This is a genomic window from Clostridium sp. CM037 (genome assembly GCF_055081095.1).
The window spans coordinates 1,044,558-1,505,930 of record NZ_CM143650.1; the positions used below are offsets into that span (position 1 = coordinate 1,044,558).

436 protein-coding genes, 5 tRNA genes, 6 rRNA genes, 6 pseudogenes, 1 riboswitch and 5 other annotated features (1 of these 459 cut by a window edge) are annotated in these 461,373 nt (G+C 32.0%); of the genes and pseudogenes, 341 read left to right on the plus strand and 112 right to left on the minus strand.

The annotated features are described in order from the left end of the window. Positions 1 to 295 precede the first annotated feature (295 nt). Positions 296 to 526 (plus strand): hypothetical protein, encoded by a 231-nt coding sequence (locus ACWJKP_RS04895; RefSeq protein ID WP_165411660.1) that lies wholly within the window; start codon positions 296 to 298, stop codon positions 524 to 526. A 79-nt stretch (positions 527 to 605) separates the two neighbouring features. On the opposite strand, the gene ACWJKP_RS04900 is transcribed toward ACWJKP_RS04895, so the two are convergent. Together ACWJKP_RS04900 and ACWJKP_RS04905 are read right to left on the minus strand one after the other, a co-directional pair. After that, positions 606 to 1,949, minus strand: a complete 1,344-nt coding sequence (locus ACWJKP_RS04900; protein ID WP_165411734.1) for an APC family permease — start codon at positions 1,947 to 1,949, stop codon at positions 606 to 608. Positions 1,950 to 2,237: 288 nt separating this feature from the next. Continuing rightward, a complete protein-coding gene (locus ACWJKP_RS04905) occupies positions 2,238 to 3,218 on the minus strand; it encodes a lipoate--protein ligase (protein ID WP_165411661.1) in 981 nt (326 codons plus the stop codon). A gap of 169 nt (positions 3,219 to 3,387) precedes the next feature. Between ACWJKP_RS04905 and gcvT the strand changes: the two genes are divergently transcribed. From gcvT to ACWJKP_RS04950, 9 genes are all read left to right on the plus strand, one after another. Continuing rightward, positions 3,388 to 4,494: a glycine cleavage system aminomethyltransferase GcvT gene (gcvT, locus tag ACWJKP_RS04910; protein ID WP_165411735.1), complete on the plus strand. Its 1,107-nt coding sequence runs from the start codon at positions 3,388 to 3,390 to the stop codon at positions 4,492 to 4,494. 18 nt (positions 4,495 to 4,512) lie between these two features. Continuing rightward, positions 4,513 to 4,896 carry a glycine cleavage system protein GcvH gene (gene gcvH, locus ACWJKP_RS04915; RefSeq protein ID WP_165411662.1) on the plus strand — a complete coding sequence of 128 codons (384 nt, stop codon included), beginning with the start codon at positions 4,513 to 4,515 and terminating at the stop codon, positions 4,894 to 4,896. 1 nt (position 4,897) lies between these two features. Beyond that, positions 4,898 to 6,241: an aminomethyl-transferring glycine dehydrogenase subunit GcvPA gene (gene gcvPA / locus ACWJKP_RS04920; RefSeq protein WP_165411663.1), complete on the plus strand. Its 1,344-nt coding sequence runs from the start codon at positions 4,898 to 4,900 to the stop codon at positions 6,239 to 6,241. Then, positions 6,238 to 7,692, plus strand: a complete 1,455-nt coding sequence (gene gcvPB, locus ACWJKP_RS04925) for an aminomethyl-transferring glycine dehydrogenase subunit GcvPB (protein WP_165411664.1) — start codon at positions 6,238 to 6,240, stop codon at positions 7,690 to 7,692. The genes gcvPA and gcvPB overlap by 4 nt, the downstream gene beginning before the upstream one ends. Positions 7,693 to 7,902: 210 nt before the next feature. Continuing rightward, complete coding sequence (gene lpdA, locus ACWJKP_RS04930; protein ID WP_165411665.1) at positions 7,903 to 9,303, plus strand: dihydrolipoyl dehydrogenase; 1,401 nt, start codon at positions 7,903 to 7,905, stop codon at positions 9,301 to 9,303. A 201-nt stretch (positions 9,304 to 9,504) separates the two neighbouring features. Further along, positions 9,505 to 10,269, plus strand: a complete 765-nt coding sequence (gene surE / locus ACWJKP_RS04935) for a 5'/3'-nucleotidase SurE (RefSeq protein ID WP_165411736.1) — start codon at positions 9,505 to 9,507, stop codon at positions 10,267 to 10,269. An 83-nt stretch (positions 10,270 to 10,352) separates the two neighbouring features. Then, positions 10,353 to 12,113, plus strand: a complete 1,761-nt coding sequence (locus tag ACWJKP_RS04940) for a bifunctional homocysteine S-methyltransferase/methylenetetrahydrofolate reductase (RefSeq protein ID WP_165411666.1) — start codon at positions 10,353 to 10,355, stop codon at positions 12,111 to 12,113. A 183-nt stretch (positions 12,114 to 12,296) separates the two neighbouring features. Further along, complete coding sequence (locus ACWJKP_RS04945) at positions 12,297 to 12,659, plus strand: ArsR/SmtB family transcription factor (RefSeq protein ID WP_165411667.1); 363 nt, start codon at positions 12,297 to 12,299, stop codon at positions 12,657 to 12,659. Between the two features lie 68 nt (positions 12,660 to 12,727). Further along, the gene (locus ACWJKP_RS04950; protein WP_165411668.1) at positions 12,728 to 14,896 is read left to right on the plus strand and encodes a heavy metal translocating P-type ATPase; all 2,169 of its coding nucleotides are present in this window, start codon (positions 12,728 to 12,730) and stop codon (positions 14,894 to 14,896) included. A gap of 61 nt (positions 14,897 to 14,957) precedes the next feature. Here the strand turns inward: ACWJKP_RS04950 and nagE are convergent, their stop codons facing one another. Next, the gene (nagE, locus tag ACWJKP_RS04955; protein WP_165411669.1) at positions 14,958 to 16,358 is read right to left on the minus strand and encodes an N-acetylglucosamine-specific PTS transporter subunit IIBC; all 1,401 of its coding nucleotides are present in this window, start codon (positions 16,356 to 16,358) and stop codon (positions 14,958 to 14,960) included. A 398-nt stretch (positions 16,359 to 16,756) separates the two neighbouring features. Here nagE and ACWJKP_RS04960 point away from each other — a divergent pair, with 398 nt between their 5' ends. The 4 genes from ACWJKP_RS04960 to nagB are packed head-to-tail and all read left to right on the plus strand — an operon-like array spanning position 16,757 to position 20,423. Continuing rightward, positions 16,757 to 17,536 (plus strand): GntR family transcriptional regulator, encoded by a 780-nt coding sequence (locus ACWJKP_RS04960; protein WP_187351394.1) that lies wholly within the window; start codon positions 16,757 to 16,759, stop codon positions 17,534 to 17,536. A 40-nt stretch (positions 17,537 to 17,576) separates the two neighbouring features. Then, the gene (gene murQ / locus ACWJKP_RS04965) at positions 17,577 to 18,467 is read left to right on the plus strand and encodes an N-acetylmuramic acid 6-phosphate etherase (RefSeq protein ID WP_318038350.1); all 891 of its coding nucleotides are present in this window, start codon (positions 17,577 to 17,579) and stop codon (positions 18,465 to 18,467) included. Between the two features lie 34 nt (positions 18,468 to 18,501). Then, a complete protein-coding gene (gene nagA / locus ACWJKP_RS04970; protein ID WP_165411737.1) occupies positions 18,502 to 19,665 on the plus strand; it encodes an N-acetylglucosamine-6-phosphate deacetylase in 1,164 nt (387 codons plus the stop codon). 32 nt (positions 19,666 to 19,697) lie between these two features. Beyond that, a complete protein-coding gene (nagB, locus tag ACWJKP_RS04975) occupies positions 19,698 to 20,423 on the plus strand; it encodes a glucosamine-6-phosphate deaminase (RefSeq protein ID WP_165411672.1) in 726 nt (241 codons plus the stop codon). 84 nt (positions 20,424 to 20,507) lie between these two features. On the opposite strand, the gene ACWJKP_RS04980 is transcribed toward nagB, so the two are convergent. Next, entirely contained in the window at positions 20,508 to 20,936 is a 429-nt protein-coding gene (locus ACWJKP_RS04980) for a CBS domain-containing protein (RefSeq protein ID WP_165411673.1), read from the minus strand. Positions 20,937 to 21,161: 225 nt separating this feature from the next. Here ACWJKP_RS04980 and ACWJKP_RS04985 point away from each other — a divergent pair, with 225 nt between their 5' ends. Together ACWJKP_RS04985 and ACWJKP_RS04990 are read left to right on the plus strand one after the other, a co-directional pair. Further along, on the plus strand, positions 21,162 to 23,075 hold the full coding sequence (locus ACWJKP_RS04985; protein WP_165411674.1) for a BMP family ABC transporter substrate-binding protein: 1,914 nt from the start codon (positions 21,162 to 21,164) through the stop codon (positions 23,073 to 23,075). A 20-nt stretch (positions 23,076 to 23,095) separates the two neighbouring features. Beyond that, positions 23,096 to 23,692, plus strand: a complete 597-nt coding sequence (locus ACWJKP_RS04990; RefSeq protein WP_224579026.1) for a metallophosphoesterase family protein — start codon at positions 23,096 to 23,098, stop codon at positions 23,690 to 23,692. Positions 23,693 to 23,738: 46 nt separating this feature from the next. Here the strand turns inward: ACWJKP_RS04990 and ACWJKP_RS04995 are convergent, their stop codons facing one another. Then, on the minus strand, positions 23,739 to 24,638 hold the full coding sequence (locus ACWJKP_RS04995; protein WP_165411675.1) for a DMT family transporter: 900 nt from the start codon (positions 24,636 to 24,638) through the stop codon (positions 23,739 to 23,741). Between the two features lie 350 nt (positions 24,639 to 24,988). On the opposite strand from ACWJKP_RS04995, the gene ACWJKP_RS05000 reads away from it, so the two are divergent. From ACWJKP_RS05000 to ptsG, 3 genes are all read left to right on the plus strand, one after another. Then, positions 24,989 to 26,131 carry a cysteine desulfurase family protein gene (locus tag ACWJKP_RS05000; RefSeq protein ID WP_165411676.1) on the plus strand — a complete coding sequence of 381 codons (1,143 nt, stop codon included), beginning with the start codon at positions 24,989 to 24,991 and terminating at the stop codon, positions 26,129 to 26,131. Between the two features lie 25 nt (positions 26,132 to 26,156). Then, positions 26,157 to 27,299, plus strand: coding sequence for a tRNA uracil 4-sulfurtransferase ThiI (gene thiI / locus ACWJKP_RS05005; protein WP_165411677.1), 1,143 nt, complete (start codon positions 26,157 to 26,159; stop codon positions 27,297 to 27,299). Positions 27,300 to 27,877: 578 nt separating this feature from the next. Continuing rightward, a complete protein-coding gene (gene ptsG, locus ACWJKP_RS05010) occupies positions 27,878 to 29,413 on the plus strand; it encodes a glucose-specific PTS transporter subunit IIBC (protein ID WP_165411678.1) in 1,536 nt (511 codons plus the stop codon). Between the two features lie 220 nt (positions 29,414 to 29,633). Here ptsG and ACWJKP_RS05015 read toward each other — a convergent pair whose 3' ends face one another. After that, complete coding sequence (locus tag ACWJKP_RS05015; protein ID WP_165411679.1) at positions 29,634 to 30,218, minus strand: phosphatase PAP2 family protein; 585 nt, start codon at positions 30,216 to 30,218, stop codon at positions 29,634 to 29,636. A gap of 364 nt (positions 30,219 to 30,582) precedes the next feature. On the opposite strand from ACWJKP_RS05015, the gene ACWJKP_RS05020 reads away from it, so the two are divergent. The 4 genes from ACWJKP_RS05020 (at position 30,583) to megL (ending at position 34,908) form a co-directional block, all read left to right on the plus strand. Continuing rightward, positions 30,583 to 32,556 carry a DUF4153 domain-containing protein gene (locus ACWJKP_RS05020; protein WP_165411680.1) on the plus strand — a complete coding sequence of 658 codons (1,974 nt, stop codon included), beginning with the start codon at positions 30,583 to 30,585 and terminating at the stop codon, positions 32,554 to 32,556. Positions 32,557 to 32,573: 17 nt separating this feature from the next. Continuing rightward, a complete protein-coding gene (locus ACWJKP_RS05025; protein WP_224579023.1) occupies positions 32,574 to 32,984 on the plus strand; it encodes a hypothetical protein in 411 nt (136 codons plus the stop codon). A gap of 187 nt (positions 32,985 to 33,171) precedes the next feature. Continuing rightward, positions 33,172 to 33,618 (plus strand): ribosomal maturation YjgA family protein, encoded by a 447-nt coding sequence (locus tag ACWJKP_RS05030; protein ID WP_165411681.1) that lies wholly within the window; start codon positions 33,172 to 33,174, stop codon positions 33,616 to 33,618. Between the two features lie 87 nt (positions 33,619 to 33,705). Beyond that, positions 33,706 to 34,908 carry a methionine gamma-lyase gene (gene megL / locus ACWJKP_RS05035; RefSeq protein ID WP_165411682.1) on the plus strand — a complete coding sequence of 401 codons (1,203 nt, stop codon included), beginning with the start codon at positions 33,706 to 33,708 and terminating at the stop codon, positions 34,906 to 34,908. 496 nt (positions 34,909 to 35,404) lie between these two features. On the opposite strand, the gene ACWJKP_RS05040 is transcribed toward megL, so the two are convergent. Genes ACWJKP_RS05040 through ACWJKP_RS05050 form a run of 3 tightly spaced genes read right to left on the minus strand, consistent with a single transcriptional unit; the run spans position 35,405 to position 37,651 of the window. Next, a complete protein-coding gene (locus tag ACWJKP_RS05040; protein WP_165411683.1) occupies positions 35,405 to 36,145 on the minus strand; it encodes an amino acid ABC transporter ATP-binding protein in 741 nt (246 codons plus the stop codon). A 33-nt stretch (positions 36,146 to 36,178) separates the two neighbouring features. Next, positions 36,179 to 36,820, minus strand: coding sequence for an amino acid ABC transporter permease (locus tag ACWJKP_RS05045; RefSeq protein WP_165411684.1), 642 nt, complete (start codon positions 36,818 to 36,820; stop codon positions 36,179 to 36,181). Between the two features lie 33 nt (positions 36,821 to 36,853). Then, positions 36,854 to 37,651: an amino acid ABC transporter substrate-binding protein gene (locus ACWJKP_RS05050; protein WP_165411685.1), complete on the minus strand. Its 798-nt coding sequence runs from the start codon at positions 37,649 to 37,651 to the stop codon at positions 36,854 to 36,856. Positions 37,652 to 37,864: 213 nt separating this feature from the next. Between ACWJKP_RS05050 and ACWJKP_RS05055 the strand changes: the two genes are divergently transcribed. The 6 genes from ACWJKP_RS05055 (at position 37,865) to ACWJKP_RS05080 (ending at position 42,673) form a co-directional block, all read left to right on the plus strand. Beyond that, a complete protein-coding gene (locus tag ACWJKP_RS05055) occupies positions 37,865 to 37,999 on the plus strand; it encodes a hypothetical protein (RefSeq protein WP_258280636.1) in 135 nt (44 codons plus the stop codon). Between the two features lie 105 nt (positions 38,000 to 38,104). Next, a riboswitch (FMN riboswitch) is annotated at positions 38,105 to 38,218 on the plus strand. Between the two features lie 293 nt (positions 38,219 to 38,511). Continuing rightward, complete coding sequence (ribD, locus tag ACWJKP_RS05060) at positions 38,512 to 39,618, plus strand: bifunctional diaminohydroxyphosphoribosylaminopyrimidine deaminase/5-amino-6-(5-phosphoribosylamino)uracil reductase RibD (protein ID WP_165411686.1); 1,107 nt, start codon at positions 38,512 to 38,514, stop codon at positions 39,616 to 39,618. After that, positions 39,603 to 40,253, plus strand: a complete 651-nt coding sequence (locus ACWJKP_RS05065; RefSeq protein ID WP_165411687.1) for a riboflavin synthase — start codon at positions 39,603 to 39,605, stop codon at positions 40,251 to 40,253. Before ribD ends, ACWJKP_RS05065 begins: the two co-directional genes overlap by 16 nt. Positions 40,254 to 40,356: 103 nt before the next feature. After that, positions 40,357 to 41,565 carry a bifunctional 3,4-dihydroxy-2-butanone-4-phosphate synthase/GTP cyclohydrolase II gene (locus tag ACWJKP_RS05070; protein WP_165411688.1) on the plus strand — a complete coding sequence of 403 codons (1,209 nt, stop codon included), beginning with the start codon at positions 40,357 to 40,359 and terminating at the stop codon, positions 41,563 to 41,565. Positions 41,566 to 41,620: 55 nt separating this feature from the next. Continuing rightward, a complete protein-coding gene (gene ribH, locus ACWJKP_RS05075; protein WP_165411689.1) occupies positions 41,621 to 42,082 on the plus strand; it encodes a 6,7-dimethyl-8-ribityllumazine synthase in 462 nt (153 codons plus the stop codon). Positions 42,083 to 42,367: 285 nt separating this feature from the next. Beyond that, a complete protein-coding gene (locus ACWJKP_RS05080) occupies positions 42,368 to 42,673 on the plus strand; it encodes a hypothetical protein (protein ID WP_165411690.1) in 306 nt (101 codons plus the stop codon). A 71-nt stretch (positions 42,674 to 42,744) separates the two neighbouring features. On the opposite strand, the gene ACWJKP_RS05085 is transcribed toward ACWJKP_RS05080, so the two are convergent. Together ACWJKP_RS05085 and ACWJKP_RS05090 are read right to left on the minus strand one after the other, a co-directional pair. After that, positions 42,745 to 43,473 carry an HAD-IB family hydrolase gene (locus ACWJKP_RS05085; protein WP_165411691.1) on the minus strand — a complete coding sequence of 243 codons (729 nt, stop codon included), beginning with the start codon at positions 43,471 to 43,473 and terminating at the stop codon, positions 42,745 to 42,747. 55 nt (positions 43,474 to 43,528) lie between these two features. Then, positions 43,529 to 44,110, minus strand: coding sequence for a 5-formyltetrahydrofolate cyclo-ligase (locus tag ACWJKP_RS05090; protein ID WP_165411692.1), 582 nt, complete (start codon positions 44,108 to 44,110; stop codon positions 43,529 to 43,531). A gap of 271 nt (positions 44,111 to 44,381) precedes the next feature. Here ACWJKP_RS05090 and ACWJKP_RS05095 point away from each other — a divergent pair, with 271 nt between their 5' ends. The 4 genes from ACWJKP_RS05095 (at position 44,382) to ACWJKP_RS05110 (ending at position 46,806) form a co-directional block, all read left to right on the plus strand. Beyond that, positions 44,382 to 44,588, plus strand: coding sequence for a hypothetical protein (locus tag ACWJKP_RS05095; RefSeq protein WP_165411693.1), 207 nt, complete (start codon positions 44,382 to 44,384; stop codon positions 44,586 to 44,588). A 391-nt stretch (positions 44,589 to 44,979) separates the two neighbouring features. Then, positions 44,980 to 45,909 (plus strand): FAD:protein FMN transferase, encoded by a 930-nt coding sequence (locus ACWJKP_RS05100; RefSeq protein WP_165411694.1) that lies wholly within the window; start codon positions 44,980 to 44,982, stop codon positions 45,907 to 45,909. Further along, positions 45,893 to 46,279 carry a NusG domain II-containing protein gene (locus tag ACWJKP_RS05105; protein ID WP_165411695.1) on the plus strand — a complete coding sequence of 129 codons (387 nt, stop codon included), beginning with the start codon at positions 45,893 to 45,895 and terminating at the stop codon, positions 46,277 to 46,279. Before ACWJKP_RS05100 ends, ACWJKP_RS05105 begins: the two co-directional genes overlap by 17 nt. A 23-nt stretch (positions 46,280 to 46,302) precedes the next feature. Then, positions 46,303 to 46,806 carry a Gx transporter family protein gene (locus ACWJKP_RS05110; protein ID WP_165411696.1) on the plus strand — a complete coding sequence of 168 codons (504 nt, stop codon included), beginning with the start codon at positions 46,303 to 46,305 and terminating at the stop codon, positions 46,804 to 46,806. 115 nt (positions 46,807 to 46,921) lie between these two features. Here the strand turns inward: ACWJKP_RS05110 and ACWJKP_RS05115 are convergent, their stop codons facing one another. From ACWJKP_RS05115 to rsxC, 6 genes are read right to left on the minus strand one after another with little or no spacing between them, the layout of a single operon-like run. Next, positions 46,922 to 47,773, minus strand: a complete 852-nt coding sequence (locus ACWJKP_RS05115; protein WP_165411740.1) for an RnfABCDGE type electron transport complex subunit B — start codon at positions 47,771 to 47,773, stop codon at positions 46,922 to 46,924. Positions 47,774 to 47,779: 6 nt separating this feature from the next. Continuing rightward, positions 47,780 to 48,367, minus strand: coding sequence for an electron transport complex subunit RsxA (rsxA, locus tag ACWJKP_RS05120; protein ID WP_165411697.1), 588 nt, complete (start codon positions 48,365 to 48,367; stop codon positions 47,780 to 47,782). Positions 48,368 to 48,392: 25 nt separating this feature from the next. Next, complete coding sequence (locus ACWJKP_RS05125) at positions 48,393 to 49,085, minus strand: RnfABCDGE type electron transport complex subunit E (RefSeq protein WP_165411698.1); 693 nt, start codon at positions 49,083 to 49,085, stop codon at positions 48,393 to 48,395. Beyond that, positions 49,085 to 49,651, minus strand: coding sequence for an RnfABCDGE type electron transport complex subunit G (locus ACWJKP_RS05130; RefSeq protein ID WP_165411699.1), 567 nt, complete (start codon positions 49,649 to 49,651; stop codon positions 49,085 to 49,087). The genes ACWJKP_RS05125 and ACWJKP_RS05130 overlap by 1 nt, the downstream gene beginning before the upstream one ends. Next, a complete protein-coding gene (locus ACWJKP_RS05135; RefSeq protein ID WP_165411700.1) occupies positions 49,652 to 50,572 on the minus strand; it encodes an RnfABCDGE type electron transport complex subunit D in 921 nt (306 codons plus the stop codon). A 15-nt stretch (positions 50,573 to 50,587) separates the two neighbouring features. Then, entirely contained in the window at positions 50,588 to 51,910 is a 1,323-nt protein-coding gene (gene rsxC, locus ACWJKP_RS05140; protein ID WP_165411701.1) for an electron transport complex subunit RsxC, read from the minus strand. A gap of 402 nt (positions 51,911 to 52,312) precedes the next feature. On the opposite strand from rsxC, the gene ACWJKP_RS05145 reads away from it, so the two are divergent. The 3 genes from ACWJKP_RS05145 (at position 52,313) to ACWJKP_RS05155 (ending at position 56,522) form a co-directional block, all read left to right on the plus strand. Continuing rightward, positions 52,313 to 53,944 carry a YceG family protein gene (locus ACWJKP_RS05145; RefSeq protein WP_165411702.1) on the plus strand — a complete coding sequence of 544 codons (1,632 nt, stop codon included), beginning with the start codon at positions 52,313 to 52,315 and terminating at the stop codon, positions 53,942 to 53,944. Positions 53,945 to 54,050: 106 nt separating this feature from the next. Then, entirely contained in the window at positions 54,051 to 55,151 is a 1,101-nt protein-coding gene (locus ACWJKP_RS05150; RefSeq protein ID WP_165411703.1) for a toxic anion resistance protein, read from the plus strand. 51 nt (positions 55,152 to 55,202) lie between these two features. Next, a complete protein-coding gene (locus ACWJKP_RS05155) occupies positions 55,203 to 56,522 on the plus strand; it encodes a replication-associated recombination protein A (RefSeq protein ID WP_165411704.1) in 1,320 nt (439 codons plus the stop codon). Between the two features lie 73 nt (positions 56,523 to 56,595). Here the strand turns inward: ACWJKP_RS05155 and ACWJKP_RS05160 are convergent, their stop codons facing one another. The 4 genes from ACWJKP_RS05160 to ACWJKP_RS05175 all read right to left on the minus strand — a co-directional run bounded on the left by ACWJKP_RS05160 (position 56,596) and on the right by ACWJKP_RS05175 (position 59,909). Continuing rightward, complete coding sequence (locus ACWJKP_RS05160; RefSeq protein WP_165411705.1) at positions 56,596 to 56,937, minus strand: hypothetical protein; 342 nt, start codon at positions 56,935 to 56,937, stop codon at positions 56,596 to 56,598. 30 nt (positions 56,938 to 56,967) lie between these two features. Then, entirely contained in the window at positions 56,968 to 57,444 is a 477-nt protein-coding gene (locus tag ACWJKP_RS05165; protein WP_165411706.1) for a YtxH domain-containing protein, read from the minus strand. Between the two features lie 174 nt (positions 57,445 to 57,618). Then, a complete protein-coding gene (locus tag ACWJKP_RS05170; protein ID WP_165411707.1) occupies positions 57,619 to 59,226 on the minus strand; it encodes a Na/Pi cotransporter family protein in 1,608 nt (535 codons plus the stop codon). A 149-nt stretch (positions 59,227 to 59,375) separates the two neighbouring features. Beyond that, entirely contained in the window at positions 59,376 to 59,909 is a 534-nt protein-coding gene (locus tag ACWJKP_RS05175) for an ECF transporter S component (protein ID WP_165411708.1), read from the minus strand. 383 nt (positions 59,910 to 60,292) lie between these two features. On the opposite strand from ACWJKP_RS05175, the gene hcp reads away from it, so the two are divergent. The 19 genes from hcp to ACWJKP_RS05270 all read left to right on the plus strand — a co-directional run bounded on the left by hcp (position 60,293) and on the right by ACWJKP_RS05270 (position 76,810). Then, entirely contained in the window at positions 60,293 to 61,936 is a 1,644-nt protein-coding gene (gene hcp / locus ACWJKP_RS05180) for a hydroxylamine reductase (protein WP_165411709.1), read from the plus strand. A 299-nt stretch (positions 61,937 to 62,235) separates the two neighbouring features. Then, complete coding sequence (locus tag ACWJKP_RS05185) at positions 62,236 to 63,072, plus strand: PRD domain-containing protein (RefSeq protein ID WP_165411710.1); 837 nt, start codon at positions 62,236 to 62,238, stop codon at positions 63,070 to 63,072. 113 nt (positions 63,073 to 63,185) lie between these two features. Beyond that, positions 63,186 to 63,314, plus strand: a complete 129-nt coding sequence (locus ACWJKP_RS05190) for a hypothetical protein (RefSeq protein ID WP_462961437.1) — start codon at positions 63,186 to 63,188, stop codon at positions 63,312 to 63,314. A gap of 99 nt (positions 63,315 to 63,413) precedes the next feature. Continuing rightward, entirely contained in the window at positions 63,414 to 63,905 is a 492-nt protein-coding gene (locus ACWJKP_RS05195; RefSeq protein WP_165411712.1) for a PTS sugar transporter subunit IIA, read from the plus strand. A gap of 12 nt (positions 63,906 to 63,917) precedes the next feature. After that, the gene (locus ACWJKP_RS05200; protein WP_165411713.1) at positions 63,918 to 64,181 is read left to right on the plus strand and encodes an HPr family phosphocarrier protein; all 264 of its coding nucleotides are present in this window, start codon (positions 63,918 to 63,920) and stop codon (positions 64,179 to 64,181) included. 12 nt (positions 64,182 to 64,193) lie between these two features. Next, positions 64,194 to 65,903, plus strand: coding sequence for a phosphoenolpyruvate--protein phosphotransferase (ptsP, locus tag ACWJKP_RS05205; RefSeq protein ID WP_165411714.1), 1,710 nt, complete (start codon positions 64,194 to 64,196; stop codon positions 65,901 to 65,903). Between the two features lie 186 nt (positions 65,904 to 66,089). Further along, on the plus strand, positions 66,090 to 67,295 hold the full coding sequence (locus ACWJKP_RS05210) for a DNA polymerase Y family protein (RefSeq protein WP_165411715.1): 1,206 nt from the start codon (positions 66,090 to 66,092) through the stop codon (positions 67,293 to 67,295). Positions 67,296 to 67,415: 120 nt separating this feature from the next. Further along, on the plus strand, positions 67,416 to 68,279 hold the full coding sequence (locus tag ACWJKP_RS05215; protein ID WP_165411716.1) for a DUF6414 family protein: 864 nt from the start codon (positions 67,416 to 67,418) through the stop codon (positions 68,277 to 68,279). Positions 68,280 to 68,314: 35 nt separating this feature from the next. Next, a complete protein-coding gene (locus ACWJKP_RS05220; protein ID WP_224579019.1) occupies positions 68,315 to 69,682 on the plus strand; it encodes a CCA tRNA nucleotidyltransferase in 1,368 nt (455 codons plus the stop codon). Positions 69,683 to 70,188: 506 nt separating this feature from the next. Beyond that, positions 70,189 to 71,412: an IS91 family transposase gene (locus ACWJKP_RS05225; protein WP_224578775.1), complete on the plus strand. Its 1,224-nt coding sequence runs from the start codon at positions 70,189 to 70,191 to the stop codon at positions 71,410 to 71,412. Then, positions 71,393 to 71,632, plus strand: a complete 240-nt coding sequence (locus ACWJKP_RS05230; RefSeq protein WP_165415064.1) for a hypothetical protein — start codon at positions 71,393 to 71,395, stop codon at positions 71,630 to 71,632. The genes ACWJKP_RS05225 and ACWJKP_RS05230 overlap by 20 nt, the downstream gene beginning before the upstream one ends. Positions 71,633 to 71,778: 146 nt before the next feature. Continuing rightward, positions 71,779 to 72,009, plus strand: coding sequence for a DUF1292 domain-containing protein (locus tag ACWJKP_RS05235; protein WP_165411717.1), 231 nt, complete (start codon positions 71,779 to 71,781; stop codon positions 72,007 to 72,009). A gap of 67 nt (positions 72,010 to 72,076) precedes the next feature. Then, positions 72,077 to 72,235, plus strand: coding sequence for a hypothetical protein (locus ACWJKP_RS05240; protein WP_165411718.1), 159 nt, complete (start codon positions 72,077 to 72,079; stop codon positions 72,233 to 72,235). 173 nt (positions 72,236 to 72,408) lie between these two features. Continuing rightward, on the plus strand, positions 72,409 to 73,038 hold the full coding sequence (locus tag ACWJKP_RS05245) for an HD domain-containing protein (RefSeq protein WP_165411719.1): 630 nt from the start codon (positions 72,409 to 72,411) through the stop codon (positions 73,036 to 73,038). Positions 73,039 to 73,187: 149 nt separating this feature from the next. Continuing rightward, positions 73,188 to 74,057, plus strand: a complete 870-nt coding sequence (locus tag ACWJKP_RS05250; protein WP_165411720.1) for a radical SAM protein — start codon at positions 73,188 to 73,190, stop codon at positions 74,055 to 74,057. Positions 74,058 to 74,104: 47 nt separating this feature from the next. Beyond that, positions 74,105 to 75,094 (plus strand): biotin--[acetyl-CoA-carboxylase] ligase, encoded by a 990-nt coding sequence (locus ACWJKP_RS05255; protein ID WP_165411721.1) that lies wholly within the window; start codon positions 74,105 to 74,107, stop codon positions 75,092 to 75,094. Positions 75,095 to 75,229: 135 nt separating this feature from the next. Beyond that, a complete protein-coding gene (locus tag ACWJKP_RS05260; protein ID WP_165411722.1) occupies positions 75,230 to 75,472 on the plus strand; it encodes a DUF1292 domain-containing protein in 243 nt (80 codons plus the stop codon). 112 nt (positions 75,473 to 75,584) lie between these two features. Then, positions 75,585 to 76,076, plus strand: a complete 492-nt coding sequence (locus ACWJKP_RS05265) for a UPF0158 family protein (RefSeq protein ID WP_165411723.1) — start codon at positions 75,585 to 75,587, stop codon at positions 76,074 to 76,076. A 32-nt stretch (positions 76,077 to 76,108) separates the two neighbouring features. After that, entirely contained in the window at positions 76,109 to 76,810 is a 702-nt protein-coding gene (locus ACWJKP_RS05270; protein WP_165411724.1) for an MgtC/SapB family protein, read from the plus strand. Between the two features lie 316 nt (positions 76,811 to 77,126). On the opposite strand, the gene ACWJKP_RS05275 is transcribed toward ACWJKP_RS05270, so the two are convergent. Continuing rightward, entirely contained in the window at positions 77,127 to 78,698 is a 1,572-nt protein-coding gene (locus ACWJKP_RS05275) for a DEAD/DEAH box helicase (protein WP_165411742.1), read from the minus strand. Positions 78,699 to 78,819: 121 nt separating this feature from the next. Then, entirely contained in the window at positions 78,820 to 79,344 is a 525-nt protein-coding gene (locus ACWJKP_RS05280; protein ID WP_187351392.1) for a QueT transporter family protein, read from the minus strand. 287 nt (positions 79,345 to 79,631) lie between these two features. Here ACWJKP_RS05280 and ACWJKP_RS05285 point away from each other — a divergent pair, with 287 nt between their 5' ends. The 3 genes from ACWJKP_RS05285 to ACWJKP_RS05295 are packed head-to-tail and all read left to right on the plus strand — an operon-like array spanning position 79,632 to position 82,928. Beyond that, on the plus strand, positions 79,632 to 80,882 hold the full coding sequence (locus tag ACWJKP_RS05285) for a M16 family metallopeptidase (protein WP_165411725.1): 1,251 nt from the start codon (positions 79,632 to 79,634) through the stop codon (positions 80,880 to 80,882). A 2-nt stretch (positions 80,883 to 80,884) separates the two neighbouring features. After that, entirely contained in the window at positions 80,885 to 81,769 is an 885-nt protein-coding gene (gene recX / locus ACWJKP_RS05290; protein ID WP_224579017.1) for a recombination regulator RecX, read from the plus strand. Beyond that, complete coding sequence (locus ACWJKP_RS05295; protein WP_165411726.1) at positions 81,744 to 82,928, plus strand: transglutaminase domain-containing protein; 1,185 nt, start codon at positions 81,744 to 81,746, stop codon at positions 82,926 to 82,928. The genes recX and ACWJKP_RS05295 overlap by 26 nt, the downstream gene beginning before the upstream one ends. Before the next feature lie 19 nt (positions 82,929 to 82,947). Here ACWJKP_RS05295 and ACWJKP_RS05300 read toward each other — a convergent pair whose 3' ends face one another. The 3 genes from ACWJKP_RS05300 to ACWJKP_RS05310 all read right to left on the minus strand — a co-directional run bounded on the left by ACWJKP_RS05300 (position 82,948) and on the right by ACWJKP_RS05310 (position 84,924). Beyond that, on the minus strand, positions 82,948 to 83,304 hold the full coding sequence (locus ACWJKP_RS05300; protein ID WP_165411727.1) for a tetratricopeptide repeat protein: 357 nt from the start codon (positions 83,302 to 83,304) through the stop codon (positions 82,948 to 82,950). Positions 83,305 to 83,396: 92 nt separating this feature from the next. Beyond that, positions 83,397 to 84,197 carry an ABC transporter permease gene (locus tag ACWJKP_RS05305; RefSeq protein ID WP_165411728.1) on the minus strand — a complete coding sequence of 267 codons (801 nt, stop codon included), beginning with the start codon at positions 84,195 to 84,197 and terminating at the stop codon, positions 83,397 to 83,399. Beyond that, complete coding sequence (locus ACWJKP_RS05310; protein ID WP_263492491.1) at positions 84,181 to 84,924, minus strand: ABC transporter ATP-binding protein; 744 nt, start codon at positions 84,922 to 84,924, stop codon at positions 84,181 to 84,183. The genes ACWJKP_RS05305 and ACWJKP_RS05310 overlap by 17 nt, the downstream gene beginning before the upstream one ends. A gap of 609 nt (positions 84,925 to 85,533) precedes the next feature. Here ACWJKP_RS05310 and ACWJKP_RS05315 point away from each other — a divergent pair. Continuing rightward, complete coding sequence (locus ACWJKP_RS05315; RefSeq protein ID WP_165411730.1) at positions 85,534 to 89,814, plus strand: 2-hydroxyacyl-CoA dehydratase; 4,281 nt, start codon at positions 85,534 to 85,536, stop codon at positions 89,812 to 89,814. Positions 89,815 to 89,989: 175 nt separating this feature from the next. On the opposite strand, the pseudogene ACWJKP_RS05320 reads toward ACWJKP_RS05315, so the two are convergent. From ACWJKP_RS05320 to ACWJKP_RS05330, 3 genes and pseudogenes are all read right to left on the minus strand, one after another. Then, positions 89,990 to 90,259, minus strand: a pseudogene (locus tag ACWJKP_RS05320) (IS3 family transposase); the annotation flags it as partial. 94 nt (positions 90,260 to 90,353) lie between these two features. After that, entirely contained in the window at positions 90,354 to 91,835 is a 1,482-nt protein-coding gene (ltrA, locus tag ACWJKP_RS05325) for a group II intron reverse transcriptase/maturase (protein ID WP_462961171.1), read from the minus strand. A 546-nt stretch (positions 91,836 to 92,381) separates the two neighbouring features. Continuing rightward, a pseudogene (locus tag ACWJKP_RS05330) lies at positions 92,382 to 93,468 on the minus strand (IS3 family transposase); the annotation flags it as partial. On the opposite strand from ACWJKP_RS05330, the gene ACWJKP_RS05335 reads away from it, so the two are divergent. From ACWJKP_RS05335 to ACWJKP_RS05350, 4 genes are all read left to right on the plus strand, one after another. Further along, positions 93,401 to 93,631, plus strand: a complete 231-nt coding sequence (locus tag ACWJKP_RS05335) for a hypothetical protein (protein ID WP_165413877.1) — start codon at positions 93,401 to 93,403, stop codon at positions 93,629 to 93,631. The pseudogene ACWJKP_RS05330 and the gene ACWJKP_RS05335 overlap by 68 nt on opposite strands. A 537-nt stretch (positions 93,632 to 94,168) precedes the next feature. Further along, complete coding sequence (locus ACWJKP_RS05340) at positions 94,169 to 94,807, plus strand: septal ring lytic transglycosylase RlpA family protein (RefSeq protein ID WP_165413878.1); 639 nt, start codon at positions 94,169 to 94,171, stop codon at positions 94,805 to 94,807. Next, entirely contained in the window at positions 94,801 to 95,868 is a 1,068-nt protein-coding gene (locus tag ACWJKP_RS05345; RefSeq protein ID WP_165413879.1) for an S-layer protein, read from the plus strand. The genes ACWJKP_RS05340 and ACWJKP_RS05345 overlap by 7 nt, the downstream gene beginning before the upstream one ends. Before the next feature lie 764 nt (positions 95,869 to 96,632). Continuing rightward, positions 96,633 to 97,316 (plus strand): M28 family metallopeptidase, encoded by a 684-nt coding sequence (locus tag ACWJKP_RS05350; RefSeq protein WP_224579015.1) that lies wholly within the window; start codon positions 96,633 to 96,635, stop codon positions 97,314 to 97,316. A gap of 395 nt (positions 97,317 to 97,711) precedes the next feature. On the opposite strand, the gene ACWJKP_RS05355 is transcribed toward ACWJKP_RS05350, so the two are convergent. Then, entirely contained in the window at positions 97,712 to 98,110 is a 399-nt protein-coding gene (locus tag ACWJKP_RS05355; RefSeq protein WP_165413880.1) for a hypothetical protein, read from the minus strand. Between the two features lie 118 nt (positions 98,111 to 98,228). Here ACWJKP_RS05355 and ACWJKP_RS05360 point away from each other — a divergent pair, with 118 nt between their 5' ends. The 4 genes from ACWJKP_RS05360 to ACWJKP_RS05375 all read left to right on the plus strand — a co-directional run bounded on the left by ACWJKP_RS05360 (position 98,229) and on the right by ACWJKP_RS05375 (position 100,587). Continuing rightward, positions 98,229 to 98,480, plus strand: a complete 252-nt coding sequence (locus tag ACWJKP_RS05360) for a hypothetical protein (protein WP_165413881.1) — start codon at positions 98,229 to 98,231, stop codon at positions 98,478 to 98,480. A 570-nt stretch (positions 98,481 to 99,050) separates the two neighbouring features. Beyond that, positions 99,051 to 99,596 (plus strand): PadR family transcriptional regulator, encoded by a 546-nt coding sequence (locus ACWJKP_RS05365; RefSeq protein WP_165413882.1) that lies wholly within the window; start codon positions 99,051 to 99,053, stop codon positions 99,594 to 99,596. A gap of 1 nt (position 99,597) precedes the next feature. Continuing rightward, on the plus strand, positions 99,598 to 100,065 hold the full coding sequence (locus ACWJKP_RS05370) for a hypothetical protein (RefSeq protein ID WP_165413883.1): 468 nt from the start codon (positions 99,598 to 99,600) through the stop codon (positions 100,063 to 100,065). A gap of 102 nt (positions 100,066 to 100,167) precedes the next feature. Continuing rightward, on the plus strand, positions 100,168 to 100,587 hold the full coding sequence (locus ACWJKP_RS05375; protein WP_165413876.1) for a hypothetical protein: 420 nt from the start codon (positions 100,168 to 100,170) through the stop codon (positions 100,585 to 100,587). 91 nt (positions 100,588 to 100,678) lie between these two features. Here the strand turns inward: ACWJKP_RS05375 and ACWJKP_RS05380 are convergent, their stop codons facing one another. Next, positions 100,679 to 101,077 carry a hypothetical protein gene (locus ACWJKP_RS05380; RefSeq protein WP_165413884.1) on the minus strand — a complete coding sequence of 133 codons (399 nt, stop codon included), beginning with the start codon at positions 101,075 to 101,077 and terminating at the stop codon, positions 100,679 to 100,681. Between the two features lie 14 nt (positions 101,078 to 101,091). Next, complete coding sequence (locus ACWJKP_RS05385; protein WP_165413885.1) at positions 101,092 to 101,292, minus strand: helix-turn-helix transcriptional regulator; 201 nt, start codon at positions 101,290 to 101,292, stop codon at positions 101,092 to 101,094. A 345-nt stretch (positions 101,293 to 101,637) separates the two neighbouring features. On the opposite strand from ACWJKP_RS05385, the gene ACWJKP_RS05390 reads away from it, so the two are divergent. The 6 genes from ACWJKP_RS05390 (at position 101,638) to ACWJKP_RS05415 (ending at position 106,963) form a co-directional block, all read left to right on the plus strand. Continuing rightward, on the plus strand, positions 101,638 to 101,859 hold the full coding sequence (locus ACWJKP_RS05390) for a hypothetical protein (RefSeq protein WP_165413886.1): 222 nt from the start codon (positions 101,638 to 101,640) through the stop codon (positions 101,857 to 101,859). After that, positions 101,841 to 102,278: a hypothetical protein gene (locus ACWJKP_RS05395; RefSeq protein WP_165413887.1), complete on the plus strand. Its 438-nt coding sequence runs from the start codon at positions 101,841 to 101,843 to the stop codon at positions 102,276 to 102,278. The genes ACWJKP_RS05390 and ACWJKP_RS05395 overlap by 19 nt, the downstream gene beginning before the upstream one ends. 195 nt (positions 102,279 to 102,473) lie before the next feature. Then, the gene (locus ACWJKP_RS05400) at positions 102,474 to 103,130 is read left to right on the plus strand and encodes a response regulator transcription factor (RefSeq protein ID WP_165413888.1); all 657 of its coding nucleotides are present in this window, start codon (positions 102,474 to 102,476) and stop codon (positions 103,128 to 103,130) included. Next, positions 103,117 to 104,115, plus strand: a complete 999-nt coding sequence (locus tag ACWJKP_RS05405) for a sensor histidine kinase (RefSeq protein ID WP_165413889.1) — start codon at positions 103,117 to 103,119, stop codon at positions 104,113 to 104,115. The genes ACWJKP_RS05400 and ACWJKP_RS05405 overlap by 14 nt, the downstream gene beginning before the upstream one ends. 74 nt (positions 104,116 to 104,189) lie before the next feature. After that, positions 104,190 to 104,918 carry an ABC transporter ATP-binding protein gene (locus ACWJKP_RS05410; RefSeq protein ID WP_165413890.1) on the plus strand — a complete coding sequence of 243 codons (729 nt, stop codon included), beginning with the start codon at positions 104,190 to 104,192 and terminating at the stop codon, positions 104,916 to 104,918. Between the two features lie 26 nt (positions 104,919 to 104,944). Then, positions 104,945 to 106,963: an FtsX-like permease family protein gene (locus ACWJKP_RS05415; RefSeq protein ID WP_165413891.1), complete on the plus strand. Its 2,019-nt coding sequence runs from the start codon at positions 104,945 to 104,947 to the stop codon at positions 106,961 to 106,963. A 156-nt stretch (positions 106,964 to 107,119) separates the two neighbouring features. Here the strand turns inward: ACWJKP_RS05415 and ACWJKP_RS05420 are convergent, their stop codons facing one another. Together ACWJKP_RS05420 and ACWJKP_RS05425 are read right to left on the minus strand one after the other, a co-directional pair. Then, the gene (locus ACWJKP_RS05420; protein ID WP_165413892.1) at positions 107,120 to 107,713 is read right to left on the minus strand and encodes a hypothetical protein; all 594 of its coding nucleotides are present in this window, start codon (positions 107,711 to 107,713) and stop codon (positions 107,120 to 107,122) included. Positions 107,714 to 107,996: 283 nt separating this feature from the next. Further along, entirely contained in the window at positions 107,997 to 109,019 is a 1,023-nt protein-coding gene (locus tag ACWJKP_RS05425) for an ABC transporter substrate-binding protein (RefSeq protein WP_165413893.1), read from the minus strand. A gap of 185 nt (positions 109,020 to 109,204) precedes the next feature. Further along, positions 109,205 to 109,431, plus strand: a binding site (T-box leader). An 86-nt stretch (positions 109,432 to 109,517) separates the two neighbouring features. Here ACWJKP_RS05425 and ACWJKP_RS05430 point away from each other — a divergent pair. From ACWJKP_RS05430 to ACWJKP_RS05460, 7 genes are all read left to right on the plus strand, one after another. Beyond that, positions 109,518 to 112,160, plus strand: coding sequence for a valine--tRNA ligase (locus tag ACWJKP_RS05430; RefSeq protein WP_165413894.1), 2,643 nt, complete (start codon positions 109,518 to 109,520; stop codon positions 112,158 to 112,160). Between the two features lie 904 nt (positions 112,161 to 113,064). Continuing rightward, positions 113,065 to 113,982, plus strand: coding sequence for an ABC transporter permease (locus ACWJKP_RS05435; RefSeq protein WP_165413895.1), 918 nt, complete (start codon positions 113,065 to 113,067; stop codon positions 113,980 to 113,982). A gap of 16 nt (positions 113,983 to 113,998) precedes the next feature. After that, positions 113,999 to 114,937, plus strand: a complete 939-nt coding sequence (locus ACWJKP_RS05440) for an ABC transporter permease (protein ID WP_165413896.1) — start codon at positions 113,999 to 114,001, stop codon at positions 114,935 to 114,937. Between the two features lie 14 nt (positions 114,938 to 114,951). Then, entirely contained in the window at positions 114,952 to 115,962 is a 1,011-nt protein-coding gene (locus tag ACWJKP_RS05445; RefSeq protein ID WP_165413897.1) for an ABC transporter ATP-binding protein, read from the plus strand. Beyond that, on the plus strand, positions 115,962 to 116,939 hold the full coding sequence (locus tag ACWJKP_RS05450; RefSeq protein ID WP_165413898.1) for an ABC transporter ATP-binding protein: 978 nt from the start codon (positions 115,962 to 115,964) through the stop codon (positions 116,937 to 116,939). Before ACWJKP_RS05445 ends, ACWJKP_RS05450 begins: the two co-directional genes overlap by 1 nt. A gap of 97 nt (positions 116,940 to 117,036) precedes the next feature. Beyond that, positions 117,037 to 118,743 carry a peptide ABC transporter substrate-binding protein gene (locus ACWJKP_RS05455; protein ID WP_165413899.1) on the plus strand — a complete coding sequence of 569 codons (1,707 nt, stop codon included), beginning with the start codon at positions 117,037 to 117,039 and terminating at the stop codon, positions 118,741 to 118,743. 305 nt (positions 118,744 to 119,048) lie between these two features. After that, the gene (locus tag ACWJKP_RS05460) at positions 119,049 to 120,401 is read left to right on the plus strand and encodes a bifunctional folylpolyglutamate synthase/dihydrofolate synthase (protein WP_165413900.1); all 1,353 of its coding nucleotides are present in this window, start codon (positions 119,049 to 119,051) and stop codon (positions 120,399 to 120,401) included. Between the two features lie 132 nt (positions 120,402 to 120,533). Here the strand turns inward: ACWJKP_RS05460 and ACWJKP_RS05465 are convergent, their stop codons facing one another. Together ACWJKP_RS05465 and ACWJKP_RS05470 are read right to left on the minus strand one after the other, a co-directional pair. After that, positions 120,534 to 121,952: an IS1182 family transposase gene (locus tag ACWJKP_RS05465; protein ID WP_224578694.1), complete on the minus strand. Its 1,419-nt coding sequence runs from the start codon at positions 121,950 to 121,952 to the stop codon at positions 120,534 to 120,536. Positions 121,953 to 122,127: 175 nt separating this feature from the next. Further along, positions 122,128 to 122,376, minus strand: a complete 249-nt coding sequence (locus ACWJKP_RS05470) for a TIGR03905 family TSCPD domain-containing protein (RefSeq protein ID WP_165414214.1) — start codon at positions 122,374 to 122,376, stop codon at positions 122,128 to 122,130. A gap of 149 nt (positions 122,377 to 122,525) precedes the next feature. Here ACWJKP_RS05470 and ACWJKP_RS05475 point away from each other — a divergent pair, with 149 nt between their 5' ends. Continuing rightward, on the plus strand, positions 122,526 to 123,407 hold the full coding sequence (locus ACWJKP_RS05475; protein ID WP_165414215.1) for a YncE family protein: 882 nt from the start codon (positions 122,526 to 122,528) through the stop codon (positions 123,405 to 123,407). A 26-nt stretch (positions 123,408 to 123,433) separates the two neighbouring features. Here ACWJKP_RS05475 and ACWJKP_RS05480 read toward each other — a convergent pair whose 3' ends face one another. Then, on the minus strand, positions 123,434 to 123,961 hold the full coding sequence (locus ACWJKP_RS05480; RefSeq protein ID WP_165414216.1) for a DUF4364 family protein: 528 nt from the start codon (positions 123,959 to 123,961) through the stop codon (positions 123,434 to 123,436). A gap of 294 nt (positions 123,962 to 124,255) precedes the next feature. Here ACWJKP_RS05480 and pdaB point away from each other — a divergent pair, with 294 nt between their 5' ends. Beyond that, positions 124,256 to 125,011, plus strand: a complete 756-nt coding sequence (pdaB, locus tag ACWJKP_RS05485) for a polysaccharide deacetylase family sporulation protein PdaB (RefSeq protein WP_165414217.1) — start codon at positions 124,256 to 124,258, stop codon at positions 125,009 to 125,011. Between the two features lie 182 nt (positions 125,012 to 125,193). Beyond that, entirely contained in the window at positions 125,194 to 125,883 is a 690-nt protein-coding gene (locus tag ACWJKP_RS05490; protein ID WP_165414235.1) for a single-stranded DNA-binding protein, read from the plus strand. A gap of 156 nt (positions 125,884 to 126,039) precedes the next feature. Here ACWJKP_RS05490 and dapD read toward each other — a convergent pair whose 3' ends face one another. Next, positions 126,040 to 126,750 carry a 2,3,4,5-tetrahydropyridine-2,6-dicarboxylate N-acetyltransferase gene (dapD, locus tag ACWJKP_RS05495; RefSeq protein WP_216303276.1) on the minus strand — a complete coding sequence of 237 codons (711 nt, stop codon included), beginning with the start codon at positions 126,748 to 126,750 and terminating at the stop codon, positions 126,040 to 126,042. Between the two features lie 189 nt (positions 126,751 to 126,939). Between dapD and ACWJKP_RS05500 the strand changes: the two genes are divergently transcribed. Beyond that, a complete protein-coding gene (locus ACWJKP_RS05500) occupies positions 126,940 to 128,091 on the plus strand; it encodes a pyridoxal phosphate-dependent aminotransferase (protein WP_165414219.1) in 1,152 nt (383 codons plus the stop codon). 206 nt (positions 128,092 to 128,297) lie between these two features. Here ACWJKP_RS05500 and dapB read toward each other — a convergent pair whose 3' ends face one another. Beyond that, positions 128,298 to 129,053: a 4-hydroxy-tetrahydrodipicolinate reductase gene (gene dapB, locus ACWJKP_RS05505; RefSeq protein WP_165414220.1), complete on the minus strand. Its 756-nt coding sequence runs from the start codon at positions 129,051 to 129,053 to the stop codon at positions 128,298 to 128,300. After that, a complete protein-coding gene (dapA, locus tag ACWJKP_RS05510) occupies positions 129,050 to 129,946 on the minus strand; it encodes a 4-hydroxy-tetrahydrodipicolinate synthase (protein ID WP_462961438.1) in 897 nt (298 codons plus the stop codon). The genes dapB and dapA overlap by 4 nt, the downstream gene beginning before the upstream one ends. 342 nt (positions 129,947 to 130,288) lie before the next feature. Here dapA and ACWJKP_RS05515 point away from each other — a divergent pair, with 342 nt between their 5' ends. The 8 genes from ACWJKP_RS05515 to ACWJKP_RS05550 all read left to right on the plus strand — a co-directional run bounded on the left by ACWJKP_RS05515 (position 130,289) and on the right by ACWJKP_RS05550 (position 133,046). After that, the gene (locus tag ACWJKP_RS05515) at positions 130,289 to 130,528 is read left to right on the plus strand and encodes a small, acid-soluble spore protein, alpha/beta type (protein ID WP_165414222.1); all 240 of its coding nucleotides are present in this window, start codon (positions 130,289 to 130,291) and stop codon (positions 130,526 to 130,528) included. Positions 130,529 to 130,626: 98 nt separating this feature from the next. Further along, positions 130,627 to 131,364, plus strand: coding sequence for a class I SAM-dependent DNA methyltransferase (locus ACWJKP_RS05520; protein WP_165414223.1), 738 nt, complete (start codon positions 130,627 to 130,629; stop codon positions 131,362 to 131,364). 31 nt (positions 131,365 to 131,395) lie between these two features. Beyond that, complete coding sequence (gene hslO / locus ACWJKP_RS05525; RefSeq protein ID WP_165414224.1) at positions 131,396 to 132,277, plus strand: Hsp33 family molecular chaperone HslO; 882 nt, start codon at positions 131,396 to 131,398, stop codon at positions 132,275 to 132,277. A gap of 332 nt (positions 132,278 to 132,609) precedes the next feature. Next, positions 132,610 to 132,685, plus strand: a tRNA-Val gene (locus tag ACWJKP_RS05530). Positions 132,686 to 132,690: 5 nt separating this feature from the next. Further along, positions 132,691 to 132,767: transfer RNA gene (locus tag ACWJKP_RS05535), tRNA-Asp, on the plus strand. Between the two features lie 30 nt (positions 132,768 to 132,797). After that, positions 132,798 to 132,873, plus strand: a tRNA-Phe gene (locus ACWJKP_RS05540). A 5-nt stretch (positions 132,874 to 132,878) separates the two neighbouring features. Continuing rightward, a tRNA-Gly gene (locus ACWJKP_RS05545) sits at positions 132,879 to 132,953 on the plus strand. Between the two features lie 18 nt (positions 132,954 to 132,971). Continuing rightward, a tRNA-Cys gene (locus ACWJKP_RS05550) sits at positions 132,972 to 133,046 on the plus strand. A 77-nt stretch (positions 133,047 to 133,123) separates the two neighbouring features. Here the strand turns inward: ACWJKP_RS05550 and ACWJKP_RS05555 are convergent. Further along, positions 133,124 to 133,819, minus strand: coding sequence for a DUF6873 family GME fold protein (locus tag ACWJKP_RS05555; protein WP_165414225.1), 696 nt, complete (start codon positions 133,817 to 133,819; stop codon positions 133,124 to 133,126). Between the two features lie 150 nt (positions 133,820 to 133,969). Here ACWJKP_RS05555 and ytxC point away from each other — a divergent pair, with 150 nt between their 5' ends. The 9 genes from ytxC to pheT all read left to right on the plus strand — a co-directional run bounded on the left by ytxC (position 133,970) and on the right by pheT (position 143,031). Further along, entirely contained in the window at positions 133,970 to 134,872 is a 903-nt protein-coding gene (ytxC, locus tag ACWJKP_RS05560; protein WP_165414226.1) for a putative sporulation protein YtxC, read from the plus strand. A 122-nt stretch (positions 134,873 to 134,994) separates the two neighbouring features. Further along, positions 134,995 to 135,106 (plus strand) — a sequence feature (ribosomal protein L20 leader region). A gap of 34 nt (positions 135,107 to 135,140) precedes the next feature. After that, positions 135,141 to 135,668, plus strand: a complete 528-nt coding sequence (gene infC / locus ACWJKP_RS05565; RefSeq protein WP_165414227.1) for a translation initiation factor IF-3 — start codon at positions 135,141 to 135,143, stop codon at positions 135,666 to 135,668. Between the two features lie 20 nt (positions 135,669 to 135,688). Continuing rightward, positions 135,689 to 135,886: a 50S ribosomal protein L35 gene (rpmI, locus tag ACWJKP_RS05570; protein WP_165414228.1), complete on the plus strand. Its 198-nt coding sequence runs from the start codon at positions 135,689 to 135,691 to the stop codon at positions 135,884 to 135,886. A 27-nt stretch (positions 135,887 to 135,913) separates the two neighbouring features. Further along, complete coding sequence (gene rplT, locus ACWJKP_RS05575) at positions 135,914 to 136,273, plus strand: 50S ribosomal protein L20 (RefSeq protein ID WP_165414229.1); 360 nt, start codon at positions 135,914 to 135,916, stop codon at positions 136,271 to 136,273. 118 nt (positions 136,274 to 136,391) lie between these two features. Then, a complete protein-coding gene (locus ACWJKP_RS05580; RefSeq protein WP_165414230.1) occupies positions 136,392 to 137,756 on the plus strand; it encodes a TrkH family potassium uptake protein in 1,365 nt (454 codons plus the stop codon). Between the two features lie 11 nt (positions 137,757 to 137,767). Then, positions 137,768 to 138,427 carry a potassium channel family protein gene (locus tag ACWJKP_RS05585; RefSeq protein WP_165414231.1) on the plus strand — a complete coding sequence of 220 codons (660 nt, stop codon included), beginning with the start codon at positions 137,768 to 137,770 and terminating at the stop codon, positions 138,425 to 138,427. A gap of 12 nt (positions 138,428 to 138,439) precedes the next feature. Then, entirely contained in the window at positions 138,440 to 139,225 is a 786-nt protein-coding gene (locus ACWJKP_RS05590) for a TrmH family RNA methyltransferase (protein ID WP_165414232.1), read from the plus strand. A gap of 68 nt (positions 139,226 to 139,293) precedes the next feature. Further along, positions 139,294 to 139,506, plus strand: a binding site (T-box leader). Between the two features lie 59 nt (positions 139,507 to 139,565). Further along, complete coding sequence (gene pheS, locus ACWJKP_RS05595; protein WP_462961439.1) at positions 139,566 to 140,585, plus strand: phenylalanine--tRNA ligase subunit alpha; 1,020 nt, start codon at positions 139,566 to 139,568, stop codon at positions 140,583 to 140,585. A 67-nt stretch (positions 140,586 to 140,652) separates the two neighbouring features. After that, positions 140,653 to 143,031: a phenylalanine--tRNA ligase subunit beta gene (gene pheT / locus ACWJKP_RS05600; RefSeq protein WP_165414234.1), complete on the plus strand. Its 2,379-nt coding sequence runs from the start codon at positions 140,653 to 140,655 to the stop codon at positions 143,029 to 143,031. A gap of 162 nt (positions 143,032 to 143,193) precedes the next feature. On the opposite strand, the gene ACWJKP_RS05605 is transcribed toward pheT, so the two are convergent. Continuing rightward, positions 143,194 to 144,654, minus strand: a complete 1,461-nt coding sequence (locus tag ACWJKP_RS05605; RefSeq protein ID WP_224578778.1) for an IS1182 family transposase — start codon at positions 144,652 to 144,654, stop codon at positions 143,194 to 143,196. Positions 144,655 to 144,946: 292 nt separating this feature from the next. Here ACWJKP_RS05605 and ACWJKP_RS05610 point away from each other — a divergent pair, with 292 nt between their 5' ends. The 11 genes from ACWJKP_RS05610 (at position 144,947) to ACWJKP_RS05660 (ending at position 159,051) form a co-directional block, all read left to right on the plus strand. After that, positions 144,947 to 145,546: a cell division protein ZapA gene (locus ACWJKP_RS05610; RefSeq protein ID WP_165414633.1), complete on the plus strand. Its 600-nt coding sequence runs from the start codon at positions 144,947 to 144,949 to the stop codon at positions 145,544 to 145,546. Between the two features lie 243 nt (positions 145,547 to 145,789). After that, positions 145,790 to 147,502, plus strand: coding sequence for an ABC transporter substrate-binding protein (locus ACWJKP_RS05615; protein WP_165414634.1), 1,713 nt, complete (start codon positions 145,790 to 145,792; stop codon positions 147,500 to 147,502). Positions 147,503 to 147,589: 87 nt separating this feature from the next. Then, positions 147,590 to 148,552 carry an ABC transporter permease gene (locus tag ACWJKP_RS05620; RefSeq protein ID WP_165414635.1) on the plus strand — a complete coding sequence of 321 codons (963 nt, stop codon included), beginning with the start codon at positions 147,590 to 147,592 and terminating at the stop codon, positions 148,550 to 148,552. Positions 148,553 to 148,563: 11 nt separating this feature from the next. Beyond that, a complete protein-coding gene (gene opp4C, locus ACWJKP_RS05625; protein ID WP_165414636.1) occupies positions 148,564 to 149,481 on the plus strand; it encodes an oligopeptide ABC transporter permease in 918 nt (305 codons plus the stop codon). A 10-nt stretch (positions 149,482 to 149,491) separates the two neighbouring features. Next, on the plus strand, positions 149,492 to 150,472 hold the full coding sequence (locus ACWJKP_RS05630) for an ABC transporter ATP-binding protein (protein WP_462961440.1): 981 nt from the start codon (positions 149,492 to 149,494) through the stop codon (positions 150,470 to 150,472). A 42-nt stretch (positions 150,473 to 150,514) separates the two neighbouring features. After that, on the plus strand, positions 150,515 to 151,480 hold the full coding sequence (locus ACWJKP_RS05635; RefSeq protein ID WP_165414638.1) for an ABC transporter ATP-binding protein: 966 nt from the start codon (positions 150,515 to 150,517) through the stop codon (positions 151,478 to 151,480). A gap of 60 nt (positions 151,481 to 151,540) precedes the next feature. After that, the gene (locus ACWJKP_RS05640) at positions 151,541 to 151,729 is read left to right on the plus strand and encodes a hypothetical protein (RefSeq protein WP_165414639.1); all 189 of its coding nucleotides are present in this window, start codon (positions 151,541 to 151,543) and stop codon (positions 151,727 to 151,729) included. A 184-nt stretch (positions 151,730 to 151,913) separates the two neighbouring features. Then, positions 151,914 to 153,845, plus strand: coding sequence for an ABC-F family ATP-binding cassette domain-containing protein (locus ACWJKP_RS05645; protein ID WP_165414640.1), 1,932 nt, complete (start codon positions 151,914 to 151,916; stop codon positions 153,843 to 153,845). A 95-nt stretch (positions 153,846 to 153,940) separates the two neighbouring features. Beyond that, on the plus strand, positions 153,941 to 156,307 hold the full coding sequence (locus ACWJKP_RS05650) for a helicase C-terminal domain-containing protein (protein WP_224579013.1): 2,367 nt from the start codon (positions 153,941 to 153,943) through the stop codon (positions 156,305 to 156,307). A 730-nt stretch (positions 156,308 to 157,037) separates the two neighbouring features. Then, positions 157,038 to 157,454: a hypothetical protein gene (locus ACWJKP_RS05655; protein WP_165414641.1), complete on the plus strand. Its 417-nt coding sequence runs from the start codon at positions 157,038 to 157,040 to the stop codon at positions 157,452 to 157,454. Between the two features lie 163 nt (positions 157,455 to 157,617). Then, a complete protein-coding gene (locus tag ACWJKP_RS05660; protein WP_462961441.1) occupies positions 157,618 to 159,051 on the plus strand; it encodes an IS1182 family transposase in 1,434 nt (477 codons plus the stop codon). Positions 159,052 to 159,187: 136 nt separating this feature from the next. Here ACWJKP_RS05660 and ACWJKP_RS05665 read toward each other — a convergent pair whose 3' ends face one another. Together ACWJKP_RS05665 and ACWJKP_RS05670 are read right to left on the minus strand one after the other, a co-directional pair. Then, positions 159,188 to 159,433, minus strand: a complete 246-nt coding sequence (locus ACWJKP_RS05665; RefSeq protein WP_071614011.1) for an AbrB/MazE/SpoVT family DNA-binding domain-containing protein — start codon at positions 159,431 to 159,433, stop codon at positions 159,188 to 159,190. Positions 159,434 to 159,729: 296 nt separating this feature from the next. Next, on the minus strand, positions 159,730 to 160,221 hold the full coding sequence (locus ACWJKP_RS05670; RefSeq protein ID WP_165414514.1) for a YajQ family cyclic di-GMP-binding protein: 492 nt from the start codon (positions 160,219 to 160,221) through the stop codon (positions 159,730 to 159,732). 330 nt (positions 160,222 to 160,551) lie between these two features. Here ACWJKP_RS05670 and recQ point away from each other — a divergent pair, with 330 nt between their 5' ends. From recQ to ACWJKP_RS05685, 3 genes are all read left to right on the plus strand, one after another. Next, positions 160,552 to 162,723: a DNA helicase RecQ gene (gene recQ, locus ACWJKP_RS05675; RefSeq protein ID WP_462961442.1), complete on the plus strand. Its 2,172-nt coding sequence runs from the start codon at positions 160,552 to 160,554 to the stop codon at positions 162,721 to 162,723. 15 nt (positions 162,724 to 162,738) lie between these two features. Then, positions 162,739 to 163,965 carry a DEAD/DEAH box helicase gene (locus tag ACWJKP_RS05680; RefSeq protein ID WP_165414516.1) on the plus strand — a complete coding sequence of 409 codons (1,227 nt, stop codon included), beginning with the start codon at positions 162,739 to 162,741 and terminating at the stop codon, positions 163,963 to 163,965. A 105-nt stretch (positions 163,966 to 164,070) separates the two neighbouring features. Next, on the plus strand, positions 164,071 to 165,687 hold the full coding sequence (locus ACWJKP_RS05685) for an ABC-F family ATP-binding cassette domain-containing protein (protein WP_165414517.1): 1,617 nt from the start codon (positions 164,071 to 164,073) through the stop codon (positions 165,685 to 165,687). A 51-nt stretch (positions 165,688 to 165,738) separates the two neighbouring features. On the opposite strand, the gene ACWJKP_RS05690 is transcribed toward ACWJKP_RS05685, so the two are convergent. Continuing rightward, positions 165,739 to 165,966, minus strand: a complete 228-nt coding sequence (locus ACWJKP_RS05690) for a ground-like protein (protein ID WP_165414518.1) — start codon at positions 165,964 to 165,966, stop codon at positions 165,739 to 165,741. A gap of 522 nt (positions 165,967 to 166,488) precedes the next feature. Between ACWJKP_RS05690 and ACWJKP_RS05695 the strand changes: the two genes are divergently transcribed. The 7 genes from ACWJKP_RS05695 to ACWJKP_RS05725 all read left to right on the plus strand — a co-directional run bounded on the left by ACWJKP_RS05695 (position 166,489) and on the right by ACWJKP_RS05725 (position 172,851). After that, positions 166,489 to 166,893 carry a DUF6465 family protein gene (locus ACWJKP_RS05695; RefSeq protein ID WP_165414519.1) on the plus strand — a complete coding sequence of 135 codons (405 nt, stop codon included), beginning with the start codon at positions 166,489 to 166,491 and terminating at the stop codon, positions 166,891 to 166,893. Positions 166,894 to 166,927: 34 nt separating this feature from the next. Further along, the gene (locus ACWJKP_RS05700) at positions 166,928 to 168,004 is read left to right on the plus strand and encodes a M24 family metallopeptidase (protein ID WP_165414520.1); all 1,077 of its coding nucleotides are present in this window, start codon (positions 166,928 to 166,930) and stop codon (positions 168,002 to 168,004) included. 228 nt (positions 168,005 to 168,232) lie between these two features. After that, positions 168,233 to 169,645 carry a glycoside hydrolase family 1 protein gene (locus tag ACWJKP_RS05705; RefSeq protein ID WP_165414521.1) on the plus strand — a complete coding sequence of 471 codons (1,413 nt, stop codon included), beginning with the start codon at positions 168,233 to 168,235 and terminating at the stop codon, positions 169,643 to 169,645. A 34-nt stretch (positions 169,646 to 169,679) separates the two neighbouring features. Then, complete coding sequence (locus ACWJKP_RS05710) at positions 169,680 to 170,513, plus strand: deoxyribonuclease IV (RefSeq protein ID WP_165414522.1); 834 nt, start codon at positions 169,680 to 169,682, stop codon at positions 170,511 to 170,513. A gap of 143 nt (positions 170,514 to 170,656) precedes the next feature. After that, positions 170,657 to 171,349: an iron-sulfur cluster assembly scaffold protein gene (locus ACWJKP_RS05715; protein WP_165414523.1), complete on the plus strand. Its 693-nt coding sequence runs from the start codon at positions 170,657 to 170,659 to the stop codon at positions 171,347 to 171,349. A gap of 22 nt (positions 171,350 to 171,371) precedes the next feature. Beyond that, the gene (locus ACWJKP_RS05720; protein WP_165414524.1) at positions 171,372 to 172,373 is read left to right on the plus strand and encodes a GGGtGRT protein; all 1,002 of its coding nucleotides are present in this window, start codon (positions 171,372 to 171,374) and stop codon (positions 172,371 to 172,373) included. A gap of 256 nt (positions 172,374 to 172,629) precedes the next feature. Beyond that, positions 172,630 to 172,851, plus strand: a complete 222-nt coding sequence (locus tag ACWJKP_RS05725) for a hypothetical protein (protein WP_165414525.1) — start codon at positions 172,630 to 172,632, stop codon at positions 172,849 to 172,851. A gap of 184 nt (positions 172,852 to 173,035) precedes the next feature. Here ACWJKP_RS05725 and ACWJKP_RS05730 read toward each other — a convergent pair whose 3' ends face one another. Next, positions 173,036 to 174,571 carry a transposase gene (locus tag ACWJKP_RS05730; RefSeq protein ID WP_224579009.1) on the minus strand — a complete coding sequence of 512 codons (1,536 nt, stop codon included), beginning with the start codon at positions 174,569 to 174,571 and terminating at the stop codon, positions 173,036 to 173,038. A gap of 267 nt (positions 174,572 to 174,838) precedes the next feature. Here ACWJKP_RS05730 and ACWJKP_RS05735 point away from each other — a divergent pair, with 267 nt between their 5' ends. Continuing rightward, on the plus strand, positions 174,839 to 174,970 hold the full coding sequence (locus ACWJKP_RS05735) for a hypothetical protein (RefSeq protein WP_462961443.1): 132 nt from the start codon (positions 174,839 to 174,841) through the stop codon (positions 174,968 to 174,970). 65 nt (positions 174,971 to 175,035) lie between these two features. On the opposite strand, the gene ACWJKP_RS05740 is transcribed toward ACWJKP_RS05735, so the two are convergent. From ACWJKP_RS05740 to ACWJKP_RS05760, 5 genes are all read right to left on the minus strand, one after another. Continuing rightward, the gene (locus ACWJKP_RS05740; RefSeq protein ID WP_165414361.1) at positions 175,036 to 175,443 is read right to left on the minus strand and encodes a hypothetical protein; all 408 of its coding nucleotides are present in this window, start codon (positions 175,441 to 175,443) and stop codon (positions 175,036 to 175,038) included. A 104-nt stretch (positions 175,444 to 175,547) separates the two neighbouring features. Beyond that, positions 175,548 to 175,811: a hypothetical protein gene (locus ACWJKP_RS05745; RefSeq protein ID WP_165414360.1), complete on the minus strand. Its 264-nt coding sequence runs from the start codon at positions 175,809 to 175,811 to the stop codon at positions 175,548 to 175,550. Beyond that, entirely contained in the window at positions 175,805 to 176,503 is a 699-nt protein-coding gene (locus ACWJKP_RS05750; protein ID WP_165414359.1) for a hypothetical protein, read from the minus strand. Before ACWJKP_RS05750 ends, ACWJKP_RS05745 begins: the two co-directional genes overlap by 7 nt. 58 nt (positions 176,504 to 176,561) lie before the next feature. Then, positions 176,562 to 177,416: an ABC transporter ATP-binding protein gene (locus ACWJKP_RS05755; RefSeq protein WP_165414358.1), complete on the minus strand. Its 855-nt coding sequence runs from the start codon at positions 177,414 to 177,416 to the stop codon at positions 176,562 to 176,564. Then, positions 177,409 to 177,792 carry a GntR family transcriptional regulator gene (locus ACWJKP_RS05760; protein ID WP_202881889.1) on the minus strand — a complete coding sequence of 128 codons (384 nt, stop codon included), beginning with the start codon at positions 177,790 to 177,792 and terminating at the stop codon, positions 177,409 to 177,411. The genes ACWJKP_RS05755 and ACWJKP_RS05760 overlap by 8 nt, the downstream gene beginning before the upstream one ends. A 236-nt stretch (positions 177,793 to 178,028) precedes the next feature. On the opposite strand from ACWJKP_RS05760, the gene ACWJKP_RS05765 reads away from it, so the two are divergent. After that, a complete protein-coding gene (locus ACWJKP_RS05765) occupies positions 178,029 to 180,161 on the plus strand; it encodes a sigma-54 interaction domain-containing protein (protein ID WP_224579007.1) in 2,133 nt (710 codons plus the stop codon). A 222-nt stretch (positions 180,162 to 180,383) separates the two neighbouring features. Here the strand turns inward: ACWJKP_RS05765 and ACWJKP_RS05770 are convergent, their stop codons facing one another. Next, entirely contained in the window at positions 180,384 to 180,803 is a 420-nt protein-coding gene (locus tag ACWJKP_RS05770; RefSeq protein WP_165414357.1) for an OsmC family protein, read from the minus strand. Between the two features lie 134 nt (positions 180,804 to 180,937). On the opposite strand from ACWJKP_RS05770, the gene ACWJKP_RS05775 reads away from it, so the two are divergent. Beyond that, positions 180,938 to 181,840, plus strand: a complete 903-nt coding sequence (locus ACWJKP_RS05775) for a LysR family transcriptional regulator (RefSeq protein ID WP_165414356.1) — start codon at positions 180,938 to 180,940, stop codon at positions 181,838 to 181,840. A gap of 113 nt (positions 181,841 to 181,953) precedes the next feature. Here the strand turns inward: ACWJKP_RS05775 and ACWJKP_RS05780 are convergent, their stop codons facing one another. The 3 genes from ACWJKP_RS05780 to ACWJKP_RS05790 form a co-directional block, all read right to left on the minus strand. Further along, positions 181,954 to 182,943 carry a D-cysteine desulfhydrase family protein gene (locus ACWJKP_RS05780; RefSeq protein WP_165414355.1) on the minus strand — a complete coding sequence of 330 codons (990 nt, stop codon included), beginning with the start codon at positions 182,941 to 182,943 and terminating at the stop codon, positions 181,954 to 181,956. 17 nt (positions 182,944 to 182,960) lie between these two features. After that, positions 182,961 to 183,341 (minus strand): RidA family protein, encoded by a 381-nt coding sequence (locus ACWJKP_RS05785; RefSeq protein WP_165414354.1) that lies wholly within the window; start codon positions 183,339 to 183,341, stop codon positions 182,961 to 182,963. A 340-nt stretch (positions 183,342 to 183,681) separates the two neighbouring features. Beyond that, positions 183,682 to 184,935, minus strand: coding sequence for a dicarboxylate/amino acid:cation symporter (locus tag ACWJKP_RS05790; RefSeq protein ID WP_165414353.1), 1,254 nt, complete (start codon positions 184,933 to 184,935; stop codon positions 183,682 to 183,684). 643 nt (positions 184,936 to 185,578) lie between these two features. Between ACWJKP_RS05790 and ACWJKP_RS05795 the strand changes: the two genes are divergently transcribed. Then, a complete protein-coding gene (locus ACWJKP_RS05795; RefSeq protein WP_462961444.1) occupies positions 185,579 to 186,760 on the plus strand; it encodes a MalY/PatB family protein in 1,182 nt (393 codons plus the stop codon). Positions 186,761 to 187,200: 440 nt separating this feature from the next. Then, complete coding sequence (locus ACWJKP_RS05800) at positions 187,201 to 188,952, plus strand: sensor histidine kinase (protein ID WP_165414351.1); 1,752 nt, start codon at positions 187,201 to 187,203, stop codon at positions 188,950 to 188,952. A gap of 56 nt (positions 188,953 to 189,008) precedes the next feature. Here the strand turns inward: ACWJKP_RS05800 and ACWJKP_RS05805 are convergent, their stop codons facing one another. Continuing rightward, positions 189,009 to 189,527 (minus strand): hypothetical protein, encoded by a 519-nt coding sequence (locus ACWJKP_RS05805; RefSeq protein ID WP_165414350.1) that lies wholly within the window; start codon positions 189,525 to 189,527, stop codon positions 189,009 to 189,011. Between the two features lie 285 nt (positions 189,528 to 189,812). Further along, the gene (gene gltS, locus ACWJKP_RS05810; RefSeq protein ID WP_165414349.1) at positions 189,813 to 191,045 is read right to left on the minus strand and encodes a sodium/glutamate symporter; all 1,233 of its coding nucleotides are present in this window, start codon (positions 191,043 to 191,045) and stop codon (positions 189,813 to 189,815) included. 431 nt (positions 191,046 to 191,476) lie between these two features. On the opposite strand from gltS, the gene ACWJKP_RS05815 reads away from it, so the two are divergent. Continuing rightward, positions 191,477 to 191,617 (plus strand): hypothetical protein, encoded by a 141-nt coding sequence (locus ACWJKP_RS05815; protein WP_165414348.1) that lies wholly within the window; start codon positions 191,477 to 191,479, stop codon positions 191,615 to 191,617. A gap of 21 nt (positions 191,618 to 191,638) precedes the next feature. Here ACWJKP_RS05815 and ACWJKP_RS05820 read toward each other — a convergent pair whose 3' ends face one another. Further along, positions 191,639 to 191,842 carry a DUF6440 family protein gene (locus tag ACWJKP_RS05820; RefSeq protein WP_165414347.1) on the minus strand — a complete coding sequence of 68 codons (204 nt, stop codon included), beginning with the start codon at positions 191,840 to 191,842 and terminating at the stop codon, positions 191,639 to 191,641. A 583-nt stretch (positions 191,843 to 192,425) separates the two neighbouring features. Between ACWJKP_RS05820 and ACWJKP_RS05825 the strand changes: the two genes are divergently transcribed. The 4 genes from ACWJKP_RS05825 (at position 192,426) to ACWJKP_RS05840 (ending at position 198,442) form a co-directional block, all read left to right on the plus strand. Next, positions 192,426 to 193,957: ribosomal RNA gene (locus tag ACWJKP_RS05825) — 16S ribosomal RNA — on the plus strand. 291 nt (positions 193,958 to 194,248) lie between these two features. Beyond that, positions 194,249 to 197,191 (plus strand): 23S ribosomal RNA (locus tag ACWJKP_RS05830). A gap of 85 nt (positions 197,192 to 197,276) precedes the next feature. Then, a 5S ribosomal RNA gene (gene rrf / locus ACWJKP_RS05835) occupies positions 197,277 to 197,393 on the plus strand. Together the 16S, 23S and 5S rRNA genes form the textbook arrangement of a ribosomal RNA operon. 140 nt (positions 197,394 to 197,533) lie before the next feature. Then, the gene (locus ACWJKP_RS05840; RefSeq protein ID WP_165414420.1) at positions 197,534 to 198,442 is read left to right on the plus strand and encodes a L,D-transpeptidase family protein; all 909 of its coding nucleotides are present in this window, start codon (positions 197,534 to 197,536) and stop codon (positions 198,440 to 198,442) included. Positions 198,443 to 198,527: 85 nt separating this feature from the next. Here ACWJKP_RS05840 and ACWJKP_RS05845 read toward each other — a convergent pair whose 3' ends face one another. After that, complete coding sequence (locus ACWJKP_RS05845) at positions 198,528 to 198,998, minus strand: GreA/GreB family elongation factor (protein ID WP_462961445.1); 471 nt, start codon at positions 198,996 to 198,998, stop codon at positions 198,528 to 198,530. Between the two features lie 439 nt (positions 198,999 to 199,437). Here ACWJKP_RS05845 and glsA point away from each other — a divergent pair, with 439 nt between their 5' ends. From glsA to ACWJKP_RS05870, 5 genes are all read left to right on the plus strand, one after another. Beyond that, positions 199,438 to 200,355: a glutaminase A gene (gene glsA, locus ACWJKP_RS05850; protein WP_165414418.1), complete on the plus strand. Its 918-nt coding sequence runs from the start codon at positions 199,438 to 199,440 to the stop codon at positions 200,353 to 200,355. Positions 200,356 to 200,446: 91 nt separating this feature from the next. Beyond that, complete coding sequence (locus ACWJKP_RS05855; RefSeq protein ID WP_165414417.1) at positions 200,447 to 201,856, plus strand: alanine/glycine:cation symporter family protein; 1,410 nt, start codon at positions 200,447 to 200,449, stop codon at positions 201,854 to 201,856. 247 nt (positions 201,857 to 202,103) lie between these two features. Beyond that, positions 202,104 to 203,267, plus strand: coding sequence for a class I SAM-dependent methyltransferase (locus ACWJKP_RS05860; protein ID WP_165414416.1), 1,164 nt, complete (start codon positions 202,104 to 202,106; stop codon positions 203,265 to 203,267). Positions 203,268 to 203,437: 170 nt separating this feature from the next. Continuing rightward, a complete protein-coding gene (locus ACWJKP_RS05865; protein ID WP_165414415.1) occupies positions 203,438 to 204,241 on the plus strand; it encodes a pyruvate, water dikinase regulatory protein in 804 nt (267 codons plus the stop codon). A gap of 497 nt (positions 204,242 to 204,738) precedes the next feature. Further along, positions 204,739 to 205,686, plus strand: a complete 948-nt coding sequence (locus tag ACWJKP_RS05870) for an L-lactate dehydrogenase (protein ID WP_165414414.1) — start codon at positions 204,739 to 204,741, stop codon at positions 205,684 to 205,686. Positions 205,687 to 206,051: 365 nt separating this feature from the next. Here the strand turns inward: ACWJKP_RS05870 and ACWJKP_RS05875 are convergent, their stop codons facing one another. Beyond that, the gene (locus ACWJKP_RS05875; protein ID WP_165414413.1) at positions 206,052 to 207,125 is read right to left on the minus strand and encodes a tetratricopeptide repeat-containing glycosyltransferase family 2 protein; all 1,074 of its coding nucleotides are present in this window, start codon (positions 207,123 to 207,125) and stop codon (positions 206,052 to 206,054) included. A gap of 229 nt (positions 207,126 to 207,354) precedes the next feature. Here ACWJKP_RS05875 and ACWJKP_RS05880 point away from each other — a divergent pair, with 229 nt between their 5' ends. Continuing rightward, positions 207,355 to 208,749 carry a glycosyltransferase gene (locus ACWJKP_RS05880; RefSeq protein ID WP_165414412.1) on the plus strand — a complete coding sequence of 465 codons (1,395 nt, stop codon included), beginning with the start codon at positions 207,355 to 207,357 and terminating at the stop codon, positions 208,747 to 208,749. Between the two features lie 259 nt (positions 208,750 to 209,008). After that, on the plus strand, positions 209,009 to 209,191 hold the full coding sequence (locus ACWJKP_RS05885) for a hypothetical protein (protein ID WP_165414411.1): 183 nt from the start codon (positions 209,009 to 209,011) through the stop codon (positions 209,189 to 209,191). 150 nt (positions 209,192 to 209,341) lie between these two features. Here ACWJKP_RS05885 and ACWJKP_RS05890 read toward each other — a convergent pair whose 3' ends face one another. Then, a complete protein-coding gene (locus ACWJKP_RS05890) occupies positions 209,342 to 211,204 on the minus strand; it encodes a beta-N-acetylhexosaminidase (protein ID WP_165414410.1) in 1,863 nt (620 codons plus the stop codon). Positions 211,205 to 212,170: 966 nt separating this feature from the next. On the opposite strand from ACWJKP_RS05890, the gene ACWJKP_RS05895 reads away from it, so the two are divergent. From ACWJKP_RS05895 to rrf (ACWJKP_RS05905), 3 genes are all read left to right on the plus strand, one after another. Next, positions 212,171 to 213,688, plus strand: a 16S ribosomal RNA gene (locus tag ACWJKP_RS05895). A 292-nt stretch (positions 213,689 to 213,980) separates the two neighbouring features. Continuing rightward, positions 213,981 to 216,906 (plus strand): 23S ribosomal RNA (locus ACWJKP_RS05900). A 116-nt stretch (positions 216,907 to 217,022) separates the two neighbouring features. Further along, positions 217,023 to 217,139 (plus strand): 5S ribosomal RNA (gene rrf, locus ACWJKP_RS05905). 127 nt (positions 217,140 to 217,266) lie between these two features. Here the strand turns inward: rrf (ACWJKP_RS05905) and leuA are convergent. From leuA to leuC, 4 genes are all read right to left on the minus strand, one after another. Continuing rightward, on the minus strand, positions 217,267 to 218,931 hold the full coding sequence (gene leuA / locus ACWJKP_RS05910) for a 2-isopropylmalate synthase (protein ID WP_462961446.1): 1,665 nt from the start codon (positions 218,929 to 218,931) through the stop codon (positions 217,267 to 217,269). A gap of 86 nt (positions 218,932 to 219,017) precedes the next feature. Then, positions 219,018 to 220,088 carry a 3-isopropylmalate dehydrogenase gene (leuB, locus tag ACWJKP_RS05915; RefSeq protein ID WP_165414597.1) on the minus strand — a complete coding sequence of 357 codons (1,071 nt, stop codon included), beginning with the start codon at positions 220,086 to 220,088 and terminating at the stop codon, positions 219,018 to 219,020. Beyond that, a complete protein-coding gene (gene leuD / locus ACWJKP_RS05920) occupies positions 220,088 to 220,579 on the minus strand; it encodes a 3-isopropylmalate dehydratase small subunit (protein ID WP_165414596.1) in 492 nt (163 codons plus the stop codon). The genes leuB and leuD overlap by 1 nt, the downstream gene beginning before the upstream one ends. Beyond that, positions 220,579 to 221,841, minus strand: a complete 1,263-nt coding sequence (gene leuC, locus ACWJKP_RS05925; protein WP_165414595.1) for a 3-isopropylmalate dehydratase large subunit — start codon at positions 221,839 to 221,841, stop codon at positions 220,579 to 220,581. The genes leuD and leuC overlap by 1 nt, the downstream gene beginning before the upstream one ends. A 256-nt stretch (positions 221,842 to 222,097) precedes the next feature. Then, positions 222,098 to 222,320: a binding site (T-box leader), on the minus strand. A gap of 316 nt (positions 222,321 to 222,636) precedes the next feature. Here leuC and ilvN point away from each other — a divergent pair. From ilvN to ACWJKP_RS06000, 15 genes are all read left to right on the plus strand, one after another. Then, positions 222,637 to 223,140 (plus strand): acetolactate synthase small subunit, encoded by a 504-nt coding sequence (gene ilvN, locus ACWJKP_RS05930; RefSeq protein WP_165414594.1) that lies wholly within the window; start codon positions 222,637 to 222,639, stop codon positions 223,138 to 223,140. Positions 223,141 to 223,172: 32 nt separating this feature from the next. Beyond that, positions 223,173 to 224,165, plus strand: a complete 993-nt coding sequence (ilvC, locus tag ACWJKP_RS05935) for a ketol-acid reductoisomerase (RefSeq protein WP_165414593.1) — start codon at positions 223,173 to 223,175, stop codon at positions 224,163 to 224,165. A gap of 196 nt (positions 224,166 to 224,361) precedes the next feature. Further along, the gene (gene ilvD / locus ACWJKP_RS05940) at positions 224,362 to 226,026 is read left to right on the plus strand and encodes a dihydroxy-acid dehydratase (protein WP_462961447.1); all 1,665 of its coding nucleotides are present in this window, start codon (positions 224,362 to 224,364) and stop codon (positions 226,024 to 226,026) included. Between the two features lies 1 nt (position 226,027). Then, entirely contained in the window at positions 226,028 to 227,689 is a 1,662-nt protein-coding gene (ilvB, locus tag ACWJKP_RS05945) for a biosynthetic-type acetolactate synthase large subunit (protein WP_165414591.1), read from the plus strand. Between the two features lie 212 nt (positions 227,690 to 227,901). Beyond that, entirely contained in the window at positions 227,902 to 228,771 is an 870-nt protein-coding gene (gene pdxS, locus ACWJKP_RS05950; RefSeq protein WP_165414590.1) for a pyridoxal 5'-phosphate synthase lyase subunit PdxS, read from the plus strand. 2 nt (positions 228,772 to 228,773) lie between these two features. Beyond that, positions 228,774 to 229,364: a pyridoxal 5'-phosphate synthase glutaminase subunit PdxT gene (gene pdxT / locus ACWJKP_RS05955; RefSeq protein ID WP_165414589.1), complete on the plus strand. Its 591-nt coding sequence runs from the start codon at positions 228,774 to 228,776 to the stop codon at positions 229,362 to 229,364. A gap of 653 nt (positions 229,365 to 230,017) precedes the next feature. Then, entirely contained in the window at positions 230,018 to 231,412 is a 1,395-nt protein-coding gene (locus ACWJKP_RS05960; RefSeq protein ID WP_165413162.1) for a sigma-54 interaction domain-containing protein, read from the plus strand. 261 nt (positions 231,413 to 231,673) lie between these two features. Next, positions 231,674 to 231,964 carry a 2-amino-4-oxopentanoate thiolase subunit OrtA gene (gene ortA, locus ACWJKP_RS05965; protein ID WP_165413163.1) on the plus strand — a complete coding sequence of 97 codons (291 nt, stop codon included), beginning with the start codon at positions 231,674 to 231,676 and terminating at the stop codon, positions 231,962 to 231,964. Between the two features lie 28 nt (positions 231,965 to 231,992). Next, entirely contained in the window at positions 231,993 to 233,405 is a 1,413-nt protein-coding gene (ortB, locus tag ACWJKP_RS05970) for a 2-amino-4-oxopentanoate thiolase subunit OrtB (RefSeq protein ID WP_165413164.1), read from the plus strand. 45 nt (positions 233,406 to 233,450) lie between these two features. Beyond that, positions 233,451 to 233,816: an ornithine aminomutase subunit alpha gene (locus ACWJKP_RS05975; RefSeq protein WP_165413165.1), complete on the plus strand. Its 366-nt coding sequence runs from the start codon at positions 233,451 to 233,453 to the stop codon at positions 233,814 to 233,816. Continuing rightward, positions 233,816 to 236,023, plus strand: coding sequence for a D-ornithine 4,5-aminomutase subunit OraE (gene oraE / locus ACWJKP_RS05980; RefSeq protein ID WP_462961448.1), 2,208 nt, complete (start codon positions 233,816 to 233,818; stop codon positions 236,021 to 236,023). The genes ACWJKP_RS05975 and oraE overlap by 1 nt, the downstream gene beginning before the upstream one ends. Positions 236,024 to 236,038: 15 nt before the next feature. Next, positions 236,039 to 237,412, plus strand: a complete 1,374-nt coding sequence (locus ACWJKP_RS05985; RefSeq protein ID WP_165413167.1) for a GlmL-related ornithine degradation protein — start codon at positions 236,039 to 236,041, stop codon at positions 237,410 to 237,412. 16 nt (positions 237,413 to 237,428) lie between these two features. Then, positions 237,429 to 238,499 carry an ornithine racemase Orr gene (gene orr / locus ACWJKP_RS05990; protein WP_165413168.1) on the plus strand — a complete coding sequence of 357 codons (1,071 nt, stop codon included), beginning with the start codon at positions 237,429 to 237,431 and terminating at the stop codon, positions 238,497 to 238,499. 58 nt (positions 238,500 to 238,557) lie between these two features. Then, the gene (ord, locus tag ACWJKP_RS05995) at positions 238,558 to 239,604 is read left to right on the plus strand and encodes a 2,4-diaminopentanoate dehydrogenase (protein ID WP_165413169.1); all 1,047 of its coding nucleotides are present in this window, start codon (positions 238,558 to 238,560) and stop codon (positions 239,602 to 239,604) included. A gap of 26 nt (positions 239,605 to 239,630) precedes the next feature. Then, positions 239,631 to 241,052 carry an amino acid permease gene (locus ACWJKP_RS06000; RefSeq protein ID WP_165413170.1) on the plus strand — a complete coding sequence of 474 codons (1,422 nt, stop codon included), beginning with the start codon at positions 239,631 to 239,633 and terminating at the stop codon, positions 241,050 to 241,052. 175 nt (positions 241,053 to 241,227) lie between these two features. Here the strand turns inward: ACWJKP_RS06000 and lysA are convergent, their stop codons facing one another. Further along, positions 241,228 to 242,523 carry a diaminopimelate decarboxylase gene (lysA, locus tag ACWJKP_RS06005; protein ID WP_165413171.1) on the minus strand — a complete coding sequence of 432 codons (1,296 nt, stop codon included), beginning with the start codon at positions 242,521 to 242,523 and terminating at the stop codon, positions 241,228 to 241,230. A 282-nt stretch (positions 242,524 to 242,805) separates the two neighbouring features. After that, a complete protein-coding gene (locus ACWJKP_RS06010) occupies positions 242,806 to 244,656 on the minus strand; it encodes a sigma 54-interacting transcriptional regulator (RefSeq protein ID WP_165413172.1) in 1,851 nt (616 codons plus the stop codon). A 280-nt stretch (positions 244,657 to 244,936) separates the two neighbouring features. Between ACWJKP_RS06010 and ACWJKP_RS06015 the strand changes: the two genes are divergently transcribed. From ACWJKP_RS06015 to ACWJKP_RS06155, 29 genes and pseudogenes are all read left to right on the plus strand, one after another. Beyond that, a complete protein-coding gene (locus tag ACWJKP_RS06015; protein ID WP_165413173.1) occupies positions 244,937 to 245,911 on the plus strand; it encodes a 2-hydroxyacid dehydrogenase in 975 nt (324 codons plus the stop codon). Positions 245,912 to 246,104: 193 nt separating this feature from the next. Further along, the gene (locus ACWJKP_RS06020) at positions 246,105 to 246,743 is read left to right on the plus strand and encodes an ABC transporter permease (RefSeq protein WP_165413174.1); all 639 of its coding nucleotides are present in this window, start codon (positions 246,105 to 246,107) and stop codon (positions 246,741 to 246,743) included. A 28-nt stretch (positions 246,744 to 246,771) separates the two neighbouring features. Then, positions 246,772 to 247,710, plus strand: a complete 939-nt coding sequence (locus tag ACWJKP_RS06025; RefSeq protein ID WP_165413175.1) for a glycine betaine ABC transporter substrate-binding protein — start codon at positions 246,772 to 246,774, stop codon at positions 247,708 to 247,710. 31 nt (positions 247,711 to 247,741) lie between these two features. Further along, entirely contained in the window at positions 247,742 to 248,695 is a 954-nt protein-coding gene (locus ACWJKP_RS06030) for an ABC transporter ATP-binding protein (protein ID WP_165413176.1), read from the plus strand. A 16-nt stretch (positions 248,696 to 248,711) separates the two neighbouring features. Then, a complete protein-coding gene (locus tag ACWJKP_RS06035) occupies positions 248,712 to 249,350 on the plus strand; it encodes an ABC transporter permease (protein ID WP_165413177.1) in 639 nt (212 codons plus the stop codon). A gap of 59 nt (positions 249,351 to 249,409) precedes the next feature. Next, the gene (locus tag ACWJKP_RS06040) at positions 249,410 to 249,886 is read left to right on the plus strand and encodes a complex I 24 kDa subunit family protein (protein WP_165413178.1); all 477 of its coding nucleotides are present in this window, start codon (positions 249,410 to 249,412) and stop codon (positions 249,884 to 249,886) included. 1 nt (position 249,887) lies between these two features. Continuing rightward, entirely contained in the window at positions 249,888 to 251,762 is a 1,875-nt protein-coding gene (gene nuoF / locus ACWJKP_RS06045; RefSeq protein ID WP_165413179.1) for an NADH-quinone oxidoreductase subunit NuoF, read from the plus strand. Between the two features lie 4 nt (positions 251,763 to 251,766). After that, on the plus strand, positions 251,767 to 253,455 hold the full coding sequence (locus tag ACWJKP_RS06050; RefSeq protein ID WP_165413180.1) for a [FeFe] hydrogenase, group A: 1,689 nt from the start codon (positions 251,767 to 251,769) through the stop codon (positions 253,453 to 253,455). Positions 253,456 to 253,613: 158 nt separating this feature from the next. After that, positions 253,614 to 253,991 (plus strand): GntR family transcriptional regulator, encoded by a 378-nt coding sequence (locus ACWJKP_RS06055; protein ID WP_165413181.1) that lies wholly within the window; start codon positions 253,614 to 253,616, stop codon positions 253,989 to 253,991. Further along, positions 253,984 to 254,679, plus strand: a complete 696-nt coding sequence (locus tag ACWJKP_RS06060) for an ABC transporter ATP-binding protein (protein ID WP_165413182.1) — start codon at positions 253,984 to 253,986, stop codon at positions 254,677 to 254,679. Before ACWJKP_RS06055 ends, ACWJKP_RS06060 begins: the two co-directional genes overlap by 8 nt. After that, complete coding sequence (locus ACWJKP_RS06065) at positions 254,679 to 255,440, plus strand: hypothetical protein (RefSeq protein ID WP_165413183.1); 762 nt, start codon at positions 254,679 to 254,681, stop codon at positions 255,438 to 255,440. Before ACWJKP_RS06060 ends, ACWJKP_RS06065 begins: the two co-directional genes overlap by 1 nt. A gap of 37 nt (positions 255,441 to 255,477) precedes the next feature. Further along, positions 255,478 to 256,398, plus strand: coding sequence for an ABC transporter ATP-binding protein (locus ACWJKP_RS06070; RefSeq protein ID WP_165413184.1), 921 nt, complete (start codon positions 255,478 to 255,480; stop codon positions 256,396 to 256,398). Next, positions 256,391 to 257,341: an ABC transporter permease gene (locus ACWJKP_RS06075; RefSeq protein ID WP_202881871.1), complete on the plus strand. Its 951-nt coding sequence runs from the start codon at positions 256,391 to 256,393 to the stop codon at positions 257,339 to 257,341. The genes ACWJKP_RS06070 and ACWJKP_RS06075 overlap by 8 nt, the downstream gene beginning before the upstream one ends. 147 nt (positions 257,342 to 257,488) lie before the next feature. Further along, the gene (locus ACWJKP_RS06080) at positions 257,489 to 257,857 is read left to right on the plus strand and encodes a GntR family transcriptional regulator (RefSeq protein ID WP_165413185.1); all 369 of its coding nucleotides are present in this window, start codon (positions 257,489 to 257,491) and stop codon (positions 257,855 to 257,857) included. A 1-nt stretch (position 257,858) separates the two neighbouring features. Beyond that, positions 257,859 to 258,554, plus strand: a complete 696-nt coding sequence (locus ACWJKP_RS06085; RefSeq protein ID WP_165413186.1) for an ABC transporter ATP-binding protein — start codon at positions 257,859 to 257,861, stop codon at positions 258,552 to 258,554. Continuing rightward, positions 258,554 to 259,315, plus strand: a complete 762-nt coding sequence (locus tag ACWJKP_RS06090) for a hypothetical protein (protein WP_165413187.1) — start codon at positions 258,554 to 258,556, stop codon at positions 259,313 to 259,315. Before ACWJKP_RS06085 ends, ACWJKP_RS06090 begins: the two co-directional genes overlap by 1 nt. A gap of 618 nt (positions 259,316 to 259,933) precedes the next feature. Then, on the plus strand, positions 259,934 to 260,620 hold the full coding sequence (locus ACWJKP_RS06095; protein ID WP_165413188.1) for an ABC transporter ATP-binding protein: 687 nt from the start codon (positions 259,934 to 259,936) through the stop codon (positions 260,618 to 260,620). Positions 260,621 to 260,632: 12 nt separating this feature from the next. Next, a complete protein-coding gene (locus ACWJKP_RS06100; RefSeq protein WP_462961449.1) occupies positions 260,633 to 263,146 on the plus strand; it encodes an ABC transporter permease in 2,514 nt (837 codons plus the stop codon). A gap of 391 nt (positions 263,147 to 263,537) precedes the next feature. Continuing rightward, positions 263,538 to 264,224, plus strand: a complete 687-nt coding sequence (locus ACWJKP_RS06105; protein WP_165413189.1) for an ABC transporter ATP-binding protein — start codon at positions 263,538 to 263,540, stop codon at positions 264,222 to 264,224. Between the two features lie 12 nt (positions 264,225 to 264,236). Beyond that, positions 264,237 to 266,747: an ABC transporter permease gene (locus ACWJKP_RS06110; protein WP_187351428.1), complete on the plus strand. Its 2,511-nt coding sequence runs from the start codon at positions 264,237 to 264,239 to the stop codon at positions 266,745 to 266,747. A gap of 52 nt (positions 266,748 to 266,799) precedes the next feature. After that, complete coding sequence (locus ACWJKP_RS06115; protein ID WP_165413190.1) at positions 266,800 to 267,507, plus strand: lipoprotein BA_5634 family protein; 708 nt, start codon at positions 266,800 to 266,802, stop codon at positions 267,505 to 267,507. A gap of 186 nt (positions 267,508 to 267,693) precedes the next feature. Continuing rightward, positions 267,694 to 268,407, plus strand: coding sequence for a response regulator transcription factor (locus ACWJKP_RS06120; protein ID WP_165413191.1), 714 nt, complete (start codon positions 267,694 to 267,696; stop codon positions 268,405 to 268,407). A 6-nt stretch (positions 268,408 to 268,413) separates the two neighbouring features. Further along, positions 268,414 to 269,655, plus strand: a complete 1,242-nt coding sequence (locus ACWJKP_RS06125; protein WP_165413192.1) for a sensor histidine kinase — start codon at positions 268,414 to 268,416, stop codon at positions 269,653 to 269,655. Between the two features lie 93 nt (positions 269,656 to 269,748). Then, entirely contained in the window at positions 269,749 to 270,459 is a 711-nt protein-coding gene (gene treR / locus ACWJKP_RS06130; protein WP_165413193.1) for a trehalose operon repressor, read from the plus strand. Between the two features lie 206 nt (positions 270,460 to 270,665). After that, positions 270,666 to 272,102 carry a PTS system trehalose-specific EIIBC component gene (treP, locus tag ACWJKP_RS06135; RefSeq protein WP_165413194.1) on the plus strand — a complete coding sequence of 479 codons (1,437 nt, stop codon included), beginning with the start codon at positions 270,666 to 270,668 and terminating at the stop codon, positions 272,100 to 272,102. A gap of 82 nt (positions 272,103 to 272,184) precedes the next feature. Next, positions 272,185 to 273,843 carry an alpha,alpha-phosphotrehalase gene (treC, locus tag ACWJKP_RS06140; RefSeq protein ID WP_165413195.1) on the plus strand — a complete coding sequence of 553 codons (1,659 nt, stop codon included), beginning with the start codon at positions 272,185 to 272,187 and terminating at the stop codon, positions 273,841 to 273,843. 480 nt (positions 273,844 to 274,323) lie between these two features. Further along, positions 274,324 to 275,733: a group II intron reverse transcriptase/maturase gene (gene ltrA / locus ACWJKP_RS06145; RefSeq protein WP_224578726.1), complete on the plus strand. Its 1,410-nt coding sequence runs from the start codon at positions 274,324 to 274,326 to the stop codon at positions 275,731 to 275,733. Between the two features lie 284 nt (positions 275,734 to 276,017). Then, positions 276,018 to 276,341 (plus strand): annotated as a pseudogene (locus tag ACWJKP_RS06150) (cation:dicarboxylate symporter family transporter); the annotation flags it as partial. 605 nt (positions 276,342 to 276,946) lie between these two features. Further along, a pseudogene (locus ACWJKP_RS06155) lies at positions 276,947 to 277,090 on the plus strand (ATP-binding protein); the annotation flags it as partial. A 348-nt stretch (positions 277,091 to 277,438) separates the two neighbouring features. Here the strand turns inward: ACWJKP_RS06155 and ACWJKP_RS06160 are convergent. After that, positions 277,439 to 278,974, minus strand: coding sequence for a transposase (locus tag ACWJKP_RS06160; protein WP_224578784.1), 1,536 nt, complete (start codon positions 278,972 to 278,974; stop codon positions 277,439 to 277,441). A 268-nt stretch (positions 278,975 to 279,242) separates the two neighbouring features. On the opposite strand from ACWJKP_RS06160, the gene ACWJKP_RS06165 reads away from it, so the two are divergent. Then, positions 279,243 to 279,428, plus strand: coding sequence for a hypothetical protein (locus ACWJKP_RS06165; protein WP_165414074.1), 186 nt, complete (start codon positions 279,243 to 279,245; stop codon positions 279,426 to 279,428). After that, complete coding sequence (locus ACWJKP_RS06170; RefSeq protein ID WP_411955898.1) at positions 279,397 to 279,957, plus strand: phosphatase PAP2 family protein; 561 nt, start codon at positions 279,397 to 279,399, stop codon at positions 279,955 to 279,957. The genes ACWJKP_RS06165 and ACWJKP_RS06170 overlap by 32 nt, the downstream gene beginning before the upstream one ends. Positions 279,958 to 280,369: 412 nt before the next feature. Here the strand turns inward: ACWJKP_RS06170 and ACWJKP_RS06175 are convergent, their stop codons facing one another. Beyond that, positions 280,370 to 281,068: a response regulator gene (locus ACWJKP_RS06175; protein WP_462961450.1), complete on the minus strand. Its 699-nt coding sequence runs from the start codon at positions 281,066 to 281,068 to the stop codon at positions 280,370 to 280,372. Between the two features lie 5 nt (positions 281,069 to 281,073). Next, a complete protein-coding gene (locus ACWJKP_RS06180) occupies positions 281,074 to 282,645 on the minus strand; it encodes an ATP-binding protein (RefSeq protein WP_462961451.1) in 1,572 nt (523 codons plus the stop codon). A 349-nt stretch (positions 282,646 to 282,994) separates the two neighbouring features. Here ACWJKP_RS06180 and ACWJKP_RS06185 point away from each other — a divergent pair, with 349 nt between their 5' ends. Next, positions 282,995 to 284,308: a 2-hydroxycarboxylate transporter family protein gene (locus ACWJKP_RS06185; RefSeq protein WP_202881885.1), complete on the plus strand. Its 1,314-nt coding sequence runs from the start codon at positions 282,995 to 282,997 to the stop codon at positions 284,306 to 284,308. A 593-nt stretch (positions 284,309 to 284,901) separates the two neighbouring features. Further along, a complete protein-coding gene (locus ACWJKP_RS06190; RefSeq protein WP_165414078.1) occupies positions 284,902 to 285,609 on the plus strand; it encodes a DUF975 family protein in 708 nt (235 codons plus the stop codon). A 149-nt stretch (positions 285,610 to 285,758) separates the two neighbouring features. Here the strand turns inward: ACWJKP_RS06190 and ACWJKP_RS06195 are convergent, their stop codons facing one another. The 5 genes from ACWJKP_RS06195 to ACWJKP_RS06215 form a co-directional block, all read right to left on the minus strand. After that, positions 285,759 to 286,904 (minus strand): ABC transporter permease, encoded by a 1,146-nt coding sequence (locus ACWJKP_RS06195; RefSeq protein ID WP_165414079.1) that lies wholly within the window; start codon positions 286,902 to 286,904, stop codon positions 285,759 to 285,761. A gap of 1 nt (position 286,905) precedes the next feature. Continuing rightward, positions 286,906 to 288,030, minus strand: coding sequence for an ABC transporter permease (locus ACWJKP_RS06200; protein WP_165414080.1), 1,125 nt, complete (start codon positions 288,028 to 288,030; stop codon positions 286,906 to 286,908). 10 nt (positions 288,031 to 288,040) lie between these two features. Continuing rightward, entirely contained in the window at positions 288,041 to 288,976 is a 936-nt protein-coding gene (locus ACWJKP_RS06205; protein ID WP_165414081.1) for an ABC transporter ATP-binding protein, read from the minus strand. A gap of 117 nt (positions 288,977 to 289,093) precedes the next feature. After that, complete coding sequence (locus ACWJKP_RS06210; protein WP_165414082.1) at positions 289,094 to 289,726, minus strand: response regulator transcription factor; 633 nt, start codon at positions 289,724 to 289,726, stop codon at positions 289,094 to 289,096. Positions 289,727 to 289,762: 36 nt separating this feature from the next. Continuing rightward, on the minus strand, positions 289,763 to 290,872 hold the full coding sequence (locus ACWJKP_RS06215; protein WP_165414083.1) for a sensor histidine kinase: 1,110 nt from the start codon (positions 290,870 to 290,872) through the stop codon (positions 289,763 to 289,765). Between the two features lie 273 nt (positions 290,873 to 291,145). Continuing rightward, positions 291,146 to 291,378 (plus strand) — a binding site (T-box leader). 66 nt (positions 291,379 to 291,444) lie between these two features. Here ACWJKP_RS06215 and ilvA point away from each other — a divergent pair. Then, entirely contained in the window at positions 291,445 to 292,689 is a 1,245-nt protein-coding gene (gene ilvA / locus ACWJKP_RS06220) for a threonine ammonia-lyase (RefSeq protein WP_165414084.1), read from the plus strand. Between the two features lie 392 nt (positions 292,690 to 293,081). On the opposite strand, the gene ACWJKP_RS06225 is transcribed toward ilvA, so the two are convergent. The 3 genes from ACWJKP_RS06225 to ACWJKP_RS06235 form a co-directional block, all read right to left on the minus strand. After that, complete coding sequence (locus ACWJKP_RS06225) at positions 293,082 to 294,896, minus strand: urease accessory protein UreH domain-containing protein (protein WP_165414085.1); 1,815 nt, start codon at positions 294,894 to 294,896, stop codon at positions 293,082 to 293,084. A 242-nt stretch (positions 294,897 to 295,138) separates the two neighbouring features. Beyond that, complete coding sequence (locus ACWJKP_RS06230) at positions 295,139 to 295,729, minus strand: TlpA family protein disulfide reductase (protein ID WP_165414086.1); 591 nt, start codon at positions 295,727 to 295,729, stop codon at positions 295,139 to 295,141. Between the two features lie 18 nt (positions 295,730 to 295,747). After that, the gene (locus ACWJKP_RS06235) at positions 295,748 to 296,452 is read right to left on the minus strand and encodes a cytochrome c biogenesis CcdA family protein (protein WP_165414087.1); all 705 of its coding nucleotides are present in this window, start codon (positions 296,450 to 296,452) and stop codon (positions 295,748 to 295,750) included. Positions 296,453 to 296,833: 381 nt separating this feature from the next. Here ACWJKP_RS06235 and ACWJKP_RS06240 point away from each other — a divergent pair, with 381 nt between their 5' ends. Both ACWJKP_RS06240 and ACWJKP_RS06245 read left to right on the plus strand, forming a co-directional pair. Then, positions 296,834 to 297,100 (plus strand): metal-sensing transcriptional repressor, encoded by a 267-nt coding sequence (locus ACWJKP_RS06240; RefSeq protein WP_165414088.1) that lies wholly within the window; start codon positions 296,834 to 296,836, stop codon positions 297,098 to 297,100. Positions 297,101 to 297,124: 24 nt separating this feature from the next. Then, positions 297,125 to 299,563 (plus strand): heavy metal translocating P-type ATPase, encoded by a 2,439-nt coding sequence (locus ACWJKP_RS06245; RefSeq protein ID WP_165414089.1) that lies wholly within the window; start codon positions 297,125 to 297,127, stop codon positions 299,561 to 299,563. Between the two features lie 170 nt (positions 299,564 to 299,733). Here the strand turns inward: ACWJKP_RS06245 and ACWJKP_RS06250 are convergent, their stop codons facing one another. Both ACWJKP_RS06250 and ACWJKP_RS06255 read right to left on the minus strand, forming a co-directional pair. Beyond that, positions 299,734 to 300,393, minus strand: coding sequence for a 3-oxoacid CoA-transferase subunit B (locus ACWJKP_RS06250; RefSeq protein ID WP_165414090.1), 660 nt, complete (start codon positions 300,391 to 300,393; stop codon positions 299,734 to 299,736). A gap of 33 nt (positions 300,394 to 300,426) precedes the next feature. Beyond that, the gene (locus ACWJKP_RS06255; RefSeq protein WP_165414091.1) at positions 300,427 to 301,143 is read right to left on the minus strand and encodes a CoA transferase subunit A; all 717 of its coding nucleotides are present in this window, start codon (positions 301,141 to 301,143) and stop codon (positions 300,427 to 300,429) included. Positions 301,144 to 301,852: 709 nt separating this feature from the next. Between ACWJKP_RS06255 and ACWJKP_RS06260 the strand changes: the two genes are divergently transcribed. Then, entirely contained in the window at positions 301,853 to 302,308 is a 456-nt protein-coding gene (locus ACWJKP_RS06260; RefSeq protein ID WP_165414092.1) for a DUF3052 domain-containing protein, read from the plus strand. A gap of 118 nt (positions 302,309 to 302,426) precedes the next feature. Here ACWJKP_RS06260 and ACWJKP_RS06265 read toward each other — a convergent pair whose 3' ends face one another. The 4 genes from ACWJKP_RS06265 to ACWJKP_RS06280 all read right to left on the minus strand — a co-directional run bounded on the left by ACWJKP_RS06265 (position 302,427) and on the right by ACWJKP_RS06280 (position 305,823). Beyond that, positions 302,427 to 303,335: a DNRLRE domain-containing protein gene (locus tag ACWJKP_RS06265; protein WP_165414093.1), complete on the minus strand. Its 909-nt coding sequence runs from the start codon at positions 303,333 to 303,335 to the stop codon at positions 302,427 to 302,429. Between the two features lie 111 nt (positions 303,336 to 303,446). Next, entirely contained in the window at positions 303,447 to 304,865 is a 1,419-nt protein-coding gene (locus ACWJKP_RS06270) for an IS1182 family transposase (RefSeq protein ID WP_224578694.1), read from the minus strand. A gap of 172 nt (positions 304,866 to 305,037) precedes the next feature. Next, on the minus strand, positions 305,038 to 305,379 hold the full coding sequence (locus ACWJKP_RS06275) for a hypothetical protein (RefSeq protein ID WP_165414849.1): 342 nt from the start codon (positions 305,377 to 305,379) through the stop codon (positions 305,038 to 305,040). Positions 305,380 to 305,454: 75 nt separating this feature from the next. Beyond that, entirely contained in the window at positions 305,455 to 305,823 is a 369-nt protein-coding gene (locus tag ACWJKP_RS06280; protein ID WP_224579217.1) for a YmaF family protein, read from the minus strand. Positions 305,824 to 306,537: 714 nt separating this feature from the next. On the opposite strand from ACWJKP_RS06280, the gene ACWJKP_RS06285 reads away from it, so the two are divergent. The 6 genes from ACWJKP_RS06285 (at position 306,538) to ACWJKP_RS06310 (ending at position 312,758) form a co-directional block, all read left to right on the plus strand. Further along, complete coding sequence (locus ACWJKP_RS06285) at positions 306,538 to 307,302, plus strand: CPBP family intramembrane glutamic endopeptidase (RefSeq protein WP_165414847.1); 765 nt, start codon at positions 306,538 to 306,540, stop codon at positions 307,300 to 307,302. Between the two features lie 1,224 nt (positions 307,303 to 308,526). Then, positions 308,527 to 308,910 carry a hypothetical protein gene (locus tag ACWJKP_RS06290; RefSeq protein WP_165414846.1) on the plus strand — a complete coding sequence of 128 codons (384 nt, stop codon included), beginning with the start codon at positions 308,527 to 308,529 and terminating at the stop codon, positions 308,908 to 308,910. Positions 308,911 to 308,978: 68 nt separating this feature from the next. Then, complete coding sequence (locus tag ACWJKP_RS06295; protein ID WP_165414845.1) at positions 308,979 to 309,149, plus strand: hypothetical protein; 171 nt, start codon at positions 308,979 to 308,981, stop codon at positions 309,147 to 309,149. A gap of 421 nt (positions 309,150 to 309,570) precedes the next feature. After that, positions 309,571 to 310,182, plus strand: a complete 612-nt coding sequence (locus ACWJKP_RS06300; protein ID WP_224579215.1) for a condensation domain-containing protein — start codon at positions 309,571 to 309,573, stop codon at positions 310,180 to 310,182. Then, complete coding sequence (locus ACWJKP_RS06305) at positions 310,164 to 310,556, plus strand: acetyl-CoA carboxylase biotin carboxyl carrier protein (RefSeq protein WP_165414843.1); 393 nt, start codon at positions 310,164 to 310,166, stop codon at positions 310,554 to 310,556. The genes ACWJKP_RS06300 and ACWJKP_RS06305 overlap by 19 nt, the downstream gene beginning before the upstream one ends. 126 nt (positions 310,557 to 310,682) lie before the next feature. Further along, complete coding sequence (locus ACWJKP_RS06310; RefSeq protein ID WP_224579004.1) at positions 310,683 to 312,758, plus strand: thioredoxin domain-containing protein; 2,076 nt, start codon at positions 310,683 to 310,685, stop codon at positions 312,756 to 312,758. A gap of 200 nt (positions 312,759 to 312,958) precedes the next feature. Here the strand turns inward: ACWJKP_RS06310 and ACWJKP_RS06315 are convergent, their stop codons facing one another. Next, the gene (locus tag ACWJKP_RS06315) at positions 312,959 to 313,120 is read right to left on the minus strand and encodes a hypothetical protein (protein WP_165415094.1); all 162 of its coding nucleotides are present in this window, start codon (positions 313,118 to 313,120) and stop codon (positions 312,959 to 312,961) included. A gap of 105 nt (positions 313,121 to 313,225) precedes the next feature. Then, positions 313,226 to 314,596 (minus strand): ISNCY family transposase, encoded by a 1,371-nt coding sequence (locus ACWJKP_RS06320; protein WP_462961669.1) that lies wholly within the window; start codon positions 314,594 to 314,596, stop codon positions 313,226 to 313,228. A 629-nt stretch (positions 314,597 to 315,225) separates the two neighbouring features. On the opposite strand from ACWJKP_RS06320, the gene argS reads away from it, so the two are divergent. Together argS and ACWJKP_RS06330 are read left to right on the plus strand one after the other, a co-directional pair. Next, positions 315,226 to 316,950 carry an arginine--tRNA ligase gene (gene argS / locus ACWJKP_RS06325; RefSeq protein ID WP_165414908.1) on the plus strand — a complete coding sequence of 575 codons (1,725 nt, stop codon included), beginning with the start codon at positions 315,226 to 315,228 and terminating at the stop codon, positions 316,948 to 316,950. Positions 316,951 to 317,123: 173 nt separating this feature from the next. Further along, complete coding sequence (locus tag ACWJKP_RS06330) at positions 317,124 to 317,843, plus strand: ribonuclease H-like domain-containing protein (protein ID WP_165414909.1); 720 nt, start codon at positions 317,124 to 317,126, stop codon at positions 317,841 to 317,843. Between the two features lie 63 nt (positions 317,844 to 317,906). Here the strand turns inward: ACWJKP_RS06330 and ACWJKP_RS06335 are convergent, their stop codons facing one another. The 3 genes from ACWJKP_RS06335 to ACWJKP_RS06345 are packed head-to-tail and all read right to left on the minus strand — an operon-like array spanning position 317,907 to position 320,139. Further along, positions 317,907 to 318,062 carry a FeoB-associated Cys-rich membrane protein gene (locus tag ACWJKP_RS06335; protein ID WP_165414910.1) on the minus strand — a complete coding sequence of 52 codons (156 nt, stop codon included), beginning with the start codon at positions 318,060 to 318,062 and terminating at the stop codon, positions 317,907 to 317,909. Positions 318,063 to 318,117: 55 nt separating this feature from the next. Then, on the minus strand, positions 318,118 to 319,881 hold the full coding sequence (gene feoB / locus ACWJKP_RS06340; protein WP_165414911.1) for a ferrous iron transport protein B: 1,764 nt from the start codon (positions 319,879 to 319,881) through the stop codon (positions 318,118 to 318,120). 33 nt (positions 319,882 to 319,914) lie between these two features. Further along, the gene (locus ACWJKP_RS06345; RefSeq protein WP_165414912.1) at positions 319,915 to 320,139 is read right to left on the minus strand and encodes a FeoA family protein; all 225 of its coding nucleotides are present in this window, start codon (positions 320,137 to 320,139) and stop codon (positions 319,915 to 319,917) included. A 229-nt stretch (positions 320,140 to 320,368) separates the two neighbouring features. Between ACWJKP_RS06345 and ACWJKP_RS06350 the strand changes: the two genes are divergently transcribed. From ACWJKP_RS06350 to ACWJKP_RS06395, 10 genes are all read left to right on the plus strand, one after another. Next, a complete protein-coding gene (locus ACWJKP_RS06350) occupies positions 320,369 to 321,046 on the plus strand; it encodes a ribonuclease H-like domain-containing protein (protein ID WP_462961677.1) in 678 nt (225 codons plus the stop codon). 106 nt (positions 321,047 to 321,152) lie between these two features. Next, positions 321,153 to 322,376: an IS91 family transposase gene (locus ACWJKP_RS06355; protein ID WP_165415065.1), complete on the plus strand. Its 1,224-nt coding sequence runs from the start codon at positions 321,153 to 321,155 to the stop codon at positions 322,374 to 322,376. Further along, positions 322,357 to 322,596 carry a hypothetical protein gene (locus tag ACWJKP_RS06360; RefSeq protein WP_165415064.1) on the plus strand — a complete coding sequence of 80 codons (240 nt, stop codon included), beginning with the start codon at positions 322,357 to 322,359 and terminating at the stop codon, positions 322,594 to 322,596. Before ACWJKP_RS06355 ends, ACWJKP_RS06360 begins: the two co-directional genes overlap by 20 nt. A gap of 475 nt (positions 322,597 to 323,071) precedes the next feature. Beyond that, positions 323,072 to 324,481: a group II intron reverse transcriptase/maturase gene (gene ltrA / locus ACWJKP_RS06365; RefSeq protein ID WP_224578726.1), complete on the plus strand. Its 1,410-nt coding sequence runs from the start codon at positions 323,072 to 323,074 to the stop codon at positions 324,479 to 324,481. Between the two features lie 188 nt (positions 324,482 to 324,669). Beyond that, positions 324,670 to 326,370: an adenine deaminase gene (ade, locus tag ACWJKP_RS06370; RefSeq protein WP_165411996.1), complete on the plus strand. Its 1,701-nt coding sequence runs from the start codon at positions 324,670 to 324,672 to the stop codon at positions 326,368 to 326,370. A gap of 394 nt (positions 326,371 to 326,764) precedes the next feature. Continuing rightward, entirely contained in the window at positions 326,765 to 328,465 is a 1,701-nt protein-coding gene (locus tag ACWJKP_RS06375) for a GspE/PulE family protein (RefSeq protein WP_165411995.1), read from the plus strand. A 31-nt stretch (positions 328,466 to 328,496) separates the two neighbouring features. Next, positions 328,497 to 329,702: a type II secretion system F family protein gene (locus ACWJKP_RS06380; RefSeq protein ID WP_165411994.1), complete on the plus strand. Its 1,206-nt coding sequence runs from the start codon at positions 328,497 to 328,499 to the stop codon at positions 329,700 to 329,702. 77 nt (positions 329,703 to 329,779) lie between these two features. Next, positions 329,780 to 330,175 (plus strand): type II secretion system protein, encoded by a 396-nt coding sequence (locus ACWJKP_RS06385; protein ID WP_165411993.1) that lies wholly within the window; start codon positions 329,780 to 329,782, stop codon positions 330,173 to 330,175. A 94-nt stretch (positions 330,176 to 330,269) separates the two neighbouring features. Further along, positions 330,270 to 331,298, plus strand: a complete 1,029-nt coding sequence (gene pilM, locus ACWJKP_RS06390; protein ID WP_165411992.1) for a type IV pilus assembly protein PilM — start codon at positions 330,270 to 330,272, stop codon at positions 331,296 to 331,298. Positions 331,299 to 331,301: 3 nt separating this feature from the next. After that, a complete protein-coding gene (locus tag ACWJKP_RS06395; protein ID WP_165411991.1) occupies positions 331,302 to 331,829 on the plus strand; it encodes a PilN domain-containing protein in 528 nt (175 codons plus the stop codon). Positions 331,830 to 332,007: 178 nt separating this feature from the next. Here the strand turns inward: ACWJKP_RS06395 and ACWJKP_RS06400 are convergent, their stop codons facing one another. Further along, a complete protein-coding gene (locus tag ACWJKP_RS06400; protein WP_224578784.1) occupies positions 332,008 to 333,543 on the minus strand; it encodes a transposase in 1,536 nt (511 codons plus the stop codon). Between the two features lie 267 nt (positions 333,544 to 333,810). Between ACWJKP_RS06400 and ACWJKP_RS06405 the strand changes: the two genes are divergently transcribed. The 8 genes from ACWJKP_RS06405 to ACWJKP_RS06440 all read left to right on the plus strand — a co-directional run bounded on the left by ACWJKP_RS06405 (position 333,811) and on the right by ACWJKP_RS06440 (position 340,000). Further along, the gene (locus tag ACWJKP_RS06405) at positions 333,811 to 334,509 is read left to right on the plus strand and encodes a hypothetical protein (RefSeq protein WP_165411990.1); all 699 of its coding nucleotides are present in this window, start codon (positions 333,811 to 333,813) and stop codon (positions 334,507 to 334,509) included. 14 nt (positions 334,510 to 334,523) lie between these two features. Then, positions 334,524 to 335,873 carry a DUF7305 domain-containing protein gene (locus ACWJKP_RS06410; RefSeq protein ID WP_165411989.1) on the plus strand — a complete coding sequence of 450 codons (1,350 nt, stop codon included), beginning with the start codon at positions 334,524 to 334,526 and terminating at the stop codon, positions 335,871 to 335,873. A gap of 30 nt (positions 335,874 to 335,903) precedes the next feature. Next, a complete protein-coding gene (locus ACWJKP_RS06415; protein WP_165411988.1) occupies positions 335,904 to 336,278 on the plus strand; it encodes a type II secretion system protein in 375 nt (124 codons plus the stop codon). A gap of 6 nt (positions 336,279 to 336,284) precedes the next feature. Continuing rightward, positions 336,285 to 336,815: a PulJ/GspJ family protein gene (locus tag ACWJKP_RS06420; protein WP_165411987.1), complete on the plus strand. Its 531-nt coding sequence runs from the start codon at positions 336,285 to 336,287 to the stop codon at positions 336,813 to 336,815. A gap of 244 nt (positions 336,816 to 337,059) precedes the next feature. Next, positions 337,060 to 337,392 (plus strand): DUF3267 domain-containing protein, encoded by a 333-nt coding sequence (locus ACWJKP_RS06425; protein WP_165411986.1) that lies wholly within the window; start codon positions 337,060 to 337,062, stop codon positions 337,390 to 337,392. 308 nt (positions 337,393 to 337,700) lie between these two features. Next, positions 337,701 to 338,093 carry a prepilin-type N-terminal cleavage/methylation domain-containing protein gene (locus ACWJKP_RS06430; RefSeq protein ID WP_290441233.1) on the plus strand — a complete coding sequence of 131 codons (393 nt, stop codon included), beginning with the start codon at positions 337,701 to 337,703 and terminating at the stop codon, positions 338,091 to 338,093. A 309-nt stretch (positions 338,094 to 338,402) separates the two neighbouring features. After that, positions 338,403 to 339,179 carry a prepilin peptidase gene (locus tag ACWJKP_RS06435; RefSeq protein ID WP_165411985.1) on the plus strand — a complete coding sequence of 259 codons (777 nt, stop codon included), beginning with the start codon at positions 338,403 to 338,405 and terminating at the stop codon, positions 339,177 to 339,179. 182 nt (positions 339,180 to 339,361) lie between these two features. After that, positions 339,362 to 340,000, plus strand: coding sequence for a hypothetical protein (locus ACWJKP_RS06440; protein ID WP_165411984.1), 639 nt, complete (start codon positions 339,362 to 339,364; stop codon positions 339,998 to 340,000). Between the two features lie 103 nt (positions 340,001 to 340,103). On the opposite strand, the gene ACWJKP_RS06445 is transcribed toward ACWJKP_RS06440, so the two are convergent. Next, complete coding sequence (locus ACWJKP_RS06445; RefSeq protein ID WP_165411983.1) at positions 340,104 to 341,333, minus strand: 6-phosphofructokinase; 1,230 nt, start codon at positions 341,331 to 341,333, stop codon at positions 340,104 to 340,106. Positions 341,334 to 341,615: 282 nt separating this feature from the next. Here ACWJKP_RS06445 and ACWJKP_RS06450 point away from each other — a divergent pair, with 282 nt between their 5' ends. The 3 genes from ACWJKP_RS06450 (at position 341,616) to ACWJKP_RS06460 (ending at position 345,530) form a co-directional block, all read left to right on the plus strand. Continuing rightward, positions 341,616 to 343,928 (plus strand): VIT and vWA domain-containing protein, encoded by a 2,313-nt coding sequence (locus tag ACWJKP_RS06450; RefSeq protein ID WP_462961452.1) that lies wholly within the window; start codon positions 341,616 to 341,618, stop codon positions 343,926 to 343,928. A 105-nt stretch (positions 343,929 to 344,033) separates the two neighbouring features. Further along, positions 344,034 to 344,783 carry a hypothetical protein gene (locus ACWJKP_RS06455; RefSeq protein ID WP_165411981.1) on the plus strand — a complete coding sequence of 250 codons (750 nt, stop codon included), beginning with the start codon at positions 344,034 to 344,036 and terminating at the stop codon, positions 344,781 to 344,783. 156 nt (positions 344,784 to 344,939) lie between these two features. Then, positions 344,940 to 345,530 (plus strand): GerMN domain-containing protein, encoded by a 591-nt coding sequence (locus ACWJKP_RS06460; protein ID WP_165411980.1) that lies wholly within the window; start codon positions 344,940 to 344,942, stop codon positions 345,528 to 345,530. Positions 345,531 to 346,148: 618 nt separating this feature from the next. Here ACWJKP_RS06460 and ltaE read toward each other — a convergent pair. Then, positions 346,149 to 347,186, minus strand: a complete 1,038-nt coding sequence (gene ltaE, locus ACWJKP_RS06465) for a low-specificity L-threonine aldolase (RefSeq protein WP_165411979.1) — start codon at positions 347,184 to 347,186, stop codon at positions 346,149 to 346,151. Positions 347,187 to 347,330: 144 nt separating this feature from the next. Between ltaE and ACWJKP_RS06470 the strand changes: the two genes are divergently transcribed. The 4 genes from ACWJKP_RS06470 to radA all read left to right on the plus strand — a co-directional run bounded on the left by ACWJKP_RS06470 (position 347,331) and on the right by radA (position 355,159). Continuing rightward, complete coding sequence (locus tag ACWJKP_RS06470) at positions 347,331 to 348,713, plus strand: metallophosphoesterase family protein (RefSeq protein WP_165411978.1); 1,383 nt, start codon at positions 347,331 to 347,333, stop codon at positions 348,711 to 348,713. Between the two features lie 13 nt (positions 348,714 to 348,726). Beyond that, positions 348,727 to 351,549, plus strand: a complete 2,823-nt coding sequence (locus ACWJKP_RS06475; RefSeq protein WP_165411977.1) for an AAA family ATPase — start codon at positions 348,727 to 348,729, stop codon at positions 351,547 to 351,549. 136 nt (positions 351,550 to 351,685) lie between these two features. Next, positions 351,686 to 353,665 carry a DNA topoisomerase gene (locus tag ACWJKP_RS06480; protein ID WP_165412000.1) on the plus strand — a complete coding sequence of 660 codons (1,980 nt, stop codon included), beginning with the start codon at positions 351,686 to 351,688 and terminating at the stop codon, positions 353,663 to 353,665. A 108-nt stretch (positions 353,666 to 353,773) separates the two neighbouring features. Then, entirely contained in the window at positions 353,774 to 355,159 is a 1,386-nt protein-coding gene (gene radA / locus ACWJKP_RS06485; RefSeq protein WP_462961453.1) for a DNA repair protein RadA, read from the plus strand. A gap of 215 nt (positions 355,160 to 355,374) precedes the next feature. On the opposite strand, the gene ACWJKP_RS06490 is transcribed toward radA, so the two are convergent. Further along, complete coding sequence (locus ACWJKP_RS06490; RefSeq protein WP_165411975.1) at positions 355,375 to 357,135, minus strand: phosphoenolpyruvate carboxykinase; 1,761 nt, start codon at positions 357,133 to 357,135, stop codon at positions 355,375 to 355,377. A 266-nt stretch (positions 357,136 to 357,401) separates the two neighbouring features. Here ACWJKP_RS06490 and ACWJKP_RS06495 point away from each other — a divergent pair, with 266 nt between their 5' ends. After that, positions 357,402 to 357,692, plus strand: a complete 291-nt coding sequence (locus ACWJKP_RS06495) for an EamA family transporter (protein WP_165411974.1) — start codon at positions 357,402 to 357,404, stop codon at positions 357,690 to 357,692. A gap of 116 nt (positions 357,693 to 357,808) precedes the next feature. Here the strand turns inward: ACWJKP_RS06495 and ACWJKP_RS06500 are convergent, their stop codons facing one another. Together ACWJKP_RS06500 and ACWJKP_RS06505 are read right to left on the minus strand one after the other, a co-directional pair. Further along, entirely contained in the window at positions 357,809 to 358,096 is a 288-nt protein-coding gene (locus ACWJKP_RS06500; RefSeq protein ID WP_165411973.1) for an ArsR/SmtB family transcription factor, read from the minus strand. A gap of 215 nt (positions 358,097 to 358,311) precedes the next feature. Then, positions 358,312 to 359,565: a D-alanyl-D-alanine carboxypeptidase family protein gene (locus ACWJKP_RS06505; protein WP_462961454.1), complete on the minus strand. Its 1,254-nt coding sequence runs from the start codon at positions 359,563 to 359,565 to the stop codon at positions 358,312 to 358,314. A 235-nt stretch (positions 359,566 to 359,800) separates the two neighbouring features. Here ACWJKP_RS06505 and ACWJKP_RS06510 point away from each other — a divergent pair, with 235 nt between their 5' ends. Next, positions 359,801 to 360,415, plus strand: coding sequence for an NUDIX hydrolase (locus ACWJKP_RS06510; protein ID WP_165411971.1), 615 nt, complete (start codon positions 359,801 to 359,803; stop codon positions 360,413 to 360,415). 23 nt (positions 360,416 to 360,438) lie between these two features. On the opposite strand, the gene ACWJKP_RS06515 is transcribed toward ACWJKP_RS06510, so the two are convergent. Next, positions 360,439 to 360,789 carry a hypothetical protein gene (locus ACWJKP_RS06515; protein ID WP_165411970.1) on the minus strand — a complete coding sequence of 117 codons (351 nt, stop codon included), beginning with the start codon at positions 360,787 to 360,789 and terminating at the stop codon, positions 360,439 to 360,441. A gap of 127 nt (positions 360,790 to 360,916) precedes the next feature. Beyond that, positions 360,917 to 361,276: a winged helix-turn-helix transcriptional regulator gene (locus tag ACWJKP_RS06520; RefSeq protein WP_165411969.1), complete on the minus strand. Its 360-nt coding sequence runs from the start codon at positions 361,274 to 361,276 to the stop codon at positions 360,917 to 360,919. A gap of 157 nt (positions 361,277 to 361,433) precedes the next feature. On the opposite strand from ACWJKP_RS06520, the gene ACWJKP_RS06525 reads away from it, so the two are divergent. From ACWJKP_RS06525 to ndk, 3 genes are all read left to right on the plus strand, one after another. Continuing rightward, on the plus strand, positions 361,434 to 362,075 hold the full coding sequence (locus ACWJKP_RS06525) for a lactate utilization protein (protein WP_165411968.1): 642 nt from the start codon (positions 361,434 to 361,436) through the stop codon (positions 362,073 to 362,075). A gap of 185 nt (positions 362,076 to 362,260) precedes the next feature. Further along, complete coding sequence (locus ACWJKP_RS06530; protein WP_165411967.1) at positions 362,261 to 362,470, plus strand: hypothetical protein; 210 nt, start codon at positions 362,261 to 362,263, stop codon at positions 362,468 to 362,470. A gap of 88 nt (positions 362,471 to 362,558) precedes the next feature. After that, a complete protein-coding gene (gene ndk, locus ACWJKP_RS06535; RefSeq protein ID WP_462961455.1) occupies positions 362,559 to 363,050 on the plus strand; it encodes a nucleoside-diphosphate kinase in 492 nt (163 codons plus the stop codon). Between the two features lie 76 nt (positions 363,051 to 363,126). Here ndk and ACWJKP_RS06540 read toward each other — a convergent pair whose 3' ends face one another. Continuing rightward, on the minus strand, positions 363,127 to 363,486 hold the full coding sequence (locus ACWJKP_RS06540) for a hypothetical protein (RefSeq protein ID WP_165411965.1): 360 nt from the start codon (positions 363,484 to 363,486) through the stop codon (positions 363,127 to 363,129). A 44-nt stretch (positions 363,487 to 363,530) separates the two neighbouring features. Next, positions 363,531 to 365,009 (minus strand): nicotinate phosphoribosyltransferase, encoded by a 1,479-nt coding sequence (locus ACWJKP_RS06545; RefSeq protein ID WP_165411964.1) that lies wholly within the window; start codon positions 365,007 to 365,009, stop codon positions 363,531 to 363,533. Between the two features lie 157 nt (positions 365,010 to 365,166). Here ACWJKP_RS06545 and ACWJKP_RS06550 point away from each other — a divergent pair, with 157 nt between their 5' ends. From ACWJKP_RS06550 to ACWJKP_RS06575, 6 genes are all read left to right on the plus strand, one after another. Then, positions 365,167 to 367,197, plus strand: coding sequence for an ATP-dependent helicase (locus ACWJKP_RS06550; RefSeq protein ID WP_462961678.1), 2,031 nt, complete (start codon positions 365,167 to 365,169; stop codon positions 367,195 to 367,197). Between the two features lie 88 nt (positions 367,198 to 367,285). Continuing rightward, positions 367,286 to 367,585, plus strand: coding sequence for a hypothetical protein (locus ACWJKP_RS06555; RefSeq protein ID WP_165411963.1), 300 nt, complete (start codon positions 367,286 to 367,288; stop codon positions 367,583 to 367,585). Positions 367,586 to 367,711: 126 nt separating this feature from the next. Beyond that, positions 367,712 to 367,882: a hypothetical protein gene (locus ACWJKP_RS06560; RefSeq protein WP_165411962.1), complete on the plus strand. Its 171-nt coding sequence runs from the start codon at positions 367,712 to 367,714 to the stop codon at positions 367,880 to 367,882. A gap of 71 nt (positions 367,883 to 367,953) precedes the next feature. Further along, positions 367,954 to 369,111 carry a M20 metallopeptidase family protein gene (locus tag ACWJKP_RS06565; RefSeq protein WP_263492485.1) on the plus strand — a complete coding sequence of 386 codons (1,158 nt, stop codon included), beginning with the start codon at positions 367,954 to 367,956 and terminating at the stop codon, positions 369,109 to 369,111. A 152-nt stretch (positions 369,112 to 369,263) separates the two neighbouring features. Continuing rightward, the gene (locus ACWJKP_RS06570) at positions 369,264 to 370,217 is read left to right on the plus strand and encodes an RluA family pseudouridine synthase (protein WP_165411960.1); all 954 of its coding nucleotides are present in this window, start codon (positions 369,264 to 369,266) and stop codon (positions 370,215 to 370,217) included. 201 nt (positions 370,218 to 370,418) lie between these two features. Next, positions 370,419 to 372,047, plus strand: coding sequence for a putative polysaccharide biosynthesis protein (locus ACWJKP_RS06575; protein WP_165411959.1), 1,629 nt, complete (start codon positions 370,419 to 370,421; stop codon positions 372,045 to 372,047). Positions 372,048 to 372,133: 86 nt separating this feature from the next. Here the strand turns inward: ACWJKP_RS06575 and spoVB are convergent, their stop codons facing one another. Continuing rightward, positions 372,134 to 373,633: a stage V sporulation protein B gene (gene spoVB / locus ACWJKP_RS06580; protein ID WP_165411958.1), complete on the minus strand. Its 1,500-nt coding sequence runs from the start codon at positions 373,631 to 373,633 to the stop codon at positions 372,134 to 372,136. Positions 373,634 to 374,054: 421 nt separating this feature from the next. On the opposite strand from spoVB, the gene ACWJKP_RS06585 reads away from it, so the two are divergent. The 5 genes from ACWJKP_RS06585 to ACWJKP_RS06605 all read left to right on the plus strand — a co-directional run bounded on the left by ACWJKP_RS06585 (position 374,055) and on the right by ACWJKP_RS06605 (position 377,998). Continuing rightward, the gene (locus ACWJKP_RS06585; protein ID WP_165411957.1) at positions 374,055 to 374,609 is read left to right on the plus strand and encodes a ferritin-like domain-containing protein; all 555 of its coding nucleotides are present in this window, start codon (positions 374,055 to 374,057) and stop codon (positions 374,607 to 374,609) included. Positions 374,610 to 374,672: 63 nt separating this feature from the next. Beyond that, positions 374,673 to 375,971, plus strand: coding sequence for a hypothetical protein (locus tag ACWJKP_RS06590; RefSeq protein WP_165411956.1), 1,299 nt, complete (start codon positions 374,673 to 374,675; stop codon positions 375,969 to 375,971). Between the two features lie 95 nt (positions 375,972 to 376,066). Continuing rightward, complete coding sequence (locus ACWJKP_RS06595) at positions 376,067 to 376,768, plus strand: zinc dependent phospholipase C family protein (RefSeq protein ID WP_165411955.1); 702 nt, start codon at positions 376,067 to 376,069, stop codon at positions 376,766 to 376,768. 104 nt (positions 376,769 to 376,872) lie between these two features. After that, the gene (locus tag ACWJKP_RS06600; RefSeq protein ID WP_165411954.1) at positions 376,873 to 377,412 is read left to right on the plus strand and encodes a class I SAM-dependent methyltransferase; all 540 of its coding nucleotides are present in this window, start codon (positions 376,873 to 376,875) and stop codon (positions 377,410 to 377,412) included. After that, on the plus strand, positions 377,387 to 377,998 hold the full coding sequence (locus ACWJKP_RS06605) for a B12-binding domain-containing radical SAM protein (RefSeq protein ID WP_165411953.1): 612 nt from the start codon (positions 377,387 to 377,389) through the stop codon (positions 377,996 to 377,998). The genes ACWJKP_RS06600 and ACWJKP_RS06605 overlap by 26 nt, the downstream gene beginning before the upstream one ends. A 6-nt stretch (positions 377,999 to 378,004) precedes the next feature. Here the strand turns inward: ACWJKP_RS06605 and ACWJKP_RS06610 are convergent, their stop codons facing one another. Both ACWJKP_RS06610 and ACWJKP_RS06615 read right to left on the minus strand, forming a co-directional pair. Continuing rightward, a complete protein-coding gene (locus ACWJKP_RS06610; RefSeq protein WP_165411952.1) occupies positions 378,005 to 379,468 on the minus strand; it encodes a recombinase family protein in 1,464 nt (487 codons plus the stop codon). A 2-nt stretch (positions 379,469 to 379,470) separates the two neighbouring features. Continuing rightward, on the minus strand, positions 379,471 to 379,839 hold the full coding sequence (locus ACWJKP_RS06615) for a helix-turn-helix transcriptional regulator (protein WP_165411951.1): 369 nt from the start codon (positions 379,837 to 379,839) through the stop codon (positions 379,471 to 379,473). Positions 379,840 to 380,072: 233 nt separating this feature from the next. Between ACWJKP_RS06615 and ACWJKP_RS06620 the strand changes: the two genes are divergently transcribed. The 35 genes from ACWJKP_RS06620 (at position 380,073) to ACWJKP_RS06790 (ending at position 398,210) form a co-directional block, all read left to right on the plus strand. Then, complete coding sequence (locus tag ACWJKP_RS06620; RefSeq protein WP_224579001.1) at positions 380,073 to 380,279, plus strand: helix-turn-helix domain-containing protein; 207 nt, start codon at positions 380,073 to 380,075, stop codon at positions 380,277 to 380,279. A 288-nt stretch (positions 380,280 to 380,567) separates the two neighbouring features. Continuing rightward, on the plus strand, positions 380,568 to 380,744 hold the full coding sequence (locus ACWJKP_RS06625) for a hypothetical protein (protein ID WP_165411949.1): 177 nt from the start codon (positions 380,568 to 380,570) through the stop codon (positions 380,742 to 380,744). Between the two features lie 175 nt (positions 380,745 to 380,919). Further along, complete coding sequence (locus ACWJKP_RS06630; RefSeq protein WP_165411948.1) at positions 380,920 to 381,696, plus strand: phage antirepressor KilAC domain-containing protein; 777 nt, start codon at positions 380,920 to 380,922, stop codon at positions 381,694 to 381,696. A 122-nt stretch (positions 381,697 to 381,818) separates the two neighbouring features. Continuing rightward, positions 381,819 to 381,968 (plus strand): hypothetical protein, encoded by a 150-nt coding sequence (locus ACWJKP_RS06635; RefSeq protein ID WP_462961456.1) that lies wholly within the window; start codon positions 381,819 to 381,821, stop codon positions 381,966 to 381,968. A 54-nt stretch (positions 381,969 to 382,022) separates the two neighbouring features. Next, on the plus strand, positions 382,023 to 382,496 hold the full coding sequence (locus ACWJKP_RS06640; RefSeq protein WP_462961457.1) for a hypothetical protein: 474 nt from the start codon (positions 382,023 to 382,025) through the stop codon (positions 382,494 to 382,496). Beyond that, positions 382,484 to 382,660 (plus strand): flavodoxin, encoded by a 177-nt coding sequence (locus ACWJKP_RS06645; RefSeq protein WP_462961458.1) that lies wholly within the window; start codon positions 382,484 to 382,486, stop codon positions 382,658 to 382,660. Before ACWJKP_RS06640 ends, ACWJKP_RS06645 begins: the two co-directional genes overlap by 13 nt. Further along, on the plus strand, positions 382,647 to 383,141 hold the full coding sequence (locus ACWJKP_RS06650) for a host-nuclease inhibitor Gam family protein (protein WP_165411944.1): 495 nt from the start codon (positions 382,647 to 382,649) through the stop codon (positions 383,139 to 383,141). Before ACWJKP_RS06645 ends, ACWJKP_RS06650 begins: the two co-directional genes overlap by 14 nt. A gap of 9 nt (positions 383,142 to 383,150) precedes the next feature. Next, positions 383,151 to 383,789 (plus strand): ERF family protein, encoded by a 639-nt coding sequence (locus ACWJKP_RS06655; protein ID WP_165411943.1) that lies wholly within the window; start codon positions 383,151 to 383,153, stop codon positions 383,787 to 383,789. A gap of 1 nt (position 383,790) precedes the next feature. After that, positions 383,791 to 383,973 carry a hypothetical protein gene (locus tag ACWJKP_RS06660; RefSeq protein WP_165411942.1) on the plus strand — a complete coding sequence of 61 codons (183 nt, stop codon included), beginning with the start codon at positions 383,791 to 383,793 and terminating at the stop codon, positions 383,971 to 383,973. Next, entirely contained in the window at positions 383,973 to 384,305 is a 333-nt protein-coding gene (locus ACWJKP_RS06665) for a helix-turn-helix transcriptional regulator (RefSeq protein ID WP_165411941.1), read from the plus strand. Before ACWJKP_RS06660 ends, ACWJKP_RS06665 begins: the two co-directional genes overlap by 1 nt. Positions 384,306 to 384,357: 52 nt before the next feature. Next, the gene (locus ACWJKP_RS06670) at positions 384,358 to 384,678 is read left to right on the plus strand and encodes a hypothetical protein (protein ID WP_462961459.1); all 321 of its coding nucleotides are present in this window, start codon (positions 384,358 to 384,360) and stop codon (positions 384,676 to 384,678) included. Between the two features lie 223 nt (positions 384,679 to 384,901). Beyond that, positions 384,902 to 385,786, plus strand: coding sequence for a phage replisome organizer N-terminal domain-containing protein (locus ACWJKP_RS06675; protein WP_165411938.1), 885 nt, complete (start codon positions 384,902 to 384,904; stop codon positions 385,784 to 385,786). Further along, positions 385,776 to 386,534, plus strand: coding sequence for an ATP-binding protein (locus ACWJKP_RS06680; protein WP_462961679.1), 759 nt, complete (start codon positions 385,776 to 385,778; stop codon positions 386,532 to 386,534). Before ACWJKP_RS06675 ends, ACWJKP_RS06680 begins: the two co-directional genes overlap by 11 nt. A 13-nt stretch (positions 386,535 to 386,547) precedes the next feature. Then, positions 386,548 to 386,688 (plus strand): hypothetical protein, encoded by a 141-nt coding sequence (locus ACWJKP_RS06685; protein ID WP_462961460.1) that lies wholly within the window; start codon positions 386,548 to 386,550, stop codon positions 386,686 to 386,688. A 32-nt stretch (positions 386,689 to 386,720) separates the two neighbouring features. Beyond that, a complete protein-coding gene (locus ACWJKP_RS06690; RefSeq protein WP_462961461.1) occupies positions 386,721 to 387,140 on the plus strand; it encodes a single-stranded DNA-binding protein in 420 nt (139 codons plus the stop codon). 92 nt (positions 387,141 to 387,232) lie between these two features. After that, on the plus strand, positions 387,233 to 387,469 hold the full coding sequence (locus tag ACWJKP_RS06695; protein WP_165411934.1) for a hypothetical protein: 237 nt from the start codon (positions 387,233 to 387,235) through the stop codon (positions 387,467 to 387,469). An 85-nt stretch (positions 387,470 to 387,554) separates the two neighbouring features. After that, the gene (locus ACWJKP_RS06700) at positions 387,555 to 387,770 is read left to right on the plus strand and encodes a hypothetical protein (protein WP_165411933.1); all 216 of its coding nucleotides are present in this window, start codon (positions 387,555 to 387,557) and stop codon (positions 387,768 to 387,770) included. A 37-nt stretch (positions 387,771 to 387,807) separates the two neighbouring features. Further along, positions 387,808 to 388,728: a DNA cytosine methyltransferase gene (locus ACWJKP_RS06705; RefSeq protein ID WP_411955885.1), complete on the plus strand. Its 921-nt coding sequence runs from the start codon at positions 387,808 to 387,810 to the stop codon at positions 388,726 to 388,728. 25 nt (positions 388,729 to 388,753) lie between these two features. Next, positions 388,754 to 388,927, plus strand: a complete 174-nt coding sequence (locus ACWJKP_RS06710; protein ID WP_462961462.1) for a hypothetical protein — start codon at positions 388,754 to 388,756, stop codon at positions 388,925 to 388,927. A 260-nt stretch (positions 388,928 to 389,187) separates the two neighbouring features. Beyond that, positions 389,188 to 389,532, plus strand: coding sequence for a dUTPase (locus ACWJKP_RS06715; protein WP_165411930.1), 345 nt, complete (start codon positions 389,188 to 389,190; stop codon positions 389,530 to 389,532). Between the two features lies 1 nt (position 389,533). Further along, complete coding sequence (locus ACWJKP_RS06720; protein WP_165411929.1) at positions 389,534 to 389,860, plus strand: hypothetical protein; 327 nt, start codon at positions 389,534 to 389,536, stop codon at positions 389,858 to 389,860. Further along, the gene (locus tag ACWJKP_RS06725) at positions 389,857 to 390,177 is read left to right on the plus strand and encodes a putative PDDEXK endonuclease (protein ID WP_165411928.1); all 321 of its coding nucleotides are present in this window, start codon (positions 389,857 to 389,859) and stop codon (positions 390,175 to 390,177) included. The genes ACWJKP_RS06720 and ACWJKP_RS06725 overlap by 4 nt, the downstream gene beginning before the upstream one ends. Continuing rightward, positions 390,177 to 390,392 carry a hypothetical protein gene (locus ACWJKP_RS06730; RefSeq protein ID WP_165411927.1) on the plus strand — a complete coding sequence of 72 codons (216 nt, stop codon included), beginning with the start codon at positions 390,177 to 390,179 and terminating at the stop codon, positions 390,390 to 390,392. The genes ACWJKP_RS06725 and ACWJKP_RS06730 overlap by 1 nt, the downstream gene beginning before the upstream one ends. Beyond that, on the plus strand, positions 390,385 to 390,510 hold the full coding sequence (locus ACWJKP_RS06735; RefSeq protein ID WP_263492384.1) for a hypothetical protein: 126 nt from the start codon (positions 390,385 to 390,387) through the stop codon (positions 390,508 to 390,510). The genes ACWJKP_RS06730 and ACWJKP_RS06735 overlap by 8 nt, the downstream gene beginning before the upstream one ends. Further along, positions 390,507 to 391,031, plus strand: coding sequence for a hypothetical protein (locus ACWJKP_RS06740; RefSeq protein ID WP_462961463.1), 525 nt, complete (start codon positions 390,507 to 390,509; stop codon positions 391,029 to 391,031). Before ACWJKP_RS06735 ends, ACWJKP_RS06740 begins: the two co-directional genes overlap by 4 nt. 1 nt (position 391,032) lies before the next feature. Next, positions 391,033 to 391,167 carry a hypothetical protein gene (locus tag ACWJKP_RS06745; protein WP_462961464.1) on the plus strand — a complete coding sequence of 45 codons (135 nt, stop codon included), beginning with the start codon at positions 391,033 to 391,035 and terminating at the stop codon, positions 391,165 to 391,167. Next, a complete protein-coding gene (locus ACWJKP_RS06750; RefSeq protein WP_462961465.1) occupies positions 391,167 to 391,625 on the plus strand; it encodes a hypothetical protein in 459 nt (152 codons plus the stop codon). Before ACWJKP_RS06745 ends, ACWJKP_RS06750 begins: the two co-directional genes overlap by 1 nt. A 179-nt stretch (positions 391,626 to 391,804) precedes the next feature. Continuing rightward, a complete protein-coding gene (locus ACWJKP_RS06755) occupies positions 391,805 to 392,152 on the plus strand; it encodes a hypothetical protein (RefSeq protein WP_462961466.1) in 348 nt (115 codons plus the stop codon). After that, the gene (locus ACWJKP_RS06760) at positions 392,152 to 392,544 is read left to right on the plus strand and encodes a hypothetical protein (protein ID WP_462961467.1); all 393 of its coding nucleotides are present in this window, start codon (positions 392,152 to 392,154) and stop codon (positions 392,542 to 392,544) included. Before ACWJKP_RS06755 ends, ACWJKP_RS06760 begins: the two co-directional genes overlap by 1 nt. A 393-nt stretch (positions 392,545 to 392,937) precedes the next feature. Next, positions 392,938 to 393,159: a hypothetical protein gene (locus tag ACWJKP_RS06765; RefSeq protein WP_462961468.1), complete on the plus strand. Its 222-nt coding sequence runs from the start codon at positions 392,938 to 392,940 to the stop codon at positions 393,157 to 393,159. Positions 393,160 to 393,203: 44 nt separating this feature from the next. Beyond that, complete coding sequence (locus ACWJKP_RS06770) at positions 393,204 to 393,596, plus strand: IS630 transposase-related protein (RefSeq protein WP_165411923.1); 393 nt, start codon at positions 393,204 to 393,206, stop codon at positions 393,594 to 393,596. 482 nt (positions 393,597 to 394,078) lie between these two features. After that, complete coding sequence (locus ACWJKP_RS06775; RefSeq protein ID WP_165411922.1) at positions 394,079 to 395,794, plus strand: hypothetical protein; 1,716 nt, start codon at positions 394,079 to 394,081, stop codon at positions 395,792 to 395,794. A 48-nt stretch (positions 395,795 to 395,842) separates the two neighbouring features. After that, entirely contained in the window at positions 395,843 to 397,186 is a 1,344-nt protein-coding gene (locus ACWJKP_RS06780; RefSeq protein WP_165411921.1) for a phage portal protein, read from the plus strand. Next, positions 397,179 to 397,913 carry a structural protein gene (locus ACWJKP_RS06785; protein ID WP_165411920.1) on the plus strand — a complete coding sequence of 245 codons (735 nt, stop codon included), beginning with the start codon at positions 397,179 to 397,181 and terminating at the stop codon, positions 397,911 to 397,913. Before ACWJKP_RS06780 ends, ACWJKP_RS06785 begins: the two co-directional genes overlap by 8 nt. A gap of 18 nt (positions 397,914 to 397,931) precedes the next feature. Continuing rightward, positions 397,932 to 398,210 carry a hypothetical protein gene (locus ACWJKP_RS06790; protein WP_165411919.1) on the plus strand — a complete coding sequence of 93 codons (279 nt, stop codon included), beginning with the start codon at positions 397,932 to 397,934 and terminating at the stop codon, positions 398,208 to 398,210. Here ACWJKP_RS06790 and ACWJKP_RS06795 read toward each other — a convergent pair whose 3' ends face one another. Then, positions 398,211 to 398,420 (minus strand): hypothetical protein, encoded by a 210-nt coding sequence (locus tag ACWJKP_RS06795; protein ID WP_165411918.1) that lies wholly within the window; start codon positions 398,418 to 398,420, stop codon positions 398,211 to 398,213. Positions 398,421 to 398,647: 227 nt separating this feature from the next. On the opposite strand from ACWJKP_RS06795, the gene ACWJKP_RS06800 reads away from it, so the two are divergent. The 26 genes from ACWJKP_RS06800 (at position 398,648) to ACWJKP_RS06925 (ending at position 419,001) form a co-directional block, all read left to right on the plus strand. Next, positions 398,648 to 399,286 (plus strand): DUF4355 domain-containing protein, encoded by a 639-nt coding sequence (locus ACWJKP_RS06800; protein WP_165411917.1) that lies wholly within the window; start codon positions 398,648 to 398,650, stop codon positions 399,284 to 399,286. Between the two features lie 15 nt (positions 399,287 to 399,301). Next, positions 399,302 to 399,673 (plus strand): hypothetical protein, encoded by a 372-nt coding sequence (locus ACWJKP_RS06805; RefSeq protein WP_187351396.1) that lies wholly within the window; start codon positions 399,302 to 399,304, stop codon positions 399,671 to 399,673. Positions 399,674 to 399,689: 16 nt separating this feature from the next. Then, on the plus strand, positions 399,690 to 400,715 hold the full coding sequence (locus ACWJKP_RS06810; protein WP_165411916.1) for a major capsid protein: 1,026 nt from the start codon (positions 399,690 to 399,692) through the stop codon (positions 400,713 to 400,715). A 50-nt stretch (positions 400,716 to 400,765) separates the two neighbouring features. Then, complete coding sequence (locus ACWJKP_RS06815; protein ID WP_165411915.1) at positions 400,766 to 401,050, plus strand: hypothetical protein; 285 nt, start codon at positions 400,766 to 400,768, stop codon at positions 401,048 to 401,050. A 1-nt stretch (position 401,051) separates the two neighbouring features. After that, on the plus strand, positions 401,052 to 401,459 hold the full coding sequence (locus tag ACWJKP_RS06820) for a DUF6751 family protein (RefSeq protein WP_165411914.1): 408 nt from the start codon (positions 401,052 to 401,054) through the stop codon (positions 401,457 to 401,459). Further along, the gene (locus ACWJKP_RS06825) at positions 401,459 to 401,809 is read left to right on the plus strand and encodes a minor capsid protein (protein WP_165411913.1); all 351 of its coding nucleotides are present in this window, start codon (positions 401,459 to 401,461) and stop codon (positions 401,807 to 401,809) included. Before ACWJKP_RS06820 ends, ACWJKP_RS06825 begins: the two co-directional genes overlap by 1 nt. Continuing rightward, positions 401,806 to 402,252 (plus strand): chloramphenicol resistance protein, encoded by a 447-nt coding sequence (locus ACWJKP_RS06830; RefSeq protein ID WP_165411912.1) that lies wholly within the window; start codon positions 401,806 to 401,808, stop codon positions 402,250 to 402,252. Before ACWJKP_RS06825 ends, ACWJKP_RS06830 begins: the two co-directional genes overlap by 4 nt. 2 nt (positions 402,253 to 402,254) lie before the next feature. After that, complete coding sequence (locus ACWJKP_RS06835; RefSeq protein WP_165411911.1) at positions 402,255 to 402,740, plus strand: hypothetical protein; 486 nt, start codon at positions 402,255 to 402,257, stop codon at positions 402,738 to 402,740. Positions 402,741 to 402,752: 12 nt separating this feature from the next. Then, the gene (locus ACWJKP_RS06840) at positions 402,753 to 403,097 is read left to right on the plus strand and encodes a DUF6673 family protein (protein ID WP_165411910.1); all 345 of its coding nucleotides are present in this window, start codon (positions 402,753 to 402,755) and stop codon (positions 403,095 to 403,097) included. Then, a complete protein-coding gene (locus ACWJKP_RS06845) occupies positions 403,097 to 403,702 on the plus strand; it encodes a bacteriophage Gp15 family protein (RefSeq protein ID WP_165411909.1) in 606 nt (201 codons plus the stop codon). Before ACWJKP_RS06840 ends, ACWJKP_RS06845 begins: the two co-directional genes overlap by 1 nt. A 49-nt stretch (positions 403,703 to 403,751) precedes the next feature. After that, positions 403,752 to 404,303: a hypothetical protein gene (locus tag ACWJKP_RS06850; protein WP_165411908.1), complete on the plus strand. Its 552-nt coding sequence runs from the start codon at positions 403,752 to 403,754 to the stop codon at positions 404,301 to 404,303. A 44-nt stretch (positions 404,304 to 404,347) separates the two neighbouring features. Then, positions 404,348 to 404,509, plus strand: a complete 162-nt coding sequence (locus tag ACWJKP_RS06855) for a Com family DNA-binding transcriptional regulator (RefSeq protein WP_165411907.1) — start codon at positions 404,348 to 404,350, stop codon at positions 404,507 to 404,509. A gap of 55 nt (positions 404,510 to 404,564) precedes the next feature. After that, positions 404,565 to 407,585 carry a phage tail tape measure protein gene (locus ACWJKP_RS06860; RefSeq protein WP_462961469.1) on the plus strand — a complete coding sequence of 1,007 codons (3,021 nt, stop codon included), beginning with the start codon at positions 404,565 to 404,567 and terminating at the stop codon, positions 407,583 to 407,585. Between the two features lie 4 nt (positions 407,586 to 407,589). Further along, positions 407,590 to 408,297: a phage tail protein gene (locus ACWJKP_RS06865; RefSeq protein ID WP_462961470.1), complete on the plus strand. Its 708-nt coding sequence runs from the start codon at positions 407,590 to 407,592 to the stop codon at positions 408,295 to 408,297. 11 nt (positions 408,298 to 408,308) lie between these two features. Then, positions 408,309 to 410,756, plus strand: a complete 2,448-nt coding sequence (locus tag ACWJKP_RS06870; RefSeq protein WP_165411904.1) for a phage tail spike protein — start codon at positions 408,309 to 408,311, stop codon at positions 410,754 to 410,756. A 15-nt stretch (positions 410,757 to 410,771) separates the two neighbouring features. Beyond that, positions 410,772 to 411,047, plus strand: a complete 276-nt coding sequence (locus ACWJKP_RS06875; protein ID WP_165411903.1) for a hypothetical protein — start codon at positions 410,772 to 410,774, stop codon at positions 411,045 to 411,047. 50 nt (positions 411,048 to 411,097) lie between these two features. Beyond that, on the plus strand, positions 411,098 to 414,283 hold the full coding sequence (locus ACWJKP_RS06880) for a BppU family phage baseplate upper protein (protein ID WP_462961471.1): 3,186 nt from the start codon (positions 411,098 to 411,100) through the stop codon (positions 414,281 to 414,283). A 2-nt stretch (positions 414,284 to 414,285) separates the two neighbouring features. After that, a complete protein-coding gene (locus ACWJKP_RS06885; RefSeq protein WP_165411901.1) occupies positions 414,286 to 414,453 on the plus strand; it encodes a hypothetical protein in 168 nt (55 codons plus the stop codon). A 1-nt stretch (position 414,454) separates the two neighbouring features. Then, positions 414,455 to 414,586, plus strand: coding sequence for an XkdX family protein (locus ACWJKP_RS06890; protein WP_165411900.1), 132 nt, complete (start codon positions 414,455 to 414,457; stop codon positions 414,584 to 414,586). 58 nt (positions 414,587 to 414,644) lie between these two features. Further along, positions 414,645 to 415,034: a phage holin family protein gene (locus ACWJKP_RS06895; RefSeq protein ID WP_165411899.1), complete on the plus strand. Its 390-nt coding sequence runs from the start codon at positions 414,645 to 414,647 to the stop codon at positions 415,032 to 415,034. Positions 415,035 to 415,049: 15 nt separating this feature from the next. Next, positions 415,050 to 415,778 (plus strand): N-acetylmuramoyl-L-alanine amidase, encoded by a 729-nt coding sequence (locus ACWJKP_RS06900; RefSeq protein ID WP_165411898.1) that lies wholly within the window; start codon positions 415,050 to 415,052, stop codon positions 415,776 to 415,778. A gap of 71 nt (positions 415,779 to 415,849) precedes the next feature. After that, complete coding sequence (locus ACWJKP_RS06905; RefSeq protein WP_165411897.1) at positions 415,850 to 416,200, plus strand: hypothetical protein; 351 nt, start codon at positions 415,850 to 415,852, stop codon at positions 416,198 to 416,200. A 248-nt stretch (positions 416,201 to 416,448) separates the two neighbouring features. Beyond that, positions 416,449 to 417,597, plus strand: coding sequence for a hypothetical protein (locus ACWJKP_RS06910; RefSeq protein ID WP_165411896.1), 1,149 nt, complete (start codon positions 416,449 to 416,451; stop codon positions 417,595 to 417,597). A gap of 1 nt (position 417,598) precedes the next feature. Further along, positions 417,599 to 417,883 (plus strand): hypothetical protein, encoded by a 285-nt coding sequence (locus tag ACWJKP_RS06915; protein ID WP_165411895.1) that lies wholly within the window; start codon positions 417,599 to 417,601, stop codon positions 417,881 to 417,883. 9 nt (positions 417,884 to 417,892) lie between these two features. Continuing rightward, positions 417,893 to 418,348 (plus strand): hypothetical protein, encoded by a 456-nt coding sequence (locus tag ACWJKP_RS06920; protein WP_165411894.1) that lies wholly within the window; start codon positions 417,893 to 417,895, stop codon positions 418,346 to 418,348. 155 nt (positions 418,349 to 418,503) lie between these two features. Continuing rightward, on the plus strand, positions 418,504 to 419,001 hold the full coding sequence (locus tag ACWJKP_RS06925) for a hypothetical protein (RefSeq protein ID WP_165411893.1): 498 nt from the start codon (positions 418,504 to 418,506) through the stop codon (positions 418,999 to 419,001). A 229-nt stretch (positions 419,002 to 419,230) separates the two neighbouring features. Here the strand turns inward: ACWJKP_RS06925 and ACWJKP_RS06930 are convergent, their stop codons facing one another. Continuing rightward, entirely contained in the window at positions 419,231 to 419,617 is a 387-nt protein-coding gene (locus tag ACWJKP_RS06930; RefSeq protein ID WP_165411892.1) for a YmaF family protein, read from the minus strand. 346 nt (positions 419,618 to 419,963) lie between these two features. On the opposite strand from ACWJKP_RS06930, the gene ACWJKP_RS06935 reads away from it, so the two are divergent. The 7 genes from ACWJKP_RS06935 to ACWJKP_RS06965 all read left to right on the plus strand — a co-directional run bounded on the left by ACWJKP_RS06935 (position 419,964) and on the right by ACWJKP_RS06965 (position 425,397). Continuing rightward, positions 419,964 to 421,238, plus strand: coding sequence for a ComEC/Rec2 family competence protein (locus ACWJKP_RS06935; RefSeq protein ID WP_224578999.1), 1,275 nt, complete (start codon positions 419,964 to 419,966; stop codon positions 421,236 to 421,238). Between the two features lie 9 nt (positions 421,239 to 421,247). After that, on the plus strand, positions 421,248 to 421,460 hold the full coding sequence (locus ACWJKP_RS06940) for a DUF3006 domain-containing protein (RefSeq protein ID WP_165411891.1): 213 nt from the start codon (positions 421,248 to 421,250) through the stop codon (positions 421,458 to 421,460). A 233-nt stretch (positions 421,461 to 421,693) separates the two neighbouring features. Further along, positions 421,694 to 422,710, plus strand: a complete 1,017-nt coding sequence (locus ACWJKP_RS06945; RefSeq protein WP_165411890.1) for a hypothetical protein — start codon at positions 421,694 to 421,696, stop codon at positions 422,708 to 422,710. A 468-nt stretch (positions 422,711 to 423,178) separates the two neighbouring features. After that, positions 423,179 to 423,346 carry a ribbon-helix-helix domain-containing protein gene (locus tag ACWJKP_RS06950; RefSeq protein ID WP_165411889.1) on the plus strand — a complete coding sequence of 56 codons (168 nt, stop codon included), beginning with the start codon at positions 423,179 to 423,181 and terminating at the stop codon, positions 423,344 to 423,346. Positions 423,347 to 423,453: 107 nt separating this feature from the next. Next, entirely contained in the window at positions 423,454 to 424,167 is a 714-nt protein-coding gene (locus ACWJKP_RS06955) for a hypothetical protein (RefSeq protein ID WP_165411888.1), read from the plus strand. A gap of 44 nt (positions 424,168 to 424,211) precedes the next feature. Further along, positions 424,212 to 425,090: a ParM/StbA family protein gene (locus ACWJKP_RS06960; protein WP_165411887.1), complete on the plus strand. Its 879-nt coding sequence runs from the start codon at positions 424,212 to 424,214 to the stop codon at positions 425,088 to 425,090. Beyond that, the gene (locus tag ACWJKP_RS06965; RefSeq protein ID WP_165411886.1) at positions 425,071 to 425,397 is read left to right on the plus strand and encodes a hypothetical protein; all 327 of its coding nucleotides are present in this window, start codon (positions 425,071 to 425,073) and stop codon (positions 425,395 to 425,397) included. Before ACWJKP_RS06960 ends, ACWJKP_RS06965 begins: the two co-directional genes overlap by 20 nt. A 47-nt stretch (positions 425,398 to 425,444) precedes the next feature. On the opposite strand, the gene ACWJKP_RS06970 is transcribed toward ACWJKP_RS06965, so the two are convergent. Both ACWJKP_RS06970 and ACWJKP_RS06975 read right to left on the minus strand, forming a co-directional pair. Next, positions 425,445 to 425,585 carry a hypothetical protein gene (locus ACWJKP_RS06970; RefSeq protein ID WP_165411885.1) on the minus strand — a complete coding sequence of 47 codons (141 nt, stop codon included), beginning with the start codon at positions 425,583 to 425,585 and terminating at the stop codon, positions 425,445 to 425,447. Between the two features lie 88 nt (positions 425,586 to 425,673). Continuing rightward, positions 425,674 to 425,880 carry a helix-turn-helix domain-containing protein gene (locus ACWJKP_RS06975; RefSeq protein WP_462961472.1) on the minus strand — a complete coding sequence of 69 codons (207 nt, stop codon included), beginning with the start codon at positions 425,878 to 425,880 and terminating at the stop codon, positions 425,674 to 425,676. A gap of 497 nt (positions 425,881 to 426,377) precedes the next feature. On the opposite strand from ACWJKP_RS06975, the pseudogene ACWJKP_RS06980 reads away from it, so the two are divergent. From ACWJKP_RS06980 to def, 11 genes and pseudogenes are all read left to right on the plus strand, one after another. Next, positions 426,378 to 427,526, plus strand: a pseudogene (locus tag ACWJKP_RS06980) (B12-binding domain-containing radical SAM protein); the annotation flags it as partial. Positions 427,527 to 427,790: 264 nt separating this feature from the next. Then, entirely contained in the window at positions 427,791 to 428,117 is a 327-nt protein-coding gene (locus ACWJKP_RS06985; protein WP_165411882.1) for an ATPase, read from the plus strand. Next, positions 428,104 to 430,071: a V-type ATP synthase subunit I gene (locus ACWJKP_RS06990; RefSeq protein ID WP_165411881.1), complete on the plus strand. Its 1,968-nt coding sequence runs from the start codon at positions 428,104 to 428,106 to the stop codon at positions 430,069 to 430,071. Before ACWJKP_RS06985 ends, ACWJKP_RS06990 begins: the two co-directional genes overlap by 14 nt. A 13-nt stretch (positions 430,072 to 430,084) precedes the next feature. Then, the gene (locus ACWJKP_RS06995; RefSeq protein ID WP_165411880.1) at positions 430,085 to 430,561 is read left to right on the plus strand and encodes a V-type ATP synthase subunit K; all 477 of its coding nucleotides are present in this window, start codon (positions 430,085 to 430,087) and stop codon (positions 430,559 to 430,561) included. Positions 430,562 to 430,594: 33 nt separating this feature from the next. Then, entirely contained in the window at positions 430,595 to 431,194 is a 600-nt protein-coding gene (locus ACWJKP_RS07000) for a V-type ATP synthase subunit E (RefSeq protein ID WP_165411879.1), read from the plus strand. Positions 431,195 to 431,273: 79 nt separating this feature from the next. Next, positions 431,274 to 432,275 carry a V-type ATP synthase subunit C gene (locus tag ACWJKP_RS07005; protein WP_165411878.1) on the plus strand — a complete coding sequence of 334 codons (1,002 nt, stop codon included), beginning with the start codon at positions 431,274 to 431,276 and terminating at the stop codon, positions 432,273 to 432,275. Beyond that, complete coding sequence (locus ACWJKP_RS07010) at positions 432,268 to 432,576, plus strand: V-type ATP synthase subunit F (protein WP_165411877.1); 309 nt, start codon at positions 432,268 to 432,270, stop codon at positions 432,574 to 432,576. The genes ACWJKP_RS07005 and ACWJKP_RS07010 overlap by 8 nt, the downstream gene beginning before the upstream one ends. Before the next feature lie 17 nt (positions 432,577 to 432,593). Next, complete coding sequence (locus ACWJKP_RS07015) at positions 432,594 to 434,366, plus strand: V-type ATP synthase subunit A (protein WP_165411876.1); 1,773 nt, start codon at positions 432,594 to 432,596, stop codon at positions 434,364 to 434,366. Beyond that, on the plus strand, positions 434,359 to 435,741 hold the full coding sequence (locus ACWJKP_RS07020) for a V-type ATP synthase subunit B (protein WP_165411875.1): 1,383 nt from the start codon (positions 434,359 to 434,361) through the stop codon (positions 435,739 to 435,741). Before ACWJKP_RS07015 ends, ACWJKP_RS07020 begins: the two co-directional genes overlap by 8 nt. Positions 435,742 to 435,743: 2 nt before the next feature. Then, positions 435,744 to 436,415, plus strand: a complete 672-nt coding sequence (locus ACWJKP_RS07025) for a V-type ATP synthase subunit D (RefSeq protein ID WP_165411874.1) — start codon at positions 435,744 to 435,746, stop codon at positions 436,413 to 436,415. Between the two features lie 150 nt (positions 436,416 to 436,565). Further along, positions 436,566 to 437,039, plus strand: a complete 474-nt coding sequence (gene def, locus ACWJKP_RS07030) for a peptide deformylase (protein ID WP_165411873.1) — start codon at positions 436,566 to 436,568, stop codon at positions 437,037 to 437,039. A gap of 52 nt (positions 437,040 to 437,091) precedes the next feature. Here def and ACWJKP_RS07035 read toward each other — a convergent pair whose 3' ends face one another. Continuing rightward, on the minus strand, positions 437,092 to 437,928 hold the full coding sequence (locus ACWJKP_RS07035) for an SDR family oxidoreductase (RefSeq protein ID WP_165411872.1): 837 nt from the start codon (positions 437,926 to 437,928) through the stop codon (positions 437,092 to 437,094). Positions 437,929 to 438,228: 300 nt separating this feature from the next. Between ACWJKP_RS07035 and ACWJKP_RS07040 the strand changes: the two genes are divergently transcribed. Together ACWJKP_RS07040 and ACWJKP_RS07045 are read left to right on the plus strand one after the other, a co-directional pair. Next, positions 438,229 to 439,404 carry an FprA family A-type flavoprotein gene (locus tag ACWJKP_RS07040; protein WP_165411871.1) on the plus strand — a complete coding sequence of 392 codons (1,176 nt, stop codon included), beginning with the start codon at positions 438,229 to 438,231 and terminating at the stop codon, positions 439,402 to 439,404. Positions 439,405 to 439,635: 231 nt separating this feature from the next. Then, positions 439,636 to 440,034: a hypothetical protein gene (locus ACWJKP_RS07045; RefSeq protein WP_165411870.1), complete on the plus strand. Its 399-nt coding sequence runs from the start codon at positions 439,636 to 439,638 to the stop codon at positions 440,032 to 440,034. Positions 440,035 to 440,051: 17 nt separating this feature from the next. Here ACWJKP_RS07045 and ACWJKP_RS07050 read toward each other — a convergent pair whose 3' ends face one another. Beyond that, entirely contained in the window at positions 440,052 to 440,228 is a 177-nt protein-coding gene (locus ACWJKP_RS07050; protein WP_165411869.1) for an aspartyl-phosphate phosphatase Spo0E family protein, read from the minus strand. Between the two features lie 335 nt (positions 440,229 to 440,563). On the opposite strand from ACWJKP_RS07050, the gene ACWJKP_RS07055 reads away from it, so the two are divergent. The 3 genes from ACWJKP_RS07055 to ACWJKP_RS07065 all read left to right on the plus strand — a co-directional run bounded on the left by ACWJKP_RS07055 (position 440,564) and on the right by ACWJKP_RS07065 (position 443,233). Then, positions 440,564 to 440,731, plus strand: a complete 168-nt coding sequence (locus tag ACWJKP_RS07055) for a DUF896 domain-containing protein (RefSeq protein WP_165411868.1) — start codon at positions 440,564 to 440,566, stop codon at positions 440,729 to 440,731. A 53-nt stretch (positions 440,732 to 440,784) separates the two neighbouring features. Then, positions 440,785 to 441,705: an HPr(Ser) kinase/phosphatase gene (gene hprK, locus ACWJKP_RS07060; RefSeq protein ID WP_165411867.1), complete on the plus strand. Its 921-nt coding sequence runs from the start codon at positions 440,785 to 440,787 to the stop codon at positions 441,703 to 441,705. Positions 441,706 to 441,826: 121 nt separating this feature from the next. After that, a complete protein-coding gene (locus ACWJKP_RS07065) occupies positions 441,827 to 443,233 on the plus strand; it encodes an aminopeptidase (protein ID WP_165411866.1) in 1,407 nt (468 codons plus the stop codon). A 130-nt stretch (positions 443,234 to 443,363) separates the two neighbouring features. Here ACWJKP_RS07065 and ACWJKP_RS07070 read toward each other — a convergent pair. Beyond that, positions 443,364 to 444,700 (minus strand): IS3 family transposase gene (locus ACWJKP_RS07070; protein ID WP_165415069.1). Its coding sequence is split into 2 segments (ribosomal slippage): positions 443,364 to 444,319 and positions 444,319 to 444,700, totalling 1,338 coding nucleotides; the frame shifts between segments, so codons are not numbered across the junction. A 489-nt stretch (positions 444,701 to 445,189) separates the two neighbouring features. Beyond that, on the minus strand, positions 445,190 to 446,023 hold the full coding sequence (locus tag ACWJKP_RS07075) for a PHP domain-containing protein (RefSeq protein WP_165415000.1): 834 nt from the start codon (positions 446,021 to 446,023) through the stop codon (positions 445,190 to 445,192). A gap of 345 nt (positions 446,024 to 446,368) precedes the next feature. Between ACWJKP_RS07075 and ACWJKP_RS07080 the strand changes: the two genes are divergently transcribed. The 11 genes and pseudogenes from ACWJKP_RS07080 (at position 446,369) to folK (ending at position 457,394) form a co-directional block, all read left to right on the plus strand. Continuing rightward, positions 446,369 to 447,037 (plus strand): ABC transporter ATP-binding protein, encoded by a 669-nt coding sequence (locus ACWJKP_RS07080; RefSeq protein WP_165414999.1) that lies wholly within the window; start codon positions 446,369 to 446,371, stop codon positions 447,035 to 447,037. Continuing rightward, the gene (locus ACWJKP_RS07085) at positions 447,024 to 449,342 is read left to right on the plus strand and encodes an ABC transporter permease (protein ID WP_462961473.1); all 2,319 of its coding nucleotides are present in this window, start codon (positions 447,024 to 447,026) and stop codon (positions 449,340 to 449,342) included. The genes ACWJKP_RS07080 and ACWJKP_RS07085 overlap by 14 nt, the downstream gene beginning before the upstream one ends. 40 nt (positions 449,343 to 449,382) lie before the next feature. Continuing rightward, a complete protein-coding gene (locus ACWJKP_RS07090) occupies positions 449,383 to 450,072 on the plus strand; it encodes a response regulator transcription factor (RefSeq protein WP_165412845.1) in 690 nt (229 codons plus the stop codon). Then, positions 450,056 to 451,411, plus strand: a complete 1,356-nt coding sequence (locus tag ACWJKP_RS07095; RefSeq protein ID WP_165412846.1) for a sensor histidine kinase — start codon at positions 450,056 to 450,058, stop codon at positions 451,409 to 451,411. Before ACWJKP_RS07090 ends, ACWJKP_RS07095 begins: the two co-directional genes overlap by 17 nt. A 135-nt stretch (positions 451,412 to 451,546) precedes the next feature. Next, positions 451,547 to 452,140 (plus strand): anthranilate synthase component II, encoded by a 594-nt coding sequence (locus tag ACWJKP_RS07100; protein WP_165412847.1) that lies wholly within the window; start codon positions 451,547 to 451,549, stop codon positions 452,138 to 452,140. Between the two features lie 9 nt (positions 452,141 to 452,149). Beyond that, a complete protein-coding gene (gene pabB / locus ACWJKP_RS07105; protein ID WP_165412848.1) occupies positions 452,150 to 453,499 on the plus strand; it encodes an aminodeoxychorismate synthase component I in 1,350 nt (449 codons plus the stop codon). Between the two features lie 73 nt (positions 453,500 to 453,572). Next, positions 453,573 to 454,346: an aminotransferase class IV gene (locus ACWJKP_RS07110; RefSeq protein ID WP_165412849.1), complete on the plus strand. Its 774-nt coding sequence runs from the start codon at positions 453,573 to 453,575 to the stop codon at positions 454,344 to 454,346. Further along, positions 454,346 to 455,005: pseudogene (locus ACWJKP_RS07115) on the plus strand (RNA-guided endonuclease InsQ/TnpB family protein); the annotation flags it as partial. The gene ACWJKP_RS07110 and the pseudogene ACWJKP_RS07115, both read left to right, overlap by 1 nt. Before the next feature lie 182 nt (positions 455,006 to 455,187). Then, positions 455,188 to 455,697 carry an HD domain-containing protein gene (locus ACWJKP_RS07120; RefSeq protein WP_224578998.1) on the plus strand — a complete coding sequence of 170 codons (510 nt, stop codon included), beginning with the start codon at positions 455,188 to 455,190 and terminating at the stop codon, positions 455,695 to 455,697. 41 nt (positions 455,698 to 455,738) lie between these two features. Next, positions 455,739 to 456,545, plus strand: coding sequence for a dihydropteroate synthase (folP, locus tag ACWJKP_RS07125; protein ID WP_165412850.1), 807 nt, complete (start codon positions 455,739 to 455,741; stop codon positions 456,543 to 456,545). Positions 456,546 to 456,578: 33 nt separating this feature from the next. Further along, positions 456,579 to 457,394 carry a 2-amino-4-hydroxy-6-hydroxymethyldihydropteridine diphosphokinase gene (folK, locus tag ACWJKP_RS07130; RefSeq protein WP_165412851.1) on the plus strand — a complete coding sequence of 272 codons (816 nt, stop codon included), beginning with the start codon at positions 456,579 to 456,581 and terminating at the stop codon, positions 457,392 to 457,394. Positions 457,395 to 457,415: 21 nt separating this feature from the next. On the opposite strand, the gene ACWJKP_RS07135 is transcribed toward folK, so the two are convergent. After that, the gene (locus ACWJKP_RS07135) at positions 457,416 to 457,901 is read right to left on the minus strand and encodes a DUF4883 family protein (RefSeq protein ID WP_165412852.1); all 486 of its coding nucleotides are present in this window, start codon (positions 457,899 to 457,901) and stop codon (positions 457,416 to 457,418) included. Between the two features lie 618 nt (positions 457,902 to 458,519). Continuing rightward, complete coding sequence (locus ACWJKP_RS07140; RefSeq protein WP_165412853.1) at positions 458,520 to 459,407, minus strand: LysR family transcriptional regulator; 888 nt, start codon at positions 459,405 to 459,407, stop codon at positions 458,520 to 458,522. Positions 459,408 to 459,861: 454 nt separating this feature from the next. Here ACWJKP_RS07140 and ACWJKP_RS07145 point away from each other — a divergent pair, with 454 nt between their 5' ends. The 3 genes in view from ACWJKP_RS07145 to ACWJKP_RS07155 are tightly spaced (at most 47 nt apart) and all read left to right on the plus strand, a layout consistent with a single transcriptional unit that may run on beyond the window. Next, positions 459,862 to 460,650, plus strand: coding sequence for a CoB--CoM heterodisulfide reductase iron-sulfur subunit B family protein (locus ACWJKP_RS07145; protein ID WP_165412854.1), 789 nt, complete (start codon positions 459,862 to 459,864; stop codon positions 460,648 to 460,650). A 19-nt stretch (positions 460,651 to 460,669) separates the two neighbouring features. After that, positions 460,670 to 461,080, plus strand: coding sequence for a 4Fe-4S dicluster domain-containing protein (locus ACWJKP_RS07150; RefSeq protein WP_165412855.1), 411 nt, complete (start codon positions 460,670 to 460,672; stop codon positions 461,078 to 461,080). Positions 461,081 to 461,127: 47 nt separating this feature from the next. After that, a protein-coding gene (locus ACWJKP_RS07155) for a CoB--CoM heterodisulfide reductase iron-sulfur subunit A family protein (RefSeq protein ID WP_165412856.1) crosses the window boundary here: on the plus strand, positions 461,128 to 461,373 show its 5' portion. The gene runs 1,740 nt beyond the window's last position; the window shows 246 of its 1,986 coding nt (coding positions 1–246); its start codon is at positions 461,128 to 461,130; its stop codon lies off the right edge, out of view.

The window sequence follows — 461,373 nt, forward strand, 5'->3', positions numbered from 1 at the left end:
TTAGAAATTGTAGGTATTGCAGGATTAAATATATTAATATTTAATACACAGTTGTAAGAAATTACGATGCAATAATTTATTTATAAACTTAATTATACAGAACACTACATCAAATACTCAATTGTAAATCTAAAAGCAATTTAGCTTTAGCAGAAATATTTAAAAAAGCAGTTGAAATAAAAGAAGAAAACGACTCGACTGTCTAAAAATTAATATTTAGTACGTAGTTGTAATTTATTGTATATGGATGTATAATTTATAAAATAAGGATATAATAGTGAGGAGGCGATTTTATATGTCAAAAAAATGTGCTATTTGTGGGGTAGAAATTGGTTTTTCCTTAGGTAAGTTTATTTCAGATAAATATGTGTGTAATACTTGTTATGAGTTGAATGAAAAAAAGAAATTAAGCGAACAAAAAGAAGAGAATAAAGATATAGGGCCCAATATGGGTAAGGGTTTAAGTTATATGGCTGACGCATTTAAAGATGATGAGGTCTTCACTTCGCCGGTAAACAAAAAATAACAAATAAATAATGTGAAAATATTAAAGGCACATGGAATTCCATGTGCCTTTAATATTTTATATAGTCATTTAATACAGATTAGTGTTGTTTCTTTTTAGTAATATACCAATATACAGGCAATCCAATTAAGGTTATTGCAAGTCCTATAAGTGCTTTTGAAGTATCAGTTAAAAGCGTACTTACTAGGATATATATACCTCCAGTAATTCCGATGAGTGGAACTATTGGGTAGAAGGGTACTTTATAAGGTCTCTCTAAATCTTTATGTTTTGTTCTTAATATAAAGATACCAGCTACTGCCATTGTGAAGAAAATCCATAAAACAAATATAACAAGATCAGTTAAGGTATCAAAAGAACCGCTAAATACATATAAAGAGGCGAGTACTGCCTCGAAAATAAAAGCGTTTAATGGAGTTTGATATTTTTGATTAACTTTTCCGAGGAACTTATCAAAAGGTAAAAGTTTATCTCGAGCCATGGCAAAAGGTATTCTAACTCCTGTCATTAGGTAACCATTTAATGTTCCAAAGATTGAAATTAATATACCAGCAGTTATAAATAATGAACCAAATTTTCCAAATAAAACTGTTGCAACATCGGAAGCCACTTTATTAGAACTAATAACAGCTGTTATAGGAATTATGTTTATAATTGCTAAATTAAATAAAACATACACTGTTATAATGACGATTAGCCCTAAAATTATGGACTTTGGTATGTCTTTTTTAGGATTTTTAAGTTCTCCTGCTATATTACCTACGCCTACCCAGCCATCATAAGCCCAAAGTGTTCCAAGCATAGCAGCTCCAAAACCAGCTCCGGCTGCAGTAGTCCCTAGTGGCAAGGAAAAACTGTGAGCTGTTCCTTTTATAAGGCCTAAAGCAATAATAATAAAAATTGGGATTAGTTTTGCAACAGTTGCAATGAACTGAATTTTACTAGCAAGTTTTGTTGATAACACGTTTGCAGTGGTGATAACAAATATCATTAATATTGCAAATAGTTTTTGCTGGATTGGACTCATAGGTACGAAATTAGTAGCTTGAGTTGCTAAAACTATTGCGAGTGCTGCAGCGGCACCGGGTACATAAATAACCGTCTGTACCCAACCAAATAAAAATGCCCATTTTTCTCCATAAAGTTCTTTAAGATATATAAATATACCACCAGTTTTTGGAATAGCTGCTGCTATTTCAGCTATAGTAAGACCAGAAGCCATAGTTATAATGCCACCGGCGACCCAAGCAAGTATTCCCATGGTTGGAGATCCTGCATTTTTAAATACAATAGAAGGTTTAAAGAAAATCCCTGAACCTATAACCATACCTATAACTAGGGTAATGGATTCTAGTAAGCCGATTTCTTTCTTTAGTGTTTTTGGTGAATTATTGATAGAATTTAATTCTTTTGATGCTTCCAGAATAAATCATCCTCTCTTTTGTTAGTCTTAAAATAATAGAAAACTCATTTAAGTGGGTCAAATCATCTCCTGCGGAGCTGAAATGCCGCTAAAATATATAAAGACATGAAGTAAAAAAGCGGCAAAAGCACTGCATTTTTACTACATGTCCTCTTATCTGAAAGTTTCATTAGATAATAATCTAAGTTGCTCCAATAAAAATATTTTAAATAATTATAATCCCAAATGTAAATTTTATTATTTCTTTATATTTTATTAGCAAATTCAAATATAGTCAAGAAGAATTTTTTAAAACATACAACTTAAAATATCTTCTATATTTGCATTTGAAAAATAATCAGATATATTAAAGGCTGAAAGCGCTTTTTTTACATCAGAATACACATGATTTACGCCTATAAGGGCAGCATCTATGTCTGAGATATCAAGTTTGCTAAAGAAATCACCATATATCGTAATATCTTTTATTATTCCATGTTGTACTTCCATATTACATTCAACGGTTCCAAATGAAAATTTCTTTTCATTTGTGAAATTATATTTTGGTGAATGTCCAAAATTCCATTCCCAAGTAGAATATTTTTCGGTGGCAAGCTTATTTATATTATTTAGATCATATGGAGTAAATTCATACAAATAATCTGAGTTATTTTCAGTAATAATATAGTTCATAATTAACTCTTTAAATTCCATGATAGATAGAGGCTGTGTTAAGTGCGAGCTTATATTAGTTACCCTGCTTAATACGGATTTAATACTCTTGTCTTGAAATTTTAAAGGTTTAGCTTGTAATGCTTTTGATAAATCCGAAATATTTGATGAAAAAAGCAAGGTGCCATGATGAAGAACTCTGTTTTTGTAATTATATTGTGCATTGCCTGAGAATTTTTTACCTTCAATGGTTAGATCATTTCTTCCACTAAATTCTGCATTTATGTTAAGTGAGTTTAAAACATTTAAAATTGGCAAGGTAAATTTTCTGAAATTATTAAAATTTTCTTCGCTACTATTTTTGATAAAAGTGAAATTCAAATTGCCTAAATCGTGAAAAACAGTGCCTCCACCAGATAATCTCCTTACCACAGGAATATTATTTGGTTTTATATAGTCTAGGTTAATTTCTGATAAGGTATTTTGGTTTTTTCCGACGATGATACAAGGATCATCCCTCCAGAGCATAAAACAGTCCTCTTTAAATTTTTTTAGCAAATATTCTTCCGATGCTAAGTTAAAATAGGGACTTGTATTTGTGTTATTTATATAAATCATAATATTTCCTCCTTGTATTAACTTTGATCTAAAATTATAAACCAATATATATATTTAATTGAATTATATACCAAAAGACATTATAATGAAACATGAAAGAGAATAAAAAACAATCATTTTTTTTATATTTAAATGCATATATTTTACAAAAAATGGGGAGGGAAGTATGTTGGAAAATTTAAAGAAAACGCCGTTATACAGTGCTTATAAAGAATATGGTGGAAAAATAGTTGATTTTGCTGGGTGGCAAATGCCAATACAGTTTGAAGGGATAATTTCTGAACATGAAGCTGTAAGGTCTGCTGCCGGACTTTTCGATGTGTCACACATGGGAGAAGTAGAAGTAAAAGGAGCCGAGGCCTTTGAATTTGTACAAAATTTAGTTACAAATGATATAGCAGTACTTGAAGATAATCAAATACTATATACTTTTATGTGCTATGAAAATGGAGGAGTAGTTGATGACCTTTTAGTATATAAATTTGGTAAGGAACATTTTTATCTTGTTATAAATGCAGGGAACATAGATAAAGATTTTCAATGGATGATTGACAATAAGGGCTCCTATGACATGGAACTCACTAATATTTCAAATGAAGTAGCAGAGGTTGCGATTCAAGGACCAAAGGCACAAAAGATACTTCAAAAAATAACTGATCTAGATTTAGATAAAATTAAATTTTTCTATTGTAAACGAGATATTCTTGTAGATGGTGTAAAATGTCTTATTTCAAGAACAGGATATACAGGTGAGGATGGGTTTGAAATATATACTTCCCCAGAGGAAATAGAAAAATTATGGCATAAACTACTTAATATAGGTGAGGAAGAAGGACTTAAACCCACAGGCCTCGGCTGCAGAGACACTTTAAGATTCGAAGCTTGTCTCCCTTTATATGGAAACGAATTATCTCAAGATATTACACCGCTTGAAGCAGGACTTGGATTTTTTGTGAAGCTTAAGAAAACTGGATTTATAGGAAAAGAAGCTCTTCTAAAGCAAAAAGAACAAGGTCTTAAGAGGAAATCAGTAGGCTTTGAAATGAAGGATAGAGGAATTCCAAGACATGGTTATGAAGTTACTGCACGCGGAGAAAAAATCGGAATGGTAACAACGGGATATTTCTCGCCTACATTAAAGAAAAATATAGGTCTTGCTTTAATAGATTCTAAATACTCAGAATTAGGTACAGAAATTGAAATTGGGATTAGAGGTAAAGCATTAAAAGCTGAGGTAATAAGTAAAAAATTCTATAAGAAAAATTATAACAAATAAAATTTAGGGGGATTTTAAATGAAAACATTAAAGGAATTATTTTATAGTAAAGATCATGAATGGATAAAAATTAAAGGTAATAAGGCATACGTTGGAATTTCTGATTATGCACAACATGCTTTAGGAGATATTGTTTTTGTTGAGCTACCAGAGGTAGATGCAGAAATTACTAGTGGGGATGTTTTTGGGGTCATTGAGTCTGTTAAAGCAGCTTCTGATATGTATATTCCATTTAGTGGAAAGATTTTAGAGGTAAATGATGCTGTAGTAGATAACCCAGTATTAGTAAACGAAGACTGCTATGAAAATTGGATGTTTCTTATAGAAATTACAAATAAGGAAGAATTAAAAGAACTTATGAACGAAGAGCAATATAATGAATATTGCAGTAAGGAGAAATAAGATGTTTCCTTATATACCTAATACTTTAGAAGATGAAAAGGTAATGTTAAAAAGTGTGGGTGCGGGGTCTGTACAGGAATTGTTTAAAGATATACCAGAGGACCTTAAATTAAATAGAAATCTAAATATAAATTCACCCATGTCAGAACTGGAAGTGCAAAAACACGTAAAATCACTTTGTGATAAAAATAAAAGCGCTGAAGAGTTAGTTTGTTTTTTAGGAGCTGGAGTTTACGATCATTATATACCTTCTATAATAAAGCATATAGTTTCAAGATCAGAATTTTATACATCATATACACCTTATCAACCAGAGATAAGCCAAGGTACTCTTCAAGCTATTTTTGAATATCAAACATTGATATGCAATTTGACCGGACTAGACGTTGCGAATGCATCTATGTATGATGGTGCTACGAGTTGTGCTGAAGCTGCTTTTATGGCTGCTGAGCATACAAAAAGAAAATCTATAATTGTATCTAAAACAGTACATCCAGAAATTAGAAAAGTCATTCATACCTATGCAAAATTTAAGGGATTAGAACTAATAGAAGTAGATGAGAAGGAAGGAGTTACTGATACTCTAAAATTAAAAGAACTTGTAGATAGCAGTGTGGCAGGAGTTATAGTTCAAAACCCTAATTTCTTTGGAATAATTGAAGATATGAGGTCGGTTGAAAAAATTACTCATGATAATAAAGCTATTCTAATAATGAGTGTAGATCCTATATCTCTTGCCATATTAAAAACTCCAGGAGAAATAGGAGCAGATATTGTGGTAGGAGAAGGCCAATCACTTGGAAATGCAATGAACTTTGGAGGACCTTATTTGGGATTCATGGCAACGACGAAAAAACTTATGAGAAAAATGCCAGGAAGGATTGTAGGTCAGACCATCGACGTAGATGGGAAAAGATCCTTTGTATTAACGCTTCAAGCTAGGGAACAACATATAAGACGCGAAAAAGCAACTTCTAATATATGTTCAAATCAAGCTTTAAATGCATTAACTGCTGCAATTTATCTTACAACTATGGGAAAACAGGGATTAAAAGAAGTGGCATATCAAAGCACTCAAAAGGCGCACTATGCTTTTAATGAAATAATTAAATTAGAAAAATACAAGCCAGTATTTAATAAACCTTTCTTTAAGGAATTTGTAATTCAGGGACAGGAAAGGGCTAGTATTATTAACGATAAATTATTAGAAAATAATATAATTGGTGGATATGATATAGAGAAAAATTACCCTGACCATAAAAATGCTCTACTATTCTGTGTAACAGAAAAAAGAACAAAACCAGAAATTTGTGAGCTAATAACTGCAATGGAGGGGATAAAATGAAACAGTATAATAAATTAATATTTGAAATCTCAAAAGAAGGAAGACGAGGATATACGTTACCTTGTTGTGATGTAGAGAGTATCGATATTAGCGAAATTATACCTGAGCATTTGCTAAACAAAAAAGACATATCCCTTCCGGAAGTAAGTGAAGTAGATGTTATAAGACATTTCACTCTATTGTCTAATAAGAATTACGGGGTAGATACTGGCTTTTATCCTTTAGGTTCGTGTACTATGAAATATAATCCAAAAATTAACGAAGATATGGCGTCTATGACCTCATTTACTCAGATCCATCCATATCAAAGTGAAAAAACGGTACAAGGTTCCTTACAATTAATGTATGAACTTAGTGAAAAATTAACTGAGATATCCGGAATGGATCAGGTTTCACTTCAACCTGCAGCAGGGGCCCATGGAGAGCTTACTGGACTTATGATTATAAAAGCTTTCCATGAAAATAAAGGGGATTTTAAAAGAAAAAAGATTATAGTTCCAGATTCAGCTCACGGAACTAACCCAGCCAGTGCAAGTGTGGCAGGCTTTGAAATTGTAGAAGTTAAATCTAATGAAAAAGGTAGTGTAGACCTAGATAGTTTGAAATCTGTATTAAACGATGAAATAGCGGGATTAATGCTAACAAATCCAAACACCTTAGGTTTATTTGATGAGAATATTAAAGAAATAACAAATCTAGTACATGAAGCTGGTGGACTTGTATATTATGATGGAGCAAATTTAAATGCCATTATGGGTATAGCAAGACCAGGAGATATGGGATTTGACGTTGTTCATATGAACCTTCATAAAACATTTTCTACCCCACATGGTGGTGGTGGACCGGGAAGCGGACCAGTAGGAGTTAAAAAAGAACTTATACAATATTTGCCTGTCCCAATAATAGAAAAAATTGAAGAAAAATTTGTTCTTAATTATGATGAACCACTATCTATTGGAAAGGTAAAGAGTTTCTATGGGAACTTCGGAGTACTTGTTAAAGCATATTCTTATATACTTTCAATGGGCGCTGAGGGACTAAAGAAGGCAAGTGAAATGGCAGTGCTTAATGCAAATTATATGAAAAGCAAACTAAAGAACTATTATTATTTACCAATTGATAGAGTTTGCAAGCATGAATTTGTTTTAGGAGGTTTAAAGCAGGGACCAAGTGAGGTAACTACATTAGATATTGCAAAGAGACTTCTAGATTATGGATATCATCCGCCTACAATATATTTTCCAACAATTGTAGATAATGCAATTATGATAGAGCCTACGGAAACAGAAAGTCTTGAAACTATGGATGATTTTATTGAAGCTATGATAAATATTTCAAAAGAAGCAATAGAAAATCCACAGCTACTAAAGGATGCTCCATATGATACTCTTGTTAGAAGGCTTGATGAAGTTCGAGCTGCTAGATATCCAGTTTTAAAATATACTAAATAATATAACTTCGGGATAGTTAAATCATCTCCTGCGGAGCTGTAACATCTTCGTAGAAGATGTATTAACGACTTCAGAAGGAGATTTATACTCCCGCTGAAGTTTTCTATTTGTTGGGGCAAGTAACCCCACTTATAGAAGTGGGAGACTTTCCTTCTGAAATGTCGTTAAGATATCCCGAAGTTATACTGATTTATAGGAGGAGGAGCAGTGATGGAGAAGGATATAGTTATAATTGGGGGAGGTCCTGGGGGATATGTTGCTGCTATTCGCGCAGCTCAGCTGGGTGCTAAGGTTTGTATTGTAGAAAAAGGTGAGCTTGGTGGAACATGTTTAAATAGAGGATGCATTCCTACAAAGGCGCTATATAGAAATGCTGAAATTTTAAATACTTTAAAGAATATTAATGAATTTGGAATAGTGGTTGATAGTTATAGTTTTAGCGTAGAAGAAATTCAAAATAGAAAAGACAAAATAGTTAATCAGCTAGTGAACGGGGTAGAACAATTATTAAAGTCAAATAATATAGATGTAATTTTAGGGACAGCTTGTTTGAAAGATAAAAATACAGTTTCTATCTCTCTTAAGAATGGAGAATTAAGAGAAATAACAACGAAAAATATAATTATAGCAACTGGGTCTATTCCATTAATACCTGATATACCGGGTATAGATCTACCAGGAGTATTTACTAGTGAAAATATATTAGAATTTAAAGAAGTGCCTAATAAATTAGCAATTATAGGCGGCGGTGTTATAGGTGTGGAGTTTGCAGGTATATTTAATTCATTAGGATCAAAGGTAACTGTTATAGAGTTCTTGCCAAGTATTCTTGCTCAAGTGGATACTGATTTAACAAAGAGATTGAGTGTTTCACTTAAAAGAAAAGGTATAGATATGAATATCAACACAAAGGTAATTAGTATTGAAAAATCTAATGAACAGCTAATTGTAACTGCTGATGGGAAAAAAGGAGAAATTGTGTTTACGGCAGATAATGTATTGGTATCCGTTGGTAGAACGCCTATGACTGAAGGGCTTAATATTGAGAATTTGGGTATATCGCTTAATAGAAGAGCTATTGTGGTAGATGAAAATTATGAAACTAACATTCCAGGTATTTATGCTATTGGTGATGTGAATGGAATAAGTATGCTTGCTCATGCAGCAACGCATCAAGGTAAAAAAGTGGTTGAGAGAATTATGGGTTATATTGCTCCTTATTCTAGTGAAATAATACCAAGTTGTATTTTTGCATTTCCAGAGATAGCTTGCGTAGGCATAACAGAAAACGAAGCCAAAGAAAAGGGAATGGAGTATAAAACAAGTAAGTTTTTATTTGGAGCTAATGGCAAGGCATTAGCACTGGGTGAAGGAGAAGGATTAGTAAAGGTTATAGCAACGCTTGAGGATACAATCATTGGAGTGCATATAATGGGACCTCATGCATCGGATTTAATTCATGAAGGGGCTATGGCTATAAATAATAATATGAATGTTTCAAACATCGCTAGCATGATACATGCTCATCCAACACTGTCTGAAGCTTTTGAGGAAGCAGTATTAGGGTTAAAAGGTGAAGCTATTCATATGGTACCTACTAAAAAGAGATAAAAGTAATAAAAAGATTCAAGGGAGTAATTTTAATTAGTCCCTTGAATTTTTTTATTTATAAATTACAGCATACTATTTCAAAATTTTGGGAAATTGCCATTATATTTGGACGTGTTGTATCCTGTTGCGCCATATTTTGCTATAATATAGATAATTAAAAATTATTATCTAATTTAGTTAATTATAGGAGGAGAAATGAAAATGAGATTATTGCTTACAAACGATGATGGTATAAATGCAAAGGGGTTATATGCTTTAGCTAAAGAACTCGAAAAAAATCATGAAGTAATTATTGTAGCACCATATAATGAAAAAAGCGCTTGCGGACATTCCATAACCCTTACAAGGCCACTTATTGTTAGAGAAACAAAAATTGAAGGGTTAAAATCAAAGGCTTTTAGCGTAGATGGAACACCAGCAGATTGTGTAAAAATAGCAATTAATAAGCTCATTGATAGTAAAATTGATGGCAAAATAGATATGGTAGTATCCGGAATTAACAAAGGATTAAATTTAGGTACAGATGTCTTATATTCCGGTACAGTTTCTGCAGCTATAGAAGCGGCTATTTATAAAATACCGGCGATGGCGGTTTCTATGGAAATTAAGCGAAATATTGAAAATTATGAAATGGCAGCTAAATATGCTGGAAAGATATTGCTTAAGGCTATTGAGAATAACATTAAGAATGATATTGTATTAAATGTGGATATTCCTATGCTAAAGGAGAATGAAATAAAAGGAATTAAAGTATGTAAAATTGGAAGTAGATCGTATAACAACCGTTATATAGAAACTATTGGAGAAAATAATGAAACTCAATATGAAATTAAGGGTGAGGTAATAGATATTCATGAGGAGGATTCCGACACAATATATTTTAAAGAGGGGTATGTTACTGTAACTCCACTTCATTATGATTTAACTAATTTTAAAATGTTAGATGAAACACGCAAATGGTTTTAACGACATTTCAGAAGGAAAGTATCCAACTTATATAAGTGAGAGTTCTATACTATAATAAATAGAAAACTTCAGTGGGGGAATTTATGAATATTAAAGAAAAACCATTAATTTTTGATGGCGCAATGGGGACATATTACGCAAGTGTTTGTGAAAATCCATTATCCAAATGTGAACTTGCAAATATTTATGATAAAAATACCATACTAAATATACATAAGGAATATATAAATGCTGGTTGCAAGGCAATTAAAACCAATACATTTGGAGCAAATAAAATTAGCCTTGAAAGTGATTTTGATACAGTTAAAGAGGTTATTGTAAAAGGTTATGAGATAGCAAGGGAAGCCACAAAGGGTACTGAGGTTTTAGTTTTTGCTGATATTGGGCCAATACCATTTTTAGAAATGATGGATTTATGGGAGGCATACAAAGAAATAGTAGATTTGTTTTTAGATCTCGGTGCAACATATTTTATATTTGAAACTTTTAGCAGTGATGAATATCTTGCTGAGATTTCCAAGTATATTAAGGAAAAAAATCCAAATACATATATTTTGATGGAACTTGCGGTTTCGCCAGAAGGGTTTACGAGACATGGAATAAATGGTGAGAAATTTATAGAGAAAGTTTCGCAAATACCAACTATTGATGCCTGTGGATTCAACTGCTTTTCTGGGCCATATCACTTGCTTCAATATATTAAAACTCTTAATATAGAAAATAAAACTATTTCTGTTATGCCAAACTCGGGGTATCCAACAATAATAAATAATCGTACATTTTTTAATAATACTAAAGAATATTTTGCTGTGCAAATGCTAGAAATAGCAAAGCAAGGTGTGGCTATTGTAGGTGGTTGTTGCGGTACAACTCCAGAGTTTATAAGGGAAACTGTTGCAAAAATAAAAGGTTTATCAACACGCGAAATTGTTCCGAGTAAAACTGGAAAAGTTAAAATTGAGAAATTAATCGTTAAAAACCTTCTCCTGGAAAAAATCAGAATAGGGAAAAAAATTATTGCGGTAGAATTAGACCCACCACTTGATACAGGAATTGAATTTTTTATGAATAGTGCTAAGAGTCTTAAAGAGAATGGCGTTGATGCAATAACCATCGCAGATTGTCCTATTGCAAGAGTAAGGGTAGATAGTAGTCTACTCGCTTGTAAGTTGAAAAGAGAACTGGACATCACAACTATTCCACATATGACATGTCGCGATAGAAATATTAATGCTACAAAGGCATTACTTCTAGGCTTAAGTATTGAGGGGGTAAACAACGTTTTAGTGGTAACAGGAGACCCTATACCCTCAGCCCAGCGTGACGAGGTTAAGGGGATGTTTAGTTTTAATTCTGCAATACTTGCTAACTATATAACTAATTTAAATGATATAACATTTTCATCACCTTTTAACATTTGTGGTGCTTTAAATGTAAATGCTATTAATTTTAGTAGCCAACTATTACACGCAAAAAAGAAAATTGAAAGTGGAGTAACTATGTTTTTAACACAGCCAATTTTAACAAAGCAGGCTGTAGAAAATTTAAAACAGGCACGTAGTGAATTACCTGCTAAGATATTAGGTGGAATTATTCCGATTGTAAGCTATAAGAATGCTTGCTTTATGAATAATGAAATTTCTGGAATAAGTGTTTCTGAGGAAATTATGGAACTATACAAGGATATTTCAAAAGAAGAAGCTAGGATTCTTGCAATTAAAATATCTACTGAAATTGCAGAAGAAATCTACCCTTATGTAGATGGATACTATCTTATGACACCGTTTAAAAGAATCGATATTATTTCTGAGATTATCAAGAACATAAGCACTATTAATAATTAATAATTAAAAACTCCAATCATTAATAAATACGTGATTGGAGTTTTAATTTTTTTGATTACAAGTTTTATTAAACTAATGAACTATCCACAATTATTTCCCAGGAATGTTGACAAGTGTAAATGTGTGACATATAATGAACATATGAACAATGATTCATGTGTTCATATGAAGGGAGTGAAATAAATGGGAAAAAATATAGAGGTTTGTACATGTTCTAATATACATGAAGATGTAGTAGAAAAAGTAAGAAAATCAATACCACGTGAGGAAACGTTATATGACTTAGCAGAGCTTTTCAAAGTTTTTGGAGATGGTACGAGAATTAAAATTCTTTGTGTGTTATTTGAAACTGAAATGTGTGTTTGTGATATAGCTGCTCTTCTTAATATGACTCAATCAGCTATTTCTCATCAACTTCGTGTGCTTAAAAATGCTAGACTTGTTAAGTATAGACGTGAGGGAAAGGTTGTCTACTATTCTTTAGATGATCAGCATGTTAAACAAATTTTTGATCAAGGACTTATACACATAAAGGAACTTAGATAATACTCTATTACATAAAGAAAAATTCATAATATAAAAGAAGATAAAAAACTTTGAAAGCGGGGGAGAAAATGGAGACTATAATAAAGAGAGAATTCATTTTAGAAGGTCTAGGTTGTGCTAATTGTGCAAACAAAATTGAAGCTCAATGTAAAAAAATAGATGGAGTATTAGATGCAAATATAAATTTTGTCACTAAAAGCTTAGTAATTCAATTTCAAAGTGAAGAAAAAATAACAAGTGTTATAGATGATGCAAAAAAAATAGTTAAAAGAATAGAACCTGGTGTTAAATTTATAGTAAAACAAGTAAAAACATTTAAACATGAGGAAAAGGGTCATAACCATGGTCATGATCACGGTCATGATCACAGCCATGCACACGAGGAAGAAGGAAATAATAAAAGCAAAATTATACGTTTCTCTGTAGGTGTAGTAATTTTCATCATAGCAGTTATATTTAAATTAGACTATTGGATCGAATTTGCATTATTCCTCATAAGTTATTTATTAATTGGTGGAGACGTCCTAATAGTTGCAGTGAAAAATATATTAAGGGGAGAAGTCTTTGATGAGAATTTCTTAATGGCACTCGCTACAGTAGGAGCATTTTCTATTGGACAATTTTCAGAAGGCGTTGGGGTTATGCTTTTTTATCAAGTAGGAGAATTTTTCCAAGATATCGCTGTAAATAAATCAAGGAAATCTATATCTGCGCTTATGGATATAAGGCCAGATTATGCAAATAAAAAAATTAAAGATGAAATTGTAAAAGTAGATCCGGAAGAAGTACACATTCGAGATATTATAATAGTAAAGCCCGGAGAAAAAGTACCATTAGATGGTATTGTTATAGAAGGAAAATCATTAGTAGATACAGCTGCATTAACTGGTGAATCAGTTCCAAGAGAAGTTAAAAGCGGCGATGAAATTTTGGCAGGGTGCATAAATAAAAATGGATTATTAACTATAGAGGTTGCGAAAGAATTTGGAGAATCAACCCTTGCAAAAATTTTAGATTTAGTGCAAAATGCTAGCAGCAAAAAAGCACCAACTGAAAATTTTATAACTAAATTTGCAAGATATTACACACCGATTGTAGTTATAAGTGCAACAGCACTAGCAATACTTCCACCCCTTTTAATACCTGGTGCTACTTTCTCACAATGGATATATAAAGCATTGGTATTTTTAGTAGTATCTTGCCCTTGTGCACTCGTAATATCTATTCCACTTGGATTTTTTGGAGGAATAGGTGGTGCATCTAAAAATGGTATTTTGGTTAAAGGTGGAAATTACTTGGAGGCATTAAATAGCGTTGAAGTAGTAATTTTTGATAAGACAGGAACACTAACTAAAGGAGTATTTGTGGTTACGCAGATGCATACAGAAGGTGAGATAAGTAGGGATGAATTATTAGAGTATGCAGCATGTGCAGAAAGCAATTCTAATCATCCTATTGCTACATCTATAATAAAAGCTTATGGCAAAGATATACGTAGTGAAGATATTGAAGGCGTCGAAGAAATAGCTGGAAAAGGTATTAGGGCTAAAGTTAAAGGGAAACATGTGTTAGCTGGTAATTCAAAGTTAATGGATAGTGAGAAAATTTCCTATAATAAAGCTGGAAATGTAGGCACAATAATATATGTAGCTATAGACAAGAAATATGCAGGTAGTATTATAATTTCAGATGAGATAAAAGAAGACTCTATTCAAGCAATAGTCGATTTGAAATCTATGGGTGTTAAAAAAATAGTAATGCTTACTGGTGACAATAAAGATATAGCGACGAGTATTGGAAAAATACTTGGTGTAGATGAAGTTTACTCAGAACTTCTTCCACACGAGAAGGTAGAAAAATTAGAATTGCTTCAAAAAGAAAAATCACCTAAAGGGAAGATAGTATTTGTAGGAGATGGAATTAATGATGCACCAGTGCTAGCAAGAGCAGATATTGGGATTGCAATGGGTGGTGTAGGTTCTGATGCTGCAATAGAGGCGGCAGATATAGTAATAATGACAGATGAACCATCAAAAATTGCTGAAGCTATAAAAATTGCTAAAAGAACAAAAACAATTGTTATGCAAAATATTATCTTTGCACTAAGTGTAAAAGCAGTTATTTTAATATTGGCAGTTTTCGGAATTTCAACTATGTGGGAAGCTGTTTTTGGTGATGTAGGAGTCGCTTTAATTGCAGTGTTAAATTCAATGAGAGCAATGAAGGTTAATAGCTAAAAATAGTAAAAGGTTAACAAGAACGAAAAGTTATTGTTAACCTTTTTTATGTGATTAAGGACTATCGGGTCATAGCAATTTTCATTTGAGTTACTAGTGGATCAGCAATGGTACCAACAATAATCTGGTAGTTATTGTTTCCGATCTTCATAACAGCAGTAGCACCAAGATCTTTTAATCTAGTTTCATTGATAAGAGCATTGTTTTTAATAGTTAATCTTACTCTTGTAATACAAGCATCTATAGTCTCTATATTTGATTTGCCTCCAATAGCTTCTAAGATACTAATAGCTCTAAGACCTAACTCGGAAGTATTTAGTTTAGCGAGTGCAGGAGAGGTTTCATCATCTCCTCTACCTGGAGTCTTTAAATCGAACTTCTTAATAGAGAAGAAGAAAACAAAGAAATAAATAACACCGAATATTAAACCTATTATTATTAAAAGTATTGGCTTGCTTGCGATTCCAAAGCTTAGAACATAGTCAAGTATACCTGCAGAGAAAGTGAAACCAGATTTAACGCCTAAAGCAGAGGTTAAAGCAAAAGCTGCTCCCGTTAATATAGTATGCATTAAATATAGTGCTGGTGCAATGAACATGAATAAGAATTCAATTGGTTCTGTAATACCAGTTAGGAAAGCAGTAAAAGCAATACCAAGAAGCATTCCAGTTACAGCTTTTCTATTTTCTTTTTTAGCTGTAGCTATCATTGCAAGACATGCAGCAGGAAGACCAAACATCATAATTGGGAAAAAGCCTGTCATAAATGTCCCAGCAGTTGGGTCTTGTGCAAAAAATCTAGTAAGGTCTCCTGTAACGACCTTGCCAGCAGCATCCGTAAAGGTACCAAACTGTACCCAAATAAGTGTGTTCATAACATGGTGTAATCCGAAGGGAATAAGCAATCTATTTAGGACTCCATATAAGAAGGCGCCTATAGAGCCAGAGTGAGCAATAGAATTACCTGCATTATTAATAATATCTTGAATATGAGGCCAGACATAGCCAGCGCCCACACCTATAATTAAAGTGTAAAAGGATGTTATAATTGGAACGAAACGTTTACCACCGAAGAAACCTAAGAAATCTGGAACCCTTATACTCTTATACTTGTTGTATAGGTAACCAGATAATATACCAACGATAATACCTGCTAGTACACCCATATCTATCTTAGAATTAAAAGTGACAGCAACGTCAGTTAATACAAAGTAGCCAACTGCAGCTGCAAGACCTGCAACTCCATTGTTATCATCTGCAAGACCTATAGCTATACCAATTGCAAAAATCATAGGAAGATGGCCAAAAATAGCATTTCCGGCAGCGAACATCCATGCAATATTAAATATATCTGGAGCCCCTAATCTTAATAGTAATCCGGCTGCAGGCATAACTGCAATTGGCGTCATCATAGCTTTTCCAAGTTTTTGAAGATTTGATGAAAATTTGTTGTTTTTAGACATTTTATTACCTCCTCGTTTTTGGATTAGATAAAAATTATTAATTCTTATCCTCCCTGTGGTTTTCATGGCATGTTACATGATTAAATTATAGGGATAAATGCAGTAATATTTATTAATATAGGTGAAAAGATATTATTAAGTATTACTCAGTACTAAGAATATTTAAGAAATCTAACACCATGATATACATGATAAAAAAATCGTTAAAGGTTTACAATAGAGGAATAAAAGAGAATATGCATTATAAATCTAAACTATTTTCTATGGACTCTATAATCGAATCAGATAGCTATTAATACTAAATTGTAATTTGTTGTTTCAAATAGGTTGTAAAAAAAACAAATTTGAAATATAATTGGTATATACAACATAACAATATAACAACATATAAATTGCATATGTGCACTAATTTACCAAAAAATATTATTAATCAAGGAGGGAAAAATTTGAGAAAAATTTCGAAGGATAACCCTATACCACTTCATTATCAAATAAAAGAAATATTACAGGAAATGATAGAAAATGAAGTTTTAAAGCCAGGGGAATCAATTCCAACAGAAAGAGAACTGTGTGAAATTCAAGGGGTCAGCAGAATGACCGTAAATAAGGCTATTATGTCCTTAGTAAATGAGGGGTTAATTTATAGAGAACAGGGAAAAGGGACTTTTGTGTCTACTGCAAAGGTTAATAGTGAAATATCACGGCTCAAAGGATTTACTGAGCAAATGCAAGAAAATGGAGTGGTATCAAAAACTAAAATATTATCTTTTAAGGTAATAGACGCAACAAAGAAATGCAAGCTTGAACTGAAAATGCCTGAAGATGAAAATAAAATTATTGAAATTAAAAGACTGAGATTTAGTGATCAGCAACCAGTAGCAATTGAAACAGCGTGGCTTCCATATTTTTTATTTAATGGAATGACTAAAGAAATTATTGAAGATAAATCACTATATGAAATTTTTCGTCAAAAGTATGGTCATCATCCGGATAAAGCGAAACAAACAATTGAACCTACAATGTTAAATCAATATGAAAGTAACCTTCTTAACCAAGAAAATGATGCTTTGGCACTAATATTTAGGCGAACCACCTATTTAGAAAATGAAACTCCAATTGAATATACCAAAGCCATATATAGAAGTGATAAGTATAAATATCAAATAAACTTAAAATAATAGGAAAACAATCCAGAATTGTTATACACCCCAAGAACAGATAAGGAGGTTTTTTATGAAGGGAAATAATGAAAATAAATTTAATTTAGATACAATGAACACCTTTGAAATTCTTAAGAAAGTGAATGATGAGGATAAAAAAGTAGCTATAGCTATTGAAAATGAGCTAAGTAATATAGAGAAAGCTGTGGAACTAATAGTTGAAAGCTTTGAAGATGGTGGGAGGCTTTTTTATATTGGTAGTGGCACAAGTGGAAAATTAGGAGTAATGGATGCATCAGAATGTCCTCCTACATTTGGTACCGCGGATTCTATGGTTCAAGGAATTATCTCTGGTGGAAAAGAGGCAATAAGTGGATGGCTTGAACATACGGAGGATGATCCAGAACTGGCAATTCTAGATTTAGAAAAGGTAAATATAAATAAAAAAGATGTAATAGTCGGCGTAACAGCTAGTGGTAATACCCCTTATGTTGTACGCGCTATGGAATACGCTAAAGGAATGGGTTGCAAAACTATAGCACTTATATGTAATTCAAAGGGCAAAATCAAAGATATTTGCGAAGTTACTATAGCTATAGAGGTTGGATCAGAAGTAATACTAGGGTCAACTAGAATGAAAGCAGGTACTGCACAAAAAATGGCTTTAAATATGTTAAGCACTGTGGCAATGATAAAACTTGGCAAAACTTATACTAACTTGATGGTTAATGTACGACCTATTAATAAAAAGTTACAACAACGTGTACGCGAAATAGTAAAGCTTTCCACAGGTGTGGATGATGCCCTAGTGAATAAAAATCTAGAAATCTGCGAATATGACCCTAAAGTGTGTATTGTTAAAATTAAAAAAGATGTAACCCTTAAAAAAGCAAAAGAAGCCTTGGAAAAGAGCAAGGGAAATGTAGCTAAGGCATTAGCAACATTATAATAATTATATTCAAATATTTGATGAGGTGATTAATATTAAAGCTATAGTTAATGGAAAACTTATTATGAGAGATAGAATAATTTATGATAGTGTAATAATTTTCGATACAAAAATTATAGACATTATAAATAATGATAACTTCCTTCAGTATAAAAAAGAGTATAAGGAAGAAATACTAGTGATAGATGCTAAGGGTAAATATGTATCACCTGGCTTTATTGATATTCATATTCACGGCTCCGGAGGCTATGATACCATGGATGCAACGGCTACGGCATTGAGGGTTATAAGTACTACAATAGCTGAAAATGGAGTAACATCTTATCTACCTACTACAATGACTATGGACTCGATTAGTATATATAGTGCGTTAGATGCTATTAGACAGGCAATGTCATTAGAAAATGAAGGGGCAAAGATTCTAGGGGCACATATGGAGGGACCTTTCATAAATGAGAAGTACAAAGGGGCTCAGAAGGCGGATAATATTATAAAGCCCAATTATGATATTATAAAGGATTATTTAGATATTATTAAAATTATAACCCTTGCGCCAGAAAAGGATGAAAATCATAGTTTTATAAAAAAAGTAAAAAGTAATTCTAAAATTACATTATCAGTAGGTCATTCAGATGCAAGTTATGAAGAGGCTGTACGTGCTATTGAGGATGGCATAACACATGCGACTCATACATTCAATGCTATGACTCCCTTAAATCATAGAAAACCAGGAATTGTAGGTGCAATTTTCACAAATGATATAACATGCGAGCTAATAGCGGATCTAATACATGTTCATCCAGCAATTTTTAAGATGCTCATAAATATCAAACATAAAGATAAAATGGTACTTATAACAGATTCTATGAGAGCTGGATGTATGAAGAGTGGTAATTATGAGCTTGGTGGACAGAAGGTAACAGTTGAAAATGGAGCTGCAAGACTTCAGGATGGAACACTCGCAGGTAGTGTTTTAACCTTAAATAAGGCTGTGAAAAACATGTTAAATCATAGTGGTTTAGAAATCTATGAGGTAGTGGCAATGGCATCGCATGTTCCGGCAAAGGTTATTAATATTGATAATAAAAAGGGCAGGTTAGAGGCTGGATTCGATGCAGATATAGTTGTTTTTGATGATGATATAGATGTATTTTTAACAATAGTAGAAGGCAAAATAGTTTACGAAACTCAAAAGTAAAATTTTGAGTATTATTATAAGGTGGTGCGAATATGAGAATATTAGTTTTAGATAGTTATGAAGAAATGAGTAAAAAAGCTGCTTTGATGATTGCAAGCCAAGTTATGTTAAAGCCTGATAGTGTATTGGGCCTAGCTACTGGAGATACTCCACTTGGCATGTATAAGGAATTAATTGCGTTGTATAACAAAAAAGAAGTAGATTTTAATGAGGTCAGAACTTTTAACCTGGACGAATATTATGGAATTAATAGAGAAGATCCTCAAAGCTACTATAATTATATGATTAATAATTTATTTAATAGTATAAATATAAATAGAAAAAATATTAATGTGCCTGATGGTATGGCAATGGATATTGAGGCTTCATGCAGAGGATATGAAAATAAAATAAAAGAAGTTGGCGGCATAGATATGCAGATCCTTGGTATAGGTGGAAATGGGCATATTGGATTCAATGAACCAGATGTAACCTTTGAGGCAGAAACGCATTTAGTTAATCTTAATGAACAAACAATAGAAGCTAATTCTAGGTTTTTTAAATCAAGAAAGGATGTACCAGTAAAAGCGATAAGTATGGGAATAAAGACAATAATGAACTCTAAGAAAATTATTTTACTTGCTAACGGCTTAAATAAGGCTGAAGCTATAGAAAGAGCTGTTAAAGGTAAAATAAATCCTAATATACCTGCTTCAATTCTACAGCTTCATAATGATGTAACAATAATTTTAGATAAAAAGGCTGCTAGTAATTTATAAAAGTAAAACACCTATACTAGATATTAAGCTAGTATAGGTGTTTTATTTAAATTATATATTTATTCTAGTATGCTTATGCTTTAATTAAATTAAAGCTTTCAATTCATTATGTTCGTATAATAAATTATAACAATAAGTTATTATATCACTTCTTTTAATTATTCCTATAAAAACACCATTATCATCTACAACGGGGACAAAGTTTTGATCCTTCGCTAGTGATATTAAGCTCTCTATATCTGCACTAATTAATACTGCTTTATTAGAGATATGTCTTGGGATATCTTCAATTAAAATTTTATTTGTATCATTAAAACTTAAATTTGGAGTATTCTTTAGTTTCCATAATAAATCACCTTCTGTTAAAGTACCTACATAATTACCTGTTTCATTTATTAAGGGCACAGATGTGTATCTGTGGTACTCCATCCGTTCTAATGCTTGCCTCATTGTAGAGCTTGGTTTTTCATAAACAAGTTCACTTTTAGGTGTAAGAAAAAATGCTATGTTCATACTTTACCATCCTTTAAAGATTTATATTTTGGGTTGTTAGATATCTTACAATATTATTATATCATGTTTAATAGAGTTATTTATTAATAATCTATTAAACATATCAGTATCTATCAAAATGTTGTTAAATATATTTTGGTATATTATAATAGATAAAAGAATATTTACCATAATGGGCCATTATGGTAATGGCATGGATAGCTGAAAAAATTAAGGAGTGAGTGCATGATCAATTTTTCATCTGTTGAAGAATATAAAAAGGCTAGCAAATTGGCTAAAGTTAAATACTACATGGACATATCAAGAGGGACTTCTGGCCATATATTATCCTTAGATAATATTTTGAAAAAAATAGATATAGTAGCGGAAGTCCCTTTAGGAATAAAAAGCATTCCATTAAAAAAAATAATAGGATCTTATTTTTATACAAGGAGTAGGGATTTTGCAACGAACTTTCTTCCGCTAGCTAGTATTGATAGCGAATTCTCTATGAAATGGCAAGCGGTCTATGCTCATCACATTAAAGATGGAATAATTGACCCTGTAAAAATTTATGAGTATATGAATGAATTTTATGTTATGGAGGGAAATAAGCGTGTAAGTGTATTAAAATACGTGGATGCCTATGCGATAGAGGGCGATGTTACTAGGCTAGTTCCTAAAAAGGATGAGAATGATTTAAATAACATAATATATTATGAATTTTTGAACTTCAATAATGAGACTGCGATAAATGCTATTTGGCTTTCCAGGGAGGGTAGCTTTACTGAGCTTTTGAAGTATTTGGATGGATATAATCCGAAGCTTAACTTATTTTCAAATAAATACGAGCATTTTTTAAAAAATGTTTATTCACCTTTTAGAAATACCTTTCACGAATTAGGTGGAGATAAATTAAATATTACCACTGGAGATGCGTTTTTAAAATATATAAAAATTTATGGGATCTCAGACGAATTCATAGAAACAAAGAGAAGATCAAGGGTTCGTAAGTTCTTAGGAGAACTTAAAATACTTTCAAGAAACAATGCAGTAGAAATCCAAACGGAACCTTTTGATGTGCGTAGGAAAAATGTTATTACGTCATTTACAAATTTAGTAGGCCCACATAAAAAATTAAGAGTAGGTTTTATTTTTGAAAAGACTATTGATACATCAGGTTGGAGTTATGTTCATAATCTAGGAAGACTGTATGCACAAAATGAATTAGAAGGTGAAATAGAAACTTTTGTTATAGATAATTTTCAAACTGAGGGTGATAGTTATGAAAGATTAAGGGAGTTATGTGAAGAAGATTATGACATTATATTTACTACATGTCCATCTTATCTTAATATAACGTTGAGGGCAGCTTTAAAGTATGACAATATTAAATTTTTTAACTGCTCTCCCGTAAAGGCTTTTAGAAATGTAAGTACTTATTTTGGGCGTTCTCATGAACCAAGGTTTTTACTAGGGCTTATTGCCGGGGCTATTACAAAATCAAATATTATAGGATATATAGATATTTATAATGAAACAGAAGTTATAACGGGGATTAATGCTTTTGCATTAGGCGTTAAAACTGTAAATCCGAATGCGAAAGTTATGATTTCTTGGCTTAATGAAACAGGGGATATCAATCATTCAAAGGAATTAATTCAAGGGCTTCAAAGGCTCAGTGCAGATCTCATAATGCAAAATGACCTAACAGCTTTAGGTAAGGGGTCAAGAGATTTTGGACTATATTCACTAAAGTATAGTGAAAAAGAGAGTAAATGGATACCGGAAGTGAACTATGCTTTAATTACATGGGATTGGGGACAGTTTTATGAGAAAATACTTAGAAATATAGTAAATGGTAGTTTTAAAGGTATTTTTAGTACTGAATCTAAACGAGTAAGTTTTTGGTGGGGGATGGACTCGGGACTCGTGGATATTATATATTCAAAACATAATGTACCAATTCAAACTCAAAAATTAGTAGTTATAATGCGCGAATTAATTATTGAAAACAGATTCCACACTTTTACTGGTCCGGTGCACGATACAAAAGGTCAACTTAGGATAAATGATGGTGATATAGGAAACTACGAGGATATGTTATATATGGACTGGTTTGTAGACAATGTTGTAGGAAAACTTCCGGTGGAGGAGTAGATTAATCAGAAGATAAGTAGGTGATTAAAGTTAAAGTTCTATTAGTTTCAGATATAGAAGATAGTTACATTTGGGATCATTTTGATTGTGAAAGGTTTAAAGAAATTCAGATGGTAATTTCATGTGGTGATTTAAAAGCAGATTATTTAGAATATCTAGCGAATATGATTAAAGCACCTGTATTTTATGTTAACGGTAATCATGATATAGCATATTTAGAAAAACCGCCAGCTGGATGTATCCCTATTGATGATAAGATAATAGTATATAAAAATATTAGAATACTAGGTCTTGGAGGATCTATTGACTATAATAAAGGCCCTTTTCAATATTCTCAAAAGGAAATGCAAAAAAGAGTTTCAAAACTAAAATTGTGTTTATGGAAGAATAAAGGGTTTGATATATTAGTCACCCATTCACCTGCAAAAGGTATGGGCGATGGAAAGGATCTTTGTCATCAGGGATTTGAAGTATTTATCGATATTTTAAATAAATACTCTCCGAAATATTTTTTTTACGCTCATCAGCATTTGGACTATGGGAAAGGTGATAGAAAAATGATTTATAACACCACCACTCTTATAAATGCATTTAAATATCATATTATTGAAATATAAAGAACTCATGGGCAATGATTTTGCTCATGAGTTCTTTATATTTGTTTTATGGGGTAGCGGATATTTTCTTGATTTTTAAGAAATTCAATTTAGTTTCTGTTGTTATAATTGCGATAAATATAGTTAAACATCCTAAAATCATTTTTGATGTAAATATCTCATTAAGCATTACAACAGATAAAACAGAACCAAAAACAGATTCTAAACACAAGATAATAGCAGCATGAGTAGAAGTGGTATATTTTTGTGCTACATTTTGTATAATAAATGCAATCATTGTACTAAAAATTGCTAAATAACCAATTGCAAATATTGTATCTGAATTTAATGATTGTGGCATTGGTTCGTAAATTAAAGCAGCTATAATTGAAAATACTGCAGCGGCACCTAACTGTATTATTACAAGTGATATAGCATCGACTTTCTCAGTGAAAAATCCAACAGAAACTATATGAGCTGCAAAAAACACTGCGCATAGTAGAGTCAAACCGTCACCCAGTCCAATATGTATACCTCCATCTAAGGTTAGCATTCCTATCCCAACAAAACACAAGAATGCAGATATTAATGAATATGTATCTGGCTTTTTTTTGCTGATTACCCAATAGAGAAAGGGTACAATAACTACGTTAGTCCCAGTCAAAAAAGCATTTTTGCCAGCCGTTGTATATTTCATACCAATAGTTTGAGCAGCAAAGCCTAAAAATAAGAAAAGTCCAACCAAAGTACCAACCTTAAGTTCATTTTTAGTAATAAGTTTAACCTTCTTTCTGAAAATTAAAAGCATAATAATCGCAGAAATACTAAAACGCATTGCCATAATATAAAAAGGTGTAAGACTATCTAAAGCACCTTTTACAGCTATAAACCCCCCGCCCCAAAAAATTGCAACTAAAAGCAAAGACATATCGGCCAGGATACTCTTTTTTCTGTCAGTAGTTCTCATGGTTATCACTCCTTCAATTTGTAGTGTAATGCTAAGGTTAAGCGATTTAAATTTAGTGAAATTACTCAAATGTCAGTTGATAAATTATATATTCCAATAAATTTATTTTACCATAAAAGTAAGCATTAACCTATAAATTATATCGTAATAAGTGATAATTCAATTTTTTTCTTAATCCATTCTATAATCATCAGCTCCATATCAGGTTCACCCTTTACAGGATATTTTTTTATTTATTGACATTAATAATTAACATATTTATAATTAAATAAAACAGAGCGAAATAGTAAGAATTAATATATACAGTTAGTGGATTCTTTAACGACATTTCAGAGGAGAGAGATAAAAACATGGAAATATATTTAGATAACAGTGCAACTACTAAGCCTTATGAAGAGGTTATTGAGGATGTATGTAGTACTATGAGAAATTATTATGGTAATCCATCTTCAGCACATAGTTTAGGGTTTAAGGCAGAGCAAAAAATTAGGGAGATAAGAGTAAATATTGCGAGTAGCATAAATGCTAGCAGCGAGGAAATAATATTTACATCAGGAGGAAGTGAAAGTAATAATTTTCTTATAAAGGGGTTTGCTAAAACATCTTCAAATATAATAACTACCAAAATAGAGCATCCAAGTGTATTAGACACATTTAAGGCGTTAGAAGATTTAGGAATAAAGGTTACTTATATTGATGTAGATGAAAGTGGTAGAATTGATATAGAAAATCTTATAGACAGTATAGATAAGAATACTCAAATTGTTAGCGTAATGCACGTTAATAACGAAGTAGGTGTAGTGCAGGATATTGAGCTTATAGGAAAACGAATTAAAGAGAAAAGTAGTAGGGCTAAATTTCATGTGGATGCAGTACAAAGTTACGGAAAGATTCCTATTGATGTACAAAAGTGTAATATTGATTTACTATCTACTAGTGCACATAAAATACATGGACCGCGCGGAATTGGATTTGCATATATACGGAAAGGACTTATACCAGGTAGCTTAATAAATGGTGGAGGACAAGAAAGAAATTTAAGATCTGGTACAGAAAATCTTGCTGGAATTGTGGGATTTGGAACAGCAGTACAGACTAGCTGCAAAAATCAACATGAGAATTTTAACAGTGTTTTAGAGGTAAAGAAATATTTTATAGAAAAACTGTCTAAGTTAGATGATGTTATAATTAATAGCAAACTAGAAGAGTATTTCACACCGTATATATTAAGTGTTTCATTTAAAGGGATTAAAGGAGAAGTATTACTTCATGCATTAGAAGCAAAAGGGATATATGTGTCTACAGGTTCAGCATGTTCTTCTAAAAATCATAAAAGTAGTGAAATATTAAAGGCACTTGGAAGAAGTTTAGAGGAGCAAGGTGGAACTATACGGTTTAGTTTTTCAGAGTGCAATAATAAGGATGAAATAGACTATGTTATAATCGAATTAAATAAATCACTAAAGTTTTTAAGAAAGATGAACAAAAGATAATGCATCACAGAAGGAGTGTCAAAAGATGAGAAAATTAATTTTAGTAAAATTTGCACCAGAAATCTTTTTAAAAGGGCTCAACAGAGGTAAATTCGAAAAAAAACTTAAAGACAATATAAAAAATGCGATAAGAAACTTAAATTACGAATTTGTTGAGGATCAAGGAAGATGGTTTATATACTCAGAAATGATGGAGGGAATTATAGAGAAGGTTAAAAATGTTTTTGGAGTAATGGAGGTTTGCGTAGTTACACAGGTTGAAGCTTCTATGGAGAGTATTGAAAAGCAAGCACTTTTAGACATGATAGAAAGCGCCGCTAAAACTTTTAAAGTAGAAACTAATAGAGCGAACAAAAAATTTAGCCCAGGGTCTATGGACGTAAGTCGAAAAGTAGGGGGTTATATATTACAAAATAACGAAGACGTAAGTGTAGATGTACATAATCCAGAGTGTACAATAAACGTTGAAATAAGAAATATGGCATACATTTATGCTAAGAGAATAAAGGCAGTGGGTGGATTGCCTTATGGAATGAATGGTAGTACTATGCTTATGTTATCAGGAGGTATAGACTCACCTGTTGCAGGCTACATGATGGCAAGACGTGGGGTAGAACTTCATGCAGTTTATTATCATAGCCATCCGTATACTAGTGAAAGAGCAAAGGATAAGGTAAAGCAATTAACTAGTATTTTAAAAGAATACACCGGTAAATTGACTTTGTATGTTGTACCTTTTACTGAAATCCAAATGCAAATTATAGAAAAGTGTAGAGAAGACGAATTAACAATAATTATGAGAAGATTTATGATGAGGCTTGCGTGTGCTCTAGCCGAAAAATATGGCATAAATTCAGTAACTACAGGAGAAAGCATAGGGCAGGTAGCTAGTCAAACTATGGAGGGACTTGTAGTAAGTGATGATGTTTCTGATAGACCAGTGTTTAGACCACTGATCGCTATGGATAAAATAGATATTATAGATGTGTCAAGAAAAATAGAAACTTACGAAACCTCTATTTTACCTTATGAGGATTGTTGTACAATTTTTGTTCCTAAACATCCAAAAACAAAACCAAGGTTAATTGAGATAATTAAATCTGAATCAGTTTTAGATATTGATAGTCTAGTTGAGAAGGCTATTTTGGATATGGAAATTTATAAATAAATATATTTATGTTAGTTAATCAATCATGTGTATTAAATTAAATAAAGTGTTAATAATAATATAATAAACACATATTGAAGGGGTGATTAACATAGCTAAAAAAGGTACAGAGAAAAAATCAGGTTCTAAGGATACTAAAGATAAAACTCAGAAAAAGAATCAAAATGGTAACACAGTTAAATAAGAAGTAATATAAAAAACTAAAGATGTAATTGCAAAAAATAAGCTAACAAAATGATTTATCACTTTGTTAGCTTATTTTTAGTTTATAGAAAATTAATATAACTTGATCAGAGGACATTAAAAGCTGATTTTATTAAAAATGTTAAAAAAATGTTGAAAAAATTAATAATGCATGATATCATGTATATATAAGACAATAATGAGTGTGAATCATCGTGTAAAAGTTTACACTGAAAACTAATTTAATAATTAAAATTGCGTGTTACTGATACAATCAGGCATGAGCAAAAGTTGTTATAATATTATGGCTACATTTAGGTGAAGCTATAATATTATAATGACTTTGCTCATGTTTTTTGTTTTTGCTACATGCCACAAAAGAGAGGGGAATATAAATGAAAAAAGCTTTTGGTGTTTTACAAAAGGTAGGAAAAGCTTTAATGCTACCAGTAGCGCTATTACCAGCTGCAGGGTTACTGCTTGGATTTGGTAATATGTTTCAAAGTGAACAATTTTTAGCAAATGCTCCGATATTTAATGCTGGTTGGTTCCAATTAGTAGCTAAAATTATGGAACAGTCTGGCGATGTTATTTTTGGTAATCTTGCATTATTATTTGCAGTAGGGGTTGCGGTAGGTCTAGCCGAGGGCGAAGGAGTTGCAGGACTTGCAGCAATAGTTGGGTTCTTAATAATGAATAAAACTTTAGGTATTGTTTCAGGAGTCACTCTAGATTTAACAGTGGGTCATGCACATCCAGAGTTTGCAAACGTATTAGGAATTCCAACACTTTCAACAGGAGTATTTGGCGGTATTATAATAGGTATTGTAGCGGCACAATTATATAAAAAATATTACAACATTGAGTTACCTTCTTACCTCGGATTCTTTGCAGGTAAGAGATTTGTACCTATAGCTACAGCAGTAGCTGCAATTGGAATAGGTATTGCAATGAGTTTTGTATGGCCTCCAATTCAACATGGTTTAAATGTCTTCTCAAAAAGTATGATTGAGGCTAATCCAACAGTATCAGCCTTCGTATTTGGAGTAATAGAAAGATCATTAATTCCATTTGGATTACATCACATTTTCTATAATCCATTTTGGTATCAATTTGGTGAGTATATAAACAAAGCTGGTCAAGTAGTTAACGGAGATCAAGCTATTTTTATGGCTCAGTTAAAAGATGGAGTATCATTTACAGCAGGAACCTTTATGGCCGGTAAATTCCCATTTATGATGTTTGGGCTTCCAGCAGCAGCACTTGCAATGATTCATGAAGCAAAACCTGAAAAAAGGGTGTTAATAGCTGGTATTATGGGGTCAGCAGCTCTAACTTCTTTCTTAACAGGTATTACAGAACCAATTGAATTTTCATTCTTATTCGTAGCACCAGTATTGTTCGGAATTCACTGCGTATTTGCAGGATTATCATTTATGACAATGCAGCTTTTAAATGTTAAAATAGGAATGACATTTTCAGGTGGACTTATAGATTACTTGTTATTTGGTGTAATTCCAAATAGAACAGCTTGGTGGTTAGTAATTCCTGTAGGATTAGCATTAGCAGTGATTTACTACTTCGGATTCCGTTTTGTTATAAGAAAATGGAATCTTAAAACTCCAGGTCGTGAAGTAGATGAAGAAGAAGGCACAAGTACTACAAAAACTAATCTTAAAGGTCAAGAACATGCAATATTAGTATTAAAAGCATTAGGTGGAAAAGAAAATATAACAAATTTAGATGCTTGCATTACTCGCTTACGTGTAAGTGTTGTGGATGCTAAAAATGTTGATAAAGCAGAACTTAAGAAATTAGGAGCTGCGGGCGTTCTTGAAGTTGGTGATAGTATCCAAGCAATATTTGGAACTAGAGCAGAGCATATAAAAACAGAAATTAAAGAAGTTATAGCTAAGGGTTTAGAAAAATAAAACTCTTATCCCTAATTAGAAATAAATTATAACATGAAAAAACATTAGATAAGTATGTTACTTATCTAATGTTTTTTATGTTTATTATGAACTGTATTGCTTTTTAGTGTTAATAGGAGAAAAAATATGGGAAAGTTGTATAGAATAATAAAAAAGTTATTTAAAGGTAAAGCCCTAATTATTCAATTATGAATAATTAGGGCTTTATAGTATAGTAAAACTAATTAGATTTTGATTTAGGTTTAAAAATATTAAGTTTAATAGTGAAATGTTTATCTAAATATTCGTTTAGGCCTTTGTTCATACAAAACCTATAAGCTGCAAGACTAATGAAAGACCATAGTATAGCGATAAACCATCCACCCAGCACATCTGTTGGATAGTGAACCCCCACATAAACTCTACTAACGCCTACAAGAATTAAATATGCGAATATGAAACCGCTAAGTAGATAGGCAATTTTTTTATTCTTCATTCGCTTAAGTATAAAGTAGATAAGAACAATACCAATAGCTGTAGAAATTGAAGAATGGCCGCTAGGAAAACTATAGCCATCAGCTTCAACTAATCTTATTCCCATGGGTCTAGATCGTTGGACCGTATTTTTAAGTATCAAATTGGTAAAGCCAGTAATTCCAATGTTAAATACACAGCAAATAGCTTCCAATTTGTTATTCAAAAGATATAATATAATAAAAACCAACAGGGTTATTAAAATCTGTAATTCAGGGTCAGAAGATTTTGAAACAGCAATATAAAATTGATTCCATCCCAAATTCATAGAAGTTGCTAAATAATAAAGCATGTTAATTTAATCATCCTTTCTATATTACATTGAACATTAATATTCATTCGATAGTTAATATTAAAATTCCAATTAAGTCATAAGCATCAGCTAATATTATATCAAAATCTACAATTAAAAGCTACATTTATATTATTTGTTAACACGGGAGTAAGATATTATTCATATTTTACAATTATAGAATTGTAAAATTATAAAATTGAATATAAACGCATATCAATATATTTTTATTGAAAAACAATAAAAATATATTGATAAATAATTTGTATAGTAGTAATATAGTATTTGTAGAGAAGTGAATTGCATATCAGGGGATATACTTGAATGCAGGGAAGAACATTAAAATTATGGAGGGGTACTTAGAATGGAGAAGAAGTTTGTGCAAGCTATTATTATAAAAGATAATAGGGTTCTTATGGCATATGGTCATAAAGAAAATAAAGAAGATATTAATTTTTTTGTAAAAGGAGAGATTAATGGATGGGAAAGTGCTGATAATGCAATTGGACGCGTGATTACAGAGCAAATAAATATGCCTTATAAGGTTGTTTTTAAACTTAATACAAAGTCTTGTTTAGATACAGAAACCTATTTAATTAATATAGAAGGTGTGAATGATAATTTTGATTTTTCACCAAAAAAAATCGAAAAATCTGTAGGTAATTTAGATATGGATGGTCTAAAATGGATTTCTTTATCTAAGAAAGAAGAATTTCGTAGAAGTGTTATAAATTATTTGAGAATTTTAGTGGAAGAATGCATAGAGCGAGATTATAGTGAAAATTGGTTGAAATCAGTGGAAAACTTGTTGTTTTCTTATCCGGATTATAAGTATAATAATATGCAATTATTAAAGAAAAAACGTATGAAAGAAATAAAAAACATAGATTCCCAAATTGGTATAAATGAAAAAATATATACTATGGGCATTGCACTTATTTTATCAATAATTTGTGAAAGATTTTTTAATGGTAAACAAATTGGTGTTTCTATTCCTATTTTTTATATTATGTTCATGGGATTTTTTTTATGGAGTGTAAGAGAAAAGATTAGGATTAAAAATAGTATTGGATATATTACCATTATGCCTACATTGCTAATAGCATTAAATTATTCTATTCACTCTAATAATGTTTTGAACTTGTTTAATGGGATTATGATATTGGTACTTGCTGGAGTAAGTACAGTATTAATTAGGTATGAGAATATAAAATGGGATAGTGCAGATGTAATAAAGAAAGTGATTAGCATAGGCATTAAAGCTATTGTAGAGAATGCTTGTAAGCCTTTTACATTTAGTAAATGTAGTATAACTACGAGAAATAAAAAAGAAATAAGTTCTACAAAGAAAAATATATTAAGAGGAGTAATTATTTCTATCCCATTATTAATTGTTATTTTAGTTTTATTAACATCAGCAGATATGGTATTCAAGGACTATGTAACCAATTTTTCAATTGGAATTAAGGATATAGACGTAGGTAAAATCATAGGCAGTTTATTAGTTATTATCATAGCTTTCATAATTATATTTTCATATATATGGAGCTTTAAATATAGCTGTGATGGGGGCAGAACTAAAAATAAGGATATACAATGGGAGCCAGTTACTGTTTTAACAATCATTTTTATGATAAATATAGTATATCTTTTATTTTCAATAGTACAGTTTTCTTATCTTTATGGTGGAGGGGATAATTTTCTTCCTCACGAATTTACTTATTCAGAATATGCAAGAAAAGGGTTCTTTGAGCTTGTGGCTGTTACAATAATTAATTTTACAATATTACTAAGCAGTATGAAATTTATTAAAAAGGACAATAAGACAATAAATATAATATCCAATGTATTTTTAACCGTGCTTGTTGCATTTACATTAAACATGCTATTTTCAGCTCATTATAAGATGTCTTTATATGAGCAAACTTATGGATTTACCTATTTAAGGATTTTCGTTCATATATTTATGCTGATGTTATTTATGTTATTTATAGTAGCGGTAATTGGCATTTGGAATAGAAGAATACCACTTAATAAGATTTTAATAGTAATTGTTTTGAGTATGTTTATATTAGTGAACTATATTAATGTAGATAGAATAATTGCTGAAAAAAATATAGACATATATTATAAAACTCAGAAAATTGATGTACAATATCTAAAAACTTTATCATATGATGCTATTCCAGAGATATTAAGACTAAAAGATGATTCTAATGCTTTCATTTCTAGTGAGATAAATACTTATATAAATAATGTGAAGAAAGAGTTATTAGAAGGCGACTCCTGGTATGAATTTAATTATTCTAAATATAGGGCTAGAAAGGTTATAGAGTAAGCAGGGGGTAATGTAAATTGAAAAAAATAAGAGAAGATTTATTAGGGGTCTACGACTTGATGTTAGCAGTAGGAGCTATTTGCATTGGAGTAATGATGGTAAGTTCAAGTGATGGAATATTTATTGAATATCCAAAAGAATGGCTATCAAAAGTTCCATTTGAAAGCTGGGTTACTCCGGGTATTATTGCAATCATATTATTTGGACTCGGAAATATTATAGCAGCGATCTTTAGTTTTAGAAAAGAAAATAGTAGGTCATGGGTTGTGTCTGCTGTAATGGGTGGGATATTAATTATGAGCCTTATTGCTCAAGTGGTAATGTTAGGAGAGACGTACTTGGCAACTGTTGAATTTATGCTTTTTAGTATAATTCAGTTATGTTTATGTTGGTATGTTTTTGATGGCTATAGTAAAAATTTAATATAATATTGGGGGCTTAAAAAATATATTATTATTTCACAATCTTCTTAAACTGGGAACTAAAAACTAATAAAAATAGAAAGGATTATTCATGTTAGCCTGCTTAAAGGAAGCCTGGTTAGTAATAACTAGGATTTTTTATTGGCTTTCAAGCTTTTGGGAATGGTAAATATATGGAGAGAGAGGGCAAGGTATGACTTACAAACGTAATAGATTATTGTATTCGGTCATGATAATAATTGTAGTTATTTTAGGGTTATGTTCAAGAAAGATGACTAATGCCATACCATCTTTTTTGAATACATATTTGGGCGATGCTCTGTGGGCGTTGATGATTTTTATTGCTTTTGGTTTTATTTTTAGAGAGATGAAAACAAAGATAATTGAATTAATCGGAATATCATTTTGCTATCTTATTGAGATGAGCCAATTATATCATGTTAACTGGATAGATAATATCAGAAAAACAACTTTAGGTGGATTGGTATTAGGATATGTATTTTCGTGGATTGACTTAATAGGGTACGCTATAGGAATTTTAGTAGGCATAATTCTTGATATTTTAGGGGGAGTAATTCAAAAACGTAATGAAAAAAATAAAATTGATTTGGATGTGAATAAAGTCGTAAAGCCTAATTGAATACACTGAAATATTTTAGTAATAAATGACACTGTGGTTACGTATACATCTATATATAAAGAAAAAATTACTTTAGGGGGAATTGTAATGAATAGAGAACATTTACGTAATAGTGGATTTGCAACTAAAGCTATACATGGTGGAAATAAGAAGGATCAATATGGTGCATTGGCAACTCCAATACATCAAACAGCCACTTTTGTTTTTGATTCAGCACAGCAAGGTGGAAATAGATTTGCAGGAACGGAAGATGGCTATATTTATACAAGACTTGGGAACCCTACTAATACAGTTTTAGAAGAAAAATTGGCAATGCTTGAAGGCGGAGAAGCATGTATGTCTATGGCATCAGGAATAGGAGCTATATCTTCAACTATGTGGACAGCATTAAAGGCTGGAGATCATATAATTGCAGCACAAACCCTTTATGGCTGTACTCATGCATTTTTTGCTCATGGTATTTCTAGATATGGTGTTGAAGTTACTTTTGTTGATGTTTCAAATCCAGAAAATGTTAGAAATGCTATGCAAGAAAATACAAAAGTTATTTTCTTAGAAACACCTGCAAATCCAACATTACTTATAACAGATATTGAGGAAATAGCAAAGATTGCTCATAAAAAAGAAAATTGTATGGTTATAGTTGACAATACATTTAGTACTCCATACATACAAAGACCATTAGAACTAGGTGCAGACGTTGTAGTACACTCTGGAACTAAATTTATAAATGGGCACGGTGATGTAATTTCTGGTTTTGCTGTTGGATCTAAAGAATTTATTGATGGAGTTAGATTATTTGGTGTTAAGGATATGACTGGAGCTAGTTTGAGTCCTTTTGATGCATTTTTGATTATAAGAGGAATGAAAACACTAGAAATAAGAATGGAAAGACACTGTAAAAATGCAATGGCTGTAGCTGAATTTTTAGAAGCTCATCCAGCAGTAGAAAACGTATATTACCCAGGACTTAAAAGTTTTCCTCAATATGAATTATCAAAAAAACAAATGGATCTTCCAGGCGGGATTATTGCTTTTGTAATAAAAGGTGGAATTGAAGAAGGTAAAAAGGTTATAAATTCTACTGAACTGTGCAGTATAGCTGTTAGTCTAGGAGATGCTGAAACTTTAATTGAACATCCTGCTTCAATGACTCATTCACCATATTCACCAGAGGAAAGATTAGAAGCTGGTATAAGTGATGGTTTAATAAGACTGGCAGTAGGTCTTGAAAATGTTGAGGATATTATTGCCGATCTAGACCAAGCTCTTAATTTAATTATTAAATAGTAAGTAGTATAATAAATAAGTAAAAGTAGAAATTATTATCTACATGTTAACATGTAGATAATAATTCCTATTTTTTTTATTTTCTCTTATCTGTTATTGATAATCTTGTTAATCCATTCCATATAACATCAGTATCTTCATTTCTATCTTATATTAATTAAACCCTCTAATCATGATTATATCGGATATTTTGATTGGGTGTTTTTGTTTGTTATTGTAGTTATTAATTTCCTTAAATGTTGATTTTCTTGAAGTTAGAGGGCCATAAAAATTTATTATTCCCCAAGATGTCAAAAATTTATTATATTTAGATTTAATTGAAATTGTGATCAGTAATGCTCCTTTATATATATTAATTCTAAATATTATATAATACATGTTAGAAAATTGTGATTTAATAATTAATTAATTTGTAAATTAAGACATAGAAGCCATGAAAAAAGTGTCATTCCTATAGTTGATTTTTTATAATTTATATAAAGGTTTGATTTCATATCTATGCAAGGTTTAGAAATTGTTTTACCCTGGCATGGTTAGAATTAGAAAATAGTAATTCAGGAGTGGAGTTCGCTAGTATTTCTCCATTTTCCATGAAAATAATTCTATCTGATATTTCTCTTGCAAATTGCATTTCATGTGTAACTACTATGAGTGATATTTTATCAATGGCAAGAGATTTAATGACCTTCAACACTTCGCTGACTAGTTCAGGGTCTAATGCAGAAGTTGGTTCATCAAAAAGAATTAATTCTGGATTCATTGCAAGACATCTAGCAATTGCAATTCTCTGCTTTTGTCCACCAGAAAGAGTACAAGGATAAGAATTTATTTTATCTAATAAATCCACTTTTAAAAGTAGTTTTTCTGCAATGTCTATAGCATCTTTCTTATCTATATTATTTACTATAATAGGAGCTTCAATTATATTCTCAAGAACGGTTTTATGAGGGAATAGATTGAAGTTTTGAAAAACCATACCTATTTTTTTAGCAGCATTAATTGATTCAATATTATTAATTTTCTTTTTAGATTCTGCAATAGTTATGCCATTAAATTCAATGAGTCCATTATCCATATGCTCAAGACCACTTATGCACCTAAGCAGAGTGCTTTTTCCAGAGCCAGAAGGACCGATAATTGATATTACTTCGCCTTTTTTTAAACTTAAAGATACATTCTTTAAAACTTGGGTTTTATCATAACTTTTATTTATTTTACATATCTTGAGTAAATCCATAGTAGCACCATCCTTTATTTATCGCATTGTTCTTTATTCGTAAATGGAATATTTTTTTTCAAGATTTTTAAAAGCCAACACAATAAGAGAAGTAAAGATTAAATATATTATTGCGGCAATAAAAAAAGGAGTGATTGTAAAATCTCTAGTTACAATTTCTCTAGCAGCTCTTAGTAAATCTTGTAATCCAATTGCAGCTACTAAAGCTGTATCTTTTATTAGAGTAATTGCCTCATTACAAGTTGGTGGAATTATCCGTTTAAAGGCTTGGGGTAGTATTATTTTTGACATAGTTTGTCTATAATTCATGCCTAACACTTTAGCGGCCTCGTATTGGCCTTTATCTATAGATTGAATACCGGATCTGAATATTTCAGTAAAATAAGCTCCGTAATTCAAAGAAAAGGTAAGAGCTGCTGCAGTAAAAGGAGAAAATCTAATGCCAATAATAGGTAGCCCGAAATATGTAAAAAACAGTTGGAGAAGTAAGGGTGTTCCGCGAAATAACCAAGTATAGAGGTCCACAATCTTACTAAGTATTTTTAAATTTGAAACTTTGATTAGTGCGCCTATTATTCCAAGAGGCAAACAAAAGATTATTGTTGCAAAATACAATTCAATTGTAAAGAGGCTCCCTTTTAAAATATAAGTTGTAATGTCTATAAAATTAGCCAAATCAAACACTCCTTCAGAAAAAATTCATAATTATTATTTGATTATATCTTTGCCGAACCATTTCTTTGATATAGTATTGGCAGTTCCATCATTTTGTATTTCATCTAGTTGTTTATTTATTTCTGCAGTAAGGCTTGTATCAGTTTTTCTTATACCTACGCCATAATCTTCTACTCCTAGATTTTCATTAATAACTTTATAATCACCAGGTTTTTTACTAGCATAGTATCTTCCAACTACCTCATCCACTATAACAGCATCAATACGACCAGCGTTTAAATCGAGTAGCGCTTCTGTATTGTTTGAATATTTCTTGGCCTCCTTTAGTGAGTTAGTAAGTAGTGAATCTTTAGCAAGTGCAGCTTCACTGCTGCTACCCATTTGCAGGCCTACAATTTTATCAGTTAAATCACTTTTTTTAGAAATAGTTGACTTGTTTTTTACAATAATTGTTTGCTTATTTTGAAGGTATATTTTAGAAAAAGCAATTTGTTCTTTTCTCTTATCTGTTATTGTTAATCCATTCCATATGGCATCAATATCTTTATTGTTTAGACTTAATATAATTCCGTCCCATTCTACTGGTTTAAAGGTTACTTTTACGCCCATTCGCTTGCCTACTTCTTTTGCCATATCAATGTCAAAGCCTACAATTTCACCACTTTTATCTCTAAATCCCATTGGTGGAAAGTTATCATCAAGACCAACTATTAGTTCTTTTTTGTCTTGTATATCTTTTAAAGAATTATCAGCTGTGGGGGTGTTTCCGCAGCCAGATAAAATAGCGGTTGAAAGTATTGCCACAATTAGTAAGTTAAATTTAATTTTCATTATTAACACTCCTTTATGAATTCTATAAATACAATATTACTTTATTACGTTAGTTATGTAAAGTGGTAAATTAAAGATTAATTAACTTATATATAAATATAAAATCATTACAAGATAAAAATTTATAAATTTTTTAGAATAGATGGGAAAATCATAGTAGTATAAATCTCTCTTCCAGTGGAAAATATAAATGAAGAAAGGGGAGTGTTTTAAATGAGTATAAAGCAGAAACTTACTAATGAGCAATTATCTTCAGTAGGAATTAAGAGAACTGATAATGACAAAGATATGCATACGAATGATGTAAATATTAAAAATAATGAAACAAGAAATAAAAAAAACAAATAAATCATCTAAAAGTGTTTATAGCTAATATTTTGATTAATTGTTTATATTTATAGGATTCGCTTGACATTAAAATAACAAAGTGGTATTCTTAAGTTGAAAATTTAATAGATCCTTCAGGGTAGGGTTAAATTCCCAACCGGCGGTATAGCCCGCGAGCCTAAAGGTAGATCTGGTTTAATTCCAGAGCCGACAGTAAAGTCTGGATGAGAGAAGGAGAATAATGATAAATATAGGAGATTTTCATTTATTAACTATGAAAGATAGTTAATACTGCTTTTATATTTTATTGTGAATATATTTAGTGAACAGCACCGGTGGGTGATGATTTAACAGCACCGATAGGTGATGATTTGACTAGATATATAATTAGCTTATTAAGCCCTGAAAACTTTGTTTTCAGGGCTTTTATTATTTTAGCCACATATATGATTTTATTTGATCAAAGTTATGCATACTAAGAGAGAAATATTTATGAAGATTGGCACCAGAATTATAGAATTAGGGGTGATAAATTGGATAATTATTATATGAGAAGAGCACTTGAATTATCTAAAAAAGCAGTGGGGTTCGTAAATCCTAATCCATTGGTTGGTGCTGTTATTGTAAAAGGTAATAGGATAATCGGTGAGGGGTATCATGAATATTTTGGTGGACCACATGCAGAAGTAAATGCTTTTAAAAATGCCAAAGAAAATGTAGAAGGCGCAACAATGTATGTAACTTTAGAGCCTTGCGCACACTATGGTAAAACGCCACCTTGCGCTGATGCTATAGTGCAAAATAAAATATCTAAAGTGGTAATTGGAATGATAGACCCTAACCCATTAGTTGCAGGGAAGGGAATAGAAATTCTAAGAAGTAGTGGCATAGAAGTAACTACGGGCATAATGGAAACTGAAATAAAGAAAACAAATGAAATATTTGTAAAATACATAGCTCATAAAAAACCATTTTGCATCATGAAAACTGCTATGACAATAGACGGAAAAATAGCAACTTCTATTGGTGAGTCAAAGTGGATAAGTAATGAAAAATCTAGAGCGTATGTGCATGAATTAAGGCATATGGTAACTGGAATTATGGTTGGAATTGGAACTGTCCTAAATGATGATCCAGAACTTACTACAAGAAGAGAAGGCATAATTAGCAAAAACCCAATAAGGATAATTATAGACAGCACAGCAAAAATACCAATAGATGCAAAGGTATTAAAATGTGATGAAAAAACAAAAACTATTGTAGTTACTACAAAATTTGCAAAAGAGACTAAAATTGAAGCTATTAAACAAAACGGTGCACAAGTTATTGTAACTCCAAGTAAAAATAACCGAGTGAATTTAAGCTATTTAATGGGAGTGCTAGGTGATATGGGAATAGATAGTATTCTGCTTGAGGGTGGCAGTACTCTAAATTATTCTGCATTAGAAGAAGGCATCATTGATAAGGTTATTACTTTTATTTCGCCGAAAATATTTGGGGGAACAACAGGTAAGACTCCGGTAGGAGGACAGGGAATAGAACATGTAAGTGATGCTATATTACTTACGGATACTGAAGTAACTAGATTTAACGAGGACATTATGATAGAAGGGTACGTGAATAGATGTTTACAGGGTTAATTGAGGAAATTGGAGAAATAAAGTCTATAGAGAAAGGTGCGAGGTCTGCGAGAATTACCATAAAAGCTGCAAAGGTTATGTGTGGAATAAGGATCGGTGACAGTATTAGCACCAATGGAGTGTGCCTTACTGTAACAGAATTTTATAAAAATAGCTTCAGTGTAGATGTAATGGCGGAGACTATAAGAAGTAGTAATTTAGGGAAATTGAAATCTGGTTCTCATGTAAATTTGGAAAGGGCATTAATGGTTAGTGATAGGCTAGGAGGGCATATAGTAAGTGGACATATTGACGGAATAGGAACTATTGTAGATTTGTGCATCGAAGAAAATGCCACCTGGGTGTCTGTAGAAACTACAGTGGATATATTAAAGTATATTGTACATAAAGGATCAATAGCGATTGACGGTATTAGTTTAACTGTAGCATATGTTGATGAAAACATTTTCAAAGTATCAATTATACCTCATACAAAAGGGGAAACTACTTTAATTAATAAAAAGGTAGGTGACGAGGTTAACCTTGAAAGTGATATGATGGCGAAGTATATTGAAAAACTGCTTAAACATGGTGAAGCTCCAGAAAAAAAGAAATCTATTGGTATGGATTTTCTCGAAAAAAATGGATTTGTATAAGCAATCAGTTGTAGACACAGCAAATAATATTACATCACCAAAAGTGATGATTACAGCACAGAGTGATGATTACAGCACAAAGTGATAATTAAGGGGTGGAAAAATGTATAAATTTAATACTATTGAAGAAGCTTTAGAAGATATTAAAAATGGAAAAATGGTTGTTGTGGTAGATGATGAAGATAGGGAAAATGAAGGAGATTTAATTATAGCAGCTGAGAAAGCTACTCAGGAAAACATAAATTTTATGGCTAAGTATGCACGTGGACTTATATGCATGCCTATAGTTAAAGATAGATTAGATAAGTTAAATATAAATCAGATGGTGGTAAATAATACTGATGTGCATGGAACAGCATTTTCTGTTTCTATTGATGCTGTAACTACCACTACAGGAATATCAGCTGCAGAGAGGGCAACTACTATATTAAAGGTGATAGATTCGGAGGCTTCATCAAAAGATTTCAATAGACCAGGCCATGTATTTCCTCTAGCAGCAAGAGAGGGTGGCGTACTAAATAGGGGCGGTCATACAGAGGCTGCAGTTGATTTAGCAAGACTTGCAGGGTTATATCCTGCAGGTGTGATTTGTGAAATTATGAATGAAGATGGATCAATGGCTAGGGTACCAGAGCTTATGGATTATGTGAAAAAACATGATTTAAAAATGATTACCATAGTAGATTTAATTGCTTATAGGAGAAAAACTGAATGCCTTGTAGAAATGGTTACGGAGGCACAAATGCCAACTAGATATGGTGAATTTACTATCTATGGGTTTGTTAATAAGATAAATGGAGAGCATCATGTAGCATTAGTTAAAGGTGATGTAAGAAGTAGTGAATCTGTACTTGTTAGGGTGCACTCTGAGTGTCTTACTGGAGATGCACTAGGCTCTATGAGATGTGATTGTGGAGAACAATATGATGCGGCCATGAAAGCAATAGCAAAAGAGAAAAATGGAATTTTGCTTTACATGAGGCAGGAAGGACGTGGAATAGGATTAATTAATAAGCTAAAGGCATATAATCTTCAAGATAAAGGAATGGATACCGCAGAAGCAAATTTAGCTTTAGGTTTCCCTGTAGATATGAGAGATTATGGAATCGGAGCTCAGATATTGGAACTATTAGGTGCTACAAAAATAAGACTCATGACTAACAATCCTAAAAAAATAACAGGAATTTCAGGCTATGGTATTGACATAGTTGAAAGAGTAGCAATAGTGATGAATCACAATGAAAAAGATAAGTTCTATTTGCAAACTAAAAGAGAAAAAATGGGACATTTACTTGACTCTGAACAAGTATAAGTGTTAAGCACATTCAAGTAAACAATAAGATATTAAATTAATAGGAGGAATAGAAATGATAACGTATGAAGGTAAATTAATAGCAGAAGGTTTGAAATTTGGGATTATAGTAGCAAGATTTAATGAATTTATAGGTGGAAAATTATTATCGGGAGCACTAGATGGTTTAAAACGTCACGGAGTTACAGAAGAAAATGTTGAAATTGCATGGGTTCCTGGTGCATTTGAGATACCTCTAGTTGCAAAAAAGATGGCTAAGTCCGGTAAGTATGATGGTGTGATATGTTTAGGAGCAGTAATAAGAGGCGCTACATCTCATTATGAATATGTATCTGGTGAGGTAACTAAGGGAATTGCATCTGTATCACTCGAAACAGGAGTTCCAGTTATTTTTGGAATTCTTACTACTGAGAATATCGAGCAAGCTATTGAAAGAGCGGGTACAAAAGCAGGTAATAAAGGGTATGATGCTGCAGTAACTGCAATAGAAATGGCGAATTTATTAAAAGAAATTTAAAATAATAGAACAAAAAAATTCTCCTGCGTGCATTGCAAACGAACTTAAAACTGGAAATTCGATTAAGAAATTCTAAATCAAATTTAATAGTTTATACGTTTCTTATTGCAAGTCACTTCGGAGAAATCCCAAAGTTGCTATTCAGCTGATTTTTAAGTACTACTTTGGGTATTCATTAGGGGTGCATAACAATTATTAACTGTTATGCACCCCTAGACTTTTTTCGCTTTCATGTATAATTATGATATACTATTCTTAAAGATAAGTAGAATAGGGGTGATCCAAATGGGTATAGGCGATAGTGTATTTACTATTATATTTATTATGATGGGTGCGTCGGCTGTTGTTTCTGGTTTGAATTTTGAGAAGAAGCAAGGGAAAAAATATAAGGGCGAAAATTTAGATGAATATATAAAACTAAATAAGCTTGTTTTAATTGCAATGGGTGGGATAATGTTATTTGGAATTTTTCTCGGACAAGGAATACCTTTATTAAAAGATAAAATAACAAATATAACAATTGGAAGTTTATTTCTCATATGGATTGTTTATTCGGTAGTATCCAAAAAGAAATTTTCAACCAAAAAATAATAAACAGAATGGAAGGTTGCGGACTTCCATTCTGTTTTTAATTTTTTAGATTAAAATATTAGATTAAAATATTATATTTCAATGTGCTCTGGTTTTAGCTTGTAAACCACATCTTTTCTTTCTAGCATTATATTAATTTTTTCTTTTAATGCATCATCGTCTAGAATTTTTAGGAGTAGTTCTTTAGTAGGGTTTATTACTGTAGGGTTACTAATTAACTTTAACATAGAGTAATCTCCGGAAGTATCTCCATAAGCATAACTTTGATCCAGATCAATATTATATTTACAAACAAAATGTTCTATGGCGGCATGCTTACTAACACTATCCCACATAGGAATAATAGCACCAGTGTAAATATTATCTTTATTCAATTGATACTTTGTTCCTATATAATCATCAAACCCGTATTTTATAGACATTTCGCGTACAAGTTCTATTGGACTGCCTGATACAGTGATAATGATGTGACCCTGACTCTTATGCCATTTAATTCTATCTCGGGTGTAGGTATAAACCCTATCCCCTTTTTGCTTTACAATTTGCTTAGCAATAAACTCGATTTGACACTTATGAAGTCCAATTATGGCCTCGGTATAAATATCAGCCATTTTAAGCAGGTAATTATCATAATTTCCTATTCGCTTATCCCATTTAACATAATAGGGTTTTACTTCTTTGTACCATTTATCATTTTCTATTATTTCGCTTTTAATTAATTTTTTGAATACCTCACTAATTAAACTATCTCTATAGAGAGTACCATCAATATCAAAGAAAGCAGCTATTCTTTTTTTCAAAGTGATCACCTCCAACAACGGTATAATATAATTATTTAAAGAAATTTATAATTAGCTATTCGGGAAATATTATTCTTTTTTCAGTGATTATGAAATCCAATGGCACATCATATTCACCAGTGGGCACTTTATCAACTATTTGATAGTCATAGGCTATGCCTATAGTAGGAGTAAGTTTCGTCTTTTTAGGTAAAAATCTATCATAATAACCAGCACCAAAACCTATCCTATTGCAATGTTTATCAAATACTACGCCGGGAACTATAATTAAATCTATATCCTCAATATCAACTTTATCTAATAAATCATGTTTTGGCTCCATAACACCAATACTAGATTTATAAAGATCAGTAGTAAGATTATTTATTTTAAAAGGTATTATTTCTCGCTTAGTTTGTATGCAATAGGGTGCAATTACTGTTTTACCGTTATCCAAACACCACTTGGCAAGAGGATATGTATCAACTTCTTTATTGAAACTTAGGTATAACATGATATTTTTGCAATTTACAAATTCAGGTAACTCCATAATTGTGCCTATAATTTTATTGCTAAAATTACTTACATCTTGAATCTTCATACTTTTTCTTTGATGTAGCATATTTTTTCTTAAAGAATCTTTAAGATTATCTTCCATAAGTACCCTCCCCTAGAAATTATTTAAATATTATACTATAAAATTTAAATTAGTATAACATATGTTTATCATATATGCAATTTATAGAATTATATATAAGTTTATATTATTTTAGATAACCAATCTTAAGCAAAATAACACTTCCATAAGTCTCAAGTAATGCATTAATACATTAAAAATTATAAATTGGGAAGTCTATAATTATAATATTAAAGATGCAGGAGTATTAAAAAATACTAGGTATCTTTAAGAAATATAAGGAGGAATATTCATGGACAATTCAAAAATAAGAGAAGTTAATGGAATAGACCACGTTGGAGATGTGCCAAGTGCAAAGAAAGGAATCGTAGATTTTCTTTCAGGTGAGGACAGATATAAAGACTCTATCCCACAGGATAGGCTTAATTCTTACAAAAAAGGTCGTGAAATAGCAGTAGAAATAGAGAATATTTTAAATGGGGATCAAAGGGATTATTAGAATTAAATAAATTTAATATTATTCAAAAATGGGTATAGAGTTTTAATTCTATACCTTTATTCTTTATAATGCAGTTTAAATTGATAAAGTTGAAAAATGATTGTAGCTTTCTGAAAAGTCTGATATTATTATATCTGTAATAGTGTTTGTAAAATTACAAAGACATAAAGAACTTCTTACGTGTTTTTATGGATATTTCAAGTAATATAGGGAGGTTATTTTAAATACATATATGCTATAATATATATTGTATTTAAAAACAATCTAGGGGTGGTGATGTACCATAAAAGGTTCACGTAAAACATGTCGTATACTGTTATTATTGTCTATTTCAATACTTTTAACATCTTGCAAAGGTAATACAAAACCTGTTGAAAAAGAGACCTATCTAATGGGTACAATTGTTCAATTAAAGGTATATGGTGGAAACGCAGAAAAAGCAACCGAGAAAGCATTAAAGAGGGTAAATGATATAGAAGATAAAATGTCTGTTAATATTGAAACTTCTGAAATTACAAAATTAAATGCTAAATCTGGAATTTCAGGTGAGAAACTTAGCGCCGATACATATTACGTAATAAAAGAAGCTGTTAAATATGGTAAATTAACTGGAGGGGCTCTTGATGTAACTATAGAACCAATTGTAAAGTTATGGGGTATAGGTACTGACAAGGAGAGAGTTCCAACAAAAAATGAAATTGATGAAAAATTAAAGCTAGTTGATTATAATGATATTATTCTAGATGAAAAAAATTCAACTATCAAGTTAAGGCGAGCGAGCCAAGCTATAGATTTGGGCGCTATAGCAAAGGGATATACGGCTGATGAAATAAAGAAGGTTTTAATAGATAATAAGATTAGCAGTGCGCTTATAAATTTAGGTGGTAATGTTTATGCTGTAGGAAGTAAACCAGATGGAACTAGCTGGAATATAGGAATACAAAATCCATTAGATACGCGTGGAGAATACTTAGGAACTGTTAGTTTTACTGATAAATCCGTGGTTACATCAGGTAATTATGAGAGATATTTTATAAAGGATGGTGTGCGGTATCATCATATATTTGATCCTAAAACTGGGTATCCAGCAGATAAAGGTATCATAAGTACAACTATAGTATCGGATAAATCAATTGATGGAGATGCACTATCTACAAGTACTTATATCATGGGACTTGAAAAAGGGATTAAATTGATAGAGTCTATTAAAGGTGTAGATGCTATTTTTGTTACCTCAGATAAAAAAATATATGTTACATCAGGCCTTAAAGATAGTTTTAACCTAACGAACAAGGAGTTTATTTATGAAAAAGGGCGATAAAATAGTTTTCATAATACTTTTAATTATTGTAGTAATATCTTTTAGTGTAGCTTTAATATACAAAATCGCAATCAAGGGGTCAGAAAATATTGCAGTTATTAAAAGCGCCGGTACAGTGATTAGAACTATTGATTTAAATAAGGTAAAAGAGCCACAAGAGTTTACTATAAAAACAAAAGATGGCCATTATAATACCATACTAGTTACTCATGATGGTGTTAAGGTAAAAGATTCTGATTGTGCACATAAAGAGTGTGTTAAAAGTGGAAGTATATCAGAGCCAGGTGGGATGATTGTATGTTTACCTAATAAACTTATGATTAGTATTGAAGGCGAAGCAAATAAAGGTATTGATGGTGGGACTTTTTAAATTAAAAAAATGTAGGTGAAAATATGGGAAAGACTAAAAGAATGGTTTTACTCAGTATGTTAGTTGCAATAGCATTAGTTATTTATTTAATTGAGGCTCAGATTCCAGTGCTATTTCCAGGAATAAAATTAGGTCTTGCTAATTCTATATCGTTAGTTGCATTAATAATACTAGGGTGGAAAGAAGCATTTTTAATAATGATTTTAAGAACCTTATTAGGTTCTATTTTTGGTGGAAGCATGTCAGCCTTTATGTTTAGCATTGCAGGCGGATTGCTAAGTAATATAGTAATGGTATTGCTTTACAAGTATCTTAAGAGTTACTTAAGTATACCTACAATAAGCGTTTGTGGATCTGTTTTTCACAATGTAGGTCAGCTACTGGTAGCTGCTTTTATAATTAATGATTTAAGAATATATGTATATTTACCGGTATTATTAATTGCAGCTATTGTTACAGGGTATTTTATTGGAATTTTATCTAGTATTTTAAAAAGCAGATTAGAAAAAATATTAACACCAAAATAAAAATCGGAGTGCATTTTATCAAGTCAAAGGTTTCCAAGTTTGTATAAAGGCATTGTATGTTTTTCAGTAAATAAAAAAGATAAGCAGAAGGGTTTAAACCCTTCTGCTTATCTTTTTATTTACTTACTACACTCTCGTCTTTAAGAGTGACTTTACTTAAGTTTTCACGAGCTTTTAATGGTTTTGAAATAACCTTTGTAGGACACTTAGTTGCACATAGTCCACACTGTGTACATTTTTCAAAGTCTATTATAGGTAAGTTATTAACCATAACAATCGCCTTAGATGGGCAAACTCTTGCACACATTCCGCAAGCAATGCATCCAACGCCGCAATTATCTTTTACTGTTTTACCCTTTGATTTTGAGTTACATTCAATAAGTACTTCTTGAGTAGCTGGAACTAATTCTATTAAGTTCTTAGGGCATACTGCAATGCATGCGCCACAAGCTACACAATTATCCTTATATACTACAGCTACACCATCAATGACGTGAAGGGCATTGAACTCACAAGCTCTTACACAACTTGCAAAACCTAAACAACCATCAGCGCAAGCTTTAGGACCACCACCAGGAGCAATAACTGCTTGGCGGCAATCTTTGATTCCATCATACTCATATTTTTCTTTAGCAACCGTGCAAGTTCCTTTGCATTTAACAAAGGCAACTTGTGGATTAGCGGTTTCAACGGATACGCCCATTATTTCACCGATTTTTTGCGCAACAGAACTTCCACCTACGCTGCATGCATTTAGGAGTGCACCGCCCTCAACTACAGCTGTAGCATAAGCATCACAACCAGCATATCCGCATGCACCACAATTCGCGCTAGGTAATGCTTCTCTAACTAGTGGTATTTTAGGATTAACAGCTACGTAGAATTTCTTGTTAGCATAACCAAGTACTATCCCAAATACAAGGCCCATACCACCAATGCTTATTACTGGGTAAATTAAATTATTTATATCCATTTAAATACCCCCCAATTTTAAACCACTAAAGCCTAAAAATGCGATGGCCATGAGTCCGGCTGTAATTAGTGAAATAGGTAGACCTCTAAAGGCTAGTGGCATATTATCATTCTCTTCCATTCTTTCTCTTAACCCTGAAAGAAGTACAATGGCAAGCATATAGCCAGCTGATGCTCCAAGGGCATTAACCATGGATTCTATTAATGTATATTTCTCACCTATGTTGATAACTGCCATACCAAGCACAGCACAATTAGTTGTTATTAATGGAAGAAATATTCCGAGCGCTTTATAGAGACTTGGCTGAGTTTTTTTGATAACCATCTCAACAAATTGCACGAGTGCTGCAATAACTAGCACGAATGATAGTGTTGATAAATAGGTTATGTGCAAAGGAACTAAAATCCAGTTATAGACTCCATAAGTCATGAATGAGGCTAAGAACATAACAAATACTACTGCTAGTCCCATACCTTTTGCAGTTTCGGTTTTTTTAGAAACTCCAAGAAAAGAACATACTCCAAGGAATTTAACTAATAAGAAGTTATTTACCAAAAATGCACTTATAAAAATTGAAAAAAGTCTCATTTCCATCCACCTTTCTTAAAAAAAATTATTTTTTGCAACTATGAGCACAAGACCCACATCCAGTACACGCGCCAGTCACTGGATCGATTTCATGAAAATGTGCAATTTTATCATTAACTTTATTTGTTTGATTAATTGATTTTTGGTTTAATAGAGCCATTAAAATTCCTAGAGTAATAAAAGCTCCAGGTGCTAGAACCATAATTATAGCAGGTTGAAAAGAGGCTCCCAATAATTTAAATCCGTATATTGAACCAGCGCCTAGTAATTCCCTTATTGCACCCAGAATTGCTAAAGCTACTGTAAACCCAAGTCCCATTCCGATAGCATCAAAAATTGAAGGAAGTGCTTTGTGTTTTGAAGCATATGATTCAGCTCTTCCAAGAATTACACAGTTAACAACTATAAGTGGAATAAAAATTCCGAGTGACTTATATAGAGATGGAACAAAACCTTGCAATAAAAACTGAATTAATGTTACAAAAGCAGCTATTATTGTAATGTAAGCTGGTATACGAACCTTATCAGGTATTGCATTTCTTAATAATGATATAAAAAGATTAGAAAAAATCAACACTGCTGTAGATGCTAGTCCCATACCTATGCCGTTTTTTACACTTGTGGTAACAGCTAGGGTAGGGCACATAGCGAGAACTTGCACAAATATTGGATTTTCGGTTACAATACCATTTTTTAATCTTTCAGAAAATACGCTCATTATTTTTCAGCTCCTTTCAATGAAGAGTTGTAAAAATCAATAGCATCGCTAACACCAAGAGTTACAGCTTTTGATGTAATAGTTGCACCTGTAATAGCTTGTATTTGGTTGTCCTTTGAAGGAGCTACTTTTACAACTTCTAATTTTTCGTTTATAGGTTTATTCTTAAATTGATCTGAAAACTTAGGTTCTGGAGCATTGGCACCAAGACCAGGAGTTTCAGTGTGGGCTAAAATTTTAATCCCAGTAACTTTTCCCTCGTTTGATATTCCAACCATGATTTCTACTGGGCCAGCGTATCCTTTTGGAGCAACTTTTATAGCATAACCAGCTATTTCATTACCCTTTAGGCCAGAGTTAACCTCAGAAATTTTTTCATTGATTTTCACGTCTGTCTTTTCAAATTTATCAGCTGTGGGTAATATTGCTTTCATAGCAGCTTGCTTATCAGCAGCAATCGAATTAGCAATAGGTGCTTTTGTTATTTCATAGGCACCGCCTAGTAAGAAGCCCGCAACTCCAGTAATTAAAAGTAAAATCAAACCTAATTTAATATTTTCTTTCAATTATTTCACCTCCCCAAAAATACGTGGAGCAGTAAACTTATCAATAAATGGAACAAATAAGCTCATTATTAATATAGAGTAGGATACTCCTTCAGCATAACCACCATATAAACGTATAATTGTGGTTAAAACTCCACATCCAAGTCCAAAGATAAGTTGTCCTTTTTTAGTCATTGGCGAAGTTGAATAATCAGTTGCCATAAAGAAAGCACCAATCATTAAGCCTCCAGCACAAATTTCATATAATGCATTTCCAGTCATTAAACCATCTCTACCTAATATAGCAGTTAAAACAAATACAGTACCAATAAATACTACTGGAGTATGCCAGCTTATTATTTTCCTATATAGTAGATAGGTTCCACCGATTAGTAATGCAAGTACAGAAGTTTCACCAATGCAACCACCGACATTACCAATAAAAACGTTCATTAGACTAGGTAAATTGTCACCACCAGTTTTAAGTATTCCAAGTGCTGTAGCAGCGGAAGTACCATCAACGGTAAAATTAGTCATGTGAACTGGCCAAGAAGCAAGTAAAAATGCTCTAGCGGCTAAAGCGGGGTTCATTACATTTTGTCCAATTCCACCAAAAAATTGTTTTACAATAATTATTGCGAAAAATCCTCCAATTGCAGGAAGCCAAAGCGGAACAGCAGCGGGCAAATTAAATGCAAGTAATAAACCAGTTACCACAGCACTAAGATCTCCTATTGTAATTTTTCTATGAGTTAGTTTCTGCCATAAAGCCTCTGCCGCAATACATGATAGCACAGATACCAATGTAACTAAAAATGCTTGCATTCCAAAAAAATATATGCCGGCAAAGGTAGCAGGTAGTAATGCTATTATTACGTCTCTCATTATGCCCTGCACAGAATCATTTGATTTTATGTGTGGGGATGAAGATACTGTATACATATAAGTCACCTCTATCTATTTTTTTCGTCTATTGATATTTACTGTTTGTTTACCTTCACGGCAAGTTTGAGTTAAATGACGTTTTGCTGGGCATACATAAGAGCAACAAGCACACTCAATGCAATCCATACCATGGTATTCTTCAAATTCATCGTACTTACCTCTTAAAACTAAAGAGTTAAGTTTTGTAGGGTTTAAAAACATAGGACAAGCGTTCATGCAGTTTCCACATCTTATGCAGCTAGATTCTTGTTCTAATTTAGCTTGCTGTTTTGTTAAACAAAGTATCCCCGAGGTTCCTTTAATAACGGGAGTTTTTAATGAACTTAAAGCCATTCCCATCATAGGTCCACCGGATATTACTTTAACGGGGTCTTCTTTAAATCCACCAGCAGCCTCGATAACTTCTTCTATAGAAGTTCCAAATTTTACTCTTAAATTAAGTGGTTCTTTAACTGCTTCTCCGGTTACGGTTAGTACTCGCTCCATAAGTGGTCTACCGTTTACTACAGCGTTATATATCTCAAACACAGAATCAACATTTTGAACTATGCATCCAACGTCTGCAGGGAGCTTACCAGAAGGTAATTCTCTACCAGTAATTGCATAAATTAATTGTTTTTCTGCACCTTGAGGATATTTTGTAATAAGTGGAGTAACTTGTACATTATCCATGCTTTTGCAAGCTGTTTTCATAGCTTCAATTGCATCAGGCTTATTATCTTCTATTCCAACATATACCTTTACACCAGGGAACATTTGAAGAATAATTTTTAAGCCGAGAGCTATTTCAGTGGATTTTTCCATCATCATTCTGTAATCGCAAGTTAAATATGGTTCACACTCTGCGGCATTTATTATAATGCTGTCGATAATTTTTCCCTCTGGAGGAGTAAGCTTAATATGTGTAGGAAAACATGCCCCACCCATACCTACTATACCAGCTTCTTTAATGATAGTTACGATTTCATTTTTTGATAGCTTTTCATAATCATTGTGAGGTGTCATAGTTAGCACTTCTTCATAAGTGTTATCGTTTTCGATAATGGCAGACAATACCATTGTTCCATTACTATGTAGCCACGGCGCTACGTCTTTTACAGTTCCAGATACGCTTGAATATATTGGCGCAGATACAAAAGCTTTGGATTCACCTATTTTTTGTCCCACCAATACTTTATCACCTTTTTTTACTAAAGGTTCGCAAGGTGCACCTATATGTTGTTGCATAGGAAATACTAAGTTGCCCTTTGGAAGCAAATCTTGAATTGCTTTGTGCATACTTAAGTCTTTACTACCACTCGGGTGAATACCTTTTTTAAAAGTCAAAAGTCCCATAATAAACCTCCTTGTAGTTCTCTGAGAGGCATAACAATTATCAATTGTTACCCTCTTTAGTGGTTTATAGTATGTATAACAATAATTAACTGTTATACTACTATAAAATTATAGCTAAGATTGTAAAAAATAAAAAAGTGTAAAAGCTTAATGCAGTTACAACTAAAATCCACTATACCATATATATTATACCTTTTGTATGTATAAAAGAATACCTTTTATGAAAAAAAACTTTTGTGGAAAAGTGAGATTATTCCAATAACTCCATTGGTATAAAATGTGTTCTTAAGGAATATTACAATGAAAAATATAAGATTAATATGGTATACTTAATATGGATAATAAACTATATTTACGAGAAAATATAATTGAAAAGGTAAGGTGAATATGGAGAATAATAGTTTGAATAATTTGGAGATCCAAAGTGTGAATTTAGACATTAATGAGGATATCATAAATAGTTTAAAAACAGAGATTTATAAAAGAAGCAAATTTGAATATAATTCTAATGTTGTTACTATTCCCAATTATTTTTATAGGTTTATAGGTATAAAAAACAATGAGAAAGATTACTATGAAAATTTACATAGTTTAGACAGTGGATTAAAGAAAATAGGGTCATGTTACATACGGTTTGGTGAGGGATTAGATAAAGACATTAGTATAAGACTTCAAAATGTTTTAAATGACATTTGGATAAAAGTATTCAAAAGAGAAGTTCTAGATGTATCCTTAATTATAAATTTAATAAGTGATAATGGACTTTTTCCGAATTTATCTAATAAAGTTTTGCTCAGACAAATTAAAAATAATTTAAAGGGACTAATAGAGTATTATATTAAGAGCAATGAAATAATTGATAATCATAAAATTAAAGTTATTATCAATTATGTGATTCATTGGATAAATATTTATTCTAAAGAGTTATTCGAAAAGTTTGATTATGTGAAAATTAATCCTAAGATAGTCTTTTATGGAGAAATTTCAAGAGAAGAAGTTTTTTATTTAATATTATTATCAACCTTGGGTTGCGATATTTTATACTTTAATCCGAAAAACGCTGGAGCTTTTCATGAAATTGATAAATATAATGCTTTTTCAAATGAAATTGTTTATAATTGTAACTATGAAATAAAACCGTTCCCTTCTAATATTGAGGATAGAATTAAGACCACTGCATACAATGCTAAAGAAGAGCTTAATAAGACATTGTATACGGATGATTCTGGGTTTTATAGACCGTGGCAGTTTTCAGATTATAATGTAGAGGCAGTAACCCTTAATACTACATATGAGGAAATATATATATGGATTAATGAAAAGGCATACATAAGGGAAGGGTTTAAGGTTAAAGATTCAACTGTAGTCGTGCCAAACATGTTCTCAAAAATTTGTGGTACTCATGAAAATATTGATATTTACTGGAAGGAAATTAACGAGGTATCAACTGGGAAATTTAGTAAGTTTTATAATGAACTACCTATAATGGATGTAGTACATTTGGAATATGGAAAATTTAATAAAATATACCCGAGTAATATTTTTTCAGAGTTTAATGTTTCCGAAATGCTTAATTCATCTTGGTGGAAATACAAGGAGCTCAGGTCTGGACTTCAAAAAACTATGGCAGAGAAAATTAAAGACTTATGCCTTAATCCTGTAATAATAAACGTTGAACAGGAAGATTTAAGGGATTTGCAAGTGGATATTTTCTCAGTGTTAATAAATTTAGATACAACATTACTTGAATTACTGCAAGCATATGATTACCCAGAAGAAGTTCCTAAAATTGTAGTTTATAATAATGAAGAAAATGGGAACTTATCTTTCGAAGATTGCATAATGCTTGCCTTTATGAATTCTATGGGAATAGATATAATTATATATAACCCTTCAGGGTATAACGACATAGAAAATTTTATATTTCCTGAGAAATATGACATTCATAGATTAGAAAATGTAAGTTTTAAGTTGCATTTTAAAAAACATGTTGAGAAGAAGAAAGGTTTTTTTGAAAATTTGTTCCGTAGTTAATATTTTGATAGTTGAAAAGTGAAAGCTGATTTTTATGCTATAGCACAAAAATCTTAAAAATAAGTTAGAAAAACATAGGCGCACGAGATATTAGGGGGAGAAAAACATGGAAAAAAATAATCAAATACTTAAAATCGAAGATGAAAACATTGAAGATAAGGCTATAGAGCAAAAAGCAATAAGCATAAGTCGGCAGCTTAAAGTCTCACCACAAGTGATGCAAATTGCAGCCAATATAAATATTAAAGATGCAAATGCAATATTAGAATTTGGAAATGAACCGGCTCAGCAAATATCAAAATTTGCGGATCAAATATTAAATTCTATTAAAAGCAGTAGTGTTGAAGACTCAGGTGTTATGATAAAAGAACTTACAAGTATAATGAAGAAATTTGATAAGCAAGATTTTGAGGAAAACAAAACTGGTTTCCTTGCAAAGCTATTTAGTAAACCAGGTAAGGCGATTGACAAAATGATGGGTAAGTATAAAACCATCGGAGGAGAAATAGACAAAATTTACACGGCGCTTAGTGGTTATAAGGCGGAAATAAATAGTTCTAACTTATCACTTGAAAACTTATATAATCAGAATTTTGAGTATTATGGAGAATTAGAAAAATACATTGCAGCGGGAAATATGGTTGTTGAAAAAAATGAAAATGGAGATATTCCTAGACTTGAGGTGTTAGCAGCGAGTGGTGAACAAATAAATATGATAAATTACGAGAATGCTAAAGCCACTGTTGAAATGTTAAAACAGAGAATTTATGATTTGGAAATGGCTAAGATGGTATCATTACAAACTGCCCCTCAAATTAAAATGATTCAAAGAGGAAATTATAAGTTGATATCTAAAGTTCATTCTGCTTTTATAATAACTATACCTGTATTCAAAAATGGAATAATTCAAGCTATTGCTTTAAAAAAGCAAAAGCTAGTATCAGATTCTTTAGCAGAGCTTGACAGAACTACTAATGAATTATTAATGAAAAATGCCGAAAATATAAGAAGTCAAAGTGTTGACATAGCGAAACTCGCTGGAGGAACAAGTGTAAAAATAGAAACTCTAGAGAAAACTTGGAATACTATTATGCAAGGGATAGAGGAAACAAAGAACATTGAAGATGAGAATAAAAAATTAAGAGAAGCCGGAATAGTTAAATTACATGATATGACAGAAAAACTAAAACAAAAATCTTTAAGCTAATTAATTATAATAGAGCGTTTTAAACTAAACGAAAGATTTAAAGGTGATTATATGGATCTATTTGAATTACAAGCACAAAAGAACTTACAAAAAGAAGCACCGCTCGCTGAGAGATTAAAACCTGAAAAATTAGAAGACTATGTAGGGCAAGAGCATATTTTAAGCAGGGGAAAGCTTTTACACCGAGCTATAAAAGCGGATAAGATAACTTCGTTACTACTTTATGGTCCACCAGGTACAGGTAAAACTAGCTTGGCTAAAGTTATTGCAAATACAACGAAATCTAATTTTGTTAGACTTAATGCTGTAACAGATGGGCTAAAAGAATTAAGAGAAGTGGTAGCTGACGCTAAGAATAATTTAGGTATGTACAATACTAAAACCATATTATTTATAGATGAAATTCATAGATTTAATAAAGCTCAACAGGATGCATTGTTACCTTTTGTAGAAAAAGGCACAATAGTTTTAATTGGAGCAACTACGGAAAATCCGTATTTTGAAGTTAATAATGCATTAATATCTAGATCTATGCTATTTAAATTAGAACCATTAAGGAAAAAACATATTGAAAAGATTATTGCACGTGCGCTTGTTGATAAAGAAGTAGGATTTGGGAACACCAATATTTGTATGGAGAGTGAAGCTATAAGTTTTCTTGCAGATATGGCAAATGGCGATGCAAGACGTGCACTTAATGCTTTGGAATTATCAGTACTCACTACGGATAGAGATGAAGATGGTAAAATAAAAATAACCCTTGCAGTTGCTCAGGAATGTCTCCAAAAAAAGCATATAAAATATGATAAGAATAGAGACGAGCATTATGATGTAATTTCTGCGTTTATTAAAAGTATGCGAGGATCGGACCCTGATGCTACAGTACATTACCTTGCTAGAATGATATACGCTGGGGAGGATCCCAAGTTTATTGCCAGGAGAATTGTAATAGCGGCATCCGAGGATGTGGGAAATGCTGATCCTATTGCGCTACTCGTAGCAAATAATGCAGCACAAGCGGTTCAGTTTATAGGCATGCCAGAAGCAAGAATTATTTTAGCACAGGCTGCAATTTATATAGCTTCAGCTCCCAAAAGTAATGCATCTTATATGGCTATAAATAATGCACTTAAAGATGTAGAAGAAAAAAACATAGGGGAAATACCTGTACATTTAAGGGATCAAAGTTATAGTGGTGCAAAGAAACTAGGACATGGAGTAGGATATTTGTACCCGCATGATTATGAGGGCAATTATGTAGCGCAGCAATATTTGCCTAATGAGCTAATTGGCAAAGTATATTATGAAGCCCTTGACAATGGATATGAGAAAAAAATTAAAGAACGGCTTAAGGCACATTCAAACAAATGAAGCAGATAACATAAACTCCAGTTTATGTTATCTGCTTCATTTCTGTCAAAGGATGTTTATATTTCATTTGTTTTTATTTTTTATTTGAAAATATTTTTTTTATAATAGTTAAAATATCTACTATATATACTAAATATTTTTCAAAATATTCTGTTGTACCAATGGCAGAGGCAGTTGTTTGAACTACTACTTCAGTAACATCTTTTATGTTGTCTGTTACCTCATATAAGTTTTTAAATGTTTTTGGTAAAACAGACAATATTTCATCAATATTATCTTCATTTTTTTCGATAATTGAATTTACACTTGATATAGTTTTAATAAGTTTTAATAACCCTATTATAAGTATAATTAAAATGACTATACCAAGAAAAAGCAATAAGCCTTGTCCTAATTTAAAAAAGTTTATATACATTAATAACACCACTATTCTATAAAATTTTGATTATTTTTTAATTTCATTTTCAACTATAACAGGTTGTCCTACAACGGTATCTAAACCTTCATTGTCAGTTATAGTCATATCATCTTTTGTTTTAGAAATTACTTTTGAAGTCTTTTTTTCATTTAAATATTGAGAAACTTTAACTTTAGCATCTGTTACACTATCTTTGGCATCTGAGACTTTACTGTTAAGAGATTCTTTAAGGTCAGCACTTTTTTGTTTAATTTTAATTTTAGCATCTGTTACACTATCTTTAGCATCAGAGACTTTATTATTAATAGTTCTCGTAAGCTCTTTTGATGAATGAGCAATATCTTCTCTAGTTTCTTTTCCGGATTTTGGCGAAAAAAGTAAACCACCTAATAAACCACTAAGACTTCCAGCTGCGGTACCAATAAGTATTTTTTTTGCAGCTTTAATTCTTAATTTTCTTTCTTTTTCTTTTTTTTGTTTTTTATACCAATTTGAAAATATCATAAATGTTTCCCCCTCTAAATATAAAAACATTATATGGTTGTATATTATACAATATGTAGACTTTTGTCAATACATATAGGAAATGTAAAAAAATATACTGACAAGTACAAATTAAAACAAAAAGATTAGGACTTAGTTTTACACTAGGTCCTAATCTTTTTTGTTTTAATATGATTAATTAGAGCTTACAACCATTTGTGCAATATTATTTGAATGGTCTCCAACTCTTTCAAGATTGGTTAATAGTTCTAGATACACAGAGCTACCAGCAGGAGTGCATTCAAGGCGACTTAACCTAGATATATGCTCCTTTTTAAGCTGTCTTTCCATGGTATCTATCTTTTTTTCTACGTTCATTGCTTTGCGAGCAGATTCTAAGTCGGAATTTTCTAAAGCGGCTATTGCGTTATCAACACAGTATTTTACAGTTTCAAACATATATGTAACATCAGATAGTGATTTTTCTGAAAAAATGAGTTTATTAACCATTCTGCTTTTAGCAAGCTCACCTAAGTTGTCAGCATGATCTCCAATTCTCTCTATATCATTTACAACATTGTAAAGAGAAGTAATGATTTCAGATTGATGTTCGGATAGAGATGTATTTGAAAGCGACACCATATAACTAGTTATTTCTCTCTCAAGATAGTTAATTGTAACCTCATGATCAATAACTGAGTTCATCATTTTTTCATCACAATTAAGGAAAGATTGCATCGCATTAGAAAGATTTACCGAGGCTAATTGACCCATTCTAGTAACTTCCTTAATAAGTTGTCCAACTGCGATAGAAGGAGTTTCGAGTAGTCTTCGATCTAAGTATTCGAGTACTAGAGCAGATGATTTTTCATCCTCACCAGGTACTAATTTATTAACAATTTTAACTAAAGCATTTATAAACCAAACTTGTATAAACACATTTGATACATTAAATAATGTGTGAGCATTTGCAATTTGTCTTTGAACATCTCCACCAAACATCGGAACGATTTTTAATACTAGCTTGAAAGCTACCATAAATATTAATGTGCCTGTAAAGTTAAAAATCAAATGTAACAGTGCAGCTCTTTTAGCATTTTTAGTTGTGCCTATACTTGCAAGTAGTGCAGTAGCACAGGTTCCAATATTATCCCCGAAAAGTATCGGAAGTGCAACAGCAAGCGTTATACTACTATTTGAAGCAAGTGCCATTAATATTCCAATAGTAGCACTACTACTTTGAATTGTTGCTGTCATACAAAGACCAACAATAACTCCCATGAATGGGTGCTTTCCTAAAACTAAAATAAGATTCTTAAAGCTATCTAGTTCACTTAAAGGGCTCATAGCAGTTTCCATCATTGACATACCAACAAATAATATACCGAAACCCAAAACAATCTCGCCAATGTCTTTAGTTTTCTTATTCTTGCAAAATAAGACTAAAGCAGCACCTATTGCAAGAATAAAGGGTGCGACATCTGTAAGTTTAAAGGCTATAAGTTGAGCAGTCATTGTAGTACCAACATTTGCTCCCATAATAACCCCAGCAGCTTGGAATAAATTCATAAGCCCTGCATTTACAAAACCTATAGTCATTACTGTAGTAGCACTACTGCTTTGAATAATTGCAGTGACTCCTGCACCAACGAGTACAGCGAAAAACCTATTGCTAGTTAGAACCTCTAGCATTTTTTTTAACTTTTCGCCAGCAGCCTTCTGGAGACCATCGCCCATTAGCTTCATTCCGTATACAAATAGTCCTAATCCACCTAAAAGTTGAAAAATCATTTTATAATCCATATTTTAATAACACTCCTCTAAATAGAATATTCCGATGAAATTTTATCACAACAATGTTAAGTTAGTGTTAAGTTTCGATAATTTATGTTAATTTTTTAAAATAATTGTACATTATTTCAACAAACTTTGCGAAATAGTTAAAGAAAGGTCTATAAGATTCTTCTTTTTGTTAAAATTTCAATTAGTATTAATGCAAAAGCTCCTCCAATGAGCGCAGTTATAAGCTGAGGTGACCCCATGGTAATAGCTAGTTTATTAACTATTTTTGGAGGCATATTTAGATTGAATAAGGGGATAAGTTTTGATGCGGAAATTGATAGAAATATATATTTTATAAAAGCCCCAATTATAACTCCTAAATGTTCACAATATTTTCCACGTTTATTTAAAATTACAAAACTAAGAACAAATATTATGTTACCAATAATTATAAAGGGGAGGAAGGGTCCTAAAACGCTGGCAAGTTGTCCAGTTAACCAGGCGAGTAGCGGAGTTAAAGAACCTACTAATACTCCGTAAACACCTCCACAAATTGCAGCTGTAAGTATAAGGATAGCATTAACAGCTGGTCCAACAAAAAATTGACTTATTCCAGGTAAAGTATTTCCTACTACTTGAAAAACTATAGCTAGAGCAAGAAAAAGACTTGCTTTTACCAGGTTATTAACATTTCTATTTTTCATTTTATTCACTCCTAAATAGTTTTTTACATACTAATTATACCATAATAATAGATAAATGCTGATATTATATGGTATCAGCAATAAGTGCATACTAATAGTAAGCAGTGAAGAATATCATATTTGGTAAATAATAATAAAGAACAGTGAGAAAATATTAATGCTGTAACATTTGTTACCGACTTTCAATCTGTGCGCAACTATAATAAAGGTAGTTCAACAATAAAGGATAGATTACTTATGTTGATGTTAATTATTAAAATACTAAATTTTTATATGGAAGATAATTAGTGCATTCAAATAAATACCAAGTTAATATGTGGCTATTTATTTGAAAGCGACATTATAAAATTATTATCTAGCCAAAAAAACAGGAGGAATTTACAATGAGTATGTTTTGTTATCAATGTCAAGAAACTTCAAAGGGCACAGGATGCACATCACGAGGAGTTTGTGGTAAAACAGACGATTTAGCTAATATGCAGGATTTATTAATATATGTTTTAAAAGGAATATCAATTTATAGCACAAGAGCAAGGGAACTAGGGGTAGAAAATCAAGAAGTAAATAAATTTGTAGTAAATGGATTATTCATGACTATAACAAATGCAAATTTTGATAAAGTTAGATTTATAGAAACAATAACAAAAGCATTAGAATTACGTGAAATAATTAAGGCAGAACTCGTAAATGCTGGTGGAGTAATAGATGGTAAAATACCTGAATGTGCAATATGGACAGGTACTTCTGAAGAATTTGAGAGCAAATCTATGAATGTAGGAGTTCTTAAAACAGAAAATGAAGATGTAAGATCTTTAAGAGAACTTGTAACTTATGGTATCAAAGGAATGGCAGCTTATGCTGATCATGCATATAACTTAGGGTATGAAAACAATGACCTACATGCATTTATGCAAAAAGGACTTGCACAAACTACTAATGATAGCTTATCTGTTTATGAATTAGTTGCATTGGTACTTGAGTGTGGTAAATATGGAGTAGATGCTATGGCACTACTTGATGGAGCTAATACAACTACTTACGGAAATCCAGAAATTACAAAGGTTAATATAGGAACTCGAAATAACCCAGGAATATTAATTAGTGGACATGATTTAAAGGATATGGAAGAATTATTAAAACAAACAGAAGGTACAGGAGTAGATGTATATACTCATAGTGAAATGTTACCAGCAAACTACTATCCAGCTTTTAAAAAATATGATCAACTTGTAGGTAACTACGGAAATGCGTGGTGGAAACAAAATTCAGAGTTTGAAAGCTTTAATGGACCAATACTAATGACAACAAACTGTATTACTCCTCCAAAGGATTCTTATAAAGACCGAGTTTATACTACTGGAGCATCTGGATTTCCTTCCATGAACCATATAGCTGATAGGAAAGATGGAACTGCAAAAGATTTTTCAGCTATAATTGAGCATGCAAAAAAATGTAGTGCACCAATTGAAATTGAAAGAGGAGAAATAGTTGGAGGATTTGCTCACAATCAAGTAATAGCATTAGCTGATAAAGTTGTAGAAGCTGTTAAAACAGGAGCAATTAAAAGATTCTTTGTAATGGCTGGTTGTGATGGAAGAATGAAACGCCGCGAATACTATACTGATTTTGCAAAAGAATTACCAACAGATACAGTTATTTTAACTGCAGGTTGTGCAAAATACAGATACAATAAATTAGAACTTGGAGATATTGGTGGAATTCCTAGAGTCCTAGATGCAGGACAATGTAATGATTCATATTCATTAGTTGTTATTGCAATGAAGCTACAAGAAGTATTTGGACTCGATGATATCAATGAATTACCAATAACATATAATATTGCATGGTATGAGCAAAAAGCTGTAATAGTGTTATTAGCATTACTTCACCTAGGCGTTAAAAATATTCACTTAGGACCAACATTACCAGCATTTTTATCCCCAAATGTTGTCAATGTATTAGTAGAGAACTTTGGAATAGCTGGAATTTCTAGCGTAGAAGAAGATATAAAAATGTTTATGGCTTAAGAATTTGAACAAGCATCCTAAAAAGGGTGCTTGTACTTATTTAATGACGTTTCAGAAGGGAAGTCTCCAATTTCTATAAGTGGGAGTATATGTGCAGCGACCCAGGAGATGATTTAATTACATTGCATAATAAATTTACATTAATTTAAGAATTAAAAGCAAAATAATAATGATTAATCCTTAAATTAGGTGAAATCCGACAATTTAAGTGGCTATATTTAAATTCTCGAGAATATATTTTAAAAAACCCTTGAATAATTCCAAAATGTATTTTAAACTATAGAAGAGGTAATTTTAACATGAATATTGATTATAAGGTATTAAAATCTCTTAGTAGTAATGTTGTTGTTTCAGAGAAAGATGATAATGTTTATGTTCTTTTTGGTAAAGGTATAGGATTTGGTAAAAAACCTGGTGAACTTATAGCTAAAGGGAGTGCCATAGATCAGAAGTTTATTAAAATAGATGATAGTGAAAAAGCTAACTATGTGGAAATTATTCAAAATGTAGAAGGTAAAATATTGGCAGTAGCAGAAGAAATAATTTCTTTTGCGGAAGATAGGTTACAAGAAAAATTAAATTCACATATACATGTTGGTCTAAGTGACCATATTAGTTTTGCAATTAAAAGAATGGAACTTGGAATGAATATAGTTAATCCATTTCTAAATGAAATACAAACATTATACCCTAATGAATATAGCATAGCAGAAAAAGGAACAAAATTTATCAAAGAAAAATTAAATGTGGCTTTACCAGAAAGTGAAATCGGTTTTATTACTCTTCATATATATTCTGCAAGAGTTAACGAGGAAGTATCTCAAAGTCTTAAGTATACTAGAATCGTTAAAGAAGTAATGGAATATATTCAAGAGTTACTTGGAATAAAAACTAGTGAAAAATCAATGGAATATGGGAGATTAGTTTCTCATTTAAGGTATGCTTTAGATAGAATAGATAATGATAAGGTTCTAAAAAATGTAATGCTAGGATCTGTTAAAGCTCAGATGAGCGAAGACTTTGAAATTTCTAAGAAAGTATGTGAATTTATATCAGAAAAACTTTCAAAAGAAGTCTGTGAAGATGAAGCCTCATATATTTGTATGCACATACATAGATTAAAGCAATCAAATTAAAAAACAAAGTTTATAATGTTAGGTGTGTTACTGATTAGATCAGGCATGAGCCATATAAAATGCTAATGAGCATCTTATTAGTTTATGTCTTTTTTTAGAACGTTTTAAAAAGAATGTATAAAGATGCTAAAGTAGATAAAGCTATTTTAGTAGATAAAGCTACTTTAGTAGATAAAGCTACTTTAGTGGATTTTAAAATGTATTTGAAATTCGAAAGACTGCATAAACTAATGTTTATATAATTATTTAAGATTTAAAGTGAAATCTCATAATAAAGAAATTTTAGGTGGATAATAATTAATAATTGTTATCTACCTTAGAGAAAGGCGAGGATGATAAAAATGTTTAGTTTTTTAAAAAAGAGCAAAGAAGGAAAGAGTATGATTTTAAAATCTCCAGTTGTGGGAAGATGTTTTGACATATCAGAAATACCTGATGAAGTTTTTTCATCTAAAATGTTAGGTAATGGGATAGGATTTGAATCTACAGAAGGAGTATTATATTCACCAGTTGATGGTGAAATTCTTCAAGTATTCCCTACAAAACATGCCTTAATTTTAAAGAGCAAAGAAGGTATAGAGATACTACTTCACATAGGTATTGATACTGTAGAGATGAAGGGCGAGGGCTTCGAAGCTTTTGCGCAAAAAGGACAACAAGTTAAGGCTGGAGATAAATTGTTAACTTTTAATAATGAATTAATAAAAGCTAAAGCTAAAACTAATTTAAGTGTTCTAGTTCTTACAGATAATGAAATAATGGAATCTGTAGAATTTAAATTAGGGACTGTAGATAAAAATGATGAAGTTATAACAATAAAAATAAAAAAATAGGGAGCGTATATTATGATGGAAAAAAAAGCAATAGTTAAAAGTGAAAGTGGAATACATGCAAGGCCGGCATTAGCAGTAGTTAAAGAGGCTTCTAAGTTTAAATCAGAAGTTCTTATAGTAAAAGAGGGCAATGAGTATAATGCAAAAAGTATAGTAGCTATAATGTGTATGGCAGCTGTTAAAGATGATGAAATAACAATAAAAACTACTGGTGATGATGAAGAAGCCGCTGCGGTAGCTATGGTAAAACTTATAGAAGAAGGACTTGGAAAATAGGGGGAATAAGCTATGTTAAAGGCAATAGGTGCATCTCTTGGAATAGCTATAGGCAAAGCATTAGTTATTAGAGAAGAAGTCTTAGAGATAAAGGAAAGCAAGGTAATAGATTCAGAGGTTGAGCTAGCTAGGTTTAATGATGCCTTGCAAGAAGCAATTACTGAGCTTGAAAAAATAGTTAAAAATGTAAAAGAAAAGCTAGGCAGCGAGAAGTCAGAAATATTCGAAGCACATTTATGTATGCTTGAGGATCCAGAATTCATAGGATCTATTCAAAAGAAAATATCAAGTGATAAATTCAATGCTGAATACTCACTACAAACTGTAGCAGCGCAAACAGCAGCTATTTTTGAAAATATGGATAATGAATATATGACTGAGAGAGCAGCAGACATTAGAGATGTATGCAAAAGAGTGTTAAATGTGCTAATGGGTATAAAAGTAGCTTCTATTTCAGAAATTAAAGAAGAGTGTATACTAATAGCAAAGGATCTCACTCCGTCAGATACAGCACAAATTGATAAAGCTAAAGTTTTGGCATTTGTGACTGAAATAGGTGGGAAAACTGCACATACCTCAATTATTGCACGTTCTTTAGAGTTGCCAGCAGTAGTAGGTGCAGGCAATGGCATAAGTAAAATTAAAGATGGCGATTTAATTATTGTAGATGGAGAAGAAGGTATAGTTATAATTAATCCTGATGAAGCGACTTTAAACGATTATAAAGAACGCCGAAAAGAATTCATTGAATCTAAACATCAGCTACTTAAATATGCCACTATGAAATCTACTACAATAGATGGCAAAACAGTTGAATTAGCTGCAAATATAGGATCATCGGAAGATTTAGAATCTGTTTTGAAAAATGGTGCAGAAGCTATAGGATTATTTAGAACAGAGTTTTTATATATGTCAAAAGATGCACTTCCAACTGAGGAAGAACAATTTAAGGAATACAAGTCAGTTATTGAAAAAATGGATGGAAAACCTGTTATTATAAGAACCTTAGATATTGGTGGAGACAAGAAATTGAATTACTTACCTATGGACGAGGAAATGAATCCATTTTTAGGATATAGAGCTATAAGACTTTGCCTTGATAGAACAGACGTATTTACAACTCAATTAAGAGCTTTAGTAAGGGCATCTGCATATGGCAAGCTTAAAATCATGTTTCCTATGATATGCAATCTTCAGGAACTTAGAATGGCTAAAAAAATACTCGCGCAGTGTAAAAATGAACTTAAGTCAGAGGGCGTAGTATTTGATGAGAATATTGAAGTGGGTATTATGATAGAAATACCATCAGCTGCAATAATGTCAGATGTATTAGCTAAAGAAGTAGACTTCTTTAGTATAGGTACTAATGATTTAATACAATATACATTGGCAGTTGATAGAATGAATGAGAAAATATCATATTTATATGATTTTTATCATCCAGCTGTTTTAAGACTTATTAAAATCGTAATAGATAATGGTCACAAGGCAGGAATAAAGGTAAACATGTGTGGTGAAATGGCAGGGGATACAAATCTTATTCCTGTACTACTTGGATTTGGATTAGATGAATTCAGTATGAGTGCCTCTTCAATATTAAGAGCACGTAAAACTGTTACAAATTCTAGCTATGAAGAATGCATAAAGCTATCAGAACCAGTATTATCATTTGGAGATTCAGATGAAATAAAGGAATATATAAAGGCTAATATTAAGGCATAAGGCCTATATTAGTAAATAAGGCTTATACTAACGTATAAGTAATAAAATCAATCGTTTCACTAAAGCAATCTATTCTTAATAAAGGATAGGTTGCTTTTTTGTACTGAAATTCTATATAATATATTTATGTGAAAAATATTTTAAGGATGCCTTCATAAATGTCCATTATGTAAAGGATGAGATTAGATGATTAAATTAAAAGAGAAACTTATATTTCATATAGATGTTAATTCAGCGTTTCTTTCTTGGAGTGCTACGGATAAACTTAGAAAAGGCTCGGATATTGATTTAAGAGATATAGCCTCGGTAATAGGTGGAGACGCGGAGTCTAGAAGAGGAGTAGTACTCGCAAAATCTATGATAGCTAAAAAAAGTGGAATAATAACAGGAGAGAGTTTATTTACTGCAAGAAAGAAGTGTAAAAACATGATAGTTATATCACCTGACTTTAGGTTATATGAAAGATGTAGTAGAAGTATGAGAGAAATTTTTGGAGACTATACACCTTATGTGGAGAAATTTTCTATAGATGAGTGTTTTCTAGATATGACAAGTTATAATACCTCAAAAGAAGCAGCACTCAAGATAGCTTGGGATATTAAGGACAGAATAAAAAAAGAACTTGGATTTACAGTAAATGTGGGCATATCAAATGTTAAGCTTCTAGCTAAGATGGCATCTGATTTTGAGAAACCTGATAAAGTGCATACGCTTTATGAAAATGAAATAGAAAAGAAACTGTGGAATCTTCCAGTTGGTGAGCTTTTCATGGTTGGAAAGAGAACCGTTCCTAGGCTTAATAATTTAAACATATTTACTATAGGAGATTTAGCTCAGTATGATGTTGGATTTTTGAAATACCACTTTAAAAGTAGTGGACTTATGATGTGGAAATATGCCAATGGTATAGATAATAGAGAGGTAAAGTCAAATAAACATGAGCTAAAAGGAGTAAGCAATTCGACTACATTATCAGAAGATGTTAAAAGTAAAGATGAAGCCTATAAAATATTATTAGCATTAGTAGAGCACACAGCTTCTAGATTAAGAAATATAAAAAAATGCTGTTACTGTATTTGCATAACTATAAGGAATCATGAATTTGTTGATTATTCGCGTAGCACGACTTTAAAAAGTGCTACAGATTTAACGCAGGAAATACTAAAAACAGTAAAAAAACTTTTTGATGAATTATGGAAGGGAGAGCCAATAAGACTACTAGGAGTTTCTCTTAATAATCTAAGTGAGGATAATTTCAAACAAATATCAATTTTTGATATTGGTAATGATTCTGATGAAAAGAAAAGGGCAATAGACAAAACTATAGACAGTATTAGACGCAAATATGGTGAAACTTCAGTTATGAAATCAGTATTTCTAAAAAATAAATAGTTTATTAAGTCGTAAAGAGAACAAACATATATTATACACTGTTGTTCTAAATAATAAAAAAATGATATAGACTAGGTAAGAAGTATTATTTGAGAAAATGTAACGGAGGTATATGTAAATATGGATAATCGAGCACTTATACCATTATACCTTAATGAAAATATGATAAATAATTTATATACAATTGTAATACAGGAATTTGCCGAAATCAAAAGTGAAAGTACGAGAAAACAGTTAACTATTAGTACCAATACACCATTATATGAACTTACTTGTGGTAAAATAAGGCAAGGAGATTTAAATGTTCAACTTCTTAATGAATTCTCGTCGCAGAAAATTGAAGAAAGAGTTTCGATTGTAATAACAATACTGTCAAGGATAAAAAATATACTAAATGATCAAAGTTTGTTAAAGGTTATAAATAATGAGAGTGATGTAAAGAATATGAAGGAATTTGATTTTGTTCAGTTTACTAGTGAATTGTATAAAAATCCAGTTATAGAATATATAGAAGATATGATTAGGGTTATGGAAATGCAATTGGCTTTTTCACCGGAAACTGTGGAAAACGGTGCTGAAAGCCAAGAGCAAAGAGTTAAGAAGCAAGTTTTAAAGGTCTTGAAAGATGATATGGAAAATTGTAAAAGAGAAAAATGTTTAAAATTCATTAGTAGTAATATAGGGACGAGCAATACAAAAGTTGTAGTGCCCTTAGAGATAAAAAACATGGCAGACAATTTAGATTATATTGAAGGTGCTAAAATCACTGTCCTTGGTAAGGTGGTAAGAATTCCAAAGGAAAATGAAATTAATAACTATAGTTTACTAAGTGGCACATACTTTGATTATTTGAATGAAGAGTATTTTAAAGAATTTAAAAATAGATTTCTAAAAGATACAAGTTTAATTAGTGATTATGATAAAAAACAAATAGAAATTACCGGATCTGTGATTGAAATTATACCTATAGCAATGTATATTTAGAATTAAGATTACAGTGAAAATAAAGGGTGAGTGGAATGATTAAAGATAATACTATATTTGTAGGCTTTATGTTTATACCAAATGATGTAAAAGTAATTTTAGACACTTTAAAAAATAATGGATATGAATCTTATATAGTGGGAGGAAGTATACGTGATTCCAAAATCGGGACATCCATGCCCAAGGACTATGATGTAACTACTAATGCCCTACCACAAGAGGTTATCAAACTCTTTGACAAAACTGTGCCTACAGGTATAGAACACGGAACTGTTACTGTTATGATAAATGGAGATGGATACGAAGTTACAACTTACAGAATAGATGGTGAATACTTGGACAATAGAAGACCGGATGGTGTTACTTTTGTTTTAAATTTAAAAGAAGACTTAGCAAGACGTGATTTCACTATAAATGCTTTAGCTTTTAATGAGGAAGATGGGCTTATAGATTATTTTGGTGGCACCGAAGATTTAGAGAATAAAATAATTAGAGCCGTAGGCGAGCCTAATAAAAGGTTTCAAGAAGATGCGCTAAGAATGCTTAGAGCTATTCGTTTTTCAGCCAGGTTAGATTTTGAAATAGAAGAAAAAACTTTAGAGGCTATAAAAGCAAATTCGTTACTTATATTAAATGTAAGTAATGAAAGAATTAGAGATGAATTATGCAAAATGATGGTATCTAATAATACAACAAAAGCTTTAAGATTACTTGAAGAGACTAAACTATTAGAGGTCATACTACCAGAGATTCAATTAGCTGTAGGGTTTAATCAGCAAAATCCTCATCATGATAAAGATATATTTGAACATACTTTGTCGGTTGTGGAAAAATGCCCACATTCACTTAATGTGAGAATAGCAGCATTATTACATGACATAGCTAAACCTTACTGTTTCACTATTGACAAAGATGGGATAGGTCATTTTTATGGACATGATAAAAAAGGTGTTATATTATCTGAGCAAATACTAGGGCGTCTTAGGTTTGATAATCAAAGTATAAGTGAAATTAGTGTTTTAGTAAAGGAACATATGAATGTACTGAAAGAACCAACAGATGCTTCTGTAAAACGTCTTATTAATAGAGTGGGTGTAGATTTAGTATGTGATCTCTTCGCCTTGCAAAGAGCGGATGCACTAGGTTCACGTTTTCCAGAAGTACGATTAGAAGAAATTAATAAGGTAGAAGAAAAAACATTGGCTATCTTAGAATCTAAAGTTCCACTATCTATAAAAGAACTTGCAATAAACGGTGGAGATTTAATGAGTGAATTTTCTATTAAGCCAGGAGAAAAAATAGGTGATATGCTTAGATTTCTTTTAGATAAAGTATTAGAAAATCCGCAATTGAATAGTAAAGAGAAACTTTTAGCTATAATTTATGATGAATATGTAAAGTGAAAAACTAAAATCGAAGACTACTCTTCTCCTATTTTCCTGGACTGCGAAACTCTAGCCTATCATCAAACATAAAAAACCTAATTTAAGATCCATAAATACTATAATTCCTATGTACTAGTGAATTAATTATAGATTCTCTTAATACTAAAATAGGGTATTCTCTTTCTTCCTCATAAAGATAAAAAGTATTGTACGTTATAAAATAATCTCTAATTATATCTATATTTAAATCCTTTATAGAAGTTCCTTCAATAGGTGAAATATCAAAATGTAATGCTCCATTTGCTTCAAAAAGTGTTAGAAGCTATTGAATAGTATCTCCTTTGAATATAGACATGCATAATAGTATGAACTTTCTCTGGAAGTGATTTCAGGTCGCACAGGAGAAAGTTATACGGATGCATTTTTTTTTATTATATAGGAAACAGCTTGCGGAAACCGCTGTGGATAACATTCTAGCTAAAAAATAGATAGAAAAAATCAGATAAATATGAGATGATTAAATCATGAAAAAAAATAAGATTACTATAAAACAAATATTTGAAGATAATTATCCAGAGTTTTGGAAATTGAATAAAGAAAAGTATCCTGAAAAGATGAGAGAACATATGAATATCGAAGTAATGAAAATGATAGGATGTGGAGATATTTCATTAGGTTTTGTTGCGTATATATGCTTAAAATGTTTAGAAGTATTTAAAATAGGATTTACATGCAAAAGTAGATTTTGCAGTAAATGTGGGAAAAAGTACATAAGTGAATGGGTAGAAAAACAAGTAAACAAGATTTTAGATGTACCACATAGACATTGTGTGTTCACAATACCCGCTGAGTACAGAAAATATTTTTTCTGGAATAGAGAGAGTCTTAAAGACCTGCAAGACATGGTGTATGAGGTTATAAATGAGTTTGCAAATGGTGTAAACTATAAAAATAGAGAAGAATATCAAAAGAAGAAAAGGAGCAAAAAAGGAGGAGTACTTTGGCAAAGTGGAATGATTGGAGTAGTTCATGCATTTGGAAGGAATATAGGATTTAACCCTCATGTGCATGCATTGGTTCCAGAAATAAAAACAAGGAGTAACGAAGTTAAAGATATGTGCTTCTTCGACTATGAGTATTTTAGGAAGGTATGGCAGTACAAATTAATAAATTATATGATTAGTAAAAATCCAGAGAAAAAAACAGAGTACTTAAAAATGTTCAAAGATTATCCAGATGGATTTTATATAAATGCAAAATCAAGAATGAAAAGCGCAAGAGGTGCAGCAAGATATATCGGTAGATATTTAGCAAGGCCCGCGATAGCAGAATATAGAATACTTAGTTATGATGGGAAAAATGTAACGTTTTGGTATAAGAGTCATGAAACCAATGAAAGAGTAGAAGAAACAGTTACAGCGCAAGTATTTGTAGGTAGATTATTAATGCATATTACCCCTAAATATTTCAAGATGGTTAGACTATACGGAGTATATGCAGGCAGTATAAGTGTAAAAGTTCGGAAGTGTTTTGGTCTTTTGCAATACATAAAAAGTGGTCTTAAGGCAATTCAGTTCACACTAAAAATAAATTGGAAAAAGGAAACAAGAAAAATGACTTATAGAGAATTAATGATTATTAATTTTTCCAAAGATCCGAGAAAGTGTTTAAAATGCGGCCAGCTAATGGAATTGTGGCAAATATGGCATAGAAAGTATGGGTATATATATGATATGGGAACGTATTAAAAGAATTTTTAAAGGTAAAGTGAATGAGGATAGCATACCATTTCGACCACAAGAACGTGATAAAATGATACTTTTTAAATGTAAAAAATGTGGGTTTGAAGAAGAAGTGCCTGACTTTGTTGCGTTTGAATGTTATACGCCTGAAGAATATGACAAGAAAAGTGGTAGTCCTATTGTTTTGTGTATAGAATGTGGTTCAGATATGATAATTAAGAGGTGATGCCACACTATTTGTGGAGCATCACTTTAATACTCGACCGTAGGGAGATTTTGTTCTTCTAGGAGATTTCCTTTTGAGTTATTATGAAAATTTGGTATAAAACATTTACTTAGGCACAAAATAATACATGAGAGAAGGTGTAGTGTTTGAAAGCTAGTGAAATAATTACTGTACTAAATGAAAATGGTGAGAAAGTCGATTTAGAACTGATTGATGCTATTAAAATGGATGGAAATGAATATGTGATAGTTGGTCCTAAAGATTCGGATGAGGCATATGCTTACAAGTCAGTTGTAGTTAATGGAGAAACAGAATACTTGTCCATAGGACAGGGCCAAGAGTTTAAAAAAGTATTACAGAAGTTTAGCGAGCAGTAATACCGCGGTGGCAGAGGCAACATATTTAGAAGTATGTAGTAATAATAAGTAATTAGGAGGAGTATATATGAAGAGTCGTGAAGAAGCTAAGAAGGAAAATTTACGTGATTATATTAAAAAAGATACAAAAACACAAAATGGACATTCTAAAAATCAAATTATTCAAACCGTTGAAGAAAGCGCATATAACGAAAGTGTTTTTGAAACCAAAAAAAATGGATATTAGGTACATGAAAAAAAATAAATAATAAAAGATACATTAATAAAAAGAGCAGGTGTTTGTTATCTAAGCTATGATAGTATATAGTTTAAATAAAGGTTAGCTTGCTCTTTTTGTTATAATAACAAAATGTGATGTAAATAAAAAAATATCAATAATAGATAGAAAGGACTTAATATATGATAAAAATGTTTGAAGAATTTGAAAGGCATTTAATGGAAGATGATAAGCCGTCTATATATTTCGATAAAATAATAAATAATAAGGTCATCTTTAATGAATATCCATATACATTGTTAAGTTGTTTAGTAGATATTCCCCAATCTCCACAGTATCACCCAGAGGGAAATGTATGGATTCACACAATGTTAGTTGTGGATAATGCAGCAAAAGTAAAGGAGAAAAGTGAGTGTCCTAGAGCGTTTATGTGGGGGGCATTATTACATGATTTAGGGAAAGCACCTACTACAAAAATCAGGAAAGGAGAAATAACGTCTTATGACCATGACAAGGTTGGTGAAGATCTTAGCATAAAATTTCTTGAAGCGCTTACAGATGAGGTCGAATTAATTAATCAAGTTTCAGCTTTAGTTAGATGGCATATGCAAACTCTTTTTGTAAACAAAAAATTACCTTTTGGGGATATGAAAAACATGTCGCAAGAAATATCTTTTAAAGAAATTGCCTTATTATCACAGTGTGATAGACTTGGTAGAGGGGAAATCAGTGAGGATAAAGTTAAAGAGGAGAAAGAAAATATTAAATCTTTTATTCGCACTTGTGAAGAGTATTTATCGCGCTCCAAATAATTTACATAGATTGATAGCACTAAATTACTTTGTGAGTTTAACGAGTATAGTATAAAAAGGATTTATTTTTATGGAAAAACCTATGATATACTAATAAAGTATGCAACAAATAAAATTCATTGAATTTACGAAGTTTGGAGATGATTACAGTGAGGTATGAAGGAACAGTATACAGACCACCAAGTGAGGCCTACAGTCTTATACTGCAAGTTACAATCGGATGTTCACATAATGCGTGCAGCTTTTGCAATATGTACAAAGATAAGAAGTTTAGAATACGTGATTTAAAAGATATTATGGTGGATTTACAGCATGCTAAATCAACATATAGGGTAGTTAAAAAGATATTTCTAGCAGATGGAGATGCTTTAGTTATTGAAACTAATAAATTGAAATTGATTTTATTAAAAATAAGAGAATTGTTCCCTCAGTGTGAAAGAGTGGGGATTTATGCTGCTCCTAGTGATATTTTGAGAAAATCTTTAGCGGATCTTAGGCAGATTAAGGATCTTGGCGTTGGGATCGTGTATCTAGGTGTTGAATCTGGAAGTAATGAAATATTAAAAAGTATAAATAAGGGCGTAACTGCTGAGGAAATGATTATTGCAGGCTGCAAGGTTAAAGAAAGTGGGATAAAGTTATCCACTACCTTGATTTCAGGAATAGGTGGCACAGAAAAAATAAGTGAACATGCAATAGAATCGGCTAAACTTATAAGTGCTATAAACCCAGATTATGTAGGATTTTTAACTTTAATGTTAGAGAGGGGAACCCCTATATATGAGGATGTACAGAACGGGACTTTTCATATATTAACGCCAGAACAAATAATGTATGAGATGAGAGAGTTCCTTAAAAATGTAGAAGTTGCTAACTGTGTTTTCAGAAGCAATCATGCTTCAAATTATATGGCACTTTCTGGTACATTGCCACAAGATAAGAATCAGTTAGTGGGAGACATTGACCTTGTACTGAAAGGCAAATATAGGTATAGGCAAGAGGAATACAGAAGACTATAAAACGACTTTCCTCAGAATTTGGTAAAACAAAAAAGGGTGTGGATGTTATGAAGGAAAAAATCATTAAGCTACTTAAGGACAGTGGAAATAATTTTGTGTCTGGTCAAAAAATTAGTGAAGATTTAGGCGTTAGCCGTGCAGCTATTTGGAAACATATAAATATAATTAAAGAGGATGGCTACGAAATTGAAGCAATTTCAAGAAAGGGTTATAGAATAATTTCCTCACCGGATATACTTACATTTGAGGAAATTAAAAATTTTTTAAGTACAAAATACATAGGTAGAAATATTATTCACTATGATTCTATAGGGTCAACTAACTCTAAAGCTAAAGAGCTTGCGGAGACAAAGCAAGCTCACGGCACAGTTATAATAAGTGAAGAACAAACATTAGGACGTGGAAGGCTCGGACGAAATTGGGTATCTCCAAAGCACAAGGGCATATGGATGTCCATAATACTTAGACCAAATATTAACACAGAAAATATATCACAAATAACCCTACTTGGGGCAGCAGCAGTTCAAAAAGCTATTATGAAAATGGGAATTAAAACTAGTATTAAGTGGCCTAACGATATAGTATTTGATGGTAAAAAAGTATGTGGTATATTAACAGAAATGAGTGGTGAAGTAGATCATATTAATTATCTAGTTATGGGAATTGGTATAAATGTAAATTTGGAAAAAGAAGATATACCAATTGATCTAAAAGATGTGGCTACGTCTATAAAGCTTGCGAGTGGTAAATACATGGAGAGGAAGCTTTTGCTTGCCAACATATTAAACATTTTTGAGGAGCTATATAGTGATTTTATTCAAAATGGAAATATAGAAGAAACTATACAGATTTGCAGAAAAAATTCCATGCTTATAGGTAAAGAAATCCAATTGATTAATAGAAGAAAAGTAACAACAGCTAAGGCAATAGATATAAGTGATCAAGGAGAATTGGTAATTGAAAATTACAAAGGGATAGTAGAATATATTGTTTCAGGAGAAGTTTCTATAAGAGGAATTTCCGGATATAGTAAATAAACTGATGTTTCATATGTTTAAGGGATAATGTAGGATAATTTCCTTTTGAAATGTTATTTAATCTATATTTTTATATAGACAGTATAGCTAGATTAACGGTATAATGTGGTTATTAAGGTTGAAAGGAGAATAGACATGGAAGAAAATAAAATTATAACAATGTTAGATGAAGATGGAGAAAAGGTTGATTTTGAATTAATCGAAATTATTGAGTTAGATGAAAATAAATATGCTTTATTAGCTCCTATAGGAGAAGAAGATGATGCTTTTGTCTATAAAATAGAAGTGGTAGATGGTAAAGAGCAATATATTGCAGTAGAAGATGAAGAAGAATTTGAAAGAGTTTTAGAAGAATATGATTCATCTTTTGAGGAATAAATAGTAGACCAATAACCCAATAAATCGGTAAGGTTTATTGGGTTTTTACTATAAATATTATAATTTTTTTTAGATATTAAAAATTATTGTAGTAACTGGAGGAGGTGAAATTTTGAATTTAGTAGAAATTAATATGGAAGCACTTATAGAAACAATTTCGCATGTTGATGACAATTTAGGGAAAAGCTTTCTAGACACAACTACTGGTGAGGTTATATATATTCCTACAGAAGTAAGTGTAGCATTAGAAAATGGGACTTTAAAAGAAGATACATTTGATAAGTGGTTAAAAGAATTTGTCATCACCGCTATACTTATTAGCGAAGATGAGGTTAATAGATATTTAAGCACTCCTCTAATAGATGAAGACTTTTATATAAGTGCAATGAAAAAATATGTTAATAGTATAATTAGTAATTCAGATTTAAAGCTAGAATTAAAAAAGGCACTAATAAGTGAAGAACCTATAAAAAGTTTTAAACATATTCTAATGGATAAACCAAATGCAACAGATGGATGGTATGAATATGAAGATAAATGCATAGAAGAATTTGTTAGAACATGGTTAATGTCAATTGGTATTGAATTAAAGTATTTAAATTAAAGAAAAGCAACCTATTTGTTGGAGGTATATACATGTTAGTATATGAAGTAGCAATAAGGCTTGCGCTTGCAGTTTTAGTTGGTGGCTTAATTGGATATGAGAGAGAATATAAGAATAGACCAGCTGGTTTTAGAACTCATATATTAGTATGTCTAGGCGCGGCAGTTACCTCAATGATACAATTATATTCAATTCAAGAAACAACTAATATGATACTGCGGCACCCAGAACTCCAAAATGTCATGAAAGCAGATATTGGAAGACTTGGGGCGCAAGTTATATCGGGAGTAGGATTCTTAGGGGCAGGGACTATTATACATGAGAAGGGATCAGTAAAAGGACTTACTACTGCAGCAAGTTTATGGACTGTGGCATGTATTGGACTTGCAGTTGGTCAAGGTTATTATACTTTAAGTATATTATCAACTATATTTGTTTTTATAGTATTAGTATTTCTTAAGACTTTTGAAGCTAAGTTGTTTAAAAACATTAATATTCTTAAAATAGAAATTCAATACGTTAACAAGAAAAACATGGTGGAAAAATTAGAACAGTACTTTGATGGTATGGGCATAAAAGTTAAAAATATAGATTTTTCAATTGATGAGGAAGATGAAAATCCAGATTACAGCACAACAATGTATACAATTTTAGCACCCAGACATATAAAGAGCAGTGGGATTGTGCAAAAACTATGTGCTTTTGAAGAAATATACAAAGCAACTATATTATAAGAGAAAAATAAGAAGTGTACTTATTTATAAATTACATATATTAGCGAAATCTCAATTAACAAGATAAAAATCAATGTGTAAATAAGTTTTTTAAATTTATTCATTATTATCACCCCATTTATATTGTATGTTAAAAGAGCCGATAAAATAATCAAATCATCGCCTGCGGAGCTGAAATATTAAAGACACTTCAGAAGGAGATTTATACTCCAATTTATAGAAATGGGAGACTTTCCCTCTGAAATGTCGTTAAAAGTAAATAAATATACGCGAAAAAAGAGCACTTATTAATAAGTGCTCTTTTGATTTAACAAATCTATCTTCTAGATTTAGCTACTTCAATATTTACTTTTCTACTATTTAATTTCTTACCTGAACTATTGTTTAGAATAGAATCTACTAAGTTCGCAGGAACATCTAAGAAAGAAAATTTATCTAAAATATCAATACGGCCAAGTTCATTTTTATTAATGTTAGCAGTCTCGCATAGGAAAGATATAATATCTTTAGTCATAACTTCATCCATTCTTCCTATAGATAAGAATAGTCTAACATTATCTGTAGTTGTAGTTGTAGCATCATCTGCATAGTTATAGTTAACTTCTTTATCAAAAATAATTTTGATTAGGGAAGCAGCTACATCTTCATCACCAAATTCTTTTATAAGATTTTGTCCTAGTGGAAGAAAGTTTTCATATAAATTTTCTTTTAGAACTAATTTTATAGAATCTAAAATAGTTTCTGATTTTGCAGCAAATATATCTGTTATAGTAGGTACAGTTTTTTTAGCGATTATACTTTTAGTATCACGTTCAATTTGTCTTATAGCAGATGCTTCTCGTCTTGTAATAAGACTATAAGCTGTGCCTTCTTTACCAGCTCTACCTGTTCTGCCAATTCTATGTATATATGATTCGCTATCTTGTGGTAAATCATAGTTTATTACATGAGTAACATTTTCAACGTCGATTCCTCTTGCAGCTACATCTGTTGCAATTAAGAAATTCAGATTACCATCTTTGAATTTTTTAAGAGTATTCATTCTTTGACTTTGTTTCATGTCTCCGTGCATACCTTCTACTGTATAACCTCTAGGTTGTAATGCATCAACTAATTCATCTACGCCCTTCTTAGTTTTACAGAATAGTATACAAGTCTTAGGAGCATCAACGTCAAGAATTCTACATAATGATTCAAATTTATTTTTTGGGTTTACTTCATAATAATATTGTTCAATCTTAGAAACAGTCAAAGATTTCTTTTCTATTGCAATAAGCTTTGTTTCAGGATGCATATATTTTTTTGACAATATTTTAATAGCTCTTGGCATAGTAGCTGAGAAAAGTAAAGTCTGTCTATCTTCACTTAAATTACTTATAATGCTTTCAATATCTTCAATAAAGCCCATGTTTAACATTTCGTCAGCTTCATCTAAAACAAGAAACTTAGCATTAGCGAGTTTTAAAGTGCCTTTTCTAATATGATCTAATAATCTTCCTGGAGTTCCAACTACAATATCTACTCCTCTTTTTAAAGCGGATATTTGTCTATCAATAGATTGGCCACCATAGATTGGTAATATTTTAATTCTTTCATGTTTTGCAATACGTGAAAGTTCTTCAGCAACTTGGACAGCAAGTTCTCTTGTTGGAGACATTATTATTGCTTGAACTTTTCCATTTGGTCTTTCCATTTGGCTTAAAATAGGTGCACCAAAGGCTAATGTTTTACCAGTTCCTGTTTGAGCTTGACCTATAATATCAAAGCCATCTAGTACAACTGGAATAGCTTTTGCTTGAATATCAGATGGATATTCAAATTTTAGATCTTGTATAGCGTGGAGTACGGATTCGCTTAGTCCTAGTTCATCAAATTTAAGTTTGTCAATTTTGTTCATTAAAATTCCTCTTTCTTCTCATAAAGTATCAAATACATCTTATTATTACAAAAATATATACAAAATAATAAATATTAAATCAAAAAAGCAAATTCAAATTGCTTTTTTATAATTATTTAAAAAAATTCCTCAAAATTGAGTTCTTCTCAATAACATAAATAAGAGGCAATCCAATTCCATAACAGCAGACTAATTCTCCCCATGCAACTTGCAGCATACAAACTATAAGGGGCATGTCATTAACATATAAAAGCTTTAACAGTATGCCTATAATAATGGCATTAACTACTACAGCCGGTAATGGAGCAAGTATTCTTTTGAATTTAAGTTTGCTTTTACCAATATAGTAAGTTGAAATCGCAGCTATAAGCGTTGCAAGGGAACCGAAAACCATATCCATAATACCTAGTGGACTTATAATATTAGAAACTATACAACCAATTAGCAGCCCAGGAATAGAAAAGGATGCAAAATAAGGTAAAATAGTAAGTCCTTCAGCGATACGATACTGAATAACTCCAAAGCTGAAAAACGATAAGCTTAGAGTTAAGGCTACATAAATAGCAGCCACCATTGCTGCAAAAACGATCTTTCTTATTTTTACAGACATAGTTCCTTCATTTAATTTAATATTCATTTTTGTGCCTCCGTAGTTTTATTTTAAGACAGGATGGTTACGAACTGTCTATGAGTATTTGACTCGAATCTTTATTTTACTCCATATTTCGCAATTAGTCAATAGGGCTTTCAGATTTTCTGAGGTTGCAGGGGATTAATTCTAGTTTTAAATACGTTGAAATTATGGTCTAAAATAGTTAAAAGTATGATATAGTTAAAATATATATGAATTTGTTTTTTGAAGTTAGTATTACAGCTTCGCAGGTGATGATTTAATAACATAGTTTTTGGTTAAAGGAGAATATGATGAGTAAAGAAATTTTTAATACAAAACAAACACAATTAAGTAATGGTATTAAACTTATTACTATTAAAAAGGATAGTCAAATTTCAGCAGTTCATGTTGGAGTAAACATAGGTTCTCTTTTTGAAGAAAAAAATGAAAAGGGAATAGCACATTTTATAGAACACATGCTTTTTAAAGGAACTGAGGGTAGAACTAACGAAGAACTAAACAGCAATCTAGAAAATTTAGGTGGGGAATATAATGCATACACGGATTTTAATTGTACAGTATATACTGCTACAATTTTAAATGAAGAATTAGAGAACTCGTTAACACTTCTCGGAGATATGCTATTAAATTCAACCTTTCCAATTGATGAAATTGAAAAGGAAAGGGGTGTAATACTCGCTGAAATTAGAACGATTAATGATGACATTGAAGATTTAAGCTTTAAGAGAATTAATGAAATTGCTTTTAAATATAGTCCACTTAGAGAAGATACTATTGGTAGCGAAAATATTATAAAAAAAGTTACAAGAAAGCAACTTGTTGATTTTTATAACAAATATTACTTGCCTAATAATTGCTTCATATCTATTGTATCGTCGTTTGAACATGAGGATATAATAAACATGGTTAATAAATATTTTAGTGATTGGATAAAAAGGGAATTTGAAAAGAAAAAAATAACTTTTGAGCATCATAAGTCTATAAAAAAAATCTCATATAAAAAAGAAATTGAGCAATGCACTATACTGTATTTATATACCTTTAATGGACTATCTAAGGATGAGGAATTAGCACTTAGAATATTAAACTATAAATTTGGAGAAAGTTCTAATTCTATATTATTTAGAGAACTTCGAGAAGAAAGAGGATTGTCATACGATGTTTACACTCATTTAGATACTTCAAATAACGTTAAAATATTATATATTTATACATCGGTGTCAGAAGAAAATGTAGATGAAGCGATCGATGTAATAGATACTGCTATTAGAGATATTGAAAGTAAAAAAATAGTTTTTGACGATAATACGATAGCCTTGATGAAAAAAATAATGAAAACTGCTATAGCTTCAACCTTAGAGGACTCAACAGACCTTGGAAGTTATGTAATACATCAAGCTATGGACGATGAAGATATATATCAGTTTACTGATGATATGGATAACATGGAGAATATTAAAAGTGAAGACCTATATAATATTTCAAGAAAAGTATTGAAGGATCCAACAATTCACATATTTTTACCAGAAAAGAGAGTGTAAAATTGAGTAGTATTATAACAAAAATTGAAATACAAAAAAAAAATAAGCGGAGAGTTAACATCTATATGGATGGCGAATATGCATTTGCTTGTGATGCAGAACTTATATATATCCATAATATTACAAAAGGCAGAGTTATGGACAAACAGAATTTAGAAGATATAGCTAGTGAAGATAATTATATTAAGGGGAAAACCTGCGCACTTCACTTTTTGGAGAGAAGCAATAAATCGGCTAAACAAGTAGTTGATAAATTAACGATAAAGGAATTTGATACTAAAACTATAGATAGAGTACTGGAGTTTTTAAAGCAGTATGATTTTATTGATGATAAGCGTTTTGTTGAATTATTTATAAAAGAAAAAATCAGGTCTAGTGGTAAAAATAAAATTAAGTTTGCTTTATTAAAAAAATCTCTTCCAAAAGAATTAATAAAGGAAGAACTTAATAAGATAACTAATGAGCAACAGCTGGAAACAGCTTTGAAATTAGGCGAAAAAAAGATCGTTACAATATCTAAGAGTGAGAAGGATACAAAAAAACTTTATAAAAAAACATCAGACTATTTAGCTCGCAGTGGATATGATTACGAAATAATTAAAGAGGTTTTGGCTAAGATAACTGAAAATGACAAAGGAGAGGAATCATGCGATAATGCGCCCTCCGAAGATACTTATCAAGAAGATTATGATAAATTATACGAGTTAGCAAGTAAAAGATACAGCATATTAATCAAGTCAGAATCGCACAAAATAAAGCTATATAAAAAGCTAGGAGACTATCTTTTAAGAAGAGGATTCCAGTGGGATCAAATTAAAAAAGTATTAAAAGATTTAATTAATGGCACAGAAGATATTGTTAATGAAAGCGGTGATAGGAGTGTTTAAAGAGCCCGTAAGCTTAATTTTACTGTTATTGTTTATATACCCAATAATTAAAGGGTTTATATATAAATTCTCATCGGAGCATTTAAAAGGTGGCATTGAGGGAGTTTTTCAAAGTATATCTTTTTTGCTTTCTTTATGTCTAGGTATTTATTATACGAAAAAAATGCTTATTCAGCACAATGAAGGTATGTATGAGAAAATATATAAAAGTATACCAATGAATGTTATAGGGTTTATTAATAGCAAACCATTAGTGATTTATATATTAATAATGCCAATAGTGATATTAATAATTTATAGTGTTATAAATTTTGTAATTAGTATTATTTCTCACATTACTTTTTATCCTTTATTTGATAGCATAGAGCGCAAAGTAAGGCAAAAAAGTGCTTTATTTAATAGAATTATAGGTGCAGTATTTCAGTTGCCTAAAGCAATATGTTATGTAATTGTTATTACTTTCATATTTAATTTTCTATCACTTCTTAATATAACTGATACATATAATAAGTATTTGGAAGAATCACAAGTATATAATTATATATCCAAAGAGGTAGTTATTCCATTGACTAATTCAAAGCTTGCAAAAAAGCTTCCGAATGTTGTAGATAACTCTTTTAAAATTGTAGTAAAAGAGGCTTCTACTTTAGAACCTAATTTACAAAACAAGCCAAAAGGTATAATTTATTATAATGGTATTACTCTGGATCAAGGGGTTAAGTCTAATGATGAAATTAATAAGTTTGCAATTACCCTGGCTGAAGGTAAAAGTGGTACAAGGGAGAAAGCAAGGGTTATTTATAAATGGGTAGGTAGTGAAGTAGCTTATAGCGATGAAAAAGCAAATAGAGTATTAAATAACGATTTAGAAGCGAAATCTGGTGCCATCCCAACTTTTAACTCTAAAAGTGGTATATGTTTTGATTATGCATGTCTATATGTAGCTATGTGCAGAGCTAATAATATAAAGGTGAGAATTATAACAGGCCAAGGATTCAACGGAAGTAATTGGGTTAGCCATGCTTGGAATCAAGTATATATAGAGGAAGAAAACACCTGGATTAATGTAGATCCAACATTTTTAATTGGTGGGGATTATTATGATAGTAAAAGATTTGATATAGACCATAAAGGAGAGAATATAGCTGGAGAATGGTAATAGAATAGCTACCTAAGTTTTAGGGAGCTATTCTATAGCTTTTTAATAATAAATTAATGGCTTTTTCGCAATCTGTATCTTCATTATTTAATGACCAAGCGGTATTGAAATAATATAATGATTTTTGCTTGTTAACACACATAGCATAGCAGTAAGCTATGTTGAAAAAATATCTGCTTTCACGGCGCAGGCTTATAGCAGCATGCAATAAAGGTATTGCCTTTTCGTATTTTTTTAAGTGAATAAAACATACTGCGGTATTATAAAGTGAACCAGCCTCATTATCTTTCATTTCTGCGGATTTTTTATAGAGAATTATTGCTCTATTATAATCTTTAGTATTGTATATTTCGTTAGCTTTTTGAAAGTATTCCATTATTATCCTCCTTGTAATTCTCCGAAGAATTATAAATTTGTTATTCTAAATACTGTCCAAGGGTTTTAAAATGTATTCATTTAAGTGGAATTTTATTTGTTTTTATTAACCACTTTTTTTTCGAAAAGTGCAACCATTTCATACATAAGATAAGCTAAGATAGAAAGTATTACTATGCTCATCATTACCATATCTAGTTGGGAAACTTGACCACCGTAGATTATTAAAAATCCTAAACCTTCTTTAGCCACTAAGAACTCACCCATAATTACGCCCACCCATGAGAGGCCTACATTGATCTTAAGTGCAGAAATAAAAGCTCCAATAGATGAAGGAATAATTAGATTAATTAATATTTGGTATTTAGAAGCTCCGAAGGTTTTCAAAAGTTTAATTTTATCTTCATCCACTTCTCTAAAACCGCTCAGTATGCTAATTATGGTTACAACTATTGATATTAAAAGCGCGATTACTATTATTGCCTTTACTCCGTTGCCTACCCAAAATATAATAATAGGTGCAAGAGCTACTTTAGGTAAGGCATTTAATACTATTAAGTATGGATCCAAAACTTTTGAAACAAAATCGGACCACCACAATAAGACTGCAATTAAGGCCCCTAAGATGGTTCCAAGTAAAAAACCTGTTATTGTTTCAAAACATGTTACTGATATATGAGTTAGCAGTGTACCTTCATTATATATTTGTATAAGGGAATTATACATTTTTGACGGTGTGCTTGTTAAAAAGGAATCAATCCATTTAAGTCTTCCAGCTATTTCCCAAAGGCTAAAAAAAACAATTAGTATTATTATTCTTGTGAAAATAATAGTGTATTTCTCTCTTTTTACATTTTTGATATAATTCTTTTGCTCATCACTTTGAATCAGCATTGCTATTCAACTCCTTCCAAATTTCATTGAAGTAAACTCTGAAATTTGGAGCTTCTCGACGCTTGAGAGGACAAGCAAAATCTTCTCCAAATTCAATATTCATCTCTTTAACGATTACAGCAGGTCGATTTGAAAGTATAATAATTTCATCTGACATAGCGATAGCTTCAGAAATATCATGAGTTACCATTATAGTAGTCTTTTTCTCTTTTTTTATAATTTCATAAACTTCATCACTAATGTTTAATCTAGTTTGGTAGTCTAAAGCTGAGAAAGGCTCATCTAAAAGAAGGACTTCGGGGCTTAAAGCTAGGGTGCGAATTAAAGCAACTCTTTGGCGCATGCCTCCGGATAATTCTCTAGGATGATGATTTCTAAATTCCCAGAGATTATAGCTTATTAAAATATTTTTTACCATTTCCTTATTGTCATCTGTAATACGGTGGTTAATTTTGAGACCCAAAAGTACATTGTCCCATATGGTTAACCAGTCGAATAATTGATCCTTTTGAAACATATATCCAATTTTTGAAAGGCTTGAGCTATTATCGTGACTTTTAATTACTATTTCGCCATATGACGGAGTAATTAAGCCTGCTATTATATTTAACAGCGTAGATTTACCACAGCCAGAAGGGCCTACGATACTTAAAAAGTGACCTTCTTCTACACTAAATGAGATATGCTTTAAAGCAGGAGTTTCTGCAGTTAAAGAGTGATAATTCATGCATATATTATTAATTTCTACTTTAATCACTTTGTCATCCCCTTGAGAGTTATAGTTTAGTATATGAGGGTAGATAATGTATTGTTAACGACATTTCAGAAGGGGCACCCACTTACTTAAGTAGGAATATACATCTATAATAAAAATAAGAGTTAAGTAGGAATATAAAACGCCTTCTGAAGTCGTTAATATTGCAGCATCGCAGATGATGATTAACAATATTTCAGGAGGAAAGCCACCCACTTATATAAATAGGAATATAAATACCATAATAAATAGATAGGGATGTACATACTATAATAAAGAAAAAATAGGTTGAAAATATTATAGTTATTGAGTTATAATCTTATATGCTTATATTTTAATTTTATACAAATACAATTAATAATCACAAACTTTATAGAAAAAATATTATAAGTATTTGCAGTAGAGGGAATAAATTTAGTTTTTGAGTAATAAAGATAAATATATGAATAGATAGAATATTCACTGAAATATTAGGTTATTTAAAAAATGGAGATTGAATCCAACTGCATTAACATATATAATAAAATATTAGGGTCAAAAAACACAAATAAATCCAGACTTGCGGGGAAAGAGAAGATAATTATGAAAAAAATAGTACATGTTGGATTAGATGTAGGATCTACCACTGTTAAAATAGTAGTGTTAAATAATCAAGAAAAAGTGATCTATAGTAAGTATCAAAGGCACTTTTCTGATATAAAAAGTACAATAGCCGAACTTTTATATGAGGCTTATAATAATTTCCGTGAATGCGATATTACCATAGTGGTAACGGGATCTGGTGGACTGGCCTTATCTAAATGGCTCAATATTACATTTATTCAAGAAGTAGTTGCCAGTACCTATGCAATAGAAAATATTATCCCAAGAACTAATGCGGCTATTGAACTAGGTGGAGAAGATGCAAAGATTATATATTTTGATGGAGGAATAGACCAAAGGATGAATGGTACTTGCGCTGGTGGTACTGGCGCATTTATTGATCAGATGGCATCACTGCTTCAGACGGATGCAATGGGACTTAATGAACTTGCAAAGAAGTATAAAACTATATACCCAATTGCAGCTAGATGCGGAGTTTTTGCTAAAACTGATATTCAACCCTTATTAAATGAAGGTGCTGCAAAAGAAGACATTGCTGTGTCAGTTTTTCAATCAGTAGTTAATCAAACTATTAGTGGACTTGCTTGCGGTAGACCGATTACGGGAAATGTTGCATTTTTAGGCGGACCATTATATTTCTTGTCTGAACTACGACAAAGGTTTATTGAGACCTTAAAGCTTTCAGAGGATCAAGTTATTTTTCCTAAGGATTCTCAGTTATTTGTTGCGCTAGGTGCTGCTATGTCATCAAAGAATGAGGACCTTATTTCTTTTGAAGAATTAAAGAAACAGCTTCCAAAGTTAAAGGAAGTATCGAGCCTCGATGTTCGAAGACTTAGACCACTATTTATAGACGATGCGGAGCTACAAGTATTTAACAAAAGACAAAGCGAATATAAGGCAGCAAGAAAAGAATTAGCGGATTACACGGGGAATTGTTTTTTGGGAATAGATGCTGGATCTACAACTACCAAAGTGACACTTATAGATGAGGAAGGAGCAATTTTATACTCTTACTATGGAAGTAATGAAGGCAATCCATTGACTGTAGTTAGTAAAATATTAAAACATATATACACTATTTTACCGAGTGAAGTAATCATCAAAAATTCAGCGGTAACAGGTTATGGTGAAAGGCTAATAATGGCAGCTTTAAAAGTGGATATCGGAGAAATTGAAACTATAGCTCATTACAAGGCAGCAAAATTCTTTTTGCCAGGAGTAGACTTTATATTAGACATTGGCGGGCAAGATATGAAGTGTTTAAAAATAAAAGATGGTGTAATTGATAGCATAATGCTAAATGAAGCATGTTCTTCTGGTTGTGGTTCTTTTATAGAAACTTTTGCTAATTCTTTAGATATGAAAATATCAGATTTTGCAAATGTAGCCTTGTGTGCTAAAAGTCCAGTGGACTTAGGTTCAAGATGTACTGTGTTTATGAATTCAAGGGTTAAACAGGCTCAGAAGGAAGGCGCCTCTATAGGGGATATATCATCAGGACTTTCTTATTCGGTAATAAAAAATGCACTGCTTAAAGTTATTAAGATAAGAGACCCAAAGGACATGGGTAAGAAAATAATAGTTCAAGGCGGAACATTTTATAACAATTCGGTACTTAGGGCTTTTGAAATTATTTCAGGACGAGAGGCAGTTAGACCAGATATTGCAGGACTAATGGGTGCATTTGGTGCCGCACTTATTGCAAAAGAAAGAGCAGTAAAAGGCCAAATTTCTACATTGTTATCACTCGAACAATTGGATAGTTTTAATGTAGAAACTTCAATGGGTAGATGCAAGCAATGCGCAAATCAATGCGTTCTTACAATTAATAAATTTGATAATGAAAGGGAATTTATAACTGGTAATCGCTGTGAAAAAGCATTAGGAAAAAGCAGTAAAAAAGAAGAGGTTCCTAATCTCTATGACTATAAGTATAAAAGAATATTTGATTATACTCCATTAAAGAAGGAAGAGGCATTTAGGGGTGTAATAGGCATTCCAAGAGTACTTAACATATATGAAAATTATCCATTTTGGTTTACCTTCTTTACCAATTTAGGATTCAGGGTAGAAGTATCCCAAAGATCTTCTAAACAGGTATATGAAATGGGAATTGCAACTATTCCATCAGAATCTGCTTGCTATCCGGCTAAAATAGCACATGGGCATATAATGAGTCTTATAAGTAAGGGGGTAGACACTATATTCTATCCTTGTATTCCATATGAAAAAAAGGAGCAAGCAGGCGCGGATAATCATTTTAACTGTCCTATAGTAACTTCATATCCTGAGGTAATAAATAATAATATGGATATTTTGAAGGACCGAGATATTAAGTTCTTAAATCCTTTTATTTCTTTAGACAATAAGAAAAAATTAATTAATAGATTAGCGGGTGAGCTAGCGAGTTTTGGAATTGATAAAAGGGAAGTTTCTATGGCGGTTAAAAAGGCATGGACCGAAACTGAAAAGGTGAAATTGGATATTCAAAGTAAAGGCACGGAAGTTGTAGAATATATTAGGCGGACCGGAAAGAGGGGTATTGTTTTAGCAGGGAGACCCTATCATATAGATCCAGAAATTAATCATGGAATTCCAAGTTTAATTGCGGGGTTTGATATGCCTGTGCTTACAGAGGATTCTGTGGTTCATCTAGGTATAGTTGAAAGACCTTTAAAAATAGTAGATCAATGGGTATATCATTCTAGGTTATACGCAGCAGCGAGTTTTGTAGCAAAAGAGCCTAATATTGAGCTTATTCAGCTAAATTCTTTTGGGTGTGGACTTGATGCAGTTACCACGGATCAAGTTGGAGAAATTTTAGAAAATAACGGCAAGATATATACAAGTTTAAAAATTGATGAAGGAAATAACTTGGGAGCTGCTAGAATTAGAATTAGATCATTAAAAGCTGCCCTCGATGAAAGGGACAAGAACGGAATTTTTCCTAAAAAAACTGAGAAGATCAACAGTAGAATTATGTTCACTAAGGAAATGAGAAAAAATCACACGATTTTATGTCCACAAATGTCTCCGGTGCATTTTCAATTTGTACAGGAAGCTTTTAATTCATCAGGATACAATTTAGAAATTTTACCTTCGGTAGATACTAAAGCTGTAGATGAAGGCTTAAAATATGTAAATAATGACGCTTGTTATCCCACAATAATTGTAGTAGGGCAAATAATTGCAGCTTTAAAATCAGGTAAATATGAAATAGATAATACGTCTGTTATAATTTCTCAAACTTGTGGAGGATGTAGAGCCACAAATTACATCGGATTCCTTAGGAAAGCCTTGAAAGAAGCAGGATTTCCTAAAGTTCCAGTGGTATCCTTAAATGCTGCTGGTCTTGAGAAAAATCCGGGTTTTAAATTCACATATCCAATGATTAAAAAATCGATAATGGCTTTAGTATACGGAGATTTGCTTATGAGGGTACTCTACAAGGTTAGACCTTATGAGATGATACTAGGCTCAGCTAATTTGCTTTATGAAAAATGGGTGAAAATATGCAAAGAAGCTGTGACAAAAGGTAATAGTCGCGAGTTTAATAATAATATATCTTCTATAGTAGCTGATTTTGACAACTTAGAAATCAAAAATATTTCTAAACCTCAGATAGGTCTAGTAGGAGAGATTTTAGTTAAGTTCCATCCTATAGCTAACAATAACATTATAGATGTTATTGAAAATGAAGGTGGGGAGGCAGTTATGCCGGATTTAACGGACTTTTTCCTATACTGTGCTTATGATGCTGACTTTAAATATAAGTATTTGGGTAAGAGTAGGACTGATAAAGTACTAAGTAATATAGCGATTCGATATATAGAAGGGTTCAGAAAACGTATGAAATCAGTTTTAGAAAGCAGTAAAAGATTTCACGCACCCAAAACTATACAGGAATTAGCAGAAGGAGCAGCGCCTATTTTATCACTAGGTAATCAAGCAGGTGAGGGATGGTTTCTCACTGCTGAAATGGTTGAGCTTATCGAAAGTGGAACAAGAAACATAGTGTGTATGCAACCTTTTGCTTGTCTTCCAAATCATGTAACAGGTAAAGGAATGATTAAAGAATTAAAGAGAAGGTATCCGGGCGCTAATATAACCGCTATAGATTATGACCCGGGTGCAAGTGAAGTAAATCAAATTAATAGAATAAAGCTTATGATGTCCATTGCTTTTAAAAACCTTAAGAGCGAGGGAGAAGTTAAAATTGCGCATCAAGAAGTAGCTAGTGATAAGAAAACAGATTAAAAATCCAATGAATTGTTAATTACAAGTTTTTTCTTGAATTATGCTACAACGAAAAGTATATATTGCTAATTGCTTTCACATCGCGAAGTAATTCTAAAATTTATTTTATTTACAGTTGCTAAAAAATACAAACTCGCTTTAATCTGTACCCTTTGTCAAGGACAATTAGAAAAAACTATATTGAATTATAAAGATGATTTCTGTATTGAACAGGAGTCATCTTTTTCAAATCCCATTGATATCTATATCTATTATAATAGATCATATATTTTTTAATTTCTTTCTTTAACTCTACTAATGTTTGACACTCTTTTATGTTTGCCTCATCTTTGAAATGACCGAAGAATGATTCCTGTGGAGCGTTATCCCAACAGTTTCCACGTCTTGACATAGATTGTCCTAGTCCACAACTTTTAACGAGATTTTGAAGGATTGGACTTGTATAATCGACTAAAGAAAAGGGATTGCTCCCTTCCCCTCGTCTAAGAACCGTACGTGAGAGTTTCCCGCTCATACGGCTCAAGCATTTCTTCACCTTTTCAGGCGGCATTCAGTGATTGTAGTTTCATTCTTCTTTTAACAAAATATTCCTTATGTAAAAAAGGATTTTGAGAGATTTTCAAATTTGGGTGTCGGACTATTTTGATTCGCCTTAAATTAATAAGAGAATAGTCTTCTGTCATAAAAACCCATATTTTGTATCCCTTCTGATGCCAATACTTATTAATTCGCCACCGTTTATTTTTATTTGGGTGTCGATGCTTTGCCCAATAATGTAATAAGTAATAAAGTGTGTTGTTAATGTAAGAAAAAACTTGACTGGCTACCGTGTGTTTATGATAGTTAGTCCAACCTCTTATTACAGAATTGAGTCTACGAATTATATCCGATTGAGTGCATGCTTTCCCTTCTTTAAGAATAATAGTGGAACATTTCCTTATCAAGCTTTTTATTGAACCTTTTGAAGGTTTAACAATAAGTTTTTCTTTGAATTTCCGAAATGTCCAACCTAGAAAGTCAAAACCTTCATTTATATGGGTAATTCTAGTCTTTTCTTCAGATAACACTAGTCCTCGAGTTTCAAGAAACTGACTAACAACTTCTTTAAGTTCTATTGCAACTTCTTTAGTATTTGCAGTTATTATAAAGTCATCAGCATATCGTACTAGATTTACTTTGGTTTTTGCACGATAGTGATTTTCGATATTCCCTTTTGTGTTACGATGGTATTTATCTTGAATCACCTTTTCAAGACCATCAAGTGCCATGTTTGCATAAAGACTTGATATGGCACCTCCTTGCGGAGAACATGTGTCCGTCGGAAATAACTTACCCTCGTATATAAACCCTGATTTCAGAAACTGTTTCATGATTCTTTTATCCATTGGAATGTTTTCTTGTAACCAACTATGGTTGATGTTATCAAAGCATCCCTTTATGTCTCCTTCTAATATCCATGTAGGAGAGCATTTTCTTGCTAGTACATTAAATATTTGTTCACATGCATCTTTGGCACTTCTTCCCTGACGAAACCCAAACGAGATGTTATCACCTTTGGTTTCAGCAATCGGTTCGAGTGCTAATGCATATAAAGTCTGCATTGCTCTATCATACATTGTCGGGATTCCTAAAGGTCGCTTCTTATTCTTGCCTTTTTTTGCAATATAAACTCTTTTGAGTGGTTTTGATTTGTAATGTTTACCATTAAGTTTAAGTACCGCTTTCATTTTTGAGGCAGAAGTGGACCATAGTTTTTTATCAACACCTGATGTCTTCTTTCCTTTGTTGGTGGTTACCTTTTTCACTGCATAGGCTTTTGCCGAAAAAGAATGTGTCAGTAAATATTGTAGCTGTTTTGCTTTGTTTTTATCACCTTTCACTGTTGCCTTAGCGATACGGGACTGTAGCCTATTAACATCATTTTGTACTTGTATCCAATCAATGGAATCCCATTTGTCTGCAAGTGTTTTAGTGTCTTTTAGCCTCTCGGTTTTATCCGTCGTTGAGTTATTAAAATTCATAAGTTTACCGTCCTTTCCTGACAAGAAATACCATAGGACAAGTCAGCACCCTTTCAGGTTAGAGCAAAGTTTGAACTCTTATCTGTTTTTATTACAAAAACGGCTTTCGCTTTTTATCCTTTTCTTCTGCCCTCTATATCATTTCTTCACCTTGCGGGTAGATACCTTATGTTTAAGGAATATATAGGGTTTACCAAGTTCCACGTAATATATAATTATGAATGCCTTAAGAGCCACCTTTAAACCGGGAGTGCTTCATCCAATCGCATTGGTTTAACAGTTGGCCTTTGCTTGACTCCGTACCTTTTGGTCAAAGCGTTTCAGCCTATTTCGCTTTCTCCAGCGTAACGATTCCTACAGTGATTCACTTTACGTTCTCCATAGCATTCTTACCCTAGCAGTTGTTCCAGATTAGGCTTCTCGAACTTCCACATCGTCTCATGAGCTTTCTAACCCAGACGTTACCATCCACGCTAGTCATGATAGGGTTACCCCGAATGGATAGGGTAGTCTTTCGACAATATATTACGCGACTTCTTGTCGCACATGACAACCTTGATCTGAGTGAATAAATGCATCTTTAGATATTTTAATATTTCTATTCTTTTTTAGCTTTAGTATAGTATCAGTGACTATATCCATCTTAATATTAGCTGACACATTATATGCCAGTATTTCATTTGTAGAGGAATCCTTAATCGTTGATAAATACGCCCTATGACCCTTTCCATAAAACAAATAAGTTATATCTGTAAGCAATACCTTGCCAGGTATATTTTGCTTGAAGTTTCTATTTAATAGATTTGGTAAAACAGCATGTTCGAGGGTGGCTTTCATCATCCTTTTATAAGGATTTGCTTTTCTAATAGGACATACAATTTGGTATTTCTTCATTATCCTACGGATACGTTTCAAATTGTAAACGATACCAAATTCGCCTTCTAACGTCATTTTAATTTGTCTAGCTCCTTTTTTGCGGCCTTTAAAGTTATATGCTTTTAAGATAGTATCTCGCACTATTTGATCATGATCGTCACGTTGATTCCTAACTCCTTGTGAACTAACTGAGAAATAGTTGTAGTAGCCTGAACGGGATACCCCCGACACACTGCATAAATGGCTAAGCATATTTCTGAGTTTATATTTTTTAATTTGTGAATTGATAAGAATATATTTTTCTTCTGCTACTAATATTATTTTTTCTTTACCAGCCTTCTTTCTAGGATGTCGATTTTTTTTAGTAATTCATTCTCAGCTTTAAGTAAATTAACTTGGACCTTAAGACGTTTATATCTTTCTTCTATGGGAAGATCTTTCCCACTTGATCTTCCGCACATTGATTTCCTTGTATCATTCAGTCCTATTACACCTTTTTTCTATATGCAGTCCGCCATCTGTAAGCTGCTGATCTAATTCGATCATTTCCAAGAACGTCTATATCAAAACCATATTCTTTAAATATTTCTTTTATAGATTTGCCCTTTTCATTCTCTGTTACAAAAATGCGTTTATATTCATCAGTGTAAGTTATACCTTTAATACTAACATTTGTTACATATTTATTTTTGGATAACACTACTCTAAATAATGTAAATGTAGCTGGAACGGTAACGTCACGGGCTGGTAGCCGGATTCCGGATATTTGTCTTAAGAATGCTTATGTTGCGGTAGCAATAAGTGTCATAATTGATGGTGTGCTTATTGCTGCCGGCGTAGGTAGTGTTTCACTATTTGTTAAAAAAGTAGGCAAAGCGGAAGCAAAAAAATATTTACGAGAACAATTACAAGTAAGCTAAAATCAATGGGTTGCGCGGCTTTGGCTGCTTCTTTTGGAACTGTAGTAAATTATATTTTTATCTAGCGGATCTAGGGAAAGCAGCGGCCAAATTCTTGGATAGTAAAGATGTCTACCCTAATGATGGGTACGTAAATGTGATATTGTAATATCAACACTAAGAATTATCAGTATAGGAGCTAATGAAGAATATATAAATTAATTAATCAGTATGAGAAGGTAAATAAAAAGCCTTCTTTTTTTGTTGTCTTTTATTAATTGACTATTAATAAAAAAGTGTAATACAGTTTAAACATAGTAATTACAACGTGTTTACAATAATTTATGTGTACTACAAATATAAATAATGCTTATTTTATTTTTGTTATAGGGGTCTCGCCCCATAGCTTGATGGCTATGGGGCGAGAATCCTACAATGAACATGTTTATAAGTATTCATTTAACATATTTAAAGGAGTTTTGGAATTAATGAAGAAAATTGTAATTGTTAAGTTAAACTCATAAGACTAAAATAATTTAATTGGAGGTATAATTAGTCATGAAAAAATTTAAAGGTTTACTTTGTATAACTTTGGTACTAGGTTTAGTTCAATCGACTATGGTATTTGCAGCAGAAAACTTAAATACTTCAGATCGTATGCCATCATATATGGCACCAGGATCTGTAATACAATTTAATTATAATAAGGAAATGTCTTTATTTAAGAAAGGAACTACGGTTAATAAATTAAGTAGCAGTAGCTATGAATCCTCCAATGATTTGCCTAAAATTACAGCTAATACGACTGTAATTTATGATGCATTAGGAGGTCCAATTGTTGTAGTTCCAATATCACAGTCAAATTTAAATGTTGTTATGAAAGAAGTTAAAGTGAATAGCACAGACCAACCTATGGCTACTACTAAAACTCAAATAGGTAATATATCATTGTTTAATATTTGGTCAGAACCTGGTACTGCATCCGGTGTAAAAGCAGCTGATGGTGCTGCTCATAAAACTATTCCCTTATTTACTCGTGTGTCAGTTGTTAATAGTAGTAATATGAAATATACTACTGATAGGATATTGGATAGAGGACCATATGTAGCAGGAAGAATTTTAGATATGTCATTAGAATCCTTTAAACTTGTTGCAAAACAGACAGATGGAGTATTTCGCGGGTCAATTGGTTGGTAAAAATCATATATAAATACAGAAAAAAAATCACTATTATTTTTAGTTTGCTAATAGTTTTATTGTTTGGATATGTCCTAAGTAATAGATTTATTGCTAAAAAAACTATGTTATCTGTAAAATCACAAGATAAACTAATTATATCTACTTTTTCCGTGGATAATAAAGGTAGTATATTATCGTTAGAGGTTAAAAGTAAAATTGAGAAATATCTTATAACTGATAGACAGGTAGGTATTACTGGTGATTTATATAAGGATAGTTCTAAAATAGTCTACGTAGATGCTTTAAATGATTATGATCCTTGGCAAATTTATTTGCATAATTTAAAGGATAATAAAAGTTTCCAAGTTACAGATAATAAGTCTGGAAAAGCTCAGCCCAGAGTTGCGGATGATAATTCAATATTTTTTTTAAATGCACCTCATGGAATAGTTAAGGTTGCTAAAATAAAAATTGAAACAAAATCATATGAAATAATTGACAATAGTGATTCAGATAGAGAAGTAGATACTTTTAGCATTAAACATAATAAATTGCTTATATCAACCAGTTCAAGTAGCTTAAGATTAAAAAGTTGGAAAGAAAATCAAGGACAACTAAAACCATTGATTCATACTATTTTTGAAGTAAATTCAAATGGAAATAAATTAAGCAAAATTGCTACAATAAAAGCTTCACTAGTACAATCTATTTCATATAATTCTAATTATAAAAAGGTTCTTATCGGTGGTTCTGATATAAATGAAAATCCTGGGTTTGGTATATATGAGTTGTCTTTAGATACAGGGCATTTAACTACTATATTAACAGATAGCACTTTAGCGAATGATAACAATTCAATTGTTAGTAAAATTGCACATCCTGTTTTAACAGAAATGTCCAAAGATGACAGCCTTGTATATTTTACTGGAGTGCCTAAAAACAGCAAAGAAGTAAAGATAAGTGAAATATCCTGCTATCCAACAGCTATATTTAGTTATAATATCAATACCAAAGAATTAAAAAAGATATTTAATCCTAAAGTTTCGAGCTTAATTTATGGTATGACTATTAAAAATTAAATATGTAGGTGTAAGTAGGGTTTTGTATAAATGGTAGTACCTGCATTATAGAGTGAGGTACTATCATTTTTGATTTATACTATTCCACACCAATTACTTAGAGTACAGATGTTTTATTAATAAACCTTCATATTTTAATTTAATTTAAGCTATAAATAAGAATAGCTATTCAATATAAAATAAATGTTATCTTGAACCAAAATGAAAAAGTCATCTGGAGCCCAGATGACTTTTTCATTTTAGGTGTATAGGCATCTTTTAGTGGAAATATACTCTGAATTTTAGACGGGGTGGCACCGAGATACATATAAGACTCGGTAACTTAATATAAAACATTTACATAGAACTCGGTTTTATTATTTGCAATTGATTCATACTCATTGACTCTTCTATAAAAAGTATTACTTTTTATATTAACAAGTTCCATAGTTCTCATAAACCGAACACTTTAAAAAACAATTATTATATCTTATGAAATCTATGGCAATTGATAATGCATAATATTTATCAGTAAACAACAATTTACATATAATTTAAATTTTGTTTGGAATATGTTACAGTTGTATTGGCATTTAAACAAGAGATAATAATCCGTTTAGCTTAAGCTACGCGAGATATAAAGTGGATGGCAATGGATTGAATTTGGACATCTCTATTCAATCCACTTTTTACATTATATAAAATCAAGGAGGGATTATAATTAAAAGTATATTGAAAATATTTTAACAGCTTAGATCTTGAACCACTATTTGGTAAGGGTTATTATGAAAAATATTCTCAAGATGTTATTAAAACTTATGGTGGAGATGGAAGTGGTAGTAAAATGGAAATGGTTAATAATGTTGTTGGTGTTATCAAAGGTAATGACAGCTCTTTTTGACCATTTAGGATACGTAAACGGAAAGCTTATTAGAGGAGCATTAGACAACGCTTCTGGCATAGCAGCTATAGTACAGACTGCACATAAACTAGAAGAAAAATCAAAGATAAAACTTTTTGATACAGATATAATTGTATGTGTTTTTAATGGTGAAGAGACTGGTCTAAATGGAAGCAGGGCTCTTGTCAAAGAGATTAAATCTAAGTTAGCATATACTGATTTATATAATATTAATATAGATTGCATAGGCGGTAAGGAAGGTGGAAAGCTTGCTTTAAAAAATAAAAGCACAGTATCAAACAAGTTATATGATGCTGTAAAAATTAGTATGAAAAAAAATAATATTGAATTTGCAGATGTTGCGGTACATGGTTTAGGTGACCATTTGAGTTTTGAACGTGCGGGTATACCAAATGTCTTTTTTGTACAAGAAAATGTGGTGAAATTAGTTCATAAGCCTACAGATACACCTTCTATTTTAGATTATGGACAAATAAATAAAACTGCAAGTGCTATATGTAACTTTATCGAAACAAATGACGGGGTAGATTTTGATCCTGTACACTAATAAGAAAAGAGTTAAATTTTGAAGTTATTATTTTTTTAGACTATGTTTAAGAATATTCTTTAATTTTTTTTCATTAGTTCAAGATATATTCCTGTGTATGTGGTATAACTCCACCAGTATTTGTGGGATTTCCACTTGCTACATCCATTTTTTACCTTCCTTAAGCAATTTCTTATACTCAGCAACTTTTTCTGTATTTACTGTTGTATCGTGGTGAACGTGTAAAGTCAGAAAATATTAATTATCAACATTAAGCTTAAACATAGCCATAATATATTTAATGTAACAAATTAATGATTATGTTACATTGAAAGTTGGCAATGTAACTCAGTGGTGTATTTAATATAAGAAATGATATATTGAATACTTCACTAATTCAATACCTACGAAAAGGTTTATAACCATTTTGTTATAATAGCTCCAACCCCAATTAATATATATAATACCATCATATATACGATCAACATACCAATTTCAATAGAATGAACACCCATTGAATATAAAATAAGTAAAATAGCCCCACTACCCAAAATAACAACATAAAGTACAATCATAAGATAACGTTTCAAAAGTAGCAGAGTTCGTTCATCAACATCTGGAACATTACCATTTCTTTTTTTATTCCACTTATATAAAATCAAAGTTATGACACTTCCTAATGCTAAACCACCTATAATAGGCATAACATATTCAATAGGGTCTTCACCAAAAATATACATACCCCAAAAACCACCTACCATCATACATAACAGGATAAACACCCAACCAAAGATTTGTAATTTTTTCTTTTTCATAGTTATTCCCCTTTTTATTTTTCTAGATAAAACAATTCCTCAATTGGCACATCAAAATACTGTATTAATTTTAGTGCTAGCTTAGTTTGAAAGAAGTAATTTTATTAAGGTAATATTTTTGCATAATTCACAAATTGAAAAAGATCTTGAGAATGAACTAGTAAGCATTGCAGGAGGATTTTTAGAAAATAAGGATGAGTGCCATTGGAATTGTTCATTTGATAAAATAGAAAACGAACAAATTATTAAAATAGATGAATCTAGATTTTATATGATTGAATGCTTTAATAATATACTAAATAATTACAATTTTAAAAACAAAATAAACAGAATAGATGACGAAAAGTTTAATTATTTATCACAAGATTAAATTTATGAAGGGAAAGTGAATCTTTGACTATTAAGATTAAAATTTAAACAAAAAATATGGAGACTTTGTAGCGTTGAAAAACATTAATATTGAAGTTGGAAAAAATAAAATATTTTCAATTGTTGGTCCTAATAGTTCTGGTAAAATAACATTTTGTTAAATGCTTATCCACTTTATTTACAGATGATAAAAAATACAAACTCGCTGTAAAATGTATTTTACGCAATATATACTTTTGTTAGCATAATCTAAGAAAAAATATCATCTATTTTCATTTAAATAAAACGCAATGATTTTATCATAGCGTTTTTGTTGTTATAACTATATCTAAGTGTAGTTATATTGTATTAAATCTTAATTTTAACAAGTATTTTCTCATATAGAATTGCACCATTAATAAATTTATTTTGTTTATTAGAATTGACATACTCAAATTTTCGTATTATTATATCTTTAAGCTATATAACTAAAAGATACATATCTTAAAGATATAATAATTGGGGATCAACTATGAAAAGACAAAATATTAGAAAATTGATTTTAACAAGTGAAATAAAGGGGAGGACATAAGTGAAAAAAACAAGGTATGTATTACTTGGACTTCTTCAGGAAGAAGAGCTAAGCGGATATGAAATGAAAAAAATTATAGATATACGAATGTCATTCTTCTGGCAGGAGAGCTTTGGGCAAATATATCCAGAACTTAGAAAGATGATAGAAGAAGGATTAATTGAGTTTTCTAACAACGAATCAACCGGAAAAATAAAACGTGAAAAAATAAGATACAAAGTGACTCCCGAAGGGGAAAAAGAGATAAGGCAATGGATGGAAGCAGATAATGAAAAAGACACTTCTAGAAGTGAATTCCTTTTAAAAATGTTTTTATCAAATGAGAAAAATGTGGAGGAAATGCGAAAACATATCATTCGGTTTAAAGAACAATCAGAACAAAAGTTGGAATTATTTAATTTGTTTGATGTGCAGTTAAATAGAGACATAGAAATACATAATAATCATAAGCATATACTTTATGTATTAAATCTAGGCATACGTCAGGCAAAGTTATATATTGATTGGAGTAAGGAAATCTTGGAACATTTGGAGAAGGGAGAATAATATGGATAAAGTAATGGAGATTTTACAAAATAACATAGGATTCTCATGGAAAGGGTTAATAGTCTTTTTATTACCTATGCTACCGAATATTCTCTTTTTTATATTGAAGGATCCAAACGGTTCCACGGTAGTAACCAATAAACATTTCTTATTAGATATTATTGAGCATGGCAGTCAAACGATATTTTTTGCACTTTTGATATTTGGGGTCAGTAAGAAAGTTTCTCCAATATTATGTGGATATACAATTTTTATGTTAATAATATTATTATCATACTATGGATTTTGGATAGCATATTTTACAATAGGTACTAATTTTATTATGATTATATCAATGGCTGTTTTTCCTGTAATTTATTTCATTTTAGCAGAAATATGGCTTCACAATCTATTTGCTATTGTACCTCTAACGATTTTTGGAATAGCACATACTATAATTACTTATATAGATTATTATTCATCATATTAATATAACAATAAAACCTCAGTTATTCAAATCATAGTTTATTATATTGTATACTTATAGATATACAAGGAGGTGCTTATTATTAGAAATAACAGAAAAATATTCTTGGCTTTATTTATAGTTTGCATATCTATATTCACACTTTTTACGGTAATCAATAAAAATAGTAATATTAAATATGTTGATATTACTAGTGTAGTTAAAGAAGCATTTCTGACTGATAATGGATACTCTAATGAATTATCCAAACATATATCACAAGAAGTATTTAAACAAACAAATATATATAATGCTTATCCTGTAAATAGCGCTGATTATAAAAAACCGTTTAAAGTAGATTTTAGCCTAAAAGAAGATTCACAAACTAAAAAAAATGATATAGTTTATGTGAAAATGATTTATTCAGTTTACATATTTGATTCGCAAAATAAATCTGTAGGTGGTTCAAAAGATATACCAATAACATTTACGGTTAAAAATATAAATGGTGAATGGTACATTACGGAAAAAGAAGAACCTGCCTAAATTTTAAAATAGGCCTTTGAATTTTACCAAAACAATCGTATTTACCTTATTTGTGGATAACTTTTTTTATGGAATGAATTAATTATCTGATTTATAACCACTTTGTTATAATAGCTCCGACCCCAATTAATAGATATAATACCATCATATATACGATCAACATACCAATTTCAATAGAATGAACACCTATTGAATATAAAATAAGTAAAATAGCCCCACTACCCAAAAGAACAACATAAAGTACAATCATAAGATAACGTTTCAAAAGTAGCAGAGTTCGTTCATCAACATCTGGAACATTACCATTTCTTTTTTTATTCCACTTATATAAAATCAAAGTTATGACACTTCCTAATGCTAAACCACCTATAATAGGCATAACATATTCAATAGGGTCTTCACCGATAATATACATACCTAAAAAACCACCTATTATCATACATAACATGATAAACACCCAACCAAAGATTTGTAACTTTTTCTTTTTCATAGTTATTCCCCTTTTTATTTTTCTAGATAAAACAATTCCTCAATTGGCACATCAAAATACTGTATTAATTTTAGTGCTAACTCCAAACTGGGGTTATATTTATTTTTTTCAATTGCATTTATAGTTTGCCTCGTAACTTGTAAATCTTCTGCCATTTTAATTTGTGTTATCATCCTTTCTTGACGGATTTTCCGAATATGATTTATCACCCTCATTTGTAGCCCTCCAATCAATAAGTAAAGATATCTTTACTTATATTATAAAGAAAATATAACTTAGTGTAAAGATATATTTACACTAAATATAATATACTATTACCTTGAATGATTTTTAAATAGCGTATGTTGTTTCAATATAGAATTATGGTTATAATAAAGAATATAGGAAGTAAAGATTATATGTACGTGTAGTGAAGAGTGAGGTGAAAGAAAAAGTGGAAATCGAAAATATAAGGAATTTTATAAATAGTTCATCGCTTGGTGTTTATGAAAAATACATTATAATTAGAGGGAATCATAAGTATTTGGTGAAGTCAGGAAGAGGATTTAATAAATGAAGACATGGATGATTTATTATTAGACGCGGACTATGCTAAATGTTTTGAAAGTAGCAATAAAAAACAATTAAGACTAGTAGATAAACATAGTTTGAATATTGATATTGATTTTGAGCAAATAATTGATAAGTACAAAGAGCATTTTAGTGAAAAAAGAGTGGTTTTTATTTTGCAATTGTTGAGAGAAAGAATAAAGGAGGTTAAAATATGCTTCCCAAATCAGTAATTGAAACAGTAGATCTTATGAATAAAGATTATTTTTTAGGACAATTGTCCTATGACATAGTGTCAGAAGAATATAGTTTTAAGCGAAATAAAGAAATTAATGATTTAAAGTTATATCCAGCAGAATTTTATGGATTGTTTAAGCTTAAAGAAATAGAAGTACAAAGTGATGTTATTAGAGAATTTATAGTTGATAGGTTAATACCGTATAATCGGATGAACTTGAGTAAATATCTCAAATATTATGATATGGAATTTTGGGATGAATGGGAATTGTTTTTAAAAGCAAAGGGAATGTGTTTTTTGGATACTTTTTGGGTAAGAAAAAATAGTAAAGAAACTTATATAAAATGTCATATTAAATTTACTAATTCTGTTAGAGATGATTTATTAACAGAGGAATATTTTTTAGAAAATTAAGGTGGGGTTCATATTTTATATTGGTATATCATGGTTCAAGTGGATTTAAATCTTCTTGTGCCTTTTTATTTTTTTGAATGTGCCTTAGCGGAAAATTAACTACACTTCTTAGCTTATCCTTAATTCTAAATATATCTCTATACCTTAATAAAATTGTATAATTAGCATTATAAATATAAACTTAGGAGATTTACTATGAATAAAATTTTAATAATAGAAGATGATTTAAAACTTAAAAAATATATGCAAGAATATTTAAATGCTTATGGTTATGACACCATTATCTTAAATGACTTCGAAAATGTAAAGAGCATAGACCCTAATCTCATAATATTAGATATTAACCTTCCAACCTTTGATGGCTTTTACTTTTTAAAAATAATTAGAAATAAATCTAAGGTTCCAGTAATTATTGTTTCAGCTAGAAGTGAGGAAGGGGAACAAATTAGAGGAATGGAGCTAGGTGCAGATGATTATGTAACAAAGCCTTTTAGTATGGGGATATTACTGGCAAAGGTAAATGCTGTGCTACGAAGGTCAAATAATGTGGTTGCTACTGAAGAGTTTAATATTGGAGGATTAACTTTGAATAGTGATAGTATGAGGTTAAAGTTTGAAGAAAAGATAGTGGAGCTTAGTAAAAATGAATACAAGCTACTAAAGTTATTTATGAGTAATGATGGAAAGGTTATAACTAGAGAAGAATTACTGGAAACCTTATGGGATGATACGGCTTTTATTGATGACAATACCTTAACGGTTAATATAACTAGAGTTAAAAAGAAACTTAAAGATTTAGAAGCTAAAAATTCAATTGTTACAAAACGAGGAGTGGGCTATGTGTTTAACTAAATTAGTATTAATGGTTTTGAAAAAAGAAAAAGCTACCATAATCATATATTTATTAAATACGATAGTTTTAGTGAGCTTTTATTATTTGATATTTAATAGCAGAGAAGCCATATATCCTATAACTTTAAGTCTATTTTTCTTATTGATTTATATTATTTATAAAACTATTGAGTATAACAATTTTTATATATGCCTTGATGAAGCTAAGAAAAGTCCGAATTATAAGGGGAAATTTGATAATAATGTGGACGTTTTTGAAGCTATTAATGAAATACATGATACCTATATGAATAAATTTTATAAAATGCAAAATAGGATAAAGGAAAGAGATACCCTTATGGCTCAATGGGTGCACAATATGAAAACATCTATAACAGTTATAGATTTGGCCTGTGAAAAAGGGTTAAAAGAGTTAGGTAATAGTAATGTTATTGATGACATATTAGAAGAGAATAAGAAGCTGCAGGATAACTTAGAAGAAACTCTTAATTTGCTTAGATTAGATGAATTTGCAAAAGATTATATTCCAGAGGAAATTAATCTAAGGGAGTTAGTAGCTAGTGCTGTTAATAATAAAAAAAGAGAATTTATATATAGTAAGGTATACCCTAAGGTTATTATAGATGAAAAATATAATATATACACAGATAAAAAGTGGTCAAAGTATATGTTAGAGCAGATAATAACTAATGCAATAAAGTATTCAGAAAAAGAAAATAGCTACGTTAGCTTTTGCGTAGTGGAAGAAGATAAATACATAACATTATGTATAGAAGACAAAGGTATAGGTATAAGGAAAGAAGATATAGCCCGAGTATTTCAGGCTTTTTTTACTGGGAGTAATGGTAGAAACAATAAAAAGTCATCAGGGATTGGACTATATATGGTTAAGCTGGTGGCTGATGAATTAGGTCATGAAATCCATATAAAGTCTAAGGTAGGAGAAGGAACTATAGTAAAAATTAGCTACCTTTCAAAATTGTAAGGTTAAGTAATGTTTTTCAATTAGAGAATTGTGACATTAGATTTATACTTAAATTACAATAAAGGTGGATTTATATGGAAATATTTCAAATTAAAAAACTTACTAAAGTTTATAATGCTTTTAAAGATGCAAAGGAAGTTATAGCCCTTAATGAGGTAAGTTTTAATGTGGACAAGGGTGAGTTTATATGGATAATGGGGCCTAGTGGAAGTGGGAAAACTACACTATTAAATATATTATCTGGTATAGATAAAGCTAGCTCAGGAGAAGTTTATATTAATGGACAGGATATTATTAAAATGAAAAAGGATGAGCTAGCTTTATTTAGAAGAAGGAAGGTTGGCTTTATATTTCAAGATTTTAATTTTTTAGATAGCTTAAGTGTTAAAGAGAATATAGCTTTTCCACTAATAATAGATAGAGTTAATCCAAGAGAAATAGACCGAAAAGCCAAAGATATTATGAAGTACTTAGGCATAGAAGAGCTGCAGAAAAAGTACCCTTATAATATATCTGGTGGAGAAAAACAAAGAACTGCAGCTGCTAGAGCACTTATATGTGAACCTTCAGTTATATTTGCGGATGAACCAACAGGCAATTTGGATTCGAAATCTTCCAAAAGTATAATGACAACTTTTAAGAATATGAATGAGGAAAAAAGCGCTACAGTAATTATGGTAACTCATGATGCATTTGCAGCATCTTTCTGTAAAAGAATAATTTTCATAAAGGATGGGGCTATAAGATTAGAAATAATATCAGAGGGTGATAGAAACAAGTTCTTTGATAAAATTTTAGAATGACAAAGTGTTATAGGAGGGGAGAAATAATGACTTTTTCTTCTATAATAATAAAGAACATTAAGTTTAATTTTAAAAAATATATAGCTTATTTTATAGCTAATAGCTTTATTATTGCCGTTTTGTTAATGTATGGTAGCCTAGTGTTTAGTAAGGAATTTATAGGGGGTTCTAAGGCGAATGGTTTATCAGACAACGTAAATACTACGTTGGTACTCATGATTGCATTTTCAATTGTATTTATTTCCTATACAACTATATCATTTATAAGATATAGGGGAAAAGAATTTGGGGTATATTTGACTTTAGGGGTTACTACTAAGGATTTAAGGAAGATATTATTTATTGAAAATATTCTAATACTGTTTGCGTCGCTGGTAACGGGCATGATAGTTGGAACCTTGTTTTCTAGGCTGTTTTATATGGTAATAGGTAAAATACTTTGGATTGACAATTTTATACCTAGTTTAAATATAAAGACCTACTCTATGTGTTTAGTAATAGCAATAATTATTTTCTTAATAAATTCAATATTTCAGCTGATATTTGTAAGAAGGCTATCAATAATGGAACTTATAAAATCCTCTTCTAAAGCAGAGGTAGGTAAGGGTAATTTTATAATTGGAACAGTAGCATTGATAGCATTAACAATTGCATTGTATCTTTTTCCTAAAATAGTTAAACAACAAATGTTTATAGGAAGTGAAAGTGCACTACTCATAATTACTATAATAACAATAATAGCACCTTATTTTATAATAGATTCGCTAATATCTATGGTAAATAGAGTACTTATGAATTTTAAAAAGACATACAATAATAATCTTTTAGTATTATCCAGTGTGCAGCATAAGTTTACATCTTATAGAAGTGTTATTTATTTAGTTTTAATATTGGCATCAGCAGCGATTACTTTAATAAGCATGACTTATAGTATGTATGGCACAATAGAAAAAAATGTAAACATGGAGTATCCTTATGATATTAGTTTTATTGAAAATACTGTGCTTAATAAAATATCAGACCAGGAGCTTAAAAACATAGTGAAAGCGAGTGGTGGAGAAATAAAGCAGCATAAACTTTTAGAAAGCATAAATCTTATGGATTATAGAGCTTATGAAGGTAAGGTTATGACCTATGCTAGAAATATTGCTGTCATAAGTGAGAGTAATTACAATAATCATATGTGTACAAATGTGGTTGTAAATAATGGAGAACTAGTACAGGTAATTAACTCTCCTGCAAGTAATAAATATAAAGGTAGTGACATAATTATTAATTTCAATAAATTGTATAAACAAGAAGAACAAATTGCAAAGCTTAAGCAAGATATAAATGTTCGGATAGAGGATTTTTTGGCTACTATGGATAAGGATAGCTATATATATGTTAATAAAAGTAAAAAGAAATATATAGAAGGCCTATATACTAATAAATTTTACTCATTAGATTATTCAAGGGGAACAGCTCTTATAATTAATGATGAAGTTTATAAAAAAATAAAAGATAAGTTAGAACCACAAGTTGTTTCTTATGACCATTTAATTAAATTAAAAGACTCTAAGGATTATAAGTGCTTTAATAGTATTTTAAATGAATTAAAGAAGTTAAATCACGGAGATGAGTCTTTAAAACCAGAATTTAAACAACAAATTTTAGAGAAAAGCATAAAAGAAAATGGCTTTATTCTTTTCTCAAGTTTATTTTTAGGAATGATGTTTTTAATATCCAGTGGAGTGGTATTATATTTCAAGGTGTTAACTGGTGTTGATGAGGAAAAGCGAAGAGTTAAAAAATTGGTTCAATTAGGAATGACAGATAGGGAGGTATCAAAGGTTTTAACAAAAGAGCTTACAATAATATTTTTTACTCCAGTAGTTTTGGATGTTAGTTTAATAACATATTTTTTCTCTGTAATATATGGAGTTGTACCAAATGGAGAGTATATGTTTAATAAATCACTTTGCGTGTTTGCGGCTTATATAGTTTTACAGATGGTAGCTTTCTTTATTACAAGGGGGAGGTACATTAGGGAAGTAGTTGGGTAGTATTATTTTTCTAATTCATTTTCAGTGTTTTTTTATCTGCCGTCCATCTTAGATACATATTAGGATAACGGTATAATAGGGTATATTAAAATAACAATTCAAAAGGGAAGCCATTTTATTTGGGACTTCCCTTAATTTATATATTAAAATTATCATTTATTCTTTAATTTTTTTCATTAGCTCAATATATAATTTTGGGTCTGCCTCTGATTTGTAAACAAATACCTTCCACTTACCATTTTCTTTTAAAAGTCCTATATATCCTTTTGCTGTATCAGTTCGTTCAGCCTTCCCATTAGTAGAAATAAACTTCAATTTAGCTTCATAATAATATCCAGCTTTATCTTCTTTCTCACCATATAAATTTTTATCTAAGATAAAGTCTGTAACCTGCAAAGTATAATTATTGTCATTACAGAACTTTGTAGCCACAATATTGTAATGCCCCGCAATAGTTTCATACCCCTTTGCTGTCATTAAAGGTAGTAAATTTTTATCAAGGGACTGTATAATTTTGATATATTCCTGTGTATGTGGTATAACTCCACCAGTATTTGTGGGATTTCCACTTGCTATATCTATTTTTTTACCTTCCCTAAGAAGTTTCTTATACTCAGCAACTTTTTCTGTATTTACTGTGTAGAGATTTCTTCCAAATTCTTGAGCAACTTTTTGTGCATTGTTTTCATCTGAACTTTTACATCCAGTAAAAGCTATAGTTATTAAAAATAGTAGACTGAATAATTTCATTATTTTTTTCAGGATTATTCCCCCTTTATTATATATAAATTGCTTACCGTTAAACTTGCCATAATAAAATCTCCTGAATACTTCATTAGCCTTTTTTTATAGTTGAGAGTTGTTAATTGAGGTTGAGTTTTCATTTGGAAATTCTTGTTTTACGAATATTAAATTCAAAGGATGTGTACCACATCTGCAGCCCACCGGCTAAAAGACTTTTGGGGGGATTATAGAGAAGTATTAGTTCTTAGCGAAGTGAATGCATTAATAGTAATATATACTTTTTTACTTTTTATTTTAAGTCTTTTACTGCTTTGTCACTAAAGCTATTGTTGACTATTTTATTGAAAGATGGTCTTTCGGGAATTAACGCTGCGTTATAAGATTGTATTATATCCATAAGCTTTGTTAAGTCATCTGATTTTAATATTGGGTTCGGAGCAAAAGCATTTATATCTCTATAGTTTTTAATAGATGAAGTAAGAACAGCCTCATCTGCACCAGGGAAATAAGATTTAATTGAAGTCATTACTTCTTTATCGGAATGACTACTTGCCCATTTTTGACCTTTATATATTGCATTAGTGAATTTTTGCACCATTTCTGGATTTTTTTCTATATAAGATTTTGTAGCAAAAAAGCATGTATAAGGTATGGTTCCAGCAGACTCTCCGACGGAGGCTACAATATGTCCAGAATTATCTTTTTTCATCATGCTAGCACTAGGTTCAAAAAGAGTAACATAATTACCTGTTCCGCCCTTGAAAGCACCAGATGTAGCTGTGAAAGCGAGGTTCGTAACAAGATTTATATCAACACCTGGTTTAATACCGTGATTTTTTAAAACATATTCAAAAGCCATTTCAGGTACGCCGCCAGGTCTTCCTCCTATTACAGTTTTACCCTTTAAGGATTCCCATTTGAAATTCGATTCAGCATTTCTACCTACTAAGAAAGATCCATCTTTTTGTGTTAATTGTGCAAAAATAACAGGATGGTCTTCTCGGTGTTGATTATAGATGTAAATAACTTGCTCAGGTCCACAGAAACCTATATCTACAGATTTGCTTAATACTTGCTGCATAGTTTTGTCCGCTCCTTGCCCTGTTGAAAGGTTGATTTCAATACCCTCTTCTTTAAAGAAGCCTTGGGAAATAGCTGCATACATAGGGGCATAGAAAATAGAACGAACCACTTCATTTAATTTCACTTTTACTAAAGCTTCATTAGTGTTTTTTTTACATCCGGAAAATACGGTAGCTATTAATGCCAGAGAAAGAAGCAGGGAAAAAATCGAGATTTTTTTTATCTTCATAGATACCTCCATATTATATAGTTCTTATCATTATATAATATGAAATATCACTTAAATGTTACATTTTAAATTAATTTAGAAGCTTAGAAATGAAATGCCTTGACATATGTAAATTAAGAGGTATACAATAAATGAAAGACAAGTGAATAATAACTGAACAACTAAATAATAATTTCATAAAATATTCAAAAGCTTAGATGAAGAGGAGTAGGGGAAAATTAATATTAAGAGAGGAAGATCCGTAGGCTGTAAGATCTTCTATATGAAAAACCTTGAATGTAGCTTCGGAGCTTCTTTGCCCATTCATGTAATTATGAGTAGATGGCAAAGACGGTTTTCTTAATCGTTAAATTATAAAGAGCCTGCAAAATTGCAGGAAAAAAGGTGGTACCGCGAACTTTTCGTCCTTTTATAGACGAAGGGTCTTTTTTTATTGTTTTTATAAAATTTATGAATAAAACAATTGATATACTAATTATTGTATAGGAGGAGTTAATAATGGAAGAAAATAAAAATATAGCTAAGAATTATGATCCAAAAGAGTTTGAAGAACGACTTTACGCATGGTGGGAAGAAAAAGGATTTTTTACTCCAACCGTTGATAAAGATAAAAAACCATTTACAATAGTAATGCCCCCACCAAACATTACAGGGAAATTACATTTAGGGCATGCTCTTGATAATACTCTTCAAGATATTCTAATAAGAACTAAAAGAATGCAAGGGTACAATACCTTGTGGCTTCCTGGTGAGGACCATGCTAGTATTGCAACAGAAGTAAAGGTTGAAAATGAACTTTTAAAAAAAGGGCTTAAGAAAAAAGAAATGGGAAGAGAAGCCTTCCTTGAAAAAGTTTGGGAGTGGACTAATGAATATAGAGAAAAAATAAGAGGTCAAATAAGAAAGATGGGATGTTCTGTTGATTTTACCCGCGAAAGCTTTACTATGGATGAAAATTTAAATCATGCTGTAAGAGAAGTTTTCGTTAAATTATATAAGGATGGACTAATATACCAAGGAAATAGGATAACGAACTGGTGCCCAAAATGCATGACTGCAATTTCAGATGCTGAAATAGAGTTCGAAGAACAAGAGGGTCACTTTTGGCATATAAAATATCCAATAGTAGGTAGTGATGAATTTTTAGAAATAGCTACCACAAGGCCAGAAACCATGCTTGGAGATACTGCGGTTGCTGTAAATCCTAAAGATCCACGGTATACACATTTAGTAGGAAAAACAATAATGCTACCTCTAGTAAATAGAGAAATACCAATAATTGCAGATGATTATGTTGACATAGAGTTTGGAACAGGCGCAGTTAAAATTACTCCAGCGCATGATCCTAATGATTATCAAGTAGGAAGGAGACATAATCTCCCCGAAATAGTAGTTTTGAATGAAAATGCAGCTATATGTGAAGGTTATGGAAAATATTCAGGTCTTGATAGATATGACGCAAGAAAGGTCATGGTAGAAGATTTAGATAATGCAGGACTACTTGTTAAAATAAAAGATCATGCTCATAATGTAGGTACTCATGATAGGTGTAAAACCACTGTAGAACCAATGTTATCAAAACAATGGTATGTTAAAATGGAATCTCTTGCAAAGCCAGCAATCGACGCCGTAAGAGAAAATAAAACTAAATTCGTTCCAGAGAGATTTGAAAAAACGTACTTCAATTGGATGGAGAATATTCAAGATTGGTGTATATCAAGACAATTATGGTGGGGACATAGGATTCCAGTATGGTACTGTAAAGATTGTGGGGAAATTATAGTTTCAGTTAATGCGCCAACAAATTGTACTAAATGCAATGGCACAAATCTTAATCAAGATAAAGATGTACTTGATACTTGGTTTAGTTCAGCATTGTGGCCTTTCTCAACACTTGGATTTCCAAATAACACAGAGGATTTAAAACAGTTCTACCCAACAAGTGTTTTAGTAACTGGATATGATATTATATTCTTCTGGGTAGCAAGAATGATTTTTTCAGGGATTTATAATTTAGGGGAAGTGCCGTTTGAAACAGTAGTAATACACGGAATGGTTAGGGATGATCAAGGAAGAAAAATGTCTAAATCTCTAGGAAATGGTATCGATCCATTAGACGTAATAGACCAATATGGTTCAGATGCGCTAAGATTTTCGCTAGCAACAGGAAATTCTCCAGGTAGTGATATAAGGTTCTATGAGTCAAGAGTTGAAGCAGCTAGAAACTTTGCTAATAAAATTTGGAATGCTTCTAGATTTGTTATGATGAACAATAATTGCGAATTAATGGAGAAATATAAAGATAATAAAAATTACACTGTTGCAGACAAATGGATACTATCAAGAATGAACACTGTCGTACAAGAAGTTACAGAAAATATTGAGAAATATGAAATAGGGATAGCACTTCAAAAGACTCACGACTTTATGTGGACAGAATTCTGTGATTGGTATATTGAACTTGTTAAACCAGTATTATACGCAGAAGATGGAGAGGCTAAAGGCATCGCATTAAATGTATTAAACAATGTATTAAAAACTGGGCTTAAATTACTTCATCCTGTTATGCCATTTATAACAGAAGAAATTTATACGCACTTAGATAATGAGTATGAATCTATAACGATTTCTAAGTGGCCAGAGTATGACGATGATCTTGAAGATGAAAAAGCGCAGGAAAATATGAATTATATTATAGAAGCGATAAAAGATGTAAGAAATGCTAGATCAGATATGAATGTAGCACCTTCAAGAAAAGCTAAAGTATTTATATATGCTACAGAGGCAAAAGAGGCATTTGAGGAAGGTATGGTTTATTTTCAAAAACTTGCATCAGCTAGTGAGGTAAAGTTTCTAGCTACAAAAGCCGAAGCACCAGAAAATGTAGTTACAGTAGTAACTAAGGGCGCGCAGGTATATATGCCATTACTTGAGCTTGTAGACTTAGAAAAAGAATTAGAAAGATTAAATAAAGAAAAAGAAAAACTAAAAAAAGAAATAGATAGAGTAGAGAAAAAGCTTTGTAATGAGAGATTCACAGCTAAAGCTCCAATTGAAGTGGTTGAAGAGGAAAAAGCTAAGGGTGAAAAATATAAAGAAATGTATGATTTAGTAATTAAAAGTATAGAAAACTTGAAATAATCTTTAATAAAAAGCAAGATAAACTATAGAATAGACACTTGAAAAGTCTATTCTATAGTTTTTTTTGTTTTTACCATACAAATGAAAAGTTGGAATGTTGAAAAAAATGAATTTGTGAGTTCAGCATACAATAATTATGCAAGGTGTATTGATAAAGAACAGGAGAAAAGATTCTCTAATTTGATCTACTATAAGATAAGTGAAAAAAGGTAAATGGAATTTAGAGGTGGCCAACTATTAAAACTAATGAAACATATAAAAATATATTTCATTAGTTTAATTCTATTATTAATTCCTTTTTCATAAATAGAAATATAGATTACTATGAATTTATTTTCATAATGAAACCTGTTATATATACTAATGTATTTTACAAAACATACAAAATATATAAAAAATACGAACGAATCACAAGTGAAACATGGATAATATATGGATTTACTTACAAAAAATACATTGACTTTTGGAAAAATATTATTATACTTAAAATAAGATTAAAGGGGAGGACCTACGATAGTGCAAAATAATACTGTGAATATTTTTCATATCAGCATTTATAAAGGTTAAGATGGCTATGAAATATGAAGGAATATAAAAGATATATGAATAATATATGAATAATATATCAAATTATTTTATTGTTGTAAAATGGACATGTTAAAAAAAATCGGATAAATTAAATGATTTGATAACGGAATAGTTACATGAAAATATTTTAAAATGAAATATTTATCCGGAGCAACTTCAATAGTGTAAGTAATTTCGAATCTTTCAACAACGAGATAGTCTTGTATTCTTAAAATTAATAAAGGTAAGATAATAAGCTATAATTCAAAAAACAAGATTAGTGTTTATATAAGGGGGAAGAAAAGTACCAATATTATAAGAACGGGGAGGGCAAAAGATGTTAAATTTCTTTGTTAAAAGACTATTTTCAACTGTGATTACAATCTTCGTCGTTATCACAATAACTTTTTTATTAATGCGATTAATGCCTGGCGGACCATTTTCTGGTGAAAAAAAGCTTAATCCACAGGTTTTAGAGAATTTGAACAAGAAATTTGGTTTGGACAAACCTGTATTTAAACAATACACTATGTATCTAAAAAACCTTTCGCATGGGGACCTAGGTCCTTCAATGACATATGAAGGAAGAACAGTTAATGAAATTATAGGATATTCACTTCCAGTTTCTGCTAGATTAGGGGTGGTTGCTATAGGTTTTGCCATGGTATTAGGTGTATATCTAGGAATAGTTGCAGCCCTCCATCAAGGAAAATGGCCGGATAAATTATGTATGTTTATTTCAACCATTGGCATTACGGTACCAAGTTTTGTAATTGCGACACTAATGATTTATGTGTTTGCAATAAGGATGAGTATATTTCATGCCATAGGGCTTGAATCTCCTATGGATTATGTTCTTCCGTCAATTGCTCTTGGAGCATCTTCAATGGCATTTGTTGCAAGACTTGGAAGGTCGGCTTTACTTGATGTTATAAGGACGGATTATATTAGAGTTGCAAGGGCTAAGGGACTTTCTAAAAATGCAGTTATATATAAACATGCTTTAAGAAACTCATTAATTCCTATTGTAACTTATATTGGACCACTTCTTGCTGCTGTTTTAACTGGTAGCTTTGTAATTGAAGGGCTGTTTGGTATCCCAGGTATGGGCCGAGAATTCATTACAAGCATAACAAACAGAGATTACACCGTGATAATAGGTTTTGTAACTTTAGATGCTACCTTCTTAGTACTTTCTAATTTTGTTGTTGATATACTTTACGCAGTAATTGACCCAAGAATAAAAATTGAATAATAGGGGGTGCATAAACATGGAGATAAATAGTGAGTTATTTGAAAAAATACCAAATGACAAGAAAAAAATGAATGAGATAGTTAGACCAAGTGAAACTTATCTACAGGATGCTTGGAGAAGATTAAAACAAAACAAGCTTGCGATGGGAGGATTAGTTTTTGTTATATTAATAACTATACTTGCTATAGTTGGCCCAATGCTATCAAAGTATAATTATTATTCTCAGAATTTTAGAATTGCAAACCAAAACCCTAGTGCGACTCATTGGCTCGGTACTGATAAGTTTGGTCGCGACCAATTTGTAAGAATATTATATGGAGCAAGAATTTCACTTATCATTGCATATGTTGCAAGTATATTAAATCTTGTTGTAGGAATTTTATATGGCAGTATTGCAGGATATGCAGGTGGTATTGTTGATAATTTAATGATGAGGATTGTTGATGTAATTTGGTCAGTACCTAGTATGATTTATGTTATTCTCTTGATGGTTATACTTACTAAACCAAATCATCCATCAGCTGATGGGGGTATGTTAAATATTATAATTGCAATGGCAATATCCTTTTGGGTGGTAATGGCAAGAATAGTTCGTTCGCAAGTTATGGCACTGAAGGAACAGGAATTTGTTCTTGCTGCAAAGGTTTCAGGTGCGTCTAGCATGAGAATAATACTAAAACATCTTATTCCAAATAGTATGGGACCGATAATAGTAACAATGACAATGTCTGTACCAGGTGCTATTTTTACAGAGGCTTTTCTTAGTTTTATAGGACTTGGAATTTCTGCACCTCAAGCATCATGGGGAAGTCTTGCGTCAGAAGCATTAGATGGATATCAACTTTACCCATTACAGTTGTTTTTCCCGGCGATGGCAATTTGTTTAACAATACTTGCATTTAATTTCCTTGGTGACGGCTTAAGAGATGCTCTAGATCCAAAGATGAGAAAATAAGTAAGGGGGGAATTATGGAAAAATTACTTGAAATAAATAATTTAAAAACATCTTTTTTTACACATGTAGGAGAGGTGCAGGCTGTAGGTGGAGTATCCTTTTACTTAAATAAAGGTGAGGCTCTTGGAATAGTTGGAGAATCCGGAAGTGGAAAAAGCGTTACTATGATGTCACTTATGAGACTACTTGCTGATACAGGGAAAATAATAGATGGTGAAATGCTATTCCAAGGAAAAGATTTAGCAAAGATTTCCGAGAAAGAAATGGAAAAAATAAGAGGAAATGAAATTGGAATGATATTTCAGGACCCCATGACTTCCCTAAATCCTGTATTCAACATAGGTAATCAAATAATGGAACCATTACTTAAACATAGAGGATTAAGTAAGCAAGAATCTTATGATAAGTCAGTGAAAATGCTTTCATTAGTTGGAATCCCAAGTCCTGAAAAAAGAATGAAACAATACCCTCATGAATTTTCTGGTGGTATGAGACAACGTGCAATGATTGCTATGGCATTATGTTGTGAACCAAAATTGTTAATTGCAGATGAACCTACAACAGCCCTAGATGTTACTATACAGGCACAAATTCTTGAACTTATGAAGGATATTAAAGAAAAATTAAACACTTCTATTATTCTTATAACGCATGATTTAGGCGTGGTTGCAGATGTTTGTGACAAAATAAATGTTATGTATGGTGGATTAATTGCAGAAACGGGTTCTACTAAGGACTTATTTTATAATCCAAGGCATCCATATACTTGGGGGCTTTTAAATAGTATTCCAAATCCCCAAAGTACCATAAGGGAAAAATTGAAACCAATAGAGGGTCAACCGCCAGATTTGTTAAAACCTCCTGTGGGATGTCCATTTGCAGCTAGATGTAATTATTCTATGAAGATTTGTGAAAAGCAAAGACCGCTATTATTTCAAATTAGTCCTGAGCATAATGCAGCTTGTTGGCTAAATCACCCTAGTGCACCTAAGGTAAAAGCACCTGTTGGAAGGGGGAGTTTATAATGAGTGTTGAAAAAGTATTAGTTGAAATAAAAGATTTGAAAAAATATTTTCCTGTTAAAAAGGGATTGTTTGGTACAGCTCATAGTTATGTAAAAGCAGTAGATGGTATTTCTTTTACGATCAATAAAGGTGAGACTTTAGGACTCGTGGGAGAATCAGGCTGTGGTAAAACAACCTGTGGAAGAACAATAATAAAGCTATATGAACCAACTGGTGGACAAATAATATACGATGGACATGATTTATCAAAGGTAAGTCAAAAGCAGATGCTTCCTTATAGAAAAAAAATTCAAATGATATTCCAAGACCCCTATGCTTCGTTAAATTCAAGAATGACTGTTGGCGACATAGTTGGTGAATCAATTGACATTCATGGTGTTTATAAAGGTAAGGATAGAATGGCAAGAATTCAAGAACTGTTAACAACGGTGGGATTAAACAGTGAACATTCTAGCAGATATCCACATGAATTTTCTGGTGGTCAAAGACAAAGAATTGGTATAGCTAGGTCTCTAGCAGTGCAACCAGAATTTATAATTTGTGATGAACCTATATCTGCACTTGATGTTTCCATACAAGCACAGATTATAAATATGCTCGAAGAGTTGCAAGAAAATATGGGATTAACATATCTTTTTATAGCTCATGATTTATCAATGGTTAAGCATATATCAAATAGAATTGGAGTTATGTATTTAGGTAAAATGGTTGAAATAGGTAAAAGTGATGAGGTATATAGCCACCCAATGCATCCATATACTCAGGCGCTACTTTCGGCTATTCCAATACCGGACCCTGAAGGTGCAGCACTAAGAAAGAGGATTATGCTTGAGGGAGAAATACCATCACCTATAGATCCTCCACCGGGATGTAGATTTAAAGGTAGATGTAAATATGCTAAGGCAATATGTTCAGAGGTAGACCCAGAGCTTAAAAATTTAGGGGCAGACCACTTTGTGGCTTGTCATTTATTTTAAATGGTATAAAAATTTTGTTTAGCGAATATATTATTGAGTATAATTCGATGCTTTGCAACGAATATTTATATATATATAACAGGGGGGAATAATAAAAATGAATAAATCAACAAAGATTAGTGCAACTTTGCTTGCGGTAACCTTAGGGGTATCATTGCTATCGGGCTGTGGCACTAAAGCAGCACCAGAGGCTAATGGCAAGGTGCCGCAGGTAATAACTTTCAATTTAGGTGCAGAACCTAAGACTATCGATCCAGCATTAAGTCAGGCAAGTGACAGTGCAGATGTTATCGGAAATGCTTTTGAGGGTTTGATGAGATTGGATGATAAAGATAAACCAATTCCAGGTATGGCTGATAGGTATGAAATGTCAAAAGATGGTTTGACTTATACGTTTCATATTAGAAGTGGCGCTCAATGGTCAGATGGCAAACCAGTTGTTGCTGGTGATTTCGAATATGCGTGGAAAAGAGTTTTAAAGCCAGCAACTGCTTCTGTATATTCTTATCAACTTTTTTACTTGAAGAATGCGCAAGGGTATAATGAAAGCGAACTTGTAGCTGACAAGAAAACAGCTGGTGTAAAATCAGCAACTGTTGATGAAGTCGGAGTTAAGGCTAAAGATGATTCAACTCTTGTAGTTACCCTCGAAAACCCAACTGCTTACTTCTTATCACTTATGGCTTTCGAAACATATATGCCGATTAGAAAAGATGTAGCAGATAAAGATGCTTCTTGGGCAACCAAACCTGCAACTTATATTACTAATGGTGCATTTAAAATGAAAGAATGGAAACCTAAGGATGTTTTGACTTTTGTAAAAAACGACAAATATTGGGATGTTAAAAATATTAAACTTGATACTCTTAACTATAAAATGTTAGAGGATCAAACAGCAGCACTTTCAGCATATAAAGCCGGTCAAATGGATCTCATTAAAGACCCACCACAATCAGAAATTCCTGCGCTTGTAGCAGATGGTAGTTGCAAAATCACTCCTAATTATGCAACTTACTACTATGTGCTAAATCTTACAGCAGAGGCGGTTAAGATAAATCCAGAGGCTGCTAAGGCTATACAAAACCCTAAAGTAAGAAAAGCATTATCGCTTGCCCTTAACAGAAAAGACATAGTTGATAACGTTAGTAAAGGTGGGCAAACCCCAGCAACGTCATTTGTTCCAAAAGGGAGTCTAGAACCAAATGGTAAGGATTTTGCAAATAAAGCTTACTACCCAGCGGAGGGAGATATAGCTCAAGCTAAAAAATTACTAGCTGAAGCAGGGTATCCAGATGGAAAAGGATTCCCTAAAATAACTTTACTCTATAACACCCTTGCGGGACACCAAAATATAGCTGCTGCAGTTCAAGATATGTGGAAAACAAATCTTGGAGTAAATATAGAACTTAAGAACCAAGAATGGAAGGTATTCATACAAACAAGAAATACTAAGCAATATATTCTTGCAAGAAATGGCTGGAATGCAGACTATACAGATCCAATGACATTCCTTGATTTATTTACAACAAGTTCAGGAAATAATGACGCTGGATACAGTAATCCAGCATATGATGCAAAAATAATAGCTGCAAAAAAGGAATTAGATCCAGCTAAGAGAATGGCTATTTTGCATGAAGCAGAAGACATTATTATGAACAATGATGTTGTAATTCCTATTTATGGGTATACAAATACAATGGTTTCAAAACCAAATATTATGGGAGTTCGTACATCAGCTTTAGGAAAACATTGGTTCCAAAAAGCCTACGTAACTGCTGCTAAACAACATAAAATAGCAAAATAATAAAATGCCCTATAGAGTAGATAAAAGTCTATGCTGTAGGGCATTTTTATGAAAATAAAAGAGGTGGGTTAACAGATCTAATGGGGGAATAGATGTTAACCGTCTCTAATATTTTCTCAGGTATTAGTAGGCAGTATCTATACATAAAATAATTCCTAAAAAGAATTACTTAGAATATTTTATTTGAGTAATGATTAAAGTGTTACAAATTTTTTGGATTTTTTATAAAAAAGGTTGTTAACTGCCACTAAGTTGGTATAAAATTTAACCGGACATAGTTATTTATTTTGAAAGGAAGGATAAGCATGAATTATGATGAATCTATAGCTTACATAAAAAATACAGCAAAGTTTGGTAGCAAACTTGGGCTTGAGAGAACTGAAAAAATATTAGAACTTTTAGGAAACCCACATAAAAAATTAAAGTGTATACATATTGCAGGAACTAATGGGAAAGGTTCAACTACTGCTATGGTGACTACGATTTTGGTCGAAGCTGGATATAAAGTAGGCTCATATATTTCGCCATTTATTGAAGAGTTTGAAGAAAGAATGCAAATAAATAATAAAAACATCTCTAAAGGAGATTTAAGTGATGTTGTAACAGAGGTTTCTAAAGCGGTAGAAAAGGTAGTGGAACTAGGATATAGTAATCCAACAGAGTTTGAAATCATTACCTGCGCGGGTTTTTTATATTTTTATAAAAACAATATAGATTTTGCAGTGGTTGAAGTAGGGATGGGTGGAAGGCTTGACTCAACAAATGTAATTACACCTATTTTAAGTATTATTGCATCTATTAGTTTGGACCATACGCTAATACTCGGAGATACCATCGCTAAAATTGCTTGTGAAAAAGCAGGTATTATTAAAGAGGGGATTCCCGTAGTTATGTTTCCGCAACTAAAACAAAGCGAAGAAGTAATAGAAAGAATATGTAGAGAAAAAAAATGCAAATTAATAAAAGTATCACAGGATTCAGCGGTATACTTAGGTAAGAAAAATTTACAATATAGTGCAGTGGATTCAATGGAAGAAACAATGTGTACTATCAATAATGCTATAACTCAAAAATTGAAAGTGCAAACTTCAAATAATGATTATACTATTGATTTATCACTTTTAGGAAAACATCAATTACTAAACTGTTCTGTAGCGGTTCATGCTATAGAGGAGCTTATAGAGCAAGGCGCAATGATTAATAGAGATCATATAATAACAGGGCTTGGGAGTGTAGTGTGGCCAGCAAGGCTTGAGATGATGCATAAAAAGCCTTTAGTAGTTATAGATGGTGCACACAATATAGATGGTATACAAAAACTTACGCAGAGTATTGATATGTACTTTAACTACAAAAAAATCATATTAATTTTAGGAATCCTTGCGGATAAGCAAGTGGAAGAGATGATAAAAACTATAGTTCCAAAGGTGAGTAGAGTTATTACTGTTACCCCCCATAGCGATAGGGCAGAACTCTGCGAAGAATTAAAAATCCAAGTAGAAAAATATACTATGAGTTGCGAGGCAATTGAAGATTATGAGGATGCATATAAAAAAGCTTTGAGCTACTGCGATGAAGATGATTTACTGTTAGTGTCAGGTTCTTTATACATGGTGGGAGATATGAGAAAAATAATACGAAATGTTCACAGCTATTAATAGTATTAAATCATCTCCTGTGGAGCTGAAATGTCGTTAAAAATAAATTGACACATATTACTAGATAATATGTGTCAGGTTGTTTACAAACCCAGTATAATTTTTTTATTATACTGGGCTTTTTACATGCAATTATGCGATAGCATTTTGAGTTATGGATAAATTTAAAATAACAACTATGTTCTTAGTTAGAAAATCAAAAAACCTTAAAGATAGCAGGCTAGCTATCTTTTTCATATTCTGCACTGCTGCTGTAAGCAGACACTGCTCTTGCACATTTTCTAATCCACGCATATGGCAATAGCGAAGCCCATGCAGTTGTTTTGAATCTGCGAAGCTTCGCTCTATAGTTTCTTTTCTTCTTCTATATATATTTCTGCCTTTATCTGTTCTGGTGAACTTTACAACATCTTCTTTATACGTTTCCCAAACATGTCTTCTAATAGTTTTAAACTTGCTTTTTGCAGAAAAGCATTGAGCTCTGTTTGGACATATGTCGCAATATTTTGCATTACCAACATATTCTTTATATCCTTCTCTTGTTGTTGTTTTATAATGTAAAGCCCTTAAGTCAGGGCATACGTAAATGTCCTGCTCTTTAACATATTGGAATTTATTTTTTGTGTACATTCCTTTTGTATGTGGAGACCTACGGTATCCCATTACAGATTTTAATTCCCTCTCATATAGTTTTTTACATATAAGATTTGTAGCATAACCAGCATCTGCACCAACATATTTTGTATTAAAATTAAACTTTTTTATTTGCACATCTAATCTATCGATATAAGGATCAACATCATTTATGTTTCCAGGAGTAACATACACATCAGTAATTATATTATGTCTGCTATCGACAGTTCTGTGATCTAAATATGAGAAGCCTTCCGGCTTGCCATCTCTCATCATATATCCACTGTCGGGGTCGGTTGTGCTAACTTTAGTTTCTTTTATTTTGGTAACAGGTTCTTTTTCTTTTAAAGGTTTTTTACCATGGTTTATTCTATCTTCTTCCACTGCTTTATTAAGTTCAGCTACATATTCTTTCGGCGTTTTTTCAACTTCAATTTTCACAAGCTTTCGCTTATTAGCATTTGCTTTTAGGTGTGTAGAATCTGTGTAAAGTATTTTACCGGTTACCATCTTAAGATTTATAGCCTTAAATACTACTTCGTCAAATATTTTTTGAAACACATCTGTTCCTTTAAATCGTCTACGTCTATTTTGGCTAATTGTTGAATGATCTGGAATAGTATCAGTAAGACTTAGCCCTAGGAACCATCTATAAGCCACATTTACTTCAATTTCCTTTACAAGTTGTCGTTCAGATTTTATTCCAAATAAGTACCCAATAAACAGCATTTTAAAAAGTAGAATGGGATCTACGCCAGGTCTTCCATTATCTAAGCAGTAATATTTTTTAGTCAGTTCTCTTATAAAAGAGAAATCCATGTATTTATCTATATTTCTCAAAATATGGTCTTTAGGAACTAAATCTTCTAAATACACCATTTCTAGTTTTTGTTGTGTGAAGTTTTTTTCATTAATCATAATAATGCCCTCCGAATTATAAAGTTTGTATACTATATATATTCGACATTGATGTCCTAAAATCCTTTTTGAATATGAAAAAAACACTCCAATTTTAAATTAGAGTGTTTTACATTTTATGTTTGTCAACGGTCTGACACATATTACTAGATAATATGTGTCTTTTTTTATTTGGTTAAGCCTTTGCAACTAATTCCTCCAGTGCCAAAGCTAATTGGTCTGGGCAAGAAGTGCTTTTACCACCACAGTTAATACCCTTAAGTTTTTTTATAACTTCGGAAACTTCCATACCTTTTACTAAGGTTGAAATTCCACTTAAATTTCCAGCGCATCCTCCTGTGAAAACAACATTTGTTATTTTATCGTCAACGACTTCAAAAGTTATTTTTTTTGAACAAACGCCTTTTGGCTCATAACTATACATAATTTACTCCTCCGTCCTTTGTAATATTAATAATTACAATAGTTATTATATACTATTAAGTATCCTCATTTCAAGAATTTAATTTTAATGAAAACATTGTTAGCATATTAGCGCTATTTTCATATTATGGTTATGGGGAGGTGAAGGATTTGAGAAAGTTATATGTGTGTAGTACTTCAGCAGATTGCATATCAAAAGTTAACTTGGATTTGTTTATAGAAGAAGAAAAAATATATTTGGATAAAAAAAATCTCGAAAGAATTGGTCCTCATGGTATATATATATATAAAAACAAGATATTAACAGCTAATAGTTATGATAATAGTATTTCTATGGTTGATATTGATAATAATGAAACAGAAAGTTATTTTATAGGTATGCATTGTAATGATTTATCAGTTTATGATAATAGGGCATATGTTATTTGTGGAGATTCTGATGATATAATAGTTTTTGATTTAGACAAAAAAACAATTGTAGAAGTAATTCCATGTGGTAACTCACCACATAGTATTTATCTTTGTAAAAGAAAGAACCTTATTATAGTGGCAAATATGAATAGTGACAGCATAACAATAATAAATTGTGCTCAGAACACAAATATTAAAAATATTAGGGTGGGGGCATATCCTACTAAAGCTCTAATTACCCCGGATGGAAATTATATTTTAGTTTGCGAGAGCAATATAGGTATGGACAATAAGGGAAGTATAAGCATTATTTCATTAAAAAACTATAACGTATTATACAAGATACCTGTTGGTAATTCGCCTGTGGACATGTATTGTAATGAAAAATACTGTTATGTATCAAATTTTGGAGATGGCACGGTGAGTATATTAGACATAAATAATTACAAAGAGATAAAAAAAATTAAAATTGGGGGTATGCCTAGGGGAATACTCGAAGATGAAAAATATTTGTATGTAGGTGATAATTATAACAATTTGCTTTTTAGAATTGATAAAATTACTGAAAATAAAAAAGCCATCTCTATTGGCGGAGAGCCCACAGGTATGGCGCTTTTATAAAAATCAGCTTCTATAGAAGATTAAGATTAATCATCTATGAGAAGATTAATTATTTTAGCATAAAGTTCAGAAGGGTTTTTTCTCCATTTACTGCATAAACTTCGTGCTTGCTTGTTCGACGCAACACTAAGTTTAATATCTATAAGTGTAAAATTATCTTCTGAAGCGGTTAGGTTAACTAAATAATTATTATTGTTTTCTATTGTGTAATCAGCACTAACCGTGAGTGCTTTTTTGATGTTTTCAATATGAACTTTCAAATAGCTATCAATAAGTTGTATCTTGCTTTCAGAAATTCTTCCTTTAAATAAAGATAGAACATTGTCACCTTTTTGCGAAATGACTAATCTATGTTTACCTTTCTGATCAGTATGCTTAAGTAGGTTAGATGCAATAAGTTCAGTAATATATTGTTGCAAAGTAAAATAATTTATAAAATTATTCTCTAAAATAATTTGCGTTATTTGAATATTAGAAATAGGGAGCTTTATTTTATAAAATATATAAAGTAAAAGAAGCTTATTTTCAGCTAAGTCTAAAGCATCCTCAAACATATCTGTTCCTCCTTGTAGTCTGCTTAATATAAAACAATAATGAACGGTATCATTTCATGTAAAATTAACTATAAACATTATAACATAAAAAGCACCGAAATGAATCGGTGCTTTTAATTTTAATACTATATAATGGTTTATCTGAATTTTCAAAAGAAATAAACTTTATAAAATAAATTATACACATATATATTAACTTATAGAATATAAATTTAAAGTATAAATGTGCAAGGAGACGATAGGGGATATCTATTACTTTGGCACAAAGTGATTATAAGGAGGATATAAGAGGATATGAATATGAATTACATAAAAAAAAAATTAATAGTATTTTGTGCGATTTTCATTGTGATTTTATCAATTATAGGTGTTTATAACTTAAAAACTAAGGGTGCGTTTTTGGGTGAGCAACGTAAATTACCAATTTACTCCGTAGATACTAAAGAGAAAAAGATTGCGATCTCTTTTGATGCAAACTGGGGCGATGATAGAACAGATGATATATTAAAAATATTAGATAAGTACAATGCTAAAGCAACGTTTTTTATAGTGGGAGCGTGGCTAGACCAGTATCCGGATAGGGTAAAGACGATGCATCAAAAAGGTCATGAAATAGGAAACCATTCCAATAAGCATCCTATAATGACTACAATATCCAAGGAGAGAATGAACAAAGAAATAACCACCACAGATGCTAAAATAATGGCTATAACAGGGAAAGAAACAACCCTTTTTAGATGCCCATCTGGAGAATATAATAATTTAGTAATTGAAACCGTAGAATCAACAAATCATTATTGTATTCAATGGGATGCAGATAGTATTGATTGGAAAGAGCAGGGGGCAGAAATTGAGTATAATAGAATAATTAAAAAGACTAAGCCGGGCTCCATACTTTTATTTCACAATAATGCAAAGTATACCCCTGAAAATTTAGAAAAAATTTTAAAACATTTTAAGGCTCAAGGCTACAAATTTGTAAAAATATCAGATCTTATATACAAAAAAAACTATTATATAAATGAATCAGGAAAACAAATACAAAAATAAAAATTAAATGTATTGAAATCCACGGTGTATTTGTATTATAATGGAAATACCAATTAGTTATAATTTTGGAAAAATAGATATAAACAAAATTCTCTTAATATTAGGTATATTACATTGAAAAACTGAATATTTATATTCTAAAGAAAGTTTATTAAAAAAAACTAAGGGAAAGAGGGATTATGATGGATAATGTTATGTTAAATAACAAGATTTATTTAGAAGGAAAGGTAGTATCTGAATTGAAATTCAGTCATGAAATGTATGGAGAAGGCTTTTATGTATTTGATTTTGAGGTTTGGAGACTTAGTGAAACAACAGATATTTTAACTATAACAATTTCTGAAAGATTAATTGCAGGTATGAATATTACAATAGGAAATGAGTTTATAGTTGAAGGTCAACTTAGATCTTACAATAAATTCGTTGACGGATCTAACCGATTAATATTAACGGTATTTGCTAGAGATATTAAAATTTGTGAAGAACACAGTAAGAATCCAAATCAAATATTTTTAGATGGATATATTTGCAAGAGTCCAGTGTATAGGACAACTCCGTTTGGGAGAGAGATTGCGGACATGCTTTTAGCAGTTAACAGATTGTATAATAAATCTGATTATATACCTACAATTGCTTGGGGACGAAATTCTAGGTTTTGTAAAAGTCTTGAAGTAGGAGATAATATAAGAATATGGGGAAGACTTCAGAGTAGAGAATATCAAAAGAAATTATCAGATGACGAAGTTATAAAGAAAGTGGCATATGAAGTCTCTATATCAAAGATGGAAAAGGTTGCTAAAGATGGTGAGGGCACTGTAGAAGCGGATATGATTGATGAAGAGCATGACCTTGAAGCTCTAGACGTTATATAGTATAGATATGTAGAATGAATCTTTTTTCTTCAATAGGGTTATAAAGAGCATATATTACGTAAAATGCATATGAACAAGCTCTAGTAATTAAAATTAATTTAGAATTACTTAGCAAAGTGAATTGCATTTGTAGTAATATATGCTCTTTAATTTTTGTTATTTTCTTAAATCATCAAGTAGTTTAGTTTTTTCTTTAGTTCCACTATCCACGTTTTTTATTATTTTTGCGGGTGTTCCAGCAACTACAACATTTTCAGGAACATCATTTACAACTACAGATCCTGCTGCCACTATAGAATTATTCCCGATTTTTACTCCTTCTAAAATTACAGCATTGGCTCCAATTAGTACATTGTCTCCAATTTCACAAGGACTTTTGCTTGGCGGTTCTAACACTCCTGCGATTACTGCACCTGCACCTAAATGAACTCTTTTACCGAGTTTACCTCTGGCACCAACAACAGCGTTCATATCTACCATAGTTTCATCACCAATTTCAGCACCTATGTTAATTATGGCACCCATCATTATAACGGCATTTTTACCTATGGTAACCTTGTCGCGTATAATTGCACCTGGTTCAATTCTTGCATCGATATTTTTTAAATCTATCAAAGGAATAGCAGAGTTTCGTCTGTCTTGTTCAAGTTTGGATTTTTTGATTCTGTCTTTATACTTTATTAGAAAATCTGATACCTCATTACTTTCTCCAAAAAGGATATAAAAGCTTCCGTTACCAAAACTTTCTATATTGCCAAATTCGCATTGTGATAAATCTCCATCAATATAGAGTTTAAGTGGAGTTGCCTTTTTAGCTTCTTTTATGTATCTTGCAATTTCATAAGGGTCGGTTAAATCATAGTTCATAGTTAATCTCCTTTCGTATTATAAGTATTAAGCCAAATTTTCATTTTTATGCATTTAATTTCGATTACACCATAAATATTAGCATTATCCTAGAACAATTTAAAAAATACTGATTTTTATTCTATTATATAGTAAAATACTTATAATGCAAATAATTGAAAGCACAAACACATTGAAAAGGATGATGTTATGAATAATTTATTTTCAAAAAATGTAAGCAATGTAGAGATTTCTGGAATTAGAAAATTTTTTAATAAGGTTCCACAAGTTGAAGGGGCGATTTCACTGACTCTTGGTCAACCTGATTTTCCAGTGCCTAAAAATATTAAGAAAGCCATGATCCAAGCTATTAATGAAAATAAAACTGAGTATACAACTAATGCAGGTATTCCGGAGCTACGACATGAGATTTCTAATTTTTTATGCGGCACAGGCATCAACTATTCAGCTGATGAAATAACTGTGACTGTTGGTGGAAGTGAGGCACTTCTATGCACATTTGCAGCATTTTTAAATGTTGGAGACAAAGTGCTGGTACCGACTCCAGCTTATCCAGCTTATGAGAGCTGTGTAAAGATTTTTGGAGCAGAAGTAGTTAATTATAAGCTTAACAGTGATTTTACTATTAATTTTGAAACATTAAATAAACTTATTAATGAAGAAAATCCTAAGATTTTAGTGATGTCACATCCGTCTAACCCTACTGGAGCAACATTAACATTATTCGAGCGAAATAAACTTTTTCAAATTCTAAAAGAAAAAAATATTTACATAATAAGTGATGAAATTTATAGCTCATTATGTTATGAAAAATACTATTCATTAGCTCAAATTGATGAATTAAGGAATAAAGTAATTTTGGTGGGTGGATTTTCTAAAATGTTTTCAATGACAGGACTTAGAGTTGGATATGTTTGTGCTAGCAAATATATCATGGATAATATAATGAAAGTACATCAGTATAATGTTTCTTGTGCAGCCTCAATATCTCAATGGGGTGCGTGCGAAGGATTACTTTCCAGCATGAATGATGTAAATAATATGAAAGTGGAGTTTGAGAGGCGAAAAGATTATGTATATAAAAGGTTGAAGCAAATGGGAATGGATACAACTATTCCTAAAGGGGCCTTTTATATATTTCCCTCTATAACAAAATTTTCTATGAGTAGCGAAGAGTTTTGCAACAGACTGTTGAATGAAGGCAAGGTCGCTGTTGTGCCTGGTTCGGCTTTTGGCACCGGAGGAGAAGGTTTCATAAGGATATCATATTCTTATAGTATGGAAGTGTTAAAAGAGGCTTTAAATAGAATGGAAAAGTGGATTAAATCATTACCTAAGTAATTTTTAAAAATATTGAACTAGAAAAGCAACCTATTTAAGTATTTAATACTTTGAAGGTTGCTTTTCTAGTTTAAAGGCTAAATCATCTCCTGCGGAGCTGTATTAACGACTTCAGAAGAAGATTTGTACTCCCGCTGAAGTTTTTTATTTGTTAGGGCACGTAACTCCAGCGTGTAGTAGTGGGAGACTTTCCTTCTGAACTGTCGTTATATTGACATATTAACTACATCATCCATACTATATAGACCTTTTTCTTTTCCGTATATATATTCGCAGGCTTTAAGTGCACCTATTGCAAAAACATCTCTTGATATTGCAGTATGCTTAATTTCAATACATTCTCCCTTTCCTGCAAATATGACTTCATGATCACCTATAATACTTCCACCACGGATAGCATGAATCCCTATTTCATTAGGTTGTCTTTTACTTAAACCATCACGTCCTTTGACAAAGGTGGTTTCGTCATCTATAGAATCTTTAATTGTATTTGCAAGGAGTAAAGCGGTACCACTAGGGGAATCGACTTTTTGATTATGATGCTTTTCAATTATCTCAATGTCAAAATCCTTGTAAAGCATATTGCTTATGCTTTTAAGTATATTATTAACAACATTTATACCTATAGACATATTTGCAGAGTGGAATACTGGGATTTCGGTGCTGAGGGAACTAATTTTAGATAACTGTTCTTGCGTGTAACCAGTAGTGCAGAACACAATAGGGATATTTTTCTCTTTAGAATACTTACATAAGGAATCTAAAGCATCTGGCCTTGAAAAATCTAAAATCACATCTATATCATTTTCACATTCAAGTATGCTGTCATAGCATGTATAGCCTAAATTAAATGAATTTTTATCAACACCTGCAACAATTGAAATCGTTGTTGATGCTTTAGCCATTTCAGAAATAACTTTGCCCATCTTTCCATTGCAGCCATTTAGAAGCATTTTAATCATTTGATTTCCTCCTTTAAAGGGATATTATATGCTTTTAATTCTTTTTTTAGAATCTGTAAATTTATTTCATCCATTTCACATAGTGGTAGTCTTAAAGCCCCGACTTCCATTCCCATAAGATTCATAGCTGTTTTTACAGGGATAGGATTAGTTTCTATGAATATAGAGCCATTAAGAGGAAGATACTCCAATTGTATTTTTAGAGCTTTTGCATGCTCGCCTTTTAAATATAATTCACACATGTTATGAATCACTGTAGGAATTATATTTGAAAGAACAGATATAACTCCGATACCTCCTAAGGAAAGTATAGGTATAACTTGGTCGTCATTACCTGAATAGATATCTATTCTATCTCCGCAGAGTGCTTTAATCTGTGCTATCTGACTTATATCGCCGCTCGCTTCTTTAATTGCTACAATGTTTTGTACTTCGCATAATTTTAGAAGTGTGTTTGGAGTAATATTAAGACCTGTTCTCGAAGGAACGTTGTATATTATTATTGGTGTAGTTACACTATTTGCAATTGCCTTGAAATGCTCAACTAAGCCTTTTTGAGTAGTCTTATTATAGTAAGGCGTAATTACAAGTAATCCGTCTACTCCTATTTTTTCTGCCCATTTACTCATACTTATTGCAGCGGCAGTATTGTTACTTCCTGTGCCCGCGATTACTGGAATTCTCTTATTAACTAGATCAACTACAAATTTTATAGTCTCTTTTCTTTCTTGCTCTGTCATAGTAGAAGCTTCACCTGTAGTACCACATACTACAATAGCATCTGTCATGCTTTTGATATGCCATTCTATTAATTCTTCGAGTTTTTTTAAATCTACGCCTCTTTCATTAAACGGAGTGACTATTGCAACACCAGAACCTTTAAAAATACTCATAAGATTACCTCCTAGTAGTTTATACTATATAGTTATTAATTTAGATCGCTTTTAGTGAAGCATTTCGTAATATTCTTCATAATGAATTAGGAAACACATAAATTATCACTAAAATATTTTTCTTCATTAGATTATATTATATAGCCCATATGTAAAAATATATATACTTTAAAAAAAAAAACTGAAAATCAGCAAGGTATAATTTAATGGGTATATTTATAAAACTGTAATTTAAATCATATTATGATTAAATAACGGGTAATATTTATTTTTTATTATGAATAAAAAAACCTCGAATTGTAAAAAATATAAGATATTACAATTATAATCAGGAGGTATATGATGGGTAAAACACCTTTGAAAAAAGTTATAAAAGCTAAATTAAGAACAAATAAAGAGTTAACTAAAAACGAAATGCTAAGAGAATCGTTAAAATATGAAATAGCGGAAGAATTAGGATTAACAGAAAAGATAGATGTTGATGGTTGGAGTGGATTAACAGCAGAAGAAACAGGAAGAATTGGAGGCTTAATGACAAAAAGAAAGAAAGCCATAAATCTCCCTAAAAACAAAGATTTTTAAAGATATTAAGCAAATTAATTTGGACAATATTTGGTATATAGGTTAGTATATTATATACCATTATAGTATTAAGAGGAATATAAAGGAGAAATGTTAATATGAACTGTTACAAAGAGTTTGCTTGTATATATGATGAATTAATCAATTCTGATATTGAATATAAAACATGGGCTTCCCAAATATTATGTATTTGCAAAGAGTATCACTTAGATATGGAGAGTTATTTAGATTTAGCCTGTGGTACAGGAAATCTTACTATAGAAATTGCAAATGAGTTTAAGCACACCTGGGCAGTTGATTTATCTTGTGATATGTTAAGTCAAGCAGAGAAAAAGATGAGGGATGCTCGGGTAGGAGCAAAATTTGTATGCCAAGATGTTTGTGAATTGAATTTAGATAATACTTTTAACCTTATAACTTGCTGCTTAGATTCTAGCAACTATATATTAAAAAAAGAAAATTTTAAAAAGTATTTATTAGGCGCTTATGATTTATTAAAACAGGATGGGTTATTCATCTTTGATATTAACTCTTATTATAAACTTACCAATGTGCTTGGTAATAATATTTATAATTACGATAGTGATGATGTAGTGTATATTTGGGAAAATTATTTAGAAAATGATATAGTGCAAATGAATTTAACTTTTTTTGTAAAAGAAGGACAAGTGTTCAGACGCTTTGATGAGCAACACTCTGAAAGGGCTTATAAAGAAGAATATGTAGAAAGTGTTATAAAAGAAATCGGGTTCGAAATAATTAAAAAGATGGATAACTATGAAGATAAAGTAGTAAGTAAAATCACAGAGCGAATATGTTATGTACTTAAGAAGTAAAAAACAAAAATAGTTTACAGGAGGCTAGTATATGGATAAATTGGTTAGAGCTACTGCAAAGGAAGGCCAGGTTAGAATAGTCGCAGCAATAACTACGGGTTTAGTAAATGAGGGAGTTTCTATGCATTTGTGTGCACCCACGGCAGCAGCTGCTTTTGGTAGGATGCTAACGGCTGGTACTCTTATGGGAAGCATGTTAAAGTCGCAGCAAGATAGTTTAACACTTCAAATTGATGGCGGAGGAGAAGCGAGAGGCGTGGTAGTAACTGCACATGCTGATGTAAGTGTAAAAGGGTACATAGGAAACCCTAATGTAGATTTGCCTGCAAACAAACAGGGGAAACTTGATGTAAGTGCTGCCGTTGGTACGGATGGTTATTTAAGGATTATAAGAGATATGGGACTAAAGGAACCGTACATAGGTCAAGTGCCAATCTGTACAGGTGAAATTGGGGATGACTTAGCTTATTACTTTACTGTATCAGAGCAAACGCCGTCTGCTGTGGGACTCGGAGTTTTAGTTGACACGGATATGAGCATTAAAGCTTCAGGAGGTTTTATAATCCAAATGATGCCTGGTGCAGACGAATTTTTAGCTGATATAATAACGTATAGACTTGAAGAAATTCCATCTATAACTGAATTAATAGCAAAAGGGATGAACATCGAAGAAATTTTGGAATTTATTTTTGAAGATATGGAACTTAAAATACATGAAGAGGTTAAGCCGACGTATAAATGTGATTGCTGCAAGGAAAGGGTTGAGAGGGCCTTAATAAGTATAGGTAAAAAGGATTTAGAAGAATTATATAATGATGGTAAAACCGAAGAACTTAAATGCCATTTTTGTAATGAAAATTATGAATTTAATCATGAAGAAATTGGGCAATTACTTAAAGAAGCTAATTCATAGATAAAAATGCAGCTTTGGTTAAAGAGAATATAGTATATGTGGTATTGCTTTTTATAGAAAGCAATACACAAACTATATTCTATAGTAATATATGTTTCAAATCGTAGCAAAGTGGAGTAAATTCGATAAATAGGGAGTATAATTTAAATATACGTGAATATTCACCATATTTATGGTTGACAGCCGTAAGAAAATCTTATAATATAATAAAGTACTCACAAAGTACACATGGACGAGGAAGTTATCAGTAAAGTGAAAAAACAGTTAATACATAAAGTTGTTGACAAGTTTTATGAAATGATGTAAACTGTACTAGTCTGATAAAGATATGTGGGAGCATAGCTCAGCTGGGAGAGCATCTGCCTTACAAGCAGAGGGTCACAGGTTCAAACCCTGTTGTTCCCACCACATATGGCTCAATAGCTCAGTTGGTTAGAGTGCCGCCCTGTCACGGCGGAGGTCGAGGGTCCGAGTCCCTTTTGAGTCGCCATTTGAATTTAGTAAATTTGAAAATTATTAAGGCTGGATAGCTCAGTCGGTAGAGCAGAGGACTGAAAATCCTCGTGTCCCTGGTTCGATTCCTGGTCTAGCCACCAGTGTTGCGGAAGTGGCTCAGTGGTAGAGCGTCACCTTGCCAAGGTGAACGTCGCGAGTTCGAATCTCGTCTTCCGCTCCAACTATAATTATGAATAATGGCGCTATAGCCAAGCGGTAAGGTCAAGGTCTGCAAAACCTTTATTCCCCGGTTCAAATCCGGGTGGCGCCTCCAAAACAATAAAAAGTAGTCTAAATGCTGATATTTCAGTATTTAGACTGCTTTTTTTATTTCAGTATATTTTGGATTCGTTAGACTCTAAAAATACTACCTCTATCGATTAGTTTTCCATTTCTCAAAAATACAGGTTCTACCTTATGCTTATTTAAAAAATTTAATACTTCTTTCCCATACAAATAATGATCTAAGTGACCATAAAAAGCTAAGACATTATCTTCGATAAGACCTGTTACGCCACCTATAAAACCGTAGTTAAGCCCGGGAAGGATAATATCACCAGGTGGAATTAATAAAATATCTATTTTTTCAATGCTTAAAGCCTTAGCGATAGAAACATCACTAGTTATGACTGCATGATCATTTACAATGCAAGTAGAACATTTTGTATAACCTTGCTTAACGTTTATTAATTTTCTTGTTTTTAATAGTGACAAAAGATTAGTATCAGTAAAATTAAATGAGTGAATAAAAAGATTGCCTAGGCTTAATGAATTGAGACATATGTCATAAGGGTATTTATCTTTTAAAGTTGAATTTGATTTATAAACTTTATAATTTAACAAAATTAAGCTCAGTATGAATTCATTATCCATGTCTTTATGAACTATAATATCTTTGCCTAAAATATGCATAAGCATATCAGGGTGACCACATACAGCCTCGTATAAAATGTTGCTAGGTGGGCAAATAAGCAAGTTATATCCTCTAGAAACTAAATATTCTTTTTCTTCATTATGAATTCTAAAATCAACAATAATATTTTTCATTACAATACTCCTATTTAATATTTATTTTCTTATGTTTATTTTATAACACAAAGCTATCACAAATTGCAATATGTCGATAATTGTTTAATCTATTTTGCATATACATTAATATTACACACATACTATCTTAGTGAGAAAGGAGTGTGCGAAATGCTTTTATTAACTATTGTATATAATAGGAGTGTGGAATGTATTATTGATGAAATTAAAGACATTAAGAAGTGTTTTGAAGATAAAAAAAACTTTTCAGGTATATCGGAAAATATAATAGGGGATACTCACGTAGTAAAGTTTTTTTGTGATGATGACAACTTAAGCGATGCTGGTATCAAAACATTTAATTTGCATGTTGCAAACATGTTATATAAAATAGTTATAATGGAATTTTGTAAAAAAGGACTCAAAAAATTTTTAGATGAATCTTATTTTTTTCTGCAATATGATGAAATAGAACAAATTAAACCTAAGATACAAGAATATTTGAGTAGCGAGGGCGAAATATCCGGACCTAATGGAGTATATTGTATGAATAGGAAAAATAGTATAATTGATAAGATAACTAAATGTATAGAAGAAAATAATGAAATTAATATAAGTGGATTTTTAACCTTTAGGACAAAAGAGCTAAAGGGAGATTTAGAGTGCATAGTGGATAAAGTTGTGGAAGAGTATATGGTAGAGAAAGAATATAATGAGTTTATAAAATTGCTTAAATACTTTGTTGATGTTCAGGATAGTAAGGTAGATGAGATTAATATTTTAATTGAAAAAAACGGAAATTATCGTTTAACAGATGAAGAAGGTAATGATTTAGTAGGAAATATGATGATGGAGTTACCAGATGTTAAATTTGATTCAAAAGAAAATCGAGAGGAACTTATTATTAGCACTATGATAACCAATGCTCCTAAAAAAGTAATTATACACTGTGTAGAACATTGTAAAAATAAAGAACTAATACAAACGATAAACAAGGTTTTTGCAGATAGGGTCTATTATTGTGATAAATGTCTTAAATGTGAAGAGATAAAAAAAGAAACCCTTGTATGGTAGTAAGGCACATTGATATGTGAATAAAATAAATAAAAAAGTATTGACAAACAAATATTTAGATAGTATACTTTGAATTGTTGTGAATGAAAATATAAAAAATATTTTAATATAATAGAGTTATCTTTTACAAGAAGAAACAGCCGTTTCTCACCTAACAGTAATGCTAGTTAGGTTAATTAGTAATTTAAATTTGTTACTATTAGGGACGGCATTTTGTCGTCCTTTTAATTGTTTAAATATTATATTTTTATCTAAATACACTTAGGAGGTGAAAATTATTAGTAAAAACAAAGATTTCATGATGAATGAAGAAATCAGAGTTAGAGAAATAAGAGTTATTGGAGCTGATGGTTCTGCATTAGGTATTTTGAATACTAAAGATGCGTTGAATCTTGCGGAAGAGAAAGATTTAGATTTAGTTATGATGTCTCCTACCGCGAAACCTCCAGTATGTAGAATAATGGATTTTGGTAAGTTTATCTATGAACAACAGAAAAAAGAAAAAGAAGCTAAAAAGAAACAAAAAGTTGTTAATCTTAAAGAAATACGATTAAGTGCAACAATAGAAGATCATGATATTGCAATTAAGGCTAGTAATGCTAAAAAATTCTTGTTAGATGAAGATAAGGTAAAGATAACCGTAAGATTTAGAGGTAGAGAAATTGAAAACTCAAAAGTAGGACATAAGATATTAAAATCTTTTGTAGAAAAAATCGGTGATGTTTATATTGTTGAAAAACCAGCGAGACAAGAGGGAAGAAATATGATAATGATTTTAGCTCCCAAAAAAGCATAACTGAGAGGAGGAATTTTATTATGCCTAAAATGAAAACACATAGAGGCGCAGCAAAAAGATTTAAGAAAACAGGAACAGGTAAGTTAAAAAGAGCTAAAGCTTTTACAAGTCATATATTAACAAAGAAAAGCCCGAAAAGAAAAAGAAACCTTAGAAAAACAGCATATGTTTCAACAACTCAAATAAAATCGATGAAGAAATTGTTACCATACTTATAATTGAATGGTGATTAGGAGGTATATTAAATGGCAAGAATTAAGCGAGCAGTTAACTCTCGTAAAAACCATAAAAAAGTATTAAAGCTTGCAAAAGGCTACTATGGTGGTAGAAGTAAGTTATTTAAAACAGCTAATGAAGCAGTAATGAGAGCACTTAGAAATGGTTATATCGGAAGAAAATTAAAGAAAAGAGATTTTAGAAAACTTTGGATAGCTAGAATCAATGCTGCTACAAGGTTAAATGACCTTTCATATTCAAGATTCATGAATGGAATGAAACTTTCAGGCATAGATATTAACAGAAAAATGCTTTCTGAAATTGCAATAAATGATCCAAAAGCTTTTGCTGAATTAGTAGAAGTTGCAAAAAAACAATTACAAGCATAAAAATTATTTATTCAAAAATGTAGCCATATGGCTGCATTTTTTATTGCATTTTTGACAAAAACATGTAAAGTGATATAATTAGTAAAACGTCATAGTTGAAAATTTAGAGGTGAATAATTTGAAATTAGATATTAAAGATCTTAAAAAGAAAAGCATATATACTCCTGTTCGGATACTTGCATTAGGGTTTGCTATAGTCATAGTCATAGGGGCTATACTATTAAGCCTACCTATAGCTTCGCAAAGTGGTAAAATTACGCCTTTCATAGATTGTATATTTACCTCTACATCTGCTGTGTGTGTTACGGGACTTATAGTACTAGACACGGGAACATATTGGACATATTTTGGCAAAACAGTGATCATGTTACTTATAGAAATAGGTGGACTTGGATTTATGTCTGTAGCTACTTTAGTTTTTTTAATTTTAGGGAAAAGAATAACATTAAAGGAAAGACTAGTGATGCAGGAAGCTATGAATGTAAACTCATTACAAGGGTTAGTGAAAATGGTCAGATATGTATTGATATTTACGATTTATGTTCAGATAACAGGTGCGGTGTTATTCTCAACACAATTTATTCCTGAATTTGGAATTGCCAAAGGGATTTATTATAGCGTGTTCCATTCGGTGTCTGCGTTCTGCAATGCTGGGTTTGATTTGATTGGAAACTTTAATAGTGTCACTGCTTATGCTAGTAATTCTGTAGTAATATTAACAATTGCAGCATTAATAATAATAGGTGGGTTAGGATTTTATGTTTGGGTAGAAATTTATAATTGCAAGGGAACAAAAAGATTGTCACTCCATGCTAGAATAGTTATTTACTCGACGATAGCATTGGTTGTTTTAGGGGCAATACTTATGTATATTTTTGAGATGAATAATGCTGACACTATGCAAGGAATGTCTATTAAGGGCAAATTTTTATCTTCCGTTTTTGCATCAGTTTCCCCAAGAACAGCAGGGTTTAATTCTATACCACTCGGTAAAATGACCACGGCGGGAAAGTTTTTAACAATAATTTTAATGTTTATTGGAGGATCGCCTGGATCAACAGCGGGTGGAATAAAAACGACTACTGCCATTGTGATTTTTATGACTATAGTGTCTGTGGTTCGAGGAAGAGAAGATACTGAAATATTTCAAAAGCGCATAAGCAAAGAATTTGTGTATAAAGCGTTTGCAGTATCACTTATTTCCCTAACAATTGTTATATCAGTTACCATGATATTATCTATTACACAGAACCCGAATATTCCTTTTGAATACTTTTTGTATGAGGCTACTTCAGCATTTGCTACAGTTGGATTAACACTTGGATTAACTACAAAATTAACATTTGTAGGAAAGGTAATAATATTACTTACCATGTATGCAGGGAGAGTGGGACCACTTACTATAATACTAGCATTAGCTAAAAATAAAAAAAGTAAATCGGGAAATATAAAATACCCAGAAGGCAAAATTTTAATTGGATAGGGGTGGGGTTAATGAGTAAAAAACAGTTTATTGTTATAGGTCTCGGAAGATTTGGAGAATCCGTTGCTGAAACATTATATTCTTTGGGAAATGATGTATTAGCAGTTGATTTTGATGAAGATGTAGTTCAAAATATTTCGGATAATGTAACTCATGCAGTTCAAGCTGATGCGAATGATGAAAATAGCTTAAGGGCTCTTGGAATTCGTAATTTTGATTGTGCAGTCATTAGTATAGGTTCTAATATCCAATCTAGCATTTTGGCAACACTCTTAGTTAAAGAATTAGGAGTAAAATATGTGATAACAAAAGCGACTAATGCCCTGCATGCTAAAGTATTATATAAAATAGGTGCAGACAGAGTAGTTTTTCCGGAAAGAGATATGGGTGTACGCGTTGCTCATAACTTAGTATCATCAAATATATTAGATTATATTGAATTATCTCCTGATTATAGTATAGCTGAAGTTATTAGTCCTGAAGAATGGCATAATAAAACCCTGGGAGAATTAAATATAAGAGCTCAATATGGTATAAATGTAATGGCTATAAAAAGAAACAATGATATTGATGTTGCTCCAGCAGCTGATAATATTGTTGAACCAGGTGATATTATTGTTGCAATAGGTAATATTGAAGAATTAAATAAGTTGGAAAATCTAGTTAAATAAGGAGCATTCAGTTTGGAGCATATTCAAAGTAAGGATAATTTATTGATTAAAGATATCAAAAAGTTAAAAGAAAAGAAATATAGAAAAGACAGTAATATGTTTTTAGTTGAAGGTTTCAGATTTGTAGAAGAAGCTTTGGATTCTGGTTTTGAAGTGGTGCACATTTTTATAAGCGCTAGAGGAGATTCAAAATATGAAAACTCTTGTATGAAAAACAAGCTACAGAAGGATACTAAAGTTTATAGTGTTAGTGACAGTTTATTTAAAAGTATTTGCGATACGGATAATCCGCAAGGGATTATTGCTACAGTTAGAAATAAACCGGTAGAGATTAAATATGATCATGGCTTCTATATGTTAGCTGATAAAATACAAGATCCAGGTAATATGGGAACTATAATTAGAACAGCTCATGCGGCGGGAGCACTAGGAGTTATAATTACAAAAGGAACTGTAGATATCTATAATGAAAAAACTTTAAGATCCACAATGGGTTCTATTTTTAAAATACCCGTTATTTGCGATAGTGATCTATCGGTGGTTCAAAAGCTTAGAAGCGCTGGATTTAAGCTAGTTACTAGTTCATTGGATACTGATAAAAACTTCTATAATGTAGATCTTAGAGAGAAAGTTATTATATCAGTTGGGAATGAAGGAAATGGAATAAGCGCCGAAGTTTATGAGATATGTGATTTGAAAATTAAAATTCCCATGCCTGGTGGTGCAGAATCTTTAAATGCAGCTGTAGCTGCATCAATTATGATGTATGAAGTCGTAAGACAGAAAAATAATATATGATTTTTAAATTCATAGTTGAATTTTTTTGTAGTTGTGGTTATAATATTTTGTATACTACCATAAATTAATAATAAACTGTGACGGAGAAAGTAAATATAAAGATACTTACAGGGATAAGAAGCCTTAGACTGAGAGCTTCATTAAGAAATTTTTATATCCAAGTTCACTCCAGAGTTCTAATGGTGAAAAAAAGTAGCCGATAGCGGGTAAAACCGATAAATTTATCTAAGAGGACTGTTTTTAGTCAATTAGGGTGGTAACGCGGATTTTCCGTCCCTTTATTGGGGATGGTTTTTTTTGTTTTATAAAGAATTATCAAAATATGAGAGGAGCATTCATTATGAAAGAAAAGTTAGAAACGATAAAAGCTGCAGTTTTAGAAGAATTAAAAGGAGCTGCTATTAAAACAGAATTAGAAAATATCAGAGTTAAATATTTGGGCAAAAAAGGTGAATTGACGCAAATATTAAGAGGCATGGGACAGTTATCAAATGAAGAAAGACCAATTGTTGGAAAATTAGCAAATAAAGTAAGAGTGGATATAGAGACACTTATAGATAAAGCTTCAGATACATTAAAAAACAATGAAAAAGAAATGAAGCTAAAAAGTGAAGTTATAGATATATCTATGCCAGGGAAAAAACAAACAGTAGGTAAAAGACATCCGTTAGAGTTAACACTTGAAAAAGTTAATGAAATATTTTTATCTATGGGATTTGTTATTGAAGAGGGCCCTGAGGTAGAAAGAGATTATTATAACTTTGAGGCATTAAACATACCTAAAAATCATCCGGCAAGAGGTGAACAAGATACTTTTTACATAAATGATAATATAGTTTTAAGAACCCAAACTTCACCAATACAAATAAGAACTATGGAGCTTCAGAAACCGCCTATAAAAATGATAGCGCCAGGTAAAGTTTATAGATCCGATGCAGCAGATGCTACTCATTCACCAATATTTTATCAAATTGAAGGGCTTATAGTAGATAAGGGAATTACCTTTGCTGATTTAAAAGGGACGCTAGAATTATTTACGCAAAAAATGTTCGGGGACGAAATGGAAACAAAGTTTAGACCACATCATTTTCCTTTTACAGAGCCATCAGCTGAGATGGATGCCACTTGTTTTGTGTGCAATGGTAAAGGGTGCAAGGTTTGCGGCGGTAGCGGCTGGATAGAACTTTTAGGTTGTGGCATGGTTCATCCGGACGTTTTAAGAAATTGTGGGATTGATCCAGAAGTTTATAGCGGATTTGCTTTCGGGTTTGGCCTTGATAGAATTACAATGTTAAAATACGGAATAGACGATATTAGAGCACTTTATGAAAGTGATATGAGATTTTTAAAACAATTCTAAAATATAAATAATAATGCAGCTTCGCAGAAGATGATTTAATACTATACAAATTCTAGGAGGATATAAAATGAAAGTTCCAGTTAAATGGCTTAAAGATTATGTAGATATAGATATTTCACCAAAGGTGCTTGGAGATAAGTTAACCATGTCTGGTTCAAAAGTAGAAGAGGTTATTATATCAGGTGCTGAAATTGAGAAGGTTGTTACAGGGAAAATAATAAAAATAGAAAAACATCCGGATGCTGAGAAATTAGTTATATGTCAAGTAAATATAGGATTAGACGAGCCGACACAAATCGTTACAGCAGCTACTAATATGAAAGAACAGGATATAGTACCAGTAGCACTTCACGGATCAACGTTACATGGAGGACTAAAAATAAAAAAAGGTAAACTCCGTGGAATAGTTTCAAATGGTATGTTCTGCTCTGAGGAAGAACTTGGAATTGCAGTTGATGAACCAGTTGATGGACTAATGATACTTCCAAGCGATACCATCATTGGAAAAGACATAAAAGAAGTATTAAATCTTCAAAGTGTACTAATAGATTTTGAAATAACTTCAAACAGAGCAGATTGCTTAAGTATTCTAGGAATAGCTAGAGAAACGGCTGCAACTTTAGGCACGCAGTATAGAAAACCAGCACTTGATTATAAAGCTACCTGCAAGGATAATGTGGAAGACCTTTATAAGGTTCATATTAATGATGAACTTTGCAGAAGATATATGTTAAAGGGTATAAAAAATGTAAAAATTGAGCCTTCTCCACAATGGATGCAGGAAAGACTTATAGAAGCAGAAATTAGACCTATAAATAATATAGTGGATATCACAAACTTCGTTATGGTAGAGCTTGGTCAACCTATGCATGCATTTGATGCTAGGCAAATTACGACTAATGATATAGTGATAGAAAGAGCGGGTAACGGAGAAAAATTTATTACCTTGGATGAGATAGAAAGAGATTTAGATGAAAGCATTTTAACTATTAAAGATGGAGATAGAACAATAGCAATTGCAGGCATTATGGGAGGCTTAAATTCAGAAATTAAAGAAGACAGCACAAGCATAATATTTGAGAGTGCAAACTTTAAGGGGGTTAATATAAGACTCGCTTCTAAGAAATTATCTTTAAGAACCGATGCATCTTCTAAATTTGAAAAAGATTTAGATCCTAATATGGCTGAAATGGCAATGGATAGAGCTTGTCATTTAATAGAAGAATTAGGTGCGGGTGAAATAATGGACGGATGCACTGAGGTATATCCGAGTAAAGTTAAATCTCATACTTTAGAAGTAGATGCAAATTGGATTAATAAATTTTTAGGAACTAATATATCTATGCCCAATATGAAAATATACCTTGATAGGTTAGAACTTGCTACAGAAATAACAGGGGATTTTTTAGTTATACATGTACCTACGTTTAGGTCTGATATTAACATTAGAGAAGACGTCGCAGAGGAAATAGCTAGAATGTATGGTTATGATAACATACCATCTACTATTCCTAATTGTGAAACTTCAAAAAGTGGGAAAAGTGAAAAGCAAAAGTTAGAAGATAAAGTAGTGCTTTCTTTAATTGGCAGTGCACTTAATCAATCCATAAGTTATTCTTTTGTAAGTCCTAAAATATTTAATAAAATTTTAGTTCCAGAAGATAGTGAGTCAAGAAAAGTAGTTACTATAAAAAATCCTTTAGGAGAAGATTATAGTATAATGAGAACTACAACTATAGCATCTATGATGGAATGTTTATCAAGGAATTATTCAAGGAATAATGAAGAAGCTAGGTTATTCGAAATAGGTAAGGTGTATATACCAAATGAAGATGCAGATAAGCTTCCAGAGGAAAGAAATATATTAACTATAGGAATGTATGGAAATGCTGATTATTTGGATTTAAAAGGTGTAGTGGAAAATGTATTAGATATTTTGGGAATGAAAAATACATCATTTAAAAGAGAAAGTGAAAATCCAACTTATCACCCAGGAAAAACATCAAACCTATATGTAAAGAGAGAATTTATAGGTGTGGTTGGAGAAATTCATCCGAGTGTTTCGGAGAACTATGAAGTGCAGCCAAGATGTTATATAGCAGAATTAAACTTAGATATATTATATAAATATGCTGACTTAAATAAGAAATATAAAGCACTTCCAAAGTTTCCAGCTGTAACAAGGGATATTGCACTTATAGTTGATGAGAGGGTTCTAGTTCAAGACATTGATGATATAATTGTAAAGCAAGGTGGAAATATTTTAGAAAGTGTTAAGTTATTTGACGTGTATAAGGGGAAACAAATAGCAGAAGGAAAGAAAAGTATAGCCTATGCTATAGTATATAGACGCTCGGACAAGACATTAACAGATGAAGAAGTAAACAAGGTGCATGAAAAGATATTAAGATCTCTAGAGCATAAATTAGGTGCTGAACTTAGATAATGAGAATAAATTAAAACTCCCTTAGTAATAAGAGGCCACTGAAAAAAGCACTCTCTTTTCAGTAAGTTTTTTAGGCTTGAACAGAAAAAACATGAAATACCCATATTTTTGGATGTTTCATGCTTTTTCTTTTTATATTTTTATATTTAAGTTAAAAAAGCCTTATTTCATGCCTTTCAACTTGATTATTCTCTTTAGATTCACAGTGAAGATTGATAACGCACCTTGCATTTGCATGCTAATTAAACCTGACGATGTTGCTACATCATAGCCATGCTGGTGCTTAAGTTCACTGTTTTTAGCCTCTATCATATAACGTTCTCTAGCACGTTTTTTAAAATACTCACTTTTTTCGAACTCTATTTGATCTTTGTGAGTATTTGACTTTATTGAAACCGAATAAGTTTTAGATTTAGCACCTTCTTTATAGCACCCATCTTTATGAACACAATTTTTACACTTTTCTACATTAAAATAGTAAGTTAGCACTTGATTTTTACCAACATTCTTCTTTCCCTGTTTTGCTTTTTTAATAGCCATATGGCCTGCCGGACATACAAATAAACCAGCATCTTTATTAAACTCAAATTCATCTTCTTTTTTTCGCATTCCTTGTGAAATTACAGGATTTAGTCTTGAAATTAATACAATTTTATTTTCTTTTGTATATTTTAAGTTTTTCATTTCAGAATAAGCTGTATCTCCAATTACTTCATTAACATCTATACCAGCCTCACGGCTTTTTTCTATTAAGGCTATGAGCTCCTTTCCATCACTTTTTTCGCCAGTTGTAATAACAGCTGCTGTAATTAAACGTTCTTCACTCATAGCAAGGTGTGATTTATATCCAAAAAAAGAACTATCTTCAGTTTTATGCCCCACTTTTGCATCCTCATCTTTTGATAGTTTTAGATTTTCTAAGTCATCATTAATAGCTTCCATTAAGTAGTTTAATTTAGTTTTCACAGCTGGATTTGCTGCAGTTTCTGGCTTCTCGTTTATGCTATCAATTAATAATTTGCAGTACTCAAGAATATCTTCAAGTACTCCAGTTGTAACTTTATTAGGTAACTCTTCTTTAATACCAGGATGTACTCCATACAATGTTTTTCTTAAGTTTTTTGCACGTTTCAATAATTCTTCGCTCGCTGACTTTTGGTTATAACGTGACTTGGTATGCGTAGCATCAACTATTATTGCTTTACTTTTTAAAACTCCCTCTTTTATAGCAAGTTCTACAGTCTTGTTTATTAATAAATCCAATAAATTCATGTCTTTAAGGCGAAGCTTTCTAAATTTAGTTAATGTACTTGAGTTTATTAAATTTGTTTCTTCTGGGGCTAAATTTAGAAAATATTTAAAGGACATATCATAAAGAGTTCTTTCAACAACATCTTCATCAGACAATTCATATATTACTTTCAAAAGTAAATATTTAAATAGCATTATGGGGTTAATAGCACCTCTACCCATAGATGAACTATAGTTAACCACCAATTCATCATAAACAAATGAAAAGTCAACAAGGTCATTAATTTGCTTTAAAATGTTATCTTCCGGAATAATTAACGAATATAAGCTATGGTATGTATTTATTTTTATTTCCAATTGTCCTTTTAGCATAATAGTATAGCCCCTTTTATTTTAGTCTACTATACTAATTCGACATATCTTTTAAAATTCCTTTTTGTTTTTAGTCTTTTACATAAAAAAAATCGCCATCTTTAATTCGATGACGATTTTTCATATAGTTTTTCAGTGGCCTCAGTAATAAGGGGGTTTTATCATTTCATGCAATCTCAAAAAACAAATGAATATTGTATTAATTGTATGCATAATTTGAAAAAATTGGTTTTATTAAAAGTTATATTGTGGTACAATAAGTTTAACTAATCTGTCTAAGAGGGTGTTTTAGATGAACGTTGTAACAATAAAGATAAACGGTGTTGAATATAATTTAAAAGGTGATGAAAGAGAAGAATATTTACATATGGTAGCTAGTTATGTTGATAAAAAAATAAAAAATATAATGGGTAATAATGAAAAGCTTAGTACTTCCTCAGCAGCAATTTTAACTGCTTTAAATTTAGGTGATGATATGTTTAAAAGTAAGTCACTTTGCAAGGAACTTTTGAGTAAGGGTGAATCTTTAGAAAAACATGATAATGAATTGACTGAGCAGTTAGAAGGTTTAAAAAAACAGTTAAATCATTTGGAAGACTATAATCAAGAATTACTTAACAAGTGTAAAAACACAGAAAAAACTGAATATGTAAAAACATTAGAGCAAGAAAATATAGAGATGCAACAACAATTAGATGTGATGCAAGTGACTAGTAAAAGTTGTATCGAAGAAAATAGAAGAACAAAAACAGAAAATAAAGAAATGAGATTTAAGCTTCAATCTTATAAGTACAAAATAATTGATTCACAAAATAAGTTGATAGAATACCAAATTAGTTTAGCTAAACAAAAGAAAATTAATAATCCACTTTTAGCTTCACATAAAAAATAAAGATGATTTAATTGTCGCCGAAAGGCGATTTTTTTAATGGACGAGAAATATATTTACAAAAGGCTCACAATTTTTAAAATAATTGTGAGTCTATTTTATATTATAATTACTTTAAGTTGATAAAGTGTAATATTAAAATACTTATGAAACATATAATTATATTGATAGCGAAATTAAAGACTGTTATATTAACAACAATTATTAAGTTATATCAAATTGTTTATAAAAAAAGGGGGGAAAACAATGAAAAGAAGAATTGCTGGATGTTTAAGTTTAGCAATGTCAATGGCTCTAGTATTATCGGGTTGTGGTAAAAGTGATGTTGGGGGAGCGGCAAAGGATTTAAAAGGATCAGAAGTTATAGCGGCTGTAAATCCAGAAAAAGTGCCACAAACAGCAAAAAACAGAAAAGATACTTTAATTATTGGATTTACAGCACCAGAAGGAAAGTTTAATCCCATATATGAAAGTTCAGTAGATGATGGTTATGTTGCTCAATTAGTTTTTGAAGGGTTATTGACAAATGATGAGAAAGGAAATCCTATAGAAAAAGTAGCTAAGAAATGGGAGATTTCAAAGGATAGCAAAACCTATACCTTCCATTTAAACAAAGGCATTAAATTTAGCAATGGAGAAGAATTAACTGCAAAGGACGTGGAATTTACTTATACAGCTATTTGTGACCCAAAGTATGATGGACCCAGAACAGACGCTGTAGATAAATTGGTTGGGTATAAGGAATACAATAAAGGTGATGCTAAAACTGTTAAAGGCATAAAGGTTATAGATGACAATACAATTTCATTTACATTAACAGATGTTAAAGCACCAGCGCTAAGTTCTGATTTTATTTATGGAATTATGTGCAAGAGTTATTATGCATTTGAAAAAGGTAATATAGATAAATTAAAAAAAACATTCTTAAAACCGATGGGCAGTGGTCCATATATATTTAAAGCATATAAGGCAGGTCAAGAAGCTGATTTTGAGAAAAACCCTGATTATTGGAAGGGTGAGGCTAAGATTAATAAGTTAATATTAAAAGTTACCAATGCCCAAACTAATATTCAATCACTATCCGCTGGTGAAGTAGATATTGATAGAATTGCAACTGCACCAGAAAATATCCAAATGCTTAAGAGTGCAGGATTCTTAGATATGCAACTTTTTCCGGATAATGGATATGGATTTATAGGTTTAAACCTTAAAAATGAAAAATTAAAAGATAAGAGAGTACGTCAAGCACTTACCTATGGGTTAGATAGAAAAGGATTTATAGATGCTAGATATAAAGGTTATGCTGATGTTTGTAATGCACCAGTATCACAAGTCTCTTGGGCATATACTGATGATATAAAGAAATATGAATATAATCCCGAAAAAGCAAATAAATTATTAGAAGAAGCTGGTTGGATTAAAAAGGAAGATGGCTTTAGATATAAGGATGGTAAAAAGTTTCAAATCCATTGGATGACTTATCAAGGAAGTAAATATGTTGAAATGTTAATTCCAATAGTAAAAGAGAATTGGAAGGCTATAGGAATAGATGTTATTCCTGAATTAATGGAATTTAACACTTTGTGTACAAAGGTTTTTGATGAACAAAAATTTGAAATGTATAATATGTCTTGGACTTTAAGTATTGATCCAGATCCATCAGGATTATTCTCAGAAAAGCAAGCAGAGCTCGGTGGATACAATCCAGGAAATTGGGTAAATAAAGAAAGTGAAAAATTAATGGCAGATGCTCGTAATACTACTGATGTAAAAGAAAGAAAGGTACTATATCAAAAGTGGTTAAAACTTTTCACGGAGGAAGCTCCATATGTTTTGTTAGATCAATGTAAAATGATGTGGGCTGTAAGTTCAAGAGTTAAAGGTATAAGCATCTCTCCATATGTTAATTTTACTTATCAAATTGCAGATGCAGAATTAATAGAACCTAAAGCTAAATAGGTAAATATCACAGCACCAAAGGTTATGCTTTAATTATATTTTACTATGCTTGGGGTTACCAAGCATAGTTTATAAAGGGGGACTGTCATGAGGCAGTATATAACTAGAAGATTACTGCAAATGATACCAGTTTTAATAGGGGTATCTATAGTAATATTTTTAATATTACAGTTGGCACCAGGTGATGCATTAACAGGTAAAATGGATCCACATTTAACACCAGAAAGAAAACAAGAATTAAGACAGCAAATGGGACTAGATCTACCAGCATATAAGCAATATCTTAGGTGGGCTGGAGGAGTACTTCATGGGGATTTTGGCGAATCTACTAACTTTAAACAGCCAGTAGGAAAGGTTATGAACACATATATTTGGAATACATTTTACCTAGCTATACTCTCATTAATACTAAGTGTATTAATTTCAATTCCAATCGGAGTAGTTTCTGCAACTAAGCAGTACTCAAAATTTGATGGTTTTTTCACCGTGTTTGCCCTGATAGGTATTTCTATGCCCTCCTTCTTTTTTGGTATGCTTCTTATAAAAATTTTCGCTGTAGATCTTAAAATACTTCCGGTTTCTGGAATGAGCACGGCGGGAAGTACAGTAGCAGGTATTTCCTATGGTTTAGATGTAGCTCGTCATATGATACTACCGCTAATTGTACTTACTTTAAGTAGCGTAGCAGGTCTTATGAGATACACAAGATCCAGTATGCTAGAGGTAATAAGGCAGGATTATATAAGAACTGCTAGAGCTAAAGGACTTAAAGAAAAAGTGGTTATATATAAACATGCTCTTAGAAATGGAATGATTCCTGTTATTACTTTACTGGGATTTTGGCTTCCTTTATTATTTTCTGGAGCATTTATTACAGAAAGCATTTTTGGATGGCCTGGTATAGGACCTATAGAAATTGCTGCAGTAAGTGGACGTGATTATCCACTGCTCATGGGAATAAATATCTTGTTTGCAGTATTAACTTTGGTTGGAAATTTAATTGCAGATGTTACTTATGCCGTAGTTGATCCGAGAATAAGGCTTAAATAGGAGGTGTTAAAATGCAAGTAGGAGTAAAACCAAAAATCAATGAAATCAAAAAAGAAGAAATTTTAAGCCCTTGGAAGATAATAAGCAAACGATTAAAAAAGAACAAACTAGCTATATTTGGAATGTATATACTGTTGTTTATGGTGCTTATGGCATTAGTTGGTCCATTAATATCACCTTATAAAATGGAAACTATAGATTTATACAATGTATCAGCTTCACCATCTTTTAAACATCTTTTGGGTACCGATGATGTGGGAAGGGATGTCTTAGTAAGAGTGATGTATGGAGGTAGAATATCTCTTTCAGTAGGAGTACTTGCTGTATTTGTTGAAGTGCTAATTGGGAGTATGTTAGGAGGAATTGCAGGCTTTTATGGTGGAATGGTTGATAGTATAATAATGAGAATAGTTGATGTATTCTTATGTTTTCCAGGGTTGCCACTACTTATAATGCTAGCAGCTGTAATGTCAGATTTAAATGTTGCTCCACAATATAGGATGTATGTGGTTATGTTTATTATAGGATTACTTGGATGGCCAAGCCTTTGCCGTATTGTTCGTGGTCAAATACTATCACTTAGGGAACAGGAATTTATGCAGGCTGCAGAAGCTTTAGGACTTAAGGATAGGAGAAAAATATTTAGTCATCTACTACCCAATACCTATGCGTCTATTATAGTTTCGGCTACTTTAGGTATAGGTGGTGCAATTCTAACGGAATCAGCATTAAGTTTTCTAGGACTTGGAGTTACTCCTCCAACGCCGTCTTGGGGTCAAATGGTTCAGGCAGTTAACAATGCATATATATTACAATTCGAACCTTGGATTTGGGCGCCTCCTGGTATATGCATCTTCTTAACGGTAATAGGTATAAATTTATTTGGAGATGGACTTCGCGATGCCATCGATCCAAAACTAAAGGTTTAGGAGGGGTGCTATGAGTAAGAATTTAGTAGAGATAAAAAATTTGAAAACGTATTTTTACACCGAAGATGGAATTGTGAAAGCTGTTGATGATGTTAGTTTTAATATTAGAGAAGGCGAAATAATAGGTGTAGTTGGAGAATCGGGTTGTGGTAAAAGCGTTACGGCAATGTCAATAATGAGATTAATTCCGTCACCACCAGGGAAAATAGTTGGAGGCGAAATTCTGTTTGAAGATAAAAATATTTTAGAACTTAAAGGCGATGAAATAAGAAAAATAAGGGGCAATGACATAGCAGTAATATTTCAAGAGCCTATGACTTCATTAAATCCTATATTCACTATAGGGTATCAAATAGAAGAAGTAATAATGCTCCACCAAAAATTAAATAAAGCCCAGGCTAGGGGAAAAGCGGTAGAAATGTTAAAGCTAGTTGGAGTGCCAAGAGCTGAGGACATAGTGAAGTGTTACCCTCATGAGCTTAGTGGAGGTATGCGCCAAAGGGCAATGATTGCAATGGCTGTGTCTTGTAATCCAAAGCTTTTAATAGCAGATGAGCCAACTACTGCATTAGATGTAACAATTCAAGCGCAAATACTTGATATTATGAAGGATCTAAAGAAAAAGCTTAATACTTCAATAATGCTAATAACTCATGATCTTGGAGTAATTGCTGAAATGGCAGAATATGTAGTAGTAATGTATGCTGGTAAGGTTATTGAAGAAGCACCTGTAATTGAGTTATTTAAAAATCCAATGCATCCATATACTGAAGGCTTAATGAAATCTAAACCTTCACTGGATAAAGATGTAGATAGATTATACTCAATACCCGGACAGGTTCCAAACCCAATTAATATGCCAGAAGAATGTTATTTTTGTGCAAGATGCCCGAAAGCTATGGATATTTGTAGAAAGAAGCAACCACCTACTTACGAGATAAGGCAAGGACATAAGGTAGCCTGCTTTTTATATGATGAGCAAAACAACTAATAAATATTTTGTACTATGAAGCGATGCAAGGAGGGGAAGTAAGTGCACGATGAAATAGTTAGAGTAGAGAATTTAAAAACATATTTTCCTATTCAGGGTGGAATACTTAAAAAGACTGTAGGTTATGTTAAAGCTGTAGATGGGGTATCTCTATATATAAATAAAGGTGAAACCTTGGGCCTAGTGGGTGAATCAGGATGTGGGAAAACTACAGTTGGTAGAACTATGTTAAGGCTTATAAACAAAACAGAAGGCAATGTTTATTTTAAAAATCAAAATGTATTTGATTTATCGAAAAAAGATTTAAGAAAGATGAGACCTAAGATGCAAATAATTTTTCAAGATCCATATAGTTCTCTTAATCCAAGACTTACTATAGGGCAAATAGTTGGAGAATCGCTAGTAGATCATGAGTTATTGCCTAAAAGCGAAATTGCTGATAGAGTTCAAGAGGTGCTTGAGATTTGTGGGCTTGCACCTTATCACATAAGAAGATACCCACATGAATTTTCAGGTGGGCAAAGGCAGAGAATAGGAATAGCAAGAGCTCTTATATTAAATCCTGAATTTATAGTTGCTGATGAACCTGTATCAGCACTAGATGTGTCCATTCAATCTCAAATAGTTAATTTAATGTGTGATCTTCAAGAAAAAATGGGGTTTTCATATTTATTTATTTCGCATGATTTAAGTGTAGTAAAACATATTAGTCATAGAATAGGGGTTATGTACCTAGGATCTTTGGTGGAATTAGCATCAAAAAATGAATTGTATAATAATCCTCTTCATCCATATACAAAGGCATTGTTATCGGCAGTGCCTCTACCAGATCCAACATTAAAGAGAGAAAGAATTATTCTTAAGGGAGACATACCAAGTCCGGCAAATCCACCCTCTGGCTGTAAATTTCATACCCGATGTCAATATGCTATGGAAAGGTGCAAAAATGAATGTCCACAGTATAAAGATGTAGGCGGAAAACATTTTGTAGCTTGCCACTTGCTGTAAGGTAATGATTGGTAGCATAAAAGGATAGTATATTGAATTTCCAAAGTAAGGGGGGAATATATGAGACAGGAAAGAGAACTAGAAAGAATAAAGGATAGTGATTTGAATTGTGATGAAGGTGTAGGATGGAAGGACATTGTAGCCATTGTTATAGCACAATTTCAGATATTTATGCCAATAGTTATGGGAGCTGCATTAGTCATGAGTTTGTTGTTATTTATTGTAATGAAAGTATGGATCAGAAGTTAATAATAGTTAACTAATATTTGTAAAAAAAATGTATATTTGTTTAAAAATACACCCTAGAGATAATGAAAAATTTGTCGGAGATGAATTTGCACTATCACTTGGGTGCTTATTTGGGTATAATTGAAGTGTAGGGACATTTAATCTCATGCCCCTAATGTTAGAACATGAAAAGGATGGTATGTATATGAATTTATTAACAATAGAAGAAATGAGTAAAAGTTATAGTGAAAAAATACTCATTAATAAAGTGTCATTAGGTATAAGTGATGGCGATAAAATTGGATTAATAGGAGTTAATGGAACAGGAAAATCAACTTTTTTAAAAATAATAGCTGGCTTTGAAGTTCCTGATGGGGGAAGAATTTTAAAGGGAAACAAAGTGAATATAGAATATTTATCTCAAAATCCTAAATTTGACCCAGAAGCTACAGTGCTTGAGCAAATTTTTAAAAGTGAAACTGATGTTATGAAGGTTATAAGAGAATATGAAGTAGCTATGGAGAAAATGGAGGAAAATCCAGAGGATGAGTCCGTTCAAAATGCTTTAATGAACCTTAACACTAAGATGGATGCATGTAACGGATGGGAAGTTCAAAATGAAGCTAAAATAATACTTACAAAGCTTGGAATAACCGATTTTAAGCAGCGTATAGGCAACCTTTCAGGTGGACAAAGAAAAAGAGTGGCTTTGTGTAGTGCTCTAATTACTCCCTCTGATTTATTAATTTTGGATGAGCCTACAAATCATATGGATAATAAAATAATAGATTGGCTTGAGAAATTTTTAAATAGTAGAAAAGGTGCACTACTTATGATTACTCATGATAGGTATTTTTTAGATAGAATAACAAATAAAATTATTGAGCTTGATAAGGGTAATCTATATAGTTATCAGGGGAATTATAGTGTGTTTTTGGAAAAGAAAGTTGAAAGAATGGCTTTAATGGATACAATAGAGAAAAAAAGAGAGAGTTTATTTAAAAAGGAACTAGCTTGGATAAGACGTGGGGCTAAAGCTAGAAGTACTAAGCAAAAGGCAAGAATTGACCGTTTTGATGAGCTTCGCGATGGAAAAGTTGATGTAACAAACGAAAAGTTAGAATTATCCTCGGCATCTACTAGACTTGGTAAAAAGATTATGAATGTAGAGAACATATATAAAGCATATGGTGATAAAAAATTAATTAGTAATTTTAGTCATACTTTTACTAGGAGAGATAAAGTAGGTATTATAGGACCTAATGGTATGGGGAAATCTACGCTTATGAATATTTTAAGTGGAGTATTAAGCCCAGATTCAGGGGTAATAGATTGGGGAGAAACATTGAAAATTGGCTTTTTCCATCAAGAAAATGGTGAGATGAACGAAAAGCTACGTGCTATAGAGTACATTCGAGAAGGTGCAGAATATATAACTACAGGCGATGGAGAACAGGTTACAGCTTCTCAAATGCTTGAGAGATTCTTATTTGATGGAACTACTAAGCATTCATTTATTTCTAGTTTATCCGGTGGAGAAAAACGAAGACTATATTTATTAAGGATTCTTATGGAAGCTCCAAATGTACTATTTTTAGATGAGCCAACTAATGACTTTGATATTCAAACTCTAGCAGTACTCGAAGATTATTTAGATGGGTTTAGTGGTGTGGTTATAACTGTATCTCATGATAGATACTTTTTAGATAGAGTATCTGACAAAATATTCAGTTTTGAGGGAAATGAAAAGATAATTCAATTTGTAGGTAATTATTCTGAGTATAAAGAATATATAGAAAAAAATCCGAATTTACTAGAAGTAGATAAAGAAGACAAAAAAGATGTAAATGAAGAGGTTGCAAGCAGTAAAGATGAGGCAATTAAAGAAGAGAAGCTTTTGAAAATTACATTTAAAGAGCAGAAAGAATTTGATGAAATCGACGGTAAAATTGAGCAAAAGGAAGCAGAACTTGTGGATATTAATAAAAAAATCAATGATGGAAGTAGTGATTTTGAATATTTGCAGAAACTAGTTAATCAGCAAAAGAATATTGGAGTTGAAGCTGAACAGCTAATGGTGCGATGGACATATTTAAATGAATTAGTTGAGAAAATAGATCAGCAGAAAAACAATTAAATCATCACCCACTTATACAAGTGGGTGATTTTGTTTCTGAAATGTTATTGAAAATTTATGAGTGATAAGTTTATTTAATAAAGAAGGTATAGTCTGTGGATAAAAATAGAGATATAAAAATATCTGTGCGTAACTTAGTAGAGTTTGTACTAAGGGCTGGCGATTTAGATATGAGGTTTATGGGGAGTAGCAGAGCTGTAGAGGGCACAAAAGCACATCAAAAAATTCAAAGTGAGAATAAAGAAAAGTATTCGGTAATACTTGGAGAAGAATATCGCCCTGAGGTAAGTTTAAAACACAGTATACTACATAATGGGGCCTCGATTATAATTGAGGGGCGTGCTGATGGTATTCTAATCAAAAATAATAAAGTTACCATAGATGAAATTAAAACAGTTGCTAAAGATATAGAACTTATTAAGGAAGATTATAATAGTCTTCACTGGGCTCAAGCCAAATGTTATGCATATATATATGGGATTCAAAATAATCTTGGGCTTATTAATGTTCAATTAACCTATTATGAAATAGATACGCAAAAAACTAAGCAATTTATCAAAGCTTTTTCAATTGAAAAATTACAAGAATTTTTTGATGAAATTATTTCTAGCTATTTTGTATGGGCAAATATTGCTAGTGAGTGGAATAAGGAAAGAGATAGTACTATAAAAGAGTTGTTGTTTCCGTTTGAAAATTATAGGGACGGTCAAAGGGAACTAGCTGTCTGCGTATATAAAACAGTAGTAGAGAAAAAGAAAATGTTTGTGCAAGCCCCCACAGGAATAGGTAAAACTATATCTACTTTGTTTCCGGTGGTTAAAGCTATGGGAGAAGGGCATACCACAAAGATTTTTTACCTAACAGCCAAAACTATAACAAGACGAGTTGCAGAGGATGCCTTTGATAAAATGAAATCAAATGGACTTAAATTTAAGACGATTACACTAACAGCAAAGGATAAAGTATGTCTTAGTAAAGGTAGTGCGTGTAATCCGCAGCAATGTAAATTTGCAAAAGGACATTTTGATAGGGTTAATGAAGCGCTACTTGATATTCTGAAAAATGAAAATACATTTAGCAGAGAAATAATTGAGATATACTCAAATAAATATAACGTATGTCCATTTGAGTTTTCATTGGATTTAACTGTGTGGGCTGACAGCGTTATATGCGATTATAATTATGTATTTGATCCTAGGGTTTACTTAAAAAGATTCTTTACTGATAACGGTGGGGAATATACTTTTTTGGTTGATGAGGCTCATAACTTAGTGGATAGAGCTAGAGAAATGTTTTCAGCGCAAATTAGTAAAAAATTGATTATGCAATTGAAAAAAGATATAAAAGGTCTTGACGATCAAATGTACAAAGTTTTGAATAAGTTAAATGCTCTTATCAACAGCATGAAGAAAATGTGTAATGAAGATGGATATTACAAACAAAATTCTGAACCAGTGGATATATATAACCTCCTTACGAGGCTTACTAAAATATTAGAAAAATGGCTCACGAAAAATGAAAAATCTGAAACATATGATAGTTTTTTAGAATTGTATTTTAACTCTTTGAGTTTTATTCGGGTAGCTGAACTTTATGATGATAAATATATAACCTATGTAGAAAGTGGGTTAGATGACGTAGTATTAAAAATGTTTTGCTTGGATCCATCTAAGCTTTTAAGCGAGGCGTCAAAAAGAGGTCAATCAGTGATATACTTCTCTGCAACGTTACTACCATTAGTATACTTTAAAGAGATTTTGGGTGGAGAAAGTAAGGATTACCATTTAACGCTGAATTCTCCCTTTGACAAAAGTAAGCTTAGGGTAATGGTAGCTAAGGACATTTCTACTAAATATAAATATAGAGAAAATAGTTACCTAAAGATAGTAGAGTACATATATTCTGTAATAAGTGCTAAGAATGGAAATTATATGGTATTTTTTCCTTCATATAAATATTTGGAGGAGGTGTGTAATAGTTTTACGCAAAAGTATCCACATATCAAAGTAAGTATCCAAACCAATTCTATGACTGAAGATGCCAGGGAAGAATTTTTGCAAAACTTTAGTAGTTCGAGTGATGAGAATATTTTAGGTTTTGGAGTTTTAGGTGGTATATTTTCTGAAGGTATTGATTTAAAAGGTGATGCATTAATTGGTGTTATAATCATCGGTGTAGGTCATCCTATGATTTGCTTTGAACGGGAAATTATTAAAGAATACTTTAATAATAAAAGCAATTGTGGCTATGAATATTCTTATATGTACCCAGGTATGAATAAAGTACTACAGGCGGCGGGAAGGGTAATTAGAACAGAGGAAGATAGTGGGATCGCGCTATTAATAGATGATAGATTCCTTAACCAAAGGTATAGACGACTTTTCCCAAAGGAATGGGACAATTATCATATAATAAATAATAGCACTCATGCTAAAAAAGAGATTTGTGAATTTTGGGAATAAGGAATTGTAAAAATAATATTATCTAAGAAAATAAAAAAACTTGAGCATTTGCTCAAGTTTTTTATATACAAATAATTAAAGTCTATTTATAAGATACTGTGGGGGGATAAAAAAGGAAACTAATTTAATAATAACCGCTACAGATACATCTACATAAAATATTTTCCTTTTTATAGTTGGGGGTATTTAATTTTAAAGGGATTATATCAAAATAAGTTTCCTATATAAACGGTATATTTCGACTTATTTCTTACTCTAAGATTAACATGTATTACACATATAGTCAATGGGATTTTTAAAAGTTTAATATAAACTGATTAAAAATGAAAATAGATAAATATATTCGACAAAATATAATAAAAGTTACATTTTCATTTAGTGATTTATCAGTGATGTTATAACATTTTTGTAAAATTTAATTCTAACTAGTTTTATATTTTACTTATATCGTATTCTCTCTATAGGTTAGTTAGCTATATAGGTTGACGATTTCCCATACTATTAATTAAATAAGTAATAGTAACAGGAGCTTAAAAGGTTTTTGGGGGTATTTTTTACAGAAAATTAATAATAATATAGCATTTATAGTGCTAGAATATAATATAAGAATAACATTGCTGAAAGTGCTAAATTAAAATTATTATATTTAGTTTACTGCTTACACATGTTAAAGTAGATAACAATTAATAATTGTTATCTACTTCAGAAAATGATAGGGGGAATAGTATAAATGTTTGTTAAATCTTCTAGAGAAGTTTATGGCTGGGATAGATTTTCAACAGCAACCTTATTGATAGGAATATTTTTGTTAGTAGCTAGGTATTCATGGATTTTAGGAACAGCACTTATTATATATTCAATTTGGAGATGTAGGTCAACTAATGTACATGGGAGAAATAATGAAAAATTTGTTTTTGAAAATATAGAAAGACATTTTTATCGTAAAATCAATAATTTAAAACAAAATATTAAACTAATTAATATTAAAATTAAAAATTATAGACCTATAGAGAGATTAAAGGAAAAAAAGAAGTATATAATAACTAGCTGTCCTAAATGTGAACAAAAATTAAGATTACCAAGAGGAAAAGGTAAAATTATTATAACTTGCTCAAAGTGCTGTAGCGAGTTTAGGTTGAAGACATAAAAAAAGATATCCTTTTAAAGGATATCTCAGACCGTTGACAAACATAAAATGTAAAACACTCTAATTTAAAATTGGAGTGTTTTTTTCATATTCAAAAAGGATTTTAGGACATCAATGTCGAATATATATAGTATACAAACTTTATAATTCGGAGGGCATTATTATGATTAATGAAAAAAACTTCACACAACAAAAACTAGAAATGGTGTATTTAGAAGATTTAGTTCCTAAAGACCATATTTTGAGAAATATAGATAAATACATGGATTTCTCTTTTATAAGAGAACTGACTAAAAAATATTACTGCTTAGATAATGGAAGACCTGGCGTAGATCCCATTCTACTTTTTAAAATGCTGTTTATTGGGTACTTATTTGGAATAAAATCTGAACGACAACTTGTAAAGGAAATTGAAGTAAATGTGGCTTATAGATGGTTCCTAGGGCTAAGTCTTACTGATACTATTCCAGATCATTCAACAATTAGCCAAAATAGACGTAGACGATTTAAAGGAACAGATGTGTTTCAAAAAATATTTGACGAAGTAGTATTTAAGGCTATAAATCTTAAGATGGTAACCGGTAAAATACTTTACACAGATTCTACACACCTAAAAGCAAATGCTAATAAGCGAAAGCTTGTGAAAATTGAAGTTGAAAAAACGCCGAAAGAATATGTAGCTGAACTTAATAAAGCAGTGGAAGAAGATAGAATAAACCATGGTAAAAAACCTTTAAAAGAAAAAGAACCTGTTACCAAAATAAAAGAAACTAAAGTTAGCACAACCGACCCCGACAGTGGATATATGATGAGAGATGGCAAGCCGGAAGGCTTCTCATATTTAGATCACAGAACTGTCGATAGCAGACATAATATAATTACTGATGTGTATGTTACTGATGTGTATGTTACTCCTGGAAACATAAATGATGTTGATCCTTATATCGATAGATTAGATGTGCAAATAAAAAAGTTTAATTTTAATACAAAATATGTTGGTGCAGATGCTGGTTATGCTACAAATCTTATATGTAAAAAACTATATGAGAGGGAATTAAAATCTGTAATGGGATACCGTAGGTCTCCACATACAAAAGGAATGTACACAAAAAATAAATTCCAATATGTTAAAGAGCAGGACATTTACGTATGCCCTGACTTAAGGGCTTTACATTATAAAACAACAACAAGAGAAGGATATAAAGAATATGTTGGTAATGCAAAATATTGCGACATATGTCCAAACAGAGCTCAATGCTTTTCTGCAAAAAGCAAGTTTAAAACTATTAGAAGACATGTTTGGGAAACGTATAAAGAAGATGTTGTAAAGTTCACCAGAACAGATAAAGGCAGAAATATATATAGAAGAAGAAAAGAAACTATAGAGCGAAGCTTCGCAGATTCAAAACAACTGCATGGGCTTCGCTATTGCCATATGCGTGGATTAGAAAATGTGCAAGAGCAGTGTCTGCTTACAGCAGCAGTGCAGAATATGAAAAAGATAGCTAGCCTGCTATCTTTACTGTTTTTTGATTTTCTAACTAAGAAGATAGTTGTTATTTTAAATTTATCCATAACTCAAAATGCTATCGCATAATTGCATGTAAAAAGCCCAGTATAATAAAAAAATTATACTGGGTTTGTAAACAACCTGAGATATCCTTTTAAAGGATATCTTTTTTTTATTGTTAGGCTTATATGCCCTATTTTATTTAATAAAAAATTATCTTGAATTATTTACCTGAACCTAACTCAGCAAGACAGTCTTTACAAATATTTTTACCTTTGTAGTTTACAACGTCTCTTGCATTTTGACAGAAAATACAAGCTGGTTCATATTTTTTAAGAATAATTTGATCACCATCTACATAGATTTCTAAAGCGTCCTTGATATCTATATCCAAAGTTCTTCTCAATTCTATAGGAATAACAATTCTTCCAAGTTCGTCCACTTTTCTTACAATACCTGTTGATTTCATTTAATTTCCTCCTCAAACATCTTTCGACTTATTTATAATTAAATTGTAGCAAAAATAACATAAAACGTCAATAGGTTTATGAAAATATTTAAGAAAAATAATAAAAATTAACAAACTTTTACGTATTATGCAAAAAAAATATAATGGTCTGTCATTTTAAACATTATTATAATATCTTATACAATATACATAAAATTTTAATAATTACAATATTCATAATAGATTGTAATTGGTGTAAATCATGATAGTAAATAAAAAAAGGTTAGTACAGTGGGTACTAACCTTTAAAAATGTAACTATCTATAATTAGTGAATTGTAGGGGAATATCAAAATCTTTCGATTTTATTAAAGCCATTACTTGCTGTAGATCGTCAAGGTCCTTACCGGTAACCCTTAGCTGATTATCCATAATTTGAGCTTGAACTTTAATTTTGCTGGATTTAATTTCAGCAATTATTTTTTTCGATTTTTCAGTAGAAATACCTTTTACAATTTTGGCTGTTTGCCTTGCAGAACCTAATGTAGCAGGTTCTTGTTTACCTAGATCTAATGCTTTTCCAGATATACCTCTTTTAATTAACTTACTTACAAGAACGTCTATAACTGATTTTAATTTAAAATCATCATCAGATATTATTTTAATATCTTCTTTTCCTAGGTTAATTTCAGTAATAGTATTTCTAAAATCATATCTTTGTTTAACTTCTTTCAATGCTTGGTTTATTGCATTGTCTACTTCTTGCATATCGACATCTGATACTATGTCAAACGAATGTGCAGTTGCCATAATTAAAAACCTCCTATATATTTTTATGTTAATTAATAGAATCTTATTAATTAATAGTAGATTAATAATTTGAAAATGTCCAGTAGTTAATGAGTAAGAATTATAAAAACTATAAACTTGATAGCGATTTGTTTATTTATTTATGAAATGTTATTAAATCATGAAAATCAAATGTTTGATATGTTTTAAATATCATAAAGTTGACGAAAATAGATAATAATACATGTTTTGATTAAAACAAATACAAAGTTCGTCGCCATAAAGGTACAAATTTTTTAAAATAATGTTATACTATTGTAAGAAATTATTACGTATGAGAGGAAGAAATATATGTTGCGTGAAGCACAAGAAAAATTAAAAAAGTATTATGGATATGATAATTTTAGAAAAGGACAAGAAAATGTAATAGAGAGTATAATAAGCGGAAAAGATACCTTTGCTGTAATGCCTACTGGTGCAGGGAAATCGGTGTGTTACCAGATACCTGCTCTAATGCTAAAAGGAGTAACACTCGTAATATCACCACTTATATCGCTTATGAAGGATCAAGTAGATACATTGAATAGTATAGGGATAGCTGCAACATATATAAATAGCTCATTAAGTATTAATGAAGTTAATGAAAGAATTGATAAGGTAGCGCTTGGGGAGTTTAAGCTTCTTTATGTTGCCCCAGAAAGGTTAGAATCAGACTTCTTCTGCAATATGTTAAATAGATTAACAATATCGCTTTTAGCAGTGGATGAAGCTCATTGTGTATCTCAATGGGGACATGATTTTAGAACCAGTTATGCAGCAATTTCTAGTTTGATAGAAAAATTACAAGAAAGACCAATTATAGCGGCATTTACAGCTACTGCAACAGAGGAAGTAAGGTTAGACGTTATAAAGTTATTAAAATTAAGAGAGCCGGATGTTTATGTAACTGGTTTTAATAGAGAAAATTTGAGCTTTACTGTTATTCGTGGAGAAAACAAAAGAGATTTTGTATTAGAATACATTCGAGACAATAAAGACCAGGTAGGGATAATATACACTTCTACAAGGAAGGAAACGAATAATCTCTATGAGCTTTTGAATAAAAAGGGATATAGTGTTGGAAGATACCATGCGGGGCTAGGAGATGAGGAGCGAAAACTAAACCAAGAAAAATTTTTATATGACGATATCAACATTATTATAGCTACAAATGCTTTTGGAATGGGAATAGATAAATCAAATGTTCGATATGTAATTCATTATAATTTGCCAAAGAGTATGGAATCTTATTATCAAGAAGCGGGACGTGGAGGCAGAGATGGAGAGCCTAGCGAATGTATACTGTTATTTTCTGCAGCAGATGTGTTACTTCAAAAATTTTTTATAGAACAAAGTGTCGTATCACCTCAAAGGAAGGTAAATGAATATAAGAAACTTCAAGCTATGGTGGATTATTCACATACTTCAAGATGTTTACGACAGTTTATTTTGGAATATTTTGGCGAAGAAAATGTTCAAGATAAATGTGACAATTGCAGTACATGCAATGATGAAAGTGAACTGGTAGATATAACTATAGAGGCACAAAAAATATTTTCTTGCATCTTTAGGATGAAGGAGAGGTATGGTACTTCATTAATTGCAGAAGTGCTTCGTGGCTCAAAGAATAAAAAAGTTTTGGAACTTGGATTTGATAAGTTATCTACCTATGGGATAATAAAGCAATATACTGTTAAAGAGATAAGAGACCTCATAAATGTGCTTACGGCAGAAGAATATCTTTCGCTTGCAGATGGTCAATTTCCAGTGGTTCATTTAAAAGATAAAGCAGTGGCAGTACTTAAAAATGAAGAAAAAGTGTATCAAAAGGTTGAGAAAAAGAAAGCTAAGGTAGCTCGCGATACTGGTTTGTTTGAAATATTGAGGTCCCTTCGAAAAGAAATTTCAGAGCGGGAAAAAGTTCCACCTTATATTGTGTTTGCAGATAGCGCGTTAAGGGAGATGAGCGAATATTTCCCAGTAAATAATAAAGAAATGCTAAACATTAAAGGGGTAGGAGAATCTAAGCTTAAGAAGTATGGTGAGGAATTCATTCAGGTTATAAAAAAATATATGCAGGAAAACAATATAGAACTAAAGGCAGAAATACTATATAATGAAAATGATGAGAAGGTTCAAACTGAATGTGCGGTAGAAAAAGCTTGCGAAAATGAAGGAAAGATCCCTAGCTATGTTATTACTTATAATATGTATAAAGAGGGTAAAAGCATAGAGGACATAATTTACGAGAGAAAATTAAAAAGCCTCACAGTACAAGAACATATATTTAAATGTGCTTATGAGGGTTTTGATGTTAATTTAGATGATTTTATTCCAAAACATCATGAAGCGCTTATTATTGAAGTTATAGAAAAAATTGGAGCTTCAAAGCTTAGACCTATCAAAGAAGCATTACCAGAAGAAATAGATTATTTAGCTATAAAAGCAACAATATTTAAATATGCTAACAATAAGATTTCTTAGAAAAAAGGAGAAAATATGAATAAATTATTTAATGAACTAGGATTACAAGAAAACCTTATAGAAGGTTTGATTAAACAGGGGATACAGAGCCCTACAGAAATTCAAGTAAAGGCTATACCAATTGGACTTGAGGGCAAGGATATTATAGGAGAATCAGAAACAGGTTCAGGTAAAACACTGGCTTACTTATTACCTATATTTCAAAAAATAGACACAACATCAAAGGATATTCAAGCGATTGTACTTGCACCTACTCATGAACTTGCAATGCAAATACATAAGCAAATAGAATTGCTATCAGAGAACTCAAATATCAACATCAAATCAACTACCATAATAGGTAATGTTAACATCAAAAGACAGCTAGAAGCTCTTAAGGAAAAGCCACATATAATAGTTGGATCCGCAGGAAGAATTTTAGAACTTATAACTATGAAGAAACTAAAATCACACTTCGTTAAGACTATAGTAATAGATGAAGGCGATAGAATGATAGATGAAGATAACATAGATGGGGTAAAGGCCATAATAAAAACTACGCTTAGGGATAGACAAATTATGATATTTTCAGCTACGATTTCGCTTAAAGTTGTTGAGATTGCTAAAACTTTGATGAAGGATCCAGAAGTAATTAAAGTGGGTGATAAAAGTCAGGTAAATCCTAATATAGAGCACATGTATTTCGTAGTGGAAAAGAGAGAGAAACTGGTTCTACTCAGAAAACTCATAAGTGCTACTAAACCTGAAAAAGCAATAATATTTATAAACAAAAGTGATGAGGTAGAAATTACAACTTCAAAGCTTGGTTATCACGGATTAAAGGTTGAGGGTATTCATGGAAGCTCTGATAAACTTAATAGAAAAAAAGCTATTGAGGATTTCAATGCAGGAAAAATTCAACTATTAGTTGCTTCTGATTTAGCAGCTAGAGGCCTTGATATAGTAGGAGTGTCACATATATTTAATCTTGATATACCAGAGAATCCTAAGGATTATTTACACAGGGTAGGTAGAACGGCAAGAATGGGTGAACATGGTTTTGCATTATCTATAACAGAAGAGAGAGAACTTGATCTAATTAAAAACTATGAAAAAGATTTTAATATAGAAATTATGCCTAAAGATATTCGTATGGGAACAATTATTGATTTACAAAACACACCTAAAGCAAAGTCAATAGAACATAAATTTAGATCTGATAGCAAAGCATCAAACACTAATAAGTCTAATAAAACTAGATAAGAAAGAAATAAATTACATTGGCCTAGTTTCTTTCCGTATGGTATAATGAGTCAGTAGTTTTGACTAGAATGAAATTACTTAATGTATGGAGGTATTTATAAAGATATGATTAGTACAAATAACGTAAGTTTAAGATATGGTGCACGTAAATTATTTGATAATGTTAATATAAAATTTACTCCAGGTAATTGTTATGGATTAATTGGTGCTAATGGTGCCGGTAAATCAACGTTTCTTAATATATTATCAGGTCAAATTGAACCTAATACAGGAGAAGTTAATATTACAGCAGGAGAAAGATTAGCATTCTTAAAGCAAGATCATTTTGAATTTGATGAATATGAAGTTGTCAAAACTGTAATGATGGGACATGTAAGATTGTTTGAAATAATGAATGAAAAAGATGATTTATATGCAAAACCAGATTTTACTGATGAGGACGGAATTAGAGCGTCAGTACTAGAAGGCGAATTTGCAGAACTTAATGGATGGGAAGCTGAATCAGAAGCTTCAACTCTATTGATGGGACTTGGAATAACTGAAGACCTTCAAAACAAAACAATGAAGGAATTAACAGGATCAGAAAAGGTTAAGGTACTCCTTGCTCAAACACTATTTGGAAAACCAGACATTCTATTACTAGATGAGCCTACAAACAATTTAGATGTAAAATCTAAAAATTGGCTTGAAAGTTTCCTACTGAATTTTGATAGTACTGTTATAGTTGTTTCCCATGATAGACATTTTTTAAATAAAATATGTACTCATGTTGCAGATATAGACTTTAGCAAAATTCAATTATTTGTTGGAAACTATGATTTTTGGTATGAATCTAGTCAGTTGGCTCTTCAAATGGCTAAAGATCAAAATAAGAAAAAAGAAGAAAAAATTGTTGAATTACAAAACTTTATTGCTAGATTTAGTTCTAATGCATCTAAAGCAAAACAGGCTACTTCTCGTAAAAAGCAATTAGATAAATTGACTTTAGATGATATAAAACCATCTTCTCGTAAATATCCATTTGTTGGATTTAAGCCAGAAAGAGAAGCGGGAAATGATTTATTGACAGTTAAAAATCTAAGTAAAACTGTGGATGGAGAAATACTTCTTGATAATGTTTCTTTTATAGTTAACAAGGGAGATAAGATTGCTTTTACAGGTGCAGATGAAATAGCTAAAACTACATTATTTAAGATAGTAATGGGTGAAATGGAGCCGGATAGTGGTGAGGTTAAGTGGGGAATTACTACTTCTAAGGCTTACTTACCAAAGGATAACACGGAATATTTTAATGGCGTAGATTGCACCTTAGTTGATTGGCTTCGCCAATATTCAGATGAAAAGGCTGAAAGCTTTATTAGAGGCTTTTTAGGCAGAATGCTTTTCTCTGGAGAAGAGGCCCTTAAAAAAGCCAGCGTATTGTCCGGTGGAGAAAAGGTTAGATGCATGCTTTCTAAAATGATGCTTAGTAATGCTAATGTATTAATTTTTGATGAGCCCACTAATCATTTAGACCTAGAGTCTATTACGGCGTTAAACAATGGGTTAACTAGCTATACTGGAACAATGTTACTTACATCTCATGACTCCCAACTAGTTGCAACAGTTGCAACTAGAATAATAGAAATTACACCTAAGGGAATAATGGATAAACAAATGACTTATGATGAATTTATAGAAAATAATGAAGTTCAAAAAGAACTAGAACTTATGTACAAATAAAAAAGAAGCACTTCTAATAATATTATTAGGAGTGCTTCTTTTTTTATTAAATTAACAACCAAAGCCACCAAAGCCGCCGAAGCCGCCACGGCCACCAATACCACCACAGCCTAATAGTAAAAGAATTATCAAGATACTGCCATTTCCGCAGCCAAAGCCACTTCCAAAGCCACTTCCAAAGTTATTATCACAGCAGCAAGCAGGTTTACAACAACTAACAGGCTTACAACAACTAACAGGTTCACAGCAACAACAACAATCTTTATGTCTATGACTCATATAAATAACCTCCTTATTTTTAATAAGTAAAAGTTTAAAAATCAACGTAGGTAGCTAAATTAGCAACTTAAGAAGAAATTTTACACTTAAACTTAAGTAATGAAGTTGCTTTGGTGTTAATGCCACCATAAATAGGTGATGGACTGCTTTTGAAAGGTCGTTAAATGAATGAAGTTGTAGCTGTACTTTAATATATTCCGCATTTTATTAAGTGTGAATATAAATTGTAGTAAATCTTTAAAATAAAAATTTGACGAATCCTTTAATTTTCTCATAAAATATTCAGAGGACTTATTTATCATACAGAAGTAATGTCATTCCATACTCATAGTATAATTATGTATATAATAACAAAAAATAGAATTTAATTGCGATTTATGATATAATAAAGTACATTATTAATATTAAGTTATAAATATCTTATATGCGTCACTGACAGTCACCTAAAAAAAGGGTTTTTCCTAAAAATATAGAATATAAGTATTAAGGATAAAAATTGTTTTAAAATGGGAGGTACATGACATGATAAAAGAGAATACGTTAACTTCGGCTAAAGAAGCTGGTGGATCAACAGCAGAAGAGGCAATAACAATAGTTTCTGATGTTACAAAAGAAAATGTTGATAAGACTATTAATGCGGTGAAGGATATTGCTAAAAATGTTAAATCAAAAGCTAGAAGGGCAACTACTGCTACAAAAAAAACAGCTAAAAAAACAATAGCTAAGAGAATTGATGTTGGATTCTATGTTCAATATAAGGGAAAAGAGGTTTCCAAAAAAACAATACTAGAAAAAGTTTATGAAGAATGGGTAAAATCTCACAAAATTACAGAACTTAAAACCTTAGATGTATATATAAAGGTTGAAGAAGATATAGCCTATTGCTTGGTAAATGGTGAAATTAAGATTAACTTGAAATTATCCTAACATAATTCAATAATATTTTAGGAGGGGATTTTTAATGTTAAAAGAAAGACTTAATAAGGTTCTAAAGATCATGGCGCTAAAGAAAACACCTCAAATGATAGTTTCTGACCCAGCGGCTATATTCTATCTTACGGGGAAGTGGATTTTATCAGGAGAAAGAATGCTTGTACTCTATATTAACTTAGATGGACATAACAAATTGTTTATAAATGAGTTATTCCCTATAAGTGAAGATTTAGGGGTAGAAAAGATATGGTTTAACGATACTCAGAGTCCAGTAGAAATTCTTGCAAGAAACATTGATAAAGATAAGCCTATGGGAATAGATAAAAATTGGCCAGCTCATTTCTTAATAAAATTAATGAAGCTTAAAGGTGGAAGTACATTTGTTAATGGATCTGAAATTCTTGACAGAGTAAGAATGTGTAAGGACGAAGGTGAAAAAGATCTAATGAGGGCAGCTTCAAAATTAAATGATACCGCTGTGGATAAAATGATAAAGCTTATCCCTAAAAAATATTCAGAAAAGAAAATGGGAAAGTTGCTTGGTGATATATGGGAAGAAATGGGTACTGAAGGGCATTCATTTGATCCGATTATAGGTTATGGGGCAAATGCTGCTGATCCTCATCATGAATTGGATGGATCAATGGTTAAAGAAGGGGACAGCGTAGTTATTGATATCGGATGTAAGATGAATTCATACTGCTCAGACATGACTAGAACTGTTTTCTATAAAAGTGTATCAGATCATAGTAGAGAAGTTTATAATATTGTTAAAGAAGCAAATAAAAGGGGAATTGAAAAAGTTAAAGCAGGCGTTAGATTTTGTGATATTGATGCTGCAGCTAGAGACTATATCTCGGAGAAAGGATATGGAAAATATTTTACTCATAGATTAGGGCATTCAATAGGAATAGAAGTTCATGATTTCGGTGATGTTTCCTCTGCTAATACTGATAAAGTTCAGCCAGGACAAATTTTCTCCATTGAGCCAGGTATTTATCTTCCGGGTGACGTGGGTGTTCGTATAGAGGATTTAGTAATAGTTACGAAAGAAGGTTGCGAGGTATTAAACCATTATACAAAGGACTTAATTATTGTAGAATAGTATAAAAGTGCTAAATAATATAAAAGAGCTTTGATAAATTAAAATTTTATCGAAGCTCTTTTATATTATTTCGAGGGTATAAATAATTTTCATTGTTATATATAATGTATAAGGTGTGGGTAAACTAATGTAAGAAGATATCCACAAAATTGAATTTAGTAAATAACAACAAAGTAAATGGATATAACTTGTAAGATAAATTTTAAAATTTAAAAGGAGCGATTTAAAATGGCGAAGAGCTTTCCAAAAGGATTTCTATGGGGCGGAGCAGTAGCAGCTAACCAATGTGAAGGTGCGTACAATGAAGATGGCAAAGGGTTATCAACACAAGATATTGCACCAAAAGGTATAATTGGGAAAGTTACAGAAGAACCAACAGAAGATAACATGAAATTAGTAGGTATTGATTTTTATCATAGATATAAAGAAGATATTAAACTGTTTGCACAAATGGGGTTTAAAACATTTAGAACATCAATTGCATGGTCTAGAATATTTCCAAATGGGGATGATGAAATGCCAAATGAGAAGGGATTACAATTTTATGATAATTTATTTGATGAATGTTTAAAATATGGAATTGAGCCACTTGTAACAATTTCACATTATGAGACCCCTCTTGCTCTTTCTAAGAACTATGATGGTTGGGTAAATCGTGCGTTAGTAGGATTTTTTGAGAACTATATAAGAATAATTTTTGCTAGATATAAAAATAAGGTGAAATATTGGCTTACTTTTAACGAAATTAATTCAGTATTAAATGCACCATATATGAGCGGTGGTATATTTACGGATAAAGAAAAATTAACGAAGCAAGATTTATATCAGGCGATTCATCATGAATTAGTAGCAAGTGCAATGGCAGTTAAGATTGGGCATGAAATGATACCAGGAGCGAAATTTGGATGTATGATTCTTGGTGTACCCAATTATCCATTAACGCCTCATCCAAGCGATGTAATTGAAGCAATGAAACAGGATAGAGAAAATTTATATTTCGCAGATGTTCACGCAAGGGGAGCATATCCTAAATATATGGATAGATACTTTAAAGATAACAATATTAAAATACATATGGAGCCAGGAGACACTGAGGTACTTAAAAATACAGTGGATTTTATCTCATTTAGCTATTATATGAGTTCTTGTGCAACAGCAGACCCTAAAAAGAGAGAAATGGGAACAGGAAACATTATTTCAGGTGTACATAACCCATATCTTGAAGCTTCAGATTGGGGGTGGCAGATAGATCCACAAGGATTACGTTACATACTTAATCTTTTTTATGACCGTTATCAAAAACCTTTATTCATTGTTGAAAATGGGTTAGGTGCTATTGATAAATTAATAATTGATGAAAATGGAAATAAAACAGTAATTGACGATTACAGAATTAAGTATTTAAATGATCATTTGGTTCAAGTAGCGGAGGCAATCGACGACGGAGTCGATATAATGGGGTATACTTCATGGGGATGTATTGATCTTGTCAGCGCAACAACTGCAGAACTCAGAAAGCGTTATGGATTTATCTATGTTGATCGTAATGATGATGGAACAGGTACATTAGAAAGATATAAGAAAAAAAGCTTTGATTGGTATAAAGAAGTAATTTCAACAAATGGAAAAAGTTTAATATAAAATAAGAATATAATTTTTTATTGGAGGGATAATCATGTTAAATATAGGTTGTCATTTATCAGTATCAAAAGGGTATAAAGCCATGGGGAAAGATGCTCTTAGCATAGGGGCAAATACATTTCAGTTTTTTACTCGTAATCCTAGAGGTAGTAAAGCAAAAGAAATTGATCCGAGTGATGTAGAAGCTTTATTAGAAATATTAAAAGAAAATAAATTTGCGACAATCTTAGCGCATGCGCCATACACACTTAATGCTTGTTCTGCTGATGAAAAAACAAGAGAATTTGCAGTGATGATTATGGAAGATGATTTATCTAGAATGGAATACTTCCCGAATAGTTTTTATAACTTCCATCCGGGTAGCCATATAAAACAGGGTGTTGAGAAGGGAATAGAATATATTATAAATATGCTTAACACTATATTGAAACCAGATCAAACCACCACGGTACTTCTTGAAACAATGGCTGGTAAAGGAACAGAAGTAGGCAGAACGTTTGAAGAATTAAAACAAATTCTTGATGGTATTACTCTTTCAGGCAAAATGGGTGTATGTCTTGATACTTGCCATATATATGATGCTGGTTATGATATCGTTAATGATTTAGATGGCGTAATAGACGAATTTGATAGAATTATTGGACTTGATAAGCTTTATGCAATTCACTTAAATGATAGTAAAAATCCATTTGAAAGTCATAAAGACAGACATGAAAAAATTGGAGAAGGTTCAATTGGAATAGAAGCGATTAGTAGAATTATTAATCACCCTAAGTTACGTCACTTACCATTCTATTTAGAAACACCAAATGAATTAGCTGGTCATGCGCAGGAAATTAAGATATTAAGAGAAGCATATAAAAACTAATAAAATACTATTGATAAGTTAGGTTTTATTTGTTAAAATAGAATCGAAGACATATTTCGATTATTGACCCAGTGGGACATTTTAATTCCCACTGATTATAAAGCGTATTAAATTACCATATACATATGGAAGGAGATAATATTATGATTTATACAACAGAAGTTTCAGAAATGATGTGTGTTGCTAAAGGACCTAATCATGGTTCAGCACCAATTCCTGAAGAAGGAAAATGGGTACAAAGTAAAGAAATTAAAGATATCTCAGGTTTAACACACGGAATTGGTTGGTGTGCTCCTCAACAAGGTGCCTGTAAGCTTACATTAAACGTAAAAGAGGGAATAATACAAGAAGCATTAGTTGAGGTAATAGGATGCTCAGGTAGTACTCACTCAGCTGCAATGGCTTCAGAAATACTTCCAGGAAAAACTATTTTAGAAGCGTTAAACACAGATTTAGTTTGTGATGCAATAAACACAGCTATGAGAGAGTTGTTCCTTCAAATAGTATACGGAAGAACTCAAACTGCATTCTCAGAAGGTGGACTACCTGTAGGCGCTGGACTTGAGGATTTAGGTAAAGGTCTTAGAAGTCAAGTAGGAACAATGTACGGATCACTTGCTAAGGGACCAAGATACTTAGAAATGGCTGAGGGTTATGTATCTAATATTGCTCTTGATAAAAATAACGAAATAATAGGTTATAAATTTGTTCAACTTGGAAAAATGATGGAAATGATAAAAAAAGGTATGGATGCTAATGAAGCTATGGAAAAAGCTACTGGAACTTATGGTAGATTTGCAGAAGCAACAACAGTAATCGACCCAAGAAATAAATAATATAAAAAGGAGGAATAATTAAATGGCTTTATTTGAAAGTTATGAAAGAAGAATAGATCAAATATTATCCGTATTAAAGAAACACGGAATAAATTCACTAGAAGAAGCAAGAACAATATGCGAAGAAAAAGGTATTGATACTTTTGAAATAATAAAAGGAATTCAACCTATAGCATTTGAAAATGCTTGTTGGGCATATGCAGTTGGAGCAGCTATTGCAATTAAAAATGGATGCACTAAGGCAGCAGATGCTGCAGTATATATAGGAGAAGGACTTCAATCATTTTGTATACCAGGTTCTGTTGCAGATGACAGAAAGGTTGGAGTTGGACATGGTAACTTAGCAGCTATGCTTTTACGCGAAGAAACTAAATGTTTCGCATTTTTAGCTGGACATGAATCATTTGCTGCTGCTGAAGGCGCAATTGGCCTTGCAAGAGCTGCAAACAAAGTAAGAAAAGTGCCTTTGGAAGTAATATTAAACGGTCTTGGAAAAGATGCTGCTTATATAATTTCAAGAATTAATGGTTTTACTTATGTTCAAACTAAATTTGATTACTATACTAGTAAATTAACAGTAGTTAAAGAAACAGCTTATTCTGATGGAGAAAGAGCTAAAGTAAGATGTTACGGAGCAGATGATGTACGTGAAGGCGTTGCAATATTGCATTCTGAGGGAGTAGACGTTTCAATTACAGGAAATTCTACAAACCCAACAAGATTCCAACATCCAGTTGCTGGTACTTATAAGAAAGAATGCCAAGAACAAGGCAAGAAATATTTCTCAGTAGCATCAGGTGGTGGTACTGGAAGAACTCTTCACCCAGATAATATGGGAGCAGGTCCTGCTTCATACGGAATGACTGATACTATGGGAAGAATGCATTCAGATGCACAATTTGCAGGTTCTTCATCAGTACCAGCTCATGTTGAAATGATGGGACTTATCGGAATGGGTAACAACCCTATGGTTGGAGCTTCAGTTGCAGTTGCGGTTGCAGTTGAAGAAGCAATGAGTAAATAAGATTTAAAAAAATCAGATAGGTACAAGCTTCGCATTTAGTCATAATCGACTAAATGTGGGGCTTTTATTTTCGTCTATATCTAATCTACTAAATCATTAATTTCATGCCTTAAAGCATGAATAGTTTTATTATAATTTTGCATGAATACATTAATAATAAGTTAAAAATTGTATGCGGTAGTATAAGTTAATGGGGGATATTTAACAATCGCATAAAAATGCAGATTTAAAAAATATAAGAAAGTAGGGATAAAGTATGACTATTGATATAATAAAGTTGGATTCGTATTTGAAAAAATGGCAAGCTATTTTGAGACTTCGTGATTGGGACATACTTTCAAGAATGGTAGATATTGGATGGAGAAAATCTGGAGATATAAAAATAGATTCAAGCAATAAAATGGCCGTAGTGTCTAGTGGTGGAGAAAAACCTTCTACGAATAGATTGAAAGAAATGATAGAAGCAGAAATTGGTTAGTAACGAATAATATTCTTAGTATAGTCGGAAAACAATAATTAACAATTTCCATATTTAGGTATTAAAAGTGCTTATTTGAATGAAAAGTTATATTTGAATTAATTACGGACATGACAAAAAGACTTTTTTATACACTATTTTAAAAAAGCCGTAGGCTGGTTATTGAATTGAAATTTATTTTAAATTACGCAGCTATATTTTTAAGAGTTGGGAAAATATCGGCAAGGGCTATTAATCTTTCTGATGCCCAAGCATCTATGAAACAGCAAAATGCACCAAGAAATACCCTTGTTATTCTACACCCAACAGAATAAATAATTGCATCTTCAGCATGAAAATTGTTATTTATTCTATCCCAACATCTTTCAGTAGTTGAACGTCTTTTATAAAGAGATTTCCATTGTTTTGAACCTCTTAATATTGGAGTGAAATACCTTGGGTTGTCTAATGTTTTAGTGTAATAAGATTTATTGCTTTTCATAGGACATTTTTCACAGTTTTCACATTGAACTGGGAATAACCATTTATGTCTATATTGTTTACTAATAATTCCCCAATTACGAAGCTGATGTCCACAAACAGTTCCGTGTGGAATAGCATTCTTATCAAGTTTAACAAATTCACTATTTGATGAAGGTTTTGAAGAACGTGAATTTAAATCAATAATAGGATTTATTCCATAATGCATGCATAAAAGATAAAAAGCATTAGCATCATAAGCAGAATCTAAGGCTACAGAATGAAATTTAATTTCAGGATATAAATCCACAAGTTCTTTAAGTGCATAAACGCCAGTAACAGCATCATGGCGTGCCGCGCTAACAAATTTAATATGGATAGGTAGGCTGTAAAAGCTATCACAGGCAGTAAATCCGTGATAGGTATGACCATAGTAATAATGTTCATTAAAGCTATCCCAACCCCAGCTAGCACTGGGGTCGGTAAACTTTCGATAACAGTCACAATGTTCTCCTGGTTTAAGTTTGCAATCACAAACTTTTTTACCGTAAGGCGAAGCCTGTGTTGGCATACAGGTTCCGTCGCCAGCAATATTTAGTTTAGAAGGATCGCCCAAAATACCCATTGATAAAGAAGGAATAACAAATAATTCTTTAAGTATGTTGTTCATTTTGGATTCGCTTCTGTCAAGGAGCCTTGAATTATCATATTTTAAGATTCTTTTAACTAAACGGTCAACTACACCAGACTTGGAGTTATTCATCTTTTGGTTTTTCTTTTGTTTTTTACGTGGTTTACGTTTGATTTTACGCAGTTTGGATTTATTAAGGATCTTATCCTTATGAATCAGCCCATCCATAAAATCATAAAAAGTACCTACACCAGGAATTCGGTCAACATGTATGCCTTCGGCTTTAGAGTCTGAATAGCAAGCGGGTATAAAGCCAGATAAAATTGAATAGAAAGGGTCTGAACATAATGTTTTTACCCAAGATGATATACTAGTTTCTTTACAATAAGCCATGATAATAAGTGACCTGAGTAATGCTACCGCATCTTTGGGCGGAGCCCCTTGATTAGATTTAGAGTAAGTACTTTCTATTAGAGGGACAATTCCGGTTAGGTCGGTAGACCAGATTTTAGTTATTTGTGAACTACGCTCAAACAAAGTGATTTGTTGATTGGTTTGAATATAGAATTTTTCTAAAAATGTTTCAAGAAAATATTGATATTGAGAATGAGAAACCTTAACAGTTAACATAAAAACACTCCTCGCAAATGAAATAATGTAAAAAAATATACATATTTAATTTTGCGAATTTTTACTAGCTGTCAAGTCTTATTTCACAATGTTTAAGTAAAAAAGATTAAAAGTAATACGAATAGCTTAAATTTTCTAGGTTATTCGTACAATATGAGGCACCACGAATTTTTGAGGTGAAGTTGATTTTTGAGCAAAATGAATCAAGAGTTAGCAGTACCTTAAGAGTTTCCGAGAGTGCACTATTCTTATTTTGAGGTGACAGAAGTGACATCTAATTATGTAGAAGTTATTCAACAAAATGTTTATGGCAAAACAAAACAAGACAAAAACATGAACTTATTACCAAAGATAATCATTATTATATTGGAACAAAGAGAAAACCTGCTGGATGGTTAAGAGTGGAGTAGATAAAAAATAGACATGAGAGAAGTCGCATGTCTATCTTGTGTTAATTAAAACTATTAGTCATTGATACCAGTGGGTTTACTCACATAAAGGTTATATCCTATGAAAACCGAGACAATGCTTATTATAACTGCAGCAATAGCTACACAAATCAGAATTGTATTTCCTTGAGGCATGATAGAAAAACTTTCAAGAAATTCTACTTCGCCAGTGTATGATGATATTGGCATGTTAAGTTTTAGAAAAGCTAAAAGTCCATAACCGATAGTAGCAAACCCAGCAAAGCTTAATAGTCTAAGTTTTTTACTTTTTATAAGAGTAATTGCAACTCCCACAAAAACAATTATTACTAATATGCATAACATTAATAGATTTCCTTTTGTTGTGTCTATTACTTGATTCATAGCAGAGGCTGGAGGAGCGTTACTAAAGCCTTGGGAATCCGTAAGGTATAAAAATACCAATATACTGCCCAGTAACACAGTGCCAGAAATATAGACCATGATGTACATTATAAATATCATTACTATTGGAAGTAAGAATATATTTAACGCTGTATATTTTCGGCTTACAGGAACAGAACAGTTTCAAAAAGCTTGTGATCACCATGAAGTATCCCATTAATCATCCATACAGTTATTATAGGTAAATTAAAAGATAAAAAAGAATTTAAACTCATTGTATTTCCGAAAAATATAGATATATACATAAAAATTATTACAGCAAAAGCAAAAACATAAAGTAATACCTTTAAAGGGTTTGGTGATTTAATATCAATTGGAGGATATGAATTTAGCAATAGCTTTTGATAAGCAATAAAGTGTTTTAACATAATGAGCACCTCTTTCCTTTGTATAGTCTGTGGGATATTAACATTGATATAGGGATTGTGACTAAAGATACACAGACTAATATTAATAAAAATTCATTGTAATGAGGCATTATTGCAATGCTTTTCCAAAAGTTTGTTGTGCCAAGTTCAGTTACAACAGGTAATGTGTTTTTAAATAAAAGAAGTACTATTGGGATAAGTACAACTACTAATAGTGTAAGGGTTTTTCTAAGAGTATTAAGTTTTATAAAAAATATGGGTAATAAGATACTTGCTACTATAGTAGAGGTGCACCCTATTATCACTATAGGTTTCCAACTATTTATTAGTACACTCATACTAGAATCGAAGTTTAATTGTGTCATAAGCCTCTCAAATATGAGCAATATAGTAGTTGGAAGAGTAATAGCTATAAAAACAAATAAATAGATATTTATAAGTGAATACAATTTTGAAACTGGTACAATTTCATATAATTTGTTTTGTGAATTTATAATGGAATAAGCTGCATACAAAGCAAAAACTGTGGTATAGAATATAAATCCTCCATCTCCGAATATTAGATCTAAAGTAATAAGAACTAACATGTAAATAAATATATTAAAAAAAACAAATGTTAAAGACTTTTTCACATTATTGGAGCCTGCTAAACGGCTTAAAAGTAACTGATAATTCCAGAACTTCTTTAGCATTGTTCCACCTCCTTGTAAAACTTTCTGTAATTTGATATCTTGTAGTTACAACTCATCTTCATTTTTTTGCACCCATATAAACCATAATATCTTCAATTGTAGGTCTGACAGTTTTAACCCCTGCTAAATTTTGAAGTTTTAGATCTTTGCTGCATAATCCCTCATATCCGAAGGCCGTTTCCTTTATTCCTATAAGTCTAGATTTAATTTCATCCGTCATAGATTCTCTCTCAATATGTGCAAGGAGATAGGTATCAAGCATTTCATCTTTCCCCTTAGAAAAAACAATTTTACCATTATCAATCATTGTTATATAATCAGCAATTTTTTCAAGATCACTTGTAATGTGCGTTGAAAATAGTATGGACCTTTGCTCATTTTGCATAAGTTCTAAGAGTAAATCAATTACGTCAGCTCTTGCTATTGGGTCGAGTCCCGCTGTGGGTTCGTCAAGGATGATTAATTCTGGATTATGACATAGGGTCATTACAACTCCAAATTTCATCTGCATACCTTTTGAATAGGCTGACAGCTTTTTACTTGGATTAAGTTCAAAGCGTTTCATGAGTTCGTCAAATTTTTTATCATCAAAGGTTTTATAAAAGGGTGATATCATTTTTTTTATTTTAATAGGTTTGAGGTTAAGGGGATAGATTAGACTGTCAAACACAACTCCTATTTTTGCTTTAACAGTTTCTTCGTTTCCGAACATAGGAGTACCATCGAAGAATACTTGTCCCGTTGTTTTTGGAATCATATTAAGTATTGTTTTAATAAGGGTGGTTTTACCTGAACCGTTCTTTCCTATAAACCCCATAATAGTTCCTTTTTGAATTGAAAAATTTATATCATCCAAAGAGAAATCTCCTATACTTCCATTCAAGTTTTTGATTTCCAAAGCCTTATTAGTCATTTCTACTACCTCCGTATATTTCATTTATAACTTTAAGCATTTCCTCAGGGGATATGCCACAAGCGTCTGTAAATTCTTTAATTTCAAGAAGTCGTTCATGAAGCATGTCAATGTGTATTGCCTTAACTTTTTTTCGGTCAATCTCTGCCACAAAGCATCCTCGTCCTTGTAAATTGATGACAATACCCTCTTTTCCAAGTTCTTCATAAGCACGTTTTACTGTTATGATTCCAACCTTCAAATCTTTTGCCATAAGCCTTATTGACGGCAATTGCTCCTTGGATTTTAGCTTTCCGCTGAGTACCATTTCTTTTATTTGATTTTGTATTTGCTCATATATGGGCGTTTGCGAAAGGGATGATATAAGAATATTCAAGCACACTACCTCCTTGTCTACTGTTATTATATGATAGATACAGATAATTGTCAATAATTTCTTTTAATTACAATTTATCAATTAGAAGCTTTCCTTGACATGTTTTTTAAAAAGAATTAACATTATAGTAATTAAATCATCTCCTGCGGAGCTGAAATATTAACGACTTCAGAATGAGATTTATACTCCCACTGAAGTTTTATTTTTGCTAGGGTAGTTAACCCCCACTTGTAGAAGTGGGAGACTTTCCTTCTGAACTGTCGTTAAAACTTAAGAGGGTGAGTCCTATAAAAAAAAGAATAGCTATTGTAGCACTAGATTATACGGCTGCAAAATTTTACGAAAATCAGATTAAAGAGCTTTTTGGTGAGCTAGTAACCACATGTGCTTATAATGTATTAAATGGATCAGTTAAAGAAATAAAGGAAGCTGATTTATTTGTAGTTTCAACCGATGCTTTCGAAAACATTACGGATTTTCAGGAGTGCATCCCCATTGATGTTCCTAAAGTAGAAATTGCAGTGGCTTTTACTAACAAATCTCTTGATATTTTAAGGAGTATACCAAATGGAAGTAAAGCTTTGTTTGTCAATCTCAGTGAAAAAATGGTGCGCGAGGCTATAACTAGACTAAGCCAACTAGGCATAAATCACATAGATTTTACTCCATATTATCCAGGAGCAAAGCTGGTTAGTGGGTTCGAGTTGTCGGTAACACCAGGTGAATTACGTTATGTACCAAAAGATATAAAGACTATTATCGACCTTGGGCAGCGTGTGCTAGATTCAACCACTATGGTTGAAATAGCACTGAGGCTAAAATTTGATTACCTATTAGAGAGTGGGAAATTCAAGGAATATTTTCGTTCTTTAGCTGTCAATAATTATAGCTTTAATCAACTGTTTGGAAGATCTCTTCAAATGGAAAGTCAATTTGAAATTTTGATGGAAATTATGGATGAAGGGATTATTGGTGTGAATGATAATGATGTTATTTTTGCTTGCAATTCAAGAGCAGTAGAAATTACAGGTGTTACGAAAGAACAATCCATCGATCATCCTGCTACGTTAAATTTCTCGTTTTTACCTTTTGAGGAGTGTAGGAGTACGCGAAAAAAGATAAATAATCGTTTGATTAGAGTGAGTGGTGTGGATATTACTGTAACCGTTACTCCTGTAATACGTGGAGAGGAATATCTCGGTTCTTTTGCTACTATACAAAAATTTACCGAAGAAGAGTATAAACAACATAATCTGCGTATTCAATTACTTAATAAAGGGCACAAAGCTAAATATACCTTTGAGGATATCATCGGGGAGAGCGATGTAATAAAAAAAGCATGTACCATTGCTAAAAAAATGGCGAAAACCAATTCTACTGTCTTAATTACAGGTGAGAGCGGAACGGGGAAGGAACTTTTTGCACATGCTGTACACAACGAATCAGAGCGTCATAACTATCCTTTTATTGCCATAAACTGCGCAGCAATACCAGATAATCTGCTAGAAAGTGAACTATTTGGTTACGATGAAGGATCTTTTACTGGTGCTAAAAGGGGAGGAAAATTGGGACTTTTTGAATATGCTCATAGGGGAACAATATTTTTAGATGAAGTAGAGGGAATGAGCCCGGCCCTCCAAATAAAACTGCTTCGTGTTATTCAAGAAAGAGAGATTATGCGGATCGGCGGCAATAAAATTATTAGTATTGATGTACGAATAATAGCTGCAGCCAATGAAAATCTTGAAGAGCTGGTGTCTAACGGGAGTTTTCGGAATGACCTCTACTTCCGTCTAAACACCTTGCCAATTCAGCTTCCTCCATTGCGAGAGCGCGGTAAAGACATTATGCTGTTGTTTGACTACTTTAAACATAAATTAGGAGGAAAATTCATCCTATCTACACAAGTAATTAATGCATTGCTCTCTCATAATTGGAATGGAAATATTCGTGAACTACACAACTATGTAGAATATCTCACCTATATAGATAAAGATATGGTGTATTACGACGATTTACCACCTGGGTTCTACAATAATGCTATGTCAACATTAAAATGCAAGTCTGACACTAGCATTAATCTAGATGCTAAACTTTTGGAGCAATTAGCAGGTAATCAATTAGATGATTATTTTTTTGTACTAGACAGATTGCATGTGGGATTTGTTCAACAAATTTCCATGGGTAGGTTATCAATTTCTGAGCAAGCAGAAAAAACGGGACGCTACCTAACCCAACAAGAAGTTCGCGGTATTTTAAACGATTTAAATAATTTAGGTTTAATTAAAATGTCGCGAGGTAGAGGTGGTAGTAAAATAAATGACCGAGGCATAAAGGTTTTCAACAAACTGCAATCTCAACTTAAATAGACATTATTTTTCATTAAATTGGCACCATATTTGTTGTATTTATGTTATAGCAAATATTTCTTGCATAAATAAATATAAGAAGGGTGTAAATTATGAAGTAATAGAATCTTGTTCTAATAATTGAAAATCAATTGTTAGAACAAGATGGAGTTTATTCAATAGATTTTAAGGACTTTGAAAAAAATTAAAACAGAAAACAACTAATTAAAAGGCAATGTAAAATTATTCTTCAATGAGATTAAAAGACCAAGTGATATCTGATTTATAAGTATTTGCAACACCACTTTCAACTTCAAAGGCAGTTTTAAGCACATATTCTATCATTTCAGGGGTCATACCTTTTCCTTTTATATTATATGAAAGATCGATTTTTTCGATAGGTTTTGGAGCCACTGATCCTCTTTCTCCATTCACAATCACTTCGTATTCTGAAATTTGAGCCCCTCTAGCCTTAAGCATTGTAACTATATCTACACTTGTACATGCTGCAACCGCATGAAGAAGTATTTCAATTGGCTTTGGACCTAAAACTTTTCCGTTATTCATTTCTGCAGGACCAGCCAGCACGAATTTTGCTCCCTCTGGAGTTGTACATTCAAATGCCGCTCCGTCTCCAAGCCATTTTACTACTGCGTTCATCATAATAATTAATTCCTCCTATATTCATAATATGGTATGTGTTTAAGTTAATAATAACTCATAGACTTCAAAAAGAAAAATTGATATAATAAATCATAATCATATAAAAAATTTATGGATGAAGAAAGGATAATAACATGGAAATTCGCCAACTTAATACATTCATTACTGTAGCTGATCTTAATAGTTTTACTCGAGCAGCATATACGCTTGGATATACTCAGCCTACTGTCACATCTCAGATACAGTTGCTAGAGAGTGACCTAGGAGTTCGTCTATTTGAACGTATTAGGAAGAATATTTCGCTTACTCATGAGGGGGAAAAATTTATTGTTTATGCAAGACAAATCGTTAATCTGTGTGAAGAGGCAAAAAATGCAGTAAAAGATTATCCTGCTACAAAAGGAGTTCTGACGATAGGAGCATGGGAGTCATTATGCACAACACGGATAGATAACCTCCTCAAAAAGTTCCATTATAAGTTTCCTGACATTGAAATCATATTAAAAACTATCAAATCTACGGAGTATCAAGAACTTTTACTGGATAACCAGATTGATGTGGCCTTTTGCTTGGAGCGTATGATAACAAGCTCGGATTTCATTGTTGAATTGGCAATACCTGAACCTTTAGTATTACTCGCAGAACCTAACCATCCCCTTGCAAAGTTCATTGGTGTATATCCCGAAAACATCGTTGACTATACTCTTATTTTAGCAGAAGAAGGCTGTAGCTATCGGAGGACGCTGATGAAAATACTTAGCGATTGTGGTTTGACTCCCAAATCAATTATGGAAATCGGTAGTATCCAATCTATGAAACAGCTTGCAATCGGCGGTTTAGGAATTATAGTTCTGCCTAAAATTACAGTTGAAGAAGAACTATCAAAAGGTCAGCTTGTTGAATTGAAATGGTGTGGACCTTATTTTGAATTCTTGACTCAAGTAATTTACCACAAAGACAAGTGGGTGTCGCCTGCTTTACAGACTTTGCTGAATATGACGAAGATAATCCTTCCAATGCAGTATTGTCAGAAGTGATATTAGACTGCTGCCCAGATCTCGTAGGAGGTAAAATAGTGCTTTTATCAGAAAAGGTATAGCAAAATTTTGCTATACCTTTTTGTGAACTTTTTATATAAGTTTATTATTTTTTAAAACTCAAATAGGTCTTTTTGTGGGAACAATCCAAATGCTCCGCCGGTATGAATAAATAGAATATTTTCGCAGTTTTTAAAGGTTCCCTTTTTAATTTCTTGTACTAATCCATACATTGCTTTACCGGTATACACAGGATCTAAAATAATTCCCTCTAGTTTTGCAAAGTCGTGGATGAAGTGAAGCTCTTCTGGCCTGCTTAGTGCATATCCTCTTCCTACATATCCATCTATAATATGAATTTCATCTTTTGAAATATGTAGATTCACATCGATGTATTGCATACTTTCATGAGCTATTTTATAAATCTCATTTTTGAAGTGTTCAGCGTCATCACAAACGTTGACACCATAGATTTCGCCAGTATACTCTAGTGTTTTGCTTGCTAGAAACAGTCCGGAATGAGTTCCACCAGATCCTACTGCTAGTACAATTCTATCAAAATGCACACCTAGCTCTTTTTCCTGGCAAATAATTTCCTTCATGGCATTATAGTATCCAAATCCACCAATCCCATTAGAAGCACCTTCTGGTATAATATAAGGTTTACAGCCCGTTGCCTCTAATTGCGCTTTGATTTGTTCCATAATTCCAGCTTTATTATTTTTATATTCTTCTGGAGTAACAAAACGAATCTCAGCTCCCAATAGCTTATCTATAAACAAATTACCATCTGATTCTGTTTCTGAGTCCCCTCTTAAAACAAGGACTGATTTCATTCCAAGTCTTGCAGCGACTGCTGCCGTAGATCTACAATGATTAGATTGGATTCCTCCGCAGGTAATAAGTACATCACATTTTTGATCAAGAGCTTCCTTTACAGAAAATTCAAGTTTTCTTATTTTATTACCAGAGACTTCGGTTCCTGTTTGATCATCTCTTTTTATATAGATATTAGGTCCGCCCAGTTTTTGAGAAAGTCTTTCTAGTTTTTCTATCCGTGTTGGTAAGTTTGCAAACATTATTTTTTCAGGAATTTTAATCATTGATTACTCCTCCTTTTTTATACAAATGCTACAGCTTCTATTTCAAGTATTCCATCTTTAGGCAGTTTTGCCACCTGGACACATGAACGTGCTGGTTGATTTGAAGTAAAATAGCTTTCGTATACTTCATTTACTATTGCAAAATCATTCATATCTCTAAGAAAAATTACCGTTTTTACGACTTTATCAAGAGATGATCCTGCTTCTTCTAATATTGCTTTTAAATTTTCAATAGATCTTTCTGTAGCTTTTCTTACGTCGCTACTTATGAGTTCTCCGGTTTCTGGTATAAATGGTAGTTGACCAGATGTAAATAATAAATTTCCTACCTTAATTGCCTGTGAGTATGGTCCAATTGCTGCAGGTGCTTTTTTAGTTGAAATAATTTCTTTTATCATTATTATTCTCCTTCTTTATGAAACTATATTTTAATTTTAAAATCTTTTTATCTTTTATCTTACAATAATAATATACAAGTAAACCTAATAATGCAAGTTCTAATCCTAGCATAGTACTAGTAGGTGAATCATTAATAGTAGAAAACATTAAATAGATATCTTCTAATAGTACTATGATTAAAGTTTAATTATAACCCGTATTTGCAAATACACTTATATTACAAGCAATAACTATGCCAATGTTATTGAACCCTTTTCTATATTATTAAGAATTTTTAGGACTAAATCGGTTATTTAAGGGTAGAAGATTCAACTAATCGGATTTAACATCTATAAGTCATTACCCTTTGATAGAAGATTGAACATTCTTCTTCATCCAGTCTTTACCTTCTACCAAGCGGGTAACCATCATAGATGTTACAGCATCACCAGTGCAGTTTATCCATGTTGCAGCAGGATCTACAAGGAAACCAAGAGTTGCAATAATTGGAAATGCTTCTGGTGGAAATCCAAATAAGTTTACAATCAACATTTCACCGATGAGTCCTCCACCTGGAACACCAGACATAACTACGCCGCCCATAACTGAAATTGCTAGTGCGGCAATATAGGTTCCAATTCCAGAGAATCCTTGTCCGAATATTCCAAATAAAAATGAAATTTTCAATATTGAAGAAATAACAGTACCGTCCATATGCATGGTTGCACCGATTGGTAATACAATTTCACGGATATCCTTTGGAACTCCCATATTATTAGTAGCCTTTAGGTTAACAGGTAGAGTTGCAATAGAACTCTGAGTTGCAAGAGATGTAATTGACGGTTCTAAGATATTTTTGAAGAAAATTTTTATACCCTGAGTACCACCAGCAAAATATGAATATCCAGAAAATGCAGCAAAGAAATATATAATACATAGTGGATAATATATAATCATAGCTCTTGCATAAGCGCCCAAGAGCTGAGGCCCAAATTCACCAATGAGGCTTGCAAAATAAGCACCTAAACCGATTGGAGCATACAGCATAATAATGCTAATAAATTTCATCATAACCTTGGACAGAGCATCTAGACCATTAGCTATAATGTTGTTTTCAGCGCCAAGGGAACTAACACATAAACCAAAGAAAATAGAGAATATAATAAGAGGCATCATATTTGAGCGAGAAAATAAACCGCCAAAATCAGTTACAGTTAGCGTCTTAACAATTTGGTCAGAAAGCTTGACTGATTCCAACGCTTTAGCAGATTCAAATGTGAGGTTAACACCGGCAGCAGGTGGAAAAAACTTGACAACAGTAATAACGATAACGCCAGCAATAAATCCTGTAGTAACGAATGTTAAAAACATGTTACTTATAATTTTCCCCAATCTTTTCATATTGACCATATTTCCTACTGCACCAGCTATGGTAACAAATACTAGTGGGGTTACAACAGTGAACATTAAGTTAAGAAATACATCGCCAAATGGCTTAAGTACTGTTGCTTTTTCACCGAAAATAATGCCAATGATACTGCCTATTATAATAGATAGCATTAAAATAATTGGGAAACGATAGTTTTTCCATGTACTTTGTTTTTTTGTGTTCATTTTAATATCTCCTTTACATTGGTTGGTATTGTTAAGAAATTAAAAGACATTTCAAACAACCCTTGACTTTATACATTTTTATAATTAATAATGAGCAATTACCTATTCTACAATCTGTGGACAAATAATAACATTGCTGATTAATCACGATTTATAAGTATGGTATCGTTTACTTTGGTGAAAATGATATTTGAGTAAATATTGAAAATGGTTGTGATGTTTATTACATTAGCAACTTAATAATTCCATTTTTGTAATCAGAGTTTTTATCCTTTCACTTTTTAAATCAAGCTTGCTATAATGATAATTAGCAAATTTTATGCCAATAAATGAATTTTTTTGCTTTTTTCTACATAACTCATTAATTAGGGATGAAGAAATTATTGGTGTAAATGAGAATGATGTAATTTTTGATTGTAATTCAAGAGAAGTAGACATTAATTTTCATTTAAATGGTTAAACTTTAATAAGTTGAACCATTTAATTCACCTAAAACATTTTTTTAAAAATAAAAACGTTATATATAATAGATACCTATATAAAAACCAATCCAAAAGTTCAACATAAAATTGGCATCATTTTTGCTATATTTATGTTATAGCAAGTATTTTTTGCACAAATAAATATAAGAAGGGTGTAAATTATGAAGTATAATTTTGATAAAATAATTGACCGAAGTAACAACTTTGCTGCAAAATATGATGAGAGAGAAAAAAAATTTGGAACTTCTAATGTAATACCATTATGGATAGCGGATATGGAATTCGAGGTAGCTAAGCCTATTAATGATGCTTTACTCAAAAGAGCGGAGCAAGGAATCTATGGATATACATCTCGCCATGACTCTTATTATGAAGCTTTTTGTGAATGGGAAAAGACTAGAAATAATTGGATAGTTAATAAAGATTTAATTAGTTTCAGCCCCGGTGTTGTTCCATCTCTATCGGTTATTGTTAGAGAATTTTCTAATAAAGAAGATAAAATTTTGATACAGACTCCAGTCTATCCAGAATTTTATGAAGTAATAGAATCTTGGGGCAGGGTGGTAATTGAAAATCAATTATTAGAACAAGATGGAGTCTATTCAATAGATTTTAAGGACTTTGAAGAGAAATTAAAACAGAAACCAAAGTTATTTATTATGTGTAGCCCACACAATCCGGTAGGCAGAGTGTGGAGCCGAGAGGAACTAGAACATATTACTGGACTATGCCTACGCTACAATGTAATGATTGTTTCTGATGAGATACACTCAGATTTGATATTGTGGTATAATAAACACATTCCTACTGCTAGTATATCAAAGGAGGTTTCTAGTAAAACCATCACCTGTACTTCATGTACAAAAACTTTCAACTTGGCAGGACTACAGGCTTCTGTAGTGATTTTCCCGAATGCTGAAGTTAAAGAGACATTTGATGTTTTTTGGAGAGGTATGGATATCCATCGCAATAATTGCTTTAGCCTTGTAGCTGTGGAAGTAGCTTATAGGCATGGTCAAGAATGGCTTACGCAGCTAATTCCATATATTGAGGGAAATATTGATTTCATAGGAGAGTTTTGTAAAAACAACATACCCAAAATTAAACCTAGCAGACCTGAAAGTACTTATCTGGTTTGGCTTGACTGTCGTAAACTAGAATTGGGAAATGATGAACTGAAAGAATTTATGATAAATAAGGCTGGTCTGGGGCTCAATGCTGGCAATGATTTCTGTCGTAGCCTTTCTGGATATATGCGTCTAAATATAGCATGTCCACGTTCAATGCTTGAGAAAGCTATGTTACAACTTGAAAAAGCTGTTAATTCATTGAATAAGAATTAAATAAAATTATAAACAAGCAGTGATATACTTGGATAAAGAAATAGCTGTAGTAAAAATTAATATTACTACAACTATTTCTTTTTTGATCTTAATTTATGTTTGTAAATTGGTAGCTAGATGTAGAATCGTTATATTGAAATTTATACACATAATTAAAAGTTTATTAAAAGAATTATATTTCCCTCATGTTTTTAATACATAGAAATGAATATTTAAAACTGATTTAACATGTGTAGATATCCTTGAAATATATTGATTTTATGCCTAAAACATATAATGAATTGGGAAATTATGTTGAATAAAAGTACAATTTTTAGTATAATCTAAATATTATATATAAATTTTACAATTAAAAGTGAAATTTGTAAATTTAGAATTGGCCTACTAATTACAGGAAAACAGGTTAAAATATTTTTATAGTATCAAGAGGAGTAAAAATTATGAATAGAGACAATTCTAGAGAAAGTGAAAACAATAAAATTATGGGTCAAGTTCAATATAAACATACTTGTTGTAATAATTTATTAGCGGTAAATCACACAATAATGCTTGTTATTGATCCACAAACGGGGATAATAGTAGATGCGAATACTGCCGCTTGTTCTTTTTATCAATATGATTATGAAAATATTATAAAATTAAAAATTAGTTACATTAATGTACTTTCAATTGAAGAACTTGCTAGAGAAATGAATCTTGCAGTTATAGAGCAGAGAGAGAGCTTTTACTTTAAACATCGATTAGCAAATGGTGAAATCCGAGATGTAGAAGTTCACAGTGGGCCTATAACTCAGAATAGCAGGCAACTATCATACTCTATTATCTATGATATAACTGATCACAAGAAAGTAGAAGAAGAAATGATTAAAAAAAATAATAAACTGGAAGAAAAGATTGAAGAAAATATGAAGAAAGTGGAAGAGATGAATGCTCTTTTTGAAAAAGAGGTAGCTGAAGGTAAAAGAACTACAGAGGCTTTAAAAGCAAACAACGAACGGTTAGCATTTGCTATTGAAGGTAGCGGTGATGGCGTTTGGGATTGGAATGCAAAGACCAATGAAATGATTACCTCAGAAAGATGGAAGGGTATGCTTGGTTATGAAAAGACTGAAATCAAAAATTTATTTAGTGAATGGGACAGATTGATTCATCCTGATGATAAGGTCGCAACTTACCTAAAATTAAACATGTATCTAGAAGGTTTAGTTCCAGCTTATGAGAGTGAATTTAGACTTGTTACAAAAAATGGATTTTATAAATGGATACTAGCCAGGGGCAAAATTATAAGATGGACTACAGATGGAAAACCTTTAAGAATCATAGGTACACATACTGATATTAATTCTCGCAAGCTAATGGAAAAAGAACTAAAAGAAGCAAAAGAAAAGGCCGAAAAAGTCAGTATTAAAAAAAGTGAATTTATCGCTAATATGTCGCACGAACTGAGAACTCCTATCAACGTAAACCTGTCAGCAATCCAGTTATTTGAGGTATATCTTAAAAATGACTTGGATTTAGGAAAAGAAAAAACTTCTAAACACATTAAATCTATGAAACAAAATTGCATGAGGCTATTAAGACTGGTAAATAATCTAATTGATACCACCAAAATCGAAGCCGGTTTTTACGAACCTATTTTCAGTAATTATAACATTGTGGATATTATTGAAAGTATTGCATTGTCAGTATCAAGTTATGCAAAACAAAAGAATATTAATCTAACATTTAATGCAGATGTGGAAGAATTATTAATAATTTGTGATATGGATATGATTGAGCGTATAATGCTAAATATAATTTCTAACGCTATGAAATTTACTGATAATTGTGTAAATATAAATATTTACAATAGAGTTGATACTGTTGTTATTGCAGTTAAAGATAATGGGATCGGAATTGAAGAAGATAATCAGAATATGATATTTGAACGATACAAACAAGTTTCAAAACTGTTTACAAGGGAGAATGAAGGTAGTGGTATTGGGTTGTCTTTAACCAAATCGCTTGTTGAAATGCATGGTGGAAATATTAGCGTAAAAAGTGAATATGGAAACGGCTCCGAATTTATTATTGAACTTCCAGTTAAACATCATAAAAGTGAAGAATTCATATTACATAATGTTAATGACACTACTGATAACGACAGATTTATTCAAAAGATGAATGTAGAATTTTCAGATATTTATAAATAAGAAACCATCCATAATTTTGGAATGAATTATGGATGGAAACAAGTTGAATTATTAAATTATAATTTATCAAATAATTTTTGGAAAATTCCTTTTTTTCTGTGAAGAATTTCGTCGGCTACTGCTTTAGATCGTTGTCTTTCAAGACTTTGAGTTAGATTATTAACCAATTGAATATCGTGTTCTTTAATGGTTTCGGGTAATGACAATACGATTTTATTTTTCTCTTGTTCTTGTTTAAACAGGACCTGTGTATTTTCTAATAATTTATTAATATCATAGAGTTGACCGTCTTTAACACTTAATTGCTGTTTAATAAATTCGATATTACTTTTAAGTATTTCAATCATATCTTCTTTTAATAGATTCACCACTGTAACTGCAACTTCTGATTCTGCTTCTGAAGAGTGATTATATTTTAGAGCTTGTTTAATTGCATCTAAACCTTTTTCTTCTACACATGTTTTACCATTGTGGGATATTAAAAAAGGTTTTACTTCAGGTAATTTCATCTTAGCGTAAGCCGTTACTTTACTGATATTTAAATGTTTAGCAATTTTAAATGCATCATAGATCATTGTACACGCCTCCTAAATTATATATAGGAAGTATTCTCCAAATATTTCCAAATACCTTCTATAATAAATTAAATTTAATTAGGGCATTGTAAAATTTAATTAAACACTTACTGGAATGTATAGTAAAGTACTAAGATCAGGGGTTTTATGGAGTTAAGGGTTAGTTAATAGTGCTGTTAAATTTAACAACACTATTAACAATGGAAAAGGTTATTTTTGCTTATATTCTTGATGTAAGTACTTTTGGAAGTCTTGGTATCGTAATAATATTTTCTATATGGATTCTTATTTAAAAAAATTCATGAAAAATACAATAGTTGGGATACCTATGAGGTCAATTAGAAATGCTCCGACTAATGGAACTATTAAAAATGCCTTTGGAGATGGACCATATTTTTCAGTAACAGCTCCCATATTAGCTATAGCATTTGGAGTAGCACCAAGCCCGTGACCTGCCATACCAGCTGCCATAACGGCTGCATCAAAATCTTTTCCAAGGAATTTGAAAACAACAAATACTGCATATAATATCATAAATACTACTTGTGCAGTAACTATTATTAATAATGGTCCTGCAAGTCCTACAAGTTCCCATAACTTCAATGTCATTAATGCCATTGAGAGGAAAATTCCAAGGGACACGTTGCCCATTAAATCTATGGTGTAATAATCAAGTTTAGCAATGTGTATTTTATCATTTATATTCCTAAAAGCTACAGATACAAACATAGCGCCTACATATCCAGGTAAAGAAAGGCCTGTAGCTGTTGAAAACCATCCGCTGGAAATAGATCCGATTGTCATACAAACAGTTATTATTGCCATATGAGCCATAACCATATTCGTTGTGATTTTTGTATTTCCTGTGTCGCTTACTACATTTTCAAAGGAGTTTACGTCATAGTTATCTGATGTATTGGGTTTTAATTTGTATTTGTCTATTAAATGCTTTGCAATAGGGCCCCCGATAAGACCACCAGATATAAGACCAAAAGTGGCGGCAGCTATAGCTACGGTAGTAGATCCTGCAATACCCATAGCCTCAGCAGTTTTTCCAAAAGCGGCTGCTGCACCATGTCCACCTTCCATTGAAACTGAACCTGCCATAATACCAAACATAGGGTGAATTCCAGTAATCTTTGCAAATACAATACCTATAACATTCTGTGAAATAGCAAGGACTCCACATAGCAGCCAGTAGATGATTAAACATTTTCCACCTTTTTTAAGTAATTTAAAACTTGCGCCAAGTCCAATAGTCGTAAAGAAAGCTATCATAAAAGGCGATTGAAAGGTTGTATCCATACTAATTGTTATTAGACTGCTCTGTTTTAAAACAAGGGCAAGCATTGAAAATAGCAGACCTCCAATTACAGGGGCAGGAATACAAAATTTTCTAAAAAAAGATACCTTTTTTATAAGCCAGTAACCTAATAGTAATAATAAAATTGCGATTGCTAAGGTTGCTACCATATCAACCTTGAGAGTAAGTAAACCTTCTACTGATTCTGTTTTCATAATTGCTCCTCCTTTAACATCAATACAGTGTAAACGTTGTCTTGATTATTTTCATTATACCACTTTCTAATTTTAACAGTGCTAGACATCTATAGAAACATAAGAGTGGTTTTAATAATATATGTAGAATTAAATACTATATGTTCGAAAAAAAGTATCAGTTAATTATTTAGATAGTAGTAAGGATGGAAAGGTCAAAAAATATGTATATACTTTTAATTTTAAAGAGTTGGTGGAGAAGATTTGGTGAGTTCGTTTAGAGAGGACTTATAATAGATTTGAGATAATTAGTAAATAAAAACTGTCTATTGAAATCAGATCCAGATAGTCAGGATCCACCAATATGATACTTTAGTGGAATCCTTAATTGGCAAATCATTAGACTTTTCAAAGGCTTAAAAGAATATAAATAACTGTAAGGAGTGATTTATATGAAGTTGATATATGCATTATTAGTTATAAAAGAATTGTATAGTGGAAAAGCTAATCCGAAAAAAATAGTAAAGACAATTAAAAAGGAGTCTAAGTTTTGGGGTAAATTAATTGCTGAAATTAGTAAACATTATAAGTAAGTTTGCATCTATATAAAAGAGTTACAACTTCACTTGTGAAAACATAGGGTTTCCATCTTTATCTAATAATACAGTAATTCCTCCAGCATAATCCTCAATATTAATTAAATAATTTGTTACTGTGTCTGTATCTACAAGTATTTTACAACGTACTGCTAATGCATCAGCCCGATTACATACAGTTTTAAATGTTTTATTTCTTATCTCATCGTTCTTATTAAACATTTTTTCCTCCTATATTTTTTATTTCGCAATATTATTAAATATAGCCAAAAATTAAGGTTGTATACTTAATAGGGGGAGACTTTTGTTATTTGACGACAGTTTCTCAAAAAAATGTTTCTATGTTGATAATAATTAGCCATGTGTATCAGGATGCGAAACATTGAATTATTTAGACTAATATGTAGAAATATGAGTATAATCTAGCTAGAGTAGCTATGTTGTGAAATTATGCTCTTATTTATGTGATAGAATACTCCTTGTCGTCACAAACGAGTGGCACGATAAGCTAACTGTTGATAACTATTTAGTATGTTTTCAAATGAAAACAAATTAAAAAAATGTTGACAAAACAAGAAATACCTAGTAATATAGTAGAAGTCGTCACATGATGACAAAGCGAATTGGTCTTTGAAAATTAAACAGAGAAATAGGTAAAGATAGCGAAATAATATTTTGTTAAACCAGTTAATTACTTTAGTATAAAGTAAAATTTAGTCGTAAGACTAAAAGTATGTAATGAGCTTGCGAATCAACTTAACAGTTGTCGCAGATTAATCATTTCAACTAAAAAAGTGTAAACTTTTAAATTGAGAGTTTGATCCTGGCTCAGGACGAACGCTGGCGGCGTGCCTAACACATGCAAGTCGAGCGATGAAACCTTTCGGGGTGGATTAGCGGCGGACGGGTGAGTAACACGTGGGTAACCTGCCTCAAAGAGGGGAATAGCCTCCCGAAAGGGAGATTAATACCGCATAATATGTTTTGGTCGCATGATCGAAACATCAAAGGATTTTTCTTCGGAAAATTCCACTTTGAGATGGACCCGCGGCGCATTAGCTAGTTGGTGAGGTAACGGCTCACCAAGGCGACGATGCGTAGCCGACCTGAGAGGGTGATCGGCCACATTGGAACTGAGACACGGTCCAGACTCCTACGGGAGGCAGCAGTGGGGAATATTGCGCAATGGGGGAAACCCTGACGCAGCAACGCCGCGTGAATGATGAAGGCCTTCGGGTTGTAAAGTTCTGTCTTCTGGGACGATAATGACGGTACCAGAGGAGGAAGCCACGGCTAACTACGTGCCAGCAGCCGCGGTAATACGTAGGTGGCAAGCGTTGTCCGGATTTACTGGGCGTAAAGGATGCGTAGGCGGACATTTAAGTCAGATGTGAAATACCCGAGCTTAACTTGGGTGCTGCATTTGAAACTGGGTGTCTAGAGTGCAGGAGAGGTAAGTGGAATTCCTAGTGTAGCGGTGAAATGCGTAGAGATTAGGAAGAACACCAGTGGCGAAGGCGACTTACTGGACTGTAACTGACGCTGAGGCATGAAAGCGTGGGGAGCAAACAGGATTAGATACCCTGGTAGTCCACGCCGTAAACGATGAATACTAGGTGTCGGGGGTCGAACCTCGGTGCCGCCGTTAACACATTAAGTATTCCGCCTGGGGAGTACGATCGCAAGATTAAAACTCAAAGGAATTGACGGGGGCCCGCACAAGCAGCGGAGCATGTGGTTTAATTCGAAGCAACGCGAAGAACCTTACCTAGACTTGACATCCCCTGCATAACCCAGAGATGGGCGAAGTCCTTCGGGACAGGGTGACAGGTGGTGCATGGTTGTCGTCAGCTCGTGTCGTGAGATGTTGGGTTAAGTCCCGCAACGAGCGCAACCCTTATCATTAGTTGCTACCATTAAGTTGAGCACTCTAGTGAGACTGCCCGGGTTAACCGGGAGGAAGGTGGGGATGACGTCAAATCATCATGCCCCTTATGTCTAGGGCTACACACGTGCTACAATGGTGAGTACAAAGAGATGCAAGACCGCAAGGTGGAGCCAAACTCAAAAACTCATCCCAGTTCGGATTGTAGGCTGCAACTCGCCTACATGAAGCCGGAGTTGCTAGTAATCGCGAATCAGCATGTCGCGGTGAATACGTTCCCGGGCCTTGTACACACCGCCCGTCACACCATGAGAGTTGGTAACACCCGAAGTCCGTGAGGTAACCTAACACTTAGGTGTTTATGGAGCCAGCGGCCGAAGGTGGGATTGATGATTGGGGTGAAGTCGTAACAAGGTAGCCGTAGGAGAACCTGCGGCTGGATCACCTCCTTTCTAGGGAGTAGATGTATTGACTTCGGTCGATGCAATAGAAGAATATTAATTTGTTCTTCAAAAATATCTATTGTAATTAATCGTACCTAGTTCTCTGTTTAATTTTGAGAGACTAATTTTAGCTAACGCTTAGGGGTTAGCTAATGAATAGTTTTTCTTAAAATGTTCTTTGAAAATTGCACAGTGAAAAAAGTTGTTTTAAAAAATTAAAGCTACGCAAGTAGTTTATAAATTGATTTAATACAATTTCGCAAAATTAATATAACCGTCTATGTAAATAGACAGAATCAAGGTCAAGCTACAAAGGGCGCATGGCGAATGCCTTGGCACTAGGAGCCGAAGAAGGACGCGTTAAGCTGCGATAAGCTTTGGGTAGGCGCAAATAGCCTGTGATCCAAAGATTTCCGAATGGGGGAACCCACATAGTAACAACTATGTACTGCATACTGAATAAATAGGTATGCAGAGGTAGACCCGGGGAACTGAAACATCTAAGTACCCGGAGGAAGAGAAAGAAACATCGATTTCCTAAGTAGCGGCGAGCGAAAGGGAAAGAGCCCAAACCCAGGTCTTTGATCTGGGGGTTGAGGATAGATCATAAATACTGCAATTCCTTAATTGAAGATAGCTGGAAAGCTGCTCCGCAGAAGGTAATAGGCCTGTAAATGAAAAGGAAAAACAGTCAGATCTAATCCAGAGTACCACGAGACACGTGAAACCTTGTGGGAAGCTGGGAGGACCACCTCCCAAGGCTAAATACTACCTAGTGACCGATAGTGAAGAAGTACCGTGAGGGAAAGGTGAAAAGAACCCCGGAAGGGGAGTGAAATAGAACCTGAAACCGTGTGCCTACAACCGGTCGAAGCACTTTATATGTGTGACGGCGTGCTTTTTGTAGAACGAGCCAACGAGTTACGATATGTAGCAAGGTTAAGTACTTAAGGTACGGAGCCGAAGGGAAACCAAGTCTGAATAGGGCGTTGTGAACGCAAGTTCACGAAGTTGCATGTCGTAGACCCGAAACCGGGTGACCTATCCATGGCCAGGATGAAGCGGAAGTAAAATTCCGTGGAGGTCCGAACCACGTTGGTGTTGAAAAACCATGGGATGAGCTGTGGATAGCGGAGAAATTCCAATCGAACTCGGAGATAGCTGGTTCTCCTCGAAATAGCTTTAGGGCTAGCGTCGATTAATTGAGTAATGGAGGTAGAGCACTGAATGGGCTAGGGGCTGACAACAGTTACTGAACCCTATCAAACTCCGAATGCCATATACTTTTATTTCGGCAGTCAGACTGCGAATGATAAGATCCGTAGTCAAAAGGGAAACAGCCCAGACCATCAGCTAAGGTCCCAAAGTGTAAGTTAAGTGGAAAAGGATGTGGGATTTCTAAGACAACTAGGATGTTGGCTCAGAAGCAGCCACTCATTTAAAGAGTGCGTAATAGCTCACTAGTCAAGAGATCCTGCGCCGAAGATGTCCGGGGCTAAAACTTACCACCGAAGCTATGGGTGTACACAATTGTGTACGCGGTAGAGGAGCTTTCTGTACTGGCTGAAGTCATACCGTAAGGAGTGGTGGACGGTACAGAAGTGAGAATGTTGGCATGAGTAGCGAGAGTTAAGTGAGAATCTTAACGGTCGAAAACCTAAGGTTTCCTGAGGAAGGCTCGTCCTCTCAGGGTTAGTCGGGACCTAAGCCGAGGCCGAAAGGCGTAGGTGATGGACAATCGGTTGATATTCCGATACCACCAATGGACGTTATTAGAAATGGGATGACGCAGGAGGATAAGATGTGCACACTATTGGATGTGTGTCTAAGCATTTAGGCGGAGCAAGCAGGCAAATCCGTTTGCTCTTAACGCTGAGATGTGATGGGGAAGGGAATTTATTCCTGAAGTATCTGATTCCACGCTGCCAAGAAAAGTCTCTATCGAGGATATTGGTGCCCGTACCGCAAACCGACACAGGTAGGTGAGGAGAGAATCCTAAGACCATCGGAAGAATTGTTGTTAAGGAACTCGGCAAATTGACCCCGTAACTTCGGGAGAAGGGGTGCCTACGTAAGTAGGTCGCAGAGAATAGGCCCAAGCAACTGTTTAGCAAAAACACAGGTCTCTGCTAAAGCGAAAGCTGATGTATAGGGGCTGACGCCTGCCCGGTGCTGGAAGGTTAAGGGGATTACTTAGCGCAAGCGAAGGTATGAACTTAAGCCCCAGTAAACGGCGGCCGTAACTATAACGGTCCTAAGGTAGCGAAATTCCTTGTCGGGTAAGTTCCGACCCGCACGAATGGCGTAATGATTTGGGCACTGTCTCAACAACACATCCGGCGAAATTGTAGTGCAAGTGAAGATGCTTGCTACCCGCGATTGGACGGAAAGACCCCGTAGAGCTTTACTGTAGCTTAGCATTGAATTTCGGTATTGTCTGTACAGGATAGGTGGGAGACTGAGAAACATGGGCGTCAGCCTGTGTGGAGTCATCCTTGGGATACCACCCTGACAGTACTGAGGTTCTAACTGGAGGCCATGAATCTGGTCACAGGACATTGTTAGGTGGGCAGTTTGACTGGGGCGGTCGCCTCCAAAAAAGTAACGGAGGCGCCCAAAGGTTCCCTCAGCGCGGTTGGAAATCGCGCGAAGAGTGCAAAGGCAGAAGGGAGCCTGACTGCGACACTTACAAGTGGAGCAGGGACGAAAGTCGGGCTTAGTGATCCGGTGGTACCTCGTGGGAGGGCCATCGCTCAACGGATAAAAGCTACCTCGGGGATAACAGGCTGATCTCCCCCAAGAGTCCACATCGACGGGGAGGTTTGGCACCTCGATGTCGGCTCGTCGCATCCTGGGGCTGAAGTAGGTCCCAAGGGTTGGGCTGTTCGCCCATTAAAGCGGCACGCGAGCTGGGTTCAGAACGTCGTGAGACAGTTCGGTCCCTATCCGTCGCGGGCGTAGGAAATTTGAAGGGAGCTGTCCTTAGTACGAGAGGACCGGGATGGACAAACCTCTGGTGCACCAGTTGTCACGCCAGTGGCATCGCTGGGTAGCTATGTTTGGAAGGGATAAACGCTGAAAGCATCTAAGCGTGAAGCCCACCCTGAGATGAGATTTCCCATAACTCGCACGTAAGTGCGGTGTTAGTAAGACTCCTGGAAGACCACCAGGTTGATAGGTTAGAGGTGTAAGCATGGTAACATGTTCAGCTGACTAATACTAATAAGTCGAGGGCTTGACCTAAATAATTAGAAATAACGCGAAGCTTCGGACGTAAGGAAGAAGACTAATTCACTGTGCAATTTTCAGAGAATATTTATATTCTCAATCTGGTGATTATGGCATGAAGGTAACACCCGTTCCCATACCGAACACGAAGGTTAAGCTTCAATGCGCCGATGGTACTGCAGGGGTGACCTTGTGGAAGAGTAGGTTGTCGCCAGGTAAGAAAAAACCGCTAAGTTTAACTTAGTGGTTTTTATTTGGTTAAATACAATTACATTTTTGGATTTTAGTGGCACTTTAATTTTAGGAGAATATACTATAGGGACAAGATCCATACTTCTAAAAAAAGGGGTATTCAGTATGAATAAAAGATATCTATCAGGTATTGTCTTTATAGTTGTGGTTATGATAAGTGGATGTACTTTAGCGAATAAATCGGAGGCTGCGGTGAAATTGCCTCCTAGTGACGCAAAAATATATCAAACTAACGTTAGAATGTCTCAAAACAGTATACAAAAAGAAAATGTACAAAATAACAGTATTAAACTTTTAGCTCAAAAAAAACAACAGCCAATTGCTCAAATAATATTGAAGCAAGGAAATAAGGGCAGTAAAGTTAAGGAAATACAGCAAAAGCTTAATAAGTTTGGTTATAAACTTTATGCGGATGGAGATTTCGGACGATTAACCTATTATGCGGTTATAGACTTTCAAATGAGAAATAAGCTAATCAAAGATGGCATAGTAGGTAATTTAACACTAAAGAAACTTAATATGAAACCAACTTCACAGTCTATGTATAAACCACCAGTAATACAAAAATATACACCTAAAGTTTCAGTTTCAAACAATTCGTTAGAAAAAACTATAAACAGTAAGAACATTTATAGTTCAACTGCTTATTTTATATGGATTGATTTATCTCACCAAAGGGTAAATATATTCAAAGGGTCTAACAGAAAATGGAATCTTGTTAGATCAATGGTTTGTTCTTCAGGAAAATCAAGAACACCAACAGTTAAAGGTAATTTTACCGTTGGAATTAAAGGAAGCTACTTTATTTCAGATGGAGGCGCTAGGTGTAAATATTATACTCAAATAAGAGGTAACTATTTATTCCACAGCGTACTATACGATAGAAAGGGTAATTATGTTATAGATAACACCCTTGGAGTTCCTGTATCTCACGGATGTGTAAGGTTAGCTTTAAAAGATGCTAAATTTATATATGATAATATTCCAGCTAGAACTGCTATTTGGAGCAAATAATAAGTAAGTTATAAAAGGATATATACTCGAAAATAAGAATTCCATTTGGTATTCTTATTTTTATTGTATGCTACAATGTGTTAAGTTATTCCTTAGTTATGCTTAATAACTCTATTTTATAATTTCCATCAGGAGATGCTACCTCTACTATAGTTCCTACTGTCTTTCCAAACAATACCATTCCTATTGGTGACTCAATACTATACTTACCATTTAATATATCCACTTGTAATGTTGTTACAAGTTCTATTTCTTCGATATCATCGCTACCTTCAAATTTTATCATTAATTTATCACTTATATTTGCGCCTTTAGTATTATAAATAACATCATCTATAACTTCAGCGGTTCTAATCATTTTTACTAAATATCCCATTCTTCTGTAGTTTTCGTACATATTTGTTTTGGCAGCTTTATATTCAGCATTTTCACTTCTATCACCGTGAGCAGCAGCTATCATTTTTTCATGTGCAATTTCCATGGTTAAAGGACCTTTACGATAATCAAATTCTTTTTGAAGATCTTCAAGATCTTTTTTAGTAAGCTTATTATTCATTTTAGCACCTTCTTTTATATTTTTTACAGATTGTTTACTATATAATTTAATAGTGCATTTATAATTCAATTTCTTAAAAAATCCGGAGTATTACTTGTATATTTTACTATTGAACTTGCCGTTTTTCAACTTTTTTTAGTAAGTACTGTTATTCTTCCATCTACATGACCAGCAATGATCATAAGTTAATGATAGTATTAATAAGTCCATCTAAGTCTATAAGATATTTTATTGTGGGTATTTACGTAAGCGTTTATAACTAAAAGCACCTCCGAAACAAATCTTCATGATTATTATAGAATATGTAGAAATATGTTTAAAGGTTTCTATCCAAAAATAGAGAATAATAGAGTATAATAAAAGAAGTCATTGTAAGTAATATAAATAAAAAAGTATTAAATATGAAGATGAGAAAAACAACTTAAAGAGGTGGTTGTAAATGCAATCAATATTAAAAACAGCAATTGAAAACAGTAAAAAAATTACGAAAGATGGAAAAGTGGCAACGTATATTCCGGAACTTGCAAAGGGTGATAGAGATGCTCTTGGTGCATGTATTTTTGACATAAGCGGTAATGTTATTTTAGAAGGTGATTACAAAACAAAATTCACTATCCAAAGTGTATCAAAGGTGATAATCCTTATATGTGCTCTTATTGATAATGGAAAGGATGTTGTTTTTTCTAAAGTAGGTAAGGAACCCTCATCAGACCCATTTAATTCATTGGTGAAGTTAGAAATAAAGGAGACTCATAAACCATCAAATCCATTTATAAATGCTGGCGCAATAGTTTGTACATCTCTTGTGGCAGGAGATAATGGGATAGAGAAATTTAGTAGAATTCTTAATACCATGAAGAAGTTAGCAAATAATAATGACATTGAGGTGAATTATTCAGTTTATAACTCTGAAAAATTGACTGGGAATACAAACAGAGCTATTGCTTATTATCTAAAGGGAGCAGGCATAATTGAAAAGGATGTAGAAGACGTATTAGACGCATACTTTAAATGCTGCTCAGTAGAGGTAGTTGTTGAGGATATAGCAAGAATGGCATCAGTAATTGCAAACAATGGAGTAGCACCATGGTCAAATGAACAGTTAATTCCAGAGTGCATCAATAAAATAGTTAAGGCTATTATGATGACCTGTGGATTATACGACAGATCCGGAGAATTTTGTATCGAGGTTGGTGTTCCAGCTAAAAGCGGAGTAGGGGGATGTATTATGGCTGTTGTTCCAAACCGTATGGGAATAGCAGTTGTAGGGCCAGCACTTGATAATTACGGAAATAGTATTGCTGGAACGAGAGTTCTAGAAGAACTTTCTAAAGAACTCAATCTAAGTATCTTCTGAATTTTCTGAGAAAATACATAATAAGGTATGGTGATGATAGAAAAAAGTTATTATATTTCAGTATTTAAATTATTAGAAGGAGTGTGACAGAATGTTAAATTTATTAAATTCTATTGTAACATCAGTTAACAACATACTTTGGTCTTACGTGCTCATAATTTTACTTATAAGTATTGGAGCATATTTTACTATTCATCTTAAGTTTCCACAGTTCAGATTTTTTTCTCATACAGTTAAACTTCTTAGGAATGGTAGAAAAACCTCAGATGGCGAGGAAGGTGTGGCTGTATCATCATTTCAAGCATTCTGCATAAGTGTTGCTTCTCATGTTGGTACTGGAAATCTTGCGGGAGTTGCAATAGCCGTTACAGTTGGAGGTCCAGGAGCAGTTTTCTGGATGTGGGTTATAGCTCTTTTAGGTGCAGGCTCAAGCTTTGTTGAAAATACATTAGCACAGATTTATAAAGTAAAGGGTGAAAACGGATACAAGGGTGGTCCTGCATACTATATGGAAAAAGCGCTTGGCAAACGAAAGCTCGGTATAGTATTCTCAGTACTTATAACTATATCATTTGGACTTGTATTTAATTCAGTTCAGGCAAATACTGTAACATTAGCGTTTGAAGGAGCATTTGGTATTACAAGATTCTGGGGGGGTATGATCCTGGTAGGACTTACTGCTTTGGTTATATTTGGTGGCGTTAAGAGGATAGCAAAAGTTGCAGAGATTCTAGTACCAGTTATGGCTGTAGCCTATGTATTCGTTGCATTCTTTGTAATTTTCAAAAATATAGCTCAAGTTCCAGCTGTATTTAAAATGATTTTTCAAGGTGCTTTTGGTTTAAAGCAATTTACAGGCGGCGGAATTGGTGCAGCGATTATGATGGGTATTAAAAGAGGACTATTCTCAAATGAAGCAGGTATGGGAAGTGCCCCAAATGCAGCAGCTACAGCAGATGTAAGCCATCCTGTCAAACAAGGGATTGTGCAAGTATTTGGAGTTTTCCTAGATACTATAGTAATATGTAGCGCAACAGCATTTATTATTTTAATTTCTGGGGAGCAGCTAAATAATGGACTTACTGGAATAAAACTGACGCAAGTAGCATTAACCTCGCAGGTAGGTAACTGGGGTAATATATTTATAGCAACGTGCATTTTCATGTTTGCATTTAGTTCTATAATTGGAAACTATTATTATGGTGAATCAAATATCGAGTTTATAAATGGAAACAAGATATGGCTTAATATTTTTAGAGTAGCTGTAATCGGTATGGTATTTTGGGGTTCAATGTCTTCAATAAGTATTGTATGGAATATGGCAGATTTATTCATGGGAGCAATGGCACTCATAAACCTTGTTGTTATTTTCAAATTAAGCGAGGTACTTCCAAAGGTGATTAAGGATTATGCAATTCAAATTAAACAAGGTAAAGATCCAGTATTTCATGCGGATTCGATTGATGGACTTACCAATACTGAGTGTTGGGATAAGGATTAGTAGGGAATTCTAATAGCATATTTTAAATAGGTTATTGAACAGGCCATATACGGTGTATATTTTTAGTATATGGTCTGTTTTTATATATTATAGAAAAAATTCTTTATGAATATTAGGGAAGCAAGATTTTTCATATCATAAATTTTATTGGAATTATTTTTAAAAGTGTTAGAATTAATTAACTTGGTATATAATGATATTATTAGATAGAAAAGTAGTTTTAAAATAAATTATAAGGTGTGTTGACATGGAAGAGTTAAGAAGCGCGATTAATGAAATATTAAAGCAGGATATTTTAAAATTAGTTATTAGTAATAAAATGAATAAAGATGTACAGTATAATAAAATAACATTCGTATTGAAAGAAGATGATGTAAAGCAATATTATCAAATAGAAAAAAACACCGATAAGCAAGCTTTCCATGAGAATATTACTATAGATGTTTTAGGAGAAAAAATACTAGAATATGTATCAGCGAGTTATAAACAAGTAGATGCTTGGTCAAATACAATTACATTTGATTTGAAAATATCTAAAAAAGGTAAAGTTCATTTAGGGAAGAAAAAAAGTGATAATGTAAAAATTGCTAATAAAGGACATAACAAAGAAAAAAATTATATTCTTAAAGAGGGTATGATAATAGAGCCTCTTATAGATTTAGGCATTTTTACAAAAGAAGGCAGGGTTGTTAATTCAAAATATGATAAGTATAAGCAAATAAATAAGTTTGTTGAAATTATTGATGATGAAATTAAGAAGAATGATTTTAAGGAACTTACTATATTAGACTTTGGATGTGGAAAATCTTACTTAACATTTGTATTATATTATTACTTTGTTGAAATCAAAAAAATCAATGTAAAAATGATAGGACTTGATCTTAAGGAGGATGTAATTAAAGAATGTAATGACATATCTAAAAGATACAATTATGAAAACTTACATTTTGAGCTAGGGGATATAAATGGATTTAAATATGATAATAAAGTTGATATGGTAATTACATTACATGCGTGCGATACAGCTACTGATTATGCTTTATATAATGCGATAAAGTGGAATAGTAATATGATTTTCTCTGTTCCTTGCTGCCAACATGAATTCAATAGCCAAATTAAAACAGAGTCATTATCGATACTAACAAAGTATGGAATAGTACAAGAAAGGGCTTCGGCGCTTATGACAGATTCAGTAAGAGCAAATCTTTTAGAAAGCGTCGGATATAAAAGTCAGCTTCTAGAATTTATAGATATATCACACTCTCCTAAAAACATATTAATTAGAGCTTCAAAAGCTAATATATCTAAGGATAAAAAAGAGAAAGCATTATCTGAAGTTAATGTTTTAATGAACCAATTTAATTTAAATTCAACATTATTTAATTTATTAAAAAAAGATAATTTAATTTAAATTATATCGATTAATATGGATAACATAATGATAGCTTAATCAATCTAATTTAAATTCAACATTCTTTAATTTGTTTTAAAAATATAATTTTAATTTATTTTTTATATTAAGAGACGATAAGCTAGAGTGCTGAAAAAAATATATAAAAAGAGAGTAGATGAGATGAAAAAATGTTAACAATATATGCGGTATCGGATTCAATAGGAGAAACAGCGGAACTTGTGGCAAAATCAGTAGCGAGTCAGTTTCCAGATAGTGTAATAGTGAAAAAAACACCACATATTAAAACAGCTGAGGATGTTAATTATTTTATTAGCAAAATTGATAGGGATTCAAAAGTAATGATTATTTCGACTATTATTATGGTAGATGTAAAAGAATTTTTAGTACAAAGATGTGTAGAAAAAGGAATATTTGTATCGAATGTTTTAGGACCAGGGATAGGACTAGCTTCTAAGTTATTAAATAAACAGCCAGAATACATTCCAGGAGCAATATGGAAAATGGATAAGGATTATTATAAAAGAATAGAAGCTATGGAGTTTGCTATGCAATATGATGATAGCAGGGATTATGATGGGATAAAACATGCAGACGTAGTGCTTATTGGTGTTTCAAGAACTTCAAAAACCCCATTGTGTATGTATTTAGCTAATAAAGGAATTAAAGCTATAAATATACCGTTAGTACCTGAAGTTCCTGTTCCAGAAGAACTATATAACATTCCTGGAAGGAAGATCATAGGGCTTAAAATAAATCCTTTTGAGCTTATTGAAATAAGAAAAAATAGAATTGGTAAATTCAATGGGCTTAATGCTAACTTTCAATATGCTAATGATTCAAGAATATTAGATGAGTTAGATTATGCTGAAAAAATAATGAAAAAAACAAGGTGTTTAACAATTGATGTTACTAAAAGAGCTATAGAAGATACGGCTTTAATTATTATGAAAAGTATAGGGTATGATCAATAGTGTTTTTAATGCTTTTTTAATAATAGTAATATTTTTAAATAAATGCTTTGCTGTGGAATAATTTTACTTAAAATAAAAAAATTGTATTTCATGTGTGAATTTTATGATACATTAATAGCATAGTAAAAAAATATAAACTAAATGTTAAAAGGGGGTAGCTGCATATATTGGTGATAAAGTCAACATACTGACCTTTTGGTCTGGCTTTATCGTGGCTGAGTTCATTCAAGTTAGACTTTTAACACAATGGTTTTATCGTTGCATGTAAGGTCTTTTTTAGTATAATCATTTATGCTAAAGAAGATTTTCAGCACGATAGAATTTCATTGTGTTGAAGGTCTTTTTATTTATAAATTTAAATTTAAAGGGAGGGTGTCAAATGGCTATATTTATTAAAGCGTTATTACTTACTTAATTAGTGTCTATTTCAGAAACGATATTATTAGCTATTAATTATTATATAGTATATAATGGTAACAAAGAAAGGAAGTTTTTGTATGAGGACAAGAGGAAATAAAATATCTATAATTGGAGCAGGTTTTGTAGGTTCTACTACAGCATTTGCTTTAATGAATGGAGGATTAGCATCTGAAATTGTAATTGTAGATATAAATAAGGAAAAAGCTGAGGGCGAGGCAATGGATTTATCACATGGAGCTTCCTTCGTAAGGCCTATTGAAATAACGTCTGGAGAGTATTCAGACACAAAGGATTCAGATATAGTAATTATTACAGCTGGAATTGGTCAAAAGCCAGGAGAAACAAGGCTTACCTGTATTTCGAAAAATTTAAAAATATTTCAAAGTATAGTTCCGGAAGTTGTAAAATTCAGTCCCAATTCTATATTATTGGTAGTGTCAAACCCCGTGGATGTATTGACTTATATAACCTATAAGCTTTCAGGATTTCCAAGCAATAGAGTAATTGGGTCGGGGACGGTTCTTGATACTTCGAGATTTAAATACCTGCTTAGTCAGCATTTTGAAATTGACGCTAGAAATATACATACCTATATAATGGGTGAACATGGGGATTCAGAAATTGCTACTTGGAGTTTAACTAGTATTGCGGGTATGAATGTTGATGAGTACTGTGATATGTGTCCTAAAAAATGTGGTGGAGAGATGAAGTTTGATATATATAAGGAAGTAAAAGAAGCAGCCTATACTATTATTAAAAAAAAGGGTGCAACATATTATGCTGTTGCCCTAGCCATAAAAAGAATAGTTGAAGCAATATTAAGCAATGAGAACTCTATTCTTACAGTATCATCTCTGCTAAAGGGTGAATATGGAATCCAGGACATTTATATGGGAGTTCCAACAATTTTAGGTAGAGAAGGGGTAAAAAAAATACTACAAGTCAAACTCAATGAGGATGAAACAGATAAACTTTTGGAATCTTCAAAGGTGCTGAAGACAGTTATAAAAGATTCCAAAATATAAGGTTGAGGCATCCGAAATAAAATAACAAGTAAAAAATTGCCGAATTTCATTTTAGAATAATTAAATAGGATTATGAATATAAAAAGAATCTTTTCTGCATAGTTAAGATTTTTTTTGTGCTTAAATTTTTAACGTAACCCATCTCCTATAACACTTTTAGGCATAATATTATTCTCATTTGAACAAATATTAAGCCAACTATTACCCTTTATAAATGTGCCAGTGCCGATAGGAACATAACTGATGTTACTTATTTTATAATCTTATTGAATTATAGAATTGTTGCCAGAACTATAAAATAATTTTGATAAAGGGAACCCATATAATGTTACCTCAATTTTGGAATGTATTTTAAAGGTAATAATTTATATAGCAGTACTTTCAAAATAATCTCTATTTGAAAGTACCGCTGGAGAATCAGGCTTATATTCAGCTGCTTTATTATTATATTTAATTGACTCTGCTCTACTTCCTAACCTGTCATAACAAACACATAGTTGTAAATTGGGTATATATCCCCAATAATCATGAGATATAAAGCCCCAACTATTAACTGGCTTATTAAGTTCTGATGCGAGCTTATACCAAAAAATAGCCTTGTCATAATCGGAAATTTCAAAATAGTAGGTTCCTATAGTACAGCATATTTCAGCTCTTGGAGTATCATATTCAAAGCTTCTAAGTAGTATTTTTAGCATGGCTTTTTTATCACCTATAATGTTATAACAGTTAGAAAGATCAAAGCAGGCACTTATATTATCCTCTACCCAGCCCTTTTCTGTGTCTAAAAATTCATTGAAATATTTTATTGCTTCTTCAAAAAATCCATTTTGATGTAATTCCCTGGAATAATAGAAGAGTCCTCTTGGTGTTAAAGATTGCCCATCTGACAGCAATTTTTTATAAATAGATATATTTCTACCTTGTACTGCGGCATGTTCTTTTCTATGTGTTATGCAAACATCGGCGTTTATAATGTTTCCTCCCATTACTAGGCATTCATGAACAGGTTCTGTCCATTTACAATTGTTTATTCTTTTTGACAAGCGTTCTCTAAAATATGATAAGGTAACTGTTCCATTTTCATCAAAGCCTACGTTATACATCATCATAACATTATCTACATCTAGAGTTAAGCTTTGCTTAAGTTGTTTAAATTTTTTTATATCTTCTTCGAGAATAATATCATCAGCGTCTAGCCAAAGAATATAATCCATTTTTGCTTTAGAAAAAGAAAAATTTCTAGCAGCAGAGAAATCATCAATCCACTGGAAATTAAAAAAATCATCTGTATATTCTTGTGCAATTTTTTTTGTGTTATCTGTGGAGCCAGTGTCAACTATTATTATTTCGTCAACAATATCCTTAATACAGTCAAGACACCTACCTAAAACATCTTCCTCATTTTTTACAATCATACATAAACTAATAGTTACCATATAAGATATAAGCCTCCTAAAACAAATTTACAGTATATAATATGCTGTGGGTTGGAATAGGGAGCATATTTAAAAATAAATTATAAAATATAACTAAGGTTATGAAAATCATTTCTAAGGCCATTAGAATGCATTTATAAATAGGATAGGTACACTTTTTAATAATAAGCGTAATATGTAATTGAAGCATAATTTGCTGTGACTAAGTGATCGAGGAAGGGATAAAGTAATGATTGAGAATAGGAAAACTTCAATAATAATTTTAACTTACAACAATCTTATTTACAATCACAAATGCGTTGATAGCATAAGGAAATACACTAAAGAGAATACCTACGAAATAATTGTTGTAGATAATAATTCTACTGATGGGACAAGAGAATGGCTTAAAGACCAGAAGGATATAAAATCTATTTTAAATGATGAAAATGTAGGTTTTCCAAAGGGCTGTAATATTGGAATAGCTGCATCAGGCAAAGAAAATGATATTTTGTTTTTGAATAATGATACGGTAGTTACTCCAAGGTGGCTTGATAATCTTAAAATATGTCTTTACAGTGATGATAAAGTTGGAGCAACTTCATCTATAACTAATAATTGTTCTAATTATCAGTCTGTAAGTGTGCATTATAGTGATGTTAAAGATATGATTCCATTCGCTGAGGCTAATAATGTTTCAAACCCCGAGAAATGGGAGGGGAAAGTAAGGCTTGTGGCATTTTGCATGCTTATAAGGAGAGATGTTCTTAACAAGATTGGCGTTATGGATGAGCAATTTTCACCTGGAAATTTTGAAGATGATGATTTATGCATGAGAATTATAGAATCGGGATATAAGATGATGCTTTGTAATGACAGCTTCATACACCATTTTGGCAGTTCATCTTTTAATAAAGATTATACTGAATTTAATAATGTACTAACGACAAATCGTAAAAAAATTGAGGATAAGTGGGGGTTTAACTCTAACGTAGGCAGCACATTAAAATTTGACATAATACAGCGTATAGATGAGCCAAAAGAAAATGGTCTAAATATTCTTGAGTTTGACTGTGGACTAGGTGCTACACTACTTAAGTTGAAATATATGTATCCTAACGCTGATATATATGGTATAGAGACAAATGAGCATGTAGCGAGGCTAGGTGGAAAAATTCTAGAGTTAATAACTGATGATTTTGAAGAAAATTATAGCATGAACTTTAAAAAAGACAAGACAAATTTTTTTGATTATATAATTCTTGGCAATAGACTTCAACTAAGTAAAGACCCTTGGACATTACTAAATGAAATAAAAAATTTTTTGAAGCCTGGGGGATATATAATTGCGACTATTCCTAACTTAATGCATCATTCAGTTATAAAAGAGTTATTAAGAGGAAGCTTTATGTACAGCGGAAATTCTATTTTAAATAGAAATAATAATAAGTTTTTTACTTTAACAGATATATGCAAAATATTCGATGAGTGTGGGTATAGTAATCCATATATATTTCATTATCGTACTGAATTAACACCGGAAGATGATCAGCTATTAAATAATATTTGTGGTATTGTTGGTAAAGATATGAAAGAGTATTTCTTATCTTACGAGTATGTAGCTAAATATCAAAAAAATGTATAGTGTGCAGAGATTGACAACTATGTTGGCAGTCTCTATTTTTTAGCAAGGAGAAAATTGGCGTAGTGTAATTGTTAGACTTTTTTCTTTTTATAGAAATATTTATGACTATCTGAGGCTAAGCTAGTTTATTTTTGTTGCAAATTGTCGTATGGTGTATAATGATTAATGTAAACAAAACTGGATATAATGACAAGAATAAATATAAAAGATTATCAGGTGGCAAAATTAAATACCAAGTGGTTAAAGGAAGGTAGTAAAAATGTATAAACATGAAATATTATTTCAAGATTATTTAGAACTAAAAAGTAAAGAATCAAAAGATTGTATTATGGGTTTTCAAGAATACAATGAGCCTGGGAAAGATATAGAAATTAAAGTTAATTTAATAAATGGTGACTGGTTAAGAGTTTATTATAATGATAGTGATATAGATTGGTGTTAAAAAAATAAAATAACTTAGCTATTATATTAGAGTCAGACTGTTTGTCAACAGTCTGAAACATAAAAATAATCCTCCCAATTTGGGAGGATTATTTTTATGTTAAGATAGACCAAAGAAATACCTTAACTTTTTTATAGATAACATAACTTATTAGCAAGCTACCAAGCATATTCCCCTTAAGTATCTACAAGTATAAGCTATGATTTCTCTAATTCTATATAGTTCACTTTCCTTATTTCGTGCCCTCCAGATTTTTGCATAATCACAGAACCACACTTCGAGATTTTCTGCGAGAGCCATTGGACTAAATACTGTATCTACATCATTTTTAGAATACTCATTCTTCAAAAGATTTAGGAAAAAGCTATTCACAAGTTGTATTGCCCTTGCCGAAACAATAAATTCTTGCAGATCAAAGGTGTTTATGCACACTTTTTTAGACAATGTAGTAAACTTATTTTCTATTTCACAAGCTATGTTATAACCAGCTAAAATCTTTTTCCAATCAAGTTCACTGAAACTCTCTTTAATATCTGAATTTTGACTATGATTTTCTTTCCATTCGACTAGTTCATACCAGCCTACAACCTGCTCCTTGGATAATTTATTAAGTAGAGACACGAGTTCAAGTGAGTCATCACCATACTCTATTAAGGACAACGCTTTAAATACATTTTCAAACTCTTTCTCACCATCTGGGTTCCATGATAAGGACGCTCCGTATGCCATGCCTGGAATTGAGCTACTTAAAAAATTTATATGACCAAAATCTCCCCAGTCAGTATTGAGAACGCCTTTTGCACCATATTTAACACCATATGCTACCATTCTTTTAATATTCTCAAAACCCTTATCGACTTTGTTCACTAGTTGATTCCATCCCCATACACCTGGGCACACGTACTGCTCCATACCTGACTCAGTTATTGCTTTTGTTCCATCCTCTTTGGCATTTTCGTTATAGTCCCAATTAAGACATATGGCATCCTTACTTATATTATTTAAAAGTTCAGGATGATGTAAAATTACATCCCCCCAGAACATAACCTTCTTGCCTTTTTTCTTGACTATATCTATTACTTTGTTCAAAAATTCAACATACAACATTCCAACCCCAACTTCATCGGCTTTGGCCTTACTTTTACCCTTTCCTAAATCAAAGGTTTCATCACAGCATATATTGAAGGTGTCTGAGCTAAATAGCGGTATATATTGCATTAGCATTTCTTCAACTAGTTTTATGCTACCTTCATTAGTTGCATCCAGTGTGTGTGAAACCATTCTATGACCAAAAGAGTACTCGCCTCCCTCACTGTTTTCTAGCTCACACAATTCATTGAAGGACTTTGACCTAAGCACCTCATACATATGTCCGAAGGTAGACAAGGATGGGATTAATTCAACATGTCTTTTTATGCAATATTGGTCAAGTATTAATATTTCCTCCGCTGTTAGTGGATCTTTGTCCATCCATATTTCACTCATGCCTTTAAATGCAAAAGTATGTTCTATATACAATTGCAACTGATTAATTTTATAAAAAGCTGCCCTGTCAACTAGTTCCATAAGCATTTCAAGTGTTGGTACCTTGCCTCTTGTAACATCATGATAGAACCCACGGTTAGTAAAATATGGCTCGTCTTCAATTTTGAGATTTGGAAGTAAAGTTCCATTTTGCCTAATAATTTGTCTAAATGTCTGTACTCCATAAAATATGCCTATGGAAGTAGCAGCACATATTTCGATGCAGGTTCCACCAATAATTAAGGTGTAAGCCTCTTTTGGACCTGATACTTTTTTAAATCTAATTACGGTTTTATCATTATGGCAATCAAATGCCTTATTTATTACTAATTTGAAGCCTAATTGTTGCTGAATTTCATCTTGTAATACAATCGCGGCATTTAAGTCATCAAAATCACATTGGTAATCTAAGACTATCTCCGTATCACGTCTAAGCTGCAATGTACCTTTATTTAGTTCTAATTGTTTTGGACTTGGTATTAAAAACATATTGTACACTCCCTAAATTTTGTTTGATTAGAATCCGGGTTACTAGCCCTTAACTAGGGTAATAAATCCCGATTTTACTGAGTATTATAGAGAAAAATATCTATAAAATAAAAGCATCCATTTTATAATAGTTTTGCGATAAACTTTATATAAAAAGATGCTAATAAAATGAACAAAAAATATTTAAATTAAACTCTTGCCTACTTCTCTACGCTATACCATATTGGAGAAAAAATCAATAGATTGATAGATAATAAAAAAATTACCAAAAGCAATTAATAACAAGGATACGGTTTCAAGCCATAGCATAAGACTTAGAAGTGTTTATTTTAACATTTGTGTAAAAATAAACTACGAATATAATGAATATATATATGTGTCTATTATAATGCATCTTGTTAAAAGAAATAAAAAATGTGTTATCAATATATAAAACGGTAAGATATTATATATTGATACTAATAGAGTTGATTTTGAAATGTATTGATAATACTTAGCCATGTGTATCTGGATGCGAAATATTGAATTATCTAGGCTTATATGTAGAAATATGAATATAATCTAGCTAGAGTACCTATGTTGTGGAATTATACTCTTATTTATATGATAGAATACTCCTTGTCGTCACAAACGAGTGGCACGATAAGCTAACTGTTGATAACTATTTAATGTGTTTTCAGATGAAAATAAGTTTTAAAAAGTTATTGACAAAACAAGAAATACCTAGTAATATAGTAGAAGTCGTCACATGATGACAAAGCAAATTGGTCTTTGAAAATTAAACAGAGAAATAGGTAAAGATAGCGAAATAATATTTCGTTAAACCAGTTAATTACTTTAGTATAAAGTAAAATTTAGTCGTAAGACTAAAAGTATGTAATGAGCTTGCGAATCAACCTAACGGTTGCTTAACCAGCTTAACAGTTGGCGCAGATTAATCATTTCAACTAAAAAAGTGTAAACTTTTAAATTGAGAGTTTGATCCTGGCTCAGGACGAACGCTGGCGGCGTGCCTAACACATGCAAGTCGAGCGATGAAACCTTTCGGGGTGGATTAGCGGCGGACGGGTGAGTAACACGTGGGTAACCTGCCTCAAAGAGGGGAATAGCCTCCCGAAAGGGAGATTAATACCGCATAATATGTTTTGGTCGCATGATCGAAACATCAAAGGATTTTTCTTCGGAAAATTCCACTTTGAGATGGACCCGCGGCGCATTAGCTAGTTGGTGAGGTAACGGCTCACCAAGGCGACGATGCGTAGCCGACCTGAGAGGGTGATCGGCCACATTGGAACTGAGACACGGTCCAGACTCCTACGGGAGGCAGCAGTGGGGAATATTGCGCAATGGGGGAAACCCTGACGCAGCAACGCCGCGTGAATGATGAAGGCCTTCGGGTTGTAAAGTTCTGTCTTCTGGGACGATAATGACGGTACCAGAGGAGGAAGCCACGGCTAACTACGTGCCAGCAGCCGCGGTAATACGTAGGTGGCAAGCGTTGTCCGGATTTACTGGGCGTAAAGGATGCGTAGGCGGACATTTAAGTCAGATGTGAAATACCCGAGCTTAACTTGGGTGCTGCATTTGAAACTGGGTGTCTAGAGTGCAGGAGAGGTAAGTGGAATTCCTAGTGTAGCGGTGAAATGCGTAGAGATTAGGAAGAACACCAGTGGCGAAGGCGACTTACTGGACTGTAACTGACGCTGAGGCATGAAAGCGTGGGGAGCAAACAGGATTAGATACCCTGGTAGTCCACGCCGTAAACGATGAATACTAGGTGTCGGGGGTCGAACCTCGGTGCCGCCGTTAACACATTAAGTATTCCGCCTGGGGAGTACGATCGCAAGATTAAAACTCAAAGGAATTGACGGGGGCCCGCACAAGCAGCGGAGCATGTGGTTTAATTCGAAGCAACGCGAAGAACCTTACCTAGACTTGACATCCCCTGCATAACCCAGAGATGGGCGAAGTCCTTCGGGACAGGGTGACAGGTGGTGCATGGTTGTCGTCAGCTCGTGTCGTGAGATGTTGGGTTAAGTCCCGCAACGAGCGCAACCCTTATCATTAGTTGCTACCATTAAGTTGAGCACTCTAGTGAGACTGCCCGGGTTAACCGGGAGGAAGGTGGGGATGACGTCAAATCATCATGCCCCTTATGTCTAGGGCTACACACGTGCTACAATGGTGAGTACAAAGAGATGCAAGACCGCAAGGTGGAGCCAAACTCAAAAACTCATCCCAGTTCGGATTGTAGGCTGCAACTCGCCTACATGAAGCCGGAGTTGCTAGTAATCGCGAATCAGCATGTCGCGGTGAATACGTTCCCGGGCCTTGTACACACCGCCCGTCACACCATGAGAGTTGGTAACACCCGAAGTCCGTGAGGTAACCGTAAGGAGCCAGCGGCCGAAGGTGGGATTGATGATTGGGGTGAAGTCGTAACAAGGTAGCCGTAGGAGAACCTGCGGCTGGATCACCTCCTTTCTAGGGAGTAGATGTATTGACTTCGGTCGATGCAATAGAAGAATATTAATTTGTTCTTCAAAAATATCTATTGTAATTAATCGTACCTAGTTCTCTGTTTAATTTTGAGAGACTAATTTTATCTAACTCTTAGGAGTTAGATAATGAATAGTTTTTCTTAAAATGTTCTTTGAAAATTGCACAGTGAAAAAAGTTGTTTTAAAAAAATTAAAACTACGCAAGTAGTTTATAAATTAATTTAATACAATTTCGCAAAATTAATATAACCGTCTATGTAAATAGACAGAATCAAGGTCAAGCTACAAAGGGCGCATGGCGAATGCCTTGGCACTAGGAGCCGAAGAAGGACGCGTTAAGCTGCGATAAGCTTTGGGTAGGCGCAAATAGCCTGTGATCCAAAGATTTCCGAATGGGGGAACCCACATAGTAACAACTATGTACTGCATACTGAATAAATAGGTATGCAGAGGTAGACCCGGGGAACTGAAACATCTAAGTACCCGGAGGAAGAGAAAGAAACATCGATTTCCTAAGTAGCGGCGAGCGAAAGGGAAAGAGCCCAAACCCAGGTCTTTGATCTGGGGGTTGAGGATAGATCATAAATACTGCAATTCCTTAATTGAAGATAGCTGGAAAGCTGCTCCGCAGAAGGTAATAGGCCTGTAAATGAAAAGGAAAAACAGTCAGATCTAATCCAGAGTACCACGAGACACGTGAAACCTTGTGGGAAGCTGGGAGGACCACCTCCCAAGGCTAAATACTACCTAGTGACCGATAGTGAAGAAGTACCGTGAGGGAAAGGTGAAAAGAACCCCGGAAGGGGAGTGAAATAGAACCTGAAACCGTGTGCCTACAACCGGTCGAAGCACTTTATATGTGTGACGGCGTGCTTTTTGTAGAACGAGCCAACGAGTTACGATATGTAGCAAGGTTAAGTACTTAAGGTACGGAGCCGAAGGGAAACCAAGTCTGAATAGGGCGCATAGTTGCATGTCGTAGACCCGAAACCGGGTGACCTATCCATGGCCAGGATGAAGCGGAAGTAAAATTCCGTGGAGGTCCGAACCACGTTGGTGTTGAAAAACCATGGGATGAGCTGTGGATAGCGGAGAAATTCCAATCGAACTCGGAGATAGCTGGTTCTCCTCGAAATAGCTTTAGGGCTAGCGTCGATTAATTGAGTAATGGAGGTAGAGCACTGAATGGGCTAGGGGCTGACAACAGTTACTGAACCCTATCAAACTCCGAATGCCATATACTTTTATTTCGGCAGTCAGACTGCGAATGATAAGATCCGTAGTCAAAAGGGAAACAGCCCAGACCATCAGCTAAGGTCCCAAAGTGTAAGTTAAGTGGAAAAGGATGTGGGATTTCTAAGACAACTAGGATGTTGGCTCAGAAGCAGCCACTCATTTAAAGAGTGCGTAATAGCTCACTAGTCAAGAGATCCTGCGCCGAAGATGTCCGGGGCTAAAACTTACCACCGAAGCTATGGGTGTACACAATTGTGTACGCGGTAGAGGAGCTTTCTGTACTGGCTGAAGTCATACCGTAAGGAGTGGTGGACGGTACAGAAGTGAGAATGTTGGCATGAGTAGCGAGAGTTAAGTGAGAATCTTAACGGTCGAAAACCTAAGGTTTCCTGAGGAAGGCTCGTCCTCTCAGGGTTAGTCGGGACCTAAGCCGAGGCCGAAAGGCGTAGGTGATGGACAATCGGTTGATATTCCGATACCACCAATGGACGTTATTAGAAATGGGATGACGCAGGAGGATAAGATGTGCACACTATTGGATGTGTGTCTAAGCATTTAGGCGGAGCAGACAGGCAAATCCGTTTGCTCTTAACGCTGAGATGTGATGGGGAAGGGAATTTATTCCCGAAGTATCTGATTCCACGCTGCCAAGAAAAGTCTCTATCGAGGATATTGGTGCCCGTACCGCAAACCGACACAGGTAGGTGAGGAGAGAATCCTAAGACCATCGGAAGAATTGTTGTTAAGGAACTCGGCAAATTGACCCCGTAACTTCGGGAGAAGGGGTGCCTACGTAAGTAGGTCGCAGAGAATAGGCCCAAGCAACTGTTTAGCAAAAACACAGGTCTCTGCTAAAGCGAAAGCTGATGTATAGGGGCTGACGCCTGCCCGGTGCTGGAAGGTTAAGGGGATTACTTAGCGCAAGCGAAGGTATGAACTTAAGCCCCAGTAAACGGCGGCCGTAACTATAACGGTCCTAAGGTAGCGAAATTCCTTGTCGGGTAAGTTCCGACCCGCACGAATGGCGTAATGATTTGGGCACTGTCTCAACAACACATCCGGCGAAATTGTAGTGCAAGTGAAGATGCTTGCTACCCGCGATTGGACGGAAAGACCCCGTAGAGCTTTACTGTAGCTTAGCATTGAATTTCGGTATTGTCTGTACAGGATAGGTGGGAGACTGAGAAACATGGGCGTCAGCCTGTGTGGAGTCATCCTTGGGATACCACCCTGACAGTACTGAGGTTCTAACTGGAGGCCATGAATCTGGTCACAGGACATTGTTAGGTGGGCAGTTTGACTGGGGCGGTCGCCTCCAAAAAAGTAACGGAGGCGCCCAAAGGTTCCCTCAGCGCGGTTGGAAATCGCGCGAAGAGTGCAAAGGCAGAAGGGAGCCTGACTGCGACACTTACAAGTGGAGCAGGGACGAAAGTCGGGCTTAGTGATCCGGTGGTACCTCGTGGGAGGGCCATCGCTCAACGGATAAAAGCTACCTCGGGGATAACAGGCTGATCTCCCCCAAGAGTCCACATCGACGGGGAGGTTTGGCACCTCGATGTCGGCTCGTCGCATCCTGGGGCTGAAGTAGGTCCCAAGGGTTGGGCTGTTCGCCCATTAAAGCGGCACGCGAGCTGGGTTCAGAACGTCGTGAGACAGTTCGGTCCCTATCCGTCGCGGGCGTAGGAAATTTGAAGGGAGCTGTCCTTAGTACGAGAGGACCGGGATGGACAAACCTCTGGTGCACCAGTTGTCACGCCAGTGGCATCGCTGGGTAGCTATGTTTGGAAGGGATAAACGCTGAAAGCATCTAAGCGTGAAGCCCACCCTGAGATGAGATTTCCCATAACTCGCACGTAAGTGCGGTGTTAGTAAGACTCCTGGAAGACCACCAGGTTGATAGGTTAGAGGTGTAAGCATGGTAACATGTTCAGCTGACTAATACTAATAAGTCGAGGGCTTGACCTAAATATATAATTAAAAGTAATGCGATATACTTCTTTCGTAAGAAAGAAGCGAGGCTTTGAGCGTGAGCGAAAAGACTAATTCACTGTGCAATTTTCAGAGAATATTTATATTCTCAATCTGGTGATTATGGCATGAAGGTAACACCCGTTCCCATACCGAACACGAAGGTTAAGCTTCAATGCGCCGATGGTACTGCAGGGGTGACCTTGTGGAAGAGTAGGTTGTCGCCAGGTAAGAAAAGACCGCTAAGTTTAACTTAGTGGTCTTTATTTTGTATAATATAACAAGTGAAAACATTAATAAAAGGAGCTTGACCTAAATGGATAAGCTCCTTTTATTAGTGCGTCGGGCATGGGGCACTTAACTTTTCCTATTAATAGCACTAAATAGAGCATTTAGTGAAGATGTATCAATATTCGAAGAAACACCAACCCCAAAATACCTTTGGCCATTGTATTCTATTTGTATATAAGTGGCAGCTTTTGAGTTCGAACCACTGCCTAGAGCATGTTCATCATAAGATATAAAGTTATAACCATTAATGTTTGAACCATGTAGCGCATTGAAGAAGGCGTCTACTGGACCGTTTCCAACTCCAGAAATATTCATCACTTTACCACTTACTGAAATTAATGCCTGAATGTTAACTATATTTTCATCTGTTTCAACGTTTTGTACTGATTGGATGGTATAACTTTTCAATAAATTTGGGGATTTTATATTTAAGTATTCACTTTTAAATAGATCATAAATTTGAATTGATGAAAGCTCTGTTCCTAGAAGATCTGTTTGGTTCTTTACGAGTGTGCCAAAATCATTCTGCATAGATTTAGGTAAAACAAAGCCAAATTCATTTTCCATTATAAAAGCAGCACCACCTTTACCAGATTGACTGTTGATACGAATTATTTCTTCATACTCTCTGCCAACATCGTGTGGGTCAATTGGAAGATAAGGAACTTCCCAAAAATTACTATTTGAATCATGATTAGCTTTAAACCCTTTTTTGATTGCATCTTGGTGTGAACCAGAAAAAGCTGTGTATACAAGTTTTCCGGCATATGGATGACGCTCATGAACCTTCATTTTAGTGCAGTCTTCATAGACTGCTGCAATCTCATAAAGTTTTGAAAAATTTAATTCAGGATTTATCCCTTGAACATGCATATTTAAAGCCATTGCCATAATATCAAGATTCCCAGTTCGCTCACCATTACCAAATAGAGTGCCTTCAACTCTGTCAGCTCCTGCAAGAATTCCAAGCTCTGATGCCGCAGTACTAGTACCTCGGTCGTTATGAGTATGAAGACTTATTAGAACGCTTTCTCTATTTTTAATGTTCATGCAGAACCATTCAATTTGATCTGCATAAATATTAGGAGTAGCCATCTCAACTGTTGATGGTAAGTTTAAAATAACTTTTTTTGCGGGAGTTGGTTTCCAAACATCTAATATAGCTTCACAAATCTCTAGGGAATATTCAAGCTCAGTTCCAGTAAAACTTTCAGGGGAATATTCAAAAGAAAAATCTGTTTCAGGGTATTTATTCTTGTATTCCATTAGAAGTTTTGCACCAGTAACTCCGATATCGATAATTTCTTGCTTGCTTTTGTTAAAAACGACTCTTCGTTGTAAAATTGAAGTTGAATTATAAAGGTGGACAATTGCTTTTTTTGCTCCTTTAAGACTTTCAAAAGTTTTTTTTATTAAATGCTCTCTTGATTGAGTTAAAACTTGAACAGTCACGTCGTAAGGTATAAGATCTTTATCTATCAAATGTCTTAAAAATTGATATTCTGTATTTGAGGCAGATGGGAAGCCCACTTCTATTTCTTTAAAGCCAATATCAACAAGAAGTTTGAACAATTTAACTTTCTCGTCTACGTTCATTGGAATTGGAAGGGATTGATTACCATCTCTTAAATCAACACTGCACCAAATTGGTGCTTTTTCAATTTGTTTATCAGGCCAGTTACGATTTTTAATATTTATACTACCATATGGTTTATATTTTTTATATGACATTTAAAACACTCCCTTAAAATTATTAGAAATAATTGCAAAGAAACTTCGCCTCGATCAATAGGCGAAGTTTCTTGAGGCTTTTACTATTATATTTCTTTTGCAATAAGGTCGGACATTTCCGAAGTGCTAACGGATTTCATGCCAGGTTGCATTATGTCAAATGTTCTATATTTTTTGTCTAAAACCTTAGATACTGCATCTTCAACATCTTTTGCGGCAATTTCCATATTAAAACTATATCTAAGCATCATTGCTATGCTCATTATAGTTGCAATTGGATTAGCTTTATTTTGGCCAGCAATATCTGGTGCTGAACCGTGTATTGGTTCATATATACCAAGAGTGCTGCTACCTAAACTTGCAGAAGGAAGCATTCCAAGGGAACCCGTAAGCATTGAAGCTTCATCACTTAGGATATCACCAAACATATTTTCAGTTAAGATTGTATCAAATTGCCCTGGATTTCTTATAAGCTGCATCGCACAACTATCAACTAATTGTACATCGAGAGTTACATCTGGATAATCTGATGCCATTTTTGTAACGACTTCTCTCCAAAGTCTTGAGGTCTCAAGCACGTTAGCTTTATCAACTAATGTAAGCTTTTTAGTTCTTTTTCTTGCAGTTTCAAAACCAACACGAGCTATTCGCTGGATTTCATAAGTCGAATAAGCCATTGTGTCACATGCCTTTTGGGCACCTCCATCTAGGTCTATTCTAGATTTTTCACCAAAATATATTCCACCTGTTAATTCCCTAATAACCATAATATTAATGTTACCTTTAAGAATTTCTGGTTTAAAAGCTGAGGCATCTTTTAATTGTGGGAAAAGAATAGCAGGTCTTAAGTTTGCAAAAACCTCAAGTTCTTTTCGTATTCCAAGTAAACCAGCCTCAGGTCTTGAGTTTCCAGGAAGTTTATCCCACTTAGGGCCGCCAACAGAGCCAAGTAAAACTGCATCACTATTTTTACAAGTATCTATAGTTTCCTGTGGAAGAGGAACTCCCGTTTTGTCTATAGCTATTCCGCCCATTAAAACATCAGTATAAACAAATGGAAAGTTATATTTTTTAGATATTACATTTAACACCTTAATTGCACCTAGAACAATCTCTGGTCCAATTCCATCTCCTTTAATAACAGCTATCTTTTTCATTAAACTTCAGTCCTTTCTTTAAGATAATTTATAAGACCTTCAGCATTAATTATATCTTGCATAAATGCTGGGAAAGGTGTTGCCTTATAAGTTTTTCCTTTTGTTTTGTTTATGATAACCCCAGTAGAAACATCAATTGATACATCATTTCCTTCTTCAATATCCTGAGCGGCTTCTGTGCATTCTAAAATAGGTAAACCTATATTAATTGAATTTCTGTAGAATATTCTTGCAAAAGTTTCAGCAATTATACAACTAATTCCTGCAGTCTTTATAGCAAGAGGTGCATGTTCTCTTGAAGATCCACAACCAAAGTTTTTACCAGCAACCATTATGTCACCATCTTTAACTTTGCGTGTGAAATCATTATCGATATCTTCCATACAATGTGATGCAAGCTCTTTTGCATCTGAAGTATTAAGATATCTTGCAGGGATAATAACGTCAGTATCTACATTGTTACCAAATTTTATAGCTTTTCCTTTAAACATTACATTACCTCCTCTGGTGAACAAATTTTTCCTGTTATAGCTGATGCTGCAGCAACTGCAGGGCTGCAAAGATATACTTCGCTTTCAGGATGGCCCATTCTGCCAACAAAATTTCTGTTTGTAGTAGAAAGAGCTCTTTCTCCCTTTGCAAGTACTCCCATATGTCCACCGAGACATGGTCCACAAGTTGGCGTACTTACGGCAACTCCAGCTTCTATAAATATTTCAATTAAACCTTCTCTAATTGCCTGAAGATAAATTTTTTGAGTTGCAGGGAAGATTAGTGTCCTTATTTTAGGATGGACTGTTTTACCTTTGAAGATACTTGCAGCCATTCTAAGGTCTTCTATTCTTCCATTAGTACAAGAACCGATAACTACTTGATCGATTAAAACTTCACCAACCTCATCGATAGTTCTAGTATTATCAGGAAGGTGAGGGAAGGCTACAGTAGGTCTTATAGTACTTAAATCGATTTCTATTACCCTAGAGTATTCTGCATCAGCGTCAGCACTGAAAATTACAGGAGTTTTAGTTGAATGCTGTTTTACATATTCCAAAGTTTTAGTATCAACTTCAAATATTCCGTTCTTAGCACCTGCTTCAATAGCCATATTGGATATTGTAAATCTGTCATCTATAGATAGATTAGCGAGGCCTAGACCTGTATATTCCATTGACTGATAAAGTGCACCATCTACTCCTATCATTCCTATAATATGAAGGATTACGTCTTTACCACAAACCCACTTTTGCATTTTACCAGTTAAAATAAATTTTATTGCTTCAGGTATTTTAAACCAACATTTTCCACTTGCCATTCCTGCTGCCATGTCAGTTGAGCCAACTCCAGTAGAAAAAGCACCTAAAGCACCATAAGTACAAGTGTGAGAATCAGCACCTATTACAACATCACCAGTTACAACAAGCCCTTTTTCAGGAAGTAGTGCATGCTCTATACCCATTTGACCTACCTCAAAATAGTTCTCAATTCCTTTTTCATATACAAATTTGCGGGTACATTTACATTGCTCAGCGGATTTAATATCCTTATTTGGAGAGAAATGATCTGGAACAATTGCAATTTTTTTTTTATCAAAAACTTTCTCAACACCCATTTTGTTGAACTCATTTACGGCTACTGGGGTTGTTATATCATTACCTAAAACTAAATCAAGATTTACCATAACTAATTGGCCAGATTTTACCTCTTTTAAACCAGCATGTGATGCAAGTATTTTTTGTGTCATCGTCATTCCCATAGTAAATTTAAACCTCCTTTTAAAAATTGATAGACATTTTATAAAGTATAATTTTTTATTTTGAATAGTAACATATTAAATCATCTCCTGCGGAGCTGCAACATCTTCATAGAAGATGCATTAACGACTTCAAAAGGAGATTGATACTTCCACTGAAGTTTTCCATTTGTTAGGATATGTAACTCCCACTCATAGAAGTGGGAGACATTCCTTCTGAAATGTCGTTAAAAAAAGGTACAAAAAAACAGACGTCTTCACTTGGGGCGAAGAGTCTGTCGCGGTACCACCCATATTTATAACTTAATTTAAGATAACGGTTTGCACCGGTAAGACCTACTAATAAGGACACTATTAAGCGCAACTTAGTTTAAGTCTACAACTCGAGGGTAAGTTTCAACATCCAATTATTTAGGGTTGTCAGCTTTATCCCTTCTCTGTAAAACATCCTGATGCCTAATTGTCCCTGTCATAGTATTTATTATATTAGTCGTTATTTTATCAATCGATCCATTGTTTGTCAATATACAATTTCATTTTTATCAATATCTCATCCTCTTATTTAACACTAAAATGACAACTCCCCCTTATCAAAGATTTTATAGTTGTAAGTAACTTTCTAAAAATTTACTTGTACTATAATATAATACGATTAAAAAAATATGTCAATATGCAATAAAAAAAATATACTGATTAACGTTGACAATTTATTTTTTTGATGGTAAGATACATAAAATGTTTGGTACAATTTACAAATTTATTGGAAATTATTTAATTGTGGAAAAGGAGGCGATATTTTTGATTTCACATGTATTGTCAATTCTAGTTGACAACAACCCAGGAGTACTAACAAGAGTATGTTCATTATTTAACAGGAGAGGTTTTAATATTGACACTGTTTCATCTGGTCATACCGAAGATGAAAAATTAACACGAATAACTTTATTAACTAAAGTTCGTGATGATGATGATGATGAAGGAATCAATCAAATAATTAACCAGATAAAAAAATTAGAGGATGTTCACAAAGTTGAGGAATTTGATAATGAAAACTCTATTTGTAAGCAAATGTTGTTTATAAAGGTTAAAGCAGAGGGCAATGACAGACGGGAAATCATAAATATCGGAAAAGCTTTTAAAGTTTCAATTATAGACATAACTCCAATAAATTTAATTATTCAAATTATAGGAGACAATAGTAAATTGTGTGCTTTTGAAAATTTGATAGAGTCGTTTGGGATTTTGGAAATAGTTGGAAGTGGATTTATTGCAATGAAAAAAGATGCAGATGCAATAATCTAAAAATATGAGCGAAAAATTAGGGGGAATTAATAATGGCGAAAATGTATTATGAAGAGGGATGTAATTTAGAAAACTTAAAAGGTAAAAAGGTTGCAGTAATAGGGTATGGTAGCCAAGGACATGCGCATGCATTAAACTTACATGAAAGTGGTGTTGACGTTATCGTTGGTCTTTATGTGGGAAGTAAGTCTTGGGAAAAAGCTGAAGAAGCGGGATTAACCGTTATGACTGCAGCAGATGCAGCAAAGGCAGCTGATATCATCATGATACTTATTAACGATGAAAAGCAAGCAAAATTATATAAAGAAAGCATCGAGCCAAATCTCACAAGAAATAAAGCTTTAGTATTTGCTCATGGATTTGCTATTCATTTTGGTCAAATAGTTCCACCAGCAGATATCGATGTATTCCTTATAGCTCCAAAGGGACCAGGACATACAGTTAGAAGTCAATTTTTAGAAGGCAAAGGGGTACCATGCCTTATAGCTATACATCAAGATGCTTCAGGACATGCAAAAGAAGTGGCTTTAGCTTATGCTTTGGGAATAGGTGGTGCAAGAGCTGGAGTTATGGAGACTTCATTCAGGGAAGAAACTGAAACAGATTTATTTGGAGAACAGGCAGTTCTATGTGGAGGTGTTACAGCTCTTATAAAAGCAGGGTTTGAAACTCTTGTAGAAGCGGGTTACCAACCAGAAATGGCATACTTTGAGTGTTGTCATGAAATGAAACTTATCGTAGATATGATAAACCAAGGTGGTTTAAACATGATGAGACACTCAATAAGTGATACTGCAGAATATGGTGATTACATAACAGGAAATAAAATAATAACTGTAGATACGAAAAAAGCTATGAAAGGTGTATTAAGAGATATCCAAACAGGAGCTTTTGCTAGAGACTGGCTTCTTGAAAATCAGATTGGAAAACCATTTTTTAATGCGACAAAGAGGATAGAAAGTGAACATCAAATAGAAGAAGTTGGTGATAAGCTTAGAAAAATGATGTCTTGGATGAAAAAATAGTTTTAATTTGATACTTAAAATATAATAACTTAAATATTAAGTTATTAATAGTGTTTAATGAGAACCAAGTTCTAAAAAATATAAAATTGAACTTGGTTCTCTTTGACATCTGGATTAAGTAGAATATAAATTAATTGAAGATGAGAAACAATTAAATAAAGAGAAAGGTTTAGCTAAGTTTTGAGGAGGAGATATTATGAAATCTGATGCTACAAGAAAGGGTATAGGAAAAGCACCTCACCGTTCACTATTTAAGGCTTTAGGATTTATAGACGAGGAAATGAATAGACCACTTATAGGTGTAGTTAGTTCCTATAGTGAGATAATTCCTGGTCACATGAATTTAGATAAAATAGCTCAGGCCGTTAAGGATGGAATAAGAATGGCTGGAGGAGTCCCTGCTGAATTTGGAACAATTGCTGTATGCGATGGTATCGCTATGGGCCATATGGGAATGAATTACTCTTTGCCTTCAAGGCAGTTAATTGCAGATAGTATTGAAATAGTTGCAGATGCACATGCATTTGATGGTTTAGTTTTTATAACAAACTGTGACAAAGTTGTTCCTGGAATGCTTATGGCAGCAGCTAGGGTAAATGTTCCATCAATATTTATTAGTGGTGGACCAATGCTCGCTGGTAGAATGAATGGGAAAGTTACAGATTTAAGTTCAGTGTTTGAAGCGGTAGGTTCAGTAAATTCAGGTAAGATGACATTAGAAGAATTAGATGAACTTGAGAACTCAGCTTGTCCTACTTGTGGTTCTTGTTCAGGGATGTTTACTGCTAATTCTATGAATTGTTTATCAGAAGTACTAGGAATGGCATTACCTTTTAATGGAACTATACCAGCGGTTTATTCAGAGAGAGTAGGTCTTGCAAAAAAAACAGGGATGCAAATAATGGAACTTGTAAAATTAGATATAAAACCAAGAGATATCATGACAAAAGATGCATTTACAAATGCCATTACCGCAGATATGGCTCTTGGGTGTTCTACAAATTCTTTGCTTCATTTACCAGCTATAGCTTATGAAGCTTGTATAGATTTTGATCTAGATTACGTAAATGTAATTAATGCAAGAACTCCAAATATTTGCAGGTTAAGTCCAGCAGGTAGCCATCATGTGGAGGATCTGCATTTTGCAGGTGGAATTCCAGCGGTTTTAAATGTACTTTCAGGTAAGGATTTAATAAATAAGGACTGCATGACAGTAACAGGTAAAACTATATATGAAAATGTAGAGGATGCAAAAATAAAGGATGCATCAGTAATTAGAACTGCGCAAAATCCATATAGCACAACTGGCGGATTGGTAGTTTTAAAAGGAACACTTGCACCAGATGGAGCAGTTGTTAAGAAGTCAGCAGTTGCGCCTGAAATGATGAAGTATACAGGAGCTGCAAAAGTATTTGATAGTGAAGAAGAGGTAACAAAAGCAATATATGGTGGTAAAATAGTAGCCGGTGATGTAGTTGTAATTAGATATGAGGGACCAAAGGGTGGCCCGGGGATGAAAGAAATGCTTTCCCCTACGGCTTCACTGGCCGGAATGGGACTAGATAAAAGTGTTGCATTAATAACTGATGGTAGATTTTCTGGTGCAACAAGAGGAGCATCTATTGGTCACGTATCTCCAGAAGCAGCTGAGGGTGGACCTATTGCATTAGTTAAAAATGGAGATTTGATAGAAATAGATATAGAGAATAAAACATTAAATTTATTAGTAGATGCAGCGGAATTAAAGCAAAGAAAACCTGAAGGAAAGATGAAGGAAGCTAAGGGGTATTTAAGAACTTACAGAAAATCAGTTTCTTCAGCTAATAAAGGGGCAATTTTCGCAGACTCAAGGAGGGATTAATTTGAAATACAAAGGTGCAAGAATTTTATTAGAATGTCTTAAAGAACAAGGCGTAGATATTATTTTTGGCTATCCAGGTGGAGCCGTACTAAATATATACGATGAACTTTATTCATTTGAAGGAATAAATCATATTTTAGTTACTCATGAACAATGTGCAGCTCATGCTGCAGATGGATATGCTAGAGCGACTGGAAAAGTAGGCGTATGTCTTGCAACTTCTGGACCTGGAGCTACAAATCTTGTGACAGGCATTGCAACTGCTTATATGGATTCTGTACCTATGGTTGCAATCACTGGCCAAGTAGAAACAAAGTTAATAGGTAAGGATTCATTTCAAGAAGTAGATATTGTTGGTATAACAATGCCTATTACAAAGCACAATTTTTTAGTGAAAAGTGTTGAGGAATTAGCATCTACAATAAGAAAAGCCTTTAAAATTGCAATGAGCGGAAGACCTGGACCTGTACTTATAGATATACCTAAGGATATAACTGGAATTGAATGTGAATACTCCTTTGAAAAACCACAGGTAATAGAGCAGAAAGTCGTAAAAACAAATCAACTTAAGCATGCTATTGAATCCATTCAAAAATCCTGTAAACCAATAATTGTAGTTGGTGGTGGGTGTAACATATCAGAGGCTGAGGAAGTACTAATAAAGCTTCAAGATAAATTAAAGTGCCCAGTAAGTAGTACTATGATGGGCATTGGTGCTTTTAGCGGACTACACCCAATGTACACAGGTATGCTAGGTATGCATGGAACATATGCGTCTAATAGATGCATAACTTCAAGTGATTTAATTATTGCCATTGGAGCTAGATTTAGTGATAGAGTTATTTGTAATTCTAATACATTTGCAGTAGATACTAAGGTTATCCATATAGATATTGATGAGGCGGAAGTCTCAAAAAATATAAAAGCAGATAGCTGGATAATTGGAAATGTAACCGATGTATTAAAAAGTTTATTACAAATGCTTCCTGGGAGAGAAGATAATGAATGGACAATTTATGCAAAAAAACTAATAAAAAAAGATAAGACAAGGGTTATAAAAATAAATGAATTTGATGATGTAAATCCTCTTTATGTAATTAGAAAAATTTGTGAAATTACAGAGGGTAAAGCTATAACAACTACTGAAGTAGGCCAAAATCAAATTTGGGCAACTCAGGCATTTACCTATACTAAGCCAAGAAATTTTATTAGTTCAGGTGGCCTAGGTACTATGGGTTATGGGTTTGGAGCTGCAATAGGTGCAAGTTTGGGAAAGAAAGAAATGGTTTTTAATATTGCAGGGGATGGTAGCTTTAGGATGAATCTTAATGAGCTCGGTACTGCTGCAAGATATAATATTCCTGTTAAAATAATATTACTAAATAATGGAGTTTTAGGAATGGTAAGACAATGGCAGAATGTGTTTTACTCAAAAAGGTTTTCTTGTACTACATTAGAACGAGATACTGATTTTGTAAAAATTGCTGAAGGCTTTGGAGTCAAAGGGATTAGAGTTGATCATAACAGCGATGTTGTGGATGCATTAAAAGAAGCAATAGACTGGAAAGGACCTGTTGTTATTGATTTCAGAGTAGCCCCTGATGAAATGGCTTCACCAATGGTTTCACCTGGTGCAAGTCTTGAAATGATGTTTGAGATATAGTGAATGCACTGTAGCTTAGCTAAAATACGTTGGCATTCTTGCAACAGGATATAATGTAATAGGTTAGTTGAAGGTATAAAAAATGGAAAACTATAAACAATATTATGCTGATTTTATAGAAATTACGCACTATAAGCGTATCCATACACTTACGTATGTTATATACATATGGTATACTCTTCCTATTAAATAAATTATTGGGAGGTTATTTTATGGAAAGATATGAAATTAATAAAAATCTAGCTCAAATGTTAAAGGGCGGAGTAATTATGGATGTTGTGAATGTTGAACAAGCAATAATTGCAGAAAATGCAGGGGCTTGTGCGGTAATGGCACTAGAGAGAGTACCGTCAGATATTAGAAAAGAAGGTGGCGTGGCTAGAATGTCTGACCCTAGAATGATTAAAGAAATAAAGGCAGCTGTTTCTATTCCGGTAATGGCTAAAGGTAGGATAGGACATTTTGTTGAGGCACAAATTTTGCAGGAAATAGGGGTAGATTTTATAGATGAAAGTGAAGTTTTGACTCCAGCAGATGAGCAGTATCATATAAATAAATGGGATTTTAAGGTTCCTTATGTTTGTGGAGCAAGAAATTTAGGAGAGGCACTAAGGAGGATTGGAGAAGGTGCTGCAATGATAAGAACAAAAGGTGAAGCAGGTACAGGAAATGTAGTTGAAGCTGTCGGGCACATGAGATGTATAATGGATGAAATTAGAAAAGTGAAAAATGCTCCAAAAGAAGAGCTAATGACAATTGCTAAAGACTTTGGAGCCCCAATTAATTTAATTGAATACGTATGGGAAAATGGTAAACTTCCAGTAGTAAATTTCGCTGCAGGTGGGATAGCTACGCCAGCTGATGCAGCACTCATGATGCAACTTGGGGCAGAAGGGGTTTTTGTAGGTTCAGCAATATTTAAAGCAGAAAATCCACAGGCGGTAGCAAAAGCTATAGTTTTAGCAACTACATACTATAGTGATCCAAAAGTTATAGCTGAAGTTTCAGAAAATCTTGGGAAAACAATGAGTGGTATAGAAATAAGTGAAATTAAAGAGAAGTTTGCAGAAAGAGGATGGTAAAATTGAAAATTGGAGTTTTATCACTTCAGGGTGGTGTAATAGAACATATAAATCATATTAATAAGCTTGGACATGAAGGTGTAGAGATTAAGAAAATTGAGGATATCGAAGATATACAGGGAATCATATTACCGGGTGGGGAAAGTACAACGATAGGGAAACTTTTAAGGGAAAGAAATATGCTTATGCCTTTAAGAGAAAAAATACTATCAGGATTACCTGTGTGGGGAACTTGTGCTGGTATGATACTACTTGCTAAATATATTGAGGGATCAGACAATGAATATCTTGAAATTATGGATATAAAAGTAAAAAGAAACGCCTACGGAAGCCAAATAGATAGCTTTAAAAGGAATGTTGTAATCAATGAGATTTCAAGTGAGCCGTTGCCACTAGTTTTTATTCGAGGACCATTAATTACAGAAGTTTCAAGCGATGTTAAAATAATATGTACTGTTGATGATAAAATTGTAGCAGCAAAACAAAATAATATGTTTGCTACGTCTTTCCATCCGGAACTTACTGATAGCTTAGAAGTTCATAAATATTTTATAAATATGTGCAGCTCTAATAAAATAAAGCTTTATTTATAAACTAATATTATTCCCATACATTTTAAGTTTCGAACTTATTTGAAAATTAAAATGTATGGGATATTTATTTATACTTAAAATAATCTGCAATATTAGGGAGCTAATATGGTAGACATTTATGTTGCAACAATTTGGTATGCTTAAAATTTTACATATTTCTAATGGATTGTTTCTGATTCCACCTTATAAACTCCACCAAGTCCTACCTTAATTTAAATTTTATTTATGGTATATGTTAAATAAACATTGCTACGATGAAAGATTTTATAATCCTAATAGCATTGAAATTGAACGATTAAGTGGATTTACTCATGTGAATAATATACCATAAACTAATAAAAATGAAAATAACATTGAACATAAATCTGGTAAAGAGGTAGTGGGAGTATATTTAAAAATTAAATTATAAAGTAAGGTTTTTGTAGTATAATGAAAATAATAATAAATAGATTTAATGTGAAAAAATATGGCAACAATAAAAAACTTGGAATATTTAATACTTGATTTATCCATGAGTATAATCTTTTTTTTTATTAGAAAGTAGATGAACTTTAATTGTCTACTATTAACATGTTATACATCAGATATAGAAAGGAAGTGAGTATTTAGTGGGTTTGTGTTCATTTTATATAAGCTCTCGCTAAAGATAAAGTATGGATAGTAAAGTTCTAAACGCAGACAAGGTATTAGAATGTCTATTAGAAAATTTGGAGGAAGGAATTCAAGTAATAGATTGTGAGGGCAAAACTATATATTATAATAGTGCCATGGAAAAAGTAGAAGGTGTAGATAGTAAAGAAGTAATAGGGAAAAAGGTTAATGAGTATCTAGAGGATGTAAAAGACGATGAGTCTACACTTATGAGTGTATTAAAGACGGGTAAAAAAATTGTGGATTTAATACAACATTATGGTAACGGATATAAGAAAAAAGTCACTACTGTAAATACTACTGTGCCAGTAATATTAAAGAATAAAGTTGTAGCAGTGATTGAAATAGCTAAAGACATGACGCAGCTAAAGGAACTAACTGAAAGCGTTTGTAAATTGCAAAATTCAAATAAAAAAGTTGATAGACATTTTACTTTTAGTGATATATATGGTGATAATCCTGCTATGAAAAGTGTTATAGAAAAAGCTAAGAAAGCTAGCATGTCAAGTTCATCTGTATTATTATATGCAGAGACTGGATCAGGAAAAGAAGTTTTTTCTCAAAGTATTCATTATGATGGGTTAAGGAAAGATAAGCCATTTATACCTATAAATTGTGCAGCTATTCCTGCTCTATTACTAGAGGGAATGCTTTTTGGTACAGAAAAGGGCGGGTTTACAGGGGCAGAGAGTAAAAAGGGATTATTTGAAGAGGCAAATCATGGAACTCTTTTATTAGATGAAGTTAATTCTTTAGAACCGTATCTTCAATCTAAGCTTTTAAGAGTACTTCAAGATGGTTATATAAGGCCTGTGGGAAGTACTAAAAGTATATATATTGACGTGAGAATAATAGCTACGTTAAATGAGGAACCAGAGAAACTTATTGAGAGTGGTAAATTGAGGAAAGATTTCTATTATAGGGTAGGTGTAATGAGAATAAATATACCTCCACTAAGAGAAAGAAAAGAGGATATTACTATATTTGTAGACAATTTAATTGAAAAATATAATAAAATTCTATGTAAGAATATAAGAGGTATCGATGAAGATATGATGAGAAAACTTCAAGAATATAATTGGCCTGGAAACATTCGTGAATTAACAAATGTTATTGAAGCTGCAATGAATATGGCGGACAATAATTCGATTTTAACAGAGAACTATTTTGATTCTATAATAACATATGAAAATTGTGAAAATATTCAGGACATTACGTCAAATAGAGATGGAAGCTTTGATTTAGAAAGTTATATGAGTAATATTGAAAAAAGTTTAATAAAGAAAATGTTAAAAAAAAATAATTGTAATGTTAGTAAAACTGCTAGAGAACTTAGTATTTCAAGACAAAATCTTCAATATAAAATAAAGATACATAAAATAACGGAAAAATATTAAAACAGCAAAATTATTTGCTATTAATGCAAAATAATTTGCACATATAGTTAGTCACAAGAAACACTGAGGTTACTTAAAATTAGTAGTTTTAATTCTTAATTATAAAAAAAATATGCAGAATATTTTGCGAATTTAAAACACATGTATTTGAGTAATGGCTTAAACACATGTGTTTTTTACTTGGCATGGTAATTGCTGTATATTAAAGTGAGTATATCAATAAAGTGCTTTAATAAATATTAAATTTGGGAGGTATAAATTATGATAAAAAAAGGCATCTGGGTTGAAGTAGAAGAAATCGTTTTAATGCCAGAAGACAGAGCTTTAAATATACCAGATGAGACAAAAAAAACTCCTCTTAAATGTTGGATAAGAGGGAAGTGCCTTAGTGATTGTGAATTAGGAGATGAAGTGCAAGTTGAAACTAATGTAGGCAGAATTGCTAAAGGTAAAGTTGTTGAAATAGAGCCAGGATATTACCACACCTATGGTAAGTATGTTGAAGAAATAAGTAATATAGGAAGACAAGCTAGGGAAATAATAGCACAGTAGGTGATAATTTAAGAGGAGGTTATAAAGTATGAATAAATATGATGAGCTTATGGCCCGAAAGAATGAAATAATTCTTAAATCTATAGGAATAGATTATAGTAAATACGAAACTGGTAAGCTTTCATTTGATTATGAAGCTTTGATGAGAGATGTTGAATACTCATTTGCAGAAGTTAAAGAAATTCAAAATGATGTAGGGGTAGGAAATACTCCACTTCTTGAACTAAGAAATATAACAAAATTAGCAAGAAAGGTTTCTAAGACTGGACGTGCGGCTAGAATATTTGTAAAGGATGAAAGCTGCAACCCATCCGGAAGTTTTAAAGATAGAAGAGCATGCATATCTGTATTTGATGCAATGAAGAGAGGGTACAAAGGCGTAGGGGCAGCTACGTCAGGTAATTATGGAGCAGCGGTTGCATCTCAAGCAAATATTAGAGGCCTTAAATGTATAATAGCAAATGAATGTTATGATTCAAGAAAAATAGGACAACCAGAAATATTAGAAAAAGGAAGAAAGTGTGAGGGGTTTGGATCAGAAGTTGTTAGACTTTCCGTAGGTCCTGAATTATTTTATACTTATCTAAAGATACTTGAAGATACAGGTTATTACAATGCTTCATTATATTCCTCGTACGGTGTAGCAGGAATTGAAACTTTAGGATATGAAATAGCTGAGCAGTGTAGAGAAAAATTAGGAAAAGATCCTGATGCAGTTATTATAACTCATGCAGGTGGTGGAAATGTTACTGGTACTGCAAGAGGACTTATTAGGGCAGGTGCAGTGGAAACAAAGATAATAGGGGCATCGGTTGACCTTTCTGGATTGCATATGGCATCTGATATAGGCTTTAACAAGAAATCGTTTACCACAGGCCATACAGGATTTGGAATTCCATTTATGACTTATCCAGATAGATCAGATGTACCTAGGAGCGCGGCTAGACCATTAAGGTATTTAGATAGATATGTAACAACTACTCAAGGTGAAGTATTTTGGATGACTGAAATATTAGCTCATCTTGAAGGCTTAGAAAGAGGTCCAGCAGGAAATGTATCCCTAGTAGCAGCTTTTGCAATTGCTCAGGAATACGATGATGATGCCGTAATCGTTGTCCAAGAAACTGAATATACGGGAGCTGGAAAACATTTATTGCCTCAGCTTAATTTTGCTAAAGAAAATGGGATTAAAGTTTATGTGGGTAATCCTAGCCAGCAAGTACCTGGCGAGAATATAGTAATTCCGTCTCATCCATCAATAGTAACAGTCACAGATATAGACATGGAAGGGTTGAAAAATTCCTACATGAAAAATGTTATTAAGAAATTGATTGAGAATAGAGTGCAGCAGGTTGATATTGAGTTTTTGTCTTTAGAAACAAAAATGTCTAAAGAAGAAATAGTAGAAATATTAAAACAGCATAATGTAGAAATGGCATAATCTTGCAAAACATAATCTTGAAATATGTTAGGGGGAGTTTAATTTATGAAAAGAGAAGATGATTTTGAAAAAAGAAGAGAACATTTGAAAGGTTTGACAAATGATCAGTTATATGAAAGATTTTGGAGCCTTACTAATCAAGTTGTAAAACCAATGGTGGATTTAGCGTATACGCATACATCACCAGCTATTGAACGTTCTGTAGTACTTAGAATGGGGTTTTCTAGTATGCAAGCTCAGCCTATAATTTCTTATGCAGCAAAATGGAATTTGATTGGAAAAGGTATAGGAAATGTAATTTTAACTTATGCAAAGCTTAAAAATATGGACTATCTTAAAGCAGGAGCAGAACTTTCTAAAGGAATAGGGTGGGATATTGTATCTGAAAAAATGAAGGGAAGTGAGAACTAATGCAAGAAAAATTACAAGAAAATGAAAAGCTTAATGTAGAAGAAATATTAAAAGACTTAGATAAGTATGAACCAAAATGGAGAGGATGGCACTGGAGAGAAGAAAATAAAACTGGAAAGGTTGGAGAATTCACATATCATGAAATATCAGCACCTTTAAAGAAGAGTCAACCTCTTCCAGCAGCGAGAAGCTTTGAAAATATAGATCCGCAACCAAGAGCAGTTATTACGACAGAAATTGCTTCAGGAAGATTTGAAGATGATATAAGAAGAATGAGAATGGCAGCATGGCATGGTGCGGATCATTTAATGGTTATAAGGACAATGGGTCAAAGTCACTTTGATGGATTATTAGAAGGAAGCCCAGAAGGGTTTGGGGGGGTACCAATAACTAGAAAAGAAATTAGAGCAACAAGAAAAGCTATAGATTTAATAGAAGAAGAAGTAGGAAGAAAAATTAATTTCCATTCCTATGTATCGGGCGTTGCCGGTCCTGATGTAGCGGTTATGTTCGCAGAAGAAGGCGTTAATGGAGCTCATCAAGATCCACAATACAATGTACTTTATAGAAATATTAATATGGTTAGATCTTTCGTTGATGCTGCAGTTGCAAAGGGTATAATGGCTCATGCAGGAATGCTTCAAATAGATGGTGCACATAATGCAAACGCAACAGCTATGAAGGGATATAAGGTAATGCCAGAACTTATGGTACAACATGCTATAAATTCTTGTTTTTCAGAACTCGTTGGAATGAAACCAGAAAACATTTCTTTATCAACTGTACCCCCAACATCTGCACCAGCTCCTTGTATGAGATATGATCTGCCTTATGCAGTAGCACTTCGTGAGTTTTTCAAAAGATACAAAATGAGAGCTCAAATGAATACTAAGTATATAGAGTCTTGTGAAAGAGAAGCTACAGTTGGACATACTTTGAATCTTTTAATATCAGAACTAACATCAGCAGACATTCAAAGTACAATAACTCCAGATGAAGGACGTAATGTTCCTTGGCATTATAATAATATTCATGCTATAAACACAGCTAAACAGGCATTTATAGGTATGGATGGATTAATGGACATGATAGAGCTTAAGAAAACAGGATATTTACCAGAAAAGGCAAGAGAAATTCAAGAAAGAGCTATTTTGTTCTTTGAGGAAATACTTGAAGTTGGTGGATACTTTAAAGCTGTTGATTCAGGATTCTTTATTGATTCTGGTCAATATCCAGAAAGAAATGATGATGGTATTGCAAGAAAGATTGCGGGCGGAGATGCTGTCGGAACAATTGTAAAAAGAGAATCAGATTATTTTGCACCAGTTTGTGGCCATTTTGGATACAATAATGTTCCAAAAGAATATAAAAGACCTTGCGATGCAATAGATGAATGTACATTATGTAACCATTCCAAAATTCAATATATTGATGAATTGGATGATAATGACAATGTATTTAAGAGAATGGAAGAAGTTAAAGAAGATGGTACTGTAATTCCAGAAGTCCAATGGGCTAAAGATGGGTATGTAAAAATCACTTTATGTATCCCGGAAAATGAACAAATTAGTGAAGCAGCAGCACTTGAAATGGGCACGCGAATGAATTTGAAAAATGTAGAAATTATTCATAAACAAGTGTTACAAAAAGCTGAGGGAACTCTTGTGGAAATAAAAGGCGTATGTGATTTCACACCTGTAAAACGTGATGAGTTAGTTCTTCCAAAGAGAAGAAAGTCACTAACAGATCAACAAATGAAAGATTATGTAAAAGGACATCCACTTAAGGTTGTTGCAGCCACAGTAGGTGAAGATGAACACTCTGTTGGAGTTCGCGAAGTTATTGATATTAAACATGGCGGAGTTGAAAGATTTGGTATAGAAGCAATTTTCCTTGGAACTTCATGTCCAATAGAAAAACTAGTAGATGCAGCTATAGAGTCAAAAGCTCAAGCTATATTGTGTAGTACAATAATTAGCCATAACGATGTTCATACAAAGAACATGAAAAAACTTAGTGATCTTTGCATCGAAAAAGGAGTAAGAGATAAGATTATACTTGTTTCCGGTGGTACACAAGTAACTGATGAAATAGCTAAAGCAAACGGTATGGATGTTGGATTTGGACGTGGATCAAATGGTACAGCTGTTGCATCCTTCATAATCAAAAGGTTAATGGGTTTGCCTGATAATGAAGAAGAAGAATAAAAGGGAGGATCACTTGTGAAGGTAGATTATCTTGTTGCTGAAATAGGTAGCACCACTACCCTGGTTACTGCTTTTAATGTATACTATGATGATAAGGGACAGGTTATTGTAGATATACCTTTTCAAGGTAATAGCTGTACGACAGTAATAGATGGTGATGTAACTATAGGATTAAAAAATGCTGTTAAAGATATTGAAAATCAAATTGGAGAATCAATTACATGGAAAAAGATGTTAGCGACGTCTAGTGCTGCAGGGGGACTTAGAATAACTGTTCACGGACTTATGCAGCAAATGACTGTTAAGGCTGCTAGAGAAGCAGCTCTTGGTGCTGGTGGTATCATAAAAATGGTTACTGCTGGTAAGATGCGAAAAAGTGATCTAAAGAGAATACATGATATAAATCCTAATATGATAATGATTGCTGGAGGCACTGACTATGGTGAAAGGGAAACCTCTCTTTATAATGCAGAAATTATAAGCCAAGAAAAATATAACAAACCCATTGTATATTGTGGAAATATTGAAAATAGGGAAGAAATAAAAGAGATATTTGAAGGCCAAGAACTTTATTTAATTGACAATGTTTATCCAAGTATAGACGAGCTAAATGTGGAACCTGCAAGGAAAGTAATACAAGAAGCATTTGAGAAAAATATTGTAAAAGCACCTGGAATGAATAAAATAAAAGAAATGGTGAATGGAAGCATAATGCCAACTCCAGGAGCAGTTATGGAAAGTTCAAAACTTTTATATGATATGATAGGGGACTTAGTAGTTTTTGATGTAGGAGGGGCTACCACGGATGTGCACTCTGTTACAGAAGGAGGTAGTGTAGTTCTAGATATGCTAATAAATCCTGAACCAAAGGCTAAAAGAACTGTAGAAGGAGACCTTGGAGTTTTTATTAACAGCAAAAATGTAATAGATTTACTTGACGTTAGGGATTTAGGTGAATATACTAAGGAATATATAAAGTTGCACATAAAACCTATACCGGAAGATATGGATGATATAAATGCAAGCAGCCTGCTAGCGAAGAAAGCTATATCCGTTGCAATAGATAGGCATGTAGGATTTATAAAAAGAAAATATGATGGTGAAAGTGGTTTTGTGGCTTATGGTAAGGATTTATCTGAGGTTAAATATATAATAGGTACCGGAGGGGCGCTTACAAGGCTTCCGAGTGGAGAAGCTTTGCTACTAGAAATAAGACACTTAAAAGACGAAGTTACAATGCTACCTAAAAAAGGTGCTAAAGTGCTTCTAGATAAAAACTATATTATGGCTTGTGCAGGGGTTTTAAGTAGAGAAAATAAAGAAGTGGCAATAGCGTTATTAACTCAAAGTTTAGGTATAACAAAGGATATGGGAATTAACGACATTTAAAAAGGAGAGTATCTATATGAAAAAAAATTATCCTTGTGTGGAAGTGAACTTGAAAAAATTAACACACAATGTAAAAACGATCCTAGCAATGTGTAATAAAAAGCATATAGATGTTACATCCGTAACTAAAGTATTTTGTGCACAAAAGCCTATTGTAGAAGCTATACTACGAGCTGGGGTGACTGAGGTTGCTGATTCTAGAATCTTAAATCTAAAAAAACTAAAAGATTTAAATTGTAAAAAGATGATGCTTAGAATTCCAATGATAAGCGAAGTCTATGAAGTTGTGAAGTATAGCGATTGCAGCTTAAATTCAGAGATCGACACAATTAGGAAGCTAGGAGCAGCTGCAAAAGATTTAAATAAGATGCACAACGTTATACTAATGGTAGATTTAGGGGATTTAAGAGAAGGCGTATTGATTGACGACGTAGCTTCAATTGTGAGTAAAATAGTAAAATTAGATAATATTAATTTAATTGGACTTGGAACCAATGTTACTTGTTATGGTGGGATAATTCCTGACACAGAAAACTTAGGTAAGCTTATAAAGTTAAAATTAGATATAGAAAAAAACTTTAGTTTAAGGTTACCTATAATTTCAGGGGGGAATTCTAGTAGTTTATATATGGTTATTAATGATACTATGCCAGAAGAAATAAATCAGCTTAGAATTGGAGAAGCAATAGTTCTTGGTAGGGAGACTTCTTTTGGACTCGCAGTACCTAATTGCTATGAAGATGCCTTTATACTCAGTGGGGAGGTAGTTGAAATAAAGAGTAAACCAACAGTACCAACAGGCACTATAGGAATGGATGCTTTTGGTAATAAACCTCACTTTGAAGATAAAGGAATAAGAAAAAGGGCTATTATAGCAATTGGAAGACAAGATATAAGAGTTGAAGGGTTAATTCCTTTGGACACAGATATAAGCATTTTTGGTGCAAGTAGTGACCATTTAATTTTAGATGTAACTGATAGTAAAAAAGAACTAACAGTTGGCGATATAGTAGATTTTAAAATAGATTATGGATGTTTGCTTGCAGCAATGACCTCTCCATATGTGGAGAAGTATTACAATAATTAATTAAGACGCAGTTTAAAACATATAGAGTAAAATATAAAATTATGAGGGGGAAAATATTATGAGAAATAAAATAAAAGTTGTAGTTTGGGGATTAGGTTCAATGGGAAGCGGTATTGCTAGAATGGTATTAAGCAAAAAAGGATTTACTATCGTAGGGGCTATTGACATGGATCCGAGTAAGGTTGGCAAAAAACTTTATGAAGTGTTAGGTGTTCCAGCAAATGAAGATAATTCATGTATAGTTACAAAAAATGCTGGAGATGTTATAAAGAAGGGTTTTGCAGAGGTTTGCCTTATGGCTACAGCTTCATTTACAAAAGTTGTATTTCCATTAATAAAAATGGCAGCAGTTGCTGGCATGGATATTGTAACAACAGCTGAGGAAATGTCCTACCCAAGAGCTTTAGACCCAGAATTATCAGATGAAATGGATAGAATTGCTAAAGAAAATAAGGTTTCAATATTAGGAACTGGAGTAAATCCTGGATTTATAATGGATTTAGTTGCAATAATGCTTACAGGAGTTTCTGACACAGTTGATAGTATAAAGGCTACTAGAGTTAATGACTTAGCTTGCTTTGGCAGGGCAGTTATGGTTGAGCAAGGTATTGGCTTAAAACCAGAAGCATTTATACAGGGTGTTAAAGACAATACAGTAGATGGGCACGTAGGATTTTTACAATCATTTGGTATGTTTGAAGAAGCATTTAATATTAAGTTCAATAATATTAGACAAGAAAAATCACCAATTGTTACAACTGTGCCACGTAAAACAGATATTATCTCAGTAAATGCTGGAGAGGTTGCTGGATGTAGCCAATTGGGATATGCAAATTTAGGAGATAAAGTATTTGCTACAATGGAACATCCTCAGCAGATAAGACCAGAACTTGAGAATGTTGATACTGGAGATTATATTACAATTAACGGAGTTCCAAACTTGAACCTTCAAATAAAACCAGAAATACCAGGAGGAATCGCTACAATAGCTATATGTGTTAATATGATTCCACTAGTAATGAATGCAGAACCAGGACTCAAAACAATGCTCGATTTACCAGTTCCAAGAGCAATACTATCAGACGTTAGAAATTTACTAAAGTAAAAAGATATTAGAGGAGGTTTTTTATATTGGAAGAAAATAATAAAAAATTAGGACTAGGGTTACTTGTTGCTTTAGGCATAGGTACTATGATTGCATCAGGTATTTTTAATAGCCCTACAGATTTAATAACAACAACAAATCCAATGGTAGTCCTAATTTCATGGGGTATTGGAGTTTTTGGGGTAGTAATGCTAGGATTAGTATTTTACTTACTTTCAAATAAAAAACCTGAATTACACGGAGGAATTTATTCCTATGCTAAAGATGGATATGGTGATTTTATAGGTTTTAATTCAGCTTGGGGTTACTTTACAAGTTCATTCCTTGGCAATGTTGCATTTATTGTTTTAATTTTCAAGACTATAAATAGCTTAATTGGAGAAGGATACACAATGCCTCGTGTTTTAGCATTTTTACTTGCATCTATTGTTTTGTGGTCATACTATTTTGTAATAAAAAGAGGAATTAGACAAGCTGGTATACTCAATTTGGTAGTTACAATTGGCAAAGTTATCCCACTAATTCTAGTAATTGTATTTGGCCTTTCAGCTTTTAAACTAGGTACATTTAATGTTGAAAATTGGAAGACAGTTTTAGCAGTCAGTGGAGACACCGTTAGTATAGGAAAACAGATAAGTGGCGCAATGGGAACAATTTTATGGTGCTTCGTAGGTGTTGAAGGCTTAGTAGTTTTGTCTCAAAGGGCAGAATCTCATATAGTGGTTGGAAAAGCAACAATAATCTCACTTGTTATAACAGCGATACTTTATGTATCAATATCTATATTGTCAATGGGTATTTTGCCAGCTAAGGCTTTAGTTGCAGCACAAACTCCATTAGCAGCTGTTTTAGCACAGACTGCATTGGGAAGTGCAGGGGCTATTATAGTTAAAGTGGGAATTTTAATTTCTGTTATGGGTGCTTTACTTTGCTGGCTTTTGATAACCACAGAAATTTTATATGTTCCAGCAGAACAGGATGGGTTAATGCCTAAATGGTTTAAAAAGAACAATGATAAAAATGTGCCTATAAATGCTCTTTTATTTGGAATGGTAGCAACACAAATAGGGTTGCTAGCTATGCTCTCACCAGGTTTGCAAAAAGCTTATTTTGTTGTGACACATATGTGTACTACTAATATATTAATACCATACTTATTATCTTCTATGTATGCATTTAAGGTATATAATAAAGAAAGTGGATATCTTAAGGAAAAAATTATAGCAGTAATTGCAGGTATATATTCAATTTATGTTATATATGCAGTGGGAATTGGATATTTAGGTTTAGCAGTTGTAATTTATGCATTAGGGTTAGGTTTTTATTTGAAAGCAAAAAAAGAAAAAAAAGAAGCTATTACTCAGAAAGAAAAGTTGTCCATGATAGTTATGGTTATAGTGGCGATTGTTATGATAATAGCAGCAGCTATGGGTAGAATTTCTGTTTAATGACATTTCAGGAGATGATTTAACGCAGAGTCTTTGTAATCATTATTACAAAGGAAATAAAAGGCAGTCCTACGGGATATGCCTTTTATTTTTATTATGGGGGGATTAAGCTTGGATTACTGATTTTTGGAAATGATATATCACTAAAATAAATAACAAATATTTTTTTTCTTTTTTAGTCTAAATCATTCCTTACGATATCCTCATAGGTTTCCCTTTTAACAACTAACCTTGAATTACCAGCCTTTAGCATTACCACTGCTGGTCTCGGTAATCTATTGTAATTACTGGACATGGAGTAGTTATATGCTCCTGTAGTAAGCATTGCAAGTATATCACCTGTTTCCATTTTAGGAAGCTTTATATCGTGGATCAGCATATCACCCGATTCACAGCATCTTCCTGCAATAGTTACAAGGTCTTCATTTTCTTTATCAGCCTTATTCGCAACAATAGCTTCGTTTTCAGCTTGATATAGGGCAGGTCTTGGATTATCTGCCATACCACCATCTACACTAACATATTTTCTTATTCCCTCAATTTCTTTTATAGCTCCTATTGTATAAAGGGTTATACCGTTTTCTCCGACTAACCATCTTCCTGGTTCAATGAGAACTCTAGGAGTTTCTAATGAATATTTCTTGCAATCTCCATATATATTACCCATTATTACTTCTATAAACTCACTCATTTCAAGAGGTTTATCGCCATTAGAATAGTAGATTCCAAAGCCACCGCCCATATTTAGCTCTTCTGTTTTAAGTCCTAAGTTGTTCTTTAAATCAAGCATAAATTCTGTCATTATATGAACAGCTTCTTTATAAACATCCTTATTAAACATTTGTGAACCTATATGACAATGTATACCGCTATATTTTATGTTTTCACATTTGCTTACCATTTCTATAGCCTCAAAAGCAACATTACCCTGTATAGGGAAGCCAAACTTTGAATCTAACTGTCCAGTAGAAATGTATTCATGTGTGTGACCTGAAATGCCAGGGGATATTCTTAAAATAGCCCTTACTACAACACCTTTCTTTTGGGCTATTTTTTGTAAAAGTTTCACTTCGTGAAAGCTATCGATAACAAAGCAGCCAACATTATTATCTATACCAAGTTCAATCTCTTCTTGCGATTTATTGTTGCCATGAAAATATACTTTTTCCATTGGAAAGCCAGATTTACATGCGGTATATAATTCGCCGCCTGATACAACATCTATGCCAAGACCTTCTTCTTTTATTATTTTGCACATGGCAATGTTGCTGAAAGCTTTGCTGGCATATAAAGCAAGCGTATTGGGGTATTTATTCATAAAATGCTCGCGCACCTGTTTACAACTCTGTCTTATTCCGTCTTCACTCATAACATAAAGAGGCGTCGTGAATTCTCCTGCCAATTTTACCGTATCGCATCCAAAAAACTCTAGATGTCCTTTTTCATTTACATTTAAATAATTTCTTTTCATGAAAACACCTCCTGGTTGATTTTGTGAAATTACTTTATTATCGATTTTTAGTGTTATTGTATTTATAAATTAGCAATTATCATGCCAATACATGAAAGTTATATAAATCAAAGATTTAGTTTATTAATGCGTCCAAAATATTGGAAAAAAATCTGTTCTAAATTTTTGTGAACTCCGAAAAGTGTTATTTTCAGAATGAGTCCAATATTTTGGACTCGTTCCACAGTTTTGGACTTGATTTGTTTATAAGTATGTTGTTCAAAATAAAATCAATGATCCATATCAATCATTGATTTTATTTTGAAGATTATACCTCTTAAGTTTTTCGTAAAAACCTGATTTGCTTATGTTAAGTATCCTCATAGCTTCGGTTTTATCTCCAGCTGTGATTTTTAGTGCATTTTCAATAGCTTTTCGCTCTGCAATTTCGATTGCACCCTTGAGAGAATATCCAAAGCTACAGCTTTCTGAGCCTTTCGCTGAGGTTATGATGCTTATATCCTTCGTAAAAATTGTATGCTCATCAGATACGTTTATTGCTCTTTCAAGAACATTTTCAACCTCTCTGACGTTTCCTGGCCAATCGTACATAAGCATTTTTTTTATAACACCCGCCGATATTCTTTTCTCTTCGCAGCCCGCTCTTTTGCAAATCTTAGGAGTCAAGTACATAATCAACGTATAAATATCTTCTTTTCTTAATCTTAACGGCGGTATAAAAATAGGGAAAACGTTAATCCTATAATATAAATCTCTTCTGAATTCTCCCTGATTGACAGCTATATCTAAATCCTTATTAGTTGCAGCTATAATTTTTACGTCAACTTCTATGTAGTGTGTACCACCGACTCTATTAAATCGTTTGCTTTGCAAGACGTGTAGTAGCTTTGCTTGCATATATAAAGGTATATCCCCTATTTCATCGAGAAAAATAGTCCCCTCATGAGCAACCTCAAATAGACCCTTTTTACCTTCTTTTTTTGAACCGGTGAACGCGCCACCTTCATATCCAAAGAGCTCACTTTCTATTAATTCCTTGGGTATAGAAGCGCAATTTACATATATGAATGGCTTATTGGTTCTTCTACTACCTTTATGTATGCACTCTGCTACGAGTCCCTTTCCTGTACCACTATCGCCTAACAGAAGTACTGTAGAATCTATTTCTGATGCCTTTCTGGCAAGCTTTCTTACAGCCTTTATGCTGTCACTTTGTCCAATAATCCTTCTGAATTCGTCATAATCTTTAAGCTTATTTTCAGCATCATTAAGAGATGCTATGGCATAGTCTCTTTCTTTAATTATATTTTCAAGCTCAGTTATGTCTTGAACCTTTAATAAGGCACCTATAATTTTGTTATCATCTTTTAGCTGAACTAAAGAGCATCTTGTAGACCGGCCATTTATGTCCTTAACCTGATTAGTATAAGAAATATATTTACCGTTTGCGGCTTCTACAAAATCTACAATATTTATATTCGTTTCTTTAGGGTGAACATCAAAAATACTGTGTCCAACCACATCAATTGTATAGTTATAATCTCCCTTTGAAGCAAATATGGTTCCATTAAGGAGCTTTTTTATATCATCTCGCCTACTGGTGTAGCCTCTAGCCTGATAAAATTTTACCTGACCTGTATTGCCGCATAAAACAACCATATGTCCTATGGACTTCGTATAATTAAGTGTATATTTAATATCATTTATAGATATAATCGCCACCCTGTTACAAAAATCAATAGCTGCAGTTAGTTTATTTTTAGAATATATGTTTTCAAGATACAAAGTACTTTCTCTAGAAGAAGTGCATTCTATTACACCATTGTATGATTTATCTCCCATAATACCTATTGAAACAAAGGCATCTCCTTGTTTCAATTTTTGAGAGGATACCCCTATATTTTTTAAGTCTTCAAGAGTTAGCCCCCCATCATCCTCACCAAGCATTGTATCAGCGATTATTACAATATCATTTTCTACGATACTGCCAGCAGAATGCCCTATGCCCTGGTTATATATAATTCCAAAGATCTCTTTAGCCATTCTGTTATAACATTTAATTACTCCATTTGGGTCGACTACTATGAGGCCTTCCGAGACCTCATCAAATATAATATTAAAAGGATCCTTCATATTATTACCACCATTCTATACTCTTATTCTAGTATTTTTGCTTGGGTATACTAGATTATTTTGTATCGTTTATTTATTGTCATTCATAGCATTTCTTGCAATATGTTTTAGAAACATTATACCACTCCAATAAAAAGATAAAAATATATTACCTCTTTAAAAATACATTATAGAGTAGATAAATAAAAAAAAATCTACATTGAAGGGTAATTTTATGTATAATAAAGAAAAAAAGGAATAGTGAAAATTATTATTAATAATAATTTAAAGGAGGAAGATCATGAATAAACCTAAAATATACATTGCTCAGCGTATACCTAGAGAAGTAGAAAATTATATTGCACGATTTTGTGATTATGAAAAATGGGAGGGAGAAAAAGAAATTTCAAGAAGTGAACTATTAGATAAACTCTCTGATAAAGACGGTGTATTATTATCCGATTTTTGTATTAACCAAGAACTATTAAATAGGGCTCCTAAATTAAGAGCTATTAGCAATGTTACAGTTGGATATAATAACTTTGATTTACAAGTAATGAAAGAGAGGAACATTATAGGTACGAATACTCCAGGTGTTTTAGATGATACTGTTGCAGATTTAATATTTGGACTGATGTTATCTTGTGCAAGGAGAATTGCGAAATTAGACAGATATGTAAAGGAAGGTAAATGGACTAGAGATGATAACGAAACACTCTATGGAACAGATGTACACCACTCAACGGTAGGCATAATTGGTATGGGTAGAATAGGAGAAGCAGTAGCTAAAAGGGCAAAGATTGGATTTGATATGGAAGTTTGCTACTACAACAGAAACAGAAAAAAAGATGTAGAAGAAAGACTAGGCATTAAATATTGCGATTTTAAATCACTTCTAGCTAAATCTGATTTCATTGTATTAATGACTCCACTTAATGATGAAACACGCCACCTTATAGATTTTGAGGAATTCAATATAATGAAGAATACTGCTATATTTATCAATGCCTCTAGGGGTCAAACAGTAAATGAACAGGCCTTAATTGAAGCACTTCAAAGTAAAAAGATTTATGGCGCAGGTATGGATGTGTATGAAAAAGAGCCAGTTAATCCTGAAAATATACTGCTTAAAATGTCAAATGTAGTTACGGTTCCACACATAGGATCAGCAACGCAAAAGACCCGTTTTGATATGGCGATGATGGCTGCGCAAAATCTTGTTAAAGCACTGCAAGGAGAAATACCACCTAATATTGTACCAGAATTACAAAAATAGAAAATGTATTATAATTTGATCAGCAGCCAGTTTATAGTTTTTTATATATAAATTGGCTGCTATAATTTTTTGTGATAAGTGTAATTATTTTAGTACATTAGCTCATACAATTATATGTATTAGTATACTTTTAAGACATTCTCAATAAATAAAGTTATAAGTAGAAATTACTTTTTAGAAAGGATAGATGAAAATGTTAAATGAGGTTAGGGACTATTTACTAAGCCACATTGATAAATACTATGAAGCAGTGAGGATTCATAGTAATATTAGTGTTACAGCAGTTTTAATAAGTATAATAATAGCGGTACCTTTGGGAATTATATGTGCTAAATTCACAAAAGCAACACAGCCTATAATGAATATATTTAATCTTTTTAGGATTATTCCAAGCCTTGCAATCTTAGTGCTAGTTATGCCAATACTTGGGACTGGATACTTGCCAGCACTATTGGCACTTGTGATTTTAGCTATACCACCAATACTTATAAATACATATTTAGGGATAAAAAATATTGATGCATCTGTTCTAGAAAGTGCTGAAGGTATGGGAATGGATTACAAGAAAATGTTTTATAAAATTGAAATTCCATTAGCACTTCCATTAATAATTACGGGAGTTAGAACATCTGCGGTTGAAGTAATTGCTAGTGCGACTTTAGCATCTTATATAGGAGCTGGAGGACTAGGAGATTTCATTTTCACGGGTCTTGGTATGAATGATTTTAGAATATTAATAATAGGGGGAGCAACAGTTGCACTGCTTTCGGTAATCGCAGAAATGTTGTTATTTATGTTAGAACAAAGTATAACAAAGTATCAAAGAGACTAAAGAATACTATGTAGGAGAGTGAGTAGTTATGAATAAGAGATTAAAAAGCTTAGTCGTAGTTTCTGTATTAACAGCCTTGGTTACAGTTTCAGTTTTAACTGGCTGTTCTAAAAAGAGTGTTTCATCTGGGGATATAAATACATCACAAACTAAAAGTAAACCTACAATAAAAGTTGGATCTAAAGATTTTACAGAATCTTTAATTTTATCTGAATTATATGCAGTTGCTTTAGAAAAAGAAGGTTATAAAGTTTACAGAAAATTTAATCTTGGTAGTGCTGTGGTTCATACTTCACTTGTAAATGGAGATATTGATGTTTACCCTGAGTATACTGGTACAGGATTATTATCTGTTTTAAAGCAGCAGCCAAAGTTTGATTCAAAGGAAGTTTATAATGAGGTTTCAACGAAATACAAGGAGAAATTTAAATTGATTTGGCTTGATCCATCTTCTGCAAATGATGGGCAGGGATTAGTGATTTCCAAAAGGGCCTCTGATAAATATAATATACACACTATAACCGATCTTCAAAAAAGAGCAGGAAGTATAAGATTTGCATCGCAAGGTCAATTTGATGAAAGATTAGATGGACTGCAAGCTTTGACAATGGCTTATGGGGATTTTAAATTTAAAGATGAAAAGATCTATGATAATGGAATTAAATATGATGTGCTTCATAATGATAAAGCAGATGTTGCTGTAGCATATACAACAGAAGGACAATTAAGTAAAACTGAGTTTGCGATTCTCGAAGATGATAAGAATGCATGGCCACCGTACAACATAGCCCCAGTTATAAAGCAAGACCTTCTTGAAAAGAATCCTCAAATAAAAGATATTTTAAATAAGGTTACAAGCAAAATTGACAACGTGTCAATAATAAAATTAAATTCAGAAGTAGACATAGATAAAAAAGAATACGCAGAGGTAGCTAAGAATTTTTTTGAAAAGGAATTAGCAAAATAGAAAATGGATATACACGGAAGGAGGTAATCTTTTGAAAAGGGTAGCGATTGAATTTGTAAAAGTAAGCAAAAAATTTAAGGGTTCAGAGCAATATGCTGTAACAGATGTAAGTGCCAGTATTGAAGAAGGTAGTTTTATAACAATACTGGGAACTTCGGGTTCAGGTAAAACTACATTTTTGAAAATGATAAATAGAATATATGAATCAACCTCAGGGGAAATATTATTTTTTAAAGAAAACATTAAAAATATTCCCGCTGAAAAACATAGGCAGAAAATTGGATATGTCATTCAACAAATTGGGCTATTTCCTCATATGACTGTGGAGGAAAATATTGCTACAGTTCCGAATATTTTAAGGTGGAAAAAGAAAGACATAGCGCAAAGAGTTGATATATTGTTGGATTTAGTGAGCATTCCTTCTAAGGATTTCAAAAAAAGATATCCAAGGCAATTATCAGGAGGCCAGCAGCAAAGGGTTGGAATAGCAAGAGCTATGGCTGCTGATCCTGAAATAATGCTTATGGATGAGCCTTTTGGAGCGATAGATGCTATAACTAGACTAAATCTTCAAGAGGAACTCCTAAGAATTCAAAAAAAGCTTAATAAGACAATTCTCTTTGTAACTCATGATGTTAATGAAGCTTTCAAATTGGGGGATAAAGTAATAATCATGGATAAAGGAAAAATTCAACAGTTCGATACACCGTACAATATATTATTTCATCCAGCAAATGAATTTGTTACCCGTTTGGTCTCTTCAGAGAATGTTATTCAAAAACTTAAGTTTGTACGTGCGAGTTCTGTAATGATTCCTTTGGATTCAAAAACAATGGAAGATGACACAAGAGTTAATGAAAATGAGGATTTGCAACATTTGTTAGCATATTTTCTTAAAAAAAATATCGATCATTTGATTGTTGAGAAGGATAATCATGAAGCTGTTGGCAAAATAACACTGGAGCAATTAAAAATAAGTCAGTGAACAGGGGGGATAGTGCATGATAGAGTATTTATATAAGTATCATGATAATATGTTAACTTTGCTGCTACAGCATCTTCAAATTGTATCACTAAGTATTTCAATATCACTCGTGATTGCAATCCCTCTATCACTTTTGATTTTAAGGTCAAAAGTTTTATCTGTAGTAGTTTTATCCTCTTTAGGGGTTATTTATTCTGTGCCTAGTCTAGCATTATTTGCTTTATTAATACCTCTATTAGGCCTTGGAAAAGGAACAGCGATTTTCGTTTTAGTAATTTATAATCAGTATATTTTAGTTAGAAATATATTCGCAGCATTTAAGTCCATAGATTCATCCATTATAGAAGCCGGGAAGGGGATGGGTTTTAACCCTTTTCAGTTATTTTTGAAAGTACAAATGCCGTTAGCTCTTCCAATAATAATTGGGGGAATAAGAATTGCTACTGTAACTACCATTTCAATAGCTACTATTGCCTCGGTAATAAACGCTGGTGGGTTAGGAGTTATTTTGTTTGATGGACTTAGGATGAATTACCTTCCTAAAATATTATGGGGAACTATAATGTCTGCAGGACTTGCAATAGTTGCAAATGAAATATTATTATATTTGGAAAAGTTGGCTAGTTTTAAAGCCAGTGGTAAATGCGAAGTTTGATGTTCTTATATTAAAATATCATATTTTCTGTATTTTTTGAATTTACAAGGGGGAGAAAAATGAATACAATATTTGATTATAGTAATCTAGATACTATATTAGAAAATCATAAATTTAAATCTAGTAATATTATTGCAATATTGCAGGACACCCAAGAATGCTATAGGTATTTACCCAAGGAGGTATTCTCGTATCTTTCAGAAAAGCTTGGTATGAGCAGAGCAAAAATATATAGTGTGGCAACTTTTTATGAAAATTTTTCTTTACAACCTAAAGGTAAGTTTATAATAAAAATATGTGATGGTACTGCTTGTCACGTTAGAAAATCTGCTCCTATATTAGAAAAGCTAAGAGAACATTTAAAACTTTCGGAAACTAAAACTACAACAGATGATTTAACATTTACTTTAGAAACAGTTTCTTGTCTAGGTGTTTGTGGACTTGCACCAGCTATGAGTATTAATGATAAAGTACATGGTTCTATGACCCCAGAAAAAGCAATGGAGCTTTTAAATACTCTTAAGGAGGAAAAATAATATGCTTCATAATAGAAATGATCTAATTAATGCAAGAAATATTTATATAAATAGTTTTACAAAAGAAAAAAAGAAAATTCTTGTATGTGCTGGTACTGGCTGCGTTGCAGGTGGATCCCTAGATATTTATGATGAATTAATAAGGATTATAAAGGAAAAGGGCATAAATTGTGAAGTAAGCCTTGAGAAAGAGCCACATGAGGAAACTGTTGGAGTGAAAAAAAGCGGATGTCATGGATTTTGTGAAATGGGTCCTCTTATAAGAATAGAACCATTTGGATATTTATATTTAAAAGTAAAGATGGAAGATTGCGCAGAAATCGTGGATAAAACTATAGTTAAAGATGAATGTGTTGAAAGACTTGTATATACCAAAAATGGACATATATTTAGGAAGCAGAATGAAATTTCTTTTTATAAAAAACAAACTAGAGTTGCACTTGAACATTGTGGACACATTGATGCAACTTCAATAGCAGAATATATCGCTATAGGCGGATATTCTGCATTTGAAAAAGTACTATTTGATATGAATTCAGATGAGGTTATTAACCAAATAAATGAATCAAATTTAAGAGGCCGTGGAGGCGGTGGATTCCCTACTGGTAGTAAATGGGGGCAGGTACAGCGCCAAAAGGAAAAGATAAAATATATTGTATGTAACGGTGACGAGGGTGACCCAGGGGCATTCATGGATAGGAGTCTAATGGAGGGAGACCCTCATAGAGTTATTGAAGGAATGATAATCGCCGCTGTTGCTTGTGGTGCACAAAAAGGTTTTTTATATGTTCGTGCAGAATATCCTATTGCTGTAGATAGACTTTCGAGTGCTATTAAACAAGCAAAAGAATATGGAATTATTGGGGAAAACATTCTTGGGACAAATTTAAGTTTTGATATCCAAATTAATAGAGGTGCAGGTGCTTTTGTATGTGGCGAGGGAAGTGCACTAACAGCTTCCATTGAAGGGAAAAGAGGTATGCCAAGAGTAAAACCTCCAAGAACTGTTGAGAATGGACTTTTTGGCAAGCCAACAGTTCTTAATAATGTTGAAACTTTTGCTAATGTGCCTGTAATAATTAATAAAGGCGTAGAATGGTATAAATCAATTGGAACTAAAAATAGTCCTGGTACAAAAGCGTTTGCTTTAACAGGAAATATTGAAAACACAGGACTTATTGAGGTGCCAATGGGCACAACTCTAAGAGAAATAATATTTGATATTGGTGGAGGAATAAAAAACGGCAAAAAGTTTAAGGCTGTACAAATAGGCGGGCCATCTGGTGGATGTCTTACAATAGATGATCTTGATTTGCCACTAGATTTCGACTCACTTAAAAAAGCAGGGGCAATGATAGGGTCGGGTGGACTTGTAGTTATGGATGAAGATACTTGTATGGTTGAGATTGCAAGATTCTTTATGAACTTTACAAAAAATGAATCCTGTGGTAAATGTGTTCCTTGCCGCGAAGGTACTAAAAGAATGCTTGAAATTCTTGAAGGAATAGTTGCAGGTAAAGGAAAGATTGAAGATATAGATATGCTCTTAGAACTTGCAGATACCATATCTTCAACATCACTATGTGGACTTGGAAAGACAGCGCCATTACCAGTTGTCAGTACTATTAATAATTTTCGTGATGAGTATGAAGCTCATATTACTTATAAAAAATGTCAATCTAAAACATGTCAGAAGCTTAAGACAATATTTATTGATTCAAAAATTTGCAAGGGATGTTCAAAGTGTTCAAAAATTTGTCCAGTTGGAGCAATCTCAGGTAAGATTAAAGGAACATTTACAATTGATAAAGACAAGTGCATAAGATGTGGTAGTTGTGTTGATACTTGTGCATTTAAAGCTATAAAGGAGGAGTAATAAAATGAATGGACAGTTTATGACTATAGATAATGTACCTGTAGAAATAAAGGGCGAAAAAAATATTCTTGAATTAGTTAGAAAAGCTGGTATCGAATTACCTACATTATGCTTCTATTCAGAACTTTCAGTTTATGGAGCTTGTCGTATGTGTATGGTTGAAAACAAACATGGAGGCATTGAGGCCGCATGTTCTACTCCTCCTAAAGCTGGCATGGATATATATACAAATACTCCGAGACTTAGAAAATATAGAAAAAACATTCTCGAGTTATTACTTGCAAATCACTGCGGAGACTGTACAACCTGTGAAAAAAATACTTTCTGTAGGCTACAGGAGCTAGCAAAACGTTTCGGAATAAAGAAAGTAAGATTTGAAAATACTGCAAAAGGAGCAGAATTAGACAATTCATCCGTATGTATAGTAAGAAATCCAAGCAAATGCATCTTATGCGGTGATTGTGTAAGAGTGTGTTCAGAAGTACAAAATGTTGGAGCAATTGATTTTGTTGGCAGAGGGTCTAAAATGACTGTGTCAACGGCCTTTAATGAACCTATAAGTGGTTCTAATTGTGTTGGTTGTGGTCAGTGTGCTGCAGTATGCCCTACTGGAGCTATTGTAGTAAGAAGTGCTACAGATAAACTTTGGAAGGAACTTAGTGATAAGAATACACAGGTGGTAGTTCAAATTGCTCCTGCTGTAAGGGTATCTATAAGCAAGGAATTAGGACAAGAAGATGGCAAAAATGCAATGGGAAAAATAGTAACTGCCCTTAGAAAAATGGGATTTGATAAGGTATTTGATACCTCAGTAGGGGCAGACCTTACAATTATAGAGGAAACAAATGAATTTATTTCAAAACTTAAAAATAATGAAAGCTTACCTCTATTCTCATCTTGCTGCCCTGCCTGGGTAAATTATGTTCAAAATACTTATCCAGATTTAATGAAAAATGTTTCCACTTGTAAATCTCCTATGCAAATGTTTGCTTCTGTATTGAAGGAACATTACAAAGATGATGATAAAAAACTTGTGAGCGTAGCGATTATGCCTTGTTCATCAAAAAAATTCGAAGCAAATAGAGATGAATTTAAAAAGAATGGCGTTCCTAATGTAGATTATGTAGTAACGACGCAAGAACTTATTAATATGATAAAAGAATCAGGAATTGCGTTCTCAGAATTAGAACCTGAGGCACTAGATATGCCATTTGAAATTAGTAGTGGAGCTGGGGTTATATTTGGAGTAACGGGTGGTGTTAGTGAAGCGGTTATACGTAAAGTTTTAGGGGACCAACCAATTGCAATATTACGTGCACTTGCTTTTGATGGTGTTAGAGGCATGAACGGCGTCAAAGAAGCCAGTATTAATGTAAATGAACGCGTAATAAAATTCGCCATAGTAAGTGGACTCAAAAATGCAGATGACGTTATAAAGAAGATAAAATCCGGTGAAGCTTATTATGATTTCGTAGAAGTTATGGCATGCCCTGGTGGATGTGTTAGTGGTGCAGGCCAACCATTCGTAAAAGCAGAAGGGAAATCTAAACGTGGCACTGGACTATATAAGGCGGATAAAATGAATAGTATAAGTCGTACAGATGACAATCCATTGATGAATTCATTATATTCAGGATTGTTAAAAGGCAAGGTTCATGAACTATTACATGTATACTACAATAAAAAAAGTTGAGGAATCAACGCCCATCCATCTATGGGTGGTTTTTTTTTGTAAAATTGTATCATTATACATTTAAAATACATATTCTATGTTGACATCGTTAACGTTCTAGTGTACTATTAGCATATGTCACTAGAACGTTAATGTATTTTCTGAAAGGAGATGGAATCGTGAATTTAGAATTTAATGACAAAATGCCTATATACCTACAAATTATGGATCTTATAAAAATGGACATCGTTACAGGAAAGCTAAGATCAAAGGATAAATTACCATCAGTACGAGAAATGGCAACAAATTTGAAGGTGAATCCAAATACGCTTCAAAGATCCTATCAAGAGCTTGAAAGACTTGGAATTGTGTATACACAAAGAGGCACTGGAACATTTGTGGGGGAGGGAGAAAATATGGTAGATGATTTAAAAAAGGAAATGGCAAAGGAAGTTATAGATTTATTTATACTTAGAATGAAAAGCTTAGGATTTACTGCTAAGGAAATAATTAAATCTGTTTCAAAGGAAACTATGGAGGTGAAACAAGATGAATAGTATATTAAAATCAGAAAAAATATGTAAGTCATATTTAAATAAAAAGGCCCTACGGGGAATAGACCTAGATATAATGCCAGGAAAAATTGTAGGACTTCTTGGTCCTAATGGTAGCGGTAAAACTACATTCTTAAAAATAGCAGCTGGAATACTTCATCCATCGAAAGGAGAAATACTAATAGATGGTCAAAAGCCTGGTGTTTATACAAAGTCTATAGTTTCATATTTACCTGATAATGAGTATCTTCTAAATTGGATGAAAATAAAGGATGCGGTGAAGTATTTCAAAGACTTTTATTCTGATTTTAATGAAAAAAAGTCAAAGGAAATGCTCCAGTTTATGAAACTTGATGAAAATAGCACTGTGAAAAGCCTATCAAAGGGAATGAAGGAAAAGTTAAAGCTTACATTGGTACTCTCAAGATCCGCAAAGCTTTATATACTTGACGAACCACTTGGTGGAGTAGACCCTACTACTAGAGAACAGATATTAAATGCTATAGTTAATAACTTTAGTGAAAATAGTTCCATGATAATTACTACACATCTTGTAAATGATATAGAACGAATTTTTGATGATGTAGTATTTATATCTGATGGAGAGATAGTACTTAAGGGTAATGCAGAAGAATTACGAATTAGTAAGAAAAAGTCAATCGATGAATTGTATAGGGAGGTATTTAAGTAATGTTTAAGCTTATAAAATATGAATTAAGATCAACTTTTTTAACCATAATTGGAATATGTATATCGGTTATAATTGCTAACTTATTTCTTATGACAAAGAAAGATTCTTGGAACATTAATACAGTAACTTCATTATCTACATGCTTAATTATTGGCGCCATGATAGTAATATTTATATCTTCATTAAAAATTATGAGCAAATACTTATATGGAGATTCAGGATACCTGTTGTTTACACTTCCGCAATCTGGGAGCGCGATAATGACTTCAAGGCTGATAAGTGCCTTAATTCAAATATCCATTGTTGCGTTTGTATCCATTTTGATGCTCTATTTGACTTCAATAGACAAAATAGATTTAAGTTTTTTTAAATATTTCAAGCTCAGTGTAGTATTATTTTTTATAATTCAATATATATGGATCATTGTTTATGCCTTAACAGTTATATATTTATGCATGGTTGTTGGTAAAGTAGCCTTAAGAGGTAAAAAACTAGGTAAAATAGGTTCTTTCATAATTTTTATAATACTAACAGTAGCGATAGGCTGGCTATCATTCAAAATTGTTGAACTATTCCCTCAAACACTGAACATCGTTGGTTCTTCATTAGAGAGTAGTTTTCAATCATCTGCTTCGGCTCTTTCAATTTCAGGTGGGGAATTAAATATTAATATTGCTAATACCATATTTCAGATAATTGCTTTTGTAGGATTATTCATAACAACTACCTATCTAATAGACAAAAAATTAGATTTATCATAAGATTTAATAATTTAAAACTCATATAAGGAGGTTCAACATGGAAACTATAGTACAAATCAAGAATGTTACAAAAAAAATCGGTAAAAAGGTAATAATAGATGATCTTACTTTTGACGTGCGTTCAGGGGAGGTGTTTGGATTCCTCGGACCAAATGGCGCTGGTAAAACTACTACTATTAAAATGCTTTTAGGACTGATGTCTATTACTAAAGGTGAAATGTATATTGATGGATTAAATGTTGAGACAGATTTTGAAAAAGCCATTGTTAAAGTCGGCGGAATTATTGAAAATCCAGATTTATATAAATATTTAACTGGGTATCAAAATCTTGTTCATTTTTGGAGGATGTATCCAGACTTAAAGAAGGAACGTATTGATGAGGTTATAAAAATTGTGGGTCTTGAAAAAAGAATAAATGACAAAATAAAGACATATTCACTAGGTATGCGTCAAAGGCTAGGGGTTGCACAAGCGCTCCTTAACTCTCCAAAGTTATTGGTATTAGATGAACCTACTAATGGATTAGATCCTGCTGGTATTCATGAATTGCGTAATCATTTACGGACACTTGCAAGAGAAGAAAATGTTGCAGTAATAGTATCAAGCCACTTGCTTTCAGAAATGGAGCTTATGTGCGATAGGGTAGGAATTCTGCAAAATGGAAAATTGGTTAGAATTCAGGATATGAAAGAAATGCTTGAGGATGAGTCGGATTCAGTTATAGCTCTAGATGTTTCGCCGATTGAAAGTGCAAAAGCATATTTAGAAAGTCTTAGTAGCAAATATAAACCAGAAATAAATGAAAAAGAAATTGAAATTAAGGAAAATATAGAAAATGTTCCTGGGTTAGTTGAAAAGCTTGTGCAGCAGGGAATTAAAATTTACGGTGTTCGTAAGGTGCAACAAAGCTTAGAGAAAAAATTCTTAGAAATGACAGGGGGTAATGGAATTGCGTAAAATAATAAATCTAGTTCGTAATGAAAATATGAAACTTGCTCATAGCGTTAGCACGTGGATAATGATGGGTATATTAGTTCTTATTATAGTAGCAGTTGGGCTCTTATTTAGATTTACAGGTACCCAAGCGCCTAAAAGTGATTGGAAATCAGACATAACAATTCAAAACCAGGAAATTAAAAAATCATTAGCTAGGCCAGGGATATCTAAAATGGAAAAGGACGGAATTACAAAGCAGTTACAAACTAATGAATATCGTCTTAAAAATGACATACAACCTATACAAGATAAATCCTTATGGGGATTTGTAGAAGGAGCAAGTAGCCTAATATTTTTAATTTCTCTTTTTGCTATTATAATGGGTGGTGGAATAGTAGCCAATGAGTTTTCAGGAGGCACAATTAAATTATTACTAATTAGACCTTCAAAACGGTGGAAAATTCTACTTTCAAAATATATTTCTGTTTTAGGATACACTCTTTTCATGCTTTTAGTACTTTTAGTAGTTTCATTTCTTATTGGAGGAGCATTGTTTAGCTTTAAAGGGTCAGGTACACCATTCCTTACAAATGTTGCTGGCAAAATTAGTGAAGTTAATATGATGGCACATATTGTGGAGGTTTATGGACTTCAGTGTATAAGCTTAGTTATGATGGTTACTTTAGCATTTATGATTTCTACAGTTTTCCGTAATAGTGCAATGGCTATAGGTATTGGAGTTTTTCTTTTAACTGTAGGGAATACCGTAACAATGCTACTCACTAGATTTAATTGGTCAAAATATATTCTATTTGCAAATACGAATTTGAATCAATATATTGATGGGCAGCCATTAGTTAAAGGAATGACAATGAACTTTTCAATTACAGTACTGATAGCTTATTTTATAATTTTCAATGTTATTGCATACGCAGCTTTTATCAAAAGGGATATAGTAGCATAATATTATAAATAAAATACAGACCACCTGGATAAATATAAAATTTATCTAGGTGGTCTATATTTTCATATTGACACGATTAATGTTGCAGTGTACATATTAACATATGTCACTAGGGAATCGATGTATTTTCTGAAAGGAGATTGAATAATGAATTTAGAATTTAATGATAAAATGCCTATATATCTACAAATCATGGACCTTATAAAAATGGACATCGTTACAGGAAAGCTAAAATCAAAGGATAAGTTGCCCTCAGTACGAGAAATGGCAATGAATTTAAATGTGAATCCAAATACGCTTCAAAGATCCTATCAAGAGCTCGAAAGACTTGGAATTGTTTATACACAAAGAGGAACTGGAACATTTGTGGAGGAGAATGAAAATATGGTGGATAATTTAAAAAATGAAATGGCAAAGGAAGTTATAGATTCTTTTATACTTAGAATGAAAAGCTTAGGATTTACTACTAATGAAATAATTAAATCTGTTTCAAAGGAAACTATGGAGGTAAAATAAGATGAATAATATATTAGAATCAAAAAAAATATGCAAGTCGTATTTAACTAAAAAAGCCTTGGGCGGTGTAGACCTAGATATAATGCCAGGGAAAATTGTAGGACTTCTTGGTCCTAATGGTAGCGGTAAAACTACATTCTTAAAAATAGCAGCTGGAATACTTCATCCATCGAAAGGAGAAATACTAATAGATGGTCAAAAGCCTGGTGTTTATACAAAGTCTATAGTTTCATATTTGCCTGACAATGAGTATCTTCTAAAGTGGATGAAAGTAAAGGATACAGTGAAATATTTTAAGGCATTTTATTCTGATTTTGATGAAAAAAAAGCGAAGGAAATGCTCGTATTTATGAACCTTGATGAAAATAGCGCTGTGAAAAGCCTGTCAAAAGGAATGAAAGAAAAGTTAAAGCTTACATTGGTACTTTCGAGAGCTGCAAAGCTTTATATACTTGACGAACCGCTTGGGGGAGTAGATCCTACTACTAGAGAAAAGATATTAAATGCTATAGTTAATAACTTTAGTGAAAATAGTTCTATGATAATTACTACACACCTTGTAAATGATATAGAACGGATTTTTGATGATGTAGCATTTATATCTGATGGAGAGATAGTGCTTCAAGGTAATGCAGAAGAATTACGAACTAGTAAGAAAAAGTCAATCGATGAATTGTATAGGGAGGTATTTCAATAATGTTTAAGCTTATAAAATATGAATTAAGATCAACTTTTTTAACCATAATTGGAGTTTGTATATCTGGTATAATTGCTAACCTATTTCTTATGACAAAGAAAGATACCTGGGATGGTAATACAGTAATGGGGTTATCTACATGCTTAATTATTGGCGCCATAATAGTAATATTTATATCTTCGTTAAAGATTATGAGTAAATACCTACACGGAGACTCAGGCTACCTATTATTTACACTTCCACAATCGGGAGTATCAATAATGGCATCCAGGCTGATAACCGCTTTAATACAAATTTCCATTGTTGTTTTTGTATCCCTTTTGATGTTTAATTTGACTGTAACAGGCAAAATAGATTTAAGTTTTTTTAAAGATATTAAGCTCGGGATAATATTATTTTTTATAATTCAATATATATGGATCATTGTTTATTCCTTAACATGTATATACTTCTGCATGGTTATTGGCAAAGTAGCCTTAAAAGGCAAAAAACTAGGTAAAATAGGCTCTTTTATAATTTTTATAATACTATCAGTAGCAATAGGCTGGCTGTCAACTAAAATTACAACGCAATTCCCTCAAACAATTAACTTGAGCAATTTTTCAATAAATACGACTAATAATATATTGAATTCTGATTTCACGGTTTCAGGTGGAGCATTTAATATTAATATTGCTGATACTATATTTCAGATAATTACTTTTGTAGGATTATTCATAACCTCTACCTACCTAATAGATAAAAAATTGGATCTATCATAGGGAAAATAATTAAAACCACCTGGATAAATATGAAATTTATCCAGGTGGTTTTAAAATACTTTTCTAAATTCTTTTTTTTCTTCTAAATATTTTATTTATATTTGAGAATAACCCTAAAAGAACTCCAATTAGCACAGATTGAATCGCATATGTAAAAGTGCTAGATATATGAAAAAGCATTGCTAAGGTTGCAACTATAAATGTGCTAAGTACCAAGGTTATTAATATGAAAAGATATAGTCCTAAAAAGTTATTTATCTTAAACTTTGTTTGTATTTTACTGCTAATTAATAGCTTTTTATCAAAGTATATAAATAGACCTGCTGGAACTAAGAGTAATATTGATATTAGTATATTTGTATCTATGATTCATCATCTCCTCTAATAATTGTAATTTCAGTTGTCTATCATATAATTTCACTATTTGATTTAAATTACATAGTGAAATTATAACACATTTTTAGTGCTACTTTATTAGGTTATCTTACAAAACTGTAAGATAACTTTTTTAGTTGTAAGTGTAGAGATATGGAGTGTGAGCGGTTAGCACGGTATAATATGGTTAGCGAGGTATGATATGTATATCGTGATGGGAAAAAGAGAAAAGGAGAGATATAAATGGAAATTTTAAAGGTTGAAAATTTAAATAAAACTTATGGTACCGGCGAAAACAAGGTGGATGCACTTAAAAATATAAATTTATCAGTTGGTAAGGGTGAGTTTGTAGCAATTGTGGGAGCATCAGGTTCTGGAAAAAGTACACTTCTTCATTTACTAGGAGGACTCGATAGGCCAACATTTGGCAATGTAGTTATTGATGGAGAAAGCATTTACGATTACAAGGAAGAAAAACTTGCAGTGTTTAGAAGAAGAAAAATAGGTTTTGTATTTCAGTTTTATAACTTACTACCTATTTTAGATGTAGAGGAAAATATAGCACTTCCAGCACTTCTTGATAATGATAAGGTGGATAAAATCTATTTAGAAGAGCTTATTAAAGTATTAGGACTTAGCGAGCGGAAAAATCATCTTCCATCAGAATTATCAGGGGGTCAACAGCAAAGGATATCAATTGGTAGAGCGGTATTTAATAAGCCGTCAATAATACTTGCAGATGAACCAACAGGAAATCTTGATACTAAAAATTCAAAAGATGTTATGGAGTTATTAAAATTTACGACTAAAAAATATAACCAAACATTAATACTTATTACCCATGACGTTAATATAGCAAACATGGCAGATAGAGTTATTACTATTGGAGATGGTGAAATAACTTCTGACAAAGACTTAAAAATAAAATAGGAGGTGAAAGAGATGATAACTAGTTATAAACAGCTCACAGGGAAATATTTAAAGAAAAATAAGAAGAGAACTAAACTTACGATTATTGGAATAACGTTAGCAGTTGCACTTATATCTACAATAGGACTCTTCTCTAAAGGAATGCAGGATGCGCAGATTCAGCGTGCTATAAACAGAGATGGTGCTTATCATTTGATTTTTACAAAAACCAATGAAAAGTTAATACCTAAAATAGTTAATAACCCTAAAGTATCTAGGAGTGGATTGTATAATATTAGTAAAAAAATAAAGCTAGGGGATAAAGCTGCTGTTAATGTAATAACAGCAACAGACAAGGCTTTAGAACTTTTGCCATATAAAGCCAAGATAGGGAGATTGCCGGAAAAAGAAAATGAAGTAGCGATGGAAAAGTGGATATTACCATTTGTTGATAAAAACGCTAAAGTAGGGAATAAAATCAAAGTTAGTAATAAGGAGTATACTCTTGTAGGAATACTTAAGGATGATATAATAAGTCAAATGGAGGGTATAGGAGTAATTTTATCCAAAAATAATAATATTAATAAACAAAATGCAGCGTTACTGATAGAAATAAGCCCAAAAACAAACTTAAAAACTGCCGTAGGCGAATTAAAGCAGTTAGGTAAGAAAGATACCGTTAAGGAAAACAGTTATTTGCTACAAACGCAGGGAGCAGGAGATTCTGGTTCAGGTCTCAAAGGATTATATATAGCCTTAGCAATAACAATTGGAATAGTTTTAATAGCCACTGTAGCCGTAATATATAATTCATTTCAAATAAGTGTTGTGGAAAGGATTAAACAGTTTGGACTTTTAAGAGCAGTAGGAACTACTCCAATGCAAATTAGAAAAATTGTCCTAAGAGAGGCAACAATCCTCGCCGCAATAGCTATTCCATTAGGCTTACTATGCAGCATTATAATTATATATGGAATAAATAATGCATTTAAATTAATTGGTGCAGATTCAGTTATGACTATGAAAATCTCTATATCCCCTATGATTTTATGCATAAGTGCGGCTGTAGGTCTTATAGCAATATACCTATCATCACTCGTACCAGCATTCTTCGCAGGCAGAATTTCACCACTGAATGCTATAAGTGGTAGAACATCTATAACAAAGGAGAAAATAAAAAGAAGAAAGAATAAAGTTATTCAAAAAATATTTGGGTTTGAGGGAGCATTGGCAGCTAAAAATATTAAGCGAAATAGAAAAAGATATAGATTAACTATTTTTTCTATAGTAATAAGTGTGGTGTTATTTGTTGCGTTTAAATCTTTAATGGATATGTCACTCAAGATATCACCAGATCTTAATGAATTAAAAAACATTCATTTCTCAGTTGTACCATGTTCTGCTGGAGGTAGAGGTAACCTCGAAAACACAACTATAGATAATATTAAAGCATTAAAGTCTGTAGATAAGGTATATAAAGAATATAATCAAATTAATCCATATTTTTTTGACGTGGCAGTAAACAAAAATAGTGAAGTTAAAGAAATTCAGGACATGAAAAATATATATAAAAAAACAACTTTAGATGGAGTGGAGAAAACCCTTATAGAAGGTTCTAGCGATATATATGACAAGGAGTCTCTAGAAGTTTCTAAAAAATATTTAAAATCAGGGAATATTGATATAGAAAAACTAAACAGTGAAAATGGAGTAATCTTAATTAATAAAAATAAAATACATGACGAAGCTACAAAGAAAGATTATTTCGGACCAATAGCAAATATAAAAGTAGGAGATGAAATAGCTCTTCAATATGATGCTTCTGAGGAAGGGGGAGCCGCTAAGGCAAAGACTGTATTTGGTAAAGACAAAGTTAATAAAGTTAAGGTTATGGCAATTCTTGAGAGTGATCCTTTTAATAAGTTGAAAACCTCTAATGGATTTAAAATAATCACAACAGAAGAAATGGGAAAGAAATTAACCGAGGGCAAGGACATCAAACCTGTAAACTTAAATATAGTTCTTAAAGATGTAAAAAATGAAGAAGTAGGAAAAATAGGAATAGAAAATGCCATAAAATTAAATCCCGATTTAATGGTAATAAATAAAATAGATGCTAATAGAACTGAAAAATCCATAATATTAATGGTCCAGATATTATTGTATGGATTTATACTAGTAGTGTCCTTAATAGGTAGTGTTAATATTATAAATACATTAACAACAAATATTATTCTTAGAAAAGGGGAGTTTGCTACATTAAAGTCTATAGGGCTAACTCAGAAGGGGTTAAAGAAAATGATTGCACTAGAAGGACTTCTCTATGGAATCGTTGGTTCTATATATGGATCAATAATAGGCTGCGGCATATCATTCCTACTGTTCAAATCAATGAGTGCTTTTAGAGAGATGAGATGGATGGTGCCATGGGAGGCAATAGCTATTGCGGGAATCGCCTCTATAGTAATAAGCTATATTTCAGCATTATCACCACTTTCAAAAATTAAAAAAGAAAATTTAATTGGAGCAGTTATAGAAGATTATTAATCAATAAATACGACTAATATTATATTGAATTCTAGTTTCACGGTTTCAGGCGGAACATTTAATATTAATGGCTGTCGGCATTGGAGTTTTTCTTTTAACTGTGGGGAATATCGTAGCAATGGTACTCGCTACATTTAATTGGTCAAAATATATGCATATTTGGCCTTTGTTAAAAGAGATATAGCATAATAGTATAAAAAAAATATAAAACACCAGGTTGAATATGAAATTTATCCAGGTGTTTTTGTTTTTGAGTTATTGGTTTTATTAGACTATCTTACGGTACTGTAAGATAACTTTTTTATTTGTAAGTTGAGTGATATGGAGTGCAAGTGGTGAGTGAAGTATAATATGGTTATAGTGATGAGAAAAGAAAAAAGGAGAGATATAAATGGAAATTTTAAAGGTTGAAAATTTAAAAAAAACTTATGGTAAAGATGAAAACAAGGTGGAGGCACTTAAAAATATAAACTTATCAGTTGCTAAGGGTGAGTTTGTAGCAATTGTGGGAGCATCAGGTTCTGGAAAAAGTACACTTCTTCATTTGCTCGGAGGACTCGATAGACCAACATCTGGCAATGTAGTTATTGATGGAGAAAGCATTTATGATTATAAGGAAGAAAAACTTGCAGTGTTTAGAAGAAGAAAAATAGGTTTTGTATTTCAGTTCTATAACCTACTACCTATTTTAGATGTAGAAGAAAATATAGCGCTTCCAGCACTTCTAGATAATGATAAGGTGGATAAAATTCATTTAGAAGAGCTCATTAAAGTATTAGGGCTAAGCGAAAGGCGTAATCATCTTCCATCAGAATTATCAGGGGGTCAACAGCAAAGGGTATCAATTGGTAGAGCTGTATTTAATAAGCCAGCTATAATACTTGCAGATGAACCTACAGGAAATCTTGATACTAAAAATTCAAAAGATGTTATGGAATTATTAAAATTTACGGCTAAAAAATATAATCAAACTTTAATACTTATTACCCATGACGTTAATATAGCAGCCATGGCAGATAGAGTTATCACCATTGGAGATGGTGAAATAACTTCTGACAAGAACTTAAAAATAAATTAGGGGGTGAAAGAGATGATAACTAGTTATAAACAGCTCACAGGGAAATATTTGAAGAAAAATAAAAAAAGAACCGCACTTACGATTATTGGAATAATGCTATCAGTTGCACTTATATCAACAATAGGACTTTACTTTAAAGGAATGCAGGATGTTCAGATACAGAATGCTAAAAATAGTGGAGGTTCTTTCCATTTAGCATTTCAAAAAACAGATGAAAAGTTAATTTCTAAAATAGTTAATAATCCTAAAGTGTCTAGGTTTGGATTGTATACTATAAGTGAAAAAATAAAGATAAATGATAAATTAGATGTTAACATAATAACAGCAACAGACAAGGCGTTAGAACTTTTACCTTATAAAGCAAAGATAGGGAGATTACCAGAAAAAGAAAATGAAGTAGCAATGGAAAAGTGGATATTACCATCTATTGATAAAAATGCTAAAGTAGGGAATAAAATTAAAGTTAGTAATAAAGAATATACTCTTGTAGGAATACTAGAGGATAATTTAAACACTCAGTTGGATGGTAATGGATTAATTTTATTTAAAAATAATAATATTAACAAGCAAAATGCACAGTTACTTGTAGAAATAAGCTCAAAAACAAACTTAAAAACTGCCGTGAATGAATTAAAGCAGTTAGGGGAGAAAGATACCGTTACGGAAAACAGCTATTTGCTACAAATGCAAGGAGCGGGTGAGGGTGGTTCAAATCTTAGCGGATTATATGTAACGCTGGCAATAATAATTGGAATAGTTTTAATTTCAACAATAGCCGTAATATATAATTCATTTCAAATAAGCGTTGTGGAAAGAATTAAACAGTTTGGACTTTTAAGAGCAGTGGGAACTACTCCAATACAAATTAGAAAGATTGTCCTAAGGGAAGCAACAATCCTCGCAGTAATAGCTATTCCACTAGGACTCATATGCAGTATTATAGCTATATATGGAATAAGCATTGCATTTAAATTAATTGATGTAGATTCAGTTATGATTATGAAAATCTCTATATCGCCTATGGTTTTATGCATAAGTGCAGCAGTAGGTCTTATAGCGATATACATATCAGCACTCGTGCCAGCATATTTCGCAGGCAGAATTTCACCACTGAATGCTATAAGTGGTAGAACTTCTATAACAAAGGAGAAAATAAAAAGAAGAAAGAACAGAGTTATTCAAAGAATATTTGGGTTTGAAGGAGCATTGGCTGCTAAAAACATTAAGAGAAATAGAAAAAGATATAGAATAACTGTTTTTTCAATAGTAATAAGTGTGGTGTTATTTGTCACTTTTAAATCCTTCATGGATATGTCACTTAATATATCATCCGATCTTAATGAATCAAAAAACATTCATTTCACAGTTATGAGAAGTAATGATGAGAATGGAACAGAAAACTTCATAAACAGTAAAATAGAAGATGATATTAAAGAACTGAAGTCAGTTGATAAGGTATATAGAGTATTCAATCCATATTGTTTCGATATGACAATAAGTAAAAACAGTGAAGTTAAGAAAATTCAAGATATGAAAAATATATACAAAAAAACAACTTTAGATGGAGTGGAGAAAACCCTTATAGAAAGTTCCATTTCAATTTATGATAAGGATTCACTAGAAGTTTCTAAAAAATATCTAAAGTCAGGAAATATTGATATAGAAAAACTAAATAGTGAAAATGGAGTAATCTTAATTAACAAAAATAGAGTATATGATGAAAATACAAAGAAAGTGTATGTTGGACCACTAGCAGATATAAAAGTAGGAGATGAAATAGACCTACAATATGATGCTTCTTTTAATGGGGGTTTTTCTAATAAAGCAAAGGTTGAATTTGGCAAGGGCAAAGTTAATAAAGTAAAGGTTATGGCAATTATTAATGAACCTTTTGATTATTGGGGATCTCCAAATGGATTAAAAATAATCACAACAGAAGAAATGGGAAAGAAATTAACAGATATTAAGGAGATTAAACCTACAAACTTAAACATAGTTCTTAAAGATGTAAAAAATGAAGATGCAGCGAAAATAGGAATAGAAGCTGCCATAAAATCAAATAATTCTTTAACGGTAATAAATAATATAGAATCTAATAGAAAAGAAAAATCCTATATGTTAATGGTCAAAATATTATTGTATGGATTTGTACTAGTGGTTTCATTAATAGGAAGTGTTAATATTATAAATACATTAACAACAAATATTATCCTCAGAAAAAGAGAGTTTGCTACATTAAAATCCATAGGGCTAACTCAAAAGGGTTTAAAGAAAATGATTGTGCTAGAAGGACTTCTCTACGGCATTGTTGGTGCTATATATGGCTGTATAATAGGCTGCGGCATATCCTTTATGATGTTCAAAGCAATGGGTGGATTTAGAGAGATGCGATGGATGGTGCCCTGGGAGGCAATAGCTATTGCGGGAACTTTCTCTATAGTAATAAGTTATATTTCGGTATTATCACCACTTTCAAGAATTAAAAAAGAAAACTTAATAGAGGCAGTTAGAGAAGATTATTAATAATAGTATATTACACAAAAAATAAATCCAAGGAATAGGGGAGATTGTATTTATGAAAAAAATAAACAAATGGATTATAGGGGTTGTTGCTATTATAGCTGTTGTTGTTATAGGTGTTGTAGCAGCACAAAAGGTAAAACTTTATTTAAAAGGACCAAGTTGTCCTTTTAATGCAATTATAATAAGTGGAGAAAATAACAGTATTAGCAAAGCAAAGGATGCTTATAAAGACAATACTAAATATACAAAAGATTATAAATACAAACTTGTAACTCAAGATAAGAGTGTTGTTGTTGACGGAGAAACCGTGACAGTTACTGAAAAATATTTAATAATGACTAAAGAGACGGCAAAAGCTATGTTAAAAGATCAATTATTTCGTATTAAAAAAAGTAATGATAATAATGGAAGTATAGATACAAATTTACTTACAAATATACCGAATATTGATGATAATCAAAGTGTTTATTTAGGAAGTGACTACAAAAAAACAATACAAAAGTTAAATATTAAAGGAATAGATATACCCTTAAAATATGGAAATTATTCATGGATAGGTTATTGCCCACAAGAAGGCACAATAATTATAACGGATAATGATACTTATAAAATAATAGACGGATCAGAAATAAATATGAGTCTTATTAGATTTAAAAAAGGAACTATGGATTGTAAAAGTGAGAAAGATAAAGCAAAAGTTAATAATAAGCTATCAGAAGTAAAAAAAATAGATATAAATTATGTGATTGTAGAAGATTAAAAAAAAACTTAAGTGGACAGTTAGAGAAGATTATTAATAATCTTCTCTATTTTTTCGTTAAAAATCATCTAAATACAATATTGTTAAAAAAAGGAAAATGAGTTTATACACATTAGCTTTAACTTAAGACATAATTGAGGTATTATTAATGTGTTACTTAACAATAGTTAGGATGAGGTGAAAGATATGAATAGATTATTATTAGTTGAAGATGATGAATCACTAGCCCTTGGCATAGAGTTTTCTCTAAAAGATGGTGGCTACGAAGTTTCTAGAGCCACAACAGTAGAAGATGGGAAAAACTTATTCCATTTAGAGAAGTTTGATTTAATTTTATTAGATGTTAATTTGCCTGATGGAAATGGGTATGAATTATGTAAGTATATAAGGAGCAAAAGTGATGTGCTCATAATATTTTTAACAGCTTGTGATGATGAGGTTAATATAGTTCAGGGGCTTGAAATAGGTGGAGATGATTATATAACAAAGCCTTTTAGGGTAAGAGAACTTTTATCAAGAATAAAGGCATTAATAAGAAGAAATTCTAAAAATATAAACGTAGATAATATATTGAAAAGTGAAAATATATTTGTTGATACTGTAAAAGGAACAATAAAGAAAAATGGTGAAGCTATAAATCTTACAACACAAGAATATAAGCTTTTGTTAATATTTATGAATAAACCTAATGTTATAATGAAGAGGGATGAGATATTGTGTGAATTATTAGAAGGGGAAGATCCTTTCTTTGATGAAAATACACTATCTGTTTATATTAAGAGAATAAGAGATAAAATAGAAGACAATCCCAGGGAACCTCAATATATAGTTAATAAACGTGGACTAGGATATAAATGGAATAAGGATGTTGCATCACCTGCGGTGCTGAATAAGGAGTAGATTAGTATGAAAAGGTATTTTGTTAATTCGGAAATTAAAATAAGCACAGCTGCTATTTTGGTTTTAATGACTTTATTTTTAATAATTACATCTTTGTGTTTAAAATTACATCACGATAACTTAAAGGCTGATTATATAAAAAGCTTGGGGGCAATCGCTGAAAGAATGATAGAGAAAAATCCGGAAATGGAAAAGGAAATTATACCTCTTATTACAAAAGAAGTTTCCAGTGAAGAAGCTATAAAAGGAAGTGCTTTTTTAAGAGAGTATGGGTTAACAAAAAATTTAGAGAATGAACTTTTCCCATATGTGAGCCAAACAATTATAAAGAATAACTACACAATTATTTTCATTTTTATTTTTATGGCTGCTATATTATTTACACTTAATTATTTTCAATATAGTTTTCTTTATAAAAGGATAAGAAGATTAACTCTCGCTGCAAAGAAGGTGGTTGAAGGGGATTATGACATAGATATTAATGAAGATCGCGAAGGGGATTTCTCGAAGCTCGCAATTTCTTTTAATTCTATGAGAAAAATCATTAGAAATAATTTAAGTGAGCTTGGACGGGAAAAACAATTTTTAGTGGATTTATTATCAGATATATCCCACCAGCTAAAAACTCCACTTTCATCTGTAATTTTATATAATGATATTATGCTTACAAAGGAGCTATCTCAAAAGCAAAATGAGGCATTTTTATTAAATAATCAAAACCAACTAGAAAAGATGAATTGGCTCATAAAGAATATACTTAAGCTTGCTAAACTGGATGCTAAAGCAATAGAAATAGTCAAAGAAAAACAAAGCTTAAACGAAACCTTGCAAGATTCAATAGAGGCTTTAGAGAGCAAGGCAAATGATTGCCATGTTAAGATTATTTTTAAAGAAAAAGAAGAGATAAATTTTGTGCATGATAGATTGTGGCTTCAAGAGGCAATCATTAATATTATTAAGAATGCTATAGAACATACTCCACCTGGTGGAACTATAAACTTGGAGCTTATGGAAAATCCTTTGTATACAAGAATTATAATAGAAGATACAGGCGAAGGGATAAGTGACACGGATTTGCCAAATATATTTAAAAGGTTTTATAAAGCAAAAAACTCTAAGAAAAGCGAGTCCATTGGAATAGGACTAGCCCTTTCAAAATCAATAGTTGAAGCACATAATGGAATAATTGAAGTTCGAAGTAAGGTTGACATAGGAACTAGATTTACTATTACATTTATTAAATGGTGAATGCAAAGCAACAAAACGTGGAAATAACCATCATTATCCAGTATCTTATGATATAATAATTTTTATGGGTATTTTGAGGCTTGGAGGATTAAAATGAAAAAACTATATACAGACATATATGATAATATAAAAAGAAATATTGTTAAAGGTATTTATACACCAGGGGAAAAACTTCCCTCAGAGAATGATTTTTGTAAAGAGTATGGGGTAAGTCGCGGTACTGTTAGAAAAGCTTTGGAGATGCTTGCTGAGGAAGGCTTTGTTAATAGTCTTCATGGTAAAGGGGTATTTGTTTTAGAAAATAATTTTATTGCATTTTCTGTTGGTGGTCTAGTTAGTTTTAAGGAAGCTAGTGCAAGCAGTAACCAAAATTTTATTACTACAGTGCCTAAATTCCAGGAAGTTATAATTGATGAAGTAATAAATAAAAAAAGTAATTTAGATGTAGGAAAAGAAGCTTTTCAATTATATAGAGTGCGTAGTTTAGAAGGTGAACGAATAATTTTTGATATTAATTATTTCTTAAAAGATGAAGTGCAAGGATTAACAGAAGAAATCGCAGAGAAATCCATTTATGAATATATTGAAGAAAGCTTACATTTAAAAATAGGTTTTGCAAATAAAATTATACAAGTTGAAACTGCTAATTCAAGAGATAAATTAAATTTAGATATGAAATCTTATAATTTTGTTGTTGTTGTTAAAAATTATGTATATTTAGCTGATGGAAATCAATTTGAATATACAGAATCCCGTCACCGACCAGACCGTTTTGTGTTTACTGATTTTGCACGTCGCCGATAGGGCGATTTTTTTTGTGATTTAACAATTCAAAACCGTTTACATTTTTTCGCTTAAATCTATTGACTAACTTGTATATATAAGTTAATATAAGAACAAGAGGAACTTGTATAGACAAGTTAAGATGAAAATATAAAGAGCTGGTGTATATAAGTTGTAATGAATTCTTTAGGAGAAAAATGAATTAAAGCTTAAGGGGGGGAATTTATATGAGTAAATTTACAGAAGATTCAAAACGATTATTAGAATACATCGGTGGGAAAGAAAATATTGTAGCGGTATCCCATTGTGCAACTCGAATGAGATTTGTATTAAAGGATGATAAAAAAGCAGATGGTAAAAAGATTAAAAGTATTAAATTAGTAAAAGGCACTTTTATGCAGGCTGGACAATTTCAGGTTATTATAGGAAATGAAGTACCTGATTTTTACAATGAATTTGTAAACGTTTCGGGAGTGGATGGGGTTAGTAAAGATAAGGCAAAGATAGAAGCGAAAGGTAATATGAATTTTATTCAAAGAATGCTTGCTAATTTGGCAGAAATATTTACACCTCTTATTCCAGCACTTATAGTTGGAGGTTTGATATTGGGTTTTCGTAACGTAATAGGGGATATTAAATTTCTTGGAAATGGGACTAAAACAATAACTCAGATGTATCCATTTTGGGCTGGAGTTCATTCTTTCTTGTGGTTAATTGGTGAAGCTATATTTAACTTTTTACCAGTAGGAATAACCTGGGCTATTTCTAAAAAGATGGGAACGACTCAAATACTCGGAATTGTATTAGGTCTTACTCTAGTATCACCTCAACTATTAAATGCTTATGATGTAGCAGGTGCTGCTGCAGATAAGATTCCATTTTGGAATTTTGGAGCTTTTCACATTCAAATGATAGGTTATCAAGCACAAGTTATTCCAGCAATTATGGCAGGATTTCTTTTAGCGATATTCGAAAAAAATGTACGGAAGATTGTTCCAGAGTATATATCGATGATAGTGGTACCTTTTCTAGCGTTGGTGCCAACGGTAATAATAGCTCATACTGTTTTAGGCCCAATAGGTTGGGCAATAGGTTCAGTTATATCAAGTGTAGTATACACTGGGTTAACTTCTGCTTTTGGGTGGTTATTTGCGGCAGTGTTTGGATTCTTTTATGCACCACTCGTAATTACTGGATTACATCATATGTCAAATGCTATTGATCTACAACTTATGGCTGAATTTGGTGGAACAAATTTATGGCCAATGATTGCACTGTCAAATATAGCTCAAGGTTCTGCAGTTATGGCAATAATACGTATAAATAAAAAGGCTAAACCAGAAGAAGAACAAGTATCAATTCCGGCAGCTATTTCCTGTTACCTTGGAGTAACTGAGCCGGCTATATTTGGTATTAACTTAAAATACGTATATCCATTCTTAGCAGCTATGGTAGGTTCAGCAATTGCAGGCGTAATATCAGTTAGTTCAGGAGTCATGGCAAATTCAATTGGCGTTGGGGGAATTCCTGGTATACTATCTATTAAACCTAAATATATGTTGATTTTTTCATTGGCAATGATAGTGGCAATTGTGGTTTCATTTACATTAACGCTTATACTTTCTAAAACAAAATTTGCAGCAAAATTTGCACCAGAGGATTAATCATGAATAAATAAAAAAATATAAAGTGATGATTTAATATAAATTCGTTTATATGCATTCATTTAAAGGAGTATTAAGAAGTATGAAAGATTTTAAAAAGAGTGTGGTTTATCAAATATATCCTAGATCATTTAAGGATTCAAATGGAGATGGAATTGGTGATTTAAAAGGTGTTACGCAAAAATTAAATTATTTAAAAGTCTTAGGAGTGGACTATATATGGATAACTCCATTTTATAGTTCTCCCCAAATAGACAATGGGTATGATGTAGCAGATTATTGTAGTATTGATAGTAGTTTTGGTACTATGGAAGATTTTGAGGAGATGGTTTTAGAAGCTAAAAAATTAGGAATCGACATTATGTTAGATATGGTATTTAACCATACGTCTACAGAGCATGAATGGTTTAAAAAGGCAATGAATGGTGATGAAAAGTATAAAAATTACTATATATTCAAAGAACCTAAGAATGGAAATGAGCCAACAAATTGGGTTTCAAAGTTTGGTGGTACGGCTTGGGAATATGTAAGAGAATTTGATGAGTATTATTTGCATTTGTTTGATAAAACTCAAGCGGATCTTAATTGGAAAAATGAAGAGTTAAAACAAGAAGTGTTCGATGTGGTTAATTTTTGGATGGAAAAAGGGGTAAATGGGTTTCGATTTGATGTGATTAATTTAATTTCGAAACCAGAAAAATATGAAGATGATTATAAAGGCGATGGTCGCCGTTCTTATACAGATGGTCCTAAAATTCACGAATATTTAAAGCAGCTTAACAAAGAAACATTTGGAAAATGCGAAGATATTATTACAGTTGGAGAAATGTCCTCCACGACTATAGAAAATTGTATCAAATATTCAAATCCACAGGAAAAAGAACTATCAATGGTATTTAATTTTCACCACCTTAAAGTTGATTATAAAAATGGCGATAAGTGGAGTTTAATGAATTTTGATTTTAAAAAGTTAAAACAAATTCTTGCTGATTGGCAGGTTGGAATTGAGGAAAGTAATGGATGGAATGCTTTGTTTTGGTGCAATCATGATCAACCACGTATTGTGTCTCGCTTTGGAGATGATAAAAAATACCATAATGAATCTGCAAAAATGCTGGCAACAACAGTGCATTTATTAAGAGGAACACCTTATATTTATCAAGGGGAAGAGCTTGGCATGACAAACCCATACTTTGATAAAATTGAATTATATAAAGATATAGAGTCAATTAATTATTACAATATCTTAAAAGAGAAGGGTATAGATGATAAAGAAATAATTAAAATATTGCAATCAAAATCAAGAGATAACGCGCGTACTCCGGTGCAATGGAATGATAATATGAATGCTGGTTTTACAACAGGCTCGCCACATATATCAATATGTAACAATTACAAAGAAATAAATGCCCAGAAGGCTTTGAAGGATGAAGATTCTATTTTTTATCACTATAAGAAACTTATACAACTTAGAAAAGAATATGATGTAATTGCTTATGGTGATTTCAAGATTATAATAAAGGATGATTCTCAGATATTCGCTTATATGCGTTCATGGAAGGCTGAGAAAATTTTAGTTATAAATAATTTTTATGGGAAAGAAACTACTTTTAATTTACCAGAAGATTTATTGCTTAAAGGGCGATCAACTATTTTGATATCTAACTATAAAGATACAATAAATAACATCAATGAATTAACTTTAAGACCATATGAATCTATTGTTTTTTATATAAAATAGAAGTTTAAAAAATAGAGAATTTTTAAAACGCTTTGCTCCATACATGGGCAAAGCGTTTATATTGTGCGCCCGGCATGGGCGCAATCTAATGGGTGAAAGTCCCTAGCACGGGTTAATAGTGCCAAGTGCATAGCTTAAGACAAGGGTGTCCACCGCGAGGTGGAATCTGAAGGAAGTCGGCGGCGAAACTCTGGTCTGACGAACAGAAACTACATATAAGGCATATGCTTGTGGGTAAGTTTGCAATACAAAATGAAGCCCAAAACTATTCGAAACAGGCGATGTAAATGTAGCAGATAGATGGAGTGAAAGATTGCGTTCTTACCCGGGGAGATCTGATAGGTAAGTTGTGGATATGAATTTAGAAATAACAAACTATACAGTGATGTATGGCTGAACTATCAGAAGTCAGCAGACGTCATAGTACCATGCTAAACGCGTTAGCGTGGGAAGGACTGAACAATAGGAGGTTTTGAAATTTTGAAAGATACGAAGAAATATGATGAAAGCAGACAACTTCATAAAGAAGGCTCTCTACGAGAGAATAAAGTGGAACTTAAAGGTAACGTAGAAGTGCATAGTATTTCTCCTATGTCAGAAGAAGGAAGAAACGATGTGAATAGATACGGTAATGATTTACTCGAACAAGTATCGTCGAGAGATAATATGAATAAAGCATATAAAAGAGTAAAAGCAAATAAAGGAAGTCATGGTATTGATGGGTTGACGGTAGATGAACTTCTACAACACCTAAAAGAGCATGGACAAGAATTAAGGCAATCATTACTGGAAAACAGATATAGACCTCAAGCAGTAAGAAGGGTGGAAATACCCAAACCTGATGGGGGAATAAGACTACTTGGAATACCTACTGTAGTAGATAGAGTTGTTCAACAAGCAATCTCACAAGTTCTAATACCAATATATGAAAACAAATTTTCAGATAATAGCTATGGTTTTAGACCTTTAAGAAGTGCAAAGCAAGCTGTTGAAAAATGTAGGGGATATATTAATGCTGGACATACATGGACAGTAAATATAGACCTTTCTAAATACTTTGATACGATAAATCACGATAAATTAATAAGGATACTATCGGAAGATATTAAAGATAGTAGAGTAATCTCTCTGATACGAAAGTATCTACAAAGTGGAGTGATGATAAATGGGGTATTTATGAATACTGAAGAAGGAGCACCTCAAGGTGGACCCTTGTCCCCATTATTGAGTAACGTAATGTTACATGAACTTGATGTAGAACTAACAAAGCGAGGACTAAACTTTTGTAGGTATGCTGATGATGCTAATATATATGTTAAAAGTGAGAAATCAGCAAATAGAGTAATGAAGAGTATTACAAGATTTATTGAGGAAAAATTAAAGCTTAAAGTGAATAAAGAAAAGAGTACAGTAGATAGATCTTGGAAACTTAAATTTTTAGGATTTTCGTTTTACCGAGCAAAAGGTGAATACAGAATGAGAGTTCCTCAAAAACCTATAAGTAAATTCAAAGCAAAGCTAAAGGAATTAACTTCAAGAAGTAATGCGATGAGCATGGAATATAGATTTATGAAACTTAAGCAAGTGATAGTTGGATGGGTAAATTATTTTGCTATCGCAGATATTAAAAGCATTCTCAAAACACTTGATGAATGGTTAAGGCGAAGGATTAGAATGTGTTTTTGGAAACAATGGAAAAAGATTAAAACCAAATATAAAAACCTTGTTAAATTAGGCTTGAACAAGAATAAAGCCTGGCAATATACAAACACAAGGAAGAGCTATTGGAGAACATCCAATAGCCCTATATTAAACAAAACATTGACCAATAAATACCTTAAAAATATAGGATTAGTTTCTATATCTGAGACATATTTATTAAAACATTAATTCTTATTGAACCGCCGTGTACCGAACGGTATGCACGGTGGTGTGAGAGGTCGCTAAATAAACTAATTATTTAGCTCCTACTCGATTTTATTAGTAATTATAATAGATAGTATAGAAACACTACTGTTACAGCTTAACAGTAGATTTTTATCGAAATTTTGGACATTTTATATTGCAATCTATAAGGGGAAATTTACGATTCAGTTTTTCTTTACATGACTTAGAATCAGTGGTAAGATTATTTCTATGTCGTGTTTACTGCAATTATTTATACTAAGAGAAGAACTAGTCGGCTAGTAAACACACTTGGAATTAAAGTGGATATTCCTACTGCATTTATTCTCAGCATACTTGCGGCTGTAAGCGCTTGTGGTACTTCAGGAGTAGCTGGTGGTTCTATACTACTGGTTCCTCTAGCGGCTAGCTTATTTGGAATCCAAAATGATATTGCTATGCAGATAGTTGGTGTAGGATTTATCGTAGATGTGCTGAAAGACTCTTGCGAAACGGCACTTAACTCATCCACAGATGCACTTTTTACAGCAGCAGCTGAATTTGCTAAGTGGCGTAAAGAGGGGAAAAAAATCGACATCAATAAGGTAGCGTAAAGAAGGAAAAAATCATTATCAATAAATAGAAATTAAATTATGTGATTGTGGTTACATCTATTAAAGCCCCTTATCGCAGGTTATAATCTACGATAAGGGGTTTTCTCTTTTGAATGAGCAGGTATTATCTGAACGTTGAAAAAATAAATAAGCATAAGCCCCAAGATATATTTTTAAATATATTGGGGCTTATTTTCTTATTTCTGTAAAGGGAATAAGAGTAGTATATGTATAATTGTAGATGAAATGTGAAATATTAGTATGAAAATGTTAATAAGTTAGATGCATATAAAAGTGATTTATTGAGGTGACATATATATATAAAACGAAACCCTAAGACAGATTGGGATAACTGTGTAATATTAAGAGCAAATGATGAAAAATTTAAATACGAAGGCAAGAAGAGCGATACAAAAGATAATGGTGGCTATGGCCAAGATTGGTAAAAGGATGTATATTAGTATTATATAGCTCGCTATTTTATAATGGAAGGAAAGTGGTAATTTGAAGGATTTTAAAATTCTTTTGGTGGAAGATGTCAAAATAATAGTTCTAAACAAGGTTATGTCTCGAAATGAACATGTAGATTTGTCAGTAAATTTTACACTGTAGATAAATCTAGATCTAAAGAAAGTGGTGGAACAGGCCTTGGACTATCTATTGCTAAAGGGATTGTAGATGTACATGGAGGAAGGATATATGCAGAAAGTGAGGAAGGCGAGGGAACAAAAATAATTGTTATATTATAAATAGTAATGTTGTTAGGGGTATAAAACCTTTATTACAATATTAAACATTTCGATTTCAAATTTAGCGATTATGTAGGTGTTTTTTATTATACGATATTATGATTTTTAAACTAAACCTAAGACTTTTTAATCTGATTTTAATCTTATCAATATACAATATAAAATATGATAAAAGTTATATAGTATAGTCGGAAAACAATAATTAACAATTTCCATATTTAAGTATTAAAAGTGCTTATTTGAATGGAAAGTTATATTTGAATTAATTACGGACATGACAAAAAGACTTTTTTATACACTATTTTAAAAAAGCCGTAGGCTGGTTATTGAATTGAAATTTATTTTAAATTACGCAGCTATATTTTTAAGAGTTGGGAAAATATCGGCAAGGGCTATTAATCTTTCTGATGCCCAAGCATCTATGAAACAGCAAAATGCACCAAGAAATACCCTTGTTATTCTACACCCAACAGAATAAATAATTGCATCTTCAGCATGAAAATTGTTATTTATTCTATCCCAACATCTTTCAGTAGTTGAACGTCTTTTATAAAGAGATTTCCATTGTTTTGAACCTCTTAATATTGGAGTGAAATACCTTGGGTTGTCTAATGTTTTAGTGTAATAAGATTTATTGCTTTTCATAGGACATTTTTCACAGTTTTCACATTGAACTGGGAATAACCATTTATGTCTATATTGTTTACTAATAATTCCCCAATTACGAAGCTGATGTCCACAAACAGTTCCGTGTGGAATAGCATTCTTATCAAGTTTAACAAATTCACTATTTGATGAAGGTTTTGAAGAACGTGAATTTAAATCAATAATAGGATTTATTCCATAATGCATGCATAAAAGATAAAAAGCATTAGCATCATAAGCAGAATCTAAGGCTACAGAATGAAATTTAATTTCAGGATATAAATCCACAAGTTCTTTAAGTGCATAAACGCCAGTAACAGCATCATGGCGTGCCGCGCTAACAAATTTAATATGGATAGGTAGGCTGTAAAAGCTATCACAGGCAGTAAATCCGTGATAGGTATGACCATAGTAATAATGTTCATTAAAGCTATCCCAACCCCAGCTAGCACTGGGGTCGGTAAACTTTCGATAACAGTCACAATGTTCTCCTGGTTTAAGTTTGCAATCACAAACTTTTTTACCGTAAGGCGAAGCCTGTGTTGGCATACAGGTTCCGTCGCCAGCAATATTTAGTTTAGAAGGATCGCCCAAAATACCCATTGATAAAGAAGGAATAACAAATAATTCTTTAAGTATGTTGTTCATTTTGGATTCGCTTCTGTCAAGGAGCTTTGAATTATCATATTTTAAGATTCTTTTAACTAAACGGTCAACTACACCAGACTTGGAGTTATTCATCTTTTGGTTTTTCTTTTGTTTTTTACGTGGTTTACGTTTAATTTTACGCAGTTTGGATTTATTAAGGATCTTATCCTTATGAATCAGCCTATCCATAAAATCATAAAAAGTACCTACACCAGGAATTCGGTCAACATGTATGCCTTCGGCTTTAGAGTCTGAATAGCAAGCGGGTATAAAGCCAGATAAAATTGAATAGAAAGGGTCTGAACGTAATGTTTTTACCCAAGATGATATACTAGTTTCTTTACAATAAGCCATGATAATAAGTGACCTGAGTAATGCTACCGCATCTTTGGGCGGAGCCCCTTGATTAGATTTAGAGTAAGTACTTTCTATTAGAGGGACAATTCCGGTTAGGTCGGTAGACCAGATTTTAGTTATTTGTGAACTACGCTCAAACAAAGTGATTTGTTGATTGGTTTGAATATAGAATTTTTCTAAAAATGTTTCAAGAAAATATTGATATTGAGAATGAGAAACCTTAACAGTTAACATAAAAACACTCCTCGCAAATGAAATAATGTAAAAAAATATACATATTTAATTTTGCGAATTTTTACTAGCTGTCAAGTCTTATTTCACAATGTTTAAGTAAAAAAGATTAAAAGTAATACGAATAGCTTAAATTTTCTAGGTTATTCGTACAATATGAGGCACCACGAATTTTTGAGGTGAAGTTGATTTTTGAGCAAAATGAATCAAGAGTTAGCAGTACCTTAAGAGTTTCCGAGAGTGCACAGTTATATAATGAGAGGGGAAAAATATGAGTGTTTTAATGAATATTATAAATGGAATAATGCCTTTTATAAAAAATCATTTTTCTTATGTACTAATGGCGATAATAATAATTTTTTTATTGCCTGGAGTTATAGCGTTCATAAAAGAAAATAGAAAAACAAGGAGAAATGCTGAAAATGATGAAAATAATATCTTTAATGCAGAAATTTGATAGTTCCATATTATTGTATATAAAAGGCAATATGCATGGAACTATTATGGATAAAGTAATGGTCGCTATTACATCATTAGGTGATAATGGAGCTATATGGATTATAATGGCAATTGCATTGATGGTTAACAAAAAATATAGGAAAATAGGTTTCATGGCTTTATTAGCGTTATTGCTAAGCGCAATTTTAGGAGAAGTAATATTAAAAAACGTAGTTCAACGTATAAGACCATCAGCAGATATACCAGCAGTTGACCTTTTAATTGTAAAGCCTTTATCCTATTCATTTCCTTCAGGGCACACTACGTCTTCATTTGCGGTTGCAGGTGTATTAGCAAAACATTTTAAAAATTATGCACTTGAGATTTTTAGTTTAGCTGCTTTAATAGCTTTTTCAAGATTATATTTATATGTTCATTATCCTACAGATGTTTTAGGGGGCGTACTTTTAGGGCTCATATGCAGTGGAATAATAGTTTACTTGTTTAACGGCATTTCAGAGGGGAAGTCTCCCACCCCTATAAGTTAAAGTCCAATATTATAACAAAGCGATTTAATTTATATCAGTAAGTAGAAAAAAATGGAGATCTTGATCAACTTAAAACACCTTCATTATTTTCCGTTTTCTGGTGTGGGTCTGAATCAATTAAAATAGTCTTAATTTTGTAACCAATCATGGAGGTACTATTCAATGTCTTTCTCAAGGGGTGTTCCTGTATCACTCTGTATTGGAATTAAATCTTCTAGAGTATTTTTAATTTTGGTTTCAGAGTCTTTCATTAACATACTTATCATGGGTAAAACCTTCAATCATAGTAGTTAAGATTCTCAATATCCTATACGTATATAGTCAAATCAAGAACTATTATACAGTATAAATCTATAAATCCATATTAAGTATAGTGACTAAGGGTTTATAAGATGAAATGAAAAAAAGGCAGCTAAGCGATAGGGTTTATCCTATACTTATGCTGCGGTCTTCCTACCTTACCATACTCAATTAACATGTGTACTTTTCCTTCTTTATTCATATAGTCTAAATATTTTCTGCAAGTTACCCTTGCAATTCCTAATATTTCTCCTAGTTCTTCTGGTGTAGTATATATTTCTTCTATTTGCTGAACTTGTTGCCATATTGTTTTATATGTATACTTATTTAATCCCTTTGTTAAATCTAGATTCCTATTATTTTCTTCTTCCACTAAATCTTTGCTACTTAAAATATACTTGTCCAATTCGCTTTGCTCAATTTCATTTGCTTTTTTAAAATGATAATATCTATCTTTAAATTTAAGTAAAGATTCTTTAAACCTCTCCAAGGTGAAAGGTTTAATTAAATAATCTCTGGCCCCATAGCGAAAAGCCTCTTGAACCCTATTAATGGTTTTATCTGCAGTAATCAAAATAACATCCACTTCTATTTCTTTGGCTCGAAGTAACTTTAAAAAGTCAATTCCATTTTCCTTAGGAAGATAGATATCAAGTAAAATTAAATCTGGTTTTTGTTTTTCCATAAATCTCTGCGCCTGGGTAAGATTACTGACGGCCTTAGTTAACTGAAAGCCTTCCACTTTTTGCAAAAACTTTGTGTTGATATCACGTACCATAGGGTCATCTTCGATAATCATTACTTTAATCATTGATTTCAACTCCTTTTCATCGGTATACTTATATCCCACCAGGTTCCGTTTTCTACACTAAATTCAATTTTACCATGCATCTCATCAATAATTTTTTTAACAATATACATACCAATTCCACGCTGACCGATTTTCGTAGTGGCCCCAATTTCATATATTGTATTTTTTATTTCACATGCAATTCCAGGACCATTGTCGTTTATTTGAATTTTCAAATGATCATCTGCCTCAAAAATTTTAAAGTGTACGGTTCCGCTTCCATCTATGCTTACTTCCTCAAAAGAATTTTCAATCAAATTTCCAATGATAGACCCTAATTCATCTTCACTCATATATTGTGGCAATTCATTTAATTGACAATCTGCTGTAATTTCAAATACTATTCTATATTCCTCTGCTTTATTATATTTTGAGAATAGCAATGCCGCAATAGATACATTCTTAATTTGATCTGTAAGGATACTATTGATTCCATTTCGATTTTTAGCAATATGTGATATGAATTTTACAGCTTCCACGTATTCTTCCAGCTGTATCATTCCGGATATAGTATGAAGCTTATTCATAAATTCATGATTTTGTGCTCTAAGTGACCAAGTCATTTTTTTTATTCCGGTGAGCTCTTCTGCCATTTTTTTAAATTCTGTTAAATCTCTAAAATTTATTACCCATCCAATTACTTCATCTTTATCATTTTTAAGAGGATTATATTTGCATAAAATTGTTAGACCAGGTCTTACTTTCATTTCTATATTTTCATAATACTTGCCTACTTTTAGGACTTCAGAAATTTTACTCCCATAAGAAAGGGTTGTGATTTGCTTACCGACATCTTCTTCTAATAGTTCCAAAATCTCTCCCGCTTCTTTATTAAATAAGGTAATTTTATCGTTCTTATCTACGGCTAAAATTCCTTCTTTCACACTTTCTATTACAGCTTCCTTTTCTTTTAAAATTAACGCTATTTCTTTTGGTTCTAAACCAAAGATGGTTTTTTTTATATTTGAGGACAAAAGAGTTGCGGCTATTGCTCCCAAAAACAATCCTAATACTATAAAGGGTAGAAAGTTACCTATCTTTGAATAAATCTCATTATAAACTTCATTGATAGGACTTCCTACAGTCACTGCTCCAATTTGTTTCCCGTTTTTTAATATGGGTGTGAATGCTCTAAGGGAGACACCTAAGCTGCCCGTTGCTTCTGAAACATACTCTTCTCCATTTGTGAGAACGCGTTCTTCATCTGAACCCTGAATCTTTTCACCTATCTTTTCTTTTGTAGGATGGGAATGTCTTATTCCAGTCATATCCATTACTACTATAAATTCAACTTTAGTCTTACTTCGTATACTTTCTATTTCATCATTTAAGGTTTGTTCATTAATTTCATTGGTTCCTTGCAAGTAATTCTGTAAAATATAACTCGTGGAGACAGAATTGGCTATATCCAAAAGGTTACGTCCAGCTTGGTCTTTAAGCATTATCTTCATCTGATTAAAGGAAAGCAATGATATACTTCCAATGGTCAAAAGTAAAATTACTATTACAAAGCTTGTGATTTTTGTTTTCAATTTCATATTTTTCGCCTTTTAAACCTTTCAAATTTCAGGATAACTTACATAAATTATACCATAGTTAGTTTTAACAATTGGATTGTTAAAAAAAATACAAAGTTTTCTTAATGACCACAAAACATTTTAAAGTTTCAGAATATTTAAAAATATCCAAGTTGTTGCTATAATAATGAAATAGAATATATTTTATTACAGTAGGGCGATTTTTCTATGTTTGTGGTCTTCATACATTATTTTATTTGCATCAGCATGAAAACGGTATCTTTTTCCTTGATTGCCTCAATAAATAATTGTTTCTAGGTTAGGTTTTGAATAAATAATTAAATATCATTAATATTAGAGGAGGATAAGTATGTTAGCTGAGAAGAGGGTTAGTATGTTAAATGAAAAGAAAACACCTGAAATAATGGGTATTAAGGTTCAGTATTTTGCAATTATTACTATGGTCATGTTTGTAGGTGCATATATGGATGTGCTTCCACCTGGAATAGTAAGCGTATTGCCTTTAATGCTAGTTATTGGTACTGTTCTTTACCTTATTGGAGACAATCTACCTATAGTAAAAGATTATTTTGGAGGTGGTGCTATTGTAGTTATTTTTGGATCTTCTGCTTTAGCGACCTATAAGATTTTACCAGAGGGAGTAATAACTTCAGCTACTGCTTTTATGACCAGTGGTGGATTTTTAGATCTATTTATATGTGGTCTTATTGCTGGAAGCCTTTTAGGAATTAACAGAAAATTACTTCTGCAAGCTGTTGTTAGATATCTTCCATGTCTTTTAGGTGGGATCATAGCAGCTCTTGGATTAGTAGGATTATTTGGAATTATTTTAGGGTATGGCGCAAAGGAAGCTATTTTTTATATAGGAATACCTATTATGGGTGGTGGAATGGGTGCTGGTGCTGTTCCATTAGCTAAGATATTTGGTGCTACGCTTAATCAAGATCCTAAAATTATTATGTCTATAATGACTCCGGCAGTAGCTTTAGGTAATGCTTTTGCGATTGTGGCTGCGGGTATTTTAAATAAAATAGGTAAAGTTAAGCCGAGTTTAACAGGAAATGGAGAATTAATAATACCTAATTCAAAGACTGAGCTCGATGCGGAAAATGAGGTAGAAGATAAATCTAATGACTTGGAATTATATGCAATTGGTATATTATTATCTGGTGCATTTTTGACTGCAGGTTATATTGTAGGAAAATTTTTACCAACTATTCATGCTTATGCCTGGATGATTCTTATTGTTATTCTTGTTAAAATGACGGGTGCACTACCTGCTAAATGCGAATATGCTTGTAGTGTGTGGTACTCATTTGTAATGAAAAATTTTACGGTTGTTGTTTTGGTAGGTGTAGGAATTGCATATACTGATCTTAATGCGGTTATTTCAGCTTTAACATTTAAGTATATAATACTTGTTGGTATTACTATAATTGGTGCGGTAATTGGGTCTGGAGTTGTAGCTAGATATGTTGGTTTCTACCCGGTAGAAACTTCTATTTCTGCTGGATTGTGTATGGCTAATATGGGTGGTTCAGGGGATGTTGCCGTATTAACCGCAGCTAAAAGAATGAAACTGATGCCCTTTGCTGCAATTTCATCACGCTTAGGAGGGGCACTTATTCTTATAATTGCTAGCGTTTTACTTAGATTGTTTTAACGACATTTCAAAAGGAAAGTCTACCTCTTCTATAAGAGGGGGTATCAGACTATAACAAAGAGAAAACTTCGGTGGGAGTTTAAATCTCCTTCTGAAGTCGTTAAGATTGCAGCACCGCAGGTGATGATTTAACGACATTTAAATAATCCATAGTTAATTCTCAATTGTTGAAAATTAACTTTTGCGTACTTTTGGCATAGTATATAAGAAAGAGAACAATTGATTTTATCTTACTGTTTTGTTAATACAGATATAAAGCATTTTCGTAAATAAAACCCAGTGAATGTGGTTACTGGGTTTTGTTTTATTCTATATTTCAAATTTGAGGGGTGATTTATGACATTGAATGAAAAAATATTGCAAGAGAAGGAAGTTGAATATATAGAAATAGATTTACTAATAAAAAATGTTCAGGTAATGACGGCAGCTATCTATGAAATAGCAAATTAATAGATAGGAGCTAACGTTAAGTAATCTCCTACTACCACGGGTATTTATTTTACTTGGTTTAAAAATGCGGTAATAAGCATATTATATATAGTGTACCAATTTTAAGTAATTAATAAAACCAAAGCAACACAAGGGGGATTTATATGGATGGTTATGACTCAAAATCAAAAAGTAATAAGGAAATACGTCAAGAAGCAAGGGAGGATTTATCAGGTAATTGGATTGTAGCTATAATAGTTTGTGTATTAGCCTGGATTTTCACAGAAATGTTTATACAGGGACCTGATATTAAAGAAAGGGTAAATTGGGTTATTAATAATCCTATACATGAAATATTTAAATATAGCACTACAATTAGTGATGGTAGAATTCAAAATATATGGGGAGTTATAGTACTGATTATCGGAGGGCCCATAACTTTTGGCGTTTCAATGTTTTTTCTAAAGTTAATACGAAAGACTAATGCTAAAATCGAGGACGTTTTTATGGGGTTTAAGTATTTCGGGAAGACATTTTTGTTGAACTTATTAATGGGTATATTTATATTGTTATGGACTTTATTGCTTATAATACCGGGAATAATCGCTAGTTTTAGTTATTCTATGGCATACTATATACTAATCGATAATCCCGAATTAACCTCTTTGGAGGCTATAAACCGTAGCAAAGAGATGATGAATGGATATAAAGGGAAATTATTTTGTCTGTATCTAAGCTTTGCAGGGTGGTTTATATTATGTTTAGTCACTTTAGGAATAGGGTTCATATGGCTTGAACCGTATATACAGACATCCACAGCAGTTTTCTATCAAGGGTTAAAGAGTGATTCTAATGAAAAAAAACTACTTTAGTAGAAAAGATAGATAAATTAAGTGGGTGATTCTAATGTATTTATATAATGAAATGGTTAGTAAACAGAAGTTGGAACAATGGGATATATTGAAATGAAATAAACTAATTTCTGATTAATATGAAAGGAGCCAACAATCGTTGGCTCCTTTTATATAAAACTTTTAACACTTTCACTACTTTTCATCTTATACATACCAATTAGGAAAAATGCTAGTGAAAAAGCTACAAGTATTCCAAGTAACGGCACAATTTCTAAAAAAGTTTTACCATTTTGGAGCTGCCTAATCGCTTCTAATACCCAAGTTTGTGGTAAAAAATTGGCTATCTGCTGCATAGTTTTAGACATAAGCTCAATTGGCCAAAAACACCCTGAAAGCATACATGTCGGCGTTATTACTAAGGTAGCCATCACTCCTACTTGACTTGTAGTTTTTGAAAAAGCAACTAATAGAATACCGAGTGTTACACAAACAAATCCAAATAAAGTGAGTATTGCAAGTAGCTGCAAATCAGGTACTCCAGTAGTCAATTTTAAAATATACTTAGAAAAAAATATTACTAAAATTGATTGTGCTACCATTATACACATATTAGCCATTATATTGGCCCCAATATATATTCTACTGTTTACAGGAGTCGTAAATATTCTAAAGTAGGTTTTCTCTTTCTTTTCCTTTAAAATAAGCCCTGAAGTGGTAGTTGCGCCTTGAAGCATAAACATTATTAAAAATCCTATACTTTGAACAGTTTTTAATTTATCAAGGGATTCATCTTTAACTACATTTTTATGAAGAGTAAGAGTTTGAATCTTAGATCCTTCATAAAGTTTATTAAATATAACGTTATCCCCACCTGATGCTTTTCCTAGCATCATGAGACTTTTAACATAATAATTTACATAGGTTTGAACCCGAGTCGTAACTTCTTGCCCTTTAATTGCAGTAATCTGTATTTTACTTATTGCTCCATTATGAACACTTTCATCAAAGTTTGCAGGTATTGTAATTACACAATCAACCTTACCTTCTGCAACTAAATTATTTATTTCTTCATCTTTAATTTCTTGAATTTTAAATTTATCCTGTTTATTTAAAGCAGCAACAAAATCTTTAGCTATTACCCCATTTCCAGCTTTATTGTTTATTCCTACTTTAATATTTGAATCCATTGAGGAATAAACGGACATAACAAATATAACAATTACAACTGGAAGAATTAAGTATACTATAATATTAGACTTCTTTCTAAAAGTGATTTTTAATGTATTAATTGCAAGCAAAAATAAATTTCTCATATTATGCATTCTCCTTTCTAAACAACAAGGAAGATATAGCAAGAAATATTACAGCTACGCCTATATTAATCAAAATTGCTGTGGAAACCTTGCTGTAATTATTATTATAAACCACGTCAAATATAGATCTATTAACCCATCTTACAGGTGATAAATAGGTTATTGATTGAAAAGTTTTGCTTCCAAAACCATCTACAGGCATATAACTTCCTCCAAGGAATACCATTACAGGTATTATAAAATTTAAAACTCCATTTGCCACATTTTCATTTTTGAAAATAAATCCAAGCCCAACACCTATGCTTATTGCCATGATTATTTGAGATGTAAATATTAGTAATACAGTAAAAATATCATTCCCCCAATTTGCACGAAGGACATATTTACTAAACAAAATAACAATAGCAATCTGAATAATTGTACCTATAACTCCACCTATTGTTTTTCCAATAAGAAACTCATATTTTTTAACAGGACTTATCAAAATCCTATCTCTAGTTTTTGAATTTTTCTCACTTGCAATTCCAAAGAGACCTGTCATTCCTGAATACATAATTATTAGAGCTATTTCTGCAATTGTATAATAATCTAAAGAGGAGGGCTGGATTGCTTTATTAAGAGAATTAATTGTAGAATAGTTGTCATTGCTATCACTTAGCAAACTATTTATTATATGTGGATTTACTTTGCTAATATCTACAATTACATTAAATTCTTGTACATAGGTAGATAGAATACTTTCAACCACACCAGCCTTGAGGCTTTCTACATTGCTCTTGTAAAATTCTATCTTATTATTACTTTTCATTTCTATGATTGCATCGTACTCTTTAGAAATTAATTTTTTCTTAGCAGAATCCATATTATCCATTTTTGTAAATTCTATTTTAAATTCTTTTCCTTTTTCAATAAAACTAGTTTTTAAATTATCCGAAACAACACCTGTACCTTCAATGCTATATAAAACTTTAGGTGTACCAATATCAAGAGTTTTAGTAAACTCTGATTTAAATGCTGCACTAATCAGAACTATTAGCGCTATTGGAAATAATATCATCATTGCCATTGATTTTCTATCTCGAAAAGTATGTTTTACTTCCTTTATAATTATAGAAATAATATTCATTTTCTCACCTCTAATCCCTTAATTTTCTACCGGTAAGTGTTAAAAATACAGTTTCTAAATCTGGTACTTTGTTCTCAATATTTTTAATTGGAATTCCATTATCCGTGAAATATAAAATTATCTTATCTAAATTGTTAATTTCCTTTAAACTGTCAATTTTAACTTTGTTTTCATTTATGAGGACATTCGTAACTCCCTTTAGTTCCTTTAATTGTTCTTCATTAATTACCGTACCATCGATAACCGTAACCTCAACAGTATTTTTATCTGTAACAATAGCTTTGAGTTCTTCCTTGGTACCTGTTACAATAACCTTCCCATGATCAATAATACTTATCATCGTTGAGATTGCTTCTACTTCTTCCATGTAATGAGTTGTATAAATAATGGTACATCCTCTTTCATTTAATTTCTTCACAGAGTCAAGTATATGATTTCTTGATTGTGGATCGATACCTACTGTAGGCTCATCCATTATTAAAAGCTTAGGGGTATGGGCAATTGCGCATGCTATATTTAATCTTCTTTTCATTCCTCCAGAGAAACTAGCTGGCATACTCTTAGCTTTATCACTAAGACCAACGAATTCTAGAGCTTCTTGGGCTTTCTTTTTTAATTCTTCCCCTTTAAGACCATAGAGACTTGCAAAAAACTTTACGTTTTCGAGGCAAGTTAAATCTTCGTATACTGCTATGTCTTGAGGAACTACACCAATGTTTCTCTTTGCATTATTCGAATTTTTCTGATTATCTTTTCCAAGTATTTCAATAGAACCTTTTGTCGTTGTAATTAACCCACAAATCATATTTATAATGGTACCCTTACCTGCTCCATTAGGCCCAAGTAAGCCATAAATTTCTCCCTCTTTAATGGAAAAATCTATATTATCAACTGCAGTAAAGTCTCCAAATTTTTTAGTTAATCCTTTTATTTTAACAATATCCAAAATAATACCCCCTAAAACTTTTTTGTTTTTAGTAATTTCTATGCTTTTATTATATAAAAAAAAGACTTCTACTGTGAGTGCAGAAAGTCACTTTTACAACATGACAAAGGTCACATTCTATTTATTTCCACCATTTAAATAATAAATAGCAATTTGTGTTCGATGCTCTAGACTTGTTTTATCTAAAATTGAAGTAATGTAATTTTTCACAGTACCCTCTGAAATAAACAATCTTTCTGAAATCTTTCTATTTGATAATCCATCAGCGATTGCCTCCATTATCTCTACCTCTCTCCCAGTAAATAAATCCCTATTTAATTTACTACTATTATCACTATCTATTCTTTTTAACACTTTATCTATTATGCCTTCCTGCATAACCATATTCCCACTGTATACTACCTTTATTGCAGCTTTAATTTTATCTGGAGAATTATTTTTAAGAATATATCCCTTCGCACCATAACGAATTGCTGCATTTATATATTCGTCTTCATCAAAGGTAGTAAGAATGAGGCATTTTGTTGAAGTCTTTATAGCGATTTCCTTTATGGCCTCCACACCATTTAAAACTGGCATTCTTATATCCAAAAGTGCAACATCTACTAAGTTGTTTAAACAATAGTCTATAGCTTCCTGACCATTTTTCACACAGGCCATCACAATAAATTCTTCGTCTAAACCAATTATTATTTTTAGACCTTCTCGAATAAGTGAATCATCATCAGCAATCAAAATCTTAATCGGCAATTTAACCCCACCCTTTTACTAAATTTCAATTAATCCCTAAATAGGAAGCAAAATAATTACTGAAAACCCACTAGAACCATCTAAAATAACTTTTCCATTTAAATTCATAGTTCTTTCTTCTATTCCTGATAGGCCAAGATCTTTTTTTATGATGATGCACCCTATGCCATCATCCTTTATTTCTACTTTAAGTAAAGTGTTAAGCACTTCCACATTTACTTTGACATTCTTAGCTTCAGAATATTTAATTATATTGGTAAAAGTTTCTTTTATGTTATCGCATATGACCTTCCATTCAATATAGGAAATCCTCTCCAAATTATTGCTGTAATATAAACATGCATTGATTTTACCTTTATTGTTAAACTCATCTACAAGTAGCTTTATTTTGTTTATACCTAACTGTTCTGCTCCAGGTTTAATATTTTTCAATGTGTATCTTATGCTTTCCATTCCATCTCTAAGTACATTTATTGTATTTTGAATAATAGCTTTACTTTTATTACTATCCTTGTCCATAATAAGTTTTGCAGCCTCTAGTTGCATTAGACTTCCAGAGATGCTATGACCTAATTTATCATGTATTTCCTGAGCAATATTATTTCTTTCTTGCAACTGTGAAGTATATATTATTTGATTTTTGTATTCCATTTGATTATTTAAACTCATCAATAATCTATAGTTTTTCTCTTTAAGCTCATCATTTTTAATAGTAAGTTTTTTCAGTTTATTTTCAATGATTAAAATGAAATAGTATGCTACAAGACTAAATAAGGAAGCACCCAAGTATTCGCATATCATAATGGTTTTGTTAATAATAAAACCAGATATTAGTAAAACAAACAAAATAAATATAACTTTTATTTTACCGATAAATATTTCAAAAAAATTTATTGGTAACAATATAAAAAATATAGGAGTGACAAAAAAATTGCAAATCAAAAGATCAAGAATTGATATGATTAAAAAGATAAGCTTACATCTCTTATTTGAAACTAATGATTTGCTTATATTAATAATCACATAAAAAAGTAGTGATATAATCACTACATAGTTGCTACAAGGAGAGTTGAAATTTCCCTTTACCAGCAGACTACTCACATAAATTAGTAAAATTAATTTATTTAATATAATCCAATTTTCCATAAAAGCACCTCTACCTATTAAAAATTACGCAAATACTTGAGCTATTTTGTTAATATTCATAAATCTCTATAAAATATACCATTATTGTAATTCTATATTAATTTAATTTTATCCTTCAATTATAGAAAAATAACTTCATTATAGTACTTCAGACTAAAGCGGAAGTAGTGTTAGGATGATGGCATAATAGAAAATAAAAAAATTGAAATTTTTATTTTTTTAATTGACATTGTGAATATTTAATGTTAAAATTCTCCTTAAAATAAGTATATTGTTAATGCGAAGACGGAGAATGTTATTTTATAAACTTTAGTTACAGAGAGTCGATGTTTGCTGAAAGTCGATACTAGGTAAAAGATACAAATCACTCCTGAGCTGCTTGTCCGAATAAAGTAAGATAAGCCGGTGAGCCCCGATAAAAGGCATAGGTTTTAACGAACCGAAAAGAGAGGTGTCTTTTAAAAGACACAATTAAGGTGGTACCGCGATTAATACTCGTCCTTGGATTTATTTCCAAGGGCGATTTTTTTTGTAAAACAATAACACAATTTAAAAAATAGGAGGTTTTAAATATGCAAAAATCAGAATTAAAATTGTTATCAAATCAGACATTAGAATATCATCTTTCAAAAATTCAAGGGGCACAGGCAAACCTAAAAGATGTGTCTATAAAAACAGCTCTTATATACAGTGATGTTTTCAGTAATGAATGTGGAAATTCCATTTATATTAAACCTGAGAATTTGCAGATTACTGGTGCCTTTAAAATTCGTGGGGCTTATAATAAGCTTTGTACCTTAACCCCTTCGCAAAGGAAAAGAGGTGTGATTGCATCTTCCGCTGGAAATCACGCCCAAGGGGTTGCATATTCAGCTGAAAAATTAGGGATTGCGGCTACCATTGTAATGCCTAAAACAACGCCTCTTATCAAAGTTGAGGCCACGAAAAGCTATGGTGCAAATGTGATTCTAATAGGAGACTGTTACGATGAAGCTTATACAGAAGCTAAAAGATTAGAACAAGAACATAATTATGTTTTTGTACATCCCTTTGATGATTTGGATGTAATGTATGGTCAAGGTACTATAGCTTGCGAAATTTTTGAGGAAATTAAAGATATAGATTGTATCCTTGTACCTGTTGGTGGTGGGGGATTAATCGCCGGAATTGCCCTTGCAGCAAAAGCCTTAAAACCTAAAATTAAAATAATAGGTGTTGAGCCCGAAGGTGCAAAGGCAATGAAGGAATCAATGGACAATAAAAAAATTGTAAACCTTGAAACAGTTCGTACTATAGCTGATGGTGTGGCTGTAAAAAAACCTGGGAATCTAACCTTTGAAATCATAAAAAATTATGTAGATGAAATTGTAACAGTTTCAGATTTTGATATAATGGAGTCATTTCTTATTCTTTTAGAAAAACACAAGCTTATTGCAGAAGCTTCTGGTGCATTGTCATTTGCAGGACTCAAGAAAATACAAGAAAAAGGTAAAAAGGTGGCCTGCGTTTTAAGCGGCGGAAATATTGACGTTGTTACAATTTCCTCTATGATAAATAGAGGTTTGGTTTCAAGGGGAAGACTATTCTGCTTTAGTATAGAACTGTCAGATATACCAGGAGAGCTTGTCAAAGTCTCATCAATCTTGGCAAACGCAAATGCCAATGTAGTGAAGCTTGATCATAATCAATTTAAAACTAATGATCGTTTTATGCAAGTTCAGCTTGAAATTACTGTAGAAGCAAATGGTCACGATCATGTGAATACCATTATAAATGAATTAAACAATGCTGGATATACAGTTAATAAAATATACTAATTCACAGCTTTCTACCTTTTACAAATGGTACTGATATTTAGGATTATGAAACTACAATCACTGCACGGTGTGGTTGTTTAAGTCAAAGCACTGGGATGTAATCAATCAATAATTTAGAGCCATTCAATAGGGTGGAAAAAGATGATTGAATGGCTTAATCTTGGTTTTTATTTAGCTCGCAGCAGGGTAACATCATTAGAATATGTTTCATTGAACTAAATTATTGAAGCTCATGAGGATACTATAAGCGTAGAAAGTACAATAAACCAAGGCAGTCAATTTATAGTGAAATTACCTATGGATACATAAAAACTTTTTCCTTTACGTTGTTAACTTAAAGGAAAAAGTTTTAGTTATAGTAATGATGAATTAGTTAATGTATATCATAAAAATTAACCACCTATATAATCTTTTCTAATCTTTTCTAAATTCGCATTTTTTAAATCATCTACAATAACCACACCACCTACAATACTGCCATCTTTTATAATCAAATAGATACCGCTTCCACTAAAGGTGGTAGTTACTTTAACAGTTCCTTTTTTACCTTTAAAAGTAGTTATGTTGTTACCAGTGTCTGGTGCAGCAATTTCAAAGGTTCCATCCGGATTGTCAAATCCATTTAAATCAAAGCTTAAAATTGTATTAACATTTTTAGCCGCAACTACAATCAAGGGTTCAAATTCATATCCTGTACCTTTAATTGAAAGAGCCTGGTTGCTTCCTGAAATCACAGCTTTTTGGATCAATCTACTGGTTTCAACTTTACTCAAATCCGTACCATAAATACTTGGTTTTTCAGGGGTAGCAGGTGCGTCAGTTGTGCTACCCATATTACAACCAGGCATTCCACTAGATGGAGCTGGCACAGAAGGATCAGGTTTTGAAGTGTCCGCAGCTTCCACATTATCAACTACCTTAAATATACCCCTAATCATGCCCATTCCGCAACTGAAGTTTATATCTTTATCATTTGGTGTAAATTCAATAACATTCTCACCGGGCTTCAAAGTTTTCTGAATGTTTAAGGATGGAATAATTATTTGGCTGTTACAGGAATTTAATGATTTACCATCAATTATCCATTTTACAGGCATATTTTTCTGTATATATAAACCATTTGGTGTATAGCCTGCACCGTCTGCGGTCATCTTAACTACCTGAACTCCATTCTCTATAGTTGCCTTAGCAGCTGGTGTAGCTGATTCCAATGTTTTGTTACCAGATAAACTAGTAGCTAATGAAGATGTAGATGGCACATTTACACCAGCTAATGCTAGTCCTCTACTTCCCATTACAATACCCAAAACTACAACCAGTATTCCACTAAATTTTAAAAGAGTTTTTGTATATCCTTTAGTAATGAGACCTGATAATGCGCCAAATGTTAACATTAAAGGTACTGTACCGAGAGAAAATATTAGCATAGATAAGGCTCCGTTAAAAGCACTTCCAGTTCCTAAAGCATATAGTTGCATTGTCTGAAGGGGCCCACAGGGCATAAGTCCATTTAGAACACCAACTAAAAAAGGAGTCTTTGGTTTCTTCTTAACTGAGCAAGAAGACCATGGAAGCTTTATATTAAACTTTCTAAATAGGCTATATCCACTCATATTAAGTCCCATTATTATCATAAAGACACCGGCAAATATTTGGAGCCCAGCCTTTACGGGTAGTGAGAGTGAAAGCACGGAACCTAGAGCACCTACTATCCCACCAATTACTGTATATGCTAGAACTCTACCTGCATTATATAGAAGTGCAGGTTTAATGGAATCGAATTTACTTTTACTATCTTTATTTATACTTTGGGAAAGCATTACTCCACCACACATGCCTACGCAATGTATTGAGGTAAGGACTCCAACAATGAATAGAACAAAATATGTAGCCCCATTTAGTCTAGAGGTCATATCAATTCCACCTGATGAATTTCCAATTAATATAATTGCCGCTACAATTATAAATATACCTACTATTTTGTGGTTATTTGAACTTTCTATGCTATAACCAGCTGCTTTTATGGCAGTCCTAATTTTTTCACAATTACACAGATCTGTATCGTATTCTATTGTTAGAGATTGACTACTAAAGCTTGCTAGAGCTTTTTTTACACCAGATAACTTTTTAACGGCTCTTTCTACTTTTGATTCACATGATGTGCACGTCATATCGAAGACTTTTATTTTTTCTTTTTTAATGCTCACATTATTACCTCCTAAAAGTTTTTAATATAATATTTAATGTTGTATTCAATGAATATAAACTTATTATTTAAATTATATAAAAAAGATGTGTAGATTTTATAAAGATATTAGTGCTTTAAAAATAAAGAAATATAGATGATAGGTTTCAAAAAACGCATAATAATTAACATTATTAATGTATATGTTATATAAAAACATTAAATCCAGATAAGTTACTTATCTGGATTTAATGTTGAGTTAGATTATTTATCTAGAGTTTTAATATATTCTTTCATCTGATCAATATTCATAGCACCAGAGTGTTTAGAAATGATATTACCATCTACATCAATGAAATATGAAGTAGGAAGTGATGCTATATTATATTGAGCGGCAACAATCTGATCAGGGTCTGAAAGAACTTTAAAATTATAATTATTACTATCAATAAAGGATTTAACAGTATCTAAAGGTTCACCAATTTCTATAGCTACTATAACTAAATCGCTATCTTTTGTTTCTTGATATAATTTTTCGATTTCAGGCATTTCTGCTTTACAAGGTGGACACCAAGTTGCCCAAAAATTAAGAAAAACCTTTTTACCTTTTAGGTCACTTAAAGATAATTCATTACCATCTAGATCCTTTAATTTGAAATCCAGGGCCTTGATTTTAGAAGCCTTAGGATTTATTCCAATGGGTTGTGTAGGAGCATTATTTTGAGTGGGACTACTTTTGTCTGTATTTTCCACAGATAAGTTAGAGTTAGAAATTGATGCATTATAGGTGTTTAAAGTATGGACAGAGACACCTACAATGATAGCAGCTATAAGTAGTATTAGTAATTTTTTCATATTAATTCTCTCCTTCAATTAAAAATTAATAAAATTCATATATTGACTTAATATGGCTAATTTGTTCGTGAAAATCATAATTCCCATTATTATCATTAAAATGCCACTTATTGCAGAGATTATAGGAAGATATTTTGAAAACTTTCTAAATTGTTTAGTAAAGCTTCCTATGGCCATGGCAGTTAAAATAAATGGAACAGCAAGTCCTAGGGAATACATTATCAAAAGTAAAACCCCTTTACCTACAGAGTTCATACTTGTAGCATAGATGAGTATTGAGGATAATATAGGACCAATGCAAGGTGTCCAACCTGTGGCAAAAGCCATTCCCATTATCACTGAGCTAAAAGGACCTTTGATTTTATCGAAATATAAAAATCTTTTCTCACGATAAAACAATTTTATTTTAAATAATCCAATAGTATGAAGACCGAAAACAACAATAAGAGTTCCTCCTACTTTTCTAAACAAATCTTTATGGGTAATTAGTAATTTACCAAGGGAGGTTATAGAAAGTCCCATTAAAACAAAAATAATAGAAAAGCCTAATACAAACCCAAAGGATTTATATAAAGCAGAAAGTTTAGCTTTGCCATCCTTTAATTCTTCTATAGAAGAACCAGTTAAATAGCTTACATATGCAGGAACCAGTGGAAGGACGCAAGGAGATAAAAATGATAGCAGACCTGCAGAGAAAGCTAGTAATATTGATATGTCATTCAAAAGTAAAACACCTCCAATTTAGTATTAAAAAAATGAGTTAATAAATCAAATAGGTTATTGAGCTTCAACGTAAAATACGAAATAATAAAAATTCCTTTCTATGAAAAAAATCATAACTATAAACATTATACTAAAAAGATGTGGAGATTTTAAGTGCTTATGTAAAATAGATTTTTAAAATAGGGTTCTTCATAAAATCTACATAATAATTAGGTATTATGTGGTTATAGAAATGAAAAGGAGCTGTTTAAATATTAAAAATGCCAACAAAATTATGATATTAATGATCAATTAGTTATAAATTATGTTTATATTATATAATTTATGGTGTACAATACAACTAGATAGCACCCCCTATGGGGGGGGTAAGGAGATGTTTAAATGAATCAAGAAAAAGTAAGGGCATTACAATCGTTGAAAACTTCAAAAGGACAAATTGAAGGGATTATAAAGATGTTAGAAGGCGGAAGATATTGTGTAGATATATCTAACCAAATAATTGCAGCTCAATCTCTTTTAAAGAAAGCTAATTTATTAATATTAAAACAGCATTTAAGTCATTGTGTTAAGGATGCTGTACTTAGTGATAATGGGGATGAGAAGATTGAAGAGATAATTGATTTACTCTCAAAGATTATGGATAAATAATAAAGTTATAGGAGGCAATATAAATTGGAAACAAAATCATTGAAAATTGAAGGAATGACCTGTTCAGCATGTGCTAAGACTATAGAAAGGGTTTCAAAAAAATTACCAGGGGTTTATGATGCAAGTGTAAACTTTGCTACAGAAAAATTAAATATAAATTATGAAGAGTCAAAAATTAAATTATTAGATATACAAAGAGCAGTTGAAAAAGCTGGGTACAAAATAGTAGTGCAAACAACTAATAAAACCTTAAAGATTGAAGGAATGACTTGTTCGGCCTGCGCTAAGAATATAGAAAGAATAACTAGAAAGCTTAATGGAGTTGTGGAATCAAATGTAAACTTTGCCACAGAAAAATTAACTGTTTCTTTTGAACCATCATTAGTAAGGACAGTAGATATAAAGAAGGCAATTGAAAAATCAGGATATAAGGCTCTAGAGGATGAAAGTAATGTAGACGCTGATAAAGAAAAAAAAGAAAAAGAGATAAAGTCTTTATGGAATAGATTTTTAATGTCTGCAATATTTGGAGTTCCATTGTTACTAGTTGCAATGCTACCTATGATTATTACATTACCTGAAGCTATTAACCCGATGATGCATATGGAGACTTATGCTATTTTACAATTGATACTTGTTCTACCAATAATGTATACAGGTAAAAAATATTTTATAGTTGGCTTCAAATCATTATTTAGATTAAGTCCAAATATGGATTCACTTATATCTATTGGAACCTCTGCGGCATTTTTATATAGTTTATTTGCTGTATTTGAAATAACGATTATGGGAAATATGGATTATGAAATGTATTTTGAGTCAGCAGGAGTAATTTTGACACTTATAACTCTTGGGAAGTATTTAGAATCAGTAACTAAGGGGAAAACCTCCGAGGCAATTAAAAAGCTTATGGGGCTTGCTCCAAAAACTGCAATGATAATTCGCAGTAATAAAGAAATAGTGATTCCAATTGATGAAGTAGAAGTTGGAGATATAGTAGTAGTGAGGCCTGGCGAGAAAATGCCTGTGGATGGCGAGGTAATAGACGGAACTACATCAGTAGATGAGTCAATGCTTACAGGTGAGAGTATACCAGTTGAAAAAAGTATTGGACATAATATAATTGGTGCAAGTATAAATAAAAATGGATCTATTAAATATAAAGCAACTAAAGTTGGTAAAGATACGGCACTATCACAAATAATAACCTTAGTTGAAAATGCTCAAGGCTCAAAAGCTCCAATAGCTGCAATGGCAGATGTTATATCAGGTTACTTTGTACCTGTTGTTATAGGACTTGCTCTAGTTTCGTCATTAGCTTGGTTTTTATCTGGAGAAACGGCAGTGTTTTCTCTAACAATATTCATTTCGGTGCTTGTAATAGCGTGCCCTTGTGCTCTGGGCCTTGCAACACCTACAGCAATAATGGTTGGAACAGGAAAAGGCGCAGAGTATGGAGTGCTTATAAAAAGTGGTACAGCGCTCGAAACTGCACATAAAATTCAAACTATAGTATTTGATAAGACTGGAACACTTACGCAAGGAAAACCAAAGGTAACTGATATAGTTACAGTGGAGGGTGCTTCCGCGGAATTCTTACTTCAAATAGCAGCCTCTGCTGAAAAAGGATCTGAACACCCACTAGGTGAGGCTATAGTTAAAGACGCAGAAGAAAAATTATTAGAATTTAAAAAAGTAGAAAGCTTTAAAGCTATACCTGGTTATGGAATAGAAGTTAGTATAGATGGTAATAAAATAATATTAGGAAATAGAAAACTTATGATAGAAAGTGAAATTTCTTTAGAAAAATTAGAAGATGTTTCAAACAAACTAGCTGAAGAAGGTAAGACTCCAATGTATATTGCCATAGAAAATAAGTTAAGTGGAATAATTGCAGTTGCTGACACTGTTAAAGAAAATAGTAAAAAAGCTATAGAGAGACTCCATAGTATGGGAATAGAAGTTGCCATGATAACTGGTGATAATAAAAGGACTGCAGCAGCTATTGGAAAGCAAGTTGGTATTGATAGAATATACGCAGAAGTTCTGCCAGAGGATAAAGCAAATGAAGTTAAAAAACTTCAATCAGAAGGTAAAAAGGTTGCTATGGTTGGAGATGGAATAAACGATGCTCCTGCACTTGCACAGGCTGATATTGGTATAGCTATAGGTTCTGGAACAGACGTTGCAATGGAATCCGCAGATATAGTACTTATGAGAAGTGATTTAATGGATGTACCTACAGCGCTACAGTTAAGTAAGAAAACTATAACAAATATAAAGGAAAATTTATTCTGGGCTTTTGGTTATAATGCATTAGGAATCCCAGTTGCGATGGGAGCACTGCATTTATTTGGAGGTCCGCTTCTAAATCCTATTATTGCAGCACTTGCAATGAGCTTAAGTTCAGTTTCAGTATTAACAAATGCTTTACGATTAAAAGGGTTTAAGCCATTAAGATAAAATTCATGAGAAAAATAAAAGCACAATTAAATTTAAATATGAAAATACCCAAGTATTTTTTAATAAAACAAAACTCCTACTTATAAAAGTGGGAGTTTTGTTTTAGAAGATGAGCAGCTTCGCAGAAGATGATTTAATTCTAGTGTATAAACAATTTTGAAAACAAACATCTACAACTGATATACAGCTACCTTATCAGAAACTGTAAAATCAGCTTCTGTAATACTACGAATGTCCTCAACATTTAGGCCTTCAAATATTTCAGTAAGTACCAGTCCAGTAGGCGTTACCTCAAATACTGCTTTTTCAGTAACGATAATATCGACTACGCCTTTACCTGTAATTGGAAGAAGGCATTTTTTTAGTATCTTAGATCCACTCTTACTAGAATGTTTCAATGTAGCAATAACTTTGCGAGCACCATTTACTAAATCCATAGCCCCACCCATGCCTGGTGCAAATTTTCCTGGAGCAAGTGGCATAGCCCAGTTTGCAATGCTACCCTCTTGATCTACTTCAAGTGCGCCCAGTACTGTGGCGTCAACATGCCCTCCACGAATAATGCAAAATGATGTAGCCAAATCAAAAACCGCAGCTCCGGCTAGTAAGCTAATAGGTTGACCACCAGAGTTTGCAATATCCGGATCTTCCTTGCCTAGTTTTGGAGTAGGGCCAAACATTAAGCAACCGTTTTCGGATTGCAATATTACTTCCACACCCTCAGCTAAATAATTGGCAACTGCTGTAGGCATTCCAAACCCTAAGTTCACTACTTGATCATTACTTAGTTCCTTAGCTGCCCTCCGAGCAATTATTTCTCTTGCTTCCATACTTAATTACCTCCTTTGATTTATAAAAAACAATTATTTTAATTGATTAGAACGAACCCACAAATTAGTATATACTTGTTTATGTTCATCAAATGAATAGCCTTGTACAACGGCTTGTACAAATACACTTGGTGTACCTACGCATTCAGGTTCAATACCACCAGCATCAACTATTTCATTCACTTCGGCTACTGTATAGTCTGCACCCATTGCCATAATTGGATTGGTATTAATGGCTAAGCCACGATATTGTATATTTCCTAATCTATCGCCTTTATAGCCTTTAATAAATGCAAAATCAGCCTTCAGCGGCAATTCAATTAAATACATTTTATCCTCTATTATAAGTTTTTGTTTACCGTATTCAACTAATGTACCTACACCGGTAGGGGTAAGAACACCACCTAACCCAGAACCACCTGCTCTAATTTTTTCAACAAGACTACCCATTGGAAAGTATTCAATTTCAATATCTCCGTTTTTAAATTGCTCCAACGCAAGCTTGCAAGTGCTAGAATGGGCAGTTATTAATTTTTTAACTTGCCTGTTTTTGTACAATCGTGCAATGTCAAAATCCTGACCGGGATAAGAGTTAACTACTGATATTATAGTTAACTCTTTAACACCTTTTTCTACTAATTTGTCAATTGCTTTAAGCGGTGCACCCACCCCTAGAAAGCCACCAAACATAATTGTCGCTCCATCGTGAACCTTTTCCATTACTTCATCTAAATCCATAACTTTGTTCATGAAATTATCCCCTTTCACTAATAGCTTGATATATAAACTTATAATGTCTCGGTTAAATCATCTCCTACGGAGCTGAAATGTCGTTAAATTTATGGGGGTATATTTTTATTAGCGTACGAAATATCTATTTTCGCGTACACGGCCCATAGTATATCTTTTCGGTATAGTTTTATTAGTAAGATTAGGTATGCATAACTAATTTTTATTGCATACCTAATCTTCTTCATCTACTAGTTGTCTAAAATTTATACTTTATAGTTCTGCATTTAAATTCTTTTGTACTTTTGTCATAGCACTATGCACAAAAGGTTGGATCAATTACACATCTACTAACACACACTTAGCCATCCATTATTTCTATACATCTAAGCAATGTGGGTTACTGCTACAACTGTGTTGTAAGGAATTCACTTAAATGTACATATAAACTATATATATTTATAATACTATAAATGAATGAAAATTATTACATTAATTTCAATATAACAAAAAAACATCTATGCAATCTCCTGTTACAATTAAGTCACGACACAAAACATAACTAAGGAGAAAATATAAATGTTTAGAAACCCAATTCTAACAAAGTCATCAGCAATATACAAATTTTTAATTGAATTAAAGATAACCCTTTATAGTACAACGCCCGCGTCAAAGGTGTTACAAGGGATTTAGTACATTGTACACTAGAGATCAAAAGGAGGAATATTTTATGAATCCAATTTTTAAAAAATTAGGATTAACTAATCAAAATCCAGTTCTTATTTTAAATGCTCCAAATGAGTACAGAAAAATAATGGAAAACATTGAAATGCAGGTGCATGAAGAAATTGCAGGTAAATACAAATTTATACAAATATTTGCTCGAGATTTCGCTCAAGCCAAAAATTATGCGGGTAAAGCAATTCAAGCGTTAGAAGATGATGGACACTTATGGTTATGCTATCCAAAGGGAGCTTCTAAAAAGTATAAATCAGATATTAATAGAACAAAATCATGGGATATATTTAGTCCATATGAATTTGAACCAGTATCTCAAGTATCTATTGATGATGATTGGTCAGCAATGCGTTTCCGTCATGTTGATAATATAAAGACAATGAAAAGAAAAACTGCAGCTACTGAAAAGGGAAAGGAACGAATAAAGGACAATAAAGGTTGTAAATAGGTATTACTGTACACGATTTACATATATATTGTAAATATGTAATTGTTAGTTTAATAGCTGACATCATCTAGAAATGGATTATTTGTGAGCTACTACCACTTCTATAAGTGGTGGTAGTTCACAGAAATAGTTCTAAATTTCCTTTATAAGCTCCATAAAAATCTACATTTTCAGTATCTCCTGGATTTGCTTTTAGAAGAACAGGAATATTATAAATTTTGTCTATTGCAAGTGGAGTATTGCTTGAAGAATTATCGTATTCATCAGTAATATAATAATTATCAGCATGACCAGTACCGTTTCTAGTTACCGCCAGTTTTACAATTGCTTCATATATTGCCATTGGTGCAACTATTCCGGTAACTTTAACCTGTCTTGTTGTCGGTATTCCAGGATTTGGATTAGAATTGCAATTGCAGGGACAAGGATAATATATTACCTTCATTGAAGTATGATTTTCGATATTATGATTACATTCATCTTTACAACTAGTATGTTTTTCTTGTATTACGATAGTATTTTTTATACAATAAATTACTTTTATAAATGGAATTAAATTGCTATCATTACACATGGCCGAACCAAAGTTAGTGATAAAATCATTATTTTTTTTACACAGAATTATACCCTTGTTTGAATTTGAATTCTTGAACCATAGCGAAACAATCTTAGTGAGATTCGATGTAACTGATATTTTAGAAGTTATGGGATATATGCTACCTTCAATAAGATGGTTAACTTTCGGAGGATTTTTATAGGTAGTGTAATTGCTAAAATAATCAAAAAGCGGATATATATTAATACATTTTTTTTTATTTTTATAAAAGTTATCAGTTTTAAATAATACAATTTCTGCATTGGTTATTTCAGCATTATTTGGTATTGTGGAGATATCAAAAAATAAAAGGCTTGAATAAGTATATACTCCATCATTTCCTACGGTTATATAATCTTTATTTATGTTTCCAGTAGGAATTTTATTTGTTAATGTAAGACTTTTAGTTGATGGTATTATAATACTTTCCACTGTTGTTACACTCCTTATCTTATAACACAAACAAAGCCTGCCAAGGCTTTGTTTCAGGTTGTTTACAAACCCAGTATAATTTTTTTATTATACTGGGCTTTTTACATGCAATTATGCGATAGCATTTTGAGTTATGGATAAATTTAAAATAACAACTATGTTCTTAGTTAGAAAATCAAAAAACCTTAAAGATAGCAGGCTAGCTATCTTTTTCATATTCTGCACTGCTGCTGTAAGCAGACACTGCTCTTGCACATTTTCTAATCCACGCATATGGCAATAGCGAAGCCCATGCAGTTGTTTTGAATCTGCGAAGCTTCGCTCTATAGTTTCTTTTCTTCTTCTATATATATTTCTGCCTTTATCTGTTCTGGTGAACTTTACAACATCTTCTTTATACGTTTCCCAAACATGTCTTCTAATAGTTTTAAACTTGCTTTTTGCAGAAAAGCATTGAGCTCTGTTTGGACATATGTCGCAATATTTTGCATTACCAACATATTCTTTATATCCTTCTCTTGTTGTTGTTTTATAATGTAAAGCCCTTAAGTCAGGGCATACGTAAATGTCCTGCTCTTTAACATATTGGAATTTATTTTTTGTGTACATTCCTTTTGTATGTGGAGACCTACGGTATCCCATTACAGATTTTAATTCCCTCTCATATAGTTTTTTACATATAAGATTTGTAGCATAACCAGCATCTGCACCAACATATTTTGTATTAAAATTAAACTTTTTTATTTGCACATCTAATCTATCGATATAAGGATCAACATCATTTATGTTTCCAGGAGTAACATACACATCAGTAATTATATTATGTCTGCTATCGACAGTTCTGTGATCTAAATATGAGAAGCCTTCCGGCTTGCCATCTCTCATCATATATCCACTGTCGGGGTCGGTTGTGCTAACTTTAGTTTCTTTTATTTTGGTAACAGGTTCTTTTTCTTTTAAAGGTTTTTTACCATGGTTTATTCTATCTTCTTCCACTGCTTTATTAAGTTCAGCTACATATTCTTTCGGCGTTTTTTCAACTTCAATTTTCACAAGCTTTCGCTTATTAGCATTTGCTTTTAGGTGTGTAGAATCTGTGTAAAGTATTTTACCGGTTACCATCTTAAGATTTATAGCCTTAAATACTACTTCGTCAAATATTTTTTGAAACACATCTGTTCCTTTAAATCGTCTACGTCTATTTTGGCTAATTGTTGAATGATCTGGAATAGTATCAGTAAGACTTAGCCCTAGGAACCATCTATAAGCCACATTTACTTCAATTTCCTTTACAAGTTGTCGTTCAGATTTTATTCCAAATAAGTACCCAATAAACAGCATTTTAAAAAGTAGAATGGGATCTACGCCAGGTCTTCCATTATCTAAGCAGTAATATTTTTTAGTCAGTTCTCTTATAAAAGAGAAATCCATGTATTTATCTATATTTCTCAAAATATGGTCTTTAGGAACTAAATCTTCTAAATACACCATTTCTAGTTTTTGTTGTGTGAAGTTTTTTTCATTAATCATAATAATGCCCTCCGAATTATAAAGTTTGTATACTATATATATTCGACATTGATGTCCTAAAATCCTTTTTGAATATGAAAAAAACACTCCAATTTTAAATTAGAGTGTTTTACATTTTATGTTTGTCAACGGTCTGAAACAAAGCCTGCCAAGGCTTTGTTTGTGTTTATTATTATGCTATTGGAATCATAGCTCCTTCAAAAGATCCACCATCTCCAGAGATTAATAATGTCACTGGCTTTGGTGTTGATAAAAGCTCATTAGCTGTTAGTCTGGGGGTAATTGCCATATATACTTCGTCGGGTGTAGTCGAGAAGTCTGCACCAGCAAGATACTCCTTTGTTACATAAAAATATCTATGAGTAGGCGTAAGCGGAGTAGTAATATTATCTAGAACATCCAAAGTTATAGTTACTGCATAGGTTGGAGAATCAGTACCAATCTTACCAGTAAGCTGTATTTCTTGAACAGAAGCAGTTTTAGGGCTTCCAAAATCTAAAGTTAGTGCTGCCATATATAAAGACTCCTTATTTTTAATTTAAGCTTTTTATTGCTCAATACATAGTATTGAATTTCTAGTATTTTGTGACTAAAAAGGAGTATTTATACTATTTTTTTCTTCGAGTATTGGGGAGTCTATAAGTGTAACAAATATTAATTTATGGGAATGGAAATCATTTACGGATGTAGTGATTTTTACTAAATGAACATGTTTTCCATTACCAACAGGTATCTGAAGGCCAGAAGTTGCTTTGAAATAATGTAAGTGATCAAAACAATCTGTTCTTGACTTAACTTTATGAATATGTCCACCTGAAACAGATATTGCAGGACTGGATACTCCAGCAAATCTATGATTAGGAGGTGTTTCCTCTAATTCAGCTATTGTAGTGCTACCTTCAAACTCATGGACATGAAATTGTTTTTTTTCGGAATCACAATGATCTTTATCATCGATATTGTCATTAAGTTTTTTTTCGAAATCACAATGATCTTTATCATCGATATTGTCATTAAGTTTTTTTTCGAAATCACAATGATCTTTATCATCGATATTGTCATTAAGTTTTTTTTCGAAATCACAATGATCTTTATCATCGATATTGTCATTAAGTTTTTTTTCAAAATCACAATGATCTCTATCATCGATATTGTCATCAAGTTTTTTTTCAAAATCACACTGGTCTTTAACGTCGACTATATCATCATGTTTTTCTTCAAAATCACACTGGTCTTCACAATCGTCTTTTTCGACACACCAATCTTCAGGATGATACTTTGTTTCTATATTTGGCATAACATCGCTCCTTAGATTATTTAGTATATAATACGTAGATTGATTAAAAACGATACTAAAAGTAAAAAAATAGAAGAGGTAGTCTATATTATCTCATTGAAATTTAGATATGCTTAATGTAACATAAATACAATTGAGTTATGATAAGCATGGGATATCATTGCAAACGAAGAGGTTACTACTCCTTAAGGTGGATGTACCGATTTGATTACGGTACAAAAAAGACCGTGTCTATTTTGCCCGTGGTAAAATAATGTTATAATCTTCATAAGAGTTGCTTCGCAAGTGTAGATTATTGTGAAGAATAGCAAGGATTTAAATATATAAAACAAAGATAGTGTTTACACTATCCAAACATAGAAGGAGGTGTTGTCAATGAGTAGGAGGACTAAAAAAGTATTGTACTTTGTAATGTTGACATATATTATTACACTTTTATTTTATTTAATACTTCAGGTTATTGGAGGGAAATCAAGTCCGATTGCTGTCGATTTATTAGGAGTACCAATGATTCTACCTTTTATCTCAGTTATTATTGTACAAAAATTTATCTTCAAACAGAAATTAAAAGGTTGTCTTGGCATTTCTTTTAGACCTAATTCTTGGTTTTTATTTTCAATATTATTACCTATGTTAATGGCATTGGTTATTAATGTAATTAGTATTATCCAGTTTAACAACATAATTTTTTCGAAAAAAACATTTATAATAAATATAATAATTGGTCTGTCTATTTCAGCTGTTTCAGCATTAATAGAAGAATTAGCGTGGAGAGGTTTTTTGTTTAATGAGTTGAAACATATAGGTATGATTAAATCATCATTACTTATAGGCTTTATATGGGCAGTGTGGCATACTCCTGTTAGCATATGGTATAAGTATCCCAATAATTCGATTAAAGGGGCAATTATTAATTTTATACAAATGTTTGTTATATCTATAATTATTACTTATATTCGTGAAAAGTCAGAATCTATATTTGCAGCGGCTATCATGCATGGAATGTTTAATACAATGATTTTATCAAGTAATATGGATGATTTTAAAGTTGTGGTAATAAAGATTTTATCGGGTATGTTGGTTATAACTGTATTGTTTACATACAATTTTTATAAAAAAAAACCGTATCTCTGTTGTTAGTAGCTTAGTGCAGGCACAGAAGTTCGAAAGCTATAAGAAAAATAAGCGTATAGATTTGCAACCTAATTACATATTAAAAAATTATTATACTTCTTTTATAAAGAGTGGATTTTATCCTATATTTAGGGTTAAAATCCACTCTTTATTTTTTTGAGGTAATCAAAAAAATTGAAGCTGGATCAGTATCATATGCTAAATATCTTCCATAACTTCAAAACATCGATTGCATAATTCATGTATAAGGAATAAAAAAGGTATGGTTGCTGATGCTTATGTATAATTATAGGCAAATATGTATTATATTCAATTTAATTTGCAAATTTTGATATAATATGTTATATTCTTAGAAAGAAGTTTATAATTTGAAATTAATAGAATTATTAGGTCGAAACATAAAAGTGTAATCAGATGAGAATTTTCTAAAAAACATAAGTTACATAAGATTTAGATTAGAAATAGACTTTTAGTTTCAGTCATAATATCACTCATTATAAAAGAAAGAGTACTTAAAAGGTAGCTTTAAATATAAAGAAGATTTATTTAGGACATCAATTGGAGAAATGATAATAAGAACAAAAATGTGTAGTATATTAGGTGTTTCCAATAAAGACCTTAAGTTTTTTTAAAATAATTATGGTAAGCCATAAATAATAAAGAGATATATTTTAATATATCTCATTCAGGAGAATGAGTTTATCTATTCCGCTAGATAGTTTTGAGATATCAAAAGACAAGCTTGAATATAGAAAACAGGGATAGTTATAAACTACCATTAGATAGATTTAAAGAATTAATATTAAAATATGAACTAACTACATCAAATGAAATTTTATAAATAATGAAATAATGGATTTTTTTTCTATTTTAAGGGCGGATTTTAAAATCGGAGACACATATAATTATATAAAAAAAGGAAAAAAATAGAGAGTGATATGACAGTATCGGTAGGAACTAAGGATGAGAGTATGAGTATAGATGAAGCCAACGTATGGGAAGAACTTGTAACTTCAAATTTTAGATTCAAAAAGTTTAACAGTGGTATTTTTTTATAAACGATTATGAAGACGATATCATAGAAGATATAAATAATACTTTACTTTCCAAAATGAATTAAAATATATGGCATATTTTAAATTAATTCAGTACGTTAATAATTTTTACTAGTACATATTTAAAAAGTTAATTAGCAGCAATTTAATTAATGGGTGAATTACTTCAGATTTAATGAAAAAAATGCGTTATACATCTTTAGCAAATAAAATTTTCGTGGATATAGATGGGCTACCAAAAGAAGTACAGGATAGAAAAATACAAATGGCAAATAAAAATGCTGGAAGCAATGAAATGAAAAGAGAAATTGATATGTTGAATAGAAATGGAGAGAAAATTAAATCAGGTATAAGACCTACGGAAATTGATTTAATCAGTTTTAGTTCTGTAAATAACGGATATGAAAATTGGGAGGCTGTTCAAAGTGATTTAGAGAGCTATTTTAGTCTGAAAAGCAAGGTTGTTTATAGTGATTGTGACCATTATATTCATCACAAAAAATATAAGGATATAGCAAAAACAGTAGTTGGATTTTATAAACTAGTTCTTAAGAAATAATATATTTTATAAAAATTTAAAAGGGGATATGTCAATGATAAATATAGTAGAGAGCAGAGAAAAGAGGTATGGGTAATATATTAAGGTTTTTTTCAGCTATAGTTTCAATTGTATTAAATAAGTACAATAATTCTAATGTTTTTATAGGAGTTAAATCTAACACTGGTAGATATGTACCTGTATTTGCAGACTTTGAAAATAACTCAACATTTGTGAGAATTGGGATATTTATTTTCTAGGAAGACGTGATTATCAGGTGAAAATATGAGGCTTTAGAATTGAGACTCAAGAAATAGAAGATAAAGTTTTAAAACTTGAAGGTGTTAATCAAAAAAAATATGATGTTGTAACTGGGGAGGTAGATTTATCACCAGTTCAAAAACGTTTCGTTGATACTTATGATTCAAGATTGTACTTTAATCAAGCTATTATGGTTTTCAGAGAAGAATGCTTTAAATTAGATTTAGTAAGAAAATCATTTAAATATATAGTGAGTCAACATGATATGTTGAGAGCAAGATTTTCAACATGAAATGAAGGCGTTAAGCAAGTTATTGGAGAAGTTGAAGATGATTATTTTATAATAGAAGAGTTTAAAGTATTTGATGAAGTTAATGAGGAACAACTTATAGGTGAAATTGTTGAAGTATTCATCAAAAAATTAATTTATCATCAGAGTTAATACATCTTGCTGTAATAAAAACCAAGAGAGGCGATCATTTAATGATAGCTATGCATCATTTGATTGTAGACGGTGTGTCTTGGCGCATAATATTTAAAAATTTCATAGAGGCATACGAAAACATTTGTAAAGGAATTAGTTACTTTGAGCAAAATTATATAACTCTTCAGGGGGAAATTGATGTTGAAGCATTAAAAAAGGCATATTGTATGCTTATTAAAAATTGTGATATTTTTAGAACAGTATTTATGTATGAAAATCTACAAGAACCACGTCGAATTGTCAAAAAGTCTGAAAATACACAAATAAATTTTAAATTTGAAGATATTTCAACTGATAACACTTTTGATGAAAAAAATAGGATAATTGATAAGTATTGTATAAAAGGTAAAAAAGAATGTTTTAATTTACAAGCAGGGCCTCTTATGAGGATAAAATTATTTAAACTTGATGAAATATCTTACCGTCTTATATTGAGTGATCATCATATATTAATGGATGGCTGGAGTATGGCTATTGTATTTAAAGAAATTTTTGAAAATTATGAATCAATAACAGGAGTTAAATCAAAATGGACATTAATATATTAAAAAAAATTATTAATCAAATGGAACAGTCATCAATTTCATATTTAGAATATAAAGATAGTAACATAAGTTTAAAACTTGCAATGCAAAAAAAACATAACATAAATGATGAAATTGCATGCACTATAAAAAATAAAGATATTTATTTAATAAAATCAAAGTATGTTGGAATTGTAAAAATCATAGATAATGAAAGCCATCAATCATTTGTTACTCTAGGACAAATGGTTGAAATAGGTGATTTATTGTGCGTTATAGAATATCTAAACTTGTTTATTCAAATAAAATCTTGTGTATGTGGATATGTTAGTGAAATATGTGTTAAAAATCAATCAATGATTCAATATGGCGAAGTTCTATTTAAGATTGTTATGTAAGAGTTAAATTTAAGGAATTAAATAAAGAAGTAACAAGGTTATGTTGCTTCTTTATTTTTATGGACTTAAAGTAGTTACATTGGGCATAATATCGTTAATACATATTTGATAGGAGTTGTTGTAGCCATGACTAAACTAGGCACTATTAAACAAAACAGAAAACCTAACAGATTAATTAATGAAAAGTCTCCATACCTTCTGCAACATGCATATAACCCAGTAAATTGGAAACCCTGGGGTGAAGACGCCTTTGCCAAAGCTAAAGCAGAAGATAAACCAATATTTCTTTCAAGTGGATATTCTACTTGTCATTGGTGTCATGTAATGGAGAAAGAATCTTTTGAAAATGAAGAAGTAGCAGCTATTTTAAATAAATACTTTGTATCAATAAAAGTAGATAGAGAGGAACGCCCAGATATAGACAGTATTTATATGACCGTATGCCAAACTTTAACTGGAAGTGGTGGATGGCCCTTAACTATTTTTATGACACCAGATAAAAACCCATTTTATGCTGGTACATATTTTCCAAGGGAAAGTAGACATAGAATGCCAGGCATAAAGGAGGTACTGAATTCTATCGCACAGCAGTGGAATGAAGAAAGAGAGAATATTGTAGCATCTAGTGAAAAAATAGTAGAGCATATAAAAAGCATTAATAAAAAGGTTAATCTAGTAGAACTAGGAGAAGGAATAGGCGAGGATGAAATACATAATGCATATAATAGCTTCAAGGGTGTATTTGATTGTGATTATGGTGGATTTGGAAGGTCTCCAAAATTTCCAGCGCCTCATAACTTGCAATTTTTATTGAAATACTGGAGAAATTATAATGAGCCTAAAGCATTAGAGATGGTAGAAAAAACTTTGGAAGCTATGTATGAGGGCGGGATTTTCGACCATATAGGGTTTGGATTCTCAAGGTATTCCACAGATGGGAAATGGCTCATACCTCACTTCGAAAAAATGTTATATGATAATGCACTTTTAGCTACAGTATATATTGAGGCTTTTGAAGCTACAGGCAAAGTATTCTACAAACAAGTAGCTGAAAAAATATTTATTTATATCTTAAGGGATATGACCTCTCCAGAGGGTGGCTTTTACTCAGCAGAGGATGCAGATAGTGAGGGAGAAGAAGGCACATATTATTTATTAACATTAAAGGAAATAGGTTTAGTTTTAGGTGAGGAGCCTTATGAAACCTATTGTAAACGCTACAATATAACGGTTGAAGGTAATTTTGAAGGTAGGAATATTCCAAATCTTATTGGCAAAAAAAGTAGCTCTAAGATGGATGAAGAAATAGAACGCAAATTAGAAGAGATGAGACAAAAGTTATTTGAATATAGGGAAAAAAGAATTCATCCATATAAGGATGACAAGATATTAACTTCCTGGAATGGACTTATGATTGCGGCGCTCGCTTATGGTGGAAGAGTTTTTGAAAATAGCGATTATATTACCCAGGCAGAAAAGGCTATGGATTTTATTTTAAGTAACATGATTAATGAAAAAGGAAGATTAATGGCTAGATACAGAGAAGGCGAAATAGCCCATTTAGGCTATTTAGAGGATTACGCCTTCCTTGTGCATGCTCTAATTGAGTTATATGAAGCTACTTTTAATGTGAAATACTTAGCTAGAGCAATAGCGTTTAATGAAAATATGCTTAAGTTGTTTAAAGATGAAGAGCAAGGTGGATTGTTTTTATATGGAGTTGACGGAGAAGAACTAATTGTTAGGCCAAAAGATATATATGATGGTGCTATGCCATCAGGTAATTCAGTGGCTACTTTAAATATGTTAAGGCTTGCTAGATTAAGTGGTAATAGTGAATTAGAAAATGAGGCATACGGGCAATTTGAGGCTTTTGCTTCAAAGGTTAAAACTATAGAAAGTGCTCATGCTTATTTTATGACGGCACTATTATATAGCAAGATACCAGGAAAGGATATTATTATCGCAGGAGAGGGGCAGGGTAGTGTTACTAAAGCTATGATTAAAGAGATTAATAGTAATTACCTCCCATTTGCTACAGTAGTAATAAACACTGGCGATGAAAGGTTAAATTCTATTAATAATGAGTTAAGAGCACATAAACCTTTGCAGGGAAAGACTACTGCCTATATTTGTGAGAATTTTACTTGCAAAGAGCCAATTACTGATTTGAAAAAATTCTCTGAGTATATTAAGATTTAATAATATAAAAACAAATTGTAAAAAAATGTCAAGCATTTTTGAAAATGTCCCAAAATATTTAAAACATTAGCACCAGTTTTTCTGGTGCTTTTACATTGATTTTGATTACCTAATGCATGTTGTGCAAACTGGATATAAGATTATTTAGTTACTTTGAAATTTCTCCTAAAATCTTTCCTAAATATCTTTTAGCCGTAGGCTTATAATTTTTGATGCATTAAAGCATCTCCTTCTGAAATGTCATTAAAACTGAAAAATTGTTTTTGAGGGTATGCAAGAATCCTTCCATTTATATTAGCGTAGCTAGTGAATGGGAATCCAGTTATTTTTGTCAATTTGATTTTATTAGCTTTTGCTTCCATTGGCCAGTTTCTTAATCTATTATTGAGATATGTTTTGGGTTCACTTAATAAACCTTAGAAGATTGTCTTTTTCAAAGATCTAAAATGAACAGATTTTTAGTGTTCCTATGCTACATTATCGCTGCGGTGAGCCTGTTTATTTAGATACCGCTCAAAAGAATCTTGTTTCCAAGGATGACTCATTGGTGGTATGTAGCGTTTTCTAGGTTGGTCATTTGGAACAACTAAATCAAAGTTCTTAGAGGAAAGTTTATGCCCTGGTAATAAATCTAGCGCATAAACCTTTTCATCTACACACAAGAAAATCTCGTCACTAAATGCCTGAATTACCATTCCAGATGTTCCTTTGCGATAATGTACAGGATGACCATTGGAATCTATAGGTAAATAGTAATTCTTTTTAAATTTGATACAGCTTCCGTTATCTACCTTCCTACTAGTCAATACGGCAAGAGTTAAGTTGATTTTTTCATTATCTGGTTGCATTTCAAAGACAGATTTGATATCATCAACAGGTAATGCAAACTGAGCATTGAATTCTTTTATGTAGGAGTTTAAGAATTCGTTTGCTTGCTCAATTGTGTTTATACCAGCTAGTCGCATTTCCAAGGGGAGGCGTGATTGTAACGTCTGAAACATTCTTTCTACGCGTCCCTTGGCTTGTGCAACACTACTGGTTCTAATTTCTATACCCAATTGTTTACACGCATAGCTAAACTGTGTAAATGTGTCCTCTTCAACTGAAGGGGATTTTTTTTGTTTATATTCAAATACAGTACGTCTATCAGTGAATAACATGTAGGGAATACCATAGTCAGTAAGCACTTGGTGTAGTACATGATAGTATCCGTTTAAAGTTTCCTGTGGATCGAAATAAGCCCCCATAATAGCGCCAGTGGCATCATCTACAGCGATATGCAACTGACTTTTTTCATTACCGAACCAAAGATGTACCGAAGCATCCATTTGAAGCATTTCACCTGTATAAGCACATCTTGGACGTCTAGGATGTGCATCCTCGGCAGCAATTATGGAACTTTGAATTTCAGCAATTTCTTTAATAGAATTAGTTGTTTTTTGTAGTTCTTTTAATTCTGCCTTGATCCTTTTTCTTGTAGCACGCTTCGCCTTAGGGGACAGGATGAAATCCTGTATAAGGATAGAGTGAATAGTGCTAGTAGAAACCGTTATATTGTGATGTTTTTTTAGTAATTCAGAAAAGTGAGTAAAATTGGCTTCAGAGTATTTGGTACGGTATAAATCCAGGATTAACTGCTTTGTATTAACAGTGAGGGCATGTGAGGGCTTCCGCCCTCGATTACCATGAATAAAGAATTCCTTTCCACTTTCTTTATATCCCTTAACCATTCTGTTAATATGCCTAACTGAACAATTGAGAGCTATAGCTGCTCGCTTTTTATTTCCATCTGTTTCTACTAATTTTTTTATAGTAGAGTACTTATCTATTTCTTCCATAGTTAAATTCACCTTTCTCATTATCGGCACCTCATTTCTAGTCATGAGGTTTATTATACAATGTTTTCATATTTGGGACATAATCAAATGTGGTATAGTAAGACATTATCATAAATCAATCATATAATATAAAAACAAATTGTAAAAAAATTGACAAATATGTACTGTAGTGATATAATTTAAGTTATTATTGAGTAATTATATAATCATATAATCATTAAATTCCATGAAAAGGACAGTACTTTCTTATTAATCTTAAAGCGAGCAAGGGTAGAGTGTAAGCCTTGTAAGGTATAGGAAGTTAAGTGGGCAACTATTTAACAAAATTAGTATTAAATTAATTTTAGGAAGAGAACCTTGGAGAAGCTGCCTGAACTAGTTAAAAGTATTTTTGACTCTTATAGGGTAAGCCGCGAGTAGCGTTAACACATTGAGTGGACTTTATAGTCAACTAGAGTGGTACAGCGGAAGTATAACCCGTCTCTTTATTTAGAGATGGGTTTTTGTTATATTACAATATATATGGATTTTGAAATTAGGATTACACTTAATAAGTGTATCAAGTGAAATGCAGCGCAGGAGGGATAACAATTGTTATCTACCGCAGAGCAATACAGGAGGGAATTTTTATGGATTATAAAAAAATAGTTGCAGAAAGAATTAAACAATTGGTGGAGCTAGATGTAGAAACAATAGAGAAGTTAATTGAAATACCCCCAAGACCTGAAATGGGAGAGTTTGCTTTTCCGTGTTTTCAATTAGCAAAAACTATGAAAAAAGCGCCTAATATGATAGCTAATGACCTAAAAGGAAAAATTGAAAATGAGGGTTTTGAAAAAATAGAGTGCTTTGGTCCTTACTTAAATTTCTTCCTAGACAAAGGAGTATTTATTAAAAATACTATAGAAAAAATATTAGAAGAGGGAGAAAGCTATGGTTCATCTAAAATAGGTGAAGGTAAGAATATGATAGTAGAGTATTCATCACCTAATATAGCAAAGCCATTTCACGTAGGACATTTATTCACTACAGTTATAGGTAACTCTTTATATAAGATACTTTCTTTTGAAGGATATAATTGTACTGGAATTAATCATCTCGGGGATTGGGGAACACAATTTGGTAAGCTTATTTACGCCTATAGAAACTGGGTAGACGAAGATGCATTAGAAAAAGAGCCTATTAATGAATTATTAAGAATTTATGTGAAATTCCATGAAGAGGCTGATATTGACCCAACACTTAATGATGAAGCAAAAATGTATTTTAGGAAATTAGAAGACGGTTGCGTTGATGAAGTTAAGCTTTGGACTAAATTTAGAGACTTAAGCCTAGTAGAGTTTAAGAAACTTTACAAAACTTTAAATGTTGAATTTGATTCTTATGCTGGGGAAAGTTTTTACTGTGATAAAATGGATGACATAATAAAAGACATAGATTCAAAGGGCCTACTTGTAGACAGTAATGGAGCTAAAGTTGTAATGCTCGATGAGTACAATATACCACCTTGCATAATTAAAAAATCAGACGGTGCTACAATTTATGCTACTCGTGATTTAGCTGCAGCAACTTACAGAAAGAAGACTTATGATTTTCATAAAAATATTTATGTAGTTGGAAAAGATCAAGCTCTTCATTTTAAACAAGTATTTACTACTTTAAAGCTTATGGGCAATGAGTGGGCAGATGATTGTGTGCATGTACCTTTTGGCACAGTAAGATTTGCAGATAAAAAATTATCTACAAGAAAAGGCGATGTTATTTTCTTAGATGAATTATTAGATCAAGCAGTGGTTAAAACTCTTGAAGTAATAAATGAAAAAAATCCAGAGCTTGAAAACAAAGAAGATGTAGCTAAAAAAGTAGGAATAGGTGCTATTGTATTCACTTATTTAAAAAATCATAGAGAAAGAGATATTGTCTTCAATTGGGAAGAAATGCTTAGCTTTGATGGAGAAACAGGTCCTTATGTGCAATATACTTATGCAAGAGCAAAAAGCATATTAAGAAAAGTTGGAGAAAATAGCAATAAACCTGAAACTAATGAAGTTAGAACTAATGTAGAACCTGATTATAATAAATTAAATTCTAAAGAAGAATTTGAACTTGTTAAGCAGTTAGAAGGTTTCCAAAGTGCAATTATGGCTGCTATTGATAAATTAGAACCATCTATGGTTACAAGATATGTTATTGAGGTAGCAAAGGCATTTAATAAATTTTATAATCAGCACAATATATCAAATTTAGAAGATGAATCGAATAAAAAAGCAAAAATTAAAATGGTAGAATCTACTTGCCAAGTAATCAAGAACGCGTTAAACCTTATAGGGATAGAAGTTGTAGACAGAATGTAGCATATACTCGGTATTCCTTTGGATTTGCGTTATTGCAATTATTTGCAATAACGCTGTTTTTAATGTATTATTAGATTATAGAAAAATGTAAAACTTGTTTAGAATTATTTAGCAAATAAAAAACACATTTGTTGTAATAGATACTTTTCTTTTTTTATAGATTAGGGGGAACTATGTTTATCAAAAAATACAAAATTAAGGTTATTTTGCCTAACGAAATTTTCACCAAATATAAGATGGACACTATTGCGTATTTAGATATTGAAGCTACAGGGTTCGATATGGAATATGATAAAATAGTATTGATATCTTTAGGGTATTACTTAAACAAAGATGAATTTGAAATCGTTCAATATTTTGCGGAGGCGCCAAGCGACGAGGAGAGTCTTTTGAAAGAACTTAAGAAAGCGATGGGTAATTTTAAAAGATGGTGTTCTTATAATGGAACAGCCTTTGATGAGCCCTTCATAATTAGAAAGATGTACAGATATAATCTTGGGTTTAGAATGCCAAGGGAACATATAGATTTATTTAGGATTATAAGACCTTTTCATAAAAAAATGGGAATTAAAAATTGCAGTTTAAAAAGTGTAGAGCAGTTCACTGGTATTAACAGAAAAGATGAAATAAATGGGGCTATGTGGGTTGAACTATATAATGAATACCTAGTAAAACATGATGAAAAGTCTAAGGAAATTCTTATGCTTCATAATTATGAGGATGTTGTGAATTTGCCTAAAATTTTCAATGTAGTTGATATTATTGAAAATGATTTGGATCTTAAGAGAAAAGAAAAATTAGCTAAAAAACAAATGGCTTTTTTGAAAAGTAATAGAACCACTAATGAACCACTAAAAATGGTGAGTACCAGGTTATCTATATTAGCAAAATAGTGCAGAGTTAAGATTAAAAAAAACAGTGGTATAGTACAAAAATGTACTATACCACTGCTTTTTTTATTGAATTTTATTGGGGGGCTTTATCTCACAACTATGGCTACAGCCTTTACAGCCATTTCCACAACCACAATCACCACTTGCTTGCTTTTTTATATTAGAATACAAGATATATCCAGCTACAACTATAATCACACCAACAATAATAAATTCCACGCTAGCATCACCTCTTTATATTTTATACTATATATTTTATGCTATAAATTTTTTATTATCCAATTATAATACTACCTACATTAAATATTATAAAAGAAACTATCCAAGCTAATAGCAATTGATATGTTAAAGAAAAAATTGCCATTTTATTTCCATATTCCTTTTTCATAGTTGCGATTACCGATACACAGGGAGTATATAATAATACGAAAACTAAGAAACTATAAGCCGATAGTGGCGTAAAATAATTAGCTAAAATATGTTTTAAATTACCTCCATATATAACACCCATTGTACCTACAACTACTTCCTTAGCCATAAGACCAGTTAAAAGTGCTACCGAATTTTGCCATGAAGCAAATCCAAGTGGTATAAATACTGGATTTATAAATTTTCCTATTGAAGCTAAAAAGCTAATGTTTATATCAACCATACCTGTAGTATTGAAATTTGATAAAAACCATATTATTACGGAAATTGAGAAAATTATAGTGCCGGCTTTCTTTAAGAAGCCTTTACCTTTTTGCCAAGTGTGTATTAATAAGCTCTTTGGTTCTGGTAATTTATATACAGGTAATTCTATAATAAAAGGTTCTTCATCCTTTTTGAATAAAGTATTTTTAAATAGTAGGCCAATTCCAAAGGCTAAACCAATACCTAGTAAGTATAATGAAAATACCATGAAGGTTTCTCTTCCAGGAAAAAATATTGATGCAAACAATGCATAAACTGGAAGCCTGGCATTGCAGGACATAAGAGGAACTAAAAGTGCTGTTAATTTTCTGTCTTTATCACTCTCTAGAGTTCTAGCAGACATTATAGCTGGAACAGAGCAACCGAAACCAACAATTAAAGGAATAAAAGCTTTACCTGATAAGCCCATTTTTCTCATTAACTTATCCATTATAAAAGCAGCTCTTGCCATGTATCCACTGTCTTCTAAAAATGAGATACCTAAGAATAATGTCAATATAACCGGTAAAAATACTATTACGGAACCAACTCCGCCTACGATACCATCAATTAGTAGAGAAGAAAACCAAGCGCTGTTACTCGCAAGTACAATACGTAAAAATGGAACGAAAAAATCATTAAGCAAACTATCTAGAAGATCAGCTAAAGGTTGTCCAACCCATGTAAATGTAAACATAAAAATTAAAAATAAACTTCCGAAAAATAGCGGATAAGCAAGTATTCTATTAAGCACAATTTTATCTATTTTTTCTGTAATAGAAGCTTTATTATCAGTGTTTTTATTAGTAATTGATTTTAATAAACATTCAATGTAATCATAAGTTTCTTTTTCATCTTTAAATTTTAGACTGTTTGTAGAAGTGGTAATATAATCCTTTTTGAGGAGGCAATCGCGAACATCAGAAATACCTTTACCTTTTGAAGCTACTATAGGTATTATTTTTACCCCTAGTTTTTGTTCTAAAAGTTTTAAATTAATGTCTATTCCCTTAGATATTGCTACGTCTATCATGTTTAATACTAAAATTATCGGTTTGTTAAATTGTTTTAATTGAGTTGTAAGGTATAAATTTCTATCAAGGCTCGATGCATCAACAATATTTACAATTACATCTACGTTACTGCTTTGCAAAAATTCCTTGGAAACTTTTTCTTCGTTTGAATAAGTGTCCATGGCATAAATACCAGGCAAGTCAACAATTTTAATTTTATTAGCTATAAAGCCTTCTTTTTTTTCTACGGTCACTCCAGCCCAATTACCTACGTATTGGTTAGAACCTGTAAGTGCATTAAATAGAGTTGTTTTGCCAACATTAGGATTACCTAGTAAAGCAGCAGTAATCATTCAAATCCTCCTTATTATATCTCGCTATAATAATTATGCAATTTTTATAGATATATTTTTAGCGTCATTTTTTCTAATGGCTAAATTGAAACCGCGTAAATTTATAATTATAGGATCCCCTAGAGGTGCAGTAGCTACTAATTTAACTTCAGTACCTTCTATGAAGCCTAATGCGAGTAATCTTTTAGCAAATTTATCATCCCCGCAAACGGAGTCAATGAGCGCTTTATCTCCTGGCTTTAAATCGTAAATACTTATAATAATCACTCCTTAATGAAAACAATTCTCAATTGTAATTTTAACATGTTTATCTATTAGTGTCAATATGGAGTAACAAGAAAAATCATTAAATTTTAAAAATGATTTTATAAAATAGTGGAAATGTGATAACATATAAATAGAGCAGAGGTTTAAATTAGACATGTGCAAATTTACGGTTTTGCTTTTTAGAAAACTTAGTAAAAACTTAGTAGAAAAGAGTGATATTGTGATTACAAAACTTAGTAGTATTAAGGTAGGGGAAATTTCAGTGGAAGGGGCCCTTACTATAGACGGAAATAAGCAACTCTTTAAAGATGCATTGTTTTTTGATTTAGAACATTACATTTATAAAAAGCCCATATGTATAGGAGTTTTTGGGTGCTGCTATTATGATGAAATTTCAAATGAGTTAAAGGTTACCCAATATATGGCGGAAAATAAAAAAGATGCTATAGAAATATTATCTTTAGCTAAAAATTATTTTGAAGAAATGAAGATGAAGTATAATAAAAAATTCATCGTTACATTTTCAGGGAATAATGATTTTACAGTTATAAACTATTTGTTAAAAGCTCATAAAATAGATTTTATACTAGAAGGGTATTTTGGCGAAGTAGATTTGCAGAAATGTTATGAAAAAGCTGAAGGAACATGTATTGGGCTTAAAGCTCTAGAAAAGATATTTGAGATTGATCGCGAAAGTGAGGTAATTAGTGGCTCTAATTTAGCTAAAACCTTTGGTAAAATAGTAAAAGATGCTGACTATATAAATAGAATGCCTAAAGAAAAAAAAGAAAAAATATTATTATATAATCAACAAGATGTTGTTAGTTTATTTTATATATATGTTGATTGGTACAATAAAATACAGTTAAAAACTGAGGAAAGCATAGCACAGCAATAGCTGTGTTTTTTTATTATATAGGAAACAGCTTGCGGAAACCGCTGTGGATAACATTCTAGCTAAAAAATAGATAGAAAAAATCAGATAAATATGAGATGATTAAATCATGAAAATAAATAAGATTACTATAAAACAAATATTTGAAGATAATTATCCAGAGTTTTGGAAATTGAATAAAGAAAAGTATCCTGAAAAGATGAGAGAACATATGAATATCGAAGTAATGAAAATGATAGGATGTGGAGATATTTCATTAGGTTTTGTTGCGTATATATGCTTAAAATGTTTAGAAGTATTTAAAATAGGGTTTACATGCAAAAGTAGATTTTGCAGTAAATGTGGGAAAAAGTACATAAGTGAATGGGTAGAAAAACAAGTAAACAAGATTTTAGATGTACCGCATAGACATTGTGTATTCACAATACCAGCTGAATATAGGAATTATTTTTACTGGAATAGGGAGTGCTTAAAAGATTTACAAGACATGGTATATGAGGCTATAAACGAGTTTGCGAATGGTGTAAACTATAAAAATAGAGAAGAGTATCAGAAAAAGAAAAGGGGTAAAAAAGGAGGAGTACTTTGGCAAAGTGGAATGATAGGAGTAGTGCATACATTTGGAAGGAATGTAGGTTTTAATCCACATGTCCATGCATTGGTTCCAGAAATAAAAACAAAAGGCAATGAAGTTAAGGAGATGGAATACCTTGACTACAAATATTTCAGAAAAGTTTGGCAGTTTAAATTAATAAATTATATGATAAGTAAAAAGCCAGAGAAGAACGCAGAATACTTAAAAATGTTTAAAGATTATCCTGATGGATTCTATATAAATGCAAAATCAAGAATGAAAAGTGCAAGAGGTGCAGCAAGATATATAGGCAGATACTTAGCAAGGCCTGCGATAGCAGAATATAGAATACTTAGTTATGATGAGAAAAATGTAACGTTTTGGTATAAGAGTCATGAAACCAATGAGAGAGTAGAAGAAACAGTTACAGCGCAAGTATTCGTAGGTAGATTATTAATGCATATTACCCCTAAATATTTCAAGATGGTTAGACTATACGGAGTATATTCAGGCAGTATAAGTGTAAAAGTTCGGAAGTGTTTTGGTCTTTTGCAATACATAAAAAGTGGTCTTAAGGCAATTCAGTTCACACTAAAAATAAATTGGAAAAAGGAAACAAGAAAAATGACTTATAGAGAATTAATGATTATTAATTTTTCCAAAGATCCGAGAAAGTGTTTAAAATGCGGCCAGCTAATGGAATTGTGGCAAATATGGCATAGAAAGTATGGGTATATATATGATATGGGAACGTATTAAAAGAATTTTTAAAGGTAAAGTGAATGAGGATAGCATACCATTTCGACCACAAGAACGTGATAAAATGATACTTTTTAAATGTAAAAAATGTGGGTTTGAAGAAGAAGTGCCTGACTTTGTTGCGTTTGAATGTTATACGCCTGAAGAATATGACAAGAAAAGTGGTAGTCCTATTGTTTTGTGTATAGAATGTGGTTCAGATATGATAATTAAGAGGTGATGCCACACTATTTGTGGAGCATCACTTTAATACTCGACCGTAGGGAGATTTTGTTCTTGTGCGCCCGGCATGGGCGCAATCTAATGGGTGAAAGTCCCTAGCACGGGTTAATAGTGCCAAGTGCATAGCTTAAGACAAGGGTGTCCACCGCGAGGTGGAATTTGAAGGAAGTCGGCGGCGAAACTCTGGTCTGACGAACAGAAACTACATATAAGGCATATGCTTGTGGGTAAGTTTGCAATACAAAATGAAGCCCAAAACTATTCGAAACAGGCGATGTAAATGTAGCAGATAGATGGAGTGAAAGATTGCGTTCTTACCCGGGGAGATCTGATAGGTAAGTTGTGGATATGAATTTAGAAATAACAAACTATACAGTGATGTATGGCTGAACTATCAGAAGTCAGCAGACGTCATAGTACCATGCTAAACGCGTTAGCGTGGGAAGGACTGAACAATAGGAGGTTTTGAAATTTTGAAAGATACGAAGAAATATGATGAAAGCAGACAACTTCATAAAGAAGGCTCTCTACGAGAGAATAAAGTGGAACTTAAAGGTAACGTAGAAGTGCATAGTATTTCTCCTATGTCAGAAGAAGGAAGAAACGATGTGAATAGATACGGTAATGATTTACTCGAACAAGTATCGTCGAGAGATAATATGAATAAAGCATATAAAAGAGTAAAAGCAAATAAAGGAAGTCATGGTATTGATGGGTTGACGGTAGATGAACTTCTACAACACCTAAAAGAGCATGGACAAGAATTAAGGCAATCATTACTGGAAAACAGATATAGACCTCAAGCAGTAAGAAGGGTGGAAATACCCAAACCTGATGGGGGAATAAGACTACTTGGAATACCTACTGTAGTAGATAGAGTTGTTCAACAAGCAATCTCACAAGTTCTAATACCAATATATGAAAACAAATTTTCAGATAATAGCTATGGTTTTAGACCTTTAAGAAGTGCAAAGCAAGCTGTTGAAAAATGTAGGGGATATATTAATGCTGGACATACATGGACAGTAAATATAGACCTTTCTAAATACTTTGATACGATAAATCACGATAAATTAATAAGGATACTATCGGAAGATATTAAAGATAGTAGAGTAATCTCTCTGATACGAAAGTATCTACAAAGTGGAGTGATGATAAATGGGGTATTTATGAATACTGAAGAAGGAGCACCTCAAGGTGGACCCTTGTCCCCATTATTGAGTAACGTAATGTTACATGAACTTGATGTAGAACTAACAAAGCGAGGACTAAACTTTTGTAGGTATGCTGATGATGCTAATATATATGTTAAAAGTGAGAAATCAGCAAATAGAGTAATGAAGAGTATTACAAGATTTATTGAGGAAAAATTAAAGCTTAAAGTGAATAAAGAAAAGAGTACAGTAGATAGATCTTGGAAACTTAAATTTTTAGGATTTTCGTTTTACCGAGCAAAAGGTGAATACAGAATGAGAGTTCCTCAAAAACCTATAAGTAAATTCAAAGCAAAGCTAAAGGAATTAACTTCAAGAAGTAATGCGATGAGCATGGAATATAGATTTATGAAACTTAAGCAAGTGATAGTTGGATGGGTAAATTATTTTGCTATCGCAGATATTAAAAGCATTCTCAAAACACTTGATGAATGGTTAAGGCGAAGGATTAGAATGTGTTTTTGGAAACAATGGAAAAAGATTAAAACCAAATATAAAAACCTTGTTAAATTAGGCTTGAACAAGAATAAAGCCTGGCAATATACAAACACAAGGAAGAGCTATTGGAGAACATCCAATAGCCCTATATTAAACAAAACATTGACCAATAAATACCTTAAAAATATAGGATTAGTTTCTATATCTGAGACATATTTATTAAAACATTAATTCTTATTGAACCGCCGTGTACCGAACGGTATGCACGGTGGTGTGAGAGGTCGCTAAATAAACTAATTATTTAGCTCCTACTCGATTGCTAAAAAATTTTGGATTAACTTAGTAATGAGGAATACTGTAAGCATTTCCATAATAATTTAATAGAAGGGTGTTTTAAAATTATTAGAGGAGGGAAGCATATGGAGCAGACTCGGAGAAACATTGATGCAGCGATGGGAAGGGTTAAAGCAGATTTAGTGCTAAAGAATGCGAATTTTATAAATGTGTTTACTGAAAATATAGATAGAGGGGATATTGCTATACTAGGCGATACTATTATAGGAATTGGTGAATACGATGGAATCGCTGAAATTGATTGCTCAGATTTATATGTTTCGCCGGGATTCATTGATTCGCATGTACACATAGAATCCTCCATGATTATGCCCAAGCAGTTTGCGGAGGTGATAATTAAAAAAGGTGTAACTACAATAATAGCAGATCCACATGAAATAGCTAATGTAGAAGGAATGAACGGTATTCACTTTATGATAAATAATAGTAAAAAAGCACCTATAGATGTTTTTTTTATGCTACCTTCTTGTGTTCCGGCAACAAACTTTGAGGATAGTGGATTCGTTCTTAATGCTAATAATTTTGAGAAATTAATCAATAATAAGCTAGTTTTAGGTCTCGGTGAAGTAATGGATGTGACCGCAGTTACAAATAAGGATGAAAATATATTAAAAAAAATAGATATAGCAAAGCACAAACATATAGATGGTCACTGTCCTAATATATCGCCTAGGGAGTTAAATGCATACTTAAGCTGCGGTGTAAGAACAGATCATGAAAGCGAAAATGCCAAAGAAGCCTTACTAAAAGTTAGTAGGGGAATGTACGTAATGCTGCGAGAAGGATCAGCTGCAAGAAATTTAAAGGACATTCTTCCCGCTGTTACCAAGAATAACTTCGGAAGATTTTTATTTTGCACGGATGATAGACATGTAGACGATTTACTAGAGAGTGGCTCCATAGATAACTGTATTAGAATTTCTATAAAGCAGGGAATTAATCCTATAAATGCGTTTATAATGGCCTCATTTAATGCAGCTAAATGTTATGGTTTGTTGGATAGAGGAGCTATAGCACCAGGATATAAAGCAGATTTAGTGCTATTTGAAGACTTAAAGGGCGTAAATATAATGAAAGTTATAAAAAATGGTAAAGAGTATAAAGAATTACCGGGCACAAAACATGTAGACTTAAAAATAAAATCGTCCATGCATATGGATTTTATAGATAGTGAAATTTTCAAAGTTAAAAGTAATGCTAAAGCTGTAAATGTGATAAAATTAATTCCGAATTCCTTGCGAACTAAATTGGTGCAGAGGAAAACAGAAAGTGAACTTGGTTATATAAAGAGAGTGGCAGAAAGAGATGTATTAAAAATAGCAGTAATTGAAAGACATCATAATACAGGTAAGCATTTTATTGGATTTATAGAAGGATTAGGATTAAAGCATTGCTCCATAGCACAAACAATAGTCCATGATTCTCACAACCTTATAGTCATTGGAGATAATGATAAGGACATGGAGGTGGCAGTTAATACTCTTGTTTCGATTGGTGGAGGTATAGCTATGGTGTCTGAGGGGAAAGTTATTGCTCAGCTAAGCTTGCCAATTGCGGGGCTAATGACCTTTGAGTCCCCATATATGGTGTCAGAGCACCTAAATAGGCTTAGTAGAATTGCCAGAGGCTTTGGAGTACGAGAGGAATATGACCCTTTTGTAAGCTTATCTTTTATGGCGCTTCCAGTAATACCTGAAGTTAAAATTACTACTCGAGGATTGTTTGACTATAATAAGCATGCATTTATAAAGCTTATTGTCGAATAATAGCGGAAATAAAAATCTTACAATAATAATTAATATTATTGTAAGATTTTTTTAAAACCCATTTCTAAATGATGAACATATTAATTAATAAAGTATATTTATGAAAAGGAGATATAGGGATATTAATTTATCCCGCAAAATTAACGTTTTCTTTATAATTATGTTGAATATTCATAAAAAACTATGCGTATAATTTGCAAAATAAGGAATGCACTGATGGCGGGTATTGTGATTGGATTTAAAAAAAATAAAAAATCCGTAAATATTTTTGATATGAGTACATATACTGTCAAAGGGGTATTTAAATTTAGCGTACTAAATATTATATAATGTGTTATGAAGCTATTAATGAGAAATTTAATAACAGTGAAAACATGATTAGGAGTGGGGAAATATGAGTCTTCAAAATAAACAGAAATTAGGATATATACTTGTTAAAACCAAGAAAATAACTGAAGAACAGTTGAGATCAGTTTTGAAAAAACAAAGAATATCTGGGAAAAGACTTGGAGAACAACTTATAGAGGACAATATTTTAACGGAAGATGTAATAATAGATGTACTTGAAATACAACTAGGAATTATGAGAGTAGATTTAGAAAGAACTGTTGTAAATATGGAAGCAGTTAAATGTATATCTGAAAGTCTAGCTCTTAGATACAATTTGATTCCTATAGATATAGAAGACAATAAAATCAAAGTTGCTATGGCAGACCCATTAAATGTATTTGCAATCGATGATGTGGGCATATCATCAGGTTATGAGGTAGAACCTTTAATTACAACTCAAACAGCCATTAAAAGGTCTATAGATAGATATTACTCGTCGCAATATGTTCAAAAGGCAGCAAATGAACTAGTAAAATCTCAAACTCAAAGTGATATAAAGGGACTTAGCGTGGAGGAATCTGATAGTCTTGAAAACATTAAGAATGCTCCTGCGGTAAGGCTTGTAGATTCTCTAGTTAAAAATGCAGTAAAAAGCAGGGCTAGTGACATTCACATAGAACCCTTTGATGAGTATGTTAGGGTTAGATATAGAATCGATGGTGAGCTTCATGAAGTATTGAAGTCTCCCAAGGAAACCTTAGCTGCATTGGTAACAAGAATAAAAATACTTGGTAACATGAATATAGCAGAGAAAAGACTTCCTCAAGATGGAAGAATACTAATGAATATAGAGAAAAAAGATTACGATCTTCGTGTATCTATTCTTCCTACGGTTTATGGAGAGAAAGTGGTTATTAGAGTGCTTGACAGAGAAAACTTTCTTAAATCTAAGAAACAACTAGGATTAAGTAAAGATGACTTAGAAAAGGTAGAAGGTATAATTAAAAGCCCTTACGGTATTGTTTTAGTAACAGGGCCTACAGGAAGTGGTAAGTCTACCACGTTATATAGTATTTTAAGTGATTTGAATAAGGAAAATACTAATATTATAACTGTAGAAGATCCAGTAGAATACTTAATAGATGATATAAATCAAGTTAATGTGAATATTAAGGCGGGACTAACCTTTGCGTCAGGCCTTAGATCTATTTTAAGACAAGACCCAGATATAATAATGATAGGTGAAATCAGAGATAGTGAAACAGCGGAAATAGCGATTAGGTCCGCTATTACAGGACATTTAGTTTTAAGCACTATTCATACCAACGATGCAGCCTCAGCAGTAGTAAGACTTTCGGACATGGGAATAGAACCATACCTAGTGGCAACTTCGGTAAGTGGAGTTATTTCACAAAGACTTGTGCGAAGGATATGTAAGCACTGTAAAACTTCTTTTGAAGCTAGTAGTTATGAAAAAACAATATTAGGATTAGAAGAGCAAGAGAAGCTAAAGCTTTATAAGGGCGAGGGTTGTACTTACTGTAATAACAGTGGGTTTTCGGGCAGAACAGGTGTCTATGAGATTATGGAAATTACTAGAGAAATAAGGGAAAGCATTCTACTTAACAAAAGCATAGATCAAATTAAAGATATAAGCATTAGAAATGGAATGAAAACCCTTAAAAAGTCCTGTGAGGAGTTGGTTTATAGTGGTGAAACTACAATAGATGAATTAATAAAAATAGCTTTTTCAAAGGATAGTTAGCAGTCGTGCTAACTATAAAGGGGGTGTACGAGTGCCAGTTTTCGTATATGAGGCAAAAAATGTTCAAGGTGTTTCATTAAAAGGTAAAATGGAGGCCTCAAATGAAAGAGCTGTAACTATGATGCTTAGAGAAAAAAGCTATTATCCTGTTAGAATAAAAGAATATAAGAAATCCTTAAATGTAGATTTAAGCTCTCTTAAAATGGTTAGTACAAAGGATATATCAATATTTTGCAGACAGTTTTCAGTTATAGTTTCTGCGGGAATCAGTATAGTTAAGGCTGTAGATATAGTTAAAGAACAGACAGAAAATCCAAAGCTTAAAAAAGTTTTATATGTTGTGAGCGAAGAGATACAAAAGGGTAAAACTTTTTCAATATCCCTTAGAGAACACAAAGATATTCCAGATATGCTAGTAAATATGGTTGAGGTTGGAGAAACTAGCGGGAATTTGGACACAATTTTGGGAACATTAGCTAAGTATTATGAGAATGAGCATAAACTTCAGCAAAAAATAAAGCAGGCCATAACATATCCAAAGGTTATTGTTATTTTTTCATTTATTGTTGTAACTGGGATTGTAATCTTTGTGGTGCCTACATTTACAAATATGATTATAGACGCAGGAGGAAAAATTCCACTTCCTACTAAAATTGTTATGGGCATCAGTAATTTTTTTAGAGAAAATATAATAGCTGTAACTTTAATTATGTTATTTACTTTTCTATTGTTTAAAATTTTGGGCAATAAGGGTAAGAGAAAATTGAGAAATGATAGATATACTATGAAAATGCCTATATTTGGGAAGCTATATTTAAAGATTGTAACAGCTAGATTTGCTAGAACATTTGGAATACTTTTATCTAGTGGAGTACCAATGATTGAAAGTTTAGAAACCTGCGCGAAGGTCCTTAATAGTAGGACAATTAGTGATATACTTTTTTCTATTAAAGAAGAAGTTAAAAAAGGGATAGGTCTTGGTGATGCTTTGTCAACTAGGGAAATCTTTCCACTGATGCTTACTCAAATGATCAAAATAGGTGAAGAATCTGGTAATATTGATGAGGTCTTAAAGAAAACGGCTGATTTTTATGATGATGAGGTAGCGAACGCTACAGCACAAATGACTGCTTTAATAGAACCCCTTATAATAATAGGATTAGCAATGGTAGTCGGATTTATAGTGGTATCAATAATACTACCTATCTTTGGCATGTATGATGCAGTAGGGGTCTAAAGGGTCTAAATTTGATAATTATCAAAGCTAATACTTTGATGAATATAAATATTATATGAAAAGGGAGGAATTATAAAATGATTGAAACGATTATTAAAAAGAAGAAAAAAGGATTTACACTTATCGAACTTATTGCAGTTATAGCAATACTTGCTATACTAGGTGCTATTTTGGTGCCAAAAATTACAGGCTATTCTGACAGTGCTAAGAAAGCTAAGGCTATATCGGATGCTAAAATTATAGTGAATGCAGCAGCAGCCTACAATGCTGATCATGAAACTGCACAAATTGCAGATACAGGTACTTTTAAACTTGGATTAGATGCAATTATAGGAACTGGAACTGGAAAAGTTATAGAGGTAAAACCTAGTGAATTTGCTGAGGTCACAACATTAGCACAATTAAAGGTGATTGCAGCTGCTGGCAAAGATCATATAATTCTTGATAGTAATGGAATGGTAACATCTAACTAATTATTTAAGGTTTTTAGCTTAATCAAGGTTATTCAATGCTTTGGTTAAGCTTATTATTGAATGAAATTTTATTACTAAACATGAGGTGAATTAAGTGTTTGAAAAGGATAGAATTGCTTTAGACTTAGGTTCTACCAATATGAAAATAATGATAGGTAATAAAAAACAAGTTAAGTTATTTGAAACTATAAAAACCTCAGAGGGTAGCATTAAAGATGATAAAATAGTGAATCTTGAAGAAATCAAGGATTCACTTGGAGTGTTTTTAAAGAAGAATAACATTAGAACAAAGGAGATTGCCTTTACTATCCATGGACAAGAGGTTATATCAAGACATATAGAAATGCCAATAATGGATGATAGAGGAATAAAAACTTCACTTGAATGGGAAATGGATCAGTATCTCCCAAGAGATATAAGCGAATACACTATCGATTATGAAATTATAGAGAAAATAGATACCACAGAAAAAAAAGCATTAAGACTTTTAATTTCGGCTGTACCTAAAGAAAAAATCAACCAATTAGTTAAAATTTCTAGAATGTTAAATTTAGAGATTGTAGCAATAGATATTTCTTCTAACTGTACACGTAGAGTGTTTAAAGATGCTTCAAAAAAGAGTACTTCATTAGAGAATATTGGAGTTATAGATATTGGTAGTAACAATACCAATATAATAATATTAGATAAAGGAAAACTTTTTATTGAAAGAGAAATTCCATTTGGTATAAATAATATACTCAAGGAAATTATTAAAAAAGAAAACATTGAGCACATTAGTGCATTTGAATATTTAGAAAAAAATATTAATTTTATAGAAAATAAAGATGATAATGAACTTGAAGGCAGAATAAAAGCACTTTTTAATAATGTTTTATTAGCTTTAGAAAAAATAGTCACTTTCTTTACAATAGGTAAAACTAAGGGTAATTTGGATAGTATATATTTAATTGGCGGAGGTTGTGTAATTAATGGTTTAAGTGAATACGTTAGTAATTATTTTAACTGCTCTGTATATATTTTAGATGATGCTAAAAGTATTGGAGTGAAGACAATAATTCCTACTGATTGCAATATAAAACATTTTATTGGCACCCTAGGTCTTTTACTTAGAAAGGAGTAACTCATGTCTGAATTAAATTTAATACCCTACGAACTAAAGGTTAAAAGAGAGAGGAAATTAAAAGTCAAGAACTATATTTCCATGGGAATTATAGTTCTTGCAATACTCTTTACAATTGTATATGTTCCCAAGCTTTATTTGAAGAAGCTTATTTCAGATGAATCGGATTTTAAAACTGAAATTGCTGACAATTACGAAGTAGTTCAAGAAAACAAAAAGATTTTGTCAGATATCAAAAACTATAACTTATATAATAATGAAGTAGAGTTATTAATAAAGCAAAAGGTAAGTGTCACAAACAAAATTAAAAATCTTGAAAAATATATTCCGGTTGATGTATCACTTACAGATATTAATTATTCAAAGGGAACAATAATGATAGGTGGAGCTTCAACAAATTATGCTTCAATTAGTACTTTTGCTGCAAACCTTCAAATGTCAGTTGAGTATCCAATAGCTAAAATTGGTAACATAAATAACCCTGATATTAAGACAAAAGGGTATATATTTACTATAGAGATAAGTGAATAGATATATTTAGTAGTATAGTCGGAAAACAATAATTAACAATTTCCATATTTAAGTATTAAAAGTGCTTATTTGAATGAAAAGTTATATTTGAATTAATTACGGACATGACAAAAAGACTTTTTTATACACTATTTTAAAAAAGCCGTAGGCTGGTTATTGAATTGAAATTTATTTTAAATTACGCAGCTATATTTTTAAGAGTTGGGAAAATATCGGCAAGGGCTATTAATCTTTCTGATGCCCAAGCATCTATGAAACAGCAAAATGCACCAAGAAATACCCTTGTTATTCTACACCCAACAGAATAAATAATTGCATCTTCAGCATGAAAATTGTTATTTATTCTATCCCAACATCTTTCAGTAGTTGAACGTCTTTTATAAAGAGATTTCCATTGTTTTGAACCTCTTAATATTGGAGTGAAATACCTTGGGTTGTCTAATGTTTTAGTGTAATAAGATTTATTGCTTTTCATAGGACATTTTTCACAGTTTTCACATTGAACTGGGAATAACCATTTATGTCTATATTGTTTACTAATAATTCCCCAATTACGAAGCTGATGTCCACAAACAGTTCCGTGTGGAATAGCATTCTTATCAAGTTTAACAAATTCACTATTTGATGAAGGTTTTGAAGAACGTGAATTTAAATCAATAATAGGATTTATTCCATAATGCATGCATAAAAGATAAAAAGCATTAGCATCATAAGCAGAATCTAAGGCTACAGAATGAAATTTAATTTCAGGATATAAATCCACAAGTTCTTTAAGTGCATAAACGCCAGTAACAGCATCATGGCGTGCCGCGCTAACAAATTTAATATGGATAGGTAGGCTGTAAAAGCTATCACAGGCAGTAAATCCGTGATAGGTATGACCATAGTAATAATGTTCATTAAAGCTATCCCAACCCCAGCTAGCACTGGGGTCGGTAAACTTTCGATAACAGTCACAATGTTCTCCTGGTTTAAGTTTGCAATCACAAACTTTTTTACCGTAAGGCGAAGCCTGTGTTGGCATACAGGTTCCGTCGCCAGCAATATTTAGTTTAGAAGGATCGCCCAAAATACCCATTGATAAAGAAGGAATAACAAATAATTCTTTAAGTATGTTGTTCATTTTGGATTCGCTTCTGTCAAGGAGCTTTGAATTATCATATTTTAAGATTCTTTTAACTAAACGGTCAACTACACCAGACTTGGAGTTATTCATCTTTTGGTTTTTCTTTTGTTTTTTACGTGGTTTACGTTTAATTTTACGCAGTTTGGATTTATTAAGGATCTTATCCTTATGAATCAGCCTATCCATAAAATCATAAAAAGTACCTACACCAGGAATTCGGTCAACATGTATGCCTTCGGCTTTAGAGTCTGAATAGCAAGCGGGTATAAAGCCAGATAAAATTGAATAGAAAGGGTCTGAACGTAATGTTTTTACCCAAGATGATATACTAGTTTCTTTACAATAAGCCATGATAATAAGTGACCTGAGTAATGCTACCGCATCTTTGGGCGGAGCCCCTTGATTAGATTTAGAGTAAGTACTTTCTATTAGAGGGACAATTCCGGTTAGGTCGGTAGACCAGATTTTAGTTATTTGTGAACTACGCTCAAACAAAGTGATTTGTTGATTGGTTTGAATATAGAATTTTTCTAAAAATGTTTCAAGAAAATATTGATATTGAGAATGAGAAACCTTAACAGTTAACATAAAAACACTCCTCGCAAATGAAATAATGTAAAAAAATATACATATTTAATTTTGCGAATTTTTACTAGCTGTCAAGTCTTATTTCACAATGTTTAAGTAAAAAAGATTAAAAGTAATACGAATAGCTTAAATTTTCTAGGTTATTCGTACAATATGAGGCACCACGAATTTTTGAGGTGAAGTTGATTTTTGAGCAAAATGAATCAAGAGTTAGCAGTACCTTAAGAGTTTCCGAGAGTGCACATTTAGAATTTTGAGGTGATTTTATTGAGCAATTTTAGTAAGAGAGAGAAACTTCTGGTTATAGTAGGAACCATTTTAGTAATCTTGTATCCATATTACAATCTTTTTCTAAAACCAATAAGCCAAAAAATAAAGATTGTAAATCAAAGCATAAGTGATAAAAAGATAGAATGTGATTCGATTGAAAAATTTAATGGTTCGAATATAAGTAATACTGAAAAGCTAGAAGATATTAAAAATATATATAATGAATCAGTAAAGGTGCTTCCTGAAAATGAAAGAAATCCTGAGATATCTTATAGCATAAATACTTTTGCCACTAAGAATAAAATTAAACTAATTTCTGTTGCCTTTGGGCAAAGTGTAAATTATTCTTCCAAAAGTAGTGTGAATAATTCTGCAAACATCACTGCAAATGCCAATACCAATACCAATGAAGTAGATAGTTCTATTGACAGTACTAATCATAAATTAATGTTTGTACCAGTAACAGTTATAATTAACGGTGATTATTCATCTGTTTTAAGTTTCATTAGTGACATAGAAGGGGATAGTAGATTGGCTGAGATAGTTGATATAAGTATGTCTTCAATACAGGGAGAAAGCAAGGGGACACAAGCAACTATTGTTTTGAACTACTATTCTACTGAAGGTACTATTAAAAACAAACCAAGCTATGATTTTAAGGATGATAATGTTGGGAAAAGTAATTTGTTTAATTAAGGGGCTTGATATTAGTGTCTAGAAGCAGAAATATAAAGTTACAAAAGCATAAGGGATCTTCTTTATTACTGGTAATTGCTATAGTTGGTGTTTTACTTATCTTGTGTCCGGCTTTAGGAACGAGTGTAGTTTGGGAAGCTAACAATGCAAGGAATCAAGAAAAAAAGACACAAGCATATTATATAGCAAGAGCGGGGGCGGAAGCTGCGGCTAAATATATAGAATCTATGAACAGTAAGGATGTGAGTACATTGGTATCTCAACTGCCACTCCATTCTGATAATACTATTTTTGGTAATGGTAATTTCAACATAACAATACCAACTATAACAGATGGAAAATTACTAATTAAATCAACAGGTAAAGTTAATAATGGTAAAGATTCCGGTGGAAGTCCAAAATATATTACAGATACAGTTACAGTTGTTCTTAAAAATACTATATCACCTACAATCATTACAACAGCTATTTTTGCTAATAGTAGTATTATTCTTAATGGCGGTAGTGTGGATGGAGATATTGGGACCAACTCTATAGCTGCTAATTCAATTAAGTATTATAAGAATGTAATTACTAGCGGTCATAAAATTATAATTCCTAATACTGGGAATAATGGTGAATTAGAAGGTGCAGTAGTAAAAAAGCAAGGAAATTGGATTAAACTTGTACCCGTAGAGAATTCACCTAACACTGTTGTTGGAAATTACCCAACGCCAGTTATGCCAAGCTTCCCAAATGGTCTTGCAAATATGGGTAATATTACGATTAATGGTGCTAGTAGCGTAAATATTAGCACTGATGGATGTTATGAAAAAATTGAAATATTAGATGACACTACTCTAACTATTAATACAAGTACAGGGGATAGAAATATAAGAATAAAAAATTTAAACATGAAACAAGGTAAAATTGTAATTACTGGAGGTAATAAAGTTAATCTATATGTGGACTATTGTATTAACCTAAAAGGATATGTTAACAGCGATGGAAAATCAAATGGAGATAAAAACAAATTACAATTTTATTGTAATAATACTACTCCATTTACTATGGCTGCTGAAACTCATATTTACGGTTCTGTAACATGGGGCACAGGGGAGATTATATTAACTGGATCAGGTGCAATTATAGGAAATTTAACCTCCATAGGAACATCCATTCTTTTTGATGGTGGAAGCTTTTTAGGTTCACAAATTTTATATGCACCTAATGCAGATATTACTTTAAATAGTGGAAAGATTACAGGCGCTGTTATTGGAAATACAGTTACCGTCACTAATAGCGGATTTGTAATAAAGTTACCTAGCAATCTGCCATCTTTATCTGTTAATTCAGATAGATACGAAATCTCCTATTGGAAATAAAAAAAATAATTATTTTTAGGAAGTGAGTTTATGAAAACTGTTTCAAAACAAAGCGGGTTTACATTAGTAGAAGAAATCGCTTCGCTTGCAATAATTTCAATAGTATTAGTTGCATTTTTACCAGTTATTACAGGTAGCTTAAAAAATATTCATGTTAATGGTAATAGGACTATAAATGTTTCTTCTGCTGAAAATATAATTGGGAATGCAATAAAAGGTAATTCGACTACAGGTGTAGTTCAAACAAGCAAGATGATTACAATGACGTTGAAAGATTCTGAGGGCATAACAATACTAACACCTGGAAGCATTAAAGGTACGGTGTTTACTTTTGATAAAAGTGGTGACAACCAAACAACGCTATCTACCTTTGTTCCGTTGGATGAAGCGATTAGAGGAGAGTAATATTAAATGAATCAAAATAAGGGCTTTCATAAAAAGGGATTTACACTATTGGAATTGGTTGTAACAATTCCAATAATGATAATGGCTATAGCTTTAATTTTTTCTATTGGAGATTTTGGAAATAGATATTTCAAAAAAACTAATATACAAATGAATAATCAACAAGTTGTTAGACTAGTTGGAGATTATATTAAAAAAGATATTAGAAGTGCTAAAATAATAAATAGTGACAAAACAATTGTTAAAGAACAAAATGTGAATGTTAATTATTATGTATTAGCATACACAGGTAATCACTTAGTAAAGCAAGTAAGGAAAAATAGTGATGAAACTTTAGTCAGTGAAATAACCATAGGTGATATGCTAACAGATTTATCTTTTTTGACTGCTACGGATAAGGGGATGCTAAAGTATAAAGTAACAAATAATGCTAACGGACAAAATTATAGTGTAACATATGAAGTTGTACTTGATAACATAAGTACGGTTGTGTTACCTAGTGCCAGTACACCAACTATATATTATGCAAATAATTAAAGTAATAAATAATAAAAATAGTTTAACAATTTAAAGACATGTCAATACTTTCAAAAGAGGTGATGGCATGTCTTTTTAAATTACGTGGAAAACGCATGTAATATGCATTTTAATAACATTTATAACCGTAAAGCTCTTGGGGAGTAGCGCAAATAACATACTAGATAATTTCTTTCTAAAACCTTTTATTTTTTACCCAACGTCAAACTTAATCATTAATTTTTACATATATGTGTTGCTTCTTATGATTCCTATATCAATTGCCCATGAGAGTATACATGGATTAGCATTTTTAGCTTTTGGTGGTAAAGTTAGGTATGGATTCAAAGGCATTTATGCATATACCCAGGAAATATCTGAGCTACCTATAGATCGCACTAAATTTCTAATCATCCTTATGGCACCTTTAACAGTACTGTCTATTATAACATTATTGATACCTATTTGGCTGGGGGGTATAATATTCCTGATTAATTTACTAGGAGCTTCAGGGGACTTGTATATGTCTTTTAAGCTAATAAGGTATGACTTTAATTGTAAAATAGTTGATAAAAAATATGGATTTGATGTAGTGTAGGAAAGCCATGGGTTGAAATAGCAGTCCATGGCTTTCCTATTTTTTTAATAGCATCTAGATTTCTTTTACTTAACTAATATGAGCAGAAACTGATGCATACAAATATGTATATAAATAATAAATAAGGATAACATTGTAAATGCAACCATGGTAGTCAGTTTATAGTTCTTCTATAAATTGGCTACTTATTTATGGAAGAAATACAGAGTCCTATAAAGCGGGTCTCACATGTAAAACTCAACTCAATTAAAAGTTATTAGCTCTCAAAAGGAGTTAAAATAAAAAGATAACAAAAGGGGAAACAAAGAATGATGAAAAATGTTAAAAAGAAAAAAGGATTTACCCTAATTGAACTAATAATTGTAATTTCAATTATTGGGATTTTAGCGGCAATTGCGGTGCCTAAGTTTAGTGGGGTACAAAAGGATGCTAAAGCGAAAGTTGATGTAGCTAGTGCAAAGGTTATTGGTGATGCCACAAATACTCTTATTGCTAAGGATGGCATAACAAAAGCAACTTACTTTAAGCCAAGTCATTTAGGCAAAGAAATAACGGATTATCTTCAAGTAGAGCCTGATGTTAAGGCAGTTACTGATGGTGAGTTTTTTGTTGAAATCGATGGTAATGACAATGTTTTTGTTACAGTTGGCGGCGCCCAGTTGTATCCTAAACAAAAGGGAGTTTATCCTCCCGCAAAATAACAGGCATATCTGTAGTCTTATTTATTTGTCCAAAGTTTTAATGACTTTGGACTTTGAATTATTTTACATTCACAAGATTACGTTGCATTAATAATTGAAAAAAACTTTATAGTAAAGTAATCCTCCTAAAACATCTTATTTCGCGGAGTTAATTATCATTAACTTATATTTTGAATGTTATTATTTGCATATATATGTTAAAGTTATAATGAAAATAAATACAATAGAGTTAAAAATTTATATTACAATAGATTAATATAAATGCTTCTTTGTATTTAAATATAAAAGCAAATTCAAGGAGGTCTACCTATGGAAAGTATTTTCGGAATAATTATTTTTATCTTAGGATTATTAATAGGAAGTTTTTTAAATGTATGTATATATAGAATTCCAAAAGGAGAAAATATAGCATACCCCGCATCGCACTGTACTTCTTGTGGCAGTGATATTAAACCTTATGATCTTATACCAGTATTCAGTTGGATTTTTTTAAGGGGCAAATGTAGAAATTGCGGAGAGAAGATATCTAGTAGATATGCACTGGTAGAACTTACAACAGCTATATTTTTCTTATTAACTTATTTTCAATATGGAGCCAGTATTTATCTAGCACGGTATTTAATACTTATACCTTTTTTAATAGTTATAGCTATGATAGATTATGATACTATGGAAGTATATACCACTACAACATGGTTGGCTATTGCTATGGGTATTGTTTTGCTAGGAGTGAATATCTACATGGGACAATCAATAGTTACATACATTTATGGAGGGATACTCGGAGCAGGTACAATTACCTTTATTATATTATTGTCAAAACTTATTCTTGGGACAGAGGGTATGGGTTGGGGAGATGCAGAGATTTGCGGGCTTTGTGGTTTGTTTTTAGGGTTTAAACTAACCATTGCGATGATGTTCTTTTCTTTTATAATTGGGGGAATAATGGGTGTTTATTTAATGAGATTCAAGAAAAAGAATGGTAGAGCAGAAATGCCCTTTGGTCCATCTATTGTAATAGCCGCTTTTTTAATGATAATTTGGGGCGATAAAATTTTAAACTGGTACTTGAATTTAATTTTATAATTAACTGTAAAATTTCAAATATTTGCAAATGACAGTCTAAACATAAGGACTTTAATGAAAACTAGAGGATTACTCGAATAGTTTAGGTAATCGCTAAACTACCTAGAATGGCGACCTTTGGCTCTTGTGAATAAAAGTTGTATAATAAGTCATAACTGAATTGGTTATGGAAGGTTGATAATATGCAAAACATTTTGCAGAACATGAATAATAGAGGAAAGGAAAAACCCATGAAAGCTAAAAAAAGTGATTATCTTCAAAAAATTTACGAGAAAAATACTAGTACAGGAAATTATGTTATACAGGTAGCTATAGATAAATACACTGACATATTTAATGAATGGGATCGTGCTCCTTTTAGAAAAAGAGATATGGATCCGGATTTAGCACTTTTTCTTGAAAACTGTTTTGAAGATATTCCGGCTAAACATGGAGTAGATATATGTTTCTACTTACCTAAAGAGGGAAAAGATGTAACCAGAGAAGAATTGTTAATTGCAGGTATTAAAACTTATTATTCCTTTTATTTGCATCAAGAAATTAGAGTTTTAAAGGGGAATTATAGTAGGTTATTCAAATATTTAGTTTCATCATTTAGTTTACTAGCAATGTCTATTTTTTTAGGTACAATAGTTGGTGAAAACATAATCTTAGAAACATTGCAACAAGGATTTAACATAGGCGGCTGGGTATTTTTATGGGAAGTTATTTCAATAGTAATATTTAGAGGACGCGAAGTTAGTTCTGAAATTAATAAATACCAGAGATTTTTAAATTCATTAATTTATTTTAAATATGGTAACGAGAACCCGTTATCATAGGATAGTTAAAAGCTAAAAAGGTAGATATTTCTGCAACAGCAAAAATATCTACCTTTTTTATTACCTTTAGGAAATATTAAACTAACATTGTTACGGTTTTGTTTTAAAATTTAAAGGATTCTTCTAAAAATGTATATTTAGGAAGACCATTTTCTATTGATATTTTTGGTTCCCCCATTATTAATGGCAAGGTGTATTCGTATGCCTCGCGCGTAACATTATTACCTTCCGAATTTATCCATTCCTTAGGGAAGTATTTAATGTTATTTGCAACATGTACAGTATCGAGCGCAAAAGTTGCAGAGGTGTAAGGATCGTTTGAAAGTCTTCTTATACCTATCATATTTCCGCTTATTCCATCTATAGAATAAATAGCAGCGGCTTTTCCTACTTCATATGCTTCATCAATATCTGTTTGAGATGCACAGTGCATTGAACAACGTTGAGTTGTAGAAAGTTCTAAAACTCTAACTTTTTCAGCGGTACCCGTAGTTAAAATTAAATCCTTAAGGTAGGCACAAACACCACCTAATTGAACATGACCAAATTTATCGAGGCATGTTGCTCCCATTTCACCTAAGAATTTACCTTCTTTAGTTCGGATGCCCTCAGATACTACTACGAAAACATGATTTTTTTCAGTAAGTTTTTTACTGACATCTTTCAAAAATTTCTCTACATCAAAAGCTACTTCTGGTAGATATATAAAATCTGCAGCAGGGTTACCGTTAATAGTTGCAAGGCAAGCACTAGCAGCGAGCCACCCAGTATCACGTCCCATAGTTTCAAGTATAAAAACCCCTTTTGTAGGATATACACCGGCATCTAGGAAGTTTTCAAGAACTTGAGTGGCAATTAGTTTAGCTGCGCTTCCAAAGCCTGGGGTATGATCCATAATTGGTAGATCATTATCTATTGTTTTAGGAATGCCAATAAATTTTACATCCTTATTATGCTCAGTTGCGTAAACGCTAAATTTATGAACAGTATCTTGTGAATCATTCCCCCCGATATAGAAGAATGTTTTTATTTCATATTCTTCTAATATGTCAAAGAGTTTTATGTATTCCTCGGTGCTTTTTTCAAATGGTTTTAATTTATATCTGCAAGAACCAAGACCAGAGGAAGGCGTGTATTTTAATCCTTTAACATCATCATAGTTAATGGTGGATAGGTTTACAATGTGGTTGTCTAAAATACCTTGTATTCCATATATACCAGCATAAACATTATCATAATAGTGAGAATTCATATTTGCGTCTAGTAATCCTATAGCACTAGCATTTATTACGGAAGTTGGACCTCCTGATTGCGCTACGATACAATTTTTCATTAGAGAATCTCCCCTTTCAATAGAACTTAAATTAATAGCATGTTCTTATAGCACATACCTATTTATTATAATGCACATAAAAACAAATAACAAGCCAGTATTATAGCGTAACAGGTGATGTTAAAAAAAAAAGACGAAAATCTATAGAACTATTAGAAGTTTCGTTTAATAATAAAATTGTTGCAAAAATTCAAAGACTAATTTTGAAATTAATGATAAAATATATATATAATATTTTAAAAATTCTGTGAAGTTTTTGGTATTAAAATCAGGAGGGATACAATGTCAATTAATAAAAATAAACATAAAAAAGAATTGAAAAATAATATAATTTTAAAAGAAGTTAATATAAGAGGAAATTTATGTGGGGAATTTGCGGAGTATACTATTGACCATGTATATGAGAATAAAGGAAGCAATAATGTAGAAGCAATTTATACTTTCCCAATTCCAGATGGAGCCGTTATATCTGGTTTTGAAGCAGTGCTTGGCGGTAGGACTATAAAGGGATTAATACAAGATAAGGAAGAAGCAAATAAACTATACGAGAATCTTAAGGGAAAAGATAATAACACTTTTATGCTGGAAGAATTTAAAGATAATATAGTTAGAATATTTATTGGCAAGATAATTCCTAATGAAGTTGTGAAAATTAAAGTGTCTTATATAGAAGAACTTAGTTATGAAAATAGAAACTTAAAATTAATTATTCCAACTATAATAACTCCAATAAATCTTTCTACTAATAATAGTTTACTATCTAATAAAGATAGTAGCACCAATGAAAATTATAAGTTCACTTTAAGCCTATTAGTTGAATCCTTAACAAAATTAAAATTTAAATGTTCTTCGCATAAACTCAAGGTTGAATATGAAGAAAATAATTTATATAAAGTAACGTTAGATGGAAAAAATCAAAAAATGGATCAAGATTTAGAAATAATACTAGAAGAGCAAGAAAAATTAGAAACTACAGGAATGATATATGATTATCCGAGAGATGATAAGGGCATTTTATATTTAAGGTTTATACCAGAGATTGAAATAGAACAAAAACCGACTGGAGAAAATTATATATTGCTGCTGGATATATCAATGGATGAAGATAAGTTAATAGAAGGTAAAAATGCGCTTCAACTATGTTTAAGAAATTTAACACTAGGAGATACCTTTAATATTGCAGCGTTTGGAGATAAGCTTAATTACTTCTCTAAAGAGATGAGGGTTGAGTTTAACGAAGAAAATTTAAGCAGTGCTAGCAAGTGGATTGAAGAACTTACAGCAGAAAAAGATGCAGCAATTTTTGATGCAATAAAATATGCACTACTTGGGGAAAGTGAAAAAGAAGAAAATATAATATTCCTATTTACAGATGATGTGGTTGAAAATGAAAAAGAGATATTGAATTTTGTGGAAGAGAACATTAAAGAAAGCCGAATATTTACTTTTGGAATAGATACTTCAGTAAACAGTTATTTCATAAATAAATTAGCTCGTATTAGCTATGGTGCTGCAGAAGTTATTTCCCCAGATGAGAGAATTGAAGATAAGGTGCTTAGACAATTTAATAGAATCAAAAATCCTCAAATTACTGACATTGAAATTGATTGGGGTAAAATGAATGTGGAAACAACATTCCCAAGAACTATTGAATATATGTATGATAAAGAACCATTTTCAATTTTTGCTAAAATTAAAGGAGAAGTGGGCGGGGTTGTAACTTTAAAAGGAAAAGTTGGTAACAATAGAATTCAAAGAATAATTATGCTTAATGAACTTGAACTAGAAGAAAATGTGAATTTAATTGAAAAAATGTGGTACAAAAAACGTATAGAATCTCTTCAACACAGAGTCAAATATGAACGAGGGGAACTTCGTGATGCAATGAGCAATAAAATTGTTGAAATTTCTAAAAAAGTTGGTATAATTTTCAAAGAAACTTCTTTTATTCTTTATGAAGAGATGGAAGATCCAATAATAGGAATAAGAATAAGAGAGATTTTACCTGTTATAACAACGAAAAAATTAGGCATTTCCTGTGAAAGTTTAGATGAAGACTCTGAATCAACAGCATTTTATTATAAAGATTTATTAAAACTAAAAGAAGGCAATGATAAATATTCTAATTTCCAAAGAAATGAGTTATTAAGGATTTTGGCGTCGAACCAATTTGCCAGCGGAGCTTTTGGTATTAATGTGGAAGATAAATTAGAAAAAAATATAAAATACACTGTAAAAGCTATATTAGCATTTATCATAGGCAGTGAAGACACTAAGAAGTATACTAATCAATTAAATAAATCTATAGAATTTTTAAATGGAGCATTAGGAAAGAATGATTTAGAAATAAACAAAGAAGAATACCTAAATTTATTGTTAGTTTTTAAATTGGCTATTAAAAAGAATATAGCACTATCTTTTCACAAAGAAAATATCGATAAGAAAATTAATGAAATCAAAGAAAAATTTGAATTGCAGAATGTTGATGTAATTCAAATGCAAGATGAATTTATTAATAGGTTAAGGGAAAGTTCTAATGAGCCTAAAGATACACTTAATTTTATAATTGACACCGCTATTTTAAAAACTGTTTAAAATTCACTAGAGTTTTTAAGTGTTAGGCACATGGAAATAAATAAGCAGTCAGATATACTGACTACTTGTTTTTTTGAATCTACCTAAGAATAAGGAAGTAAGGTAATGATAAATGAAGATATAAAAGATTTAGAGTATGGCAGGTCAGAAATAATTGAAAAAAGAAATAGCATAAGAAAGAAATTTATAGTAAGATCTATTAATGTGAAAAATGGAAATATACAATGCATGTCAAATGAGGATTTGAAAATTTTATTCTATTTGTATGATGAAGAATTTTTTTATGATTACTTTAGTAAAAGATTCAAAGGGAGCTTAAAATTTTCATTATCCACTAGGATGACTTCTGCTGCAGGAAAAACTATGTATAGTAGAAAGATAAAACTATTGCAGGAAGCAGAAGAAAGTTATGAAATCAGGATGGGAATAAAATTCTTTTTTCAGTATTATAAGGTAGACAGAGACAAAATAGTATCTGGTATAAATACAAAAGATTCCTTAGAGGCATTCCAAATAGTATTAGAACATGAATTATGCCATTTAATTGAACTACATATTTATAAAGAATCTAGTTGCAAAAAAATTAGGTTTAAAACTATGGTTAATAACTTATTTGCCCATACGGATGTGTATCACCAATTGCCAAGTCAAAAGGAGATAATTTCACAAAAATACGGTTTAATAATAGGACAAAAGGTGAGTTTTGTGAATGCAGGTAAAAAATATAGTGGGTTCATTTATAAAATAAATAAAAGAGCAATAGTTATGGTGAAGGATTCAAAAGGCACTTATAGAGATGGATATGGAAATGCATATTCTAAATGGTATGTACAATTAGAGAAACTTAATTCTTAAAAAAGATTGCCACATAACATCATAATTTATGATATTATTAGAAATAATTGCTAACAAAATTAAGATGTTTTTATATTTTGTCAACGATTAATATAATAAGCAAAATCAATACGTGTAGCGTGTGCTACATGAGATGTAAATAGGAAGGTGACAAAAATGAAGAGGATTGTTTCAGTAATATTATGTAGTGTGGTAATATTTACATTGGTCGCTTGTGGGAAATCTGAGGTAAAAAAAGAGGATCCAAAAGCAGTTACTAAAGTAGGAACTAAGGAAATACCTAAAGAAGAAACTAAATCAGAACCTAAAGAAGAAGTGAAAAGTAGTGAAGTGCTGTTGTATTTTAGTGATGATCAAGCTATGTACTTAGTAGGAGAGAAAAGAAATATAACAAAGCCTACAGCTAAATCTATCGTAGAGGAATTAGTAAAAGGACCTAGTGCAAAGAGCGAAGGAGCAGGGAAATTGTATGCAACATTGCCTGTTGGAGCACAAGTACTAGATGTGCAGATTAAAGAACATATAGCTTATGTTGATTTTAAAGGTAACTTAAGTGAGAAAATGCAGGGTGGCTCTGCAGGTGAGGGAATGGCTTTATTTTCAATAATAAACACATTGGTTTTAGATAAGGAATTAGGAATAACAAAGGTTCAATTTCTTGTTGACGGAAAAAAGGTAGATACTATCAAAGGCCATTATGATGTTAGTAAACCTATGAGTGAAAATAAAGAAATGATAAAAAAATAATACCCACAAGGTTTCAGATTTATATATTACTGAAAAACAAAAAGGCAAGTTTATTATAAATACATTTAAACAAATAACAAGTCAATATGCTAGCCTATTTGACTTGTTATTTATTTTCATGTACCTAATAACTTGCCTTTTAACCCTAGGGATTATTTGACAACTTAGAACAGTCTTCGCTACAACCCATATACATACCTACACACCCATTTGTAATCTTTCAACAACATACAAGCATTACAGCACATATATACATCTTTGCTCGACAATATAGAACACCTTGGGGGCCAAAAACAATCTCTCGATTAAGAATAACCCCTAGTTATAAGTTAATAAAACCTGCGGCAACCTATATCATCTTAGCTCGAATATTACACATCCGGGAGAACCATATATATACGGTTAGGCACATATCCAGCTGTTAAGAACCCATAATAATCTTCCCTCCAGCATATACAAAACCTTAGCAGATCTCGCATACACCTTTGGCCGAATACTCTAAAGCCATTTCCAGCCTACGAGCACTCTAGACTCAACCATAATAAATCATCTACTAAGATTATTGTATGCTTTTTTTTATTTATTATACTATAAGGCATAATAAAAAAATTATAAAAATTAGCCAAGAGTAAGAATTTCTTTCAGAGAGGATATAACAAATTCAACATCTTTATCAGAAACCCAATTGTGAGTAACAAAACGCATTAATCCATCTTCTTCTCCATTAATTTTTATTCCTCTATTGTAGAATTTCTCTACTAATTTATCGCTACTAAATCCAGTACTCCTCATATCAAAGAATACCATATTAATATGGATATATTCCTTATTGACTACTATGCCAGGGATTTTTGACAATTCTTCGCCTAGAACTATAGCATTTTTATGATCTATTTTAAGTTGTGGAATCATCTCACAAAGCGCTACGAGGCCTGCTGCAGCTAAAATACCGGATTGCCTTAAACCTCCACCTAAAACTTTTCTTTTCTTTCTTGCCTTATCAATAAAAATTTTACTGCCCGCAAGCATAGAACCTATAGGTGCACAAAGAGCTTTGGATAGGCAAAACATAACAGAATCACAATACTTAGTAATTTCTTTTGCATCCACATCTAAGTAAGCAGAAGCATTAAAAAGCCTTGCTCCATCTAAGTGAACAGGTACTTCATGCCCTTTTGCCAAGGTGTAAATTTTTTTCATTGTACTTAGAGGTATTACTGTACCGAAGGAATGAGCATTTTCTATGCATATAAGGCCTGTACTAGGATAATGAATGTCTTCTTCCTCTTTTCTGATTTTAGATTCAATTTCTTTAGGATCTAATTCACCCTTATTGCTCATTAGAGTTCTAAGCTGAACCCCAGCAATTATTGATGCACCAGCAACTTCATGCATTACTATATGGCAATCATCACCAAGAATTACTTCATTACCCCTAGTGCAATGAGTAAAAAGTGCTAGTTGATTACCCATTGTACCACTTGGTACAAATAGCGCAGCTTCTTTGCCAACAAGTTTAGCAGCATACTCTTCTAGTGTTTTTACAGTTGGATCATCTCCATAAACATCATCTCCAACTTCAGCTGTGAACATAGCTTGTCTCATATTTTGTGTAGGCTGCGTTACTGTATCACTTCTTAAATCTATAAATTTCATTTTAATAACCTCCCTAAAATATTTATAGATACTATTATAACTTAAATTTTTTTATATTGTAGGGAATAATAAAATCTTAATGGAGTAGTAGTAATATTACTTTTGGTTTTTATGGTAAAATCTATATTAGGGGGTGGTAAAGTAATGAGTGGAACATTTCGATTTATTCATGCTGCAGACTTGCATTTAGGTTCCTTTCTTAATATAAATGGGAAACCACAGGAGGAAATTCAAGGCTTGTGTAAAGACGCTGTCTATGATGCCTTTGAAAGGATATGTAATAAAGCTATTTCATACAAGGTAGATTTTATATTACTTTGTGGAGACGTTTATGATAGCTATTTAAGATCAGTAAGAGGAAATAGTTTTTTTATTAATCAATGCGAAAGACTAAATGAAAAAGATATAAGTGTATATGCTATTTACGGTAATCACGATGCTATAAATGATGCACAGGAATTATTTGCTATGCCCCAAAATGTTCATATATTAAGCGCTGATAAAGCAGAGAGTTTTGTGGTATACAAAGAAGGGAAAGTTATAGCAAAAATTATTGGGAAATCTTATAAGCATCGATCCGAAAGAGAAAAAATATATGAAAACTATTTATTGGATAATGATGTTTTTAATATTGCAATGCTACATACTGCTTTAGAAGGGGATAATAAAAATTATGTTCCTTGCACTTTGGAGGAACTTAAGGTGGTACCTAATATAGATTATTGGGCTCTAGGTCATATTCATAAACTAAGTATTTTAAGCACTATGAAACCTATTATAGCTTTCCCAGGGATTCCTCAAGGGCGTGATATGGGAGAACAGGGAGTAGGGGGAGTTTTCTTAGTTACAGCATGCAAGAAAGAAATTGTCCATATGGAATTCATACCTATAGCAACAGTTATGTATAAAAGGGTAGAAGTAATAATAAGTGATGAGAATAAAATAGAAAATTATAGTGATTTACTTCGAGTAATTTACGATAGGATAAGTAGTTTAACATATAGTCTTCCTGAAATTTATAGCGAGATTGTTCCTTTAAAGGAAGATACATATTCTAAGGAAAGTACGCCTTTAAACGAAGATCTATTGGATGAATTTAAAGGCTATATTGTGAAGCTTATAATAAAAGGAAGAACTGATATGCACGGTGATATAAATAACATGACGGAAGATGATTATAAGCAGTTTATAGAGGATATAAATGAAGAACTGGTCGCCCAAAAATATTTTCTGTGGATAGATTCCATAATATTTAGAACCAAACCACTTATGCAGGATTTTGAAAGTCTAAAAATGCAAAACTCTATTTTTAAGGATTTAGATGAAATAATTAACTTGTATACTGAGGACCCTGAGCATAAAAACCAACTTGCGAAAAATTGGGGATCCATTTGGAAAAAACAAATTTATACAGAAAATATAGATGAAGATAAATTTGATTTTGATGAAGAAATTATGCAGGATATTATATCACAAGCTAGAGAATTGCTTATTGAAAAATTGGCAGAAGCTTTAGAAATAATGTAGGGGTGGTGAGAATTTGAAAATAACACAGCTAGATATTAGAGATTTTGGAGTGTTTCAAGGTGAAAAACTGGAAGAATTGGGTAGCGGCATAATAGTTATTGGTGGAGCAAATAGATCTGGTAAAACTACCTTAATGCAGGTACTTAGAAATATCCCCTTTGGGTTTTCAAAGAATAGCGGTATACCCCCAGCTAAATTCCAATACGATGTACGATGTGATTTATTATTAGATGATGGAAATGGCGTAAATGTACTTTTAAAAGGATTTAGTAATCCGGAGATAGTTTATAATAATGCTACAGACAATAAAGCTAATAAAGAGTTATATAATATAGATAAATCAGCCTACAGAGAACTCTTTACCATAAGTCTTAATGAACTCAATAAAAGCTCTGGCAAGGAAGATAGTAACCTGCAGTCTATGCTACTGGGTGCAGGCTTTAAGCATATTGCAAAAATTCCTGGAGTTGCTAAAGAGTTAAGGGAAAAAGCTAATACAATCGGTGGAACTCGTGGAAATCCATCAACTAAAATGTTTAAGCCCTTCACGGAGAATATTAAAAAAGGCGTAGAGGGAAGGAAAAAATCCATATCCATGTTAGATACTTTTGCTGAAAAGAAAAATATCTTGTCCCATCTTCAGGCTACCATAATTTCAAAGGAGAAGCAGCTTGAGATTAGCAATAATAATATAATTAAATTAGACATTTTAAGGCACAATTACGAGCTTAACCAAGACAGAAAAAATATTGAGGGTGAGCTTCAAACATATTTTTTTAGTCATAGTGATATAAAGGAATATAATATAGAAAAAGCAAAGACTCTAAAAACTCAATATATTAAAGAGTTAGAACAGTACAACAATGAATTTCAAAGAGAAATAATCACAGAGAAACCTATGAAAGAATTACTTTTAGGTAGCAAGGATTTAATTAGTGATTTTTATAATGGAATATCAGGCATTAAGGAAATGAACAAGAACCTACTAAGTGAAAAAAATGAGTATTATGAGAAAACACAGTTATTAATGAATAAAATTAAAAAATCAAATGATAACTGGTCTAGTTTTAAAGATATTTCAGAGATTAATTGTGATGAGGTGGAACAATGCATTTTAATACAGAATATTGAAAAATTTAAAAAGGCAGAATACGATAGAGCACTTTGTGATAAAAGAAGTGGAGACCTCAAAATCCAAAGGGAGATCTTAGAAAAACAAATAGTAACCTGCGATTCTGCAACTTATATGAAAAAGTATTTTTATCTTACAATATCTTTTATGATTTTAGGCTTGGCATTATTTTTTATAGATAAATTGCTTGGGTGTTCACTAATAATAATTGGGGCAATAGGATCAGCCCTATATTTGTTTATAAATTACTCAAATAGCAAACTAATTATAAATAGAAATATAGAAATTAAAACTCAGATAGACAATAGATCAGGCGATATCAGTAATAATTCCCAGGAAATAATAAGCTTAGATGAGGATTTAAGAGAACTAAACAACATAATGGACGAGTATAGGGACATTCTAAAGCTCGATGGAAGAGTCTCAGTAGAAGGTATCAAGGATTATTTTAAAACCGTGTCTTATTTAAAGGATGAAATATCTGAGTATTATTTATTAAAGAAAAAACTAAGCAGTCACTTTAATACCCTTAATGAATCTTTAAGTAGTATTGATGAGGTGCTTAAAAAATTTACTGAGTTTAATACTAAAAATCCAGAGGAAATAAATTTAGAAAATATTGAAAATATTTGTAGCGACATACTGCTAAAGTTAGAGGAGTTATATAAGTATTTGATACTGGTGGAAAAAGCCCATGAAAGTTACTTAAAATTAAACATGGTAGAGCATGAAATATTGGGGCTCCTTGGAAGCAATTACTTAGAGGATATAATATTAAATATAGAAAAGTATATAAGTCAGGGAGAAAAGTATATCAAATATTTAAATATGCAGAACGAATTAAAAATTATTCAGGAGAAGTTATTGCAATCGGTAAAAAGCCAGCGTATAAAAAAAATATTATATGATGGGAAAATAGAAGCTGCGCCCAGTGATGATGCAAATCTATTAAAAATCCTTGAAAATTTATATAGTGAGTATATCAATATAGATGAACTCACTTATGAATATGAGGGATTAAATGCTGAAATTAAAGAATTGATAGGGCAATTGGATATTTTAAAGAATGAAAAACAAACTTTAAAAGATGAACTCCTAGCCTTAAATTCTGATGAGATGTTAGTGCAATACGATAAAGAAATTAGACAGTCAAGAGGCCACTTGCGGCCCCTTGCAGAAAAATATGCTGTTTATAATACAGCAGCTTTATTACTAGAAAAAATCAGAGAAAAATTTTTAGAAAGTACTAAGGATAAGTTATTAGAAGGAGCTAGTGATATTCTAAGTGAAATAACCTCTGGGGAATACATAGATATTGTGCCTATGGAAGATTTAATGCAGGGAGACTTTAAAACTGTATTACGAGATGAGAGTGTTAAGGAGAGTTCAAGAGAGTTAAGCAGGGGCACAAAAGAACAATTATTTTTGGCAGTTCGTATAAGCCGCATAAAAGAAATTAAGCCAAGTTTACCAGTGATTTTAGACGATTCCTTTGTTAACTTTGATATTGCACATACGAAAAATACAGTTAAGGCATTAGTACAGCTTTCAAAAACTCATCAGATTTTTGTACTTACCTGTCATGCAACTTTAGTAGAGTTAATAAATGATCTAGAGAAGCAGGCACAATATTTCAAATTAGACAAGGGTAAGTTTGAAAAAAGCACAGGGGGAGATTTGAAAAAATATCTAAAAGAACTATAAGTGCATTTCCTTTGAAATAGGTGCGTAAAAAATGGTATAATAGATTGCTTAATACAATTATTAGAGCATGTATTATAGAGTTTGTTAATACTTCAGCTCCGCAGGAGATGATTTAATGGAAAGTGAAGTGGTAATTATTAGTAAGGCGTTATTTATTACAGAGAAACCAAGTGTTGCTGCGGAATTTGCCAAAGTCTTAAAAATAAATGGTAGAAAGTTTGATGGATATATAGAGTCTGACAAAGCTGTTGTTACATGGTGCGTGGGACATCTTGTTACTATGAGTTACCCAGAAAAATATGATGCAAAACTTAAAAAGTGGTCTTTAGATACTTTGCCATTTTTACCTAAAAAGTATAAATATGAAGTTATAGATGGAGTGAAAAAACAATTCAATATAGTTAAAAGCCAACTAATACGCGAAGATATTGATAGAATTTATGTTTGTACAGATTCGGGGCGAGAAGGGGAGTACATATATAGATTAGTAGATGAAATGGCGGGGACTCCTAATAAGCAAAAACGAAGAGTGTGGATAGATTCACAAACGGAAGCTGAGATTATTCGAGGAGTTAAAGAAGCAAAGGATTTGAGTGAATATGATAATTTATCTGAAGCGGCCTATTTAAGAGCAAAAGAGGATTATCTAATGGGAATTAATTTCTCAAGGCTTTTAAGTTTAGTATATGGAAAAACTGTAAGCAATTATCTTGGGAAAAATTATATAGTTATTGCTGTGGGACGAGTAATGTCTTGTGTGCTTGGAATGGTAGTTCAAAGGGAGAGAGAAGTTCGCGAGTTTGTTGTTACTCCTTTTTATAAGATTATGGTCAGTTTTAAGGTAGATGAAGGTTGTAATTATGAGGGAGAATGGAAAGCAGTAGAAGGTTCTAAGTATTTTGATTCACCTATGCTTTATAATGAGGGTGGGTTCAAAACCAAGGAAACGGCGGAAAAGTTGATGGGAGAACTAAGGGATTCTAGTATAGATGGTAAAGTTTTCGTTGAAAATATTACTAAGAAAAAAGAAAACAAAAATGCTCCGCTGCTTTTTAATTTAGCAGAAATACAAAATGAGTGTTCTAAGAAATTTAAAATAAATCCAGAGCAAACGCTTAGTCACATTCAAGCGTTATATGAGAAGAAAATGCTTACATATCCAAGAACGGATGCTAGGGTATTGACTACAGCGATAGCAAAAGAAATAGATGAGAATATAAAAAAATTAACTAAGTTAAATGGAAATGCTGAGATAAATAATATAGCTCAGCATATTTTAGGAAAAAAATGGTATAGTAATATAGCTAAAACAAAATATGTTGATGATAGCAAGGTAACAGATCATTATGCTATTATTCCAACAGGTGAAGGGATTCAAAACTATTCATCATTAAAGGATATACAAAAGAAAATTTATGACTTAGTGTTACGACGGTTTTTGGCGATTTTTTATCCGCCTGCTGTGTATAGTAAGGTCTCTGTTATAACAAAGATTGACAAAGAAAGATTTTTCACCTCAGATAAGGTGTGCGTTGAACTTGGCTATTTGGAGGTTTTAAAACCGGATAGGGATAGCAATGATAGTGAAAGCACAAATATGAAATTTTTGAGTACATTAAAAAAAGGTCAAAGTGTAGAAATTGAAGATTTAGTTGTAAAAGAAGGTAAAACTTCTCCCCCTAAAAGGTTTACCACAGGTTCAATTATTATAGCTATGGAAAATGCAGGTAAGCTAATTGAAGATGAAGAACTAAGAGAACATATAAAAGGGTCAGGTATTGGTACAAGTGCCACTCGTTCAGGGATTTTAACAAAGCTTGAAAAAATAGAATACATTAAATCTAATAATAAAACACAAGTAGTTATGCCTACTCTACTTGGAGAAATTATCTATGATGTGGTGAAAAATTCTATCCCCACGCTTTTAAATCCAGAGTTAACAGCTAGTTGGGAAAAAGGATTAACCATGGTTACTCAAAAAGAAATAGCTGGAGATTTGTACATGGAAAAGCTTGAAAATTATATTATTAAAAATAGTGATAGGGTACTTAAACTGAATAATGGACAAAGGCTTAAAAACAATTTTGATAGGGTAAGTGGGTTTTACAAAAAATAAAAAGCTAAGGTGGAATAATAGAAAAGATAAGCAGAAAGTAAAATATATCTTCTGCTTATCTTTTTTATGAATTTCACTGACATGATAATTAAAGGGAGATGGCTCTAATTGGCAAAAGATAAAACAATCTATGTTTGTAAAGAGTGTGGGTCACATGCTCCAAAATGGATGGGTAAATGTAATGATTGCGGTGCATGGAATTCATATGAAGAGAAAGTGGTTAAGGCGGGATCCGCTAAATTAAATACCTTAAATAGTATGGGAACAACAACTAAACCTACAAAACTAAAGGCGGTTGTACAGGCGAACAGTGACAGAATAATTACTGGAGTTTCAGAATTTGATAGAGTTATGGGTGGAGGAATAGTTAGAGATAGTGTGACTATTATATCTGCTCCCCCAGGGGCGGGAAAGTCTACACTTTTGCTACAATTAGCAAATTCACTGTCATTAAAAGGATATAAAGTTTTATATGCGTCTGGAGAGGAAAGTAATAGCCAAATTAAAAATAGAGCTGACAGAACAGTAAAAGAGATAGCTGATAATTTTTGGGTTGATTCAGATACAAAGCTTGACGAAATATTACAACATATAGAAACTGTCGATGCTGATTTAATAATACTTGACAGTATTCAAACATTCACTTTGGAGGAATATTCAAGTTCGAGGGCTGGTTCTCCTACTCAAGTAATTGAATGCGCCACAGCTTTAAAGGATAAAGCAAAAAATCCAGAGAGGCCAAGAGCTGTTTTTCTGGTTGGGCAAATGACAAAGGCAGATGAGATGGCAGGACCGCGCATATTAGAGCATTTAGTAGACACTGTATTATATATTGAAGGAGAAGATGGAGAAGAGCTAAAACACTTGGTAAGTAAGAAGAACCGTTTCGGAAATACGGAAGAGAGTGGTATGTTTAGGCTTTCGGACATAGGAATGGAAGAGATTACTGATCCTTCTGAGTTTTTTATGACCAAAAGAGATGAGTTGGTTCCAGGAAGTGCCTTAGCTGTTATAAAGGATGGAACAAGACCCATTGTTATAGAAATAGAAAGTCTTGTATCTAAATCTTTTACTCCTTACCCAAGTAGGTTAAGTGAGTGTTTTTCAAGGAAGGAACAACTGGGAACTCTTATTTCTATTCTTGAAGAAAGGGGAGGAATAGGGCTTTATGATAAGAATGTTATTATAAAAGCAACCGGCGGTCTTAAATTAACTGAAACATCGGTGAATCTTGCTGTAGTTATGAGCATCGCATCTTCTACGCTTAATCATGGAATAGCTACGGATACAGTATTTATTGGAGAACTGGGTCTTACTGGTGAATTAAAAAAAGTTCCATCTTTAGAGCAAAGACTAAAAGAAGTAGACAGGATGGGGTTTAAAAAGGCTTATATACCTCAAAATTGTTTAAAAGCGGGGGTTAAATTTAAGAAATTAAAGGTTATCCCATGTAAAAAATTAACAGATGTCATTGAAAAAGAATTCAAGCGATAATGAAAAGGCCACTGAAATATTTATACATATTTCAGTGGCCTTTTCCGATAGGTCGCGGGTCTGTCCCACCTATCATTGTTAGCCGCCAGACCGTTCTCTTCCATGGTCGCGCAAGAGCTCCATCTTTGAATATGGAGATGCACAATAGTATGGAACTTCACTTTTCAAGCTCTTATTTGGAGTCACGCAGGAGAAACTTCATACGGATTGCACTCTTATTTTATAATTAATTCAAATAGTTTTTTAGCTGCCTTTTTAGGACCATCTTTTTCTTGTCCTTTTACACCCAAGGAAGTTCTGATTTGTCCAACTTTTACCCCTGTTTTGAAGAATTCGTCAAAATAGTTCACTAGAAGTACATCTACTAGTTCTTGTTTTTGAACAGGACCAAAAGGGTTTGCAAAATAAGAGGTTACAAGACCTAATTCAGTAGTAGTACCTTTTGCCATCCTTGACCCTCTTTTGCAAACATCAATAGCGTCCGCAGGATTCGTAAAGAAATTAATTTCTTCAATATCACAGGTTACTTCTTCATAATTATTTGCATAGAGAAATAAATCTACGGGATAACCCTTAATAATATCTTTATAGCTTGCTACTGGCATAACAAGTCTTGCATTAATTTTATCAGGATTCATAAATATGCTTCTATCAATTTCTTTAAAGGCATAACCTGCATCTAAATCATCGAGTCTTACGAAAGCACCAATTTCAGTTCCAAAGGCTAATGGTTTAGCACCTTCGTTTAGAGTAAGAACGCCCATGTCATCAAAGACTATGGTCATGTCACTGATATAATCTTCACTTAAACTTCTAAAGGCTTCTAAGCATTCAGACTTACCCGCACCGCTATCACCCATGATAACAATATTTGCGCTGTTACCATTATTCATAATAATGTTTACCATTGCGCCATGAATTGGCAGAGAACCGCGTTTAATCATTATTAAGTTATGAAGTGTTAAGGTCATCTTTTTTACATATCCGAAATAATCAATTTCATCGCCATAACTTATATAGCCAAGCATGATATTATTTGCTACATCATCATAAAATACTGTGCTGCCTTTAGAAGAGGAATTTTTAATATTAGAAGAATCTTTACCACCAAAAACAAAAACTATATCTGGCTTAATGCCCCTATATTCGCTTTCACTTGCCATTTCAAAGAGGTTACATAGCGTTATTGCATGGGCCATAAAATCTCTGTGAATATAAATGAATGCAAGTAAAGTGCCTACTTTAGCTGGATAACAAAACCAATGGTCTGTGCTTATAGTACAATTTTTCAATGGGTTTTCAAAGCATTCATTAAAAATTCCATTACGAGTATTCTTTTTAGGGTAGCTTATATAAGGTAAATCTAATATTATTGAATCAATAAATGGAACGTCTTTTAATAGCTCATATCCAGAAGGCATTGGCCAATATGCATTATTAACAATTAGACCAGCATTGCCACCTGCGGGCAGTTGCCTGTAAACCTTAGGTTTATAGCCAACAACATTCTCTTCAATTTTTCTGTATAAATTAAGTATAAGCATTGAAAAATCATTGTTAGCTTCAACAAAGCTTGTTTTCTCAAGGCCATCATTGATTTTATTGTTGTGAATTACAGTGTATCTTTCAAGTTTTCTCCAAAAGCCATAGAAATCTTCTATAAAATCAATAAAAGTATCCTTGCTACTTATAAGGGAACTATATTTAGTGTTTAAATTTGTAATCTCATGTACATTTAATACAGATAAGAGTTTAAATAAATGTACAATGAAGACATCTAAATTCTCATTGTCTGTGTGTGCATTTTGGATTAAATATTTATATATATTCGATTTTTTCTTTTTTATTTTTTTGAGATATGCGTTGAAAACCCGTCGAAAGCCAGCACTTTCTAATAGGGTTTCAGGACTATTACAGTATTTTGCAGTGAAATTTATCATTACTTTATCGTTACTTAAAGAAAATTCTTTTTTCAAATTGGCACCTCCATATGTGAGTAGATAATTTTTGCGTTTTAACGAAATGAAATTAATATAAAAAAACATTTCATAAGTGACGGTTGAAACTTGAATACTATAATATAATACTGCAAAAATGAAATATTAACAACATCTAAATTGCATAAATCATATTTTAATATATTATGCACATGAAAATATATAGGGATATAGACATACTAGGATACTGAATTGTTATTTTTAAAATGTGCTTTATAATAATAATATATTAGAGTAACTAGATATTGGCAACTATCTTAATGTTTATGTGGAGATTATCATATTTAAGCATAAAGGTTATATCAGAAGAGGTAGAGCCAACATTATCGGCATTTTATAGATTTATGTTAGCTGCAATAATTTTATTTATAACATTAAAAGTGAAATTCCATAAGGAAAAAGTTTTAAAAGAGGAGAAGTTTAAATTTGCCTTGGGTGGTCTCTTTGGAGTAACACTATATTTTATATTTGAGAATAGGAGACTTGATGACTCTTGGAGCAGTATTTTCTTGGATGATTTACAACATTGTTTGTAGTAGTTTTAAAGGGAATTATAAAGTTATAACTATAAATACTTATGAAATTATGTAGGGGTAATTATTATAACCTACTATTAGAAAAAGCACATAGCGCTAATTTTTTGAAAAGACAACTAATGTTCATCAGGAAATATCGCATTTATAACGTTTATGATGGTTTCATTACAAATTTTATAATTAATTTGTAGACCATTTCTTTCACCTTTGATAATTCCAAAAGATTTTAGTTTTTGAAGATGCTGAGAGACGGTGGATTGAGGAAGGTTTAAACAGTTCTGCATATAGCTAACATTGCAGCGTCCTTTGTTCATAAGTCCTCTAATAATACATATTCGTGCAGGGTGAGCAATAGCTTTTAATAAATCAGCAATTTCTGTATATTGTTCAAAATTCGCATTCATAAAAAATCTCCTTTTAAAAATCAATAAATTTTAATCTTAACTTTGTTTTATACATTATATGTAATGAAAAATATAACAACTTATAATATATTAATATTCTTATATTAGTATATTACGATATAAATGTCAATATACTCGCAAAAAAATTATTTGAAAAGCCTAAAAAAGGACTATATTAATTTTTGAATTAATATAGTCCTTAAACTCGCAAATACCTATTTGAATCTCATTCCTCTACTATGACGATTTTTACGTCGGTTGATAGAAGAAATTAATAATACAATTAATGCTAAAACTACGATTAGTACAATGGCAGCTGCAGCATAGATAATTATATTATCTTTAATAAGAGCAGATTTTGAAATCATTGGATATAATTTATAGCTTTTTTCAGCATCTTTTTGTTTGAAAAGTAATGTCCCAACAGAAGTCTTTTTATTAAGTTTCCATGCATTCGTGAGAGAAACTTTAGCGGAAGATTGTGGTGCGACATCATTTTTATAAAAAGTCACATCTTCCTTTGACTCTAATGGCACATCAATTGTTTTTCCTGGTCCTATGAATGGAATAACCTTATAGGGTACAGAAATTGTTTTGATTTCAGTAGCTTTTTTATTAAGCACTTCTTTTTTAGCGCCATAACTAAAGTCAATTAGTTTTTTCATATCTTCAAAGACTTTTGTATCTTTTGCATCATTCTCAGAATTCATAACAACGCCTATGATATGGCGACCGTTACGTTCATATATAGAAACTAAGCATCTTCCAGCCTTTTCTGTATAGCCAGTTTTACCACCTATGTTGCCTTCTATGCCAAGAAGTTTATTTCTATTCTGAACAGTAGCTTCGACCCCATTAGCAGATTTTATTATACTTGTTTTTTTACCCATAGACTTTTTTACCCAATCATTTTTATAAGCAGCTCTACCTAAAAGAGTTAGGTCATAAGCAGTTGTATAATGTTGATCATTTTTATCATCCAAACCATTAGGTGTGATAAAATGAGAGCCTTTCATTCCTAGATTCGTAGCCTTGTCATTCATCATTTTAGCAAAATTAGTTGGATTTTGACCAACGTTATCGGCAATCATATAGGCTATATCATTTCCCGAATAAAGAAGAAGTCCATCCATTACGTTGTCAGCGGACATTGTATCTCCAATTGCTACAGGCTGTACATTTAGATTATAAGAGTAAGATGGTTGTTCTTTTGCAGTTTTTGTATAATTTAAATTGTCTGTTGATTTTTTATTTTCAGCTAGTAGTAAAGCTGTAATAAGCTTTGTAATACTTGCTGGGTACATCTTATTATCAATGTTTTTGGTGTAAATAATTTCGTTAGTATCCATATCTACAGAAATGGCAGCTTTACCAATTAATTCTGGTGGGTTAACAGCAGCTAAAACAGTTGTAGAAAATATTAAAGTAAACACTAGTGTAAATAATAAAAGCCGATTTTTTCTTTTCAATTTTCATCTCTCCATTTGTATTGAATTTTATCTTTATCTATTGATAATTATAAAGCAAGTATATCATTTTAAGATATTAAGAACAAGGTACATTGATTAATGAAAATGTATTTAGGATGAAGTTAATACAATTTATTTATGTTTAATATGTGAGAACCAAAATAATGAAAGGTTTGGTTTATTATTTGAGTATCTGGTATATTATATAAGTAGGTTGAATCAGGAGGTAATAGGTATGGTAAATAAGCTAGAAAAAATATTTAAAAATAGAGATTCTAAGGTTATTGGAGAATTTAAAGAAAGTGCAGTTATGATATTACTTACGGAGGATGCAGAGGGATTATCTATTGTATTTGAAGTGCGTGCACACAAATTAAGAAGCCAGCCAGGTGATATTTGTCTTCCAGGTGGAAAGGTGGAACTAGATGAAAATCCAAGGGAAACTTCTATAAGAGAAACTATGGAAGAATTAAATTTGAAAATGGATCAAATTGAAATTATAGGGGATATGGATTATTATATAAGCCCTTATGGTAACTTGCTATATGCTTTTGTAGGCAAACTAAAATATGGTGAAATAAATCCTAATGAGGATGAAGTAGATCACGTTTTTAAAGTTCCACTAAAATTCTTTTTGGAAAATGAACCACTGCTTTATAGAATGGAGATAGGTCCCATAAACCAAGAGGGTTTTCCTTTTCATTTAATAAATGGAGGAAAAGACTATAAGTTTAGAAAAGGGTATCTAGATGAGCATTTTTATGAATATAATAACTATAAGATATGGGGTTTTACAGGGCAGATTATTAAAAGTTTTATTGAAATTTTACAAAACAGTAATAAGAAATAGATTATTACTGTTTTGTAGTTATATTATTTACTGCGTGCAACTTTGTTTTTCTTAATGAATAATAAAACACTTAGTGAGATAAGAACCAAATAGATAAAAACATATATAATTGAAACTAATCCTGATTTATAGAAAAATTTTAGATAAATAAACGCACTTTGCGATATTAAGGCCCAAAATAGAGAAATAAAAGCCATGATATTATTTCCGTGTCTCCAATGCTCAGGGTCTTTCATTGATCCAATGATTTTATCTCGTCTTTTACTTTTATCACCTGTGTTAATTACTAGAAATTTGTAATACAAGAAAAATATAATTGATACTATAGAAATTGCAAAAAACATATATGATAATGAAGTACTGGTTACATTCAAAAAAATCACTCCTTTTAGCAATTAATATGCCCTAAAAGTTAAAAAATATGTTTAGTTAGCTGATGATTAGCATACTTAATTTGAACATATCAAAAAAAGAGTGGAAAAGTCCACCCTTTAAAAATCACTATTCTTTGTTGTCAGAGACGATGCCTTCATAATAATCAGTTCCCCACTTACACATAACGTCTAATATAGGCATTACACTTTTGCCTTGCTTTGTTAAAGAGTATTCTACCTTAGGAGGAACTTCTGCATAAACTTTTCTATGAACCATTTCATATGATTCTAATTCTCTAAGCTGTTGCGTTAACATTTTTTGTGTTATTCCACCCATGGAGCGTTTCAATTCGCTAAATCTTAATACACCGTTTTGGGCTAATTTCCAAAGAATAATTGGCTTCCATTTACCACCTATTATATCTAGTGTTAACTCTATGGCACAACTATATTCTTTATTATTTATTTTCATAATTTTATCGCTCATAATACCTCCTAGTGTTAGTTCGAGTGGTAACAGTTCTTAGTATACTAAGTAACTTATAAGTGAGTACTTGATTAAAAAACCTTTGGTATATACAATTATATCATTGATATATTTTATATACAATGATATAATGCTCCTTAAAAAAGGAGGGAAATAAATGAAAGAAATTCATACATGGCATAAAGAGACTATTGGGTCAAAAGTAGTAGAGGTTCTTAAAAAAAATGGGTTTTCAGCAGTTTATTTAAAAAAAGGTGAGGAAGCCTCAGAATTTATAATGAATAATGTACACAAGGGTGACAGAGTAGGTTTTGGAGGATCAATGACTATAAGTGAACTTGGTATACAGGAAAAGGTAAAGGCCATGGGAGGCGTTGTGTTAGATCATGGTGATCCAACTTTATCACCTTACGAAAAAGTGGAGACTATGAGGGGTGAGCTCCTTAGTGATGTTTATTTATGTAGTTCTAATGCTGTAACCTTAGATGGAGAGCTTGTTAACGTTGATGGAGCAGGAAATAGAGTGGCAGCAATGAGCTTTGGACCTAAAAAAGTCATTGTTGTAGTAGGTGTTAATAAAATTTGTAAAAATGAAGCTTCAGCGTTTGAACGAATAGAACAAATTGCGGCACCAAAGAATAATATGAGACTAAATATGCCCAATCCTTGTACTAAGACGGGAGTTTGCAATGACTGCAAAACAGATACTAGAATCTGTAGGATCTATTCTGTAATTAAAAGAAAGCCTATGAGAACTGATATTACTGTAGTTGTAATTGGTGAGGATTTCGGTTTTTAACGATATTTCAGCACCGCAGGTGATGATTTAACGACATCTCAGAAGGGAAAATAATTTGTATATTTTTGTCTATATATTTATATGTAAAATTTAAAAAAGCACTTCAAATTATCGTTAGAATGTCTTATAATGTTATGAGAGTAATGATGTTGCTTAAATAACAAAATATGGGATGGAGTGATGGAATGTTACAGTGTGATTTTCTGACAACTATAGAAGAAGAAGTAGACTGCTTTAAGGAGTGTGCATTACATAAATGGGTAGATAATGGAGGGAAATGCCCATTTGATGAATTGAGAAATTATAAACCATTTGATATTAAAAATATTTCTGATTATGATTTATTTAGTGATGATAAAACTTCACCACTTAGATTGCTATACAAAGAATACTAGTAGGGATATTAATGAAAATTTGTGTATAATATCTAATAATAGGATATAATTTAGTTTATAAATATACAATGCGGGGGAGTGAATTTAAATGGAAAGAACTTTGGTTTTAATTAAACCAGATGGAGTTAAACGAGGACTTATTGGGAAAATTCTTAATCAATATGAAGAGAAATCATTAGAAATTGTGTCGCTCAAAATGATTACTGCTACAAAGGACATCGCTAAAAAACATTATAGTGAACACGCAGGAAAGAAATTTTTTGATGAGTTAATATATTATATTACTGAAGGTAAAATATGTGCAATTATTTTAATGGGTGAAAAAGCTGTTGATGTAGTGCGTAAAATCAATGGAGATAAGGATCCTGTAAAAGCGGAACTTGGCAGTATAAGAGGGAAATTCACTTTGGATAAAACTAAAAATTTAGTTCACGCCTCTGATAGCATTGAAAGTGCAGAACATGAGATTGCAATATGGTTTCCGGAGCTTACGAGCCTTCAAAAGCTTACATACCAAGATCAGTATAAGGGAACTGTTGATTTGTTTTCAAAAACAGATGGTCCATTAATAAATGTATAATTTTAACTAAAGGGCTAACCAATAATATTGGCTAGCCTTTTTAAGTATTTCCATATGAATCACATATTAGATGTGGTTAATGAGAACCACAATGTCCACCGCAACCATTACAGGATTGTTTGCCAGCACTAGAACAATGGCTCTTGGCATCTTTCGGCAATAATGTTTTAATCCAAAATCTAGAATCTTTATAGGCTACTGTGAGTTCATTTATGTTTTCTAAAAGGGTTTCATCATATAATATTGGTAAATTATCAATATTATTTTTAATGTCTCCAGTTTTAAAATTGTCTAAGTAAATATCAACTTTTGCAGTTTTGCAACAACCGCTGACGTATACAAATCGCACACTATCATAAGCGTCGTCAAGTTTAATCATTTCCATAAGATTATCAAGAGCAATTTTTGAAAGCTTGATTTTTAAAGGTTGTGCCATAAGTCCTCCTAGTGTAACTCTTGGGGATAACAAATATATTTCTGTTACTCCTCGAGGGTTTCAGAATAATGAGTTAATAGACCTTGCTTTAGGTTCCATAAATTCCAAGAAAGATCCACATAATATGCATGAGGATTATCAAATCTTAAAACTTCTGTCCATAATTTAGATACTTCTTGTTCAGAAAATGCTTTTATTTCCATAACAGACGGAGATTCATAAATCTGCTGTCCATTTTCAAATAGTTTAACCATAAGTTCTTTTACATAGTAATGTTTAAGATTTTTCTTTTTCCAGGTATAAACTGGATTAAATATTTCAAGTGGTCTACTTTCATCGATTTTCTCATCATGTAAGGTAATAAAATCTGCAATGGCCTTGTGTGATGTTTTATCGAAAATTCTATATAATTTTTTAAAAGCAGGATTGATGATCTTTTCTGCATTCTCACTAATCTTAATTTTTGGTATTATTTCTCCATCATTCTCAACTGCAACGAGTTTATAAACACCGCCAAACACTGGTTCCGATCTTGCAGTAATAAGTCTTTCACCAACACCAAAGTTATCAATTTGTGCCCCGTTTTCCAAAACACCGCTTATAATATATTCATCCAGTGAGTTAGAAACTGTAATCTTTACATCTGAGTATCCAGCTTCATCTAAAATTACTCTAACTTTTTTAGTTAGATAGGTAATATCACCACTGTCAATTCGTATTCCTTTAGGTCTTTTACCCATAGGTTTAAGTACATCATTAAATACTTTTATGGCATTTAGAATCCCAGAGCGTAGTACGTTATAAGTATCTATAAGAAGTACACAGTTATCGGGGTAGGTTATAGTCCAAGATTTAAAGGCATCATATTCAGTATCAAAAAGCTGTACCCAACTATGAGCCATAGTTCCAATGGCTGGGATATCAAACATTTCTTCAGCGATAGTGCAAGCAGTACCAACACAACCGCCAATAACAGCGGCACGTGCTCCATATATAGCGCCATCATAGCCTTGAGCACGCCTAGAACCAAATTCCATAACAGGTCTACCCTTTGCGGCTCTACATATTCTACTCGCTTTTGTAGCTATTAAAGTTTGATGATTTATTGTGAGTAGTATCATTGTCTCAACAAATTGAGCTTGTATAATAGGTCCTTTAACTATAACCAAGGGTTCACCAGGAAAAACAGGATAACCTTCTGGCACCGCCCAGACATCACAAGAAAATTTAAAATCCTTTAAATAATCTATAAAATCATCTGAAAAATCATTTTTGCTTTTTAGATAGGATATATCATCATTTGAAAATTTCAAATTAGAAAGATATTCAAGTAATTGTTGTACCCCGGCCATAATACAATATCCACCACCGTCAGGTATTCGTCTAAAAAACATATCAAAGTAGGCAATTTTATCTTGAACATTATTATCTAAATAACCGTTTGCCATAGTTAATTCGTAAAAGTCTACCAGCATTGTTAGGTTTCTTTCGTTCCTCACATTAAAATCTTTTGAGTGTTTCATAATTTTTCCCCTTTGAAATTTAATAAAAGTATATAATGAAATTATAACATAATTATATATTAATGTTTAGATAAGATTATTAAAATAGTAAATTGGGTATAAGCATAGTATATAAGCAATTTAAAGTAGGTGGATGAAAGTGGAGACAAAACATAATATGGATAATAAAATAGTAAGCAAGAAAATAAATTCGAAATTAAGTAAAGAGCAAAAGGATGCTGTTTATTCTGTTAACAGAAATTTATTAGTAACAGCAGGACCGGGTAGTGGTAAAACAGTAGTTATTGTTAATAGGATTGTTCATTTAATAAATGAGAAAAATGTTAAACCAAAAAATATTATTGTCATTACGTTTACAAGAGCTGCGGCTATTAATATGAAAAGTAGATATGTTGCTATTAATGGAAAGGAGAGGGTTCCGTTTTTTGGAACCTTTCATGGTTTGTTTTATAAGATCCTTAAGAACTATTACGGACAGATAAACATAGTAGATACACTAGAGGTATATAAACTCATAAAAAATGTACTTATGTCATATTTGGATGAGGTAGGTGATGAAAAAGTAAAGGAAGTTATAAATAATATTTCTGTATTCAAAACAAGTGGAAAGGTAATGGAAGATTTCTCTCCAAGTATTGATAAAGTAATCTTTATAGCAGCCTATAATATTTATGAGCAGTATAGAAAAGAAAAAAACTTATTTGATTTTGACGATCTTCAAATAGGTTGCAGAGATCTGTTTATAAAAAATTACACAATACTTAAGGGGTATAGAAGCTTATTTAAGCATATTTTAGTGGATGAATTTCAAGATTGTGATTCTATGCAAGTTGAGATACTAAAGCTTTTAAATGAAGAAAACTCTATTTTTGCAGTAGGAGACGAGGACCAATGTATTTATGGTTTTAGAGGGTCGAATCCTGAGTGTATGGTTAAGTTTTCAGAGCATTTTGTGGGGGGAGGGAAATTACCCTTGTCCACCAACTATAGATGCCCAAAGAATATAGTAGAAATATCCATGAATATTATAAAAAATAACAGCATGAGAAATGAAAAAGATATAATAGCATTTAAACAGTATGATGGTATCGTTGCAGTACTTAACAATGTAAATGAGAACTCACAGGCAGAGGAAATTAGCTGTATTATTCAAAAACATAAGGAAAATAATAATAAAAATTATAGAGATAATGCAATATTGTACAGAACAAACGTGGAGTGTAGAAGTCTAATAGATGTTTTTATTAAAAAAAGAATACCTTTTAAGCTTTTAGATAAGGAGTATGACTTTTTTCAACATTTCATTTGTAAAGATATAATTGCATATTTTAAATTAAGTATCGATAAAAGTGATAGAGAGAGTTTTGTCAGAATAATTAATAAGCCCTTTAGATATATAAGTAAACTAAATTTAGATAAATTAAAAAGAAATCCCGTAAAAGAAGACTGTTTTGAAATGCTAAAAGATATTGAAGAGATACCGGTATTTCAAATGAAAATGTTAGATAAGTTAAAAAAGGATATACATTTTTTAAATAAAATTTCATTAGAAAGTGCTATAGATAATTTAGTCTTAAGTATAGGATATCATGATTATATTAAAGGGTACTGCACTAAATTTAAGATAGATTTAGGTGAGATGGAGGATGTTATTGACGAGTTTAGACAATCAGCAGAAGGATATAACTCTATAATAACTTTTCTAGCCCATGTGGACCAGGTTAAAGAGGAAATTAGTAAGCATAAGAAAAATATAGATGAGGATGCAGTAATACTTAGTACAATTCACGGTGTTAAAGGTATGGAGTTTGAAAATGTATACTTAATAAATTGCAATGAGGAAAATATCCCCCATGTAAATAGTATAGATAATAACTTAGAGGAAGAAAGAAGACTATTTTATGTTGGAATTACAAGAGCTATAAACAATGTTTGGCTATGCATTAGTAAAAGTGTAAAAGGAAAAGCGAAAGAAACCTCACGATTTATTAGAGAGTGCAATATTTTAGGATCAAGCGATTCGGATTTACCTTTTAAAGAAGGCGACGCGGTGATACATAAAAGTTTTGGGAGTGGAGTCGTAATTGCAATTACTAGTAAAGAGTTAGAGATTAAGTTTGGGGGAGAAGTTATAAGAAAATTTGACGTCAATGTATTGTATAATAACTCTTTAATTTCAAAAGCATAGCAAATGTAATGCAATACATAACAACAATTGACAAAGTATGTAAATATGGTATACTGAAAAATGAATTGTGTATTAAGGAGGGTATTTAATGGTTGCCTTTAAGCAAATGTGGGATGATGTAAGGTTAATTTTGTCAAATGGGAAGCACTCAGATATAGAAATTGTGGAGAGATTTAACTGTGGATTTACAGTTAAAGAGAGAGGTAATATAATTTTTATTACAAGAGATGACTTCGTGGATTTTTGGTGCAAGCTATTGTACTATAATGAATTATCATTGGAACAGGCTTTAAAAGATGATAAATCAAAACCAAAATACATTTATACTATTATAAAAAAATTACCTTATGTATCAGAAAGTTCTGGTGTAATTAAGTTATTACAGTAGTTTTATTGAATGTTACAATATAATTTTATTAAGCTCATATTCTATGAATATGAGCTTAATAATTTAAGTTACAGTGATGGGAATAATATTTAAATAATTACGTCTCTTTCTACAAGGAGGGAAAAAATGCTGAGCCTAAAATTATGGACTATGTTAAGAATATTAGCTATAAGTTTTTATTTTGAAGATTTAATTCAAAACATTGAGCCGGTACCATTCATTAATGGCGAGCAATCTCTAATAAATGACGTAATAAAAGAAAATGACGATATAGAATTAGTTATAACCAGATTCTAAATAATAGGAATGTAATTGAAATATATTGGGAAAAATAGCGTAAAGGGGTGTACATAGTGAATTTTTTAGATATGGCAAAAAATATTGAAAGTGAATTAATAGACATAAGAAGAGGCTTTCATGAAAACCCTGAATTAGGGTTTGATTTATTTAAAACTTCCCAGAAGGTAAAAGATTTTTTATTAAAGGAAGGCATTGAGTTTTATGAGGTAGCACAAACGGGAATCTGTGCTATTATTAGAGGTAAAGGTGAAAAAACTATTGCTTTAAGGGCAGATATGGATGCACTTCCATTGCAAGATAAGAAAATATGTGATTACTCCTCTAAAATAAATGGTAAAATGCATGCTTGTGGACATGATGCTCATACCACTATACTTTTGGGCGCAGCTAAGATATTAAATAGCATGAAGGATAAAATTCCAGGGAATGTTAAACTTTTATTTGAACCAGCAGAAGAAACAACTGGTGGTTCACCTTTAATGATTAAAGAAGGAGTACTAGAAAATCCTAATGTGGATGCTATTATCGGGCTTCATGTAGAAGAATTTTTAGAGGCTGGAACCGTTGGTTTAAAAAGAGGCGTAGCTTATGCAGCATCAAATCCATTTACTATAAAAGTAGTAGGTAAAGGAGGACATGGTGCAAGCCCACATATGACGGTTGATCCCATTGTAATAGCTAGCAATGTTATTATTTCACTTCAAAACATTGTAAGCCGCGAAATTCCACCTACAGATCCTGCAGTAATTACTATAGGATCAATTCATGGAGGTACAGCTCAAAATATTATACCCGAAGAGGTTACAATATCGGGAATTATTAGAACTATGAAGAGTGAACATAGAGAATATATAAAGACCAGATTAGTTCAGGTAGTGGAAGGCATCGTTACCGCTATGAGAGGGGAATGTGAAATTAGTATTGAGGAAAGCTATCCTTGTCTTTATAATAATGATAAGCTTGCAGAGATGTTTGAAAGTAAAGCAAGTCAAGTTATTTCTGAGAGTAATGTTTATAAATTAGATCAGCCTACTATGGGTGTGGAAAGTTTTGCTTATCTCTCTATGGAAAGGCCAGCACTATTTTATTTTTTAGGAAGTGGTAATAAAGAAAAAGGTATAGTAAACCCGGCTCATGGTAGTTTATTTGATATAGATGAGAGCTGTATATCAATAGGTGTAGCTATGCAATGTACATTAGCTTATGAATTTTTATTGAATTCATAACACATATTAGTATATAATTGATATTTGATGTGATTTTTTTAAATGTATTATAATTTATTACAAAATAAAAGGGTGATTTTTTATAAAATAAATTAGATTATATATAGAATTCGTCAATAGATAACAAGAGATAAAAGAAATAGGAGGATTATATGAGGATAGAAATTGGAGCGAATGAAGCGGGACAAAGAACGGATAAATTCATGAGAAAAGTACTTGGTGATGTGCCGTTAAGCAAAATATATAAAGCTTTTAGAAAAGGTGATATTAGGGTTAATGGTAACAAGATCAAGGAAAAACATTCTTTAGTACAAGGCGATATTGTTGAAACAAAATATATTACAAGTGAGTTTAAAAAAGAAGAGTTTAAAAGAATTGAAAACAATTTAAAAATTACATTTGAGGATGCTAATATATTAATGGTTGAAAAATGGCCGGGAGTTTTAGTTCATTCTGATAAAAAAGATGGCGAAGCTACTTTAATAGATTATGTGCTTTCTTATTTATATGATAAGGGAGATTATCAGCCAGAAAATGAAATAACATTTAAACCAGCACCTTGTAATAGATTAGATAGAAATACTTCAGGTATAGTTATGTTTGGTAAGAACTTTAAATCTCTTAAACTTTTAAATGAAATGGTAAGAGAAAGAAATGTTGAAAAATATTATATGGCTTTAGTAAGAAACAGAATTAAAGATGGGGTTTACGAGGGATATATATATAAAAATGAGGATGCAAATATATCACAGGTATTTGACACCGAGATGACAGATACAAAAAAAATAGCAATGGAAGTTAAAACGTTGCAAAGTTGTGGTACATTTTCTTTAATAGATATTAATCTTTTAACAGGAAGAAGCCATCAGCTTAGAGCACATTTAAGCCATTTGGGTAATTCTATTGTTGGTGATTCAAAATATGGAGATAAAAAAATGAATAGTTTCTTTAATAACAAATATGGTTTAGATTACCAATATTTATATGCGTATAAGGCAATGTTTAAGAATTGCCCGGATGATTTATCTTATATGGAGAATAAAACTATTGCAGAGAGTTTACCACCAATATTAAAAAAGATTAAAAAGGATGTATTTAAATTTTAGAGGATGAGTTTAACGACATTTCAGAAGGAAAGTCTCCCACTTCTATAAGTGAGAGTTACCTACTATAAGTAGGCGTTACTTGCCCTAACAAATAGAAAACTTCAGGGGGAGTATAAATCTCCTTCTGAAGTCGTCAATGCATCTTCTGTGAAGATGTTGCAGCACCGCAGGTGATGATTTAACGACCCAGGAGATGATTTAATGAGTGAACAAGCAAATTCAAATAAACAATCTACAACAAAAGGTTTTGCCATATTATCTGCGGCAGGTTTTATGGTTAAGGTTTTATCACTACTTTATATACCTTTTTTAGGGAAAATACTAGGAGAGGATGGGTTAGGGGTATATTATTCAGCATACAGTATATTTACATATGTATATATATTAACAAATGCTGGTATTCCTGTGGCTATTTCTAAGATAGTATCAGAGCTCATAGCGGTAGGTAATTATAAGGATGCTGTAAAGACCTTTAAAATAGCTAGATTTTCGCTTTTGATATTAGGGATAGTTATGTCACTTTTAATGCTTATTTTCGTAGTACCTATAGCTAATGCAACCGAGAGTGATACTGCAAAATTAGCAATCATGGCACTCGCTCCAACTATTCTATTATCCTCTGTATTATCAGCTTATAGAGGTTATTTTCAAGGGAGAGGGAATATGACCCCCACTGCTGTATCACAAGTATTAGAACAAATTGCAAATACTATATTTAGTTTAGTTTTTGCAGCGTGTTTTATAAAATATGGGCTAGCAGAAGGAGCGGCAGGCGGAACTATTGGAACAACTGTAGGAGCACTGGTTGCGGTAATATATATGATTTATGCTTATAAAAAAAATAGAATTTTTATAGTTCCAAAAGGGTATAATAAGTTAAATATAAAGAGATTAACTACTAAAAAAATAATAAAAAAGCTATTGGGTGTTGCCGTGCCAATGACAATATGTTTAGGAATACAACAATCAGGATTATTGATTGATTTAGGGGTAGTTAAATCAAGAATGTTATCTTCTGGAATGGATAAAGTGCAGGTTAGTATTTTATGGGGTGTGTTAAGTAAATATACGACATTAATAAATGTGCCTATAGCTATTATTACAGCTCTAGCCATGACTATTCTGCCTTCTATATCCGGCTTAATGGCACTTAAGGACAAAAAAGCTGTAAGAAGTAAAATTGATTATGCTTTTAGGCTGTGTTTTTTGGTGGCAGTACCTTCCGCAGTTGGACTTGCAGTTTTAGCTAAACCCATAGTATATTTAATCCAATATGGGTCTGACGTTTCAAGATTACTTACATATGGATCAGTGGTAATAATACTTATGGCTGTGGTTAGTATTCAAACTTCAATTCTTCAGGGGCTTGGAAAACTTTACTTAGTTACAATTTATGCAGTTATGGGATTAATAGGAAAAATAATTACTAATTATATTTTTGTAGCAATTCCAACACTTAATGTATTAGGGGCTGTTATGGCCAACGGAGTAAGTTTTGCAATAATTTTGATGTTGAACTATAATACTATGAACAAAGCGCTAGGGATTAGAATTAAACTAGCTAGTCATGCAATAAAACCCATAATAGCATCAGGGGTTATGGCTGTAGTTGCAGGGTTCATGTATACTATCTTAAATTTTATATTCAGTCATATTAAACAAGGATATTTTGCTAATGCTGTTTCTATATTATTTACTATATGCTTAGCTATATTAACTTATTTCTTCGCATTAGTGATTATAGGTGGAATAACTAAAGATGATTTGGATGTATTTCCAAGAAAGATTAAGAAACTTATACCTAAGTATATTTTACAAAGAATTAAATAAAAAAAGTATATATTACTATTAATGCATTTTATACGTAATATATACTTTTTTCTATTCATCTCTCCAATCCACAAAAAAATATCTAATTATTTTCTTTTTTTTGTAAGCAGGATAGAAAATAGTAAAAGTGAGAAGCCAATAGCAATAATTACTATGTTTTTAGTAATAAAGATAGAATTTGGTAACGTAGTATTTAAAATTTTTAATATATAGTATAAGAGTGTGCTAAGACAGACATCAGTTAAGATTTCGCCTACTGAAAACTGTATATAGCAGCTTTTTTTTATTGCAATAATATTTAATATAAAGCTTATAATAGAGCTTATAATGAGAGCTATGCCGTAACCTAGAATGTTTAATTTTGGGATGCCTAATAATACATATAGTAAAACAAGTTCAAGAATAGAGGTTACTATAGAATTTATTAAAAGAGATTTTTGTTTGCCAAGTCCGTTTAAAATTCCAAAGGTTGAACCAGACATATACATGAATGGTGCACTTAAGGAAGCAAGCCGTATGTAAACACCTAAGTCATATCTGTCGAAAAATAATTTTCCAAGGGAGTCTCCAGTACATAAACATATTATCATAGTTGAAAGTCCTAGTAAAAACGAAACTTTTATAACTTCGCGGACTCTACGCTCCAAACCGTTATAATCATTTTTACTAATACTTTTAGAAATATCTGGAGTTAAGATGGTTGACATGGATATTACAATAATAAAAGGAAAGAACACAATGCTCATAGCCATACCTGAAAACTTACCTATTAAGGATAAACTCTGCGTATACTCTATGCCTGCAGAAACTAGTCGCCCTGGGACAATCAATGTTGATAGCGCGGAAATTACAGTGTTTAAAAAGCCATTTAAACATAATGGGAATGAAACAACAAGAACATTAAATAAAAGTTGGGCCCTTCCTTCAGTTTTTTTATTGTAATTCTTAAATTTGGTTTTACTTTTTTCATAGAAGATAAAGAGTAGAATAAAACTTATAAGTTCTCCAATGGATAAGGCGATATATGTAGCAGTTACGGTAGTAGTTACATTTTTTAATGCGAAAAAATTTATTATTCCAAGTATTATGCCCATTCTTACGGTCTTTTCAACAATATCTATGATTGCAGGTACTTTAACATTGGAAATACCGTAGAAATAACCCTTATATATAGATGAAAGAGCAACAAAGATTAAAGCCGGGCAAATAACCCAAAGGGAGTATAATGTTCTTTGATCTTTTATTATATATGTACTAATAAAAGGTGAAAAAATAAATACTAAAACTGCTATTAATATAGAAAATGCAAAATCAAAAACTAAGGCAGTATGTATAGATTTGTTTAAACTACCGTAATCTTTTAATTCATAATAGGATGAAGCTTCTTTTGAAATAGCTGTTACCATTCCACCGCAAATAAGGCAAGTGAATAAATCATAAATAGGCATTACAAGGCTATATAATCCCATACCTTCTGCACCTAATTTTTTTGAAAGTAAAATTGAAAACATAAACCTTAATATACCAGCAGTTAAATTTGATACGGTGAGTATTATTGAGTCTCTATAGAAATTATCTTTAATCATAAAAGGATCCTCCTTGTTCTTCTACCTGGGGAGATAACAGTTATTTATAATTAGTATGTGAAATTTAATAATTATATTCTGTAAATCATCATCTGAGATGTTGTATGTAATTAAATCATCTCCTGCGGAGCTGCAATATTAATGACTTCAAAAGGAGACTTATACTCCCACTGAAGTTTTCTATTTGTTATAGTATGGGACTCCCACTTATAGAAGTGGGAGTCTTTCCATCTGAAATGTAATTAAAATAAAAAGTTTAGTAATTATGATACCAGTGTAGTTTATGATTTTATAAAAAAATTGTAAAAACCTTCTAGGGAGGAGTTTTTTATGTTAGAATAATTTTAGTAGTGTCTTAAGGAGAATAATAAATAATAATTATTATTTACTCCAAATAAAAGTGCGGAGGAAATAGAGCGATATGAAATGTTTGATATGTGGTATGGAGATAAATATAAATAATTTCAATATAAATAATGATGGTTTATTAGAAGTGAATGAAAGAGAGCATATTAAATATTGCCCGTTTTGTGGCGTAACTTATAAGTATTTAAAATCTGTTGGTGAAGCCTACAAGATTTGTGCGCAAAGTTTGGATCCCAATACTTTAGTAGTATTAGATCATGCCATGAAACTTGAAATATTTAATTCAGAGTTTTATATGTCAGCGGCAAAGCTTGCGAGTGACAACCATGTTAAAGAAATTTTTAAAGCACTTTCAAAAATTGAAAAAATACATGCTATTGTGCATCAAAAACTAGGTGGGTTCAAAGAACTTCCAAAACTCGTGGATATAGATTACAGTAAATATAAAAACGATACAAGCTTAATGAAACTCGCAGGAAATAGAGAAGTTCATGCTACAAAGTTTTATGAAAAACATGCAAAGGAAATAAATAATTTGATTGTTAAAGAGGTATTTGTTGCCTTGGCGGAGGTTGAAAGAAGCCATATACAAATTGCTAGAAATTATTAACACATATACTCTAATTTATATAAATATATATAAATTAGAGTATTTATAATTTAGGGGGTAAGTATGAAGAAGACCATTGGATTTATAGTTATTTTAGCTGCAATGGCTTTTGCACTATTTTCAATGAAAGATTCGTCTAAAGAATATAGGGTTACGGTTAAAGATGAAGTTATAAAATCACAGATACTATTTAAAGGATTAAGTAAGGCAGTAGATTTTACGAAAGATAGTGAAGGAAACTACTATGTAGCTTTCAAAGACAAAGTACAGTACATAGATAAAGTAGGCAAGTCATACAATATATTTACAAATAAGAAGCTAAGCATAACTAGTTTAGATTATAATAATAAAGTATTGTATTATGCATCTGGAACAAAAGTCTACTCATATGATTTAGTAACAAAGGCAAATAAAGAAATTATCAAGAATATACCTAATTATGGAGACTATAATGACAGTTTAGTTAGAATTAATGGAGAATATCTATTTGTTACAATAGGAGCTGCAACAAATTCTGGGGTAGTTGGACCGGATAATCAATGGTTAGATGATTACCCTCAAAATCATGATATTTCTCCTAAAAGTATAACTATAAAAGGAATTAATTTTGATAAGAAAAAGACCGGAGCATTTGTTCCATATAAAAATAGGAACGTAAAGGGGCAAATAATAACAGAACATATGATTGGAAATTCATCTATAATAGTTTATAATTTAAAAACTGGAGCACAGGGAAACTTTGCTTGGGGTATAAGAAATATGAAGGCTATAGATTTTAATAGTGAGGGCAAAATATTAGTTGCTGTTGGTGGAATGGAGGACAGGGGATTAAGGCCTGTAAAGGGAGATAGTGATTATATATACAAAATTAAAAAAAAATCATGGTATGGTTTTCCAGATTATACTGGAGGAGATCCAATAAGTTCACCTAAATTTAAAGGCTTACTTAACGGGGATATACCATTTATTTTAGACCAGCATCCTACAACAAATCCTCCCGCACCAATTTATCAACATAAAGAAGTAAATAGTTTAGCCGGGTTAGCAATTGATAAAAAAGGTATAATAGGTAGCATAGACTGTATATATTTCTATGAAAAGAATGATAATAGTATATATAGTTTAAATAAAAGTAGTGCGCTTAAAGAAAAAGTAAGATTTGGGGATGAAACTTATATATCTAGTATGAAGTTTTTTGATGATTTAATAGTGTTAGACTCTAAAAGTGGATATTTAATTAAAATCAAAAAAAATATAAAGAATGATATAGGGATAGAAGGGAGGAGATTAAGTTACTATTTATTAACAATTGTGCTAACTTTAATAATTAGCCTACTTGTTAGTTTAAGCAAAAAGAATTAGAATATAGTCAATATACATTGTTGTTAATTATTAAAAAATATTCAGGTATGTTTTCAGATCATATTTATTGTATACTAAAGTGAGAGGTGAACAGGTTGAAGAAAAGAATGGAAGTTACTTATGGAAAAACTTTAAAAGGCTTAATGATAACAATAAATCCAATTAAAAAAAGGATCATGAAAACTCATTGCATTGTTCATAAATTTATAAATATTCAAGCTATAGAAATTTTAAAAAATAAGGAATATAGTGAAATTTCTAGTTTTTACAAGGGACACATAAAAGAACTAAACAAGGGGGTTACTTGGGCAGATCAAGATTTTAAAAGCTCAAACCATTTTTATCATCACATTAAGGGTACTGGCCTTTATGGATTTTCAAATGCATTAACCGAATTCGAAAAATATTATAAATGTGCATTAAGATTTATTAAAGAAGGGGACACAAGGCAAGCCCTGTTTTATTTTGGAGCAGCCTGTCATTTAATTCAAGATGCTACGGTGCCTCAACATGTGAACAATAAGCTACTTAAAAGCCACAGAAATTTTGAACTTTGGATTATAAGTAGATTAATGAGTGATTATTCATTTCCTATTTTTAATGAAGTAATAAAACAGGAGAATATAGAAGACTATATAAAAAAAAATGCATTATTTGCGAATGAAACTTATATTGCTAATGCAAACATAAAAAACAAGGAAGATAGGTACAAGAAAATATCTACACTTATAGTGCAACGGGCACAAAAGACTACTGCAGGTTTAATGATTAATTTTTATAATGAAATTAATAAATAATTCCTTTATTTTAGAGGAATTATTTTATTTTTGAAGAATAAGATAAAAATAGGTAAAAATAGGTAAAAATATATGAAATATATTTAACAAAGGGGGAGTAACAATTGAAAAAGGAGGTTTTTATAAATTTAGAAAAAGAAATTTTCAAAGGAAATATATTAGATATAGGTTTTTCTAATCATGGAATTATATATAATATATACAAACAATATGTTGATGATAGTAGTAGTTTAGATTATATAGAGGGGAAAGGTGAGAAGACAGGAATAGAAGAAGGTGAGTATGATCTCTGTGCACTGTTTTTTACTTTGAGTGATATAAAATTTACAAAAAGCAAAAGTAAATTAATACAAGATATATATAAATTTCTGAAAGAAGATGGATTACTATATATATGGGATGTAGATAAGGGATTTGCTAAAATCTTTAATTCTAAAATAAAGATTGTGTCACCTGATAAAAATACAAAACAAATACATTTAATAGACTTAAATATATTTAAAGATAGTTCTAAAGAGAATACAATCAAAATTTTACAACCTTATTTTGAAATATTAACTTTGAAAAATTCAGATAATGTTTATTATATGATATGCAAAAAGAAAGGGAAATCAAAAGATGAAAGTAACACTAGTAGGAATTAATGCAAAATATATTCACAGTAACTTGGCAGTAAGATATTTAAAAACATATACAGAGGATTTAAATTACGAATGCAAAATTATGGAGTTTTCTATTAATGATCAAATCGAAAGAATTGTAGAGGAAATTTTGAGTAGCAAGCCAGACCTTGTAGCATTCTCTTGCTACATATGGAACATTGAGTACGTTAAGGCTGTATCATCTCTTATAAAGCTTGTAAATAGTGAGATTGAAATCCTTTATGGAGGACCAGAGGTTAGCTTTAATTGTAAAGAGTTTCTTAAGGAAAACGTAGGGGATTATGTAATAGAAGGGGAAGGAGAGGTAACATATAAAGAATTTATTAAATGGAGAATTAATTCAAAGGATGATTCTAAAATCAATGATGGGAATAGTGGTAACATTCAAAATATTCTAGGGCTATATTATAAGTATTATGAAAATATAGGATGTGATAGTAAAATTAACTATGGTGGTAAGAGAACCTTAATGGATATGGAGCAGGTTATTTTCCCATATAATGAAGAAGAACTTACCAATAAAATAGTTTATTATGAAGCATCAAGAGGATGCCCTCTAAATACGTAACCGATACTATATAAACACTATGTCTGAGTGGTCAGTTAGAGGGTTATAAGTAATTGATTTAAATATATTCTTAACGATTATTCTTTTATCCATGTTAGTTTTAGTATTTTTAAAGCTATCAATATTAGAAAAAGTGTTGTTTTCTTTGGGTCTATCTTCTAGTGCTCTTAATTTTATTTCTTGGATTTCATTGGTCAATTTTATATTTTTAGAAGTTAGTTCCTCTATTCTGTTTCGTAGAGGCTTACTAGCTTCTTTTGTCATGTCTTCCAGTTGCTCTGCAAGATTTTTTATTTTTCGAGTATTAGTTGCCCATTCTTTTTCAAGTGTTTTAAAACCAATATTAAGGGGGTTATCTAATACATTGCATTCTTTTATAAAATCTTCTTTAGTTTTTATATTATCAAGATAGTTTTCAATTTCATTTTCAATGTATTCCGCTTTCACATATTTACTATTTGAGCATCTTTCGACAGCTTTATTCAGCCGGCGCAATCTATTGCCACACACGTAATAAGTATTTCCACTACTATTGGCAATTACATAATCAGCACCACAAAATGGACATTTTAAGATACTAGATAACCAATAGTTCTTACTTTCCTTCTTAAAGAAACTCTCTCTTTTGCTATCTAAGAGAGTTTGTACGTTTAGCCATGTAATATGTTCTATTATAGCTTCATGTCGGCTCACAATAGCCATAGCATCTCCTTTTGTTACTCCGTAGCATAGATAGCCTTTGCTATTTTCTTTACCCTCGATTTTCCAGTTATTTAGTTTTAAATATTGGCTTACTAATAAATTCGATTTAACGTACATGGGACTTCTTAAGATTCTTCTCAAATTCTCTCGCTGATTCGGAGTTTCGGAATATTTTTCTTTTAATATTTTATGTGTTCCATATAAAGATTGGACTTTTAGATAGGTTTCAAAGCAATCTTTTATAAACTCTTTATTATTTAGCTTTAAATAACTTTTTCCGTCTTCTTTTATAATTTGGTATCCCCCAGGAGCAGGCCCACCAGTCCAGCATCCTTTCTTCGCAAGTTCCAACATGCTATCTTTTACCCTTTCTGCAATAGTTTCACGTTCCAGTTGTGCAAAAACAGAGGATATATACACCATAGCTCTACCCATCGGAGTACTAGTGTCGAATTGTTCGCTTAAAGATATAAAACTAACATTATACTTATTAAGAGTTTCCAATGTGGTGCTAAAGTCTAATACGTTCCTACTTATTCTATCTAATCTATAACATATTAAAGCATCGTATTTATTCAGTTTGATTAATTTCATCATTCGCTGAAAAGCGGGTCTTTTTGTGTTTTTACCGCTAAAACCTTCATCTTCAAATATCTCAAATTCATTGTTTTTATTCCTAAAGTATTCCTTACAAAGTTTTATTTGAGTATCAATACTTTCACTATTTTCTGTGTATATTGATTTTCTTGTGTAAACTGCAATGTTCATATTTATCTCCTTTTATTAGAGTTTTTTCTTTTTAATGCAACTTCTTTTTCTAAAACTGCATTTATTAATTTGCTAGCATCTTCTGGAATTTTGTTATCTTCTTTAATCATTCCACTATCCATCATTGCAGTTATCAAAACATCTAGCGATTCATAAATTTTGTAATTTTTCTCAACTTCAACATCCATCCAGTAGGATATAGTCTTACCGCTCAAGTCTGCAAGCTTAGATAAAAATTTAACTGTACCTTTAATCTTACCACTTTCCGTTTCGGCAATTAAAGTCCTTGATACATTCAATCTATCTGCCAATTTTTGTTGCGTAAGTTTATTTTCTATTCTATAGTTCTTAATTTTTTCCTTTAGTTCCATTGGTATCACATCCTTATAGACATAATACAACGTTTAATGTCTAATAACAAGACATTTTTTAAGACTAATTTCGAGTATTTGTGTCATAAATTAAGATGATGGTAGTGAGAGTGAGCTATGTTAGCGCAATAAACATATATTAGGTTATATGGGTGTTTTTATGTTTTACTTTTGTCTTAATTTAAGACATAATAAAGGAGCAGACAAAACAAATGCAAAAGGAGGTACAAGTTATGACACTTAGTCAACTTAGGCGTAGTAAAGGATTAGAACCGGGGCACGTGGCTAAACAGTTAAAAATATCTCATAGACATTTAACTAGAATAGAAGCGGGAGAAGGTTACTTGACTGACGAAAGAATAATCATATTGGCAAAACTTTACAATGTCAAAATGTCGGAAATTGTGGAAGCGGGTGAAAGCGTTGGAAGAATTAATTAAAGAACTTGAAAAATGTCTTGCTGAAATTAAAAAAAATACAGAAAAAGTGACAAGATGACCATTACAGTATTAAATCCCGAAAAACTACCAGAAGCAAAACGAAAACTTATGAAATATTTAGTTGAAGATATGTTAGAAAAACAAGCTAAAGAAATGAAAAAGTAAACACCATATCAATATTGTTCTACGTATTTCAAACAATTCTAAACAATTCTAAACCATACAACACCGCAATGGTGTACAAGCTCCGGAAGAGTCAATAAATTTAAAAGGTAAGGATGTGAAATCATGTATTCATTAAGAGGGAATGAAGAATTTTGTTTCAACAAAGAAGAAGAAAAGAAAATAGAGCAAATTGCTTCCGAGATAATCAGTAACCTAAAAAGGAATAACCTTACATACGCCCAAGCAGTAGAAGTACTTGAAATATGTAAGGTTAAGTTAAAGATGTGTTTATTGGGATAATTTCTTTAAGGTTTCAGCTAAAAGACATTTACCTTCATGATAAAGAGCACAATTCGTTTTACAAACGTTATTGGAATGCGGAATAAAAGGACAAGTTTTCTTATCCATAAATATCACCCCCTTTCAACAAAATTCTACCATAAGGGGATTAAAAATACAAAAGGAGGAAAAGGAATTGAACAATTTACAAATTTTTAAAGATGAACAGCTAATTCCGGTTAGCGAGAATGAAACTGGCGAGGTAACAGTGAATGCAAGAAATGTACATGGATTTTTAAAAGTTCAACAAGATTTTTCGGATTGGATTAAGAAACAACTTGAAATGATTGGAGCAGAGAAGGAAAAGGAGTATTCCCTTTTAAAAGGGGAAACCTCAATTCTAGGTGGAAGACCATTAACCGAATATATTTTAACTCTAGACATAGCAAAAGAAATTTGTATGGTTGCAGGAGTAGCACCTAGAACCAATGAGGAAACTAAAAAACTTAGCAAAGTAGCTAGGCAGTATTTTATTAAAGTAGAAAAAGCATGGAACAGTCCAGAAATGATTATGAAAAGAGCTTTGGAATTTGCGAGTAAAAGAATCGAAGATTTAAAACTTGAAAATACAGAAAAAGAAAAACGATTAACAATACAACAACCCAAAGTAGTATTTGCTGATGCGGTTTCAGCTTCGCACACTTCAATCTTGGTTGGCGACTTAGCAAAACTACTTAAACAAAATGGCATTGACACAGGAGCGAATAGGCTATTTGAAAGACTAAGGAAAGAAGGCTATTTAATTAAAAGAAAAGGTACAGATTACAATATGCCAACTCAAAGCAGTATGGAGCTTAAGCTATTTGAAATAAAAGAAACATCAATAGTTCACGGCGATGGACATATTAGTATCTCCAAGACACCCAAGATAACAGGGAAAGGTCAAATATATTTTATAAATAGGTTCAAATAAAAATAAATTTATTTAAGGAGTGATAACGAAATGACCCCTACTGGCAAGTTAGTCTTAACAATTTATAGCATTATAGTTGTGTCAATAGTCGTTATAAGAGATTTAAAGAGAGGTGATAAAGAATGGAAATCGGCGCTATTAATACCAACGCTAATATTATTAATGAACATATAGAAGAAATTATGAGATTGTATTTTGAAGGTGTTTCGGTGAAGGAAGCTATAAAAGGAATAAGAATAAATAAAAAAGGGCTGCTCTGCAAAGCAACCTAAAGAAAATTATCTAACGACATTATATCACAAATAAAACCTAGGGGGAAATCAATAATGAAAAGTGAAGTAATAGCATATTTAACAGCAACAATAAACGGGTACGAGAGAAAAATAAATAAAACTAAATGCGAAGTGGCAGAAGCACAGATATTAAAAAATATAGTAGAGGATTTAGGCGGTCTATATGACTACGTAATGGACTTTAAAGAAGTTAAAGAAGATGTACAAGCTAAAGAAAAACTAGCACAAGTAATGGAACACAACTATCAACTAAGCTTTAACAATAATGAATTGATAGAAGACATAACCCAACTAAGAGCAGAAAATAGCAGAATGCATGAGAAGAATAACAATTTGAACATCGCATTAGAACAAACAGAGAAAAATTTATTAAGCATGGAAAAACGCAAAGATATGCTCATATCGCTTAATAAAAATCTAAAAACCGACAATAAATTATGGCAAGAAGCTTGTATTGAATTAAGAGCCGAAATTGCAACTCTAAAGGCACCAAAATGGATGGAGTAAAACAATACGAGTATGAAGCAATAAACCGACATGAAAGAGATTTGAAGGATTTAAGCATAGAGAAAAAGCTATTAATGAAAAGACTAGCAGAAATTGAACGTGAGATGTTACAAACTAGACAATTTAATAGAGAAATGAAAGGGCGGGAGAATGATGGATTATAAAATGAACGATACAGATGCAGACAATTTAATTAGTGAAATAAGGTCACTAGAGGAAGAAAAGAAACGTTATGAACTAATTGCATCACAACAGAAACAAGCTATAACAGACAAGCTAGAAATTAAGAATAAAGGCATAGAAGGTGCAATCCAATTTAATAAAGACCAGTTAAGGGCATTTTTCTTAACAGTAGATAAAAAATCAACTAAAACACAAGAAAGTTATTCTCTATTAAGTGGTAAATTAGTAATGAAAAAACCGAGTTTGAAGTTAGTACATGATGATAAAAAATTACTAGCATATGTTTCTAATTATTCTCAATTAGCTTATATAAAGAATACACCTTCACTTGATTGGTCAGCACTTAAAAATGATTTAGATATAGATAATGGGTTGATAGTAAACAAACTAACAGGCGAGGTATTAAGCAACATAGAAGGCTTATCACTAGAAGAAGTTGGAGAAGTATTTAATATAAAATAGGAGGGCAAAATGGAAAAATTAAATTTATTTCAGAAAATAGTCGAAGTTAGAAAATCTATTACTGGGTTTTCAAAAGATAGTAAAAGTTACGGGTTTGATTATGTTAGTGGAAGTCAAATATTGAGCAAAATAAAATCTAAAATGGATGAAATGCAATTGTTATTAATTCCAAGCGTGGATTATTCAACAGTACACTGGGAAAAGCATAATTATGTAACTTCAAAAGGCAAGGAAAGCATGGACTTTATAGTAACTTTTAAATTAACTTATACATGGATAAATGCAGAAGCACCAACAGAAACAATGGTCACCGAATGGTTAGCGTTAGGACAACAAACTGATGATATTAGCAAGGCGGTCGGAACTGCACTTACATACAACGAAAGATATTATTTGTTAAAGACTTTGGGACTCCCTACTGACGAGGATGATGCAGACAAAAAGGAACCTACTTATAACAAGAAAAGTGAGTTTAACTCTAATAGTATTACTACTCAAATGTTAGTTGATATGGCTAAGAGCAAGGGCTTTAATGAAGCGAGTATTTGTAAAAAGTATAATGTTTCAGAAGTTAAATTTATTAAAAAAGATGATAAAAAATTAGCATATGACGGATTCAAAGCTTTGCCAAACAACGAGGTAAAATAGTATGTTAGGCGGCAAAAGTAGAGAAGAATTAGAACAACAATTTGATATTTTGGATAGGTTGCTACATAAAGTAACCTACCTCCAATTACAAGATAAGGTTTTGTACCAAGAAATTGAAATCGATGAATTGAACGACACTATAGGAATGTATCAAGACAACGTAAATGGCAGGGGGAGATTTTAGTGAACAAATTATCAGAAAAAGTTATTAAAGAAATTAACCAATTATATGATGACGAATTACTAACATATAAACAGATAGCAACTAAATTAAATATAAGCTACCAAACAGTTAGAAACCACGTCAAAGTGAGTAGAAAAACTAAAATAACAGTAAAATTAATACAAGAATTTAACAGATTATATAATGAAGGGCTAACATTAAAGGTTATAGCAAAGCGATACAACGTAACGAGCGGAACAATTAATAATTATATTTGGGTACATAGAAAACGTGGCAGGAGAAAGCTAGAGGACGAGTGGAGTGCGGAAGAATTAGAGAGGATGTTAGGTTAGTTCAGAATTTGATCAAAGTACGACTTAAATTAATAAAAATTAGGGGGAAATTATGAATACTAGAATATTAGAATTATTGAAATTAATAGAGGAAAATCCAACACTTGAAATAATGCCTATGGTTGCAACAGAATGTGTTGGTGGTGATGATTTTAGTTGCTGGTTGGCAGAGTGGGGAAGGGCAGAGTTAGACGAATATTACACGTGTGATGAAAGGATTTACTTTAAATCAACTGATTATGATGAAATTGTTGATGATTATTTAAGTGGATTGGATAATGGAATATTAATGGATATTGAAGAACGTGGAAACCATTATGTAGATAATTTAGAATGGACTAAGGCTATCGTAGTTCATATAGATGCTCAATAACATAGTAACGCAATACAAGAATATGATGAACAAAAAAAATAAAAACATCAAGGTTTCCACCCGGAAATAGTTCACCATTGCAGCCCGCCGCATAATCATCGTTGAGAAATGAATTGGTTTCCACCAGGAACTTGTTTACCTTGATATTACAATCATTATAACATTATCTTAAATATAATTCAATTACACAATACCAAGATAATCCGAAAAGAGGTGATAATTTATGGCAGAAGTTAAATGGATTAAAATAACTACAGATATATTTGATGATGAAAAGATAAAGATAATTGATACAATGCCCGCAAGGGATGAAATATTGGTTATATGGTTCAAATTATTATCACTGGCAGGACGTTCAAATCAAGGCGGTATGTTAGTTATGAACAATAGAATACCTTATACAAATGAAATGCTAGCAGCCGTATTCAATAGAAATTTAAATATGGTTCAGTTATCGCTAAAGATTTTCGAAACTTATGGAATGATTGAAGTAGAAGATAATGAAGCTATTTTAATATCTAACTGGGATAAACATCAAAACATAGAAGGCTTAGATAAAATTAGAGAACAGAATAAAGCTAGACAACAAACTTCAAGAAATAAGAAAAAACAACTACAAATAAATGAAAGTAACGTGACGGATAACGTGACAGTAACGGTGAATAACGCAACAGATATAGAACTAGATAAAGAATTAGAACTAGATATAGATAAGAGTAATAAGAAGCCTAAATTAACTAAAATTGAAATAATCATCAATACATATACAAACGATTCAGCATTATTACTAGCAATAGAAGAATTTATCAAAATGCGCAAAACAATTAAGAAACCAATGACAGATAGAGCAGTAGAGCTGATGCTAAAAAAACTAAATACTTTAGCAGAATTTGATTGCGACAAAATAAACATACTAAATCAAAGCATTATGAATTGTTACCAAGGTATATTTCAAATAAAACAGGAGGCAGGAAGCGGTGGAAAGTATAGAGCGAATAATGCAGAAAGTAAAAAGCCAAACAACACAGAAAGCGAAGGAGATAGGCTCGCTAGGAGAGCAATCGAAAAATTCGGGAATACAGTGGAAGACTTTGAATGTGAGTTCTAGTTGCTGCTATGAAAAATGTGATGGTAGCGGATTAATGCAAATGCTAAATGAAAGCACGGGAGAATTCAAAGTACAGTATTGCAAATGTAGAGAAGAAAAAATATATAGTGATAGATTGAGGTTCGCAAATATACCTGCAGAGTTTGAGAGTTTAACCGTAAATTCATTTAATACTAATTTATATAAAAAAGAAGGTTCTAAGGCAATTTCACAAAATGCGAAAACGATGGTTGCAAATTATGTTAAAAGTTTCTCTAAATTTGAGGAATTAGGTAAAGGAATATACTTCTATTCGAAGACTAAAGGCAGCGGTAAAACTAGACTAGCAGTAAGTTTGGGGAATGTTTTGCTTAGGAACTTAAAACAACAAGTAAAATTCATAACTTGCAGTGATCTGCTTAAAGAAATAAAAAATACATATAACAAAGATTCTAAATACAGTGAAAGCCAGTTAGTGGATTCTATAAATAAAGTAAATATATTGATAATTGATGATATAGGAGTTGAAAGGCCTACGAACTGGGTCAATGAAATGCTATTTAGTGTATTGGATAACAGAATGAAATATAACAAGATAACAATATTTACAAGCAATTGTGCAGTAGAGGAATTGGAGCATGATGAAAGGCTAAAAAGCAGATTAACAAAAATGTGTATACCTGTCAAGATGCCGGAGGAAGATATACGAAAATTCTTAGCATACAAAGAAAATGAAAGTCTGCAGGACATGTTATTAAAAAAAGTGTAGGAGGTAAGAAACGATGACAAATAAAGAAAAAGCACTGCAAATGTATGCAGATATAAAAGAAAGAAAACAACGAGAAATGCTGAAAAATGAAAAAGATATTGAAATTTATATGAGAAGAAAAGCTAGTAAATTTAAATTTACGAGTAATAAATAAAGATAAAAAATAATTAAAAGGATGGGATTAATATGAATAATTGTACATTGGTAGGAAGATTAACAGCAGACCCAATTTTAAAGTTTGGTAAAGGAAATGGAACAGCAGTAACTACATTTACTATAGCGGTTAATAGACGTTTTAAGAAAGAAGGACAACCCGAAGCTGATTTTATACAAGTAGTTTGTTTTGGCAAAACAGCAGAAGCCACAGCTAATTATATGACTAAAGGAAAGTTAATAAGTTTAGCAGGATATATTCAGACTAGAAATTATGAAGCTAAAGACGGAACTAGAAAATATGTCACTGAAGTTATAGCAAATGAAATTAATTTCTTGGAAAGTGGTAAAAAAGAATATGAACCAAGCGATGAAGAAAGGAATAGCAGAGGGTCAGAATTTACATCAAATCCCGACATAAGACCTATAGATGATGGAGATATACCATTTTAGTTAGTACAAATTAGCTTGAAAATGTGTAATGAATATTAAGGAGTGATTATTAATGAAAAATTCAATGGAGCAAACAATACGAGGTGACAGTAATGATTAAATTAATATTAGGAATTGGAATAATAGCAGCTGGAATAATTTTAGCTTGCTATATAGGAATATGGATGATGCTTGTAGGTGGAATAATGGCATTGGCACATGGGTATGATGCCCATACTTTAACAGCTACTTTAATAGCAATAAATGTTATAAAGATATGTTTAGCAGGATTTGTAGGTTGGATTATAGCTTATGTAGGAATAGCTGTAGGATTATTAATGTCAAAGTAAAAATTAAAGACCTTATTGCTGACGTTAGCAAAATGGTAGCGATGAGGTTATTACATAGTCTGACTATATAGCGAAAGGAGAAATTATGATAAAGAGAATTTTTAAGAGTTTATTTTTTAGATTAAATTTAAGGGAAAAGCAATTAATAAAAAGTTCTTTAGACCACACACTTGATGAATATATAAGCAAATATAATCTATCACAAGAATATAAAAATAAAACAATAGAAAGCTTATTATACGAAATTAGAGTATTACAAGATAGATTTAGTAAACAGGTAAAAGGAACTGAACCAAAATAGTTGGTACGCATTTCAAGAATATGACGAAATAAATGAGGTGAGAAAAATTATACAGATATTAGAATTGTTTGGTGGTATAGGAAGTCCAAGAAAGGCACTTAATAATTTGGATATACCTGTTAAAGCTATAGATTATGTAGAGATAGATGAAAAGGCAGTAAGAAGTTATAACGCTATATTTAGCAATGAGTTAGCGAATAAAACTCAATCAGTAATTGGTTGGAATCTTAAGCCTGATATTCTTATTCATGGATCGCCTTGTCAGAGTTTTTCAATAGCAGGGCTTCAAGAAGGTGCAAACGAAGGTTCTGGAACAGAAAGTAGTTTAATGTGGGAAACCATAAATATTATAAAACAAATGGGAGAATGGAAACCAAACGTAGTTATTTGGGAAAATGTAAAAAATGTACTAAGTAAGCATATGAAGCATAACTTCAATAGATATTTAGACGAAATGGAGAAGTTGGGATATACCAATAGTTATAAGGTTTTAAATGCAATGGATTTTGGATTACCTCAAAATCGTAATAGAGTATTTACAATTAGTTGTTTGGATGGAACATACTTTAACTTTCAAACATTGGAAACAGTTCCTATGAGAAATATATCAGATTTTTTAGAAGACGATGTATCTGAAGAATATACAGTAACTCAACCTAGCATATTAGGAGCGATAGGCAAAAAAGGAATAAAAAGAGCAACTGTAATTAAAGATTATTGTTATACCATTACCGAAAGACAGGATAGGTGTCCGGCGCAAGTAATTGATTTGGGTAATAGTAAATACAGATTTTTAACCGATAAAGAGTGCTGGTTATTACAAGGATATTCAAAGGAGGATTACTATAGTGCTGCTAAAGTTAATACTAAAAGAACTTTATATAGGCAATCCGGTAATTCAATTCCAATACCAATATTTGAAAGTATATTTAAGCAATTACTTAGCTGCATAATCTGATTAAAATGCGAGAGGAGTTCAAAATATGAATTTATATGAAAAGATTAAAAACATGACTATAGAAGAAATGGTAGTTTATTTAAATAATTTTGATGAATGCGATGGTTGCGAGTTTGAAATAATGGGGTTATGTAAAACTTCTGATAACTACCAATGTACTGATAACATATTAAAACAACTCACTAAAGAATCAAAATAAGTCGCATTTCAAGAAAAATACGAAGGAGGAAATAATGATAAAAAGTTTTATAGAAAACTTAAAATATGCATTAACTACAGTGTTTTGGATATTGTCTATAATATTTATTGGAGTTGTATTAATATCTGTTATTTCTTATTAGTACGCAATTCCAAGTTATAACGAAATAACACTTATTTAAGCCTATGTAATTTGAAAGGTATAGTTGCATAGGCAACACGTTAAACGTATACAGTAAGCAACATGAGGGGGAAATAACAATGGAATTAGGAGAATTATATCAAAAACAAAGGGTATTGGATGAAATCATAGTTGATGTGTCTACAAATAGGATGCGTTGGGAGTGCTATAGTAAGGATTTTTTAACAGATAGACTATTAGCATTAAGTTGCGAAGTGTCAGAATTAGCAAATGCAACTAGGTCGTTTAAATATTGGAGTAAAAAACCTAGCGAAAGTAAAGAAAGAGTAATTTCAGAATATGTGGATGTATTGCATTTTTTCTTATCAGTAGGAAATACATTAGGGTTTACACCACGGGAAGTCGAAGAAGCATACGAAATCAAATACCGCGAGAACATACGCAGACAGGAAACAGGTTATTGATGTGAATAAGAAAATTTGGAAAATAGTCAATGAAAGGTCGGAAGGGTATTGTGAGTACCCAACCGACAATGGTAAGTGTTTTGGAAATCAAATGTGCCAACAACATCATGTATTTGGAAAGTACAACCGTAAACGTCTTGAAATGGCTGAAACAGTCTACACACTTTGCTATGCACATCACTTAGATAGTAGCACAGGAGTTCATTTTAATAAAGAAAATAGAGAACGTTTAGAAGATATAGCAAAAGAAGCATTAAGGAATAAAGGATGGACCAATCAGAGAATAGCAAAAGAATTATATGGAGATGCGAAGGAGTATAGAAAATGACAAATAGCAAACAAAAAGGTGCAAGAGGTGAAAGAGAATTATCTAGTAAATTAAAAGAATATGGCTACAAGACTAGACGAGGACAACAATATTGTGGTGCTAATGGCGATGCTGATGTAGTTGGATTAGAGGGAATACATATCGAATGTAAAAGAGTTGAGAAATTAAATATATATAATGCAATCAGCCAAGCTAATGCAGATGCAAACAAGGAAGAGTTACCTACAGTATTTCATAGAAAGGATAGGTCAGAATGGCTAGTTACAATGTCCCTTGATGATTGGATGACTATATATAAAGGGAGTGGATTAGGATAATGCAATCAAAGAAAACATTTAATAAAATAGCTTATAAATTAGCGGAGAAGTTAGCAGATGAACAGTTTATAAAATGGTGTAGTGAATTAGATACAGAGATATATAAGTGCTTAGATAAGGCTTGGGAGGTCGAAAAAATAAGCAAAGAAAGAAAAGAACGTATAAAAAATAGATTTGCTGCAGCAATGATGGAAAGGAGTAAAGAGAATGAGTAATAGAGCAATAGTAGGTAGTATAGGTTGCATAGTTATAGGGCTGGTAAGTTATTTATTACATAGTCCTGGTTGTTTATGGGGTTTAATTTTAGTAATAATGTTAGTTGAAACAATATGAAGTTCAAGGCAAACGGTGTTAGATTACAGTATAACGAATCAAGAAAAGTTGAAATCGTAATAAATACTGATGAAAATGTACATATAGAAGATTTAAAAGAAATTATAGCAAAAGGTAAAGAATTAAATGTGGAGATTAAGCAATTTCGTCGAAAAAGGTCAATGGATTCTAACGCTTATATGTGGGTGTTATTATCAAAAATGGCTGATGTACTTAAAACTACAAAGGATGAATTGTATTTGCAGATACTAAGCAGATATGGAGTGTTTACACACGTTGTAGTTAAAGAAAACGTAGTCGAAAGGGTAAAAAGCGAATGGAAGACAGTTAGAGAACTAGGGAAGGTCATTATAAATGGACAAGAAGGAGTGCAAATGCAGTGTTTCTTCGGTAGTCATGATTATAACAGTAAAGAAATGAGCGTGCTTATAGAAGGAATAGTAAGCGAATGCAAGGAGTTAGGGATTGAAACTATATCGAATAGAGAGTTAGAAATAATGAAAAATGCATGGGGGAGATAATATGTTAGCAGTAATAAATATATATCCAATAAAGTCATTTAAGGAACGCATAAGGCTAGTCAAAGAATTAAAAGGTATGATTTACATAGAAGATAATTACATATACGCAGTAGAAAATGTAAAGGGGGCTAAATAGTGGCTTATAAAGTTGAGAATGTATCAAGTTATTCTGATTTAACACTATTAATTAAAACTGGGGAAGAAGTAAAGGCTAATTTAGAAAAGTCTATTGAAGAAATAGAAAGCTATTTAAGACAAATAGAAGGTCCGAAAGGATTGAAGAAAAGTACAAGCTATAATGATTACGACACTATAATGGGGGAGAGGGACACTTTTGAAAGTAAAGGTACGACTAAACTGATTGAGGAATTAGAACGCTTAGAAGCTATGCTAAGGCTACAGAACAGCAACCTAGAAAGATATTATAATATTAGAGAATCAATTGACAATTGTATGGATAATATAGAGGACATAAATGTTAAAGTAAGTATGTTAAGAGGTAAGTTTTCAAGGAGCGAAATTGCGGTAATGATTGACAAGAGCGAGAGGACAGTACAGAGGATGAATAAGAGGGAAAGAGAGAAATTAGGTTAATACATAGATTGAATAAAATGTGTAGTAACTAAAAATAGAAAAATCGTTCTTTGAAAACTGAATAATGCGGTATGAAATATATTTTAATATACCCTTGACATTCACGAGGTCGTGAATTATAATAAAGGTATAGTAATTCACGAGGTCGAGAGTAATAATAAAAAAAGGGGTGTATCAATATGACAAACATTCAAATTCTAATTAAAAAATACCATATAGGTTTAACAAGACAAGAGGGTAAAGACGCATTAAAATTATGCAAAAGACCTTCAAGTGAGGATTTAATATTTTTGAAAGATAATAAAGAAGAAACAATTGCTGAATTAAAAAAGCAAGAGTATGAAGAAGAAGAAAAAGAGGAAATAGAATTTAAGAAACAATGCAAGAAAGAGCAAGAAAGAGATGATAAATGGGCTGAAAATTACGTAGAGAAAAAGAGAAAAGCGACTGTAAAGATTGCGCCAACTACTAGAAATGTGTACGCATATGGTGAATGTATTGGAACTGAAAGTATAGGTGGTAAATAATGAATTACGATGAATTTTGTATATGGCTTAAATTTGAAAATATTGAAATAAGTTTTGCTACTATAGGTAATTCAGGGGTAAACGGTGTAATGCAGTTTACCCAAAATGGAGAATGGTTTTTAAATGCTCGAAGAAAGGCCGATACAGACTTTTTTGAGATAAAGGAAGCGATACTGGCTGAACTAAGTGGAGTAGATGCTGAATCAATTAATGAGGTGGTTACAGTTTCAGAGGTTGCCTTTAAACTGGGTAAGGATACATCTACAATAAGAAAAGCTATTGAAAAGGCTATATTATTGGATATTTTAATAGAGGGAAAAGATTGTAGAAAATCACGCCAAGCGTGGCTGATTAAAAAAGTCGCAGTTAAAAAATTATATAAAGATTTTTAATACTTATCGCATTATTCAGTTTTGGATAGTGCGATATTTTTATAGAGTTAATTCACTATTCAATAATAAAACGTATCAATTAATAGTGTCGTAATTATGTCTCTTGTTTTAGCAAATATTAGGTGATATAGTTATATAGTGAGTAATAAGCAAGAATACAAATACATATTAAATAAAAAGCACATTGAGGGATACTCGCCTTTGATGTGCTTTTTATATCTAAAAGGAGTTGAATACATGAGATGTATAAAGAAGTAATACTAAAAGAAGAAGAACTGAGCAACGATCAAGAGGATTTAAAAATATTAATGTCTGAAAGAACTGATGTAAATGAGAAAGAATGTCGTAAATAAGCAATTAGCGTGGAAGTTGGGATAAATTAGGAGTGATGAAATGGGACGTTTAATAAGATATATGTACAAGAAAAACATTACAAGAATGAATATGTTTATGTATGTGTTAGCAATGATATTGTTGTCTTATAACAAAGCGGCTATAGGGTTTATAGTATATACAGTATCAGTAGTGATTGAATTGATAATATTAAATAATAAGCGATATATAATGTCAGAATTAAAAGTATTGAATAATGAAATGAAGAGATTAACAAAGTAATAATTATAGACGATGAGTGTTAACCACATAAGGGGGGATAGAAGATGTTAGATGAAAGACAATATAAGGCTATTGAATGTAAGGTAACTGGTGGCAACATCACTGAGATTGCTAAGTTTAGTGGGGTTTCAAGAAATACAATATATAAATGGATAGAGTTGGAGGAGTTTAAGGCTGAGGTAGCCAAGTGTCAACAGGAGTTTATTTCTTCCACAATACAGAAGGTTACATCATATGGACCAAAGAACATGGATGGCATAGTATGGCTAGCTGAGCACGCGGAAAGCGAGAAGGTAAGGCTAGATGCTAGGTTATCATTGCTTAGTAAGTTAGTGCCTAACATGACAAAGGTATCTGTAGACGATGTTAGAGGCACTAAGGATAATGTAACAATAGATATATTAGATAAAGAGTTAAGCGACGCTGATAACGAATAAGGCTATCACTGATGTGAGTGAGGTTTTGACTGCCTAAAGTATCACAAAAGAGCCAGTTTACTACATATCAGTAATGAATATACAGAAATGTAATGCATAAAGCATGATTAGTGCATAAAACTACTGTATATTATGGTTTATGCATTGATTATGTCGTTGTTATAGTATATAAAATGATAACCTAAGATTAACGAATAAGGCTATCACTGATGTGAGTGAGGTTTTGACTACCTAAAGTATCGATTTAATAATGTCGTGAAAACATTATTTCACGACATTGCACTATAATATTAAACAATAATTATTATTATAAAAGATAAAGGGGTACACTTCTAAAATAGAAATTGTGAAATGCTGTGCAGTTGACCCTATAGTTTTTTATTATATTTTTCTACCCTCAAAGGTTTAATAAGTACCACTCGATTTAAAATCGGTAGGTAAATGGAAACTTGCAAATATAGTTTTAGATATAAAGAACGAAGGTGATTAAAATAGATGAAGCCACGATAAATAGAAAATTATTATTTAAATATTTAAAAAAGTTATATTCAGTTAAACGAGCAAAAGAATTAATGCATGAAAATATAAATAATTTATTTGGGTTTCGAGGATTAGCATGGTCAGTTGGAAAGAGAGATTTAGAATATTTTTGTTTATATTTTTTACAAGATACATTTGTTCCTAAGGAAAATAATATAACAAGAAATTTGGCACCAGTACATTTGGAAGTTTGGAATGAATTGCAAAAGATGTTTGTAGAAGATTTATGGGATAAGGAAGAATTTATTTTACCTCGTGGAGTAAGTAAATCTACAATCATAAATAAAGCACTCTCATGTTGGCTACACGCTTATAAAAAGAGTGGGTATACAATAGTAATAGGTAATAAGGAAAATGATGCTGTACAGTTTATAGCTGACACAAAGAAGATGCTTGAAAATCCTTATATTGTTAAAGCCTTCGGTAAACTATTTGATAAAAAAGACCGCACAGTTAATAAACAAGAATTAGAGTTAACTAATAATACTAAGATACAAGCGTTCTCGTGGGGCTCAAGTGTCAGAGGTACTACTTACGGTTCGGTAGATGGAATTGTAAGACCTGCTTGTATAATCCTAGATGATGTACTCAGTGAAGATGATGTATTAAATGATGGAGCAAAAGAAAAGGTATTAAATAAATTTTATAAAGAAATTGCAGAGGTTGGAGATACCGAAGTTATTAGAAATGGTATTAAAATTAAATCAGCTAGTAAATTTCTAGTAATAGGCACACCTTTATCTAGTACGGATTTTATTAATACGGTTTCAGAAGACGTAACATTTAAAGTATTCCATAGACGAGTTGTAGATTTTAATATAGATGATTATTTTGAAAATCACCCTAGGTGGAAGCATTACAAGACTTTATTATTCAATGATAAAATTGATAAAGAAGATAAAGATATAATGCTTAAAGAATATTATACAAAATATAAACAAGAAATGATATTTGAAACTATATGGGAGAAATACGAATGTGATAAACTGGCTCAAAAATATTTTAGTAAAAGAATAGCATTTATGCAAGAGTTGATGTGTGATTGTCAGAATGTCGGTAATAAGTGGTTCAAAAGTGTTAGAACTCAAAGTGTAGCCGATATTGAGGAGCATATATTTGATAAAACTATGTTAATTTGTGATCCTGCTTCAAGTACAAATGATAAATCGGATTATAGTGCATTAGCAATAGGGTCCGTATGCGATGCTAATGGGTTTACATATATAAGAAAAGGTTTATTAGTTAAATTAAGTTTTACAGACTTATGCAACAAAATAATAGTGTTATTAAAGCAATATATAGATATTACTCATGTGAGTATAGAAAAAAACTTATATATGGGTACTGATATATTAAAGCTTCAAGAATTAATTGCAAAAGATGATGAATTAAAAAATAGAAACATTACTTTTATCAACAAAATGCAGAAAACTAATAAAGATGAAAAGATTGCTACGATTATAGACCCTGTTAATACAGGCCAAATAATATTCAATGAAGAAGATAAGAAATTCACAGAACAGATATTGGATTTCAGTGGTCAAAAATTTACTGTTCATGATGATGCTATTGACTGCGTGGCACAATTTACAATTGACGTACAAACCATTGAAGTTATTCAAATAGTAACAATTCTCGATAAAAGAATGTTTTTCTAGCATCTATTATATAGGTGTTATTTTTATGTCTAAAAAGAAGGTGAGCAAATGAAATTAAGTGATTTAATTAAAAAGTTATTTGGGAAAAACAGCAATGGATTAAATTTACATAACCCTGAACACATGGCATTAGTTAAAAAGATATATGGAACATACAACGGATGCAAATTTGAGTATGAAAATATGTATCGTTACTACAAAGGCGACACAGATGCAATGAGAAAGTATAAATTTGTAACTGAAAGGTCTAATTTAAAGGTCAATACAAACTATATTAAAAAATTTATCAAAGAAGAGGTTTCATATACTGTCGGGAATGATATAACATATGAGTCTAGGAGTAACAACGCTGATATCATAAAGGATATTGATTATTATACTGCTCATTGGAGCGAGTTACATGAAACTGATTTAATGAAGTACTTATTAGTGTTTACAAAGGTATATGAAATTTATTATCTTGATGAAAATGCAGATTTTTGCAGTAAGATAGTAAAACCCACAAATGGCTATGCTTATACAGATATTGGCGGCAAAGTGCTATTTTTCATTCATACTTTCAAAAATGACTTTGATACTATTAATCAATATATAGATATTTATACAGACAATTATATTTATCATTATGATAGTAAGTTCAATGAGATAGCTAGCCCCACTACAAACATATTTAAGGGTGTTCCAGTGTCCGTTGGTAAATTGACATTAGAAGAATATCACGATAGCTTATACAAGGATATAAAAGGCATTCAGGACGCGCTTGAAACAAATTTCAGCGATTCTAGTAATGAAATAAGCGATTTTAGAAATGCTTATATGGTTTTCAAGGGTGCAAAACTCCAAAAAGAAGATATTCCCAAGATGAAAGAACAAGGAATAATTGAAATGCCTGCAGTTGGTGGAGATGTTTCATGGCTGACTAAAGATATTAAGGATTCTTTTATAAAAGGGACACTTGATAGATACGTAGATACAATGTATCAGATAAGTTGCCATATCAATCATAATGAAGGCATGGTTAGTAATTTAAGCGGAATCGCGTTGAGGTCAAGGCTTATAGCTTTGGAGAATAAGTGTGAACTTGAAGAAAAAGCACACAGAGATATAGTTAAAAACCGAAATATGTTTTTATGCCAATATTTGAACCTTAAAAAGAACAAAAATTATGATTATAAAGATATTATTCCTCTTTATACACCTAATATTCCTACAGATGATCTTGCAGTAGCGCAAATGTTAGCACAGATACCAGAGGGTCTTATATCCAAAGATACTCAAAGAGGGTTATTTAGTTTTATTAGCAATAAGGTGACTGAGGCAGAAAAAGTTAAAAAAGAACAGGATGAGGAAATGCCGGACTTCGATTTAGATAAAGTGACTGCGGATGAGTAGTTATAGTGATAAAGAGGAATTAGATTTTATTGAAAGTCTTTACAACGAAGCTGATAAACAGATAAAAGAAGTATACAGGGAACAGAAAGACAATAGGGACAAATTATTACAACAAATAGCAACTATCATGCTTACATATACCGTTTTAAATGACTTAATGAAGCTTTCTAAGCAAGATAAAAAGAAAGAGTATAATAGGTTGTCTAAGATGGTTATAGATGGTGCACAGGGTCAAGGGATAACTCAAAATAGAGTTATAAAGGAATTGTTAACAGACACCGCAAATAAAACCTTTAATTTTTATAGTTACAATGTCGGACTTAAAGATGTTAAAGAAATTATAGGCAATAACTTTAAAGGAAAACATTTTAGCACTAGGGTTTGGACTAATGAATCGGATGTGGCCAAGCACCTCCATAAACAGATTAATGATTTTCTTAAAGGTAAGATAAATGTTAACCAAATTAAAAGAAATATTGAAAAAACATATAATAATAGTGCTTATAATTCTCGGAGGCTTGTTGAAACGGAGATTAATCGTGTTGAAGATGAATCATTTAAGAAATTCTGCAGAGAAACAAACGTAAAAAGAGTTATGAGAAATGAAGAAATGGATTCAAGGACTTGCAGTGAATGTGCCGCAATAAATGAATATATATATGATTTAGCAGATGCACCAGGTTTATTGCATCCATTATGCAGAGGATTTAATACTATAGTCGAATAATTAAGGAGGGGTTAGGATATGCAAGAGAAGTATACTGTAGTCACGGGTATAAATTTGGATTCAATTCCCCTATTAAAACTTAATACTAGAACTGGGGATATGAAATTAGATAATAAAGAATTATCGACAGTAACTGAAATTAGTTTCAAATTAATTGGTGGCGGTATCAACGGTCTATGCGAAATAAATATGAAATTTGGGGCAGATGTAGAACTTGATGGAAAGATACTACTAGAATCATGTTGCAATTTAAAAAAATTAATGAAGGCGATTAATGAAAATCCCCTTCAAAAATAATTAAATGTTCATGCCTGTAACACAAATACGGATATAATTTTTATCGGTTACATTTATTAGACTTTTACTGTCAAGAGTCTCTAGTATAGTCTCAATATCATTTGTACTTAAATCAGGTATATTTAAATCTAAGGCGGTTATCATCTTATCACTTTTGGCGAAGTGATTTTTAAGATAGGCTAATACAATTAAAGAATTATTATCTAACATTTTAAACAGCTCCTTTCAATAGTATTTTAACATAATATAGAAAGATAAATTTAATAATATCATTTATAGTCTTAGGAAACTAAGGCTTTTATTGTGCCCTTAATATGGCATTAAACTGTTTAAGCTCGTCTTGTGGGCATTTTGTGTACAAGGGGTGTAACTATATTAAAATAATAAAAATTTATGTCCTAGGGTAGTACATGTAGTCTAGGGGGTAGGAGGAATATATGTTAAAGAAAGATTTAATCGAAAAAATAAAGGCCTTAAAAGATGATGAAGATATTAATATTTTGTTGGTTGGAACTGATATTGAAACACAATTTACAGCAAGTGGATTAACATTGAATGCATTTAAAGAGAAAATGAAAACAGACAAAGATTTTAAAGCTTATGGTGAAAGCGAAAATGATAAATATCACACTAAAGCCCTTAAAACTTGGAAAGATAATAACTTAGAAAAGGAACTTGAGCCATATATAACAGCTAAGTATCCTGACTTAGTTAAAGATCCAATGCAAAAGAAATTTTTAGAGCAAGAAAAGAAAATAGAACAAATGGAAAAAGCATCTGCTAGAAAGGATCTACTTACTGAGGCGATGAAGTATGGTGCTGAAAAGAAGTTGCCAGCAGGATTTATTGATAAGTTTCTAGGTGAGGATCTAGATACTACAAAAGCTAATTTAGATGTATTGGCAGTGGATTGGTCAAAAGGACTTGAAACGAGCATGAATGAAAGACTTAAAGCTAGTTCTTATGTTCCTGGCGGAACTGATAAGGATGGCGCAAAAGTTTCAATTGGTGCTTCAATGGCAGCGCAAAATAATGACGCAAAGGTTGTTACAAATGACCCTTGGGCAAGTAAATAAGAGGAGGAATATTAAATGTCTTTTAAAAAAGAAATTTATACAAGCGACTTAGAAATATTAGTTACACCAGCAAATCTAATTAGTTTCAGCGGTACAGTCCTAGCAGAGGACATAACAGCAGATGAAAACGGAAGGAAATACGTTGCGACCGGAAGCTTAATTGATGCTGATGGAAGAATAGTTACTCAAATTGGTGTTGCTGGTTCAGAAACATTATCTACCGTACCAGTTGGCATCCTATATAAAACTGTAGATGTAACAAATGGTGATGAACCTTGTTCACTAATAGTTGAAGGTTACTTAAGATCAGACAGAGTATTAAATGGCTTTGCGACAAAAGGAATTACAGCAATTAAAGCAGCTTTACCAAATATAAGATTTAGATAATAGGAGGAATATTAATATGCCAAAATTAGCAGAAGTATTTAACACAAACGAAATTATAAATTATTTCAAGGAAAGACAAGTTACACCAATGTTAGGTGAAGCTTTATTCCCAGAAAAAAAGATTCAAGACATTGAATTTGATATGATATTAGGTTCAGGTGGTTTACCCGTAAGCGCGAGTGTGCATGCTTTTGACACAAAAACACAATTAGCTAGTAGAGAGGCTATTGAAAAAGGTGTTCAAAGTTTAGCATTAATCAAAAGACAAATTAAGATAACTGAAAAGGAACTAATCAAAATTCAGAATCCTCGTTCAAATGCTGAGTTATCGTTTGTTTTAGCTCAACTTTACAAGGATGCGGAGAAAATGGAAGAAAGTATAAGAGTAAGGGCTGAAGCTATGAGAATGGAAGTTATTTCTAGTGGAAAAGTTGCAATAGATGAAAATGGTGTTGCGGTTACCATAGACTACTTAGTTCCAGCCGGAAACAAGTTGCCTTTCAATTGGAGTGCTCAAACAACTGCTACACCACTTATTGACTTAGAAAAAATAGCTTCAGCTGTTGAAACAGAATGTGGAAGTAGACCAGCGAGAGCGATGACTTCAAGAAAAATAATGAAGGCTATTTGTGCTTGTACTTCAATTAAGAAAGCAATCCTTGGAAGTAATTCAGATAAGCTTGTAACTTTATCATTACTAAACGACTTACTATCACAATCTGAGTTACCTATTCTATTAGTAAACGAAGGTAAATACAAGATAGAAACAGCTACAGGGGTCTCAACAGTAAGATATTTTCCGGAAAACATTATATCTATGTTTGGTTCAGATACTTTAGGCGAAACAATCTACGGATTAACTGCAGAAGAAGTAAAACTTATTGGTGATGGCAACATGGAAACTGCAAGCATGGTTGGGAATGTTTTTGTAGGAACTTATACGAGTGTAGATCCTGTCGCAGAATTTACGAAAGCAGCAGCAACTGCAATTCCAAGTTTTCCACATGCAGATGAACTCGGAATAGCAACAATAACACTTTAATTTAAAGGGGAATTAATTTTCTCTTTTTATTTATGTAAAGGGAGGTATTTATGGACCTTACAAGAGATCAACGAAAAGCTATACTTACAGTTAAAAATTATTTGAATGCTAATGGTAATTTAAAATATTCAGATGATTATATGATGAAAGAGTTTGAGCTCGCAATAGATGAATTAGTGGAAAGCTCGTTAGCTATTAAATCTATTAAAACTACAGGAATAAAATCCAAAAGTGATGGTGTTCAAAGTGTAACTTTTGAAAACAATATAGAAGCCTGGACTATAACTGACAATGTGAGGGCGTTGTTACCTTTACCATTTATAAGGATGCATTAAGATGGTGCTTTTTAAGAATGCAGACCTAACCTTGTACAACAAGTATTATGATGTAATTGACGACATAGATAAGTACCAAAGAACAGTAATAAAGGGTGTAAACTGGCAAGGGAAACGAAACGGAACAGTATCTGATAAAGGATTGCTATTAGCTGATAGCATCCTTATCATTATTGATAAATTAGATAATTATATTTCACCTAAAAGGTTTAGAAATTTATCTGATGATGAAAGAGTGAATTATTTTACTTTAGATATGGGAGATAAAGTTGTAAAAGGTGTAATTGATTTTGAAATTACAGGTGTTAAACCTAATTCCATTGCTGACCTAGAAAACAATTTTGATGATGTAGTAAATATAATGTCAACTAGAGAATTAAGCGGACATTGGGAGGTGGAAGGCAAGTAATGGGTATACATATAAATATGGATGCTACACAAAAAATTCTATTGAAAAGATATTTAAATTCTAATGGTGGAGCGCAGGTTAAATTTACTAAAGAATGTGCAAAACAAATGAACAACTATACACCATTTTTAACTGGTAGACTGAAAGATATGATGGTTCAAATTAATCCAACTAATGTAACTTATAATGCTCCATATGCCAAACAACAATATTATGGAAATGCCGGTAATGGTAAACAAGGTACATCAATGGGCGGAATAAGAGGTAAGCAATGGGCTCCTCGCATGTGGAGTGCAAAAGGAACTGGGATAGTTAGTACTGTCGCTAGTTTTGTAGGAGGTCACGTATGATTGTAGAGGCAGTTAGAAACTTTATAATGAAATGTCCTTATCTACAAGAGTTTGAAGGTATATCGGGACTTGTAAAAGTAAATGTTGATTACCTAGAAGAAAATTCAACTGTTTATTCGATAGAAGAGGTTCCTGTGGATCCAGTAGTAAAAAAATATATAAATGGTGATAGTATCAGACAATTTCAATTTATATTTTGCAGTCGAGAGCCGTATGGAGCTGATGTTCTGCAAAATATATCTAATAGTGGATTTTACTTTAATTTTGCAAATTGGATTGAAGAGCAAAATAATATAGAAAACTTTCCTTTATTGGTGGTTAATTGTGAAGCTACAGAAATTAAAGTATTAAGTCCTGGATATGCTTTTCAAGTTGATGTGGATAAAGCAAGATATCAAATAGAACTCAGATTAAAATATTATAATAAACAGGGAGGAATTTAATTATGGATATACGTAAAAGAAAAATACAAGCAAACTATTTAAAAGTTAAAGAGGATTTTGAACTATTAGGAACAGGTTTCACAGAACTTAACGAAAGTCCATCGGCACAAACAGCCTCTAAGAGATATATAAATCAATCTAGTGCTAGTCAATCCATTACAGGCTACGAATGGTCTACTTCATTCAACGCTGACCAAATTGTGTCAGAGAATGCAATAGATTATATTAGAAAAATTGGTGAAATGCAACTTACGGGAGTAGATACAGAAACAGAGTATCTAATAGTAGACTTAGACAAGCCATCCGTTGGAGAGGAAGAGAGTTTTAGAGCAAGACAATTTAATGTTGCAATTCAAGTAGATAGCTTTGATGATAATGATGGAGAATTAGGAATTAGTGGTTCTTTGCTAGGTATCAGTGACCCGATAGAAGGTACTTTTGATATTTCTACAAAAACATTTACAGAAGGATTTAATTCAATTGCATAAGGAGGAATTTAAATGTTAATTAATAATGTAGAATTAGAAGAGTTAGATATTTTTGATTTAGAAACTGCCGAAAAATATGAAAAAGCTTTAATTAAGGTTACTGAAGAAGCTAAAGAAACAGAGGGTATATCTATGTCGGCGTCTATCAGAAAACAATGTAATGCAGTATTTAATTGTTTTAACACCATGTTCGGAGAAGGCACTGATAAAAAAATATTTGGTAATAAAACAAATATACTGCTATGTCTTAAATCTTTTGAAGAATTAATTGAGCACACCAACGAACAGAAAAAAGAACTAGAAAAATTAACTAATAAATACTCACCAAACAGACTTAATCGTAGAACCAAGAAGTAATGAATATACTTATTGACATTTTGCCTACAAAAATTGAAATAGAGGGTGTGGAATTTGATATAAATTCAGATTTTCGCACTTCTATGCTTTTTGAAATGATGATGTCTGATAATGAATTAGATGATAAACAAAAAATAGAACAAGCCCTACGCCTTTATTATCCTAAGATCCCAGATAATATTAATAAAGCTATGGAACAGTTACTTTGGTTCTATAGATGTGATAAAGATATAGTTACATCAAATGTAAATAGTAACGGAAAAGGCAAGAGTACACAAATTTATTCTTTTGATTTTGATGATGATTATATCTATTCTGCATTTTTAGACCAATATGGTATTGACTTACAAGACATTGAGAATCTGCATTGGTGGAAATTCAAAGCTTTGTTTAAATCTCTTAGAGAAGATAATGAGATAGTTAAGATAATGGGTTATCGTACTATGGATTTAAACAAGATTAAAGATAAAGAAGAGAAAGCACACTATAAAAAAATGAAGGATTTGTATAAAATACAAAGTAAAGTAAGTAAAGACGAGATTGAAAAGCTTGATAGCATTAAAAAGGCTTTGCTTAATGGAGGAAAATTGTCGAAACTATTGTAGAATATGCTCCTATATTGTATAATTATGTTATATAAAAGGGGGTTATTTTATGAAAAAGAAATTAATAGGTGTTTTTCTATGCGCAATTATATCTTTAAGTTTTGTAGGGTGCGGATTTACTGATGGAGTTAAAAACGGGTATGAAAAAGGAAAAAAAGAAAATAGTGAATCAGAAAACAAAGGAAATGTTGTGGCTGTAAAAAAGGATATCGAAAAAGTTAAGTTTAATGTTGATTGGGAAAAATGTATAGAAGATACTAAAACCGAATTAACTAATCCAAAGTACTTTGATTATGTAAAAAATATATATATAAAAGTCGAAGATGAAAGAATAACATTTACAGCTGCTCTAGCAGATTCTACAAATAATGATGTAGCACTTGATTTTTCAGATACTATTTTAAGACGATTTAATGCTAATGCACAAATGCAAGATGGTTCGGTAAAAGGTGGAAGTAAGGAATATCTAGGCGGAATTTATGATATTTATGATATATCTATCGGGATTGCTCCATTGAGTAAGGTTGAAATTCAGAAAGAATGGTATGTGTTTGATGCAATTGCTAAAACAGTACAACGGGAACCTAAATTACAAAAATAATATGTAAAAAAATAAGTACTTACAGAAATGTAGGTGCTTTTTTATTGAATAAAAAGAAGGTGATTAAAATCGAGGATATAAAATGCCCTTATTGCAATCATCTTTTACTTAGGGCTGTTTATGTAAAAGGTGAAATAAAATGCCCAAGATGTAAAAGAATAATTGTATTAGAAACACAAAAGACAGAGCTTAGAGCCACACGATAAGTAGTGAGCCAATGCCTGCTTTTTTTATTTTATAAAAAAGGTAGGTGATAAACATATGAGCGATGGAAGAATAATAATTGATACTTTACTGGATTCACACGGAATTGAAAATGGCTTAGGTAAGTTAGGTGGTATTGCCGGAGTTGCGTTAAAAGGCGTAGGACTTGCAGTCGCGGGTGTTGGTACGGCGCTTCTTGGCATTGGAGGGTATGCAGTAAAAGTTGGCTCAGATTTTGAAGCTGGCATGTCTAAAGTAAAAGCAATCTCGGGTGCTAGTGCGGAAGACATGGTGAAATTAAGCAATAAAGCTAAAGAAATGGGGGCTACTACTAAGTTTAGTGCGACAGAATCAGCAGAAGCCTTAAAATATATGTCAATGGCTGGATGGAAAACAAATGACATGCTAAGTGGTTTGCCTGGCATAATGAATCTAGCCGCAGCGAGTGGAGAAAATTTAGGGGCCGTAAGTGATATAGTAACAGATGCATTGACCGCATTTGGAATGAAGGCAAAGGATAGTGGACATTTTGCAGATGTATTGGCACAAGCTAGTTCTAATTCCAATACCAACGTGGCAATGCTCGGTGAATCTTTTAAATATGTTGCACCGTTGGCGGGTTCGCTAGGGTACAGTGCAGAAGATACGTCTATAGCATTAGGTTTAATGGCAAACAGTGGAATCAAAGCTTCGCAATCAGGGACTAGTTTAAAGACTGCTTTAGTAAATATGGTTAAACCAACCGACAAAATGAAAACTGTTATGGACCAATACGGGTTAAGTTTAACCAACGTAGACGGCACAATGAAACCATTAAAAACCGTAATGGATGAATTAAGAACCAAAATGGGCGGGTTGGACAAAGCAACACAAGCAAATGCGGCAGCTACATTATTTGGTAAGGAATCTCTGGCAGGTATGTTGAGTGTCATCAACGCAAGTCCAGCGGATTATAAAAAGTTAACTGATTCTATTTACAACGCAGATGGTGCAGCTGAAAAAATGGCCAAAACTATGAATGATAATTTGCAAGGGAAAATTGTTTTATTAAAAAGTGCTTTAGAAGGTCTTGGAATACAAATATATGAAAAAATGAAAAAACCTCTTACAGATGCAGCTGAGACAGCAATAGTAAGTTTGTCTAAGCTTTCTAAAAGTTTAACCAGTGGAGACTTAGCGGATAGTGTTGATAAAATAGCATTGGGTTTTGCTAATTTAATGAAATGCATTGCTGAGGGCGTAGTTACGTGGTTACCTAGAATTATTACTGCTTTTGCATGGATCATGGATAATGGCATAGGGATAGCAACAATAATCGGTGGTATAACAGCAGCGATTATTGCATTCAAAGTAGGTGCGATAATAACAGGTGTAATTGCGTCATGGCAACAAGCAAAGCTCGCCATGGCTCTATATTCAATGTCGGCTGGTGGGGCTACGATAGCCCAAGGGGTGATGAATGGAGTATTTACAATTTGGGAGACTTTGGTCGCTTTATTTACAGGTAAAATAACTTTAGCAACAGCAGCAACAGCTTTATGGACAAAGGCACAAGTGGCATTAAGTGCTGTGATGAAGGCCAATCTTATCGGAATTATTTTAGTTGCTATAGTCGCATTGGTAGCAGCCACAATTTATCTATGGAAAACAAACGAAGGATTTAGAAATGCAATTATAGGGATATGGAAATCTATTTCAGATTTTTTCGTGGGAATATGGGATGGCATTATTGGTTTTTTTACAAAAACAATACCAGCGGCTTTTAATAGTTTTATAGCAATAGTAAGTGAATTACCTGGTAAAATAGGTGCTTTTTTTACAAACATTTACGATGGATTTATAACTTGGGGTGCAAGCGTGATAGATTGGGTGACTACTACGATACCTCAGATAATTAATAATATAATTACGTTTTTCACAGAGTTACCAGGTAAAGTGGCTACAGTATTTACAGACGTTATAAACAAAATAATCGAGTGGGGAACTAATGTAATAACGTGGGTAACTACTACAGTGCCACAAATAATAGAAAGTATATTTGCGTTTTTCAATGAACTTCCCGGTAAACTTGGATATGCGCTAGGGTTTGCGCTAGGGACTATAATTAAATGGGGTATCGATACTTGGAATTATCTAGTAACTAATGTACCGATATGGATAAATGCAGTTGTTACATTTTTCAGCGAATTGCCAGGCAAGATATGGACATGGTTAGTTAATGCTTATACAAAAATAGTAACGTGGGGTAGTCAAGTATATGCCAATATGTCAACAACGATTAGCAATGCAATAACCGCGGTTGTTACGTTCTTTAGTCAGTTACCGGGAAAGATTTATACATGGTTAGCTAATACTATTTCTAAAATTGTAGCCTGGGGTTCTCAAACGTACAGCAATATGTCAAGTGCTGCTAATCGGGCTATAAATGCAGTAATTACATTCTTTAGCCAGTTACCGGGCAAAGTATGGAGTTGCTTAGCGAATACCCTTTCTAAGATGGCACAATTTGCTAGCAATTTAGGTTCTAAGGCTCATGAAGCGGGATCCAATATGGTAAGCAATATAATGGGCGCAGTCGATAGTTTGCCAGGCAAAATGGCCAGTATAGGCGGTAACATCGTTCGTGGAGTTTGGAGCGGCATACAAGGTCTTGGAGGTTGGTTAGCTAGTAAAGTTGGCGATTTCTTTGGTGGAATAGTCAATGGAGCAAAGGCTGCCTTGGGCATTCATTCACCTTCTCGTGTATTTCGTGATCAAGTAGGTGCTATGATGGCACAAGGTGTTGGCGTGGGATTTGAAGATGAGTCCGAAAATATACAAAGTAAGATGCAAAATAACTTATCTGATTTAACTGCTAAAATGCAAGCTACAGTTGATTATGAAACCGCCAATACTACAGCAAAAGTTGTTGCAAGTAATAATTATATTATCAATAAAGATAACTCCAAGGCAGATGATATGTCAAATAAGCAAACCAATACAACAATAAATGTCCCAGTTTACATTGAAGGAAGAGAGGTTGCGAGAGCGGTTGCTCCATATCAAAATGAACTTGAAGGATATTACCGCGGGAGGTGATTAAGTGCTAAAAGAAGGCGAAATATATTTTAATAACAATACCAGTATTAATCTTAATTTATTCTTAGAAGAATATCCATCCATCCCGATTTCGAGTGAGGAATATGAGGAAGTGCCAGTTGAGAGCAGAAATGGAACACTATTTATCAATAAAGGAACTTATCCTAATAAGGTAGTTCCTTTTAATTTTACTATTTTATCGGAAGAAATTGAAGTTAATTTTGATAAAGTATACGAATGGTTAACTGAAATAGAAGATAACAGGTTTGTTTTTGGTAGAACAGATAGGTGTTATATAGTTAAAAAAATAATATTTGGAGATTTGCAGAAGGAATTTAAGAATATAGGAAACTTTTCAGTTGATTTTATATTCGAGCCTTTTAAATCAGATTTAGAAAAAATAGAGCATATAATAACAACTGATAATTATACTTTTGAATACATTGGAAATGCACCAGCAGAATCCTTAATAAAGGTTTATGGCAATGGAAATATCCAAATTACAATTAATGGCGAAACAATGCAGATATTAAATGTAGATAATTATATAGAAATAGATAGCAAACGAATGCAAGTAAGAAATGCAGATTTAACCTCTAAGGATGATGATACTTTAGGTGATTACACTGTGTTTGAAAAAGGTACAAACACAATTTCCTATACAAATAATGTTACGAAAATAATAGTAGAATACACTACTAAATACAAATAAGGCGGGGCGATATGAAAAAACAAATAAAAGTAGCGTATTTCCCCTCCGATGCTACTAAAGACATAGTTTTAGGGAGCAACGGAAAAAGTTTAGATAATTATTGCATTAAATGTAATACGGAAGAAGATCTAAGCACAGGGAATTATATTTTGGATGGTACCTTTTTGATAGAGGATAGTCTGCAGACTTTATTGCAAGAAGAAGCAATCTTAAAAGTATTGTTGGATTATGGAGAAGAAGTATTTAGGATTAGCAAGGTTACTGTAGGCACTAGATATATAGATATAGTTGCAAGACAGATAACTATTGCAGAGGAATTAACGTTGTGGTTAGAGGATGTAAGGCCTACTAAAATGAGTGGTGCTAGTGCTAGTAGCTATTTAACTGCTAATGCAACAGGGACTAAAGAGATACAAGTTATTTCAGATATTTCTGCAATTTCTACCGCTTATTATATGCGGATGAATCTATACGAAGCACTTCATGATTGCGACCAGTCATTTCGAAATAGGTGGGGAGGAGAAGTTTTAAGACGTGCCTATATAGAAAATATTAATGCTCGTATAGGCACAGATAGAGGCCTTACCATAAGAGAAGGTAAAAACCTTGTGGGGTTTGAATGCAGCTCTAATATAGAAAATCTCGTTACAAGGGCACGTGGTCAAGGTTTTGATGGAATTTTAGGTAATTACATAGATAGTCCTCTTATTAATAATTATAACCGTGTCTATACAACTATTATCAAGTATGAGGATATTAAAGTTAAGGATGAAAATAATGAAGACGATGATGAAGGATATGACACACTGGAAGAAGCGCAAGTCGAACTTGACAGAAGGATACAAGCGGAATACGACAAAAATTGTATAGATAAAGTTAAAGCGAGTTATGAAATTAATTTTATACAGTTAGAGAAAACAGAGGAGTATAAGGACTACATTGTTGCCGAAAGGGTGTACTTAGGGGATAGCGTAAAAGTATATATACCCAAGTTAAAGGTTGACATAAAAGTGAGGGCAATGGTTAAAAGATATGATGTACTATCACAGAGAACAATGGAAATTAAGCTAAGTAACTTTATAGAGCCCGAGTCGCTTAGCATGAAACAAATTATAGATAAATTAGAATCTATGGATAGTACAGAAAGTATATTGCAAAAAGCTACAGAAAATGCGACAACCCTTATAAAGGCTGGCCTTAAAAATTCACATGTAACAATAAAAGAAAATGAAATAATTATTGGTGACACTAAAGACATAAACACAATGACCAATGTTTGGAGATATAATAAAAATGGCTTGGGCTTCTCATCAACTGGCTATTTTGGTTCATTTGATACTGCTATAACTATGGATGGATCCATTGTGGGTAAATTTATTACGGCCCTAGAAATTAATGGCGAGCAAATTACGGCTGGCACTATAAAATCTAAAAATGGTAAAACATTTATAAACATGGAAAATGGTACGTTTGATTTAGCAGGTAGAGTTAAGTTTGATGGAGATAAATTCGATATAGATATAGGAGAAATTGGTGGAGCTAACTTGCTTACAGACAGTAATTTCGAAATGGGGATAACTAGTTGCGAGGGAATCAGCGTAGGCACAGAAGCTCGGATGGGTGTACCTCCCACATATTGCTTACCGCTTTTGAAAGGCGATAAGTGCATGTATATTCGTAATCCGGATGGGGATGCCTACGCAATTACTAATTTACGAGCATATATGCGCCCTAACACTTTGCACACTATTACTTACTGGTATAAGTGCGCTGGAGCAATAACTGGAGGGTCTTCTTTCGGTTATATAAATGGCGGCCCGTATACATTTCCCATTAACCCGCCAAATTTAATAGGAGATAATCAGTGGCATAGAGTCACTATCCCTTATACCAGTTCTGCAGACCCAAATGTTACACACATACAATTAAGATTTGGGTACGCCTCCGTAGGGGATAGTTGGATGGTTGTAAATTGCGTACAAGTAGAAGAGGGCGGGATAGCTTCTTCATGGACACCGAATGCTGATGAATTAAAAACAAGTTGCTTTGAAGTCACTAATTTACACGCAAGATTTACAGGTCAAGGTGGGTCTTATACAGAGTTTAACCCAAATTCGACAGGGTTAAAATATCACAAAAATAGTGCAGATGGTGGAAAAGATTATCACTATTTATTATATCGTGGAAGTGTAAGTAATATAGAAAGTCAAGATGCGCTTAGAATATATTTTCCGGAGGAATTCCGTGGCAAAGATTATCAAGTCGGATGGTGGGCGGGTAATGTATTTCCCAAAAATGCGACTGATTTGTTGTATTCTGCTAATGTAGAATTTGTAGATGAAAATAGAAACGAAGCGTGGATTGGACTAAGAGCATCCGTGATGGTAAGAAATCCTGCAACAGAAAGTTCGCCTTTTTGGAGGGGCAAAATGAATATAATGTATATGGTTATTGCATAAAGGAGGAATTTATAAATGGGATATAGCATAGAAGAGCATGAAGCAAATATGACGGTTTTTTATTCTAAAAGCACAGGAGAAATTAAAGGGATGGGGTCCGGCATCCAAGATTTTAAAATGTATGGAATTGATGCGGATGATTATAGTCTAATTTGGGACTTTATTATATTAGAAAATGATGATTATGTCTTGCAAAATCCTAATAATTTTAAAATGGATTTGAGCGGGGAAGAACCAGTATTATCTTTAAGGCAAGAAAGTGCAAATAAATATCCAGTAGCATCTGCTTAAATAGTGGGTGCTTTTTCAATGCTAAAAATAATACAAAGGAGTGATAAAAATTGGAGAATCGTTATATTGTAAGATACGATTTAAAGAGTAAAATTTTAAGTAATATTAGATTTAAGCAAGGTGATACAGGCACTTGTGTGTTAGAAATGAACTTAACAAATAACGGAAAAGTTGTTGATATAACAGGCCAAAATATAGAATTTGAATTTTTGAGAAGCGACAAAAATATAGTAATACAAGATTTTAGTAAAGGAGTAGTTATTTTAGACCCATTAAAAGGTATTTTTGAGTGCACGCTTGAATGTCCAGCGCTTGCAATTGCTGGATTAGTAAAGTGTGAAATATCTTTTAGTGAAGGTAATAATTTACTATCTACTGAAGCCTTTACCTTTGTAGCAAGCCCAAGTTTAGGCGCATTAAGCATTAATTACATATCAGAAATAAATAATAAAATAGTTGAATGGCATGCAGAATTTAAAAGAAATGAAACCGATAGAACCAACCTTTTTAATGCTAATGAAAAGAATAGGTCAACTGAATTTACTACGAATGAAACCGCTAGAACTAACCTTTTTAATGTAAATGAGAAAAACAGGTCGACAGAATTTGGAGTAATTAAAAAAGACTATGAATCGTATAAAAATGTAATGATTGCAGAAAGTCCCGCGGCTGAATTACAAAGTCAAATTAATAAAAATGTTGCGGAAATAGACGAGTTAATTGAGTTAACAACCGCACCTTCTTATTCCGTAGAGTTGAATCAAACTGCTAAGATGTTCAGTATAGGAACTGGAAAGAATGATGCTGGCGCAGATGTAGACGTGTCTAATTCAGTTGTGAATGGTATTGTGAACCACAGTATTGAAGGAAATACAAGCGATATGTATGTGAATGGAATTTTAAGCGATTTCAAAGGTAAAACTGTTGGGAGCATGTTTGAAAACCCTAATTTTGCAAGGTATTCTGATAGTGCTACTTCTCTAAGACCGCCAACATTGGTCGGTGAATCTGTTGATTACCTTAATATAGGTGTACTAGATGGCTCTGTAAGACAAGTGGCTTCCCTTGTATCGCTTGGAGCAATTCCACAAATGCAATTTTCCTTCGATATAATAAAAAGCTTTGAAAAAAGGTACGGAGCAATTCCAAGTGAAACGCAAACTACATCAAGTAAAATTGCATGGTTAAAAGCTAACGTAGTAAAAGCAGTAGGTAAATGGTATGGTTATGGGCTTTCTCCAAGCGGTAATAAAGCTTATTTAACATTTTGGGGAGGTTCAATTTGGACGATGATGGTAGAGAATACTGCATCAATCTCCACTCGTACTAGTTACGGACTGGATAATATTGATTCTATAGATGTAAATGGATTTTTACACTTCTTAGCTTATACAGATGCGTCCGACGGAATTACAAAATCCCTAGTTTACACAGATTATGTAAGTTTAGAAATGACTTTTAAACCCAGTTATAAAAGCGTAGGTGAGAATTTTGGTGGCAAGGAAGTTCATAAAATAGATGTTTTGAGTAGAGGAAAGAACTTATTTGACCCCCGCGGCATACTGGATGATCACTACTTAGGTATAAATCCTAATGATTTAGGTGAATTAGTATATACTTTAACAGGCAACAAGGCTACTCAAAATTATTGTGGGGTGAAACCTAACACAACTTATTACCTTAGTAAAAATGGGAACTTTTTAAGATTAGCTGTTTTCTTTTATGATGACAAGAAAGTTTGTATTGGTCGTGGAGGCAACACTGATGTTCCTTTTACTACATTAGCAAATTGTGAATATGTTAGATTTTATCAAACAAATCCTCAATGGGGCGACAAATTAGGTATTCAACTTGAAGAAGGGAAAGTAGCAACACCTTATGTGCCTTATGTAGAAGATGCGAGAACGTTAATATTAGAAAAACCCCTTAAGCGAATTAGCACCACAGCAGATGTATATAAAGAGGGTCAAGTTACTAGAAATATATCCGATTGGCTTACTTTAGATAGTAGTTTAGGTTGGAGTCCGAACCCTACAACTTTCAAGGGTTTTCAATCGTTTTATACAAATTTACCGCCCGTTCATACTGGTAAATTTGCTTCACAAAGCGATTTTGTTATTAAGTATAACGGTACATTATTGAAACATTTAAACACGGCATGGGAATCTGACAACTCACAATTAACTACTAACGGTCTTAATATGAGTGTTTCAAATAACGATAGTGGATTTTCAGATTTTTACGTACCAACAACATCGGAAATTAAAGCATATTTAAACGGGTGGAAAATGTGCCACACAGACGGTTTTTACCCTTACCTGTCAAGCTTAGTTCCTTATAATCCTAATACGTGGGCAGAGTGGACAAAACCAGTTGGCATTGTTGGTGATAGTACTGGATTAGAATTTACTGCGAATGGCAATACCCTCGGTGCACCTTACGATATGACAGTTAAGCCCCTTACTAAATATGGGTTACTTTATAATGTCGTTTCATCAAATCTTGATGGTATACTAAATTCTGCTTCTGCTACCCGAGGACTTGCTTTCGGCAATTTGCCTAAAACTATTGGGAATAATAAGATTGTAGGTACTTCTAATGCAACCAATTTAGACTTAGGAGCAGTAATCTATACTGGAGCCGATAGCACTAAAGGCACTAAAATTAAATTAAAGGATATTAGGATATTTGAACTACCTACAGGTTCTCAAATAGAAACAAATTTTAATACATTAACCGCAGACCAATTAACCGAAAAATATAAATTCTATGGTCTTAATCCTAAGAACTGGAAGCGTGTAATTAATCCAATAGGAGTAACAAGTACATTGCCAACCGCACCATTTGAAGGGTATACACCTTATAAAATGCTTTATAAACTTGCAAATCCAATTACGGAAATATTAAATATAGAAGGAAATAATCCCCTAGAACCTAGTGGAACTTTACCTTTATCTTGCTGTGAAAATGGCACGTTATCCGTGGACGGAGGAGAGATTTCTCCTACTACTAAGTATATTGTACCTATAAATTTTCGGGCGACTATATCGGACAACAATGCCAGTATAGGAGAAGTTAAAACTTATGTATTGGAACTAGATTCTTATACTACAAACTCTTTGTTAAGCATTGCAGATAGAGAGTTAAGAATGAAATCAATTGAATTATTAACAACAGAAACAACTACAGATTTAAAAGCGAAAATTAACGAAATACTAAATATTTGGAGGGCTTAAAAATGAATACTTTTGATACAATAATGAATAACTGTCCGTTTTTAAAAAGTTTAATAGAGGATAAAATAACGAGCGAAATTGAAATTGTTAAAACAGAAAAAGACATGGAAATAAAGGAATTGAAAGATATAGTAGATTCTTTAATTTTAACTAACTTAGGGGGTAACTAATATGTTTAATGCTTTAAAGAGATTACATTTAGAGGGCAGATGCACAATCGAAATGCTAGAAAAAGCGGTAATAATAGAATGGATAACCGAGTTAGAAAAATTAGATATAATTGATAATATCCCAACTGAATAAAGCAGTAAGGCACTCGAAAGGGTGTCTTTTTTAATGCAGAAATGAAAGGAGGTGCAATATGAATGAAAAAGAAATATTTAATACTACAGTAGCGATTTTAGGAGGGATCCTAACTTATATTTTAGGCGGGTGGGATACTTGTCTAATAGTCCTTGTATCATTTATATTTTTAGATTATATGACGGGCGTTTGGGGGGCTTTTATACAAAAGAAAATTTCTAGCGACACAGGAAGAAGAGGAATTTTAAAGAAAGCTACTATATTAGTTGTTTTAATAGTTGCGGTACTACTAGATAGATTAATAAATAATGGCACATGGGTGTTCAGGACACTTGTGTGCTATTTTTATATAGCAAATGAGGGTATAAGTTTACTGGAAAATGCGGTCAAAATAGGCGTTCCAGTACCTAAGAAATTATTAGATACATTGGAACAATTAAAAAAATAAGAGGAGGAATTAATAATGGATATATTAAATATTGGAGTAGATATGGGACATTGCTTGAGGGGGTACGACATAGGGGCTAGTGGATGTGGACAGAAAGAAGAGGTCTTAACTAGACTAATTGGTAATAAAGTAATTGCATTGCTTAAACAGAGAGGACACAATGTTATAAACTGTGCTATAGACCAGTCTAGTAGCGTAAATCAATCTTTATCTTATAGATATAATAAAGCAAATGCACAAAAGCTAGATTTCTTTATTTGCATACATTTAAACGCTTATAATGGCGCGGCTTATGGTACGGAGGTATTTACATATGGAGCAAAAGAAGTACCACAAGCACGTAAAATATTAAATAATATCTGTGGACTGGGATACACAAATAGAGGTATTAAGGATGGTAGCGGTTTAGCAGTAATAAAGAATACAAAAACTACTGCGATGCTAATAGAGTGTTGTTTTATAGATAATTCCGCAGACATGAAAAGATTTGATGCTGACAAGATGGCTGATGCTATTGCAACAGGATTAACAGGCCAAGCAGTTGCACCAGCTGCACCAACTAAAAAAAATGGAATAGTTACTGCAAGTGTATTAAATGTGCGGAGTGGCGCAAGCACAAGCTATAATGTTATAGGTAGCTATAAAAAAGGTGATAAAGTTCAAATAGCTAGGAAGGTCGGCAATTTTTACGAAACTTATTTTGGGAATCACGGCGGATGGGTTTCTGCTGATTATATAAAATAATAATAAAAATTAAAGGTACCGTAACAGGTACCTTTTTATATTAAAAAATAAATTCCTGGAGGAATGTAAAAATGTCAAATATAACAATATTTTTAACAAATAATATCGGGGTCTTAGTTGCTTTACTAGCTGTAATTTTTGGATTGGTGAAGGCAATTATATCTAAAAACAAACAAAAGATTTATACTGGAATTTACGATTTAATCGGAAATGCTGAACTTTTATACAACAATGGTCCCGAAAAGTTTGACTATGTTTTTAAAAATGCTTACAATAAAGTTCCCAAAATGCTTAGATTTTTAATTAGTGAAGAGGATGTAAGAAGAGCCATTGAATACTCTTTAAACAAATTACAAGCATATGCAATTCTACAAAATAAGACTATTACAGATGGAGCTACAACAATACCAGCAGCACAATAATATTTAAGACCTGATGTTAGTTTAAATACTAGTTTTCAGGTCTTTTTTATTTTTTTTAAAAGGAAAACAGACATAAACGTAGAATAATAGAGATGTTGGTAATTTATAATGAATAAAGACAGAAGAGGAAACTACTGTAACTGACAAATCTGAAGTGTTTTGGTTATTGCAAAGCATTCACAAAAACTCTATATTATAGTAATGGTTTAGGGTATACAAGAATATGATTTATGGAGGGTACTTGAAAATTGAAAAATATTAACTTAATATACAATTATATACTTCCAATTAAAGTTGATATCCATAAAAAACCAATAAGAATAAATTTAACAGGAAAAATATTTAATAGTGAAACATTGGTTTATTTAGCAAGTAGAATTAAATTTTTATACGGATTTAAATGGATAAAAGGTTGGAAAATAATCATTGAACTTGGAAATGTTGAATTTGCAGATAAAATTACATACTTAATTTTAGATGCGTTGTTGTATGATTTATTAAAAAATACTAGATTTAATATAGGAGTATCCATGTCAATGGATAAAAAAATCATACATCATATTGGATTTGTAGGAACGGCATTATATAGGGCGATGTACAGTAATGGGTTAGTTGACAAAAAAATATTTTTAAAAACTTATGAAAAACCATTTTACTCAGATACTAAAGTGTATAGGAGGCTTATAACACACGAAAATTTACAAATGAATAACGAATGGCCATCACAAGTCTGTACAGAAGTAGCCGCTATTCTAAAAGGATATTCTGCAGAGGAGGAGTGGACTGATGGGATATCAGAAGTTGTCTCAGAGTTGCTTTGCAATGTCAGTTCTCATACAGATGGAGATTGCCTCATAGATATAGATATTTCAGATAAAGTTGAATCAGAAAGATGTCATGGAGATAAAACATATTTATCTGTAAATATAGCTGTTATTAATTTTTCGGAGAATAAACTTTTTGATCGTATTAAGCATAACCTAAAAGAAAACAAATACGAAGGTGAAGATTTTTTATATAATAGAATATATAAAACCTATGAAATTCATAAAAAGGTTTTTGATGAAAGTTATAATGAAGATGATTTCTTTCTAGTTACTGCTTTTCAAAATCATGTTTCCAGTAGAGCTTATAAATCCGGAATGGGTGGAACCGGATTAACAACTCTTATAGAAAAAATAATTGGTAAAACCGATGATGCTTATTCGTATGTATTAAGTGGTAATAATATTATAATGTTTAAACCAAAATATTTAACACTTTCAGAAGATAAATTTGTTGGATTCAATGACAAAAATGATTATTTTAATTTTAGACCCTCTAAAGAGGTTATTAACAAATCAAGTCTGTATATCCCAGGAAGTGTATATCATTTATTATTAATAAAGGAGTGCTAGTATGGATATAAAAATTGAATTGAAATTCACTAAATCTATAAGTAGATTAGCAGGAAATTCTTATGGACAGGAAATTTACAATAAACAAGTTAAAGATTTAATCGATTTTTCTGGTAAAAATCTAATTATTATTCCAAGTCACATTGAGGATATTGCTATTTCGTTTGTGCAAGGATTTACTTATGAAATATTTGAAAAAATAAGTAAGGATATGTTTTTTGAGCATATTAGTATTGATGCAAATGAAAAGATAAGAAATAAATTTATGAAAGCTGCATTTTTTTAGGAGGGTAATATGATAAATCTAAATGATATTATAACATATACTTTTTCTGGAATTGCAATTATAATTGCTGCTATTACGTGGAAGAAGACGGATAAAAATACAAAAAAAATTGCGGAAAAAACATTAAATACAAAATTTTTTGAGGAGATTTACTTCGAATATATAATTATTAAATTACCATATGCATTGTCGAAAATTCAACATGATGAAGGCAGATTATTCGAAAATTGTGAAACTGCGGAGGAAATAGTATTTACAATACTTGAAAGATCTCAATTTTATAAATACTTTGATGAGAAATTCTATAATAGTCTTAAGGAGAATCTAATTAAACTTGATGAAAAATTAGTTCGCATGTCAGAACATAGTATGAATAGTTATATTTTAGATGGATATAAACAAGAAATTGCTTCGTTGACAAACAAATTTTATATTTCTTTGAAAACATATTATTCTAAAATTTGAGAATTTATCTTTTGCTTATAATTTATTTCAATCTTCTAAAGTATAGTTTTAATAGTAAGACAGTTAATAAAATACGGATTTGATGTAGATTTAATATAAAGGGATTTACATTTTCTTATAGAAGTTACCTATATATATGTGGAGGCGGTATGGTTATGGATAATTTATATGAAATTGATACAAATCTATTAAGAACTTTGCCTAAAGTTGATAAGAATACATTAACTAGATCACTTGGATTTTACCCGGCAGCCCCAATAACTGTAGTAGATAAAGAATCCGAAAGAAGACTACAAGGCATTGAACAAAAAAGAAAAGAAGAGGAAGAGAGAGATAAGCGGAGTTTAAAACTTCAGTGCGAAAGCAACGAAACGCAAAAACTAATATTATTTCTTATACAATGTGTAAATAAAGACAATGAAGAGATTATTCAAAAACTTGGTGGACTTATAAACTCCATAGAATTTGGTAACAACGTAGAAGAATGCAATTTGCTTTTAATTCAAAAGGAGCTTGAATATATTAAAGAAAACTCAAATAATTTACAGAGTGACTTTATTTCAGCAGCAAAACAAAACCTATTGGACAAAGGCGTAGATTACACAATCATATTTATTTTACAAGCACTTAAAACTTTGTTTTTAACACCTTAATTTTAAAGGGAAAATTCACTCCTTACAATTTCAGTAAAATGATTTATGAGATATGCGAACTTACATTTAAAGAATATTTAGAGTAGCTCTGAGGGAATCCTTGGAGCTTTTTTATTTTTTTGTATAAGTAATTGTAGTATGGCAATAATTTAGAAGAAATAAAAGAGTTAATTGCATACCCAAAATTAAAAAAGCAGAGTTGTTAAGAAACGTCAACTCTGCATTTATATTAGCTTTCTTCTTCAAATATTGGAGCATTTATAAGTGTAGCAAATATTAATTCATGGTAATGGTTATCAACAACATTAGTCTCAGCTTCTACAAAATGGACATGCCTGCCGCCGCCAACTGGTATTGGTAGACCAGAGGTTGCTTCAAATTCATGAAAGTGATCAAAGAAGTCTGTTCTTCCTTTAACTTTATGGACATGACCACCTTGAACTGGTATTGCAGGACTTGATACTCCAGCAAATCTATGATTATGAGCATCAGCTGTACCTAATTCAGCTACTCTAACGCTTCCTTCAAATTCATGGTCGTGAAGTTGCGGTTCTTTTTCACAACATTTATCATCATGTTTTTTTTCACAGCCACATTTAGCTTCAATCTTTGACATTAACATCACTCCTTTTCCTTCGACTGTATATGATATTCAGGTTAATTGAATATGACACTAAAAGATAGAATTCATTTAGTGGTTTTGAATAAATAATTCTAGTATGGGTATAATTTAGAATAGAGTAAAATAAGTAATTGCATGTATAAATCTAAGAAAAGCTTTGTAAAATTAAATATGGCTATTTTTGTAGCAGGATCATCTGTCAGGCTGCATTAATAATCCCGGTACTATTTTAGTGCTGGGATTATTTTTTTTGTTGAGATACATAAATTTTTTAAAATTGTATGATTATGTCTAATATGGTACAATCCAATAGGAATTTAAATATAAAGGGGGAATTGTTTTGAAAATTAAATCTAAAGAGAAGTTTAATAAAAAGGGATGGTCCTGGCTAATTGCTATTATAATGGTTGTAGGCATGGCTACTGGGTGCAGTACGGAAGAGGCAAAAGTTAAAACTGATGCTAAAGTTGTAACCGCAGCTGCGGATACTACTAAAGCTGAAACACCTAAGGCGGAGGTAACTACCGAAGTTAAAGGAGAACTAAAAGTACACTACATAGATGTAGGTCAGGCAGATAGCATTTTATTGCAACAGGGTTCAAACTCTATGTTAATAGATGCTGGTAACAATGCTGATAGTGAGCTAGTTAAAAAATACATAGCAGACCAAGGGATTACTAATTTAGATTTTCTAGTTGGTACTCATCCGCATGAAGACCATATAGGCGGACTTGATTACGTAATAAATAGTTTTAAAATAGGTAAAATTTATATGCCTAAAGCTATATCAACTACTAAAACTTTTCAAGATGTAGTTAACGCTATTAAAAATAAAGGAATGAAGGCTACAGTTCCAACACCAGGTGAAAGTTTTAAATTAGGGGAAGCGACATGCACTATATTAGCTCCTAATGGAACTGGATATAAAGATACTAATAATGACTCAATAGTTATTAAAGTATCGTTCGGAGGTAATTCATTCTTATTTACTGGGGATGCGGAAGATGTATCTGAAAATGAAATGTTATCAAAGAATTATGATCTTAAAGCAGATGTATTGAAAGTTGGGCATCATGGAAGTAAATCTTCTACTACACAAGGATTTTTAGATAAGGTTAGTCCAAAGTATGCAGTTGTCAGTGTTGGAAAAGGAAATGATTATGGCCATCCTGTACAATCAACAATGGATAAATTTAAAAATAAAAATATAGCAGTATATAGAACAGATGAAAATGGTTCTATAATTGCTACATCAAATGGTAAAGATGTTAGTTTCAATGTAAAGCCAGCTAGTTATAATGGAGCTAAAGAAAAGGTAGCTGCTAAAACGACAGCTAATAATAGTGAAAGTGTAAGCAATGCTAAAGTAGTTGCACCTAAACCAATTCAAGAAGCAGCTCCAGAAGAAATCCGAAAAACAACTCCAGAACCAATTCAAGAAACAGCTCCAAAGCAAACAAATAGTGGTGGAATGGTTTGGTTATCTGCGACAGGGGACAAATATCACTCAATCAATAATTGCGGTAGAATGAATCCTAATAAAGCTAGGCAAGTTACGTTAGACGAGGCTAAAAATAGTTATAGCCCATGTTCTAAATGTAGTCCACCGCAATAGGAGGAATTTATGGAAGTAATTATTGATAGATTTGAAGGAACTTATGCAGTGTGTGAAAAAGAAGATAGAACTATGATTGATATTAAAAGAAGTGATTTACCTTCTGGAGCTAAAGAGGGAGATGTACTAAGCATTAATAATAATTTAATTACTATTAATATAGAGGAAACTGAAAAAAGGCGTAGAGAAATTGAAAAATTAACTGAAGATTTATGGGAATAGAAATAGCCTCGGTATAAGAGCCGAGGTATTTTTTATAAAAGGAAATAGGATAAGTGTGTAGGAAGTTTGTTGAACAATATGACAAAAGGCGACGTAACTCTTAAGATTGAAAATACGAATAATGTCCTTTGAAAACTGAACAATATGGTATTAAAACAAAAGCAGAATTCTAAGAGATAAGATGATATAGTTAATATGTGGGAATGAAAATAAAGTGGATGGGGATGGTTTTAATGGATAGTATCAGAGATATAGCAATATCCCAAATAGCAAGTGTTCTTTCGGGAAGTAATATTATACCACCTAAGAATGATATTTGGGAAAAAATTTTTAATAATGCCGGGCAAAGTGAACTATATATTGAAAATAGATTTAACTTAAAATGCACAGAGATTCCTGGAACTTGGGGACGAGACTATGAACATAATTGTTATTCCTCTCTTCATAAGATACTTATAAGTTTAATTGAAGATTTTGGTGTATTCACCAAATTAATAAATAGTATTGTAGATGAAATAAATATGTACTGCATATTAACAGAAAATAAGAGCAAACTCATAGAAAAATTAGATAGAAATAGTTCCAATAAAAATAATGCCTTGTTAAATGAATATGCTAATAAAGAGTTTAAACATCTAAGAACTAACTTAAATATATTAGGTTTAGATTTTTCTTTTGATAAAGAAGAAAGCAACCATTTAATCGTATTACCATTTGAATTCACAGATAAAACAGAAGAAAAAAGCATATTAATGGAATGGCTTGAAACTAATTATGTTAATATTTTAGTTTCATATAAAAAGGCAATAAGTGCATATGGGATATCAGATTATGAAGGAACGCTAACGCACTGTAGGAGTGTGTTGACCGGCATTTTTTCATATAGTAAAGAAGATAATACTAAATGGCTTAGAGGGTTACAAGTTGCCTGTGAAAAAGATAAAAATTTAAAAAATGTGGAAAAACCAAATAAAATCCATAACCTTATATTTATAAAGCGGGGCGATGTAGAAGAGGTTGAATATGAGTCTTTGGATAGAGACAAAAAATATAACTACCCAAGATTTAGAACTATATATCAGCTATATTCTTTTTTAAGCGATTTAGGTCCACATATAACTGAAGCACCTAAAATTAATGGTGTGCCAGATACTGAGACAATAGATATGTGTGACGCACTTATGGGGTTAAGAATGACAGAAGATGTTTTAATTTGGTTGTGCCAATGTGAAAAAATAAATTATAGATAACTAATCTAATATAATAAAGGAAAAATGTAAATACCGTGTTATTCAGAAATGGATACTACGGTATTTTTTCGTCGCATTTCAAATAAAATTTGCACTAATAAAAGCAAATAAAAGCATAACAAAGATAAGACATGTCAATACCTCAAATGGGGTGATGGCATGTCTTTTTAAAGTACATGAAAAACAAATATATAATTATTATTTTAAGCATATCATTACCAACATATTAATAACCGTACGTTTGAAACCAACATGTGGTTAACGTGCATACTTAATAAGACTATAGGTATTAAGACTTTATTAATAAGACTATATAAATAACTCTATATAACAACTACTATATGCCTAAAGGTATGATATAAAATAAAAAATTGTTTGAGGTTTGTCAAGTGGTGAATTTAATAAATGTATTAAAGTTATTAAACTTATGATATAATTGTGTTAATGAATTTACAGGAGGGGAACAATATGGGAACTTTAGTAAATCGGTCTAGAATAGGCGGAAGTGTAAAAAATAATTTAAAAACTAAATTTGATAAATTGGCAGAAGATACAAGAATAAGTAAAAGCAAATTATTGGATGAAGCTTTAGAATTATTACTCAAAAACCATGGTGTTGATGTAGAGGAGATATAAACCTCTATATTTTTTTAATCAAAAGTCACTACACTTTACAAAAGTGTTGACAGTTTACAAAAGTGATGATACAATAATCTCATAAAGTTAAACAAGGGGGCGACATCATGGCTACTAAGGGATTTACTAAAATAAACAATTCTATAATTTTCGACTTAGATCTATCATGCGAGGCTATCGGCCTTTATGCCAAATTACAATACTTATCTACCATGGACAACTTTTCTATCAGAAGAGAACATATAAAGTCCATTAGTGGTTATGGAGAAACCGCCTTCAGAAGGGTTTGGAAAGAACTTAAAGATAAATGCGTACTCATTGAAGCTAAGACAAGTAATAAAGGCAGATACGAGTATGTATATACATTGAAAACTAATGAAGGTGCTACAAAAATAGCGGCTCCAGTAAAGAAAAAGAAACCTAAACATATAGATAGCGACGGTGATACTCCACTGGAGGGACAAATACATATTGATGATGTTTTAGGGGCAGAGCAACAAGAAGTAGTTAGCATAAATGAAGATGTTGTGGCAGTAGTACAAGCTACACGACTTACCGATGCAGAAGCAACTGAACTTTTAAAAGTGGCTAGTAATGATGTTGTTAAGATTATTGAGTGCCATAAGTATAGTATGGCCCAGGAGAATGTAAAAGATATTTTCAACTACACAAAATGGGCAATAAAAAACAATAAAGTTTTGAAATGTAAAAAAGAATATGCTGCCAAAGGTAGTTTTAACGATTATCCACAGCGGAAATATGATTTTGATAAATTAGAAAAGGCAATGTTATATGGTGAACCATATGAGTTGCCGGCGTAGAAATAATGGCTAGAGAAAATAAATTAAATGGAGGTTTTTTAATAATGAATAAAAAAAATACAATTATAGACGTGGGAAACTATTTTATAAAGTATATTGGCGACAATAAGGGTAGCTTTAGTGCTAAATACACTACAGATTATCAAAGTTATCCAGATAGTTTTCAAAGGATAGAGATAGATGGATTTGCAACATATTTAACCATTGGAGAGCTTAGTAAAGAGTATGATAAAACTAATAAGGAAAACTTTATACCTCAGCTTATGTATGCTATATGCAAAGCGAATACTGGTGACGTTATAAAGACTAATTTATGTTTGATGCTACCTATAATGCAGATGGCTAGCAAACAAAAATTAATAGACATAGTAAATAAAAATAAGCATACAAAATTAAAGTTTAATGGAGTTGAGAAAGAAATTTTTATAGAAGACACATTAATATTACCTGAGGGTTATAGTAGCTATTTCAGCCTTAGTAAGGAGCAGAAGTCAGGTGATATTTGCATAATAGATTGCGGTAGCAGGACAATAAATCTTAGCATATTAGAAAATGGCAAAGTAGTTAAGCTACAAACGATCAAGTTAGGAAGTTATGACCTATATACTAAAATTAAAAATATAGAGAATAAGGATTATAGCGAGGAGGATATACAAAGACTTATAGATAATAAGATAATCACAGTAGAAGAAAAAGAATATGCTTTGTTTTTAAGCAATATATTGAATTCAATAAAGCCTTATGTCAATCTTGGCACCTATAAAACTTATTGGACCGGTGGTACAAGTTTAATGTTAAAAAATCATATAAAACAATTACCTCTAAAGGCAAGTTTCGTATTAGATAATGCGACAACAAGCAATGTAGACGGGGCATTGGAAGCGTGTAAGAAGGTGTGGAGCAATGGCGATAAGCAAGAATAGTGTGAGAGTCCAATTCACTCTTAATACAGAAAAAGAAAAAGAAAATCAAATAGTAGAGTTTCTTAACGGATGTATAGACCCGAATAACTCTATTAAACAAATAATTTATAATTACATAGTGAGTAACGGTGGTGTAAAGTTGTCACTAGTTACTCCAATTGAAGTAAGTGTATGTGATGCAAAGTTACTCACGGTAAGTAAAAGTGATGATATAAATAAAAATATAGTTACTCAAAGCAATAAAAAGTTACACGAAGTGAGTGAATTAGAGAAGAATGAATTAGAGGAATTGAGTAAATTTATTTAACTTGTATGCACAATCCAAAAGCCTTGGAGTTATCTCCAAGGCTTTTGTTATTCCTGTTCTTTTAACCATTTTTCGAGTAGCTCATTTACCAGAGACGATAAGCTTTGATTGTCCTGTGCCCTAATCAATCTGATTTTAACTTCTTCTTTTAATTTTAGTTCTATATATACCGTAGTTTTTTCATTCATATTAGCACCTCAAAACCATTATACAAAGCACAGGCGTAACATCATAGCGTTATGCCATCATAGCGTTGTAATGGCACTGTGGTTAAAGTTACTTATCATAATCATGGAATACAATCAAATCATGTGGGGAAATCCCTAAAGCTATACCTAGTTTAGCTATAGTGTCAATTGAAGGATTTCTCTCTGAGTGTTCGATATACGATATTGCGGACTGGCTTACCCCGCTTCTAGTTGCCAATTCTTTTTGCGACCATTGTTTTTCCACCCTGTACTCTTTTACTTTCAGCTTATACATAATCGTTCCCCTTAAAAAACCTTTATACTACAATATATATCACAATTCTACAAAATTCAACACATATTTTTTGACGATTGTCGAATGGTGGGGAAAGTTACCAATATAGTGGTAGCGGATTAGTTTACAATACAAGAGAAGATAAAAATGACATAACGAAAATAAACTCAATTTTAAATTTGCATGAAAGAAATGAATTTGAACCAGCGTTAATCAATAAAGCCCCACAGGCTATTTGACTAAATGTAATAGATAAGTACGATGTTGGCATATGAGAACATTAGTTCTTTACATTTATATTCCAACATGATATTATATATCCATACGAGGATATAGATGGTAAGTTTTACAGTTGCATAACTAAAGATATGGGGGTAATATATATGAAAGTGTATGATATTTTGGACGAAGAATTTGCGAATTTAATTAAAGAGTTAGAGGAATCTTTAAAAAAAGTAACCTCTATTAAAAAATAGAAGTTACATATGTTTATTGTATCTATACCATGCCCTTTTAATTGTAAATATTGTCTCTCCTCGACTACTCATGGAGTTAGATTTTTAAATACTGAAAGAGTAAAGAGAGAATTGAAATTTCTCGTGGACAAGAAGGTAAAATTAATAAAGTTTGTTGATAGAACATTTAATTGCAATTCGAGATTTGCGGTAGAAATTTGGGAATTTCTAATAAAGATGGATACTGAAATAACTTTCCACTTTGAAATCTCAGCAGATCTTCTAAACAAACAGGAATTAGACATTTTAGCTAAGGCACCAAAGGGTAGATTTAAATTTGAAGTGGGTGTACAAACAACAAATCCCTTAGTTCTTAACAATATAAATAGATTTGTAAACTTTAATGATATAAAGGAAATGGTGGAGGAATTAGAAAAAATAAAAAATATTAAACAACATTTAGATTTAATAGCGGGCCTCCCAGGAGAAAATTATGAATCATTTAAAAAATCTTTTAATGATGTTTATAGCATTCATCCAGAAGTAATACAATTAGGATTTTTAAAATTACTTAAAGGTTCGGATATGAGGAGTGAAGCAACTCTTTGGGGAATGGTCTATGCACCTTATCCACCATATGAAATTCTAAAGACAAGGGATATAAGTTATGAGGAATTAGTAAGCTTAAAAAGGGTAGAAAAAATTGTGGACAAATATTACAATTCACAAAAGTTTAGTACTATTCTAAAATATTTTGTGAAAAAGTTTAATACACCATTTGAATTTTATTACGAACTGGGAGTGTTTTTCTATGAAAAGGGATATTTAAGTAGAAACATTTCCTCAGTAGATTATTACAAGATGTTTATTGAATTTAATGAGGAGAAACTTGAAGAAGAAGATTTCGTTTTAAAAGAAATTGTTAAATATGACTACCTTAAATATAACAAAAAGAAGTGGCTTCCAGATTTTCTAATCAGAGATTTAGATAAGAAAGTAGAAAGATCAATTAAGGATAAGTTGCTACAAAATAATGATATAAACAATACATCTAATATTCATATTGAAAAATTTATGATTGATATTTTAGATTATATAGATAATAATACTGTACGCAAAGAAGATCATTATTTAGTTTATGATATTAATGATGAGGATAACATAAAGGATATAACTTCTATCCTAGATTAGAATATGATAAAAGTTATAAAACGGAAAAAATGATAAATTATTAAAAATGACATTTATCACATTGGAATAAGTTAATATTACGAATATTGTTAATGTTAAAAAAAAGTTGAAACTTTCAATAAAAATTAGTATAATTAAGATGTATTCAATATTATATAAAATAGAATAAAGGTAAATACTATACTAAGTATTTACTATTATATAAATTATTAATAATTTATATATACTCATTATGGCTAGTTATTAGTAAAAGGTGGTGATATTTTGGCATTAGAAGCAATAAAAAGTATAAAAGAAGCGGAAAAAAAAGCAGCAGATATTGTAAGTAAGGCAATTTCGGATAGTAAGGATATATTAAAAAAATCTGAAATTTACGCCGAAGATCAGTACAAAAAGGTTTTGGATGATGCAAGAGAAGAAACTAAAAAAATCATTAAAAATGCTAAAGAAGAAGGTAAAAGTAAGTCTGAACCAATTTTTGATACAGGTAAGATAGAGGTCACGAATATACTAAATTTAGATAAACAAAGATTTGATAGGTCGGTTAACATGGTGGTTGAGAGGATAGTGAAAAATAATGGCAATAGTTAAAATGAGCAAATTTACATTGTTTGCCTTTGAATCACAAAAAGAAGCGTTGCTTGATAACTTTCACAAATTTGAAAATATTCAATTTGTAAACCTACAAGAAAGTGCAGAAGAAGATTTGCAATCTCTTGTAAAAGACTCGGAAAATGAAGAAGTTTCTCATTTAGAAGGAGAGCAAGCAAAAGTAAAGTTTGCCCTAGATCTATTAATGAAGCACTCAGAAAAAGAGGGTGCTCTAAAATCTTTAATCAAAGGTAAAAGTTCTTTGGATTATGAGGAGTTAGAAACTTTAGCGAAAAAATCAAACTATAAAGAAAACTATCAAAAGTTAAAGGATCGAGATAATAATTTGATTCAAATGAAGAGTGAAAAAGCCAAAATTAATTCTGAAATAGGATCATTAACTCCATGGATATCCTTAGATGCCTCTTTTAAGGATTTAAAATCATTAAATTCTTCAATATTCTTAATGGGGTCTTTGCCAAAAGCTTTTAAAGATGCTTTTAGAGAAGAGTTTGAAAGTAAAATTCCGTGTTCTTACTTAGAAGTTATTAGTGACGGAAAAAATGCAATTAATGTAATAGCACTAGTGTATAAAGAGTATGAAGATAAAGCTAGTGAAATACTTAAACATTATAGCTTTAATACTACTAATTTAAAGTATGATGGAATTTCAGCAGAAATTGTACGCGAGTTTAACAAAAGATTAGATGAGATATCTAAACAAGAAGAAAAAATAAATGCTGAAATAAAAAATGATTGCCAGTATTTAGAGGATTTTAAAATAGTATATGAATATTTATCAAATAAACATATAAAAGCTTCAGCTTGTAAAAATTTCTTAAAAACAGAGAACACCGTTGCCATAGAGGGATGGGTACCAACAGAATCAGCAAAAGATTTAGAAAATTTGATAAAGTCTACAACTAAGGAAGAGTTCTATTTAGAAATTGAAAAAGCTGTCAAGGAAGATGATAGGGTGCCTATACTTTTAAAGAATAGTGCAGTTGTAGAACCATTTGAACTAATAGTATCAATGTATAGTTTACCTAAATATTCAGAGATAGATCCAACACCCGTAATGGCACCCTTTTACATGGTATTCTTTGGAATGATGCTCGCTGATCTTGGGTACGGGTTAGTAATGTTCATAGCTTGTGCAATTGCATTGAAAAAATTTAATTTAGAAGAAGGACAGAAAAAATTTGCTAAATTCTTCTTACTACTAAGTATACCAACTGCACTAGCAGGCGTTGTTTACGGAGGTTTCTTCGGGGATATAATTCCATTTATATCAACTCACAGTTTAATAAATCCTGGAGAAGATATAATGTTATTACTAATTATATCAATAGTAATAGGTGCAATCCAAATCTATTTTGGCCTTGGAGTTAAAGGTTATATGTTAATTCGCGATGGAAAGCCAATGGATGCTATTTATGATGTAGTGACATGGTACGCTGCATTAACTGGAGCATTTTTATTATTAGGTGGAGCACAAATAGGATTAAGTCCTGCTGTAGTTAATATAGGTAAATGGGTTATGATAGTTGGAATGGTTGCACTAGTATTAACTCAAGGAAGACAAAACAAAGGCATTGGTGCAAAACTTGGTGGAGGTCTTTATGGTTTATATGGTATATCTAGTTATATAGGTGACTTAGTTTCCTACTCAAGAATCATGGCTCTTGGACTTGCAGGAGGATTTATAGCATCTGCTTTTAATATGCTTATTAAAATGATGCCAACACCATTTAATATTATTATAGGTATATTTATATTCGTGTTTGCACAAACATTTAATCTATTATTAAGTTCATTATCAGCTTTTGTTCACAGTGCTAGGCTTCAGTATGTAGAGTACTTTAGCAAGTTTTATGAAGGCGGAGGAAAAGCATTCAAGGTGTTTAAATCAAAGAATCAATATATTAACGTAATAAAAGGAAAGCAAATTTAAGGAGGAATTAATTATGACATTCATGGAATTTATGAGTAAAAACGGTGGATTTATCTTCGCTGCATTAGGAATGGCTTTAGCGGTAATTTTACCAGGTATAGGATCAGCAAAAGGAGTAGGTATGGTTGGTGAGGCAGCTGCAGGACTTACAACAGAAGAACCTGAAAAATTTGGTAAAGCCCTTATTCTTCAATTATTACCAGGTACTCAAGGACTTTATGGTTTCGTTATAGGACTTATGGTATTGCTTAAATTAACTTCGGGTATGACTTTAGATACAGGCTTTTATTATTTGATGGCTTGTTTGCCAATAGCTTTCGTAGGGTATTTTTCAGCATTATATCAAGCTAGGGCAGCTGCTGCTGGTATTGCAATAGTAGCTAAACAACCAGATCATAGCACAAAAGCTATCATACTTGCAGCAATGGTTGAAACATATGCCATTTTAGCATTCGTTGTTTCAATAATACTCGTAAGTAAGACACTCTAATTTAAAAAGTGATGAGCTAGAGGGAGTGAGAATATGTCAAATTTAGATAAATTAGCTGCCAAGATAATAGAAGATGCTAAAATTAAAGCAGAAACTATTTTGAAAGAAGCTAAAAACAATGAAATTTTATTAATAGAAAAGAAAACAAAAGAAGCAGAACTAGTAAAAAAACAAATGATAGAAAAAACTAAGGTTGAAGCTATTATGGTGAGTAAGAGAATTATATCAAATTCTCAGCTAAAAGCACGAAATGAAAAGCTAGGGGCTATGCAAAAAATGATTGATAAGGTATTTGAGAGTGCTCTAGAAAAACTTATGGCGATAAATGATAATGATTATTTGGAACTTATAAAAAAATATCTTTTATCAATGCCAATAGCAGGGGATGAAGAAATAATACTTCCTGGGAAATATAAAAGTATTGTAAGTGGTGAATATTTATCTGAAATTAATATTTCACTAAAAACTAATGGAAAAATAGGTGAATTAAAATTAAGTTCCGATAATCGAGATATAAAAAGTGGATTTGTAGTACTTAAAAATGGTATAGAGATTAATAATACTTTTGAAAGTCTAGTTAACTCCTTAAGGGATGAACTAGAACCTGAAATTGTTAACGCATTATTTAAATAAATGTAAATAAAATTTAAGGAGTGGATACCAATTTATAATTGGTATCCACTCCGGATCAAAACAAGGAGGATAGCCATATATGAATAATATGGATTTTACACAAGCTGTGGCTAGGCTAAGAGTATTAGAAAAAAGACTCCTGAGTAAAGTAAAGATTGAGAGAATGATTGACAGCTCCTCGGCGGATGAAGTACTTAAAATTTTGAAGGAAACCGAATATGCAAGTTTGATGGGAAATGTAAAAAGAGCAGAGGACTACAATATATTACTTAAGGATGAGCTAAATAGAGTATACTCCCTTATGTATGAAGTTTCTCCATATCCTTCTATAGTAGATATTATGAGTTTGAAATATGATTATCATAATATAAAAGTGTTGTTAAAAGGAAGAACTTTAGATAAGGACTTTTCTCATATGCTAATTCCAGCAGGTACAGTAAATATAGAGGAATTAAAATTTTACATGACAACTATGGAATATAAGAAATTAGACCCTAATATGAGGGAAGCTATAATTGAGGTGGAAAAAGTATACAAAGAACTTAATGATCCTCAAAAGATAGATATTATATTGGATAGGTATATGTATGTAGATATGTTAGCTAGGGCAGAAGAAACAAAAATTGATTTTATAATTGAATATGTTAAGAAAAGTATAGATTTTTCTAATATTAAGTCAATATTTAGATTGAAAAAACAACAAAAGAATGTTAACTTTTTTAAAGAAGTTATATTGATTGGTGGAGATATATCTAGTGATGTTCTATTAACCGCTTTTAGTGATCCAATTGAAAATATGGCAACTAAATTTTCTTCATCAAAATATGGAGAAGCTGTAAGAATTGGACTAGAAGAATATATTAAAACTGGTAAACTTTCTAGTTTGGAAAAATTATCAGAAAACTATATTATGGAGAAGCTAAGGGCCGCTAAGTATGTTACTTTTGGACCTGAGCCAATATTTGCGTATATCGCAGCAAAGGAAACAGAAATAAAGATAATAAGAATAATTACGGTTGGGAAATTAAATAATGTTGATACGACGATCATAAGAGAAAGGATGCGTGAAGTTTATGCATAAAGTAGGAGTAGTTGGAGATAAAGATTCAATACTTGCTTTCAAAGCTCTTGGAATTGACGTATATCCGGTTATTGAAGTAGAAGAAGCTAAAAAAGCTATAGATAAAATGGCGTCAAGTAATTATGCAGTTATATTTGTAACTGAGCAGATAGCTCAGCACTTAGATGAAACTATAGCAAGATATAACAGACAGATGATTCCTGCCATTATATTAATACCAAGTAATCAAGGCTCACTAAATATAGGAATGCAAAGAATTCGCGATAATGTAGAAAAAGCAGTGGGCGTAAATATTTTATAGAAAGGTAGGGAGATAACTTGAAAATCGGTAAAATTGTAAAAGTTTCAGGTCCATTAGTTGTTGCAAAAGATATGGACGAAGCTAATATATATGACGTAGTTAAGGTTGGAGATAAGGGTCTTATTGGCGAAATTATTGAAATGAGAGGAGATAGAGCCTCTATTCAAGTATATGAAGAAACATCAGGCCTCGGACCAGGAGATCCAGTAGTTACTACCGGTGAACCACTAAGTGTTGAACTTGGGCCAGGACTTATAGAATCAATGTTTGATGGTATTCAAAGACCGCTTGATAAAATAAGAGCTATAGCTGGTAATTACTTAACAAAAGGTGTAAATGTTTCGCCACTAGATAGAGAAAGAAAATGGGACTTTGTTCCTACGGCGTCCGTTGGAGATATTGTTTCATATGGCGTAGCTATAGGAACAGTTGCGGAAACTACTGTTATAACTCAAACAATAATGGTGCCTAAAGGAATAGAGGGTACTATAACGTCTATAACTGCAGGAGAATATACTGTAGAAGATGTAGTAGCAGAGGTGCAAACAGATGGCGGAATTAAGCAAATTACGTTAATGCAAAAGTGGCCAGTAAGACGTGGAAGACCTTATGCTGATAAATTAAATCCAATAGAACCACTAGTTACAGGTCAAAGAGTAATAGATACTTTCTTTCCAGTAACTAAAGGTGGTACGGCATGTGTTCCGGGTCCTTTTGGTAGTGGAAAAACTGTAGTTCAACATCAATTTGCAAAATGGGCAGATGCAGAAATAGTTGTTTACATAGGTTGCGGTGAACGTGGCAATGAAATGACAGATGTTTTGAATGAGTTTCCAGAACTTAAAGATCCCAAAACAGGTGAATCACTAATGAAAAGAACGGTGCTCATTGCAAATACTTCTAATATGCCAGTTGCAGCTAGGGAAGCTTCTGTATATACAGGTATAACTATTGCAGAGTATTTTAGGGACATGGGATTTGCTGTAGCATTAATGGCAGATTCTACGTCAAGATGGGCAGAGGCTCTACGCGAAATGTCAGGAAGACTTGAGGAAATGCCAGGTGATGAGGGGTATCCAGCATATCTAGGCTCACGTGTAGCAGATTTTTATGAAAGATCTGGAAAGGTAGTTTGCATTGGAGACGACAAAAGAATAGGCGCAATTACAGTTATTGGCGCAGTATCACCTCCTGGTGGAGATTTATCAGAGCCAGTTACTCAAGCAACGCTTAGAATAGTCAAAGTGTTTTGGGGACTAGACGCGCAACTTGCTTATAGAAGACATTTTCCATCAATAAATTGGTTGGATTCTTATTCACTATACTTGGATCAGCTAGCTAATTGGATGGATGAGAACGTTGCTGCCGATTGGACTGAGCTTAGGGTTAAAGCTATGACCATTTTGCAAGAAGAAGCAAAACTTGATGAAATAGTAAGACTTGTAGGTGTAGATGCTCTTTCTGAAAAGGACAGGTTAAAACTAGAAGTAGCAAAATCAATTAGAGAAGATTATTTACAACAGAATGCATTCCATGAGGTTGATACTTTTACGTCACTTAACAAACAATATAAAATGTTGAAATTAGTTTTAGATTTCCATGTTGAGGGTGAAAAAGCATTGAGTTCAGGGATTTATTTGAAAAAGATATTAGAAATTCCTGCGCGTGATAAAATAGCAAGAGCAAAATATATTGCAGAAACTGATATGTCAAAAATTGATGATATATTTACGGCCCTATCTAATGATATTGAAGAATTAATAACGGAAGGAGGAGCTGTAAATGATTAAAGAATACAAAACTATAACAGAAGTTGTAGGGCCACTTATGGTTGTAGAAAAAGTTCAAGGCGTTCGGTACGATGAACTAGTGGAAATAGAACTACAGAACGGTGAAATTCGTAGCGGAAAAGTACTTGAAATAAATGAAGATAAAGCAATGGTTCAGTTATTTGAAAGTTCTGCTGGAATTAACTTAAAAGGTAGTAAGGCTAAATTTTTAGGAAGACCACTAGAACTTGGAGTTTCAGAAGATATGCTTGGAAGGGTCTTTGATGGACTTGGTAGGCCTAAAGACGGTGGACCTAAAATTATTCCTGACAAGAGACTCGATATAAATGGAGAGGCATTGAACCCTGTGGCAAGAGACTATCCGTCAGAGTTTATTCAAACAGGTATTTCAGCTATTGATGGACTTAATACTTTAGTTCGTGGACAAAAATTACCAGTGTTTTCTGGTTCGGGTCTCCCACATGCGCAACTTGCGGCTCAAATAGCAAGGCAAGCGAAGGTATTAAATTCAGATACGAAATTTGTTGTTGTATTTGCAGCTATAGGAATAACTTTTCAAGAAGCACAGTTTTTCGTAGATGATTTTACAAAAACTGGTGCAATAGACAGAACTGTATTATTTATGAATCTTGCAAATGACCCAGCTATTGAGAGAATAGCTACGCCTAGAATGGCACTAACTACAGCTGAATATCTTGCTTACGAAAAAGGATTTCACGTACTTGTAATTATGACTGATCTTACAAATTACTGTGAGGCTCTGCGTGAAGTTTCAGCTGCAAGAAAAGAAGTTCCAGGTAGACGTGGATATCCAGGATATCTTTATACTGATCTTTCGACGCTATATGAAAGAGCAGGTAGGATTAAAGGACTTGAAGGTTCAATAACTCAAATTCCTATACTTACAATGCCAGAAGATGATATAACTCATCCAATTCCTGACTTAACGGGATATATAACTGAAGGTCAGATTATTTTAAGCCGAGAACTTTATAAAAAAGGCATTATGCCACCAGTAGATGTTCTACCGTCGTTATCAAGACTTAAAGATAAAGGTATAGGCAAAGGCAAAACGCGCGAAGATCATGCTGATACGATGAATCAACTATTTGCTGCATATGCTCAAGGTAAGCAAGCAAAAGAGCTTGCAGTTATATTAGGAGAGTCAGCATTATCTGATGCAGACAAAAAATATGCAATATTTGCAGATGCTTTTGAAAAACGATATGTTTCCCAAGGATTTGAAACTAACAGGACTATTGATGAAACAATAAATTTAGGATGGGAGCTTCTATCTATTCTCCCAAGAAATGAACTTAAGAGAATTAGAGATGAATATGTAGAAAAATACTTACCAAAAAAAGAGGGTGAGTAAACGTGGCGAGGCTCAATGTCAATCCAACTAGAATGGAGCTTACTAAACTAAAAAAAAGATTAGGTACAGCTACTCGTGGTCATAAATTATTAAAGGATAAGCAAGATGAGCTTATGAGAAGATTCATTGATCTTATAAAACATAACAATAAACTACGAGCGAAAGTTGAAGAAGAATTACAGAACTCTTTTAAGGATTTTGTTATGGCAAGTGCATTAATGTCATCAGAATTTCTAGAGGAAGCAATAGCGCAACCAAAAGAAAAAATTTCTGTAGAAGTTGAGACAAAAAATCTTATGAGTGTTAATGTTCCGATAATGAAGTTTAAAAGAGAATTAGAAGATGATCCTGGCAGTATATATCCATATGGATTTGCCAGCACTTCGGCAGATCTTGATGGAGCTATAGAAAAGTTATATTTAGCCTTGCCGGAGCTTTTAGAACTTGCAGAAGTAGAAAAATCTTGTCAGCTCATGGCAGATGAGATTGAAAAAACTAGAAGAACGGTTAATGCACTTGAATACATGACTATACCTCAACTCAATGAAACTATAAAGTATATAAGAATGAAGCTTGAGGAAAATGAGCGTGGAGCTTTAACTAGACTTATGAAGGTTAAAAGTATGATGGAGAAAGCTCAAGAACTAGCAGATGCAAAAAGAATTAGCACATAAATAAGGTGGGATTAAGGTGTCTTTAGTGATGCCTTAATTTTTTTGCTGAGATTTTAGTTGATGTATACATATATTTAGAATAGAATATATGTATACATTTAAAAGTTATTGCTGTGAAACGCAATTAGTATAAAGAAAAGGAGAATGCATATGGCGGTTAGGAAAATTTTACAATATGGAGACGAGCGTCTTAATATGATTTGTGATAAGGTAGGAAAAATAGATAGGAAGATATTAAACACAATTGACGATATGATGGATACGCTTTATGAGGGTAATGGAATAGGACTTGCGGCTCCTCAAATAGGTATTTTAAAAAGGGTTATCTTAATTGATTTAGGAGAAGAAGAAGAAGAAAATGCAATAATAATTATAAATCCTAAAATAACAGCACGATCTGGAAATGAAAAGGATTATGAGGGCTGTTTAAGCTACTTAGGATATGAAGGTGAAGTATTTAGACCTACGAACGTTACAGTTGTAGGAATTAATATTAAGGGAAAACCAGTAACTTATGAAGCTTCAGGATTACTGGCAAGGGCCTTATGTCATGAAATTGATCATCTAGATGGAGTATTATATATGTCTAGAGCTGAGGAAATGTACGAAGTAACAACAGAATAATTTTGTACAAGAGCATGCCTGAGATTATTAAAATCATAAGGCATGCTCTTTTTTACAATTTAAGGTATTTATTAATGTAATCTTTAAGTCTATCATCCCAAGGAGCAATTTCAATACCAAGAGAATGTTTTATATGCGAATTATTTACACAGGTATATTTAGGTTCTTTAATGAGATTGGATAAAAGCTTATCTGAATTCACAACTAACGGAACATCGAGATTACTAAATTCTATAATACTATTTATTAGCATTGATTTTGATAAACAACCTTCATTGGTATAGTTATATATTCCATATTTATCAGTTTCTAATAGTCTCTGAAGGACTATAGTTAAATCTTCAATATAAGTTATGGAAAGGGTGGGGTCCGAAAATAGATAAATTGCTGTATGTTTGCCATTTATGAGCTTTCTCACAAAACAATCATTGCCACCAAATATATTTGAGGTGCGGACAATAAAATATTTTTCACAAATGGTTTGTATTAATTCTTCTCCACCTAATTTACTTTTGCTATAGGCGTTTATTGGAGTACATTCATCAACTTCACTGTAGGGTGTTGTATTAGTATCTCCGTATACATCTGTGCTAGATAGGTATACTAGGGGGATACTAAGTGAATTACAACAATTAGCAATGTTTAAAGTTCCTACAGTGTTTACATCATAGGCTAAAGATTCATGGTACTCACAAATATATTTATTTGTCATGCCCGCAGTATGAATTACAGCGTCAGGCTTTAATTCATACAGAGTTTTCTCGGTAGTTATTTTATCAGTTATGTTAAGTTCAGTTCTATCTAATCCATATATAGTATGTGATATAGACAAGATATTACAAAGATAAGTTCCAATATTACCTTTTGCGCCAGTTATTAAAATATTCATAGAGCCCTCCTTAAAGTTCGTGCTATTAAAGTATATGGCTCAGTATCTTTATTATTAAAAAATATTTTATTTTTCAGGATGTATAATAGAATATTTTAATATTTAAGTGACAAACTATAAAGTATATGTATTTTCATGTATATAAAAGATAGGTTAGCTAATAATCATTATTAGTTGAATGGGTTTGATAAATGTGGTAAAATATATTATATGTAAGATGGTTAAAATCATATAGGTTTATAGGATGTCTAACAATTAATAATTGTTAGACACTAAGAGAACTAAAGGAGGACTTTGAGAATGGAAACAACAAGGTTAAAAGACAATATTTATTGGGTTGGGGTAAACGATCCTAAGCTCGAGGTATTTGATATTATAATGGAAACAAAGAAAGGAACTACATATAATTCATATTTAATAGATGATGAAAAAGTTGCTATAATAGATTGTGTTAAAAATGGTTTCTTTGAAGGGTTTTTAGATAAAATAAAAGGTGTTATTGGAGAAAGAAAAGTTGATTACATAATTGTTCAACATACGGAACTCGACCATAGTGGTTCTTTAGGTAAGCTCTTAGAAGTTTATCCAGAGGCTGTTGTTCTAGCTTCAAAACCTGCTATAACGTATTTAAAAGAAATTACTAACAAAGAATTTAATAGTAGGCCAGCAGTAGGAGAGATTTGCTTAGGTAAAAACACATTACAATTTATTTCAGCACCAAATTTACATTGGCCTGATACAATGTTTACATATGCTAAGGAAGAAAAAGTATTGTTTACTTGTGATGTAATGGGTTGTCATTATTCACCAGTTAATTGTATAACGGATGCTTGCTCAGGTGATTATTTCGACGAAATGAAATATTATTTTGATGTTATAATGGGACCATTTAAAAAATTTGTTAATATGGGATTAGATAAAATCAAAGATTTAGAATTAGATATGGTAGCGCCAAGCCATGGTCCTATACATGTAGAGGATATTAAAATGTATGTAGACCTTTATAGAAAGTGGGCTAAAACTTACGAGATAAAAGAAAAAAACATTCAAATATTATACATATCCGCTTATCATAATACTGAGGCTATGGCAAAATATATGACTAATAAAATTAATGAAAAGGGAATAAAGGCTGAAGTTCATGAAATAACATCTATGAATTTAAGTGAGATTGTATCATTAATTGAAAAAGCCTCAGGTATTATGATTGGTTCTCCAACTATCAATCAAGATGCTGTAAAGCCTGCTTGGGATGTTCTGTCTCTTGTGTGTCCAATAACAAATAGAGGTAAAGTCGCAGCAGCTTTCGGATCATATGGATGGAGTGGTGAAGGAGTTCCGATGCTTACACAAAGGCTAAAATCTTTAAAATTTAAAGTAGTCGAGGAAGGACTTAAATTTAAATTCGTCCCAGACAGCAAGGAATTTGAGCAAGCTGATAAATTTGTGGAGGAGTATTTACAACTCTTGAATTAATAAGTTACTAGGGAGACTTAGGCTACAACGTTTATTATAGTAAATAAAAGAAAATCTCACTTGGTTAGTGAAATTTTTCTTTTTTTTTATAAAGAATTAAAAATATTTCAAATGCAAAGAATATAATGACCAGGATACTAAATATTATTGTAAAAAAAAGTTTCGCAATAATATCCAGACAAGAATTAAATCACAGTAAATAATTCACAAATGATTTATGGAGGGGTATATTTGAATAAGCAAAATATAATAAATTTTCTAAATAAGAATGGCCTAAGTGACATAGTTGAAATTCAATATAAAAAGGACACTATAGCACTGAAATTTAAATATTATTATGATGAAGTAGAAGTTGAAGCTGCTACATATTATGCAAATGAAGAAGGAGATTTTAAACAAAATGAAGAAGATTGGTATGAAGAGTTCTTCTTGCCTTATTTAAGTGATATTTCAGCAGATAATGTGGAAGATATAATGGAAGAATGCGCTGAGGAAATGGAAATTGAATATGAATTCATTGGTTGTGATATATCAGAAGATGCATATGAATTTAATGAATTCGCGGTAGTTTTTTATGGCGCAGATGTAAATATTGAAATTGATGATATTTTAATTGAGTTGGATATCTAAGATCATGTGTGGATTTTTCAAGCCACCTTTTCTGAAATGGCTTGAAATTTCTGATATTTAATTATAACTTCATCTAATTGCTGACTGCATGATACAACTATTTTATCTGTAGGTTCTTTACAATTCAGTAAAAAATGTAATATGGTTCTTAATGATTCTAATTCTTCCTTTATAATTTTTAATTTAATATTCATACATCAACACCTCTTCGCTTTATTTTGTTTTTTGGAATAAATATATAATAACATATTATTCAATCTATGTTAAATTTTTAGTTAGCCACTAAAATATAAAAAAATACAAAATATACTATAATTTGTTAAAAAAGACATCTAAATAATGGTAAAATATAACAAAAAAATCTGTGGAGATGTTGAAAAAACTTACATGGAACAATATGTAAATGACGAAAAAAGTCTTAATTTTCTTGTGTTATAATTATAAAATCAGAATATGTTCGATTTATACTATTTATGAATAAAATATTTTGGTATAATAGAAAAGTTAAAAATAGTCTAGGAGTGATATTATGAATATTGATGAATTAACTAACAGAATAAATTACCTTTATAATAAAAGCAAAGAAAGTCAACTTACAGAGGAAGAGAAATTAGAACAACAACAGTTAAGACAAAAGTACATTGACAATGTTAAAAGAAATTTTAGAGCACAATTAGATACAATTAAAAAAGTATAATATCTTTATTAAAAACAATAAATTTTAAAATCAGTAAAAATGGGGGAGTTTTAATGGATGTTACTATAGAGGAATTAATAGAGCATTTTAAGTTAGAGGTTTTAGTAGAAGGAGAAAAGGGTAACTTAATTAATGTTAGTGATATTAATAGACCGGGGCTTCAAATTGCAGGCTTTTACCAGTATTTCGATAATAATCGAGTTCAATTAATAGGTATGGCAGAATGGAGTTTTCTAGATTGCATGGAAGAAGACCTTAGGAAGAAACGATTGAATAAATACTTTAAATTAGATATACCTTGCGTTATAGTCACTAGGCAGATGCAACCTCATAAGGAACTTATGGAGGCAGCAAGGGGAAATGGACGATGGGTTTTACGAACAAAATTAATTTCTACAAGATTTATTAGTAAATTTACAAATTACGTAGATACTAAGTTAGCTCCAGAAACTAGACTTCACGGTGTTCTAGTAGATGTTTATGGTATAGGCATGTTATTAAGTGGAGAAAGTGGGATAGGTAAGAGTGAATGTGCGTTAGAACTTATAAAAAGGGGTCACAGGCTGATTGCAGACGATGCAGTTGACATTAAAGAAATTGATGGTGTATTACTTGGAAGTTGCCCATACATAACCTCAGGAATGCTGGAGGTCAGAGGTATGGGGATAATAGATATTCCAGCAATATATGGTATGAGTTCGGTTCTAAACACTAAGACTATTAGTTTGTTGATATCACTTACTCAGTGGAATGAGAGTGAAGAATATGATAGGCTTGGTATAGATAATGAATTTATGGATATTCTAAATGTGCCTGTAAGAAAAATAACATTGCCAATTAGGCCAGGTAGGAATATAGCAGTAATTATTGAAGCAGCTGCAGCTAATTATAGATACAGTTTAAATTCTAAGATAACTCCTGTTGAAACCATAAATATGAGAATAGAGGAAGTAACTGCAACTCTTAAGAAATAAAAAAAATGGGATTAACATAGAGTATAATGTTTTTTTTTGTAACTTTAAATGTTTGTAATTTTAGGAAATATTTAGTAAAATGGTAAGTGCAGGAAGCATTTATAATAGGGAGGGAATAAACATGTCTGAAATTAAAAGTTTAGAAAAAGAATATGAAGTAGCTTGGGATAAATACACAAAAAGTGATCTTAAAAAGGTATTTGCATTATCTGACAATTATATAGATTTCATGTCAAAATGCAAAACTGAAAGAGAATGCGTTACAGAGTTTGTTACACTAGCTAAAAAAAACGGTTACAAAAATATTGATACTTATATAAGTGAAGGCACTAAATTAAAAGCTGGTGATAAGGTTTACGCTAGCAGTATGGGAAAAACCTTAGCATTGTTTTTAATTGGGTCTGAGCCTATTGAAAAGGGTTTTAAAATTTTAGGTGCTCACGTGGACTCACCAAGACTCGATTTAAAACAAAATCCATTATATGAGGATTCAGATCTAGCATTAGCTAAAACACATTACTATGGTGGAATTAAGAAGTACCAATGGGTTACGTTACCTTTAGCTATCCATGGTGTTATTGTTAAAAAGGATGGTACAGTAATAAATGTAGTAATAGGAGAAGATGAAAAAGAACCAGTAGTTGGAATTTCAGATCTTCTAATTCACTTATCAGCAGATCAATTGAAAAAGACTTTAGACAAAGGTATCGAAGGTGAAGATTTAAACGTATTTATGGGAAGTATACCAGTAGAAGATAAGGATGCAAAAAATAGAGTTAAGTTAAATATATTAAAACTTTTAAATGATAAATATGATATAGATGAAGAAGATTTCGTATCATCAGAATTAGAAGTAGTACCTGCAGGACGCGCTAGAAACTATGGACTAGATAGCAGTATGATTATGGCTTATGGACAAGATGATAGAGTGTGTGCGTACACTTCTTATGAAGCATTAATGAACATTAGGGAAACAGACAAAACTTGTATTGTTTTACTTGTGGATAAAGAGGAAGTTGGAAGTATTGGTGCAACAGGAATGCAATCAAAATTCTTTGAAAACACAGTAGCTGAAGTTGTTAATTTAATGGGAGAATATAGTGACTTAAAAGTAAGAAGGGCATTAGCAAATTCAAAAATGTTATCATCAGATGTAAGTGCAGCATATGATCCAAACTTTCCTTCGGTTATGGAAAAACGTAATTCTGCATATTTTGGAAAAGGTATAGTTTTAAACAAGTATACTGGAGCTCGCGGAAAAGGAGGATGCAACGATGCAAATCCAGAATTTATTGCGCAGCTTAGAACCATAATGGAAAAACATAATATTTCATGGCAAACATCAGAGCTTGGAAAAGTGGACCAAGGCGGCGGCGGTACAATAGCTTATATACTAGCCGGGTTTGGTATGCAGGTTATAGATTCAGGGGTTGCTCTTCATAATATGCATGCGCCATGGGAAATTGCAAGCAAAGCAGACATATATGAAGCTTTTAGAGCTTATGAAGCTTTCTTAATAGAAATATAGAAAAGAAAGTGTATATTACTACAACTGCTTTTCACTTCGCTGAGTAATTCTAAGCTAATATTATGAAAGATACTAAAAAGTACAAACTCACTATAATCTGTACCCTTTGTCAAGGACAGTTTGAAAAAAACTATGCTAAATTACTGAGATGGTTTCTGTATTGAACAGGAGTCATCTTTTTCAAATCCCATTGATATCTATATCTATTATAATAGATCATATATTTTTTAATTTCTTTTTTTAACTCTACTAATGTTTGACACTCTTTTATGTTTGCCTCATCTTTGAAATGACCGAAGAATGATTCCTGTGGAGCGTTGTCCCAACAGTTACCACGTCTCGACATAGATTGTCCTATTCCACAACTTTTAACGAGCTTTTGAAAGATTGGACTTGTATAATGACATCCTTGATCTGAGTGAATAAATGCATCTTTAGATATTTTAATATTTTTATTCTTTTTTAGCTTTATTATAGTATCAGTAACTATATCCATCTTAATATTAGCTGACACATTATATGCCAGTATTTCATTTGTAGAGGCATCCTTAATCGTTGATAGATATGCCCTATTACCCTTTCCATAAAACAAATAAGTTATATCTGTAAGCAATACCTTGCCAGGTATATTTTGCTTGAAGTTTCTATTTAATAGATTTGGTAAAACCGCATGTTCAAGGGTAGCTTTCATCATCCTTTTATAAGGATTTGCTTTTCTAATAGGACATATTATTTGATATTTTTTCATTATCCTACGGATACGTTTTAAGTTGTATACGATTCCAAACTCGCCTTCTAATGTCATTTTGATTTGCCTTGCTCCTTTTTTGCGACCCTTAAAGTTATATGCCTTTAAGATAGTATCTCCAACTGCTTTATCACAATTGTTACGCTTATCCCTAAAGCCCTGTGCACTAACTGAGAAATAGTTATAATACCCTGAACGGGATACCCCAGACACGTTGCATAAATGGCTAATCATATTTCTGAGTTTATATTTTTTAATTTGTGAATTGATAAGAAGGTACTTTTCTTCTGCTGCTAATATTATTTTTTCTTTATCATCCTTCTTTCTAGTATGTCGATTTTTTTTAGTAATTCATTCTCAGCTTTAAGTAAATTAACCTGGACCTTAAGACGGTTATATCTTTCTTCTATGGGAAGATCTTTCCCACTTGATCTTCCACACATTAATTTCCTTGTGTCATTCAGTCCTATTACACCTTTTTCTCTATATGCATTCCGCCATCTGTAAGCTGCTGATCTAATTCGATCCGTTCCAAGAACATCTATATCAAAGCCATATTCTTTAAATATTTCTTTTATAGATTTACCCTTTTCATTCTCTGTTATAAAAATACGTTTATACTCATCAGTATAGGTTATTCCTTTAATACTAACATTTGTTACATATTTATTTTTGGATAACACTTTGACTTCTTTTTCTGTAAAATTCTTAATACTCATTTATACACCTCTAATCTTTTATTCCATTATACATAGAAAAACCCTATAGCGTAGTTTTTTTTAAATCGTCTACTCTATAGGGTACATTTTACTATCGCTCAAACATGTACTTTTCTTAACGTATAATTCATAATATTAGCAAAAAATTGCTAATGCTTGTTCAAATGCAGCTTACGTAATATATGCTTTTTTTCTTTAGTTTACGATTTTGTTCCACAGTTGCGCAAGAGCTCTTCTTTAGACGATAGATATTTGTTTTGCGAATATTAAATTCAAAGCATATCTACCACATCTGCAGCCTACCGGCTAAAAGACTTTTTGGTAGGTAATATTGAGATTTATTATTACTTTATCTGCCATCCTTCTTATATACATATTAGCATAACTGCATAATAGGGTATCAAAATAAATAACAAATATTTTTATGCTTAAAAAAAGTATATATTACTATTAATGCATTGCATTAATAGTAATATATACTTTTTTCTTTTATGATTCTAAGGCATTTACAAAGGTAGCTAGTTCATTATGGCTTAAGGAAACTGAACCAACGACGCCATGACTGGTATCTGAGATTGTAATTCCATGAAAATCTGAACCTGCAGTAATTAACTTACCATATTCTTTAGCTTTTGACTTTAAAAGTGATTTTTGCTTTTTGGTATTTATTGGGTAAACTGCTTCAATACCATCAAAATCTAAGCTTAGCATTTCATCTATGGTTGATTTTTTAATTAGAACAGGGTGTGCAAGTACAACTAATGCATTAACTTTTTTTAATATAGTTATACCATCGGCTGTTGAAATTCTCTTAATGTGTACATATGCAGGGCTACTGTTTGAAAGGAAATTATCAAATATATATTTCCAATCATATTTATAACCAGCATCAATTATGGCTTTAGCTATATGGGGTCTAGCTATTACTCCTTTAGCTTCATCTAAAACTTTTTGATAGTCTAGTTTTATTTTGAAAAACGTATCTAAATTTTCCACTATTTTTTTAGCTCTTAATATTCTGAAATCATCTATGTCTTTTAAGAAATTTTGAAAATCAACATCTTTATATTTATCATCTTTAAAATAACCCAATATGTGAATGCTTTCGTTATTATAAATAGTAGATAGTTCTATACCAGGTATTACCCTTATATTTTCAATTAGACCTTCTCTGATTCCTTCCTCAACATTTAAAGTTGTGTCATGATCTGTTATTGCAATAATATCCAAACCATTTAAAGACGCTTCATGAATTAGTTCTTTAGGACTTAGTTTTCCATCAGACGCATTTGTATGAAGATGGAAATCACCTCGATTGTACATATAATCACCTCAAATTTAAAGATTAGCATAAGGCACATAAAAATAAATAACAAGACAGTATACGAGTCTATTCTAGCCTATTTATTTTTATGTTCCTAATACCATTTTAACCAATATTGGTGAATATTAAAAGGGGATTATAATAAATAATAATTATTATTGAATATTTATTAAATGTTAGGCTCTTTTTATTTGCAAGTGTATAGGTGGTAGCCTGCGAGATGGTTACTCGTATAACTAATCTTTATAATTTACTTATGTTTAAAACATATATTTCATACATTTCATATTTTATAATTGTAAATGTGACTTGATTACAATTATAAAAATTTGGAGGGTACTTATATGATTCAATTAAAAGCTGTGAATAAAAAATATAAACGCGAAAATATGGAGCAGGAGGTTCTAAAAAACATAGACATGACAATCGAGGAAGGGGATTTTATTACTATAATGGGTACTTCAGGAGGTGGAAAGTCTACACTTCTATATATTTTGTCAATGCTTGAAACTTCAAGCACTGGTGAAGTCTTTTTTGACAATAAGATTGTCAGTGGTAAGAAAGAAAAAGAAATAGAGGTATTAAGACGTAAAAATATCGGACTTATTTTTCAAAATTCTAATTTAATAACGGGTTTGACACCTTTAGAAAATTTATTATTAGCTATGGATAGCAAAGAAGGTAAAAAAGAGAAAATAGAAAAATGTGAAGCTTTATTAAAAAAGGTAGGCTTGTTAGATAAGAAAAATGCTAAGGCGACCTCACTTTCTGGTGGAGAAGCCCAAAGAGTAGCTGTAGTGAGAGCACTTGTTAACAGTCCTAGATTCATACTATGTGATGAACCTACAGGTGCTCTAGATTCTGAAAATGGTAAAAGGGTTATTGAACTTTTAATGAGGGTTAAAGCGGAAAGTGGTTGCTGCCTTGCTATAGTAACTCATGATGAAAGAATAGGCTCTTTGGGAGATAGAAAATTTTTCCTTGAGGATGGTGTTTTGAATGAACTGGCTTAAGATTTTTAAAATATACAATTTGCAAAATTTGAGAAGGGAAAAGCTGATTTTATTATTCACCATGATCTCTATATTGCTTACTACAACGTTATCCATTACTGCTCCTATTATTTCCGCAAATATAAATGAATACAATAACAAAAGTATAAAGGAGGCTAACGGTGGGGATTTATTTATAAAGTCATTTTATGAATCTAAAGATTTTAATGAAGAAATAAGTATATTAAAAAAAGAGGGTTATAAGGTTACTTATAAAAAAACTACTCCTGCCTTTTTTCAAAATAGTAAAAGCCGTAAATTTTACGCTAATTTGATATTAGGTGAGCAGAACATTAAGAATGATGAAATAATTTTGGATTCATCTATGGCAAAGAATCTTGCTGTTAAAATCGGAGATAAAATTAATATAAAAACTGATGGGGGAACAAAAGCCTATACTGTTAAAGAAATAGAAACAATTCCTAAAGGGGTAACTAATGATGAAACAATAATTGGTTACGGAAAAATAAGTGAAAGTGTCAATGGCAGTGAGGGTAATTTAATTTATATCAAAGGAAATACTGATGGAGAAGAGTTGAAACAGCGTATAAAGTCTAAGGAAGATGGATATATGTATAGTTCAATAAAGGATAAAGAGCGAACGCTTAAAAGTGAGACAGATGTACAATTTGCTTCTTTTGGAATATTGACCACTATGGGGTATATACTATCTTCAATAGTAATAATAACGACCTCAATAATGCTCATAATAAGACGAAAAAGAGATATATCTATTATGAAGCTTTTATCCTTGAGAAATAAGGATATAAAAAATGCTCTAAGAATGGAATTATCTATTATAGTTTTATTGCCCGTAATCTTATCTGTTTTAACCACTATTTTAATATCCAATTTCATATTAAAAATGAATTATATTCCTCAAAGTATAAGTTTTATAGAAGAATTGCGGATATTTTCAAAAGGAATTATTCTAAATACACTATTCTTCGAGATGTTTTCAAATATACCTTTATTAATAATAGATGATTTTAAAGGTTTATGGCTTCTAAGAGAAAATGAAGAAAAGAAGGGGATAGTAAAAAAGCGTATATTTATCTACCTCATATTATTAATACCTGTAATGTTATTCGTATACTCGGTTTATATGGGAGGTTATGTAAATTTTGTAACCTCATTAGGTATAATATGTATCATTTTAATATTTTTGATTGCAAGCGCAGTATTGATGAAGATTTTTTCTTCCATTCATTACAGAAGTCAATTATTAATGTATTCCTTTAAAAATATGAAGAAAAACTTTTTAACATTTATTTTGCTTACTGTAAGTTTTTCTATTACTCTAGTATTTATTATGATCACATTAAATCTAAACAACAATGTTAAAAATAGCATGAATAAATCTTTAGCTACAGCGCTGCCATATAACTATATTTTGCCTTCTAAAGAAAACTTAAATCTGGAAAATGTTCTTACAAAAGAAAATGGGGTTGAAGGGTATATTAAAAATTATAATTCAACAGGTAAAGTCTTAAACAATAATATTAAACTAAAATTAATTGCCTTTATAGAAATAAAAAAGGAAGATTACAAGCTGGAGTTTAAAATGGTGGAAGGTAAAAAACTTTTTGACGGAGAAGACGGGTGCTTGATTACTTCTGAGTACCAAAAGAAAAATAAGTTGAAGGTTGGAGATATACTTCACATATATTATAAAGATAAAACAGTAAATATAAAAATAAAGGGCGTTTATGATAATTCGATTATAGATAGTATGTGCATTCTACTGCCTTATCGTGGATATAGCAATGATTCTAAATTTTACATTAAGGCTGACGGAACTAAATGGATGGATAAACTAGGGGACAGTCCTGTTATATCAATTGATATTCTAGGTAGCGCTATGTCAACATATATAGGGAAATTTCTTAATATATTTAAAGCACTTTCTTTTATGGTAGTGTTTGCATCATTAATTTTTAATATTAATCTTTTGAACATTACGTTTCTAGAAGAAAGAAAAGAAGAAACGGTAATAAGAGCTTTAGGCCTAGGAAAAGGGTTTATATCAAAAGTTTACATCTTTAAAGGAAGCATACTTATCATAGTGTCATGTGTTCTGTCTTATGGCTTCTATGTTTCGGTTTCAAAGTTGTTTTTTAAGCTACTAGGAATTAATGCAGTATATTCTTTATGGGACTTGATTGTATTATTACTTTGTAGCCTAACTCTCACTGTTGCTACATTCATCTATCCGTTTATCACTATGATAAAATATAATTCTTATGAGTTTTTAAGAGAGAACTAAAATGGTATAATTAAGAAAAAACTTAAAGATAGGTGGTAAAATGCAGAAAAATATATTAATTGTGGATGATGATTTAGACATAAGAGAAATGTTAGGTAATTATTTTTCTAGAGAAGGTTATGAAATTGATTACGCCTGTGATGTAGAGGAAGGTTTAATAATTAGTAAAAATAAGGCCTTTTCCCTGATATTATTAGATATTATGATGCCTAAAATGGATGGTTATAAAATGTTAGCCAAAATGAGGGAGTTTTGTGATACCCCTGTAATTCTGTTAACTGCTAAAGGTGAACAAATGGACAAAATAAAGGGATTTACTAAGGGATGCGATGACTATGTAGTTAAGCCCTTTGACTTTACAGAATTATCATTAAGAGTTCTTTCAATATTAAAAAGAACATCAGATAGTAATGTGGCTATAGATAGCATTTTAAAAATAAAGGACTTAGAAATAAATCTTTTAGAACATACAGTACAAAGATTTGGGGAAGAAATCATGTTAACCCCTAAGGAATTTGAGATTTTAAGCACCTTAGCTTCAAATAAGGGACGAGTATATTCAACCAAAGTGCTGTATGAGCAAATATGGAAGGATACATTTTTAGAAAATGATAACAGCGTTATTGTACACATGAGAAACCTTAGGGATAAATTAGGTGATAAGGTTAAAGTGGGTAAGTATATAAAAACTATTTGGGGAATGGGGTATAAAGTTGAAAAGGATTGTTAAGCTTAAGGGTGAGTTAGTTATTATAGCATTAATTGCTTTTGTGATTTCATTTTTGAGTTCCGCAATGATAAAAGATAAAGGAGTGGGAATTTATAATAAAAATCCTACACTTAGAATAAATAATATTTATGATAAGTGTATACCGAACTTAGAGAAGGTATTGAAAAACAGTAATCTTAGTAATAATATAGCGCTAAAGCAACTTATAAATGATAAATATTCATATAATCAAGGGTACAGTTTCTATATAGTAGATCAGAGGGGTAATGTTATAGTTCAAAATAGTAAAGGAGTACAAGTCATAGACAAGAATGAGCTAAAAGATGGCAAAAGAGAATATTCTGTGCCAAGCAAATATAAAAAGGATTTCAGAGTATCTGGCTGTGAATATTTAAAGGATGGATATTTCTTATATTACGTTTACCTTGGATATGGAAATGGTGACAGCATGATGATGCTCTGGGCCTTAATAGGATTTGTAATAATCTTTTTTATATTAGTTTGGGGGAGGGTATCCTATATTTCAAAAATGAAATTCTCAGTGCAAATTATAGCCAAAGGGAACTTATCTCACAGAGTACCCATTCACTATAACAACGAATTAAGAGAGCTTGCAGAAGGTATTAACTTTATGGCATCTGAACTTGAAAAAGAAGACAGGAAAAGAAGCGAATTTCTCACCAATATTTCGCATGATTTACGAACTCCTCTGACAACAATACTTGGATATATTGATATTCTTAAGAAGGACAAATACAATTCTAAGGAAAATCTGAATAAGTATATAAGCATCATAGAACGTAAGGGCGTATATCTTAGAAATATGCTGGAGGACTTTTTTCAATATTCAAAACTAACATCAAAGGATATAATATTAAATTTTGAAAACTTAGAGCTAAATGAATTGGGAAGACAGATATTCGAGGATGAAGCAAGTGGATTTGATGAGAACTCATTAAAACTAGAATTGGAGCTATCAAAGGAGCCTGTTTACATATATGGTGATCCTGATTTGATTGGTAGGGCAGTTAATAATATTCTAAGTAATTCTTTAAAATACTCTAAAATAAATACTGTAGTGAAAATTAAGATTTCCAAAGAAAAACTAAATAGCATAAGCTATGGAGTTTTTTGCGTGAGTAATGTTCCTAGAGAGACAGTTTCAGAAGCAGAAGTGGATAGTTTTTTTGAAAGATTATATAAAAAGGACCAGTCCAGGCATGAAGGGGGTAGTGGTTTAGGTTTGTCTATTGCTCTGGATATTGTAAAACTTCATGGAGGAATTATAAAAGGATTTAAAGAAAAGGAAGAGGTAGTATTTAAATTATTTATAAAATAATAGCAAGTTAAAGCTTTCAGTTTTAAGTGCGAGCTAAAATATAATAACAAAAATGAAAGTTGATTTTAATCCTAATGATTTTACGCAAACTATTTGATATAATATAAGTAATTATAAGAGAATAGGAGATAGTTTATGTTTTTGATGATAGACAACTATGATTCATTTGTATACAACCTAGTTAGATACTTTGAAGAGCTAGGTGAGGAAATATTAGTATATAGAAACGATAAAATTTCCTTTGCGGATATTGAGAAAATTAAACCCGAAGGAATAATCATTTCACCTGGTCCAAAATCTCCTGAATATGCAGGTAAATGCATGGAAATAGTAGAAAACTTTAAAGGCATCATACCTATTTTGGGAATATGTTTAGGTCATCAGATTATTGGTAAGGTGTTTGGTGCTAAAATTATTAAGGGAAATGAACCAGTGCATGGGAAAGTATTTGAAATAAAGCATAGTGGAAAATATGTGTTTAAGAATATCGTGAGTCCAATGAAGGTTACAAGATACCATTCATTAGTAATAGAGAGAGAATCTCTACCAGATGTATTAGAAATAACTAGTGAAACTGAGGATGGAGTTATAATGGGAATAAGACATAAGCATTATATTATTGAAGGTGTACAATTTCACCCTGAAGCAGAGTTAACTGAATATGGACACGAGATTCTTAAAAATTTTATCGATGAAGTTAGAATTAAAAATAATGTTATTAAAGACTAAGGAGAAAAAATGGAACTACTAATTGAAAAAGTTCACACAAAACTGGATGGGTTTGAAATATATTCACTATTTAAAGAAGATTTAAATACTATATTATTGGATAGTGCTAGAGACGAGAAAACGGTAGGAAGATATTCTTTTATAGGGATTAACTGCTTTTTAACATTTAAAAGTAAAAATGGTACGTGCTATAAGGGCGAAGAAGTATATATAGGGGATACATTTGAAGAGTTAAATAAAATTATTGAAGAATACGCTATAGAAAATAATACTGGGCTGCCTTTTGTATCTGGCGGTATAGGATACTTTTCCTACGACCTGGCTAGGGAAGTTGAAGAGCTACCCAATATAGCAAAGGATGATGTAGATATACCTCTCTGCTATTATAATTTTTATGATAACATTATTATTTTAGATAATTTTAAGAAAAGTGTTTATATATCTGCACTAGGAATACTTAAATCTCAGAAAGACAGTATTGAAGGTATTAGGCAGCGTATACAAAGGGGCAAAAAAATTGTATATGAAAAAGTAGGAGTTATAAAGAATAAATTTACGTCGGACTTTGAAAAGAACAATTATATAAATACTGTATCAAAGGTAAGAGCTTATATAAAAAGTGGAGATATATATATCACGAATTTAACTCAAAGATTTAGTTGTAACACTCGTAAAAGCGCATATGAAATATATAAAGATCTAAGAAATATAAATCCAGCTCCTTTTGCTGCATTTATGAATTTTGAAAATTTTAATATAATATGTTCTTCTCCAGAAAGATTTTTGCGGATTAGAAATAGAATGGTAGAAACTAGACCTATAAAAGGAACTATGCCAAGAGGGATGGATGCAGGGGAAGATCTTAAAAATAAAACCATACTTATAAATAGCGAAAAAGATAAGTCTGAACTTCTAATGGTGGTGGATTTAGAGCGAAATGATTTAAGTAAAGTCTGTAAGCCGAGTTCAGTTAAAGTAACGGAACTTTTTAAATTAGAGGAGTACAGTACAGTATTTCATTTAGTATCTACAGTAGTAGGTGAATTAAAAGAGCCGGTAAGCTCACTAGAATGCATTAAAGCTTGTTTTCCAGGAGGGTCCATAACAGGAGCACCTAAAATACGCTCCATGGAAATTATTGAGGAATTAGAGCCTGTGCGTAGAAACATATATACGGGCGCGCTTGGATATTTAGGGTTTGACGGAAATGTAGATTTGAATATAATTATTAGAACGATCTTAATAAAAGACAATAAAGCCTATTTTGGTGTAGGTGGTGGAATAACGTGGGATTCAAATGAAGAATGTGAATATGATGAGACCTTAGATAAAGCAAAAGCGTTAATGCGAGTGTTATAGGCTGGTGAATAAAGTTGTAAACTAAATTATAGAATTTGCCACGTGTCACATGGGTGGAACCTAAGGGGGTATTATGATATTTGTAAATGGTGAATTAAGTGTGGATAAGATATCCTTAGATAGTGGGTTTTCATTTGGAAGGGGAGCATTTGAGACTATATTAGTTAAAGAAAAACCATTATTTCTAGCTGAGCATATAGAAAGGTTAAATAGAGGGCTTAACGCACTAAACGTAAATAAAAAAATTACTGAAACAGAAATTTATGCTGCTACTCAAAAACTCAATTGTAAAAACTGCGTGCTCAAAATTATGGTATCTGAGAAAAACACTATAATTACTAAAAGAGAAATGGCCTATAAACAAAGTGATTATGATGAAGGGTTTGCATTAGGATTAAGTGAGGTTAGGCGAAATGCGCATTCAAATTTAACATATGTGAAATCCCTCAACTACATTGAAAACATAATTGAACGAGATAAAATTATAGATAAAGGGTACAATGAAGCACTATTTCTAAACACAGAGGGATTTATAAGTGAGGGAGCTGTAAGCAATATATTTTTCATCAAGAATGGAATTATATTTACACCAAAGATTAAATGTGGGTTATTACCGGGTATAGTGCGAGATTTTGTTATTCGAAATTTGTTGCCTATAGGATTTATTTTACAAGAAGGCGAGTTTACATTAGAAGAATTAATGAAAGCTGAGGGTGTTTTTATAACTAATAGTATTATGGGTATAATGAAGGTGAATAAGATCGAAGATAAAGTTGTGAATGAAAGCACAGTTGTATCTGAAATAAAAAGGTATTATGATAGATATGTAGAAAATCATAAGGAATAAGGCACTACTCTATATCAGTTGGAATTGATATAGAACAACCAATAGTAGCATTAACAAGTGAGAGCATTGGGATAGATGTCGGAATAAAAGACCTTGCTATATGCTCCAATGGAATGACATTTAAAAATATTAACAAAACAAAAAGTGTAAAAAAACATGAAAAAAGGCTACGTAGATTACAACGTAGGGTATCTTGCAAATACCTAAAAAATAAAGAATGGAGTAAGTTTGTCAAAACAAGTAATGTTATAAAAATCGAAAAGCAGATTAAATTATTTCATAGAAAAATAACTAATATAAGAAGTAATCATAATCACCAAGCAACGAATATGATAGTGAAAACCAAGCCTTCAAGAGTTGTTATGGAAACACTTAATATAAAAGGACTGATGAAAAATAGACATTTATCTAAAGCGATAGCAAAACAATGTTTATACGAGTTTAAAAGACAAATGCAATATAAATGTGAGTTCAATGGAATTGAGTTTGTAGAAGCTGATAAATGGTATCCGTCATCAAAAACTTGTAGTGAGTGTGGTCATATAAAGCCAAAACTTTCATTATCAGTTAGAACATATATCTGCGAGGAATGTGGCTGTGTTATAGATAGAGATTATAATGCAAGTATCAATCTAAGTAGATATGAATTAGTAGTTTAATAGCATCGCAGATGATAATTAATCACTTAAACGATACTACTAATATGTACCATGCGTTGTATGGGAATTTAAGCCCTTGGAGTGTTATATAAACCAAAGTAGCATATCTGAAAAGATTGCAAAATCGGACACGTTGAACAGGGAATTAAACAATATTTATAGATTTATATAGATTTTTGGCAATGGTGGAAATTATAGATAATAATTTAATGAATGATAAAATAAATCTTATTATAGAAAACTATAGCTTTGTGTATAATTTAAGGAAGATAGAAAACTTCGAAGAACATAGAGACTTTTGCCTGCATGATATGCAGCATTTTTTAGACGTGGCACGACTTATGTACATAACGAGTTTAGAAAAGCATTTGAATATACCAAAACACATAATTTATACAACTGCACTTTTGCATGATATAGGTCGGGGAGAAGAATATGAAAATGGGACACCTCATGATATTGCTAGCCGGGAAATTGCTAAAAACATATTAAAGCAGTGCAAATATAGTGCTAAGGAAATAGATGAGATTCTAGAGGCTATAGGAAAACATAGAAGCAATACTGAAAATTTGAATAGTTTAAGTGATGTATTATATAAGTGTGACAAGCTTTCAAGAAATTGTTTTAATTGCGAAGCTATTGATGGGTGTAAATGGCCAGTAGAGAAGAGGAATTTGAAGATAACATACTAGGAATACAGTTGAGAGTGAATGAGATTATGAGGAGGAAGTTTATGGAAATAGGAAACCGAAATTTTGAAATAGGAAAAAGAACTTACATAATGGGGATTTTAAATGTAACTCCTGATTCCTTTTCTGATGGGGAAAAATTTAGGGATATTAGCTCAGCAATAAATCATGCGAAAAAAATGGTTGCTGACGGGGCAGATATTATTGATATTGGTGGCGAATCCACAAGACCGGGACATGACCCCGTAAGTGAAGAAGAAGAAATTAAAAGGGTAGTACCTATTATAGAGGCTTTAAAGAAGGAAATAAGCGTCCCTATTTCTGTGGACACATATAAAGGCAGAGTTGCAGAGCTTGCAGTAAAGGCAGGGGCAGCAATGATTAATGATGTATGGGGGTTTAAGAAGGACGCATATATTGCAAACGTTGCTGCTAAGTATAATGTGCCTTGTTGTTTAATGCACAATAGAGATAATAAAAATTATACTAACTTGGTTTGTGATATAATTAATGATTTGGAAGAAAGTATCCAAATTGCACTAAAAGCAGGAGTTAAAAAAGAAAATATTATTTTGGATCCAGGCATTGGTTTTGCAAAAAGTTATGAAGATAATTTAAAAACTATGAATAACCTGGAAAAGCTAAATAATTTAGGGTATCCTGTACTTCTAGGAACCTCAAGAAAATCCATGATAGGGTTTGCACTAGACTTACCTGCAAGTGATAGGCTTGAGGGAACACTTGCAACTACAACTATTGGAATAATGAAGGGCTGCGAATTTATAAGGGTACACGATGTATTAGAGAATAAAAGGGTTTGCATTATGACAGATGCTATATGTAGAAGCTAAGAAAACACCCTTATTTATAAAGGAGACAATACTATGGACAAAATGTACATAAAAGATTTAGAGGTTTACGGACACCATGGTGTCTTTAAGGAAGAAAAAACCTTAGGACAACGTTTTTTAATTTCATTGGAGCTTTTCCTTAGTTTAAGAGAGGCAGGCATCACTGATGATTTAACTAAGACGGTTCATTATGGTGAGCTTTGTCAATTGGTTGAGGAAGAATTTAATAAGGAAAGTTATGATTTAATAGAGAAAGCTACAGAAAAATTAGCTGAATTTATACTCTTAAAATATGATTTAGTTCAAAGAGTAAAGGTTAAAATAAAAAAACCTTGGGCGCCTATTGGAAAACCGCTTCAATATGCAGCGGTAGAAATAGATAGAAAATGGCATACAGCGTATATTGGTATAGGTGGAAATATGGGGGACAAAGAGAAAAATGTGAAAGAGTCATTAGAGCTTATAAACAATTCTCATCATACCCAAATAACAAAAACATCAAAATTTTATGAAACTAAGCCAGTAGGATATCTAGAGCAAGATGATTTCTTAAATTGTGCTATTGAAATAAAAACACTTTTAAATCCATTAGAGCTTGTAAGATTCTTGCTATCTATAGAAAAAGAATTAAAAAGGGAGAGAGTTATAAGATGGGGTCCTAGAACAGTAGATTTGGATGTACTACTGTATGATGATATTATTAGTTCTTTAGATGAAATAATATTGCCTCATCCAAGAATGCAGGAAAGAATGTTTGTTTTAGAGCCACTGTGTGATATAGCACCTTATGTTATGCATCCAATTTTAAATAAATCTATAATTGAAATCAAGGCATGCTTAAAGGAATAACCGGATAAAAAAACAAATACCTTATTTAGGTATAAGGTATTTGCATAATCCATAAAGATTATAGGCTTTGTACATTTTACTTGTATCAATGTAATCCATTTTGTAGGAGCCATCCCAGGGATATATGGAAATGAAGTTTTCGTTATAGACATTTATCATATATTTATTTTTGCTGAAGGTTAAAAATATCTTATATATTGGTTTATCGGGTAAGTTCGCTGGTTTATCTATGAAACTATCATTATTTAATGAATTAAAAAACTTGGCGAATGAAGATAAATCCTCATTGGAAAAATCTTTCTTCTTATAAAAATTCATATATAGAGCATAATGCTCAGTAGGCTTTTCTAGAGATAAATCTTTCATTAATAACTTGGTATAGTAAAAATTGTTTGGTTTACTTTTTATAAAAATGCTTTTATCAAAATTGTATCTACAGCCGAAGAGACTTAAAGAAAAAAACACACAAATTACGAGTAAAATACATTTGCTTTTATTAATACTCAAATAACCACATCCTTTAACGACAGTTCAGAAGGGAAGTCTCCCATTTCTATAAGTGAGAGTTCCATACTATAGTAAAAATAAAACTTCAGTGGGAGTATAAATTGCCTTCTGAAGTCGTAAATGCAGCTCCGCAGGAGATGATTTAACGACAGTTCAGCTCCCTAGGAGATAAGTTAACCTCCTTTAAATAAAATATGTTGATTAATTATCTTTTAGTACACAAAATAGTAATGTTTGGATATTTTAATATTTATATGGTGACGAAAAAGATTAAAAAGGGTTCGTTAAATATATTGATTTCAAAAGAACTCATATATATATATAATTATCTAAAGGCTTTAAGAAATCAAAACAAAAATGAAAGAACCACCTGAAGCCAGGTGGTTTTTTCATTTTTGTTCCATATAACATCTTATTATTTCTTATAGGATCGAGGTTTTATTATACTGTCCAATTTTCCGACAGTTGGTTTAAGGCGATTCCACTTATACTCAATAATATACTCTTCATTTACATTGATCAGAGCATATTCATTTTTAGTGCATCTAAAGGGGGGGTAGTTCACTATCATCTTAAATTATGTAATTAATTATATTATAAAATTATTCATAGCTAATATTAACTCTTAAGAGGGGTTATGGGGTTTGTAATTAAGAAATCAATAAATGCCTTTGAAGCATTGGATAGATAACGATCTTTTTTCCAAACGAGAGCAATTTTTATGGGAATAGCAGTACTAAATGGAACTTTTGTTATATTTTCATTATCTTCAACAATTTCCTTTAGTAAAAAAGAAATGCCAACCCCATTGGTAATAAGGCCCTTGATGGTTTCTAATTGGGTGGATGATAAAATAACATTAGGCTGAATATTGCATTCATTAAAAGATTCTAATATCTTTTGTCTGATGTAGAAGCCTTCTTTTAGTAGGATAATAGGTTCGTTCTTAATATCTTTAAATGTAATGGTTGGTTGTTTGCTTAAAGGGTGTTCCTTTTTTAAGCAAACGAAGAGCTCACTATTTAAAATGGGAAGGGAAGCTAGGGACTTATCGGAGGAATCGATGATAATCAGACCTAAATCAAGGTCCCCATTTTCTACCATTTGTTTTGTTGTAAGGGACCCATATTCCGAAATATTGAGTTTAATATTTGGATGTGATTTTTGGAAGTCAATAAATACTTTTGGAAATATAAAAGTACTGATCAGTGGAGGGATACCTATTGTCAGGATCACATTTTTAAGATCCTGGCAATCCTTCATTTCTGCAACGGCATTGGTTACTTGTCTTAAAATATCATCTACTCTTTTTAAGAAGATTTTGCCTTCATCTGTGAGGGAAAGCTGTTTTTTAGAGCGGTCAAAGAGCACAATGGACAGTTCCTTTTCTAGATTTTTGATAGAATTGGTAATAGAAGGCTGAGTTACATAAAGTTTTTTGGCAGCTTGTGTAATATTATTTAATTGACATACCATTTGAAAATACTCTAACTGTCTTAATTCCATAACATATCCCCCTAATTATAAGTTTTAACTATTATATCATAGTTAAATGATAGTTTTAATTTATAACAACGTGTGTTATAGTTTTAACAAGGATTTAAATAAAATAACATAAATGTTAAAAAGAGAAAAGCAATACTTCTTTTTAATAAATGTAAAAATATTAACATGATTAAAGGGATAAAATACTGTAATCGTTTTAAATTCACAACGTATATTCCACTCTAAATATAAGCTTAGACCATTATATCATAGTTTAATGGTTTTTTTAATTTAGAATAACATTTGTTATAGCTTTATCAATAAATTAAATAAACACCACTGTTTTTTTAAAATCATAAATGTTAAAAAGATAAATGCCATATTATTCCATTAATAAGTGTTGAAATATTAACAAAGTCGAAGGGAGGTGTAAATCTAGACTTGTTCGTTTGTTTAAAAGTCTAGATGAATAAATATGAAGTATAGTTATTATCCAGGTTGTACGTTAAAGACGAAAGCTCAGGAATTAGAAAAGTTTGCACTGGATGCTGCAAACGCTTTGGGGTTTGAGTTAGAAGAGCAAAAGGAGTGGCAGTGTTGTGGTGCTGTATATCCCATGGCCACTGATGAAATAGCTACTAAATTATCCTCAGTAAGAAGCCTAGCAGGAGCACGGGACAAAGGTGAAAAACTAGTTACTTTATGTGCAGCATGCCATCACGTGATTAAAAGGGTCAATGAAGATATGAGGACCAAAGATGACATAAGAACAAAGGTTAACAATTACTTGGAGCTAACAGAAGCATACGCGGGAGAGACGGAAGTCCTTCACTATCTTGAAGTGCTCAGGGATGAAATAGGATTTGATGAACTCGCTAAAAAAGTAACAAATCCTCTTACTAACCGTAAAATTGGTGCATATTATGGATGCTTGCTACTTCGTCCCAGTGGAACAATGAATTTTGATGATCCAGAAAACCCTTCTATTATAGAGGATTTTATAAAAGCCATTGGTGCAACTCCTGTAATATATCCTTATAGAACGGAGTGTTGTGGAGGGTATCTTTGTTTAGATCAAAAGGATCTTGTAAATAACATGACAAATACTATAATTCAATCAGCTGTAAAAAATGATGTAGAAGAGATTGTTACTGCATGCCCACTTTGTAAATATAATCTAGAAATTAGTAATGATGGGGCCAAAAATAAACTATCTATCAGCTATTTCACGGAGCTTTTAGCAGAAGCGTTAGGTGTCAAATAAGATAGGAGGGGATAGTGCAATGAAAAGAGTGAAAATATATTCTGACAAAAAATTAAAAGAGTTAGATCAAATTTCTCAAATTAGTGGGCAGAGGATACAAGATTGCATCCAATGTGGGAAATGTTCAGCAAGTTGTCCTGCAAGTGAAGGTATGGATATCCTGCCTCATCAGGTCATAAGATTACTTCAGATAGGAGAATTAGACAAGGTTACAGAGAGTAAAACCATTTGGTCTTGTGCTTCATGTTTTACATGTTCCCAGCGTTGTCCTAGGAATATAGATATTGCAAACGTTTTAGAGGCAGTTAGGCTTATAATCCTTAGACGTACAGGAGAAAACAGAATAAAAGCTGAAGAGGTCTTTGGAAAAATAGATGATAAAATGCCCCAGCAGGCAATTGTAAGTGCATTTAGAAAGTATAATAAATAATTTTTACAAAAAAATAATGATACTGTTATTTTAAAGGAGGGATCAAATTGCAGAAAATTGGAGTTTTTGTTTGTTGGTGTGGAAGCAATATAGCAGCTACCGTGGACATTGATAAAGTTATAAAAGAAGCTGAAAAAATGCCTGGAGTTGTATATGCTAAAGACTATCAATATATGTGTTCCGAAGTAGGCCAGAATTTGATTAAGAATGCGATAAAAGAGCAAAAATTAGATCGAGTTGTGGTAGCATCATGTTCTCCTAGAATGCATGAGGCAACATTTCGAAAAGCGGCA

What these genes read in the sequence shown, in the direction of transcription:
- ACWJKP_RS06685 (WP_462961460.1), top strand. Translation starts at nt 386,548, where the DNA reads ATGACAAATAAAGAAAAAGCACTGCAAATGTATGCAGATATAAAAGAA.
- ACWJKP_RS06060 (WP_165413182.1), top strand. Translation starts at nt 253,984, where the DNA reads ATGAATAGTATATTAAAATCAGAAAAAATATGTAAGTCATATTTAAAT.
- leuA (WP_462961446.1), bottom strand. Translation starts at nt 218,931, where the DNA reads ATGTCATATAAAAAATATAAACCATATGGTAGTATAAATATTAAAAAT.
- ACWJKP_RS05745 (WP_165414360.1), bottom strand. Translation starts at nt 175,811, where the DNA reads ATGTTAAAACACTTTATTGCTTATCAAAAGCTATTGCTAAATTCATAT.
- ACWJKP_RS06570 (WP_165411960.1), top strand. Translation starts at nt 369,264, where the DNA reads ATGAGGATAGAAATTGGAGCGAATGAAGCGGGACAAAGAACGGATAAA.
- ACWJKP_RS05730 (WP_224579009.1), bottom strand. Translation starts at nt 174,571, where the DNA reads ATGTTAACTGTTAAGGTTTCTCATTCTCAATATCAATATTTTCTTGAA.
- ACWJKP_RS06905 (WP_165411897.1), top strand. Translation starts at nt 415,850, where the DNA reads ATGTCAAATATAACAATATTTTTAACAAATAATATCGGGGTCTTAGTT.
- ACWJKP_RS06960 (WP_165411887.1), top strand. Translation starts at nt 424,212, where the DNA reads ATGAATAAAAAAAATACAATTATAGACGTGGGAAACTATTTTATAAAG.
- glsA (WP_165414418.1), top strand. Translation starts at nt 199,438, where the DNA reads ATGCAATCAATATTAAAAACAGCAATTGAAAACAGTAAAAAAATTACG.
- ACWJKP_RS07040 (WP_165411871.1), top strand. Translation starts at nt 438,229, where the DNA reads ATGGAAACAACAAGGTTAAAAGACAATATTTATTGGGTTGGGGTAAAC.
- ACWJKP_RS06755 (WP_462961466.1), top strand. Translation starts at nt 391,805, where the DNA reads ATGACAAACATTCAAATTCTAATTAAAAAATACCATATAGGTTTAACA.
- ACWJKP_RS05620 (WP_165414635.1), top strand. Translation starts at nt 147,590, where the DNA reads ATGAGGCAGTATATAACTAGAAGATTACTGCAAATGATACCAGTTTTA.
- folP (WP_165412850.1), top strand. Translation starts at nt 455,739, where the DNA reads ATGGAAATAGGAAACCGAAATTTTGAAATAGGAAAAAGAACTTACATA.
- ACWJKP_RS04985 (WP_165411674.1), top strand. Translation starts at nt 21,162, where the DNA reads ATGATCAATTTTTCATCTGTTGAAGAATATAAAAAGGCTAGCAAATTG.
- ytxC (WP_165414226.1), top strand. Translation starts at nt 133,970, where the DNA reads ATGCTTTTATTAACTATTGTATATAATAGGAGTGTGGAATGTATTATT.
- ACWJKP_RS05805 (WP_165414350.1), bottom strand. Translation starts at nt 189,527, where the DNA reads ATGATCTATGATGCATTTAAAATTGCTAAACATTTAAATATCAGTAAA.
- hprK (WP_165411867.1), top strand. Translation starts at nt 440,785, where the DNA reads ATGGATGTTACTATAGAGGAATTAATAGAGCATTTTAAGTTAGAGGTT.
- ACWJKP_RS06160 (WP_224578784.1), bottom strand. Translation starts at nt 278,974, where the DNA reads ATGTTAACTGTTAAGGTTTCTCATTCTCAATATCAATATTTTCTTGAA.
- ACWJKP_RS05840 (WP_165414420.1), top strand. Translation starts at nt 197,534, where the DNA reads ATGAATAAAAGATATCTATCAGGTATTGTCTTTATAGTTGTGGTTATG.
- ACWJKP_RS06035 (WP_165413177.1), top strand. Translation starts at nt 248,712, where the DNA reads ATGATAGAGTATTTATATAAGTATCATGATAATATGTTAACTTTGCTG.
- ACWJKP_RS07090 (WP_165412845.1), top strand. Translation starts at nt 449,383, where the DNA reads ATGCAGAAAAATATATTAATTGTGGATGATGATTTAGACATAAGAGAA.
- ACWJKP_RS05500 (WP_165414219.1), top strand. Translation starts at nt 126,940, where the DNA reads ATGAATAATTTATTTTCAAAAAATGTAAGCAATGTAGAGATTTCTGGA.
- ACWJKP_RS06945 (WP_165411890.1), top strand. Translation starts at nt 421,694, where the DNA reads ATGGATAGTATCAGAGATATAGCAATATCCCAAATAGCAAGTGTTCTT.
- ACWJKP_RS06760 (WP_462961467.1), top strand. Translation starts at nt 392,152, where the DNA reads ATGAATTACGATGAATTTTGTATATGGCTTAAATTTGAAAATATTGAA.
- ACWJKP_RS05195 (WP_165411712.1), top strand. Translation starts at nt 63,414, where the DNA reads ATGTTTAGTTTTTTAAAAAAGAGCAAAGAAGGAAAGAGTATGATTTTA.
- ACWJKP_RS05190 (WP_462961437.1), top strand. Translation starts at nt 63,186, where the DNA reads ATGTATAAAGATGCTAAAGTAGATAAAGCTATTTTAGTAGATAAAGCT.
- gcvH (WP_165411662.1), top strand. Translation starts at nt 4,513, where the DNA reads ATGAAAACATTAAAGGAATTATTTTATAGTAAAGATCATGAATGGATA.
- ACWJKP_RS06800 (WP_165411917.1), top strand. Translation starts at nt 398,648, where the DNA reads ATGTTAAAGAAAGATTTAATCGAAAAAATAAAGGCCTTAAAAGATGAT.
- ACWJKP_RS05885 (WP_165414411.1), top strand. Translation starts at nt 209,009, where the DNA reads ATGTATAAACATGAAATATTATTTCAAGATTATTTAGAACTAAAAAGT.
- leuD (WP_165414596.1), bottom strand. Translation starts at nt 220,579, where the DNA reads ATGTTTAAAGGAAAAGCTATAAAATTTGGTAACAATGTAGATACTGAC.
- ACWJKP_RS06765 (WP_462961468.1), top strand. Translation starts at nt 392,938, where the DNA reads ATGGGACGTTTAATAAGATATATGTACAAGAAAAACATTACAAGAATG.
- ACWJKP_RS05710 (WP_165414522.1), top strand. Translation starts at nt 169,680, where the DNA reads ATGTTAAATATAGGTTGTCATTTATCAGTATCAAAAGGGTATAAAGCC.
- ACWJKP_RS06840 (WP_165411910.1), top strand. Translation starts at nt 402,753, where the DNA reads ATGTTAATTAATAATGTAGAATTAGAAGAGTTAGATATTTTTGATTTA.
- ACWJKP_RS05630 (WP_462961440.1), top strand. Translation starts at nt 149,492, where the DNA reads ATGAGTAAGAATTTAGTAGAGATAAAAAATTTGAAAACGTATTTTTAC.
- treP (WP_165413194.1), top strand. Translation starts at nt 270,666, where the DNA reads ATGAGTAAATTTACAGAAGATTCAAAACGATTATTAGAATACATCGGT.
- ACWJKP_RS06575 (WP_165411959.1), top strand. Translation starts at nt 370,419, where the DNA reads ATGAGTGAACAAGCAAATTCAAATAAACAATCTACAACAAAAGGTTTT.
- treR (WP_165413193.1), top strand. Translation starts at nt 269,749, where the DNA reads ATGAAAAAACTATATACAGACATATATGATAATATAAAAAGAAATATT.
- ACWJKP_RS06890 (WP_165411900.1), top strand. Translation starts at nt 414,455, where the DNA reads ATGTTTAATGCTTTAAAGAGATTACATTTAGAGGGCAGATGCACAATC.
- ACWJKP_RS07120 (WP_224578998.1), top strand. Translation starts at nt 455,188, where the DNA reads ATGGTGGAAATTATAGATAATAATTTAATGAATGATAAAATAAATCTT.
- ACWJKP_RS07085 (WP_462961473.1), top strand. Translation starts at nt 447,024, where the DNA reads ATGAACTGGCTTAAGATTTTTAAAATATACAATTTGCAAAATTTGAGA.
- ACWJKP_RS06845 (WP_165411909.1), top strand. Translation starts at nt 403,097, where the DNA reads ATGAATATACTTATTGACATTTTGCCTACAAAAATTGAAATAGAGGGT.
- ACWJKP_RS06185 (WP_202881885.1), top strand. Translation starts at nt 282,995, where the DNA reads ATGTTAGCTGAGAAGAGGGTTAGTATGTTAAATGAAAAGAAAACACCT.
- ACWJKP_RS05725 (WP_165414525.1), top strand. Translation starts at nt 172,630, where the DNA reads ATGACTATTGATATAATAAAGTTGGATTCGTATTTGAAAAAATGGCAA.
- ACWJKP_RS06255 (WP_165414091.1), bottom strand. Translation starts at nt 301,143, where the DNA reads ATGAACAAAGTTATGGATTTAGATGAAGTAATGGAAAAGGTTCACGAT.
- ACWJKP_RS04905 (WP_165411661.1), bottom strand. Translation starts at nt 3,218, where the DNA reads ATGATTTATATAAATAACACAAATACAAGTCCCTATTTTAACTTAGCA.
- hslO (WP_165414224.1), top strand. Translation starts at nt 131,396, where the DNA reads ATGGATAAATTGGTTAGAGCTACTGCAAAGGAAGGCCAGGTTAGAATA.
- ACWJKP_RS06655 (WP_165411943.1), top strand. Translation starts at nt 383,151, where the DNA reads ATGGAAAAATTAAATTTATTTCAGAAAATAGTCGAAGTTAGAAAATCT.
- ACWJKP_RS05280 (WP_187351392.1), bottom strand. Translation starts at nt 79,344, where the DNA reads ATGAATATTAAATTAAATGAAGGAACTATGTCTGTAAAAATAAGAAAG.
- ACWJKP_RS06230 (WP_165414086.1), bottom strand. Translation starts at nt 295,729, where the DNA reads ATGAAAAAATTACTAATACTACTTATAGCTGCTATCATTGTAGGTGTC.
- ACWJKP_RS06830 (WP_165411912.1), top strand. Translation starts at nt 401,806, where the DNA reads ATGATTGTAGAGGCAGTTAGAAACTTTATAATGAAATGTCCTTATCTA.
- ACWJKP_RS06420 (WP_165411987.1), top strand. Translation starts at nt 336,285, where the DNA reads ATGAATCAAAATAAGGGCTTTCATAAAAAGGGATTTACACTATTGGAA.
- ACWJKP_RS05655 (WP_165414641.1), top strand. Translation starts at nt 157,038, where the DNA reads ATGTTTGTTAAATCTTCTAGAGAAGTTTATGGCTGGGATAGATTTTCA.
- ACWJKP_RS06415 (WP_165411988.1), top strand. Translation starts at nt 335,904, where the DNA reads ATGAAAACTGTTTCAAAACAAAGCGGGTTTACATTAGTAGAAGAAATC.
- ACWJKP_RS05175 (WP_165411708.1), bottom strand. Translation starts at nt 59,909, where the DNA reads ATGAAAAATAGAAATGTTAATAACCTGGTAAAAGCAAGTCTTTTTCTT.
- ACWJKP_RS05440 (WP_165413896.1), top strand. Translation starts at nt 113,999, where the DNA reads ATGGAGATAAATAGTGAGTTATTTGAAAAAATACCAAATGACAAGAAA.
- ACWJKP_RS05090 (WP_165411692.1), bottom strand. Translation starts at nt 44,110, where the DNA reads ATGGAAGATAATCTTAAAGATTCTTTAAGAAAAAATATGCTACATCAA.
- ACWJKP_RS06170 (WP_411955898.1), top strand. Translation starts at nt 279,397, where the DNA reads ATGAAAATAATATCTTTAATGCAGAAATTTGATAGTTCCATATTATTG.
- ACWJKP_RS05105 (WP_165411695.1), top strand. Translation starts at nt 45,893, where the DNA reads ATGAAAAAGGGCGATAAAATAGTTTTCATAATACTTTTAATTATTGTA.
- ACWJKP_RS05640 (WP_165414639.1), top strand. Translation starts at nt 151,541, where the DNA reads ATGAGACAGGAAAGAGAACTAGAAAGAATAAAGGATAGTGATTTGAAT.
- ACWJKP_RS05110 (WP_165411696.1), top strand. Translation starts at nt 46,303, where the DNA reads ATGGGAAAGACTAAAAGAATGGTTTTACTCAGTATGTTAGTTGCAATA.
- ACWJKP_RS06520 (WP_165411969.1), bottom strand. Translation starts at nt 361,276, where the DNA reads ATGAGCGATAAAATTATGAAAATAAATAATAAAGAATATAGTTGTGCC.
- ACWJKP_RS06770 (WP_165411923.1), top strand. Translation starts at nt 393,204, where the DNA reads ATGTTAGATGAAAGACAATATAAGGCTATTGAATGTAAGGTAACTGGT.
- ACWJKP_RS06780 (WP_165411921.1), top strand. Translation starts at nt 395,843, where the DNA reads ATGAAATTAAGTGATTTAATTAAAAAGTTATTTGGGAAAAACAGCAAT.
- megL (WP_165411682.1), top strand. Translation starts at nt 33,706, where the DNA reads ATGAATAGAGAACATTTACGTAATAGTGGATTTGCAACTAAAGCTATA.
- ACWJKP_RS05715 (WP_165414523.1), top strand. Translation starts at nt 170,657, where the DNA reads ATGATTTATACAACAGAAGTTTCAGAAATGATGTGTGTTGCTAAAGGA.
- ACWJKP_RS06565 (WP_263492485.1), top strand. Translation starts at nt 367,954, where the DNA reads ATGGCAAAAAATATTGAAAGTGAATTAATAGACATAAGAAGAGGCTTT.
- ACWJKP_RS06175 (WP_462961450.1), bottom strand. Translation starts at nt 281,068, where the DNA reads ATGATTAAAGTAATGATTATCGAAGATGACCCTATGGTACGTGATATC.
- ACWJKP_RS05240 (WP_165411718.1), top strand. Translation starts at nt 72,077, where the DNA reads ATGAAGAGTCGTGAAGAAGCTAAGAAGGAAAATTTACGTGATTATATT.
- ACWJKP_RS05610 (WP_165414633.1), top strand. Translation starts at nt 144,947, where the DNA reads ATGAACGTTGTAACAATAAAGATAAACGGTGTTGAATATAATTTAAAA.
- leuC (WP_165414595.1), bottom strand. Translation starts at nt 221,841, where the DNA reads ATGGGAATGACGATGACACAAAAAATACTTGCATCACATGCTGGTTTA.
- ACWJKP_RS05390 (WP_165413886.1), top strand. Translation starts at nt 101,638, where the DNA reads ATGGATGATTTATTATTAGACGCGGACTATGCTAAATGTTTTGAAAGT.
- ACWJKP_RS06695 (WP_165411934.1), top strand. Translation starts at nt 387,233, where the DNA reads ATGATTAAATTAATATTAGGAATTGGAATAATAGCAGCTGGAATAATT.
- rpmI (WP_165414228.1), top strand. Translation starts at nt 135,689, where the DNA reads ATGCCTAAAATGAAAACACATAGAGGCGCAGCAAAAAGATTTAAGAAA.
- lysA (WP_165413171.1), bottom strand. Translation starts at nt 242,523, where the DNA reads ATGAAAAGAAATTATTTAAATGTAAATGAAAAAGGACATCTAGAGTTT.
- thiI (WP_165411677.1), top strand. Translation starts at nt 26,157, where the DNA reads ATGAGAAAATTAATTTTAGTAAAATTTGCACCAGAAATCTTTTTAAAA.
- ACWJKP_RS06700 (WP_165411933.1), top strand. Translation starts at nt 387,555, where the DNA reads ATGATAAAGAGAATTTTTAAGAGTTTATTTTTTAGATTAAATTTAAGG.
- ACWJKP_RS07055 (WP_165411868.1), top strand. Translation starts at nt 440,564, where the DNA reads ATGAATATTGATGAATTAACTAACAGAATAAATTACCTTTATAATAAA.
- ACWJKP_RS06445 (WP_165411983.1), bottom strand. Translation starts at nt 341,333, where the DNA reads ATGAAAAATTGTATCGTAGCGCAATCAGGAGGTCCAACTTCCGTAATA.
- ltaE (WP_165411979.1), bottom strand. Translation starts at nt 347,186, where the DNA reads ATGAAATTTATAGATTTAAGAAGTGATACAGTAACGCAGCCTACACAA.
- ACWJKP_RS05855 (WP_165414417.1), top strand. Translation starts at nt 200,447, where the DNA reads ATGTTAAATTTATTAAATTCTATTGTAACATCAGTTAACAACATACTT.
- ACWJKP_RS06200 (WP_165414080.1), bottom strand. Translation starts at nt 288,030, where the DNA reads ATGAATATTATTTCTATAATTATAAAGGAAGTAAAACATACTTTTCGA.
- ACWJKP_RS06555 (WP_165411963.1), top strand. Translation starts at nt 367,286, where the DNA reads ATGGTTGCCTTTAAGCAAATGTGGGATGATGTAAGGTTAATTTTGTCA.
- ACWJKP_RS04980 (WP_165411673.1), bottom strand. Translation starts at nt 20,936, where the DNA reads ATGAACATAGCATTTTTTCTTACACCTAAAAGTGAACTTGTTTATGAA.
- pabB (WP_165412848.1), top strand. Translation starts at nt 452,150, where the DNA reads ATGGAACTACTAATTGAAAAAGTTCACACAAAACTGGATGGGTTTGAA.
- def (WP_165411873.1), top strand. Translation starts at nt 436,566, where the DNA reads ATGGCGGTTAGGAAAATTTTACAATATGGAGACGAGCGTCTTAATATG.
- ACWJKP_RS06385 (WP_165411993.1), top strand. Translation starts at nt 329,780, where the DNA reads ATGATTGAAACGATTATTAAAAAGAAGAAAAAAGGATTTACACTTATC.
- ACWJKP_RS07035 (WP_165411872.1), bottom strand. Translation starts at nt 437,928, where the DNA reads ATGAATATTTTAATAACTGGCGCAAAAGGTAATATTGGAACTTATCTT.
- ACWJKP_RS06190 (WP_165414078.1), top strand. Translation starts at nt 284,902, where the DNA reads ATGGATGGTTATGACTCAAAATCAAAAAGTAATAAGGAAATACGTCAA.
- ACWJKP_RS05385 (WP_165413885.1), bottom strand. Translation starts at nt 101,292, where the DNA reads ATGAGGGTGATAAATCATATTCGGAAAATCCGTCAAGAAAGGATGATA.
- ACWJKP_RS07080 (WP_165414999.1), top strand. Translation starts at nt 446,369, where the DNA reads ATGATTCAATTAAAAGCTGTGAATAAAAAATATAAACGCGAAAATATG.
- ACWJKP_RS05100 (WP_165411694.1), top strand. Translation starts at nt 44,980, where the DNA reads ATGGGTACAATTGTTCAATTAAAGGTATATGGTGGAAACGCAGAAAAA.
- ACWJKP_RS05380 (WP_165413884.1), bottom strand. Translation starts at nt 101,077, where the DNA reads ATGAAAAAGAAAAAGTTACAAATCTTTGGTTGGGTGTTTATCATGTTA.
- ACWJKP_RS06260 (WP_165414092.1), top strand. Translation starts at nt 301,853, where the DNA reads ATGAATCCAATTTTTAAAAAATTAGGATTAACTAATCAAAATCCAGTT.
- ACWJKP_RS06295 (WP_165414845.1), top strand. Translation starts at nt 308,979, where the DNA reads ATGGGTAATATATTAAGGTTTTTTTCAGCTATAGTTTCAATTGTATTA.
- ACWJKP_RS06240 (WP_165414088.1), top strand. Translation starts at nt 296,834, where the DNA reads ATGAATCAAGAAAAAGTAAGGGCATTACAATCGTTGAAAACTTCAAAA.
- ACWJKP_RS05445 (WP_165413897.1), top strand. Translation starts at nt 114,952, where the DNA reads ATGGAAAAATTACTTGAAATAAATAATTTAAAAACATCTTTTTTTACA.
- ACWJKP_RS05430 (WP_165413894.1), top strand. Translation starts at nt 109,518, where the DNA reads ATGGAAGAAAATAAAAATATAGCTAAGAATTATGATCCAAAAGAGTTT.
- ACWJKP_RS05785 (WP_165414354.1), bottom strand. Translation starts at nt 183,341, where the DNA reads ATGATAAAAGAAATTATTTCAACTAAAAAAGCACCTGCAGCAATTGGA.
- ACWJKP_RS06375 (WP_165411995.1), top strand. Translation starts at nt 326,765, where the DNA reads ATGAGTCTTCAAAATAAACAGAAATTAGGATATATACTTGTTAAAACC.
- ACWJKP_RS06275 (WP_165414849.1), bottom strand. Translation starts at nt 305,379, where the DNA reads ATGGCAGCACTAACTTTAGATTTTGGAAGCCCTAAAACTGCTTCTGTT.
- oraE (WP_462961448.1), top strand. Translation starts at nt 233,816, where the DNA reads ATGCAAGAAAAATTACAAGAAAATGAAAAGCTTAATGTAGAAGAAATA.
- ACWJKP_RS06510 (WP_165411971.1), top strand. Translation starts at nt 359,801, where the DNA reads ATGGTAAATAAGCTAGAAAAAATATTTAAAAATAGAGATTCTAAGGTT.
- ACWJKP_RS06540 (WP_165411965.1), bottom strand. Translation starts at nt 363,486, where the DNA reads ATGGCACAACCTTTAAAAATCAAGCTTTCAAAAATTGCTCTTGATAAT.
- ACWJKP_RS06870 (WP_165411904.1), top strand. Translation starts at nt 408,309, where the DNA reads ATGAAAAAACAAATAAAAGTAGCGTATTTCCCCTCCGATGCTACTAAA.
- ACWJKP_RS05070 (WP_165411688.1), top strand. Translation starts at nt 40,357, where the DNA reads ATGTATAAATTTAATACTATTGAAGAAGCTTTAGAAGATATTAAAAAT.
- ACWJKP_RS05790 (WP_165414353.1), bottom strand. Translation starts at nt 184,935, where the DNA reads ATGAACACAAAAAAACAAAGTACATGGAAAAACTATCGTTTCCCAATT.
- ACWJKP_RS06875 (WP_165411903.1), top strand. Translation starts at nt 410,772, where the DNA reads ATGGGATATAGCATAGAAGAGCATGAAGCAAATATGACGGTTTTTTAT.
- ACWJKP_RS06100 (WP_462961449.1), top strand. Translation starts at nt 260,633, where the DNA reads ATGATAACTAGTTATAAACAGCTCACAGGGAAATATTTAAAGAAAAAT.
- ACWJKP_RS06430 (WP_290441233.1), top strand. Translation starts at nt 337,701, where the DNA reads ATGATGAAAAATGTTAAAAAGAAAAAAGGATTTACCCTAATTGAACTA.
- ACWJKP_RS06560 (WP_165411962.1), top strand. Translation starts at nt 367,712, where the DNA reads ATGCTGAGCCTAAAATTATGGACTATGTTAAGAATATTAGCTATAAGT.
- ACWJKP_RS06990 (WP_165411881.1), top strand. Translation starts at nt 428,104, where the DNA reads ATGGCAATAGTTAAAATGAGCAAATTTACATTGTTTGCCTTTGAATCA.
- rsxA (WP_165411697.1), bottom strand. Translation starts at nt 48,367, where the DNA reads ATGAGACTTTTTTCAATTTTTATAAGTGCATTTTTGGTAAATAACTTC.
- ACWJKP_RS07150 (WP_165412855.1), top strand. Translation starts at nt 460,670, where the DNA reads ATGAAAAGAGTGAAAATATATTCTGACAAAAAATTAAAAGAGTTAGAT.
- ACWJKP_RS06650 (WP_165411944.1), top strand. Translation starts at nt 382,647, where the DNA reads ATGATGGATTATAAAATGAACGATACAGATGCAGACAATTTAATTAGT.
- ACWJKP_RS06115 (WP_165413190.1), top strand. Translation starts at nt 266,800, where the DNA reads ATGAAAAAAATAAACAAATGGATTATAGGGGTTGTTGCTATTATAGCT.
- ACWJKP_RS05665 (WP_071614011.1), bottom strand. Translation starts at nt 159,433, where the DNA reads ATGAAATCAACAGGTATTGTAAGAAAAGTGGACGAACTTGGAAGAATT.
- ACWJKP_RS05755 (WP_165414358.1), bottom strand. Translation starts at nt 177,416, where the DNA reads ATGACTAATAAGGCTTTGGAAATCAAAAACTTGAATGGAAGTATAGGA.
- ACWJKP_RS05880 (WP_165414412.1), top strand. Translation starts at nt 207,355, where the DNA reads ATGATTGAGAATAGGAAAACTTCAATAATAATTTTAACTTACAACAAT.
- ACWJKP_RS06915 (WP_165411895.1), top strand. Translation starts at nt 417,599, where the DNA reads ATGGATATAAAAATTGAATTGAAATTCACTAAATCTATAAGTAGATTA.
- ACWJKP_RS06500 (WP_165411973.1), bottom strand. Translation starts at nt 358,096, where the DNA reads ATGAATGCGAATTTTGAACAATATACAGAAATTGCTGATTTATTAAAA.
- ACWJKP_RS06790 (WP_165411919.1), top strand. Translation starts at nt 397,932, where the DNA reads ATGCAAGAGAAGTATACTGTAGTCACGGGTATAAATTTGGATTCAATT.
- ACWJKP_RS05160 (WP_165411705.1), bottom strand. Translation starts at nt 56,937, where the DNA reads ATGTATATAAACTTTTTTAAATTAGGACAAGGCTTATTGCTTTTTCTT.
- pheT (WP_165414234.1), top strand. Translation starts at nt 140,653, where the DNA reads ATGAAAGTTCCAGTTAAATGGCTTAAAGATTATGTAGATATAGATATT.
- ilvD (WP_462961447.1), top strand. Translation starts at nt 224,362, where the DNA reads ATGAAATCTGATGCTACAAGAAAGGGTATAGGAAAAGCACCTCACCGT.
- ACWJKP_RS05425 (WP_165413893.1), bottom strand. Translation starts at nt 109,019, where the DNA reads ATGAAGATAAAAAAAATCTCGATTTTTTCCCTGCTTCTTTCTCTGGCA.
- ACWJKP_RS05865 (WP_165414415.1), top strand. Translation starts at nt 203,438, where the DNA reads ATGTTAACAATATATGCGGTATCGGATTCAATAGGAGAAACAGCGGAA.
- ACWJKP_RS06970 (WP_165411885.1), bottom strand. Translation starts at nt 425,585, where the DNA reads ATGAATGAAAAAACTACGGTATATATAGAACTAAAATTAAAAGAAGAA.
- ACWJKP_RS05685 (WP_165414517.1), top strand. Translation starts at nt 164,071, where the DNA reads ATGATTAGTACAAATAACGTAAGTTTAAGATATGGTGCACGTAAATTA.
- ACWJKP_RS05875 (WP_165414413.1), bottom strand. Translation starts at nt 207,125, where the DNA reads ATGGTAACTATTAGTTTATGTATGATTGTAAAAAATGAGGAAGATGTT.
- ACWJKP_RS06645 (WP_462961458.1), top strand. Translation starts at nt 382,484, where the DNA reads ATGGATGGAGTAAAACAATACGAGTATGAAGCAATAAACCGACATGAA.
- ilvA (WP_165414084.1), top strand. Translation starts at nt 291,445, where the DNA reads ATGCAAAAATCAGAATTAAAATTGTTATCAAATCAGACATTAGAATAT.
- ACWJKP_RS05270 (WP_165411724.1), top strand. Translation starts at nt 76,109, where the DNA reads ATGTTAGTATATGAAGTAGCAATAAGGCTTGCGCTTGCAGTTTTAGTT.
- ACWJKP_RS05165 (WP_165411706.1), bottom strand. Translation starts at nt 57,444, where the DNA reads ATGATATTTTCAAATTGGTATAAAAAACAAAAAAAAGAAAAAGAAAGA.
- ACWJKP_RS05615 (WP_165414634.1), top strand. Translation starts at nt 145,790, where the DNA reads ATGAAAAGAAGAATTGCTGGATGTTTAAGTTTAGCAATGTCAATGGCT.
- ACWJKP_RS05960 (WP_165413162.1), top strand. Translation starts at nt 230,018, where the DNA reads ATGGATAGTAAAGTTCTAAACGCAGACAAGGTATTAGAATGTCTATTA.
- ACWJKP_RS06015 (WP_165413173.1), top strand. Translation starts at nt 244,937, where the DNA reads ATGAATAAACCTAAAATATACATTGCTCAGCGTATACCTAGAGAAGTA.
- ACWJKP_RS06835 (WP_165411911.1), top strand. Translation starts at nt 402,255, where the DNA reads ATGGATATACGTAAAAGAAAAATACAAGCAAACTATTTAAAAGTTAAA.
- dapB (WP_165414220.1), bottom strand. Translation starts at nt 129,053, where the DNA reads ATGATTAAAATGCTTCTAAATGGCTGCAATGGAAAGATGGGCAAAGTT.
- ACWJKP_RS06355 (WP_165415065.1), top strand. Translation starts at nt 321,153, where the DNA reads ATGAAAATAAATAAGATTACTATAAAACAAATATTTGAAGATAATTAT.
- ACWJKP_RS05660 (WP_462961441.1), top strand. Translation starts at nt 157,618, where the DNA reads ATGATTAATGAAAAAAACTTCACACAACAAAAACTAGAAATGGTGTAT.
- ACWJKP_RS05255 (WP_165411721.1), top strand. Translation starts at nt 74,105, where the DNA reads ATGAAGGAAAAAATCATTAAGCTACTTAAGGACAGTGGAAATAATTTT.
- ACWJKP_RS06270 (WP_224578694.1), bottom strand. Translation starts at nt 304,865, where the DNA reads ATGATTAATGAAAAAAACTTCACACAACAAAAACTAGAAATGGTGTAT.
- ACWJKP_RS05670 (WP_165414514.1), bottom strand. Translation starts at nt 160,221, where the DNA reads ATGGCAACTGCACATTCGTTTGACATAGTATCAGATGTCGATATGCAA.
- ACWJKP_RS06080 (WP_165413185.1), top strand. Translation starts at nt 257,489, where the DNA reads ATGAATTTAGAATTTAATGATAAAATGCCTATATATCTACAAATCATG.
- ACWJKP_RS06805 (WP_187351396.1), top strand. Translation starts at nt 399,302, where the DNA reads ATGTCTTTTAAAAAAGAAATTTATACAAGCGACTTAGAAATATTAGTT.
- dapA (WP_462961438.1), bottom strand. Translation starts at nt 129,946, where the DNA reads ATGAGTATTTTTAAAGGTTCTGGTGTTGCAATAGTCACTCCGTTTAAT.
- ACWJKP_RS06635 (WP_462961456.1), top strand. Translation starts at nt 381,819, where the DNA reads ATGGAAATCGGCGCTATTAATACCAACGCTAATATTATTAATGAACAT.
- treC (WP_165413195.1), top strand. Translation starts at nt 272,185, where the DNA reads ATGAAAGATTTTAAAAAGAGTGTGGTTTATCAAATATATCCTAGATCA.
- ACWJKP_RS05455 (WP_165413899.1), top strand. Translation starts at nt 117,037, where the DNA reads ATGAATAAATCAACAAAGATTAGTGCAACTTTGCTTGCGGTAACCTTA.
- ACWJKP_RS06740 (WP_462961463.1), top strand. Translation starts at nt 390,507, where the DNA reads ATGAAGTTCAAGGCAAACGGTGTTAGATTACAGTATAACGAATCAAGA.
- gcvPA (WP_165411663.1), top strand. Translation starts at nt 4,898, where the DNA reads ATGTTTCCTTATATACCTAATACTTTAGAAGATGAAAAGGTAATGTTA.
- ACWJKP_RS06450 (WP_462961452.1), top strand. Translation starts at nt 341,616, where the DNA reads ATGTCAATTAATAAAAATAAACATAAAAAAGAATTGAAAAATAATATA.
- ACWJKP_RS05680 (WP_165414516.1), top strand. Translation starts at nt 162,739, where the DNA reads ATGAATAAATTATTTAATGAACTAGGATTACAAGAAAACCTTATAGAA.
- ACWJKP_RS05815 (WP_165414348.1), top strand. Translation starts at nt 191,477, where the DNA reads ATGAAGTTGATATATGCATTATTAGTTATAAAAGAATTGTATAGTGGA.
- ACWJKP_RS05315 (WP_165411730.1), top strand. Translation starts at nt 85,534, where the DNA reads ATGAAAAAAATAGTACATGTTGGATTAGATGTAGGATCTACCACTGTT.
- ACWJKP_RS05520 (WP_165414223.1), top strand. Translation starts at nt 130,627, where the DNA reads ATGAACTGTTACAAAGAGTTTGCTTGTATATATGATGAATTAATCAAT.
- ACWJKP_RS05225 (WP_224578775.1), top strand. Translation starts at nt 70,189, where the DNA reads ATGAAAAAAAATAAGATTACTATAAAACAAATATTTGAAGATAATTAT.
- gcvPB (WP_165411664.1), top strand. Translation starts at nt 6,238, where the DNA reads ATGAAACAGTATAATAAATTAATATTTGAAATCTCAAAAGAAGGAAGA.
- ACWJKP_RS05515 (WP_165414222.1), top strand. Translation starts at nt 130,289, where the DNA reads ATGGGTAAAACACCTTTGAAAAAAGTTATAAAAGCTAAATTAAGAACA.
- ACWJKP_RS06025 (WP_165413175.1), top strand. Translation starts at nt 246,772, where the DNA reads ATGAATAAGAGATTAAAAAGCTTAGTCGTAGTTTCTGTATTAACAGCC.
- pdaB (WP_165414217.1), top strand. Translation starts at nt 124,256, where the DNA reads ATGAATATGAATTACATAAAAAAAAAATTAATAGTATTTTGTGCGATT.
- opp4C (WP_165414636.1), top strand. Translation starts at nt 148,564, where the DNA reads ATGCAAGTAGGAGTAAAACCAAAAATCAATGAAATCAAAAAAGAAGAA.
- ptsG (WP_165411678.1), top strand. Translation starts at nt 27,878, where the DNA reads ATGAAAAAAGCTTTTGGTGTTTTACAAAAGGTAGGAAAAGCTTTAATG.
- ACWJKP_RS05700 (WP_165414520.1), top strand. Translation starts at nt 166,928, where the DNA reads ATGTTAAAAGAAAGACTTAATAAGGTTCTAAAGATCATGGCGCTAAAG.
- nagB (WP_165411672.1), top strand. Translation starts at nt 19,698, where the DNA reads ATGAGAATATTAGTTTTAGATAGTTATGAAGAAATGAGTAAAAAAGCT.
- ACWJKP_RS05285 (WP_165411725.1), top strand. Translation starts at nt 79,632, where the DNA reads ATGAGTAAAGAAATTTTTAATACAAAACAAACACAATTAAGTAATGGT.
- ACWJKP_RS07005 (WP_165411878.1), top strand. Translation starts at nt 431,274, where the DNA reads ATGAATAATATGGATTTTACACAAGCTGTGGCTAGGCTAAGAGTATTA.
- ACWJKP_RS05245 (WP_165411719.1), top strand. Translation starts at nt 72,409, where the DNA reads ATGATAAAAATGTTTGAAGAATTTGAAAGGCATTTAATGGAAGATGAT.
- ACWJKP_RS06460 (WP_165411980.1), top strand. Translation starts at nt 344,940, where the DNA reads ATGAAGAGGATTGTTTCAGTAATATTATGTAGTGTGGTAATATTTACA.
- ACWJKP_RS05695 (WP_165414519.1), top strand. Translation starts at nt 166,489, where the DNA reads ATGATAAAAGAGAATACGTTAACTTCGGCTAAAGAAGCTGGTGGATCA.
- ACWJKP_RS05480 (WP_165414216.1), bottom strand. Translation starts at nt 123,961, where the DNA reads ATGTTTGAGGATGCTTTAGACTTAGCTGAAAATAAGCTTCTTTTACTT.
- ACWJKP_RS05890 (WP_165414410.1), bottom strand. Translation starts at nt 211,204, where the DNA reads ATGTTTTTAATACCAAGTCCAAAACAATTAGAACTAAATAAAGGTACA.
- ACWJKP_RS05155 (WP_165411704.1), top strand. Translation starts at nt 55,203, where the DNA reads ATGGATCTATTTGAATTACAAGCACAAAAGAACTTACAAAAAGAAGCA.
- ACWJKP_RS06105 (WP_165413189.1), top strand. Translation starts at nt 263,538, where the DNA reads ATGGAAATTTTAAAGGTTGAAAATTTAAAAAAAACTTATGGTAAAGAT.
- ACWJKP_RS06930 (WP_165411892.1), bottom strand. Translation starts at nt 419,617, where the DNA reads ATGTCAAAGATTGAAGCTAAATGTGGCTGTGAAAAAAAACATGATGAT.
- ACWJKP_RS06920 (WP_165411894.1), top strand. Translation starts at nt 417,893, where the DNA reads ATGATAAATCTAAATGATATTATAACATATACTTTTTCTGGAATTGCA.
- ACWJKP_RS04960 (WP_187351394.1), top strand. Translation starts at nt 16,757, where the DNA reads ATGTGCACTAATTTACCAAAAAATATTATTAATCAAGGAGGGAAAAAT.
- leuB (WP_165414597.1), bottom strand. Translation starts at nt 220,088, where the DNA reads ATGAAAAAGATAGCTGTTATTAAAGGAGATGGAATTGGACCAGAGATT.
- ACWJKP_RS05820 (WP_165414347.1), bottom strand. Translation starts at nt 191,842, where the DNA reads ATGTTTAATAAGAACGATGAGATAAGAAATAAAACATTTAAAACTGTA.
- ACWJKP_RS05210 (WP_165411715.1), top strand. Translation starts at nt 66,090, where the DNA reads ATGATTAAATTAAAAGAGAAACTTATATTTCATATAGATGTTAATTCA.
- ACWJKP_RS05305 (WP_165411728.1), bottom strand. Translation starts at nt 84,197, where the DNA reads ATGCTGATTCAAAGTGATGAGCAAAAGAATTATATCAAAAATGTAAAA.
- ACWJKP_RS06070 (WP_165413184.1), top strand. Translation starts at nt 255,478, where the DNA reads ATGGAAACTATAGTACAAATCAAGAATGTTACAAAAAAAATCGGTAAA.
- ACWJKP_RS07100 (WP_165412847.1), top strand. Translation starts at nt 451,547, where the DNA reads ATGTTTTTGATGATAGACAACTATGATTCATTTGTATACAACCTAGTT.
- ACWJKP_RS05125 (WP_165411698.1), bottom strand. Translation starts at nt 49,085, where the DNA reads ATGAGCGTATTTTCTGAAAGATTAAAAAATGGTATTGTAACCGAAAAT.
- ACWJKP_RS05370 (WP_165413883.1), top strand. Translation starts at nt 99,598, where the DNA reads ATGGATAAAGTAATGGAGATTTTACAAAATAACATAGGATTCTCATGG.
- ACWJKP_RS05355 (WP_165413880.1), bottom strand. Translation starts at nt 98,110, where the DNA reads ATGAAAAAGAAAAAATTACAAATCTTTGGTTGGGTGTTTATCCTGTTA.
- ACWJKP_RS05055 (WP_258280636.1), top strand. Translation starts at nt 37,865, where the DNA reads ATGAGTATAAAGCAGAAACTTACTAATGAGCAATTATCTTCAGTAGGA.
- ACWJKP_RS06745 (WP_462961464.1), top strand. Translation starts at nt 391,033, where the DNA reads ATGTTAGCAGTAATAAATATATATCCAATAAAGTCATTTAAGGAACGC.
- ACWJKP_RS06330 (WP_165414909.1), top strand. Translation starts at nt 317,124, where the DNA reads ATGTTTATCAAAAAATACAAAATTAAGGTTATTTTGCCTAACGAAATT.
- ACWJKP_RS05050 (WP_165411685.1), bottom strand. Translation starts at nt 37,651, where the DNA reads ATGAAAATTAAATTTAACTTACTAATTGTGGCAATACTTTCAACCGCT.
- ACWJKP_RS06120 (WP_165413191.1), top strand. Translation starts at nt 267,694, where the DNA reads ATGAATAGATTATTATTAGTTGAAGATGATGAATCACTAGCCCTTGGC.
- nagE (WP_165411669.1), bottom strand. Translation starts at nt 16,358, where the DNA reads ATGTCTAAAAACAACAAATTTTCATCAAATCTTCAAAAACTTGGAAAA.
- ACWJKP_RS06395 (WP_165411991.1), top strand. Translation starts at nt 331,302, where the DNA reads ATGTCTGAATTAAATTTAATACCCTACGAACTAAAGGTTAAAAGAGAG.
- ACWJKP_RS06815 (WP_165411915.1), top strand. Translation starts at nt 400,766, where the DNA reads ATGGACCTTACAAGAGATCAACGAAAAGCTATACTTACAGTTAAAAAT.
- ACWJKP_RS06085 (WP_165413186.1), top strand. Translation starts at nt 257,859, where the DNA reads ATGAATAATATATTAGAATCAAAAAAAATATGCAAGTCGTATTTAACT.
- ACWJKP_RS06610 (WP_165411952.1), bottom strand. Translation starts at nt 379,468, where the DNA reads ATGAACATTGCAGTTTACACAAGAAAATCAATATACACAGAAAATAGT.
- ACWJKP_RS06435 (WP_165411985.1), top strand. Translation starts at nt 338,403, where the DNA reads ATGGAAAGTATTTTCGGAATAATTATTTTTATCTTAGGATTATTAATA.
- ACWJKP_RS04950 (WP_165411668.1), top strand. Translation starts at nt 12,728, where the DNA reads ATGGAGACTATAATAAAGAGAGAATTCATTTTAGAAGGTCTAGGTTGT.
- ACWJKP_RS07050 (WP_165411869.1), bottom strand. Translation starts at nt 440,228, where the DNA reads ATGAATATTAAATTAAAAATTATAAAGGAAGAATTAGAATCATTAAGA.
- ACWJKP_RS06180 (WP_462961451.1), bottom strand. Translation starts at nt 282,645, where the DNA reads ATGAAATTGAAAACAAAAATCACAAGCTTTGTAATAGTAATTTTACTT.
- ACWJKP_RS05405 (WP_165413889.1), top strand. Translation starts at nt 103,117, where the DNA reads ATGTGTTTAACTAAATTAGTATTAATGGTTTTGAAAAAAGAAAAAGCT.
- ACWJKP_RS06195 (WP_165414079.1), bottom strand. Translation starts at nt 286,904, where the DNA reads ATGAGAAATTTATTTTTGCTTGCAATTAATACATTAAAAATCACTTTT.
- ACWJKP_RS05770 (WP_165414357.1), bottom strand. Translation starts at nt 180,803, where the DNA reads ATGATGAACGCAGTAGTAAAATGGCTTGGAGACGGAGCGGCATTTGAA.
- ACWJKP_RS07145 (WP_165412854.1), top strand. Translation starts at nt 459,862, where the DNA reads ATGAAGTATAGTTATTATCCAGGTTGTACGTTAAAGACGAAAGCTCAG.
- ACWJKP_RS05215 (WP_165411716.1), top strand. Translation starts at nt 67,416, where the DNA reads ATGGATAATCGAGCACTTATACCATTATACCTTAATGAAAATATGATA.
- ACWJKP_RS07110 (WP_165412849.1), top strand. Translation starts at nt 453,573, where the DNA reads ATGATATTTGTAAATGGTGAATTAAGTGTGGATAAGATATCCTTAGAT.
- ACWJKP_RS05975 (WP_165413165.1), top strand. Translation starts at nt 233,451, where the DNA reads ATGAAAAGAGAAGATGATTTTGAAAAAAGAAGAGAACATTTGAAAGGT.
- ACWJKP_RS06785 (WP_165411920.1), top strand. Translation starts at nt 397,179, where the DNA reads ATGAGTAGTTATAGTGATAAAGAGGAATTAGATTTTATTGAAAGTCTT.
- ACWJKP_RS06215 (WP_165414083.1), bottom strand. Translation starts at nt 290,872, where the DNA reads ATGGAAAATTGGATTATATTAAATAAATTAATTTTACTAATTTATGTG.
- ACWJKP_RS06895 (WP_165411899.1), top strand. Translation starts at nt 414,645, where the DNA reads ATGAATGAAAAAGAAATATTTAATACTACAGTAGCGATTTTAGGAGGG.
- ACWJKP_RS06820 (WP_165411914.1), top strand. Translation starts at nt 401,052, where the DNA reads ATGGTGCTTTTTAAGAATGCAGACCTAACCTTGTACAACAAGTATTAT.
- ACWJKP_RS06940 (WP_165411891.1), top strand. Translation starts at nt 421,248, where the DNA reads ATGGAAGTAATTATTGATAGATTTGAAGGAACTTATGCAGTGTGTGAA.
- ACWJKP_RS06640 (WP_462961457.1), top strand. Translation starts at nt 382,023, where the DNA reads ATGAAAAGTGAAGTAATAGCATATTTAACAGCAACAATAAACGGGTAC.
- ACWJKP_RS04995 (WP_165411675.1), bottom strand. Translation starts at nt 24,638, where the DNA reads ATGAGAACTACTGACAGAAAAAAGAGTATCCTGGCCGATATGTCTTTG.
- ACWJKP_RS05135 (WP_165411700.1), bottom strand. Translation starts at nt 50,572, where the DNA reads ATGTATACAGTATCTTCATCCCCACACATAAAATCAAATGATTCTGTG.
- ACWJKP_RS05705 (WP_165414521.1), top strand. Translation starts at nt 168,233, where the DNA reads ATGGCGAAGAGCTTTCCAAAAGGATTTCTATGGGGCGGAGCAGTAGCA.
- ACWJKP_RS07075 (WP_165415000.1), bottom strand. Translation starts at nt 446,023, where the DNA reads ATGTACAATCGAGGTGATTTCCATCTTCATACAAATGCGTCTGATGGA.
- ACWJKP_RS06715 (WP_165411930.1), top strand. Translation starts at nt 389,188, where the DNA reads ATGGAATTAGGAGAATTATATCAAAAACAAAGGGTATTGGATGAAATC.
- ACWJKP_RS06710 (WP_462961462.1), top strand. Translation starts at nt 388,754, where the DNA reads ATGAATTTATATGAAAAGATTAAAAACATGACTATAGAAGAAATGGTA.
- ACWJKP_RS06615 (WP_165411951.1), bottom strand. Translation starts at nt 379,839, where the DNA reads ATGGAACTAAAGGAAAAAATTAAGAACTATAGAATAGAAAATAAACTT.
- ACWJKP_RS06020 (WP_165413174.1), top strand. Translation starts at nt 246,105, where the DNA reads ATGTTAAATGAGGTTAGGGACTATTTACTAAGCCACATTGATAAATAC.
- ACWJKP_RS06950 (WP_165411889.1), top strand. Translation starts at nt 423,179, where the DNA reads ATGGGAACTTTAGTAAATCGGTCTAGAATAGGCGGAAGTGTAAAAAAT.
- ACWJKP_RS06455 (WP_165411981.1), top strand. Translation starts at nt 344,034, where the DNA reads ATGATAAATGAAGATATAAAAGATTTAGAGTATGGCAGGTCAGAAATA.
- ACWJKP_RS06620 (WP_224579001.1), top strand. Translation starts at nt 380,073, where the DNA reads ATGACACTTAGTCAACTTAGGCGTAGTAAAGGATTAGAACCGGGGCAC.
- ACWJKP_RS06675 (WP_165411938.1), top strand. Translation starts at nt 384,902, where the DNA reads ATGGCAGAAGTTAAATGGATTAAAATAACTACAGATATATTTGATGAT.
- ACWJKP_RS06525 (WP_165411968.1), top strand. Translation starts at nt 361,434, where the DNA reads ATGAAAGAAATTCATACATGGCATAAAGAGACTATTGGGTCAAAAGTA.
- ACWJKP_RS05095 (WP_165411693.1), top strand. Translation starts at nt 44,382, where the DNA reads ATGGACAATTCAAAAATAAGAGAAGTTAATGGAATAGACCACGTTGGA.
- gltS (WP_165414349.1), bottom strand. Translation starts at nt 191,045, where the DNA reads ATGAAAACAGAATCAGTAGAAGGTTTACTTACTCTCAAGGTTGATATG.
- ord (WP_165413169.1), top strand. Translation starts at nt 238,558, where the DNA reads ATGAGAAATAAAATAAAAGTTGTAGTTTGGGGATTAGGTTCAATGGGA.
- ACWJKP_RS06670 (WP_462961459.1), top strand. Translation starts at nt 384,358, where the DNA reads ATGAATACTAGAATATTAGAATTATTGAAATTAATAGAGGAAAATCCA.
- ACWJKP_RS06925 (WP_165411893.1), top strand. Translation starts at nt 418,504, where the DNA reads ATGGATAATTTATATGAAATTGATACAAATCTATTAAGAACTTTGCCT.
- ACWJKP_RS06625 (WP_165411949.1), top strand. Translation starts at nt 380,568, where the DNA reads ATGTATTCATTAAGAGGGAATGAAGAATTTTGTTTCAACAAAGAAGAA.
- ACWJKP_RS05410 (WP_165413890.1), top strand. Translation starts at nt 104,190, where the DNA reads ATGGAAATATTTCAAATTAAAAAACTTACTAAAGTTTATAATGCTTTT.
- ACWJKP_RS06095 (WP_165413188.1), top strand. Translation starts at nt 259,934, where the DNA reads ATGGAAATTTTAAAGGTTGAAAATTTAAATAAAACTTATGGTACCGGC.
- ACWJKP_RS06290 (WP_165414846.1), top strand. Translation starts at nt 308,527, where the DNA reads ATGAAAAAAATGCGTTATACATCTTTAGCAAATAAAATTTTCGTGGAT.
- ltrA (WP_462961171.1), bottom strand. Translation starts at nt 91,835, where the DNA reads ATGAATTTTAATAACTCAACGACGGATAAAACCGAGAGGCTAAAAGAC.
- ACWJKP_RS05450 (WP_165413898.1), top strand. Translation starts at nt 115,962, where the DNA reads ATGAGTGTTGAAAAAGTATTAGTTGAAATAAAAGATTTGAAAAAATAT.
- spoVB (WP_165411958.1), bottom strand. Translation starts at nt 373,633, where the DNA reads ATGATTAAAGATAATTTCTATAGAGACTCAATAATACTCACCGTATCA.
- ACWJKP_RS05795 (WP_462961444.1), top strand. Translation starts at nt 185,579, where the DNA reads ATGAAGTATAATTTTGATAAAATAATTGACCGAAGTAACAACTTTGCT.
- ACWJKP_RS05435 (WP_165413895.1), top strand. Translation starts at nt 113,065, where the DNA reads ATGTTAAATTTCTTTGTTAAAAGACTATTTTCAACTGTGATTACAATC.
- ade (WP_165411996.1), top strand. Translation starts at nt 324,670, where the DNA reads ATGGAGCAGACTCGGAGAAACATTGATGCAGCGATGGGAAGGGTTAAA.
- rplT (WP_165414229.1), top strand. Translation starts at nt 135,914, where the DNA reads ATGGCAAGAATTAAGCGAGCAGTTAACTCTCGTAAAAACCATAAAAAA.
- ACWJKP_RS05720 (WP_165414524.1), top strand. Translation starts at nt 171,372, where the DNA reads ATGGCTTTATTTGAAAGTTATGAAAGAAGAATAGATCAAATATTATCC.
- surE (WP_165411736.1), top strand. Translation starts at nt 9,505, where the DNA reads ATGAGATTATTGCTTACAAACGATGATGGTATAAATGCAAAGGGGTTA.
- ACWJKP_RS05415 (WP_165413891.1), top strand. Translation starts at nt 104,945, where the DNA reads ATGACTTTTTCTTCTATAATAATAAAGAACATTAAGTTTAATTTTAAA.
- ACWJKP_RS05690 (WP_165414518.1), bottom strand. Translation starts at nt 165,966, where the DNA reads ATGAGTCATAGACATAAAGATTGTTGTTGTTGCTGTGAACCTGTTAGT.
- ribH (WP_165411689.1), top strand. Translation starts at nt 41,621, where the DNA reads ATGATAACGTATGAAGGTAAATTAATAGCAGAAGGTTTGAAATTTGGG.
- ACWJKP_RS06955 (WP_165411888.1), top strand. Translation starts at nt 423,454, where the DNA reads ATGGCTACTAAGGGATTTACTAAAATAAACAATTCTATAATTTTCGAC.
- ACWJKP_RS06125 (WP_165413192.1), top strand. Translation starts at nt 268,414, where the DNA reads ATGAAAAGGTATTTTGTTAATTCGGAAATTAAAATAAGCACAGCTGCT.
- ortB (WP_165413164.1), top strand. Translation starts at nt 231,993, where the DNA reads ATGAATAAATATGATGAGCTTATGGCCCGAAAGAATGAAATAATTCTT.
- ACWJKP_RS05260 (WP_165411722.1), top strand. Translation starts at nt 75,230, where the DNA reads ATGGAAGAAAATAAAATTATAACAATGTTAGATGAAGATGGAGAAAAG.
- ACWJKP_RS06305 (WP_165414843.1), top strand. Translation starts at nt 310,164, where the DNA reads ATGGACATTAATATATTAAAAAAAATTATTAATCAAATGGAACAGTCA.
- ACWJKP_RS06995 (WP_165411880.1), top strand. Translation starts at nt 430,085, where the DNA reads ATGACATTCATGGAATTTATGAGTAAAAACGGTGGATTTATCTTCGCT.
- recQ (WP_462961442.1), top strand. Translation starts at nt 160,552, where the DNA reads ATGTTGCGTGAAGCACAAGAAAAATTAAAAAAGTATTATGGATATGAT.
- ACWJKP_RS06795 (WP_165411918.1), bottom strand. Translation starts at nt 398,420, where the DNA reads ATGTTAGATAATAATTCTTTAATTGTATTAGCCTATCTTAAAAATCAC.
- ACWJKP_RS06360 (WP_165415064.1), top strand. Translation starts at nt 322,357, where the DNA reads ATGATATGGGAACGTATTAAAAGAATTTTTAAAGGTAAAGTGAATGAG.
- ACWJKP_RS05605 (WP_224578778.1), bottom strand. Translation starts at nt 144,654, where the DNA reads ATGCTAAAAGGACAATTGGAAATAAAAATAAATACATACCATAGCTTA.
- ACWJKP_RS05300 (WP_165411727.1), bottom strand. Translation starts at nt 83,304, where the DNA reads ATGGAATACTTTCAAAAAGCTAACGAAATATACAATACTAAAGATTAT.
- ACWJKP_RS05870 (WP_165414414.1), top strand. Translation starts at nt 204,739, where the DNA reads ATGAGGACAAGAGGAAATAAAATATCTATAATTGGAGCAGGTTTTGTA.
- ACWJKP_RS04940 (WP_165411666.1), top strand. Translation starts at nt 10,353, where the DNA reads ATGAATATTAAAGAAAAACCATTAATTTTTGATGGCGCAATGGGGACA.
- ACWJKP_RS05295 (WP_165411726.1), top strand. Translation starts at nt 81,744, where the DNA reads ATGAAAGCGGTGATAGGAGTGTTTAAAGAGCCCGTAAGCTTAATTTTA.
- ACWJKP_RS05150 (WP_165411703.1), top strand. Translation starts at nt 54,051, where the DNA reads ATGGAAAAAAATAATCAAATACTTAAAATCGAAGATGAAAACATTGAA.
- ACWJKP_RS06065 (WP_165413183.1), top strand. Translation starts at nt 254,679, where the DNA reads ATGTTTAAGCTTATAAAATATGAATTAAGATCAACTTTTTTAACCATA.
- hcp (WP_165411709.1), top strand. Translation starts at nt 60,293, where the DNA reads ATGAGTATGTTTTGTTATCAATGTCAAGAAACTTCAAAGGGCACAGGA.
- ACWJKP_RS06730 (WP_165411927.1), top strand. Translation starts at nt 390,177, where the DNA reads ATGCAATCAAAGAAAACATTTAATAAAATAGCTTATAAATTAGCGGAG.
- ACWJKP_RS06310 (WP_224579004.1), top strand. Translation starts at nt 310,683, where the DNA reads ATGACTAAACTAGGCACTATTAAACAAAACAGAAAACCTAACAGATTA.
- ACWJKP_RS05015 (WP_165411679.1), bottom strand. Translation starts at nt 30,218, where the DNA reads ATGCTTTATTATTTAGCAACTTCTATGAATTTGGGATGGAATCAATTT.
- ACWJKP_RS07065 (WP_165411866.1), top strand. Translation starts at nt 441,827, where the DNA reads ATGTCTGAAATTAAAAGTTTAGAAAAAGAATATGAAGTAGCTTGGGAT.
- ACWJKP_RS06825 (WP_165411913.1), top strand. Translation starts at nt 401,459, where the DNA reads ATGGGTATACATATAAATATGGATGCTACACAAAAAATTCTATTGAAA.
- orr (WP_165413168.1), top strand. Translation starts at nt 237,429, where the DNA reads ATGAAAAAAAATTATCCTTGTGTGGAAGTGAACTTGAAAAAATTAACA.
- feoB (WP_165414911.1), bottom strand. Translation starts at nt 319,881, where the DNA reads ATGATTACTGCTGCTTTACTAGGTAATCCTAATGTTGGCAAAACAACT.
- ACWJKP_RS06605 (WP_165411953.1), top strand. Translation starts at nt 377,387, where the DNA reads ATGAAAGTAACACTAGTAGGAATTAATGCAAAATATATTCACAGTAAC.
- ACWJKP_RS06690 (WP_462961461.1), top strand. Translation starts at nt 386,721, where the DNA reads ATGAATAATTGTACATTGGTAGGAAGATTAACAGCAGACCCAATTTTA.
- ortA (WP_165413163.1), top strand. Translation starts at nt 231,674, where the DNA reads ATGATAAAAAAAGGCATCTGGGTTGAAGTAGAAGAAATCGTTTTAATG.
- ACWJKP_RS06965 (WP_165411886.1), top strand. Translation starts at nt 425,071, where the DNA reads ATGGCGATAAGCAAGAATAGTGTGAGAGTCCAATTCACTCTTAATACA.
- ACWJKP_RS06850 (WP_165411908.1), top strand. Translation starts at nt 403,752, where the DNA reads ATGAAAAAGAAATTAATAGGTGTTTTTCTATGCGCAATTATATCTTTA.
- ACWJKP_RS05645 (WP_165414640.1), top strand. Translation starts at nt 151,914, where the DNA reads ATGAATTTATTAACAATAGAAGAAATGAGTAAAAGTTATAGTGAAAAA.
- ACWJKP_RS06900 (WP_165411898.1), top strand. Translation starts at nt 415,050, where the DNA reads ATGGATATATTAAATATTGGAGTAGATATGGGACATTGCTTGAGGGGG.
- ACWJKP_RS05800 (WP_165414351.1), top strand. Translation starts at nt 187,201, where the DNA reads ATGAATAGAGACAATTCTAGAGAAAGTGAAAACAATAAAATTATGGGT.
- ACWJKP_RS06250 (WP_165414090.1), bottom strand. Translation starts at nt 300,393, where the DNA reads ATGGAAGCAAGAGAAATAATTGCTCGGAGGGCAGCTAAGGAACTAAGT.
- ACWJKP_RS05420 (WP_165413892.1), bottom strand. Translation starts at nt 107,713, where the DNA reads ATGAAATTATTCAGTCTACTATTTTTAATAACTATAGCTTTTACTGGA.
- ACWJKP_RS05185 (WP_165411710.1), top strand. Translation starts at nt 62,236, where the DNA reads ATGAATATTGATTATAAGGTATTAAAATCTCTTAGTAGTAATGTTGTT.
- ACWJKP_RS05310 (WP_263492491.1), bottom strand. Translation starts at nt 84,924, where the DNA reads ATGAATTATCACTCTTTAACTGCAGAAACTCCTGCTTTAAAGCATATC.
- ACWJKP_RS05000 (WP_165411676.1), top strand. Translation starts at nt 24,989, where the DNA reads ATGGAAATATATTTAGATAACAGTGCAACTACTAAGCCTTATGAAGAG.
- ACWJKP_RS05780 (WP_165414355.1), bottom strand. Translation starts at nt 182,943, where the DNA reads ATGATTAAAATTCCTGAAAAAATAATGTTTGCAAACTTACCAACACGG.
- ACWJKP_RS06400 (WP_224578784.1), bottom strand. Translation starts at nt 333,543, where the DNA reads ATGTTAACTGTTAAGGTTTCTCATTCTCAATATCAATATTTTCTTGAA.
- ACWJKP_RS05030 (WP_165411681.1), top strand. Translation starts at nt 33,172, where the DNA reads ATGACTTACAAACGTAATAGATTATTGTATTCGGTCATGATAATAATT.
- ilvC (WP_165414593.1), top strand. Translation starts at nt 223,173, where the DNA reads ATGGCGAAAATGTATTATGAAGAGGGATGTAATTTAGAAAACTTAAAA.
- ACWJKP_RS06285 (WP_165414847.1), top strand. Translation starts at nt 306,538, where the DNA reads ATGAGTAGGAGGACTAAAAAAGTATTGTACTTTGTAATGTTGACATAT.
- ACWJKP_RS06110 (WP_187351428.1), top strand. Translation starts at nt 264,237, where the DNA reads ATGATAACTAGTTATAAACAGCTCACAGGGAAATATTTGAAGAAAAAT.
- ACWJKP_RS05080 (WP_165411690.1), top strand. Translation starts at nt 42,368, where the DNA reads ATGGGTATAGGCGATAGTGTATTTACTATTATATTTATTATGATGGGT.
- ACWJKP_RS06470 (WP_165411978.1), top strand. Translation starts at nt 347,331, where the DNA reads ATGAGTGGAACATTTCGATTTATTCATGCTGCAGACTTGCATTTAGGT.
- rsxC (WP_165411701.1), bottom strand. Translation starts at nt 51,910, where the DNA reads ATGGGACTTTTGACTTTTAAAAAAGGTATTCACCCGAGTGGTAGTAAA.
- ACWJKP_RS06545 (WP_165411964.1), bottom strand. Translation starts at nt 365,009, where the DNA reads ATGAAACACTCAAAAGATTTTAATGTGAGGAACGAAAGAAACCTAACA.
- ACWJKP_RS04945 (WP_165411667.1), top strand. Translation starts at nt 12,297, where the DNA reads ATGGGAAAAAATATAGAGGTTTGTACATGTTCTAATATACATGAAGAT.
- ACWJKP_RS06725 (WP_165411928.1), top strand. Translation starts at nt 389,857, where the DNA reads ATGACAAATAGCAAACAAAAAGGTGCAAGAGGTGAAAGAGAATTATCT.
- ACWJKP_RS07010 (WP_165411877.1), top strand. Translation starts at nt 432,268, where the DNA reads ATGCATAAAGTAGGAGTAGTTGGAGATAAAGATTCAATACTTGCTTTC.
- ACWJKP_RS05065 (WP_165411687.1), top strand. Translation starts at nt 39,603, where the DNA reads ATGTTTACAGGGTTAATTGAGGAAATTGGAGAAATAAAGTCTATAGAG.
- ACWJKP_RS04895 (WP_165411660.1), top strand. Translation starts at nt 296, where the DNA reads ATGTCAAAAAAATGTGCTATTTGTGGGGTAGAAATTGGTTTTTCCTTA.
- pheS (WP_462961439.1), top strand. Translation starts at nt 139,566, where the DNA reads ATGAAAGAAAAGTTAGAAACGATAAAAGCTGCAGTTTTAGAAGAATTA.
- ACWJKP_RS05750 (WP_165414359.1), bottom strand. Translation starts at nt 176,503, where the DNA reads ATGCTAAAGAAGTTCTGGAATTATCAGTTACTTTTAAGCCGTTTAGCA.
- ACWJKP_RS05200 (WP_165411713.1), top strand. Translation starts at nt 63,918, where the DNA reads ATGATGGAAAAAAAAGCAATAGTTAAAAGTGAAAGTGGAATACATGCA.
- ACWJKP_RS05465 (WP_224578694.1), bottom strand. Translation starts at nt 121,952, where the DNA reads ATGATTAATGAAAAAAACTTCACACAACAAAAACTAGAAATGGTGTAT.
- ACWJKP_RS06590 (WP_165411956.1), top strand. Translation starts at nt 374,673, where the DNA reads ATGAAGAAGACCATTGGATTTATAGTTATTTTAGCTGCAATGGCTTTT.
- ACWJKP_RS05350 (WP_224579015.1), top strand. Translation starts at nt 96,633, where the DNA reads ATGAAAAATATTCTCAAGATGTTATTAAAACTTATGGTGGAGATGGAA.
- ptsP (WP_165411714.1), top strand. Translation starts at nt 64,194, where the DNA reads ATGTTAAAGGCAATAGGTGCATCTCTTGGAATAGCTATAGGCAAAGCA.
- ACWJKP_RS05460 (WP_165413900.1), top strand. Translation starts at nt 119,049, where the DNA reads ATGAATTATGATGAATCTATAGCTTACATAAAAAATACAGCAAAGTTT.
- ACWJKP_RS05340 (WP_165413878.1), top strand. Translation starts at nt 94,169, where the DNA reads ATGAAAAAATTTAAAGGTTTACTTTGTATAACTTTGGTACTAGGTTTA.
- ACWJKP_RS06010 (WP_165413172.1), bottom strand. Translation starts at nt 244,656, where the DNA reads ATGAAGGATCCTTTTAATATTATATTTGATGAGGTCTCGGAAGGCCTC.
- ACWJKP_RS06040 (WP_165413178.1), top strand. Translation starts at nt 249,410, where the DNA reads ATGAATACAATATTTGATTATAGTAATCTAGATACTATATTAGAAAAT.
- ACWJKP_RS07020 (WP_165411875.1), top strand. Translation starts at nt 434,359, where the DNA reads ATGATTAAAGAATACAAAACTATAACAGAAGTTGTAGGGCCACTTATG.
- ACWJKP_RS06090 (WP_165413187.1), top strand. Translation starts at nt 258,554, where the DNA reads ATGTTTAAGCTTATAAAATATGAATTAAGATCAACTTTTTTAACCATA.
- ACWJKP_RS06975 (WP_462961472.1), bottom strand. Translation starts at nt 425,880, where the DNA reads ATGTATAAGCTGAAAGTAAAAGAGTACAGGGTGGAAAAACAATGGTCG.
- lpdA (WP_165411665.1), top strand. Translation starts at nt 7,903, where the DNA reads ATGGAGAAGGATATAGTTATAATTGGGGGAGGTCCTGGGGGATATGTT.
- ACWJKP_RS05395 (WP_165413887.1), top strand. Translation starts at nt 101,841, where the DNA reads ATGCTTCCCAAATCAGTAATTGAAACAGTAGATCTTATGAATAAAGAT.
- ACWJKP_RS05220 (WP_224579019.1), top strand. Translation starts at nt 68,315, where the DNA reads ATGATTAAAGATAATACTATATTTGTAGGCTTTATGTTTATACCAAAT.
- ACWJKP_RS06050 (WP_165413180.1), top strand. Translation starts at nt 251,767, where the DNA reads ATGAATGGACAGTTTATGACTATAGATAATGTACCTGTAGAAATAAAG.
- ACWJKP_RS06810 (WP_165411916.1), top strand. Translation starts at nt 399,690, where the DNA reads ATGCCAAAATTAGCAGAAGTATTTAACACAAACGAAATTATAAATTAT.
- folK (WP_165412851.1), top strand. Translation starts at nt 456,579, where the DNA reads ATGGACAAAATGTACATAAAAGATTTAGAGGTTTACGGACACCATGGT.
- ACWJKP_RS05040 (WP_165411683.1), bottom strand. Translation starts at nt 36,145, where the DNA reads ATGGATTTACTCAAGATATGTAAAATAAATAAAAGTTATGATAAAACC.
- ACWJKP_RS05555 (WP_165414225.1), bottom strand. Translation starts at nt 133,819, where the DNA reads ATGAAAAATATTATTGTTGATTTTAGAATTCATAATGAAGAAAAAGAA.
- ACWJKP_RS05490 (WP_165414235.1), top strand. Translation starts at nt 125,194, where the DNA reads ATGGATAATGTTATGTTAAATAACAAGATTTATTTAGAAGGAAAGGTA.
- nuoF (WP_165413179.1), top strand. Translation starts at nt 249,888, where the DNA reads ATGCTTCATAATAGAAATGATCTAATTAATGCAAGAAATATTTATATA.
- ACWJKP_RS06315 (WP_165415094.1), bottom strand. Translation starts at nt 313,120, where the DNA reads ATGGAAGCAAAAGCTAATAAAATCAAATTGACAAAAATAACTGGATTC.
- ACWJKP_RS05020 (WP_165411680.1), top strand. Translation starts at nt 30,583, where the DNA reads ATGGAGAAGAAGTTTGTGCAAGCTATTATTATAAAAGATAATAGGGTT.
- ACWJKP_RS05860 (WP_165414416.1), top strand. Translation starts at nt 202,104, where the DNA reads ATGGAAGAGTTAAGAAGCGCGATTAATGAAATATTAAAGCAGGATATT.
- ndk (WP_462961455.1), top strand. Translation starts at nt 362,559, where the DNA reads ATGGAAAGAACTTTGGTTTTAATTAAACCAGATGGAGTTAAACGAGGA.
- ACWJKP_RS06165 (WP_165414074.1), top strand. Translation starts at nt 279,243, where the DNA reads ATGAGTGTTTTAATGAATATTATAAATGGAATAATGCCTTTTATAAAA.
- ACWJKP_RS06860 (WP_462961469.1), top strand. Translation starts at nt 404,565, where the DNA reads ATGAGCGATGGAAGAATAATAATTGATACTTTACTGGATTCACACGGA.
- ACWJKP_RS06440 (WP_165411984.1), top strand. Translation starts at nt 339,362, where the DNA reads ATGCAAAACATTTTGCAGAACATGAATAATAGAGGAAAGGAAAAACCC.
- ACWJKP_RS06660 (WP_165411942.1), top strand. Translation starts at nt 383,791, where the DNA reads ATGTTAGGCGGCAAAAGTAGAGAAGAATTAGAACAACAATTTGATATT.
- ACWJKP_RS05585 (WP_165414231.1), top strand. Translation starts at nt 137,768, where the DNA reads ATGAGTAAAAAACAGTTTATTGTTATAGGTCTCGGAAGATTTGGAGAA.
- ACWJKP_RS07140 (WP_165412853.1), bottom strand. Translation starts at nt 459,407, where the DNA reads ATGGAATTAAGACAGTTAGAGTATTTTCAAATGGTATGTCAATTAAAT.
- dapD (WP_216303276.1), bottom strand. Translation starts at nt 126,750, where the DNA reads ATGAACTATGATTTAACCGACCCTTATGAAATTGCAAGATACATAAAA.
- ACWJKP_RS06530 (WP_165411967.1), top strand. Translation starts at nt 362,261, where the DNA reads ATGTTACAGTGTGATTTTCTGACAACTATAGAAGAAGAAGTAGACTGC.
- ACWJKP_RS05470 (WP_165414214.1), bottom strand. Translation starts at nt 122,376, where the DNA reads ATGTATAGTTATGAGCCAAAAGGCGTTTGTTCAAAAAAAATAACTTTT.
- ACWJKP_RS05845 (WP_462961445.1), bottom strand. Translation starts at nt 198,998, where the DNA reads ATGAATAATAAGCTTACTAAAAAAGATCTTGAAGATCTTCAAAAAGAA.
- ACWJKP_RS05775 (WP_165414356.1), top strand. Translation starts at nt 180,938, where the DNA reads ATGGAAATTCGCCAACTTAATACATTCATTACTGTAGCTGATCTTAAT.
- ACWJKP_RS05170 (WP_165411707.1), bottom strand. Translation starts at nt 59,226, where the DNA reads ATGGATTATAAAATGATTTTTCAACTTTTAGGTGGATTAGGACTATTT.
- ACWJKP_RS06585 (WP_165411957.1), top strand. Translation starts at nt 374,055, where the DNA reads ATGAAATGTTTGATATGTGGTATGGAGATAAATATAAATAATTTCAAT.
- pdxS (WP_165414590.1), top strand. Translation starts at nt 227,902, where the DNA reads ATGGAAAGATATGAAATTAATAAAAATCTAGCTCAAATGTTAAAGGGC.
- ACWJKP_RS06735 (WP_263492384.1), top strand. Translation starts at nt 390,385, where the DNA reads ATGAGTAATAGAGCAATAGTAGGTAGTATAGGTTGCATAGTTATAGGG.
- argS (WP_165414908.1), top strand. Translation starts at nt 315,226, where the DNA reads ATGGATTATAAAAAAATAGTTGCAGAAAGAATTAAACAATTGGTGGAG.
- ACWJKP_RS05400 (WP_165413888.1), top strand. Translation starts at nt 102,474, where the DNA reads ATGAATAAAATTTTAATAATAGAAGATGATTTAAAACTTAAAAAATAT.
- ACWJKP_RS06425 (WP_165411986.1), top strand. Translation starts at nt 337,060, where the DNA reads ATGATTCCTATATCAATTGCCCATGAGAGTATACATGGATTAGCATTT.
- ACWJKP_RS06320 (WP_462961669.1), bottom strand. Translation starts at nt 314,596, where the DNA reads ATGGAAGAAATAGATAAGTACTCTACTATAAAAAAATTAGTAGAAACA.
- ACWJKP_RS07000 (WP_165411879.1), top strand. Translation starts at nt 430,595, where the DNA reads ATGTCAAATTTAGATAAATTAGCTGCCAAGATAATAGAAGATGCTAAA.
- ACWJKP_RS06885 (WP_165411901.1), top strand. Translation starts at nt 414,286, where the DNA reads ATGAATACTTTTGATACAATAATGAATAACTGTCCGTTTTTAAAAAGT.
- ACWJKP_RS05230 (WP_165415064.1), top strand. Translation starts at nt 71,393, where the DNA reads ATGATATGGGAACGTATTAAAAGAATTTTTAAAGGTAAAGTGAATGAG.
- ACWJKP_RS06550 (WP_462961678.1), top strand. Translation starts at nt 365,167, where the DNA reads ATGGATAATAAAATAGTAAGCAAGAAAATAAATTCGAAATTAAGTAAA.